This window comes from Photobacterium sp. GB-36 (assembly GCF_003026135.1).
Taxonomy (GTDB): domain Bacteria; phylum Pseudomonadota; class Gammaproteobacteria; order Enterobacterales; family Vibrionaceae; genus Photobacterium.
In genome coordinates, this window is the sequence record NZ_PYNY01000001.1 from 1 (window position 1) to 423,310 (window position 423,310).

Annotated in this window: 341 protein-coding genes, 7 tRNA genes, 3 pseudogenes, 2 riboswitches and 1 other annotated feature; of the genes and pseudogenes, 174 read left to right on the top strand and 177 right to left on the bottom strand. The window is 39.5% G+C overall.

Annotation, left to right across the window (positions count from 1 at the left end; translation table 11 throughout):
- Positions 1–222: 222 nt before the first annotated feature.
- From C9J46_RS00010 to C9J46_RS00020, 3 genes are all read right to left on the bottom strand, one after another.
- Positions 223–681 carry an isoprenylcysteine carboxylmethyltransferase family protein gene (locus C9J46_RS00010; protein ID WP_233217597.1) on the bottom strand — a complete coding sequence of 153 codons (459 nt, stop codon included), beginning with the start codon at positions 679–681 and terminating at the stop codon, positions 223–225.
- A 458-nt stretch (positions 682–1,139) separates the two neighbouring features.
- Positions 1,140–1,592 (bottom strand): YaiI/YqxD family protein, encoded by a 453-nt coding sequence (locus tag C9J46_RS00015; protein WP_107286950.1) that lies wholly within the window; start codon positions 1,590–1,592, stop codon positions 1,140–1,142.
- Between the two features lie 126 nt (positions 1,593–1,718).
- A complete protein-coding gene (locus C9J46_RS00020) occupies positions 1,719–3,314 on the bottom strand; it encodes an ABC-F family ATPase (protein WP_105060337.1) in 1,596 nt (531 codons plus the stop codon).
- A gap of 332 nt (positions 3,315–3,646) precedes the next feature.
- Here C9J46_RS00020 and C9J46_RS00025 point away from each other — a divergent pair, with 332 nt between their 5' ends.
- Positions 3,647–4,999, top strand: a complete 1,353-nt coding sequence (locus C9J46_RS00025; protein ID WP_107245290.1) for a phosphatidylserine decarboxylase family protein — start codon at positions 3,647–3,649, stop codon at positions 4,997–4,999.
- A 125-nt stretch (positions 5,000–5,124) separates the two neighbouring features.
- Here C9J46_RS00025 and C9J46_RS00030 read toward each other — a convergent pair whose 3' ends face one another.
- From C9J46_RS00030 to C9J46_RS00040, 3 genes are all read right to left on the bottom strand, one after another.
- Positions 5,125–5,598, bottom strand: coding sequence for a VF530 family DNA-binding protein (locus C9J46_RS00030; protein WP_005367537.1), 474 nt, complete (start codon positions 5,596–5,598; stop codon positions 5,125–5,127).
- 240 nt (positions 5,599–5,838) lie between these two features.
- Positions 5,839–6,870, bottom strand: coding sequence for an L-threonine 3-dehydrogenase (gene tdh / locus C9J46_RS00035; RefSeq protein ID WP_107290332.1), 1,032 nt, complete (start codon positions 6,868–6,870; stop codon positions 5,839–5,841).
- Positions 6,871–7,005: 135 nt separating this feature from the next.
- The gene (locus tag C9J46_RS00040) at positions 7,006–8,199 is read right to left on the bottom strand and encodes a glycine C-acetyltransferase (protein ID WP_107205912.1); all 1,194 of its coding nucleotides are present in this window, start codon (positions 8,197–8,199) and stop codon (positions 7,006–7,008) included.
- A gap of 265 nt (positions 8,200–8,464) precedes the next feature.
- Here C9J46_RS00040 and C9J46_RS00045 point away from each other — a divergent pair, with 265 nt between their 5' ends.
- The 5 genes from C9J46_RS00045 (at position 8,465) to C9J46_RS00065 (ending at position 14,200) form a co-directional block, all read left to right on the top strand.
- Positions 8,465–9,376, top strand: a complete 912-nt coding sequence (locus C9J46_RS00045) for a LysR family transcriptional regulator (RefSeq protein ID WP_107290333.1) — start codon at positions 8,465–8,467, stop codon at positions 9,374–9,376.
- Positions 9,377–9,563: 187 nt separating this feature from the next.
- A complete protein-coding gene (locus C9J46_RS00050; RefSeq protein ID WP_107205910.1) occupies positions 9,564–9,851 on the top strand; it encodes a hypothetical protein in 288 nt (95 codons plus the stop codon).
- A gap of 166 nt (positions 9,852–10,017) precedes the next feature.
- Complete coding sequence (locus C9J46_RS00055) at positions 10,018–11,778, top strand: ABC transporter ATP-binding protein/permease (protein WP_107290334.1); 1,761 nt, start codon at positions 10,018–10,020, stop codon at positions 11,776–11,778.
- 218 nt (positions 11,779–11,996) lie between these two features.
- Positions 11,997–13,112, top strand: coding sequence for an anhydro-N-acetylmuramic acid kinase (locus tag C9J46_RS00060; protein WP_107205906.1), 1,116 nt, complete (start codon positions 11,997–11,999; stop codon positions 13,110–13,112).
- A gap of 119 nt (positions 13,113–13,231) precedes the next feature.
- Complete coding sequence (locus C9J46_RS00065) at positions 13,232–14,200, top strand: LD-carboxypeptidase (protein WP_107290335.1); 969 nt, start codon at positions 13,232–13,234, stop codon at positions 14,198–14,200.
- Positions 14,201–14,260: 60 nt separating this feature from the next.
- Here the strand turns inward: C9J46_RS00065 and def are convergent, their stop codons facing one another.
- The 3 genes from def to C9J46_RS00080 all read right to left on the bottom strand — a co-directional run bounded on the left by def (position 14,261) and on the right by C9J46_RS00080 (position 17,881).
- Positions 14,261–14,773 (bottom strand): peptide deformylase, encoded by a 513-nt coding sequence (gene def / locus C9J46_RS00070; RefSeq protein WP_005367524.1) that lies wholly within the window; start codon positions 14,771–14,773, stop codon positions 14,261–14,263.
- A gap of 187 nt (positions 14,774–14,960) precedes the next feature.
- Complete coding sequence (locus C9J46_RS00075; protein ID WP_233217600.1) at positions 14,961–16,838, bottom strand: ATP-binding protein; 1,878 nt, start codon at positions 16,836–16,838, stop codon at positions 14,961–14,963.
- A gap of 152 nt (positions 16,839–16,990) precedes the next feature.
- A complete protein-coding gene (locus C9J46_RS00080; RefSeq protein ID WP_233217601.1) occupies positions 16,991–17,881 on the bottom strand; it encodes a sulfurtransferase in 891 nt (296 codons plus the stop codon).
- Positions 17,882–18,223: 342 nt separating this feature from the next.
- On the opposite strand from C9J46_RS00080, the gene C9J46_RS00085 reads away from it, so the two are divergent.
- Positions 18,224–18,505 (top strand): hypothetical protein, encoded by a 282-nt coding sequence (locus tag C9J46_RS00085; RefSeq protein WP_173425657.1) that lies wholly within the window; start codon positions 18,224–18,226, stop codon positions 18,503–18,505.
- Between the two features lie 121 nt (positions 18,506–18,626).
- Positions 18,627–19,994, top strand: a complete 1,368-nt coding sequence (locus tag C9J46_RS00090; protein ID WP_107290336.1) for a DEAD/DEAH box helicase — start codon at positions 18,627–18,629, stop codon at positions 19,992–19,994.
- A 103-nt stretch (positions 19,995–20,097) separates the two neighbouring features.
- On the opposite strand, the gene fruA is transcribed toward C9J46_RS00090, so the two are convergent.
- The 3 genes from fruA to fruB are packed head-to-tail and all read right to left on the bottom strand — an operon-like array spanning position 20,098 to position 23,958.
- The gene (fruA, locus tag C9J46_RS00095; RefSeq protein WP_107290337.1) at positions 20,098–21,837 is read right to left on the bottom strand and encodes a PTS fructose transporter subunit IIBC; all 1,740 of its coding nucleotides are present in this window, start codon (positions 21,835–21,837) and stop codon (positions 20,098–20,100) included.
- A 40-nt stretch (positions 21,838–21,877) separates the two neighbouring features.
- Positions 21,878–22,828 carry a 1-phosphofructokinase gene (gene pfkB, locus C9J46_RS00100; RefSeq protein WP_107290338.1) on the bottom strand — a complete coding sequence of 317 codons (951 nt, stop codon included), beginning with the start codon at positions 22,826–22,828 and terminating at the stop codon, positions 21,878–21,880.
- 11 nt (positions 22,829–22,839) lie between these two features.
- Positions 22,840–23,958 carry a fused PTS fructose transporter subunit IIA/HPr protein gene (fruB, locus tag C9J46_RS00105; protein ID WP_107286958.1) on the bottom strand — a complete coding sequence of 373 codons (1,119 nt, stop codon included), beginning with the start codon at positions 23,956–23,958 and terminating at the stop codon, positions 22,840–22,842.
- Positions 23,959–24,264: 306 nt separating this feature from the next.
- Between fruB and cra the strand changes: the two genes are divergently transcribed.
- From cra to C9J46_RS00120, 3 genes are all read left to right on the top strand, one after another.
- Positions 24,265–25,248 carry a catabolite repressor/activator gene (cra, locus tag C9J46_RS00110; RefSeq protein WP_107290339.1) on the top strand — a complete coding sequence of 328 codons (984 nt, stop codon included), beginning with the start codon at positions 24,265–24,267 and terminating at the stop codon, positions 25,246–25,248.
- 140 nt (positions 25,249–25,388) lie between these two features.
- Complete coding sequence (locus tag C9J46_RS00115; RefSeq protein WP_107205897.1) at positions 25,389–26,438, top strand: FUSC family protein; 1,050 nt, start codon at positions 25,389–25,391, stop codon at positions 26,436–26,438.
- A gap of 118 nt (positions 26,439–26,556) precedes the next feature.
- A complete protein-coding gene (locus C9J46_RS00120; protein WP_107205896.1) occupies positions 26,557–26,931 on the top strand; it encodes a hypothetical protein in 375 nt (124 codons plus the stop codon).
- 97 nt (positions 26,932–27,028) lie between these two features.
- On the opposite strand, the gene C9J46_RS00125 is transcribed toward C9J46_RS00120, so the two are convergent.
- Complete coding sequence (locus C9J46_RS00125; RefSeq protein WP_107290340.1) at positions 27,029–27,913, bottom strand: putative PEP-binding protein; 885 nt, start codon at positions 27,911–27,913, stop codon at positions 27,029–27,031.
- Between the two features lie 339 nt (positions 27,914–28,252).
- Between C9J46_RS00125 and C9J46_RS00130 the strand changes: the two genes are divergently transcribed.
- The 5 genes from C9J46_RS00130 to C9J46_RS00150 all read left to right on the top strand — a co-directional run bounded on the left by C9J46_RS00130 (position 28,253) and on the right by C9J46_RS00150 (position 33,451).
- Positions 28,253–29,311, top strand: coding sequence for a 3-deoxy-7-phosphoheptulonate synthase (locus C9J46_RS00130; RefSeq protein ID WP_107205894.1), 1,059 nt, complete (start codon positions 28,253–28,255; stop codon positions 29,309–29,311).
- A gap of 147 nt (positions 29,312–29,458) precedes the next feature.
- Entirely contained in the window at positions 29,459–29,941 is a 483-nt protein-coding gene (locus C9J46_RS00135; protein ID WP_005367504.1) for a YajQ family cyclic di-GMP-binding protein, read from the top strand.
- Positions 29,942–30,534: 593 nt separating this feature from the next.
- Complete coding sequence (locus C9J46_RS00140; RefSeq protein WP_107205893.1) at positions 30,535–31,824, top strand: HAAAP family serine/threonine permease; 1,290 nt, start codon at positions 30,535–30,537, stop codon at positions 31,822–31,824.
- 139 nt (positions 31,825–31,963) lie between these two features.
- On the top strand, positions 31,964–32,590 hold the full coding sequence (locus tag C9J46_RS00145) for a DNA-J related domain-containing protein (RefSeq protein ID WP_107290341.1): 627 nt from the start codon (positions 31,964–31,966) through the stop codon (positions 32,588–32,590).
- A 114-nt stretch (positions 32,591–32,704) separates the two neighbouring features.
- Entirely contained in the window at positions 32,705–33,451 is a 747-nt protein-coding gene (locus C9J46_RS00150; RefSeq protein ID WP_107245305.1) for a YdiY family protein, read from the top strand.
- 102 nt (positions 33,452–33,553) lie between these two features.
- Here C9J46_RS00150 and lpxL read toward each other — a convergent pair whose 3' ends face one another.
- Both lpxL and C9J46_RS00160 read right to left on the bottom strand, forming a co-directional pair.
- Entirely contained in the window at positions 33,554–34,486 is a 933-nt protein-coding gene (gene lpxL, locus C9J46_RS00155; protein ID WP_107290342.1) for an LpxL/LpxP family Kdo(2)-lipid IV(A) lauroyl/palmitoleoyl acyltransferase, read from the bottom strand.
- 227 nt (positions 34,487–34,713) lie between these two features.
- Positions 34,714–35,640 (bottom strand): LpxL/LpxP family Kdo(2)-lipid IV(A) lauroyl/palmitoleoyl acyltransferase, encoded by a 927-nt coding sequence (locus C9J46_RS00160; protein WP_107205889.1) that lies wholly within the window; start codon positions 35,638–35,640, stop codon positions 34,714–34,716.
- A gap of 364 nt (positions 35,641–36,004) precedes the next feature.
- On the opposite strand from C9J46_RS00160, the gene C9J46_RS00165 reads away from it, so the two are divergent.
- Entirely contained in the window at positions 36,005–36,298 is a 294-nt protein-coding gene (locus tag C9J46_RS00165; RefSeq protein WP_107290343.1) for a helix-turn-helix domain-containing protein, read from the top strand.
- Between the two features lie 79 nt (positions 36,299–36,377).
- Entirely contained in the window at positions 36,378–37,463 is a 1,086-nt protein-coding gene (locus tag C9J46_RS00170; protein ID WP_107290344.1) for a site-2 protease family protein, read from the top strand.
- A gap of 79 nt (positions 37,464–37,542) precedes the next feature.
- On the opposite strand, the gene C9J46_RS00175 is transcribed toward C9J46_RS00170, so the two are convergent.
- Positions 37,543–37,899 (bottom strand): YajD family HNH nuclease, encoded by a 357-nt coding sequence (locus C9J46_RS00175; protein ID WP_005367488.1) that lies wholly within the window; start codon positions 37,897–37,899, stop codon positions 37,543–37,545.
- Between the two features lie 455 nt (positions 37,900–38,354).
- Here C9J46_RS00175 and C9J46_RS00180 point away from each other — a divergent pair, with 455 nt between their 5' ends.
- The 4 genes from C9J46_RS00180 (at position 38,355) to C9J46_RS00195 (ending at position 44,392) form a co-directional block, all read left to right on the top strand.
- A complete protein-coding gene (locus tag C9J46_RS00180; protein WP_199188044.1) occupies positions 38,355–39,023 on the top strand; it encodes a DUF2760 domain-containing protein in 669 nt (222 codons plus the stop codon).
- Positions 39,023–40,858 carry an Hsp70 family protein gene (locus tag C9J46_RS00185; protein WP_107290345.1) on the top strand — a complete coding sequence of 612 codons (1,836 nt, stop codon included), beginning with the start codon at positions 39,023–39,025 and terminating at the stop codon, positions 40,856–40,858. The genes C9J46_RS00180 and C9J46_RS00185 overlap by 1 nt, the downstream gene beginning before the upstream one ends.
- A gap of 151 nt (positions 40,859–41,009) precedes the next feature.
- Positions 41,010–43,862: an Hsp70 family protein gene (locus C9J46_RS00190; protein ID WP_107290346.1), complete on the top strand. Its 2,853-nt coding sequence runs from the start codon at positions 41,010–41,012 to the stop codon at positions 43,860–43,862.
- A 326-nt stretch (positions 43,863–44,188) separates the two neighbouring features.
- Entirely contained in the window at positions 44,189–44,392 is a 204-nt protein-coding gene (locus C9J46_RS00195) for a hypothetical protein (protein WP_005367479.1), read from the top strand.
- Positions 44,393–44,518: 126 nt separating this feature from the next.
- Here the strand turns inward: C9J46_RS00195 and C9J46_RS00200 are convergent, their stop codons facing one another.
- The 3 genes from C9J46_RS00200 to C9J46_RS00210 form a co-directional block, all read right to left on the bottom strand.
- Positions 44,519–45,352 carry an ABC transporter gene (locus C9J46_RS00200; protein WP_107205883.1) on the bottom strand — a complete coding sequence of 278 codons (834 nt, stop codon included), beginning with the start codon at positions 45,350–45,352 and terminating at the stop codon, positions 44,519–44,521.
- Positions 45,349–46,221, bottom strand: a complete 873-nt coding sequence (locus C9J46_RS00205) for an ABC transporter ATP-binding protein (RefSeq protein ID WP_107290347.1) — start codon at positions 46,219–46,221, stop codon at positions 45,349–45,351. Before C9J46_RS00205 ends, C9J46_RS00200 begins: the two co-directional genes overlap by 4 nt.
- Positions 46,222–46,786: 565 nt before the next feature.
- Positions 46,787–47,092: a hypothetical protein gene (locus C9J46_RS00210; protein WP_107205881.1), complete on the bottom strand. Its 306-nt coding sequence runs from the start codon at positions 47,090–47,092 to the stop codon at positions 46,787–46,789.
- Between the two features lie 555 nt (positions 47,093–47,647).
- On the opposite strand from C9J46_RS00210, the gene C9J46_RS00215 reads away from it, so the two are divergent.
- The gene (locus C9J46_RS00215) at positions 47,648–48,661 is read left to right on the top strand and encodes a ribonuclease T2 (protein WP_107290348.1); all 1,014 of its coding nucleotides are present in this window, start codon (positions 47,648–47,650) and stop codon (positions 48,659–48,661) included.
- Positions 48,662–49,225: 564 nt separating this feature from the next.
- Positions 49,226–50,728: a sodium:alanine symporter family protein gene (locus C9J46_RS00220; protein ID WP_107261560.1), complete on the top strand. Its 1,503-nt coding sequence runs from the start codon at positions 49,226–49,228 to the stop codon at positions 50,726–50,728.
- 68 nt (positions 50,729–50,796) lie between these two features.
- On the opposite strand, the gene C9J46_RS00225 is transcribed toward C9J46_RS00220, so the two are convergent.
- Together C9J46_RS00225 and C9J46_RS00230 are read right to left on the bottom strand one after the other, a co-directional pair.
- Positions 50,797–51,378, bottom strand: coding sequence for a glutathione peroxidase (locus C9J46_RS00225; RefSeq protein WP_107290349.1), 582 nt, complete (start codon positions 51,376–51,378; stop codon positions 50,797–50,799).
- A 108-nt stretch (positions 51,379–51,486) separates the two neighbouring features.
- Positions 51,487–51,768 (bottom strand): hypothetical protein, encoded by a 282-nt coding sequence (locus C9J46_RS00230; RefSeq protein ID WP_005367462.1) that lies wholly within the window; start codon positions 51,766–51,768, stop codon positions 51,487–51,489.
- A 290-nt stretch (positions 51,769–52,058) separates the two neighbouring features.
- Here C9J46_RS00230 and C9J46_RS00235 point away from each other — a divergent pair, with 290 nt between their 5' ends.
- A complete protein-coding gene (locus tag C9J46_RS00235; RefSeq protein ID WP_107205877.1) occupies positions 52,059–52,424 on the top strand; it encodes a hypothetical protein in 366 nt (121 codons plus the stop codon).
- A 221-nt stretch (positions 52,425–52,645) separates the two neighbouring features.
- Positions 52,646–54,586 carry an FUSC family protein gene (locus C9J46_RS00240; RefSeq protein ID WP_107205876.1) on the top strand — a complete coding sequence of 647 codons (1,941 nt, stop codon included), beginning with the start codon at positions 52,646–52,648 and terminating at the stop codon, positions 54,584–54,586.
- A gap of 30 nt (positions 54,587–54,616) precedes the next feature.
- On the opposite strand, the gene C9J46_RS00245 is transcribed toward C9J46_RS00240, so the two are convergent.
- The 4 genes from C9J46_RS00245 to C9J46_RS00260 form a co-directional block, all read right to left on the bottom strand.
- On the bottom strand, positions 54,617–55,315 hold the full coding sequence (locus C9J46_RS00245; RefSeq protein WP_107290350.1) for a hypothetical protein: 699 nt from the start codon (positions 55,313–55,315) through the stop codon (positions 54,617–54,619).
- A gap of 95 nt (positions 55,316–55,410) precedes the next feature.
- Positions 55,411–55,878 carry a hypothetical protein gene (locus tag C9J46_RS00250; RefSeq protein ID WP_107290351.1) on the bottom strand — a complete coding sequence of 156 codons (468 nt, stop codon included), beginning with the start codon at positions 55,876–55,878 and terminating at the stop codon, positions 55,411–55,413.
- Positions 55,879–55,932: 54 nt separating this feature from the next.
- On the bottom strand, positions 55,933–56,535 hold the full coding sequence (locus C9J46_RS00255; protein ID WP_107245317.1) for an HAD family phosphatase: 603 nt from the start codon (positions 56,533–56,535) through the stop codon (positions 55,933–55,935).
- Between the two features lie 29 nt (positions 56,536–56,564).
- Complete coding sequence (locus C9J46_RS00260; protein ID WP_107290352.1) at positions 56,565–57,173, bottom strand: TetR/AcrR family transcriptional regulator; 609 nt, start codon at positions 57,171–57,173, stop codon at positions 56,565–56,567.
- Positions 57,174–57,307: 134 nt separating this feature from the next.
- Between C9J46_RS00260 and C9J46_RS00265 the strand changes: the two genes are divergently transcribed.
- Both C9J46_RS00265 and C9J46_RS00270 read left to right on the top strand, forming a co-directional pair.
- The gene (locus C9J46_RS00265; RefSeq protein WP_107290353.1) at positions 57,308–58,459 is read left to right on the top strand and encodes an efflux RND transporter periplasmic adaptor subunit; all 1,152 of its coding nucleotides are present in this window, start codon (positions 57,308–57,310) and stop codon (positions 58,457–58,459) included.
- A 1-nt stretch (position 58,460) separates the two neighbouring features.
- Positions 58,461–61,553 carry an efflux RND transporter permease subunit gene (locus C9J46_RS00270; protein WP_107290354.1) on the top strand — a complete coding sequence of 1,031 codons (3,093 nt, stop codon included), beginning with the start codon at positions 58,461–58,463 and terminating at the stop codon, positions 61,551–61,553.
- A 50-nt stretch (positions 61,554–61,603) separates the two neighbouring features.
- Here C9J46_RS00270 and C9J46_RS00275 read toward each other — a convergent pair whose 3' ends face one another.
- Positions 61,604–62,587, bottom strand: a complete 984-nt coding sequence (locus C9J46_RS00275) for a DnaJ domain-containing protein (RefSeq protein ID WP_107245322.1) — start codon at positions 62,585–62,587, stop codon at positions 61,604–61,606.
- An 87-nt stretch (positions 62,588–62,674) separates the two neighbouring features.
- Positions 62,675–63,376, bottom strand: coding sequence for a DNA-binding response regulator (locus C9J46_RS00280; RefSeq protein ID WP_107205868.1), 702 nt, complete (start codon positions 63,374–63,376; stop codon positions 62,675–62,677).
- A 501-nt stretch (positions 63,377–63,877) separates the two neighbouring features.
- Between C9J46_RS00280 and C9J46_RS00285 the strand changes: the two genes are divergently transcribed.
- The 3 genes from C9J46_RS00285 to C9J46_RS00295 all read left to right on the top strand — a co-directional run bounded on the left by C9J46_RS00285 (position 63,878) and on the right by C9J46_RS00295 (position 67,700).
- Positions 63,878–65,203, top strand: a complete 1,326-nt coding sequence (locus C9J46_RS00285) for a glycoside hydrolase family 18 protein (RefSeq protein ID WP_107290355.1) — start codon at positions 63,878–63,880, stop codon at positions 65,201–65,203.
- Between the two features lie 365 nt (positions 65,204–65,568).
- Positions 65,569–65,661: riboswitch (glycine riboswitch) on the top strand.
- Positions 65,662–65,738: 77 nt separating this feature from the next.
- The gene (locus C9J46_RS00290) at positions 65,739–67,133 is read left to right on the top strand and encodes a sodium:alanine symporter family protein (RefSeq protein ID WP_107290356.1); all 1,395 of its coding nucleotides are present in this window, start codon (positions 65,739–65,741) and stop codon (positions 67,131–67,133) included.
- Between the two features lie 258 nt (positions 67,134–67,391).
- Positions 67,392–67,700: a high-potential iron-sulfur protein gene (locus C9J46_RS00295; protein WP_107205865.1), complete on the top strand. Its 309-nt coding sequence runs from the start codon at positions 67,392–67,394 to the stop codon at positions 67,698–67,700.
- Between the two features lie 53 nt (positions 67,701–67,753).
- Here the strand turns inward: C9J46_RS00295 and yegD are convergent, their stop codons facing one another.
- Positions 67,754–69,106: a molecular chaperone gene (gene yegD, locus C9J46_RS00300; RefSeq protein WP_107205864.1), complete on the bottom strand. Its 1,353-nt coding sequence runs from the start codon at positions 69,104–69,106 to the stop codon at positions 67,754–67,756.
- A gap of 209 nt (positions 69,107–69,315) precedes the next feature.
- On the opposite strand from yegD, the gene C9J46_RS00305 reads away from it, so the two are divergent.
- The 3 genes from C9J46_RS00305 to C9J46_RS00315 all read left to right on the top strand — a co-directional run bounded on the left by C9J46_RS00305 (position 69,316) and on the right by C9J46_RS00315 (position 73,089).
- Positions 69,316–69,942 (top strand): thiol:disulfide interchange protein DsbA/DsbL, encoded by a 627-nt coding sequence (locus C9J46_RS00305; RefSeq protein ID WP_107290357.1) that lies wholly within the window; start codon positions 69,316–69,318, stop codon positions 69,940–69,942.
- Between the two features lie 242 nt (positions 69,943–70,184).
- Positions 70,185–71,870 carry a methyl-accepting chemotaxis protein gene (locus tag C9J46_RS00310; protein ID WP_107290460.1) on the top strand — a complete coding sequence of 562 codons (1,686 nt, stop codon included), beginning with the start codon at positions 70,185–70,187 and terminating at the stop codon, positions 71,868–71,870.
- A 178-nt stretch (positions 71,871–72,048) separates the two neighbouring features.
- Positions 72,049–73,089, top strand: a complete 1,041-nt coding sequence (locus C9J46_RS00315; RefSeq protein WP_107205861.1) for an FUSC family protein — start codon at positions 72,049–72,051, stop codon at positions 73,087–73,089.
- Between the two features lie 40 nt (positions 73,090–73,129).
- Here the strand turns inward: C9J46_RS00315 and rlmC are convergent, their stop codons facing one another.
- From rlmC to pheS, 7 genes are all read right to left on the bottom strand, one after another.
- Positions 73,130–74,275 (bottom strand): 23S rRNA (uracil(747)-C(5))-methyltransferase RlmC, encoded by a 1,146-nt coding sequence (gene rlmC / locus C9J46_RS00320; RefSeq protein ID WP_107286968.1) that lies wholly within the window; start codon positions 74,273–74,275, stop codon positions 73,130–73,132.
- Positions 74,276–74,426: 151 nt separating this feature from the next.
- Entirely contained in the window at positions 74,427–75,185 is a 759-nt protein-coding gene (btuD, locus tag C9J46_RS00325; RefSeq protein ID WP_107205859.1) for a vitamin B12 ABC transporter ATP-binding protein BtuD, read from the bottom strand.
- Between the two features lie 4 nt (positions 75,186–75,189).
- Positions 75,190–76,182: a vitamin B12 ABC transporter permease BtuC gene (gene btuC / locus C9J46_RS00330; RefSeq protein ID WP_199186998.1), complete on the bottom strand. Its 993-nt coding sequence runs from the start codon at positions 76,180–76,182 to the stop codon at positions 75,190–75,192.
- Between the two features lie 100 nt (positions 76,183–76,282).
- Entirely contained in the window at positions 76,283–77,326 is a 1,044-nt protein-coding gene (astE, locus tag C9J46_RS00335) for a succinylglutamate desuccinylase (protein WP_107205857.1), read from the bottom strand.
- A 203-nt stretch (positions 77,327–77,529) separates the two neighbouring features.
- A complete protein-coding gene (gene ihfA / locus C9J46_RS00340) occupies positions 77,530–77,826 on the bottom strand; it encodes an integration host factor subunit alpha (protein ID WP_005367406.1) in 297 nt (98 codons plus the stop codon).
- A 488-nt stretch (positions 77,827–78,314) separates the two neighbouring features.
- Positions 78,315–80,702: a phenylalanine--tRNA ligase subunit beta gene (gene pheT / locus C9J46_RS00345; RefSeq protein WP_107245333.1), complete on the bottom strand. Its 2,388-nt coding sequence runs from the start codon at positions 80,700–80,702 to the stop codon at positions 78,315–78,317.
- A 20-nt stretch (positions 80,703–80,722) separates the two neighbouring features.
- Positions 80,723–81,706: a phenylalanine--tRNA ligase subunit alpha gene (gene pheS, locus C9J46_RS00350; RefSeq protein ID WP_005367402.1), complete on the bottom strand. Its 984-nt coding sequence runs from the start codon at positions 81,704–81,706 to the stop codon at positions 80,723–80,725.
- Between the two features lie 745 nt (positions 81,707–82,451).
- Here pheS and C9J46_RS00355 point away from each other — a divergent pair.
- From C9J46_RS00355 to C9J46_RS00365, 3 genes are all read left to right on the top strand, one after another.
- Positions 82,452–82,697, top strand: a complete 246-nt coding sequence (locus C9J46_RS00355; RefSeq protein ID WP_107205855.1) for a phenylalanyl-tRNA synthetase subunit alpha — start codon at positions 82,452–82,454, stop codon at positions 82,695–82,697.
- A gap of 145 nt (positions 82,698–82,842) precedes the next feature.
- Positions 82,843–83,100 carry a YiaA/YiaB family inner membrane protein gene (locus C9J46_RS00360; protein ID WP_107205854.1) on the top strand — a complete coding sequence of 86 codons (258 nt, stop codon included), beginning with the start codon at positions 82,843–82,845 and terminating at the stop codon, positions 83,098–83,100.
- A gap of 14 nt (positions 83,101–83,114) precedes the next feature.
- Entirely contained in the window at positions 83,115–83,564 is a 450-nt protein-coding gene (locus C9J46_RS00365; RefSeq protein ID WP_107205853.1) for a hypothetical protein, read from the top strand.
- A 99-nt stretch (positions 83,565–83,663) separates the two neighbouring features.
- Here C9J46_RS00365 and rplT read toward each other — a convergent pair whose 3' ends face one another.
- The 5 genes from rplT to yqfB all read right to left on the bottom strand — a co-directional run bounded on the left by rplT (position 83,664) and on the right by yqfB (position 87,370).
- On the bottom strand, positions 83,664–84,017 hold the full coding sequence (gene rplT, locus C9J46_RS00370) for a 50S ribosomal protein L20 (RefSeq protein WP_005367388.1): 354 nt from the start codon (positions 84,015–84,017) through the stop codon (positions 83,664–83,666).
- Between the two features lie 44 nt (positions 84,018–84,061).
- On the bottom strand, positions 84,062–84,256 hold the full coding sequence (gene rpmI / locus C9J46_RS00375) for a 50S ribosomal protein L35 (protein WP_005367387.1): 195 nt from the start codon (positions 84,254–84,256) through the stop codon (positions 84,062–84,064).
- Positions 84,257–84,355: 99 nt separating this feature from the next.
- A complete protein-coding gene (gene infC / locus C9J46_RS00380) occupies positions 84,356–84,907 on the bottom strand; it encodes a translation initiation factor IF-3 (RefSeq protein ID WP_107205852.1) in 552 nt (183 codons plus the stop codon).
- Between the two features lie 3 nt (positions 84,908–84,910).
- A complete protein-coding gene (thrS, locus tag C9J46_RS00385; RefSeq protein ID WP_005367384.1) occupies positions 84,911–86,842 on the bottom strand; it encodes a threonine--tRNA ligase in 1,932 nt (643 codons plus the stop codon).
- A gap of 201 nt (positions 86,843–87,043) precedes the next feature.
- Positions 87,044–87,370 (bottom strand): N(4)-acetylcytidine aminohydrolase, encoded by a 327-nt coding sequence (gene yqfB, locus C9J46_RS00395; RefSeq protein WP_107205850.1) that lies wholly within the window; start codon positions 87,368–87,370, stop codon positions 87,044–87,046.
- 358 nt (positions 87,371–87,728) lie between these two features.
- Here yqfB and C9J46_RS00400 point away from each other — a divergent pair, with 358 nt between their 5' ends.
- Together C9J46_RS00400 and C9J46_RS00405 are read left to right on the top strand one after the other, a co-directional pair.
- Entirely contained in the window at positions 87,729–88,598 is an 870-nt protein-coding gene (locus C9J46_RS00400; protein ID WP_107290359.1) for a fructosamine kinase family protein, read from the top strand.
- 230 nt (positions 88,599–88,828) lie between these two features.
- A complete protein-coding gene (locus C9J46_RS00405) occupies positions 88,829–89,032 on the top strand; it encodes a CPXCG motif-containing cysteine-rich protein (RefSeq protein WP_107205848.1) in 204 nt (67 codons plus the stop codon).
- A 61-nt stretch (positions 89,033–89,093) separates the two neighbouring features.
- Here the strand turns inward: C9J46_RS00405 and C9J46_RS00410 are convergent, their stop codons facing one another.
- Entirely contained in the window at positions 89,094–89,702 is a 609-nt protein-coding gene (locus C9J46_RS00410; protein WP_107205847.1) for a riboflavin synthase subunit alpha, read from the bottom strand.
- Between the two features lie 294 nt (positions 89,703–89,996).
- Between C9J46_RS00410 and C9J46_RS00415 the strand changes: the two genes are divergently transcribed.
- The 11 genes from C9J46_RS00415 (at position 89,997) to C9J46_RS00465 (ending at position 97,015) form a co-directional block, all read left to right on the top strand.
- Complete coding sequence (locus tag C9J46_RS00415) at positions 89,997–90,641, top strand: riboflavin synthase subunit alpha (RefSeq protein WP_107290360.1); 645 nt, start codon at positions 89,997–89,999, stop codon at positions 90,639–90,641.
- A 14-nt stretch (positions 90,642–90,655) separates the two neighbouring features.
- On the top strand, positions 90,656–91,678 hold the full coding sequence (locus C9J46_RS00420) for a glycosyltransferase family 2 protein (RefSeq protein WP_107205846.1): 1,023 nt from the start codon (positions 90,656–90,658) through the stop codon (positions 91,676–91,678).
- Positions 91,671–92,051 carry a GtrA family protein gene (locus tag C9J46_RS00425; protein WP_005367375.1) on the top strand — a complete coding sequence of 127 codons (381 nt, stop codon included), beginning with the start codon at positions 91,671–91,673 and terminating at the stop codon, positions 92,049–92,051. The genes C9J46_RS00420 and C9J46_RS00425 overlap by 8 nt, the downstream gene beginning before the upstream one ends.
- Positions 92,048–93,202, top strand: coding sequence for a hypothetical protein (locus C9J46_RS00430; protein WP_107290361.1), 1,155 nt, complete (start codon positions 92,048–92,050; stop codon positions 93,200–93,202). Before C9J46_RS00425 ends, C9J46_RS00430 begins: the two co-directional genes overlap by 4 nt.
- A gap of 225 nt (positions 93,203–93,427) precedes the next feature.
- On the top strand, positions 93,428–94,798 hold the full coding sequence (locus tag C9J46_RS00435) for an MATE family efflux transporter (protein ID WP_107205844.1): 1,371 nt from the start codon (positions 93,428–93,430) through the stop codon (positions 94,796–94,798).
- Between the two features lie 92 nt (positions 94,799–94,890).
- A complete protein-coding gene (locus C9J46_RS00440) occupies positions 94,891–95,973 on the top strand; it encodes a DUF3080 domain-containing protein (RefSeq protein WP_233217602.1) in 1,083 nt (360 codons plus the stop codon).
- Positions 95,974–96,104: 131 nt separating this feature from the next.
- The gene (locus C9J46_RS00445; RefSeq protein ID WP_005367367.1) at positions 96,105–96,365 is read left to right on the top strand and encodes a DUF5062 family protein; all 261 of its coding nucleotides are present in this window, start codon (positions 96,105–96,107) and stop codon (positions 96,363–96,365) included.
- 219 nt (positions 96,366–96,584) lie between these two features.
- A tRNA-Val gene (locus C9J46_RS00450) sits at positions 96,585–96,661 on the top strand.
- A gap of 38 nt (positions 96,662–96,699) precedes the next feature.
- A tRNA-Val gene (locus tag C9J46_RS00455) sits at positions 96,700–96,776 on the top strand.
- Between the two features lie 42 nt (positions 96,777–96,818).
- Positions 96,819–96,895, top strand: a tRNA-Val gene (locus C9J46_RS00460).
- A gap of 43 nt (positions 96,896–96,938) precedes the next feature.
- Positions 96,939–97,015, top strand: a tRNA-Val gene (locus tag C9J46_RS00465).
- Between the two features lie 257 nt (positions 97,016–97,272).
- On the opposite strand, the gene C9J46_RS00470 is transcribed toward C9J46_RS00465, so the two are convergent.
- The 14 genes from C9J46_RS00470 to C9J46_RS00535 all read right to left on the bottom strand — a co-directional run bounded on the left by C9J46_RS00470 (position 97,273) and on the right by C9J46_RS00535 (position 120,094).
- Positions 97,273–97,599, bottom strand: a complete 327-nt coding sequence (locus C9J46_RS00470; protein ID WP_107290363.1) for a hypothetical protein — start codon at positions 97,597–97,599, stop codon at positions 97,273–97,275.
- A gap of 47 nt (positions 97,600–97,646) precedes the next feature.
- Positions 97,647–98,933, bottom strand: a complete 1,287-nt coding sequence (locus tag C9J46_RS00475; RefSeq protein ID WP_107290364.1) for a hypothetical protein — start codon at positions 98,931–98,933, stop codon at positions 97,647–97,649.
- Positions 98,933–100,195, bottom strand: a complete 1,263-nt coding sequence (locus C9J46_RS00480) for a hypothetical protein (RefSeq protein ID WP_107290365.1) — start codon at positions 100,193–100,195, stop codon at positions 98,933–98,935. Before C9J46_RS00480 ends, C9J46_RS00475 begins: the two co-directional genes overlap by 1 nt.
- Positions 100,188–103,274, bottom strand: coding sequence for an AAA domain-containing protein (locus C9J46_RS00485; protein ID WP_158259605.1), 3,087 nt, complete (start codon positions 103,272–103,274; stop codon positions 100,188–100,190). Before C9J46_RS00485 ends, C9J46_RS00480 begins: the two co-directional genes overlap by 8 nt.
- A 5-nt stretch (positions 103,275–103,279) precedes the next feature.
- On the bottom strand, positions 103,280–104,104 hold the full coding sequence (locus tag C9J46_RS00490) for a protein kinase (RefSeq protein WP_107290367.1): 825 nt from the start codon (positions 104,102–104,104) through the stop codon (positions 103,280–103,282).
- Positions 104,095–106,143 carry a protein kinase family protein gene (locus C9J46_RS00495; RefSeq protein ID WP_107290368.1) on the bottom strand — a complete coding sequence of 683 codons (2,049 nt, stop codon included), beginning with the start codon at positions 106,141–106,143 and terminating at the stop codon, positions 104,095–104,097. The genes C9J46_RS00490 and C9J46_RS00495 overlap by 10 nt, the downstream gene beginning before the upstream one ends.
- A 31-nt stretch (positions 106,144–106,174) precedes the next feature.
- On the bottom strand, positions 106,175–107,059 hold the full coding sequence (locus C9J46_RS00500) for a hypothetical protein (RefSeq protein WP_107290369.1): 885 nt from the start codon (positions 107,057–107,059) through the stop codon (positions 106,175–106,177).
- Complete coding sequence (locus C9J46_RS00505; protein ID WP_107290370.1) at positions 107,059–108,810, bottom strand: DUF3696 domain-containing protein; 1,752 nt, start codon at positions 108,808–108,810, stop codon at positions 107,059–107,061. Before C9J46_RS00505 ends, C9J46_RS00500 begins: the two co-directional genes overlap by 1 nt.
- 916 nt (positions 108,811–109,726) lie before the next feature.
- Positions 109,727–110,617: a hypothetical protein gene (locus tag C9J46_RS00510; protein WP_107290371.1), complete on the bottom strand. Its 891-nt coding sequence runs from the start codon at positions 110,615–110,617 to the stop codon at positions 109,727–109,729.
- The gene (locus C9J46_RS00515; RefSeq protein WP_107290372.1) at positions 110,617–112,083 is read right to left on the bottom strand and encodes a DUF3696 domain-containing protein; all 1,467 of its coding nucleotides are present in this window, start codon (positions 112,081–112,083) and stop codon (positions 110,617–110,619) included. Before C9J46_RS00515 ends, C9J46_RS00510 begins: the two co-directional genes overlap by 1 nt.
- A gap of 51 nt (positions 112,084–112,134) precedes the next feature.
- Entirely contained in the window at positions 112,135–113,343 is a 1,209-nt protein-coding gene (locus tag C9J46_RS00520) for a restriction endonuclease subunit S (RefSeq protein WP_107290373.1), read from the bottom strand.
- Positions 113,340–114,917 (bottom strand): class I SAM-dependent DNA methyltransferase, encoded by a 1,578-nt coding sequence (locus tag C9J46_RS00525; protein ID WP_107290374.1) that lies wholly within the window; start codon positions 114,915–114,917, stop codon positions 113,340–113,342. The genes C9J46_RS00520 and C9J46_RS00525 overlap by 4 nt, the downstream gene beginning before the upstream one ends.
- 175 nt (positions 114,918–115,092) lie before the next feature.
- Positions 115,093–118,530 carry a DEAD/DEAH box helicase family protein gene (locus C9J46_RS00530; protein ID WP_107290375.1) on the bottom strand — a complete coding sequence of 1,146 codons (3,438 nt, stop codon included), beginning with the start codon at positions 118,528–118,530 and terminating at the stop codon, positions 115,093–115,095.
- Between the two features lie 79 nt (positions 118,531–118,609).
- Complete coding sequence (locus C9J46_RS00535) at positions 118,610–120,094, bottom strand: sigma-54-dependent Fis family transcriptional regulator (RefSeq protein WP_107290376.1); 1,485 nt, start codon at positions 120,092–120,094, stop codon at positions 118,610–118,612.
- A gap of 262 nt (positions 120,095–120,356) precedes the next feature.
- Positions 120,357–120,457, top strand: a riboswitch (TPP riboswitch).
- Between the two features lie 99 nt (positions 120,458–120,556).
- Here C9J46_RS00535 and thiD point away from each other — a divergent pair.
- Positions 120,557–121,399 (top strand): bifunctional hydroxymethylpyrimidine kinase/phosphomethylpyrimidine kinase, encoded by an 843-nt coding sequence (gene thiD / locus C9J46_RS00540; RefSeq protein ID WP_107290377.1) that lies wholly within the window; start codon positions 120,557–120,559, stop codon positions 121,397–121,399.
- An 84-nt stretch (positions 121,400–121,483) separates the two neighbouring features.
- Here the strand turns inward: thiD and C9J46_RS00545 are convergent, their stop codons facing one another.
- The 3 genes from C9J46_RS00545 to C9J46_RS00555 all read right to left on the bottom strand — a co-directional run bounded on the left by C9J46_RS00545 (position 121,484) and on the right by C9J46_RS00555 (position 131,752).
- Positions 121,484–124,744 (bottom strand): M66 family metalloprotease, encoded by a 3,261-nt coding sequence (locus tag C9J46_RS00545; RefSeq protein ID WP_107290378.1) that lies wholly within the window; start codon positions 124,742–124,744, stop codon positions 121,484–121,486.
- A gap of 155 nt (positions 124,745–124,899) precedes the next feature.
- The gene (pbpC, locus tag C9J46_RS00550; RefSeq protein ID WP_107290379.1) at positions 124,900–127,134 is read right to left on the bottom strand and encodes a penicillin-binding protein 1C; all 2,235 of its coding nucleotides are present in this window, start codon (positions 127,132–127,134) and stop codon (positions 124,900–124,902) included.
- Positions 127,124–131,752 carry an alpha-2-macroglobulin gene (locus tag C9J46_RS00555; RefSeq protein ID WP_107290380.1) on the bottom strand — a complete coding sequence of 1,543 codons (4,629 nt, stop codon included), beginning with the start codon at positions 131,750–131,752 and terminating at the stop codon, positions 127,124–127,126. The genes pbpC and C9J46_RS00555 overlap by 11 nt, the downstream gene beginning before the upstream one ends.
- Before the next feature lie 259 nt (positions 131,753–132,011).
- On the opposite strand from C9J46_RS00555, the gene C9J46_RS00560 reads away from it, so the two are divergent.
- On the top strand, positions 132,012–132,347 hold the full coding sequence (locus C9J46_RS00560; RefSeq protein WP_107290381.1) for a hypothetical protein: 336 nt from the start codon (positions 132,012–132,014) through the stop codon (positions 132,345–132,347).
- A 121-nt stretch (positions 132,348–132,468) separates the two neighbouring features.
- Here C9J46_RS00560 and C9J46_RS00565 read toward each other — a convergent pair whose 3' ends face one another.
- Positions 132,469–132,945, bottom strand: a complete 477-nt coding sequence (locus C9J46_RS00565; protein WP_107205826.1) for a GNAT family N-acetyltransferase — start codon at positions 132,943–132,945, stop codon at positions 132,469–132,471.
- Positions 132,946–133,110: 165 nt separating this feature from the next.
- On the opposite strand from C9J46_RS00565, the gene C9J46_RS21865 reads away from it, so the two are divergent.
- From C9J46_RS21865 to C9J46_RS00580, 4 genes are all read left to right on the top strand, one after another.
- On the top strand, positions 133,111–133,236 hold the full coding sequence (locus C9J46_RS21865) for a hypothetical protein (protein WP_255418319.1): 126 nt from the start codon (positions 133,111–133,113) through the stop codon (positions 133,234–133,236).
- A gap of 238 nt (positions 133,237–133,474) precedes the next feature.
- Complete coding sequence (locus C9J46_RS00570; protein ID WP_107205825.1) at positions 133,475–134,944, top strand: C69 family dipeptidase; 1,470 nt, start codon at positions 133,475–133,477, stop codon at positions 134,942–134,944.
- A 168-nt stretch (positions 134,945–135,112) separates the two neighbouring features.
- Positions 135,113–136,228, top strand: a complete 1,116-nt coding sequence (locus tag C9J46_RS00575; RefSeq protein ID WP_107290382.1) for a cytochrome-c peroxidase — start codon at positions 135,113–135,115, stop codon at positions 136,226–136,228.
- On the top strand, positions 136,225–136,737 hold the full coding sequence (locus C9J46_RS00580; protein ID WP_107290383.1) for a hypothetical protein: 513 nt from the start codon (positions 136,225–136,227) through the stop codon (positions 136,735–136,737). The genes C9J46_RS00575 and C9J46_RS00580 overlap by 4 nt, the downstream gene beginning before the upstream one ends.
- A 46-nt stretch (positions 136,738–136,783) precedes the next feature.
- On the opposite strand, the gene C9J46_RS00585 is transcribed toward C9J46_RS00580, so the two are convergent.
- Positions 136,784–137,065 (bottom strand): hypothetical protein, encoded by a 282-nt coding sequence (locus tag C9J46_RS00585; protein WP_005367305.1) that lies wholly within the window; start codon positions 137,063–137,065, stop codon positions 136,784–136,786.
- A 213-nt stretch (positions 137,066–137,278) separates the two neighbouring features.
- Here C9J46_RS00585 and C9J46_RS00590 point away from each other — a divergent pair, with 213 nt between their 5' ends.
- Positions 137,279–137,659 (top strand): hypothetical protein, encoded by a 381-nt coding sequence (locus C9J46_RS00590; RefSeq protein WP_005367304.1) that lies wholly within the window; start codon positions 137,279–137,281, stop codon positions 137,657–137,659.
- Positions 137,660–137,803: 144 nt separating this feature from the next.
- Positions 137,804–138,457, top strand: a complete 654-nt coding sequence (locus C9J46_RS00595) for a nitroreductase family protein (RefSeq protein ID WP_107260730.1) — start codon at positions 137,804–137,806, stop codon at positions 138,455–138,457.
- 261 nt (positions 138,458–138,718) lie between these two features.
- Here C9J46_RS00595 and C9J46_RS00600 read toward each other — a convergent pair whose 3' ends face one another.
- Complete coding sequence (locus C9J46_RS00600; RefSeq protein WP_107260732.1) at positions 138,719–139,165, bottom strand: GyrI-like domain-containing protein; 447 nt, start codon at positions 139,163–139,165, stop codon at positions 138,719–138,721.
- A 363-nt stretch (positions 139,166–139,528) separates the two neighbouring features.
- Positions 139,529–140,218, bottom strand: a complete 690-nt coding sequence (locus tag C9J46_RS00605; protein WP_107290384.1) for a hypothetical protein — start codon at positions 140,216–140,218, stop codon at positions 139,529–139,531.
- A gap of 223 nt (positions 140,219–140,441) precedes the next feature.
- Here C9J46_RS00605 and C9J46_RS00615 point away from each other — a divergent pair, with 223 nt between their 5' ends.
- Positions 140,442–140,711, top strand: coding sequence for a phage integrase N-terminal SAM-like domain-containing protein (locus tag C9J46_RS00615; RefSeq protein ID WP_370444979.1), 270 nt, complete (start codon positions 140,442–140,444; stop codon positions 140,709–140,711).
- Positions 140,708–140,917, top strand: a complete 210-nt coding sequence (locus tag C9J46_RS21920; protein WP_370444980.1) for a hypothetical protein — start codon at positions 140,708–140,710, stop codon at positions 140,915–140,917. Before C9J46_RS00615 ends, C9J46_RS21920 begins: the two co-directional genes overlap by 4 nt.
- A gap of 207 nt (positions 140,918–141,124) precedes the next feature.
- Here C9J46_RS21920 and C9J46_RS00625 read toward each other — a convergent pair whose 3' ends face one another.
- The 6 genes from C9J46_RS00625 to C9J46_RS00655 all read right to left on the bottom strand — a co-directional run bounded on the left by C9J46_RS00625 (position 141,125) and on the right by C9J46_RS00655 (position 145,835).
- Entirely contained in the window at positions 141,125–141,601 is a 477-nt protein-coding gene (locus C9J46_RS00625; protein ID WP_107205820.1) for an N-acetyltransferase, read from the bottom strand.
- Positions 141,602–142,460: 859 nt separating this feature from the next.
- A complete protein-coding gene (locus C9J46_RS00635) occupies positions 142,461–143,156 on the bottom strand; it encodes a hypothetical protein (RefSeq protein WP_107290385.1) in 696 nt (231 codons plus the stop codon).
- A gap of 378 nt (positions 143,157–143,534) precedes the next feature.
- Positions 143,535–143,625 (bottom strand) — tRNA-Ser (locus C9J46_RS00640).
- A gap of 86 nt (positions 143,626–143,711) precedes the next feature.
- The gene (locus C9J46_RS00645; RefSeq protein ID WP_107286980.1) at positions 143,712–144,503 is read right to left on the bottom strand and encodes a phosphorylase; all 792 of its coding nucleotides are present in this window, start codon (positions 144,501–144,503) and stop codon (positions 143,712–143,714) included.
- A gap of 21 nt (positions 144,504–144,524) precedes the next feature.
- Positions 144,525–144,920, bottom strand: coding sequence for a hypothetical protein (locus tag C9J46_RS00650; RefSeq protein ID WP_107290386.1), 396 nt, complete (start codon positions 144,918–144,920; stop codon positions 144,525–144,527).
- Between the two features lie 453 nt (positions 144,921–145,373).
- Positions 145,374–145,835, bottom strand: coding sequence for a hypothetical protein (locus C9J46_RS00655; protein WP_233217603.1), 462 nt, complete (start codon positions 145,833–145,835; stop codon positions 145,374–145,376).
- Positions 145,836–146,094: 259 nt separating this feature from the next.
- Between C9J46_RS00655 and C9J46_RS00660 the strand changes: the two genes are divergently transcribed.
- Positions 146,095–146,448 (top strand): DUF6404 family protein, encoded by a 354-nt coding sequence (locus C9J46_RS00660; protein WP_107205813.1) that lies wholly within the window; start codon positions 146,095–146,097, stop codon positions 146,446–146,448.
- A 12-nt stretch (positions 146,449–146,460) separates the two neighbouring features.
- A pseudogene (locus C9J46_RS21725) lies at positions 146,461–146,875 on the top strand (MFS transporter); the annotation flags it as partial.
- An 88-nt stretch (positions 146,876–146,963) separates the two neighbouring features.
- Here the strand turns inward: C9J46_RS21725 and htpX are convergent.
- The gene (htpX, locus tag C9J46_RS00665) at positions 146,964–147,851 is read right to left on the bottom strand and encodes a protease HtpX (RefSeq protein ID WP_107205812.1); all 888 of its coding nucleotides are present in this window, start codon (positions 147,849–147,851) and stop codon (positions 146,964–146,966) included.
- A 448-nt stretch (positions 147,852–148,299) separates the two neighbouring features.
- Here htpX and C9J46_RS21610 point away from each other — a divergent pair, with 448 nt between their 5' ends.
- Positions 148,300–148,461, top strand: coding sequence for a hypothetical protein (locus C9J46_RS21610; protein WP_199186999.1), 162 nt, complete (start codon positions 148,300–148,302; stop codon positions 148,459–148,461).
- An 89-nt stretch (positions 148,462–148,550) separates the two neighbouring features.
- Here the strand turns inward: C9J46_RS21610 and bioD are convergent, their stop codons facing one another.
- From bioD to bioB, 4 genes are read right to left on the bottom strand one after another with little or no spacing between them, the layout of a single operon-like run.
- Positions 148,551–149,231 (bottom strand): dethiobiotin synthase, encoded by a 681-nt coding sequence (gene bioD, locus C9J46_RS00670; RefSeq protein ID WP_107290388.1) that lies wholly within the window; start codon positions 149,229–149,231, stop codon positions 148,551–148,553.
- Positions 149,224–150,048 (bottom strand): malonyl-ACP O-methyltransferase BioC, encoded by an 825-nt coding sequence (bioC, locus tag C9J46_RS00675; protein ID WP_107245391.1) that lies wholly within the window; start codon positions 150,046–150,048, stop codon positions 149,224–149,226. The genes bioD and bioC overlap by 8 nt, the downstream gene beginning before the upstream one ends.
- Complete coding sequence (gene bioF / locus C9J46_RS00680) at positions 150,041–151,225, bottom strand: 8-amino-7-oxononanoate synthase (RefSeq protein WP_107290389.1); 1,185 nt, start codon at positions 151,223–151,225, stop codon at positions 150,041–150,043. The genes bioC and bioF overlap by 8 nt, the downstream gene beginning before the upstream one ends.
- Positions 151,212–152,264, bottom strand: coding sequence for a biotin synthase BioB (gene bioB, locus C9J46_RS00685; RefSeq protein ID WP_107205808.1), 1,053 nt, complete (start codon positions 152,262–152,264; stop codon positions 151,212–151,214). Before bioB ends, bioF begins: the two co-directional genes overlap by 14 nt.
- Before the next feature lie 215 nt (positions 152,265–152,479).
- Between bioB and bioA the strand changes: the two genes are divergently transcribed.
- The 9 genes from bioA (at position 152,480) to C9J46_RS00730 (ending at position 162,188) form a co-directional block, all read left to right on the top strand.
- On the top strand, positions 152,480–153,763 hold the full coding sequence (gene bioA, locus C9J46_RS00690) for an adenosylmethionine--8-amino-7-oxononanoate transaminase (protein ID WP_107290390.1): 1,284 nt from the start codon (positions 152,480–152,482) through the stop codon (positions 153,761–153,763).
- 157 nt (positions 153,764–153,920) lie between these two features.
- Positions 153,921–154,490 (top strand): LON peptidase substrate-binding domain-containing protein, encoded by a 570-nt coding sequence (locus tag C9J46_RS00695; RefSeq protein ID WP_107205806.1) that lies wholly within the window; start codon positions 153,921–153,923, stop codon positions 154,488–154,490.
- A 124-nt stretch (positions 154,491–154,614) separates the two neighbouring features.
- Positions 154,615–155,187, top strand: coding sequence for a sigma-70 family RNA polymerase sigma factor (locus tag C9J46_RS00700; RefSeq protein WP_107205805.1), 573 nt, complete (start codon positions 154,615–154,617; stop codon positions 155,185–155,187).
- Complete coding sequence (locus C9J46_RS00705) at positions 155,177–155,878, top strand: ChrR family anti-sigma-E factor (protein ID WP_107205804.1); 702 nt, start codon at positions 155,177–155,179, stop codon at positions 155,876–155,878. The genes C9J46_RS00700 and C9J46_RS00705 overlap by 11 nt, the downstream gene beginning before the upstream one ends.
- A gap of 647 nt (positions 155,879–156,525) precedes the next feature.
- Positions 156,526–158,109, top strand: coding sequence for an L-lactate permease (locus C9J46_RS00710; RefSeq protein ID WP_107290391.1), 1,584 nt, complete (start codon positions 156,526–156,528; stop codon positions 158,107–158,109).
- Positions 158,110–158,208: 99 nt separating this feature from the next.
- On the top strand, positions 158,209–158,928 hold the full coding sequence (locus C9J46_RS00715; RefSeq protein ID WP_107290392.1) for a (Fe-S)-binding protein: 720 nt from the start codon (positions 158,209–158,211) through the stop codon (positions 158,926–158,928).
- 12 nt (positions 158,929–158,940) lie between these two features.
- Positions 158,941–160,353, top strand: coding sequence for a LutB/LldF family L-lactate oxidation iron-sulfur protein (locus tag C9J46_RS00720; RefSeq protein WP_107245400.1), 1,413 nt, complete (start codon positions 158,941–158,943; stop codon positions 160,351–160,353).
- A 16-nt stretch (positions 160,354–160,369) separates the two neighbouring features.
- Positions 160,370–161,122 (top strand): lactate utilization protein C, encoded by a 753-nt coding sequence (locus C9J46_RS00725; RefSeq protein WP_107260753.1) that lies wholly within the window; start codon positions 160,370–160,372, stop codon positions 161,120–161,122.
- A gap of 163 nt (positions 161,123–161,285) precedes the next feature.
- Positions 161,286–162,188, top strand: a complete 903-nt coding sequence (locus C9J46_RS00730; protein ID WP_107205799.1) for a LysR family transcriptional regulator — start codon at positions 161,286–161,288, stop codon at positions 162,186–162,188.
- Positions 162,189–162,237: 49 nt separating this feature from the next.
- Here C9J46_RS00730 and C9J46_RS00735 read toward each other — a convergent pair whose 3' ends face one another.
- Positions 162,238–163,452 carry an ROK family protein gene (locus C9J46_RS00735; RefSeq protein WP_107205798.1) on the bottom strand — a complete coding sequence of 405 codons (1,215 nt, stop codon included), beginning with the start codon at positions 163,450–163,452 and terminating at the stop codon, positions 162,238–162,240.
- Positions 163,453–163,727: 275 nt separating this feature from the next.
- Between C9J46_RS00735 and queE the strand changes: the two genes are divergently transcribed.
- The 5 genes from queE (at position 163,728) to C9J46_RS00760 (ending at position 170,518) form a co-directional block, all read left to right on the top strand.
- Positions 163,728–164,396: a 7-carboxy-7-deazaguanine synthase QueE gene (queE, locus tag C9J46_RS00740; RefSeq protein ID WP_107290393.1), complete on the top strand. Its 669-nt coding sequence runs from the start codon at positions 163,728–163,730 to the stop codon at positions 164,394–164,396.
- Between the two features lie 274 nt (positions 164,397–164,670).
- Positions 164,671–166,071 carry an asparagine--tRNA ligase gene (gene asnS, locus C9J46_RS00745; RefSeq protein WP_107205796.1) on the top strand — a complete coding sequence of 467 codons (1,401 nt, stop codon included), beginning with the start codon at positions 164,671–164,673 and terminating at the stop codon, positions 166,069–166,071.
- Between the two features lie 990 nt (positions 166,072–167,061).
- Positions 167,062–168,363 (top strand): GGDEF domain-containing protein, encoded by a 1,302-nt coding sequence (locus tag C9J46_RS00750; protein ID WP_107290394.1) that lies wholly within the window; start codon positions 167,062–167,064, stop codon positions 168,361–168,363.
- Positions 168,364–168,465: 102 nt separating this feature from the next.
- Positions 168,466–169,221 carry an enoyl-CoA hydratase/isomerase family protein gene (locus C9J46_RS00755; RefSeq protein ID WP_107290395.1) on the top strand — a complete coding sequence of 252 codons (756 nt, stop codon included), beginning with the start codon at positions 168,466–168,468 and terminating at the stop codon, positions 169,219–169,221.
- A gap of 106 nt (positions 169,222–169,327) precedes the next feature.
- Positions 169,328–170,518 carry an amino acid aminotransferase gene (locus tag C9J46_RS00760; protein ID WP_107205793.1) on the top strand — a complete coding sequence of 397 codons (1,191 nt, stop codon included), beginning with the start codon at positions 169,328–169,330 and terminating at the stop codon, positions 170,516–170,518.
- Positions 170,519–170,626: 108 nt separating this feature from the next.
- Here the strand turns inward: C9J46_RS00760 and C9J46_RS00765 are convergent, their stop codons facing one another.
- Together C9J46_RS00765 and C9J46_RS00770 are read right to left on the bottom strand one after the other, a co-directional pair.
- Complete coding sequence (locus C9J46_RS00765; RefSeq protein WP_107205792.1) at positions 170,627–170,932, bottom strand: hypothetical protein; 306 nt, start codon at positions 170,930–170,932, stop codon at positions 170,627–170,629.
- A gap of 275 nt (positions 170,933–171,207) precedes the next feature.
- Positions 171,208–171,618 (bottom strand): MarR family transcriptional regulator, encoded by a 411-nt coding sequence (locus tag C9J46_RS00770; RefSeq protein WP_107205791.1) that lies wholly within the window; start codon positions 171,616–171,618, stop codon positions 171,208–171,210.
- A gap of 296 nt (positions 171,619–171,914) precedes the next feature.
- Here C9J46_RS00770 and C9J46_RS00775 point away from each other — a divergent pair, with 296 nt between their 5' ends.
- Complete coding sequence (locus C9J46_RS00775) at positions 171,915–172,586, top strand: DUF2982 domain-containing protein (protein WP_107205790.1); 672 nt, start codon at positions 171,915–171,917, stop codon at positions 172,584–172,586.
- On the opposite strand, the gene C9J46_RS00780 is transcribed toward C9J46_RS00775, so the two are convergent.
- The 11 genes from C9J46_RS00780 to C9J46_RS00830 form a co-directional block, all read right to left on the bottom strand.
- Positions 172,573–173,865: an MFS transporter gene (locus C9J46_RS00780; RefSeq protein ID WP_107245407.1), complete on the bottom strand. Its 1,293-nt coding sequence runs from the start codon at positions 173,863–173,865 to the stop codon at positions 172,573–172,575. The genes C9J46_RS00775 and C9J46_RS00780 overlap by 14 nt on opposite strands.
- Positions 173,866–173,894: 29 nt before the next feature.
- Positions 173,895–175,466, bottom strand: a complete 1,572-nt coding sequence (gene uhpB, locus C9J46_RS00785; RefSeq protein ID WP_107290396.1) for a signal transduction histidine-protein kinase/phosphatase UhpB — start codon at positions 175,464–175,466, stop codon at positions 173,895–173,897.
- Positions 175,466–176,074, bottom strand: a complete 609-nt coding sequence (uhpA, locus tag C9J46_RS00790) for a transcriptional regulator UhpA (RefSeq protein ID WP_107205932.1) — start codon at positions 176,072–176,074, stop codon at positions 175,466–175,468. Before uhpA ends, uhpB begins: the two co-directional genes overlap by 1 nt.
- 160 nt (positions 176,075–176,234) lie before the next feature.
- The gene (uhpT, locus tag C9J46_RS00795; protein WP_107205787.1) at positions 176,235–177,629 is read right to left on the bottom strand and encodes a hexose-6-phosphate:phosphate antiporter; all 1,395 of its coding nucleotides are present in this window, start codon (positions 177,627–177,629) and stop codon (positions 176,235–176,237) included.
- A gap of 349 nt (positions 177,630–177,978) precedes the next feature.
- A complete protein-coding gene (locus tag C9J46_RS00800) occupies positions 177,979–178,632 on the bottom strand; it encodes an MBL fold metallo-hydrolase (protein ID WP_107205785.1) in 654 nt (217 codons plus the stop codon).
- 86 nt (positions 178,633–178,718) lie between these two features.
- Positions 178,719–179,267: a YcbK family protein gene (locus tag C9J46_RS00805; RefSeq protein ID WP_199188045.1), complete on the bottom strand. Its 549-nt coding sequence runs from the start codon at positions 179,265–179,267 to the stop codon at positions 178,719–178,721.
- Between the two features lie 173 nt (positions 179,268–179,440).
- Positions 179,441–181,180 (bottom strand): murein L,D-transpeptidase, encoded by a 1,740-nt coding sequence (locus C9J46_RS00810; RefSeq protein WP_107245414.1) that lies wholly within the window; start codon positions 181,178–181,180, stop codon positions 179,441–179,443.
- A 208-nt stretch (positions 181,181–181,388) separates the two neighbouring features.
- Positions 181,389–182,510 (bottom strand): DUF1513 domain-containing protein, encoded by a 1,122-nt coding sequence (locus C9J46_RS00815; protein ID WP_199187000.1) that lies wholly within the window; start codon positions 182,508–182,510, stop codon positions 181,389–181,391.
- The gene (locus tag C9J46_RS00820) at positions 182,491–183,600 is read right to left on the bottom strand and encodes an imelysin family protein (RefSeq protein WP_107290397.1); all 1,110 of its coding nucleotides are present in this window, start codon (positions 183,598–183,600) and stop codon (positions 182,491–182,493) included. The genes C9J46_RS00815 and C9J46_RS00820 overlap by 20 nt, the downstream gene beginning before the upstream one ends.
- Positions 183,601–183,616: 16 nt before the next feature.
- Positions 183,617–185,050 carry a di-heme oxidoredictase family protein gene (locus C9J46_RS00825; protein ID WP_107290398.1) on the bottom strand — a complete coding sequence of 478 codons (1,434 nt, stop codon included), beginning with the start codon at positions 185,048–185,050 and terminating at the stop codon, positions 183,617–183,619.
- Between the two features lie 95 nt (positions 185,051–185,145).
- On the bottom strand, positions 185,146–186,399 hold the full coding sequence (locus C9J46_RS00830; RefSeq protein WP_107290399.1) for an imelysin family protein: 1,254 nt from the start codon (positions 186,397–186,399) through the stop codon (positions 185,146–185,148).
- Positions 186,400–186,709: 310 nt separating this feature from the next.
- On the opposite strand from C9J46_RS00830, the gene C9J46_RS00835 reads away from it, so the two are divergent.
- The 10 genes and pseudogenes from C9J46_RS00835 to C9J46_RS00880 all read left to right on the top strand — a co-directional run.
- The gene (locus C9J46_RS00835) at positions 186,710–187,213 is read left to right on the top strand and encodes a MarR family winged helix-turn-helix transcriptional regulator (protein ID WP_005367205.1); all 504 of its coding nucleotides are present in this window, start codon (positions 186,710–186,712) and stop codon (positions 187,211–187,213) included.
- A 1,085-nt stretch (positions 187,214–188,298) separates the two neighbouring features.
- The gene (cyoA, locus tag C9J46_RS00840; protein ID WP_107205779.1) at positions 188,299–189,186 is read left to right on the top strand and encodes a ubiquinol oxidase subunit II; all 888 of its coding nucleotides are present in this window, start codon (positions 188,299–188,301) and stop codon (positions 189,184–189,186) included.
- 28 nt (positions 189,187–189,214) lie between these two features.
- The gene (gene cyoB / locus C9J46_RS00845) at positions 189,215–191,266 is read left to right on the top strand and encodes a cytochrome o ubiquinol oxidase subunit I (protein ID WP_199187009.1); all 2,052 of its coding nucleotides are present in this window, start codon (positions 189,215–189,217) and stop codon (positions 191,264–191,266) included.
- A gap of 15 nt (positions 191,267–191,281) precedes the next feature.
- Entirely contained in the window at positions 191,282–191,926 is a 645-nt protein-coding gene (gene cyoC / locus C9J46_RS00850) for a cytochrome o ubiquinol oxidase subunit III (protein ID WP_107205777.1), read from the top strand.
- Complete coding sequence (gene cyoD, locus C9J46_RS00855; RefSeq protein WP_005367198.1) at positions 191,926–192,264, top strand: cytochrome o ubiquinol oxidase subunit IV; 339 nt, start codon at positions 191,926–191,928, stop codon at positions 192,262–192,264. The genes cyoC and cyoD overlap by 1 nt, the downstream gene beginning before the upstream one ends.
- 12 nt (positions 192,265–192,276) lie before the next feature.
- On the top strand, positions 192,277–193,194 hold the full coding sequence (gene cyoE / locus C9J46_RS00860) for a heme o synthase (protein WP_045082985.1): 918 nt from the start codon (positions 192,277–192,279) through the stop codon (positions 193,192–193,194).
- Complete coding sequence (locus tag C9J46_RS00865) at positions 193,194–193,814, top strand: SCO family protein (RefSeq protein ID WP_107205776.1); 621 nt, start codon at positions 193,194–193,196, stop codon at positions 193,812–193,814. Before cyoE ends, C9J46_RS00865 begins: the two co-directional genes overlap by 1 nt.
- 17 nt (positions 193,815–193,831) lie before the next feature.
- Positions 193,832–194,329: a copper chaperone PCu(A)C gene (locus C9J46_RS00870; protein ID WP_107205775.1), complete on the top strand. Its 498-nt coding sequence runs from the start codon at positions 193,832–193,834 to the stop codon at positions 194,327–194,329.
- A 14-nt stretch (positions 194,330–194,343) separates the two neighbouring features.
- Entirely contained in the window at positions 194,344–194,841 is a 498-nt protein-coding gene (locus C9J46_RS00875) for a hypothetical protein (RefSeq protein ID WP_107205774.1), read from the top strand.
- Between the two features lie 93 nt (positions 194,842–194,934).
- Positions 194,935–195,267 (top strand): annotated as a pseudogene (locus C9J46_RS00880) (peptidase T); the annotation flags it as partial.
- 221 nt (positions 195,268–195,488) lie between these two features.
- On the opposite strand, the gene C9J46_RS00885 reads toward C9J46_RS00880, so the two are convergent.
- Genes C9J46_RS00885 through C9J46_RS00895 form a run of 3 tightly spaced genes read right to left on the bottom strand, consistent with a single transcriptional unit; the run spans position 195,489 to position 200,013 of the window.
- Positions 195,489–197,870 carry an ATP-binding protein gene (locus C9J46_RS00885; RefSeq protein ID WP_233217604.1) on the bottom strand — a complete coding sequence of 794 codons (2,382 nt, stop codon included), beginning with the start codon at positions 197,868–197,870 and terminating at the stop codon, positions 195,489–195,491.
- Entirely contained in the window at positions 197,867–198,580 is a 714-nt protein-coding gene (locus C9J46_RS00890) for an ABC-three component system middle component 1 (RefSeq protein ID WP_107290400.1), read from the bottom strand. Before C9J46_RS00890 ends, C9J46_RS00885 begins: the two co-directional genes overlap by 4 nt.
- Entirely contained in the window at positions 198,580–200,013 is a 1,434-nt protein-coding gene (locus C9J46_RS00895; RefSeq protein ID WP_107290401.1) for an ABC-three component system protein, read from the bottom strand. The genes C9J46_RS00890 and C9J46_RS00895 overlap by 1 nt, the downstream gene beginning before the upstream one ends.
- Before the next feature lie 345 nt (positions 200,014–200,358).
- On the opposite strand from C9J46_RS00895, the gene C9J46_RS00900 reads away from it, so the two are divergent.
- Positions 200,359–201,207, top strand: a complete 849-nt coding sequence (locus C9J46_RS00900; RefSeq protein ID WP_107290402.1) for a LysR family transcriptional regulator — start codon at positions 200,359–200,361, stop codon at positions 201,205–201,207.
- A gap of 27 nt (positions 201,208–201,234) precedes the next feature.
- Here C9J46_RS00900 and C9J46_RS00905 read toward each other — a convergent pair whose 3' ends face one another.
- The 10 genes from C9J46_RS00905 to cmoM form a co-directional block, all read right to left on the bottom strand.
- The gene (locus C9J46_RS00905) at positions 201,235–202,620 is read right to left on the bottom strand and encodes a sensor domain-containing diguanylate cyclase (RefSeq protein WP_107290403.1); all 1,386 of its coding nucleotides are present in this window, start codon (positions 202,618–202,620) and stop codon (positions 201,235–201,237) included.
- Between the two features lie 276 nt (positions 202,621–202,896).
- Entirely contained in the window at positions 202,897–203,679 is a 783-nt protein-coding gene (locus tag C9J46_RS00910) for a TSUP family transporter (RefSeq protein ID WP_107205768.1), read from the bottom strand.
- 135 nt (positions 203,680–203,814) lie between these two features.
- Positions 203,815–204,267 (bottom strand): group II truncated hemoglobin, encoded by a 453-nt coding sequence (locus tag C9J46_RS00915; protein WP_107205767.1) that lies wholly within the window; start codon positions 204,265–204,267, stop codon positions 203,815–203,817.
- Positions 204,268–204,401: 134 nt separating this feature from the next.
- A complete protein-coding gene (torA, locus tag C9J46_RS00920) occupies positions 204,402–206,882 on the bottom strand; it encodes a trimethylamine-N-oxide reductase TorA (protein WP_107205766.1) in 2,481 nt (826 codons plus the stop codon).
- A gap of 72 nt (positions 206,883–206,954) precedes the next feature.
- A complete protein-coding gene (gene torC, locus C9J46_RS00925) occupies positions 206,955–208,139 on the bottom strand; it encodes a pentaheme c-type cytochrome TorC (protein WP_107205765.1) in 1,185 nt (394 codons plus the stop codon).
- 38 nt (positions 208,140–208,177) lie between these two features.
- Complete coding sequence (locus C9J46_RS00930; protein WP_107205764.1) at positions 208,178–208,348, bottom strand: periplasmic nitrate reductase, NapE protein; 171 nt, start codon at positions 208,346–208,348, stop codon at positions 208,178–208,180.
- Positions 208,349–208,579: 231 nt separating this feature from the next.
- The gene (mukB, locus tag C9J46_RS00935) at positions 208,580–213,043 is read right to left on the bottom strand and encodes a chromosome partition protein MukB (RefSeq protein WP_107290404.1); all 4,464 of its coding nucleotides are present in this window, start codon (positions 213,041–213,043) and stop codon (positions 208,580–208,582) included.
- Positions 213,043–213,786, bottom strand: coding sequence for a chromosome partition protein MukE (gene mukE / locus C9J46_RS00940; protein ID WP_005367158.1), 744 nt, complete (start codon positions 213,784–213,786; stop codon positions 213,043–213,045). The genes mukB and mukE overlap by 1 nt, the downstream gene beginning before the upstream one ends.
- On the bottom strand, positions 213,767–215,089 hold the full coding sequence (gene mukF, locus C9J46_RS00945; protein ID WP_107245429.1) for a chromosome partition protein MukF: 1,323 nt from the start codon (positions 215,087–215,089) through the stop codon (positions 213,767–213,769). The genes mukE and mukF overlap by 20 nt, the downstream gene beginning before the upstream one ends.
- On the bottom strand, positions 215,086–215,919 hold the full coding sequence (cmoM, locus tag C9J46_RS00950; RefSeq protein ID WP_107205761.1) for a tRNA uridine 5-oxyacetic acid(34) methyltransferase CmoM: 834 nt from the start codon (positions 215,917–215,919) through the stop codon (positions 215,086–215,088). The genes mukF and cmoM overlap by 4 nt, the downstream gene beginning before the upstream one ends.
- 119 nt (positions 215,920–216,038) lie before the next feature.
- On the opposite strand from cmoM, the gene elyC reads away from it, so the two are divergent.
- From elyC to C9J46_RS00970, 4 genes are all read left to right on the top strand, one after another.
- Complete coding sequence (elyC, locus tag C9J46_RS00955; protein WP_107290405.1) at positions 216,039–216,866, top strand: envelope biogenesis factor ElyC; 828 nt, start codon at positions 216,039–216,041, stop codon at positions 216,864–216,866.
- Positions 216,867–217,191: 325 nt separating this feature from the next.
- Positions 217,192–218,580, top strand: a complete 1,389-nt coding sequence (locus C9J46_RS00960) for an L-cystine transporter (RefSeq protein ID WP_107290406.1) — start codon at positions 217,192–217,194, stop codon at positions 218,578–218,580.
- A 349-nt stretch (positions 218,581–218,929) separates the two neighbouring features.
- Positions 218,930–219,289, top strand: coding sequence for a ribosome hibernation-promoting factor, HPF/YfiA family (gene hpf, locus C9J46_RS00965; protein ID WP_107205758.1), 360 nt, complete (start codon positions 218,930–218,932; stop codon positions 219,287–219,289).
- Positions 219,290–219,459: 170 nt separating this feature from the next.
- Positions 219,460–219,696, top strand: a complete 237-nt coding sequence (locus tag C9J46_RS00970; protein ID WP_107290407.1) for an RNA-binding protein — start codon at positions 219,460–219,462, stop codon at positions 219,694–219,696.
- Between the two features lie 33 nt (positions 219,697–219,729).
- On the opposite strand, the gene C9J46_RS00975 is transcribed toward C9J46_RS00970, so the two are convergent.
- The 6 genes from C9J46_RS00975 to C9J46_RS01000 form a co-directional block, all read right to left on the bottom strand.
- Positions 219,730–220,458 carry a potassium channel family protein gene (locus C9J46_RS00975; RefSeq protein WP_107205756.1) on the bottom strand — a complete coding sequence of 243 codons (729 nt, stop codon included), beginning with the start codon at positions 220,456–220,458 and terminating at the stop codon, positions 219,730–219,732.
- 158 nt (positions 220,459–220,616) lie between these two features.
- On the bottom strand, positions 220,617–221,363 hold the full coding sequence (gene kdsB / locus C9J46_RS00980; protein WP_107290408.1) for a 3-deoxy-manno-octulosonate cytidylyltransferase: 747 nt from the start codon (positions 221,361–221,363) through the stop codon (positions 220,617–220,619).
- Complete coding sequence (locus C9J46_RS00985) at positions 221,363–221,542, bottom strand: Trm112 family protein (RefSeq protein WP_006645988.1); 180 nt, start codon at positions 221,540–221,542, stop codon at positions 221,363–221,365. Before C9J46_RS00985 ends, kdsB begins: the two co-directional genes overlap by 1 nt.
- Entirely contained in the window at positions 221,523–222,557 is a 1,035-nt protein-coding gene (gene lpxK / locus C9J46_RS00990) for a tetraacyldisaccharide 4'-kinase (protein ID WP_107287002.1), read from the bottom strand. The genes C9J46_RS00985 and lpxK overlap by 20 nt, the downstream gene beginning before the upstream one ends.
- The gene (gene msbA, locus C9J46_RS00995; protein WP_107205753.1) at positions 222,557–224,314 is read right to left on the bottom strand and encodes a lipid A ABC transporter ATP-binding protein/permease MsbA; all 1,758 of its coding nucleotides are present in this window, start codon (positions 224,312–224,314) and stop codon (positions 222,557–222,559) included. The genes lpxK and msbA overlap by 1 nt, the downstream gene beginning before the upstream one ends.
- A 167-nt stretch (positions 224,315–224,481) precedes the next feature.
- The gene (locus C9J46_RS01000; protein ID WP_107290409.1) at positions 224,482–226,791 is read right to left on the bottom strand and encodes a DNA internalization-related competence protein ComEC/Rec2; all 2,310 of its coding nucleotides are present in this window, start codon (positions 226,789–226,791) and stop codon (positions 224,482–224,484) included.
- Positions 226,792–226,821: 30 nt separating this feature from the next.
- On the opposite strand from C9J46_RS01000, the gene C9J46_RS01005 reads away from it, so the two are divergent.
- From C9J46_RS01005 to C9J46_RS01015, 3 genes are all read left to right on the top strand, one after another.
- On the top strand, positions 226,822–227,346 hold the full coding sequence (locus tag C9J46_RS01005; RefSeq protein ID WP_107205751.1) for a DUF2062 domain-containing protein: 525 nt from the start codon (positions 226,822–226,824) through the stop codon (positions 227,344–227,346).
- Positions 227,347–227,639: 293 nt separating this feature from the next.
- Positions 227,640–228,200 carry an HdeD family acid-resistance protein gene (locus C9J46_RS01010; RefSeq protein WP_107205750.1) on the top strand — a complete coding sequence of 187 codons (561 nt, stop codon included), beginning with the start codon at positions 227,640–227,642 and terminating at the stop codon, positions 228,198–228,200.
- 590 nt (positions 228,201–228,790) lie between these two features.
- Positions 228,791–229,459: a DedA family protein gene (locus C9J46_RS01015; RefSeq protein WP_107290410.1), complete on the top strand. Its 669-nt coding sequence runs from the start codon at positions 228,791–228,793 to the stop codon at positions 229,457–229,459.
- 258 nt (positions 229,460–229,717) lie between these two features.
- On the opposite strand, the gene C9J46_RS01020 is transcribed toward C9J46_RS01015, so the two are convergent.
- The 4 genes from C9J46_RS01020 to lolC form a co-directional block, all read right to left on the bottom strand.
- A complete protein-coding gene (locus tag C9J46_RS01020; RefSeq protein WP_107287004.1) occupies positions 229,718–230,257 on the bottom strand; it encodes an outer membrane beta-barrel protein in 540 nt (179 codons plus the stop codon).
- Between the two features lie 676 nt (positions 230,258–230,933).
- Positions 230,934–232,181: a lipoprotein-releasing ABC transporter permease subunit LolE gene (lolE, locus tag C9J46_RS01025; RefSeq protein WP_107287005.1), complete on the bottom strand. Its 1,248-nt coding sequence runs from the start codon at positions 232,179–232,181 to the stop codon at positions 230,934–230,936.
- Entirely contained in the window at positions 232,181–232,873 is a 693-nt protein-coding gene (gene lolD / locus C9J46_RS01030) for a lipoprotein-releasing ABC transporter ATP-binding protein LolD (RefSeq protein ID WP_107205746.1), read from the bottom strand. The genes lolE and lolD overlap by 1 nt, the downstream gene beginning before the upstream one ends.
- Complete coding sequence (gene lolC / locus C9J46_RS01035; RefSeq protein ID WP_107205745.1) at positions 232,866–234,074, bottom strand: lipoprotein-releasing ABC transporter permease subunit LolC; 1,209 nt, start codon at positions 234,072–234,074, stop codon at positions 232,866–232,868. Before lolC ends, lolD begins: the two co-directional genes overlap by 8 nt.
- A 253-nt stretch (positions 234,075–234,327) precedes the next feature.
- On the opposite strand from lolC, the gene C9J46_RS01040 reads away from it, so the two are divergent.
- The 5 genes from C9J46_RS01040 to C9J46_RS01060 all read left to right on the top strand — a co-directional run bounded on the left by C9J46_RS01040 (position 234,328) and on the right by C9J46_RS01060 (position 239,913).
- On the top strand, positions 234,328–234,912 hold the full coding sequence (locus C9J46_RS01040) for a PilZ domain-containing protein (protein ID WP_107205744.1): 585 nt from the start codon (positions 234,328–234,330) through the stop codon (positions 234,910–234,912).
- Complete coding sequence (gene mfd / locus C9J46_RS01045; protein ID WP_107290411.1) at positions 234,905–238,366, top strand: transcription-repair coupling factor; 3,462 nt, start codon at positions 234,905–234,907, stop codon at positions 238,364–238,366. Before C9J46_RS01040 ends, mfd begins: the two co-directional genes overlap by 8 nt.
- Positions 238,367–238,447: 81 nt before the next feature.
- Complete coding sequence (locus tag C9J46_RS01050) at positions 238,448–239,002, top strand: GNAT family N-acetyltransferase (protein ID WP_107205742.1); 555 nt, start codon at positions 238,448–238,450, stop codon at positions 239,000–239,002.
- A gap of 106 nt (positions 239,003–239,108) precedes the next feature.
- A complete protein-coding gene (locus tag C9J46_RS01055; protein ID WP_107290412.1) occupies positions 239,109–239,348 on the top strand; it encodes a YecH family metal-binding protein in 240 nt (79 codons plus the stop codon).
- Positions 239,349–239,439: 91 nt separating this feature from the next.
- The gene (locus tag C9J46_RS01060; protein ID WP_005367112.1) at positions 239,440–239,913 is read left to right on the top strand and encodes an FKBP-type peptidyl-prolyl cis-trans isomerase; all 474 of its coding nucleotides are present in this window, start codon (positions 239,440–239,442) and stop codon (positions 239,911–239,913) included.
- Positions 239,914–239,991: 78 nt separating this feature from the next.
- On the opposite strand, the gene C9J46_RS01065 is transcribed toward C9J46_RS01060, so the two are convergent.
- The 7 genes from C9J46_RS01065 to hinT all read right to left on the bottom strand — a co-directional run bounded on the left by C9J46_RS01065 (position 239,992) and on the right by hinT (position 245,689).
- Entirely contained in the window at positions 239,992–241,281 is a 1,290-nt protein-coding gene (locus C9J46_RS01065) for an NAD(P)/FAD-dependent oxidoreductase (protein ID WP_107205740.1), read from the bottom strand.
- 191 nt (positions 241,282–241,472) lie between these two features.
- Complete coding sequence (ycfP, locus tag C9J46_RS01070) at positions 241,473–242,012, bottom strand: alpha/beta hydrolase YcfP (RefSeq protein WP_107205739.1); 540 nt, start codon at positions 242,010–242,012, stop codon at positions 241,473–241,475.
- A gap of 148 nt (positions 242,013–242,160) precedes the next feature.
- Entirely contained in the window at positions 242,161–243,000 is an 840-nt protein-coding gene (locus C9J46_RS01075) for a DUF6279 family lipoprotein (protein ID WP_107245445.1), read from the bottom strand.
- Between the two features lie 45 nt (positions 243,001–243,045).
- A complete protein-coding gene (locus C9J46_RS01080; protein WP_107290413.1) occupies positions 243,046–243,954 on the bottom strand; it encodes a phosphotransferase in 909 nt (302 codons plus the stop codon).
- A 38-nt stretch (positions 243,955–243,992) separates the two neighbouring features.
- Complete coding sequence (gene lpoB, locus C9J46_RS01085; RefSeq protein WP_107205736.1) at positions 243,993–244,583, bottom strand: penicillin-binding protein activator LpoB; 591 nt, start codon at positions 244,581–244,583, stop codon at positions 243,993–243,995.
- A gap of 30 nt (positions 244,584–244,613) precedes the next feature.
- Positions 244,614–245,000: a YcfL family protein gene (locus C9J46_RS01090; protein ID WP_107205735.1), complete on the bottom strand. Its 387-nt coding sequence runs from the start codon at positions 244,998–245,000 to the stop codon at positions 244,614–244,616.
- A gap of 338 nt (positions 245,001–245,338) precedes the next feature.
- Positions 245,339–245,689, bottom strand: coding sequence for a purine nucleoside phosphoramidase (gene hinT, locus C9J46_RS01095; RefSeq protein ID WP_005367093.1), 351 nt, complete (start codon positions 245,687–245,689; stop codon positions 245,339–245,341).
- Positions 245,690–246,066: 377 nt separating this feature from the next.
- Between hinT and C9J46_RS01100 the strand changes: the two genes are divergently transcribed.
- On the top strand, positions 246,067–248,034 hold the full coding sequence (locus C9J46_RS01100; protein WP_107205930.1) for a methyl-accepting chemotaxis protein: 1,968 nt from the start codon (positions 246,067–246,069) through the stop codon (positions 248,032–248,034).
- A gap of 31 nt (positions 248,035–248,065) precedes the next feature.
- On the opposite strand, the gene C9J46_RS01105 is transcribed toward C9J46_RS01100, so the two are convergent.
- On the bottom strand, positions 248,066–248,995 hold the full coding sequence (locus C9J46_RS01105) for a DMT family transporter (RefSeq protein WP_107290414.1): 930 nt from the start codon (positions 248,993–248,995) through the stop codon (positions 248,066–248,068).
- 110 nt (positions 248,996–249,105) lie between these two features.
- On the opposite strand from C9J46_RS01105, the gene C9J46_RS01110 reads away from it, so the two are divergent.
- The 3 genes from C9J46_RS01110 to pyrC all read left to right on the top strand — a co-directional run bounded on the left by C9J46_RS01110 (position 249,106) and on the right by pyrC (position 252,390).
- Positions 249,106–250,047, top strand: coding sequence for a LysR family transcriptional regulator (locus C9J46_RS01110; protein ID WP_107290415.1), 942 nt, complete (start codon positions 249,106–249,108; stop codon positions 250,045–250,047).
- A 219-nt stretch (positions 250,048–250,266) separates the two neighbouring features.
- Complete coding sequence (locus C9J46_RS01115; protein ID WP_199190621.1) at positions 250,267–251,205, top strand: DMT family transporter; 939 nt, start codon at positions 250,267–250,269, stop codon at positions 251,203–251,205.
- 153 nt (positions 251,206–251,358) lie between these two features.
- Entirely contained in the window at positions 251,359–252,390 is a 1,032-nt protein-coding gene (pyrC, locus tag C9J46_RS01120; protein ID WP_005367079.1) for a dihydroorotase, read from the top strand.
- Positions 252,391–252,481: 91 nt separating this feature from the next.
- Here pyrC and C9J46_RS01125 read toward each other — a convergent pair whose 3' ends face one another.
- From C9J46_RS01125 to C9J46_RS01140, 4 genes are all read right to left on the bottom strand, one after another.
- Positions 252,482–255,556 carry an efflux RND transporter permease subunit gene (locus tag C9J46_RS01125; RefSeq protein WP_107290416.1) on the bottom strand — a complete coding sequence of 1,025 codons (3,075 nt, stop codon included), beginning with the start codon at positions 255,554–255,556 and terminating at the stop codon, positions 252,482–252,484.
- Positions 255,556–256,650, bottom strand: coding sequence for an efflux RND transporter periplasmic adaptor subunit (locus C9J46_RS01130; protein WP_107245453.1), 1,095 nt, complete (start codon positions 256,648–256,650; stop codon positions 255,556–255,558). The genes C9J46_RS01125 and C9J46_RS01130 overlap by 1 nt, the downstream gene beginning before the upstream one ends.
- Entirely contained in the window at positions 256,647–257,684 is a 1,038-nt protein-coding gene (locus tag C9J46_RS01135; RefSeq protein WP_105060489.1) for an efflux RND transporter periplasmic adaptor subunit, read from the bottom strand. The genes C9J46_RS01130 and C9J46_RS01135 overlap by 4 nt, the downstream gene beginning before the upstream one ends.
- 205 nt (positions 257,685–257,889) lie before the next feature.
- Complete coding sequence (locus C9J46_RS01140; RefSeq protein ID WP_045083029.1) at positions 257,890–259,404, bottom strand: fumarate hydratase; 1,515 nt, start codon at positions 259,402–259,404, stop codon at positions 257,890–257,892.
- Positions 259,405–259,578: 174 nt separating this feature from the next.
- Between C9J46_RS01140 and pabB the strand changes: the two genes are divergently transcribed.
- The 5 genes from pabB to C9J46_RS01165 all read left to right on the top strand — a co-directional run bounded on the left by pabB (position 259,579) and on the right by C9J46_RS01165 (position 265,949).
- On the top strand, positions 259,579–260,979 hold the full coding sequence (gene pabB, locus C9J46_RS01145; protein WP_199189312.1) for an aminodeoxychorismate synthase component I: 1,401 nt from the start codon (positions 259,579–259,581) through the stop codon (positions 260,977–260,979).
- An 81-nt stretch (positions 260,980–261,060) separates the two neighbouring features.
- The gene (locus C9J46_RS01150; RefSeq protein ID WP_107205728.1) at positions 261,061–261,669 is read left to right on the top strand and encodes a CoA pyrophosphatase; all 609 of its coding nucleotides are present in this window, start codon (positions 261,061–261,063) and stop codon (positions 261,667–261,669) included.
- A gap of 187 nt (positions 261,670–261,856) precedes the next feature.
- The gene (locus tag C9J46_RS01155) at positions 261,857–263,110 is read left to right on the top strand and encodes an amino acid permease (RefSeq protein ID WP_107205727.1); all 1,254 of its coding nucleotides are present in this window, start codon (positions 261,857–261,859) and stop codon (positions 263,108–263,110) included.
- A gap of 237 nt (positions 263,111–263,347) precedes the next feature.
- The gene (locus C9J46_RS01160; protein ID WP_107205726.1) at positions 263,348–264,709 is read left to right on the top strand and encodes an L-serine ammonia-lyase; all 1,362 of its coding nucleotides are present in this window, start codon (positions 263,348–263,350) and stop codon (positions 264,707–264,709) included.
- A 358-nt stretch (positions 264,710–265,067) separates the two neighbouring features.
- Positions 265,068–265,949, top strand: a complete 882-nt coding sequence (locus C9J46_RS01165; RefSeq protein WP_107205725.1) for an AraC family transcriptional regulator — start codon at positions 265,068–265,070, stop codon at positions 265,947–265,949.
- Positions 265,950–266,050: 101 nt separating this feature from the next.
- Here C9J46_RS01165 and C9J46_RS01170 read toward each other — a convergent pair whose 3' ends face one another.
- Positions 266,051–266,641, bottom strand: a complete 591-nt coding sequence (locus tag C9J46_RS01170) for a GPR1/FUN34/YaaH family transporter (protein WP_107205724.1) — start codon at positions 266,639–266,641, stop codon at positions 266,051–266,053.
- 718 nt (positions 266,642–267,359) lie between these two features.
- Here C9J46_RS01170 and C9J46_RS01175 point away from each other — a divergent pair.
- The 5 genes from C9J46_RS01175 (at position 267,360) to C9J46_RS01195 (ending at position 273,012) form a co-directional block, all read left to right on the top strand.
- Positions 267,360–268,313, top strand: a complete 954-nt coding sequence (locus C9J46_RS01175) for a porin (RefSeq protein ID WP_107205723.1) — start codon at positions 267,360–267,362, stop codon at positions 268,311–268,313.
- Between the two features lie 176 nt (positions 268,314–268,489).
- Positions 268,490–268,753 carry a GrxA family glutaredoxin gene (locus C9J46_RS01180; RefSeq protein WP_008986743.1) on the top strand — a complete coding sequence of 88 codons (264 nt, stop codon included), beginning with the start codon at positions 268,490–268,492 and terminating at the stop codon, positions 268,751–268,753.
- A 266-nt stretch (positions 268,754–269,019) separates the two neighbouring features.
- Positions 269,020–270,702, top strand: a complete 1,683-nt coding sequence (locus C9J46_RS01185; RefSeq protein WP_045083035.1) for an aspartate:alanine antiporter — start codon at positions 269,020–269,022, stop codon at positions 270,700–270,702.
- Between the two features lie 289 nt (positions 270,703–270,991).
- Positions 270,992–271,666, top strand: a complete 675-nt coding sequence (locus tag C9J46_RS01190; RefSeq protein WP_005367047.1) for a response regulator — start codon at positions 270,992–270,994, stop codon at positions 271,664–271,666.
- Entirely contained in the window at positions 271,663–273,012 is a 1,350-nt protein-coding gene (locus C9J46_RS01195) for an ATP-binding protein (RefSeq protein WP_107205722.1), read from the top strand. Before C9J46_RS01190 ends, C9J46_RS01195 begins: the two co-directional genes overlap by 4 nt.
- A 346-nt stretch (positions 273,013–273,358) precedes the next feature.
- On the opposite strand, the gene fabV is transcribed toward C9J46_RS01195, so the two are convergent.
- From fabV to C9J46_RS01210, 3 genes are all read right to left on the bottom strand, one after another.
- Entirely contained in the window at positions 273,359–274,561 is a 1,203-nt protein-coding gene (fabV, locus tag C9J46_RS01200) for an enoyl-ACP reductase FabV (RefSeq protein ID WP_107205721.1), read from the bottom strand.
- Between the two features lie 187 nt (positions 274,562–274,748).
- Entirely contained in the window at positions 274,749–277,025 is a 2,277-nt protein-coding gene (locus C9J46_RS01205; RefSeq protein WP_107245458.1) for an acyl-CoA dehydrogenase, read from the bottom strand.
- A 66-nt stretch (positions 277,026–277,091) separates the two neighbouring features.
- Entirely contained in the window at positions 277,092–277,751 is a 660-nt protein-coding gene (locus C9J46_RS01210; RefSeq protein WP_107205928.1) for a TetR/AcrR family transcriptional regulator, read from the bottom strand.
- Between the two features lie 845 nt (positions 277,752–278,596).
- Between C9J46_RS01210 and C9J46_RS01215 the strand changes: the two genes are divergently transcribed.
- Positions 278,597–279,850, top strand: coding sequence for an OFA family MFS transporter (locus C9J46_RS01215; protein ID WP_107205719.1), 1,254 nt, complete (start codon positions 278,597–278,599; stop codon positions 279,848–279,850).
- Positions 279,851–280,580: 730 nt separating this feature from the next.
- Here the strand turns inward: C9J46_RS01215 and C9J46_RS01220 are convergent.
- Entirely contained in the window at positions 280,581–281,399 is an 819-nt protein-coding gene (locus tag C9J46_RS01220; RefSeq protein WP_107205718.1) for a sugar nucleotide-binding protein, read from the bottom strand.
- Positions 281,400–281,770: 371 nt separating this feature from the next.
- On the opposite strand from C9J46_RS01220, the gene C9J46_RS01225 reads away from it, so the two are divergent.
- Complete coding sequence (locus tag C9J46_RS01225; RefSeq protein ID WP_005367039.1) at positions 281,771–282,628, top strand: MurR/RpiR family transcriptional regulator; 858 nt, start codon at positions 281,771–281,773, stop codon at positions 282,626–282,628.
- 238 nt (positions 282,629–282,866) lie between these two features.
- A complete protein-coding gene (gene pyk / locus C9J46_RS01230) occupies positions 282,867–284,312 on the top strand; it encodes a pyruvate kinase (protein WP_107205717.1) in 1,446 nt (481 codons plus the stop codon).
- 66 nt (positions 284,313–284,378) lie between these two features.
- Here pyk and rimJ read toward each other — a convergent pair whose 3' ends face one another.
- Entirely contained in the window at positions 284,379–284,975 is a 597-nt protein-coding gene (gene rimJ, locus C9J46_RS01235; RefSeq protein WP_107205716.1) for a ribosomal protein S5-alanine N-acetyltransferase, read from the bottom strand.
- A 75-nt stretch (positions 284,976–285,050) separates the two neighbouring features.
- Between rimJ and C9J46_RS01240 the strand changes: the two genes are divergently transcribed.
- Positions 285,051–285,632 carry a methylated-DNA--[protein]-cysteine S-methyltransferase gene (locus tag C9J46_RS01240; RefSeq protein WP_181316921.1) on the top strand — a complete coding sequence of 194 codons (582 nt, stop codon included), beginning with the start codon at positions 285,051–285,053 and terminating at the stop codon, positions 285,630–285,632.
- A gap of 79 nt (positions 285,633–285,711) precedes the next feature.
- On the opposite strand, the gene tyrR is transcribed toward C9J46_RS01240, so the two are convergent.
- From tyrR to C9J46_RS01255, 3 genes are all read right to left on the bottom strand, one after another.
- Entirely contained in the window at positions 285,712–287,250 is a 1,539-nt protein-coding gene (gene tyrR, locus C9J46_RS01245) for a transcriptional regulator TyrR (RefSeq protein ID WP_107205715.1), read from the bottom strand.
- 290 nt (positions 287,251–287,540) lie between these two features.
- Positions 287,541–288,692 carry a DUF1501 domain-containing protein gene (locus C9J46_RS01250; protein ID WP_107245462.1) on the bottom strand — a complete coding sequence of 384 codons (1,152 nt, stop codon included), beginning with the start codon at positions 288,690–288,692 and terminating at the stop codon, positions 287,541–287,543.
- 10 nt (positions 288,693–288,702) lie between these two features.
- Positions 288,703–290,064, bottom strand: coding sequence for a DUF1800 family protein (locus C9J46_RS01255; RefSeq protein WP_107290417.1), 1,362 nt, complete (start codon positions 290,062–290,064; stop codon positions 288,703–288,705).
- 189 nt (positions 290,065–290,253) lie between these two features.
- Here C9J46_RS01255 and C9J46_RS01260 point away from each other — a divergent pair, with 189 nt between their 5' ends.
- Positions 290,254–290,760 (top strand): hypothetical protein, encoded by a 507-nt coding sequence (locus tag C9J46_RS01260; protein WP_107205712.1) that lies wholly within the window; start codon positions 290,254–290,256, stop codon positions 290,758–290,760.
- A gap of 80 nt (positions 290,761–290,840) precedes the next feature.
- Here C9J46_RS01260 and C9J46_RS01265 read toward each other — a convergent pair whose 3' ends face one another.
- The 5 genes from C9J46_RS01265 to pspA form a co-directional block, all read right to left on the bottom strand.
- On the bottom strand, positions 290,841–291,866 hold the full coding sequence (locus C9J46_RS01265; protein WP_107290418.1) for a YcjF family protein: 1,026 nt from the start codon (positions 291,864–291,866) through the stop codon (positions 290,841–290,843).
- On the bottom strand, positions 291,863–293,260 hold the full coding sequence (locus tag C9J46_RS01270; RefSeq protein WP_107290419.1) for a YcjX family protein: 1,398 nt from the start codon (positions 293,258–293,260) through the stop codon (positions 291,863–291,865). Before C9J46_RS01270 ends, C9J46_RS01265 begins: the two co-directional genes overlap by 4 nt.
- A gap of 157 nt (positions 293,261–293,417) precedes the next feature.
- Positions 293,418–293,804, bottom strand: coding sequence for an envelope stress response membrane protein PspC (gene pspC, locus C9J46_RS01275; RefSeq protein ID WP_107290420.1), 387 nt, complete (start codon positions 293,802–293,804; stop codon positions 293,418–293,420).
- Entirely contained in the window at positions 293,804–294,031 is a 228-nt protein-coding gene (gene pspB, locus C9J46_RS01280) for an envelope stress response membrane protein PspB (RefSeq protein ID WP_006646015.1), read from the bottom strand. The genes pspC and pspB overlap by 1 nt, the downstream gene beginning before the upstream one ends.
- Positions 294,032–294,087: 56 nt before the next feature.
- The gene (pspA, locus tag C9J46_RS01285; RefSeq protein WP_107205709.1) at positions 294,088–294,753 is read right to left on the bottom strand and encodes a phage shock protein PspA; all 666 of its coding nucleotides are present in this window, start codon (positions 294,751–294,753) and stop codon (positions 294,088–294,090) included.
- Positions 294,754–294,962: 209 nt separating this feature from the next.
- Here pspA and pspF point away from each other — a divergent pair, with 209 nt between their 5' ends.
- From pspF to C9J46_RS01315, 6 genes are all read left to right on the top strand, one after another.
- Positions 294,963–295,988 (top strand): phage shock protein operon transcriptional activator, encoded by a 1,026-nt coding sequence (gene pspF, locus C9J46_RS01290; protein WP_107290421.1) that lies wholly within the window; start codon positions 294,963–294,965, stop codon positions 295,986–295,988.
- A 137-nt stretch (positions 295,989–296,125) separates the two neighbouring features.
- Positions 296,126–297,745 carry an ABC transporter substrate-binding protein SapA gene (sapA, locus tag C9J46_RS01295; RefSeq protein WP_107205707.1) on the top strand — a complete coding sequence of 540 codons (1,620 nt, stop codon included), beginning with the start codon at positions 296,126–296,128 and terminating at the stop codon, positions 297,743–297,745.
- 3 nt (positions 297,746–297,748) lie between these two features.
- Positions 297,749–298,711: an ABC transporter permease subunit gene (locus C9J46_RS01300; protein ID WP_107205706.1), complete on the top strand. Its 963-nt coding sequence runs from the start codon at positions 297,749–297,751 to the stop codon at positions 298,709–298,711.
- Positions 298,698–299,585 carry a putrescine export ABC transporter permease SapC gene (gene sapC, locus C9J46_RS01305; RefSeq protein ID WP_107205705.1) on the top strand — a complete coding sequence of 296 codons (888 nt, stop codon included), beginning with the start codon at positions 298,698–298,700 and terminating at the stop codon, positions 299,583–299,585. The genes C9J46_RS01300 and sapC overlap by 14 nt, the downstream gene beginning before the upstream one ends.
- Before the next feature lies 1 nt (position 299,586).
- Positions 299,587–300,588: an oligopeptide/dipeptide ABC transporter ATP-binding protein gene (locus C9J46_RS01310; RefSeq protein ID WP_107205704.1), complete on the top strand. Its 1,002-nt coding sequence runs from the start codon at positions 299,587–299,589 to the stop codon at positions 300,586–300,588.
- Positions 300,585–301,409, top strand: coding sequence for an ATP-binding cassette domain-containing protein (locus C9J46_RS01315; protein ID WP_107205703.1), 825 nt, complete (start codon positions 300,585–300,587; stop codon positions 301,407–301,409). Before C9J46_RS01310 ends, C9J46_RS01315 begins: the two co-directional genes overlap by 4 nt.
- Before the next feature lie 62 nt (positions 301,410–301,471).
- Here the strand turns inward: C9J46_RS01315 and pyrF are convergent, their stop codons facing one another.
- The 7 genes from pyrF to aroA form a co-directional block, all read right to left on the bottom strand.
- Positions 301,472–302,182: an orotidine-5'-phosphate decarboxylase gene (gene pyrF, locus C9J46_RS01320; RefSeq protein WP_107245472.1), complete on the bottom strand. Its 711-nt coding sequence runs from the start codon at positions 302,180–302,182 to the stop codon at positions 301,472–301,474.
- 153 nt (positions 302,183–302,335) lie between these two features.
- Complete coding sequence (gene lapB, locus C9J46_RS01325) at positions 302,336–303,505, bottom strand: lipopolysaccharide assembly protein LapB (RefSeq protein WP_107205701.1); 1,170 nt, start codon at positions 303,503–303,505, stop codon at positions 302,336–302,338.
- A gap of 6 nt (positions 303,506–303,511) precedes the next feature.
- Positions 303,512–303,796 (bottom strand): LapA family protein, encoded by a 285-nt coding sequence (locus C9J46_RS01330; protein ID WP_107245474.1) that lies wholly within the window; start codon positions 303,794–303,796, stop codon positions 303,512–303,514.
- 129 nt (positions 303,797–303,925) lie between these two features.
- Positions 303,926–304,216: an integration host factor subunit beta gene (gene ihfB / locus C9J46_RS01335; RefSeq protein WP_008986714.1), complete on the bottom strand. Its 291-nt coding sequence runs from the start codon at positions 304,214–304,216 to the stop codon at positions 303,926–303,928.
- A gap of 79 nt (positions 304,217–304,295) precedes the next feature.
- Positions 304,296–305,966: a 30S ribosomal protein S1 gene (gene rpsA / locus C9J46_RS01340; RefSeq protein WP_005370867.1), complete on the bottom strand. Its 1,671-nt coding sequence runs from the start codon at positions 305,964–305,966 to the stop codon at positions 304,296–304,298.
- A 123-nt stretch (positions 305,967–306,089) separates the two neighbouring features.
- Positions 306,090–306,767: a (d)CMP kinase gene (cmk, locus tag C9J46_RS01345; RefSeq protein WP_107205700.1), complete on the bottom strand. Its 678-nt coding sequence runs from the start codon at positions 306,765–306,767 to the stop codon at positions 306,090–306,092.
- A gap of 216 nt (positions 306,768–306,983) precedes the next feature.
- Positions 306,984–308,264, bottom strand: a complete 1,281-nt coding sequence (gene aroA / locus C9J46_RS01350; RefSeq protein WP_107290464.1) for a 3-phosphoshikimate 1-carboxyvinyltransferase — start codon at positions 308,262–308,264, stop codon at positions 306,984–306,986.
- A 162-nt stretch (positions 308,265–308,426) separates the two neighbouring features.
- Between aroA and C9J46_RS01355 the strand changes: the two genes are divergently transcribed.
- The gene (locus C9J46_RS01355) at positions 308,427–308,852 is read left to right on the top strand and encodes an NUDIX hydrolase (protein WP_107205699.1); all 426 of its coding nucleotides are present in this window, start codon (positions 308,427–308,429) and stop codon (positions 308,850–308,852) included.
- 43 nt (positions 308,853–308,895) lie between these two features.
- Here C9J46_RS01355 and C9J46_RS01360 read toward each other — a convergent pair whose 3' ends face one another.
- Positions 308,896–310,035: a DUF5666 domain-containing protein gene (locus C9J46_RS01360; RefSeq protein ID WP_107290422.1), complete on the bottom strand. Its 1,140-nt coding sequence runs from the start codon at positions 310,033–310,035 to the stop codon at positions 308,896–308,898.
- 91 nt (positions 310,036–310,126) lie between these two features.
- Here C9J46_RS01360 and C9J46_RS01365 point away from each other — a divergent pair, with 91 nt between their 5' ends.
- From C9J46_RS01365 to C9J46_RS01375, 3 genes are read left to right on the top strand one after another with little or no spacing between them, the layout of a single operon-like run.
- On the top strand, positions 310,127–310,798 hold the full coding sequence (locus C9J46_RS01365) for a response regulator transcription factor (protein ID WP_107290423.1): 672 nt from the start codon (positions 310,127–310,129) through the stop codon (positions 310,796–310,798).
- Complete coding sequence (locus C9J46_RS01370) at positions 310,767–312,017, top strand: HAMP domain-containing sensor histidine kinase (protein WP_107290424.1); 1,251 nt, start codon at positions 310,767–310,769, stop codon at positions 312,015–312,017. The genes C9J46_RS01365 and C9J46_RS01370 overlap by 32 nt, the downstream gene beginning before the upstream one ends.
- A 10-nt stretch (positions 312,018–312,027) precedes the next feature.
- Positions 312,028–312,552: a lipocalin family protein gene (locus C9J46_RS01375; RefSeq protein WP_107290425.1), complete on the top strand. Its 525-nt coding sequence runs from the start codon at positions 312,028–312,030 to the stop codon at positions 312,550–312,552.
- Between the two features lie 31 nt (positions 312,553–312,583).
- On the opposite strand, the gene C9J46_RS01380 is transcribed toward C9J46_RS01375, so the two are convergent.
- The 4 genes from C9J46_RS01380 to C9J46_RS21515 form a co-directional block, all read right to left on the bottom strand.
- On the bottom strand, positions 312,584–314,599 hold the full coding sequence (locus C9J46_RS01380; protein WP_107290426.1) for an EAL domain-containing protein: 2,016 nt from the start codon (positions 314,597–314,599) through the stop codon (positions 312,584–312,586).
- Between the two features lie 193 nt (positions 314,600–314,792).
- Positions 314,793–315,875 carry a 3-phosphoserine/phosphohydroxythreonine transaminase gene (serC, locus tag C9J46_RS01385; RefSeq protein ID WP_107290427.1) on the bottom strand — a complete coding sequence of 361 codons (1,083 nt, stop codon included), beginning with the start codon at positions 315,873–315,875 and terminating at the stop codon, positions 314,793–314,795.
- Positions 315,876–316,310: 435 nt separating this feature from the next.
- Positions 316,311–318,977, bottom strand: coding sequence for a DNA topoisomerase (ATP-hydrolyzing) subunit A (gene gyrA, locus C9J46_RS01390; protein WP_107205693.1), 2,667 nt, complete (start codon positions 318,975–318,977; stop codon positions 316,311–316,313).
- Positions 318,978–319,421: 444 nt separating this feature from the next.
- Entirely contained in the window at positions 319,422–319,568 is a 147-nt protein-coding gene (locus C9J46_RS21515; protein WP_158259261.1) for a hypothetical protein, read from the bottom strand.
- A 171-nt stretch (positions 319,569–319,739) separates the two neighbouring features.
- Between C9J46_RS21515 and ubiG the strand changes: the two genes are divergently transcribed.
- The 4 genes from ubiG to yfaE all read left to right on the top strand — a co-directional run bounded on the left by ubiG (position 319,740) and on the right by yfaE (position 324,742).
- A complete protein-coding gene (gene ubiG / locus C9J46_RS01395) occupies positions 319,740–320,450 on the top strand; it encodes a bifunctional 2-polyprenyl-6-hydroxyphenol methylase/3-demethylubiquinol 3-O-methyltransferase UbiG (protein WP_107205692.1) in 711 nt (236 codons plus the stop codon).
- Between the two features lie 552 nt (positions 320,451–321,002).
- Positions 321,003–323,270: a class 1a ribonucleoside-diphosphate reductase subunit alpha gene (gene nrdA, locus C9J46_RS01400; protein WP_107205691.1), complete on the top strand. Its 2,268-nt coding sequence runs from the start codon at positions 321,003–321,005 to the stop codon at positions 323,268–323,270.
- A 45-nt stretch (positions 323,271–323,315) separates the two neighbouring features.
- A complete protein-coding gene (nrdB, locus tag C9J46_RS01405) occupies positions 323,316–324,449 on the top strand; it encodes a class Ia ribonucleoside-diphosphate reductase subunit beta (protein ID WP_107245483.1) in 1,134 nt (377 codons plus the stop codon).
- Entirely contained in the window at positions 324,446–324,742 is a 297-nt protein-coding gene (gene yfaE, locus C9J46_RS01410; RefSeq protein WP_107205689.1) for a class I ribonucleotide reductase maintenance protein YfaE, read from the top strand. Before nrdB ends, yfaE begins: the two co-directional genes overlap by 4 nt.
- A gap of 35 nt (positions 324,743–324,777) precedes the next feature.
- Here yfaE and adiA read toward each other — a convergent pair whose 3' ends face one another.
- From adiA to C9J46_RS01430, 4 genes are all read right to left on the bottom strand, one after another.
- A complete protein-coding gene (gene adiA, locus C9J46_RS01415) occupies positions 324,778–327,072 on the bottom strand; it encodes an arginine decarboxylase (protein WP_107205688.1) in 2,295 nt (764 codons plus the stop codon).
- A 66-nt stretch (positions 327,073–327,138) separates the two neighbouring features.
- Positions 327,139–328,455 carry a putrescine-ornithine antiporter gene (gene potE / locus C9J46_RS01420; RefSeq protein WP_107205687.1) on the bottom strand — a complete coding sequence of 439 codons (1,317 nt, stop codon included), beginning with the start codon at positions 328,453–328,455 and terminating at the stop codon, positions 327,139–327,141.
- A gap of 292 nt (positions 328,456–328,747) precedes the next feature.
- Positions 328,748–329,587: an META domain-containing protein gene (locus C9J46_RS01425; protein ID WP_107205686.1), complete on the bottom strand. Its 840-nt coding sequence runs from the start codon at positions 329,585–329,587 to the stop codon at positions 328,748–328,750.
- 235 nt (positions 329,588–329,822) lie between these two features.
- Entirely contained in the window at positions 329,823–331,043 is a 1,221-nt protein-coding gene (locus C9J46_RS01430; RefSeq protein WP_107290428.1) for a CinA family nicotinamide mononucleotide deamidase-related protein, read from the bottom strand.
- A 424-nt stretch (positions 331,044–331,467) separates the two neighbouring features.
- On the opposite strand from C9J46_RS01430, the gene tyrP reads away from it, so the two are divergent.
- Complete coding sequence (gene tyrP, locus C9J46_RS01435) at positions 331,468–332,682, top strand: tyrosine transporter TyrP (protein ID WP_107290429.1); 1,215 nt, start codon at positions 331,468–331,470, stop codon at positions 332,680–332,682.
- Positions 332,683–332,941: 259 nt separating this feature from the next.
- Positions 332,942–334,909 carry a bifunctional diguanylate cyclase/phosphodiesterase gene (locus C9J46_RS01440; protein WP_107259486.1) on the top strand — a complete coding sequence of 656 codons (1,968 nt, stop codon included), beginning with the start codon at positions 332,942–332,944 and terminating at the stop codon, positions 334,907–334,909.
- 52 nt (positions 334,910–334,961) lie between these two features.
- Here C9J46_RS01440 and C9J46_RS01445 read toward each other — a convergent pair whose 3' ends face one another.
- The gene (locus C9J46_RS01445; protein ID WP_107245489.1) at positions 334,962–336,152 is read right to left on the bottom strand and encodes a methyltransferase; all 1,191 of its coding nucleotides are present in this window, start codon (positions 336,150–336,152) and stop codon (positions 334,962–334,964) included.
- A 117-nt stretch (positions 336,153–336,269) separates the two neighbouring features.
- Entirely contained in the window at positions 336,270–337,244 is a 975-nt protein-coding gene (gene cysB / locus C9J46_RS01450) for an HTH-type transcriptional regulator CysB (RefSeq protein ID WP_006647019.1), read from the bottom strand.
- Positions 337,245–337,636: 392 nt separating this feature from the next.
- Here cysB and C9J46_RS01455 point away from each other — a divergent pair, with 392 nt between their 5' ends.
- Positions 337,637–338,398 (top strand): DNA repair protein, encoded by a 762-nt coding sequence (locus C9J46_RS01455; RefSeq protein ID WP_107205681.1) that lies wholly within the window; start codon positions 337,637–337,639, stop codon positions 338,396–338,398.
- Between the two features lie 90 nt (positions 338,399–338,488).
- Positions 338,489–339,268 carry a tRNA isopentenyl-2-thiomethyl-A-37 hydroxylase MiaE gene (locus tag C9J46_RS01460; protein ID WP_107290430.1) on the top strand — a complete coding sequence of 260 codons (780 nt, stop codon included), beginning with the start codon at positions 338,489–338,491 and terminating at the stop codon, positions 339,266–339,268.
- A gap of 102 nt (positions 339,269–339,370) precedes the next feature.
- On the opposite strand, the gene topA is transcribed toward C9J46_RS01460, so the two are convergent.
- A complete protein-coding gene (topA, locus tag C9J46_RS01465; RefSeq protein ID WP_107290431.1) occupies positions 339,371–342,025 on the bottom strand; it encodes a type I DNA topoisomerase in 2,655 nt (884 codons plus the stop codon).
- A 623-nt stretch (positions 342,026–342,648) separates the two neighbouring features.
- Here topA and C9J46_RS01470 point away from each other — a divergent pair.
- Positions 342,649–342,897, top strand: coding sequence for a YciN family protein (locus C9J46_RS01470; RefSeq protein ID WP_107205678.1), 249 nt, complete (start codon positions 342,649–342,651; stop codon positions 342,895–342,897).
- Between the two features lie 59 nt (positions 342,898–342,956).
- On the opposite strand, the gene sohB is transcribed toward C9J46_RS01470, so the two are convergent.
- Positions 342,957–344,018, bottom strand: a complete 1,062-nt coding sequence (gene sohB / locus C9J46_RS01475) for a protease SohB (protein WP_107205677.1) — start codon at positions 344,016–344,018, stop codon at positions 342,957–342,959.
- Between the two features lie 268 nt (positions 344,019–344,286).
- Between sohB and C9J46_RS01480 the strand changes: the two genes are divergently transcribed.
- A complete protein-coding gene (locus C9J46_RS01480; RefSeq protein ID WP_107290432.1) occupies positions 344,287–345,060 on the top strand; it encodes a YciK family oxidoreductase in 774 nt (257 codons plus the stop codon).
- Between the two features lie 69 nt (positions 345,061–345,129).
- On the opposite strand, the gene C9J46_RS01485 is transcribed toward C9J46_RS01480, so the two are convergent.
- The 4 genes from C9J46_RS01485 to C9J46_RS01500 form a co-directional block, all read right to left on the bottom strand.
- The gene (locus C9J46_RS01485; RefSeq protein WP_107290433.1) at positions 345,130–346,014 is read right to left on the bottom strand and encodes a DMT family transporter; all 885 of its coding nucleotides are present in this window, start codon (positions 346,012–346,014) and stop codon (positions 345,130–345,132) included.
- Positions 346,015–346,187: 173 nt separating this feature from the next.
- Entirely contained in the window at positions 346,188–347,300 is a 1,113-nt protein-coding gene (rluB, locus tag C9J46_RS01490; RefSeq protein WP_107290434.1) for a 23S rRNA pseudouridine(2605) synthase RluB, read from the bottom strand.
- 340 nt (positions 347,301–347,640) lie between these two features.
- Positions 347,641–348,261: an L-threonylcarbamoyladenylate synthase gene (locus C9J46_RS01495; protein WP_005370802.1), complete on the bottom strand. Its 621-nt coding sequence runs from the start codon at positions 348,259–348,261 to the stop codon at positions 347,641–347,643.
- Positions 348,261–349,151, bottom strand: a complete 891-nt coding sequence (locus C9J46_RS01500; protein WP_107205673.1) for a PHP domain-containing protein — start codon at positions 349,149–349,151, stop codon at positions 348,261–348,263. The genes C9J46_RS01495 and C9J46_RS01500 overlap by 1 nt, the downstream gene beginning before the upstream one ends.
- Positions 349,152–349,326: 175 nt before the next feature.
- Positions 349,327–349,421: a sequence feature (Trp leader region), on the top strand.
- Positions 349,422–349,493: 72 nt separating this feature from the next.
- Between C9J46_RS01500 and aroF the strand changes: the two genes are divergently transcribed.
- The 10 genes from aroF (at position 349,494) to yciA (ending at position 360,265) form a co-directional block, all read left to right on the top strand.
- Complete coding sequence (gene aroF, locus C9J46_RS01505; RefSeq protein WP_107290435.1) at positions 349,494–350,507, top strand: 3-deoxy-7-phosphoheptulonate synthase; 1,014 nt, start codon at positions 349,494–349,496, stop codon at positions 350,505–350,507.
- Positions 350,504–352,099: an anthranilate synthase component 1 gene (locus tag C9J46_RS01510; RefSeq protein WP_107245496.1), complete on the top strand. Its 1,596-nt coding sequence runs from the start codon at positions 350,504–350,506 to the stop codon at positions 352,097–352,099. Before aroF ends, C9J46_RS01510 begins: the two co-directional genes overlap by 4 nt.
- 11 nt (positions 352,100–352,110) lie before the next feature.
- Positions 352,111–352,719, top strand: a complete 609-nt coding sequence (locus tag C9J46_RS01515) for an aminodeoxychorismate/anthranilate synthase component II (RefSeq protein ID WP_107290436.1) — start codon at positions 352,111–352,113, stop codon at positions 352,717–352,719.
- 24 nt (positions 352,720–352,743) lie between these two features.
- Positions 352,744–353,754 (top strand): anthranilate phosphoribosyltransferase, encoded by a 1,011-nt coding sequence (gene trpD / locus C9J46_RS01520; protein ID WP_107205669.1) that lies wholly within the window; start codon positions 352,744–352,746, stop codon positions 353,752–353,754.
- 2 nt (positions 353,755–353,756) lie between these two features.
- Positions 353,757–355,157, top strand: a complete 1,401-nt coding sequence (gene trpCF / locus C9J46_RS01525; RefSeq protein WP_107290437.1) for a bifunctional indole-3-glycerol-phosphate synthase TrpC/phosphoribosylanthranilate isomerase TrpF — start codon at positions 353,757–353,759, stop codon at positions 355,155–355,157.
- A 2-nt stretch (positions 355,158–355,159) separates the two neighbouring features.
- Complete coding sequence (trpB, locus tag C9J46_RS01530) at positions 355,160–356,350, top strand: tryptophan synthase subunit beta (protein ID WP_107245502.1); 1,191 nt, start codon at positions 355,160–355,162, stop codon at positions 356,348–356,350.
- Positions 356,350–357,153 (top strand): tryptophan synthase subunit alpha, encoded by an 804-nt coding sequence (gene trpA, locus C9J46_RS01535; RefSeq protein WP_107205666.1) that lies wholly within the window; start codon positions 356,350–356,352, stop codon positions 357,151–357,153. The genes trpB and trpA overlap by 1 nt, the downstream gene beginning before the upstream one ends.
- A gap of 821 nt (positions 357,154–357,974) precedes the next feature.
- A complete protein-coding gene (locus tag C9J46_RS01540) occupies positions 357,975–359,183 on the top strand; it encodes a dicarboxylate/amino acid:cation symporter (RefSeq protein ID WP_199190622.1) in 1,209 nt (402 codons plus the stop codon).
- Between the two features lie 129 nt (positions 359,184–359,312).
- The gene (locus C9J46_RS01545) at positions 359,313–359,852 is read left to right on the top strand and encodes a septation protein A (protein WP_107259469.1); all 540 of its coding nucleotides are present in this window, start codon (positions 359,313–359,315) and stop codon (positions 359,850–359,852) included.
- Between the two features lie 11 nt (positions 359,853–359,863).
- Positions 359,864–360,265, top strand: a complete 402-nt coding sequence (gene yciA / locus C9J46_RS01550; RefSeq protein ID WP_107290438.1) for an acyl-CoA thioester hydrolase YciA — start codon at positions 359,864–359,866, stop codon at positions 360,263–360,265.
- A 39-nt stretch (positions 360,266–360,304) separates the two neighbouring features.
- Here yciA and C9J46_RS01555 read toward each other — a convergent pair whose 3' ends face one another.
- The 3 genes from C9J46_RS01555 to C9J46_RS01565 are packed head-to-tail and all read right to left on the bottom strand — an operon-like array spanning position 360,305 to position 362,901.
- Positions 360,305–360,937 carry a bifunctional 4-hydroxy-2-oxoglutarate aldolase/2-dehydro-3-deoxy-phosphogluconate aldolase gene (locus C9J46_RS01555; protein ID WP_107290439.1) on the bottom strand — a complete coding sequence of 211 codons (633 nt, stop codon included), beginning with the start codon at positions 360,935–360,937 and terminating at the stop codon, positions 360,305–360,307.
- Positions 360,938–360,945: 8 nt separating this feature from the next.
- Positions 360,946–361,878 carry a sugar kinase gene (locus C9J46_RS01560; protein WP_107290440.1) on the bottom strand — a complete coding sequence of 311 codons (933 nt, stop codon included), beginning with the start codon at positions 361,876–361,878 and terminating at the stop codon, positions 360,946–360,948.
- 15 nt (positions 361,879–361,893) lie between these two features.
- Positions 361,894–362,901 (bottom strand): zinc-binding alcohol dehydrogenase family protein, encoded by a 1,008-nt coding sequence (locus C9J46_RS01565; protein ID WP_045082637.1) that lies wholly within the window; start codon positions 362,899–362,901, stop codon positions 361,894–361,896.
- A gap of 136 nt (positions 362,902–363,037) precedes the next feature.
- Between C9J46_RS01565 and C9J46_RS01570 the strand changes: the two genes are divergently transcribed.
- Positions 363,038–363,940 (top strand): GntR family transcriptional regulator, encoded by a 903-nt coding sequence (locus tag C9J46_RS01570; RefSeq protein ID WP_107290441.1) that lies wholly within the window; start codon positions 363,038–363,040, stop codon positions 363,938–363,940.
- Positions 363,941–363,971: 31 nt separating this feature from the next.
- Here the strand turns inward: C9J46_RS01570 and C9J46_RS01575 are convergent, their stop codons facing one another.
- A complete protein-coding gene (locus C9J46_RS01575; protein WP_107290442.1) occupies positions 363,972–365,459 on the bottom strand; it encodes a UxaA family hydrolase in 1,488 nt (495 codons plus the stop codon).
- 254 nt (positions 365,460–365,713) lie between these two features.
- On the opposite strand from C9J46_RS01575, the gene C9J46_RS01580 reads away from it, so the two are divergent.
- The 7 genes from C9J46_RS01580 to gspS2 all read left to right on the top strand — a co-directional run bounded on the left by C9J46_RS01580 (position 365,714) and on the right by gspS2 (position 371,754).
- A complete protein-coding gene (locus tag C9J46_RS01580) occupies positions 365,714–367,153 on the top strand; it encodes a tagaturonate reductase (protein WP_107290443.1) in 1,440 nt (479 codons plus the stop codon).
- Positions 367,154–367,167: 14 nt separating this feature from the next.
- The gene (locus tag C9J46_RS01585) at positions 367,168–368,154 is read left to right on the top strand and encodes an aldo/keto reductase (protein WP_107290444.1); all 987 of its coding nucleotides are present in this window, start codon (positions 367,168–367,170) and stop codon (positions 368,152–368,154) included.
- A gap of 14 nt (positions 368,155–368,168) precedes the next feature.
- On the top strand, positions 368,169–369,002 hold the full coding sequence (locus C9J46_RS01590) for an amidohydrolase (protein WP_107290445.1): 834 nt from the start codon (positions 368,169–368,171) through the stop codon (positions 369,000–369,002).
- Positions 369,003–369,195: 193 nt separating this feature from the next.
- Positions 369,196–370,488 (top strand): L-fucose:H+ symporter permease, encoded by a 1,293-nt coding sequence (gene fucP / locus C9J46_RS01595; protein WP_107290446.1) that lies wholly within the window; start codon positions 369,196–369,198, stop codon positions 370,486–370,488.
- A complete protein-coding gene (locus tag C9J46_RS01600) occupies positions 370,489–370,845 on the top strand; it encodes an L-rhamnose mutarotase (protein WP_107290447.1) in 357 nt (118 codons plus the stop codon).
- Positions 370,846–371,033: 188 nt separating this feature from the next.
- Positions 371,034–371,333, top strand: coding sequence for a YciI family protein (locus C9J46_RS01605; protein ID WP_107205662.1), 300 nt, complete (start codon positions 371,034–371,036; stop codon positions 371,331–371,333).
- Between the two features lie 19 nt (positions 371,334–371,352).
- Positions 371,353–371,754 (top strand): type II secretion system pilot lipoprotein GspS-beta, encoded by a 402-nt coding sequence (gspS2, locus tag C9J46_RS01610; RefSeq protein ID WP_107205661.1) that lies wholly within the window; start codon positions 371,353–371,355, stop codon positions 371,752–371,754.
- Between the two features lie 75 nt (positions 371,755–371,829).
- Here the strand turns inward: gspS2 and sbmA are convergent, their stop codons facing one another.
- From sbmA to C9J46_RS01630, 4 genes are all read right to left on the bottom strand, one after another.
- Positions 371,830–372,840: a peptide antibiotic transporter SbmA gene (gene sbmA, locus C9J46_RS01615; protein WP_107290448.1), complete on the bottom strand. Its 1,011-nt coding sequence runs from the start codon at positions 372,838–372,840 to the stop codon at positions 371,830–371,832.
- 278 nt (positions 372,841–373,118) lie between these two features.
- Positions 373,119–374,057, bottom strand: a complete 939-nt coding sequence (locus C9J46_RS01620; RefSeq protein WP_107290449.1) for a class I SAM-dependent methyltransferase — start codon at positions 374,055–374,057, stop codon at positions 373,119–373,121.
- A gap of 80 nt (positions 374,058–374,137) precedes the next feature.
- Complete coding sequence (locus tag C9J46_RS01625; RefSeq protein ID WP_107205658.1) at positions 374,138–374,407, bottom strand: hypothetical protein; 270 nt, start codon at positions 374,405–374,407, stop codon at positions 374,138–374,140.
- Between the two features lie 149 nt (positions 374,408–374,556).
- A complete protein-coding gene (locus C9J46_RS01630) occupies positions 374,557–375,252 on the bottom strand; it encodes a TIGR01621 family pseudouridine synthase (protein WP_107205657.1) in 696 nt (231 codons plus the stop codon).
- A 288-nt stretch (positions 375,253–375,540) separates the two neighbouring features.
- Between C9J46_RS01630 and cls the strand changes: the two genes are divergently transcribed.
- Complete coding sequence (cls, locus tag C9J46_RS01635; protein ID WP_107245511.1) at positions 375,541–376,992, top strand: cardiolipin synthase; 1,452 nt, start codon at positions 375,541–375,543, stop codon at positions 376,990–376,992.
- A 79-nt stretch (positions 376,993–377,071) separates the two neighbouring features.
- Here cls and yiaY read toward each other — a convergent pair whose 3' ends face one another.
- On the bottom strand, positions 377,072–378,220 hold the full coding sequence (yiaY, locus tag C9J46_RS01640) for an L-threonine dehydrogenase (RefSeq protein WP_107259463.1): 1,149 nt from the start codon (positions 378,218–378,220) through the stop codon (positions 377,072–377,074).
- 528 nt (positions 378,221–378,748) lie between these two features.
- Here yiaY and C9J46_RS01645 point away from each other — a divergent pair.
- Entirely contained in the window at positions 378,749–379,543 is a 795-nt protein-coding gene (locus tag C9J46_RS01645) for a M48 family metallopeptidase (protein ID WP_107205654.1), read from the top strand.
- A gap of 54 nt (positions 379,544–379,597) precedes the next feature.
- Here C9J46_RS01645 and C9J46_RS01650 read toward each other — a convergent pair whose 3' ends face one another.
- The gene (locus C9J46_RS01650) at positions 379,598–380,464 is read right to left on the bottom strand and encodes a LysR family transcriptional regulator (protein WP_107290450.1); all 867 of its coding nucleotides are present in this window, start codon (positions 380,462–380,464) and stop codon (positions 379,598–379,600) included.
- A gap of 98 nt (positions 380,465–380,562) precedes the next feature.
- Between C9J46_RS01650 and C9J46_RS01655 the strand changes: the two genes are divergently transcribed.
- The 3 genes from C9J46_RS01655 to C9J46_RS01665 all read left to right on the top strand — a co-directional run bounded on the left by C9J46_RS01655 (position 380,563) and on the right by C9J46_RS01665 (position 383,757).
- A complete protein-coding gene (locus C9J46_RS01655; RefSeq protein ID WP_107290451.1) occupies positions 380,563–381,174 on the top strand; it encodes a LysE family translocator in 612 nt (203 codons plus the stop codon).
- A gap of 330 nt (positions 381,175–381,504) precedes the next feature.
- Positions 381,505–382,731, top strand: coding sequence for an NRAMP family divalent metal transporter (locus C9J46_RS01660; protein ID WP_199190623.1), 1,227 nt, complete (start codon positions 381,505–381,507; stop codon positions 382,729–382,731).
- A 216-nt stretch (positions 382,732–382,947) separates the two neighbouring features.
- A complete protein-coding gene (locus tag C9J46_RS01665; RefSeq protein ID WP_158259262.1) occupies positions 382,948–383,757 on the top strand; it encodes a S9 family peptidase in 810 nt (269 codons plus the stop codon).
- A 289-nt stretch (positions 383,758–384,046) separates the two neighbouring features.
- On the opposite strand, the gene C9J46_RS01670 is transcribed toward C9J46_RS01665, so the two are convergent.
- From C9J46_RS01670 to C9J46_RS01680, 3 genes are all read right to left on the bottom strand, one after another.
- Positions 384,047–384,574, bottom strand: coding sequence for a hypothetical protein (locus tag C9J46_RS01670; RefSeq protein ID WP_107290452.1), 528 nt, complete (start codon positions 384,572–384,574; stop codon positions 384,047–384,049).
- Positions 384,575–384,958: 384 nt separating this feature from the next.
- Positions 384,959–385,049: transfer RNA gene (locus C9J46_RS01675), tRNA-Ser, on the bottom strand.
- A gap of 30 nt (positions 385,050–385,079) precedes the next feature.
- A tRNA-Ser gene (locus C9J46_RS01680) sits at positions 385,080–385,167 on the bottom strand.
- A 223-nt stretch (positions 385,168–385,390) separates the two neighbouring features.
- On the opposite strand from C9J46_RS01680, the gene mscM reads away from it, so the two are divergent.
- The 8 genes from mscM to C9J46_RS01720 all read left to right on the top strand — a co-directional run bounded on the left by mscM (position 385,391) and on the right by C9J46_RS01720 (position 416,326).
- On the top strand, positions 385,391–388,681 hold the full coding sequence (gene mscM, locus C9J46_RS01685) for a miniconductance mechanosensitive channel MscM (protein WP_107290453.1): 3,291 nt from the start codon (positions 385,391–385,393) through the stop codon (positions 388,679–388,681).
- Positions 388,682–389,000: 319 nt separating this feature from the next.
- Complete coding sequence (locus tag C9J46_RS01690) at positions 389,001–400,349, top strand: Ig-like domain-containing protein (RefSeq protein WP_233217605.1); 11,349 nt, start codon at positions 389,001–389,003, stop codon at positions 400,347–400,349.
- A 362-nt stretch (positions 400,350–400,711) separates the two neighbouring features.
- Entirely contained in the window at positions 400,712–409,903 is a 9,192-nt protein-coding gene (locus C9J46_RS01695; protein ID WP_233217606.1) for a type I secretion C-terminal target domain-containing protein, read from the top strand.
- Positions 409,904–409,910: 7 nt separating this feature from the next.
- The gene (locus tag C9J46_RS01700; RefSeq protein ID WP_107290456.1) at positions 409,911–412,091 is read left to right on the top strand and encodes a type I secretion system permease/ATPase; all 2,181 of its coding nucleotides are present in this window, start codon (positions 409,911–409,913) and stop codon (positions 412,089–412,091) included.
- Positions 412,081–413,400: an HlyD family type I secretion periplasmic adaptor subunit gene (locus C9J46_RS01705; protein WP_107205643.1), complete on the top strand. Its 1,320-nt coding sequence runs from the start codon at positions 412,081–412,083 to the stop codon at positions 413,398–413,400. The genes C9J46_RS01700 and C9J46_RS01705 overlap by 11 nt, the downstream gene beginning before the upstream one ends.
- A 67-nt stretch (positions 413,401–413,467) precedes the next feature.
- Positions 413,468–414,778: a TolC family outer membrane protein gene (locus C9J46_RS01710; RefSeq protein ID WP_107205642.1), complete on the top strand. Its 1,311-nt coding sequence runs from the start codon at positions 413,468–413,470 to the stop codon at positions 414,776–414,778.
- 2 nt (positions 414,779–414,780) lie between these two features.
- On the top strand, positions 414,781–415,389 hold the full coding sequence (locus C9J46_RS01715; protein WP_107205641.1) for an OmpA family protein: 609 nt from the start codon (positions 414,781–414,783) through the stop codon (positions 415,387–415,389).
- 10 nt (positions 415,390–415,399) lie between these two features.
- The gene (locus tag C9J46_RS01720; protein ID WP_107205640.1) at positions 415,400–416,326 is read left to right on the top strand and encodes a PstS family phosphate ABC transporter substrate-binding protein; all 927 of its coding nucleotides are present in this window, start codon (positions 415,400–415,402) and stop codon (positions 416,324–416,326) included.
- Positions 416,327–416,437: 111 nt separating this feature from the next.
- On the opposite strand, the gene C9J46_RS01725 is transcribed toward C9J46_RS01720, so the two are convergent.
- Both C9J46_RS01725 and C9J46_RS01730 read right to left on the bottom strand, forming a co-directional pair.
- The gene (locus tag C9J46_RS01725; RefSeq protein WP_107205639.1) at positions 416,438–416,881 is read right to left on the bottom strand and encodes an L-alanine exporter AlaE; all 444 of its coding nucleotides are present in this window, start codon (positions 416,879–416,881) and stop codon (positions 416,438–416,440) included.
- Between the two features lie 331 nt (positions 416,882–417,212).
- Positions 417,213–417,478, bottom strand: a pseudogene (locus tag C9J46_RS01730) (oxalate/formate antiport family MFS transporter); the annotation flags it as partial.
- Positions 417,479–417,971: 493 nt separating this feature from the next.
- On the opposite strand from C9J46_RS01730, the gene C9J46_RS01740 reads away from it, so the two are divergent.
- The 3 genes from C9J46_RS01740 to C9J46_RS01750 are packed head-to-tail and all read left to right on the top strand — an operon-like array spanning position 417,972 to position 420,885.
- Entirely contained in the window at positions 417,972–419,621 is a 1,650-nt protein-coding gene (locus C9J46_RS01740) for an ABC transporter permease (protein WP_107290457.1), read from the top strand.
- Positions 419,622–419,639: 18 nt separating this feature from the next.
- Positions 419,640–420,290, top strand: coding sequence for an ATP-binding cassette domain-containing protein (locus tag C9J46_RS01745; RefSeq protein ID WP_107290458.1), 651 nt, complete (start codon positions 419,640–419,642; stop codon positions 420,288–420,290).
- A complete protein-coding gene (locus tag C9J46_RS01750; protein WP_107290459.1) occupies positions 420,280–420,885 on the top strand; it encodes a CDP-alcohol phosphatidyltransferase family protein in 606 nt (201 codons plus the stop codon). The genes C9J46_RS01745 and C9J46_RS01750 overlap by 11 nt, the downstream gene beginning before the upstream one ends.
- Here C9J46_RS01750 and C9J46_RS01755 read toward each other — a convergent pair.
- Both C9J46_RS01755 and C9J46_RS01760 read right to left on the bottom strand, forming a co-directional pair.
- Positions 420,877–421,941 carry a MalM family protein gene (locus C9J46_RS01755; RefSeq protein ID WP_107259436.1) on the bottom strand — a complete coding sequence of 355 codons (1,065 nt, stop codon included), beginning with the start codon at positions 421,939–421,941 and terminating at the stop codon, positions 420,877–420,879. The genes C9J46_RS01750 and C9J46_RS01755 overlap by 9 nt on opposite strands.
- A 174-nt stretch (positions 421,942–422,115) precedes the next feature.
- The gene (locus C9J46_RS01760; protein WP_233217599.1) at positions 422,116–423,216 is read right to left on the bottom strand and encodes a trypsin-like serine protease; all 1,101 of its coding nucleotides are present in this window, start codon (positions 423,214–423,216) and stop codon (positions 422,116–422,118) included.
- Between the last annotated feature and the right edge of the window lie 94 nt (positions 423,217–423,310).

Below are 423,310 nucleotides of genomic sequence, written 5' to 3' on the forward strand. Positions count from 1 at the left end.
CAAAGACAAAGCTTACCGTCATATGAACCAAGCACAAATTCGGCATAAGGATGTTTAAAGTGTTGGATATTAATCTGATTCATTGAATGTCCTTATTATGAATAACTTACCCGTATTTATAACGCCCGCTTAACGGGAATTTATGGCTTGGCTATAATTACGGAGCGTAGCGACGGGAGCCAAGCTGTAAATTTCCCGTTGAAGCGCTTGTTATGCTTACAATTACAGCCATCGTTTGACGTTATTTTTATAAGCAACATACTCATTACCAAAAATAGATGTTAAAAAGGTTTCTTCTGGTGTTATTTGGTATTTATTCATGTAAAGAATAAACATAATTAGTATTAATAAGTTTATAGGGTTAGACAAAAGTAATGCGTACCCTAATAAAGTAGTAAACATACCGACATACATTGGATTTCGAGTGTAACCAAAAATACCAGTATTAACTAGGGTTGATACATTATCGGTGCTTACAGGGTTAACAGTTGTTTTGTGTTTTTTAAACGAATAAACACCTGCGAGGGCAAAGCTAATACCTAATACAATAAATAAGAAGCATAGTTCTAGTGCAAATGGGAAGTTTAAATTAAAGCTTGGTGTAATAAAGCTTATGAGCTTCATAAAGCCAGCAAATAAAAATGTAAGTAATAGAGGAGGAATTTTTTGTTCAAGTTTCACTGTATTTTCCTTGTAAGCATAACAGTATATTAATAAGCATTCTTACTTTTACGCTTTATTAATACTGTAAATAACCCACATTTTACTATATAAAAGCACTACGTTTCATAGTGTTAATCGCAAAAAATCACATTCAATCGATATATTTCCTTTGGTAAAAGTAAGAATGGTATTTTGTCCGTCGGATTAAAAACACAAACAGCAAAACTGGCTATTTAATATCAATAGGTTAAAAACACCTACTGAGATAATTAAGAAAATTTTCTGATTAAAAACGAGACTTAATCTGCAAAATTTACGCTTTCCATTATAACTGGATAAATATACAGGCAATTCATTACCAGCAAACAAAAGCATTTCGCCTAAATTGAAATAGGAATAACGGAGGTACTAAAAGAAAGGAAATAGAGATAAGAAAGATGGAGACAAACGGTGTTCATCTCCATATTAAGCAATTATTATGGCTTGTGATTCTTGGCTAAAAACGCATCCAGTTTGTTAGCGAAGTTTTGGCGATCCGCTTGGCTAAGTGGTGCTGGGCCACCTGTTTGTACCCCACTACTGCGCATGGTTTCCATAAAGTCACGCATTTGTAAGCGCTGCTTAATGGTGTCTTTAGTATACATCTCACCGCGAGGGTTTAATGCATGTGCGCCTTTAGTGATCAGTTCATCAGCTAATGGGATATCAGCGGTAATCACCAAATCCCCTGCTTCGGCTTGTTGTACAATATAATTATCAGCAACATCAAAGCCTTGTTCCACTTGAATCGAACGTAAAAACGGTGAAGGTGGCGTGCGAATGTATTGGTTAGCCACCAGCGTTACGTTCACTTTTGCGCGATCAGCAGCGCGAAATAGAATCTCTTTTACGACGTTTGGACATGCATCAGCATCTACCCAAATTTTCATAGATAATCCTTTCATTCTTTCTCTACGTGCCATAAAACACGTAAGCTTTATTTGTAAAAAAGCCGCCCTATCTAAAGGCGGCTTTCAATTAACTTTTTGGCTTAGCCTGTTTTATTAAGTAAAAACTTAACCAACAAGACCTTTCTTCGCGATGTACTCATCGTAAGTACCGTGGAAGTCTTCTACGCCGTCTTTAGTGATCTCAAGAATACGTGTTGCAACGGATGTTACAAACTGGCGATCGTGAGATACGAACATTAATGTACCTTTGAAGTTCTCTAACGCAAGGTTAAGTGCTTCAATAGATTCCATGTCCATGTGGTTTGTTGGTTCATCCATTAGTAGGATGTTAGGACGTTGCATGATTAACTTACCAAACAACATACGACCTTGCTCACCACCCGAAATCACTTTAACTGATTTCTTGATGTCGTTTTGTGAGAACAGCATACGGCCTAGGATACCACGAACAGTTTGCTCGTCATCACCTGGCTTTTTCCACTGGCTCATCCACTCAAGCAATGTAATATCTTCTGCGAAATCAGCACTGTGATCCTGTGCGTAGAAACCAATATTATTGTTTTCAGACCACTTAACCATACCCGCCATTGGCTCCATTTGGCCCGCTAGCGTGTTTAGGAATGTTGATTTACCGATACCGTTCTCACCGATAATCGCGATGCGCTCACCGACTTCTACCAGTAAGTTAACACCGTTGATTAGGATGTTTTCGCCGTAACCTTGTTTCAAACCTTCTACTTCTAATGCGTTACGGAACAGTTCTTTTTCCTGATCGAAACGAATGAATGGTGTTTGACGGCTAGAAGCTTTTACTTCTGTTAATTGGATTTTATCCAATTGCTTTTGACGAGACGTTGCTTGTTTCGCTTTAGATGCGTTAGCAGAGAAGCGACTTACGAACGTTTGTAGTTCAGCCATTTGTGCTTTCTTCTTCGCATTATCTGCATGTAACTGCTCACGAGCTTGCTCTGCAGCCATCATGTATTCGTCGTAGTTACCAGGGAATAGACGAAGCTCACCGTAATCTAAGTCAGCCATGTGTGTACATACGCTGTTTAAGAAGTGACGGTCGTGCGAGATGATGATCATAGTGCAGTTACGCGCTAGTAGGATCTGCTCAAGCCATGCAATGGTGTGAATGTCCAAGTTGTTCGTTGGTTCGTCAAGTAGCATGATGTCTGGGTTAGCAAACAGTACCTGTGCAAGAAGCACACGAACTTTAAGACCCGGAGCAACGGCACTCATTAGGCCGAAGTGCTGATCTTCTGGAATACCAAGACCAAGTAGTAATTCACCTGCACGCGCTTCTGCTGAGTAGCCGTCCATTTCTGCAAATTCTACTTCTAGATCCGCAACACGCATGCCGTCTTCTTCTGACATTTCAGCCATTGAATAGATGCGATCGCGCTCTTCTTTAATTGTCCATAGCTCTTTGTGACCCATGATCACAGTGTCTACTACGCTGTAGTTTTCGAATGCAAATTGATCCTGACCTAATTTAGCCATACGCTCATTAGGATCAAGTGAAACAGTACCTGCAGACTGCTCTAGCTCGCCACCCAAGATTTTCATGAATGTCGATTTACCACAACCATTCGCGCCGATTAGGCCGTAACGGTTGCCGCCACCAAATTTTACTGAGATGTTTTCAAACAATGGCTTATCGCCAAACTGCATTGTGATATTAGCTGTTGAAATCAATGTACTGTTCCAAAATTTATGAATATATCAAGCATTAAAAAAGCCGCCTACTACAAGCGACTTTTCTCTAAATTGGCGCCGAGTATAACAGATTTAGTGACTTACATCACCTTTAAATTAACAACAAAATTGTAACTAGTAATATTGCTGATAACTGCCCTTTTTTTCTTATTTCATACTTACCTTATTTTAATTAAGTATGTATTTACATTGAGTTAATAAGATTTGAAAAAAGAATAATGAAATATGAAGTTATGTTTTTGTGTGATGATTATGTTTATTCAAAGCGTATAGTAATTTTCAAACATTAGGTTAATAAATAGGGAGTTATTATGAATATCCATTCTTTCGGTAACTGGCTACCAAAAAGCAAAGCACATGTTAATGCTTGGATCCAACACTTAAAAACACACACTGAGCAACATCCAGCAGAGCTTGTTCAACCTATCCAAGAATTTAAAGATTTGGTTGATAATGATGAAAGCCTAAAAGAACTCGCTGAACGTATGTTTAGCTATGCGGGTAATCAAAAAGAATTAACGCCGCTAGGTACACCAGAAGTCATGAGTTTTGATGAATTTATTGTGCTATTAAACGCGATTATGACGCAAGCGCCTGAATGTACTGAATATACCGACCCTAAAACCGGCGAACTCAATCCTTGTGGTTTAATTGGTTTTCCTATTAATGCGTTATTAGATTGGCCGATGGCAACTCCTGCTGGCTACACATTCTTCTCAAATGCATTAGTGAATCAGCAAATTAAGAAAATATTAACTTACTGGTCTTCTTTCCTTTCAAGCTCTGACTCCCGCTACGTATTAGTAAACGATGATCTTAATCGTACACCGAAGGTGTTAGGTTGGTTAAATCCAACAGCTAAACGTGAAATGGTTGGAGTCGCTTGCCAAGCCACTTCTGATCCAGCACTTAAAGCATTACCGTTTGAGCACTTTTTCCAATGTGATCCTGATGATAAGTATTATGGCTTTAAATCATGGGATGACTTTTTCACTCGTGAGTTCGTAAAAGGTGTTCGTCCAATTGCTGAAGGTGATGACATTATTGCTAATGCATGTGAATCAGCACCGTTACAAGTGGCAGAAAACGTGGCTGAAAGTGCAGAATTCTGGCTAAAAGGTCAGCCTTATTCACTACAGAATATGATGGATTTTGATCCACTCGCGAAACAATTCGTGGGCGGTACAATTTATCAAGCATTCTTAAGTGCATTAAGTTATCACCGTTGGAATAGCCCTGTTTCAGGAACAGTGAAAAAAGCCTTCATTGTTAACGGTTCATATTACTTAGGTAATAAATACCAAGGTTTTGATAATCCAGAAGGGGCTGATGACAGCGCGCCGAATAACTCTCAGCCTTTCTTAACCGCAGTTGCAACTCGCGCAGTGATCTTTATTGAATCAGACAATCCAAAGATTGGTTTAATGTGCTTTATTGCAGTAGGTATGGCAGAAGTGTCGTCTTGTGAAATTACCGTAAAAGAAGGTCAACACTTAAATAAAGGCGATGAATTAGGTATGTTCCACTTTGGTGGTTCTACACATTGTCTTGTCTTTGGACCGGATGTGAAGTTAGCGTTTGACTTCCACAATACAACACCAGGTTTAGATGCAACCAATATTCCTGTTTGTTCACGTATTGCAACCGTATTATCCGATAAATAATACCAAGATTTAAATTAGCTGATCACTAAATACAACAACGCCTTATTACTATGTCACTTTGTAATAAGGCGTTTTTTTATTGCTTAAATATCAGCTTACTCGTAACTAATACTTACTAAACAAAATTATCGACGGTTACGACCACCGCCACGGCTATTACTGCGACCGCGAGAAGCACGTTCTTTGTAAGCTGAAGCCGCTTTTGCTTGCGATGCTAGAATTGATTCAACGGTTAGTTCCATTGGCTCTTTTGGTACAATGCCATCAGCAAAGGTACGCATACGTGGTGGAATTTCTAATTCAGCGGCTGTTGCACGTGGCATACGCTTAAAACGTGATAGGTAGAAAGCTTCTAGTTTCTCTCTCGCCCACTCTGTTTTCTTCAAGTATTTCACACTACTCGCAATAGACGGTTTAGTATTGAAACAGTTAAAACGCATTGCCGTGTCTAAAATTTCCCAACCGTAGTGATCGACGAGTTCGGTTAGCATTTTTTCAAGGCTCAAGCCATGAAGCGGATTATTTTGTAAAAGTCGCTGCTCTAGCGTTAATTCTTTTTCTTTTTTTGCTGGTTGAGCAGGTTGCTGTTGTTCTTGCATTACCTTTCCTAACGGATATTTACAGATATCTTTGTAGTATAAAGGCTACGAGCAAGAAGTTATAAACAATTTAATTTGTAATGGAATGAAATTTTAAAAGCGAAGGAAAGTATGACGAATAGTGGCAGTCAAAATATGTCTGTGGTGTTCGATTTGAATAGCACCGTCAATTCAACCTATTAATGAGATATCGTTGACAGTGCCGTTTTTATTATGCCGATTAAAAAATAACGTTAAATGTTATTCCCAATCAAGAATAACCTTACCAGACTGACCAGAGCGCATAACATCAAAGCCCTGTTGGAAATCATCAATCTTGTAATGGTGAGTAATGATTGGTGATAGATCTAAACCTGATTGGATTAAGGTTGCCATCTTGTACCATGTTTCAAACATTTCACGGCCATAGATACCTTTGATGATCAAACCTTTGAAGATCACTTGGTTCCAATCGATTGCCATGTCTGATGGTGGAATACCTAGCAGGGCAATTTTACCGCCGTGGTTCATGCTTGATAGCATGCTGTTAAATGCCGCAGGGTTACCCGACATTTCCATGCCCACGTCAAAGCCTTCTTTCATGCCAAGCTCTGCCATCACATCCATCAGGCTTTCTTTAGCTACGTTAACCGCACGGGTCACGCCCATTTTACGAGCAAGATCTAAACGGTATTCGTTCACATCCGTGATCACAACATAACGCGCACCCACATGTTTTGCTACAGCCGCAGCCATAATACCAATTGGGCCTGCACCTGTGATCAGCACATCTTCACCCACTAAGTCGAACGACAGTGCGGTGTGAACAGCATTACCAAACGGGTCGAAAATAGATGCAACATCATCTGAAATATCATCAGGAATTTTGAATGCGTTAAATGCCGGGATCACTAAGTATTCCGCAAATGCCCCTTCACGGTTTACACCCACACCAATGGTGTTACGGCATAAGTGAGTACGGCCACCACGACAGTTTCGGCAGTGACCACACGTGATATGGCCTTCACCCGAAACGCGATCGCCAAGAGCAAAGCCACGCACTTCCTGCCCCATCCCAACCACTTCACCGACATACTCATGACCAACAACCATAGGTACAGGGATCGTTTTTTGTGACCACTCATCCCAGTTGTAGATATGAACGTCAGTACCACAAATTGCTGTTTTCTTGATGCGGATAAGCAGATCGTTATGACCGACCTCAGGCTTATCTACTTCAGTCATCCAGATGCCTTCTTCAGGCTTTAATTTAGAAAGAGCTTTGATTTTCATTATATTAATCGCTTATTTCTTTAGGATACAACATGCTTTTCAGCGTCCATCTACCACTGCATGTTATTGAACCTTTGCCTTACCATGCAGTAGTAGCAATATGTTTTCGTCACATTGAATAACGTAAAGCTTAAATTAGATAATGCCCATCTCTTTACCCACTTCGATAAAGGCATCAATCGCTTTATCCAGTTGTTCTGGTGTGTGTGCTGCTGACATTTGCGTACGAATACGTGCTTTGCCTTTTGGTACAACAGGGAATGAGAAACCAACCACGTAAATGCCTTTTTCTAGGGCGCGCTCGGCAAACTCTGCCGCAATTTTTGCATCACCTAACATGATAGGAATGATCGCGTGATCAGCCCCTGCCATCGTAAAGCCAGCTTCTGTCATGCGAGTACGGAAATGCGCCGAGTTTTCCCATAAACGATCGCGAAGTTCGCCGCTTTCCGCTAATAAATCAATAACGCGATTTGAAGCAGAAACAATTGCAGGTGCTACTGAGTTAGAGAACAGGTATGGACGTGAACGTTGACGTAACCAGTCAATCACTTCTTTCTTACCTGCGGTATAACCGCCTGATGCACCACCCATCGCTTTACCTAATGTGCCGGTAATAATGTCGATACGATCCATAACGTTATGGTATTCATGCGTACCACGACCATTTTCACCCATAAAGCCAACTGCGTGAGAGTCATCAACCATCACTAGTGCGCCGTATTTATCCGCTAAATCACAAATCGCAGGTAGGTTCGCTACAACACCGTCCATTGAGAACACGCCATCAGTTACGATTAATGTATTACGCGCACCTGCTTCTTTTGCTGCAATTAATTGTTGCTCTAATTCTGCCATATCATTGTTGGCATAACGGAAACGCATCGCTTTACATAAACGTACACCGTCAATGATTGACGCGTGATTTAATGCATCAGAAATAATCGCATCTTCTGCACCTAAAATCGTTTCAAATAAACCCGTATTTGCATCAAAGCATGAGGTATAAAGAATCGTATCTTCCATACCAAGGAAATCAGACAGCTTACGCTCTAACTCTTTGTGCGCATCTTGCGTACCACAAATAAAACGTACAGACGCCATACCAAAACCGTGCTCATCCATCCCCTCTTTAGCCGCTTTGATCAACTCAGGGTGGTTGGCTAAACCAAGGTAATTGTTGGCACAGAAATTTAAGACTTCTTGACCCGATTGGATATATACCGCTGCTTTTTGCGGTGATGTGATCACACGCTCAGATTTGTATAACCCTTCACTTTTTACATCTTCAATTTGTTTTTGGATTTGGGTATAGAATGCAGAAGTCATGATGTCCCTCACAGTATTATTATGGTTAATGTTGGTTAGCGAAAATTAGCTCACAACATTCTCGTCACATGATATAAACAACTATCATAGCAACTATATCTGAATAAAAATCGTAGCTAGACCTTGTTTTAAGCTATTTGTATTCCTAAATCACAATTAATCCAATACAGATAACTACAAGCTAATATTGCCATTCTAAATCATGCTAAAAACAACTATTATCCCCTGCGATGGAAAATGATTAATGAACTGTAGGCACAAATAAATGGATACACATAAGCTCATCGCACTAATGCCAGATTTAGCCACCTTCATCGTTATTGTAGATGAAGGCAGTTATACTGCCGCTTCACGCAAATTAGGTGTTACGCCATCCGCACTCAGTAAACAAATCGCACGGTTAGAAAAAGCCTTATCGGTAAAGCTGTTAGAACGTACAACACGCAAATTGATGATCAGTGAGTCGGGTAATCGTATTTATAAACAATGTACTCAGATGATTGATGCGGCTAAACAAGCAATTGAAATATCAAGCTCTGAGCATACTGTGCCCTCTGGGACTGTCACAATTGCAGCACCAAAAGCCTTTATGAATATTCTTCTTCAACCTTTAGTTAAACCTTTCTTAACACAATATCCGGAAGTAAATTTAAAACTAAAAGCCTGTGATGGTGATATTGATATTATCGCTGAAGGTATTGATGTGGTATTTCGTTTAACAGAAAGACCCTCTGAAGGCTTAGTACTAAAGAAAATTGGCAAAGTGAATCTGACGTTGTGTGCCAGCCCTAACTATATTGCCCAGCGTGGGATGCCAATACATCCGCGCGATTTGAAACATCACGATTGTTTATACCTTGGTGAAAATAACATCGATCACATATGGGATTTTGATAAGAACGGAGAACAAATAACCGTTGCTGTTTCTGGTCGATATACCGTCAATCACTCTCAAATGCGATTGAAAGGCGTAATAGATGATTTGGGTATTGGGATATTTCCTGACTTTGTGATTAAACACGATCTTGTTGCTGGTAAGGTGATCCAAGTGTTACCAGATTGGACTATTCGAGGCAATTATCACGGTGATATTGCACTGCAATACGCGCAAAGTAAGTTTATGCCAGCAAGAATTCGTGCAGTCATTGACTATTTTACGGCTCATTTGACTCTTTAATGAAAATTGAAGTTGAGTAATTTGCTCAATCTCTCCTTTTTGGCGTTAGAGTAATTATTTTAATAACAATTCATCGATTATTTTTTCGTGATGGTTGATACTCTATCATCACTAAGTAATTATAAATAAAAGCATTTTTATACAATTAGACGTTAGAAAATGCACTAATACATCAAGGATAGAGCATATGAATGCTAAAATTATCGAAAACCACGATGAGTTGATGTACTGGATGAATTTAGTTGAAAAAGAGTATGGACACTCAATTTTGATTAATACTTCGATTCATTTTGTATCTGGTACATATGAAGATGGCACCACAGGCCATGCGATTGAAATCACTAATGATCAAGAAGAGCTGATTGCACGCTCTCCAGTTAGCCTTGAACTAATGAATTTTGCCAATAAGATGCAATCAGTCGTTTCGGATCAAGGCGTACAAAGTTTAAAAGGCAATACGACTAGATTACATTAAAGATAAAATCCTATTTCCTTTTCTAAAGAATTCTAAAAAGCCACTAACCCAGTGGCTTTTTTGTTAGATGTAAAGCATGATTCAATGACTGATATGAAGTGATTACGATCTTTCAATTAGAAAAGTACGTATTAAGTGATTTGTAGCAAGGGGTCTTTCCAACACTATGAGTAAGAATAACAACAAAAGGCTCAGTATCCTTTTAAAGCTTAAGACCTACATTACACCGTATAAGTGGCGTGTAATTGCTGCTTTAGCTTCTCTTCTCACCACAGCCAGTCTAACACTCTCAATTGGTTACGGGGTTCGTATTTTGATTGATCAGGGGTTTGCCCAACAATCACTGACCGACCTTAGCCATGCCATTCAATTTATTATTGGCGTGACTATCTGTATCTCAGTTGGCACATATTTTCGTTTTTATCTCGTCTCTTCCGTTGGTGAGAGAGTGAGTGCTGATATCCGTCTTGCCGTATTTAACCATGTTATCTCACTACACCCTAGTTACTTTGAAACTAACAGTAGTGGCGACATTATGTCACGACTAACGACTGATACCACTTTATTGCAAAATATAATTGGCTCCTCATTTTCAATGGCCATGCGCAGTGCATTATTATGTTTCGGCGCCATAATCATGTTGTTTGCGACCAACTTTAAACTGACATTTATCGTTCTTGCTTCTGTTCCTTTTATATTGATACCTATTTTATTTTTCGGACGACGTGTACGCGCATTATCAAGAAAAAGCCAAGATACGATGGCTGATATTGGTAGCTATGCAGGAGAAGCCATTGAGCATATTAAAACAGTACAAAGTTTTAGTGCTGAGCAATATGAAAAGCAAGCTTTTGCGGAGGAAGTAGAAAAAGCCTATGAGGTGGGGCGACAACGAGTAAAACAACGCGCTATTTTAATAGCCGGTGTCATTGCCATCGTTTTTAGCGCAATTGCAGGCATGCTATATGTTGGTGGCAGTGATGTAATAAAGGGTGAAATGTCAGCTGGTGATTTAGGGGCTTTCGTTTTTTATGCCATCATGGCTGCATCATCAATGGCAAATATCTCAGAAGTGCTTGGTGAGTTACAAAGAGCAGCTGGCGCGACGGAAAGACTCATAGAAATCCTGCAAGTAAAAAGTGATATTTGTACGCCACATGATCACGAATCAATTGACTGTTCTCAGCCATCAGACATTCGTTTTAACAATGTGAGCTTTCACTATCCTTCTCGCTTAAATCATCCTGCTATCAATCAATTAAACTTAGTTGCTGAACAGGGTAAAGTGTTAGCTCTTGTAGGGCCTTCAGGTGCCGGTAAAACAACGCTTTTTGAATTACTTCAACGCTTTTACGATCCACAACAAGGTCAAGTTTTAATTGGTAATAAAGATATTCGTCAATTTGCTCCAAATGAACTTCGTCAACACATGGCACTCGTTCCTCAGCAACCTGCATTATTTAGTAATGATGTATTCCATAACATTCGTTACGGCAACCCAGATGCAACAGATGAAGAAGTGATTGAAGCGGCAAAAAAAGCCCATGCCCATGCGTTTATTGAAAAACTACCTAATGGTTATCATAGCTTCTTAGGCGAGCGAGGCGTGCGTTTATCTGGTGGTCAAAAACAAAGAATTGCGATTGCACGGGCTATCCTTAAAAACCCTAAAATTCTTCTACTTGATGAAGCAACCAGTGCGCTAGACAGTGAGAGCGAACACCATGTACAGCAAGCACTTGAAGAACTAATGAAAGATCGTACTACATTAATCATTGCTCACCGACTATCAACGATACAGCACGCAGATAAAATCGCTGTATTAGAGGGTGGCGAACTTATTGATGAAGGCGATCATGAATCATTACTTAAAAGCTGCGAACTCTACCAGCGCTTAGTCCATCTTCAGTTCAAGCATTTAAAATAAGACTATCTCGATATTACTTATTCACTCGTAATATCACTTCAATAGCCGACACTCCGTCGGCTGTTTCTTAGATCAATTTCAAAACCTTTTGGGCTATTCGCCTATATTTTGGTTTCACTTTTAAAATATATGCAAAGCACTTCGTTAAAATCTATTTAATTATGAAACAGTAAGCTCTAAAGTATGGCTACAGCCTTGTAATATGTATGGAATTTGCGATGGAAAAGTATATTGGCCTAATGTCTGGCACTAGCATGGACGGTGTTGATGCTGTGTTGGTTGAAATAGATAACACTAAAATCACCCTATTAGGCAATTATGACCACCCAATGCCGAGTGATTTAAAGCAAGCATTACTCGACGTTTGTATTGGACAGTCAACCAATCTCCTAGCCATTGGCGAGCTTGATCACCGTTTAGGCCATTTATTTGCAGATGCAGTAAATGGATTACTTGAGAAAACAGCTACCTCAGCAGAGAGTATCAAAGCCGTTGCCAGTCACGGTCAAACCGTTTTCCATGCTCCCGATTCACCCTATCCTTTTACCATGCAATTAGGTGACGCCAATATCATCGCTGCTAACACAGGGATTACTACCGTTGCTGATTTTCGCCGTAAAGACATGGCATTTGGCGGTCAAGGTGCGCCATTAGTGCCTGCATTCCACCAGCAACTATTTAGCGATAAAAACATTAATCGTGTCATTTTAAACATTGGCGGTATTTCCAATATAACCGTTCTGACACCGAATAAACCCGTAATAGGTTTTGATACTGGTGTTGGCAACATGTTAATGGATGCATGGATCAACCTACACCTTCAACAAAGCTATGATAAAAATGCACAGTGGGCATTATCAGGAAAGGTTAACTCAAAGCTATTAGCTAACCTACTCAGCGAACCTTACCTATCACTATCTGCACCGAAAAGTACTGGACGAGAATTGTTTAACTTGCCTTGGTTAGAGCAACATTTATCAGGTTTAACCATTAAGCCTGAAGATGTACAGGCAACCTTAGCGGAATACACTGCAGTAACCATTGCCAACGATGTAAGAAAAACAGCGCAAGATACGCCCGATAACATGCCTAATGAGTTATTAGTGTGTGGTGGCGGAGCCCATAACCCATTAATAATGCGTCGTTTAACAGAACTGCTAATTGATTGGACAGTGACGACCACCAATGAGCGTGGTGTCGATAGCGATAACATGGAAGCAATGGCATTTGCATGGCTTGGCTATCGCACGCTACATGGATTATCAGGTAATTTACCCGAAGTAACTGGCGCATCACGATTAACCACATTAGGTGCAATTTACCCTGCGCCGTGATTTCTGACGCTGACCTAAAATAACGAAGAAACAATCTGTTATACTCATTGCCATCTTTAAAAACCACGCTTTTCAGTGGTTTTTAACATGGCACACGCTAAATTGAAGACAGATCTAATATGAATACAATGAACAATAATGCGTTAGATTCCGATCATATTTGCGCAAAAGATTTGAACCAAATCGCCCTAATTTCATGTTCAACTCAATATGATGAACAAAGCGTCAATAACGTGGTTGATACTTTTATTGCCCATGGTTACATGGTTACCACCAAATATTTAAACCAAGTGATTTCCGACATCGGTTATGTGAATACAGATCAAGAACGAGCAAATAACCTTATTGCCGCTTTACTGGATCCTACGATTGATGTCCTATGGTTCTTCCGTGGTGGTGGTGGCGCGTTAAACCTCTTGCCATTTTTGCACGCTTACAAGATACAGTTGCAGGAAATAAAACCAAAAATGATTGTTGGTTTTAGCGATGTTACAGCTATCCATAGTTTTATTAATAACGAATTAGGCTGGCAATCAGTCCATGCTGTGAACGCCTCAACCAATCAAGCGACCAACGGCGGTAATGAGCAACCTATTCCTGATTTAAAAACCTTAATAAATGACGGGGTGAGCTACAACAACGTATTGCCTCTCAATGATTTAGCTAAGAGCGCATCTGTATCGGGTCAGCTTATCGGTGGTAATCACACATTAGTTTCAGCCACCTTTGGCACACATTACCAACCTGATTTTTCAAATAAAGTCCTACTGCTGGAAGATATTGGCGTTACTTACCGCCAGCTTGATCGCTATCTTCAGCAATTACTGTTCTTAAAAGACTTTGACGTTAATGCGATTGTGTTTGGTCAGTACTACAACATGGATCCTAACGATCAAGACCGTCTAATGTATAAACATGTGCTTGAACAATTTGCTAAACAACTTGGCAAACCCGTGTATTACTTCCCTTTTATCGGTCACGGTAAATATAACCAACCGGTTATTTTTGGTCGTCAAGTTTCGTTACAGCGTCACGAATTAAACGAGCATGGTATGCCATCTGATTACTGTAATTTGACGCAAAATTAAGACATAAAAAAACGGTGAGAGGCTATCAACCTTTCACCGTTTTTTCTAAGCGAGAGTGAATTACTTCGCTTGTGCCTTCAAGAATTTCTTCACTTTCTTCATTGCCATTTGGCGCTTAAGAGGTGATAGATAATCAATGAATAGAATACCTTTTAGGTGATCAATTTCATGCTGTAATGCGATAGCAAGGAAATCATCACGCTCAAGGTGAATATCATTACCATCACGATCAAGCGCTGTTAATTCGATTTTTTCAAAACGCTCTACATCTGCGTAGTAATCAGGAACAGATAGACAACCTTCTTGACCAACAACAGGATTTTCACCACGAACAATCTTAGGGTTTACGAATACCTGTGGCTCGTTGCGCTCTTCAGATAAGTCGATAACAATGATAGATTCTTTACGGCCAACTTGAGGTGCCGCTAAACCGATACCATTACCCGTTTCGTACATGGTATGAAGCATGTCATCAATCAGCGTTTGAATGTGCTCAGCTTTCACGTCTACAACATCTTCTGCTTGAACGCGTAGCTTTGGATTTGGTTCGGTTAAAATTTCTAAAACTGCCATTTTCTCTCTACTTACTTAATGGTGTTAAATACCTTGCTGGGTCGTAACTTATCAGATAGGCGCTAACTCTCAAAGTGATAATTCATATCGATACTTTATGACTAATAAATTACAGAAAATAGCGTGTAAAAAACAATCGTTTTTTTCAATTAGACTGATAGGCAGTATTAATAGGTAGGATAATTTTTTAAATATTGGCAGCCCAATATTCACCATGTTCATTATCAAATGCACGTAGTAAGCTTTTATAAAGCATGATTTTTTCAATCGGTTTCGATACATAATCATCCATACCGACACTTAAACAACGTTTCTTCTCTTCCTCCATGACGTTTGCTGTTAAGGCTATGATGATAGGTCGAGACATTGACGGCATCTTTCTAATTAATTCTGTCGCCTCTAATCCCCCCATATTAGGCATTTGACAATCCATTAATATCACATCGGCGGTATTTTCTATCATATACTCAACCGCCTGTACCCCGTCATTAACAATGGTGATGTTTTTCAAACCAAATGCGGTTAAAAATGCCTTAATTAATTGTTGATTTACCATACTGTCTTCAACCACTAAAATCTTACGATCTTCATACATGCTAAGATTAGTGATTAATGCATGATCTTCGCCATTTTCATTTCTCTGAATATCCGATTGTTTTAGTGGAATATCGAACCAAAACTCTGTGCCATTACCAATCGTACTTTCTACCTGTAATTTTGCTGACATTAATCGACATAAGCTGTTAGATATAGATAAACCAAGCCCTGTTCCACCAAATTGGCGAGAAATAGAGCCATCAGCTTGGGTATAAGAATCAAAGATAAATGCGAGTTTTTCTTCAGCAATGCCAATCCCCGTATCTTTCACTTTAAAGCGCAGCCATTGAATATGTTTATCGTTATATTTTTTTAATTCTTCGCACTGCTGCTCAGGCGGTTCTCGCTTTTCAACCACTAATGTCACAGAGCCTGTATGGGTAAATTTAACCGCATTACCAATAAGATTAATCAGAATTTGTCTTAATCGACCTTCATCTGCAGTATAGCTATCTGCCAACCCCTCACCTATTTCTGTTGATAATTGTATTTTTTTTATCTTGGCTTGATGGATAAATGGAGTCGCACAGCTATGCACAAACGGCTTTAAATTAAATGGCGTCATGTGTAATTCCACATTACCCGACTCTAGTTTAGAGTAATCCAATATTTCATTAATAATAACTAACAATGAATAAGCCGACTCTTTGATATAACCAATCTGCCGTTGTGATTCTTGATCTAAATTTCGCTCTTCTAAGCATTGTACAAAGCCAAGGACTCCATTCATTGGCGTTCTTATTTCATGGCTCATATTCGCCATAAATTCGGCTTTTATTTTTATTGCTTCGCTTAAATCGTTGGCCTGCTCTCGTAATTTTCTATTTAAGCCTTGTAGCTTGCTTTCCGTATTGTAAATACACTCATCAGCTTTTTTTAATTCACTGGCTAATAATGACACCTCCCCTTCTGCATCTTCAACTTCCGCAATATTCACACCACCCGAACCAATTTTAGGAAGTTGACCAATCAAAAACGTTAGTGGTCTTGTCACTTTGCGGTACATGTACACTAAAATAAAGATAATAAAAAACAAGAACGGGAGAATAAAAACAAAAAGCTGTATTAATATCGTCCGAATAATGTCAGCCGAACTGTAATATATAACGTAATTAAAAATATTATCGCCATTAAAAGATACTGGATAAGTAAGGGTATAGTTCCCATCATAAATAGATAAACCAGGGGCTTGTGCTAATGGTGTATAAGTGTTGCCATCATTCTTCTCATAAAAATGGATTAAATCCCCATCTAAATCATACAATGATAAAGAGAGTATTTTTTTATGGGTTTCTAATGAGCGATTTAATTCTATCGATGTTTCTGTATCTTTATAAATAGCGGCATCAATGATTAATGGTGAAAAGGTATTCATCATTACTTTAATGTCTTTGACGACTCGCTGGGTATTATTGTAATAACTAATATATAGCGCGGTTAACATCACACACAGTAGAACACTGCTCATTACCAGCGCTATTTTACTGAATAAACTCGTTTTATGGTACAAATGATGCACATCAATATCATGTGATATCTTGGCGTTTAATCGCTCATTCTTTCCATTTTTAAGACAATTATCGTCCAATTTATTTTTCATCATTAACCCTTTAGATAATATTACTTCTCTATGGGTAGTCCTTTTGCAGACCAATCTAACCATGAACCATCATAATGAGCGACATTAAATCCAGCTTGTTTAAATAAGAAATAAGATAACGTTGAAGCCGTACCTTTATTACAGTATGTAATTGTTTTCTTGTTATTATCTAATTTACTTAATATGTCAGACAATTCTGATTTAGGTTTTAAGATTTTTTGACCATCTGCATTAGTCGTAAAAAACTCATTCAACTCGATATATTTAGCTTTAGGTATTCGACCATATTTATCAGTCACGGATTTTTTCCCTAAATATTCATCATATGTGCGGCTATCATAAAGCTCATAATTAGGGTTATGGACAGCGACTTTTGCTACTGTCGTACTCGCATAAATATTCGATTTTAAGACAGGAACAAAATCAGACTTAGGTAATCTATTTGCTGTTTGGGACAAAGCATTATGTTGTTGCCATGCATTCAATCCGCCATTGAGTATGGCGACATTTTTCACGCCATATAGCTCTAATACCCAAAATAAGCGTGACGCATGCATAAGCTCACCTTGATCATAAACAATTATCTTGGTGTCTTTTGTTACCCCTTTTTTACGTAAAAGAGGGGCAATAGTGACCTTATTTTTAACGTAATAAACACCGTCTTTGATAACGTAAGTATCATCCACAGGAAAACTGATTGCGGTAGGTATATGGCCTTTATCATAATCTTCTTTCGCACGGGCATCGAAAATCACAACAGGCTGTTTATCTGCAATCTGCGCTTTTAACCAATCAGGCTCTGCGACCATATCTTGCTGTGCAAAGGCATTACTACTCAATAACGCCCAAGTCATAAACATAAAAGATGCTACGAATTTCGAGAGATCTCGCCTTTGAATCATTCTTGCCATCCTTATCACCCTGCAATACTGAATTTTATCAACACACAATCAAGTGACTTACCTAAAAACAGAGCAATTAACCAGCCAATTTATCAAACAGGCAACTTATTGATTTATCAGGTAATTAAGTCTTATTAATTAAAACTGTTATTCTCAAAATGCATTTTGCAAAGCATATTTGCGCTTTATGGCTAATTTTTTAGACATAATCATTGAATAAAAATAGTGTTTTATATCAATATGATATTTATCTATATCTTCGTTTTATTACCTTTCATAAGTATAGGATGATTACCAATAGATATTTGTTTTATGCTGTTTTAGAATATTATTTTATCGGAAGTCTTTATGATGAATAAGAAGCCCGACCGTAAAACGGCGATGTTGAGTATAATCAGCCAAGTAAAAGAACAATTTCCTCTTTATGATGAAAGTACGTTTGTCTGTGGCCCTGATAACAAATGCGTCGGTTGTCCTAAAAAATTGTTAGAGCTCGTTGATACTGATTTAACCTATTGGGAATCCGCTATTTCACGAGGTGAAACACCGCAATTTGATGAGATCCGTCGATTTGGCAAACTTTGTAATAATGTCCGCCGCGCATTAGTGAGAAACAACATCATTAGTAACTAGTTGCTTTTGTCTTCTCTGCCTGACTACATACAGCTGATTGTTAAGCGTGGTATAATATGTACGTATTTGCGTTAGTTAGTGCGCCGCATTAGCTATTTAATGATTTATTTTGAGATTCTACATGCCATTCTCTAAGCTTGGATTAAACGATTCTATCGTTAAAGCCGTAACCGAAATGGGTTACACCTCTCCTACTCCTATTCAAGAAAAAGCCATTCCTGTTGCACTAACCGGTAAAAACTTGATGGCAGCAGCACAAACAGGTACGGGTAAAACCGCCAGTTTTGTACTGCCTATTCTACAAATGCTAGATGATGGCACCAAAGTTCGCGCAAAACGTATACGTGCACTCATTCTTGCGCCTACACGTGAATTAGCCGTTCAAGTAGAAGACAATATTAAGCAATACAGTAAGCACTTAAATTTAACGTCAATGGCAATGTACGGTGGGGTTGATTACGAACCACAGAAACGTCGCTTAATTGAAGGTGTCGATATTCTTGTCGCCACTCCCGGTCGTCTATTAGATATGTACACTAAGCGTGCAATCCACTTTGATGCCATTGAAATTCTTGTACTTGATGAAGCTGACCGTATGTTAGATATGGGCTTTATTGAAGACATTAATAAGATTGTTGAGCGTTTACCTGTTGATCGTCAAAACATGCTGTTCTCTGCAACGCTTTCTGATCAAGTACGCTTTCTTGCAAAAACAGCGGTGCGTAATCCCATTGAAATCTCAGTTGCAAAAGATGCTTCTGCTGATCCAAAAATCGATCAATGGCTTGTTACTGTTGATAAAGACATGAAATCAGCACTGCTGAGCCATTTGATCCAAGAACAAAAGTGGGATCAAGCATTAATCTTTATCGAAACTAAACATGGTGCAGCAAAACTGGTTACCCAATTAGAAAAGCGTGGCATTTCCGCTGAGTCTTTCCACAGTGGTCGTAGCCAAGCCGTACGTTCTCAATTACTGGAAGATTTTAAAAACGGTAAATTGCAATATCTTATTGCCACTGGCGTCGCTTCGCGTGGTATCGATATTGAGCAACTGACTCGTGTTGTTAACTACGATCTGCCGTTCCCACCAGAAGAATATGTTCACCGTATTGGTCGTACGGGTCGTGCAGGAGCATCGGGTGAAGCGATTTCATTTGTTTCACGCGATAACTTTAAAAATCTATGCATGATTGAAAGCCTACTTGGTCATTTGATCACACGTAAAGAAATCGAAGGTTTTGTACCGAAAAAAGACGTACCGGTTTCGGTTTTAAACTATAAGCCTAAGTTTAAAAAACCAATGACATCTCGTGACGGTGATAGCGAAAATTCTGAGCGTCAACCTCGTCGCGATACACGCTCGAAAAGCAATGCACCACGTGGTGAAAATACAAAATCAACTAAGCCTAAACGTCGTAAACCAATTACTGATCGTGATACGGGCATTCCACGTAACCCACGAAATAAAGCGAAACCTGCTCAGTAAACACAACGTTAAATTTTAAGCAAAAAAATGGCGAGATGGACTGAATATACTTTCTAATAAAGTGTATTCAATACATCCCGCCATTTTTATATCTGTCGTTATATTACGCTTTTGCTGTATCTAGTTCTGTTGCCGAGTTTTGCTCTGGACGCTTTAATATCGCGTAAGAAATACCCGTTACTAATGTACCTGCAATAATTGCAACAAGGTAAAGTAGTGGCGGTGTGATGGCGTTAGGGATCAACAGTACAAACAGACCACCATGTGGAGCCATTAGTTTTGCACCAAATAACATCGACAATGCGCCTGTTAATGCGCCACCTAGCATACAGCATGGAATCACACGCATAGGATCGCGCGCTGCAAATGGAATCGCACCTTCAGAGATAAAGCATAAACCTAATACGAAAGAGGCTTTACCCGCTTCATTTTCACTTGCTGCAAATTTACGTTTTGCAAGGAACGTTGCTAAACCCATGCCCATTGCTGGTACCATACCTGCAGCCATTACCGCAGCCATTGGCGCATAAGTATGTGACGCTAATAAACCCACACCAAAGGTGTAAGCTGCTTTATTCACTGGCCCACCAAGGTCAAAACACATCATACAACCTAAAATCACACCTAAAAGCACAGCATTTGCAGAGCCCATTGTATTTAGGAAGTGGGTTAATCCTTCCATTGCTGCCGATACTGGACCACCAACAATGTAGATCATTACAAGACCGGTAATTAAACTCGCCACCAGCGGAATGATTAAAATAGGTTTTAATGCATCCATTGATTGTGGCAGTTTCACTTTTTCGGCTAAGAATTTTGCACTGTAACCTGCGAGGAAACCTGCAACAATACCGCCTAAGAATCCCGCACCTGTCGCACTTGCTAACATACCGCCAATTAAGCCAGGTGCTAGGCCTGGGCGATCTGCAATGGAGAAAGCGATAAAGCCAGCTAATACAGGAACCATCAATGCAAAGGCAGATTCACCACCAATTTTCATTAAGGCCGCCGCTAATGTGCCCTGCTCTTTAAATGCCTCGATACCAAAAACAAACGACAGTGCAATAGACAAACCACCGGCAACAACTAATGGCAACATGTAAGATACACCTGTCATTAAGTGTTTATAAACGCCTGCTTTTTCTTCTTTCTTCTCGCTATTTTCTTTAACGGTATGTGTATAAGGCGTTGCTTGTTCAAACGCCTTCTCTATTTCTTGGGCTGTTTTCTTTAGTGCCAATCCAGTACTGGTTTTATACAGTGCTTTGCCATTAAAACGCGATAAGTCGACATCAATGTCGGCGGCGATAATCACTAAGTCAGCAGCTTCAATTTCATCGGCTGTTAACTGGTTTTTAGCACCAACTGAACCACGTGTTTCAACTTTAATCTCATAACCTTGACGTTTAGCTTCGGTCTCTAGCGCTTCAGCTGCCATAAACGTATGCGCAACACCTGTTGGGCACGCGGTGATTGCGACAATCTTTTTCTTGGTCGATATCGCTTGAGTTGCCACACTTTCAACCGTCAGTTCTGATGCCAATTCAACCGCTTTTTGTAGCCACGCGGTTGGGTTTTCCATGCAAGCGGTAACATCTGCACGAAATACTCGCTTACCAATAAAACGTTGCTCATCAATGGCGAGATTTTCATTAGCGGCAATCACAATACAGTCAGCTTGTTCGATCTGTAGTTGTGTCAGCATATTGGTTGCTTTTAACGATGTATGGCGCTCAATATTGGCTTGCCATTTTAATTCGGCGGCGGCTTTTTCAAGTAAACCGGTAGCAATTAAGCTTGTTGCGATACCGCTTGGACATGCGGTAATAATACTAATATTCATTATTCGACCTCTGCACTTTTCACGTTATATTTTTATGTTGTTATGAAAGCTGAACGTTTTCTTCGATTGCTTTGACTGCGTTTATATCATCAACGCCAACACCCACTTGTGTGACCGCATACGCTGATAGCGCCGTTGCAAAACGTAATGTCTCTGATTTTGTCCAATGCTGTAGATGCCCCCAACACATACCTGCAACTAAGGTATCACCTGCACCAACAGTACTAACTACCGTCATTTTAGGCGGCTCGGCACGTAACCAACCTTCATGATTGCGCCACATCACTCCTTTCGCACCCAGTGACACCACTACATTTTCAATGCCTTTAGTAGTAAGCTGCTCTGCCACTTCAATGATTTCTTCATCGCTGTGTAATTCGCATTTTGCCCAGTCCGCTAATTCTTCATCATTCGGTTTCACCAACCATGGTTTTGCGTCTAACCCTTCAGCAAAAGCCGCTTTACTGCTATCAAACAACACCTGCTTACCTTGCTGTTGAAGTTGCTCAATCCATTTCGCACATTGCTGGGTTGAAATTCCACGGGGTAAACTACCTGCGATAACAAAAACATCATGGCTATTTGCCAGTTCAAATAATGTCGCTTCAAATTTCGCAATGTCAGTAGCATTTACTTCAACACCGGGGAAGTTTATGTCGCTGACTCGCCCATCTTGCTCAACCAATTTAACGTTAATACGTGTTGCGCCTGCGACCCTGACAAATTTATCAGTAACGCCAATCTGTTCAAATAACTGACAAAAACCGTCTTGATTTTCACGGCCTAATAATCCCGTTACCGTTACTTCCGCACCTAATTCCGCGAGTACTTTTGCAACATTAACGCCTTTACCTGCTGGATGAAGTGAACCTGAATCCACCACATTTACCGTACCGGCAGTAAGAGATGATAGGTGCCCAGTTAGATCCAAGGCAGGATTTAACGTCACGGCGACAACTTTAAGTGACGGTTTAATTTCTGTTTCGCTCATTATTTTCACCCTTAAAGTTTCTCGCCTAAACCATCGGCAATAGCTTGTCCGATCGCCGTTAGTGCTTGTTCAGCATCACTACCACTGGCTGTAAATTTCAATTCGTTACCACATTTAACACCAAGCCCAATCACTTTCATTAAGCTCTTTGCATTAACCGCTTTGCTGCCGCCAGAAACATTAACGACTTGTATATCTGCATCAAACTTCTTGGTGGTATTAACCAGCATTGCCCCCGGACGAGCATGTAAGCCATGCGGGTTTTTAATCGTAAATATTGCGCTATTGCCTTCTAATTGAGTTTGAGAAAGCACTGCACACATTTGCTCTGGGCTTGATGACAAAAACGCATCAACCGTTTGGCTGTAAATCAGCTGAGTAAGTCGGTCAATATTGGCAATATAGCTACTGTTTTTCGCCGCAATAACAATTACCCCTTTAACTGGATGATTGTGCTCTTCAAAGATTACTGATGGTGTCACAATAGCAATCGCTGTTCGCTCAACCTCTTGATTGCAACTTATTAACCACAATCCCTGACCTAAGTAACTCGGCTCTTTTGCGACAACATCCGCCACCATTTGCTTGCTCGCAAAGCCTTGATGCTTTATTAAACCGGCAGCAACCGCGCTTAGCTGTAATAAATCAGTTGCTGGAAAATCTTTTAAAACAAGTTGAGCATTGCATTCTGCTTCCGATTGCTCTGAACCCATTAAAATCGTAATAACTTCATCTGCTGAATCACAACGCTTTAATTTCTCATCGATACCATCTGCTGACAGCACTTTGGTTAATTGCTTTAAAATCTCAAGGTGCTCATCGGATTTAGCAGCGATCCCAATGGCTAAATAAACAGTTTGCCCCTCGCCCCAGTCTACGCCTTGAGGAAAATGATGAACCTTTACACCTGTTTTATTAACAAGATTTCGCGTCTCTGTTGTACCGTGTGGGATCGCTATACCATTACCAAGATAGGTTGAGTTTTGGGCTTCACGCGCCAACATACCATTGACGTATCCCGTTTTAACTAAGCCTTCTGACTCTAACTCTGATGCCAGTACTTTGATTGCATCTTGTTTATTGTTTGCTGATTTACGCAAAGCAATATCGTGTTTTGATAATGACAACATCTCTAACTCCGATAGTATCGAATCTTATTCATATTGGCTGAATCGTTTCAGCAAATGGGCAAATTAAAAGTTTCAGTCGAATTATGGGAACATTTTATACCTATAGATTCTGCTGAAACCTTTCAGCTTGAATACTGAATCGTTTCAGCTTAAATTACAATTGATCAACGCATAGCGATTATTAGATCTATGATGAGACGCACAAATTGGCCTTAAATCTATATCTAGTGTTATGAAATAAGGATAGGAATTGCTATTTATAGCAAAACGCGCTGCGCAAACAGCTTTAAATGGAAGTATCAACTGATGACATTGAATGAAATTGCCAAACTTGCTGGTGTATCAAGAACCACAGCTAGCTATATTATTAACGGTAAAGCTGAGCAATATCGAATCAGTAACAAGACACAACAAAAAGTCCTCGCTGTGGTTAATGCGCACAATTATCGCCCCAATCACGCGGCGTCTTCCCTTCGTGCAGGAAGTAGTCAATCGCTAGGTTTGATCATCCCCGATCTCGACAATACGAGCTATGCAAAGATTGCTAAGTTACTAGAATTGAATGCTAGAACTGCAGGTTATCAAGTTATTATCTCGTGTAGTGATGATGATCCTGTCACTGAAGTAGACGTCGCAAATCTATTATTAAGTCGTAAATTAGACGCACTTATTGTTGCGAGTGCCCTTCCTGCTGATAATGAGTTTTACAAAAAAGTACAGGCAAAAGGTACCCCTGTTATCGCCATTGATCGCGCGTTAGATGACGAATACTTTGCATCCGTTATCAGTGAAGATCTTGATGGTGCCTATGCATTAACGAACGCATTATTAGATCAACCTATTTCATCGATCGGCTTAATTGGCGCCGTTGCGGAACTGGGTGTTTCTATTGAGCGAGAGCAAGGTTTTCAAGCTGCAATCAACAATCACCCTAAAACAATGAATGTTAGCCTTGCCTATGGTGAGCAATTTAGCCAACACCATGGTGCACTAATTGCTCAACAATGGCTTGATGAAAACTGTTTTCCTGAAGCTATCCTTGCCACTTCTTATACCTTGTTTGAGGGTATTCTAGATTGTTTGTTAAAGTATCCCGATGTAATGGCAAAAACATACTTGGCAACCTTTGGTGATAATCGATTACTTGATTTTTTACCCAATAAAATCCAATCACTCCCACAGCAATTCGATTTAATTGCTGATCATGCGCTACAACTCGCCCTCTCTGCAATTCAAGGTCATTATCAGCAAGGCGTTGAAGTCGTACCAAGAAAAGTGATCCGCCGATAAATAAGTATCCACTACAAAATAACAGCATAATTTTTAGTAACCCGTTAGATACTCGATACCTACAACACATAAATAGGTGGATAGACTATGATTTTAATCGCATAATCACAGCAAGTAATTACCTAACTTTATGGCACGCTATGTATCTTCGTTTTAAAAATTTGCTGTTAACGCACGCACAATTTTCTCATGCCCTTCGTGTCACTATGGCTATCGCATTTAGCTTGGTCTTTTATCACTTTATTCCAGTACCTCATTCAATGTGGGGACCAGTCACAGTCGCAGTGGTGTTAATGCAGCCTTATGCAGGCGTGATCAAACAAAAAGGCTTTCAACGTGTAGGTGGGACATTACTCGGCGCCATTTTAGGTTTAGTTACTGTCTTTTTTCCACAAAACCTCGTTGCATTTATTCCTATTTGGATACTAACCTGGTGTTTTTTACTGTCGCTTAAGTCACATGGTAAAAATACATATATCTTTTTCTTAGCCGTAATGACGCTGATCATCGTGGCATATCAAGGTAACAGTGCCCAAGAAGTCTCTGTTGCATTATGGCGAGTCACTAATATCATTATTGGTAGTTTGATCGCGATGTCTTTTTCAATGCTCTTCCCTATTCGCGCTAAATATTCATGGGATATGCTATTTAATCAAAACATGCATGATTTACGTCAGCTTTATCAAGCACATGCATCAGCCCATATACCAAGTATTAAGATCCTAGCGCGGATCAAAAACCAAGTGAATGAACGCCAAATAAAAATGATTAGTTTGCTGGCGAATGTACAAAAGGAAAACCCAAAGTCAACAGGACACTATAAAGCGATTGTAACGATTCAAAGTTCAATGATTAGCTTAATTGAACAACTCATCGAAACCCATTGGAGCTCAGATATCGGTCGCCGTAAGTTATTAGAGCAAACAGGATTGAAAAACTATCAGCAGCAAATAGTGTTGATTTTAAATCAATTAGCCGATGATAAAGATCTTAATATTGAACTGCCGGACATTCATCAACTAAAACAGATGGCATTACAAATATCACAACCAAAAGACTCGATTTTATTGGGCCCTTATGGTTATCTATGGCTAACACGTCAATTGGTTTATCGTTTAGATGAGTTAATTGTGCAATTGAAATTAATTAAGAATACAAAACCTTATCATGATGATACGAATGGTGAATAATCGGTTTTGATAACAATTTTGACACTTGCATTATGTCTAAATAAAGAAATGCCAAACGGTAAACAACAACGTAAACTGACTCAATAATATATTTACAGCTATGTCGGGAGAATCAGCAATGACTCATAAAACGAAAACAATGGAAGTACCTGTAGCCATCGCCGATCGAGTACAGGCTTTAATTGATGCTTTTGAAGCCAAACAAAAGTTTAATGCTAAGCAGAAAGAAATAGTAAACAACTTCCTTGCTATGGATGGTTTGAGTTGTGAAATGGCCGTTTATAGCCTACCTCAAGCAGAATTAATGGATACATTACGCTTTGCTTATGAGCTCTCAGGTACGAACAGTAAATTTGTCACCAGTATTTTGACGCTAACCCGTGAAAACCCGAAAAAAGTTTTATCTGACGCTCAACGCGCTTCAGCAAAAAGCTTGTTATTTAACCTAATCAACGATCCTTCTGTTGTTTCTGCTATGCAAGAAATGGATTAATTCAGCCTATTTTCTTTATAAAATACAAAATATAACGGCATGGTTAAAATTAACCATGCCGTTTTTAATTCTATAGCACTAGCTATTTAGCATTAGCTCAACATATAACGTGAGTGACACCTTGCTCTTGTAACCATGAACTAAAACGTGGTGAGTCTTCAATAAAACGACTGTATACCAAGCACGGCTTATTCGAGTTTCCAACCGAGGTTAATAACATTTTCACTAACAAAAGTAGCGCGTCGTTTTGTGCATCCGACATGTAGTTTAGCGATGTATTCTCAATATCTTGACCAAGAGTAAATTGCGCTAATTGCTCAACATCAACAATAAAACCATCAAAATACTGCAAGAATGTTTCTGCTAATAATGCATTAGAAGGGACACTACACATCATAAAGACTTTTAAATCATCAGCACCGCGACATAATCCTTGCTCAGCCAATAAATCAATCACTGTTGCCGCTTCACTGAACGTACGAACAAACGGTACAACAAGTTCGATATTTTTCGCATCAAGGCGTGCGCGTTTAATCGCTTCACATTCTAGCTCAAACTCTTTTCGGTAATCGGCATGACCTAGTCGAGATGCACCACGTAATCCCATTGCTGGGTTAATTTCGTCTGGCTCTACTTCCGCACCTAATAAATGGCTACGAGAATATGAGTTATCACTGGTTAAACATACTTTTAACGGCGCATCACCTTGTGTGGCTGCCGCTGCAATTAATAACTGGCTAAGTTTGGTTACAAATAACTCAGCGACAGGCGTTTGATTATCGGTTTCTAGCGCATCAAAAATAGCCGCTGTCGTTTCAGTAGAAAGTGATTCAGGCTTTGTAACAGCACAAGGGTGAACACCAATATCATGAGCAATAAGATCATCGAGTGAGACAATCCCCACCTCACCACTTTCAAGTCCAGTTAACTGCACTGATGACGTCAACATTGCAGTTAACGTTAATTCATTTTCAGTTGTCATAAAACACCAATACTTCCTTGTTAATAAGACGAGTATTTAAATAAATCGTCATCTAAACCCTGTGTATTCAAAAATACATTAAACACCATTGCTGTATATCGACCTTACTTTGTGTTGAATTATGAGGCAAGAACTAAAGCTAATTACTGATAACTTATTCATATCAATCAAACTTTAAAGTTCGATCATTTCTTGATTACAAAATCATCATTAGTTTTCAATCGTAGTCATAGGATGGTTAGAAAGCTAAGTGATATCACAAGTTTGGTTTATTAAAATCGATTTTTGGGATATCTTAGCGGTGTTATTACAGAGATCCCCAAGGTAGGCAAACATATTATGCCAATGAAAACAGATGAACTTCGCACCGTGAGTTTAGGCTTGATGCCAACTCCTGCTGAAATTGAAGCAACATCACCAATGACTGATGAAATTGCGGCGCATGTAGACCACTCTCGCAAACAGATTGAAGCAATTTTAACGGGTCAAGATTCCCGTTTACTGGTGATTGTTGGGCCATGTTCTATACATGATACCGATGCCGCAGTTGATTATGCGAAACGCCTTGTTGCTGTACAAGAAACATATAAAGACCAATTGTTTATCGTAATGCGTACCTATTTCGAAAAGCCACGCACTGTTGTTGGCTGGAAGGGTTTAGTTACTGATCCACATTTAGATGGCAGTTTAGATTTAGCAACTGGTTTAAAAAAAGCACGCAAACTATTAATTGATATTAACTCGCTAGGCTTACCTACTGCGACTGAATTCCTCGATATGATCACTGGTCAATACCTTGCTGACCTTATCAGTTGGGGAGCCATTGGTGCGCGTACTACCGAATCTCAGATCCACCGTGAAATGGCGTCAGCCCTGTCATGTCCAGTTGGCTTTAAAAACGGCACTGACGGTAATACCAAAATTGCGATTGATGCTATTCGCGCCACACGTGAATCTCACCTTTTCTGCTCACCGGCAAAAAATGGACAAATGACAATTTACCGTACTTCCGGTAATCCTTACGGTCATATTATTTTACGTGGCGGTAAAATGCCAAACTACCACGCTGAAGACATCGCAACAGCATGTGAGGCATTAGCCGAGTTTGAATTACCACAGCGATTAATTGTCGATTTTAGTCATGGTAATTGCCAAAAACAGCATAAACGTCAATTAGATGTTGCTGCTGAAATTTGTGAACAATTGAAAAATGGTAGCCATTCAATTGCGGGCATCATGGCAGAAAGCTTTATTGAAGAAGGGAATCAAGCGGTTATTGAAAACAAACTTGATGAGCTTGTTTACGGCAAATCTATTACTGACCCTTGTATTCATTGGAAAGACACGCTTAAGATGCTCGATATGCTAGCGGATGCTGTTAAAACAGCACAACGCTAAAATATCAATAAAAACAATTTGATGATATATAATACCGAGATAGAAAGAGAGGCATAGATTGCTTCTCCTTCATTAATAAACGGTATACTATTCGTGTTAATGTAGATGGGAAATATTCCCTTAGACTTATGATAAGAGGCCATAAACATGCCATCTTTTGATATTGTTTCAGAAGTAGATTCCGTAGAAATCAAGAATGCGGTAGACAACTCAAAGCGTGAATTAGACACGCGTTTCGACTTCCGTAATGTTGAATCAAGCATTGAATTAAATAAAGAAATCGTAAAAATCACATCTGAGTCTGAATTCCAAGTAGACCAAATTGTTGCAATTTTACGTAGTAACCTTGCTAAACGTGGTGTTGATGCTAATGCGCTTGAGCGTAAAGCAGTCACTTTCTCAGGTAAAACTGCGTCTCAAAATATTGAATTTAAGCAAGGCGTAGAAACCACAAACGCGAAGAAATTAGTGAAAGCGATTAAAGACGCTAAACTGAAAGTTCAAGTTTCTATCCAAGGTGAGAAACTGCGCGTAACGGGTAAGAAGCGTGATGATCTACAAGCGACTATGTCACTGGTGCGTGAACAAGAGTTAGGCCAACCATTCCAGTTTGATAATTTCCGCGACTGATTTTATCCAAATAGTTAAAAAAGGAAGGCTCTTTGCCTTCCTTTTTTTAAACTTTTTTTGCATGGATTAAAATAATATTGTAAAAAATATACTCAAGACGCATTATTCAAAAATATAGTTTAAAAGTCATTTTAATCATACAAATTGCATATTTTATCCAATATATACACTCTTATGACATAAAACCCCTACCATTATCACTACATAATAATGTTATTAATATAACGTTAACGCACTTGCATGCTTTTTAAGCAAACGTAAATTTTTTCTCTGCAAAATTTGTTGAACCCAAGTTTTTTCCCCTATAATGCGCGCTCTTCGATAAGGGGACTATTTACAAGGTTATTATAAGAGAGAATCACAGCAGACATTGTTTATAACTTGCTTGATGTAAGTATGGAAACACAAGATCGACAACGGACCCGTCACTGAATATAGAGTATATATCCTATATTTCACCATCAAATCGCACGTTCACTACTTCTTATTTTTTGAAGCTTTATCTGTTGCTCTTCGCGTATGCGACCAAGGAAGATCAGAATAACTCAGCCCTTTGAAAGTTAAACATAATACTTATAAAGGAGATGTCCATTATGGACACCGCACAAAATTTAACGGCGACGACTTCTGCACAAAACAAAAAATTAGGGTGGAGCAAAAGTGATACATTATGGATGCTTGGCCTATACGGTACCGCCGTGGGTGCAGGTACTCTATTTTTACCCATTAATGCGGGTGTTGGCGGTTTAATTCCATTACTTGTAATGGCCGCTCTTGCATTTCCAATGACATTCTTTGCCCACCGTGCGATGACACGTTTTGTGTTATCAAGTTCGAATCCGGGTGCTGATATTACAGAAGTTGTTGAAGAGCATTTTGGTAAGGGCATGGGCAAAGTGATCACATTACTTTATTTCTTTGCTATCTACCCCATTCTATTAGTTTATAGTGTTGCACTAACAAATACAGTTGAAAGCTTTATGCTTAACCAGTTAGGTATAGAGCCACCAGCACGTGCAATTTTAGCGTTAGTATTGATCCTTGGTTTAATGGCAATTGTTCGTTTAGGTGAGCAATTAATTGTTAAGGCTATGAGTATCTTAGTATTCCCATTCGTTGCTGTATTATTAATGTTGGCACTGTTTCTTGTACCGTACTGGAATGACTCTATCTTCCATAACATCATCCCAGCAGACGGTGGCTTAAACTCAGTAATGCTTGCTGTATGGTTAATCTTACCGGTAATGGTTTTTTCGTTTAACCACTCACCTGTTATCTCATCATTTGCTGTCGCTAAGCAAAAAGAATACGGCGAAAACGCAGAGCGTCAAAGTTCACGTATTCTAGCCCGTGCACACATTATGATGGTATTAACCGTAATGTTCTTCGTTTTCAGCTGCGTATTAAGCTTATCACCTGAAAATCTAGCAGAAGCTAAAGCAAATAACGTATCTATTCTAACTTACTTAGCGAACCACTTTGATACACCGATCATTGCTTACGTTGCGCCGATTGTAGCAATTATTGCAATTACTAAGTCTTTCCTTGGCCACTACTTAGGCGCCAGTGAAGGCCTAAATGGTTTAGTAATCAAAGTTACTCGTGATAAGAATAAAGAGATCTCAAAAAAAGCACTAAACCGCTTTACAGCAATCTTTATGCTAGTAACAACATGGGCTGTAGCGACACTAAACCCAAGTATTCTCGGTATGATTGAGAGCTTAGGTGGCCCTATTATTGCGATGTTGCTTTTTATTATGCCAATGTACGCAATCAAAAAAGTACCATCCATGAAGAAATACTCAGGCGCAATCAGCAATGTATTTGTGACGGTTATCGGCCTTGTTTCTATCTCTGCAATCTTCTACTCATTATTTATATAATGTATAAACAATGAGTTAAAAGGCTAGCTTAGTGCTAGCCTTTTTTATTTTTAACTCTTACCACTCTCAATATTGTTAAAAATTTGCTACATTAATCATAACGTATGCCATTTTTTATGACTTAAATATTGGGAAGCCAATGACTAATCAGCCAATTGATTTTCAACTCGAACACGAGAACCCGCTTATTTGGCCGATCCTGTCCTTACTGCAACACCAACCAAAAAACTGGATGATCCACACCCTTAGCCAAGCATTACGTGAAAAAGAAATGTTAGATACGCTTGATAGTGACAGCAATAAGGATCTCTTCAAACGTAATTTCTTATTAATGAATGCACTCTACCAACTGCAGATTTTATTGTTTCCAAAACAGTGGCTACAAGTTCAAGCAATGGATATTCAACTGCTTAATATTGTTTATCAGACCCATCATATAGAACAAGAAGATCCGCTACGGGAGTATTATTTAGACTGGAAGAACTATCATGCTAATGGCGATGCGATAGAGCAACTACTGAGCTCTTTTTGGCGACGATACCAGCAACATATTAATAACCAGCCAATTAATATTACCACGACATCCATTGATGATGATTTTGATTTATTTTCTTTATCCAATACAGCATCACTAGCGGAAGTCAGAAAACAGTGGCGTCGTTTAGCATTACAATGGCACCCTGATCGTGAAAATGGTGATAGTGAGAAATTCAAACTACTTTATAACGCTAACCAACGATTAGTTAATTACTTAAAGAATAGATAGCGACACTGATAATCATACGACTGATATTTCACACATAGCTATCACACAGTTCTGACAGCACATTAACCTTCATCACCTACATTGTCCGCGACATTTATTTTTGGCTGCGAGACAATGAAACGATACTCTATATTGCTACTTTCCCCCCTTTTGTGTCAGATGGCTTTCGCAACAACGTCATCCAATACAGCACAAAGTACCCCAGCCTTTGATGGTTCAGCAAAGCTGGGCTTTATCTATTCAAAAACGACCAACACTTCTATGTCGTTAAATTCCGGTACTGATTTTAATTACGATAAAAATAATTGGTCGAATAAATTATCATTAAGCTCTTTTTATACCGATAGCACTAAAGAAGAAGATGGTGTTAATAAATACCAAATAGCACTAAAAAATGAATATGCTATCGGGCCTCATTCTTTTACTTATTTAAGTAATACCTATAACCACGATCAATTTGGCACATACCACAGTGAATATATTGTCTCGACCGGTTTAGGCTACAAATTTTATAACACCAAAACAACAAAACTAACGGTTGGTGGTGGTCCGGGTTATCGTCATAGTCGTCGCCAAAAAAATGATCCCGATTATCCAAATCAAACTGAAAAAAACATGATTGCCAATGTATTCTTGCGCGCAAAAAAACAGTTCACTCCGACTTTTTCTGCTGGGCTTGAAAGTAATATTGACTATGGTCGTTCAAATACAACCTATGATGTAAAAGCCTTTGTAAAGAACCGATTAATTGATCATATTGCACTCATGTTAGATACCCAATATATCTACAATACAGAAGTAGCAAGTGATAAAAGTAACGATGAGATATACAGTACGGTCAGTATTACTTACGACTTTTAATATTTTCCCTGATAGAAAATATTAGGTTAGATATAAAAAAGCCGAAGATAATAACCTTCGGCATTTCTATTCTCTCTTTATATATTCGCTATCTTTGTCTAACTACTTATATAAACATGGTTCACCCTCTGGGCGAGTTTTAAAGCGGTGATGTAACCACATATATTGCGAAGGTGCTGCCAAAATAGAGTGCTCTACCGCTTTATTAATATAAGCCGCAGCGGCATCTGGGTCGTTGTGTGGAAACGCTTCCAAAGGTGGAAATATTTTCAACGTATATTGACCGCTATCAGTATCACGGATCATCGCAAAAGGTAATGGCACCGCATCAGTATTATCAATCAATAAACTGGTACCTGTCGTTGTACACGCTTGCTCTACCGCAAATAAAGGTGCGAATGTGGAATTTCGGCCACGACCATAATCATGATCGGGTGCATACCACAGTATTTCACCCTGTCTTAAATCCTGAAACATGCCTTTTAAATCTTTACGATCACGCATATGTTTATTTGAACGGACACGCCCTTTAAATTGAAAGAAATCAAAACATGGATTGTTATTAGGACGATATACGCCGACACCTGGCGTATGTAAACCAAAAGCACGCGCACCTAATTCAAGGTTCAGTGAATGAACAGCAATTAACAAGATCCCTTTTCCTTGTTCTTGCAGCTTATAAACATGCTCTAAACCTTCAACCTTAACGTGGCGCTCAACCCGTAAGTCAGGCCAAAACCATGCCATACTGGTTTCAAATAACGCTAGGCCAGTATTATCGATATTTTGTTTAATAAGCTTATTACGCTCATTAATATCCATATCTGGAAAGCACAACTCTAAATTACGCTCAATCGTTTTACGTCGGTCACGCATAAAATGCATTACTAAACGTCCAACATTTTGACCTAAGCGAAATTGTATAAAATAAGGCAACCAACTAATTAAATACATCACTGCCATAGATATCAGAACAGGCCAATATCTAGGATGTAAAAAAGATGAAGTAAACGTTGGAGCTGTGAACTTTCTCATAGCGACGATAATCCCGTTACAATGTATGTCTGCTTAGTGAAGTATAAATTTCTAATTATATTGATAGTATTTCTAAGCAGTTAGTAACAGTATTTTATGTTGAGTTGTGGAATAGTTGCAAGCTCAAGTGTGATCATCATTGCAAATAGACAGCTTGCGTTAAGATTTTGAAAAATAAAAAGCCTGCAATATTTGCAGGCTTCAAAGTATTAATCAGATAGCTTAGGTTATTTATACAAGCATTCTTGCCCTTCTGGGCGAGTTTTAAAGCGACGATGTAGCCACATATATTGGCTAGGCGCAGCCATAATTGATTCTTCAACAATTTTATTGATGAAGGCTGCAGCTGCATCAGGATCTTTTTTCGGAAACCCTTCAACCGCTTTACGTAAGGTTAGTGTGTAATGCCCTTTATCGTCTCTTACCATAGTAAAGGGTACGATAACGCAATCAGTATTATCAACTAACAAACTTGTACCTGTTGTTGTACACGCTTGCTCTACTGCAAATAATGGCGCAAATGTTGAACGACGACGACCATAATCATGATCGGGTGCATACCATACTCGCTCACCCGTTTTTAATGCCTGCAACATTGATTTTACGTCTTTACGATCAATCAAAGTACGGTTTGAGCGTGAACGACCTAAATACTGAAAGTAATCAAAACAAGGGTTACTATTAGGACGATAAACCCCCATACCTGACATTTTAATGCCAAACGCACGCGCACCTAATTCAAGATTCATTGAATGCACAGCAACCATTAATGCGCCTTTGCCTTCTTTGGCAAGTTGTTCCATTTGTTCAAGACCCACAATTGTCACATGGCGATTCACGCGTTCATCAGACCAAAACCATGCCATGCCAGTTTCAAACAGCCCCATACCTGTATTATCGATATTTTCTGCAATTAAACGTTGTTTGTCTTCTTCCAGCATCGTAGGAAAACATAGCTCTAAATTACGCTCAATTGTACGGCGACGTTTTTTCATCAATTTAATCGCTAGGCGACCGATGTTTTTACCCATCGTTAATTGCCATGAGTACGGAAGACAACTCAGCAGATACATTACGCCAACGAGAATAAGCGTCCCCCAATAACGGGGATGAAGAAGAGATAGGGTAAATTTTGGAGTGTTATTTTTTGTCATATTTATAGCCTTCTGCCTCCTATCGTGCAAAAAGACAACAGAACGCATAATCATGTAGACGGACATAATAAGCGGTTAACAACTAATGAGGTAGTAAAATATTGTAAATAAATTATTTCCCCTAATTCATTTGATATACATCTCAATATTTACTCATAACATCGAACTAAAAGAATCATTATTGTAAGTTGGTTTTATTTAAAAATTCGTTAACCAATTAAAAAATAAATGTTTATTATTTAAAATTAGCTCATAATTAAAGGTATTAGTTCATTTTGTAATAAGTTTAAATTTTTACAAAAATAGAACATAAGTTTATTGACTTATCCCCTAGGATAATTTTTCAGCTCAACGGAATCTGTATATGGAATTAAGCAAAACAAAATCGAGTTTTTATCGTCGTCTTTATATCGCTTATTTAATCGAAAATGGCATTAATAATGTCCCTAAAATTATTGCCTTTTCAGGTATGCCTCGCCGTACTGCACAAGATACTATCAAGAGCTTGATTGAACTTGATATTATTTGTCAATTTACCCAAACCAAGGGTGAGCGACATCAAACAGGCCATTACAACATTGAACAATGGGGAGCGATTAATAAAGACTGGCTTAACCAGAATATTGAACAGATAAAAGTAGCACTAGATTATCCATAACTCGTTACACATTTACGCTATAACATTGTGCTTTTTTCCGTATAATTTTCTCACTCACCTTAGATAGACAGGTAACGCATTGGAACTGCTTCAACTAGATGACTTTTTAGGTAAACCGCTTCGTTTAGAAGGTTCACTTGCAGGCTGGCAACAGTTGTTCTGGGACAACACGCTAGTTTCACAAAAAGATGCTTCAGCATCAGATAATAACAATTTTCATCACCAATTTGCGCTTCAAAATGGCGATGAAACCATTGAATGCCAGCTATCAGGTAATCTTTCATGGCAACCTTTTTTGATCAGTTACCAAGCGCAAGTGAATAACCAAGTTATCGCGCAGGGTGAGCGTAACGAAAAAGACATAGAGCGCCAAACGCCTCATACACCAATTGTTGCAGAAAGAAGATTCAGCATAATTGGTCTAGTCTCGCTCGGTATGAAGGCATTAAAAAGTGCCAAGCTGATCAAAGTGGTATTAGCGTCAGCCAGCCTTGCTGCCTATTCTTGGCTTTTCTCATTTCAGTTTGCTTTAGCACTTATCGCTTGTTTAGTTTTTCATGAATACGGTCACGTCCGTGCCATGAAATATTTTGGTATGAAAACCAAAGGTATTTATCTTGTGCCTTTTCTTGGTGGGCTTGCGCTAAGTGATGAGAAAATAAATACTCGCTGGCAAGATGTGGTTATCTCTATTATGGGACCGCTCTTTGGTTTGATCATGTCTTTGATCTGTATGGTTGCCTATTGGATCACAGGCGAGATGTTCTTTGCAGGTCTCGCGGTATTTAATGCTTTACTGAATTTATTCAATCTACTGCCTATTTTACCGTTAGATGGTGGACATGTACTGAAAAGTATCAGCTTTTCTATGAACAGTAAGCTTGGCATTATTCTATGTGCCGGCGCGGCTATTGGTGGTGTCATTCTCAGCTATAAACTAGGATTAACCCTCTTTGGTTTTTTACTTATCATGGGCTGTATTGAAATCGTTTTTGAATGGAAACAGCGCCATCATAGTCATTTGCTTCCACTTGATCGCTATGGACAGATTTTCTCTTTCGTTTGGTATGTCGGCCTTGTTTCCTCGCTAATGGCAATTATTTGGTACTTTGCAAGTATGGGCGATACCTTACTGAGCCTGCCAATACAGATTCTAGGCACCTAATAGATATTTCAAAACGACAGAAACAAAAAAGGGACGAATTATCGTCCCTTTTATCTTTCTAGCTGGCATAAGCAAGTTATTACTTTTTGCCTTTTTCCATCATTGCTTTTAAATCTGCAAATGGGTTGAACGTAGCAGCTTCATGCTCATTTTCACCAGCACGGATAACACTACTTTGACCGTTATCCGCATCAGTATATTTCTCATGCTCATGGTCGTGACAGAATAAACAAAGTAGTTCCCAGTTACTGCCATCTTCTGGATTATTAGTATGATCATGATCTACGTGGTGAACGGTTAATTCACGGAGATTTGAATATACAAATTCACGAGAACAACGACCACATACCCACGGGTAAATTTTTAATGCTTTTTCACGGTAACCCGCTTCTTTACGTGCATAAGCGGCACTGGTGCCGTAGAAATCAGATGACATATCTTGACCTATCTTCTAACACAACAGCCCATACACTTAAGAACTATTATGCTTTAGTACTAATTTTGCTGTATTGAACCACCACCAAAGTGGTTATATCAAGCAATTCTTTTAAGATTAATGACCTTGTTATCGAATTTTAAGCCATATCTTTTTAATACAATCAGTTAGCTTGAAAACGTCACCCTCCATCCCCATTTTAACTACATGTCAGAACATCGATGTGTCAAATACGCTAAATACACTAGTATTTAACGTAATATATTGATTGCAAATTAGGCTAAGAAACCGTTTGTTCTCGCTTTTAAGCAAAAAAACACGCTCTAGTAGGCATCTTTTGCATACGTCTATGTTAATATTCGACTAATTATTTGAAGCTGATTCACACTTAATATTTAACCGAATCGCCCTTTAACCGCTAAGAGTAAACAAATATGGCTTTTGATTTTTCTAAGATGCACGTTGATTTGTCGGCAGTGCCAACTACTATCGACATGGGTCACGCATGGTTAGGCGCTCTAGTTCTAATTCTATTGGTTATGTACCTCACGAAAAAAGGCAAGCCAGTCGAAGTTGAAAAGATTATCGAAAAAGAAATCGAAGTAGAGAAGATCGTCGAAGTTGAAAAACCGGTTGAGAAAATCGTAGAAAAGATTATCGAAAAACCCGTCGAGAAAATTGTCGAAGTTGAAAAAGTTGTTGAAAGAATCGTTGAGGTTGAAGTTGAACCTAAGCTAAAAACATCGACCCCTGATGCTGCATTACAACTTCTTTCTCTGCTTCAACAAGAAGCGCGCTTTATCGACTTCATGCAAGAAGATCTTAAAGGCTATGCTGACGCCGATATCGGTGCCGCAGCACGTGTTATTCACGAAGGCGGTCATAAAGTATTAAATGAATACTTCAGTTTTGCGCCAGTTCGCACTGAAGAAGAAGAGACACGTATTACCCTGCCACAAGGCTTCAACGCATCTGAAGTTCGCCTAACAGGTAATGTGGTTGGTGAAGCACCATTTAACGGAACTTTGATCCACCGTGGCTGGAAAGTAACAGAAGTTAAATTGCCTAAATTGGCAGAAGGCCACGATGCACATATCATCGCAGCCGCTGAGGTAGAATTATAATGCAAGACACACAACAACACCGTTACAGCGTTGGTATCGATTTAGGTACAACACACTGCGTACTCTCTTATGTTGATCTTCAAGATGAGAACGCTGATGTTACGGTTATGCCCATCCCACAATTAACCAATCCGGGTAATGTGGAAGAAAAGAACCAGCTTCCATCGTTCATGTATCAAGCACATGAATCTGAACTGGCTGAAGGTGATACTGCACTTCCTTGGAATGCAAAACCGAATGCGATTGTGGGGGCAATGGCACGTTCATTAGGCAGTAAGACTCCTATCCGTCTTATCTCTAGTGCGAAAAGCTGGCTATGTCACGGCGGCGTAAACCGTCGTGATGCATTCTTACCATTAAATAGCCCAGAAGAAGTGGTCAAAGTATCACCTCTTGAAGCCACACAACAATATCTTGAGCACATGGCTGATGCATGGAACTTCCAGCATCCTGAAACGCCTATTTTTGATCAAGACGTAACGATTACTGTCCCAGCGTCGTTTGATCCCGCAGCGCGTGATTTAACCGCAGAAGCAGCACGTAATGTTGGCTTTAAGCACCTTACGTTGCTTGAAGAGCCGCAAGCGGCAGTATATAGCTGGATTAAAAACAACGATGAAAGCTGGCGTGATCAAGTGTCTGTTGGCGATATTATCCTTGTGGTTGATATCGGTGGTGGTACAACAGATTTATCGTTAGTCGCTGTCACTGAAGAAGACGGCAACCTTACTCTGAATCGTGTAGCGGTTGGCGATCACATCCTACTGGGTGGCGACAATATGGACTTAGCTCTGGCTTATCGTTTAAAAATGAAGCTAGCGCAAGAAGGCAAACAGCTACAACCTTGGCAAGTATTAGCGATTACGCATGCATGTCGTGATGCTAAAGAAGCATTACTTAATGATGCTGAATTACAAGCAATGCCAATTGTTGTTCCTAGTCGAGGTTCTAAATTACTTGGCGGCACACTTCAAACTGAACTGACTCAAGAAGAAGTGCAACAGACACTTGTTGAAGGTTTCTTCCCACAAACATCTGTTGAAGAGCACCCAGTTCAAGCTCCACGTGGCGCATTAACCCAAATGGGCTTACCTTACGCACAAGATGCGGCGGTTTCTCGCCATGTGGCAAGTTTCCTTAGCCGTCAAAGCCAAGCAGTTGAAGAGCTTTTTGAACAATTTGAACAAATGCACGACGGCTTCATCCGCCCAACTGCAATTTTGTTCAACGGTGGTGTTTTAAAATCAAATCTATTATCTGATCGCCTACTGGGTATCATTAATAGTTGGTTAACTACAGGTGGTTCAGAGCCAGCAAAATTACTTCAAGGTTTAGATCTTGATTTAGCGGTTGCAAGCGGCGCATCCTACTACGGCTCTGTTCGTCAAGGTAAAGGCGTTCGTATCCGTGGCGGTATCGCAAGTAGCTACTATGTCGGCATCGAAAGTGCTATGCCTGCAATCCCAGGTATGGAACCACCACTTGAAGCACTATGTGTCGCACCATTTGGTATGGAAGAAGGCTCTCAAGCTAACGTACCAAGCCAAGAGTTTGGCTTAATCATTGGCCAACCCGTACAGTTCAAGTTCTTCGGTTCTACAGTACGCCGTGACGATGTTGCTGGTACTCATCTTGATTGGTGGCAACCGGAAGAGATGGAAGAATTACCATCGATTCAAATGACACTGCCAGTATCTGATGGCCGTACCGTAGGTGAAGTGGTTCCTGTTAAGTTAGCATCACGCGTAACAGAATTAGGGACACTTTGTCTTGAAGCGATTTCGACTGATAACGGTCAGAAATGGCAGGTAGAATTCGACGTTCGCGAAAGCTAATATCGAACTAACGGCGCATCTTTTGATGCGCCGTTTATCTATATACATACTCGTGGGTTTATAGTTATAACAATACACAATCATCTACCTTCTGTAGGGCTTTCATTTATTCCCACTTGTCAATTTTTCTATTTTACTTTGTGGAGTCGTCATGCCTTCATCTTCCCCTCGCTATTTAGTCGGTATCGATCTAGGGACAACGCACACCGTTGTAGCTTACGCTGAAATTACAGATGATCTTGAAAATAGCCCAATGCATATTTTCAATATCGATCAACTTATTGCACCGGGCGAAGTCGCTCGTAAACCTCTACTGCCCTCTTTCCGTTATCACCCCGCTCAAGGTGAAATGGATGCAACTCAACTTGTCTTACCATGGAACCCTGAACCGGTTAACGGCGAAATTGATACCGTGATCATTGGTGAGTTAGCCCGTGAACTGGGCGCAAAAGTTGAAGGTCGCCAAGTGGTGAGTGCGAAAAGTTGGCTATCTCATCCCAACGTTGATCGTAACGAAGCTATTTTACCTTGGTCATCAACGGCATCTAAATCAGATGTTAAGAAAGTTTCTCCTGTCATTGCGAGTGCCAGTTACTTAAACCATGTTCGTCAATCATGGGATTATCACCATAAGAATGCCAAGCTTGTCGATCAAGAAGTAGTGATAACTGTGCCTGCATCATTTGATGAAGCTGCACGTGCGTTAACACTGCAAGCAGCAGAGTTAGCAGGATTAAAAAAAGTCTTATTGCTAGAAGAGCCGCAAGCAGTATGTTACGACTGGTACGCGCAAAATAAAGATAACGCAGATGAATTACTCAAAGACATACCACTATTAATGGTATGTGACGTAGGTGGTGGTACAACCGATTTAAGCTTAATAAAAGTCGGTAGCAAAGATAATAAGCTCACCCTTGATCGTATAGGGGTTGGCGATCACTTAATGCTTGGTGGGGATAACCTTGATTTATCCCTTGCTCATGTTGCCGAGCAACGTCTGAACGGTGAATCAAACAAACTCAGTCAATCTGCGCTATCAAAGCTTATACAGCAAACACGTAAAGTGAAAGAAAGCTTATTATCAGGTAATGCACCAGATACAGCAAAAGTAACCATGTTAGGTAGCGGCTCACGATTGATTGGTGGTGCCAAAAGTATTGAGTTAAATCGTGACGAAGTGCATCGCATTGCGCTTGACGGTTTCTTCCCTATGACAGCATACAGCGAGCAACCAAGCCAACGTCAAGCGGCTATGGTCGAATTTGGCCTACCCTATGCGGCAGATCCTGCTATTAGTAAACATATTGCACAATTTATCGATCTTCATGATCATGTGTGCCGCGATGCGTTCAAAGAAAATGGTATTGAAATCGATGACGATAAACCAGCGATCCCTGTTGCCGTACTGCTAAATGGTGGTGTCTTTAACAGCCCATTACTGACTGAGCGCACACTTAACGTCATTTCATCATGGCGCGACGATAGCTGTATTACAGAGCTTAAAAACCTACATCCCGATCTTGCGGTTGCCTTTGGTGCGGTTGCTTATGCCAAAGCCCGTCATGGCGCACAACTAAAAATTGGCGGTGGCTCTGCCCGTTCTTTCTTCCTTGTTATTGGTCAAAATAAAGACGTAAAACAAGGTATCTGTTTATTACCAAAAGGTATTGAAGAAAGTACTGAAGTTAACTTAACTCATCGTAAATTTGCTTTAACCTTGGGTGAGCCCGTGCGTTTTAACCTTGTTTCTACCACTGATGAAAAATACTCAGAAGCCGGTGAACTGGTTGAAATTATTGGTGATGGTTTTGTTACTCTACCGCCATTTATTGCGACTCTTGATAGTGAACGAGATCGTAGCGAATTAGCGGCAAACCAGAAAGATCGTGAAGAGGTAACCTTAGCATGTCAGCTAACTGAAGTCGGCACCCTTCAGATCGAAGCGGTTAGCATAGCAGATCCCAAAAAACGCTGGAAAGTTGAATTTGCGATCCGAAAAGATCTCGCTAAATTACATCGTGGTGATATCGATAGCACCCTTGCTGAAAGTGAACTTCCTCCACGAATGAATGACGCCATTGATGCCATCAAAAAAGTCTATGGTGGCAGTAAGAATAGCGATAACAGTAAAGCAGCAAAAACGTTACGTAACGATCTTGATAAGATGCTGGGAAAACGTGATAACTGGGAAACCCCCTGTTTACGTGAATTAGCTAACGCACTATTAGAAAGTAAAAAGCGTCGTCGTCGCTCAGATCTTCATGAGCGTAACTGGTTAAAACTTATAGGCTTTACCATGCGTCCGGGTTTTGGCTACCCTGCTGATGATTTCCGTATGAATGAAATTTGGGCATTGTACCAACAAGGTATTCAATTTGAATCCAATACCCAAACTTGGTGTGACTGGTGGACCTTCTGGCGTCGTGTTGCCGGTGGTTTAACCCAAGAGCAACAATTAGTGATCTATAAAGACATTGCTAAATACATCACTCCTGGTGCTAGTCGTAATGCCAAACTGAATAAAGAGCTTCAAGAACGTAGTTATGAAGACATGGTACGTTTAGCCGCCTCACTTGAACATTTGCCTTTTGACAAAAAGCTTCAACTTATTGAGTGGTTATTTGGACGCTTACAGAAAACCCAATACGCACAAGCGCATTGGTGGGCGATTGGACGTATTGCTACACGTACGCCTTTCTATGGTTCAACTCATAATCTTCTCTCGGCAGAACATGTCTCTTTCTGTTTACCAGAGCTGATGGAGCTTGATTGGCGTAAAGAACCCTATATTGGCTTTGCGGCTGTTATGATGACGCGTAAAACGGGTGATCGTAACTTAGATATCAATGATGCTTTACGACAGCAAGTTATTGATAAACTTAAAGCAAGTCGTGCACCTGAAAGCTGGATTGAAATGGTATCAGAAATTAAAATATTAACTGAAGATGAAACCAAGCGCGTCTTTGGTGATGCTTTACCTAATGGTTTAAGATTAATTGGCTAATCTGCTAATTTATAAAAGTTAACCTTACTTTTAATTAAAAGGATGAGTTTTTACTCATCCTTTCATCATTTATGAAATATAACATCTGTATTTTATTACTTATCCGTTGATAAATATAAATAAACAAAGAGAATCTATTAAAATTATGAATCAATATCTACTTTTAATAACGAAAGCCTAATCTATTAATCTTCTGTTAAGGTTCATCTTGTTATTGTCTTATTAACAGCATTTGTTTGCTTGTTTTATTAACAAGTAAAGCTATTGGGGGACTCCCTTTAGCCCTCAATAAAGACATTTAAATATATAGAAGAGTAGAAGTCGCTATGAATAATTCTCAATTCCACATCATCGCACAACGTATTTTTAAGTCAGAAAATCAACGTGTTGCAGTAGCAGCTGTTGTTTTTGATGGCCTATCAAGCTATGAGGCTGAAAAACGTTACGAACTTCCTAAAGGCACATTATCGCGTAACGTGCGCAAATATAAAAATGAAGTAAAGTACATTGAATCTGTAACAGCAGCTTAATCTAAATTATAAAATAATAAGCTTTCCCATGCATATAACTGTATAGATAAAAAAACAAACGAAAGCTTAATACCGGTGCGTATAAAAAAAGGAGAGTTGATACTCTCCTTTTTTATTGTCTACTGGTTATTTTCCCGATCTAAATCTGACAGTGAGAATAAAGAAAATAACCGCAATAATGAATAATCCCATCAATGTTGGGCTACCTATTGCCATTAATGTCCCCCATGGGTGATCACTCATTAATATATTAATTGACAGATTGTTGACTTGACTTATCCAATCACCAATGGCACTTGAATTAAAAACAATAGATCCCATTATTTTAATAAGTAAGATAATCACAAATATTGTAATTAAGGGATGCTCATTAAATTGAGAAATAAAGAATATAATACAAGCGACAGGCAATAACGCTAAACTCATGGCTGCCATTGTCGATATAAATTCGCCATAATGCTGCCCCAATGCCACAAGATTAACTGAATAGTCCGTTAATAAACTTTGTGGAAGAAACCATTGTCCGACACACCAAACAGTAAGATCAGCAAACAACAATAGGAAAGAAGTAATAATCGGTATAATCACTAAGGCAAAAATAAGTTTTACAGCTATCGCTTTAGCATCCGATACTGGCATTGAATGCCAAAACGCTAAACTGCCCTCTTTTCTCTCTTTCGACAGTGTTCTTGCTGTATAGGTGAAAAAGCTCACTAATGTCACCAACCCTGCCAGCATGAAATTAATTAGCCCGGCAATACCCGCAAAAGAATCGCTATGAGTAAAATTTGGCGACCAATTTTCTAACCCTGATGATTGCACATTAAATGAGAAGTTCTGGCTATTACTCATAATTAATATGATGCAAATAATCGAAAAAGCAGCAAGAAACAGTGGTAAGCGAGTGACAAGCTTATGCTCAAGCAATTCTTTAGTTAACAATGCTTTTATTGGGTTCATAAAGCCTCCTGTTGCTTGGCAATAAATATATCAGCAAGACTTGGCTTAGTAACTGTACCTAACATTGCTAATTCAGTTGGTGAAATATTTTCAAACAATAAACGGTGTTGGCCTAAACCTACTTTACAACTAATCGGTTTTAACTTTTTCGCTTGATCAATATGTTGATCATCAACCGAAAGGATATTAAAACGCTCAGATAAATCGCTAAGTTGTCCTTGTAAAACAGTTCGCCCTTTTTTCAACACCAACACATTTGTCAGCATATGAGCTATTTCATCAACTTCATGACTTGCAATAATCAACGCTCTTTCGCCCGCATGAAACCATTCCATTAAATAACGATAGAAGGTTTCACGGTACATTAAATCAAGGCCTAGCGTAGGCTCATCAAGAATTAAAACATTCACATCTGTCGCCATCACAAGTGCAAGATGCAACTGTACTTTCATCCCTTTAGATAGCGCAGCAATTTTACTTTTTAATGAAATATTGGTTTGAGCTAAGTATGCTGTCATCTTCTGTTGATCATAGCGAGGATGCACACCTTGTACATATTTCATCACTTGCTTAACAGTCATCCATTCAGGTAATACTGCAACATCCGATATATAGCCAAGACGCTCTACAATTTTTTCCCGTTGTTTTTGTGGCTCTAGACCAAAAATAGTTAATTCACCACTATGGTTATGCATCCCCAGCATTGCTTTAATTAATGTCGACTTTCCTGCGCCATTATGCCCAAGTAAGCCTAAGACTTGTCCCGATTTTAACTCAAAATTAACATCACTTAATACTTCATTATTTTGGTACGCTTTACTGATGTGTTGGGCTGAGATAAATGTTAGATCTACAAAACTTTTATTCACGTCCGCTTCCTTTGGAAATACCTAATAACGGTTATTTATTGGCTTGCTTATAGTAAGAGTAACGAGAAGTTCGGCAATGAATCAACTGTTGATAAAAGAATGGCTTTGCATCGTTTGATTTTTATAATGAAAATCGACAAAATTTGAACGTCTTTGTATTTAGATGAAATATATGAAGATAAAAGTTAATCGTACTCAGCCTAGCAATAAAAGATCTCATTTATGCAAACGGATAAATAAGAAACGCCTTTATGAAGGTAAATAGCATTATAAATTTATTCTTCTCACGATTATTTAGCTAATGTCGAATTATCATTTCATTAAAAGAAACATCGTGGAAAATTGGACTATCAAGTAATATAGATAGGCTAATAGAAGGCATGAACAAGCGTACACAGAGCATTGAATAAGCATACGCTCTGCATACGACAGCAATTCGGAGTAATAAAGCAATCTATTATGAATGCGATATATAATTTACATATAAAAGACGATACAAACCTTGTTGTATATTCTATATATAATTATCATTCTTTTTATAAATCAATAAACTGCTTGTTACTGTTTAATCTTCATATTCATCATCTAACAGCTCATAAGGAGAAACATCATCTTTTTCCATCATGGCTAATATTTCAATCATACGCGTTTGGCGTGATTCTTGTTTAAATTCATGCAGAACAGCAATAAGGTTGTTTATTTTTTGGAGTGGTATTCTTTTAATCACTGCTTTTTGACGACCTGGGACTTCATCGGCAAAATCAATCAAAATTTGGCGGTAGTCGACACGTGTTTCTTTAACAACGCCCGTCTCTTCTACACTCTTTAACATTGCACTCAGCGCTTTTTCTGCAGCTGCGAAACTATCCATTAATTACCTCGAGGACACAAATTCGCTACGGTAAAAGTACCGTATCATTTATTCGTAAAATTACTAATACCAAGCTTGATTTTGCATTAGTTTCTACATATTTAGTCTTAATGATATTAACCTCCCAACAAAGGATCGTGGGATGATAACTGTAAACACTAATGAGTTGTTCACCAAGTAGGTCTTATGCTTTAATTATAATTGAAATTTACAATTTCGTATAACAGGGAGTGTTACTTAGACAGATATTACTCTCTGTTTTGATGATTGTGAATACATAATTAAGTAAAAATTTAATTCATAACTTAGAACACACTGGCCACTAATAGAATTGTACAAAAAAAAAGGGCACAATAATGACTCGTCATTCATATTTATAACCAGAATCACATATTGATTATTGTCACTATCATGATGTTTCAATTGAGATTTGTCTAGATAGACTGGTCGATAGCTAAAATCTAACTTTTACAACGACAAAAAGCCACAACTATTAAGGTTTATAAAATAATAGACTATAGTTAGCGCCATATCATCTTTGTTATAGGTTTTACTGTGCGTAAACATCAACAAACACTAACAGCGCTTTGCTTAGGTACACTTTTCTCTTTCTCTAGTTTTGGCTCTTATGCCTCTATTGCCACATCTGGTGGTTTTACAGCAACACAAAATTGCGAAGCCTTCCAATCCTTTCGTAAGCAAACGAACCCTGACGACACTCAACTTGTCGTCGGTAAACAATATCAAATAAAGGCACTCAATGAACGCGATTATCGCTGGGTTCATATACTTGTGCCAGATGCTAAACCTGCTGTTCGCTGGGTAAGTAAAGATTGCGGTACTGTGGATTTAAGCCAAAGCATCAGCGCCCCCGTCAAAAAGCATGACAACAAATATTCGAACTCTCGTAAAAGTTGCAGCACTGTGGGAGATTTTGATTCTTATGTCTTAGCACTTACTTGGCAGCCAGGTTTTTGTGAACACTTTCGCTATAAAGGTACAAAGCCTGAATGTAATGCAATTAACGATGGTAAGTTAAAAATCACCAACCTAACATTGCATGGCTTGTGGCCGAATAAAGCCAGTTGCGGAACCACCTATGGTTACTGTGATCGTTACGCTCGATTAGACCTTTCTCGTAATACCATAAACCAAATTGCACCGTGGATGCCTAACTTCTATTACCAAACAAAGTTTGGTGAATATGAGTGGAAGAAACATGGTACTTGTCAAACGCGTGATGCTAACGACTACTTCTTAACAGCAACAAAGCTGGTTGAAAAAGTAGACGCCTCTCCTATTGGCTTATTTATTAAAGACAATATAGGTCGTAACGTTTCTGTATCTAGTTTCAAGAAGAAACTCGTTGCCAGCTTTGGTAACAATGCCGTTGATCGTATCAGTCTATCTTGTACTCAGGGTAAATACCTCAATGAAGTACGCCTTAATTTAGGAAAAGATATCGATTTGAGTAAACCTATTGTTGATTTACTTAATGCTGGTCCAAAAGGCAGAGCGTTTTACGGAAACTGCCGTAAAATAATTTATATCGAAGATTCTGGTAAATAATATAAAAGGGATAAACATTGTTTATCCCTTACTCTTCACATGTATATTCTTATACAGTGTAAATGTCATTCAATATAATCATATATATGACTATTTATCTCCATTTACACTCCTCTCAATCTACTGTTAATTCTCTTATCTCGCGCGTTATAAAAAAATAAAATGCCACTTAAAAAGTTTAAATCGCTCGAATATTCTTAACCTGTGATAATGCACAGTGTTTATTTGAGTAAGTTCACTATCACCGCATACAAAAATATAACTAATTGATTAAAATAAATAAAACACTGTAACACACAGCGAAATGTAACGCGTTACATAGAATTGATTCTTTTTTTGTGATATAAACCCACTTGGATTTTTAGTGATTCGTGCTACCTTTCATCGCCTTTAGAGCAGCTAAGTCGGTGAGATGGTTGTGATATGTTCACTATAGAATATTCATTCATATTAATTATAAAAAATACCATCATACAAGCCGATAAATTAAGAACACTCACTAAATATGAATGTTCCTATTCACTTAATTATCTTGATGATTAAGTTTTATTTACAGGAAAAATTATGAATTCTACGAATGAAAATTTGCTTACAACTATTAACGATAGTCTGTTAGCAATCATTGGTTCAATCAATGGTGTACTGTGGGGACAGGTATTAGTGTATTTACTCGTAGGCGTGGGTATTTATTTCTCTATACGTTTAGGTTTTATACAAATCCGTCAATTCGGACATGCGATTAAGGTGCTTAGAAGTGGCCGTGAACTTGAAAATGGAATCAGTTCATACCAAGTATTTTGTACATCAATGGCGGCGCGTGTTGGTACCGGTAATATGGCAGGTATTGCAGTAGCCTTAAGCATTGGTGGACCTGGTGCTATTTTCTGGATGTGGGTTATAGCTTTATTTGGTATGGCAACCGCGTTTATTGAATCCACTCTTGCGCAAGTATACAAAGTAAAAGACGTTGATGGTCAATATCGTGGCGGCCCTGCTTATTATATGGAAAAGGGCTTAGGCAAGCGTTGGATGGGAACGCTATTTTCTATCTGCTTAATTATCGCGTTTGGCTTTGTATTTAACGCAGTTCAAGCAAATACGATTACAGATGCGCTTCACCACTCTTTTGGTTTTAATGAAACAACTCAAGGCATCGTACTCGTCATCTTTTCTGCTTTCTTTATTATGGGCGGTCTTCGCCGTGTTGCTTCAGCATCAGCTAAAATTGTTCCTGTGATGGCAATTGGTTACCTCGCTATTGCTGTTATCGTCGTAATAATGAATATCACAGAAATCCCTGCTGTTCTTTCTCTTATTGTGAAGAGTGCATTTGGCTGGCAAGAAGCGGCTGCAGGCGGTGTCGCATTTACAATTTCACAAGCAATGCAAACCGGTATTGCACGTGGTTTGTTCTCAAATGAAGCGGGTATGGGCTCGGCTGCTAATATCGCAGCAAGTGCAACACCAAACCCTAACCACCCTGCCTCACAAGGCTTTGTACAAATGCTAGGTGTATTTGTTGATACTATTGTTATCTGTACTGCATCTGCTGCGATGATCATGCTTTCTGGTGTGATGGATATGCCAAATGCGGGTCAAGGTATTAGCTTATTACAAACCGCACTGTCTAACGAATTAGGTAACTGGACAACATACTTTATTGCCGCAGCAATCTTGTTATTTTGTTTTTCATCAATTATTGCAAACTACTCATACGCTGAAACAAATATCATGTTCCTAAATGGTAATACCAAAAAAGGTCTGATGCTTTTCCGCTTGTGTGTACTAGGCATGGTGATGTTTGGCTCAGTCGCTTCGCTACCTGTGGTATGGAACTTAGCTGATGCATCCATGGGCTTAATGGCATTTGTTAATATCGTAGCGCTAATTTTCTTATCAAAATTAGCTATCCGCGTTATTAAAGATTACGAGCATCAGATAAAACAAGGAAAAACGCCTGAGTTTGACCGTTCTAAATTCCCAGAGCTTGAAGATCTTGACGGTGCATGGCACCCAGATACCATTGCGAAAGCGCGCCGTAAACACGGCAACCATTTCACTAAATAATCTATAAGCGTTTTTAAAAGCCAGTATTGATATTCAATACTGGCTTTTTTCTTTTCTAATCTCCGATATTACATCTTCAATTGTTGCGTAATTGCAGCAACCATTTCATCACTTGTTGGTGATAGACTTGATGGAAATACGCCGACTACTTGCCCTTGTTTATTTAATAAATACTTTTGGAAATTCCACCCAACCGACTTACCAGACTGTGCGATTAAATGTTTATAGAATGGATTGGCCTTACTTCCCTTAACACTTGTTTTTGTCATCATAGGAAACGTTACGCCATAATTGCTATAGCAGATATTAGCCGTTTGCTGATCGCTGCCTCTATCTTGCTTAAAGTCATTAGATGGAAAACCAATAACCACCAATCCACTTTCTTTATACCTTTTATATAATTCTTCCAGCTGTTTAAATTGAGGTGTAAAACCACATTGGCTAGCCGTATTCACCACTAATACCACTTTGCCAGTCAATTGCTGGCAAAAATCATAATACTCATCGCTATTGAGTTTCTTTAAAGGATGTTGATAGAGCGTTGGGCAACTTGAAGCATTCGCTGATGTTGTAACAAGAGAAGTAAAAAGGATCGAACTTATTAATAAAATAAGTCGTAAAATAAAACGATTATTACTAACCACTTGCATACTGTTTCCCTTCTATTTATCAATTAATTATTTAGCTAATTAGTCAACAATACGAAAAAGGGCTAAAGAAAGTTTATTTCTTTAGCCACTATTGAAGAGAATAAAACATTAGATATAACCGTTTTGAAATTTCCACGCCTCGCTCATCTTATCAATAACACAAGCAGGCAATGGTCGATGTGCTTTAGCTGGCTGCGTAGCAATATTTCGATAACCGCACCGTTTTAAGCGCAAATCAAACGCACGATCGATTTGCATTCCAGCACGAGCGAGATCCCAACGAAATACTCGGAGTGCTAAATATTCATGCTGCTCTAACTCACCTCCAAATGGGTATTTAAGCACTTTATTGTACGCCGTTTTTGCTAAATCGAAGTTCACTTGAATCATAAGTTCCTCCTTAGCTTTCAGCCATTAATATAAATTATCGGCTAACTTCAAGCTAAAACGTTACAGTGTCGCAAGCAAGCTTTTTCGCAATAGAAATGACAAGAAAGTGCAAATTTAGATAAATAATGTGATGTAAATCCGCTGATAATTGGTTGTTAATAGTAAATATGGCTAACAATCAAACAAAGCATAAAGAGATCTACCATCGATTTTGCTTTTCGGTAAGAAAGGCTTTTATCCGTAATTAAGCTGAATTATTATGCTTTATCGAACAATGCTAGGAACTCAATATGCAACAAATTAAAATCGCCGCTAATTCGCAGATTGCCGTTATTTTTAAGACTTGGTCATCTGAATGGGAATCGGAAGTGGAAGCAGATAAAAAAGATGCTGCGAACAAATTCCATACAGTTTATAACATTGCAGCTGAGTTGTTCGCAAAAGGCGGAGAAATTGAAATTTCTTTTATTTCTGCGCTATTTAATGATTGTAAGCAAAAGACTGAAATGGCAGAGCAAATGATCAGCAAGATCAAAGCTAGCCTAAAAGATGATCCAGAACGAGCTGAGAAATACATCGCTAAAGTTAATACCGCAGCGCAAGATGCTGCATTTTCGATGAACTACCTTGGCCAACTACTCTTAAAATCAGCTTAATGTCGCCACTTTCTAGAGCCCTTGACACAAGGGCTTTGTTGCATTTATTTGCTGCTATATTCAGCAATATTTAACTAATAAGCACTAAATAAGCCTTATACTGAGAATCCTCTTGTAAAGCCTCTTTCATGGGCATACATTACGCTATAATATACCTCTTACGAATTCCGTTAGTTTTATACTAACTCATCTCTATATTTCTTGCGTTTGTACTGTAACTAATGAAAAAGCACTCTCTTCGCTCTCTATGGTCTCGTTGGTTTTCTAATGCGGCAGATATACCTGACTCTATTCGCATTACCATTCCTATGGTGATGTCACTCGGCTTATTCTATTTTTTTGGTTTTACCGCTGCTGGAATATCAGGACTCATCACCGCTTGGCTACTCGGCACTCAAGCGCGCGATCTCCCCTATTTAAAGCGCTTACAAATCTTATTGATCTCAGTGCTTTTAACCGCTTTATCAACCTACCTAGCTTTTAGTGTCTTTGATAACTTATGGCTTAGCGCCATTACATTATGTAGCATTGCAATTGTATATGGCTTGATGTCTAACCAACGTCCGCATATTCGTTCGTTTGGTTATAATTTTGGTTTCACTTACATTATGTCCATTCATTTTGCGAGCACCGAAAATTCCTTTTTCATCATTCTGTTCGCGAACCTGTTTGCCGCAGGCAGTGTAATACTAACGTCACTGATCTTATGGCCTTTTTTCAAAGGACGTATTTTACAAAACCATATACACTCAGTGACGTTTACTCTTGCTGACTGGCTAAATACAGTCCGTTTAACCGATGATGAATCTGTTCTAGAAGAGAAACGACAGCAATTTTATTTATGCGCGCACAAAGTCGCTTACTACAGCAATTCAATTACTTCAGTTAAACGAACTGAACAAGTGCGTATGGATCTACAACGTTCACTTGAAGTCGCTGAATATGTAATTAGTCTTGAACGTATTTTAAGTTTCAATTTACAAGAAAATACACGCAGCCGTTTATCTAATTGGATTGAACAAGCCGCAAGAGAAATCAAGCACCACCAGCAAATTACAGCGATCTTTGATGTCAACGAGCATAAAAACAACCAATACATTGTCGATTTATTAGAACAACTTAAGCGCTGTTATAATTTCTCAACCTTTTCTACACTCGATTACAGTAAAAATATTTATCTTTTCACCTCAGATACGGTGTCCTTTTTACGTAATTTTAAGCATGCTTTACATCTTAAATCTAAAGAATGGCGACACGGTGGTAAAATAGCCATTACATTAGCGATTACGCAATTTTTAACGATTTTCTATCAAATCCCTCAAGGTTATTGGATTTCACTAACAGCCTTTATTGTATTACTCACCTCGTCAATAGGTGTAACTAACCACCGCATTTGGCATCGTTTTTATGGTACTGCATTAGGCGGTTTATATAGCTTTGTATGCTTATATTTTTTTCCAAATCAACACTTGATTATACTAACTAGCATCTCTGTCTTTTTTGCTTTTACCACATACCATAAAGAGCGCTATGACATTCACGTATTCTGGTTAACATCGATGATTGTATTCTCTATCAGCTTACTCTCACCGGATAATACCTATGTGACGTTTTATCGTATTATTGATACCTTATTTGGTGTAACCATTGCCTTTTCTATTAATTATTTTGTCGCGCCGAGTTGGACAATGCGTTGGTTAGATCTCTATATTGCACGCATGATACGCTCACAGATTTTGTATGTAACAGTACTCAATAAGCCACTGTTTGAGCAGAAACTAAACCTGTACAAAGCACAGGATAATTATTATGCCCTTAAAGCTGAGATATTTAATTTACTAAAAGAACCAAATCTTAGCCCTCGTACCTCTCAAGATTGGAAGAGTTTGTTGGTTATCTTACGCCGTTTAAGTGATTCACTTTTATTAGCAACCAAGCTTGGGCTTAATACTCCTGATGATAATAACTATACCCAGAAGTGGATTAAACAGCTTTCTGACATTGAAAAACGATTCCCACAACGATATGAGATAGATCAACCTATTGATATTGATACGGATAATTATGAACATTCGGCTGATATGCTATGTTCATTAATTGAAGAAGATATTAATCAATTAGAATTGTGGCTATGTTATCAACAAGCATTTCCATTAAAATAAGCTAGGTTTACAGTTCAGAAAAATCTACTTTCACTGTTTATTTTGAGAGTCATTCACCCTTCTAACACTGCCAGTCGCAACATTCACTGCTAAGTAATGTTGCTGACTGTTAGCATTATCAAGTTCTTCATAACTAAATAAATAGCAGGTTTGACAATCAAAAATCGGCTGGTTGTAATCAAGCTCTAAATTCGTCCCGTTTGCTTGATAATATTCACTATCTATTGCTAATCCTACGGCTTCTAATGCTTGTGCTTTATCCGTATATTTAGCTGCTGTCGTTATCTTTTCATTATAGGTTTTATCTGAATATTGAATGAGATACGTTTGATTATTAGATGTTAATAAAATATCTTTCCAACCGTTATTCGTATCATCACCTACCAACACAGGTTGTTGAATTTTTTCCCACTTTGCCATTATTTTATATTGGTCATCAAATAAATAGGCCTTACACTCATCTTTCTCACAATAACGTTCGCTCTGCATAAGCACAAAGGTTTCTTCTTTACCGTTATTATTTAAATCCGCTCGCCCATAGAGGTAATAAGGTAATTTCTGGTCAGTATTAGGTAAGGTTTTATCTGGGGGTAAGATCTGTTTTTCTATCGCGGAGGCTAACTTTTCTTCCATACTTTGTTGATGTACTTCTTGTTCCCTTAACGCAAACACAACAAGAGCAATTACAGTGATGACAATAGAATAAAATACAATGTGGCGGTGTCCCATAATGCCTTCCTATTGATAACAACACACTCGCTCCTATTAGTGTAAGTCTAATTCAGCATCCTTGCTTTTATTACTATATGCACAGTTGCAATAATCTATCCATTCAACTGTTTTTTCTCATCAATACGTTTACGGTGCCAGATAGAATAATGACGTAATCCTGCTGGGCCATGGGCAATAAAGACTGAAAGTAAAATCACTGTAATATAAATATGTGCTTGATGTGCAGGAAGCCAAATAATAGATAACAGCATGAATAATTTAACAAATGTTAAAATACCCTTAAGCTGAATGAGCCATAGTTTTGAACGATAAATTTCTAGCGACATCATGGTAACACCGCTCATCATGGCTAAAACCCACCAATTGATCCAAAGTGCTTTATCAACAGCGAACATAAAACCAGCACTAGATACTGCAACCCCTAAAATATGTAGTGCTCTGATGGTTGTTTTTGCTAAACGCTGGCACCAAAATCGCGTTTCAGAAATAGTGTAAGGCTGGCCTTTATTCGGGTGTGGTTTATGTGTTCCACGTTGATGCGTTGATTTTTTATCGGTCATAATCGTCGGTATTAAGCGAGTAGGCGCGCAAGCATAACTGATCTTCAGTTAACACTACATATTTGCAGGGCGGAATTCTTTCATTTCTCCACCAGCGACTAAATAACAGTCCATGCCTGCCGATTTAGCTGCTTGGCAACCTAATTCGGTATCTTCAAACACCACACAATCTTGTACTGCAATACCTAATTTTTGTGCCGCTAATAAGAACGTTTCAGGAAGCGGTTTATGCTGTGTAACATCATTGGCAGTGACAATAGCATCAAGATACGGCATTAAGCCTGCACTGGTTAAAATTTCTTCAGTGTGGCGACGCTGACATCCCGTCCCTATTGCAGTTGGAATACCTTTCGATTTTGCTTGTTTCAATACCTCGAAAGTCCCCGTTATCACCTCACCTTTATGTGTAATATCATCAAAGTGATGGAGTTTTGATTCAGCAAGATAAACAGGATCTACATCTAACTGATATTTTTCAATGAGAGCTTTTGCCGTATTTAAGGTTGGTGAACCGCCCATGGTATAAAACCAATCGTGATCAAAAGGAATATTGTGCGCTTCACACGTGAGTTGCCAAGCATAAATATGAGCTGGCATAGAGTCCACTAAGGTTCCATCCATATCAAAAATGACTGCTTTGTATTTACTAATATCCATTGATTAAATCCCTTCTCAATCGTTTATCGTTACTTTTTTGCGGCGTAACCTGTCATAAATAAATCAACACAGCTTTCAATATAAGCATCATTTTCTTGCTCTGTCATATCACAAGGTTGACCTAGTTGCGCTAAAAATACCATTCGACCATGCAACATTAATAATAACTGCATCGCTGCGTCAGAGGCTGAAATTGAAAAATTCAACACACCTTGTTGCTGTTGAACAGATAAGTATTGAGCCAACATTTCAATAGTCGTTTCAGGTCCGGCAGAAACAAACACTTTAGCCAGATCAGGATGCGATTCTAACTGACGAATCGCTGTTCTATAGGTCAAAATAGCTTCTTCTGTTCGTAAAATCGATTGAAAACGTTTAGCAAAATCACACAATACATCTCGCGGCCTTCTTCCATCATCCAATGGTAATTTATCCATCTGGCTTTCCATACATTTAGCACGAATACAAGTTTCAAACAGATCATCTTTAGTTTTGAAATGCGCATAAACCGTTTGTTTAGAAACATTCGCAGCTAATGCAATGCTATCCATAGAAATCGCATAACCATGTTGAGTAAAGAGCTCAGTAGCAGCATCTAATATTTGTTGTTTCTTTAATTGACTTCTTGCTGTTAGCAATTTTCCACCTACGAGCACATAAATGCTAATTATTTACATAAATACACACAATCAAACTAGACAGTCCAGTTTGAATGGTATACTTTTTAATCATATGGACTTGTCAGTCTAGTTTAATATTAGGATAGCCAGTAATGCAACGGATACCCAAATCTTCTTTAGCGTTATATGTAATAATAAGTACAGCTACGCTAACTGGATGTGATGCACCAGCAAAAGAAGAAAATAAAGCATCATTACAACTGCTTAGTGTAGACACTCATCAACTCAAGCAACAACAAGAGTTTGCGATTGAGCGTGAATACGTTGGATTTGTTCAAGCAGGTCAACAGGCAAACCTTGGCTTTGAACTCGGCGGTAAAATTGACAGTATTTATGTCAATGTGGGTGACACAGTTCAGCAAGGTGATCCTCTTTTAGCACTCGATACTTTATTACTTGCAACTGAAGCCGACCAATTAAAAGCCCAACAAGCTCAAATATCAGCGCAACTTGAGTTAGTTAATGCTAATTTAAAACGCCAAAAATCACTAAAATCCAAAGGCTTTAGCGCGGCATCGGATATAGATAGCCTGACAAGCCAACGTAAAGAGCTGCAAGCGAACTATCGTCAACTCTCAGCGACCCTTGCAGCAAACCAACTACGGTTAGTGAAATCCACCATTATTGCTCCCTACAGTGGGGTCATCAGCGCCCGTCATGTTTCCCATGGCGATGTTGTAAACGCGGGCTCCCCTACTGTTACTCTGCTGGCGAATAAAAACAAAGAAGTACATATCGGTATTCCTATCGACAAGGTACAAGGCGTGACCCAACAAAAATCATGGACAGTACGAGTAGGTAAAGATACTTACCCTGTCACCTTGCTCAATCCGGGCGCTACCGTGAACCTTAATAGTCGTGCAATTAATTTCCGTTTTTCATTGCCAACGAATGCCAATGTTATTAACGGTCAATTAGCCTATCTCAATTACAACGATACACAACAGCAAGCAGGATTTTGGGTTCCCTTATCAGCGTTAACTGATGGTATTCGCGGTACATGGAATATTTTTGCGGTTGTTGAAAATGGTGCGGGGCCGGAAGTTGAACGACGCTCAGTACAACTCCTCTATGCTGCAAATGATAAAGCCTATATCCAAGGTGCCGTTGATGAAGGCGAACAGATTATCGCAACAGGATTACATCGTTTAGTACCAGGCCAAATCGTAACCATAACCCCAAGCGTAACACCGAAACAAAAAACAGCCACCAAGCCAGCATTAACTGATGATAATGGGGCTTAAAATGAAACGTATTCTTTCTAATACCCGCCTACTGGTTTTGGCTGTCGCTTTATTGATCGTGAGTGGTCTTTCTGCTTTATCTTCGTTGCCAAGAGCTGAAGACCCAATTATTAATAATCGTAACGCTTCAATTATAACCCATTATCCGGGGGCAACGGCTGAACGTGTTGAAGCGCTCGTTACCGAGAAAATTGAAAATAAACTACGACAAATAGATGATATTAATAACATTACATCGGTTTCTCGTCCGGGTATTTCGCTGGTTAGTATAGAACTAAAAGACAGCGTTACCGATTCAGAACCAGTATGGTCTGATGCAAGAGATAAACTCTCTGATATCACACCGAACCTACCAGAAGGTGCTTCTGTTCCTAATTTAGACAGCGATCATTCTTATGCCTTTACCGTCATTACCGCGCTTACTTGGCAAGGTCGCTCTCCCACAGATTTACTCACTCTACGCCGTTATGCCATTGAACTAGGTAACCGCCTACGTGCACTTAATGGTACAGAGTTTGTTGATGAATATGGCTTACCCGAAGAAGAAGTGGTGGTAAAAATTGATCCTGTTGCCGTTAGTGCATTAGGACGCTCAGCCATTTCTATTTCTTCTGCCATACAAGGTGCAGATGCAAAAAATGCTGCCGGTGAACTGGTAAATGGACAAAGTCGATTTAGTTTAGAAATTGCCGATTCTTTAGACTCACTCGACCGTATCAGACAAGTACCTATCACTATTGATAGTAACGGTCATCTTGTGCGGTTAGAAAATATCGCCACCATTCAACGTCAGCAAACAAACCCAGCAGCTGAGATAGCTGTTATCGATGGAAAGCTCGCTGTTATTGTTGCTGCGCGTATGCAGCCTCATCTACGCGTTGATCAATGGACAAAGAGCGTTAATCACTTTCTGACTCAATTTGAACAAGAGCTCCCGAGTAATATAAAACTCAATCGTATCTTTGAGCAGCAAGGATATACACAAGTTCGTCTTACTGATTTAGCCCAAAATTTATTGCTCGGCTTCTCGCTTATTTTAATCGTATTATTTATTACGCTTGGGATCCGTTCTGCGTTTATTGTGGCACTATCATTGCCACTTACTTGCTTATTCACCCTCGCTTTAATGCATTTTACGGGGTTACCGATGAACCAAATGTCGGTAACGGGGTTAATTGTTGCGCTTGGGATCATGGTCGATAATGCGATTGTAATGGTAGATACTATTCAACATTATCGTAAGAAAGGTTTTGAACGAATCGATGCAGCCTTAAAAGCTATTCAACATTTATGGGTTCCGTTACTCGGCTCAACACTGACAACCATTCTTGCCTTTGCCCCTATTTTCCTAATGCCAGGTCCTGCTGGTGAATTTGTAGGTGCTATTGCTATCACCGTATCTTTTTCTCTGATCGGTTCTTATCTTATTGCTCATACTCTGGTTGCAGGATTTGCAGCGCGTTGGCTTCCTAAACAAACCCAACATAATGAATGGTACCAAACAGGCTTAACCCTACCATGGCTTGCCAATGCATTTGGCAATACCGTAAAAATGGCAATTAAGCGTCCGTTATTAGCGCTCATTACAATGTCAGTATTACCTTTTGTTGGTATCTGGAGTGCATCTCAGTTAACCGAACAATTTTTCCCACCTTCTGATCGTGATATGTTCGAGATCCAAGTGTTTTTACCGCCACAAGCGAGTATCAATGCAACAGAAGCAACCACGAAAAAAATCGATCACTTACTTAAAGAATATAAGGATATCGAACAAGTTAATTGGTTAATTGGGACTAATTTTCCCTCGTTTTACTACAACATGGTCGCCAACCAACAAGGCACACCTAACTTTGCTCAAGCGATGATCAAAACCACTAACTTTAAAGTTGCTAATACGCTGATCCCTAAACTGCAAAAGCAATTAGATAATGCGATCCCAGAGGCGCAAATTTTAATACGTAAGTTAGAACAAGGCCCTCCGTTTAATGCGCCACTTGAAGTACGTTTATACGGCAATAACCTTGATATGTTGAAAACCATTGGTGAAGATATCCGCTTATTGATGGCGAGTACGCCAAATGTCACGCATACCCGTGAAACATTATTATCAGGTTTACCGAAAGTCAGTGTGGATGTGAATGAACAAGCCAGCCAATTAAGTGGTTTAAACCTCTCTCAAATCGCAGATCTCTTGCAAGCATCACTGATTGGGATCACTAACGGCAATATTATCGAAGGTGCAGAAGCAATCCCTATTCGTGTTCGTGTGGATAACCTCTCTCGCGAAAATATGACGAACTTAGCAAACCTTCATATTCCAGTGGTTAATAACCATGCAAGTGAGCAGTTTTCAGGTATTGCTATTTCATCCATTGCTGATCTATCTCTGACCCCAACACGTGGTGCAATACCACATCGAAATGGTCAACGCATTAATGTTATTGAAGGTTATTTAGAAGCCGGTGTTTTACCGCAAACAGCATTGAATGCATTTAAAGTAAAGCTCAATCAATACATGACGACATTACCTGTTGGATATACTGTTGAAATTGGGGGGGAATCTGCACAACGAAATAAATCTGTAGGCAACCTCATCACCAATTTATCCATGGTATTTACACTCATGATCATGGTGGTTGTGATTTCATTTAATTCCTTTAGATTAAGTTTGATCATTTTCACCGTTGGCTTTATGGCATCAGGGTTAGGGCTGCTCTCAGTATGGCTGTTTAATTATCCGTTTGGCTTTACCGTCATTATTGGTTTACTCGGTTTAATTGGTTTGGCAATAAATGCCGCTATTGTCATCCTTTCCGAGCTAAAAGCAGATCCTAATGCATTAAATGGCGATAAACAGGCCATTCATATTGCCGTAATGAGTTGTACGCGACATATAACCTCAACCACGATTACAACCGTTGGTGGATTTATTCCTCTGATGTTAGAAGGTGGTGGTTTTTGGCCTCCGTTTGCCGTTACCATTGCAGGCGGTACAGTATTAACAACATTACTTTCTTTCTACTTTGTACCTGCTGCTTTTACACTATTAATGAAGCGTAAACAGCAACATGTAATGCCATTACAAACAGCCTAATAAAAACAAAGCCCAATGCTTATCACTTCAAGTGAGGCATTGGGCTTTATTTATAAGCCGTTATCACAACGCTGTTGCAGTATTTTATTAGTATTTAAAAAAGAGGTATTAGAAAAATACTCTCTATTAATTTTAATACTTTGACTATTTACCCAGTGATCCCGTTCTGAACCTATCCCATAGGCAATGTTATAAACCAAAAAATTCTGCTGCTGGTACATAAAACGTAAATTAGCGGGCAATGCCGTTCGTTGCTGAGTCATATTGACATAATAATAAAAATGACGATCACAGCGCTGCACAATGTAAGAACCTACTTGATTACGTATTGCAATGTAAGGTGGTTGATCTGTTGGTTGGAATAAAGTCCATTCTCCGACGATTTGTGTTAGCTCTATTGGTCGATGTGTCGTTAATTCTGGCTTAGGGGAAATAAGCTCTTCAACAGCGACTTTTTGTGGAACTAGCGATGGCTCTATCAACCTATTTTCTCTTTTGAAAATTACACGATCAACAACATTAGACTTGGTAAGTGTTATTGCAGCAACTGCTAATCCAACATTTAATACAACAGAAGATATAACTAATCCATATTTAATTATTCGATATCTTTTTTCCCACGTCTTATTTTCATAAGGCAGCACTGTGCTAACAATCTTTTTTCTTTGTTTCTTTTCTAACGTTTCCGTTAATCGTTTATTCTCACACGATTGATGTTCTAATTTTTTTCTTAATTCTAAGACTTGTTGTTCTAACTCAACATTCTTTCTTTTTTGCAGTGCTAACTCTTGCTTTACTTTTTCTGCATACTTCTTTGTTAATAATATTTTTTCATGATTAATATGGGTTAATTCGCAATGCCTATTACCATTACCACATAATACTTCATTATAAGCATGCGAGATTAATTGCATTAAAATAACAGAACCTGATTTATCAGGATGCAATCGATGAGATAACAATTTATAACGTTTTTTGATATCACTTCTTGTGAAGTCTTCTGTTGTTCCCAGCAGTTCATGGTATGTTGTCATTGTGAATATTAGTAACGGTGACGTTAAAATACTCTGCAATGAAGATGTTCGTTAGGCAACTATTAATTAAATTTACTACAAAAAAATTCATTTTTTTTGACGACTGGCACGAAATTCACCAGGGGAACAACCAATATGCTTTTTAAATACTCTTGAAAAGTAAGACACGTCTTTAAATCCAGCAGATGAGGCAACGGCTGATATTTTTTCTTGATCTGAACTTAAGAGGCCACAAGCTAAATCTAACCGCTTTTTAATAATGTACTGCTTGAGTGTCACTCCCATTATGTTGTGAAATAAACGAGAGAAATACGTCGATGAAAATTGACACGCACTTGCTAACTCTTCTTCCCGCAAGGGGGCACTGATATCTTTGTCGATAATTGTTAAAGCAGGAAGGATCGAAAGTTCTCGCTGAGAAATATCTTCAACATTTATCATATTATCGTCATGGGTATGTAAGCGCGTTAAGCAGGCATCAACTTTTTGACGGATTGCATTACTCGATAAAATATCTTCAGCACCAGATCGCAAAGCAGACACAGCCAATTCAGCGTCTAAATCATGATAAACAATAACAATCTTCACATCAGGAAAGCGCTGCTTTATGGTACGTAATAATTTAAAGCCATTTGATTGTGAGTCTTGTATTTCAATGAAAATTAATTCAAAACCAGTCATTGTTGATAGTATTTCAAATGGCGATACATCAACGAGATTGTGATACTGCAGTAGAATATCTTTAGTGCTGGTATGTTTTTCTTTATGACAACAATTTACCCAAATCACATCATCACCTGTTTGGTTATTCTCTTAATAAAATTCTTTAATGATCATCCTTTATCAAAAAATAATATTGTTCCTAATTTACTCAGATATTAATTATTAGATACTTATTAATATGGCTAATAATGGTTATAAACACTAATTTATCCAGTCATATTACATATTCTTAATTATTAATAACGAGATAACTATTTTGTTCTAGTCCGAATTAATTATCAACTATATACATATATTTGTTATTTATAGTGATTCCTTTATAACATAACAAACCATCCAACATCCGTTAAATTAACAATTCAGTATAAAAAAAACAGAAATACTTTGTAGCAAAAAAAAAACAAATACCGTATTTCTAATACAAATTTTTACATGTAAAATTTTGTTTTTAGTGTATCTTTGTGATCATTGTCATAATGTATAACAATTCACATAACTCAATAAAAACAAACAACGATAGTATACTTGTTTTATATTAATTTATGTTTCGCGATTAGGGATCTATCAATGCGTTATTTCTTACGGAATTATTATCTTCCCGTTATTACCGCAACTTTAATTAGTTGTTTCTTTTCCAATCAAACCGCAGCTCAGTCAATAACGCACTCAACACCTGTTATTGCTGCATATTATCCAGATTGGAAAGTGTATACCCCTAAAACGCCATACAGTGCCAACATGCTTCCTGTTAATGATCTAACGCATATTATTTATGCTTTTCTTGCTGTGTGCGGACCTGTTGATGCCTCTCCCGACAACATAAAAAAAATAATGAAAACTCACTGTAAAAATAAACCAATAGGTACAGCTATCGTCTTAGATGACTATGCCGCACTTCAAATGAAACTGAAAGGTAAGACATCAATTAAAGTTGGTTACCATGGAAACTTCGGTCAACTAAAGTTACTTTCAGACGAAAATCCAAATTTATCTATTCTTCCTAGTTTTGGCGGCTGGACATTATCTGAGCCTTTCCATACTGTGGCGTTAAACGATGAATACAGAAAAACATTTGTGGATAGTGCTATAAAATTAATCCAAAAATATGATTTCTTCGATGGCATTCAAATCGATTGGGAATACCCTGGTGGACATGGTTTATCAGGCTTAGGCAATGATAATGTTGAAAGTGAGCGTCTTGCATACACAAAATTAATTCATGAACTTCGTACCCAATTAAATGAACTCGGTATAAAAAACAAACGTACCTACCAACTTTCAGCGGCAGTAAATGGTGCACCTAAAACATTACCCGGTATTGATTGGAAAAAAGTATCACAAGATCTCGATCAAATATTCTTAATGAGCTTTGATTTTTTAGGCAGTTGGGGCCCTAAGGTTGGCCACCATAGTAATTTATATAGCACCCCATTAACGCCTGATGATATGTCGATTGATAGCCAAGTAAATGCCCTATTAAAACATGGGGTTGACAGGAAAAAGATCATTATTGGTAGCCCCTTTTATGGTCGTGGCTGGAAAGGTGTCGACAATGCTTCCGCTGATAAACTCGAAGGGCTAAGTAGTAAAGGGACAATGGATAAAGGTTCAGATATTGCAGACCCTGGTTATTTTAACTACTCCGATATTGTGAAATATTTAATCAACAATAAAAAAATGGGTTACCAGTACTATTATGACGAAAAAGCGGAAGCTGCCGTCTTATTTAGCCAAAAGAAGAATGAATATATCAGTTTTGAAGATAAGCGTTCATTACAAGCTAAAGCTGATTATGTGAAGGAACATCAACTCGGTGGCGTTTTTGGTTGGGAAGTGACATCAGATCACAACCATGAGTTAATAAAATTACTCAGTAAAAACTTCAAACAATAACGACGTCTTGTTTATATAAACTGATTCCACATACTAATAAGCTTACTTTCCCGATAAGTAAGCTTGTTTTTTGTCCACCAACAAATTTCTGCCCCCATCACCCGCTTATTTTTTTCACATTTAGACTTTTTTTCACTGTTTGCACATTTTTTTTGCTGACAATCACATTTCATTCCCCTAACATTGCAATCCGAAATATGAGTTCCGATGAAGACAGCAGGAGAGCGGCAAAAGAAATTACCATGATGGTATCTCTTACGCCCGCCGAAGAAGTAAGCGTTTTTAATAAGTTGAGCCCTCAATTTATTAAATCGTAAATCTTTCAGGCACCATGTCGTATTTTACGATAGGTATGGACTGTTGTTGGAGGAGCCTCTGGAGAGACTCGTTAAATCGAGCGCCGAAGGAGCAAGCCCTATATGGGTGAAACTCTCAGGCAAAAGGACAGAGGAGATAAGAGCAGCAACCAGATATTATCTGCATCCAACATTTATGTTGTTCTATATCTCTTCCTTTGAAGTTTAAAGGAGGAATAATGAATCCACTACACGATACAATTTTTAATTTTCTTAAAGCCTTTGACAGTCTTGTTTGGGGACCGCCATTACTGATCTTACTAGTCGGTACAGGTTTGTACTTAACCATCCGTCTTGGTTTTATCCAAGTCCATTATCTACCACTGGCATTGCGCTATGTATTTGGTGGCAAAAAAGATGCTGATAGTAAAGGTGAAGGCGATGTTTCTAGCTTCGCCGCACTATGTACTGCCCTTTCTGCAACAATTGGTACAGGTAATATTGTTGGTGTAGCCACTGCAATTAAACTTGGTGGCCCTGGTGCACTTTTCTGGATGTGGCTTGCTGCTGTATTAGGTATGGCAACGAAATATGCAGAATGTTTATTAGCGGTAAAATACCGCGAAGTTGACAGTAACGGCCAAATTTTAGGCGGCCCAATGTACTACCTCGAAAAAGGTGTGGGTAGCAAATGGCTTGCGAAACTGTTCGCACTTTTTGCTGTTGGTGTTGCATGTTTTGGTATTGGTACTTTCCCACAAGCGAACGCCATTGTTGAAGCCGCACAGCTTTCTTTCAATGTACCGAAAGAAATCACCGTTGTTATTTTAACTGTATTGGTTGCGACAGTGACACTGGGTGGTATTAAATCCATTTCAAGTGTTGCAAGTACTGTTGTTCCACTCATGGCTGGTTTTTACATCATTGCTTGTATCAGTGTATTAGCGAGTAATTTTGACGCCATTCCAAATGCTATTAGCTTAGTTATTGAATCTGCATTCACAGGGCATGCCGCTACAGGTGGTTTTGTAGGTGCTGGGATCATGCTTGCTATTCAGTCTGGTATTGCGCGCGGGGTATTCTCAAATGAATCTGGCTTAGGTAGCGCACCTATTGCAGCAGCTGCAGCACAAACTGATTCTTGTGTGCGCCAAGGCCTTATTTCTATGACAGGTACTTTCTTTGATACCGTCATTATCTGTACGATGACAGGTCTAACATTGATTGTTACTGGCGCTTGGTCTTCTGATTTTGCTGGTGCTGCAATGACAACCCATGCTTTTGCTGAAGGTCTACATTCGAGCTATTACGGTCCATTAATGGTATCTGTTGGCTTAATGTTCTTTGCCTTTACCACTATTTTAGGTTGGAATTACTATGGCGAACGTTGTATTACTTACCTTTTCGGTGTGAAAGCAATTTTACCTTACAAGTTATTTTTCCTTGTACTTATCGCTGGCGGCGCCTTCATGCAGCTAGATATGATTTGGGTAATTGCAGATATTGTTAATGGCTTAATGGCTATCCCTAACCTTATTGGTCTCGTTGTATTACGCCACGTAGTCATTGCTGAAACACAGGCTTTTTTCGCAAAATTAAAGCAAGAAAATAGCCAACCTATTTCAGCACTATAAAATAGAATATCTATGGGCCTCACTACTGTGAGGCTCATTCTTCACTCTTTGCTTACTTTTACACAGCAAAAATCATCTTTTTTGACATTACTTACGTAATATTGATTTAATCTATAAGTAGATTAAACAATCAGCTTTATCCATCACTCGTCTATATTAGTAGTAGATGATGCGTAGGTCACTTATTGATTATCCCCTACTTTAATAATTAATAAGTTAAATGAGTTGAAACTCATGTGCTTAAAAAAGGACATTGCAATGAAAAATCAATCTTCACGTCGACGCTTTTTACAATTGACTGTTGGTGGAATTATTGGTCTGAGTATTGGAAGCAAGCTATTAGTAAAACCGGCCCAAGCGGCTGAACTTCCACATTTGTCTACCGATGATCCACAGGCAAAAGCACTAAAATATGTTAACGAATCCACTAAAGGCGACAGTAATTGTAATAGCTGTATGCTTATTGAAGGTGATGCAAGCGCGGCATGGCGCCCATGTAAAATATTCCCTGGTAAGCTTGTTAATGCTAAGGGATGGTGTTCTGCTTACGCCCCTAAACCTGCCTAGCTCTTTTCAAATAAAAAGGCCATATCAAAGGCCTTTTTATCACTTTATTAGAATTAACGGTAACAACGTTCAGCCCAACGTGCTAATCCAGCAGTAACTGAACCAAAAAAATTACCACTCACAATAGGAATGTCTGGCAACTGCAACTCAATACACTGCCTCAAAATTGGAGAACGTGCGGTTCCTCCCGTCATAAACACCACATCTGGTTTTTTATTACTCTGTGCTAGCACTTCTACGATAAGATCACGCATCTTATCTGTCGGGGTTGCGATCGCTTCTGCAAATTGCTTAACAGTAATATCGACTGCAAATACGTCGTTGATTATTGCCATATCAACACGATATTTATTTTGCTCAGATAACGCTATTTTAGCTTCTTCTGCACGTCGTACAATTTGGTATCCCAAGGTCTCATGATAAACATGAATAAGGCGGCTTAGTTTTGCAGGATCTGCAGCGTCATAACGTAACTTTTCTAACGCGCGTAAATTGGCTTCAGAATAAAACTCAGTTTGTGCCGCAACATTATTAATCGCGATAGGATTCCAAAATTGATTAAACGGCATATCAATGCCTCGTGCAGTTCTGCTCCCTAAACCAAATTCTGGCATCAATTGCTTAAAAGCAAGATGAATGTCTAAATCATTCCCACCCACACGCTGTCCGCTATGTGCAAGTAGAGACTGTGTTCTATCTTGCTCATTAATCCATTTAGGCCCCATTTCTATGAGTGAGCAGTCTGTAGTACCACCACCGATATCAACCACAAGTACTGTCTTATTCTCAGTTAATGTTGATTCAAACTCTAAACCAGCTGCAACGGGTTCGAACTGAAACGAAACATCTTTAAAACCTGCGCGTTTCGCTGCTTGAGAGAGAATTTTTTCAGCCTGAATATTTGCAGCTTCCCCCCCTGTCCCTTGAAAGTTGATCGGACGACCAATCACGGTTTGTGTAATATCTGATTGAAGATGCTGCTCTGCATTATGTTTAATATTCGCCATCATAGCGCAAACAAGATCTTCAAAAAAACTGATCTGCGCGTCACGTAAGCCATTGGCACCAAGAAAAGATTTAGGAGATTTAACGTAATAGACTTCTTCAGGATCAGACAAATAGGTATTTAGTGCGGCTTCACCAAACTGTAAATCACCACGGAAAATTTCAATATCTTCTTCACGGTTAACAGCCATTGCGCGACGTAATACTTGCTCTCCAACACTGTCTGTTGGGGATATCCCCATAAAACGGTATAGATACTCTGATACCGCCTCTCGTGTAGGGGCACACAACGTTGATGGAATAAAATGATTATTGTGTTCTAGCGGTAACAGTTCGGGGTTACCATTTACCATTCTTGCGACTGAACAATTTGCCGTCCCATAATCAAATCCAATAAACATTTGAAGCACTCAAAGCAATAATAAAGCCAGCAATAATACCCCATCAACATAGGCTTTTCACTGAGTTATTCACACTATTTCTTTACGTTTATTCATCAACAAAATAACGCTAACATTAGACAATTTGGTGTTATTTTGTAACTTTACGATGCAATGTTATTTAATTATCGCCATAATACTCTTTATTTAATTCTATAAAGAAGACCACAATGAAACGTATTTACCAATCTTTCTTCGTTGTACTATTAGCAGCACTAACATTAACAGCATGTTCTGATTCTAAAACACCCCAAGAAGGCGATAAGTATTCAATAATTCCAACCCCTATGCCTAACATGCCCGCTGTCACAGAGATTTTTTCACTGTCTTGTGGGCACTGCCGTAATATGGAAGGTATGCTGCCAGAGATTCAAAAATTAACAAACACGAAAAACATCAATCAAGTACACGTGACTTTCAATGAAAGTGCGCAAAAAGCGGCTTTTATTTTCTACGCAGCAATGATTCAAACGAATAACGAACCTAGCCATAAACTAGTAGAAGCGTTATTTTCTTTCGTACAAGACTCACCAAAAGATATGACAGATGCGCAACGCAAAGTCGCCTTATCAAAAATCTTCCATGATAACGGTTTAAAAAGTCCGTATGAATTAACAAAAGAACAGCAAGCTGAAATCTTTAAGCTACTCCAGCAATCTGAAGATACCGTTCGCAATGCTGCATTACAATCAGTACCGGCATTCCTGATTAATGGCAAATATCTTGTAAATACAAGCGCTCACGACAGCTTACAAGATATGGCAAACACAATTACATACCTTAAAAACAAAAAATAAAATCATACTCTTTAAGAATACCTACCTCATTGGTGGGTATTTTTTTATCGATGCAATTCTCATTTCTATATCCAGCAATGAAAACAGCTGTAACAATGAGACTTTTAATTGAACAGATATCAAAGATACATCTATCAGAAATATTTTTTTCTTATCTTTACATAAACTTATATGTGCATACTACACAGTAAACACTCTCGTATGCATATCAGTGATTAATAATGGATAAGGCAAATGGAATTATGATCAACACACTCAAGCACAAATTATTACTACTAAGCTTATTGCCTATGATCGCTATTCTCGGTATAGCGATGTGTATCGTCATCTATTTAGAGAACCAATCTCTGACAAAAAATGTGGCACATTATAAGCAAGAGCTTATTTCAGAAAGACAACAAGAACTTAAAGACGCGGTTATTATTACTAAGCACGCCATTGAAAACATCATTTCTAAAAACAGTGATGAAGCAACACAGCTTAATGAAATCCGCCAACTTATTACGCCTATTCGCTTTGCAGCGAATGATGCGGGTTACTTTTTTATCTACACAATGGAGGGGGTAAATGTTGCCCACCCTCTTAAACCTTCCATTCAAGGTACTGATCAAATTGGCGCGACGGATGCTAACGGCGTAGCTTACATTAAAGTATTAATTAATGCGGCTAAAAATAATGGCCAGTTTGTTAAATACAGCTTTCCTAAAAAAGCGAACCAGCCAGCCCAACCAAAAGAAAGTTATGCCATTACGCTTAATAATAATAAATGGTTTATCGGTACAGGCTTATACCTAGATGATATAGATAACAGTGTTGCACAATACACAGCGCAGATTCATGCTGATATGAAAGATCGTATCAATACCGTCGCTTTTATTGCGATTATTCTAGCCGTTATTTCTGCAATGATTATTTTATTTATCACAAGCCGTATCATTAAGCCGGTTGAACGTATGGTTAAAACACTTAACGATATTGCAGATGGTGAAGGTGATCTAACCAAACGTCTGGTAGTTGAAGGTAATGACGAAATTGCACAACTCGGTAAAGCATTTAACCGTTTTGCTAATAAGCTACAAAGTATTATTTCCCAAGTTTCAGCGACGACAGACAGCCTGACAACAACGGCGCATAATGTACATAATCAAACTAATGCCTTAACCGCTAAACTAAACGAACATAATTGCGAAACTGAACAAGTTGTTGCTGCCGTTGAGCAAATGAGCCTTGCTGCAAATGAAATAGCAGAAAACACCAACGATGTGGCTTCTGGCACTGAAAAGATGAGTGATGTTGCACTTATCGCACAACAACAAGTGGATACATCATTAGTCTCAATAAATACGTTAGTTGATGAAGTAACCCAAGCTTCTGGCTACATAGATGCACTAAACCAGCAATCGCATAATATTAACAATGTACTAAAAGTGATTGGCGATATTGCTGAGCAAACTAACCTACTTGCATTGAATGCCGCTATTGAAGCTGCGCGTGCGGGTGAACAAGGTCGTGGTTTTGCCGTTGTTGCTGATGAAGTTCGCGGGCTTGCTAGTCGTACTCAAAGCAGTACATTAGAAATTAATGAGATGTTAGACCAATTACATAACTTGGTTACACAAGCTGTTCAAGCAATGGATAAAAGTCAGACGTCTTGTAATGATGCGGTAAGTTCGACGAATCAAATTTCAAATAACCTTATTTCAGTCACAGAAGCTGTGACTGAAATAAATGGTAAGATTAATCAAATTGCAGCGGCCTCTACCGAGCAAAATGCAGTAACAGGTGAGATAAGCGGCAACATGGGTTCTATCCAAAATATTGTGACCGACTTGATTCGAGAAAATAAAAACTCTGAACTTATCGTAAGTCAACTGGATGATGCGGGTCATAAATTGCAGCAACTAGTAGGACAATTTAAAACACAATAATTGCCATTCAAGCTAATAATAAAACCGACTAAAGGCACTCTATAGTGCCTTTATTTTTATCAAACGTTCACCAACCTGACACATGTTTCAGGTAAATGACGAGTTCAATCCTCACAATTAAATAGTGACTTTCATCACGTTCTTTGTATGATTTAGAAAATTTTAACGAATGTTTTGTATGAAGAATTATTCTCGCTTTGCAATCAAATATTTCCGCCAACTACTTGTGTTTCGCGTGTTTGTTGCACTTAGTATTATTGTCTCTATTATTCAAATGTTTAGCTTACCTTATGGCTCATGGGCGCTGATTACTACAGTAACAATCATGGGCAGTATTCACTTTCTTGGTGGTGTTTTATCCAAAGCTAATCAACGAATAACAGGAACTATATTAGGGGCGATTATAGGTTTATCTCTCTATTTAATACCCACTTCATACAGTTGGCTCCACCACATTATTTTAATCACTACGGTGGTTACAGCAATTTACTATACACAAGGTAAGTATTCTTATGCGGCACTTGTTGTTGCTATTACTGTTGTTGTGGTTGCCGGCGGTGGCCCAGAGGATTTACATGCTGCAATGTGGCGCACAATCAATGTGTTTTGGGCCGCTATCGTTGCTATTTGTTGTAGCTTATATATTTTTCCTGCTCGTGCAACGGAGCATTATCTTAATTACACTCATCAGTTCATCAAGCTCTGTTGTAACTATTATCATCAGCATAACCAGCAAATAGCGGCAGAAAACTTTCAACTTATAGATATCAATCCCCTATCAAACATACTTGATAAACAAACTAGCCTTCAGCCACATACTAAAAATGAGAATATTGCCAGTAAACAGCTCTTAACTGAGATCATGCTGACAGAAGAACAAATATTTACCATGATGGGATCAATGCTACACACAAGGTGGGATAAACAGTTAGGACAGAATAAAATTAACGACATGCCTGGTCTAATGGAGGCAAAAGAGCAATTAGCAGACCGATTCTCACGTCTAGCTATTCAAATAGAAAACCAACATATTTTACCTGTTAAACAAGAAGAAATAAAAATGCTCTCACTTTTACCTCCGGCAGAAAACCATGAGCAAAGTGATGCCAGTAATATTAGTTATTATGGTTATTTATGGCTTAACCGTGAGATAGCTCGCCAATTTTCAGTGCTTACTCATTTATTAAGTGAATACTACTCTCACTTGAATAACAAATAAAAATAAGGGCATAACGTTATGCCCTTTTACCTTATAAACATTAAATATGTTCAAGTAGCACCATAACTTCAACATGCTCTGTGTGCGGGAACATATCAAACCATTGTAACTTCATTACCTTATATCCTGATAACCTCGCTAAGTCTTGCTCTAGCGTATAAGGGTTACAACTTGAATAAATAATATGTTTTGGTGCAAAATCATTTAGTTGTTGGCACAGTTGTTCACCAATCCCCCGCCTCGGTGGATTCACCAATACTAATTCTGGCGCACTTTTATTTGATTGCGAAAAACTGGTTGAATCTAAAGCTGCAAACCGTAAATTCGTCACCCCCATAATTTCAGCAGAATGTTTAGCACTCTCAATGGCTTCTGGCTCTATTTCGATACCAGTAACATGCTCTACCTCTTCAGCACAATGTAACGCAAAACCACCAACACCACAGAATAAATCCCACATAGAAGCTGGCTTTATCTCACTAACCCAACGTTTTGCTGTTGCATAAAGGCTCTCTGCCACTTTTGGATTGGTTTGAAAAAAGCTTTTAGGTCTTACAACTAATGGAACATGATTAAATTGTTCTAATAAATAATGATCAGAGGTTAAGAAAATTTCTTCTTCCCCTTCTAAGCGTGCCATGTGTACGGGCTGAATATTCACCGATACGACTTTTACCGTAGGAAATGCCGCCATTAGTTCAGGTAAATTATTAACAATACGAGCGATAGCCTCATGGCTTCTCAATACAAATCGAAGCATAAACTCACCTCGACTATCACTGCGTGTTAATAACACAAATTTCAGCTCACCTTTCTTTTTCTTTACGTTATAAGGTGGAATACCAGCACAACGAATCCAACGCTCAATATAGATCAACAACGCTTGCATATCTGCGGGATACAAAGGACAAGTACACAAACTAATCGGTTTAGATCCTGCCGTTGAATCCTCAGTCTGCTTTTGAATACCTAAACATGGTTCATGAGCTGCGCCCAGCACCACCATTTTGGCTTTATTACGATAGCCAGAAATGGCACTTTCTACTGGTGCTAACCATTGCTGTGGGTGATGTTCTGAAAACAAACTACGTAACACATCATCTTTTTGTTTAATCTGCTGCGGATATGAAAGCGAAGCTAAAGGGCACGATTGGCATACCCCTTGAAGTGAGAATGGACAATGCATAGTTCAAACGTTTACAGGAAAAAATGGTAGTCTAACCTGTGAAATAAAAATGACTATTTAGATTACAAATCATCATAATTAAAAATTTTTATCAACCATTTAAATGTCGCATTTTATTACTGCATATCATCAATAAATCAATACCATTTGCCTAATCAACAAATACTAAATTTTCAATGCCTTGATAATTCACTTTTACAATCCCAGTACTAAATACCTTCTCTAACTGTGAAACAATCATTACCTCCTGCGTCCTACCAACAGCAAAACAATGGCCTGCTTCTAGCAATACCACTTTGTCGGCTTCGCGTAATGTCCGATTCAAATCATGGTTAGCCATAATCACTGCGATCCCTTGTGACGCAATCTTCCGTATCAATTTATACATAGACGCTTCTTGGCCAATATCTAAAGATGCAGCGGGTTCATCAAGTAATAGAAATTTAGCGTCGGGATTTAATGCAGGCCAAACTTGTAAACAAGCGGAAGCTAATCTGACTCTCTGCCACTCACCACCAGAAAGTGTTTGTATACTTCGCGATAATTTATCAACAATACCTAAATACCCACACACTTCATCAATTGCAGCTTGTTTAATCACGTCTTTTACTTCACCCAACGCCGTAAAAGACATTAGAAGATACTGGTATACAGGAATGGCAAAATTTGGCTTATCTTGCTGAGACATATAACTACGCACACGCGCTAATGAAGCAAGATCATAATCCATTAGATCAATTCCTTCCAAAGTGACATTGCCAGCCGCAGAAAATAACCCAGAAATAAGCCCTATTGCGGTACTTTTGCCACTACCATTAGGACCAATAAAATGCACGATCTCACCGCTATCAACAGAAAAGGTTAAAGGCTCTAATCGATGTTCAGCAGCAATACGATTAATCATTAACATATTATTAATCCAGTTGTGCTCGCATAAGCATCCAAATAAACACTGGTGCACCCAGTGATGTAGTCACAACGCCAACAGGAAGATCAGCAGAAGGCAGTAAAATACGTGATAACGTATCGGCGAAGGCTAATAATACCCCTCCAGCTAAAGCAGATAACGGCAACAAAAAACGATTTTCTGTGCCTAACATCAAACGTATCAAATGCGGAACAACAAGCCCAATAAAGCCAATAATCCCAGCTAACGCGACAGCACTACCGACTAATAACGATACCATTAAGATCAATTTCCAACGTAGAGTCGCTACGTTCAAGCCAAGTTGCCGCGCATGGAGCTCTCCCAACATTAAAATATCGAGTTTTTTCCCCTGACAACATAAAACAGCTAACACAGGAACAATAAAAAATAGCAAAGAGAGTTGCTGCCAATTAACCCCACCAAGGCTTCCCATAAGCCAGTACATTAACTGTCGCATATTAAGATCATCACTAAAATAAAATGCCCAAGTAATAACAGCACTAGACAAAATACCCAACGCGACACCAATCAGTAATAAACGAGTCATTGAAACACTACGTCGACGTGAGAGCCCTACGAGAATTAATGTAAATAATAATGCGCCTCCCATCGCTGTAAACATGGTAAGCATTGGAGATGGTGCAAATGGCAAAAAGAATAATACTGCAACTAGTGCTAAACTTGCACCACCGGAGATACCCAATACACCCGGCTCTGCTAATGGATTACCAAGTAATACTTGCAGAACGGCACCAGAACTTGCTAAAGCAGCCCCTATAGCCAGAGCAGCTAATAACCGAGGCAGACGTAACTGTAGGAGTAATTGTTGTTCTAAGCCGCCTTCAGGTGCCCATGGTGTGATCCACAACTCCCCAACGGATAAGGAAAAAAAACAAACAAGAATAAGTAGTAAAACTATTAGCCAAAAACTAAACCGCCAGCGTGATTGCTGACGGGCTAATAATGCATTAAGAGACATACGATCCATCGTCAAAATGGTAAAAGCCCCCTACCCTACAACCTTCGTAAAAGAACAAAAGTATGAGATTGTAATAATGAAAAACATGATTTTTTAAAACTTATCCACATAACCGTATCTGCTCATCAAAGATGATATGTGCTTTTTTTACCATTAATGCTGCTCGTTGGCCTAAAGCTACATTCGCATTAGGAAAAACAACAGCCTCTCCTTTTTCATCCGCAATAAACTCTTGTTCTTTATCGCTACCTAAATAGGTGCCTTCTTCGAAAAATGTAAAATTTGGCAAGTCATTCGGAAAAGAGAAATTGAAATCGTCAGATTGCTTCAGCAGAGTGCGGCTAACGCGGTAGACCTCGACATCATTATTCCATGTAATAGGCAAGGAGCTTTCAGTCACCAACTTCATCATCGCTCTACTAAAATGCGCCAATAGCGCTAAATTGTTATTGCCAAAATCTGCAACTTTACCCAGTTCAATCGTCAGCGCTTGTGCGCCATGATATTCCGCACTAAACCAACTAAAAGTAGAAGAAGGATCGTTTGCCAATAACACCGCTTCTATTTTTGCATGCTGAATAAAACTAAACAGACTATTGCTACGTGATAACTTATGGCTATATGGACTAATCGCAAAGGTATAGTGTTCTGAGCGTCGAATTGCACAGTGAAGGTCAAGATGCCACTTTTCTGGTTGAATAGCTGTAGAAGAACCATAAAAGCTATTTACAGCCTCTTGCAGTTGATTTGCAATCGTACAGTCAATGTTCCTTTCTTGATTCCGAACTTTGAATAAACGATTCATATTTTCATCAATGAAGCGTGTTTTGTTATTAATAGCTTCAGGGTGAGCAATAATTAACAGTAACCGATGAACCGGTTCAATATGCCCAAGTAAAATACCTTCCGCTAACTGTTGTATTAATTCTATTGGCGCCGTTTCATTACCATGCACACCAGAAGATAAAACAATATCTTTTGCCGTACTCATTTGCTCTACCGGCGTGATTTGTAGTACACCACGCTGCAACAATTTACAATGAATACCAGATTCCAATATCCATTCGCCGACCGTGAATGGTAATGATAAATCACAAGTTGCCGATAAAAAACGGCCTTTTTTCACTTCATCAACAAACGTCATATTACCTCCATGTACATAAACGTTATGAAATACAATCGCCCAATAGCTTTAACCTCCAGTATAAAACACCAAACTTTAAACACAATAGCAACATAATGACAACCCACAGCCTCATGAAGGTTCACTTATCTCAGCAAGAGGTAATAAAAAACCCAAGAGAATAAATTCACTTGGGTTTCGATTTGACTAAGCGTTAAACGGGCTTATTTAGGTACTTCTAATGTTTCTACACGTGCTTTTAGTTTCTGACCTGGACGGAAAGTGACTACACGACGCGCAGAAATTGGAATATCTTCGCCAGTTTTCGGGTTACGCCCTGGTCTCTCGTTTTTGTCTCGTAAGTCAAAATTACCAAAACCAGACAGTTTTACTTGTTCGCCATTTTCTAGAGCCTTCCTAACTTCTTCAAAGAAGACTTCCACCGTATCCTTGGCGTCCCGTTTGCTTAATCCAACATTCTCAAACAGGTTCTCAGCCAAATCGGCTTTTGTGAGCGCCATAGATAACTCCCTCAAGACTATGTTGAATGTATAGTAACAACACTGGCATCATTCCAATTTGTTACTGTGAATAAGGTTACGTTAATAAGGCTAATAACACCTATAGTTGGTGCTTGAAGAGATTAACATCTCAACTTCCTTATCAACTAGAGTCAAGTCTAAGCCAACTTGCTGATTTCCGCCAACTTTTTTACGTAAACTTCACGTTAATTTCTTAATATATTTTTGCTTCACACACTTTCCATTGTGCAATCAGTTGAAATAAAAACAAAACAGACCAACAATAAAATCATTTAAAAACAAACAGTTATCATCTTATATATTTTATAAAACATAGAAAAAGTAAAAAATATCTATTAATCAGAGTCTTATTAATTTTTTGGAGAAAGATCAAAAAAAAAGCAGCCGTTGCTGGCTGCTTTTAAAAAACAAGGAGTTAAACGCGTCAATATTTTGTAATTAACGCGATTAACTTTTATTGACGAGTCTTAGTCACGTAGTGATGCACCGAACTTTTCAGCAAGTGCAGCAACAATAGCTTCTACTGCTGATGCAATATCGGCTTCTTCTAATGTGCGCTCCGCTGATTGTAGCGTTAGTGCGATTGCAAGGCTCTTGTTACCTTCTTCAACGCCTTTACCCGTGTAAACGTCAAATAGGTTAACATCTGTCAGTAGCTCGCCACCGTTTTCACGACAAGCAGCAACAACATCACCAGCTAATACATCTTCGTTTACCACAACGGCGATATCACGACGGTTTGCAGGGAACTTAGATACAACTACCGCTTCAGGAAGCATACGAGTGTTAATTGCCGCCCACTCGATTTCAAACATGATTGTACGACCATTCAAACCGAACTTACGCTCTAGCTCTGGGTGTACAGTACCAATGAAACCAACTTCTTTGCCGTCAACAACGATTGCTGCTGATTGGCCAGGGTGAAGTGCTGGGTGCTTAGCGGCTTTGAAACTAAATGCAGCTTCATTAGCTGTTAGCTCAAGTACGGCTTCTACGTCACCTTTAAGATCAAAGAAATCTACAGTGTTAGTTGCAATATCCCAGTGCTCATCACTACGGTTACCTGCAATCACACCAGCAAGCATCATTTCTTGACGCATACCGTTTTCTGCTGATTGCTCAGGAACAAAACGTAAGCCAGCTTCAAATAGACGAACACGTGGTTGCTGACGCTTCTGGTTGAACACAACTGTATTTAGTAAGCCAGTCCACAAGCTTAAACGCATTGCTGACATATCTGCAGAAATTGGGAAAGGCAGAATCAATGGCTCAATTTCAGGCACGATAAGTTTTTGTTGCTCAGGCTCAACGAAGCTGTAAGTAATCGCTTCTTGGTAACCACGATCAACAAGCAGATCACGTACACGCTTAAGCGGAAGGTTCGCTTCTTTGTGTAAGTTCATGCTTAGTGCAGCAACTGGCGATTGATTTGGAATGTTGTTGTAGCCGAAGATACGACCCACTTCTTCCACTAAATCTTCTTCAATTGCCATGTCAAAACGCCACGCAGGTGCTGTTGCTTTCCAGCCAGCATCTGTAGTTTCAACGTCACAGCCTAGACGTGTTAGGATTTCAACCACTTCCTCAGAAGCAATTGAGTGGCCTAATAGACGGTCTAACTTAGTGCGACGAAGTTCAATCGTTGCAGCTTTTGGCAAATCAGCTTCTGATTCAGCTTCAACGATTGGCGCAACTTCACCACCACAAATTTCAACGATAAGTGCTGTTGCACGCTCCATCGCCTTCATTTGTAGTGTTGCATCAACACCACGCTCAAAGCGGTGTGAAGAATCAGTGTGTAGGCCATAGCTACGAGCACGACCACGGATAGCATCAGGAGCGAAGAATGCACACTCAAGTAGTACGTCTTTCGTCTCAGTGTTAACACCAGAGAACTCCCCACCGAAGATACCAGCAATCGCTAGTGCTTGCTTGTTATCAGCAATGACTAGGGTGTTGTCGTTAAGTTCAGCTTCGTTACCGTCAAGAAGTGTTAGTTTCTCACCTTGCTCTGCCATACGAACAACGATGCCACCGTCGATCTTAGCAAGATCGAATGCGTGCATTGGTTGACCCATTTCAAGCAATACGTAGTTAGTGATATCTACAATTGGATCAATTGAGCGTGTACCACAACGACGTAGTTTTTCTTGCATCCATAATGGTGTTTCAGCTTGAACATTAACATTACGAACAATACGACCAAGGTAACGTGGACATGCCGCAGGTGCTTTAACATCAATAGCAATAGTGTCAGCAGCTGTAGGTGCAACGATCTCAAATTGAGGCTCAGTGACTTCAGCACGGTTAAGTACGCCAACTTCACGAGCAAGACCTGCAATACTTAGACAGTCAGCACGGTTAGCAGTTAGATCAACGTCGATAGTAACATCGTCAAGACCTAGGAATTCACGGAAGTCAGTACCTAATACTGCATCCTCTGCAAGTTCCATGATGCCGTCAGATTCAACATCAATACCTAGCTCAGTGAATGAACAAAGCATACCGTGAGAAGGTTGACCGCGTAGTTTTGCTTTCTTAATTTTAAAATCACCAGGAAGCACAGCACCAACCGTTGCAACCGCAACCTTGATACCTTGACGGCAGTTAGATGCGCCACAAACGATGTCTAGAAGCTCTTCAGCACCTACATCCACTTTTGTAACACGAAGTTTATCTGCGTCTGGGTGTTGTGCACACTCAACCACTTGACCCACTTTAACGCCAGTGAATTCACCAGCAACTGCTTCAATACCGTCAACTTCCAGACCAGCCATTGTGATCTGGTGAGCTAGCTCTTCGCTGTTTACTGCAGGATTAACCCACTCGCGTAGCCAAGATTCAGAGAATTTCATAGATTTCTAGCCCCTAGTGCTTACTTAAACTGTTTTAGGAAACGTAAGTCGTTCTCAAAGAACGCACGTAAATCGTTAACGCCGTAACGAAGCATAGTTAGACGCTCAACGCCCATACCAAATGCAAAGCCTGAGTATTTCTCAGGATCGATGTTAACTGAACGTAGAACATTAGGGTGTACCATGCCGCAGCCTAATACTTCTAACCACTTACCATTCTTGCCTTTTACATCAACCTCAGCTGAAGGCTCTGTAAATGGGAAGAACGAAGGACGGAAACGTACTTCAACTTCTTCTTCAAAGAAATTACAAAGGAAATCGTGAAGAATACCTTTTAGTTGCGCAAAGTTTACGTTTTCATCAACTAACATACCTTCCACTTGGTGGAACATTGGTGTGTGAGTTTGATCGTAGTCATTACGGTAAACACGACCAGGAGCAATGAAACGGAATGGCGGTTGACCATTTTCCATTGTACGGATCTGAACACCTGATGTGTGCGTACGTAGCATCAGATCTGGGTTAAAGAAGAACGTATCGTGGTCGGTACGTGCTGGATGATCTTCAGCAATATTTAGCGCATCGAAGTTGTGGAAAGCATCTTCGATTTCAGGGCCAGCTTCAGTTGTAAAACCAAGCTCACCAAAGAAACTTTCAATACGCTCAATGGTACGTGTTACTGGGTGTAAGCCACCATTTTCAATACGACGACCAGGCAGAGAAACATCGATAGTCTCAGCCGCAAGCTTAGCTTCAAGCTCTGCACGTTGTAGGCCATCTTTACGCTCTACAAGGAGTGTTTGCACTGCTTGTTTCGCTTTGTTGATCTCTTGACCAGCAGTGCGACGTTCTTCTGGTGGTAATTTACCTAGGGCTTGAAGTTGAAGAGTTAAGTGACCCTTCTTACCTAGGAATTGAACTCGGACTTCGTCCAGAGCGACTAATGAATCAGCCTGCTCAATAGCTGCCGTTGCGTTGGCAATAATCTCGTCTAGATGTTGCATCGTATCCTCATCCACCCACAGGTGGCGTCCTTAAGGGAGATATAAAATCGCGTATTGATACATACTAAAGAAAGCAGCGTCTAAATCCAAATTGAATCGTACTAAAAGCGCAAGTTTGGACGAAAAAAAAACGTCTTTATCAGTTGAACGGCAAAAATTGAGGATTTCAATCAATTAGCGCCTAACAATAAGAAAATCATTACATTGTATGAGCATTCCTATTTATCATTTTTTACGTATCAAACTTTCTCTACTGAGAGTAATTTTATTACGTCTTTTTTGAGGGAATAACAGTGGACATTAAAGATTTCACAGCACTATTAAAAATCTTAAGAGTCACATTACTGCTTTGTATTGCCCTCATAATCATGGCCAATATGGGTATGCTCTCTAGCATGCCTATTATGGTTTAAGAACCGTTAATAACTCAGTTTCATATCGACTATATACATGTGCTGTATTACTTTGCTTTTAATGGTTTATTTGTGGGATTTCTCATCTCTTTATTAATGAGTTTTAAACACACTAAAACACAGACCAAAAACTATATTCAGCAACATTGAGACCCTTTTATTTGTTAAATAAAAACCAAAATTGATAACAAAATATCAATATAGATACGCAATAATTATCGTCGCTTTTTTTATACTTCTGACGATAAATAGTGAAATTAATTATCAAACCTGTTTTAAAATTACATTTTTCAGTGTAAATTATGATCAAAATCAAAGTTAGGAAGTCTCTGATGAACAATAAAGATCTAGCTGCACTATTAAAAATCTCAACAATTGCAATGATCCTTTGCACCGCATTACTTGCTCTTGGTAACTACGGCCTAGCGCATTCAATGCCTATTAACTCAGCTGCAGGATTTAACATTGTTAACCTTGTATTCTTCATTGGTCTTAACGCTCTTTTAGTTCCATTCCTTGCGTTTCTATTTAAAACTCGTGCTCGCGCAAACAAGCAGCGTCGTATGATTAAAGCATAAGTTTTATTTTCTTTAATTTTTAAACCAGCACCTCTTTCTAAAGTGCTGGTTTTTTTATATCTGATAAAAATAAAATACACTGTTGAATTATTTAGCAATATCACATACCATAATCGAACACTGTTTTATTTAATTAGGATATAACATGAAAAAACAAGATAACTATTGGTTAACGTATGCTAAGGCTACTTTTGTTATTGCGACCATCGCAATGATCATTAGTATCGTCAAATTACCGGGCGATTTAATCGTGAAAGGCTATTACAGTATTTGTAGCTTATTTCTTGTCAGTGCAACGATCACTTTAAGTAAAGCTATTCGTGATGAATCTGAATCAAATCGTTTAATCAATCGAATAGAAGAAGCGAAAACAGCTAAATTACTTAATGAGCTCGATGAATAACATAGCTATCAGCCATGACGAATATTTCCTTCAAATACCTCTACTTTCAATATTCGCAATTAAAACAAGTCATAACAACATTGGAAGTAAAGAAGAGTCAGTTGCTTGAGGATGAAAAATGCCTCAAGCAGCAACTTACCGATGCTGATCAACATTTCTTAATGCTTATTAACAATCCACTACCAGAGCCTCACCCTTCTAGACCAAGAATATTAAAAGATAACCCTCAATTAAAACCTAAATGCACAAAGCCTATTCACCATGCTTTATTTGCATTAAGTAAACAGCAACAACAATTAAACAAAGATCTCATCAAACGACAAAAATATAAGGAGAAGACTAAACGCCTTTTAATTCTTTTTAAAAAAGCAATATCTAATGAAGCTTACTTAGATATGGAGCATAGAATGCAAATAGAACAATTGAGTTTACAGTTAGAGCTATTACTTGCAAGCCATCTATAAATCAATAGAGAAGTGAATATTTAGAAGAAATAAGTATGATATACAACGAAAAAAGGAGAGCCGAGGCTCTCCTTTTAACTTAAAAACTAAACTGAGAAATTACAGTGCAGCTTTTGCCTTTTCCACAAGAACAGTGAAAGTAGCTTTGTCGAATACAGCGATATCTGCAAGGATCTTACGATCGATTTCGATAGATGCTTTCTTCAGACCGTTGATTAGACGGCTGTAAGACATACCATTTTGACGTGCAGCAGCGTTGATACGTGCAATCCAAAGTTGACGGAAAGTACGTTTCTTCTGACGACGGTCACGGTAAGCGTATTGACCAGCTTTAGTAACAGCTTGGAAAGCTACGCGGTAAACACGTGAACGTGCACCGTAATAGCCTTTAGCTTGTTTAAGAACTTTCTTGTGACGTGCACGCGCTTGTACACCACGTTTTACGCGAGGCATAGGAGACTCCTAACTAAAATAATAAAATATAAAACTAAAAACGATTAAGCGAACGGAAGCATACGAGCAACTGCAGCCACTTCACACTTAGGAAGGATTGCATTTGGACGAAGCTGACGTTTGTTCTTAGTAGTACGTTTAGTCAGGATGTGACGCTTAGTAGCGTGCTTAAACTTAAAGCCACCAGCTGTTTTTTTGAAGCGCTTAGCTGCGCCACGATTTGTTTTCATCTTTGGCATGAGATGATAACTCCGCATTGTTGATAGTTAATAATCACAGTAATAGGGCGAACAAAAAGCGCTGCTTAAGCAGCGCTTTTAGCTACTTGAATGCCTTTATTACTTCTTCTTTGGGGCAAGCATCATGGTCATTTGACGACCTTCTACTCGATTAGGGAAGCTTTCACAAACCGCGATTTCTTCAAGCTCACTCTTAATACGATTTAGAAGTTCAATACCAATGCCTTGGTGGGCCATTTCACGACCACGGAAACGTAGCGTTACTTTACCCTTGTTGCCCTCTTCTAAAAAGCGAGTCAGGTTGCGTAGTTTTACCTGATAGTCGCCTTCGTCTGTACCAGGTCGGAATTTAACTTCCTTGATCTGGATTTGTTTCTGGTTTTTCTTTTGCTCTTTAGCAGCCTTGCTCTTCTCGAACAGGTACTTGCCATAGTCCATCACACGACAAACTGGTGGCTCGGCATTAGGGCTAATTTCAACTAGATCCACACCAGCGTCTAGAGCAACTTCCATTGCTTCATCAAGTGAAACAACACCAACTGATTCGCCATCAAGGCCAGTCAGGCGAACTTCACGTACGCCACGAATTTCTTCATTTAGACGATGCGCGTTTTGCTTAACTGGTGCTTGGGTTCTTTTTCCGCCTTTAATACCTTATTCCTCCACAATATTGAGCTTACGACTGCTAATTTCTTCTTGCATAAATGCAACAAGTTCATCAATCTTGAATTTACCCAAATCTTTACCCTTGCGAGTACGAACTGCTACAACGCCTGCTTCGACTTCTTTGTCGCCACAAACCAGCATGAAAGGCACTCGCTTCAAAGTATGTTCGCGGATTTTAAAGCCAATCTTCTCATTTCTCAAGTCCGCATTGACTCTAATTCCACATTTTTTCAATTTTTCTACAATTTCTTGCACATATTCTGACTGAGCATCAGTAATATTCATCACTACAGCTTGTTGAGGCGCTAACCATGTTGGGAAGAAGCCTGCATAATCTTCGATAAGAATACCGATGAAACGCTCTAGTGAGCCAAGAATTGCACGGTGAATCATAACCGGTGTGTGACGTTCATTATCTTCACCTACATAAGTAGCGCCTAAACGCTCTGGTAATGCAAAATCTAGCTGAACGGTGCCACACTGCCATGCGCGATCAAGGCAATCGTGAAGAGTGAACTCGATCTTAGGACCGTAGAACGCACCCTCACCTTCTTGAATTTCAAATGGAATTTCCATTGATTCAAGCGCGGTAATTAAGTCTGATTCAGCTTTATCCCACATTGCATCAGAACCTACACGTTTTTCAGGACGTGTTGATAATTTAACAACAATGTTGTCGAAACCGAATGTCTTGTAAGTATCATACACCATTTCGATGCAAGATGTAACTTCTTGTTGTACTTGAGCTTCTGTACAGAAAATATGCGCATCATCTTGGGTGAAACCACGTACACGCATAATGCCGTGAAGTGAACCTGATGGTTCGTTACGGTGACATGAGCCAAACTCAGCCATACGCAATGGAAGATCACGGTATGATTTCAGACCTTGATTAAAGATCTGTACGTGACCTGGGCAGTTCATTGGCTTGATAGCGTATTCACGGTTCTCAGAACTTGTTGTGAACATCGCATCTGCGTACTTATCCCAGTGACCAGAACGTTCCCAAAGCACACGATCCATCATTAGAGGACCTTTAACTTCTTGGTAATCGTATTCATTTAGTTTTTCACGAATGAATACTTCTAGCTCACGGAAGATAGTCCAACCGTTGTGATGCCAGAACACCATACCCGGTGCTTCTTGCTGCATATGGAACAGATCAAGTTGCTTGCCGATTTTACGGTGATCACGCTTAGCCGCTTCTTCTAAACGAGTAAGGTGTGCTTTTAATGCTTTTTTATCGTGGAATGCAGTACCGTAGATACGTTGAAGCATCTTATTGTCGCTATTACCACGCCAGTATGCACCCGCAACGCTTAATAGTTTGAAGTTTTGACAGAAGCCCATGTGAGGTACGTGTGGACCACGACACATATCAATGTATTCTTCGTGGTGGTAAAGACCTGGACGGTCATCACGCGCTACGTTCTCATCAAGAATTTCAATTTTGTAAGTTTCGCCGCGAGCATCAAATGCATCACGTGCTTCTTGCCAGCTTACTTTTTTCTTAACAACCTGGTATTTGGTTTTAGCAAGCTCAACCATGCGCTTCTCAATCACTTCAAGATCTTCTTGAGTTAGTGATTGCTCTAAGTCGATATCGTAGTAGAAACCGTTATCGATTGTAGGACCAATAGCCATTTTCGCATCTGGGTAAAGCTGCTTAATTGCATGGCCTAATAGGTGAGCACATGAGTGACGTACAATCTCTAAACCATCGACTTCATCTTTTGCAGTGATGATTTCAAGGCTTGCGTCGTTTTCAATTAGATCACATGCATCTACGCGTACACCATCAACACGCCCTGCGATCGTTGCTTTAGCAAGACCAGGACCGATTGAAAGTGCCACGTCCATAGTTGATACAGGCGCGTCGAATTGACGTTGACTACCGTCAGGAAGAGTAATTACAGGCATGAATAATGTCCTTTAACAGTGGTGCCACACACCAAGTAGCACATGTTGAATTTATAAAGCTTTCAGAAGCTTTTACGAATAAAAAACGCCTTACTTTCGATACCGCAATACTGAGCGGCACACTAAAAGAAAAGCGAGCCTGTACTATAGCAAACGGATTAAAAGGATTGCAAAGAATCCTCTTAAATTAATAACAATAATTTAGTCAACGAGGGTGTAACTAACAACGTACAGTTTTTCTATCCCAGGATAGATATCTTGTATAACGCTTTTAAGCACATCGAGTGTCATATTTTCTTGTTTAGCATGAAAATCATTTAGTTCAGAAAACAAGATAGGCTCTACCCTATCGATTTGTAAGGTACAAAATTCACGGCCATCTTCAAATGTGGAGACTTTTACTTGTGAACCTGGAACATAATGACTTTCAGACTCATCACGAATAGTGATTGTCTTTTTTCCTGAAAGAATATCGGCTTCAAAACGTTCAAAAAATGTCATGTCTGTTGGTATGATTTTCTGGTTCATATTTTATATCTTTTCCTAAAAGTAATGTGCTGTAGATTACCTGCATTCTCAACGTGAATACATTTTGTTTTGTAAGTATCTTTATCAATTAGTGTCTAATTACTTTTTATTGAATCGCCATCTAAGATTTACGCATATTTTTACGATGTGATTATTTTTTATTTAAAAAAGAAGAACATATATTTTATGCGGTGGTTTATTTTAATACTTTGTTTTTGTTGTTCTTTCTATCGTCTGAATTCTAAGTTTTTAAAAACAGTAACTAAAATCACACTGAGTTCACATTTCTTCACTCGATATATAGTCTAAGATGTTGATAGACAAGTTGTATACATACGTTTCAGTGCGGAGGATGATTATGTGGCAAGCCATTTCTCACCAACTGTCAGATGTACTAGGTCGACCATTTAAGATTATTGAGCGACAAACGCTTGAAGGGGGCGATGTCAATGAATGCTATTGCGTTAGCGATGGTGATCAACGTTTCTTTCTCAAACTCAATGATAAAGAACAGCTCGTTGTCTTTGAAACTGAATCAGAAAGTTTACGTATTCTTAATGAAGCCAATTGTGTTCAAGTACCTCAGTATATCCATGTTGGTACATGCCGCGATAAATCCTTCCTCACACTGAATTATTTACCAACAAAAAAAGTCGATGATAATGCTGGTTATCAATTAGGTCAGCAATTAGCAAAACTGCATTTATGGGGTGAGCAAGCTGAATACGGTTTTGATTTTGATAATTATGTTGGTTTAACGCCACAACCTAACCGTTGGCATCGCCGGTGGTGTCGTTTTTTTGCAGAGCAACGTATCGCATGGCAATTACAACTATGTGAAGAAAGAGGCATTATATTTGGTAATATTGACATTATTACTAGCAATGTCATTAAACACTTAGTTAACCACCAGCCGAAACCTTCTTTATTACATGGCGATTTATGGCATGGCAATACTGCTCTAACTGTATCTGGCCCAATTATTTTTGATCCCGCCACATACTGGGGGGATCGCGAATGTGATATTGCTATGACAGAACTGTTCGGTGGTTTCCCAAACAGCTTTTATAAGGGTTACAATTCAGTCTATCCTCTTCCCCCCGAGTATCAAGAGCGTAAAGAGCTTTATAACCTTTATCATATTCTTAATCACTGCATACTCTTTGGTGGCGAATATATGGGCCAAGCTGAATACATTATAGCCAGGCTTAATCTATTAGATGAGTAATTAAATTCTATGTATGTGTCGACGTAAGGTATGTATAAGCTTTTGCATATCTTTCGTCGTACATTAGTTTTCATTGATAGCTATTATCACCACAGTAAAATAAGTTTACCTGCAAACGCTTTTGCCAGCGTCTAGGCTATCAATAGTATTTTTAGTTATAGCGAATATTATCAACATAACCTAAATTAAATTTGCTGCTGATAACTGACTGCGAGTGAAGGAGTGCAATAATGAAAAACTATTCAGAACAAAGCGTTAGCTGTCCCCATTGTGGACAAATCATACGCATTGAATTAGATGCAAGCGCTGGTAGCCAAGAGTTTTATGATGATTGCTCTGCATGCTGTAATCCGATTCATATCAATATGCAGGTTGATGATCTCCACAAAACCATTAATTTATTTATCGATGCTGATGACGAGCAAATTTTTTAATACTAATTCCATGATCAATTAACTAGACCAGTTACGCTAAGCGGTCTAGTTAATCTCTCGTTTATGATTTTGCTGCCATTACACGCTCAACAGTATCAACTATCGCTTGGGTTTGAGGATCTATTTCAATATTAATCACATCACCAATAACACGACTTTTTAAATTTGTACGCTGTAATGTTTCAGGGATTAAATTCACATTGAAACGATTTTCGACCACATCACCTATGGTGAGGCTTATACCATCAATCCCTATATAGCCTTTGGTGAATACATACTTCATCTGTGCTTGCGGTAAAGTAAACCAGATCTGGTGATTATTTTCTGATGTAACAACATTAGATACTTCTGCTGTACACATAATATGTCCAGACATAGAGTGCCCACCGATTTCATCGCCAAACTTTGCTGCACGCTCAACATTGACGACATCACCTTCTTTAACTAAACCAAGATTAGTGATATTTAGTGTCTCTTGCATCAAATCAAATGACCACAAATCATCATTAATCTCCGCCACTGTCAGACAACAGCCGTTGTGAGCAACCGAAGCCCCTAGCTCTACATTACTTAATAAATTAGCAGGCATACGTATTACGTGAGTTTGAAAATCTTGTTTCTTACTAATCGAAATAATTTCTGCTGTTCCCTGTACAATTCCCGTAAACATAACGCTCCTAACTGAGTTAATAATTAACTTAGGCTGTTAATCAGTATCTTGATTTTATAGCTCTTTTTTATAGAAAAACTATCAAATAAGCCAATATTTAAAAGTGAGTATTCAATGTCTTACTTTTACTTTTCTTATACAGCATTGATTAACCTTTTCTATGTTATTTACCAATGACAATTAATTGTCAAAAAAACAACTTGGCAATGAAATCCATATCCCTTCTGGGAATAAAGTTATAAAGTGTATTCTTACAGCAATAAGATAACGAATACAAAATAATATAGGTATATTATGACTATTGATGTCGCTAATGATGCCATGCCAATAAGCACTAAAAAAAACCATTCTTGTAAAACATTACGTATTACGCTACTAACGTTAATTACGATCTTATCGTGTTATTATCTTTGGGTTTTATATAAAGCAGTAACCCCGAACGTAAGTATTGCGTACAAGGCTTATTACATTAAAACTCAGACTCTCTTTTGGCAGCCTAAAGAGCCTAACCTTGCTCTAAAGATTCCATCATCGCTAGAACTTTCAACAAAAGTTCCCTATTTATCACGCGCAGGATGGAATGAAGACGCTGATAATGGTGCTCGATTATTAACAAGTACTGGCGGGTTTTATTTCACGCTTCCGCATAAGGTAAAGCAAAAGGTTAAAGTCAGTATCACATTAGCATCTTCACTATCCTCACCATTGCACTTTTCAGTAAACCAATGGCATGGCGTTTTTGCACCAACAAAACAATCTAATGTGTTTGATGCCATTATCCCAGCATCTGCATTTAAGTCTGGCGATACATTACAAACATTGCAGATAAAGGCATTAACACCGTTGGCATTTAAGTTGGTGGACTTTGCCTTTTTATCTAAAAACGATAGTCATCAAGCAACAAAACCAACAATCGCGTCACCTTTTAATGATCAATAACTAAGGTAAATAATATGAATAATAACCTTAAAAATACAGACTATACCCTGTCACTTATCGTTCCTGTATATAACGAAGAAGTCGCTATTGAGCCATTTATTAACGAAATCAATAATAAGCTTTCCTCCATCCGCTCACATATTGATATTGTTTTCATTAATGATGGTAGTAAAGATAAAACACAGTCTGTAATTGAAGCTCAAATAGCCAAAGATGATTCAATTAGCTTAATTAACTTCGCTCGTAATTTTGGCAAGGAAGCAGCCATGACCGCAGGCCTTAATTACGTAAAAGGTGATGCTGCTGTGATTTTAGATGTTGATTTACAAGACCCACCAGAACTGATCCTTGAATTTGTCCAATTATGGCAAACAGGGGAATACGATACAGTTTATGGTGTTCGTGTTGACCGTTCACAAGATACTTTGTTAAAGCGTGTGACTGCAGGCGGTTTCTATCGTTTCTTCAACTTTTTATCTGCAGAAACAATCTTACCCGAAAATGTCGGTGATTTTCGTCTCATTGACCGATGTGTTATTGAAGCAGTAAAACAATTACCTGAACGTAACCGCTTTATGAAAGGTTTATTGGCTTGGTCTTCATTCCGCTCAATCGGCGTCGATTTTCAGCGTCCTGAGCGAAATGTTGGTGATACTAAATTCAACTATTGGAAGTTATGGAACTTCGCAATGGATGGTATTACAAGTTTTACTGCTTGGCCTCTACGTGTATGGGGGTTTGTTGGTTTTGGTATCTCGTGCTTATCTTTTACCTTTTTAATGTATGTATTAGTCAGTACTGTTTTCTTTGGTATTCATACACCAGGGTACGCATCAACCATTTCCGTTGTTCTGTTCCTTGGGGGGATTCAATTAATTTCATTAGGCGTAATTGGTGGCTATATCAGCCGCATTTATACCGAACTAAAGCAGCGCCCTATTTACCTTGTTGAAGGTGTCTATGGGAAATATAGTGAAAAAAACACACAACCTCTTGTTACAGAGACAGAAAAAGAGTTAGAAACCATCAATGAATGAGTCATTTTTAAAGCACTTTTGGCAATTAAATCGATTTGCAATTATTGGTTTACTTGCAACAGCCGTACACTTGTCTGTTGTTAGACTATATTTTTTCCAAATCCAAGATCCATCAGAATACAGTGCCAACGTGATCGGTTTTAGTATTGCTTTTTTAGTGTCTTACTTTGGACATCGCCACTTTACGTTTGGACAGAAAGGATCATTTTTAAAATTTTTGGCCGTATCATTGATGGGCTTTTTTATTAACAATTTAATCCTTGCTTCATTGTTGAAATCTGCAATGTTCTCAGGTTGGCTGGCGGTCACAATATCAACCCTTTGCGTACCTGTAATTACCTTCATCTTGGCTAAATTTTGGGTGTTTAAATGACTACATTAAGCTTACCTTCAATCAAAATTAGTCAACAAGAATGGCTGACCATTATATTTGCCGTTATTGTGAGTCGCACCGTTATCTACTGTTTAGGTTTATGGGGAGTAGCCGAGTTTGCTTCTGGACATTATGCTGAACAGCCTTTATTGCAAACTATTTGTCGCTTTGACTGTGTCTGGTTTTATCGGATCATCGAAAATGGCTATGATTTAGTGCCACAATGGCTAAGTCAAAAGAATGCGGCTAACTGGGCATTTATGCCTCTACAGCCCTTTATTGGTTGGATCTTTTCAAAATTTTTCTTTTTTGAAAACCCAATTAACAATGCCCGCTTAGGTTTAGTCATAGCGTCAAACTTAGCGTTTTTATTCAGCCTGCCGATTATTTTAATGGCGTTAAAGCAGCTTAATTTCAGCAAAGCAACGCAGTCTGCTGCTATCTGGTTATTGTGCTTTTCACCTTATACTGTGTATTCAACTGCAGGCTATACTGAACCGCTCTTCATTGTTTTCGTGACTGGTGTATTCCTGTTTAGTTATCGCCAACAATGGGGATGGGTCGCAATTTTAGGTCTATTAGCCGCTATTACCCGTAACCTTGGCGTGTTCTTGGTTTTTCCTGTACTCATTATTGCGATTCAACACTACGGTATAAATAGCTTTGTTCGCTTAAAAACCCCGGCACTGAAAGCAATTTCAGCCATATGGGTGATCCCTTTCGGCTTTTTCACCTATATGGCTTATCTCTACTTTCATGTAGGTGATGCGCTGGCTTTTGGACACATCCAAATTGCATGGGGACGTCAATTAACCAATCCGTTTCACTGGATCCTCTATGGTTTTGAAACAGGCGGTCCTAAGCTTTACTTAGCCATCATGGCGATACTCGCGTTTATACTAAATATCTATTTGGTCGTGCGTAAATACTACGCTGAAGCCATATTTATGTTCATTTGTTTGATATTACCGCTGTCATCAAATTTAAATGCGATGCCTCGTTATGCGTTTGGGTTATATCCAACCTTTTTTGGCTTACTTTTACTTATTGAACGTTATCCGAATATTAAAACACCAATGCTATGTATCTTTAGTGCAGCAAGTACTTTTATCGCGATTGGCTTTTACAGCCATATGATGTTTACGGTTTAACTTTCTCGATAAAACAGCAACTTAATGAGTAAACACTATCTACTAAGCTGCTGTTATTCCCACCCCAGAGCAATAATTATGTAAATTGCCAATATTCTGTTTTGGTTATACGCCTTTTGTTTATATAATCCTGAAAAATCATTGGCAGTACAAAATAGAATGCCATAGAAGCATTTTAATACTTGACTCCTCCCCTTTATATTCCTCTTTTTGGAGCCAAAAATAGTGCATAACTATAAAAAAGAAACCGCGCAGCTTATAAAGCTTGCCGTGCCTGTGCTCATTGCCTCTGTTGCACAAACATCGATGGGCTTTGTTGACACAGTGATGGCGGGTAGTGTCAGTGCGACTGACATGGCAGCCGTTGCTGTTGCTGCAAGTATTTGGTTACCTTCTATCTTATTTGGTGTTGGTTTACTTATGGCACTTGTGCCCGTGGTGGCACAACTTAGCGGCTCAGGTAAAAAAGAGCGTATTCCGTTTGAAGTTCAACATGGCTTCTACCTTGCGATCTTAATATCCATCCCAACCATGTTGATATTGTATAACGCGGGTTCTTTAATCCATTACATGAATGTAGAGCCTGTATTAGCAGAAAAAACGGTCGGTTACTTATATGCCGTACTTTTTGCTGTACCTGCTTTTTTGTTCTTCCAAACTCTAAAGAGTTTTTCTGAAGGTTTATCTTTTACCATTCCAGGCATGGTGATCGGCTTTTTAGGCTTACTGGCCAATATCCCACTAAACTGGGTTTTCGTTTACGGAAAGTTTGGAGCGCCTGAATTAGGCGGGATCGGCTGTGGTGTGGCAACAGCTATCGTCTATTGGTTCATGTTTTTTGCGTTACTAGCGTATGTCTTAATTAATAAACGGTTAAAGAGTGTTGGGGTATTTAGCACATTTTATCGCCCTCAATTAAAAGCGCTTTCACGTTTATTTAAACTAGGCTTTCCCGTTGCAGCTTCGCTATTCTTTGAAGTTTCACTGTTTGCTGTTATTGCCTTACTGATTTCACCATTAGGCCCAAATAAAGTAGCGTCGCATCAGATAGCGATGAACTTCTCATCACTGGTGTATATGCTGCCAATGAGTATTGGTGCAGCGGTGAGCATTCGTGTTGGCCACAAAATGGGACAACAAGATATTGATGGTGCACGTATTGCAAGCCATTGCGGTTTAATTGTCGGTACGGCTTTAGCTATTTGTACCGCTATGATGACGGTTATTTTCCGCGAAGACATTGCCGAGCTCTATACTCATAATCCACAAGTCATCGTGCTTGCTGGGCAATTATTACTACTTGCAGCGATCTATCAATGCAGTGATGCCGTTCAGGTTGTTGCTGCAGGTGCGTTACGTGGTTATAAAGATATGCGTGCCATTTTCTTTTGTACATTCATCGCTTACTGGCTAATAGGACTACCATCAGGTTACGTCTTAGGCCTAACAAACTGGATTGTACCAGCAATGGGCCCGCAAGGTTTTTGGATTGGTTTTATTCTCGGCTTAACTGCGGCAGCCATTATGCTTGGTTGGCGAATACACCATGTGCATAAACTTGATGCTGAAAAGCAACTTGAAATGTCATACCGATAACACAAAAAGGCGATCATCAGATCGCCTTTTTTGATCTAATATTGATAATAATCAGTATGATGAATATTCACTTAATGCTTTAAGAGACGCCTATGCCTGTATCTATCTCTATTTTCCCACATAGACTGTCTCTGATTCTTTTCATTTCAATAATGCTGATAGGCTGTAAGCAAAATCACAATGAAGACGCCTTTAATACCTATCATCAGCGTCTGGCTAATGTACTCGATATAGACAAAACCCCCTTTCCTGAAACGCCCTTACAACTTTTACCCGCGAAACGAGAGCTTATTCAGCCTTTAGCGGATATTAGAATTGGTCTACTTGATGCCTATGAATTACGGCAATGTGGCTTATTCCAATTGATTGCAGAGCGAAATTCGATTTTGGGTAAAGTTCAAGATAAAACCCGCGGTCTCCGCTATGAACTTTTACTATTAGATGGGCTACAGTATTGTTTAGAAACACTGCCTAAAGACTCTGATTTATTAACCGAGCTAGCACCTATTTATCAGCAAAAGAAACAGCAGCTCCCATTGGTTTTTTGGAACACGCTTTTTACTGGAGAAGAATGGCGTAAACAGTTAACGCTAGGCCATCATCTACTTGAAAGTAATCAAACCACTCAATTTAACGCTAGCCTAAGCGCATTTAGCTATATCAATAATTTACTTTCAAATAGCATCAAACGCTCAAATAACATCACTGCACCTTATTCTAACAAGGATAAATATCAGGCTCTTTTTGAGCACCAACAACAAATTTATAATAGCCGATATATTGGTGATCTTTTCTATTCAATGCAGCGCACCACAACATTGCTGAACACAATTACAGAACAACTTACTCAGTCACAAGATGCAATTTTGTGTGGCAAAAATATGAATCAGCAAAAAGCACAATATCTTCGTAATGTTTTCTATAAGTTTTATGTTCCAACTATCCAGCCTTATTTATCAACACTTGATTCACAATATCGACAAATACAGCCCGTTTTACAGCAGATACTTCAACAATTGAATCAACCGAATATTCACCTCTCCTCACCGATGCAAACCTATATAGCATTCTATGTTGATGGCGATCTGTATCAGCAATTTCATGAAGCCACATTAGCGCACGTTAAATTCTGGCAACGTCTGTTTAAACAATGTAAATTCAAAGTTGGACAATAACTTTATTCTAATTTGATAGAATAACTTTGCTTCAAAAATTTGAGCTTTAAACTAAAATTTAAACTCAGCTTCTACAGTCGCGAAGACAATAAATTTGTATATATTTTCGCTAAGGGATATAGGAGATACGCATGAAGAAAACCAAGAATGAAGCAAAACTTCTCAAAAAAGCATTAGAAATAGGCTTTGCATTCGCGAAAAAACAAGGTTTTGGCGATTTAGACCGCAGTGTTGGCTCTACCGACCGTGTTGAGTGTATTTATCGCTTACTGGTTGATTGTAAACAAATCACTCCTCTTGCCGTGGATCAAGAGGACGGCGTTCATATGAAACATAAGCTGGTTTTATGGATCAGCCGCTTACTTCCGCCCGATCACGAACTTTTAAACTAACCTATCTACTTGTGTAGCGCACATTCTGTTGCGCTACACATTACATTTAATTGGCAATGCCCTACTTAAAAATATGACTTCGACTATTTCATCACCATAATTTTATTAAAACTGGCTATTGTGCAAGCAAACGCACTGAATTTACTAAAAAATCCAACTTTAATACTTGCCTCGTTACAAGTGACTCGCTAATATGCTTGTCGTTCAGTAGAACATATTACGAGCGTAGCTCAGCTGGTTAGAGCGCTACCTTGACATGGTAGAGGTCGGTGGTTCGAGTCCACTCGTTCGTACCAATTTATGATTAAAACCAGAAATCATAAATATACAATTTGCGTCTGTAGCTCAGCTGGTTAGAGTACTACCTTGACATGGTAGGGGTCGGTGGTTCGAGTCCACTCAGACGCACCATTTATATGTGCATACTTATTTAAGTAAACGCTATAGAAAATTGGAACCGTAGCTCAGTTGGTTAGAGTACCGCCTTGACATGGCGGGGGTCGGCGATTCGAGTTCGCCCGGTTCCACCAAATTTCATTCGTTGTTTTAAGATGCCGTATAGATAACATATTTGGATCCGTAGCTCAGTTGGTTAGAGTATCGCCTTGACATGGCGGGGGTCGGCGATTCGAGTTCGCCCGGATCCACCAAATTTCATAAAAAAGCCAAGCGTTATGCTTGGCTTTTTTGTATCTCTATCAAACAAATCTTAAATTCCTACTTTATCAATAAGAATTAATGTGAATTTATCTTCATTACCCTTTTTCACTATCTTCGATTTAAAAATCAAAAAACAATCAATGTGACCAAAAATCACGAATTACTGAGCACCTTTTATTTTGCAATTAAGTCAGACTCATGTAACCGTACTATAAATCAATAAATCTCATGACTTTCTCAACATAAACTACTTTGAGTTATTGTCCCAATCTAATTTATTTTTCTCTTTACGGTCGTTATCGACTTTGAAATTCGCTGTATCATAATCTAAGGACGCCACTCGAAATCTATAATCTTTTTCGATTTCAATGAGTTCCTCATTCGTAATTGGGTCTAGCTTTTCATTACAGAACCGACACTTTTTTGCCTCTAACTGAACTCTTTCTGCACATGTCGGACACTTTCGTAATTTATCTATTTGCGCTTGTTGTAACTTAATATTATTCCTTTTTCCAGCATTAGAAAAATAACCTAAAACTAAAAATAAAATGATAAAAAATAAAATCCAAAACATACCTCACTCCTTAATAATTGATTGTTTTTAAAATTAGAAATAACTCTTTACAGCTTCTCTAACTTTCTATCTTTTAGGTAACGCTTAAATGGCGGCCAAACCATAACAACGATTGTGACAAGAGTAATAAAACCCGACAGAATCCAATAAACAGGCGTCATCTGATCGTCGCTAAGAGCCATAATTGTTGCAATCGAACTCGCTGGCACTAACAGTGCAGCCACAAGGGAAACCAGTAAAAGCACCGTATTTGTAGATTCTTCTCTCTCCTGTTTCCAAAGCGCATGATTGTGCTCTAATTCAATAAACGTTTTATCTTCAATCGACGATAAATCAGCTTGAACGCAAAAATACTGGTAAAGCCTTTCAGCAAAGGGATATGTCGAAATATGAGTTATTTTGTATTGCCTTCTGAAATTAGAAATACGCTCATATAACTCGCCACGCTGCTTATTACTACAAAGCATCATTTCATCTTTAAAGCGATTTAATATCGTTCTTTGATAAATAACAGCGGCAAATAAATCGAGGTAATAGTGATTATTAGATAGATTCCACTTCAAGGACGATTCTTCAGGCGTTTGGTCCACAAAAACTAAACGATTTAGATTAAATTGACAGCGCCAATCTGCCCAATAATCGAATTGTGAATCGACCAATCTCTGCTTCTCTGTTTTAGAAAGTTTATACCTTGGATCATTACAATTAATGCCTGCACTCAACTCACTAACGCAAATAGACTTATCGTCTTCAAATCCATTTATTTGCTTAATCCAAGTACAATTAACCAGTTCATGTCCGAATGTATCTTCTTCATAATGACTGTCTTGCTCTAGGGGAATATCTAGCAACTCGCTAATATGCTGTTTTAAGCCTTGGATCTTATCTTCAGCACTAAGCCATTGGCTTACTTGATGTTTTTCAGTTCTTGGTTCCCACTGAAAAACGGTTTTATTTAGCTTAGAAATATCAGATTCAGTAAATGTTAATGATGAGTCAAAATGAATATACAGCAAGCTCACCTCACCTAAAGCAAGTAACTGTAGCTGAGTAATATTAATAACTTTTTCATCATCTTCATTTTTACTGGGTAGTAACAACGAAAATAGTGGCTTAGTATCACTGTCTTGACTTATCACGTACCTTCCAGACTCAATTGGCCTTAATAAATCAGCACAAGATCGCGAATAAAACCTTCTTTTATCCTTAATTTCATCAACCGTCAGATCCTTTGTCCAATGTTGCCACTTTTCATCGCTGACAATTTTTGCGAATGCTTGCTTAGAAATAAAGAGTGGGAAAAAACCCCACCCTTGCCATTTATATTCCGTCATTAATCTACCACTACTTCCTGTTTGGGTAAGGATTTACTAATCCGTGTAATCGAGTATCGCTCTGCAAGTTCTCGTAACTGTTCAATTTCCTTACTCGGTAATGTCTTCTCTACATATTTTGCAATCGTTGGGTACTCTCTTTCATCCCTTGGCGTTAACATATATGCGTCACACATCTCCACATATTTACGCAATTTAGCAGCGTCATCTTGCAAATTCTTTTCTCTAAGAAAATAGCGAATTGTCAGCCCAGATAAACTTGAAAACTTGCCCCATGCTTTTAAACCTAATGGTTTAGCGGCTAAATGATCAGTTCCACACATTAGAATACCTTGTTGTCTTGACTCTACGTCTTTAGATAACCACTCAACATTCGCTTTAGTAATGTTGATAATAGGTAAGCCAAATTCATCAAGCGCAATCTCACCTTCACCAAATATTAGTTTTTGTTTTTTCTCTTGTTCCTGATTGAACTCACCCAATTTTCGTACAATGTTAGGATCTTTTAATGCTGTAATCGTCGCTAAGATTTTCTTTAAATCATATTCGATACACGTCTTACCAAAAGTGACCATCGCTCTCTCTGGCTGGTTCTGACCCACTAAAAATAACCTTGTTTGCAGGTATCCTGAGGAATAACCCACGATATCACCAAATGCGAGTGCTTCATCTGTAATGCCAAGGTCTCGTTTAGATTCAATTAGCGAGAGATCCATCCCTTTCAAGTTAACTAGCTGTGACTCTTCTAAAATATGGCTTGATATTATTTTTCCTGTGAATTCCTTACTTCGTAAGCTATCCAGCTCTGTATAAGGTAGTTGGTATGCCTCTCGCGGCAACAATTGTTCTGATACCGCACAATAACGAAAAGCTCGCTGTACAATTCTGACTGGCACACCATGCTCAAGGGTTTCTTCACCAAGCTCCGTCAGCAGTAATTTACCTTCATCCATTTCAACAAATGAACGGCCAGCCATTTCACTGATATGTTTTGTCACCAACTTCTCAGCAAGACCGGTTAAGACCACAATTGAATTAATAGAGCTAATACCTTGTTCAATTAACTTGAAGATCATCAAGTCAATATCACTGAGCTCCTCTCGGCTACGCTCTTTGACTAAAATTTTCACGTTGAGTATTGGTAATAAATTATCACGAACGTAAAACAGCGTTTCATCTGGCTTTATTTGAGAATTCAAAACCTCAGCGTAGCTTTTTGACATATTGAAATAAGGGTTAGTTGTTTTCTTTTTTTTAGCCATTTTCACTCACCAACGTTTTCTTAGCAGATCGAGTATTTGAGTTTTTACGGTTATTTGATGCGGTATTATTTTTTGGTCTTTGAACCGTTTTTGCATCAGGAAGGAAGCGCGAAGCTTGCAGCAATGCGCCTTTCTTATGACACTGACTTTTTAGCAATACCATTGCTTTTTTAAACTCAACATCATGGGCATTCTGTCTGTCAGCACCTTTGGTCAGCGTCTGGGAATCACCAATCATTACCAATTGTTTCTTAGCACGTGTTTGCGCCACATTCAGACGTCTCCAGTCTGATAAAAAGCCCACTTTGCCCTGTCGATTTGAACGCGTAAAAGTGAAAATAATCAGATCGCGCTCTTGCCCTTGGAAGCTATCTACTGATGCAACTAACTCATTTAGAGGCATGGTTAACTCAGACAATTGCCCTCGTTTCTGCTCTCTTCTTATTGCTTTTTGAATCGCCTTTACGTGATTAGCGTAAGGAACAATAATCCCAATCTCGCGATTTTCAGCAAGCTCAGGCATCTCTTTTATTGAAGACTTAAGCAGCGCGATAACAAGCTCAGTTTCACAGACATTATCTTGTACAACAGCGCGTCCATCTTCAGACGTTGCTTTTTCAGCCTTTTCTTGGAGCCAAGTAGTATCAATCCAGATCATTGGCTGAGGACAATAAGACAGTAATGGTTGCTTCTTATCCATCCCTACACCCGCAAAATACTTACCTTCATAGAATGCTTCAGAAACAAAATCACTGATCATAGATGGACATCGGAATTGCGTGTCTAACATAATTTTGCGGTCTTCAGGGGCGCCATTCCAAAGATGTTCAAACCAGCTAAGACGATAGAGATCTTTATAATCACCAAAATCTTTAGCTTCGACTTCTTCTAGAACTTCATCACTCACAACAGGTGGAAGTTGTTTGTGATCGCCAACAAGAATTGCCTTATTAGCACGTGATAACGGAACGATTAAATTATGAAGTTGGATTTGTCCTGATTCATCGACAATAACAACATCAAAATCGAGTTCCCTAAACAACGCCTTCGTATTGATACCAATACAGGTAGCCCCAACCACATTTACATTTTCCATTAAAATCTTATATAAGGCTTGCTGACGTTCCGTTTTTAATTTATTGAACCATTCGGTAAGGTTGGTATGAATACTGGAAACCTTTACTAGTAGCTCATCAAGACTTTCCATCTCGAATTTAGTCACTTTTTTTCCACTGCTTCCTGGAATATTAATATCATCAACCAGTGAGGTGACTTGTTCGAAATAGCCTTCAATCTGACAATGAATACTGTCCATAAGGCTGTGAGCTTGAGTAATTTTCGATTCAGTTTCCTCAATAGTATTGCCAAGCTGAAAACGCTGAGCTTTTAACTCACTCGTCTTGAGGTTAACTTTATTGATCCGATAATTAATTAAACTTATTTTTTTGTTATTGAGCCAACGCGACACAGATTTAAATATTGGCCATTCTTTTTGTTGAGTCTCAATGATTTGTTTACTTAGTTGCTCTAAGGTATTATTTTTTAAAACAATATCTCGCTCAATTTCAACCAAGCTATCTTTAAGTTCTAATAAGGTGTTGGTATGGTGAGTATGATCACTTTGAGCCAGTTCTGCAGCGTCTAATTGTTCAATGATCTCATCTTTACTAACAAGTAACCCTTTTATATGCGCCAATTGCTGCTCAAGTACTTTCAGCGTTTCATCTGCCGAACTGAACATCCGTTCCTGTAACTTCGCTGCTTTGTTGTCTAATGTAATATCTTCAAGGCATGAGCTGATCTTATTCTCATTACCGATACGAAGACATTCAAAATCATCCTCTTCAGCAAGGCGCTCTAAAACGTTATCAACGGCTTTATTATTTTGCGACGTAACAAGTACCCGTTTACCTTGTGCAGCAAAGTACTTCACCCATTGAAGAATAACTGTGGTTTTTCCCGTCCCAGGAGGCCCTAGAACAAGGGTATAGTCATCACTACCCGCTCCACTATCAATCGCTTTAACTTGAGAAGGCGTTGGTGGGAACTTGCTTGGAGGAACAGGTACTTTTACTGGCGTTAATGGGGAGTGATCGTATACACCTGCAGCCAAAGATAGCAGCCAAGGGTTTTTAGATGTTTCTGACTCAAGCGAATCAACCACTGCATTACGCACCTTCTTCAAGGTTGGTAATGCCGCAACATTCAATAACGCTTGCTCTGGTATTTGCGAATCTAATGCTTGTTTTTCAATACTGACATGGATAATAGGTTCATTCTCAACAGGGTTAAGATCTGCTATCTCCATTAAGATATCTGTCGGTTCACGCATCTCATTGAGCATTTCCAACAATGTTGGCTGTGTCTCAACAAGGCGAGAATAGTCAAACTCATCAAATTTCAATTCATAATGAAGTCGGTAAGTCGTCCTTTCACTTCGCGCAGTGATAGACGTTGCTTGAAAAGGCATACATTGCTGGGCGGCTATCCTTTCAAGTTCGTACTCCGAGTCAATAAAACAGCGGAGTACTTCAACCATTTCTTGCTCTTCAAAAGACAACGACTCTTGTGTTATATCATTCTGCTCTCGCTCTTCTCCTTCAACATTCCAAGGTGACTTAATAATATCCAAAAGCTCTGAAGCGTATTCTCCTGAGCTGTACCTATAGTCAGTCTTTTCTAAGCCAACACCGAACTCTCGGCCAGATAAAAGCCGTACACCACCAAACTCTAAAAGTACGCCCTTTTCAAGCATACGTTGGCGATCTTGGTTGTTTGCATAATAAATACGACCTAACCACAAGCGAGGATTATCATCACTTTTGGCAACATTCATGGTTACTTTGTACTTACCTACAAGCAAGGTAACAAATATGGAATCATTCCTTTTAAATGAGGTAACCCATCCCTTTTGAGCCGATCTTATTTGTTTAATAACCGCTTCTTGAGACTCACCATTATCAGGCCAATTTTTATCAAGATAATTTTTCTCCACTTTATAAAGTAAAGGCAAAATTGATGGGTATTTAGCGGTTTTTTCCTCTGGCCAAAAAGGAACGGTTTGATTGTGTGCCAACATAGTCATTACCTTTTGCTATTTAATTGTTTTGATACGTCTTGTAGCGCTTTCACAATGGTAAATACCTGCTTACTGCGCTTTCGTACGTCAAATTCCAAACCCTGCATTAAGGTATCTTTGAATTTCTGAGGAATGAGTGGCGGTAATTCAAGGTTCAATTCATCCCAACCAGAACCATCAAAATTAGGTTGAAGTAGAATCGGTGAACCCGTTAATAAAAAATGAATTAACTGAGAAAATGAGAAAATATCAGAAGCATGTGTAAGCCCTGTCTGCCTTACAAATTCCTGTTCGGGCGAGCGATAATGTGCAGTTCCCTCTTCCATCTGGCGTTTTTGGTTAGATAAACCAAAATCGATAAAACTCACATCTCTGACATTGGCGTTTTTATCACAATGAATGATGATGTTTTCCGGTTTCAAATCCCTGTGGGTGACGTTGTAACGATGAAGTTCAACTAACTTCCATCCCACTTTTTCCGCTATTTTAATTCGCTGAGCGAACTCACGGCGATTTGTTGGTGCTGAACGGATAAATTCATTAAGAGGAATCCCCTCTATCCAGTCCATCAATAAAAAATGCTTATTTCCTTCTTGCCAATACTGATGACATTTTGCAGCAATGCCAAAAGGTAAACGGTTTAACGCAATGATTTCATTTTTAATTTCTTTTATTGCTCTCGCTTCCGCTACCTCAATTTCTTTAAGCCCGTAGTACAAGCCAAGTTGAGGAAGCTTGACACGATAAAAAGCCCGTTTAGTTGCATGGCATTGATAAATTACTTTATCTCTAGGGTACTGTTGTGCATAACCACTTGTTGTCATTTCCATGTCTTTAAGACCTCTAACACTTGTTCAATGGTTGGGCGATATTTTGGTGTCACATGAAGAATTCGCTGCCAGAATTCAGCATGTTTTGGTGATACATCCAGCTGTTGACATAACTGCTTCCAAAATACAGGGCGGCGTCCTTTGGTTACCAATTCCTTGGCAGATTGTTCAAAAGGTAATTCGCCAGTTAATGAAAACAATATAATTAAGCCAAAACTGAAAATATCGGCCGCAAAAGTCAGTGATTGACCAGGCTCATTCACTTCTGGCGCTTGATATTTTTGCTCAAACGTTCGGCGTGCATTAAGCGGTAACGTTGCCACCATTTCTTGTTGGCAAAGCTCAAAGTTAATCAAAATAGGGTTACTGTCGTCACCAACACGAATATTCGATAAGTTAATCGCACGGTGAATGATCTCTGGTTCGCCAACAGACTGAATTTGTTTCATTGTCTCAGCGATAGCAATAAGAACATTCAGCCGTACTTCTTTCGCTGGCTGCGTTTGTAACCATTGTGCCAACGTTGTCGTAGGGGCTTTTTCAACAAACACATAAAACTTATCGTCAACCAACTCCTTATCCTGATAACGTTGCACGCCTTCAACTCGGCTCAACCTTTTCAGTACTAACGCTTCTCGACCTAAACTTTGAAGTTCACTTTGGCGATGAACCGCACTCAAATGGTCTAGATCAAAACACTTGGCCCATACCTGTTCATTAAATAAATGGGCGTTATATACGGTGAAATAATCGGTCGATTCAGCTTGTATCGGTGTTAATTCCAGCTCGTAGTCACCTACCGTAATAGCTCCCTGTGCAGGTTGCGTTGGCAACGTAGTCAAATCTTTTACTAACTGATTAATCTCAGAATCTGTCAGTCTTTTCTTCAACTTTTTGCCAAACCTTGCACGGCAGAACTGAAATAGCAGCTCGCTTAATTGCGTTGATTTAGCCACCATCACCTCACCAGCCTGCATAAATGGCGCAGGTGTCGATTGCCCATCAAACACACATTCAACATCAGCATGATGCGAAGTAAAAATCACAAGACCGGCGTTCTTTAACTCAGGCGTTAAGCCTTTTAATTGAGGCAAGTCGCCAAATCGCCTTAACGATTCGCGTAATTTTGTGGCTGGGTTTGATAAATAGCTTGTGCCAAGATCGTTTTCCACCAGCAAGCTATTACGCTTATTCGTTCCCATATCAATGGTAATAGCGCCATGGTGATCTTTTAATTCCAGCGGAATAACCCCGAATGGGTACACCAATAACCCATCAAACAGCCGGGACGAATTTTCATTTAAAATCGGCGGGCACGAGACAATGCGAAACCCTTCAAACATTGGTTGTTTAAATAGTTCTGTCGCTATCTCAGCAAGGCCTCTTCGTTCATGTAAGCGATCTTCTTGTGGCCCAACAAAAGGGTTATAAGGCCAGTGATGATTAACAAATGATTGAGCATTTGCCATTGGGAAAACAAGTGCCGACCAATCTTGATCACACACTGCTGGTAGCAATTTGCGATGTAACTGACCACCACTCAGTGTTTCTGAACTCAGCGCTAATGAACGCATAAGTGAACTGTCTAGCCCGTCACTGGTCACTATAAATTTAGTGTGATGATCGGGGGTGAATACTGTGTGCTGAATAACTGGAGAATATTCACTGCCAACAACAGACAAAGGATGGATCTCATCCCCCACCTCTTTGATCTGCTCAACCTGTTTTTCTACTCTGTAGAGCCTTATATTGCCCACGAAGTGAAGTTCAAAACAGGCCTGTTGTTGCGTGATAATACCTAGCGTCGATTGAACGTTGTTTGCCTGAAACAAATCATGCAGTTCCGCAATCACTTGTTCAGCATTAAAAGGTTCATTCGTTTGGTTAACTGTCAGCCAACTGCTTAATAAATCGAGACCTTTGTGAACATCAGAACCCGATACCATGTCCGCAATTAACGCTTGACGTCCAGACTGGTGTATCCACGTAAAATCCCCTACGTTGTCTTTACCCGAGACATTTTTAAACTGCAATTCCATTGTCGTTTTCTAGCCATTTTTATATTTATCTTTATCCCAAAAGCTCACAGCTTTCAGGGTATTGTTTTTGGTATTCTTCGATCCGTTTTTTGGTCTCTCTGTATTCTTCCAAACCACATAAGCTGATGCTTAAATGGTCAGACTGAAGCCCCTTTTCTGGCGCAACAGCAAAGCCTTGCCCAGCCTTAATTGCTGCTTTATCTGTCAGTACATATCTATCGTGGATAAACTGATTTGGTACTCGTACATAACTGATTTTTATTGCTGTATCGAGCAAGTGTTTATATTCACGGTCAAACACCCCCGAAAGATTGCTGCACTCCATCGTAGTAACAAGCGTTACTTTCTTTATTTCACCTAACATCGCTTTTTTTAAAATGGCTTTAAATAACGCGTTGTTTGGTAGCTTAAAATAGGGATCGGCAATAATAAGCTCTCGGCCAACATGTATTAATGGCTCGACCACCGATACAATGTCTTCAATACTTTTATCAATCCAACGTGTTGGCGGCATTGCCCATATTTCCGCTCCCTCGATGATTTGCTCATAATTAATGTAAGCCGCCCCGTCTTTTTCAGAAACAACGGCATTAAAACGTCGCAACGATTGTTGTGACCCAATCCATTGCAGCCAATTCTCATAGCCCTTTTGGGTTGTTAAACAAGCGCGATCTGTAGGTAACACAATTAATGGATGCGCCTTTTCCCTCTGTAACTTATTAAGAAAATTCGTCACCGATTTTTGTTTTGTCGGCGAGATGCTAGAAGCCTTAACACATTTGTAAGCCTCCCTGACCCATTCTTTAGTAGGCGCAATAACATAACGCCCGCTTTCAAATCCAAACGCACTTTTTAACAGACCGTAATAATGAAATTCAGACATACAGTGAGGATCGAGTGCTATCTCTTTATACATCAGAACAACTCCTCATCCCTTTCATCAAAGAAGCCGTTAGGCCAATCTGTTTCAAGATCGCCATCGTCAGTTAATAATGTTCTATGCGCGATAACGCCAGACTCAGCAGTTTCGAGATAAATAATCGAGATATCTTCTTTTTTAACCGGCGTTAAATGTTTCGCCAATGTGCCCTCAGTGGTTTCACGCACACGGCGAAGTAAACGTAAAATTAAATGTTCGCTGTGGGTTTCTATTAAAAACTGATTTTTCTCATCAACTTGGGTTAATAAATCCCCCAACCCAACTTGCGCTTTGGGGTGTATATGTAATTCGGGTTGCTCAACGCAAATTAACCCTTTATTCGCGTAAGCGGCTGCAACAATTAAAGGAAATACCTGAGAAACACCGGCACCAATATCAGCGGCTGATACTTCAATATCATTATGCAGATCCCAAAGCGTAATATTGTTGTTACGGTAATCCATGGTGGCAATATAAGGTGCAGGCAACGCTTCATCGCGCCCAGTGTCAATTAACTCCCGCGTTGCCTCGCTGAAACTATCGGGATCATGGATATATTCAATCTGGCCTTGTTCACATTTACGAACCAGCGCATAGCCTAAATCCAACTGATCTTTACCTGCCAACCAATGGTTTATTTTTGATAACAACGTTTGCTCAGCATGAAAAACAAGATCCCAACTGGCTTTTCCGTTATACCAGTCCCTTTGCTTAATATTGGTGTCTGCATCAAAGGTCGAATCAGGAATATGGCGCAGTGGGCCAATGGTTAAGCTGTCTTGCAGCAACTCCTGTAAGTTATCTAAACTGGCAACAAAAATATCACTGAATATTTCTTCTATACGTTTGGTATTTAATGCATCATCTGCTTCAATACTGGTTGTTAGCACTTTGCCAAGCTGAGGAAGTACTCCCCCCATCGATTTGTACTGAAATAACGCATGTTGCTGTTCTTGTTGGAGGTGTCGACTGTACATGGTTTCCGCTTCTGAGGTGGCAGACGCCAAAACAAAATCATGAAATTCTCCACAAAACCCCAAAGTACTCGCTTCATGCCCACTAGATATTGATGAATGAACACCTTGCCCCTTGTCTTGACTAGCAAAGTCAGGATGAAATACGCCACCAGCCTCTGTTGACGCGACCCACTCATCTTGCTGATCGGTAATTAACAATGGATGGAGATAATTCACAGCATGGACCTGCGCGTTCGGTGAATATTCCGTATTGACCGACTCAGCAATAAACTCGTTGTCTAACCACACAGCCTGACGACATACAAACGCGGTATTCGCAGCCTGCGACCAAGCAATTTCGATTTCGACAGCAATATTATTGGCCCACTCTATCGGGCTACTCATCGATAACAGCTTACGTTGTGTGCCTAATGGATCGTTATTTTCTCTTTCTTTACAATCATCAATAAAAAACAAACTATCGTCATAGCTATGACCAGCCATGACTTCAGGTTTTTGATATTCCACCTTGATCGTAATATTTTTAGATAAATCTTTGCCATGAACGAGATGTTGAAAACCACCGACATACTTGTTATTCATCGCTTCAAGGCGCTGTGGGTTGCACTGGCCTTTTTCGACTATCTGTTGCAGGTAGAATAGCGCCATCAGTACCGTACTTTTCCCCACACTATTAGGGCCAAAAAGCAAAGTAACAGGGGCAAACTCAATGGTTTGAGTTTGTTTAAAAGAGCGGAAATTGGTTAGTGATAACTTTGTAATCTTCATCATTCATTATTTTTCGTTATTGATTATTCGATTTTTGCCTATATAAAAACAGTCACTTAGATAAAAAGCTAACACCTGCTTAGATATAATCACAGTTTGAACATCACAATTTATAAATAATTTTAATTTTAAAGTTTCGCAATGTTATGCAAAGCAAACATTTGAAATTAATTGCAAAAAATAACTTGTCACTTCCAGCCTTTGTTCTAAAAATTTCACTGCCTAGCAGCAACACTTCCATCGTCACCAGAGCCAGCCTATATAAAGCGCCTATCCTCTGTTGTTCTTAGATACTTCCAATAAACACGCCAAGTTTTAAGTGTTTGTTTTTATTGGAAATAGATAAAAATCACCCTGTATGAAAAGTAAAATAATTTACTAATAGTAAATATTTTTACAGACATAACAGCGAAGAAAGGTATTGAGATAGGAATCGACTAGAGTGCTGATTTTCAAAGCAATAATAGAGAAATGCGTGATTGATGAGATAGCGACAGATGCAAATATGCCTTGAGACATATCTCGATCTTTGGGGGTTATGATGGTGGGTGAAAAAGTGAGAGTTTGATTGAGAAATAGTCAGGATGGCTTATATGTCACAATTAACGTGTCTTTCGGATATGGTGACGTCCGAACCTCTCAACTCTATTTCCAGATACTTGGATATCTGGAAACGAAAATGATGGGATGGTTAAAGTAGTAAGATTAGCGTCTGTCATATTCGATGGCACCTCGATTCGTAAATGTTGATACAACAATACAATCAACAAGTATGCCAAACGCTAACATTATGATTTAATTGGATCTCTGCAAACTGTCATAGTTTTATATGGTAATAATATTTACCATATGTAAACAAATTAACAGCCAAATAATCCTGCCACGTGTATCGTATCAAGTTACAAACTCCAATTATTAATCAAGGATGGGAAGACCAAACACCTCTAACAAGCTTAAAATCTTCATATTGAAGAGATGTGTTATATGATTTAGCTTTCGCTTGAAGTAAGGTAATCGACATAGGAATGATATCTGTAAGCTCTTGACGTTGATATCTATCAGTAGGTTCAATAAACCCCCTGTCATAGATCAAACCTCCCTTCGCTGTAAATAACCCACGAGAATGTAAAAAACCAGAACTGTCATCATCGGCGCAATACCAATATAGCTTAATATTTTCTGGCATAGTCTCTTTAAATTCGACTAAAGCTTGTTCTGTTCGATCCCAAGCAGGTTTTCCATCTTCTTCCGAAAAGACGTGAAACTCTACTTCACCTTTGTTGCATAACTTCATCAATTCTATAAGTGTTTTGAGATAGCCTGCCTTAGTGGCACAAATATATGGGTCGTAAATGGTAACTTTCTCAGCACCAAGTAATAGTGCCGTGGCTGCTTTAGCGAGTGACAATGCATCTCGAGGAAATTGAGAGTTGTAATTAAAATCTGGATCTTCTAATTCAGTAATCGAAGAAACAAATGTTGGCAATTGAGTAAATGATTGTTCGACTAATCGATGAAAGGGCACATTTCCATGGCTTACTATTGCAGCATTTATCCAACTACCTTTTTGATACGCTCGAGTAAAAGAAACTGTCTTATTATTTTTGAAAGAGTTAAGTCGCTCTGTTGCTCTATCCAGCGAAGTTCCATTATGCGTCCTTCTTAGTTGATCAGACACATCTCTAAACCAAGCTTTTGGAAAACTAGATAACACAGCGCCACGATCAAATCCGAGTCTTGCATCCAACAACGCCAAATCTGTTAATGACTTAATTTCCGTTGGTGCTACCGCAAATTCCAAATGTAACATCAGAATAGCTCCTCTCTTCTTTCTTCGAAGAAGCCATTTGGCCAAGGTGCGTCAAACTCACCCTCGTCAGTTGTTTTAATTGGAATTAAACGAGTTTTGCCCTCGGATTGCTCACAGAAAACTATCTGTACATCACTTTTTTTACAACCAAATGGCTCATATTCGATCTCTTCATCTGCGGTTTGGCGGCGACGTTTTAGCAATCTCAACAGCAAATGTTCACTATGGGTTTCTATAAAAAACATACGGTCTGGATTTTTCTTTGTCGCCTCTAGCATCATATCCGCCAACGCCAACTGCCATTTAGGGTGAATATGCAGTTCTGGTTGTTCGCACGATACAATAAGGTCTTGCTCAAGTGATGTGGCAACAACAAACGGGAACACTTGTGATACACCAACACCCACACTTGATGGCAATAACGGAATATCGGTGTGTAAACCTTTCATAATAACTGTTTTCTCAGTCAAACTAACTTCACCATAATCTCGTGCTTCAAAACGGTAGTTAGTACCAAAGAAATCGCTACTTTCAAACTTATTGTTAGTCTGAACTTTGACTTTCTCACTTGAGAACGCAAATGTTTCCCAACCAGCCGTACCATCATACCAACGCTGCGTACTTGTTTCTTTATTTAGAACAGTTGAGCGAGATGGCACTATACGCAGTGGCCCTATATGAATAAAGTCTTCAAGTTTTTTCACTAATAACTTCAGTGGAGCTAATGTAATTTGAGATAAAGAAGCCTCAGCTAACAGTTGAGTAGCTAAAGGGTTTTCCTCATCAACATCTGACCATTCAAATGGAACACTTGAAAAATCTAATCGCTCATTAATATCGGGTAATGCATTCGAGCCTTGAATAGCAAGCCCTTCCCATACATCGAAAAAAAATAGGATAGAACTTTCAAATAGATCATTAAAGCTCTCATTTAACAATGAGTTATAATGTGTTATTTGACAATCAGGACGTCCTTGTTTTGATTCTATTTTAAAATATTCAATTCCAGCACTTTTACATACATAACGACTAATAAAAGTACATTGTTTGATATTGTCCCATTTAATATCAATCTCAAAACTAAATGTATTTGCCTCTGAATCCAGAGTTATATCAAAAATATCTTCAAGAAATCTGCGCTCAGAATCAGACAAATAGTCATCCCAAATATCTGTAGCTCCATCACGAAAATCAAGTGTTGCGCCTAATGTTATTACCCCATCTAAATCTTTACCATGAACAAGATTTTGAAAACCACCAAAATAAAGTGATTCACCAGCGATTGAGCTGTACTGTGCATCAAAATTACGTTTAGCGACCACTTCATACAGATACAGCAGTGCATGTAACACAGTGCTTTTGCCTGTACTGTTCGCACCAAAGAACAGTGTGATAGGTGCAAGTGGAATCGTGGCTTTGTTCTTAATACCTTTGAACCCACCAACGGTAAGTGATGTTATTTTCATTTTTACCTAATCTTTGATCAAAAAAGAGGCATCTAAAGATACCTCTGAAATTTATAGTTGGCCTGAGAAGGCTTTTTGGGATAAAGCGTTGAATAGAAGGCTCAATTGGCGAGGTGACATCTTATCCAAATTCTTTTCAGTATCAGCTAACAATTTGAGAAATTTTCGCTGAAGTTCTACAGGTGGATATGGGAGCTCCAGTTTATCTAGAATTCCTGTATTCATATGTGTAAATGAGCCATCAGGTCCTGTCTTTAATCTTCCGACTCGTCCTTTACAATAAGTCATTAATGAAACGAAATACTCCGGTAATAAATCATCAGAAAAACGTACTCGTATGAGGTTAGTGCTAATAAGTGAGCTTGAATACTTTGACCTCACGACTCCCATTTTACCAACCGTACCAGCACGTGAAATAATGACATCTCCATCGATAACGCTATATGCATTAATCTCGTTAAACTTTTCTTCAGTAACCCACAGTTTTGGTTCATCTTTGAAGTTACCTGATAAGGAAATATTGTCCATGTTCCAAACAGGAATGCCCTTATCTACAAACTCTTCTTTCTTTAGAGCACTTCCAAACGGACCGCATTTTGTTCCATTTTTAGGGTCAATATAAAGTTCAGATAATACTTTTACCGGAAACCCCTTCGGATTCGTCACTGGATCGCCAAACATATCCAAAAACACACTGCGTAAAAACTCATCAGCAAGTTCAATTGCCTGTTTACGCTTATGGCGAATCGCATCCGCTTTATCCAAAATAGCCGCAATGCGTTTTTGTTCTTCTAGTGGTGGGAGTGGGATTTGTAGTTCTAAAATATCGTCATTCTTTATATTTGCTTGCCTAACACCTCGGCTAAGGCTAGTTAATTGCTTCTTTATCTGAGGAGTAGAGAGAAACAAATAAAGATATCTCTTGAACAAATCAGCCGACTCAATATTGAACTTAGCAACACGTTGATTGAGGAGGTATGAATCATGATCTGCTGTCGCTTCACATACATTCCCATAGTCACCTTTACCAACTGTGCCAGTAAGGGTTATTAATAAATCTTTTGGTTTAACCAAAAATTTTGAATACTTTAATTCGTAATCACGTGGTAAAAAAACCATTCCAGATGTTTTGAAAGTTCCGCTATTAGCATTACCAATTCGAATCAAAGGCACTCCGTTTTCTTGAAAATCACCGCTTTTGAATGCGAAACCTCCAGTAAGTGTTATTAATTCTTTTAGTTTTACTGTTGGCCAACTCATAGCATCGACTCCAACTCATTAAGATCAGCCAGAATCTCGTTTTCTAACGCTTTCAGTTTACCAAGGATCACTTTTGGTTCTTCGTAACTTTCTTGCTCGTACACTACTTCTTTGTAGCGGTTGATCGACAAGTCGTATTTGTTCGACGTAATGTCATCTTTTGCCACTAAGAAGGCTTTTTGAGTTTTGTCCGCCCATTGTTCGGTGGACTCACCCGCCATCACCGCCGCTTGATAGGCTTTGTACTGCTTAACCAGATCAGGCAAGTCGTTGTCTTTAATTGGGCTGCGCTTATCATCGAGCGATTTACCATCGGCTTGTACATCGTAGAACCACACATTATTCGTGCTACCACCTTTGGTGAATATCAGGATTGCGGTAGAAACACCCGCATAAGGCTTAAAGACGCCGCTTGGCAACGAGATCACCGCTTCCAACTGGTTGTCTTCCACTAAGTGTTTACGCAGGGTTTGGTGCGCTTTAGAGCTACCGAATAACACGCCATCAGGTACGATGGTGGCGGTGCGGCCACCTACTTTCAACATGCGTTGAATAAGTGCCACAAACAGCAGCTCGGTCTTTTTGGTTTTCACCACTTTTAAAATCGCAGGATCAACATCTTCTTCATCTAAGCTGCCTTTAAACGGCGGGTTCGCTAAGATGATATCAAAACCGTTTTTCGCTTCATCAGGGAAACGCTCAATAAAGCTTTGGCTCAATGTGTCTTGGTAATGAATATCAGGCTGTTTCACCCCATGCATTACCAAGTTCATTGCTGCTACACGTAACATGGTTGAGTCAAAATCAAAGCCGTGGAACATGTCGTAATCAATATGTGTGCGCTTTTCGAGCAAGTCACCAGCGTATAAATAATTAAATACTGGATTACCATACACGTCTAATACTGGCTTACCTTCTTTATCAAACGCTTGTTCTTTTTCAGTACCTTCTGCTGAAGAGTACTTTTCTAGTAAGTATTCATAAGTCGATGATAAGAAACCGCCCGTACCACAAGCTGGATCACAAATGCGGTGAGTTTCTTCCACGTCTAACATTTCGATCATCGCACGAATAATATGGCGCGGGGTACGGAACTGACCGTTAATGCCGGCGGTGGTTAATTTAGACAATAAGTATTCGTATAAATCGCCTTTTACGTCTTTGTTTTCTAAAGGTAGTTCACTGACTAATTCTACCGCTTTGACTAATAGTGATGGCTTTTGGATCATCAATTGCGCATCTTTCATAAAATCCGCAAACAGGGTGTCATCAGATGTGAGATCTTTGAAGTTCGGGAAGACTTCATCTTTTACGAGTGGGTATAACTTTTCTGCGCCAAGGTGACGGAAGTTTTCCCAGCGAATGTGTTGTTTATCGTCTGCAAAGCGGCGGTTAAAAGGCTTACCTGTACGAGCACTGCGTTTTTCATCATTACGCTCATTCATGTCTAACATACGGGCGTACATTAAATAGGTAATTTGCTCAACAACGGTTAATGGGTTGGTAATACCGCCAGTCCAAAACTCTTCCCATAACTTGTCAATTTGGCTTTTTAATGTGCCTGATGTGATCATTTTTATTCTCTTTGATTATTGCGCCAGCCCTTCAAAGTGAGGCCAGTGCGTTTTTATTGTTGTTATGCGCGTTAACGCTTTCTCGTGTAAAAAGAGTTTCGCGCTAAAGCGGCTGTTATCAAGCCACTTATAATAATGCGTGGTAGTTTACGCGCTTGTTTCTTGATACCAAATGCTAATTTACGACTTTCTCGACACTTGTTTGTTTATCCCCCAAATGGACACTGAAGCGACGCACAAATTGTTCAACCACGTCGGCTTGTGCTGGGTTTGGGAACACGCCATCTAGCCCTGCATCATCAATTTGATTAAACGGCGCATCGTAGAGCTGTTCAATATCAACGCTACCGTAGCGACAAAGGTGATTTTTTAGCATACCGATAAAACGCTGCTGTCTTGCGTTTAAATGGGTATGCACGTTTTGTACAAAAACCGTAAATTCATTTTCTATTTGCTTAGCATCCATACCGACAATCGTGCGCAGGATTTGATCCAGCCCTGAGGTTGATTCAGGGAAGAACTCTTTAAGCGTTCGCAAGTCAACATTGGGGTTTTGGGTCAGTACCAAGGCGCTTAATGTCGCTAAGTCAGCTTCTGTTACCGCTTGCCCACCACGGATTTTTTGCAATACGTCGTTAGTGTCAAACAGTGGCGTTAAGGTCTTTTCTACCTCTTGGCGGTAGATTTCATAATCAACCGTGATGATGTCTGTTTTTATCTCTTCTGTTTGATAACGGCTTTCATCTTCACGTACATCAATCACAGGGATTTGAGTTGATGCTGGTGCTACCCCTTTATCACGTAAGTGAATCACACTGCGCAAGTTATGGCGACAGGCCTCAACGGCAAAGTAATCGGCATCACTTAAATAATTCTGTTGTTGTATCTGTTTGATGGTGGTTGCTTTACTTCGCACTTCATTTAGGTGCATAGACAAGCTAGTCACCTTATCTAAAATAGGTTGCGCTTCAATATCTACCTTGCTTGGCTGTTGTAATTTCGTCAGTTGCAGCTGAAGAAATTGCAGATCTAAACGAAGGGCTTCGCTTTCGCCTGTGGTTTTCTTCCATTGCATCAACGGCGCCATTTCATCAAACAACAACGTTTTGGTATCTGGTGCCATTTGCATTAAGCGTTTTTCTTCGCTCAATTGGGCTTTCAGCTTCCACTTTTCACGCACAGCAATGGTTTTATCGTTGAGCGAATCGATATCCGCTTTGATTTGGTGAACAGCATCAGCAAAAATTTCCATTTCTGCTTTCTTTAGTGCTTCAACAGCCAAATTGAGTTTGGCTTCAAACACTTTCTGCGGCAGAGATTTACTTTGCGAACCTTCATCTTCTTCTGGGTTCATTTTGAAATAATCAAAGTTTCCCCAGTGGTCGAAAATTAAGAAGTGCTTTTTATCTAAACCAGGACCATAGAGGTTTGCACACAAGCGCGTACCACGACCCACCATTTGCCAAAACTTCACTTTCGATTTAATCGGTTTCGCAAACACCAAGTTGACACATTCAGGGACATCAATACCGGTATCTAACATATCAACAGATACCGCGATAGTAATGTCATCATCGTTCCCTTCTGCGCTTTTGAAGTTGTCGATTAACTCTTCAGCCCGTTCGTATTTAGAGTGGATAACGCGGCAAAAATTACCGCCCAAATCTGGGTACATTTCACTGAAAAGTTCAGCCAATAACTCTGCATGGGCAATGCTGCGGGCAAAGATGATCGATTTACCCGGCAGTTGGTTATCTTTATCTTTTAAGCCTTTTTCCATTAAGTTACGAATAATGGCTCGGTTGGTGTCTTTATTGAATATCGCTTTATCAATTTGCTTAGAATCGAAATCCAAGGTATTGGGATCAATGCCCTGATCTTCTAGCTCTGCAATTTGCTCATCCGTCAGTTCGCTTGCTTTGATCCCTTCACGTAAAAATTGCGTGGTATGGGTAACCACCTTAAACGGGACAAGGTTCTTCTCTTCAATCGCTTGTTCTAATGGGTAGTTTGCTGTGGGCAGTTTATAGTCACAGCCAAACAGTTGACTGGTAGAGCGTGAGATCATCTCAACTGGCGTTGCTGTTAGCCCCACTTGTAGCGCATCAAAGTATTTAAATAACTCGCCATATTTGTTGTAGATAGAGCGATGAGATTCATCGGCAATGATCAGATTAAAGTGACCGACATCGAACTCTTCATAGTTTTGGATCATGCCCGGGTAAGTCGCGATTACGATACGTGCATTGGAAACCGCATCTTTTTTACTTTTCCCTTTGATGAAAAGCGGCTCTTTGGTGTGTTCATTAAACGCATGACCTGCCTGTTTACGTAACTCTTTTCGGTCACATAAAAACAGAATACGTTTCGCCCATCCCGCATCAAGCAGACGTTTTGCTAATGCAATAGATACACGGGTTTTACCTGTCCCTGTTGCTTGTACCACTAACGCTTTGCGGTGTTTGTCTGAAAAGCGTTCACAGACACGACTGATGCTTTCCATTTGATACATACGCCCTGCAACCTTGGTGTCGATAGGCGTTGTATTAAGATCTTGTTTAAGAGTACGTTGTTGGATCAGGTATTGAAGGCTGTCTTTGGCGTAGTAACCGAAGATAGCGCGTGGTGCATAGCCTTGAGCATCATCCCAAATATAAATTTCATACCCGTTGGTGTAGAAAATCACAGGGCGTTGGCTGTAACGTTTTCCTAGCGCATCGGCATACAATTTTGCTTGTTCTCGCCCTGCTTTGGCATCTCTCTGTGTACGCTTGGCTTCAATGACCGCTAACGGTTTACCATTGTCGTCCCAAAGTACGTAGTCACAATAACCTATGCCTGTTTGCGTTGGCTGCCCATCAACTTCATACTCTTTGGATACTTGCTCTGTACTCTCTTCATCAAGTGCAACATCCCAGCCACAGCTACGCAGATCTGCATCAATGATTCGCTTGCGAGTCTCTTGTTCATTAAAATCAAAGCTGCTCTTCATTGCTAGCGTATTGCTACGAAGTTTATCCGCTTTGGCTTGATCCACTTGTGCTTTAAGCTGCGCCGCTTCTTTCTGAGCCTGTAATTGAGCAAGCTTGGTTTCTTCCAGCTCTTTCAATGCCTGTTTTAAGATCTCATCATGCTGTTTAAGCTTTTGTTGTAATTGCTTATTCTTGCGCTTAAATTCGCCTTTGGATTCATCTTCTCTTTGGCTATTTTCAGGTGTGGTAAACGATGGGCAATCTTCTAGTTTACCCTCGCCATATGCCATGAATAGCCAGCAGCCAATGAAATAAGATTCTTTTAACAACCAAATAGCATCGTGTTGGCTAACTTCGCCTTCATGAGCGGCTTTGTTCCCGCCTCGACGAACAGCGTGAAACTTATCAACAATGGTTTTATCGACGATAGATGTGAATGAACCGCTCACCAACTTATCGTGCATAGATGCGTTAGGTGCAACAGGAAGGTGAAGCTCTCGGTACAAGTAGCCTACGATTTTTTCGACGTAGCAGCGCAGCTTAACCAATGCACTTTGCGGATCACTCACGGCATAGGTTTCAGCAAATGCGCCAAGCTCTGCCAACTCTGGCCACTGATTACGTAAATGTTCGAAATTCATGGACGTTTTCACCTTAGTTGCTCTCCTTTGATACCTATGCCTATCGCAACGTTTATGCCATTCGTTTTTCTTTGTTTCATCAAGCATCTAAATCGTACGTTTTAAGCCAATTATTCAATGTTTGATGATTTTTTAAACCTAATGATTTAGCAGCCTTAGATTTGTTTCCACTGGCAAAATCCATGGCAGAGATAATCGCATCTTTTTTAATATTATCAATATATTGCTGTAAATCGCCCGGAATAAGGAACTTATCTTCAGCGGACGGTGTATTATCTAAGCTTAATGTGGCTTTTTCGATATCCGCTCGGCTTAGCTCTTTATTTTCAGACCACAGCGTAGCACGGTTTAACGTATTCCAAAGCTCACGAATATTACCCGGCCAGTGATGTGAAACGGTAAAATTTATTGCAGCATCGGAAATATTTTTACTTTCAAACAGCGGGTGTGTTTCCATCTGTTGATTAATATCTGCCATGAACGTGGTAATGATGTCGGGAATATCTTCAGGCCGCTGCCTTAATGACGGTAATGTGATAACGCCAACAGCGAGGCGATAAAATAAATCTTCTCGAAACGTTTCATCAGACACCATACGAAATAAATCACGATGCGTGGCTGCGATTATCCGGACATCGACGGTACGAGTAACGGTATCACCCACACGCGTGATCTCTTGTTGTTGTAATGCTCGCAATAGTTTGACTTGTACCACTAAAGGCAGCTCACCGACTTCATCTAAAAACAGTGTGCCGCCGTTCGCTTGCTCAAACAGCCCTTCATGATCACGCTCGGCTCCCGTGAAGGCTCCCTTTCTGTGACCAAATAAAATTGAATCGACGAGGTTTTCAGGTAGCGCACCACAGTTGACGGCTTTAAATGGCTTTTGCTGTCGAAGGCTGGCTTGATGAATAGACTTTGCAAGTACCTCTTTCCCCGTTCCGCTTTCACCTAATAATAATGCTGGTAGATCCGAATACGCTAAACGTTGCGCTTTTTTGACGGTTTCTTGCATTACGGCGGAGTTGGCGGTTATTGAGCTAAAAGCACCCTCATTTTTGGGGTGTTTGGATACCAGTTGTGAAATTGCAGTAGATGACGATTTCGCATACTCAGAGGCAAAATCTACCGGGATATCGACATTATTGATTTCCCCTTTTGGCGATGTTTGAACGAACTGACATTTAGCATTACCCTTGCCCAGCAGCACTGATACAACAGTCATGGCTGGGGTACCTGATGTCAGATTGATATACACCTGAGTCGCATCTGAGGAAACGTCACTCAATTGCTTTTGCATGACTTTCGTTATTGATAAATAATCAATCGGTGAAGTTAATCTGACACGTTTTATCTCTACTGATGTTTTAGAACGCCCAGCACATGCTAACTTTCTTTTTAACCAGTCCTTGTAGTCAAACCATTCGTCATCCCATGTACTCGCAAGAATAACGACGCTATCAAGCATCGGCCCTCTAAGAGCGAGGGTTGCAATGGAAGCTGGTTTATCTAGCTTCATTTGATCTAAATCTGTTCTACCAAGCCAGCTAAGCAGAGTTGCCATTTTAACGTCCGTGATTTTAGTTTTGTTTATTTTAATCAATCTGATGCGGTAAAGGTGTGAGGTAATCTACAGTGTCTTAACCGAGCAGTTGCATAATACATAATATGTCAATAAATCTAATATTGTTTTATTGCTCGGGTTCTTTGTCGGGCAATATTTATTTCACCTTGACCATTACATCTTTGGTTTTGTCTAACATGAATGCTGAGTAATCCCTTATTTTATAAGTACGTGACAACAAAACGTTTATCTATTAGGATTTGAGAGTTAGTCGGGGGGCATTACGCTGAGATCACAATTTAAGTGGGACCCGTTGAACCTGAACCAGTTAACACTGGCGGAGGGAACTAAATAAACAATATCCGTATTGTTTAGCCAAGTTATCACTGGATCTCATCACTTCACATCAATTGATCCTTTCAGACTTGGCACCGGTTCCTAACGCGTAATTAGGAATCTGTTATGTCATCACACACCAATAATACATCCCATGTTACAACGCCTATCGTTTTAACTATTGCTGGCTCTGACAGTAGTGGTGGCGCGGGTATTCAAGCCGATATCAAAGCTATTTCAGCAACTGGTGGCTATGCTTGTTCGGTGATCACTGCAATTACGGCGCAAAACACCCAAGGTGTTAGTGGTATTCTTCCTATTCCTCTTGTGATGATAGAACAACAGTTAGATGCTGTTTTTACCGATCTCAACATTCAGGCAGTTAAAATAGGCATGCTTGCCGATAGTGACATCATCACGCTAGTTGCGAACAAAATAAAAGAGTACAAGCCACGCTATCTTGTGATTGATCCCGTTATGGTTGCCACCAGTGGTGACTTATTATTACAACAGTCAGCCATTAGTACATTAAAACAAAAACTACTTCCATTAGCTGATCTCATCACGCCTAATTTACCTGAAGCCGCTGCGCTGACAAACAGCGAGATCCCACACAATCATACAGATATGTTGGGATTAGTCAGCAAACTGCGTGACATACAAACAAAAGCCATACTGCTTAAAGGTGGGCACCTAGAAAGTGATTCAGAAAGTAATGATTTATTAATATTAAGTGACGATATTATCGAGCTAAAAACAAAACGTATTGATACCCACAATACCCATGGTACTGGCTGTACCCTCTCTTCAGCTATTGCTTCTTACCTTGCTCAAGGTTATTCAATCGAACAAGCAACACAACGTGGCAAAGAATATATTACCTCTGCCATTTCAGCCGCTGATCAGCTCAATATCGGTAGTGGTCATGGTCCTGTTAATCATTTTTTTACACAGGATCAAAATAGCTAACAAGACATGAAACATCACGCAACATGATATAAAAAAGCGGTGATTTAACTCACCGCTTTGATTTATATAGTAAATATTATGTGATTACAGTTTTGTCCAAGCATCTTGCCAATAAGCACTGCTTGCTGGGGCATAAGAAGCACTTGAGCACCAACCTGAATTAGGCCACGGTTTACATTGGTATAACTGCTCATCGCTAGCACGAACAATATCCCCTTGTTGGTAAACTGTGCCCGCTTGATACGTTGGATATTCTCCCGGCGCAGGTGGCGTCACTTCTGGTTTGACTGAGGTACACCCTTCGGTTGCAATTTGTTTCCAAACACCCCACTCACCCGTTGTTCCCGGCTCTTCACCTTTTGTCCACCAACCTGCTAGCCATACCACACCGTTGTGGCTGACTTCATCTCCTGCCACATAAATACTTTGTGCACTCCATGTGTTTTCGCACACTGCGCTACCTTCAACCGTCACAACACGTTGCGCTTCTGTGGTTTGTTGTGCGCTGTCAGTAATACGGTACTTCAAGGTGTAGTTACCAGCTAGGCTCGTATTGACTTCACCTTCGATAATAATATTGGCCGTTATGTCGCCATCTTCTGCATCTTTTGCGGTAATACCTGTTTTTGCATCAAAGGTATCACCGAGTTGAATAGTCGTATCGCTAATCCCTTCTAACACAGGTTTTGCACTAAACACTTCAACTTTACGCACAACAACAGATTCACTTAAAGCACTGTCATAAGCTTTGTAAGTTAGCGTGTAATGACCCACTTTATTGGTATCAACAGTACCTTCAACCACGATAGAGGCAGTGACATCACCATCGTAATCATCTGTCGCTGTTACTCCTGCAAGTGGCGCAAATAAATCACCATGTGCAACAACAATATCGTCAACACCTGTGATAACGGGTGCTTTTCCTGCCTCCGTTGTCACAATACTTGCTTTTAACGACGCTTTTGCCGGCACTATATCCATTGTATTTAATACTTCACCACCACAGCTAACTTCTGCGCGGTATGGTTTCAGTGCACTTTCAATATTGATGTGAAAACGGTTCATGTGACCATCTTGCAAACGACGGTTATACAGGTTAAACGTTTTGGTGCCACCGTTTTGCGTCAACACATCCAACTGACATGTTGAAGCCGTGAAGTTATCAAGGTAAACATTACCGTATGCACCATGCAGAGCTGGGTAGATGTAGCTTGGTAGTGTTTTCTGTGGATCGTAATACCCTACCAAGGTTGTTACCTGTACGCCTTGCTTGTATGGGATAAGATCAATATTACCGCCCAGTGTTGAGTTTTCTTCTAATACCCACTGTCCATTGGCGTAAGTGAACGCATATTTTTTGTCACGCTCTAATGTAAAACTTTGAACATTATAATGAATATTGGTATTCCATAGCGATGTCACTTGAACAAGTGCTGTTTTACCTTCAAACGCTATATCGCTTGGCAGGTGAACATTACCAATCCATGCGTGGTTTTTCACTAAGACATAAACAAGATCATTTTTTTCAAATAGCTCATAAAACTTGTGACTTTCTGGACCAAATTCATCAGGCCCTAAGCTTTCATTCGGACTAACAACAACAGAGATCGCTAAATCATCAACCACTGAATGCGTCCATGGCTTCATCACTTGTTCTACATGATCCCACTTGCTATAACCTGTTGGGGACTCTGGATCAAAATTCGCTTTATTTTCTACGAAATCTTGAAACACACTCAGCTCATACGGTGCATGTAATGTGTATGCATTGTATTTAGGGTAAAGCGGTTGACCGCCAGACATGGTACCAAAACCAAAACTGTGTCCTTCAAAAGGTGCAACACATTCCCCTTCGTAGCATGACTCTTGATTCGTCACCCCTTTAGTGAAATTAGGAATAAAGATATTTTTATAAACATCCCACCCCCATGTAGAGTTCACTTCAGTAGAACTTTTGTGAATTGCTCCCGTAAAGCCACCAGGGTAATGGGCACCGACTCCTAGTTCATGACCGACTTCATGACTAAATTCGTTACCCGTTGAACTCACGACAGAAGCTACACCTGCGTAAGAGCCCAACATACCGTGTGCAATTAAACCATCAGTATAATTACCAATTGAGTTATTCACAGTCACTTGCGTTGCATGGTATGGCGCTTCAATGTTCCACTGACTTGCAGGACGTACTTTTGATGAATTCACACCATAGTTAGCACTGTTAATACCTGAAGAGATCAGTTCACGTGCAATACGGTAATGTGAATCACTGCCGTAACCGTCTGCATCACTAGGATCAACACCTTGAAGTAAGCGACCATCAGGCAAAATGATCTCTTTAAGATGTACTGATTCATAAGGGTTAACAATCAATTTACTGATCTGAAGACTTTGGAAATACTGACGGTGTAATTCTGGATCATCGATAAAGATAAATTGATCTCTTGGCTCTGTTAATAAACCAATATCGATTGCATTTAAGATCATACTGGTATTAGCACCGATCTTAATATCTGAAACCGTCCCTTCTTTCTTATTTCCACTGGTGAAAGTTAAGCTTAAACCCAGTTTAACGGCTTCTGCTGGAAGTACGGCAGAGTAAGCTTTATCGCTATATGAAATTCGGCTGATTGCCATATCCGACTCACCATACCAAACACCATCAATATTCTGATAGGTCAATTGGTTACCACGGCTGATCGTATCTCTGCCTTGTGTATATTCAATTTGAGAGTTGTAGCCAGCATCTGAAATAAAGGTGATCTTCTTATTATTAAAGCTTTTATCATCAGGCAAAATAAAATGCCCCGCCCAATGACCATCTCCAGTTTTAACTAAAACTGTATCGTACTGATCAAGTAGTGCTTTAAAATGTGTTGTACCCGCTTCGCCAGAGATGTCATGAAGATCGCTATTGCTAGTAATAGTTAGAGAGAACTGCGATGGCTTCGTTATCTCAACATACTTGTCAAGCTTACCCGCCACTTGTGGCAACTGTTGTGGTTGACGCATCACCGTGTGATAAACCACGTCGTTTTGTTTATTTTTAGCAGTCACAGTAACCACTTCGTCTTGCTCTAGCATATCTGCATGAGGCTCAAACAGCACCAGTGTACGACGAAGAGAAACAAGATGTGGTTGGCGATCATTTTCAATCTTATTGCTCGTTTGCATGATCACGCTTTGAGCAACACTAACACTACCTTGCAGTGTGCCTTGAGTGTCTGATGGCAACGCTTTTTTATTAAAATAAAGTGTTTCTGGTACTGTGGATCCGATTGTTTCTGCTTGTCCATATTGCGCCATAAGCAATACTGGCAATAGGCTGACTAAATACTTCTTTTTCATTATTTTCGCACAATGTTAATAATATGTATTTGGCGAAATATAAACAATAACAATACAATTTAGAATTAATTTATCTATTTGATTTGTAATAATTTATTATTAGATCAACCGTCAAAAACACCACGTGATAAACACTGTTTTCTTGACGCTTTCGATTACGGATGAACAACAATTTCACGTTTATCACATACTCCATTAATACAAGCAGTGATACGCACCTTACCCGAGTAATCCACTAATTTAATTTCATTACCAGTAAATGGTTGGTTATTAACATACCAATCAACCTTTACGTTTTCATCTAGCGTTTGTAGCGGTAATACGTCTAATTGATCTTTATAGTAATGCTGTCCTGTCACTATTTGCTTAATATACGGCACAACTCGTGCGTTCCTTTTCTCTAGTTCACCTTGTCCTTTAGGCGTTGCAATACCTCCTCGTTGTTGTTGCCAATTTGCTAGACGTTTCGGCCACGTTGTTTGAGCCGTATCCAAACTTGGACGTAAAAAACGTCCATCGGTTTCCAACGTGGGTGGCGTAATTCCTCTTACGGTATAGGCTTTTCTTTGCGAGACACATTGTGCAAGAGGCGTAATTTGCTTATCACGCCCACTCGGCCAACAAATGGTCTTTGTCACAACGTTTTTAGGTTTTATTCGTTGGTGTTGATCGCGGGGTAACTGATCAAAGGCATCAAACATAATAGGTGCGGCTTGTGTCGCGCCTAAATAACCCACAACAGGGCTAGAGTCTGGACGACCTATCCACACGCCAACTGTAAAATCTGGGCTAACGCCTATCGACCAAAAATCACGATAACCATAGCTGGTTCCTGTTTTCCAAGCAATTTGACGTCTTATCGATGGTACGACTCTATCTGGCGCGCTTATTTCACTCAGTGTTTTAAAAATAATCCAACTTGAAGCCGGTGAAAGGAGCGGTTTACTCACAACGGATTTGGCATTTTGTAGCAGTTGTAAAGGCTGATATTGCCCATTCGTTGCCAGTGTTCGGTACATAGCTGCCAGTGTAATTAAATTGGTTCCTGTCCCGCCTAATCCCACCGCTAAATTTGATTTTTTATGCTGTAATTGAATCCCAGCTTGTTGCAGTTTTTGATCAAAAACCTCTGGTGTTTCTTTATTAAAAACTTGTATTAAAGGAATGTTCAGTGATTGCTTTAATGCCTCACTCATACTCACTGCGCCTTGAAATTTGCCATTTAAGTTTTGTGGCTTATAGCCTGAAAACGATGACGGAATATCACTGAGTAAACTTTGAGAATGAATGATCCCAAGATCAAGAGCCGTACCATAAATGAATGGCTTTAAGGTTGAACCTGGCGATCGAACCGCTTGCACCATATCAACATAAGAAAATCGGCTAACATCATTAAAATCAGCTGAACCTTGATAGGCAATAACATTGGCAGAAGTATTATCAACCACAACGATAGCCGCAGAGCTTTTTGCAGGTAAGCGTTGAGAAACCGTCGTGAGCAGACGGTGAATTCGCTTTTGAATATCCGCTCGAATAGTGGTTTGAATCACCGCTTGGTGCGGATAATCTTGCTGTAGCATACGGCTCAATAATGGCGCTTGCAGTGGTTGAAAATAAGGGGCAACAACGACAGGTTCCTGTTGCAAAAAGTTCGCACTGTATTGATCGAGCTTGTTATAACGCACTAATCGTTCAAGCACTTTATTACGCATCGCTTTTGCACGTTCAGGGAAACGGTCTGGGCGATATAACGATGGTTTTTGCGGTAATACCACCAGTAATGCCGCTTCTGACTTTGTGAGCAATTGCGCAGACCTTCCAAAGTAACGTTGCGCCGCAGCCTCAACCCCTTCGATATTGCCGCCAAACGGGGCAAGATTTAAATACAAGGTTAAGATCTGCTCTTTACTAAAAAACCACTCTAATTGAAGCGCTCGAAATAACTGGGTTAGTTTGCCTGATAATGAACGTGAATGCGGTGATATTAAACGCGCAACTTGCATGGTTAATGTTGAGCCACCAGAGACGACATGCCCATTAACCCCCCATTGCCATGCAGCACGAAAGATCGAAAAAGGGTTAAACCCAGGATGGAAATAAAACCATCGATCTTCATAGGTTAATAACGCTTGTCGATAAAAAGGATCAACTTGCTCCGGTGAAATTAATTGTGTTCGACGCACCCCTTGCTTATCTGCAAAAGCGCGCAGCACTTCTCCCTCTTGGCTTTTAATAACAACCGCAGAGCCATTCGGATACAGTGGCGGTAACGGAAATGCATAATTAAGCGCCATACCACCAGTAGCCAATAACACAATGGTTATACAACACGCCTGCAACCACGTTTTATAGCGTGATGCAGGCTGTTGAGCAGAATGATTACTTTTCAATGGTTACCATGTCTTGCTTAGGCCAGTACACAGCATGTTGTGATGGCTGGTACATCGACTCCATGTAAATTGGCGGAATAGTAAAGGTTCCCGGTACTTCAGCACGAAGTAAATACGCAAATGAATAGGTTTTATCCTTATCAAATGACTGAGAAATTACATAACGGTCATTACGATATTCACTATGCTCTGGTGAACTTAATGTCACACCTTTGGGTGCTAATGCTGCTACATCAAGCCCTTGATTAAGTGCAGGGTTTTCTAACACAAAACCTGCTGGGATCATCTTAGACAGTAACCCTTCATTAACTCGCTGGTTGAGATTAACATTCAATACAACCAATAACCGCTGACCAACTTTTACTGTATTTCCAGTAAATGGCTTGCCGTCTAATTGATAGACAGAGCGTGAAAGCGTATTCACTTTCAATGTATTCAACGGATTATCACTATTTGATACCGCTTTATTGCGTTGCTGGTATCCCTCACCCTGTAACTTAACGTACAGCGGCTTGGTATTATGGTTGGTAATTGTTAATCCTTCCGTTAATGGTACTGAAAATGGACCCGTATGTTGCTGATCATGACCATTAATTGTCACATCAAACGGCTGATCTTTATTCAATGTTTGGGTCAATATCGCAGCTTGTAACAATGCACCGCGCTCTTGGGTGCTCAACCACAATTTATCGCCCGACTCTGCAACAAGTTGTTCTAACAACTGCTTTTGAATTTCCGCCGCTTTATGAGCCAAAATACTATTCGACTTTAGTTGCTGCAAAATCAATACAGACAAGGCGCTATCACGCAGGTTAGATCCATAATCTTGAAAATAGCTGCTGTAACGTTTAACCGTATGGTAATTATTTAACAGTGCTAATGCCTTATCACTATCGCCCACATTGGCATAACTTGCCGCAAGCTGTAATTCACTTAGTCCAGATGGGAAGAGTTTAAGACCTAAATTATCAATATCGCTCCACTGGAGCAGTCCTTGTTGAGACAACACATATGCCGCATAGGTTAATGCACTATCCGCATTTTGTTGGTTATACGCCCATTGCTTCATGCGTGTTGGGTTCTTCACATATTCGAGGATCTCGTCTTGCGCTCGTTTCAGCATGGCTTTCGGTACTATATTTGGAAATTTTTTATCAGCACGTAGCAAAAAGTCCGTCACATAAACAGTTAACCAAGGCTGATCGTTAACACGACTGCTATAGCCATCACTTGGCCATAACGAAAAACCACCTTGTGATGTTTGCATTGGTTTCAAGTTCATTATCGCTTGATAAATCATATCCCTATCAGATGGCATCGCTTCAGCATTCGGTGCTTTTCCTTGCGCTTTCAATCGCTGCTCAAACGCGGCTTTTTTAAAGCGGGTTAATTCTGGTAAATCATATAAATACGGTAATGCTTTACTGGTTATTTGCTCTGCACAGCCATACGGATATTGATAAAGATCTCTTGCTTGCTCTATCACGCTTAGCATCGGTGTTTGGCTGATATAAGCAAAGCCTAATTGATCTGGAATCGTATCAAGCCCTTGCCACAATGATGATGTCACTGTCAGCTTTTGTTGCGGCTCTAACAGATCCGAATGCATCTTATAAACCCACGGCATTACTGACTTGATCGGTGTTGTCCATGAACGATCAATATGGATCTGATTGTTGCTGTTTTGTGACAGCGAGTGTGCTTGCAGTTTGAACTCTGCACGGTTAACAACTATTGGTGAGTCAACCGTAAACGGGACGTTGTAACTTATATGCTCGCCATCTTGTAATGTCACCTTAGCAGGCAGTAGTGAAATCGCTAAGTTCACGCCTTTGTTAGCGCTCAATGCCAGTGATAACGTCTGCGCTGTTCCACTAATATTGTGAATATCTACCGTAACACTCGATTTGTCTCCCGCTACGAGAAAACGAGGAATACTTAATTCAGCGACAACGGGAGCTGCAATTTTATTACTTGATACACTTCGACCCACTTGCGAATCGTTAAATGTCGTAATAATTAACTGCCCTTCACCATTGTAATCAGGGATAGCTAATTTCACGTTCGCCTTGCCGTTGTTAACCTTTATCGATTTGGACATCAAAATAACGGTTTTACTTTCAACGAGATCGTCGTTTTTATTATCAGTACGCGTAACGCTATCGCTGCCGAAACGAGATTGAGCAAAGGGATTGGGACGCAAATCATAAAGACGTGAATACAGATCAACCACATCCGCGCTATAACGACGCTGTGCAAAGAAGTAGTTAAACGGATCTTGTGGTTTAAAACGGCTGAGGTTAATAATGCCTTTATCCACCAGCGAAACCGTTACCCAAGTATTATCATTTTGTTGCTTCTCAATACCAGCAACAGTAATTGGGATATCTAAGGTCGTTAACGGACGAATAATTGGCGGCATTGTCGCTTTGATTGAGAGTTTTCGCGCCTCACGATTAAGCTTAACTGGCTTAATGCCAAAATAACGTTTCGGCGCATTATCAACATTACCTGTTAACGTGGCAGTTAAATAAATATCGTGACGATTTAACCCCTGTGGCAGTGGGATCTCAATATCTTGTTTGCCTTTCGTTATCTTAGTGCGCTGCGACCAAATCACTTTATCTGTTTCTAGCGTCACTAATATGCTACCTGCAATTGGTGCGGTGATCGCTGAACGGATATTTTCACCTACGTGATAACGTGATTGATCAAAAGCAATATCAAGATGTTCAGGCTTAGCTTTTATTTGCTGATAACCATCATACCAACCTGCATAGAATTGATATTCAGTAACGGTTTTACTTGCTTGATCAGTCACTGTAATGCGGTACTGACCCCATTTAGTCGCAAAAGCTAATCGATGACTTTTTCCTGCTTCAACATGAATCGTTTGCGAAGAGATCGCTTTCCAACGCGCTTGTTTCTTACGCTGCCAACCAACACCTTGCTCATATAACCAATAATAAGGCCCCTGATCGTAATCCACTTTTACGGTCAAATTACCAGCAAGACGATGTTGACCATCATGGCTTAATAGTGCGATATCAAATTGAGGATTAGCATCATAACCGACACTTTTTTGCAGCGGCTTTACTCCAGCTATTGGACTATCTTTCCACACCGTGTAACGTAAATCCCGTTGTACAGCGGCCCCACCCGTTTCTAATAAACTGAAATTAACGACCGCATTAACTGGTGATTGAATTTTAGCAGCAGAAGGTGTCGGTAAAACTATCTCTGCTTTCCCTTCTGCTGATAATGTTTGCTTATCTAATTGCTGATAACGGCTAGCCAATGAAAATCGCTTACCGACTCGATAATCACTGTATTTACCGCTAAAGCTCGACGTTGAGTTATACATAACCTCGGCAGTAACTTTATTACCTGCCGCTGGGCTACCAAATAGATAGCGCCCATTTAGTTCAACCTTGGTTTGACTGCCCGCCATAACAAGCTTTGCAGGATCGAAAAAGGTTAAGTCCATCCGCTCAGGAACAAACTCTTCCAGCTCGAAGAAGTATTGGCTGATCGGCTTTTGCGCTTCAGGATCGAGCCTTACTTCAACGGTATAGCGCCCCGTACGCCAACTAGATGTCGTGTTCAGTTGCTTAGAATAAAAACTCGCTGCTTGCGGAGAGAGTTGCTCAGATAACACAACATCATTACGTGGATCTAATACCGTTAATGTGATCGGCTGATCTTTAATCGCCAGACCGTCTTGATCACGCAGCAAAATATTTAACGGTAATGATTCACCCGGCTTAACCAAATCACGGTTGCTGTAAATAAACGCTTCATAAGGTTGATAAGCTCGCCCTCCTACTTTGCTATCCGATAAATCTAAGGGCGCTTCACGCAGAGGTAAAATACCGATCTCTTGTTGTGACTTCTGTTGTAATGAAGGAGCGAGTTGGCGTTCTGCTGTTGTTTTATTGGTACGAGCAATAACGATATCGGTGTTTTTCGCCACAATATCAAAGTTAGCTTCACCTTTATGGTCGATGGGTGCTGTTCTAAACAGTTTATGATCGCGATAAATATCAACGCTACCTGAAGTAACAGCGTCACCCGTTGATAAACGTGACACAGAAAAACTCGCTTGATGGGTATTTAACCGTGCTTGAATACCAATATCTGTTAATAACACATGTTTAACTTTTAGCTCATCAAACGCGCCAGGTGCCTTTAACACCACAACATACCAACCTGACGGCAAATGATGTGAAAGAGGGATACGTGCTGCAGTTTGTTGATTTAACTTGCTTGGTGGCAGTGTAAAACGATCAGCATAAACACTTTCATAAGCGTGTTGTAAACGCTCTAAACCATAAGGGCTTAGGTTATCTAACAGGTAACTGTCATTTAAAAAGGTGTCGGGATCAGTTATATGTAAAATTTCAACATCAACTTTATCAAGATTCATAAAGTTAATTGGAATTGATTGGTGGTGAGATTGCGGAACTAAAGGGCCATTACCAATCACTTCCACCATCGGTGGCTGACGAATGGGATCTTTCTCTTGATTAGCGTAAGCGGTGCCAAACAACATAAAACTAAAAAATAACGCTATTAAATATAATCCAGCTACCGATCGTTCTGATCCCATTATTCGCATCACTTTCCCCTTTAAGAACCACTCAACTCTATGCACTGCATACGGTGTAATTCTATACAGAAAAGCAGATATATTCATCCGAACATCGCTATATGTTTTCTAAAACATTCTAAATTTTCTAATAAAATTAATAATATATTTCGCCATCTCTTCATGGCTAGCTGTATACACAGGCAATTGTCCTTTTTATCTTGGTGTCATTATCCGTTATAATCATCATCACTTTTTTAAAGATATTACCTACAGGTGTAGCGACAATATGGCTAATCAACCTAATTTTACTGATGAAGAATATAAAGCATTCGCGGAATTAATGGACTCATACAATCGTACGTTCGCCGTATCTATCACGACATTAGTATTAGCCGTAATTGGTTTTATTATTGCAGAAGTTCAGGTTGGTTATTTAATGACTAACAATATTCGTTGGCTGTTCGGCTTACTGGTTATGCTCCCTCTTGCTGTTACCTCTATTGGAACAAAATACGACTTTAACCACCTGACTTTTAGTATGCCTAAAACTATCTTATATAGCGTACTCAATGTCATTGCTCTCATTACAATTATCGCGATCGTGATTATGCTTAATCGCTGAGTCCATATTGATAAATATCGTACAGACAAAAATCTCCTTGATCGTATAACGCTCGCTTAGATGTGAGCAACGAAATACCAAAGCCGCGCATAGTGAAAATGCTATGCGTTGTTAATCCCTCTTAAACAATTTTTTCTGTTCTCAACCTACGCAAAAATAGATTACTCCTGTCATTCAAATCAAGCTGAAGCTCCAATATTCCTTTCGACTCACTTAACTTCTGAAAACCAACTAAACTATACATTTCTTTAGCCTTATTATTGCTAAACACACAACACTTGATGTACGGAACGCCAAGTGATGTAGCCTCTTTCACTATGTGTTTAAATGCCCGATAGCCTAATAAACTGCCTTGCTCTGACTTTGTAATTTGTAGCGAATGTATAAATAAACACTTTTCATTAGCTTCAATTGAAAATCCAGCAACAATAATATCGCCACTTTTAATTACCCAATTATCTTTAGCCCTATAATGGCGCTTTATACCCTCGGCATTCCAAGGTAAGCCAAGCTCGGATTGTAGTTGATACATATTTTGATAGATCAAATCGTATAGCGATTCAAAATCAGAATCACCAGCTTTATTAATTGTAAACACGTAACCCCTTCTAATCACTTATGCCAATGTATTAATAGGCATTCTTATCACGCAAAAAAGACCTATGAGTTTATCTTTATCATACGCGATATAATCATTATTATTGACGTTGAATTCTCAAGAAATTCAACGAACGTTGACATTCACACAAGCCAACGCGATTTGATGAATACTTCTCAAATTTATGAAATTAACCAGCAAACTCGCGCAAGCAATATGTCGATTAATTATCATGATGAAGAAATAGGTGGTTATATTCATCGTGAAAACGAAGAAAAAAAACCACAATAATTTTTTAAGTTCAACTTCATATAAAAAGGAGAAAGTATTTAATTACTTTCTCCTTTTTATTTGTCATGTTTAATTAAATCATAATCACGCCATACAGAATAATTACGCATTTTTACTCCCGCAATCCATGCAATATTAGTGTGCATCAAGCTAAAAAAATTATATGACGAATATCACGTTTTATATTTCATTCAACTGCAAGAATATTCGTCCAATGCCAATAACTTAACGATAATTAATGAAAAAGATAACATTACTTTCCGCACTTATTACTTCAGCTATTAGTGTACCAGCATTTGCCTGCACTACGATTTTAGTGGGTAACCAAGCAACAACTGATGGATCTTTTATTGTCGCACGTAATGAAGACTATCAAGCCACTAATGCAAAACAGTTTATCTACCACCCCGCTGAAGCGAAACAAAAAGCTGACTTCAAATCTAACGCCAATGACTTTACTTACCCAGCAGCAAAAAATGCACTGGAATACACGTCATTATCAGATTTTGACACCCATGGTACTAGTATGGGTGAAGCTGGGTTTAACTCTGCTGGTGTAGGTATGTCTGCAACCGAAACCATTTATAACGGTACTCAAGCACTCGCGGCGGATCCGTATGTAACCAAGACTGGTATTGGTGAAGATGCGATTGAAAATGTCATTTTGCCACGTGTAAAAACAGCCAAAGAAGGCGTTGAACTGTTAGGTAAGATCATTGAAAAACAAGGCGCATCTGAAGGGTTTGGCGTTGCCTTCGTTGATAAAACCGGTATTTGGTATTTAGAAACCGGCAGTGGTCACCAATGGATGGCACAAAAAATCCCAGCTGATAAATATTTCGTTTCAGCTAACCAAGGTCGATTAACTACCTATAAACTGCATAATCCCGATTATTTAGCTTCTCCTACGCTAGTTAGCTTTGCCGAACAACATGCTTTATATACTCCAGTTACAGGAGAGGCTTTCAATTTCCACAAAGCTTACTCGCAAGATACCAAGAATGATCAAACGTACAATTACCCCCGTGTTTGGACGTTACAACACATGTATACAAAAGGCTTAAATACCAAGATAACGCAAGGTGAGAGTTTCCCTGTCTTTTTAAAACCAAGCCATAAATTATCGGTTGCAGATGTTGAACAAGGGCTACGAAATCACTACCAAGGTACGTCACACGACCCATACGCGAATAGCAATCCGAAAGAACCATACCGACCAATATCTGTATTTAGAACCCAAGAATCACACATATTGCAAGTTCGTCCTAATCTACCTATCGCTATCGGTGAAACCGAATACATGGCGTATGGGATGACAGCACTTAGCGTTTATATTCCTTATTATCAAGGCATGACAGAAGTGCCTAAAGCATTAACGATTGGCACAGATAAAGCTGACAATCTATCTGCTAACTGGCAATTCCGTAAGTTACAAACCATTGCCATGACCAACTGGAATGAGTTCTCACCCATTGTTCAAAAAGCCTATCAACAATTTGAGCAGCAAACAGCCGTTAAACAACAAGAGCTTGAAAAGCAGTACCTTGCGATATACAAAACGCAACCTAAAAAAGCACAAGCATTAATTAATCAATTTGAACAAAAAACAGTTGATAACGCATTGGCATTAACCAATAAATTAACCAATACCTTATTGACCAAAATGACCCACAACACCGATATGCTTTATCACTTTGAAGGCGCTTAAGTTTCTAACACATAAGCATTAGTAATAAACGAGAGATAGCCCAAGGTTATAAAATTAAAGGTTATTTCTCGTTTTATCTTTTAATGTCGCACTTTGAAACAATATTTATTCCTATTCTTTTTCCGTATCTTATATCATTTGCTCATTCTGTTAAGAGCACTCTCGACAATGCGTCCACTACTCACCTTTCTTAGCCTTATTTTTGTTGTCTTAGTTCCTCATTTTGCATTGGCAACAACCAGTGAGCAGCAAGCTCAGATCACCTTAGGTCGCTATTTATTTAATGATGTTCGCTTGTCAAAGCTCGGCAATCGCAGTTGTGCCCTTTGTCATGCCGCCGATCTAGGTTGGACCAATCGATTTAGCAAAGTGCCAGATATCCATGGCAATCCAACAACGCTAAACACGCCTGCATTACTCAATGTTGCCCACTATGATCAATTCATGCAAAGTCGTGAAGGATTACAGACATTAGAACAAGCTATTTTGTTACCTTTATTTGGCACAGCCCCAACAGAAATGGGGATGACAGAGCCGTTATTACTGCAACGCTTACAACAAGCGTCTGATATCTACACCCCACTATTTGAAGCCAGTTATCAATCAGCAGATTTCACAACCCAAAAAGTCATTAACGCATTAGCGAAATATGTAGAAACAATTCAAAGTGTTGATACGCCCTATCACCGTTATTTATCAGGTGTTACTGATGCACTGAATAAAGAGCAACAACTAGGATTATCCCTATTCAATAGTGATCGCCTTAAATGCTCCCAGTGCCATGGTGGCGAGCTATTAAATACCCCTAAAAATAACACCGATCCACTTTATGTCAGTACAGGGTTGTACGGTATAAAAAATAAAGACGGTAAATACTTATACCCTGAAAATGAACGTGGCAAAGCCAGTTTTAGCCATAAAGAAAGTGACGACGGAAAATACCGTATACCTTCATTGATCAATGTGAGCGAAACAGCACCTTGGGGACATGATGGCAGCGTACAATCACTCGAGCAGTATATTGAACATTATGCCGCCGGTGGACGAATACTGACGATAGGTAAAAATGCAGGAGATGGTCGTTATCATCTCAATAAAGACAACAAGATCTCAGGTTTTAGTTTATCGAATAAAGAGAAAAAAGCGCTCGTTGCCTTTCTCAATAGCTTAGCCATAACTCGACTACCAACACAGCAACACCAAGATCCTTTTTGCCAGTTAGTCCCATTAAAAAATAAAAAAGACAGCCCGAACTGTCTTCCACCTTTTAAAGTGAAGTCATGAAGACCATAAACAAGACCATGAAAAAGACGATTAAGTTAATGACATTAAGCACCTTGCTAAGCCAATCAATAGCCGTAAGCGCGAACACCGACATTAACCCTGAACACAAAGGGCGCAATGATTATTTTGCCAAAAGTTATCAGCCACTATGTAACTTGCCAACAAAGACCATTGCTACAGCTTCAACACTTGAAGAGGCCAGCCAGCAAGAATTTATTTTAAATAAAGAATTAGGCTTGTCCACCCAGCTAAATTCCCAAGGTGAAGCTTATATTCAACTGGCGATCAAAGAGTGGAATGAGAAGTTTATCGTCGGTGTTACACCGAAAACCCACGTATCAATGGCGGGTGCAGATATTCAAGGTGCAGATATTGTTAACTTGCAATGTACCGAGCCATCACAATACCTGACCCACTTAAACACCCACGAATGGGGAAGCTATACCCTGAAACTGACAGGTAAGCCAAACCAGTTAGTGAAAGTGCAAATCACCACAACAGATCTATAGTAGAAACAAGCCTGAGCAATCTTTGCTTAGGCTTATTGTTTCAAACTTATAACCCTGTGTTGCGGTGGTATTCTTGCTCAGCAAACTCTTTGCCTTTTTGTGCTGCTGCCGCACATGACTCTGGCGCAATATCACCACGCTCCGTCACATATTGCTTAAGCTCCGCTGCTTTCTCTGTACGATTAAAAAACTCATGATAGCCAATATTTTTACATAGCTCCCATGACGATACACCCGCTGCATTTTTTAATGTATAGCTATTTGATGGCGTTCCAGCACACCCCACTAGCCCGAATGCAATCAGTGAAAATAACACCTGCTTTTTCATCAAAAATCCTTTATTTAAACTTTATCATAATGATTTGACATACAATATCACACCATCTCTTACTTATGTTTTAGTATAAACATGATACTGATTCAAAGCTTCATTATTGATTAGACGTGAATAGGATAATTTCCTAATATACGCATGGTTCAAATACGTTTATGATCGTTGCTAATGTAACCTTCATCGCTAGAGCTATTTTTAGGATTCACCATGAGCAATTTTAATCTTTATACCGCCCTTTTACCTTGTTTCGATTGCCGTCAACAAAAAGCAGAAGCAAGTTTAGGTTGGCTAACCCCTGCTATGCATGAAGCGGTTCTTGCGCAAGTAAATACCATCATTACAGCGAGCAATGATTACCCTGATGATCTTGTGACCACTATTACCTGTTCTGTTGATGAAGCTAAGTATTACCTATTGTTAAATGCATTCGCTTATTCAGAAGAAGAAATGCAAACAACAGGCGTAGATCCAGACGACCTTGTTGAAATTGAAAAAGAAATCAAAGCAAACAAGAATGCTGATGGCATGATTGAGCTTGAACATGACATTGCGCTACAAGGCTGCACTGCTTGCTGCCCTGACGCATAATTCCATACTATTTACTATGGTGTACGCGATGTATGCCATAGTCATATTCCCCCCTCTCGCCTCAACATACCGCCTAAACCTTGAAATTGTGCTGACTAGCCCCATTTTATTAATACGACAATTAATAATAAGAGCAAAAGTAAGATGAACAGCCCTATTTTAGATGACTTAAATTGGCGTTATACCACCAAGAGTTACGATCCTAATAAAACCATCTCAACAGAAAATATTGCCATCATTTCAGAAGCACTACGCTTATCGGCATCATCAATCAACTCGCAGCCATGGCGCTTTATTATTTTAGAATCAGATGATGCTAAACAACGATTTAGCAATACCTTTGAGACTAAGTTTTTAGCCAATAAACCTCACGCAACTAACGCCAGCCATATCATTTTATTTACTCACAACCCTCATTATTCGATTGAAGATTTTGAAGCCGTGATAGATAAAAATATTCTTGATGGCCGCATTAAACCAGAGAAAAAAGACGATGCTGTGAGCAAGTTTAGTTTTGCGGATTTATACACCGAGCCGAGTGGCTACAATGCTAATTGGACAAAAGCACAACTGTATCTGGCTTTCGGTAATATTCTGCATGTTCTTGCACGATTAAAAATAGATTCAACACCTCTTGAAGGTATTGACGTAAAACGTGTTGAGAAAGAATTCAGCCAAGAGTTAGATGGCTTCTCATGCCCTGTCGCACTCGCGATTGGCTACCATGATGAATCTGATTTTAATGCTCGTTTACCTAAATCTCGTATGCCATTAGAAACTGTAATTCATAAAATCTAACAGCGAGTGGAATGATAAAGTGATAGGTGCCCCTAAAATAGTAAACCTACACACTAATGACATTCTTCAATCAGTCGATGGTTGAGAATCTAGTAACTATAAAAAAGCCACTGATTAATTAGTGGTTTTTTCTTTTAAAACTTGGCGGAGAGACAGGCTTTGAATTCTCGATACGCGAGCAAAACAATTGTAACCACCAAACGTTACGCATAGTAAAAATGCCACGCGTGCGAATCACGTTTTAGCTATTTGTTATGTAAATTATTTCAGCGCAATGTAGACGCTAACTTTACTAGCACTTTCGTAGTGCTCAAAATCTGTTGTATAAGCCCTTTCATGCGCACAATTAGAAGAAGCAAAGTACGACCAAACTGACTGCCACGCGGCGATAACAGCAGCAGGAAACTCACCTTCAGATTCAAACTTAAGGTAAGAGCCAGGAAGAACAGATACCGATGACAGCGCAACATTTGAAGAAGATATTTCGTCCGCCCCCATCAAAACATCAAAGTAGCCATCAACATCTGATTCGTAATTGCAGTAGACACTATAAGCCCTTGCTCCCGATTGATAATTGATGACTAAGTTCGAGTCAACGTATTCAACATGCTTTGGGATATTCGCCGTTTCAGGATTCATCTCAATTTCATTGCGGGTTCTTAAAACTAAACCTTGGATTTCAAAACCTTTTACTTCAACAACTTCCATTTTTTACTCCATTTATATAGCGTTAGCATAACGGGCGTCCTAACCGAATAAAACGGTACGTATAAAAGCCCAACCCTTTTGCCCCAGCTACCAACATGTCATGCAATTAACGGGAATATTTCGACCCAGATAACCGACGTTAAATAATAAGGATAATGGCTTTCATGCTGCAGAACTAAAGAGGATTTTATTATAAACAAGGGTATTAATATTATTGGTTCACACCAAGGATAATGCTCGAATTCTTTTTGGCATCCCCCTTCATGATATTTCCAATATTTACTTATATAAGGAGGCTTGGGCTTGTCCAACACTTCGGATAGGTGTCGGCTACGCGACACATATCCTTATTTGTTATACAAATTATTGCTCATTCTTCAGGTTGAAGTAACTAAACTTCTCCTCAAGCGTAAAGGTTAGAGCACCTTTCTGGGTAAGTAGGCCTACTTTATCATCATTTCTAACAATGATGATGCCGGTATACTCAACACCATTAACTAAAACTGATATACATTTATTATTCCAATATGGGTTGTCTTTTACGCATAACTGTTGATAGTTTGCCATTTGTTTTTGAGCTACCGCTTCTCCATGTTCAAATGCGACTGAGGGAAGAAAAACCCAAATAAGGACAAAAAGGCTGAATAGACAAACTGCTACCATTAAAGCATATGAACCAATCATAGAAATGAATAAGTTGTCTTTTAAAGACTTTCCGCTGCCAGTTCCTTCCGCTTCTATGTCATTTTTAGTTCTAGGGTAATACAGGCCAAATAAGATACTAAAAAATAGAACAATTGCTATTACGATAAACTGTAATGGGCTTATTCCAAGAGCCCCCAAAAACTTTGTTCCCAGATCTTGGCTAGCAAAGTACGCCCATAGCGCTGTGTCCTCCCACTCAATTGGGAAGAGATAATATTCAAAGCCATGGCCTTCAATAAAGCCTTCATAATACCCTAAACCATACAACTGAATTGCTTTAGCAAACAAACCTGTACCTAAAATAGCTAACAATACAGCCTTAATTGAAGCAAATGCCTCTGGCTTCATCACTTCCTCATTACCTCGATTTGTATAACGCCCAATTAAGGTGTGAAGCACGCAATGACCAAGCCGCTGCATTGCACTTCAACACCGAAGTCACCGCATACCAAAAATGCCACGCGTTGCGAATCACTCTTGAACAGTTTGTTGAACGAAGCCGCTACGTGGCAGAGTGAAAGCCCATAAGCTCGACTACGGTAAATATACCTTTTAAAAAGGAATATTTATCATGAACAAAGCGCAGCAACATCGTTCAGATTATCTTTATGAACAACACCTTACCCATCTCACCTTGCAAGGTAAACGTCCCGCTACGATTGATGCTTATAGTCGTGCTCTACGTCGCATTACCCATCAACTGGATAAATCGCCAGACACGTTAACTACCGAAGATCTGAAGCGGTATTTTACACAACTGAATATCAATAATGATCAGGTGACACTTCGTTATAAAGAGAGCCAAACTCAAACGATGAAACACGCACATTACCCGTGGTGAAATTTCTCTGGTTGATATTGCAGCATGTGTTACCAAAAGGATTTCGTCGGGTAGGTGATTATGTTTTGCTGCGGGGTCATAATAAGAAACAGCTTAAAGCGATCCAATTTATGTTCATGTTAGCAGGACAACTGACGTTGCCCCTGCTGCCAACATGTCATGCAATTAATGGGAATATTTCGCCCCAGATAACCGACGTTCAATAATAAGGATAATGGCTTTCACGCTTCAGAACTAAAGAGGGTTTTATTATAAATCAGGGTATTAATATTATTGGTTCACACCAAGGATAACGTTCGACTTCTTTTTAGCATCACCCTTCATGCTATTTCCAATATTTACTTATATAAGGTAGCTTGGGCTTGTCCAACACTTCGGATAGGTGTCGGCTACGCGACACATATCCTTATTTGTTAGGTGCGTAGCCAAAGTTGGTAAAAGTCGGTTTCATCGTGCTTGGGATTCTTGCGCACGAACTCCCAACCATGGCGCTTGTAGAATGTGAGAGCTCTATGGTTAGTTCGGCTTACTAAAAGTACAGCACGCAAACAACCCGCTGTACTCAATACGCTTACAATATAATCCTGCAATTTTGCAGCGAGTCCTGAACCACGAAAATTCGGTTTTAAGTAAATGAGATGCACATAGCCAGTCTCCGGCTCGGGTGAAAAGCTACGAAACTCTAACTGCCCTGCAAACTGACCATCCACAAATATATGGATATAGAACCATCCTGATGTTGCTAGCCGGTCTAATACTCGTTCACGATAACCACTGATGAAGTCGTCGAAACCATCGTAATGCCCAAAACTACAAAAGTATGCATCTTTTCTCGCAGCTACGCACAATTCGAAATCATCAATGTTTATCTGCTGAAAAGCAATTTCCATACTTACCTTTTCCTTCAAGCACCTAACAGTATATTAATAAGCATTCTTACTTTTACGCTTTATTAATACAGCAAATATTCAACATTCTAATAAATAAAAACATTTATTTTCATTACCTTAATCGCAAAAATTAGCATCCACCCGATATGTTTACGTTGATAAAAGTAAGAACTGTTTTTAACCCGTCGTGTTAAAAACACAGCTATGAATATTACATCCTATATATCAATACCTTATAAATAGAAGCTGAGATAATTAAGTATTTTTTCTTATTTAAAACGAAGTCTAAGCGTAAAAATTTACGACTTGCATTATAACTGGACAAATAAACAGGTTGCTTCATTAGCAGAAATCAAAAATATCTCGCCTAAATTGATATAGGAATAACACGAGTACTAAAAGAAAGAGAATGGAGATAAGAGAGATGGAGACAAAGCAGGGTTCATATCCATGTTTAAGAATTATTGTGGCTTGTGGTCATAATAAGAAACAGCTTAAAGCAATCCAATTTATGTTCATGTTAGCCGGGCAACTAACGTTGCCCTCACCGAATAAAACGGTACGTATAAAAGTCCAACCCTTTTGCCCCTGCTGCCAACATGTCATGCAATTAACGGGGATATTTCGACCCAGATAACCGACGTTAAATAATAAGGATAATGGCTTTCACGCTTCAGAATTAAAGAGGGTTTTATTATAAATCAGGGTATTAATATTATTGGTTCACACCAAGGATAACGCTCGACTTCTTTTTGGCATTCCCCTTCATGATATTTCCAATATTTACTTATAATAAGGTAGCTTGGGCTTGTCCAACACTTCGGATAGGTGTCGGCTTCGCGACACATATCCTTATTTGTTAAGTTTCTTTGTACCAATAGTCTCCACCTTTCGAAATGATGTCGTCTTGAAGTACCTTTTTATTCAAAGTATCAATTTTTTCGTCAACAAAAGACTTCACATGCTCAACTAAACCTCGAAACTCAGCGAGACTTTCTAACGTATATGTGTCAGGTTGCCCTAACTCACGAGTAAAGTAAGGAATAGCCCCTTTTCTTCGCTTTGTATCCAAAGCTAATACAACTTTGACTTTTTCTACCTTCTCCGCCCCACTATGTGCAGCAAAGTTGTTCCGCATATCAATAGCAGATTGATGTTTCTCTTGAAAATCTTCATCAAGATTCTTCTTTTCAAGTTTGACCTTTCGACCTTCGCAAGTAGCGAAACACTTCGCATAAAAAGTTAACGCTGCCACAAACAACCCTTTAATTAAATTGTATCTCGTTCGGTCATGACCAGTCTTTCTGTGTTTCGGATCTTGAGCAAGTTTGACATCCGCTTTCATCATCGACTCTATTTCATTGAGCCATACTGCAACACTACGTAAATCTTTTTCAATCAAGGTATATGAAGCTAAGACCAGAGCTTTAGGTGTCGTGATCTCAACTCTTTTGGCTTTAACTCGCTTATAGTAATAGCGATTGTAAAAATCTGATGTTTCTGTGTCTAATACAGTTACTTTTGACCAACCATCACCTAAATCATCGTACTTCATTACTTCTCCAGAAACTTAACAGTATATTAATAAGCATTCTTACTTTTACGCTTTATTAATACTGTAAATATTCAACATCTTACTAAATAAAAGCACTAATTTTCATAGTGTTAGTCGCAAAAAATTACATCCAACCTATATTTTACTGTGATAAAAGTAAGAACAGTATTTCGTCCGTCGGATTAAAAACATTATTGCGGCTTGTGGTGATGATAAGAAGATGCTTCAAGCGCAGTACTTTAGGTAGAGAAAGGTATGTAATAAATACAGGAAAGTAGTTTGTATTGAACCCTTTGTATCACCCCATTGGCATGGGCAGTTTCAATACGCTAGATACAAAAAAGCCGCTGATTAATCAGCGGCTTTTCGTTTTAAATATGGCGGAGAGATAGGGATTTGAACCCTAGATACGCTATAAACGTATGCCGGTTTTCAAGACCGGTGCTTTCAACCACTCAGCCATCTCTCCATGTCGCGAATAATAGCGAAGTGAATACCGAGTGTAAATAGTAATAAGTGCTATCTGGACAGACTTTAATCGAATTTAACGGATTATTATTTTGGAACACCGCAATCTGTTAAAAAACGTTCAAAACCGTAATTTTCTAGCCATTGCAATTGTTCAGTTGAACTCACCAAAAAGCGGCCAATAAAATTCACCCCATGCCCTTTTATTTCGCCAACTTGATTCTTTGTGCGAGGAATAAGCAACATCCAACGTTGTGTTAATAATATATTATACGGGTGACATTCTGTTAAACCATTGATACTCGATGTCATATACAACTGCATTGATTCCATAACCGACAAATAATGCTGGTAAAGATCTGCTGCATTTAAATATTCGAATCTCATCAAGTCATGTTTAAAGGGTAATAGTCCCTGAAGAATTGTCTTTTCTAAAGGCAGTGATGTTCTAATAAGCTGCATATGCCGATGCATTTGACTAGAACCTGCTATCGCACCTGAATTAAAAAAACCTAAGACGCTATCATCCGTTATTCCTTCTATCCAAGCTTCAAAATCCTTTAACACTAATGGCGACGTTTGCGGAATATAATTTTTCGCACAGATAAGTAGATGAGGAACAACAATAGGAAATTTATTTAATAAACAAACGTGTTGCTCTCCAATCGTGTTGATATATGCTGAAGGATTATATGGTGATACAAACGGATCATGAGTGGCTACAGATGGAGAATGTTTAACTTTCATATTCTCTGTCTCAACATTAACAATAAACTCTATCCCATTTTGCTCAATGATAAGATCGTTTGTTATTAACGGTAGTAACTCGCCTGACGCTAAACCCTTGTTCGACTTTTCATAACCGATATCCCACAGCATATTCTTTCCTTTACCACTTATTTAATAGTCTTCATCAATCTCAGGAGTACACTCTTCACAGCTTTGTAACGCAATCTCATGTTTAAACATTGCAACACCTTCTGATGTCATATGCTCTGAAATGAGATCATTCACTTCGGTTGAATCTTCTGAGTTAACTTGTCCATGGTTAATTTCATGTTCAGAATAACCATAATAGTTCAGTAGCAAATAATCGCGCGCTTCATCTTCTGAACATATGATACTGACTGAAAAATACTCTTCATAGTCTGTATTTGATTGAGAGGTAACGCTTTTTATCTGTTCAAGCACATCGTCTTTCATACTTGGTGTAAACCATCCAAGTTCAGTTTTAGCCATTCGTTTATGACAGATAAAGCAAGGTAAATCTTCGCTGTAATATTTAAAGTTAGTCATTGTGAAACTCCATAAAAGAGGTACACGACAAAATATTCCTAATATAAATAAAATAATAGCTATAAAAATGGAATTTTGTGTTGCGTTTTGAGCTTTTATTCTAAAAATAATAACGTTAGCGAGATCATAAATTTTATAAATATATTCTCTTTACTTATTTTATTGACTCGAGATCACAAGTTAACAACTTTGTTATAAATTTTATGTTTTTAATAGCTATTCTTAAATAATCATAAATTGAATGCTTAACAGGATGTAAGATAAGCATTAGCTCTTAAATGGATTAGGAGGTTCAATCGGAGTGCAAAATAATAAAGAAACAAAAAAACAATGGATTATACCAGCAGGGATCAGCTTACTTATGGCTGTTCTCGGAGTAGTTATTCTATCTCCATTTATTAATATTTAATTTAAATGGGGAGTTCCTTCTCCCCATTTACTTGTTACTAAACATTAACTTACAGATTCCATATTGAATGGATAATAATATTTTGGCATCTTCGCAAGCCGATTAATATTTTTTCGTTCTTCTTCTGTTAATGCTAAATTATCTCTTGCATTATATAAAGCGGATTGAAATATAAGCCAACTATTTAGAAATAATTTATCTCCTGTTTTAGCTGTATAATCCAATAACTTATATGTAAAATCTTTTTCTTTTTTTATAACACACCGCTGAAGAGCCATATTATTCAATTCATTAAGTATTATCTTTTTTCTTTCTAAAGGTTGGCTACTTAACCATGAGTCATTAATAGGTTTTAATTTTCTATTTTCAAGTAATTGACATTGATGAATTTGGTTCTCATATTCTTGTTTAACTTTTAACAACTGCATTTTCTCTGAAGAGCTATTTATGCTTAATGAAAATGAAGGAAAAGAGATAATTAAAAATATATACAATAACTTATACACTTATAGCTACTCAATAAGAAATAATGCTTCGGTGAGAAACATTAATTAAATGATGTTTTATATCTCGGTCGGCAACCTTACAGCAATAATTAATGCAAAACAATAAAGACATTTATCGATAAAAAATACAAATCACAACCATAAAAATTTCTTTATTAATTTATTAGCTTTTCATTTTAATTTGATTGTTTAAACTCATTTTTTACTACAAAATAATAACGCTGTCTTTTTCACATACACTATGTTTAGGGATAAAATAATGCATTTCGAACAGCAATTAGCCTTAGCACATCAAGAATTAACGCGCTATGGCATTCAGCCATCGAATAGTCATCCTATCAGCTTTCAATTATTGCACTGGTCAGGATTACAAGCACCTCTCCCTCATTATGGCCATTTCAAAACCAACTTTTCCATTTTTACTGCATGGTATAGTCTTATTTTTGCGATTATTTTCATTCTTGCAGAGATAATCAGCGATACGCCTATTGCTCTTTTTTCTGCTATTTTTACCTCTCTATTTGCAGGCATAACCGCAGGTATTTCAATGGCTACGTATTATTACTACAGCGCAAAGCGTTTTAATTTAAGCCCTTGGCATCAGTTAAAATAATATTAATTATAGAGCCAAACACAACCAGAAGCCTTAAAGGAGTATTTCAAAACAAAAGCTTTGATTTATTCACTTAGGTTTCTTTGTCTGCGGTTTTCAGGTTATGTTTATCGCGACGTACTTACCAAACTATTTCGCAGATAAAGACTTACCTGCACCAACCGCTGCTATGGCGCAGACCTATGTCGGTATCTTTAATATCCTGGATCTTATTTTTGGGGCATTTGGGGTGACCGATTCGACAAACGCTATGAAATAGCATCACTCTATCTGCAAGAACAGGCGTCATTACTGCGTTTTTACACTGCCTGTAACTGAAAATACTGCGGTTATTTCTGATGGGACTATCGTTTTTTGCTGACTGGGGACTGTGCCATTAACTTCTGGCGTAGTTCGACAAGCCTCTTTCTCGTTTTACTTGCTCACTACGCAAGTTAAACGCAAAAAAAACCCTACTAATTTTCATTAATAGGGCTTTATTTAACGCTTTCTAGTTGAGAAAGTGTCTTTGTCGATTACTTGTTTAAGTACTCGCCTTGACGAAGTGCTTCAATACGTTTTTCTAGTGGTGGGTGAGTCATGAATAATTCAGATAATGACTTCTTACCATTAATACCAAACGCCATCATTGAACCTTCTAATTGTGGCTCGTGGCTCACTTTTAGACGCTCAAGTGCTGCGATCATCTTCTCACGACCAACAAGCTTTGCAGAACCCGCATCAGCGTAGAATTCACGATGGCGGCTGTACCACATTGTTAGAATACTTGCTAAGAAACCAAATAGAATTTCCATGATGGTCGATACGATAAAGTATGTCATGTAGCTACCGCCACTTTCACCTTCTTCATCGTTATTGTTCACACCACTGATTGCGCCAGCCACTAAACGTGAAACGAAAATAACAAAGGTATTCACAACACCTTGCATTAACGTCATTGTTACCATGTCACCATTCGCCACGTGACTCACTTCGTGAGCAAGCACGGCTTCAGCTTCATCACGTGTCATACTGTGTAATAAACCTGTAGAAACAGCGACAAGTGAATCATCACGTTTCGCACCTGTTGCAAATGCGTTAATATCTGGCGAATCATAAATCGCGACTGTTGGCATACCAATACCCGCCTGTTGTGCTTGGCGAGATACTGTTTCCATCAACCAGTGTTCTGTTTCGTTACGTGGGCTTTCGATAACCACACCACCAACAGAACGAAGGGCCATTGACTTTGACATCATCAAAGAAACCAATGAACCACCAAAACCAAATAGTGCAGCCATAACTAGCAAACCAGAAAGGCTACCGGGTTGCATCCCTGTTACAGCATAAACAATGTTCAATACAACACTGAACACCAGCATTACTGCTAAGTTTGTTAATAAAAACAATGCAATACGCTTCATATTTCTAATATTCTCCACTTAGAAATTATTTCAATTCCTACCGTTATCAGTAGAATCGATGCTATCTCTTAATACTGACTCTATAGTAAACAAAGTCTGTAACTTAACACTATATTCAATGAATATACGTATGATTTAAAGAGTTTAATTGTTACTAATTCTTTATATATGTTCAAAGTGGCAATTTATCAATAGCGAACACAGACAAAGGTTTTGCTTTATTTTTTTAATATCCTCAATCTATGACGTTCTTTAATCCTCTTATCCCTCATTAATATAAAATTAATATCATATTTACCATAATCATTAGCTGCATAGTATCAATAAGTTACGAACAATAAATGTGCACTATCTTACTTATTAGACTTTAGTCTTATTGCCTCAGAAAACATTCTCTACTATTGTGGCTGTGTTTATATTAGACAAAATGTTGAACCAGGGAGGATTCATGGCTAGTAAAGAGAATTACCAAGTTGCCGTTGATATTTTACGTTGTCACCTTGGCATGTCTTTAGAAGAAGCACATAAAGAGCTGGGTATTGATCAGGTATCAAAATCATCAGCAACAGAAACACAAGAATTACTCATTGGCCTTAACCAAGATAATTAATTGTGTAATACCGCGGTCAGTTATAAAGATAAAGGCACTCAATGAGTGCCTTTATCTTATTCTGTGTATAAAAAAACGATGATTAAACGCTATAACCCAAGCTTTTCTAATTGAATATACGATGATAAATCACGCCTATTAATACCTGGCATATAAGGAATTTCCCCTAATTTCACACCCGGTAAATTAAGCTCTAGCATTTTTATCATTTCTGCGTAATTTTCAACTCCAGGGTTAACCCGATTAGCAACCCAGCCAACCAGCTCTAAACCATCAGCTTCAATAGCTTCAGCCGTAAGCATGGCGTGGCTTAAACACCCTAATTTAATGCCTACCACTAAAATGACAGGTAACTTTTCTTGTTTAACCCATGTAGACAAGAAATCGGTACGTGTAACGGGCACACGCCACCCCCCCGCTCCTTCCACTAATACCACATCAGATTTCGCTTTAAGGTGTGCTAAGCCCTGTGAAAGCACATCAAAATCAATGGTTTTACCTTCTCTTTCTGCAGCCAAATGCGGCGAGACCGGATCTTTAAACGTATAAGGGTTCACTTCTTGATAAGTAAGCTCAACCGGCGATGTTTGTTGTATAAATAAAGCATCTGAATTGCGAAGTCCTTCGGCTGTTTCTTCACTGCCTGAAGCAATAGGCTTGTAACCTGCCATTTGAATATTGTGCTGACTGGCCGCTTGTAAAATAGCGCGACTACTGACTGTTTTACCGACTTCGGTATCCGTCCCAGTAAGGAAAAAAGCATTAGTCATTAATTAAAACTCCAAAACAAACTTGATACGTGGCGGGTAATAAATGGCTTTCATCACGATAGGCATCATAGGCATGCTCTAACGCGTTCAATGTTTTACGACCTAATAACACATTTTTCCTTTTTTGTTGCAAATGTGTAGCGCCAATTCCTTTTAGATCTTTCATTAACCCCAATGCTGATGGGTAATGAACGACTATGGGTGAGAATACTAATTTATCTATCTGTGTTCCTGTTTGCGCCAGCGCAACTTTTATTTCATTTTCTGTTTTAAAATCATTAACATGTTGATATTGATCAACTTGTGCCCACGCATCTTTTAACTCATTTAACGAACCATCAACCAACGTTGTGAAAAAGATCATACCGCCCGGCCGAACAATACGCTTTAATTCTTGAAGTGGTACAGCTAAGTCATCACACCACTGTAACGCCAAGCTACTAAATGCGATATCATAGCTATTGTCTGCCAATGGCAAATTTTCAGCATCAGCCAATAGATAATCACAATCACTATTACAGCGTTGCTTGGCTTGCGCTAACATTTCTAAAGACAGATCAACTGCCGTCACATTAAAGCCAAGCTTTACCAATTCCGCACTAAAATATCCCGTACCACAACCTACATCGATCGCTTTTTTATGGCTTCCTACGGCATGAAGATGAGGTAATTCCTCTAATAATAAATGCCCAACTTTACGTTGAAATGCCGCGGCGTTATCGTAATTTTTTGCCGCTTTACCAAAAGCCGATGCAACCGCTTGTTTATTTATTGGCATCGCTGGCTCGGTATTTAACGCCGTATTAAATTTATCCATTATATTGCTCATTAATTACCTCATTTAATGATGCAGCAAGCAGACGAATATCTTTATCATTATGTGTCGCTGTTAATGTGACGCGAAGACGAGCTGTATTTTGAGGAACCGTCGGAGGACGAATTGCACCTACCCATAATCCACGCTGTTTTAACTGCTCAGATATCGCGATAGTTTGTTCACTACTACCAATAATTATCGGTTTTATAGGGGTAATGGTGTACTGCAACGGTATAGAAGCATCGAGGTGCTGGGTGAACAAATCACTTAACGCTGTTAATTTTTCTCGTCGCCAAGGTTGTTGCTGTATCACTTCACATGCTTTACTTAATGCATAGGCTTGAGCTGGCGGCATTGCTGTTGAGTAAATAAAGTGTCGTGCAAACTGAATCAAATATTCAGCAGTGTCGTTATCACATAATATTGCAGCGCCTTGAAGCCCAAACGCTTTACCGAATGTGATCACTAAAATATCTGCTTTTATTCCGCTCGCTGCACAACTCCCTCTTCCTTCATCGCCAAGTACACCACACCCATGTGCATCATCAACCACTAACCAACTTTTTTGTTTATCACAAACATGACGTAATGCTTTAAGCGGTGAACAATCACCATCCATGCTAAATACGCCTTCTGTAATCACCATTCGTGCTTGGTTAGGTTCAAGGACTTGTTTATCAAGTAATCTATCTAGGGCATCAATATCATTGTGTGGAAAACGCTTCATCATTGCTGGTGATAACATGCCCGCTTCCATCAATGAAGCATGATTCAACTTATCTTGGTACACACTGTCGTGCTTTTGTAATAGCGTAAAAAGCAAAGCTTGATTTGCGCTAAATCCGCTACTGAAAAGTAACGCCCTGTCATAACCGAGCCATTCCGATAATTGCGCTTCTAGATTTGCATGGGGAGAGTGATAACCTGTCACTAAGGGTGATGCGCCACTGCCAGCACCATATAGGCTCAACCCTTGCTGCCATGCTTCGATGATTTCAGATGACTGTGCTAATCCCAAATAATCATTACTTGAAAAGTTAACAAATGATTGTTGATCCGCAGAAATGTGTCCTGATTCATTACCCAGCTTACGAGATAAACAAGTACGGCTACGATAAAGCCTTTGTTTATCTCGTTCTGCTAACGCATGGCGAAAGCGTTGACTAAACAGAGGCATCGTAAAAGATGTCATCTTTAGTCGGGCGAGATGCCACACGTTGTGCCACTTTGCCTAATAATTCATGCTCTTGAACTTCATCAGGTTTCGCTGCTTGTTGCTCACTGTTAATCCCTAACTTAGCAAACAACTGCATGTCTTTATCTTCACCTGGGTTTGGTGTTGTCAGTAATTTGCAACCATAGAACACAGAATTAGCACCCGCCATGAAACAAAGCGCTTGCATCTGCTCATTCATGTCTTCACGACCAGCTGATAAACGTACCGCTGACATTGGCATAATAATACGGGCAACCGCAATAATACGTATAAAGTCAAAAGGATCGACATCATCAACACTTTCTAACGGTGTCCCTTTCACTTTGACCAACATATTAATCGGTACACTTTCAGGGTGAACAGGCAGGTTCGCTAGCTCAACCAATAATCCGGCGCGATCACGCGAGCTTTCACCCATTCCAATGATCCCACCTGAACAAATTTTCATCCCAGCATCACGAACATGAGATAACGTATCAAGTCGATCTTGATAAGTACGTGTGGTGATAATATTGCCGTAATATTCAGGGGAGGTATCAAGGTTATGGTTGTAATAATCTAAACCAGCATCGGCAAGCGTATCGGCTTGATCACTGGTGATCATACCCAGCGTCATACACGTTTCTAAACCCATTTCTTTTACGCCTTTAACCATATCGAGTAGATACGGCATGTCGCGCTCTTTCGGGTTCTTCCAAGCCGCTCCCATACAGAAACGGGTTGCGCCTGATTGCTTTGCTTTATTTGCAGCGTCTAGGACACGCTCAACTTCCAATAAGCGTTCCTTATCTACATCGGTACGATAATGAGCACTCTGTGGGCAATACTTACAATCTTCAGGACATGCGCCTGTTTTAATCGAAAGCAAAGTACTGACTTGTACTTGATTAGGCTGATGATATTGACGATGTACTTGCTGTGCTTCAAAGACTAAATCCATAAAGGGTTTATCGAATAAAGCTTGGACTTCCTCTACTGTCCAATTATTACGTACTTCCACAGTCTGACCTCAATTATAGTTATCTTACGACTCACAAGGACTTGCTCGATCCTTCATGTTTACCTGATGTTTCACAGCTCTATTTGTTAACGTCTTGTTTCACTTTTACTAAGTAAAAAGCTATTAAATGATAACTCTATGAACTATTACTACTTGGCTAGTCTACTAACAGCACGTAGACTGTCAACTATGGATAATAACAGAGGTTTACATCTGTGCAAAAAACAAACAATATAGATATTGATTTTGATAAAGAACACGTTTGGCATCCCTATACATCAACAGTTACTCCCCTACCTTGCTACCCTGTTACATCAGCCCAAGGCGTTTATCTCACCCTTGAAGATGGTACGCAGTTAATCGATGGTATGTCATCATGGTGGTCGACTATTCATGGTTATAATCACCCAGTTTTAACTGAAGCGGCAAAAGCGCAGCTTGATAAAATGTCACATGTGATGTTTGGTGGTATCACCCACCAGCCAGCCGTTGATTTGTGTAAAAAACTCATTTCCATCACCCCAGATCCTTTAGACAAAGTGTTTCTTGCCGATTCTGGCTCTGTTGCCGTTGAAGTTGCTCTTAAAATGGCATTGCAATATTGGCACGCACAAAATGAATCTCGCGCAAAATTTTTAACGGTTAGCCATGGCTATCACGGTGATACTTTTGCCGCGATGTCTGTGACTGATCCAACAAATTCCATGCACCGCATTTATAAAGGGTTTTTACCTGAGCATATTTTTGCCAAATCGCCAGAATGTGGATTTGGGGATAATTGGGATGAAACTGACATTGCTGACTTTGAACAAAAAATACGTCTTCAGCATCATGATCTTGCTGCGGTGATTATTGAACCCATTGTTCAAGGTGCAGGTGGCATGCGTTTTTATCATCCAACGTATTTAAAACGTATTCGTGAGCTCTGTGATCAATACAATGTTTTACTTATTGCTGATGAGATTGCTGTCGGATTTGGTCGAACAGGTAAATTATTCGCCTGTGAACACGCAGAAATAAGCCCTGATATTATGTGCTTAGGTAAAGCGTTAACGGGTGGATATATGACCTTGTCAGCCACGCTGACCACCAAGCATGTCGCCGATACCGTATGCAGCGGTGAAGCGCAATGCTTTATGCATGGACCAACATTTATGGGGAATCCCCTTGCTTGTGCCGTCGCAAACGCCAGTTTAGATTTATTAGCAGAAAATAAATGGCAACAACAAGTCAAAAATATAGAGCAGCAATTAGCGCAGGAACTGCCAGTAATTGCAGAACTTGAAAATGTAAAATCTGTCCGTTGGTTAGGTGCCATCGGTGTGGTTGAACTGCATCACCCTGTTGAAATGAAAAGTATTCAAGAGAAGTTTGTTCAACAAGGCGTTTGGGTTCGCCCCTTTGGCAAACTTGTCTATATTATGCCGCCATTCATTATTAGCTCTTCACAGCTAACCCTACTGACGACTGCAATTAAAAAAGTTATAAGTTCAATATAACGGTCATTAATTCTAGCGAAAATATCGCATGATTTATCATAAAGCAGACAAAAATCTTATTTATGTCTGCTTATACTTTAGGTCATGATGCCAGTACTAAAAATAATAATAATTTAAGTACAGTATCGATGAGAGTACGTCAGCTAGGGCTAAGATTATGCAAATACCTCTGTTTCCACTAGATGTTTATCTATTACCAGGCGGGATCAGCAAATTAAGGATCTTTGAACCTCGTTATATCAAACTGGTAAAAATTGCAGCTACAAACAAAAATGGATTCGGTTTGTGCATGTCAATCGATAATACGATCTGCCACTTTGGCACACGCGTAGTTATCACTGATTTTGATTCCTTACCAGACGGTGTATTGAGTATCACAATTCAAGCCGTTGAGTTATTTCTTATTGACGATCATTGGCGTGATGAAGACGATCTTTTCTTTGGCAGGATATCTTCCGTCCCTAATTGGCAAAGTACTGATATTAACTATACCGATGTTGAGATAGCAAACAGCCTTAAAGTACTTTTCCAAGAACATCCAGATCATGCAAGCTATTACCCTGCCCCTAATTTTGAAGACATGACATGGGTATGTCAGCGCTGGCTTGAAATTTTACCCTTAGAAGTCAACCAAAAGCAGTGGTTCATGAGCCGAAACGACCATACTGCCGCCTTATCTTTTCTACACACGGTAATTGATGATAATTTGCAGAAAAATGATCCATAACTAAATTAATGACGTATCACTATGTAACTATTCACTATTTATATCAATACACATTGAGATTATGTCTATTATTACATACCCTAATTCTCAATCTAGTCATCATTATAGGTTGAGAACACCCACAATGAATGAGATCAGTATTGAGCAACAAAAACAATTACTCGTTAGTGTAGCAACAGACCGTGATAAAACGGCCTTTTCCGCTATATTTTCTCATTTTGCGCCAAAAATCCGCTCTTATGGTTTAAAACACCTCAAGCATGATGCGAATGCGATGGAGCTTGTTCAAGAAACAATGCTTACTGTTTGGCGTAAAGCACACCTTTTTCATCCTGAGAAAGGGGCTGTATCAACATGGGTTTACACAATAATGCGTAACCAATGCTTTGATATTCTACGTAAGCGTCAAGCAACAAAAGAAGATAATTACAGTGATGATATCTGGCCTATTTTTGAACAGAGACTCGTCACAACATCTGATGATCCAAGTAACGAACAGCTCAGTGATGAGCTCGTTACATTAATAGCAACATTACCAAAAAATCAACAAGTTGTAGTGAAGGAAATTTATCTCAATCAGCGTTCACATCAAGAACTTGCCGATCAGTTAGGACTCCCAGTGGGGACCGTAAAATCAAGGTTACGCTTAGGCTTGCAAAAGCTGCGTTCGCATTTGGAGAGTGACGATGCCTACTAATAATATATCGTTAATCAAACATCACCCCAATAAACAATTACTCGAGCAACACATAGAAGGTAGATTACCCCTTTCTATGTCGCTGGCTGTGGCAGCACATATTGAACTTTGCCCTCATTGCCAACAGTTAGAATCACAATTAACACCTCAAATTGCCAATGCTTCTTGGGCGCAAGCAAAAGATGCACAACGTGATTTACAGCATGATCTTAAAGTAGATGCATGTTTTTCTGCCATGCTGAGTGACATTACAGAGAGTAGTGATGACAATACGCCATACCATGAGCCAGAGTCCCTTACTATTGAATGTAAAGGTATAACCTATGCATTACCGAGAGCATTCACTAAATTTCATCAGTTAAATTGGCGCAATTTAGGGAAAATTAGTCGTGCTCGATTACCCTTTGAAGAAGGTGAAGTCAGATCCAGCTTATTGCACATAGGCAAAGGCGGTACTATCCCGACTCATACTCATAAAGGCTACGAACTTACGCTGTTGCTTGCTGGGGATTTCGAAGATGAAAACGGGCACTATGTTGCTGGTGATTTTATCTTACTTGATGAGTCACATTCAGGACACAGCCCAAAAACTTCTGAAGGGTGCCTTTGCTACACCGTGTCAAATGCCCCACTTCATTTTACTCAAGGTGTGAGCCAACTGTTTAACAGTATAGGTAAAGCCATATACTAAGACTTACTTACAGCCTCTCGCTAAATTCCTTATAGCTAGAAATACCGTTGAGAGGCTCTATAACCCTATTCATTTATTGACTCATTGCATTTATAATTTTTCACTTCACCTCGACAATATATATTTAACCTGACCATTCATTTACAATTTCAAATATAAGAACAACCTTATTTATAATATAAACAAAATAACGTCGTTTTATATTTCCATTCTTATACAAAAATAAAATCGCACTTGTAGTTTAATTACAACAAATACGATTTCATTTGAAAATAAGTCTTATTTTATTTTTTACTAAACTTATCTATTATTCAAAAAATTAGCATCTTTATTAGGTTGGAATCGCAAAATGTTTGTTTCCAATACTCACCTAATCAATTATTAAACACTCTCTCCAGAAACACACAACCCATTGATTATAAATAAATATAAAAATAATCGCTGATACATAATTGTCAACTAGCATCACATTTCTTTTATTTTTCATCACCTTTGGGATTAAAAAATAGATAGTCATCATCTATTTCCAACCTAAAATACTCTCCCCACTGCGGTTATGCGTTCAGTTATTACGTGTCACTCAGTAAATAATTAAAAATAACAACAAAACAATTTCGTGAAACAACGAAATAACCTAGGTGGGAAATATGTTAAATCTTGCAATATCGGTTATCCCTATTTTGCTTTTAATTTGGATGATGACAAAAAAGAATGCGTTACCATCACATATCGCATTACCAGTGACGGCACTCATCGTTGGTTTTTTACAACTTGTCTATTTTGGTACAGACAGCCAACTTTTAGCCGCAAACGTCATTTCTGGTGCATTATCCGCGATAACGCCAATATCAATTATTGCAGGTGCTATTTTATTAAATCGTACGTTAAACGTATCTGGTGCTGAAGATGTGATTCGCCAATGGTTAGAAGGCATCAGTAAAAACCAAGTCGGTCAGTTGATGATTATTGGATGGGCATTCGCTTTTATGATTGAAGGCGCATCAGGGTTTGGTACCCCGGCAGCAATTGCAGCGCCGATATTAGTCGGTCTTGGTTTTAATCCATTACGTGTAGCCATGCTAGCACTGGTTATGAATTCTGTTCCAGTCTCTTTTGGTGCAGTGGGTACACCTACATGGTTTGGTTTAGGCAACTTAGGACTTCCCGATGCAGAATTGCTTGATGTCGGTCGCCTATCAGCAATTATGCATACAGCGGCAGCGGTGGTTATTCCCGTCATTGCGCTTAAGTTTGTTGTTAACTGGCAACAAATAAAACACAACTTTGTGTTTATCCAACTAAGCATTTGGTCATGTACTATACCTTATGTATGTCTAGCCCAGTGGAACTACGAGTTCCCAGCATTGATCGGTGGCGCAATTGGCTTAACGCTGTCGATTATTTTTGCTCGTTACAATATTGGTTTAGAAAAGCAGACAGATGCTGACAACGATGAAAAATTAGCAAGATTACCATTTGGTACTGTTTTTAAAGCAATGGCGCCAACACTATTACTGATTGTTATTTTAATCGTAACCCGTATTAAGCAACTTGGTCTCAAAGGCCTATTAAATGACGCAACGCCAATGCTACATCTAAATGTAGGTTTTGCTGATTTACACCTTAGCCAAGCGTTAATCATTCAGCTTAGTCATATTTTAGGTACAGATACATCTTGGGCATATAAAACACTCTATGTGCCGGCATTAATTCCGTTTTTTGTGGTAGTGCTTATTTCAATTCCTTTCCTAAAAATGAATATGCAGCAAACAAAACAAGTATTTAGTGATACCGCATCACGCATTAAAACACCGTTTATCGCCCTAGTAGGCGCGTTAATTATGGTGAAGTTTATGATGATTGGTGGAGAGCACTCACCCATTATGACAACGGGTAATGCCTTTGCTGATCTAATGGGTAAAAACTGGCAATACTGCGCCGCTTATTTAGGTGCGCTTGGTGCTTTTTTCTCAGGATCAGCAACCGTTTCAAACCTAACCTTTGGCGCAATTCAGCAGAGTATCGCGCACAATGTTGGGTTGCCTGAAACCACTATTTTAGCCATGCAATCTGTTGGTGGTGCGATGGGTAATATGGTGTGTATTAACAATATTATTGCGGTATCGACCATTCTTGGTATTGCAAATAAAGAAGGCTACATCATTAAGCGTACAGTGATCCCTATGATTTTGTACGGTGTGATTGCAGCATGTGTCAGCATTTTTATCTAATTGTCCCTACATAACATTAGATAAATGATTGGCTTGCTTTCGGGTAAGCCAATCTCAAATATGAACAATCAGGCGGTAACCCGCCACTGGAGCAATAAAATGAAGGTAAACTTTTTTGTCACCTGCCTAGGCGATACAGTAAAAGCTGAAGTTGCCAAAAAAACAGTATGTTTACTAGAACAACTTGGCTGCGATGTGATCTTCCCAGAACGTCAAGGTTGTTGTGGTCAGCCTGCATTAAATAGTGGCTACATTGAAAAAAGTAAGCCGGCAATGAAAAGTATGATCCAAGCTTTTGAGATCAATGACTTCCCTATCGTAACCCCTGCCGGTTCTTGTGCGGCTGCGGTTAAAAAGTACCCTGAGTATTTAGCAGATGAACCAGAATGGGCAGAGCGCGCGAAAAAAGTCGCTGATCGTCTGTTCGAACTAACACAATTTGTTGTACGTCAGCTAGGTGTTGAAAACGTCGGTGCTCGTCTTGAAGGTAAAGGTGTTTACCATCCTTCTTGTAGCTTGATCCGTAAACTTGGCGTACGTGAAGAACCTCTACTTCTTCTAAGCAACGTTGAAGGACTTGAGCTTTTACCTATCGAAAACCAAGAAACATGTTGTGGTTTTGGCGGTACATTCTCTGTGAAAATGTCTGAAATCTCCGGTGAGATGGTGACAGAAAAAGTGCGTCACATTAAAGCAGCAGAGCCTGATTTCTTAATCGGCGCTGATATTAGCTGCTTATTAAATATTGGTGGTCGTATTAGCCGTGAAGGTCAACCAATCAAAGTGATGCACATTGTTGATGTGCTGATGAGTCGTTAAGAGGTCATTATTATGTCAATGAAAACAAGCAACCAAAAATTTAAAGATCGTATTCATGTAAAAATGAAAGACGAGTCTATGCGTGCCGCTGTTGCTAATGCACAAGAACGTATGTTCAAAAATCGCGCTGTTGCTGCGGAGAAACTCGGTAACTGGGAAGAGTGGCGCGAAATGGGTATGGATATCCGTAACCATGTGCTTGAAAACCTAGACTACTACCTACAACAACTTAGCGATAACGTTGAAAAGAACGGTGGTCATGTATTCTTTGCAGCAACAGCTGAAGATGCAACTAACTACATCGAAAAGATTATCCAGCAAAAGAATGCGACAAAAGTGGTTAAGTCTAAATCCATGGTGACCGAAGAAATCGGTATGAACCAAGTGATTCAGCGTAATAACTGTGAAGTGATTGAAACCGATCTTGGCGAATACATTCTTCAAGTCGATGATTGTGATGCGCCATCACACATCGTTGTACCAGCACTACATAAAAACCGTACTCAAATTCGTGATGTTTTCAACAAGAAACTCGGTTACGAAGGCTCTTCTGATCCAGAAGAAATGACACGTTTTGTTCGTAAACATATTCGTCATGATTTCCTTGAAGCAGAGATCGGTATTACTGGCTGTAACTTTGCTATCGCAGAATCAGGCACCGTCACCCTTGTTACCAATGAAGGTAACGCACGTCTTGCAACCAGCCTACCGAAAACGCATATCGCGGTAATGGGTATGGAGCGTATCGTTCCTACGTTTGAAGAATTCGATATTGTTGCGAGTTTGCTATGTCGAAGTGCAGTAGGTCTACCTCTAACAGGTTATGTGACAGCACTTACAGGTCCTCGTGAAGACGGTAACTGTGATGGTCCTGAAGAGTTCCACTTGGTGATTGTAGATAACGGTCGTTCTAAAATTCTTGGTTCTCAATTCCGCTCTATCCTACGTTGTATCCGTTGTGCAGCGTGTGTTAACACGTGCCCTGCATACCGCCATATCGGTGGTCAATCTTACGGCTCAATCTATTCAGGCCCTATTGGTGCGGTACTTTCGCCACTACTTGGCGGCTATGAAGATTTTAAAGATCTACCCAATGCTTGTAGCTTATGTCGTGCTTGTCATGACGTATGTCCGGTGAAAATACCATTGTCTGATTTGCTGCTTAAACACCGTCAAATCATGGGTGAAGAGAAAATCACAGATTCCATGGAGCGAGCTTCCGTCAGTGGATTTAGCTTTGTAAATGCTCACCCTGCACTATGGGATAAAACCGTTAAGATCGGTGCTATCGTTGCAGGTAAACTGATTAAAAATGGTCAATTACCATTTAAAGTTGGTCTACTAAACGCATGGACTCAGACGCGTGATTTACCAAACCCATCGGGTGAGTCATTCCGCAGTTGGTTTAAAAACAAAAATAAATAATTAAGGAGCTTTCCGTATGTCATCTCAAAATGAGCAACGCATTTATAATCGCGATAGTTTCCTTAACAACATCGCTAAACAACTTGGTCGTGAACGTATTACTACCCCAGTAGAGCGTCCAAACCTAAAATATAACTGTCACAAAGACGTATTTGCTGATAAATCACAAGATGAATTAAAAGATATCTTGGTCGAATACACGCAGTCTTCTTTAGGCGCACAAGCTGTTGTGACAACCAAAGCACAGTTAGCAGAAGCACTGCGTAATGTTTGTTTCAAATATTGCAGCGAAGACGAAACAAACATTGATCCTGTTGGTGAAACCATCTTTACCGCAGATACTCGTCTACTTAACATTATTGACCCGAAAGATTTGAGCGCCGATAAGCATGGTGTTTACATTTGGGATCACTCGGCGGGTTACGAAGCAAACATCACAGTAGCTGAACGTGCAAAAGTTGGTGTTGTATTCGCTGAACAAGCGTTAGCAGAATCAGGCACAATGGTACTTTACAGCAACCCAGCACAGGGTCGCGCAGTAAGCCTATTACCAGAAGCTTCTGTATTCGTTGTACCTAAAAGCTCAATCGTTGCTCGTTTAACACAAGCAACTGAGATTCTGCATCAAAAAGCCATGAACGGTGAACGTGTACCTTCATGTGTTAACTTTATTTCAGGTCCGAGCTCGACAGCAGATATCGAGCTGATCAAAGTTGTTGGTGTGCATGGGCCCGTCTTTGCCACCTACATCATTATTGATGATATGTAAGCTTACTTATCACCAATAGTGATAGCAAACTAGTAGGATACTAGTGGTTAAGCACATTACGGGAATACGAATAACGCAGTCTTCGGGCTGCGTTTTTTTATCTAGAATTTAATCTTTTTAAGTATATAATCCTTCGCCTATTAGGCTTTAAGTGGGATAAATAATGCCAGCTATCGATGATCTCGTTTTATTCACTCAAGTTATTGAACATGGCTCATTCAGTAAGGTTGCTGAACTCAATAATGTGACTAAATCCGTTGTTAGCAAGCGTATTAGTAAACTTGAAACCGAATTAGGCTTACAACTTATATATCGCACCACACGAAAGCTAACACTCACAGAACCCGGTGAAGTCCTTTACCATCGTGCTAAAAGTATCAACCATGTTGCTCAAGCTGCTTTTGACTCTGTGAAGGGCTACAGCGAAGCACTCTCTGGTAAAATTCGGATGTCAGTACCGACAATTTCAGGCGAATTAGTATTAGCAAAAGCCGTGTCTGATTTTTGTCAGAAACACCCCGGTCTTTCGGTTGATATGTCGCTAAACAATCACTTTGTCGATCTCGTTGCTGATAACTACGATTTGGTGATCCGTACCGGTTATCTCGAAGATTCAAGCTTAATCGCTCGTCATATTTTTAATTCTCGCTGGGTAATATGTGCCTCACCCGCTTACATTGAACATTATGGCAAGCCAGAAAAACCTAAAGATCTCAATAGCCATAATTGTCTAGGTTATAACCCTCAAAGTACTGGCCCTTTTGACTGGCAATTTATTAAACAAAATAAAATTTACACTCAAAAAGTCAGCGGAAACTTTTCATCCGACAATGCGATAGCGTTGAAAAAAAATGTCCTCGCAGGTAATGGTATCGCTTATCTACCCAATTGCTTAGTTCATGATGAATTAGAGCGCGGTGAGTTAGTTGAATTGCTCTCGGCACATGCGGGGAAAGTGGTGGGGATTTATGCTGTCTATCCGTATACCAGAAAACCTGCTAAACGGATTCAAGCACTGATTGAACATATTCGAGAAAGCTACATGGAAATTAAAGAAAAATTCTAATCTCCATGTAGTATCAATTAGTTATAGCAATCACTTAATTCAAATATAATTAACCGTCGACGAGTTTCATCAATAAATGTCCATCGTACAACGCTTGTTTAACCAAAGCCGCTCCCGGCATCGTCGCTTGAGTGTAAAAACAGCTTTCTTCTATTTCTAAGCCATCGAAATAAACAGGTAAGGTTTGCGAGCTAATACGATCCATAATCGCAGGATAGAGTACCGATTTAGCACGATTAAACTCCCCACCAATCAAAATGCGCTGGGGGTTAAATAGGTTAACCATTATCGCAATGGCTTGCCCTAAATTATGACCTAACTCCACAATAATTTGTCGCGCTAAACTGTCACCTTCTACTGCCGCATCACATACTGATTCAATCGTTAAAGGCATATGATTCAGCATCGATTCATGCCCTGCTTTAAGCTGCGTTTTCACTTGTTCTAAAATGGCCTGTAAACTCGCAACGGTTTCTAAGCAGCCATGATTACCACAAAAACAACGTTTGCCAAACGGCTTAATTTGAATATGCCCAAGCTCACCTACGTTACCGGTTTTCCCTTGCAGCACATTATCATCAAGGACAATCCCCGCCCCCACACCATGATGAATAGAAATCAAAATGGAGTTTGCAATACCACGAGAATTACCGAACAATTTTTCTGCTAAAGCCCATGAACGTGTGTCATTACCGATAAAAACAGGCAGTCCAGTTTCATTGTGAATAATTTCACCCAAGGGTAAATTAGACACATTATAATGTGGCATCTGTAATACCATACCTTCACTGGAATTAACTAACCCTGGTAATGACACTGCAATCGCTGTCATTCTGTCTAGTTCGCTAACATGATTGGCAAAGAAAATGTTTATTTCAGCTAATAACTTTTTAACCACATCTTCTTGATGCAGTTGCTCAATATCTTGACGTTCTTCTACTAGAATTTCGCCGCCAAGTGCATGTAAAGCAATAGTAAGATAACCACGACCTAAACGAATAGATAAAAATTGCCACCCTTCATTGGCAGGAACTAGCCCAATAGCAGGTCGTCCACGGCTACTAGGTTCTTGAAATTGCGTTTCTTTAATTAAATGCGCATCAATTAATTCACGGGTGATCTTAGTAATACTTGCGGGGGCAAGTTGACTGCGTTTAGACAATTCAATGCGTGAGATCGGCCCATACAAATCAATTAGTTTATATACGCTGCCGGCATTATTTCTTTTTATATGATCGATATGGCCTGGCTGAGCGACGTACATGTCGATACTCCTGAGAAAAATCAGCTTAAAAACCTTCGGAAACTAATTTTTTTACTTTGCGAAGTAATTGTGAAGCCTCTTATCGTCAGTACGTGACAAGTATCACTATCAACGACTAAAGACATTGAGTTTCGCTTCTGCGATAATGAAAAAAAGGCTTTTTTGCCTACTCTTTTTTTTAATTAGCGGATTTATTTCACGCAGTAACTTTTCTAATAATGATCATGTTTCATTGACACTAGAATGGTTATAGACGTGAAAATAAGAGGTTCAACGTGTACAAAATTAACGAAGTATTCGAAACAATTCAGGGTGAAGGTGTATTTACTGGCGTGCCTGCAATTTTTGTTCGATTACAAGTCTGCCCTGTTGGCTGCTCATGGTGTGACACCAAACAAACTTGGACAGCAGAGCCACAAGATTTAGTTAGCTTAGAGCAGATCATGGCTAAAACTGGGGACTCACCACTTTGGACTAATCTTGACGCTAATGGTGTAGTGCAATTATTACAAGATCAAAAATATACGGCTAAACATATTGTTATTACAGGCGGTGAACCTTGTATTTACGATCTTCGTCCTTTAACTCATGCACTAGAAGAAGCTGGCTTTAATTGTCAGATCGAAACCAGTGGCACATCTGAAATTCAAACCAGTGATAATACTTGGGTAACGGTATCGCCAAAAATTAACATGAAAGCAAAGTTGCCCGTCTTAGCTTCTTCCCTCGCGCGTGCTAACGAGATCAAGCACCCTGTCGGCACTAGCAAAGACATTGAACAACTTGATGCGCTCATTGATGGCGTGACGCTAAAACCTGATGTCACGATTGCGCTTCAACCTATTAGTCAAAAGCCACGTGCAACAGAACTATGTATTGAAACATGTATTCAACGTAACTGGCGTTTATCGATCCAAACACACAAATATCTAGCCATCGCTTAATCGCTCTGTACTTTGCTTGATTTATAAAACATTTATCAAAAAACCGCTTCGCTTTAATGTTTTACAACGCTAAAGCGAAGCGGTTTCTTGCAAATGACCGATAATTAACCAACTATCACCTCAAATTGCCTATTTCTTTCATCAATTTATCATTTGATTGATATCAATACTTGATGCTTGTCGTAAGAAAGGTAATATTGCTAATACATAAATATCTTTAAGCACGAGATACTTTAATTCCAAAGTCAGTGCCTAAACGGAGAATGATTTAAACATGACTTACGCGCCTGTAACAGACGTATTAAGCGGCAAACTAGCGGTAGACAGTGAAGTTACTGTTCGCGGTTGGGTTCGCTCACGTCGTGATTCCAAAGCTGGGATCTCTTTCCTTGCCATTTATGACGGCTCTTGTTTCGACCCGATTCAGGCCGTGGTCCCTAATGAGTTAAATAATTACCAGGATGAAGTACTTAAGCTTACAACTGGTTGCTCTGTTGAGGTTACCGGTACAATCGTAGCATCTCCTGCTAAAGGTCAAGATTTTGAACTAGCAGCAACCAACGTGAAAGTCGTTGGTTGGGTTGAAGATGCAGATTCTTACCCAATGGCTAAAACTCGTCACTCAATTGAGTACTTACGTGAAGTTGCACATCTTCGTCCACGTACTAACGTGATCGGCGCTGTTGCACGTGTTCGTAACTGTCTATCTCAAGCGATCCACCGTTTCTACCACGAGCAAGGCTTCTTCTGGATGTCTGCACCACTTATCACAGCATCTGACTGTGAAGGTGCCGGTGAAATGTTCCGTGTATCTACGCTAGACATGGCTAACATTCCAATGACTGATAAAGGCGAAGTAGACTTTGACAAAGATTTCTTTGGTAAAGAAACTTTCCTAACAGTCTCTGGTCAGCTAAATGCTGAAGCATATGCGTGTGCACTAAGCAAGGTTTACACTTTCGGCCCAACATTCCGTGCTGAAAACTCAAACACAAGCCGCCACCTAGCTGAGTTCTGGATGGTTGAGCCTGAAGTTGCATTCGCAGAACTTGACGATGTAGCTAAACTTGCTGAAGACATGCTGAAATACGTATTCAAAGCGGTACTTGAAGAGCGTCGTGACGACCTTGAGTTCTTTGCTCAACGTATCGACAAAGACGCAATTTCTCGCCTAGAGAAGTTCGTAACATCTGACTTTGCACAAGTTGATTACACTGATGCAATTAAGATCCTTCAAGACTCTGGCCGTAAGTTCGAGTTCGATGTTGAGTGGGGCATTGATATGTCTTCTGAGCACGAGCGTTACCTTGCAGAAGAACACTTCCAAGCACCTGTAATTGTTAAGAACTACCCGAAAGACATCAAAGCATTCTACATGCGTTTGAATGACGACGGTAAGACAGTAGCAGCGATGGACGTATTGGCACCTGGCATTGGTGAAATCATCGGTGGTTCTCAACGTGAAGAGCGCCTAGACATTCTAGATGCACGTATGATTGAGATGGGTCTAGATCCTGAGCACATGGGTTGGTACCGCGACCTACGTCGTTACGGTAGTGTTCCACACGCTGGTTTCGGTCTAGGCTTTGAGCGTCTAGTCTCTTACGTAACTGGTATGGGTAACGTACGTGACGTGATCCCATTCCCACGAACTCCACGCTCTGCAAACTTCTAATCGTATTTAGTTTAGAATTGCAAAACGCAAAAAGGCTGCCCTATTGGCAGCCTTTCTTTTATCATCCATTTTGAAGAAATCTGATTAACAATGACATTAAACGACGTTAATCATTAAAGTCTAGGTTGTTAAACGGCACAGGTTTTGAGTAATAATACTCTTAAATCTTCTTATCAAGAGATATAATAGGTTGATAATATGAAATAAATTCATTATTTTTTCACCCTACTCCTAATAACTTTTTAATCCCAGCTGAGAATGAAATAGTCAATAATACCCGCTGCGATCAAGCACAATAATAAGAAATATATTAACCAGTAATAATAAATATTTCTCTGGTTTAATTTATCTTTTAAATAACGATTAACGACAACCAGTCCATTCAAATGACCTAAATCAGAACAGATTATGAACCAACTTGTGGGTGTAAAACTATCATCATATTCAGAATGAAAAGATAAACACTTATTACAAAAATGATTGGAAAGTCAATGAGTCCGTTCGAAGTGCTTAGTTTATCAGCTCCTATTTTTACACCAATATAGCGGATATCATGACTATCATATTCTAACACTCTTAATTGTATTTGAGCGGCTTTGCTACACGTCGATATTTTTCGATTTATTGTCTTTCTAACCAATAATCTGTATCTAATTTTTTGCCATAATCTTTTATATCAGAAACAATAGTCGAATAGGTAATAAGGTAAGATAACCAAGATGCAGTTATCTTTTCGAATCCATAACTCATGAAAATAAGAATAGCAGTCAGCTGTCTTGATATTTTTACAATAGGATTAAAAACACCGCTATGACCTTACTCAAAACCCATAAATGTGCTTTAATTGTATCTAATATGAATAAAAAAAATTCGATAGATTTTACTTCTTGATACAATAAAATATCCTCATCAAAGAGATGGCAAATATGATTGAATTTATACTTTTAAGATATAAAATCCCATCCTTAATTTCTTGTATTGATATTGCAAATGTTTGGTAAGTTGACAAATAAAAACAAAAGTTTAATCAGTAGCCTTAAACTTTTCTCTCTTTTATTCATAGGAATATCAGGTGGATATTTCGCTTACAACGCCTTTCATTTAGACGAATTTCATGAGCAATATTTTGAAAAAATTAATTCTATTTACTCTGTAAGTCGACGTTTTAGTTCATACTACAACAATACAAGCACCACCTTTATCCCAAAAGGGTTGCACGATTACAATGACGTTGACGTTTGGGTAAAAAAACCTTCAGATGTGAAATTATTATCAACAGGAATAAACCGTCTACGCTCTCAACTCGATGAGCTTACAGATAATAACATCTGGACGATTGCTGTTTTTGAAAATCCTGCTGACTATGTCCATTTTGATCCCGCTAGACCTCTTTATTTAGAACTTTATAAAAATAATCATGACAACGATATAATAAAGCGAATTATTAAACGAGAGGGTCTTGGTGAAACTTACCGCTATTTTTATGGCTGTAATTTAAAATTGACTGAAAGGTATGTAGAAGAAGGATCTAACCAAAATATCAGATCATTATATTACCCTATCTACAATAATCGTAAGTTAGATGCATTGCTGGCTATTGATATAAAAAGTAACTTACTTCATGAAGCACTTAAAAGTTACAATAACGAATTCAAAACGGTGCTTTATGAAAACCCAGCAAAGCATGGCTATAACATAAAAGAACTATTACCTTGTGCTAGCCAAGATCCCTTTTATGTAGGTGTAAACTTATTGGCTATTTTAAAAGTATCGCTTACGCCTGCATTATTTTTAACCTTCATGATTCAGCTATTACGTTCAAGATTGAAAAGAAGAAAATTTTCGTTACAACGCGATCTTATGACGCATTTCTATCGACGTGATTACTATGAGAAAAAGCTTCTTTCTCAAAAAAGCTTCTATTTGTTAATTATTGATATTGATAACTTTAAGTCTATAAATGATACCTATGGTCATGAAATGGGCGATGAAGTAATACGGACTGTCGCGGAAAGAATTAATCAATGTATCCGCCAAAGTGATATCGCTATACGTTGGGGCGGGGAAGAATTTATTTTAAGCTTCCCGGTTATGACAAAAGAGCAATTAGAGCTGAAGGCAGAAGAAATACGACATATTATTCAGGTATACCCTATCCATGGGATTGATGTCACAATTTCAATTGGGGGTACGGTGTCGGACACATTATCATTTACTGAAGCATATAAAGTTAGTGATGATGCGTTATATCAGTCAAAACATAACGGCCGTAATCAATCAACGATTATTTAATGACGTTATTGCTGACGACTGCTTACTTTTGATACTAAATTAGCAAATAATGACTGTAATATGCCATCCTTGATAGATCACTCATTGTTCAAGGATGGCAACATGATCACTTCATTTTTATCAAATCATATTCTTACGCTCTCTATTGACCGCCCTTCCGCAAAAAATGCACTTAGCCTTGCTATGTATCAAGATCTTGCTCAACAGTTAGAACGAGCAAAAAATGATGATATCTCCGTCGTTATTATTACAGGCAATGCTAATATTTTTTGCAGTGGTAATGATATTGAAGATTTTATTCAGTTAGCACAGGCAGATAGCACTCAAACACAAAAAAATAGAGCGATTATTGAACGCTTTATGTTCGCTATGATTGACTGTCCTGTGCCTATTATTGCTGCGGTTTCTGGTGCTGCTATTGGAATAGGTATGACACTGTTACAACACTGTGACTTTATTTTTGCCACTCCTAATACAATCTTCACTCTTCCCTTTGTAAAGCTCGGATTATGCCCTGAATTTGGTTCAAGCTTATTATTACCGCAATTACTCGGCGAACGAAAAGCCAAAGCAATGTTACTGCTTGGCGAGGAAATGACAGTAGAAGAAGCGCTATCTCTTGGTTTTATCAATCAAATAACCATTCAACCTGAACAACACGCTGTGCACTGTGCTAATGCACTTATCGCTTTACCTAAAGAAGCATTGCAGCACACTAAAAAACTCCTATCTGACCATTCACGCCAACAGCTAATTGATTGTATTGACAAAGAGAATGACCTTATTTTTAAGCTGATTAAACGCTCAGAAGCAACCAGTGCATTGTCTCGATTTAAGGAAAAAAAAAGTCAGACTTAATTCATGAATAAAAATTATGACTAATTTGTTGCATTTTCTTGTAAAGGTTCTATGACAAAGGGTATAAATAGACATTACCATTTATTAACGCCACGGATGACCAAATATGTTTGAGAAAATTACAGCAGCTCCTGCTGACCCAATTTTAGGTTTAACAGAAGAATTCAAAGCAGATACACGCGCAACAAAAATTAATCTAGGCGTTGGTATTTATAAAGATGAAACAGGTAATACGCCTGTCCTTGCCACAGTAAAAAAAGCAGAAGCTATTTTACTTGAAAAAGAAACAACAAAGTCATATTTAAGCATTCCTGGTACGCCTGAATACGGCCTAGCGGTTCAAGAGCTACTTTTTGGTAACGATGCAACAATCATCACTGAAAAACGCGCACAAACCGCTCAAGCACCTGGTGGTACTGGTGCATTACGTGTTGCCGCTGAATTTATTAAGCGTCAATTGGGTGATGTAAAAGTATGGATCAGTAATCCTACTTGGGCTAACCACCATGGTGTCTTTGGCGCTGCTGGTCTTGAAACACAGCAATACTCTTACTATAACGCTGAAACAAGTGATATTGACTTTGACGCGGCTATTGCTGATTTAAGCCAGGCTAGCGAAGGCGATATTGTTCTTCTGCATGGTTGCTGCCATAACCCAACGGGTATTGATCCAACAACAGAACAATGGCAAGTGTTAGCAAAACTCTGCATTGAGAAAAAACTACTACCAATGTTTGATTTTGCTTATCAAGGCTTTGCACGCGGTGTAGAAGAGGATGCGCAAGGTTTACGCATCTTTGCAGATCAACTGCCAGAATTACTGGTAGCAAGTTCATTCTCTAAGAACTTTGGTTTATACAATGAACGTGTAGGTGCATTTACACTTGTTGGTAAAACTGCAGAGCAAGCAGCCACAGCATTTAGCCAAGTGAAATCTATCGCACGTGTTATTTATTCTAACCCACCAGCTCACGGTGCTGCGATTGTAACAACCATCCTAAACAACGCTGAGCTGCGTGCAGAATGGGAACAAGAAGTTGCTGATATGCGTGATCGTATCCAAGAAATGCGTACGCTATTTGTAGCAACATTAAAAGAGTTAGGTGTCACTAACGACTTTAGCTTCATTGAACGCCAAAACGGTATGTTCTCGTTCTCTGGTTTATCAAAAGACCAAGTTACACAACTTAAAAATGATTTTGCTATTTATATTGTTGGTTCAGGCCGTATTAGTGTTGCGGGTATGACAAAAGATAATATGATGCCTTTATGTAAAGGTATTGCTGCCGTCTTATAATATAAAAGATGAGCAATAAAAGAGGACATTATGTCCTCTTTTTTATTTCCTACCGTAACAGCTATATGTCTTTTTTATGCAAGTTTGACTAATTTAAACAACATAAAATTAGCCAGATTTATTTAATGGTAATACATTACAATATAAATCTCGCTCGTAATTTCTATTTAGTTGTTCCTTCCAAGGCCTTTTTGCAATAGGAACAAGATAGAACATTTCACGTGTAGTATCAGTTACAAAAGCCATATTATGGCGCATCACTTCATAGTGAATATCATGAACAAACCCTAACGAGAAACTTTGTCTACCCGTTAATATATTTATATCTTCCCGCGTTAAAGAAACGCCTTGATTATCTTCAGCAAAACGATCAATCAACCAATCTGAAAATTCTCTCGCACTTATCATTGTCATAGATCATTAACTCCAAATGCTTCGAGCTCCTTGAAATTAACATCCAAATAAACGCTATATAAAACGTAAGCTAATAAATATTAAACGTAATCTAATAAATTATGGATATTAATTCATTATTATATTTATAGCATTAAAATAATTATTATTATAAATAATCGGAACGATGCATAAATAATAAAGTAGAACTTAATATTAGCAGAAGAAAATATTTTAGAAGGGATATAAATAAGAATAAAAACCCCCGCTTCTTAAAAAGAAGCGGGATTGGCTGATTAAAGTGCTTTGTATAAAACTTTGTTGCCAGCCAATTGGATGCGCTCAACTAACCCTTCTTCGGTCAATTTTTTTAACGCACCTGTAGCCCAAGAAGCCGCTTTCGCATCTTCCTGGCCAGCTTCTAAGCCAATGCCTTTAGGGTTTAAACCTTCAGCATTTTTCACAACAATATCTAACACTTGTTGCTGCTTAGGAGTTAATGATACTGCCGTTGTTGCTTTAGCAGGTGTCGGTTTAACTTCTTTTTTTGCTTCTACAGCTTTTGCCGCTGGTGCAGCTTTCACTGTTTCAACACTTGGTGCTTGTTTAGCTGCTTTTTTAGGCGCTGCTTTGGTCGCTAATTCAGCAAAAACAGGCGTCTGTTTTTGAAGTTTTAGCTGTACTTTACGTTTGTGAGAGATTCTCATTAAATTTCCTACTCCGTTGCACTACTTTCAGTCACCACTATGCCAGCGGGAAAAAGTAAGCGCGTTTTATATCAAGTATGTCAGAGAAATGCCAGCAAACGACGACATATCAACCGATAAATATGATTTTAAGCAAAAAATTCCTTCTATATTCTTCATATATACTTAATAAGTACAAAACATGTAGGCATCTATCATGAACATGCCGTTGATGTGCAATATTTTGAGTAATCAAAACGATCGCTACGCATTTCCATAACGTAAGATAAATTGATGATTTGATTTGGAGTAAAACAATGGAAACCTATCATGTAAAGTCAGCCCCTATTACCCCTAATGTAATGCTGTTTGTTTTTTGTTTTACAGCGTCGATTAGTGCTAGCTGCCTTACCTTTTTTATTCCTAATATGACACTGCAAACAACCATTTTTACCACTATTATTATTGGGGTTAGTGCCGTTATCGTTATTCGTTACATCTGTGACTCAAAATATCTGTTCACACTTACATTCATGCATTGCCAATATCATAGTCGTTACGGTGGTTGGTCAACCACTTGGAATAATATATCTCAATTAGGTAAAGCTGAAATAAACCACCAAGGCTGGCAACAGCCTGTTCCTTGGATCGGTATTAAACTCAACGATTATGATGATTTTATTAACAGCATCAGTCCTCGATTGGCCGCACGCATTATTATTGAGCAGCGTATTTTATTAGTTATGGCCATTAAAAATAGTGACGTTGCGAATAACACAATAGAAGATGTGTTATTTGATGATGAACCTTACCAAACGCCAAATGGTCATGTCTTTAAAGGCTTAAGAGCGATGCTAGCACACCGTATGAAATATAATCGTGAGTTCTTAGGCTTTGATTTCTTCATCTCTGAAGACACATTAGATAGGCCAATTAATGATTTTATTGGCCTATTAAGGCGTTATAAAGCGGCCGCTATACGCCAATAGCGTCGCCATGTTGCGCTCTTAAAAATGGTAATAACAATAACCCTATCGCAGCAGCCGCTACAGAAATAACGACAAAGAATCCCATCCAATGGTAATGCTGCATAATTATCGCTAATGGGTAACCCGCAAGTGCTGCGCCCATATAGGCAAATAGCCCTACAAATCCGGTTGCAGCACCGACAGAGTCTTTATGTGAACACTCAGCCGCCGCCATCCCAATAAGCATTTGAGGGCCAAATACAAAAAAGCCAATCGTAAATAAACACACCGCCTGTAAAACAAAGCTCGAGATTGGAATTAACCACAGCGCGGCGACAGACAAAAAGATACCGATTGAAAACAATAAGATCATCGGCCCGCGATTGCCTGAGAATATTTTATCCGATCCCCACCCAGCCACCAGCGAGCCTAAAAAACCACCAATTTCAAATAATGACAACGCGCTATTAGCCGTGATCAAGCTATAACCATATTGTTCGGTAAGGTATAAATTACCCCAGTCGTTAATCGCTGTCCGAACGATATAGACCAGAATATAGCTAAGGCTTAATAGCCAAATATATTTATTATTCAGTACATAACGAAACAGGATCTGCTTTTGTGATAACCCCTTGCCTGTATTTTCATGGGCAATTTCTAAGTGATCTTTGCGCCAGTGTCCAATACTGGGTAATCCCATTGACGTCGGTTTATCGCGTAAACGCCAACAAAGAAATAAACCGATAACCACAGCAATGATGCCAGGAATATAGAAACTGTAACGCCAGCCAAAATGGAGCACAGTGAAACCAACAATAATGGGGATCATTGCGCCCCCCATATTATGTGCAGTATTCCAGATAGACCACCACCTGCCACGCTCAGAGCGTGAATACCACGTTGTTAATAACTTGGAACAGGCAGGCCATCCCCAGCCCTGAAACCATGCATTTAATATCCATAATATGCTGAGCGCGACAATCGAACTAGATAAGCCAAATAGAATATTAATTACACCGGTCGCAATCAGCCCAATACCCATAAAGTAACGAGGATTAGAACGATCACTAACAATCCCAGAGATGAATTTCGAGCAGCCGTAAGTGATATAAAATAATGTGCCCATTAGGCCAATATCGGCTTTATCCCACCCCAAATCAGTAATAATTGCAGGCATGGCATAACTGAAGTTTTTACGGGTTAAATAAAAGGCAGCATAACCAATATACATACTCACCATAATGTGAATACGCCAATAACGATAACGTTGAGCCGTGTCTTGAGTCGCGTCTATATTCATAATTCTATTATCGTCTAAAGGTTCTAAACCTATGAGAGAGAGCTAAGCTGTGGCAGTACAACACGAATGTTAGTCCCAGCTAAAGGCGGATGGTCATAGTACATCTGTAATTCAGCTTTTGGCTGAGTATGACTGGTAATAACACACTGACCGCCTAATGCTTCAATACGCTCTTTCATCCCACGTAAACCAAAGCCTTTCAATGTATCACTGGTTTTAAAACCCACGCCGTTATCTTCTATTTCCATCGTGATATTGTCATCAACCGACAATGTGATCAGCACTTCCGTTGCCTTTGCATATTTTGCAATATTATTAAGTGCTTCTTGTGCGACACGAAACAGCGTGATTTGCAGCATATCTGACATCACATCATCAATACCTTTTGGATAAGACATTGCGACATCAACCTCTTGTGCTTCAAAGTGTAAATCTCTGATCACTTGTTCAATCGCTGCTTTTAAGCCTAAATCATCCAGTGTTTTTGGTCGTAATTGCGACAATAAGCCTTTTGTTGTGTCATAAATATTTAGCGATAATTGCTCTATCGAAGAGGCACAAGATTCACCAGCCTGTGATGTTTCGACACGTTTTAAAATACTGGCTTGAGTGCGTATTGCGGTAATATTTTGTCCAATTTCGTCATGTAATTCTCGCGCGATATTTTGTCTTACAGACTCTTCAGCCGTAACCAACTGACGTGATAAGGAATAATTGCGTTTTAATTGTTTCGACAGTTTTTTATTTAAATCTCGCTGATGTTGGATCCCAATCCCCAGCAAGATCCCGGTGATACTTTGTGCTGATAACGACAACAACAAATCAACGGTTTCAATTGAACTCACTTCACTACGAACAGCAATTAAAGCAATACTATTAAGTAAGGTGCCCAGTAATGCCCCTTCCCAACCATAACGAAACGCTAATACTATAATCGGAATTGCCAAACAAAATGGCGCAAACAAACTCAATTGCTCAGGTAAATGCACCTGCAATAAGATGTTGGCAATGAATAATAGGCAGAAAAAGAACAGATGCTGGCTACGAAATTCAACCGGACGAGAAACCACATCGACTGTTAATGGTATCCACTCCTTTTGAAACAAATAATTCCAAATCAAATAACAGCTCGGTACCAACATTAAGCCGCTCGTCATACTAATAAGGAAAATAAAACCGAGTCGGCGAGTATTGAAAAGGTCAAACAAGTGCACCCCATTCAATACCAGCATATTGATCAGTGCTAATGTTGTTATCGCTATAGCCATAACAGTAAGTAACCGCCACTGCACACCTTTATAGTAACGCCGCGCAAGTAAGGTGACAGGTATCGATAACATACTGGCAATAAATAAAGCCAGCCAACTATATTGCGGCAAAGATAATGCCAGTAATAGTAATCCGCTCCATTCTGCACTATAGATAGCAAGCCAATACTTTTTAGAGCTATGAAGAGTTAAACCAAGCCTAAGTGCAAAAGGAAAAAACACCGTTGCGAGAATAGGATCCATAATGAAGTAGTATGAAATACCCCATAAGCAGAACCAACTACAGCAAACAAATAACCAAACACAAAGTGATGTTAGGCTAAAGCTACGCACTAGATAACATCCCCGCTAAAGAACTTAGCAAGCTCAACGTTATTTTTTACGTCCAATTTATCCATCGCATTCGCACGATGAACATGTACCGTTTTATGGCTTAAACCCAATTTTACCGCGACGGCTTTAACATCAAGCCCTGTTGCGAGTAATTCACTAATTTGATGCTCACGTTTCGTCAATGTTCCTAATGCTTGTTTATTACAATTAGGTGAGACTAAATTAATCGCGATATCAGGAGTTAAATAACAACCGCCTTGCGCTGCTGTTCTCACTGCTTGAACTAATTCATCAGGGCTACAACGTTTACTTAAAAAACCTTTAGCGCCGAAACTTAATGCTTTTTCTACTACCGTTGCAGAGTCATGAACACTCAGCATAATACTGGCAATACCTGATGGAAGATCTTCAAGTAACGTTAAACCACTTTCGTTAGGCATAGAAATATCTAAAATACATACCGTAGCATCTAAACCAGGTAAACCTACTCGCGCTTCTGCAGCAGAGCTGAACTGTCCAACAACCTCCATATCAGGCTCTAAAGCTAATAGCTGAGCAAAGCCAGAACGCACAATAACGTGGTCATCAACCAAAGCAATTTTGATCATTACCTGAATACCTATAGAGAAAAACGCCATAAACTACCCTTTCATATTACTGTGAGCAAGTGCTTTACTTGAGATTTATTCCCTATTGGCATTCATAAATACATGGATACAAAAAAGCGCTTTGGTGATCAAAGCGCTTTTCTAAAACATTAGCTGCTAATTAGTTAGTTGCTAATTGCTGGTTTTCTTTCTTTTCACGGTAAATCTTACGCTCTTCAAGGACAGCAACAATTGCCATGATCACACAACAAATGACCGCAGCCGTATCTAGCGCAACGAATGTACCCGCCCAACCTGTTTGACCGAAAATAGGCGTACCATCAGCGATCATACCTAAACCTAATTTCGCAAAGCTATCACCGATTAGGTAAGCAAACGTACCTTTAATACCATCGGCAACCGCGATACCTTGCTTAGGAACAAAGCCAACTGCCGCAACACCAATAAGAAGCTGTGGACCAAAGACTAAGAAACCAAGTGCAAATAATGATGCTCTGTAAGCAAAAATTGTATCCGCATGTTGGTAGAAACCTAATGTTGCAATCACACCAATAAGAGCAATACACGCAACTAAGCCACGACGACCATTGATTAAGTCAGAGAAGAAACCCCATAAACATGTGCCGATCAATGCGCCCGTTTCGAACATGGTGAAACCAGAAATAGCGGTTTCTTTATCAAAGCCAAGTATTTCGTAACCGTATACCGTTGACCACTGGTCGATACCAATGCGTACCACGTAAAGAAATACATTAGCAAAACATAGTAGCCAAATAACCTTGTTGTACAGCACATAGGTTTTGAAGATTTCCAGCTTGCTCATCTGGTTTTCGTTAACCGCTTTATCTTCTTCAGAAATTGGCTCTTCAAATAGCTCCTCAGCGGTACCTAAACCATAAGATTCAGGGCTGTCGTTACCCATGCTAAAACCAATTAACGCAACAACAATTGCAATAATTGACGGTACGATAAACATACCCGCAACATTACCATTAAAGAAGTAGTTTGCACCAAATAGTGCAACACCTGCGGCACCCGCACCACCGATGTTGTGCGAAATATTCCACATACCAAGGAACGTACCGCGGTTCTTTTTACTGGTCCATTTTGAAATAGTGGAGTACGAGTTAGAGCCACCCACACTTTGGAATAAACCCGATAATGCATACAGGCCAATCATCATGTAAAACGAGCCCATTGATGGCCCCATGACTAAACCAAAGCCCAGCATACATAAACCAGACAATAATAAGCCCAATGGCAAAATATTTTTCGAGTTTTTACCATCACACCAGTAGTTTAATGCTGTTTTACCGATGCCATAAGTAATAGAGAAACCAAGACCAATGGTACCTAGTTGCGTCATACTCATACCGTAATCAGAGATCAGGTCGTTTTGCGCAATATTGAAATTCTTACGGATGAAATACATTACCATGTAGCTAACAAATACTACGAGGTATGAACGTAAGAATGGCGCAAGCCACATTTTCTTACGAACAGCTAAAGGTAAATCAAGCGTTGGTTTTCTTACCTGTGTAAGCAGTTTTAACATGTGAAATCCTCAGATAGTCACTGAAAAATCGATGCTATGGATGTTTTTATGATCAATACGCCCAATCGGAGTACTGTTATTACCATTAACATTCACAGTGCAGGGATCACCATCATTCAAAAACGTGTGATTAAATTGGGATATACCAATAAAAATGGATAGATGATCATTGCCGAGGATTTTATCGATGCCTAACCGTTGAGGCATGAGAAGGCGACCTAAAATAACTAGGAATAATTCCTAATTCAGGTGAAATTGACGTAAAAATGTGACGGAGCGCAAACTGAAGAGAGGTCGCAAATAGAAGAAAGTGAGGCTATCGCCTCACTTTATAGAATAGAAAATCGCATTAATATAATGGCATTTCATCAGCAACAAATGGGTTTGTTGCTCGCTCATGACCAAATGTCGATAATGGACCATGACCCGGTACAAAAGTCACATCATCACCTAATGGCCACAGCTTAGTTTTAATCGCGTTGATCAATGTTGGATGATCACCACGAGGAAAATCAGTTCGACCAATTCCCCCTTTAAATAGCACATCGCCAACAAATGCAACATTAGCGTCATTGCTAAATAAAATCACATGTCCAGGTGTATGTCCTGGGGTATGGAGAACTTGCAAAGTTTGATTACCGACATGAATTTCATCACCATCGTTTAACCATTGCGTTGGCTCAAATGCTTCCGTCATCGGAAAGCCAAACATTTCACTTTGACGCGGTAGGCCTTGTAGCCAAAACTCATCATCTTTATGTGGGCCAATAACCGGCACATTTAAAGACTGAGATAAAGGCGCTGTACCTCCAACATGATCAAGGTGACCATGGGTTAAAATAAGTTGAGTAACCGTTAACCCTAGTTCGTCAACCACCTTGGTTAATTGTTCAATGTCACCACCAGGATCAACAATCGCCGCTTGGTTTGTTTCATCACACCAAATAATTGAGCAATTTTGCTGAAACGGTGTAACAGGAACAATTTGATACTTAAGACTCATACTCGCTTAACATCCTAGCCATAAACATAAGCCGAAAGAATGCCACGATTATTTATAAAAATATAGCGACGATTTATAGCATCTAATTAACCGCGCCAGTTACGTACCGGACCTGTGTCAATATGCACAAACTGGCTTCCAGGGTAATAACCCACACCACCAATTTTCAGATCCATTGCCGCTTGGCGAACTTTTGATAATGGAACACCTTCAAGATTAAAATCGATAGCTTGTGCCTTCATGTGATAACTCTTTTTCGCCACGCCACCGCTGCGTTTTGCCAACATTTTGTTGGTTTTTGGCGAACGATAGCCCGAAATAAGTTGAGCATAGCCTTCATGGCCTAAATATGTCTGAATTTGTGAGATTGCATCATATAAACGACGATCAATGCGAGCCACTTCATTTTGCCTAAAATCACGACACAGATGATCAATTTGTCTTACCGCAGAGCCGACATACGTTTTTCCATTAAAATACTTTGTTTCTAACTCTTCACCTGTATGAAGATTACGAATCAATAGATCACGAGGATCGGAAGCTTTAAATGGGCTGGCAATTGCTATATTAGGTAATAAACAAGAACCGACAACCGCTCCGCCGAGAGCAAGGAATTTACGGCGATTAATATTAATTTCTGACATACCAACTCATGATAAAAAAACGTGCTATTTATTGGAATAATGCAAGGCGTATACCACCCGCTTTTTCCAGCACGATATCCATCATTAATAAAGTAGTCAAAGAGCCATGTCACATATTTTTAATGGCGAAAGAACTACTATTTATTTTCATGGGGTTATCTAGTTCAGTAATTGTAAGCAGAAATTAACGAACTATTATTTCCTTGATCGCGGTCATACTGATATATGTCACTACGATAATTCACTAAGCCTAACTCATCGACCCACGCAGTCTGATAAATTAAATCTACAGGTACATTTTTACTATCACCTAACACTATCGTGCGCGTTTTTTTACTTTCAGATAAATGATTAAAACGTTCTTCACTACTTCCTGAATATTCTAATAGTATCTTTGCTAAATTTTTTGCCTGTTCAACTCGAATACAACCAGAACTTAATGCACGGTCATGCTTTTCAAATAAAAATCGCGAAGCGGTATCATGTAAATAAATAGCTTGGCTATTCGGGAAATTAAATTTAAATACTCCTAATGCGTTTTTCTTTCCTGGCTTTTGTCTTAAACGATAGGGAAAACGATTCGGTGATAACAAATAATATGGAATTGAATTAATAGCTATTTTTTGTGCATTCTCCCATCCTTTTAGCACTTCATAATTATTGCTAGACAAGTAATTTCGATTTATTCTCACCTTCGGCATAATATCTTTTTTCATAATAGAATGTGGGACATTCCAATAGGGATTAAAGACAACCGATTGAATATCAGAATCAATCATAGGCGTTTGTCTTGATGGGCGTCCAACAATGACTTTACTTCCCAGTACCCTTTCACCGCCAAGCCATAAGTCCATATGATAACTGGGAATATTCACCACAATGCCAGTGTCTGGCTTGACCGACCATAATCGCATACGTTGTGCATTTAGTGCCAATAGCCGAATACGCTCTTTGATATTTAATGCTAACCATTGCTGGGTGTGGGCGCCTATTACGCCATCACTCTTTAAACCGTGTCGCTGTTGAAAACGCTTTACTGCGAGCAAAACAGGGCCTGTTAAATATTTTCTTTTTTGAGTACGTACTTTCTTCGCTTCTAATGCCGTCATATCGCCTAATGTTTCCAGCACAGTGACAACACCCTCAATATTGTTAACATACTGTCCTGGGTGAATATTGCCTTTAAATAAAAAGACAGGCCATCGAGTATCTTTTATCTCGTTAAGTTTATTTAACGCAGTAACAAGCTCTGTATATTCATTATCGAATGGTTTTAACCTAGCAATAAAGTTACGTAAACGTTGTTGTTCATGGCTTGTTAATAATTTGTCTATAAACCCATCAGAAGGTAATGGCAGTATTGTGGGAGGTATATCACCAAATAACCATAAGTTTCCTTTTTTCTGTACCGCTTCAATAAAACCCATATATGCAAATAATGTATCAGTTGCCAGCACATCGTAATAGCGCCAATCATCACTCTTTCGATAACGTTTTAAATTATGATAACGACGGGTTAAATCAGGAGAAACTTTTGTTAATGACAATAAATAAAGTTGATCTTCAAATTCAGCCATAGCAATTTGATCTTGCCACACTTGACTATATCCAATCGTAAAATACAACTCAGCCAATTTATCAAGATACTGAATACCTTGTACATTATTAGCAATATCTGTTACCCAGCCTTTCGCTATTTGATATTGCTGACTAACGGTATGATTATTGCTAAATATTTCTTCACCTGATGAATGTATTAATTCAGACGTAATAATTTGCTTATCTTTTATTTCAAGCGTTTTATTTTCTGTTGTAGAGTGAGATGATAAATCAGATGAAGCTGCAAGATTAATAGAAAATAAGCATAATACAGAGGTGAAATACCAATACTTACAAATAGTCATAGAAGTCCCCAAGCACTACTTCGCTATTACTAATAATAGTATTTAGAGAATTAAATGTAGACGCAATTTAGTTAAAGTTAAATATATCTACAAGAATAGAAAGGAAACGGGGAATTAATAGCAATAATGTTTGCATATTGCAAAAAACAATGCTGTTTCTTAATAAGAAGAAACAGCATTTATAATTAAACCGTAGAAAATACCGTGATTAGACAGCAGACAGTGCCCAATGGTTATCCCACATAATCGCACTTTGTTTTGACGTCTTTTTAAAATGGGTATCAATACTGAGTATTTTCCCTGCGCCTGAGCCAACAACCCAATGGTTATCTAGCATTGCAACGCCAGAAGCATCAACCAAAGGCTTCACCTCAACTAACTCTCGCGTTGATTGATCCCAAATACCGTAACAATTCCCTCTTGGTGAGGTTGCTAATAAATAGCCATCAATCGAACCAATACTGGCAATGTAATGATTAAACCTCAACCATTGTTCATCTTCCGCCAATAAAGAATGCAATGCCTGACCCCGTTGATGGGTTGCCACCAGCGGTGCGGCCTGTTCAGGCTCACCACGATACTGTTGACCGCAAGCTATACCGCCATTATCCATTAAGCTAAGGTGGCGAATACTAAGACGCTTATCTGCAAGTTCAGCTTGATCAACAATCTCACCTCGGCGCTTATCTACATACACTAATGCAGGCTGCATTGAATCAAGGTTTAACGGTGTTCTTCCTTGGGTATGCACCCCTCCAACCCCCACCGCTAAGGTATTATTATCAGCCCAAATCACCTCATGAGGACCAATACCAAAATCGCTAAACTCAGCCACTTTAGGTAAACCTTGCCTAACCTCATAGACCCCAATAATACCGCGACTGGTTGCGGATTCTCCTTCCGTTGTATACAAATACTGACCATCATCAGAAAAAACACCGTGGCCGTAAAAGTAACGATTAGGATCTGCTGCTCGTAAGCCCCACTCTGTACCTGATTTATGATCAAACACTTGAACATATTGCCCAGGACGGCGAGAAAACACCGCGGTTAATGAGCCATTACGTTGCAACGCAATACCATGACCTCGTGCAGGTAGCATAATTTTCAGCAGTGGATTTCCTGATAAATCAGCCACAATAGCTGCAAATTTCCCTGCTGCGGTTCGACTACAACCAATCAGTTTGGGCTGACTGTGTGATTGTACTGAAACACCATGTCTCGCGCTGGCATCACAGCCTGTTAACGACATAAACGGTAAAGCACTCGCTGATGAAAGCGCATAACGTAATAATTTACGCCTCGATAAATTAGTCGCCATCGGTTGCATTAAACCCCATCACAATACCTAGCTCTGCCGCAACATCATCGTGTAACGCTAACTGAATATATTCCAGCCCATTAAACACATTAATTAATTCACGGTATCCAGCTTTTGTTTTGAGTAATGCTCCCATGCTCTTTTCTTGAGGCCAATCGGCTAACAACAGTTCAAAGCGCTGATTAATACGATTTGCGGTGATCTCATGTCCTTCATTAATCAATAAAGCATGTAGACCTTTACCATTGGCTAAATATAACTGGTGTAATGCTTCAACACTCGCTTTTAAACTCACCATTGATGTTTGTGAACGCCACGCTTCCGCTTGATAGGGTTTTGGCTTACCCGGTTTACCCATTGGACGCGTCAGTTTTTTAAGGGTGTAATCAAGCTGGTTATTGAGTGCGCCTAAATATTCACCCAAGGCTAATGGCGGTGGTAATGTTTGCCATGGGTTATGTTTCCACTCTGAGACTAAAGCTGTAGCGGTTTGTACCATATGCCCTGTTATTGCATCGGCTAACTGACAATAATTAGCCTGAGATAACTGCTTTTGCTCTTGAAATAAAAACCACTCAGCAGCACCTAAACCTTGCACAACCACACTTTGATCAGCAATGTCTTGGCTACTAAATGTTTTTTCTGACTGTAATAACTGTTTAAGCTTTCTACCTGTGGTGTTCTTTTTGTCAGGCCAAAATTGCACTTGCCAGCTTAACGCTAAAGCTTCTTCACTACCTTTTTCTCGGCCTTGTAATGCCATCCAGTTTTGCATGGTTGTTAACCATGCCTCTTGCGCCGCTTTTACAGATGCATCACTGTACTGAGTACAAATATGATTCACACTAGCATGCAGTAAACGGGTCGATTGCTGATACTTTGTTGCGGCATCCAATGACAGTTCATAAACAGGCGTAAGATTAAAACCTAACGTCTCCGTAGGTTTTACATTTTCAATCAGTGGCGTTGATTTAGGCTCTGATTGTGAAACGTCAGTACTATCATCAGTACTATCGTCACTACAGCCTGTGGTCATAATACTTAACGCCACTGTACAAACGGTAAGAATAATCTGAGATTGGCTTGTATACTTCTTCATTACAATACCGCTCCTTTTACAGTGAATTTAAAAACGCGACTAATGCTTGGCGATCAGATAACGGCAGTTGCAACACTTTATCGCGGCTTATTTGCGCTTCACCGCCATGCCATAACACCGCTTCCATAACCGTTCGTGCACGCCCATCATGTAAAAAGTTAGTATGTCCGTTCACTTCCTCGGTATAACCTAATCCCCATAACGGCGGGGTCCGCCACTCTTGCCCATTCGCTAAAAACTCAGGACGATTATCTGCTAACCCTTCACCCATATCGTGTAGCAATAAATCGGTGTAAGGGTTGATAGTTTGTTCAGATAACGCTGGAAGATCAGGGACAGTAGCCGTTTTAATATTCGTGCGGTGACAACTTTCACAGCCAATATCAGCAAACAACTTTTCGCCTTTCATAACTTGAGGATCAGTAATATTTCGACGCGCAGGTACCGCTAAATGCTGCGAATAAAATTCAACAAACTTGAGCACTTTGTCTGTGACTTCATGTTTTCCGCCATTAGGCAGTTCTTGGCAAATTGACTGTTTATCGCTACAGTTTTCTTGTTCAAATAACGCACTGGTTAAGCCTAAATCACCATTAAACGCAGCAGCATTTTGTTGCATTAAAGTGGGTTGCCCCGCTTTCCAACCAAAGCGTCCAATCACCGTTTTATTCGCTTGCACATCCCACACTTGGTTTAATTTTCCGCTTACGCCTCTGCCTTCATCGGCTTGTGCAGTAACAAAAGACTTCAATGTCGCCTCTGGGATATGCTCCAACAAACCCAATCCGATCATTGGTGGCGCAATACGTGCAGACAGCATTACATCTTCCACCATTGGGCCATAATTGAGATCCGTAATAGTTAAATTAGGCTTACGTAGGGTTATCACCTCACCGTCAGAAAACGTCACAGGTACATCAGTGTAGGTTAATGCTATTTGCCCTTCTGGTTTAGCTTCAGGCAAGGCAAAATCTTGTAATTGGCCGCCATAAGTCGGCTCTGGAATTGTGCCAGTTTTAATCAACTGTTTTTTCTGGGCATCTGTTAGTGCTGGAATACTTAAACGCACCAGCATAGAGACAGCATTAATATCGCCTTTTTCAGGTGGATGACCGCGCCCATCCTTAATGTGGCAATTCTGACAACCGTTGGTATTAAATAACGGCCCTAAACCATCACGGGCATCGGTTGTTGCAGGGGCTTGTACCCAAGGATTACGAAAAAAACTGTTACCAACACTGAAATCTAATCGCTTAGACATTGGCAAATTACTTGAAGGCAAAGAAAAGGCATTGGCACCTGTTTTTGGCGTGGTGGTATCACCGCCAGATTTAATTTTTGCCAGTTGCTCTTGGGTATACTTTGGTTTTGTATCAGGAAGAGATGATTCTGCCGACGCGATAACAGGCAGTAACCCTAACGACATCAATATCGTTGCTAAATACTTCATACTCACACTCATAGATTCTTATTATTAAAATACGAATAAAGTCGCCCTAACTGCTGGCGACTTATTCTTTATATTTTTGTTGAGCAGTAAGTCGTTTAGAACTGATGATCTGCTGTATCAGGATTTAGGTTACTTACCCCAATAATACTTGCCGCTTTTTCAATTTCAGCCGTTTGCTGCACTAACGCCATAATAGATTTATTCACCAACGCATGGCCGGCTTTATTATCTGTAGCAATAAGTTGATCAAAGTGTTGGTTATCTTTTTCAGCTGAATCAACCAGTGTTCGGAGTTGAGCGCGAGTTTTATCAAATTCAGCTTTAATTTCAGCCGCGGCTTTCTTATCTTTCGCTGCCACTAGGTCATTAATACTTGGACCTGTTAACACTTCACCATTAGTACGGGTGTAAGTACCCGTGTAAACGTTATAGATACCTTGCTCATTGTAGTAATGCGAGTTATGGGTGTTATCTGAAAAACAATCGTGCTCGTCTTCCGTTGAATTGGCTTCTAATGCCACCTTCATACGCTCACCAGCAAGCTCACCTAATGAAAGAGAGCCCATACCAAATAGCATTTTACGCAAACCGTTATCTGCTGATTCTGCTAGTAGTTCACTACGGTAGTTCTTCGCATCTGTTGCTGACCACTGCTTTTCCATCCATTGCAGATCGTTAATCAACAGTTGAGAAGAAGCCGTTAAATAATCAGCACGGCGATCACAGTTACCGTTAGTACACGCTTCGCCTTTTACAAAATCTGTAAATTTACGATCGCCAGCGCCACTCTTAGTACCGTTAAGATCTTGTCCCCATAATAAGAACTCAATCGCGTGATAACCAGAAGCCACATTTGCTTCAGAACCGCCTAATTCATTTAACCCAGCAATCAATTCAGGCGTGATCTTAGTAACATCAATCTCTTTATTACCCACATTCAGGGTTTTGCTTGCTACGATATTCGCTTTTGCACCTTCATTACCAAGCTCGTGTTGGTAATCATTCGCTACGTAGTCAATTAAACCTTCATCTAACGGCCATGCATTTAATTGTCCTTCCCAATCATCAACAATACCGTTGCCAAAACGGAATACTTCAGATTGTTGGTAAGGAACGCGAGAAGCTTTCCATGCGGTACGTGCTGCTGAAAGTGTTTTTTCAGAAGGATTAGCAACAAGAGCAGCAATCGCTTTATCTAAATCTTTTGCGGTCGTTAATGCATCACTATAAACACTGTGTGCAAGATCAGCATAATGCGTCACCACCTCTTGCTTGGTTGCCGCTAGTGTCACGGTAGGCAACGTAAAAATCGCTGCTGCAATCAGAGTGTGAGTCAATGTTTTGTTCATTAAAGCGCCTTCCTTGTTAGAGCGTTTCTTAATAAAATCAAGAATAGAAATCTAATTGATAATTGTTATTATTTACAATAATATCAGATTGGTAACATTTTGAAACACATCAGCCGCATTTAATGATAATAATTTGCATTTAATTTTTTAAAAAAACCATAACTCGAACAGATATAACGATTATCTCGATGTTTTTCACGTATAATCTTTGCTATAGCTAGCGTAATCATACATATTGCAACATTGAGATTTATTACCGCAGTGATAAATCTCAACACGTAATATGCCGCTGTAAGATTTGGAGATTTACATGGACAAGCACGAAGAAGTACTGATTGCTCTTCGACAAATTATTCGCGCTATCGATCTGCATTCAAGAAAATTGAACAAAAACGCAGGATTGACAGGGCCTCAATTAGTTTTGATGCGAGCGATTAAAGCATCAGGTGAAGAAGTAACTATTCGTCAGCTTTCTAATAATACTAATATGAGCCAAGCAACGGCTACGACCATCCTTGATCGACTAGAAAAACGCGGTTTAGTGGTACGTCAGCGTAGCCAATTAGACAAGCGAAAAGTGCATGCTCACCTTACCGAAGATGGCTTAGCGCTACTTGAAAAAGCGCCATTGCCGTTACAAGATAGCTTTATTTCTCAATACCAAGAATTGGACGATTGGGAACAATCACTGTTACTGTCATCAGTACAGCGTATTTCAACCATGATGAATGCCGAGCACCTAGATGTCGCTCCTCTACTTGAAGTAGGTAGCATTACTCAGCAAGAAAAAACCAAAAGCGAATTAGAAGAATAACTCGCAGATATCATATTGATTTAAAATATAAAAACCGATCAACTGATCGGTTTTTTACTTTCTCTTACTTGGATGTTTTTACAGTGTTTGGAAACGTCCACCGTCCATCTATACTATCAGGTTAGCTTGATAGATCCGAACCATGAAAGCGGCATAATCACTCGCTAAATTTTCTCTGTTTAGCTCATAAACCACCACTAGCGAAACATACCGATCCTTCATTTCTAGGAGGGTATCTGTACTCCAGCAACAACATCAGAACACCCGCCATATAAAGTGTCTCTTGATTCATTCTAATCATTGATTGCGGTTCAATCGATGTTGGTGTGTCTTAACTGATACCCATGATTCACGCCTTTTACTCATTTCTGAATATCGATAAATTTTGCTGGATTCAACATTCGTTCTCAATTCTATCGTCATTGACAGTCCTAACCTATCTAAAGCTAAAGAGTGCAATCAGCCAATAATCAAGAAAAAAACATAGAAAGTTAAAACAAACTAACCCCCATCTTTAATGTTTCGATTTGGTAACAAAACTTAAATTAGCAATAAAAAAAATGAGATCTCAATCACCCAAGCATTTTGGGTTAGAAAATCATAAAAACATCAGGAACAAAGTGACTCACAAAAATGATCCATATCGTACTTTAAAACATAAAATATTAAGAAAATCATAACCAAAGAGAATGCAAGCAAAATTCTTAAGTTACATAAAAGTCCCTATATTAGTCACTCGAATCATTAAGCTATGTATGTACACATTCATTAAAATTTGAACACAACACCATTGTTTTTTTGTACGAAATCAGTGAAAATTTGCAACGAACATCATCATTTTGCAACAAAATACAACATGTGTTTTACATTGCTTTCTTTTGCCATTAAATTGCAGTCATAAACCTTATGAACAAAAGAAGGAAATCAGACACGGTTAATATCTATAACGCATAACAAATTTCTAAATTTTGTTTACACGTTAAATAATTACAAATCAATAATAAATATTTGACAATTCTTTTAAAGCAGTCTTCTGATTTTCATTACTGGATTAAATGAAAGTAGTACAAGGTCAGGGAGGAAAAATGAAGATAACACGTAGCAGGAAAGTTGGGATAACGATCCTTGCAATATTATCAGTAGCACTTTTAACGTTTCTATTTACTAGCAGTAACATGGTTCTATTCGATTCAAAAGGTTCGATTGGCCAAGCCCAGTCTACACTGATCATTACATCAGTACTTTTGATGGCGATAATTATAGTCCCTGTTTTGCTGATGTCCGTGTATTTCCCTTATAAATACCGTCACAGTAATAAAGATGCGGAATACAAACCAAATTGGGAGCACTCCACAAAAATCGAAGTGATTGTGTGGGCCGTTCCTTGTTTAATCATTCTTGCGCTAGGTTGGATCACTTATCAAACCTCATATTCTCTCGACCCGCGTAAAGAGATTGCGTCTGAAGAAAAACCGTTGACTATCCAAGTTGTTGCAATGAACTGGAAATGGCTGTTTATCTACCCTGAACAGCAAATAGCAACGGTTAATGAAATCGCGCTTCCTGTAAACCGCCCAGTGAGATTCTTAGTTACATCTGATACCACGATGAATTCATTCTTCATCCCACAACTTGGTAGCCAGGTGTACGCGATGGCTGGGATGGAAAATAGACTTCACCTAATGGCAGAAGAAGAAGGCGTTTATCGTGGCATTTCTGCGAACTATAGCGGCTTTGGTTTTACCAACATGAAGTTCAAAGCACACGCTGTAGACAATGCCGACTTTGACCAATGGGTTCAAAAAGTAAAAACATCCGACAAAGTATTGAACGACAGTAGTTACGACGTACTGACAGCCAATGCTAAAGAGCAAATTAAAACAGCTCACCCTGTGACTTATTTTGCTTCTGTCGATCCTCTTCGATTCAAAGATATCATTGAAAAACACGCGGGAGTCCAAAATGGCTTATAAAGGCGATGTCTACGCCGATCCGGATCCTATCTTCGGCAAACTAAATTGGGATGTAATTCCATTTACAGACCCAGTCATATTACCTGTTATGCTAGGCGCTCTTTTGGGTGGACTAGCACTTGTGGCTGCAATCACTTACTACGGTAAGTGGAAGTATTTATGGGAACAGTGGTTTACTTCCGTCGACCATAAGAAAATCGGTATCATGTACATCATTGTTGCGGCAGTGATGCTTTTCCGTGGTTTTGCTGACGCCTTCATGATGCGAACCCAGCAAGCAGCAGCAACCATCAATGGAACGGGTTATTTACCTCCAGAGCACTACGACCAAGTCTTTAGTGCCCATGGTGTAATCATGATTTTCTTCGTTGCCATGCCATTCGTGGTTGGCCTGATGAACATCATCGTTCCACTTCAAATTGGTGCACGTGACGTAGCCTTCCCATTCTTGAACTCTTTGAGCTTCTGGCTATTTGTTGTTGGTGCAATTCTGATTAACATGTCTCTGTTTATCGGTGAATTCGCTGCAACAGGTTGGCTTGCTTACCCACCATTATCTGGTATGGAATACAGTCCTTGGGTAGGTGTCGACTACTGGCTTTGGGCGCTACAGATCTCTGGTATCGGTACCCTACTGACCGGTGTTAACTTCGTTGTAACCATTATTCGCATGCGTGCACCAGGTATGAAACTGATGCAAATGCCTGTGTTTACATGGACATCGCTATGTGCGAACGCACTGATTGTTTTGGCTTTCCCAATTCTGACAGTAACGTTAACGCTATTAACACTTGACCGTTACATTGGCACCCATTTCTTCACCACAGATATGGGCGGTAACGTAATGATGTACGTTAACCTTATCTGGGCATGGGGTCACCCTGAAGTATACATTCTGATTTTACCTGCTTTTGGTATCTTCTCAGAAATCACAGCGACATTCTCACGTAAGCGTCTATTCGGCTATGTCTCACTTGTGTGGGCAACAGCCGTTATCATGATTCTGTCATTCGTGGTATGGCTACACCACTTCTTCACCATGGGTGCAGGGGCAAGTGTTAACGCCTTCTTTGGTATTGCTACGATGATTATCTCTATTCCAACCGGGGTTAAGATATTCAACTGGCTGTTTACTATGTACAAAGGTCGCGTTGAGTTTTCAGCGAGCATGTGGTGGACAATTGCATTCCTAATTACCTTCACAATTGGTGGTATGACAGGTGTAATGCTTGCAGTTCCAGCAGCGAACTTCGTACTGCACAACAGCTTGTTCGTTATCGCTCACTTCCATAACGTAATTATCGGTGGTGCGCTATTCGGTTACTTTGCAGGTTTCACTTACTGGTTCCCGAAAGCAACGGGTTTCAAGCTAGACGAAAAACTAGGCAAGCTTTCTTGTCTTCTTTGGACTATCGGTTTCTTTGTAACCTTCATGCCAATTTACGTTCTAGGTTTCAGCGGTATGACACGTCGTCTAAATGTTGCTGATAATCCTGAATGGGCACCACTACTTTGGATCTCTGCATTTGGTGTATTCATCATTGCATCGGCTATTGCGACTCAGTTCTACCAAGTTTACGTAAGTATTCGTGACCGTAAGCAAAACCTTGATCTTACTGGTGACCCATGGGATGGACGTACGCTTGAGTGGGCAACCTCTTCGCCACCAGCGTTCTACAACTTCGCAGTTCTCCCTAAGATTCACGACCGTGATGAGCACCACTATGCAAAAGAGAACGGTTTAGCGTACAAAGCGCCTGAACGTTACAAGCGCATTCATATGCCGAAGAATACTTGGGCAGGTGTTGTGATCAGCGCATTTGCATTAACACTCGGTTTTGCTTTTGTATGGCACATCTGGTGGATGGTAATCGCTAGCGGTGTTGGTATTTTGGCGTCATGGATTGCATACAGCTTTGAGCGCAACAAAGACTACTACGTTGAAGTTGCTGAAGTTGAAGCAATTGAGCGTGCACATCTAGCACGTGTTTATGGCGAACAAGGTTCGACAAGCGAAGAAAACAAAGACGAAGATCAGGATGAAGATGATTCGTCTGACCTAAAACCTGTTACGGCATAGGGACTGACAGCAATTATGACTACAGAAGTTAAACATACATTTGAACCAAACGTCGCTGCTCAGTCACATGGCGGTCATGATCACGACGATCATGACCATCATGATTACGCAGGCGATACAGTCTTTGGTTTCTGGATTTATATCCTTAGTGACTGTTTATTATTCGGTACGCTTTTCGCAGTGTTTGCCGTTTTCTCAAACAGCTTTGCTGGACAAATTGAGCCAACTGAACTGTTCAACTTAACTTTCGTTGCTGGTGAAACTGCCCTACTTCTTCTAAGTAGTTTCACTTTTGGCATGGCAATGCTTAAGGCGAACAAAGAAGACATGAAAGGTATGCTCAAGTGGTTGGGCATTACCTTTGCGCTTGGTCTGTCTTTCTTAGTAATGGAACTTTATGAGTTCTGGCATTTCAGTAATGAAGGTGCCACTTTCCACAGCAGTGCATACTGGTCATCTTTTTATGCACTTGTTGCAACGCACGGCCTTCACGTCTTTGCTGGCCTGATTTGGATGATTGTTCTATTCGTCCACTTCAAGCGTGATGGTTTTTCTGAAGATAATAAGACGCGTCTAGCTTGCCTGAGCTTATTCTGGCACTTCCTAGATGTTATTTGGATCTGTGTATTCAGCGTTGTTTACTTGATGGGGGTATTGTAATGGCTAATTCATCTGAGCACGGCCAAGGTGGACAGGCTCACGGTAGTGTAAAAGAGTATTTAAATGGCTTGATTCTATCCATCATTCTAACTGTAGTACCTTTTGTTATGGTGATGGCTGGAATCGGTTCTAAGCCGCTAATTATCGGCGTAATCATGGTTTTCGCCGTCGCGCAAATTTTTGTTCAACTTGTTTACTTTTTACATATGAACACCTCATCAAAGCAGATGTGGAATACCTCCTCCGCTGTTTTTGTTGTGGTAATTGTCGCAATTATCCTCATCGGTTCGTTGTGGATTATGGAACACCTAAATCACAACATGCTGATGGGTCACTAATAGGGTTACAGGATGTATAGACCTTATCTAAAAATCACCAAACCCGGTATTATCGGCGGCAACTTAGTTGCCGCCATCGGTGGTGTGCTTCTCGCTTCTCAAGGCAATATCGATTGGCTATTACTACTTGCTGTTTGTATGGGTACTAGCCTAATCGTTGCGTCTGGCTGTGTTTTCAACAACGTGATCGATAAAGATATCGATCGCTTAATGAAACGCACCTGTGAACGAGAGCTCGTTAAAAATGTTATACCTGTATCTCATGCGCTTATCTGGGCTACGGTATTAGGTTTATCTGGCTTTTATATACTAAGTCAATTTACAACAACGGTTGCATTGCAATTTGGTGTGCTCGGGTTCGTTGTTTATGTCGGTTTATATAGCCTTTATTACAAGCGTAAATCCGTTTACGGCACATTGATAGGCGGACTTTCAGGCGCATGTCCTCCGGTTATCGGTTATTGCGCAGTAACAGGTCACTTTGATGCAGGCGCTGCAATCTTATTCATTACTTTCTGTATCTGGCAACTTCCGCATTCCTATGCCATTGCCATTTACCGATTTGATGATTACAAAGCAGCATCTATTCCCGTTCTACCTGTAGAAGTGGGTATCGCACGTGCTCGTTTACACATCATCGCTTACATTATTGCCTTTGCTGTTGCTGCTTTAGCACTTAACTACCTAGGTTATGCGGGTAGCTGGTATGCACTGGGTGTCGGTTTAGTCAGTCTTCACTGGTTATATATTGCCAAAGTGGGCTACCAAAAAGTGCCAGATGCGCAATGGGGCAAGCAGATGTTACTTTGCTCAATCGCTAACATCATGGTGTTTTGTTTACTTATTTCTCTCGACTTTTCAGCGGGAGACCTATCAGAAAATTATCAAGCTAGTAATACAGTAGTTTCTACTCTGCTGGAGCGAAGTTAATGACGAAAAACCCTGTAAAAATTGTGCTCCTTCTTGGAGCACTTGCCCTCGCTGGCATTTTCGCGCTTTACATAACTAACAGTACAACCCCGATTGGAGATAGACAGAAAGCACTGAAAGATCTTGGCGGTGAATTTCAACTAAATAGCCGTGATGGCACCGTCAGCCTTGGTCAATTTAAAGGACAAACTGTCGTTCTCTACTTTGGATTCCTAAACTGTGCTGAAGTCTGCCCTTCTTCTATGGGCGTGATGTCGACAGCTTTTTCTATGTTGCCACCTGAAGAATATGCCAACGTACAAGGTATCTTTATCAGTGTCGATCCAGGTCGTGATGATCTTGATTCTCTTGACAAGTTTGCTAAGTATTTTGATAAACGCATTAAAGGGCTAACAGGAACAAAAGAAGAAATAGACGCTTTAACAGAACAGTATGGTGTTTACTTTGATTTAGTTGATATGGCGTCTTCTGAACTTAGCTACACCGTAGACCACGCTTCTCGTTTCTATATTATAAACCCAGAAGGAAAGCTGGTTGATGCAATGAGCCATACAACGACACCTATTGAACTAGCTGCTGGTATTGACCGTGCACATAGCAACGCGCTTGCTAAAAACTAAAATTTATAGGGAAAATAATGAAAAAGACCGTATTATCGATCGCGTTGGCACTGGTTGCATTCCAAGCTTCTGCACACGACCACAGTGCCCATGACACTGCAGTGGCTGACACGAAGACATACCATCAAGTACAAACCGTTAATGACGTCCTTACGATTGAAAATGCTCGTGCTAAAGCCACTATTCCAGGGGTAAAGGTTAGCGCAGGTTATATGAAGATCACCAACGATACCGATGAGCCTATCCGCCTTGTAGAGGCAAACTCATCTATCGCAAAACACACAGAGTTCCATCGTATGTTTATGCGTGATAGTCAGATGGCGATGCGTAAAGTTGATGCTCTTGAGATCCCTGCAAATGGTTCTATTGAGCTAAAGCCAAAAGATTACCACCTAATGTTTATGGGTGTTAAAGAAGCTTTAAAGCCAGGCCAAGAAATCAAAGTGACTTTAGTTGCTGACAACGGTGAAAAGTTTGACGTGCAACTCACTGTTATGCCGATGACCAAGTATTGATTCGGAGTATAAATATGAAGTTATTTGCTTGTGTGCTAGGTTCGCTACTCGCGTTACCCAGCTTGTTTAATATCGCTCAAGCGAAAACATCAATGGACAGTATTCTTGAGAGCCAAGCTATCCCCTGCTCTTCTGAGCTAAGGGATTTGGCAACAGTCTCGTTAAAAGATAATCCTCATCGAATGCTGCCTTACGTGAGTAAGTCTGATGATGTGCACCTTTTCAATGCACTGGCTGTAACCACTTATCGTGATCGTCAAAGCCATGTGACTTTTCATGGTGTGAAAAATATCGAAGGTGGATGTGACACTTCAGTCACTGAAAGTTATATTTTGCAAACGTCTTGTGCAGACGCTCGCCATGAAGCTTTTAGCAAATGGGATTTCGAAGGGAAACTGAATGAACATACCTATGTGCTAAAGAGCAAAAAAATCAAAGGCAAACAAGCGTTTCTTACCGAGCAGTTCTCAAACTTTTGCTTAGTAACAACACGACAAGTGATTAGTAACTAACTACAGTCATAATCAATATCAATGCCCTGTTTCTTGATTATTCAAGTACAGGGCATTTTTTTATTCGTCACGCTACAAAGCATGAACGTTCGCTGTGCCACATTATGGGGTGAATCAACTATCACGATTCAATTGGATAACCGCTACGAGAATGTCGCAAATAGCTTAGAAGGTGAAGCGAGGTTCCCTATCGATATTGCCAAAGAAGCTTACACGCGCAATAACATAGCGATGAACGCGATCCCAATGCGAGGCGGCTATGATGGCGCAGTGTTGTCACAAAAAGGCTTACCTTGCCCTAACCTTTTCACTGGGGCACATAACTTCCATTCTATTTATGAATATCTGCCAGTAAAGTCGCTACATGCAGCCAGCTCTGTTGTAACAGAGATAATCAAAATCACCTGCGAGCGATACTGTCAATAAGCTAATAAACTTATTGCTATGACGTTTAGTAGCCTCTGATTAATAAAAAAACCGATCGAATGATCGGTTTTTTATTGAAGCTAGAGTTAGCTTGTTTTTGGACATTTCTGAGTTACATACTTTGCTTAATTAGTAAAGTATGTCTTATCTCAAGCCCTACGAATACAGCCAGTCCATAACAATCACTCTAACTTAGTGACCTCGCGCACCACTAGACTGTATTATTTGTCAGTAACAGTTCTATAATGAAACTTATTACTCGGGATATGTTCTTTTCGTTGCATCAAATTGACAATTTTAACATTTTCACTGTGCTTCAAATACTTATAAGTAAAATATCTAGCAACTTTAGCTTCATGCGTAGACAGAATTACTTGTTTCCCTTTGAAGTCATTCCGCAATACTTCAACCAATGAAGACATATTTATATCATCCATTGTCTGAACAGGATCGTCGATCAAAACACTGCCAAAATTAGAGGCATATACTTTATGCAAAGCTAGAGTCAATGCGATAACAACTGCTGATATCTGCCCTGAACTCATAGTATTGAGAATATCATGATCACTTTCCCAATTAGAAACAAGCCGCACATTTTTTAACTCATCATCCCCTGTAGGGTCTTTGATGAAGATCCCCTGACCAAGCCCTGCTTGATGGGATTGAAGGATTTTTCCGGAGTAGATATAAAAAGGGATCTCGATATCGGTAATTAGCTGCTTCCTGTACTGCTTAATCTTTCTTTGCAAAATTTTAATCAGACAGCCCAAATCTATCATGGCTTTTTCCAATAACTTTTGTTCTCTTACAAGCTTAGAAAATTTCTCTGATATTTCTTTCAAAGAGCTGAAATAAAGGCTCTTGATATATACCTCTTTCTGATCTAGTTGAGAAATACTCACCAGATCCAGTTTCACATTCTGGCTGTTAAAATAATCCCTATATATTCGTTCGAATATATTTTCACCATTGGCCTCATAATAGTTTTCAGGAGCTGTACCAATAGCAGAGCGTATACGTTCGCAAAGATGATCTGTAGCCTCAATAATAGTATTTCTACCTCCCTCTACAGGAAAATTAGTTGCTAACAAATCATCATGCAGAATACCTTCAGACAGAAGCCAATCTCGAAGTTTGCCAAAACGCTCTGTCATAGATAGCGCCCTAGAAAACGCAAGAAGATCCTCCTGAGATGGAGGTAATATTTGATCTAGATAAACCGTACATGCTTTCACTAAGGGAGAAATATATGTGCTATTAAAAAAATCTCTAGAAGCAACTAAAAGCTTATCTTGTCCCTTCAACTCTAAACGGAGTAGCTCTCCATGCTGAGATATTACTTGAGACAACGAATCATGAGACTGGTAATCTTGTCCACAAAGCAAACATGAAGACTCATCTGGTATCTTCTGAAGTCCAGCGGACATGGCACTATGATGTTTAATAAGTTCCGAATAAATGGAGCTAAATCCGTTTGTTTTTCTTTCTTGCTCGATAAGAGATTGTAGCGCCGATTTAAATGCATCGACGTCCTCAAGCCCCAATATTTGTAAAATCGTATCAATGTTCTTAACAGTAGATATCTTTTTGGGATCGCCACTTCTGATAATAACTTCGAAACTCTTAATGATTTGATACTTTTGACTTCGCGCGACATGTAAATCATGGTCATTGATAGAATTGAAATAGCCTACATAAGATTCAAGTACTTCCCTCTGACGAATCGCGTTTTCAAAGCTTCGACTTCTAAGAAAATAACGTTGATGCTTAAGAAAGTTTTTAATGTTGATTATCTCTGCCAAAGAGCTGTTAAGTTTCTCTTGGTTCAACTCTGGTATTTCAATATCGTCCCAGAAAGGACTTTTGTTAGCTTCAGCCAACCATGGAAGAGCATAAGCATGAGGCTCATAAGCTCCTGTTGATATATTTTTTGTACTCTCATCAATTTTGTACAGTTGCTTGATAGTATCAATTTCTTTGCTTTTGGTTTTTTCCGACGTCTTCACTTTTCCAAGAATATCTATAAGCCTGCTGAGCTTTTCATCAGCCTCGCGAGTATCACCAAAAAGTTGTGCTAACTTTTCAGCTCGCTGTGTCTCGCTGTTGCCCTTTAGAAATCGTGACGTATCTTCTTGCTGTATATAATGGAATAAGTGAAAGTCTCGCTTAAAATCGTTACTATCTAGGTACTGATCCAAGGCTAACTGACTTGATGGTACTGGTTGTCCATCAACTATCTCATACAACTCCCAAAGTTCAGCAAATCTAGAAATTTTTTTAGAACTGTTAGGTACTGATTTTTTCAACTTCCTTTTGAATATTTTTACTTTGGAATCACTGTCTTTAAATTCTAGTTCTATTTCAACATGTCCTTTTCCCTGATGCGCAACAACTACATCTGTGGGATTTTGACGACCATCCAAGGATATAAGACGAGTCAATTCTCCAGTCAACCCTAACTCGATACCATCAAATACCGATGTCTTTCCATACCCATTAGGCCCATCAAGCAAAACTAAGCGATAGTTCTCAAAATTAATGGTATATGGCTCTTCACCAAATATTTTAAAATTCTTAAAGGTGATTCTATTTAGGGTAATCATACTAAACGCCCCCAGATCATTTCCACATTCTGGACGCAATCACTTTCAGTCCACTTTACATCCAAATTGGTTAATTGGTTGTAGATTGAAGCTAATTCAGGTGATAACGAAATATCAATATCATTAAGAAGATTGCTAAGTTGCTGCTCTTGAGGGATATAAGTAATAAAAGGTAATTTGAGTGCGATCTTTAAAATTAGTGAGTAATGGTCTTTTTGAAGCTTGTTATTCTCTTTAAAATCAAGGAATCCTTTGCCACTTTCTGCATTAATTATGTTATTTATGGCATTAACAGTTACCTTCTCGATTTGCTCTTGAGTTATATAATTCTGTAAAGCCTGCACCTCCTCTTGAGAACTAGCTATTACATTTTTTTTAAAGTTATACTGATCCTCTTCAATCATCAGTATTGTTTGTCTACTAATTTTATCTTCTTCATGACAGAGAAGCAGTGTGCAATTTTTTTCAAAGGTTTGATCTACTTTACCCGAGTGGCTGATTGCTTCGAACCAGTCCTGAACTTGGTTTTCCAGAAGACGTTGTGCGTTACTATCAGACTGCGTGCGAAGTTGTACCGTGACAAAATATTCTTCTCGCTTACTATTGGTTAGTGGGCAAAATAAGTAGAGGTCTGCCACATCTTGTTGTAGCACGAGTGCGACTTGTTTGTATCCATTGCTGGAGAGTATGTTATTAATAATATTAATCATTAGTTTAATGCTTCCTTTGCAGTAGATATGGGCACAAGTGTTATATGTTTCAAAATATCGTCTCTTTTAGTTCGAGGATCTTCATCTTCAGCCAGTGGTGCATCCGTATGGGCCATCGAAGTTGGACAAAATGTATGGGCTTCTAAACCACTGTAAATCAGATTTTCAACCTCAAACAAAGTCTCACACACATTAGGATTTGATGTAATTTTTCTCTCTATTTGTGTAACTCTAGCGGTAGAGGTAATGGTTGTAGGAAGGAAACTCTTGTATGGTGGTGTCGTTGCACGATAACTAAAATTATATTTGGATGCGTTGTGTGAAGCTCGACCAAAATTAATTTCATGAAGGATTCTTATAAGTACATATCGGATACCTTGAAGATCCGTTGCAAAAGCATTTTTCATGTTATGGTCATGTGCTAGATCTATATGGGGACAGAAGCTTCGATAATATGCCCATAAATCCATAGGGCTAAGGTTTAAAAGAAACTTACTTGCTTCCTTTAGATTACAAAGCACGTTTTCTTCTGGGTAGGTGTAATCATCGGGATCACTTATATATTCATCTATCTGATAGGCAAATTGATTTTTAAATTCATATGCCAGATATTCATCACCAATATCTTCATGATCATTTTCAAGAGCTTTAACAATTTCATTAAATGCTATTGATATTTTTTCTTCTTGTTGCTTAGTCTTATGGCGTTGGATTATGTATCTATCCATCATGCCTAAAAAGAAGTGAAATGTTTTCTCTAGCTGTTCTGCTGTACATGTAATATTGTGAGCTTCCAATGCTATTGAAATTTCGGACTTAATCTTTTCGTTGATTTCCTCAAGCTCACAAAACCTATTACCATCATCATACAGATAGCTATCAAGCCTATTTATTGCGTCGTTCTGCCCTCTATAAATAGAATTTAAAATTTCAAATAACTGAACTGCAGTAGAGCCCGGAAAGGCCGCCTTCAATATAGCTGCCTGCTTAGGTTTATTCCTATCTGTAGATACCGCTTTTTCTATTATCGAACTTCCATCCTTTGGATTTGTGTTTCTATATTGATCTAAAAGAACCTTTAAATCATCCTTAATAGAATTTTCAAGATCTGGGAGATTTGATTTTGAATTAATTTTCTTCCAAGTATGAATTTTTCCGATGACTCTTGGTTGTTTATACAGTTCTAGAGTTATTTCAAGTAGAGCATCAGAATATTTACCATAAGAGCTAGAGTTATACGCTTTAACTTGATGGACTGAGACAGAGTTTCCATTACACAATATTTCAAAATCTTCATTGTCTTCCAGCATCAGAGCATGGTCTGAAAAATCTGTCCCTACGGGGTCTGCATTAATTAACGTTAAAGCATAGTAAAGTGCTACTTTGCCTTGGTAGTTAAAACCACTCCAAGAAGGAGACGCGTCAAAGGCCATCAAGAAACTCCCTAATAGCAATAATTAAAATTTCAAATAGATTTCTTAGTAATCCCCCCAACAAAAACAATAAATAAATGTACACCTATATTGTTTATGTCTAGAAATGAATACAAAGGCAGCGCATTGTGTCACTCCCCCCACTTTAATGTCTATGCTAACTAACTGATAATTTGTATGAATTTATAAAATCTAAACTCAATGAGCTTTAAACTAAATATAAGCCATCAATAGTATGCACCCATATCATCAACTGTTTAATAAACATTCGTTTTAGCAAAAATCTAGCCTTAGCCCCCATCATCCTCTATCATCAATTCCTCTCTTTCATCAATGGAATGAACTATGTTACTCGAAGGTATTGAAACCTTATTAGTGTTAGCGGAAGAAGGCACCATGAGCCGTACGGGTAGCCGTTTGTATATCAGCCAATCCGCCGTGAGCAAACGGATAGCCAAGTTAGAGGCGACATTGGGCACTAAGCTGATCATTCCTGCAGGTCGATTAATTAAGCTAACCCCTGACGCCCATGCGCTGATTAACAATGTAGGGCCGAGTTTTAATGAAATTCGAGGGCTGATTTTTGAACATCAGAATTTAGACGATCAAAGCATTATTACGATTGATTGCTCTGAAACCTTAGTCGCGGGTTATTTATCACAGGCGATGGGGCAATATTTCCAGCACGATAAATACATTTCCATTACCACTCACCATACCCCTGTGATTGTCGAAAACGTGCAATCTGGTAAGGCTTCAATTGGCTTTTGTGCGGGACATCTACCTGCAAACTATAGTTTTATTGCCGAGCATTTAATCGATGAGCCTTTTAAGGTGGTATTTAACCAACCCTTAACGGCATTACCGAAAGCGTTAGTGGTCAATGATTTAAAAAACCCAGCCAATTATTCTCAAGCAGCAATATTGCAAAAAGTAGGGATTGCACCATTAATGGAGATGGATTCTTACACTGCCGCAGCACAGTTAGCCTTGGCAGGTATGGCACCAGCACTTGTGCCTCTGTCTATTGTGAACACGCTAAAGATTGAAGATAGGTTCTGTTTTGATTTTGAAGCGTTATCTGGCTTAACTCGCCCTATTAACCTGATTTATCGTCAAAATAGTTACAAGCTACCTAGGGTCAAAAAACTGGTTAAGACTATCACTGATGTTGTGATCCCAAAAACAATATAACTGATCGCTATCCCGCGAGTAAAAACGCTATTTATTCGCGCTTAACTGCCCTAGCGTGACTTTGTTTTTACCTTTTTTTTTAGATACATATAGCGCTTCATCAATACACTTCATCACGCTGGTTATTGTGAAATCTGGGGTGGTGAATTCACATAACCCGACAGACGATGTCACTGAAAAGTGAGTATCACCAGAGGTAATACGATGCTGTGACAAGGTGTGAAGAATACGTGTACAAATTTCTTGGCCATGATGACTGTCGGTATTTTCCATTAACAACACAAACTCTTCACCGCCCCAACGCGCAATGATATCGGTGGAACGTAAGTTCGATAAACAAATGTTGGCAAACGCAACCAGTACATCATCACCAACATCATGCCCATAAGTATCATTAACCTGTTTAAAGTTATCGATATCGAATATCGCAATACTGTAGGTTTGGTTGTTGGTTAATGTTGAAATAGCGTCTAGTTTTTCATTTAACAAGCGCCTGTTGGGTAGATGTGTTAACTCATCGGTATATGACGCTTTTTGCAGCATCATATTCATATCAAGGATAGAGTTCTGGCTCCGTTTCAGGTACATCTCGCGCTTATAGACATAAATGCAGATCAAGCAAGAGAGAAAGTAAAGCAAGCACCTTAAATAGAGACTGTTGTCTTGGTAGTTTTTTTGTTGGTTTTGAATAACGAACAACCACTCACCATTCGGCACTTTGACGGTAAAAGAGCTATCGGTTTTTTCGCAACTCTTTTCTATGTTATTAAAAATAGTTAATCGATGGCCATCTGGGTTAAAGCCAAGGATTTTATAATAGCTCTTATTTAGCGCGAGTTTTTCTCGAAATGTATCAAGGTAACTGATCGCATTTACAAACCCTGTAAACTCTTTTTTTTCATTAAATAAGGGTAAGCGTAGAATAAACGCCAGTTTGCCGTTTTGAATAAGCTTAACGGGGCCAATTAGGCTCACACTTCGGTTTTCAATGGAAAGTAATACGCCTTTTTTGCGCTCTTTAATGTGGTTAAGTTCGTGCCCTATCGCGGTATTTTTTGTCTGGTTAGGATAAATATCGGTAATAATACCTAAAGGCGCATATTGAAGTTCTGAAATAACATCGTTATCAGCCATTACTTTTTTAGCTATTACATCAAATGCTTTCGTATTTTTACTATTTTGAATATTTAATGAATAACTTAATGCTTTAAGGCTAACAACCATACTATTAATTTGTTCATTAATTTTTGTTGTAATGGTCTGACTGATATTTGCAGTATCTTTGTTGATTAATAAATCATGTTTCTTTTTGTTATTAAAAAAGAACAACTCGATAACAATTAACAGTAATAATAAAGAAAATAATATAGCAAAGCTAGAATGCGTTATTCTCACTTTAAATTTGTTATCCATAATGAATCGCTGCCAGCATTAGAGTTGAAATATCAATCGCTTAATCGCACAAATATACTTCATTTCGAATGAAATTAATATCTTATGTGCAAAAAACAAAACAATTTCTTACAACGCTAGGATTTATTTAGAATCTTAAAGAGTAAAATATTTAATTATTATGATTTAGCCTTTTTTTATTTGTTATTCCTATCATTTTTCTTATCTCTTCTTTTATGTAGCACATATGCCACGCTAAATATATGTATAGTGTGGCATGCATTTTATTTACTAATTTTAGAAACCAATAAATTGAAACCATTGTGGGTGTTGATCCCAAAGCAACTTAATCGCCATAATCATCGACATGATAATAACCATTGGACGAATAAACTTTTGTCCTTTATTAATCACAATGTGCGCTCCTAATCGCGCACCAATAAAACCACCAGCTGCCATAATTAAACCCAGTTTCCAAAGAGGTAGCCCCGCGATAATAAAAAAGATAAGCGCAGCGATATTAGAAGTGAAGTTTAATATTTTGGTTCTTGCAGTTGCCTCAACTAAGCCAAACTTGGCAATCGCAACGAAACAAATGGTAAATAAAGAGCCGGTTCCTGGGCCAAAGAAACCATCATAAAAACCTATGGATGTACCCACAGCAAAAGCAAACATCGCTTCTGATAGTTTTGGATCGCCCTGCGGTTTACCGATATTAGGGCTAAAAAGAAAATACAGTGATACAAATATTAATAAAAGAGGAATAAGACTGGTTAATGTACCTGCATCAATATGTTGAACCAACAACGCGCCAATCGCTGAGCCTGTAAAGGTACAGGCTATAGCTAGGCGCATGTCTTTAAGTTTCACTAATCCATTACGGACAAAATACAGTGAGGCTGAAAAGCTACCAAATGAGCTTTGTAATTTATTGGTAGCAAGTACTTGTGCTGGCGGAATACCCACCGACAATAAGGCAGGAACGGTTAATAACCCACCGCCACCAGCAATGGCATCAATAAAGCCGGCTAATCCTGCGACAAAAAACAGTAGTACGAAGATCTCTAACGTTAATTCCATTGCAACTCACATTGTAAGTTATTCTTTAATATCGTGATATTAACGTTATGAATAAAAATACAATAGAGAAAAACAAGACGACAACCTATTCCAACTTGGAATAGGTTGCCGATATCGAAAATGATTGCTCAATGATTACTTTCTGTTACGGCACATTTCGGCGGGGAAGGAAAGCTGTACCATGATGTAACGTTTGAAGGTTTCTTCATAAGGTTGGTCGTCTAACGCTTTTTGCATACACAATAGCCAAGCATCTTTTTCTGCTAAACCAATATCTAAATGACGGTGTGCGCCCGGTATATTGATCGAACCATACATTTCTGCGTAACGAGAAGGGCCACCCATCCAGCCGACTAAAAATGTGGTGAGTTTCGCTTTAGATTCCGTTAAATCAGGGTGATGCATAGCACGTACTGTAGCAGCAACGGGCAAGGTATCCATATAGTGATAAAAGGCATCCACTAATTGTTTTACACCTTGCTCACCTCCCGCCGCTTGTAAGGTGCTGTCTCCCACCCCATATACGGGCGCTTTGGCTTTCTTTACACCTGAAAACTCATCTTGCTCTGGGTATTCTGAACTATCCAATCTCGACTCACTGTCTTTTACTGCTTTTGTTTATTTTATTATATCTAAAAAAAAATAAAGAGCCCTGTTACTGGCTCTTTATTGTTTGCTTGATGTCACAGCAATGGTTGATTTACTGCTGCTGTTATTAAGCCTTAAGTCACATAAATAGGCCCACTGAATGACGTCACAGGTGGCACTTCGCCAGTGAATTTTTCAATATCAACAACAACGGTATTGGCACTGGTTGCTTGCGCTAACTGTGAGGTTGGAATATCAATGGTAACGGTATTAGGATCGCCATAAGTATCAATCGCACCAATGTCGTTATTCAACGGCCCAAACCATGCCCCTTCGTAAATTCTTATTACGCCTGTTGGGTAATCTTCCGATAATACCGCCCCTGCTAATAATTGCCCGCGATCATTAAAGACTCGAACAATATCACCGTCTTTAATGCCTTTTTTCTTAGCATCATCGGGATTAATATAAACGGGCTCATGATCTTTTACTGCATAGGTATTACGGTATTTTTCCGAATCACACATTTGTGAGTGTAAACGTTTATTGGGATGGCAAGATTGCAGCCAAAATGGAAATTGCTTCGATTTCGGCCCACCATGTGAACGCTCTTCTTTTTCAAACCACATTGGGTGGCCTTGGCAATGTTCATAGTTATAGCGCGCTATTTTTCGACTATAAATTTCAATGAACCCTGACGGTGTACCCAGTGAATTGATTTCAGGATCTTTTCTGAACGCTTCGTGGCTTACGTAGGTTTGGTCGGTTTTAAATTCGACGATGCCATTTTTCCAAAATTCGTTAAATTCTGGCATTGGGTTACTATTTTTGTTTGCCTCACGACAATCATTATACAGCTGATGTATCCACTGCATTTCTGTCATGCCGCGAGTATATTGCTTACTTTTCCCAAATCGTTCGGTGAGTTCGGTGAAGATCTGAAAATCTGTTTTTGATTGGTATAAGGGATCTATCAATTTATGCATCGCCAATACACCAGAGGTAGAATACGTGCCGTATTGGTCGAGATCATTACGTTCAAACTGCGTACATGCCGGTAATACGATATCAGAGAAACGACACGTTGGCGTCCATGTGTAATCAATATTGACGACGGTTTGTAGCTTTCTAAACGCTTCTTTCATTCGGTTACGTTGTTGATGGTGATTCCATGGATTACAGCCACTAAACACCATCATTTTAATATCGGGTAATACGACGTTACCGCCGTTAAATTTGATCTTTTTCCCCGGTTCCATAATCGAATCAATCCAACGAGCAACAGGAATAACTGAACTATAACCTTTGAAATCATTGTTATTCCAAACTGGCACTTGCCCTTCATCGACATTTCGTGGAAAACCACCTGGCCCTGCTGCGGTACTAAATGGCAGCCCAACACCACTATAGAAATGAGAATAAGACACCCCACCACCGGGTAAGCCTATTTGCCCAAGCATGGATGCCAACACGGCTCCCATCCAATACGGCTGTTCACCATGTTGCTGGCGCTGTACTGCCCAGCCAAACATTATCATGGTGCGATCTTTCACTAATCGACGAGCAAATTTACGAATGTCGTCGGCTTTAACACCACAAATTTTTTCTGCCCATTCTGGGGTTTTCTCGATTTTATCTTTGCCAGTACCAAGTAAGTACGGCAAAAATTCGTTAAACCCTAAGGTATACGTTTCTAAAAATTGTTTATCGTAAAGGTTCTCTTTGTATAAGGTATGGGCAATACCTAACATGAAAGGAACATCGGTTTGGGGGTTCACGTATTGGTGTTCACAACCGAAATATTTTTGGCTTTTCGACACCACAGGATCGACGGATATCATGGTGATCTCGCCCTTCGCGACTTTGTCTTTTAATTGGGCGTAATAACCATAAGAGCCGTGCGTTTCACACTGCCAACCAATCTGGCTATTTTTGATCGGATCGTTAGACCACCAAATTAAGGTTTTGGTATCTTTTAAAATGGTTGTCCATGTGGTGGCTTGGGCATAAACCTCGGTTGAACCTAACACGTAAGGCAAAATAACTTGTCCTGCCCCTGTGGAATAGTCCCCCACTTTTTTAATAAAGTTGCCATGCATCCCCACCGCACGTTGCATGTGTGAGGTACAGCTTTGGAACTGTCCGGTTTCACGCCAGCCTGTTTGCCCCGCATGCAGTGCCCAAGGACCATAATCTTTTTGGATACGTTGTAATTCTTGGTAGAAGAGATCTAACGCTTCATCCCACGTTACTCGAATAAAGCGATTGTTACCTCGTGTTTCACCACTGTATTTGTTTTTCTTAAGCCAGTCTAACCGCACCATGGGATAACGAATTCTTGAAGGACTATAAATTAACCCTTTAATCCCGTTTAGCATATCAGTTGGATGCTTATCTAATTCAAAGGGTTTAATTTCTGCAACTTGACCGTTATAAATACGCGCTCTGAATGCTCCCCAGTGTGAACCTGTCACTTTCCAAATACCGGGCGGCTCTGTTGATTTTGTGACTTCTTCAGCAGCTTTAGCCGCTTGCATCAGCAATCCAGGACCAATAACAGAAGCGGCACTCGTAGTTGCTAAGCCTTGCAAAAATTTACGTCTACTCAGTGACATAAAAAAATTCCTCACGATTAAAACGTAAAAAGGCTGCTGAACATAATGTATGTTTAGCAACCTTTAGTTTGATTAATGTTCAGCTTTAGAAAAGTCTGACGAATGGTTTTGTAAATATTTCAAAACAATAGCTTCGCTATCTGTATCAAAATTCACAAATGCAAGCATACCGTTAAACATGCCAGGCCAAGTATTTGCGTCAAAATGGTTTTCTGCTGGCTGGGTATGACATACGCTACAGTTGGTGTTGTAGGCCGATTTTGCGGCACTCCAAATAGTACTGACATCACTAACAAAGTTCTTTTTCTCAACCCATAATGTTGCGGTTACTTGTTGCCATTCTAGGCCTGTGACGTCATCTTCTTTTTTCTCGAAACCTTTTACAATATCCGCACTTTGCGCAGCATTTTTACTTAAGGCGGCTGTCGGTATATTCATTCCGAAATCTTGATTAATCACCCGACCAAAACCTTTTACTTTTCGCCAACCGTTCAGTTCAATTTGCAGCATGTCGTCTTTAATGGCCAACACTTTCACTGCCGATGCAGGCTCTAAAGAACCCCCGTCTTTGGTTTTGGCTTCATCTTCGTAAAGAGGCAAAAATTGCACGCTGTAGTAGGTATCACCGTCTGAATAATCGGTACTATGTGATGCCGCAGTCAATTCAGAGACAATCCCACCAGACGAGGCCATATCCGCTGGTAAGTGATGGGCTATACCTTTGTGGCAGTCTATACAACTTTGATCTTTAACCGCAGCTTGTTTCATTTGTGCCTGCGCCCGAGGTGACATTTCATCCCATTTCATGCTGGCATAACTGTGGCAACTCTTACATTCTAGCGAACCGTTCGCTGCAAACCGTTTCCATTCGTGTTGGGCTAATTCCAGCCTTTTTGCCTCAAACTTTGCAGGTGTATCAATGGAGCCAACAATGGCGCCAAAGACTTCTTTACTCGCCTGCATTTTTCGAGCGATTTTATCCGACCAATTATGCGGAACATGGCAATCAGGACAGGTTGCCCTAACCCCTGAATTATTCGACCAATGAACGGTGCCTTTTAATTCAGGATATACGGTGTCTCTCATCGAATGACAACTGATACAAAATTTTTCTGTGTTGGTCATATCAAGGGCAGTATTAAATCCCCCCCAAAATATAACCCCCGCGATAAAACCACCTAATGCGAGTACGCCAAGGCTTATTTTTGTTGCTGGGCGCCACAGGGTTACCCAAGCTTTTTTTAAGGACGACTTCATTATTTACCTACCGTTTTTTATTCAATATTGACGTGTGCCTAACCATGACCCGGAGGCCCGAGGAAAAACACTTGCATCGCCCAAATAAAAAAACCATACCCGCCCACAAAAATGACAGATAAAATAGGAAACAGTAAAACAATGATAAAGAGAAATGTTCGCCATTCATAACGGCCTCTCTCTTTATCATCCATTTCTTCACTTAACATTATTGCTCTCTCACTTATTAGTAAGCCTTATTATTCTTAATAGGCTTTTCCAGTGCTTAAAGTGAATTATAGACAATGCTTTTACATTTAATTTTCAAGCTTGTTAAAAAGCCAATTCGATCACATTTTTTTCTTATCTTTTACAACCTTGTTTTTTATCTAACCTTTTGTTTTAGATATAAAAAAAGGCCAGCACTTCTGCTGACCTTTTTTGCGATATTTAACGAAAAGTTAGTCTATCGTGTCGATATCTAAGACTGTTTGGATTGGTTTTTCATGTTTTGGTGTATTACCAAAGCCACGTAAACCTACCACGTGTACGTGTTCACGATCTTTGAAAATCTTACGTACTAGTTTGTAGGTTGTCCCTTTTTCCGGACTGATATTTTCAGGTGCCGCAATCAGTAACTGCATGTCTAAGCGTTCACATAACTCAAACAATGTTGCGATTGATTTACCATCAAGTCGTGCCGCTTCATCCAAGAACAAGAGTCGACAAGGAATGATATCTTTACCACGTAAACGTCGCGATTCTTCTTCCCAGCTCTGAACAACCATTAACAGAATTGCCTGACCTGTACCAATCGCTTCACCCGTAGATAGCGCGCCTGATTCCGCTTGTAGCCAGCCGTCTGTACCACGGTTAACTTCAATGCTTAACTCTAGGTAGTTACGGTAATCTAACAGCTCTTCACCCAAGATTTGCGGTGAACGTTGACCCATATCGATATGTGGATTCAAACGTTGGAACAACTTCGCAATCGCTTCCGAGAATGATAAACGGTTATTACCGAATAGATCGCTATGCTGATCTTTATTCTCAACAAGTCCTGCAAGTAGCGATTCGTGCGTATCACGTACTTTAACGTTTAGACGCACACCATTTACCTGACCAAAACCAATACTTTGCAAGCCTTGGTTTAGCATACGAATACGGTTTTGCTCACGCTGGATTGTTTTACGAATAATATTCGCAACGGAATCTGAACTGATCGCTAAACGTTGTTCACGCGCCGTTAGCTCTTCGGTTAAACGTCCCAGCTCTGCTTCCATTTCTTCGATGGCTTCTACTGGATCGTCAGTACGAATAATATCGTGACGAATACGCTCACGTAGATGCTGGTACACCGCGATGTAGAACAGAACTTTACGTTCAGGACGCGTCACATCTTCTGACGCGCGTAATGCATCACGTAAATCTTCGTTATCTGCAACCGCAAGACGCAGTGAACCGAGCGCTTTATCCGATAGTGAACGTAGTTCATCTGCCGACATATATGCCATTTCACGACGGTGTAAACGACGTTCAACATCGCTTTCACGTGCTAAACGTAATACCGCGCACCAACCCGCTTTCGCGTTAACCACTAACTTACGGAAGTCTTGGTAATCTTTACCCACTTTACGTAAACGCTTCACTAACGACTTCATTTCAAGTTCGATAGAGGTGGTTGATTTTTCTAACTGGCTACGGCGACTACGTGAACTGTGTAAACGCTCATTGAGTTCATCACGACGAATACGCGCGCGTTCTTCAGCTTCAACATCTGCACGTACACCTAGCTCTTGCAGTTCACGTTCAAATTCTTGAACGGTTTCCATTTTCGCTTGGTGCGAGCTCTTCAGTGACGCCATTAACTGGTTGTACTGGTTTGCTTGTGCGCGCGCTTGTTTTAAGCTTTCACGGCTGCGACCACGGGCTTGTTCTGCGGTTGCAAGTTTCGCTTTAAGCTGCTCGTTTAACTCTGAGCTCTTGCTTAGTAGCTCTACCGCATCGGCATAGCTAAAGTAGTGACGACGTTCAGCTAAATCAGCGACCGCAAAGATCAGGGTTTTCAGCTCTTGTAGCTTCTTATCTGCCGCTTCGTAATCAGCTTGTAGCGCATCGAATTGCTCGGGATCAGCGTCCAGCGAAGACACTAATGTTTCAAGCTCGGCTAACGCTTTACCATGACGGTCAAGGTAGTTACGTGCTTCATCCATTTGTGAAAGTTGTTGTTCAACTTCTTCAAAACGTGCGCTTAGGGTGTCATCTTCAAGCAGTGTTACTACTGGGTTTAATTTACCCAATAATGCAAGACCTTCACGTGCTGCCGCTAACTGGCTACGCTGTTGTTGTTCTTGCGCTTGTGATTCAGATAGCTGACGTGCAATTTGGTTACGTTGATCACGTGCTTGCTTTAATTCTACTTCTGGATCTGGGTTAAATGCCACAGACATGTGGGTGGCTACAAAGCTATTGAAGCTTTGGTACAAACGCTGAAGTTTTTGCGAATCAAACGATGCTTTTGCGTGATCTTCTACTACTTGATCTTTCTCATCACGTAAGAACTCTAGACGTTGTTCACGTGCTGCACGACCAAATAGTGGCATTTCAGGGAAACGTGAGTAACGCAGTTGGCGATCGTTTAAATGAACACACACTGCATCTTCGAGTTCATCAACATCAAAGCCACTGTCATCAAATGAATCCGCGTCACCTTCGATGATGTAAAGATCATCTGGACAATCATCTAGTGTGACTAATTTTTCTTTAATGCCGCTAAGATCAGGAACAATAATCGCGTGTCGAGCAGGGCCGTACATCGCACTGAAATATGGCGCATCATCAATAGTGATATCATCATAAACTTCAGATAACAGCGTACCGCCAAGGGTATCGGCTAGGCCACGTAAACGTGAGTCATCACTACCGCCAGGCTGTGCTAAACGCTCAATATCAGCGTCAAGTTGCTTCTTACGTGCGGCTAATTCATCACGTTGACGCGAAGCTTCACGCTCGTTATCCAACGTTAGCTGCATTGCATCCATCACCGCTTGGCTACTTGAAAGATCAGCATTGGCTTGCTCTGCTAATTTTTCAAGCGCATCAGAAGCTGCAATCCATGTTGGAGCTTGCGATTCTAATGCGGTAATACGAGAAACTAAACGTTGCTCGTCATGGCGCATGTCGTTGCGTTGCTCAACCAGCGCTGCTTGATCTTGCTCTAGGCTTTCAAGCGTTGCTTCATGGCGCGCTTGTTCTTCAACTAACGCTAATTCGCTATCTAATGTGGTGGCGAATTTCTTGGTATACGTTTCAGCTAATTCAACCGCTTGGCGTTGACTACGCACGCTACGCTCTAAATCACGGTATTGCGCTTTTAGCTGCTCACCACGATCTGAAATCGCACGTAATTGACGACCATGATCAATCAATTCACGGGCTTTGTTACTTGCGTTTGCGCGATCAACGGCACCGGCAATGGTGGTAATGATCGCTAAGCCTTTATCAAACTGTTGCGCCGCCGCTGACGACATATCCAGTTTGTGTTTAAGGGCTAATAATGCTGTTGTTTGGGTATCTTGCTGTTGTTTAAGTTGCGCAAGATACGGTGGCGCTTGATCAGGTAGCATTTGATGATCGCCAGACAAATCACGTGCTTTTTCTAATGCCTGTACCGCTTGTTGGTACTGCAATGCACGGGTTTGCTGCATATCTAATGCTTGCTGGTAATCGGCTAACTGGGTTTTTAAGCTATCAACTTCTTCTTCCGTTAGCTGTGATTGTTCTTCGGCAATCGCAAGTTGCTCTGCTGCTTCTTCAACCACCATGACCTGCTCTTCAAGACGCTCTGTTAGCTCTTCAAGATCTTCTTTGTAACGCTCGATTTTCTCAGCTTGACGGACTGCGGTTTGTACTAGCTGTAGGTGATCTGATGCAGCTTGATGATCTTGCTCTAACGCGCCTTCTTGCTCGGTCAATTCATTCAGCTCTGCGGTCATGTTATTAAACGTAGACTGCTGATCGATTAAGGTTTGACGTGAGCCCATTAGCTCACCACGTAAGCTTAATGTTTGCTCTAGCTTCTTCTGACGCTCGTTAGCATGACGCATATAATCGGCAGCAACATAGTTCGTTGCTTCTGAGATCAAATGCTTAAACAAGTCACGGTCACGCTGAGTCAGTTTGATCGCTTCTAATGTCGAACGGTTTTCACGCAGTGCCGCTTCCATATCTTGGAAGGCTTTTTTAACACCGGTGTTGTGCGGTAATAGGTAATCACGTAATGAACGTGTGATCGCACTTGAAATACCACCGTATAGTGATGCTTCAATTAAGCGGTAGAACTTAGAACGATCTTGGCTGTTACGTAATTTCTTCGGTAACACGCCCATTTCAAACATTTGAACGTGGTAATCAGTTACCGAGTTAAATGCTTTAAATTGCACGCCTTCATATTGTGCAACAATGTCTTTAACATCATTAAGCTGGCGAACACGCGCTTGGTTTTCTGATAGTGTTTCAATTAACACATCAGTGGGTTTGATGTTTGAAGGCAAGCCTTGAATTAAGAAAGGCTTAATATCAACTTTCTTATCACGACCCGCGACTTGCTGTAATTTTACAGCAAAGATAATGCGTTGCTTTTTCGAGTTAACCACATCAAGCGCTGCATAACAGGCCCCCGGCTTCAGTTTACCGTGAAGACCTTTATCGCGTGAGGCATTTGAACTTCCCGCTTCCGTTGTATTTCGGAAGTGAAGCAGGCTTTGATCAGGAATGAGTGTGGTAATGAAAGCAGCCATGGTTGTTGACTTACCCGCACCGTTACCACCTGAAAGCGTTGTCACCAAATTATCAATGTCAAAGGTACGTGCAAAGAAGCCGTTCCAGTTGACCATGGTGAGCGATTGATACTTACCGCGTTCCATTAAATACTACTCTCCTGTTCCACTTGTTGTGCATCTGCATTTTCAAGTGATTCTTGACTGTCTTGTTCGATATCGTCGAGCAAACTTGATTGGCTTGGTTCTTGATGATGCACAACGGCTTCACCGTCACGGATCAAGCGTAGCTGCGCTTCACGCATATCATCACCTGTTCGTACATCGGCACCAAAACGGAATACCGCTTCACTAATACGGAATTTACCATGATCACCAATTGGAATTAACATCCCTATACGGCGTAAACGACGCAATGATGTTTTCACTTTATCGAACAGTTTTTCACGATCAAGATCGGAACCTGTTGCTCGGTTAGTGACTAATTTCATTAGCTTTTGTTCATCTGCTAATGTCACTAACTCATCAAACAACTCTTGGTTAGTAAAAATACCTTCGTGCGCTAAACGCTCTGGGCTTAGGTAAAGGAAACACAACACTTTACCCACCAGCATGTCGATTTCTGATAATACAGAACGACCAATCAATGAGGTTGAACGTGGACGAAGGTATAAAAAGCCTTCTGGCGCACGGACTAATTCTGCATTGTAACGCTTGTAAAACATGCCGAGCTCTTGTTCAAATTCGATCAAAAAGGCATGGTTATCTAAATCTTCACTAGAAATATGGCGACCTGAACGGAGCGCGTTATCCAGTGCGGGGAAAAGTGGATTAGCAATCGCTTTTGCTAAATTTTCCGGCATGAATTCTTCAATATTTGTCAATGACATGAGCTTGTACCTTGGCTCCGTATTCGTTAATTGCTTCCCAATCAGGCTGAATTGCATTGAAATCAGCCTCTGAGTATCCCATTCTTACTGCTTGATCAATCACGATTCTTGCCAAATCAAAATGCTGGGCAAATGGGTGTTGAGCCAAATAATCTTTGAGCAGTGAGCTTAGGTTGATGGGTGCGCCTGTCGATTTGTGCGCTTTTAGCATTGCTGCAACTTTTTCTGCCAATATATCATTAACTAAGTCGAGCTCTTCAAATTCCATCTCAGCGGGAACAATACCTGTTACTTCATCGTCACGAAGCACTAATGCTTCATCACGCATGTCTAATAAACGTTCAGCATCTGCATAGGTCAATAACCATGGCGCATCAAAATAATCAGTAACCGACTGGCGTAAACGCTGACTAAATGCACGGTTCTTGTCCATGTCTATCGCGGTACGAATAAACTTATGGACATGGCGATCGTAGCCAATCCATAAATCAATCGCTTGCTGACCCCAACTGATAATGCGATCCAGTTTTGCTTGAAGGATATACACCATCCCATCAACATAATCTAAATCATCACGACCTTGTGTGGATTCTTGAATCGTCAGTAACTGCGTTTGTAGCTGATCGCCTGCCGCTTGTAGTGTGTCTTGAAGCTCTTTTAACGTCGCAGACGTTTCATCAAGTAACTGCTCACAACTACTGATTGCCGCGCGCCAGTCTTGGTTTAGCAATTCAGCAATATCGACTTTGACTTGCTGCTGTTGCTCATCCATGGTGCGCTGGTTTAAATCGATGCGATCGAATATTTCAGCTACTGAGTATTTCAATACGGCATGAACATTTTGACGCCAGTGTTTTTCATCACCGTCTTCTTGTGCCGCCGTTGCTGCTTTATTGATTTCGTCTGCCACCATTGCTAACTGGATAGATAGCTTGAGTGTTGAAAACTCTCGTTGGCGAACGTAATAATCAGTAATGCCTAACGCTAATGGGCTTAAACGATAAATACTAGCGCCATCAGTTACTTCACTAGTAAAGCGTGAAATTAATCGCTGTCTTACCAATTCATTAATGGCGTTGTTGGCGCGAAATGCCAGGGTTTCTTTGGATTGGCCGAACATATCACTTACGATGCGAAATGCGTCAACCAGTTCTCCTTCCCCTAATTCTTCATCAAAGCGATCACCGCTTAAAACGGCAATGGCTAACAAGAACGCCAGCCGTTCCGTTGGTAGGTTTAAAGCAAAATCGTTTTGCTTTACCCAGTTAACCAACTCGGGAACCGTCTGGGTAACTTCACTCATCCCTTGTCCTTATTGCTGTTATTAGAGTTTGTCGTTGTTGTGTGCGTTTCTTTCGCAAAAGGCTTACGGGCATACACATGAATATAACGCCCCAACGACAAAAACGGCTCTTGACGGCAAAGCTTCTGCTCCATCTCAAGAACCTGTTCAAAACTGTAGTCACCTACACGGAAAGTTTGCATATAATCATGGAAGGTTCTCACCCCTGTTTTACCCATGATTTCAAACCCTGCATCGGTAAGGCACTGATAAACATCTTCTGGTTTTATCCCTTGCTGCGGCTGTAATTTAAAGCGCTTGCGATGTGGCATTCCTTGCTCAATATGAGTCAAGTTACCGCAAATTAAGTTTTTAAACAGTAGACCGTTATAGTTATAAAACATCACGGAAATGGCACCGCCTGGTTTCACATTGTCTAATAGACCAGTAAGTACCTCGATTGGTTCAGCTAACCATTCCATTACTGCATGAAATAAAATTAAATCGACAGGTTCAGATATGAACTCATCAATTTCCTGCACAGGACAATGCACAAAACGATATTGCTCAAGCAAACCGTTTTTAGCAATTTCTTGTTGAGCTAATGTCAACATTTCGCTAGAAAGATCACATAACGTTACTTGATGTCCAAGTGATGCAATTTTTTGTGACAATTGTCCAATACCTCCCCCTGCATCTAATACAGTAAGAGGTGATACACTGCTAAGCGAGGTAAGAATTTGTTCAATATCTTGCCATACGACAGTTTGTCGTATTTGCCCTTTTGCTGTGCCATATATGTTTTCAGCGAACTTTTGCGCTAAATCATCAAAATTTCGGTCTTTGATCACGGCTGCTTTACGTTATGATAGCGAATCTAAAAAGTGACTCATTTTCTCACAAGCAGTAAAGGAATAAAGGCTTGTGATGCTTTTTCAAGCTCAACTGCTGAAATTTCGGACTACATTTCATGTTTGAATTAAAAAAATTAATCGCAACACTCCTTATGCCCCTCCCAGCACTGCTGATCATTGGGGTTATTGGATTATTGTTTTTATGGTTTACGCGTAAGAAAAAACTCGCTTCGGGAATTATTGCATTCTCTTTTTTAGGTATTTTTGCCGTCTCTTTTCAGCCTGTTTCTACGAGTTTATTGCGACCATTAGAGCAACAATATCCCGCTTTTGTCGGTTCATCTAAACCTATCGATTTTGTTATGGTGCTTGGTAGTGGTCATGTGATCGATAAAACGTTTCCTATCACCTCAGAACTTTCACGTACTGCGTTAATGCGTTTAGTTGAAGGTATTCGTATTGCGCGAATGTATCCGGGATCTAAAATAATCCTCTCCGGTTACGGTGGTGGAACCAATATCAGTCAAGCTCGTATGATGGCTAAAGTCGCCCTAGCATTGGGAGTGAGTAAATCGGATATTCTGTTGTTGGAAACAGCGAAAGATACCTGGGAAGAAGCGCATCAAGCTGCTTCTGTTGTTGGTGATAAAAGCTTAGTACTTGTTACTTCAGCCAGCCATATGCCGCGAGCCTTGTATGAATTTCATCAAGCTGGACTGTATCCAATTCCAGCACCGACTAACTTTTTAGCGACGAACAAAATTAAACAACCTTGGATACGCTACGCGCCAAGCTCGCAGTTTTTAAACCAAACTGAACGTTATTGGCATGAAAAACTAGGGAGTTTATGGCAACAATTGCGTACATTTCTTGCTAACCATAAAGAACAAAGCACGGATGGAAACAATCATGATAGTGCAGATGCGTTAACAGTTGCTGGCTAAAACCATATAAAATGCCCTTATCGCCCAGTAAATCATTACTGGGCTTTTTTTTGCCTACATCACTTACTTTTCTTTACTTTTCTGAGTAGTCCTCAACGTATTATCACAAACGCATATAACCAAAAGCTATATATATAAAACAATTAAGCTAAAAAACGTCATAAAAAATGTATCTGAAAAAAGCGTTAGCCACTATGATTCCCCTCCAATGAGAAACAATAATTGCTTAACATTTTAATTTCTAAATTTTACAAGCATCAGTTTATTTAACTGCAAATAATTGCTTTCTCGTTTTTATTATATTGATAATTTAAAGGTTAGCAGTATGTACCAAATTATAAATTTAGCCGTCTTTACGGTACTGATCGCCTTGTTGATTAAGCAGCAACGTACCGATAGCACCCTGTCAAAACGCGTTTTTACCGGATTAATTCTCGGTGTCTTATTTGGCGCTGCTCTACAGTGGTTATATCACCCACAAACTCCTGTCGTTAGTGACACCCTTGAGTACATTAATATTGTTGGGGCTGGGTATATCAGCCTGTTAAAAATGATTGTTATGCCACTCATTATGGTTTCTATCATTGGCGCAATTATTAAGGTTAAGGATTCAAGTGCGCTGGGTAAAATATCATTTCTCACCATAGGTATTTTATTAGCAACAACAGCAATCTCTGCTTTAATCGGCATAATGATCACTAACCTATTTGGTTTGACAGCTGATGGTATTGTTGAAGGTGCGCGTGAAATTGCCCGTGGCGAAGCATTACAAACACGCTTGGGCAGTATTGCGAATGTGTCGTTTGCAGACATGATAATTTCATTTTTCCCTTCTAATCCTTTTGCTGATTTAGCGGGTACGCGTCCTACTTCTACGATTGCCGTTGTGATTTTCTCTGCATTTGTTGGCATGGCGGGATTAACGGTAATTAAAACAAACCCAGAGTTAGGCGCTAGCTTTGAAAAGTTTGTTAATGTTGCCCAAGAAATTGTTCGTACACTCGTACGTATGGTGCTGAGCTTAACACCTTATGGTGTGATGGCATTAATGACGAAAGTGGTTGCTGGCTCTAACTACGACGATATTCTAGGTTTATTGAATTTTGTTATCGCATCGTATATTGGCCTTGGGTCAATTCTGGTATTACATTTAGTACTCGTTAGCTTTGTTGGGGTCAATCCTCTGCGCTTTTTCAAGAAGATTTTACCCGTACTAACGTTTGCTTTTACCTCGCGTTCAAGTGCAGGCACAATTCCGTTAAACATTGATACTCAAGTAAAATCGCTTGGCAATGGCGATGCGGTTGCTAACTTCTCTGCTTCCTTTGGCGCTACGATGGGACAAAATGGCTGTGCGGGGTTATATCCAGCTATGCTTGCCGTAATGATTGCGCCGACAGTGGGCATTAATCCATTAGATCCCAGCTTTATGATTTCCCTTATTGCCATTGTAACCGTCAGCTCTTTTGGTATTGCAGGTATTGGAGGTGGTGCGACATTTGCCGCTCTTATCGTTCTTTCAACATTAGGTATGCCCGTTGCACTTGCAGGCTTGTTAATTTCGATTGAGCCTTTAATTGATATGGGAAGAACTGCAGTAAATGTTAGTGGCTCAATGACGGCAGGAACTATTACTTCTCGTATTTTAGGCTTAAATAAAACGACTGAGATAGATAAAGAGAAACAACCAAACGTTATTGACACACACGCTTAAACATAATTTAGCTATGATTGCTCTTGTATTAACAAATAAAAATCTCACTTTTTTTTAGTTTTTCACTTTTCAATCAAAGATTACTTTTTTAGTAAAAAACATAAAAATTACATTTCATTAACACTATTTATTATTTAATTTTAATAAATAGTGTTTTTTTCATTCTTATTCGATAAATACTTTATTTTTCATTATTACCATCACTATAAATTGCTTATTAAGCAATCAAGACCTTCCTCTTTTTAACAAATCCTCTTATGGTAATTAATGTGACATAGATCACGTTAGATAATCATTTTTAGACTAGTCTTATTAAGCATAAACTCCAACACATTATGAGTAACTTATTATGAGCATTAAAATTACAGCACGCGGTTTTGAACTTCCAGACTACCTAGAACAACATATTAAAGAAGCATTCTTTAAGTTTGATAAATTCAAAATTACTTTCCAAAGCAAAGATGTATTTATGAAACTTGAGGAAGGCCGTAAGTTTACTGTTGAAATCGCAACTAAGTCTAACCTAGGTAAAATCGACGCTACTGGTGAAGCTAACGAGCTAATCGATGCATTCAACGAAGCCTTTGACCGTCTAGAGCGTCAAGTCATTAAGCACAAAGAAAAACCACAAGCTCACCTCAGTGAAAAAGCACAAAAAGAGAAAGAAAACTTAATTAAAGAAGAAGACGAAACGTTAGCTAAGTTATAAATCATCTTGCCACTAAAAGCGGTCACTGTTTTACATCATTTATTTCGGTGATCGCTTTTCAATATAGGTAATAGAAATATCTGTATTCCTCATTTCTTACTCCGCCATATACCTCTCTTCGATATTTTTCGTGTTAAAATAGTAAAACACACCAAATAAAAGATCTCTAAATGAAAATTCTAGTTCGTAACCTTTCTCGTAGCACCACTGAAATCCAAATTCGTAAAATGTTTGAAGAGTTTGGCAAAGTAGGAAACTGTAACCTTGTTTTAGATACAATTACAGGTAAGTCAAAAGGCTTTGCTTTTTTAGAAATGGACGATGAGCAACAAGCAGTCCGTGCGATGAAAGCTTTAAATGAAACGATGGTAGACAAAAGTCGTATCCGTGTAAAAACAGCACAGTAATCAGTCTATCTAACAGGGCAATACATTGCCCTGTTAATCAGCTTTACGCGGACTATTTTTATTATCCTTTACTCTGTAGCTACTATCTTTATAAGTGATATTAATAGCAAAATTGCTTAAAATTAAACCTATAAATATAAAGTTATACATTGCATGTAATATCACCAAGGCTTTCGCATCATGTCCGATTGGTGCCATGTGCCCATACCCTATTGTTGTCGCCGTAATAAAACTAAAATATATCGCATCAAAATTTGAGACTAGATTGCTCACTCCACCTGTCGCTTTATATAAAACAGCAAACCCTAAGCAGACTTCGATATAATTAATAACTAACATTAAAAATGAACGTTTTTTAGATATTGGCGGGCTATAGATATCTGAAAGAAAAATGATACTTAATAAATAAAGCAACGTTTCTAATAGTAAATAAGATATAAATAAAATAGAGAATGGTGATGATTCAAGATTAAAATTAAAGATCAGTATCGGTGTTATTAATTTAAGAATAACATAAACTTCTGAACATATTTTCCTTGCTAATAATCCAAACTTACCAGAGATATGTCGAATATACAGCCCAGGAAAAATATATGATGATAGAACAAGAAAAAGTTTGAATAATCTCTCGATGCCAAATGTATTTTCTTTTTCATCATTCCAGACTTGTTTTACATGATCATTTTGATTTTTTATCGCAGGTTTGACGTAGCGAAAATCAGTGCTCCATTGGCTTAAAAATAACTTCTTAATAAATGCCATGGATTATTTCCTCATCCGTTAAACCAAGTGACGTTATCACTGTAACACTTGTGACTTACGACTTTGTATTTAATAGATATAAAGCCTGATCTCTATTCCATAATCAAGACAAATAAAAAAGCCTAAACTCTGTTTAGGCTTTATCTGTTATTGCATTTTTAACCCACGAACTGACGAACTTTTTCCAGATCTTCTGGCGTATCTACACCCGCAGGAGGTGCATCAATTGCCACATCAACATGGATTTTTTCTCCGTGCCAAAGCACGCGCAATTGCTCTAGAGACTCTATTTGCTCAAGTGCACTTGGTGCCCAATTGATATAGGTTTTAATAAACCCTGCACGGTATGCATAAATACCAATATGACGAAGTAAATTATGATGCACAGTTCGTGGCTGCTTGGCAAAATTATCACGATCCCAAGGTATGGCTGCACGGCTAAAATACAATGCATAACCATCTTTATCCGTAACAACTTTTACAGCATTTGGATTAAATACTTCATCATAGTGATCAATTTCTACCGCTAATGTCGCCATAGGTGCGTCTTTATGCGCAATATTATCAGCAACTTGGCGGATAATAGTGTCAGGAATAAGTGGCTCATCCCCTTGCACATTAACAACAATATGATCATCGGCTAATTGATATTTCTCAACTACTTCAGCTAAACGCTCGGTACCAGATTCGTGATCTGTGCGTGTTAAACACACCTCACCACCAAAACCTTTCACCACATCAACAATGCGTTGATCATCCGTTGCAACAATCACGTGATCGGCACCGGACTTTATCGCTTTCTCGTAAACCCACTGCACCATTGGCTTACCTGCAATATCTGCCAACGGTTTACCCGGTAAACGTGTAGATTGATAGCGCGCAGGAATAATAACGGTAAATGTCATTATTTAACCTCGTCAGAGCTTAACGTACGTGCTTCTGGCTCAAGTAAAACTGGAATGCCATCTTTAATAGGATAAGCTAAACGATCAAATTTACATACCAGCTCATTATTTTTTTTATCGTAACTCAACTTGCCTTTACATACAGGACAAGCAACGATTTCAAGCAGACGATGATCCATACGTTTCCTTTACCTCAATGATCTTATTAATAATGTCTGTTGCCTGAGGCTGAGCGATATCTGCATTAACGGGTAAATACCACCAGTTATCTTCAGCAAACGCATAGCACTTCACGGCATCTTTTTCAGTCATTACTAAATGCTGCCCTTGATGGGCTAACTCTAACAATGTTTGTTTTTCAAATGCTTGATGATCAGCAAAAGGCTGACATAAAACAGGGGTTACGCCTAATTGATTTAGGGTAGAAAAAAAGCGAGGAGGATGACCAATACCCGCAATAGCTACGATATCTTTTAAGTCACCTATCAAGCAACGCTCACCTGTTTTCACATTAATTAAATCGGTTGGGACTAATGTCATTGATGCTTCATTTGCTTGCGCTGAACCACCATTACAAATAAGAAAATCAACGCTATCTAAACGCTCACAGGTTTCTCGTAATGGACCCAGTGGCAATAAATGCTCGTTACCAAAACGACGTTGACCATCAATCACAACAATTTCAATATCACGATCCAATGCATAATGCTGAAGACCATCATCAGTGATGATCACATCTACATTGTGATCTAATAGCATCTTCACAGCTTCACTGCGTTTAGGTGCAACAGCAACGGGGGCATTCGTTCTTCGTTGAATAAGTACGGGTTCATCACCTGCAATATCAGTGCTAGTTGTCGCTTCAACATAATAGGGATAATGCGGCGCTTTACCACCATAACCACGAGAAACCACACCCGGTTTTAAACCTTGCGCTTGTAGTTGTTCCACCAGCCACACGACAACAGGCGTTTTACCATTGCCACCCGCAGTAATATTGCCAACCACAACAACAGGTACAGGCGCGCTATACGCTTGTTTTTTACCAGCAGAATATTGTCGTCTTTTATGTCGGCTAATCACCCCAAATAAAAAACTTAAGGGTTTAAATACAGGCCAAAGCAGAATGTAAAGTAACAGCATCCCCCCTTTAGGCGGATGCTGAAACCACATTTTTTCAATAAGGGATGCCATTAGTCACCAAACTGAATTCGATGAAGTTGTGCATATGCACCATCATGGCTAATTAGCTCTGCGTGAGTACCGCGTTCAACAATTTCACCATCATCTACTACTAGGATTTGATCGGCATTTTCAATCGTAGATAAACGGTGAGCAATTACCAGTACCGTTCTGTCTTTTTGAAGTTCATCTAAGGCACTTTGAATTGCGCGCTCAGATTCAGTATCAAGTGCTGATGTTGCTTCATCAAGAATTAACACAGGCGCATCACGTAACAGCGCACGAGCAATCGCAAGACGTTGACGTTGACCGCCCGATAAACTGACACCGTTTTCGCCGATAATAGTATCTAAGCCTTTATCCATGCCTTTGATAAAGTCCATCGCATAAGCCAGTTCAGCTGCACGTTCAATATCTGCACGACTGTATGCACCTTCACTTGCATAAGCAATATTATTTGCAATAGTGTCATTAAATAAGTGTACGTTTTGAGAAACAACTGCCACTTGGTTACGAAGATTGGAAAGTTTGTAATCTCGAATTTCAACCGAATCAATGTTTATTTCACCTGACTCAATGTCATAGAAACGCGTCAATAAGTTTGCAATGGTACTCTTACCAGAACCCGAACGACCGACTAATGCTAATGTTTTACCTGCCGGTATGCTAAAGCTCACATTACGCAATGCTGGAGTGTCCTTTGTCGGATAAGTAAAGGTTACATTCTTAATCTCTACATCACCCTTCACACGTTTAACTTCAACTTTACCATTGTCTTTTTCGGTTTCTAAATCCATTAATTCAAACAGGGTGTGACAAGCAGCCATACCGCGTTGGAACTGAGAAGTAACACTTGTAAGCGCTTTTAATGGACGCATCAAGCCGAACATCGAACCAAATATAACGGCAAACGTACCTGGTGTTAGTTCCGCTCGTAAAGATGGCGTATTTGCCAAAATTAATACAACGACAAGAGCAAAAGACGCTATGACCTGTATTACGGGGTTTGAAATAGCCTGAGCAGAAACAAGCTTCATGGTCTGGCGACGCATTTGATTGCTCACTTTATCAAAGCGCTCTTTTTCTACTTGCTGACCACCGTAACTTAATACGACTTTGTGACCTTTTAGCATTTGCTCAGCAGATGACGTCACAGACCCCATCGCATCCTGCATATTTCGTGAAATTTTACGAAAACGCTTTGATACAATACGAATACTGATTGCAACAACAGGGGCAATCACAATCAAAATTGCGGATAGTTGCCAACTATTCCAGAACATCAATACCATTAGACCAATAATAGATGCCCCTTCACGTACAATGCTCACTAATGCACTACTGGTAGCTGACGCAACTTGCTCTGAATCGTAAGTAATACGAGATAACAATGCCCCTGAAGATTCTTTATCGAAAAATGAAACAGGCATTTTCATGAAGTGTTGGAATAACTGACGACGTAAGTTCATTACAACATTGCCTGATACCCAAGATAAGCAGTAAGTTGCTACGAAGCCACTTGCACCACGCATTATCATTAAGCCAATTAAATAGATTGGCATCATCGCTAGGAAATTAGAATCAATTTTGTCTAATCCACCAAAGCTTTCATCAAGCAGTGGCTTGATCATTGAAACCAATAAGGTATCACCAATCGCATTGATGATAAGAGCGATCACTGCAACAGCAAGGCCTGCTTTATAAATGCTAATGTAGGGCCATAAACGCTTGTACGTTTCGCTTGATGATTTTTCTGTTAATTGAGTCATGAAAACCAATTTATTACTAATACAGTTTTTATATTCTACCCTTAACTTCCTTCTCTACCAAATTTGTATCTCATCCTTTTGAAAAATTTATCTTTAGCGTAAAAAAAAGCAGCAATAAGTGTTCTTTACCCAAGCGATGAACATCCTAAATTGAAAAAAGGACACTTTTATAACCAACGAGGACGATACCACTGTGTGGCTGAGTGTTGTCGCTCAGTAATAACTTGGTAGTTTCGTCCGTTAATAGTCACGCTTATCTGCCCCGAATTTCCCGTTGATAACCACTCAATCCCTCGATCCTGATACCGTGCTTTGATACTTTTTGCTGGCAAATTCCATGCATTATAATAACTAGTCGAAACAACGGCTAATGAGGGCTTTATCGTGTCAATAAAGGTATGCGTTGATGACGTTTTGCTACCATGGTGAGGAACTAACAAAATATCAGCATCCAGTGACGGTGCGCTCTTTAACATCATCAACTCAGCAATCGCATCAATATCACCCGTTAATAACACGGATGGGCCTTGAAGCTCACTATTTTGAACATGGATAACGCAAGAATGAGGATTTCGGGCATGATACACGCGCTGTAAAGGCCATTGGACTTTGAATGTCAAACCTTGCCAATGCCATGTTTGGCCTTTCTGGCATGGCAAATATCCCTTTTCAAAATTACTACTGTACTTATATTGCGGTGATAACTTCTCGATAATGATTGTTTTTCCACCCGCATGATCACTGTCATCGTGACTAATAATTAAATAATCTAATTGCTTTATACCTAGCTGTCTCAGAATCGGTAGAATAGTGGTTTCAGCAACGGCTCTATCCTCCCATCGATTGCCAGTATCATATAATACAGCCTTGTTATTTTTAATAATCAGTACCGCTAATCCATGTCCAACATCAAGTACCAACATTTTCCAATCCGACTTTACCGGCTCTTTAATAAACCAACACAATGTAATTACTATCACCGAGCTATATAGCCACTTAAATGACGATAAAGGCAATAACATCAATGCAACAAAAATGATGATAACTCCCCAAAGTAAAGGGGTTAGGTTCACTGATAATGGATACCACGCACCTTCCAACCATTGGATCCCTTCAATGATAGGAATTAAAGACCAGTCAGCACATTGCCAAAACAATGAAGAAACGGGTGGAAACCATAACGTCAGCAGTGCTAATAATACTAAAGGAACCGTGATGATACTGACCAAAGGAACAGCAACTATATTAGCAATAGGAGCTGCTAGCGATACGCCACCGAACCATAACCATTGTATGGGTAACATTAGCACCAATAGCCAAAGCTGAATTTTTGCTAGTTTAAATAAAAACGCTTTGAAGCGATTGCTCGATATCGAGTCATCAAATACGCTTCTTCCTGTAAAATAGCGCTGGCTTAGGGTAACTAAAATTAAAACACCAACGGCATAAAATGATAGCCAGAAAGAAGCACTATAAATGGCGAATGGGTCAATAAATACACTTAATGCTAACGCAGCTAATAATAGTTGCCAATGGCGCCAATACACATCTGTTGTTTTCAAGATCCCGAGAAAGACACACATAATTAATGCACGTATGGTCGGCGTAGTGAAGCCACTTAACCAGGCATAGGAAAATGCGATACATAACCCTGTTATCATCGGTAACCAAATAAAGTAACGCTTCTGCGGCAAGAAAAGCTTACATTTTAGGCCTATTTGCCATCCTAATAACATGGCAAGTGCGATGTGTAACCCTGAAATAGCTAACAAATGAGCCGTTCCACTGTCTCTTAAATGAAGCCAATCTACTTTCGTTAATCCACTTCGGTCACCAAACGCTAATGCTAATAGGTATGCTTTATTCGGCATATTTTCGACATAACCTAACGCCTTATCATAGAGTTGCTGTCGCCAAGTTATTCTTGATGGAAGTAATAATGGCAGCGATGATAATCGATGACGCACCACAGCATTACCATGTACATTTCGACTCACAGCATATCGTTCTGCATCAAAGCCAGCTTGATTTACACGTCCAACAATTCGACTCAACTTAACAGGTAAGTGCCAAATTTGACCTTGCTTTAATGTTGGCGCATCCGGCCAGATCAGAAATAACCTATGAGATGCATCCAAAACAGGATTATCAGGCGGTGAATGAAAATAATTATCAACAACCTCTACTTCAATATTTGAAATTGGTATATTTTCATTTATTACAGCACTTATACGAACATTTATGGTAAGATTTGTGCGATTTAGCGGAATGTCTTCAACTTTTTTACGATATTGTTCGGCACATAACACCGCTAGAAAAGCACTTATTGAAAACCAGAAAAGAAAATGGTTTTTACAATAATAAAAAATAACAAGGCTGACTATTATTGCTGTCATATACCACCAGTACGGTGGTAGAAATGATAACCAATGCAGTGAATGAAAACCTATTGCGATACCTAATGATGTTTGTAACATGCTGTTATCGCCATTTAATAAATACTAATTATGCCTAGACATCTTATAAAAAAGTTCTTACCAAGCCATGAAGTCATTAAGCGCCAAAAAGCACTTAAGATCTTTGGTAATGTACTTTATAACCCGAACTTATGGTGCTTAAACCGTCGTTCTGCGTCAGGTGCATTTGCCGTTGGCTTATTCATGGCTTTCGTACCACTTCCTAGTCAAATGATTATGGCAGCTGGGTTAGCTATTTTATTTGGTGTAAATCTGCCTCTTTCAGTGGCTCTCGTTTGGGTAAGTAACCCTGTGACTATGCCTGTTTTATTCTATGGTGCTTACAAGTTAGGCGCTTGGGTATTGAATAGTCCTAACATCGCGTTTCACTTTGAGCTTTCATGGGATTTTTTACTTAACCAAATGAGCCAAATTGGCCCCCCATTTTTACTTGGCTGCTTTATTTGCAGTGTAGTATCAGCGCTTATCGGCTATTTTGGCATCCGTAGCTTATGGCGTTATTCCGTTGTGAGAAGCTGGAATAAACGTAAATTCCGAATTGGTAAAACTCACTAGCTTTAATACCTTTAAAATATAAATAAGCAAAAGCCTCTATGACGAGAGGCTTTCTTCTTTTATCTTTATTTTTTAGATCAAAAAAACACATTTAATTACCCGCCTGTTTCATTTTTCACAATTTTCATTGCCAGTTCAATTTTCGTTAATACTCACTATCCATTTTCATCATATGTTTTATTCAAAAACTTAAATTACTGTTTATCAATAGAGGTTTTACTAGCAAATCAAATAATTACGTCTAGTATTAGGAAAACATTTAAATTACACATTTTACTTTTAAGGTACTTATTATGGATAACCCTGTGAGCTCAATGCTTAGCAAAGGCTGGAAATGGTTTATTATTGTTGGAGTTATTGTCGCATTAGCCGGTGTTTTTGCAATTAGCTTACCTATTGCTGCGGGTATGACAATCACAACAATTGTAGGGACCATTTTCCTTGTGATTGGTCTAGTACAGGTCTATCACACCTTTAGTATTCATGATTGGAAAACTAAAATTTGGTACGTTATTAGTGCGCTATTCTATTTAATTGGCGGCTTATTTATTCTAAGCCAACCGTTTATTGGCTTAGTTACTATTACCGTATTAATGATTGCCACAATGATTTTCAACGGTGTTACGCGTATGCTATTTGGCTTTAATAGTCGTAAACACCTTGCAGGTTGGCGCTGGATTGTAATCAGTGGTTTGATTTCTACTGCTATTGGTATCTATTTCTTTACTCTGATGAATAATCCAGAATTCTCTATGTCATTACTGGGTATTTTTGTTGGTGTATCACTACTATTTGAAGGCTTCAGCTTTATTTTCATTGGTACTCAAATGAAAAAAGTGGTTCAAAATAAATAACATAAAAATAGAATCTAAATAAAAAGCCTCAATATTTTTGATATTGAGGCTTTTTTAATTCAGATACCATCGCGTATTTGCAATATTTGTACACAACTAAACGTTTGCTATTTAGTTGTAATTTCAGTACTAATAACGCTGCAGATTACTTTAACTAAGATATAGCAATGCCGTGTATTCAACGATTATACGTTTTCTCATTATTGCTTGGTTGCATTTTCTTTCATCACTGTGCATCTGCAACAGCAAGCGCTATTAATACAAATCAATACCTTAAACAAACGACACCAATAACGTCTGTTGACTCTACTTTTATATCTTCAACGCAGCGCTATCGCGTTTTACTCTCATTACCTAAACTGGTGAGCTCTCCGTTGTCTCATCAACGTGATCATTTGCTTGCTTTGTTACAACAAAAGAGTAGTGTTTCACTCTCTTACATACTGATAGCTATAGAAAATTTTTGTTTAAAACGGAAAAAACTTTTACCTCTAGCCAATTTTCAATTTCGTTTTACACATAGTCGGGAGCAACTGTTTCACTAACGTCAACCGACTTTTATTTTCTACTTTTATTACAAGGACACATAGATGCTTGATTCATTTGTATCTATTTTTTCTGCGCTCTGGTATCAAGATTTTGTTGCATTACAAAACCCAGAAAGCATGGTGATGATTTATGTTTGTGTAACATTTGTCATTTGGTTAGAAAGTGCATTTTTACCTGCAGCTCCCCTACCTTGCGATAGCATTGTTATTCTTGCTGGAACATTAGGTGCAATGGGGATCATCGATTTTAAATTGATTGTCTTCTTACTAATCGTGGCATCAGCCATCGGTAGTTGGCTAGCTTACTTGCAAGGTCGCTGGCTAGATCACCTACCAAAAGTAAAAGGCTGGGTGAATATGGTGCCACCTCATCGAATGAAAACTGTGGATAATTTACTTATTCGTCATGGTATTGTTGCTTTGTTTACCGCACGATTTATTCCTGTTGTCCGCCCTTTATTACCTTTAATGATGGGATTTAGGATTAAAAGTCAGGCTCACTTTTTCCGTTTTGCTTGGTTAAGTGCTACAGCTTGGGTATTACTATTAACAGGGTTAGGTTATTTATTAACGCTTCTTCCAGAAAAAATCGCCAAAGTAGCAACAATGGTATTAATGGTTGCACCATTTGTTACTCTCGCTATTGCTATTGTTAGCTTATCAAGCAATTGGTTACTAAAACGCTTTAAGAAAAACAAAGCCATGTTGTAACAAGCAATATATAACAAAAGTCTGCTGACACACTGCACAATAAAAGTGAGTGGATAAGCAGACTTTTTGGTTCTAAGCATACCCTATAAGCTTTTGGAACTTGATTGACTTTGTATCTTAAATAACACGCTTATGCTAATAAATAACAGGGGCTTATTGTGATGGTTTAAACCACTATTTCGCTATTATGGCACCTATTTTAGATACAAAAAAACCCGCTAAAGCGGGTTTTTTATTACATCGTAATACTGTTTATACTTAGAAGTAGAAACGAGTACCGAATACGATATTAGTTAGGCTGTTCTTAGCTTGCTCGCTTGAGTAAGAATCACTAGAGAAGATCTTATCAGTTGCGATGCTGTAGTTAACTTCAGAAGTGATAGCAACGTTAGGATTAATAAAGTATTTAACACCAGCAGAGAACTTAGCATTTGCACCCCAGTTGCTGTCAGAACCTTGGTTGCTTAGAGATAGACCACCAACTTCAGCAGCAGCACCTACGTAAGGAACCCAGTTAGTAGAGTTCACGAAGTTGTACTCGGTGAATACACCTAGCTGACCACTAAGTTCATCATTAGCGTCTTGAGCACGAACAGTCGCAGTACCACCTACTTCCCAGTTATCTTTAACGAAAGTACCGTAAGTACCGTTAATATTTGCATGCCAGCCACTACCTAGTTTTGCGTTACCTTGTACACCGATCTCTTGAGTACCAGCAGGTAGTTGAACGGCTGCTTGTGCTGCAGCAGGAGCTAATACAGATAGTGCCACTAGAAGGCTTAGTGCATTCTTTTTCATTATTTTTCCTAAATGTTTTTATTTTTAAACAAGTTGTCCACTTTAGTGCAATCCCTTTACTTAGTTAGGTTACTTAAATAGAGAAGTAACAATCCGTCTACGACACTTGTATCCATAAATCAGTGGCGACAAAATTAGCACGCAGTTTCATCCCTGTTAAATGAAACAACTTAATTAATTTTCAAATGAACACCATTCACAATTTATAAGAAAAAAGTTTAATTATTCAGTTGAATCCACCCACAAGAGCACGAAAAATAACCAATCAGGTAAATAAAAAAGCATTATTAAAAATAAAATAAAAATAAAATTCACAATATTGTGAATATTATTTATTTATCGACCAAATAATGACCACTAAAACTAACGTAAGAATCGTCTACCTTTTATTTATTGTTCTTTATTTTTATCACGTAGAGACTTCATCTATTTTTATTAATTAATGACCTTGAATTTAATCGCATAATGACAGCAACTTTTCTCTATTTATAAGAGAACAAGATTGCTTAAACACATATCAATAATGACAGTCCTTCCGGGTATTATGATTCAACAATCGCAGGTATACGTAATTGAAAATCAAAACGTCAACACTTGAAAAATTCTAAGTAGTTTAATCTATAGATACAAAAACGGAGCCAATGTGGCTCCGTTTGATATCAATAATACAATAAGACTATTTCGCACTTAGTACTCTGGCAGGTTGCAAACTACTTGCCCTACGAGCGGGATACCAAGTAGCAACAAGGCTGAGTATAATTGCTGTTATAGATACAATTAACACATCTTTATAGGCTAACTGAGTGGGTAGGAAATCAATAAAATAAATATCCCCCGATAAGAACCGGTGACCAATGATTTTTTCTATCACTCGAACTATATGAGTTAAGTTAACAGCAACTAAGCTACCAAATATTGACCCCATCACGCTACCTAACACACCAGATAATACGCCATGCCAAATAAAGATGGATTTCACTAAGCGATCACTTGCCCCCATGGTTCTTAAAATCGCGATATCAGAGGCCCGATCTTTTACTGCCATCATTAAGGTTGAAACGATGTTGAAACACGCAACCCCAATAACCAATACCATAACTAAATACATAATCGTACGGACTAACTGAATATCACGGTACATATAGCCGTATTGTTGTGTCCAACTTTTTAGATAAACATAGACAGGAAGCGTATTACCCACTTCTTTTACAATACGCTGCGCTTGTAGTACTTTATCCACTTTAATTTGAATACCTGAGACACCTTGCCCCATATCCATGTATTTTTGTGCATCAGCCATTGGCACTAGCGCCAATTTATGATCAATTTCTCCCCCAAGCGCTAAAATACCCACTACTTGTAATCGAATTCGATGCGGAGCACGAAGCTGGGTCATTTCAGGATCGGCATCAGGGAGCAATGCGGTTAACCAGTCTCCCACTTTCACATTCAGGCTTTTAGCAACGCCTTGACCTAAAATGACTTCTTTTTTACCGGCAGTAAATTTGCTCCACGCATCATTTAAAACATAGTGCGGTAATTCACTGACTTTAAGTTGCTCTTGAGGGTTAACACCTCGAACACCAACAGCTTTTAACTTTGTGCCTTTTTCAAGTAACGCTGTGAATTCAACATAAGGCGCAGCCGCTGTCACATCCGGGTGTTTTTCTATTTGCTTAACTAGCGGTTGCCAATTATTTAAAGGAGGCTCAACCGCCTGTAACTCACCCTGTGGGATCACAGATAACACACGGGTTTGTAGTTCACGTTCAAAACCATTCATTGCTGACAGACCAACAATGATCACCGCAACACCAACGGCAATACCTAACATCGATGACATTGAAATAAATGACACCATTCGGTTACGTTTTTTCGAACGATTAAAACGACTACCTATATATAAAGAAAGAGGGCGAAACATTAAGCCTCCACTACGACTTGAGATAACACGCCATCTTGCATATGCATACAACGGTCAAGTTTTGCCGCTAATTCACTATCATGGGTCACGACTAAAAATGCGGTACCTGATTCTGCATTTAATTTACGCATTAAATCATAAATTTCTAATGCCGTTTTATGATCAAGATTCCCCGTAGGTTCGTCAGCTAAAACAATAGAAGGATTGTTAACCAAGGCACGCGCAATGGCAACACGTTGACGTTCACCACCACTCAATTCCGAAGGACGGTGCTCATAACGATGACTAAGCCCCACTAAAGCCAGCATGTCTTGTGCACATGTACGCGCTTGACTGACACTTTTACCACCAATTAACAACGGCATAGCGACATTTTCAACGGCAGTAAAGTCCGCAAGTAAGTGGTGAAACTGGTATACAAAGCCAATTTCTTGATTACGAATTTTCGCTTGTTTGTTCGCACTTAAAATATCTAAGCGCTGCCCTTTAAAGAACACTTCTCCATCAGTGGGTTCATCTAAAGCCCCCAGAATGTGCAACAGTGTACTTTTCCCTGAGCCAGATGATCCCACAATGGCGACCAACTCATTGTCAGCAATCTCTAAATCAACTTGCTTTAAAACTTCTGTCTCAAACTGCCCTTCTTTATAGGTTTTACAAACTTGGTGACAAGATAACAACGCATTATTCATAACGAAGAGCCTCAGCAGGACGGACAGCGGCCGCACGATAAGAAGGAAAAATAGTCGCTAATAAACTCAAGCTTATAGCGCCTAAAATAACAAACATAATTTGCATCGGTTCAATCACGGTGGGTAACGTGCCACCGATCGATGCTAAATCGACACCCAATACAGAAATAATGGCATTAAGATAGTGCGCCACTAACGCGCCGAGTAAGCCGCCTAATAAGGCACCGATAACACCACTACTTGCCCCTTGAACAATAAAAATCATCAAGACTTGGCGGTGAGTCATACCCTGGGTTTTTAATATTGCAACTTCTGATTGTTTCTCCATCACCACCATCACTAAAGCAGAAATGATGTTAAAAGCCGCCACACCTATGATCAAGCTAAGCATTAAGCCCATCATATTCTTTTCCATTTTTACTGCCTGGAAAAGCTCACCGCGCTGCTCGCGCCAATCAGACCATGTCCAACCATTGGGTAATTTCAATTTAGCTAATTCAGGAACAACGAATGGATCATCCAGATATAAACGCCAACCTGTCATTTGATCCTGTTTATAGCGTAATAAACGTCCAGCATCTGAAATATTGGTGTATACCAATTGGTTATCAACATCAGAGCCCGTGTCATAAATACCCGAAACTTCAAATTTTCGTTGGCTCGGCATACGACCAATTGGCGTAAATTGGCTTGCACTGGTCACCATCAGACGAATTTTATCGCCCGGTTGAACACCCAGTTCAACGGCCAACGCTTGGCCAATAACCACTTTAAAACTCCCAGGAGTAAGATCACTTAAGCTCCCCACCATCATATGACGAGAGATGGGATCATATTGATTAGGTTCAATACCAATCATCGTACCGGCAGCAATAGAGTTTGCACTTTGTATAATCGCTTCACCACGAGTGATCGCCGTTACACCTGTCACATGTGGCAATTGTTTTAATGCCTCTGGTGCGTTTTCTGATAACGGTACTCGTCCATCTGCACTCGATACGACGGCTTGCGGTAGAACACCTAAAATTCGACCTTTTAGCTGATCTTCAAAACCGTTCATCACAGACATAACGGTAATTAACGCCATTACACCAATAGTAATACCGGCTGTAGACATATAAGAGACAAACCGACTAAAGCGATCGCCTGAACGACCACGTAAATAACGTAAGCCAATATAAAAAGACACTGGATGAAACATAGGATTGAGAAACCACTCCTTTATTAGGTTGGTAAAGAATACTCGTTCACACCCTCAATTACCATCCGACATAGTAAATGTAATGTAAATTCAGTGACTAAATGATAAACACTTACGCCGCTTTTCTTGCCCTTGCATGATTGCTAAGTAATAATCAGTCCAATTAATTCAAGCTTTATATGCTGTGGCTGTCAGTTATGGCATCCGCTCCTATTATTAGTTTGAAATAGGATTTATTCACAGTGAGTGCGCTATGACACAACAAGATGAGTATTTTTCAGTCCAGCTAGGGCTTACTATTAACGTTGAACGTTTATCATCTAATGAAAGCGTACCTGATGAACAAGATTTCAATGCCGAAATCCCGCCTTTATTTCGTATTGCCAGCGAGTGTTCGACGTTAGAAGACAATGCCGATCGTTTATTCGCCAGTTTCAACAAAAATGAAACCCAAGCATTGATGGATTATCTTGCAGCACAAAACAGTAAAATTAATCTATTACTGTCTTATGTTTTATCACAGCAAGATGATCCTACCTATCGTTTTACTACCTTAACTTTTGGCGCAAGTAACCTTAGTTTTACCAGTTCATCTTCCTATCCGGTTGGCACTAATGTTAGAGTGAAACTGTTTTTAGATTACCCAGCCGCTGCTATTTTTTGCTACGCTGAAGTCACCGAAAGTATTGCTAGCGATGAGCAATTTATCATTAAATTGCGTTATACCCGTTTGCTTGAAGATGATCGAGATTTGCTGATCCGCGCCGCTTTATATAGCCAGCAAAAACTTTTACGCCAACGTGCTCAACAACGACAATTAAATAATAACGATGAATAATAAACACTTACTTTCTATACCCTTACCTAGTAAGGCTGGCGATAACCGTTATATCGGTAATATCAAGGGGGCAGCCCTTGCACTGTCTTTTGCAGAAGTGGCCGCATCGCATAAAGGCCCAGTTCTTGCGGTGGTGCCTGATACCCAAACAGCCTTAAAACTTCAGCCAGAAATCACGCAATTTTGCGATGTCGAGGTAAACGTTTTTCCAGATTGGGAAACCTTGCCTTATGATAATTTCTCGCCACACCAAGATATTATTTCAGAACGTTTAGCGCGTTTATACAAAATGCCAAGCCAAAAATCTGGCATTATTTTGGTGCCGATCAGTACCTTACTTCAGCGTCAAACCCCAAGAGAATTTATCCACCAGCATGCTTTAATCGTAAAAGCTGGCGATCGAATGTCACTTGAAAAGCTGCGCTTACAGCTTGAAGTATCAGGTTATCGTCATGTTGATCAAGTGATGGAGCATGGCGAGTATGCCAGCCGAGGCTCGCTGCTTGATTTGTTCCCAATGGGGAGTCAATCTCCTTATCGTATCGATTTTTTTGACGATGAAGTCGACTCTATTCGTCAATTTGATCCAGATAACCAACGTTCTACCGGTGAAATTGATAGTATCGATTTATTACCAGCGCATGAGTTCCCAACGGATGAAATCGCAGTTGAAAATTTCCGTATGCGCTGGCGTGAACGTTTTGAAGCTCGCCGAGAACCAGAATCTATTTATCAACAAGTCAGCAAACGTTTATGGCCTGCAGGTATTGAATACTGGCAACCGCTGTTTTTCGATAAAACAGAAACCTTATTTGATTACTTACCTGATACTTCTTTGCTTATCACACTGGGTGATTTAGAGCCTGCCGTTGATAGCTTTTTAGCCGATGCTGAATACCGTTACGATCAACGCCGTGTTGATCCATTGCGTCCTTTACTTGAACCTAAAGAGCTATGGCTAACAAAAGATGAAATGTTCGCAGGCTTTAAGAATCTGCCTCGCGTTCGTATTCAGTCGGAGCCTGTCGATAGCCCAAAAGCAGGCCGTTTTAATCCTGAATTAAAACCCGTTCCTAGCATCACGATTAATCACCAACTTAAAGAGCCGTTTGCTGAACTCAGACGCTTTGATGAGCAATTCCAAGGCAAAGTCATTTTCTCTGTAGCCTCTGAAGGCCGTCGAGAAGCGCTGCTCGATCTATTAGCACGGATCAAAGTCCGTCCATTGGTTTGTAAAACCTTAGATGAAGCCCTTGATAACCCAACCAAACATAGCCTTGTTATTGGCTCGGCTGAAAATGGCTTTATTCTTGATGATCCTGCTGTTGCATTCTTGTGCGAAAGTGACTTACTTGGTGAGCGTATTGTTCAACGTCGTCGTCGCGATGATAAAAAAACCACAGTCAATGCCGATACAATTATCCGTAACCTTGCTGAATTGCAAGTGGGGCAACCTGTCGTTCACATTGATCACGGCATAGGCCGTTACCAAGGTTTACAAACCCTTGAAGCTGGCGGTATTAAAACCGAATATGTAACACTTGAATATCAAGGTGGCGCTAAACTCTATGTTCCTGTTGCATCACTGCATTTAATTAGTAGCTACTCAGGTGGTGCTGAAGATACCGCACCTATTCATAAATTAGGTGGCGAAGCATGGTCTAAGGCTCGCCGAAAAGCAGCAGAAAAAGTCCGTGATGTGGCGGCTGAATTACTGGATGTTTACGCTAAACGCGAATTAAAACCAGGCGTTAAATTTACCCTAGATCGTGAAGCATACGCTGAATTTAGCGCAGGTTTCCCTTATGAAGAAACCTACGATCAAGCCTTAGCAATTAACGCAGTTCTGTCTGATATGTGCCAAACCAAGGTCATGGATCGCCTTGTTTGTGGTGATGTGGGCTTTGGTAAAACTGAAGTCGCTATGCGTGCTGCATTTGTGGCTGTTGATAACAACAAACAGGTAACTGTGTTAGTGCCAACTACCCTATTGGCACAACAGCACTTTGAAAACTTCCGTGACCGCTTTGCTAATACGCCAGTGCGTGTCGAGGTGCTATCTCGATTTAAAACAGCGAAAGAGCAAAAACAAATTTTAGCGGATGTCGAAGAAGGTAAAATCGACATCTTAATTGGTACTCATAAGCTACTAAATAGCAGTGTGAACTACCATGATTTAGGCTTATTGATTGTCGATGAAGAGCATCGCTTTGGTGTGCGTCAGAAAGAAAAAATCAAAGCGATTCGTGCCAATGTCGATATCTTAACCTTAACGGCAACACCGATCCCTCGTACCTTAAACATGGCAATGAGTGGGATGCGCGATCTTTCGATAATCGCCACACCACCAGCGCGTCGTTTAGCGATCAAAACATTTGTTCGCCAATCCGATGATGCTGTTATTCGTGAAGCTGTGTTACGTGAAATCAGCCGTGGTGGTCAGGTTTACTTCCTGCATAATGAAGTCGATAGCATTGAAAAAACGACCGAAGATTTAGCAAAATTGATCCCTGAAGCCCGTATCACCTTTGCTCACGGTCAAATGCGTGAGCGTGAACTCGAAAAGATCATGGGCGATTTTTACCACCAGCGCTTCAATGTACTTGTGTGTACTACAATTATTGAAACTGGTATCGATGTCCCTACCGCTAATACCATTATTATGGATCGCGCTGATAATCTTGGCTTGGCTCAGTTACACCAGTTACGTGGTCGTGTTGGTCGTTCTCACCACCAAGCTTATGCTTACCTATTAACACCACATCCAAAGCGTATGACGAAAGATGCGGTGAAACGCCTTGAAGCCATTTCTTCTCTTGAAGATCTTGGTGCTGGCTTTACGTTAGCGACCCATGATTTAGAAATTCGTGGTGCTGGTGAATTACTTGGTGACGAACAGAGTGGTCAAATTCAATCGGTTGGCTTTAGCCTCTTTATGGAGATGTTAGAACAAGCTGTTGAGGCTCTAAAAGAAGGTAAAGAGCCTTCGCTAGATGATCTACTTAAACAACAAACAGAAGTTGAGTTACGTATTCCAGCGCTACTGCCTGATGACTACATCCCTGATATTAATACTCGTTTATCACTTTACAAACGCATCGCAAGTACTAGTGATGACAACGAGCTAAACGAAATTAAAGTTGAGCTAATTGACCGATTCGGCTTATTACCAGAAGCGGCATCGAACTTACTGACGGTAAACAGTGTCAAACTTAAAGCTGCCACGCTTGGCATCAAGAAAATCGAGAACGGTGAAAAAGGCGGCTATTTCGAATTTGATCAAAATGCAGCAATCAATCCAAGCTTCCTTGTTGGTTTACTGCAAACTCAGCCCAATGTTTTCAGAATGGAAGGCCCAACAAAACTGAAAATTATTGCTGAACAAAGTGATCGTAAAAAGCGAATAAAGTTCCTTGAAGATCTTCTTGAACAATTTCGTCAGCACATGGTGTAAGTAAACCATCCTCTAAGAGTACTGACCGAACAAGGTCAGTACTTTATATTTAGATACTCTCCGAATTTCGGCAGGATAGCTATGAAACTTGATTTCGAAATCTCTACGCCTCGGCTTATTCTTCGCCCATTTAAAAATGCTGATCTCAATGATTTTCTCGCAGCCGTACATGACTCAGTTAATGAACTAAGTCCATGGCTTGAATGGTGTGATAATCGCTTTGATCAACATGATGCCCATGAATGGATAAGCGCAAGTCGACTCAGCTGGCAAACCGATTTTAGCTATGAATTTGCCATCTTTAATCGCTTTGATGATGCGTTTATTGGAACGGTTTCTCTTAGTGCGATTATTCCTATGACCAACAGTGCAAATTTAGGCTATTGGATAAAAACAGGTTGTCATCGACAAGGATTTGCGACTGAGGCGAATATTGCAGCCGTACAATTTGCTTTTCAAATGCTAGGGCTAACACGCTTAGAAATCATTACGCATATCAATAATTATGCTAGCCAAAAAACAGCAAAAGCATGCAATGCTAAATTTGAATGTGAAGCGCGTAATCGTATTTATTATCATAATAAACCGCTTGATGGTCTTGTTTATTCGCTAGTACCAAGCGATTTATTCACTTAACCTAAAAAGCTGCATTTAAAATACACTTTATTATCACACATCAACATTTTCTTTGGGTCCTTCACTTATGCTTTATTCGTAAACAATATTGAAGGACAACTCCCCGATGAATACATACCACGCTCACGATATCCTTAATTTACTGATTGAATCTCAACAGCCGTACACAATAGAAACACTGAAAGAAAAAATTGCGAATAGCTACGGTTCTGATGCGACGTTTTACACCTGCAAGTTAAAAGATTTAACGATTGAACAATTGCTAGAATTTTTTGTTACTAAGAATAAAGTGACAATTACAGATGGCATCGTTACGGCTAACATTGCCAATATGTGTCACCATTAAACGATTAAGCACAACATTCTTTACAGTTTCATGCTGTTAGAAAAACGACACAGTGGTAAGATGCAAGAAATTCATTTGTAAGGAAACTATTGTGTCAAAAATTGTTATTGCCGTTATTGTTGCCGTATTACTCGCTTTTTTCCTTTATCGTTCATACAACAATAAGCAAGTTGCTGCTGAAAACATTAAGCAAGGTGAAGCTTTTCTTGCGGAAAATAAATTAAAAGAAGGCGTACAAACGACGCCTTCTGGTCTGCAATACCTTGTTTTGCAAAAAGGAACAGGGACTGAACACCCTAAAGCGACAGATAGCGTAACAGTGCATTACCACGGTACTTTAATTAATGGCACCGTGTTTGATAGCTCAGTCGATCGTGGTGAAAAAATTTCTTTTCCACTTAACCGCGTGATCAAAGGTTGGACGGAAGGCTTACAACATATGGTTGTTGGTGAAAAAATGCGTTTCTTTATTCCAGCAAATCTTGCTTATGGTAATAACGGTGCAGGTAGCATTCCACCAGGCTCAGTGCTCATTTTTGATGTTGAGTTATTTAAAATCAACTAATAAAAAACAGATATAAACAAAAACGCCAGCAAAAATGCTGGCGTTTTTTATGTCATCAATTAAACCATTATGACTAACTTAGTGCAGCTTTAAGCTTGGACGAAGTACACGGTTAATACGGCTTACTAACATAATAAGTCCTGTTTTAAACATCCCATGTAACGCCATTTGGTGCATACGGTATAGTGAGATATACACCATACGTGCTATGCGCCCTTCTACCATCATCGAACCTTTTGATAGGTTACCCATTAAGCTACCAACAGTTGAGAAACGGCTTAGTGATACTAACGAGCCATGATCGCTATACACATACGGTTTCTGTTCACGATCTGTAATTTTCGCAACGATGTTTGAGAAACAACGGCTTGCCATTTGGTGTGCCGCTTGCGCTCGTGGTGGAACAAAAGAACCATCTTCCTGCACACAAGATGCCAAATCACCAATCACATAAATATCATCATCACGGGTCGTTTGTAGCGTTGGTTTAACCACTAACTGATTAATACGGTTCGTTTCAAGCCCTGCAATATCTTTCATGAAATCAGGTGCTTTGATACCAGCAGCCCATACCATGATTTGTGCTGGAATATGATCGCCATCTTTTGTGGTTAAGCCTGTTTCATCAGCCTTAGTGACCATCGTACCAGTACGTACGGTTACACCCAATTTCGTTAGCTCACTGTGTGCCGCTTGAGAAATACGCGGTGGCAATGCCGGAAGAATACGATCGCCAGCTTCAACTAGGTTTACGTTTAGACGAGAGCTATCTAAGTCACCGAAACCGTAGTTATGTAACTCTTGTACTGCATTGTGAAGCTCTGCTGATAATTCAACACCAGTAGCACCAGCACCAACAATTGCGATATCAACGGTCTTTTGATCTTTGTTTCCATGTAACTTCATGAATTGGTTGTTCATCTCTGTACGGAAACGGTGTGCTTGCTCTGGGCTATCAAGGAAAATACAGTGGTCACGCACACCCGGAGTATTAAAATCATTCGATGTAGAACCAATCGCTAACACAAGAATATCGTATTCTAATGTACGCTCAGGTACTAACAGCTCGTTTTGCTTATCAAATAATGCAGCAAGTGTGATCGTTTTATTTTCACGATCTATCGTTTCTAACGAGCCCATTTGAAAATCAAAGTGATGGTTTTTCGCATGTGCTCGATAACTAATAGCATCTACACCTGCATCTAATGAGCCTGTTGCTACTTCATGAAGTAATGGTTTCCACAAGTGACTTGCACGGCGATCCACTAGAGTAACCTCTGCACGGCCTTTACGACCAAGGGTACGTCCAAGCTTTGTCGCAAGCTCTAAACCACCCGCACCGCCTCCAACAACAATAATTCGAGTCAAAATCACTTCCTCTCTAATTTTATAAATTTTTTAAACTGACAAATACCTTATTGCATAGCAGACTGTTTGTTGTGGTCTGTTTTGCACGCAAAATGCTAGGCAAAAAGAGATCTGAAGCCAGTAAAGCCACATATGTGTAGGTAGACGGATCTATGATCCGTCTAAGGTATAGGAGGTAATATATTTCGTTATTATTGCGCTTTAAACGCTTTTATTGTTTGTAGATGTTGCGAGATCTTTTTAAACTTATGTGTTTCATTTTCGTCCCACACTATATCATAAAATTGATCTAGCTCATCTTTTGTAGCTTGATTATCTAATACTTCGTCATTAGTTGAAAGTATGCAAAGACAATTACCTGCATTTTTTTTGCGAAAACCTTCAACGCATTTCGTCATAATGTCAGTATATTCTTCTGGACGATCAATACGTCCTTCCATGTTATTTTCAGGATGAAGGTTTGGGTTAAAAATGACTTGTTTAATACCGCATAAGAAGCCAATTCTTTCAGCCCAATAGCCCCCCAACCCAACCCCACAGATCAGTGGCGTTGTATCTTTATTCTCGTCTACTAACTTATGAACTTCTTTTAGTAAATGCTGCATATCATGCTTTGGATGCAGGGTACTGTAATTTACAAAGCGGATATCAGAATCGATAAACTGTAACTGTAATACCTTTTCATGATTACCAGGGCTTGTTGAATCAAAGCCATGTAGATAAATAATCATATCAATTCCCTCTCGCTTAATTTTAAAATCATCCGTGCCCTTGTATAGGACGTTATAAATCTACCACTTTCTATATGGTTTAACAGGATAATAATGAAAACTATGATCTTCTTTGCAAACTATGAGCATTGATAAAAAGCGTTCAGTACTACTTCTTTTGAATTAATGTCGCGATATCTTTTCTAAGTGATGTGAGTTCACCTTGTAAATGGCGTAACTGCTGTGGGCTTAAACTCTCGTTTAACTGTTTCATGATGACAAAACGCTGGCTTAAATACTCATCGAGTTGAGTTTGATAGACCGCATTTTTAAGAGAAAGAATATTTTTCACTTGTTGTTCGACACGCAATGAAAACTGCGCATTATTACGTTGTTTCAGTATCCTCTTTAATTGTGACAAGTTATCTGTCGCTATATTTTGAAAAATTGTGGATTGCTGTAATTGCAGTTGCGCTAAGCTTAGGATCAACTGCTTTTGTTGCTTCGTTAGACGTCCAATCCACTTTTGGGCTTTATCTTCAAGCTCATCATAGCGATCTTCAAGGCGTTGTTTTGGATTTTTTGATAAACGCTCTTCCCGTCGCTCAGTTATCTCTTTTTCAATCGCTTGTAAACTGGCTGCAATTTGTGAAGGGCTCATTGTTTTAACAACATCAATGATCGGTGATACAAAAACCAGAACTGATGCTTCGCCTGCTTGCGTAAAACGCTGATGATAATTGGCGATTTGTTCTGCTGTTAACGGTTTTTTAAGATCCGTTTGTAAGGCAGAAATCAACTTATGAAATACGGCTAATTGTTGCTGTCGATGTTGTGCAAGTGCAGTTTCAAGACCTTGCTCTAACTCACCCTGTTGTTGAGAGTCCAAATCAAGATAATCTGATAAGTAATAATCAATCCAGAAATCCAATGAATTGTATACCAATTTAAATGTGCAACCAGATAACACCACACAAATAAAGATTATGCTTATCGTTCTTTTCAACATCAGTACGTCTCCTTGTACAAACGTTTCACACTTACTATAACGTCTCTATGTAACCAATTGTTTTAGCTTGAGCTCTAATTGTTTAGCTTGCTGTAAATATTCATCATCATGCCAAACTTGATAACCCACCAAATACCACAGTAATGCTAGGTACTCACACCAAGGCTGCCAGTAATTTACCGCCTCTAACCATTCATCAGTAGATACCAAGGTGATATCGGACGCCTCTCTTGCCACACAATAATCTTTCACTGCTTTTTCAGGGCTAAGTGCATTAGCTAATATCGTCATGGTTAAATCAAGAGAAGGATCGCCTGCACTGGCATATTCCCAATCGATAACTTTAGCGTTCATCACATCAACTAACCGGTCACTGTCATTAGGGACAATAATATTGTAACGCCCTAAATCAAAATGACAGCAGGTATCAGAAAAGTAGTGATTAATCTTCTGATTATCAAAATAATGGTAAATAGATAGTAATTGTTTTGATTTTAAATTAGCAGCAATCGTTTGCCAGTAATGCTCAATACGTTGCTTAATATCTAATCGATGGGTAGGAAGCGGTAAAGCATGAATACGCGCTTGAAGTTGACACAGTTGCTGATTGGTAAATCGTTGATCTGCTTGTTCGCCTTCAAGCCAATCTACAATTAATACTTGTTCATTATTATTTAGATTAATGTCTAACAATGCATAGGGTTTTGGCGCTAATTTAGAACCGTCAATTAAACGTAATAACTGATATTCATGCGTTCGATTAATACCAAAAGCTTGAGCCGTGCTCGTTAATGGTCGCCACACGTAATGGGAAGATTGATTATTTGAAGGATGGTACAGGAATAATTTCCAACAGCGATTGGTTAAACCGCCCGCTAATGGGCTCGCTGTTAGAAATTGTACATCGGGTAACAAAGACAATAATGTGGGATCAAAACTCTCGTTATCTTTCATTATAATTTCAACATTGCTACCCGATTATTTAGGCTAAATTACCAACCTTGAGAATCTGATTCACTCTTAGGCGCTAAACCTGAATCAGCCCACTCAATTGAACCTGAGTTTGTATCCATCAAACGCATGGTCATTTTATAGAAAGGGACATTCTGACCATCTTCACGCTTGCTCGTATTGGTTACATGACCATACAGCATGTATTGCGCACCTGTCATTTTAGCAAATTGAATCGCAGTACCTTGATTAACAAAACGATCATTCTCACTAAAGTTCATTTGTTTACGCACCGCATCAACGCGAGACTTATCGACTAAGTTAAATTTACCTGAACGTGAAATTTTAGACTTAATTGTGTTAGTAAGCGACTTAGTATCAACATGTCCACTGGTATTGTTTTGAATATTATCAACAATCACAATCGGATGCTTACCGCCTGCTGTAATTGAAGATACAGCCGGTGATGACAACATCTTTGTTGTTAAGTCCGATGCCGTGTTATCAAGATCATTAGAGCCAAAATTTACCGATGGAGTTTCAGGTAAATGCGAATTCACATAATCGACAGTTTGGGCACAACCACCTAATAATGAAGATGCCGCTAATAATGCAAGAACGCTTTTTTTCATTGTTTTACCTTAACAATATTTTATATTAAATCAGTATACTGCTCGACGAACGTAAATACGATATTGGGTAGCTTCAACTTTATCAGCAATACCTTGTAATATTACTTTACCGTTGCCAGCCAACGCAACGGAATGCCATGGTGCCGCACTACCACTGATCTCTAAACCTTGGCCATCATACCAATAAATACGGTATTGCAAGTTCAGATCTGTGTTAACTTTGTTTATTGCCTCAACAGAGGCTTGCATTAAACCATTAACTTTCGTTATATGAGCGTCTTTAAAAACTAAGCTACGTGCAAGAAAAGCGTTACCAATAACGACATTTTGATTGCTGTTTTCGATACTAATACCAGCATGATCACTGCTACATCCAGTGATAATTAATGCTAAAAATAATGCCATTACATACTTCATTACATGCCTCTTAATAGCGTGACAATCAAATTTCTAAGTAACATTATAAGAAACTCATTTATGATCGTGCGTTTAGCTATGACCCACAAGTTCTTACTAATAAATCTAATATCGGCATTTACCGTTACATAGCAACGCGTTAGATTTTAATGTTAGTAAGCGACGATTACCAATAAAGTAATAGATAAGCTATCTGATATAATCAATTTATCGCAATAAAAAAGCCTGAATATCACACCACTTATCGTATACCCAACGAGAAGATTAAAGATACTCAAGCTTTGTGTCTATCTGGGGATAATTATTATCCATTACATAACGTTATCAGCACGTCATGACTAGCCAACTAGCATTGGCCCTAAAGGACGCCCACCTAATAGGTGCATGTGAATATGGTAAACTTCTTGTCCACCATAAGGATTACAATTGACGATCAAACGGTAACCGTCTTCTGCCACGCCTTCCTTTTCTGCTAATTTACGCGCAACAGTAAACATACGCCCCATCATCAACTCATCATCGGCTTCCACATCATTGACTGTTGGGATCAATTTATTTGGAATAATTAAGATATGGCTTGGCGCACGAGGATTGATATCACGAAATGCTGTGACTAAGTCATCTTGATACAAAATATCAGTTGGAATTTCTTTACGAATAATTTTACTGAAGATAGTTTCTTCCGCCATTTCTGACTCCATCAACTCATTGTTATTTGTTTAGTTAGTGAGTATGCGTCAGTCAACTCTATTGCGCAATATTGAACGTTGTTTTAAAGATTTAATAGAGAAAAAATTTCACGTTTTCGTGTTTTTTTGATGCAGCGATCAAACAATTGAAGCCTAAACAAATTTATCTATCAAGACTCAAGCAGAACTGACGATAGTATAGGTTAGAGTTAATTTGATAATTCGATTCGCAAATTTAGCATTGATTGCGAAATAAAGGGTTACCCCATTATCAAATTACATTTATGACTAATAGGTCAGCATTATGATGACACTGACCCTTTGCTAAATATAGGGATATTATGAAGAAATCTAGCCAAACTTCGGTCATACGTCGTATGTACTCCGGTTTTGTGGTTATGGTTGCATTGTTTGTTTTAACCATTGTGCTCATGCTTGATGGAACAAACCGTATCCATAATCAGTTAACAACAGTAACAACAGACGCACTTCCTTTAGTCTCTATATCAAATAAAGTCAGTGTTAAACTTCTTGCCGCCGACAAATCTTTTAAAGACTTTTTAACCAGTCAAGATCCTGCTGCAATGAAAACCTATGAAGCCGACTTTCGTAAAGCAACAAGAGAGTTCGCCTCTGCGCGTAAAGAGCTTGTAGCCATTGCCGAAAGTAATCCAGAGTTAACGTCTTACATTAAAGCGCTAACCGAATTAGAACAGCGTTACTTCAGCGAAGCTCAAACCGCGATGGGTAATTATCGCGCGCAAATGTTAGCCGGTGATGAGCGCCAACAATCAGCGCGACGCTTTCAGCGTTTGCAAGCTGAACTCAGCATTGGTATGAAAGAATACATTAATGAGCAAGATAATATGGCTGTTAAGATGATGGCTAAAAATTTCTTTGTGAAGTTAAAAGAAACAGAAACCATTACTTCTGATGCCCTTGCCACTGACGATATCAGTAAGATTAAAGCCGCAATAAAAGCGAATAAACGCAGTGTAAACCATCTTGCCAACGCATTTCGTAGCTTAACAACCCTACTTTCAGGCTTAAAAGAAACATTCGGTAAATCCGTTACTCAATACACGTTAGATATCGGTAAAAAAGGCGGTGTGCTTGATCAACACTATGAATTCATTGAAGCGAAAACGCGCCTTTATGACAACATTGCCACGCTAACTAAAGAAGTGAATCAAGCACTATCGATTCTTGAGCAATTTAATCAGCAAGCGACCAATCAAATGGATCAAGCGATTGCAACAGCTGATGACACTTACAATCAAGGCATAACCAAAGCTGTTGGTATTGCGATTGTGGTTATTTTATTAGCCATTTCTATCGGTTGGTATTTAGCGCGAAGTGTTCGTCGTCCACTGGTTTCTATGCTAAAAACGCTTGAATCATTAACTGATGGTGATATGACACAGCGTACAGAAAGCAGTCAATTCATTGAGTTTAATAAACTAAGTCATCACATCAATACGTTAGCTGGCAATCTTCAACAAATTTTAAGTCAATTAAGCAAAGCATCTGAAGATCTCACTCAAGTTGCGGCAGAAAACCAAAGTACAACTGCACAAGCAAAACAGCGACTCAATGAACAACGAGAGCAAACTGTTTCTGTGGCAACAGCAATGACAGAGATGGAACACTCAGTTACTGATGTATCGCAAAGTGCGCAGAACACCATGGAACGTGTTCATGAGGTAGAACGTGCATCAGCAACAGGTCGTGAAGTGATGAGTAAAAATATTAATATTGCCCATCAGCTTTCAACTCGTTTAGATGACTCTGTAACAGCCGTTGCTGATCTTCAACAAATGAGCAGTAATATTGGTTCTATTTTGGATGTTATTCGTAATATTGCCGACCAAACTAACCTACTTGCACTCAATGCCGCCATTGAAGCAGCCCGTGCTGGCGATCAAGGACGAGGCTTTGCCGTTGTTGCCGATGAGGTTCGTGTTCTCGCTAAACGTACCACCGACTCTACCTCTGAGATTGAAGCGATGATCCAAAACCTTCAAGGTAGCTCAGGTCAAGCGATGGAAATGATGCAAAGCTGTGTAACAGAAATGGATAACAGTATTAATCAAGCATCAGATGCCAATAGCGCAATGGAAGAGATCCAAGCGATTATCATTGAAATTAGTCAAATGAGTAGTCAAATTGCACAATCAGCGGAAGAGCAGCGGACGACGACTACCGACATTGCCCGTAGTTTAGAGGATATTAGTCATATTGCTGATACTAACTACAATGCAATGGAAGAAATGGCAGAAGCCAGTACCATGTTAGATAGCTTAGCCACTGAACAAAATAAACTCGTTCATAAATTTAAACTGTAATTTAAGCTAAGCAAGTAAATGAAGCCGATCATCAGATCGGCTTTTTTGTTTTAGCGAAAAATTTACATTTAGGTTTCACTGAAATAAACATAGCGGCCAATACAATCAGTCCCGCCCCCACCCATTGAAGCTGTTCAAATCGTTCTCCTAACCACCAATGTGCAAACAAACCACCAAATACAGGCTCTAATCCCAATAAAAAAGAGACTTGGGTTGGGCTTGTATGCTTCACCCCATAGTTTTGAAAGTAAAAAGCGAACAAGGTACAAAAAATAACAAGATAGCCAATATACAACCAAAACTCTGGCGCGCTAGGTATGATGAATTGTTCTACAGGGACAGTAAAAACCAATAAGCTAATACAAACAACGGTGACCACTGATAATTGGATAAATGTTGCCACCATAGGATCGCAATGTTGTTGATTCATTTTCTTTTTAGTTGTCACCACAAAAGCGGCACGCCCCAGTGCTGCGATCAAAATGAGAATATTACCGATATTAAACGTTACCGTATTCAGGCTATCTCCTACTAATAACCACACACCGGCAATTGCAATGCATCCGGCAAATAAATCTGTAACCGCAAGTTTATGACGATTAAGCAATGCATCAACAGCAGGCGTAAAGATAATAAATAGGCTAATAAGAAAAGCAGCATTTGAAGCCGTCGTGTGTTTTAGACCGTAAGTTTCGGCCAAATAAATAATACTTAATATTCCTCCAGTTGGTGCTAATTGCAGCCAAACCTGTTTATTTAGTTTCTTGCTGACTAAGGGAAATATCACTAAAAGTGTGCAACAAAAACGAATCGCCAAAAACATCAACACACCAGTATAAAGCATAGATTCTTTTGCCACACCAAAACTGGTTCCCCAAAAAACTGCGGCAGCTAGCACACCTATTGTTGCTATTAATGAAGTATTTAAAAATACACTTTTATTCAGCTCGACCTGTTCCATTCACACACATCCTTTCTTACACGGTTTTAGTCACTGTTCTTGTAAGATTGAATGGTATATGTTTGACTTGATATTGATAATACCGCCAATAAGCAAAGGATTTATGACTGATGGACAAAAATAAAATTATTCAACTTCTTCCTGATATTGCAGCCTTTGTCACGGTTGTAGAGTCAGAAAGCTTCAGTCATGCCGCGAAAAAATTGGGAATGACACCATCTGGCGTGAGTCGTCAAATAAGCCGCCTAGAAAAAGAGCTTCAAGTACAACTAATCAAACGCAGTACTCGTAGCCAGTCACTTACCATTGCAGGGCAAGAAGCTTACCAATATGGTAAAAATATCCTTCAGCAAGCCCAAGATGTAGTAAATATAGCCAGCAAGCAAAAGCAAGATATTGAAGGGATACTCACCATTGCCTCACCGAAAGCGTTTTGTCGTCAGGTACTTCAACCTCTATTACTGGAATTTGTTGACACTTATCCAAAGCTACAACTAAAAATCCAAGTTACAGACAAACCAATCGATCCGCTCTATCACGACGTAGATGTCGTCTTTAGGTTAACCAACGAGCCTCAAAATAACCTAGTGGCCAAACAGTTAGCCACTAACGATCTGGTATTATGTGCAAGCCCGTATTACCTCGAAAAGAAAGGTACACCAACACACCCTAAGCAATTAGCCCAGCATGATTGTATCTATCTAGGCGAAACAAATACTGACAACCAATGGCGGTTTAAATCTGAAGATGAAGAGCTGAAAGTGACAGTGAATGGGCGTTATATTGTTAACCATACAGAGATGCGTTTAGAAGCCGCATTAAATCACTTTGGTATTGCGGTATTACCTGCATTCGTCGCGCAAAAAGCTTTGCAATCAAAAGCCCTTACTGCGGTACTTAACGATTGGACACTTCTTGATAATTACCAAGGTACTGTGTTCATGCAATACCTGCCTAATATCAATATGCCTTATCGCCAACGTGTGTTTATTGATTTTATTAGCGAAAGGTTTTCGTCTGATTTAAGAAAAAAGCTTACCAATTGCAATTAATTGCTTGTAAGTGTTTTTTATCTCTTGTAAGTTGAGCTTAGCGTTCAATAAACAGGCAACACTATGATTTATTCAACTATTTTCACTTGTTACATTTGGCTCCTCAATTCACTACTGCCATCCGGCCGGTAGAGTTTTGCTATCTGGCTGTGAGTTATGCTCAGCCAGTGACCTTCGCATTTCTCGCAGCTTTATTTTCATTTTTAAGCGAGAAATCACATGACATCATCGAACTCAAACAACAACCCAGTTAACGAAAACGTCAGTTCCCCTCATGCTGAACTCAATAAAGGCATTGTTTATGCCCTTATCGGTACTGCTTTATTTTCTATCAAGCCCGTTTTTATCAAACTGGCTTATCAATATGGTGGAGATGCGGTATCGATTATGTCGTTACGGGCAATAAGTTCTGTGCCAATTTATATTGTTATGATGCTGTGGCTATTACGAAAAACAGAGCATAGAGATAATCTGAAACAATATGGTTTAGAGGCAAGCGCTATTGGCGTCTTAGGCTACTATGTTGCGTCATACCTTGATATTGCAGCCATGGCGCATATCAGTGCGCAGCTAGAACGACTACTCATTTTTCTATTTCCAAGCTTCGTCGTTTTAATTAGTTGGACTGTCCTAAAACAAAAGCCAGCACAAGGTACATTTAAAGCTATTGCACTTGGCTATATTGGTGTCGCTTTCATTGTTTTTCATGATCTAGGGAGCATGGGAAATGATGTCTTGCTAGGTAGTGGGTTGGCCATTGCGTCCGCATTCGTTTTCGCTTGTTACTTAATCATGAGCAAAAAGTTAATTACCCAAATGGGCAGCCAATTATTTACCTGTATCGGGATGGGATCTGCGGGGATCATTATTCTAATTCAAAGCCAATGGCAAGGCGTCAATGTGATCGAGCTAGATCCAATGCTTATCCTGCTTGGGATCGCGCTAGGGATCTTTTGTACTGTGTTGCCATCGTTTTTTGTTGCAGCCGCTATGCAAAAATTAAATCCATCACAGCTAAGTTTAACCAGCAACGTTGGCCCTGCTATTACCGCAGTTTTTGCTATCACATTACTTAATGAACCTTTTACTTTTTATCATGCTATAGGCATGCTCTTTGTGGTTTATTCAGTAATAAGCATGAAGAAAAGAGGACAATGATACACAGATTCTAACTAAAGTGCTGTGATCATATTCTCTTTTGGCAAACGATTGCCTTTTAATTCAACAATCAAACCGATTGTTGAATTAATGACCTTTACTTAGCGCAACGATACTTTTAGAATCGGGCAAATTTTTTGGAAGGGAAACAAAATGACAACATTAACGATTACTCGTCCTGATGATTGGCACACACATTTACGTGATGGCGATGTATTAAAAGATACAGTAAGGGATATTAGCCGTTACATGGGGCGCGCGATCATCATGCCTAATTTAATCCCTCCTGTTACTGATACAGAATCTGCTTTAGCTTACCGTGACCGCATTCTTGATGCTCAACCAAGCCCAACTTTCTCACCACTTATGGTTATCTACCTAACAGATAACACATCACCAGAAGAAATTAAGAAAGCCAAAGCATCGGGTCATGTATATGCCGCTAAACTCTATCCTGCTGGCGCAACGACTAACTCAGACTCTGGCGTCACTTCAATTGATAAAATTCGCCCTGCATTACAAGCGATGCAAGAAGTCGGTATGCCGCTTCTTATTCATGGTGAAGTAACACATAATCATGTTGATATTTTCGACCGTGAAAAAGCATTCCTTGATACTGTACTTGGTCCTATTGTTGAAGAATTTTCATCACTCAAAATTGTACTTGAACACATTACGACAGCAGATGCTGTAAAGTTTGTTCAAAATGCAGGTGACAATGTCGCTGCAACCATTACAGCTCACCACTTAATGTTTAACCGTAACCATATGCTAGCAGGTGGTATTCGCCCACACTTCTACTGCTTGCCTATCTTAAAACGTAACACTCACCAGCAAGCATTAGTGGATGCAGCAACCAGTGGTAGCAAGAAGTTTTTCTTAGGTACCGATACCGCACCGCATGCAAAAGGCATGAAAGAAGCAGCATGTGGTTGTGCTGGCTCTTACACTGCTCACGCAGCTATCGAGCTATATGCCGAAGTCTTTGAACAAGCTGGCGCACTAGATAAGTTAGAAGGTTTTGCTAGCTTCAATGGCCCTGATTTTTACGGCCTACCACGTAATACAGATACGATTACGCTTGTAAAAGAGTCGTGGACAGTAGCAGAAGAAATGCAATTTGGTAGCAACACGGTAGTACCGATTAAAGCGGGTGAGACCATTAGCTGGAAAGTGAACGCTTAACCACTGAAGTAAACCAAACGCTAAACAGCTTTATAAAAATAAAGGCTTCCGAATCGGAAGCCTTTTTAATTGCAGTTAATTTAATTCAGCATTAAGCAGTTTCTTTTGTCGGTATTTTTAGCTTATGGAATAAACGATATAGCACAGGAACAACGATTAACGTTAATACGGTAGCGAAACTTAAACCAAACATAATGGTCACTGCCATTGGCTTAAAGAACACATCTGGTAATAGCGGTAACATACCTAAAACAGTGGTGATAGCAGCCATACACACAGGACGTACACGACTGACAGCCGCATCTAACACAGCTAAATATTTATCTTTACCACTGGCTATCTCAATCTCAATTTGGTCTAACAATACGATACCGTTTTTCACCAACATACCGGATAGACTTAAAAAACCAAGCAATGCCATGAAACCAAATGGCGTATTAAGTAACAACAAACCTAATGTCACACCAATAATTGCCAATGGCACGGTTGCCCAAACGATCAATGCTTCTTTTACCTTATTGAAAAGCAATACAGTAATTAAGAACATCGCCAAATAACCCATCGGCATCGTTTGGAATAACGAGGCTTGCGCGTCTGCTGATGATTCATACTCGCCTCCCCATTCCAAGGTGTACCCCTCTGGCAGTTCAATATCTGCGATTGCTGGCATAATACGTTTTTGTACTGTCGCTGCCGTTTCTTCACCAATAGGATCTGGATCCGCCATTACCGTTAACACACGTTTGCGATTTTTACGCACCACTAATGGATCTTCCCAACGTACATTGACACCTAACACCACTTGTTGAAGTGGAATATAACCTTGAATGGCAGGGCTCCAGATTTTCATGCCTTCTATGGTACTAATGTCGACTCGCTCATCTTCAGGCAAACGTGCCACGATTGGCATTAAGTTTGTTCCCTCACGATAGAGACCAATGTTGATCCCTGAAAATGCCATTTGCAGTAACTCATCAACATCTTTTTTAGTAATGCCATAGCGTCTTGCTTGGCTTTCATTAAATATCGGCTCAATTACTTTGGTGCGCTCTCGCCAGTCATGACGAATATTGAATGCGCCAGGATCTGCATTCATCACATCCACCACTTGCGACGCAATACCACGTAGTATGGTTGGATCTGATCCAACAATTCGCGCTTCAATTTTAGCGCCGGATGAAGGGCCTAACATGACTAGTTTGGCTTTGTATTCAATTTCGGGAAATTGTTTATCTAATTGTTCACGGAAATTTTTCATCACCGGCACAACACTATCAAATGAGTCAACACGCACAATTAACTCACCATAAGCGGCGTAACTTTTCTCTGGTGCGTACGTCAACATAAAACGTTGCGAACCTTTACCCGCACTTGAACTAACGTATTCCACGCCCTTTTCCGCTGCAACCACTTTCTCAAGCTGTTTTAGCGTATTATTGGTTGCACGAATATCGGTCCCTTCAGGAAGCCATACATCCACCATGAACATTGGCGTTGTAGATGCCGGAAAGAACGATTGTTTCAATAATGTAAAGCCATATAAGCTAACACCTAACATCAAGATCAAAGTGATCACTGTTAGCCATGCACGACGCATACAAAACTCTAATGACTTACGGTATACGGTGAAGAAAATACCGCCATACGGATCTTTTTGATCGCTATCTTGATCCACCTTGACGTTTTTAAAGAAAAGATCGGCAAAGAATGGCGTTAACGATATCGCTGTAAACCAACTCAGCATCAGTGAGATCAGAAGCACCGTAAATAGTGTTCGACAATATTCACCCGTTGAATCTTGCGATAAACCAATTGGCGCAAATGCCATTACTGCAATGACTGTTGCACCTAGCAGTGGCCACTTGGTTTGAGTCACAATGTCAGAAGCCGCTTGCATTCGCGTTCGCCCCTTCTGCATGCCTATCAATATTCCTTCGACCACGACTATGGCATTATCCACCAGCATACCCAGTGCAATAACGAGTGCACCTAACGAGATACGTTGTAAGTCGATCGCTAACCACTTCATAAACACAAAGGTGCCTAAAACAGTCAGGAGCAAAATTAAACCAATCAGTAAACCTGAACGAAGTCCCATAAAGAACAGCAGCACCACAATAACAATGGCTACTGCCTGACCTAAGCTAACAACGAAACCACTTACGGACTTATCTACTTCAATCGGCTGGCTATATACTGCATCAATATCGATACCCACTGGCTGTTGCTCTTTCAGTTCAGCCAGTCTTTGCATAACCCGTTGACCTACTTCTACAACATTAACCCCGGCGACAAATGAAATACCGACGTTCAGCGCTTCTTTGCCGTTAAAGCTAACTAAGTTATCTGGAATTTCCTTAAAACCTTTTTTGATCTCAGCGACATCTCGAAGGTAAATCAGCCCATTAGCGCCTTTATCGGTAATGATTAAATCGCCCAGTTCATCAACATTTTTGAATTCACCAGTAGGATGAACGCGAACATATTCATCGCCAATACGAACTGCGCCCGCACTGGTGACTAAATTTTGTGTCGCTAAAATGTTGTAAATTGTATCTAAAGAAATGCCGAGGCTACTGAGTCGCTGCATTGAGATTTCAATGAATACTTGCTCTTGCTGATTGCCAGTAACACCCACTTTTCCCACGCCATCAACAAGTTCAATTTCTCGGCGTAAGTAATCAACATAATCACTGAGTTCTTTATAGCTATAACCTTCACCCGTTATTGCTAACAAAATGCCGTAAACATCACCGAAATCATCAATAACTTTAGGCTTTGCGACTCCTGGAGGTAAGTTAGAGGATATATCATTAACCTTGCGGCGTAATTCATCCCAAATTTGTGGTAAATCGTCAGGGCCATAATTGTTTTTCATGGTCACTGTGATTTGTGACAACCCTCGACTAGAGATAGAATTTACTTCATCAACATAAGTTAACTGCTGAATCGCTTTTTCTATAGGATAGGTCACTTCTTCTTCAACTTGCTGTGGTGTCGCCCCAGGGTAGGAGGTAACAACCATAGCGTCTTTAATGGTAAATGCCGGATCTTCTAATTGGCCTAAACCAAAGAAAGAAAAGGTTCCGCCAACAAGAAATATTAGCGTCAGCATCCAGCTGATCACTTTATTCTTAATAAAATAAGTCGCGATATCTTGCTTCATTATTGTTGTCCCTCCTTAGCCAATACCACCACTTTTTGTCCCTCTCGTAAGCGGTTAACGCCTGTAACAACAACTTGTTCCCCTTGTTTAACACCCGTTTTTAATCGTACCCCTTCAGGCACAACTTTATCTGTTACCACAAGGCGTTTCGACACCGTATTGTCAGGTGTCAGAATCCAAACATATTTCTGATTTGAGGCAATATCATCACCGTCTAAATTAAATAAGGCTTCAAGTGGTACGATTTGCTGCCCCACTTGATAAACTTGTAACTTTTGAGCATCGGCTTCAACTTCAACTGGCATGCCTTCCAAAATGAACTGACCTTTGGGCATCGGCATCGTTAAGGTCACGAGAAATGAACCCGATTCAGGATCAGGTTCAGTGGTAAATTCTTTTAATGTCACCACATATTTTTCATTATTGGGTAAAATGACTTTCGAGGAAGAACCCTGTGCTTTATTAACATCCAAGATACTTTGCTTGGAATAAATCATATCAGGCGCTTGGATCTCGATATCAACAGAATCAGTGCTATGAATATTCATAATCTGCTGACCTACTTTGATATTTTCAAATTGCTCAACGGGAATAGTTGAAATCACACCACTAAATGGGGCTTTTAGCGCAGTAAAACTTAATTTTAATTTGGCTAAATCAAGATTTGCTTTCGCAATACTTCGCTTCGCTTTTAATTCATCAAATTGAGACTGAGGTAAATAGCCATTTTTTAATAATGTTGCGGAACGGCGGTATTGGCTATCAATAACATTGTATTTAGCTTGAGCATCATCCACCTCTAATGTGTAATCACGTGGATCTAATCGCGCTAATACCTGCCCTTTTTTAACGGTGTCTCCTGAACGCACTAATATTTGCGTAATTTCTCCAGCAATACGAAATGATAAAATAGATTTATCAGCTGCTGAAGCCACTGCTGGAAACGTTAATTTCGGTGATTGTTTACCTGACTGTACCTGCTGTACCTTGACTCGCGGTTGCGCTTCGCGCGGCTCAACACTTGGTTTCTCACAACCTTGGAGTAACCATGTTGTACAGATAACCAATGTCAATAAACGATAACGTTTGATCATAGTCCACGCTCCTTGATCCATGAGCGGACCTTCTGACCTGATTGCAATTCAGATACGCCTGATGTCGCTATAACATCACCATCTTCTAAACCTGATATCACACGATTATTGTTATCTAATATGACTTCAGTTCTTACAACTTGCTGATTATCATCAACACGCCATACATAATCTTTATTGTCTTCAGTAATGATCGCACGCATTGGTATTGCGCCTGCATTTCCTTGTGGCAGAACAATTGTCACGCTACCAGACATTCCCGGCATGATATTACTGCCTTCCGGACGTGCCATTGAGAGTGTCACTTTATAACTGGATGTTTTGCTATCTGGCTCTGTATCAATTTCTTTAAATTGTGCGGGAAAGGTTTGATTAGTTAAGGTATCGAAAGCAACAGTAGGATTAATATTTTCGGCATGACCTTGAAAGCGCGCTAAAAGATAATCAGGAAGCTGAAATGTCATATTGATTAATTTAGCACTTTGAATATGCATTACAGGCTGTTTTGCACTGATATATTCATAGTTTTCAACCATGGATAAAGAAAGGTGCCCATCATAAGGTGCGATAAGCTTGGCATAACTTAAATTCGATATTGCTTTATCTAATGAAGCTTTTGCCTGTTTTAAGTTAGCTTTAGAGGTATCGTAATCTAACTCTGATACTACATTTTTTTTCCGTAATTCTTTATCGCGCTTAAATTGCACATTCGCTAAATCATATTGCGCTTGTGCCTGCTTCACTAGCAGTGAAAATTCATCGCTATTTAATGTTGCAAGTATCTGTCCTTTCGTCACAAATTGACCGGGGTGAACATCTACGCTAGCAAGTTGACCTGAAACGCGAAAAGCTAAAACGGCTTTATCTCCCGCCTCAACAATCGCTGGAAACGCCCGTTGTGATTCATTATTACCTACTGAAACTGATTGTAATTTAACAGGTCGAGACTCAGGCTCAGCAATCGCTGATTTATCATCCTTGCAGCCAATTAATGCTAAGCATGTAAACAATGCCGCAAAAAAGCGATATCTCATACTACTCTCCATGATGTTTCATACTAAATCTTACTATTGTTAAAAAAATGTATGAAAAAATATATATCTATGAATAGTAGAGGCTTTTAAGTTAACAATCTTGTTTCATATATGAAAATAGAGTCAATATCACAATCCTTTTAAGATAAAAGAGACAATAAAAAAAGGAGCACAAGGCTCCTTTTCTTAGATATGCTTATATAGCTTACTTTTCCATTTCAGCGATATTTACACGCCATGTATCAGGGCCTGTTTGATGAGCATTAGTACCATTAGAATCAACAGCTACTGTTACTGGCATATCTTCGACTTCAAACTCATAAATCGCTTCCATACCAAGATCTTCAAACGCCACTACACGTGATTTTTTAATAGCTTTGGCAACTAAATAAGCAGCGCCACCCACAGCCATTAAGTAAACAGCTTTATGCTGCTTGATTGACTCGATCGCCGCCGGACCACGCTCAGCCTTACCAATCATTCCGGTTAGACCCGTTTCACCTAACATCATGTCGGTAAATTTATCCATACGCGTTGATGTTGTAGGACCCGCAGGACCCACGACTTCATCCCCTACTGCATCAACAGGACCAACGTAGTAAATGAAACGATTATTAAAATCAACGCCTTCAGGTAAACCTTCACCTTTGGCTAACATTTCTTGAATTCGTTTATGCGCTGCATCACGACCAGTTAAAATCTTACCAGACAGTAAAACAGTCTCACCTGATTTCCACTCTTGCACATCTGCTTTCGTAACCGTATCTAAATTTACACGACGAACGCTATCACCCACTTCCCATGTCACTTCAGGCCAATCTTCTAACTTAGGTGGTGTTAATTCTGCAGGACCAGTACCATCTAAAGTAAAGTGCACGTGACGTGTTGCGGCACAGTTAGGGATCATACAAACAGGCTTCGATGCCGCATGTGTTGGTGCGGATTTAATTTTTATATCAAGAACTGTTGTTAAACCACCTAAGCCTTGTGCACCAATACCGAGTTTGTTAACACGATCAAAGATATCTAAGCGTAATGCTTCTTCTGTTGTTTGTGCCCCACGCTCTTTCAACTCATGAATATCAATTGATTCCATTAATGATTCTTTCGCAAGCACAGCCGCTTTTTCTGCGGTTCCGCCGATACCAATACCCAACATGCCAGGAGGACACCAGCCAGCCCCCATCAGTGGTACTGTTTTTTCAACCCACTCAGCAATATCATCAGATGGGTTTAACATCACCATTTTGGTTTTATTTTCAGAGCCACCACCTTTAGCTGCTAACTGAATTTCAACCTTATCACCTGGCACCATATCAATATGAACAACAGCTGGTGCATTATCTTTCGTATTAATACGACGACCTGCAGGATCCGCAACAACCGATGCACGTAACGGGTTATCTTGGTTGGTATAACCTTGACGCACACCTTCATCAATCATTTGTTGTACAGTAAGATCGCTATCCCACTGTACGTTCATACCAATCTTCACGAAACAGGTAACGATCCCTGTGTCTTGACAGATTGGACGATGCCCTTCGGCAGACATACGAGAGTTTATTAAAATTTGTGCGATCGCATCTTTTGCGGCTTGGCTTTGCTCTTTGTTATAGGCTTTTTCTAAAGCTTGCACAAAATCCAGTGGGTGGTAGTAAGAAATATATTGTAATGCATCTGCCACACTACTAATTACGTCTTCTTTGCGGATGACAGTCATAGTTGCCCTCGTTGAGTTATATCATTCCATAGCGCCCGAAATTTACTTTCAATTTTGTAGGGACGATGTTCACATTAAGTACATGCACATCTTTGGGCGTCGTTATCTGAATATGATACTCTTGCACTTATTATTGCGCTACGCGCCAATCAAACTCTTGTCACAAAAAAGAAAATGATTTGTAAATCACACCCAAAATTAAGCATTACGTCGCTCGCCTACTCAAAAGATGCGGCATTGACATGGTTTGCACCACTCTCTGGTTTGCCATGGGCAATGCTATTACGCTCGGCAGCAGAAAATCATCCAGATAACCGTTTTGACATTATCGTTGCTGATCCTTTAGCCACTATTGAATCAGAAAATGGGATTAGCAAGGTCTGCTATGCAAATGGTGCAGAAGAAACGTACACCGATGATCCATTTGCATTAGTACAAACATTACAAGCGCAGTTATTACCTGCAGTTAGCCCAATGATGACACTGCCATTTATTGGTGGAGCATTAGGCTACTTTAGTTACGATTTAGGTCGTCAGGTTGAAAATATCTCAACAATTGCTGAACATGACATTCCGCTACCTGATTTAGCATTAGGGATCTATGACTGGGCATTAATTGTGGATCATCAAGAACAAACGGTAACGCTAGTAGAGCCAAAAGAGACTAAGCGTCAAACATGGCTTGAACAGCAGCTTACGACATTCTCACAACAACAACCCGCAACAGATTTAAACCTTGTTGATAGCTTTTCTTTAACATCTGATTGGTCATCCAATATGACTAAAGAGGATTACTGTAACAAATTTAACAAAATCCAAGATTATCTATTGTCTGGCGATTGTTATCAAATCAACTTGGCGCAACGTTTTTCTGCCAATTATACCGGCGATGAATGGCAAGCATATCTAACTCTTGAAACAGAAAACGGAGCGCCATTCTCTGGTTTTATTCGTTTAAAACAAGGTGCGATTTTATCGGTATCTCCAGAGCGTTTTTTACAACTTCGTGATGGACTGATTGAAACTAAACCGATTAAAGGGACTCGACCACGTAGCAAAAATACCGCTCAAGACAATGCCAATGCTTTCGCTCTTCAAAATGCTGAAAAAGATCGTGCAGAAAACTTAATGATTGTCGATTTACTGCGTAACGATATTGGTCGCGTTGCCACACCCGGTACCGTACGAGTACCGCATCTTTTTAAAATAGAAAGTTTTCCTGCCGTACATCACTTAGTGAGTACCGTCTCAGGCGAATTACCAGCAGATCACAATGCGACAGATCTATTAAAAGCATGTTTCCCCGGTGGTTCAATAACAGGTGCTCCGAAAGTACGAGCCATGGAAATTATTGAAGAGTTAGAACCGCACCGCCGCAGTATTTATTGTGGCAGCATCGGTTATATCAGCCGTTGTGGCACAATGGATACCAGTATTACGATTCGTACATTGGTGGCTAATGAACAAAAAATTCATGCGTGGGCTGGAGGCGGGATTGTTGCTGATAGTGATCCAGATAGCGAATATCAAGAAACACTCGACAAATTGAGTAAGATTCTGCCAACCTTACAATAGGTACAGATAAATACATCATAATGATATTTAAAATAAAAAGTATTTAAGATGAAAGCACTTTCATTTGACTAACGAGGTTTTATGGTTGGACAGCAGCAAATTTTAAGTCGATTTCTTCTTGCACCAAGTCTTCAATATGATCAAAACCATCAAGATCGAATTCGACAGCACTGGGAAGACGCATCCCTATTTAAACAAGCTGCTGTTTTGATCCCTCTCGTTTATCGCGAAAATGGCTTTAATGTCGTATTAACGCGAAGGGCAAAACACCTTAAACACCACCCAGGACAAATTGCTTTTCCTGGTGGACGATTTGAACCGACAGATGAGGATTTAATCGCAACCGCTATTCGTGAAACATTTGAAGAAACGAATATTACTTGTTCTCGCAATGATGTACACGGTTGTCTTTCTACCTTACCGACCATGAGCGGGTATATGGTCACGCCTTTTATCGCCACAATAGATCCAGATTACATCCCTATCGCAGATCCCAATGAAGTCGATTGCATTTTTGAAGCGCCTCTGAACCATTTGCTTAACCCAAACAATATTCGCCAATATAAATTCCTACTTAATGGCAATAATCACAATGTATATAACATCCCGTTTAAGAATTATTCTGTATGGGGAGCAACCGCTCAAATGATAAAACTACTTTCAGATCAAATTTGGCATGATGATTTATAGGCTATTAGCTGTTTTTTTAGCTTCTACCAAATTTAAAACTGTGAGCTAAGTCTTCTTTATTTGTACAACAAATAAAGACAGCTTACATAACGCGATCTTTATCATTGTAATCCCGCCATAAATAACGAGAATGCACGTGTTCCTAAAACAACGTTCCGTTCCGTTCCTTTTTTTTGGATGACAAAAAATGCAAAACACATCGACCGCAGTACAAACTGATGTAGCAAAATCACGTTGGACTTACAAAGATTTCACATGGGCATTGTCTCTATTCGGCACAGCTGTAGGTGCAGGTGTTCTATTCCTTCCAATTAAAGCAGGTGCGGGCGGTTTCTGGCCGTTAGTTATTTTAGCACTGATTGCAGCACCAATGACTTGGCTTGCACACAAAGGCTTAGCACGTTTTGTTCTTTCAGCTAAAAATCCAAACGCTGACATTACTGATACCGTTGAAGAACACTACGGTAAAACAGGTGCCAACCTTATTACATTCGCTTATTTCTTTGCTATCTACCCTATCGTTCTTATCTATGGTGTAGGTATTACCAACACTGTTGACTCATTCATGGTGAACCAACTAGGTATGGATTCTGTTCCTCGTTGGCTTCTATCAGGCGTCCTTATCTCGCTAATGACAGCTGGCGTTGTATTTGGTAAAGAACTAATGCTTAAGGCAACATCAGCAATGGTTTACCCTCTGGTTATCATTCTGCTTGCTCTGTCTATTTACCTAATTCCTGATTGGAACATGTCAATGGTGTCTGTGGCACCTGATTGGTCATCAATGCCTACTGTTATTTGGCTAGCAATTCCAATCATCGTGTTCTCTTTCAACCACAGCCCAATTATCAGCCAGTTTGCAAAAGAACAACGTCATGTATACGGTGACGATGCAGTAAAGAAAACTGACATGATCACTGGCGGCGCAGCAATGATGCTAATGGGCTTTGTCATGTTCTTTGTATTCTCTGTTGTACTGTCTATGACACCAGAGCAGTTGAACATGGCAAAAGAACAAAATATCTCTGTTCTTTCTTACCTAGCAAACATTAAAGATTCACCAGCAATTTCTTACTTAGGTCCACTGGTTGCATTTGCTGCTATTACTTCAAGCTACTTCGGTCACTTCCTAGGTGCACATGAAGGTCTTGTTGGCCTAACGAAATCTCGTAGCAAAATGCCGGTTGGTAAAATTGAAAAACTATCTCTAGCATTTATTGTTGTGACAACATGGATTGTAGCAATCATCAACCCAAGCATCCTTGGTATGATTGAAACAATGGGCGCACCAATGATTGCAGCAATTCTGTTCCTAATGCCAGTTGTTGCGATGCAGAAAGTACCAGCAATGGCGAAATACAAAACCTCTGTTGCTGCACGTATTTTCACTGCTCTGTGTGGTGTGGCTGCGATTACTTCAGTAATTTACGGCGCTTTTTAATAGCACTTGAACCAGGCGCGATACAAACACAAAAATACTTCTTTTTTGAAGCATAAAGTGCAAGAAAAGGTATAGCGTTCTGGTACAATAAACGCAATCTATACGATAATTAAGAGCAGGATGCTAAGCGCCCTGCTCTTGTTTTTTAAGTACGCTCGCCAAGGAAGGGGCGAGTCATAAAACGCATACAGTCTTGGCCGGAGGCAAGAATCGCTTCCCCCGACTGAGGTAATAAACATGATCAGTGTTTTTGATATTTACAAAATCGGTGTGGGCCCTTCCAGCTCACATACTGTTGGCCCAATGAAAGCAGGTAAAGAGTTCATCGATGATTTACGTGCCATGGGTAAATTACGTGACATAACTAAAATTACCGTTGACGTATACGGCTCTCTTTCTCTTACAGGTAAAGGACACCATACTGATATTGCAATCATTATGGGTCTTGCTGGTAACAGCCCTGAACATGTTGATATCGATAGTATTCCAAGCTTTATTGCCCGTGTTGAAGAAACCGAACGTCTACCTGTTGGTATGCATTGCCACACAGTAGATTTCCCACGTGATGGTGGTATGAATTTCCATACGACTAACCTTTCACTGCACGAAAACGGCATGTCTATTCATGCTTGGATTGGTGATGAGAACGTTTTCTCTAAGACTTACTACTCTATCGGTGGTGGTTTTATTGTTGATGAAGAAAACTTTGGTAAAACGCAAGAATCAAGTGTTGTTATCCCTTACCCTTTCAACTATGCCTCTGAACTTGTTGAACAATGTAAAGAGCACGGTTTATCAATCAGCTCTTTAGTTATGGCTAACGAACGTGCAATGAACGCTGAAGATGAGATTAGTAATTACTTTGCTAACATCTGGAAAACAATGCGTGATTGTATGGAACGTGGTATGAACGAAGAAGGTATCCTACCGGGTCCTCTACGTGTTCCTCGTCGTGCAGCAGCACTTCGTCAACAGCTAATAACATCTGAAAAGCTAAGCAACGATCCAATGACGGTTGTTGACTGGGTTAACATGTTTGCTTTTGCTGTAAACGAAGAAAATGCAGCAGGTGGTCGTGTTGTAACCGCACCGACAAACGGCGCATGTGGCATTATTCCAGCAGTACTTGCTTACTACGATAAGTTTGTTCAGTCAGTTGGCCCTAAAGAATACACCCGCTACTTTGCAGCTTCTGGTGCTGTTGGTGGTCTTTACAAGCGTAATGCTTCTATCTCTGGCGCTGAAGTAGGCTGTCAGGGCGAAGTTGGCGTGGCATGTTCTATGGCTGCTGCTGGTCTTGCAGAACTTATGGGGGGTAGCCCTGAACAAGTATGTATGGCTGCAGAAATTGCAATGGAACATAACCTTGGTCTAACGTGTGATCCTGTTGCTGGCCAAGTTCAGGTTCCATGTATCGAGCGTAACGGCATTGCAGCAGTTAAAGCAATTAATGCTACACGTATGGCACTTCGCCGCTCATCTGATCCCCGTGTTTCACTTGATAAAGTCATTGAGACAATGCTTGAAACAGGTAAAGACATGAATGCTAAATACCGTGAGACATCTCAAGGTGGTCTAGCGATTAAGGTTATTTGCTAATCTTTAAGCGTAAACTTGTTAGAAAAGCTGCTTTCAAAGCAGCTTTTTTTATGCCTTTCATCTATAACAGTAGCGTGATAAATAGCATAATATCCCGTATATAGAGCATAAGACCTAAATTACTTAGATTCACATATCAAGATGTATCCATTTTATATAGATAAACATACTCAATATGATCAATAACAAAAGTTGAGTAGATTTCATCTATTCAACCGTTTCTTTTAGTCCTATACTCACACGCATGTACCTTGGTATCAGCATATTCCAACATAGAATACCGGTACATATAGGACGGCCGCCTAATTATGGTGTGTAATGAAGGATTTATTTCCACTTTTAGAGAAGCAGTACTGGTATGAAATATAAGCGTATCCTCTCTCAGAGCCACGTAGTTCTAAAAGAGTTTTATGTCGACCACCACTTAATTGTAAAATTATCAAATGTTCAAGGTGATGTTCACATCAACGGTCATGCTATTGAATTAAAAAATAATAGTACTTTTGTCGTTCCTAAGTTCAGTCATATCTCTTGTTCTATTAATCAACTTAATAGCCAAGAAAATATTGAATTACAATTGTTGATGATCGATGAAGAATCTATCACTGAAGCATTCAAATATATCAGTGCGTTAAAACAACCCACTTTCCCAACGGCAAGTTGTTCTCCTGTCTACACGATTCCAACCCCTGCAATTGTGGATCAAAACTTCGTTCTATTTAATAAATTACTGCCTTCGATATGTGGCTCTTCCATGGAAAAAACGCTGCTAAGCCAGTGTTTAGTCTTTATTTTAATGGCATTAAATGAAGCAGGTATTGATGTATTCAACGTTTACCGCTTCAACTATGATGAGCCTAAAGAGCGAACTATTGCGCGTTTGATTACCCAAGATCCTCAACGCAAATGGAGTGTCGACGATATGGCGAAAGCGCTCTTTACAACGCAATCTACACTGCGTCGACATTTGGCAAAAGAAGGGGTTTCATTTAGCCAATTATTACTTGATGTTAGAATGGGTTTAGCCTTGAACTACCTTACTTTTTCAAATTATTCTATTTCACAAATAGGTAATCGATCTGGTTTTGGTAGTGCTGCATATTTTTGCGATGCATTTAAACGTAAATATGGCATTACGCCTTCTCAGTTTAGAACAACATCACGTCAAGAAAATGATGTTAGCCCTGAAGGCCACTTTACCTTTAAACCTAACATTCAAATTACTGAATCTTGCATCTAAATATTATTTTTCTCCCATGTGATAACGTTATTTTCATAGATTTCAGATATAAAAAAACCTCGTTAATTAACGAGGTTTTTTTGTCTCAATACTTCGCAAAATTAAGCAGCAGCTTTTAGGCTTACTTGCTCAGTCTTCAGCTCACCAACAGGTAAGATTGTACGACCGTATTCAGCATTTAATACCTGAGCCATTGCAAAGTAAATTGCACTTAGACCACAGAAAATACCTTCTATACCCGCGATGAAACCAATTGTCGTATTACCCGTAAAATCACGAGCCGCTAATAAGAAGAATAAAATAGTTAGAGAACCAAATACTACTTGTTTAGCACGAGGGTAACGTAAAGAACCGATAAACATAAATGCAGTAAATAGGCCCCAAAGTGTTAGGTACCAAGCCATGAACGGTGCAGGGCTTGCTGCAAACCCCATCTTCGGTAATGCAATAAGACCGACTAGCGTTAACCAAAATAAGCCATAAGAAGTAAACGCTGTTGTTCCAAACGTATCACCACGCTTAAAGCACATCATGCCTACAAGAATTTGACCTAGACCACCATAGAAAATACCCATCGCTAGGATCATTGAATCCAATGGAAAAAAACCAGCATTATGAATGTTTAAAAGAACGGTAGTCATACCAAAACCCATTAAGCCTAAAGGCGCTGGGTTCGCTAATTTCGTAGACATGTATTTCCCCTGCAGGAGTAATTCAACAAAAGTGATAAATTTTAAAATATAGATGCATGCTAAATGCGCCGCGAATTCTAATTGATGGTGCGATCCAGATCAATGGTTAACCACGGAAAAAGGCAATAAAGTGAGAAAAAGTGCGAAAACATTCTATTTTGTAAAGAATTTTAATAATAACATCTAATGAATTTTGTTAGAGAATATGAATTTATGAATAACTATATTCCATAATGGAATAATAATACCTTATGTAAATTCAAGATATTGATTTAATTGAATTAAATTAAGATAAAAAATTAAAAATTTCATTCCATATAATTCAACAAAACAAGCGCCATATAATTTTTCAATGCCAAACATCATCTATTTGTCATACGAATGATCATATTTAACTAGAAATAGATGACTAAATGGCACTTTCATCACGATTTATGCTTAAAAGCGATATAAATCGCATTATTAAACAATGCTTATATTCAACATCATGATGATCATATTGTTAACTTATTTAATAGTGATGAGTCTCCCCTCTCTTTTACTAAATATTACCTTTAACAAAATACGTAGCAGTTCACATAAAACACCTACTCAATTCATTGATATATGTAATAAAAGTAACTTTTTACTTACACATAACTTTAACATTCATGCACTAATCTGCTCTCATTCAAGAGGCAATGAAGCCCAAATAACATTCTTTCTAGGGGATTAGAAAATGAAAAAAGTAGCATTGGCATCGGCAATTTTAGCGTCATTAACAGCAGGAACAGTAAACGCTGCAACTGTTTATCAAGATGATGATAAATCACTTAGTATTGGTGGTCGTGCTGAAGCGCGTTTTAACCTATCTGATGCAAATAAAGGTGCAGATGGCACTGGTAATGCTTTTAAAGATAAGAGCCGTGCCCGTATTAATCTAAAAGGTAAAGCAAAGATTTCTGATCAAGTTATTGCTTTTGGTAAATATGAAGCTGAAATCTCTGATAGTAGTGACTCTACTGTTAAGAGTCGTTACGTATATGCAGGATTTGATACTCAGGCAGGTGCTTTCTCTTATGGTAAGCAAGATTCAGCACAGGTTATGCTGACAGATTACACAGATATTCTTGCTACTTTCGGTGGTGACGGTGTTGATCTTGTTGATGGTAACAAAGATAAGCGTGAAAATAACTTTTTATACGCTGGTGAATTCAATAACTTCACAGTTTCAGCTAACTACATTGCTGAAAACAATAATGCACTAAAAGATTCAGACAGTTATGGTATTGCAGCACAATATGCCTTCCCATTCGGCTTAGCTTTAGGCGCGGGTTATGTACGTGGTCATGACGGTGTTGACGTTGATGCTAACCAATACAACTTAGCAGCAAGCTACGAATTCAATAATTTTTACGCAGCTGGTACTTATGCGAGTGGTAAAAACGGTAATACCGATCTAACTGGCTATGAATTAGCAACGGCTGTTAAAATGGGTAAATTTATTGCTCAAGCAGCATACAACTTTAAGCAATCTAAAGACGGCGGCGTAAAAACTGACAATGTAAATTACTTTGCGTTAGATGGCGTCTATAAGTTCAATAAAAACCTACGTACTTATGCAGGTTACCTATTTAACCGAATTGAAGGTGAAGATAACGAATTACAAGTGGGTATTCGTTACGACTTCTAAGTTAACCTAATCGGTAATACAAGCCAAGCCTCGTGCTTGGCTTTATTCTTTGCCGTCATCACTTCTTGATATATAACCCACCATCGATTTTCTCTATTGCTCTAACAGGCAAATCCCCCTTTCTCTATCAATAAACACACGTTATAGTAACAACATAATTTTGCAGGAGAGATTTTATGTTCGTAGTTATTTTTGGTCGCCCAGGTTGTCCATTCTGTGTACGTGCTAAGGAATTAGCAGAAAAAATTAAAGCAGAGCGCGACGACTTTAACTTCCGTTACGTTGATATTCATGCGGAAGGCATCAGTAAAGCGGATCTGGAAAAAACGGTAGGTAAACCCGTTGAAACAGTACCACAGATCTTTGTTGATCAAGAGCACATTGGTGGCTGTACTGAATTTGAAGCTTACTCTAAAGAACATAATCTACTGTTCCAATAAGAAAAGAATTCAGTTTATGAAAGGTCGATATTGTTCGGCCTTTTTTTATCTCTATTTTTTACTAACTGACAACGTAAATGAACAGTATTTTTAACGTACAGTAATCCGTTATATTTCCAGTTTTATCCCTTCAGATAAAGAATACACACTCAGAAGTTATTAATACTAACTTTCAACATTTTTTTAGAATATACGCTATAACAGTCTGCAAAAATCAGCTAGAATTTGACAACTCTTACTTCTCCACTATTGTCGGAAATTCTGTTGTGAACATTGATGTAGCAGCACTTCTACACCATAATGATATTCTATTACTTTTTGTTGTTCTTGCCGTAGGTTTAAGTATTGGCAAAATACGCTTTGGTAAGATGAGCTTAGGTAATTCTATTGGCGTTTTAGTCACAGCACTGCTGTTTGGTAATGCTGGTTTTACTTTCGATACTGACGCTTTAAATATTGGCTTTATGCTGTTTATTTTTTGTGTGGGTATAGAAGCGGGTCCAAACTTTTTCGGCATCTTTTTTCGAGACGGTAAGCACTACCTTTTACTTGCGCTCGTCGTTTTGCTTTCCTCCATCGCGATAACCATGACAATGGCGCATTATCTACATATGGATATTGGCCTTGCGACAGGTTTAATGGCCGGGTCATTAACTGCAACCCCAGTATTAGTGGGCGCTAAAGACGCATTAAATACTGGGCTTTCAGGTATTACCGATCCAACAATGATTAAACAGCTTACAGAAAGTTTAAGTGTTGGTTATGCGATGTCCTATTTAGTAGGCCTAGTGAGCTTGATATTCCTCGCGAAGCTCATGCCTACACTACAAAAACAAAATCTAGCTGAATCATCACAACAGATCGCACGTGAACGTGGTATTGGTGAAGTGGCACAGCGAAAAGTATATTTACCCATTATTCGCGCATACCGTGTTGGACCTGAACTGATTAATTGGATTGATGGTCGTAACCTTCGTGAGTTAGGTATCTACCGCCAAACAGGATGCTATATCGAACGCGTTCGTCGTAACGGTATTTTAGCTAACCCTGATGGTGATGCAATTTTACAAGAAGGTGATGAAATTGCGCTAGTGGGTTACCCCGACAGCCACGCTCGTCTTGATCCTAGTTTCCGTAATGGTAAAGAAGTGTTTGATCGTGATTTATTAGATCTTCGCATCATTGAAGAAGAAATCGTGGTAAAGAACGATGGTATTGCCGGTAAACGTTTATCTGAATTGAACCTGTCAGAGTACGGCTGTTTTTTAAACCGTGTGGTTCGTGCTCAAATCGAAATGCCGATGGATCACAACATTCTGTTAAACAAAGGTGATATTCTGCAAGTTAGTGGCGAGAAAAGTCGTGTTCATGGTTTAGCTGAACGTATTGGCTTTATTTCAATCCACAGCCAGATTGCAGATTTATTAGCTTTTTGTTGTTTCTTCATCATAGGTTTACTGCTTGGTTTAATTACCATGAAATTTGGTCATATTGCGTTTGGTTTAGGTAGTGCTGCAGGCCTTTTAATTGCAGGTATTACACTTGGATTTTTACGTGCAAACCACCCAACTTTTGGTTATGTCCCTCAAGGGGCGTTAAATATGGCAAAAGATTTAGGCTTAATGGTCTTTATGGTTGGTATCGGCTTAAGTGCAGGTTCTAACCTTTTTGAATCCATTGCTCATATCGGTTTAACTGTTTTTGTCACCAGTTTAATGGTGAGTGTGATCCCTGTCGTATTAGCCTATCTATTCGGTGCTTATGTACTGAAAATGAACCGTGCACTACTTTTTGGCGCCATCATAGGCGCGCGTACTTGTGCCCCAGCTATGGATATGATCAACGCTCATGCGCGTAGTACTATTCCTGCTTTAGGTTATGCAGGTACTTATGCTATCGCCAACGTATTGCTCACTATTGCAGGTACGTTAATTATTATTCTAAAGTAATTATTGGCTTGAATGCTGCTCTTTCTAATAAGGGCTGGCTAATGAGTTCTCTTATGAGTCAGCCCCTATTCAGTCAAGATACCTACACTAAGACCTGTAGCGTTAATTTGTTATTAATCAAACCTTTTATTTAGTTAATAGCACACATAGCAATCTGACTTATAAATACCCATTCTGCTATAACGCTCAAATATTAAGTTTATGGCAATGATAAATAATGCGGATAATTGCAATATTTCGTACCATAGATATTTATAACTATAATCAGCAACCTTGGGTGCTTTAATTTATGCGAATTCTTATTGTCGAAGACGATGCAATCCTTAGCCATCACTTAAAATCTCAACTCAGTGAATTAGGCAACCAAGTTCAGTGTGCAAATACGGCAGAAGAAGGTTTATTCTTTGCTGAAAACTACCCCAATGATATTGCGATTGTTGATATTGGTTTACCCGACCGCGATGGGATTAGTTTAATTAAAGACATGCGTAAAAAGGGGCTTCGTCTTCCCATTCTTATTCTTACTGCGCGTTCAAATTGGCAAGACAAAGTAACAGGCCTTGAAGCTGGTGCTGATGACTACCTCGTTAAGCCATTCCAAAAAGAAGAAATGGTTGCTCGCTTAAGTGCACTCGTTCGCCGAAGCGCTGGTTTTGTAAAGCCGGAAATGACCGCAGGTGATATCCGTGTAGATCTTCTCGCGAAACAAGTTTATGTTCATGAAACATTATTAGAGTTAACCGCTTTTGAATATGACTTACTTGAATATCTCATGCGCCATAGCCGTCAGGTTGTATCAAAACAACGCCTACTCGATGTGTTATATGAAGATCAAGAAGGTGATCCAAATACAATCGAAGTTATGATTAGTCGTTTACGTAAAAAATTCACTAAAACAGGTCAAGATAACCCAATATCAACCATTCGTGGTCAAGGGTATATTTTTGAACTTAATGCCCAATGAATAAACTTATACAGCCGCGTTTAAGACGTCGAGTTTTAATCACCTCTGTCGCTATTATTGCTTTAGTCACATCAGCCTTAGCCGGTGTGATTAATAAGCTTTATTCTCAAAGCTATATGGCTTCATACTCTTCAGAGCTTGTCGCTCAAATGCCAATGGTGGTTGCTCAACTTAATCGTGCTGGCTTAATCAAAGATGTTGATAAGTGGATTGACTCTCTTGACCCATCAGACACCGATTATATTGCCGTCGTGTGTGATCAAGCTGATAACACCACATGGTTATCTCATGAAGCCAATAAAGCGAATTTAAAAAATGTTTGTCGTTATTTGCCTGAAAATATACCGACGCCTACCCTTATAAAAATGGGTGATAACAAAGGCTATATCGCTTATAACCTCAGTCGAGATAAAGAAAATGGCAACATTTATCAACTCGTTGTATTACGTTCAGCAAATGATTATGAAAAATCATTAGAAAAACTCCATCAACGTACCGCATTTTATCTCGGTCTTTTTGTACTTATTGCTGTTGCATTTCTCATTGCCGCCTTTCACTGGGGATTTCAGCCGTTACGCAAGTTAGCCTCTCAACTCGATCAAATGGCGGAAGCGAAACGAGAAAAACTCGATAATGATTACCCAATGGAGCTGCAAGAAGTCACTAAAGCAGTTAACCGATTAAACCGTATAAGTAGTGATCAAAAAGGACGTTACCGCCATGCGATGGATGATCTTGCTCATAGTTTAAAAACCCGTTTAGCGGCAACAAATGCATTATTGGATGATAAAACGTTAGAGCGCCACGAGCTAAATCAACGTATTATGGAGCAAATCAGCCAAATGGATGATCTTGTCCAATATCAGTTAAAACGGGCAATGGTAGGTCAACAAGGGCTACAAAAAAGTAATTCTCAATTAATGCCGGTTGTGAATAGCCTTAGCTTAATGCTTGGCAAGATTTATGCGGATAAACAAGCTAAACTGCATTATCACTTCAATGAAGATATTATGTTGCCGCTAAATAAAGATGATTTAATGGAATTATTTGGCAATATGCTTGAGAACTCATTCCGTTTTTGTATCAGCCAAGTGCATATTACTGTGATAGAAACCAACACTCACTTTACCATTAAGATTGAAGATGACGGTCCAGGTGTAAAGCTTGATATGAGAGAAGCGATATTTCAACGAGGGGTACGTTCAGATCAGCTAAACCCAGGCCAAGGTATTGGTTTATCGGTATGTAATGAAATTATCGATAGCTATCAAGGAACGATCTATGTTGAAGATTCGCCATTAGAAGGGGCTGCATTTATTATTACACTGCCAAAACTTAATGACTGATAAATATTAGAAATTTATGGTAAACCGAATAATTGAATGTACATCGCTGAAACGCCAAAAATTTGACAGTCATTGGTAGACATTAATTTTATAATATTTAAAACTATCACTAGTAATTTATTAATAGCTAGGAGAGTTAATAAATGCAGTGCGAAAAATGTGCTAGTTTTGATGTGGGAAGAATAAAGCGAAAACTATGGCATAAGTTTTACATTAGAAGAATTTATCTCTGCAACCAATGTGGTTGGATGCATAAACAAAAAAAATAACAAATAGATTAACTTGATGAATCAAAACAATATAATAAAAAAACCGCCTTTCGGCGGTTTTTTTATTATATTGTGAATTAGATGTCTTTCACATCAAATTCAACAACCGGATTCACATCTGCATCATAATCAACAGTGTCAATACCAAAACCAAATAGCTTTAAAAACTCATCTTTATATTGCTGATAGTCAGCGACATCAAATAAGTTTTCATTGGTTACGTTTGGCCATAAATCACGACAATGTTTCTGGATATCTTCGCGAAGTTCCCAATCATCTAGACGTAGACGGTTTTCGCCATCAACTTCAGGTGCCATGCCATCTGCTTTAAATAAGCGTTGATTGAACATACGTAAAATCTGCTGCATACAACCTTCGTGTACACCTTCTTCACGCATCTTCTTAAATACCATCGCAATATAAAGTGGCATAACAGGAATTGCTGCGCTAGCTTGCGTGACCACACTCTTAAGCACAGCAACATTTGCAGAACCGCCAGTTTTCGCTAGCTTCTCGTTTAGCTCTTTTGCTGCACGATCAAGATCCATCTTCGCTTGACCTAGCGCACCGTGCCAATAGATTGGCCAAGTAATTTCAGTACCAATGTAGCTATAAGCAACCGTCTTACAACCATCGGCTAAAACACCTGCATCAGATAGAGCATCAATCCAAAGTTCCCAATCTTGGCCGCCCATTACCGTTACAGTATCTGCAACTTCTTGCTCTGTAGCTGGCTCAATACTTGCTTCGATTAATACATCTTTATTGGTATCTACTGCTGTTGCTGTGTACGTCTCACCCATTGGTTTTAAGCATGAGCGAATAACTTCACCTGTTTCAGGTAATTTACGTACAGGTGATGCAAGTGAGTAAATCACCATATCAACCTGACCAAGATCTTCTTTGATCAAATCAATGGTTTTTTGTTTTGCTTCGTTAGAGAAAGCATCACCATTCAAGCTTTTTGAATAAAGACCTTCTTCTTTCGCAAACTTGTCAAATGCTGCTGAGTTATACCAACCTGCAGTACCTGGTTTTTTCTCTGTACCTGGTTTTTCAAAGAACACACCAATAGTTGCAGCACCACCACCGAATGCCGCAGCAATACGAGACGATAGGCCATAACCACTTGATGAACCAACGACTAGCACACGCTTAGGTGCGTTCGCAATGGGACCTTGTGCTTTTGTGTAAGCAATTTGCTCTTTTACGTTCTCTTCACAGCCCACTGGATGCGTTGTTGTACAAATAAATCCACGAGTTTTAGGTTTGATGATCATCTTCAACTTCCCTTACATAGTTGTTGATAGGATAAAAGGTTAGCGTCAAAATCGCATTAAATTTATGACAGAAAATGATAAAAACCGTAGTGGTTGGAGGTGTTACAGATATTTCTGGTCAAAAAAAGTGCCACGCTAAGCGTGGCACATGGGAGATTCCAGGTTTATATATCACTAACTAAGCTACCTAAGCTGCTTTTCCTGGTAGTATGCGAGCTTTTTTAAAATGGTCTGCACAAAAATGATCAACTTGAACCGCTTTTTGTCTTAGCTGTTCAGCATTTTCTATTTTTTTCTTCTCTGCTTCTGTGATTATTCCCACATCTAATGCAACTTGTAATTTATTTGTTAATGAAGCTTTGCGCGGGATCTCACCTCTACGTGTTGCTTTCATCAGTTTACGCTCTAAAGGTTTGATCTCGTGCATAGCTAAAAAAGCACGTTCCATAATCGCAACAGGATCATCCTCTTTATTACCAACATAGCAAAGGTGTGTTAATCGCTCACGATGTACACCAGGAGTCATTAATGCTTCTGCAATATCGATAGCGATCACATCTGATGGTGCATGGTAATGAATGCCTAACGGAAAATTAATGGTACGTAATAGACGTCCAACTCCTTTACGAGGGAAGTTATTAAACACATCATTGAAAGCAATACCACACTGATGTAAACAATGTTCTACACCATATTTCACCATTGATAAATCTTGCTGTTGACGTCCTTCGTCTTCATAGCGTTTTAATACTGCCGACGCTAAATAAAGATGACTTAAAACATCGCCTAAACGTGCAGAGACTAATTCACGACGTTTTAACTCACCACCAAGGCTTAACATCGCAAAATCCGCACTCACCGCCAATGCCTTAGACATTCTTGCTAACTGACGATAATAAGGTGCAGTTTCACCACTCACTGGTACTCGATTAAAACGAGATCCAGAAAATGCATTCAGTAATGATTTGCTGACATTACCAATAGCAAAGCCTATATGTTTTGATAGCAACTTATCGAAGTCTTTTTCACCTTGCTGTTCATCTGGATTGGCAGCGGCTTCCATTTCACTCAGTACATAAGGGTGACAACGTGTTGCACCTTGACCAAAAATCATTAGGTTTCGAGTTAGAATATTCGCGCCTTCAACTGTGATTGCAACTGGCATACCAAAGTAGTGATGGCCTAAATAGTTCATTGGACCAAGCTGAATAGCACGACCAGCATGCACATCCATTGAATCATTGAGGATCGTTCGGCCCATTTCAGTCATATGGTATTTGGCAATCGCTGTAACTATCCCAGGGGTTTGCCCCATATCTAATGACGTCGTGGTTAAGGTACGAGCCGCTTCTAGCATATAGGTATAACCACCAATTCGACCTAAAGCTTGTGCAACACCTTCAAAATTACCAATTGAAGTACCAAATTGCTTACGAACAACGGAATATGCGCCTGTCGTTTTCGATGTTAAATGGCCAAAGGCAGCCCCTAATGCTGGAAGGGAAATACCACGACCTGCTGATAAACACTCCACCAGCATGCGCCAACCTTTTCCTGCATATTCTTGACCACCTATTAGCCAATCCATTGGAATGAACACATCATTACCACGTGTAGGTCCATTCATAAAAGCCATATTTAATGGGTCATGGCGTTCACCAATTTCAACACCAGGATGATCGGCGGGAATTAATGCACAGGTGATCCCTAATTCTTTTTTATCACCAAGCAGACCATCAGGATCTTTCATTTTGAAAGCCAGACCTAATACTGTTGCAACGGGTGCCAAGGTAATATAACGCTTGTTCCATGTTAGGCGTAAACCTAATACTTGTTCACCTTCATGCTCGCCATAACAAACAATACCTTCATCAGGAATACTACCGGCATCTGAGCCAGCTTCTGGCCCTGTTAATGCAAAACATGGAATATCTTTCCCGTTAGCTAAACGGGGTAACCAATAATTCTTCTGCTCTTCAGTTCCGTAATGAGTCAATAATTCACCCGGCCCTAGGGAATTAGGAACCATGACGCATACCGCAGCACTCAAACTCCGAGTTGCAATTTTGGCAACTATGGTTGAATTCGCATGCGCTGAAAAATTAAGGCCGCCGTATTCTTTACCAATAATTAACGAGAAAAACTTTTCATCACGTAAGTACTGCCACACCTCTGGCGATAAATCTTTATCTTCTTGAACAATCTGATAATCGTTTATCATGGCCAATAAGGTTTCTAGCTTAGTGTCGATAAACACTTGCTCTTCATCAGTAAGTTTTGGCTTAGGGTAGGTTAATAAGGTATTCCAATTAGGTTGCCCACTAAATAACTCACCGTCCCACCATACACTTCCCGCTTCCATTGCCTCGCGTTCTGTTTCAGATAACGGTGGCAACACTTTTTTAAACACCTTAAAGGCGGGATCGCTGAGATATCGTTTTCGCATTACAGATAAAGTGCTCATAGTTCAGATCCTTTTGCTTCGATTATTTTTATAATGACTACGTAGGTATACATTCGTTATTTAGTTTTAGACTTGCTTAACCAGAGAAATATTCGTTTCTATTGGCGCCCCAACCCCTGCTGCGAGATAAGGAACAAGACGATCAATTAAATCTTCAGTTTTCACATGATTCGAAAAATCGTTTTCTGCTATTTCACATAAAGCAGCGCTTGATGCCATCGTGAATACTGATGCACCTAATGTGAAATGTAAGCGCCAGAAAAGAGTTTCTGGATCTAAGGATGGATTAGCACGGCATACGGCAGTGACAAAAAGAGAGAGGACTTTGTCGTAACGGGTAACAATAAACCACCGTAAATGTCCCTGTACGTCAGTATAACCTCGCCCTAGTAATGACATAAAAACCGTCGCACCATTAGTTCGACAATCATTAAGGCTAACTAACGGTGACTTAGTACAGTGAAAGACATCTTCCATCGTAAAATCATCACGGGTTAAGAGTCTTTCTAATTCACTTTGCAACGCTGGCATAAAAATATCAAGGTAACGGCTGAGTACTGCACGTACCAATGTTTTCTTATCACCATAATGGTAATTAACAGAAGCAAGATTGACTCCAGCTTTACTTGTTATGGTCCGCAGCGACGTTTCGTTAAAACCATGCTCGGCAAATAACAGCTCAGCGGCATCTAGAATGCGACTTTTAGTTTCACCTTTTCCAGCCATTTTCATTCACCCGTATTAAACACATGTTTAAATACTACAACTCGTTAACACTTTTAACAAGTTTGCTATCTCATTTTGAGAGGTGAAATTTCAATAGCTCTTAAAGACAGATAAAGTAAAAATTAGACATTAAATATCAACAAGTTAAAACAAACTACCATAACCAAGGTTAATAATTAATAAAATAGAATCGAAAAAAGCATATATTCGCGGAACTTAAACACATCGATTGAGTCTGACTACATGCCACTACTTTTTTGTTGAAGATTTTCCTTCATAGCCTACTCCTGTTATTGGAGTAGGTTTTATTTCCTTGCTGACTTTTGCTAAGTTGCCCTCTTATTTTTTAAACTCACCTATTAATATCTAGACACATATCATTTATAAAAGCGACGAAACGACTCACTTTTACATACAACTCCACGATACGAATAATAATAACAATTACTTTAGCTACTTATATAAATAACTATCACTAAAAGTAATTAATCAATTAAATTAAAACATAACAGGATATCTAATTATCTTTATTTTTAGTTCTGTTAATTATAATTAAGAATGGTTATAGATTTTGTTTAACGATTAAAATAAACCAACACCCAATTTGTAATACATAATACAAATAGAGGTTTACTCGCTTTTATTTCGCCGAAAATGAAACAAAAAAATCGTTTTAAAACAACACCTTAATTTATTTAATATTTAGTTACATTTTAACTTGCCATCATTATTTTTATCGCTAGAATTCCCACACAGTATTAACGGGTAATATTTAATAAAGATATATATTACTACGATCTATTTATTTGGTTTTTCACCATATAAATATCATTTGAGAGAAATTCATGTTTGATAGAGCAAAGCAAATTCTTATTGCTGGTTTTTGTATTAATTTATGTATTGGTATTCTATTTACTTGGAGTGTATTTAAAAAAGCGCTAGTTGTTGATTTAGGATGGACAAACTCAGAAGCATCTCTTCCTTATACTGTCGCTATTATTACTTTCTCTATAACTCTTCTTTTAGCGGGTATTTTACAAGATAAATTTGGCCCTAAGCGTGTATTAATCGCAGGCACGATTTGTTCTGGTTTAGGTTTAATTGCATCCGGTTACATCACAAACCCGACTCAACTTATTTTTACCTTTGGTATTCTTGCCGGTGGCGGTATTGGTTTTGGTTATGCTTGTTTAAGCCCTGCAGCAATGAAATGGTTCCATCCTTCAAAACGCGGGCTTGTAAATGGCCTTATCGCTGCGGGCTTTGGCCTTGCTGGTGTTTATCTTGCTCCATTAATTACATCATTAATTGGAAGTTACGGTATTAGCTATAGTTTTATTATTTTAGGTATTGCTCTTTTATGTATTGCAACACCATTAGCATTTACCATTACCAATCCACCTTCTCATTACGTACCTATCGCTTCATCTAAACAGACGGATAAGAAAGTAGCGGTGCCACAAAAAGAAATGTGTTGGACTGCTATGCTCAAAACGACGCAGTTTTATAGTATTTGGGTTATGTACCTTTGTGCATCATCAACAGGTTTAATGATCATTGGTAATATTACCTCTATCGCTTCAGCACAAGCAGGTATGACGGATGCCGCTCACCTTGTTGTTATTCTAGCTTTATTTAATACATCAGGCCGTGTGCTTGCTGGCGTGCTATGCGACAAAATTGGTGGTCTTAAAACATTATCGTTATCATTTATGTTATCTATTGCCAATATGATGTTGTTCCCTCATTACACAAGCCATATTAGTCTTATCATCGGTATGGCAACAGCGGGCTTGTGTTATGGAACCTTACCGGCAGTATTTCCATCACTAACAGCAGGTTTCTATGGTTTGAAAAACTACGGTACAAACTATGGTGTCGTATACACAGCATGGGGTGTCAGTGGTTTCATTGGCCCCGTTATCGCCGCAGTTGCTGTTGATACCACAGGTAATTACAACCTCGCTTATTTCTACTCGGCAATTATCATGGGAATTGCATTTGTGTTTTCGCTGCTAACAAAGAATCCAGCAGTCAAAGCTGTGGCATCTGTCAAAAAAGAAGACAATGAAATGCTAAACACAAAAGTGACGGCCTAAACAGAACAAAGCAGTGTGGATATTATTTAAAAATCAATATATTAAGTAATCTCGATATTTTAATACTAAAAATATTCGAAAACTTAGGAACCTTTTTTAAAATCCTGAGTCTTAAATAATGTATTCAGATTGATAAAGATTTCGCAAAACAAACATGTTTCAACAATTTTTATCATTGTAAATGCCACTACTGCTTTAACTCCTAATTGTAATTTTTAGTTTGCCCACTATTTTTGTGGGCTTTTTTTTGTAAAAAAGGTCTTTGACGGCCACCATAAAAAAAGATGACTTTTTTTTCACTTTTATTGAACTAACCTTAATTTCGTTAGTCTTACTAGTATGATTCATAATAAAACCTACTATGCCTTTGGTTTTGAATCAGTATTTTAAAGTTTTTTATTTATGTTAGATGTCCACTACTGCTGAACTTTTTGTAAAATTTACGGAACTTTTTATCCCATTAAAACATTTTTAATGGGATTTTTTTTATCTATTCAGATGACTTAAGTACTCAAAACGGTATTGTTGTGTGTTTTTTTGCCTGAAAACTATTTTTTTTTAAAAGTTTTGAACCAAACCTAAAATTCAAAGTCTGAATATATAGAATCCATAATATTGGTGAGAATTGTTTAACTGGCCGTCGAACTTCTTCCAATACTCCTTATTGCCACTGCAATTATCCTTTAATTGCATATTTTTACGCTGAACTGTTGTTCAGCGTTTTTTTTATCTATTTAGACAGCATCAAATCTCTATGTTTAAGAACATAACCTAGATTCGTTAATGTCTTCGCAGCATCAATCACTTTTGCAGTACTACTTTCATCATCAGGTAAAAACTCCGGCAATGGCAATGATAATTGCTTCGCCATCTGAGTATAATACTTACTACGTGTAGGGTGAAAATCAGACGCTAAATGTAAGACAGGCATACTATCTTTGATACCAACCAACCTTACTATCGCTGCAACACAGTCTTCTAGGTGAATAAGATTAACGGGATTACTGCCTCCTTTTAAAGCGTTTCTACCCGCTAAAAATTTGACGGGATGACGGTCTTCACCAATCAGCCCCGATAACCGCACTATCGTTAATTGATCACCCCATTGAGTACGCAAACTATTTTCAATCTTCACATGTGTCAAAGCAGAATCGGTTAATGGCATCACATCATCGTCTTCAGCCACACGGCCTTTACGTCCATCATAAACTGACGTTGTACTAATAAATATAATGCGCTGACATCCTGATTGATAAGCCGCGTTAGAAAGGGATAACACATTCTGATAATGCTGCTCTTTATCAATACTATTGCGACCGGCAGCAATATTAATCACCATCACATCACTTGCTAACATCGTTGCTAAAGATGATACTTGAACATCTTCTGTTAATGGTAACTGCATTGGCACCCCATGTATGCCATATGCACTTAAAGCATTCGCCTCTCTCTCATTTCTTTTTGTACCGTAAACGTTATGGCCTTTTTTATATAATGCCTTTGCTAAGGGCAAACCAAGCCAACCACAACCGCATATAGCAATATTCATTTTTCAGCCTCAAATTACATCAAATCCATATAAGAAAAATAACACCAATGGCTTGAAGCTTTAAGTTTCTAATTAAAAATGATAACAAATTACATCAGTATAATTTTTCACTTTGTAAAATAACGCCTTAAATATGAAAGGAATACACACAAAGTTTCTGTATCCGCTCTTTTTTTGTAATTATTCATCGAATAGAGTTTCAAAACTGAAAGCCAAAAGTCGATCCCTGTCAAAAACTAATAAAATTAGCCTTAAAAAAGCGCTGATTAGCTAGGAGATAGTCAAAATTAAGTAGTATAGTTTCATTAAACAAGCATCTTGATGACAAGTTTGCTACAAATGAAATTCAATAACGAAGTGCATTATTAGCTATGAACACCATAGAAAAAATACAAAATAACTTAGAACACTTCAGTAAATCAGAGCGTAAAGTCGCCGAAGTTATTATTGCCTCCCCACAAACAGCTATCCACTCAAGTATCGCAACACTTGCCAAAATGGCGGATGTTAGTGAACCGACCGTTAACCGCTTTTGCCGTCGCTTAGATACTAAAGGATTCCCTGACTTTAAATTACATTTAGCGCAAAGCCTTGCGAATGGTACGCCTTATGTAAATCGTAATGTTGAAGAAACGGATGGGCCAGATGCCTATACCGCTAAAATTTTCGAATCAACAATGGCGTGTTTAGATGTCGCAAAAAATAGTCTCGATACGATGCAGATTAACCGCGCTGTCGATCTGTTAACACAAGCAAAAAAAATCTCTTTCTTTGGTTTAGGCGCTTCTGCATCCGTCGCTCACGATGCGCAAAATAAGTTTTTCCGTTTCAACATTCCTATTGTCTGTTTTGATGATATTGTGATGCAACGCATGAGCGTGATTAACTGCTCTGATGGCGATGTCGTCGTGGTTATATCTCACACAGGTCGCACTAAAAGTTTGGTTGAAATTGCACAAATGGCGCGTGCTAATGGAGCAACGGTTATTGGTATTACGGCAAAAGATTCACCGTTAGAACGTGAATGCTCCTTATCTATTTGCCTAGACGTACCAGAAGACACTGATATTTATATGCCAATGGCGAGCCGTGTTGTACAAATGACCGTTATTGATGTGTTAGCAACAGGGTTTACTCTTCGTCGTGGTGCAGGGTTTAGAGATAACTTAAAGCGCGTAAAAGAATCGCTGAAAGACTCCCGCTTTTCTAAAGACAGTTCAACGCTGTAACACTTTAAAAGCGAAGCCTTAGCTTCGCTTTTTTATTCGCAACGTTTTCATTACATATTTTTTGTTACAACAAAAATGAATAACAAAAGTGACAGTTCATTGTCTTTTGATATACATCATTAAGCAAAATCTGCGAGATATGGTATCAAAACTATCTCATGTTTTATTGCCGACTTGGTAATCATCACTCTCAAACCAAGTGCTCAATAAAGCTCGTTTCTATAAATTGGAGTTTCACATGACTGAACGCCTAAGACGTACAAAAATTGTAACCACTTTAGGTCCTGCAACTGATCGTGATAATAACCTTGAAAAAATCATCGCGGCAGGTGCCAATGTTGTACGTATGAATTTCTCTCACGGCAGCCCAGAAGATCATATCCAACGCACTAAGCAAGTACGTGAAATTGCAGCTAAGCTTGGTAAAAACGTAGCAATTCTAGGTGATTTACAAGGCCCTAAAATTCGCGTATCTACGTTTAAAGAAGATAAAATCCAGCTTGCTATTGGTGATAAATTTACCCTTGATAGTGATCTACCTAAAGGCGAAGGCGATCAGTTTGCTGTCGGTCTCGACTACAAAGAATTACCTAAAGATGTGACAACAGGTGACATCCTGCTATTAGATGATGGCCGTGTACAATTAAAAGTAACAGCTGTTGAAGGTAATAAAGTACACACTGAAGTGACAGTCGCCGGCCCATTATCAAATAACAAAGGCATTAACAAAAAAGGCGGCGGCCTTTCAGCAGAAGCCCTAACAGATAAAGATAAAGCCGACATTTTAACAGCTGCGGCAATGGGCGTTGATTATCTTGCCGTATCATTCCCACGTAATGGCGAAGACATGAAATATGCGCGCCGATTAGCCACTGAAGCAGGCCTAAATGCAAAATTAGTCGCTAAAGTTGAACGTGCTGAAGCGGTAGCAACAACCGAAGCAATGGACGATATCATCCTTGCATCTGACGTTGTTATGGTTGCTCGTGGTGATCTTGGTGTTGAAATCGGCGATCCTGAACTCGTTGGTGTGCAAAAGAAACTGATTCGCCGTGCTCGTAGCTTAAACCGTACGGTGATTACAGCAACACAAATGATGGAATCCATGATCACTAGCCCAATGCCAACACGTGCAGAAGTTATGGATGTTGCTAACGCTGTACTAGATGGTACCGATGCCGTCATGCTTTCCGCGGAAACGGCTGCGGGACAATTTCCTGAAGAAACTGTAAAAGCAATGGCAAGTGTTTGTTTAGGCGCAGAAAAAGAGCCTAGTATTAACGTGTCTAACCACCGTTTAGATCGATTCTTCTCATCGCCTGAAGAAACGATTGCAATGTCAACCATGTATGCTGCAAACCACATGGAAGGCGTAAAAGCGATGGTTGCAATGACTGAATCGGGTCGTACACCGTTGATGATGTCGCGCATTACCTCCGGTTTACCCATTTTCGCACTATCTCGTAACGAAAATACCTTAAACCAAGCTTCATTATACCGTGGCGTAACACCTGTATTTTTCAATCGTGATAGCGATGCTGGTTTAGAAGCGGCAAAACATGCGTTAGATGTACTTCGTGATGCTGGATTTGTTAAAGTGGGCGATCTTGTGATCATCACTCAAGGTGATGTGATGGATACCATTGGTTCAACTAACAATATGCGTATTCTAACTGTCGAGTAATCTATTTATCTCGTACAAAAACGCACTAAAAGGCAACGTTCGCGTTGCCTTTTTTATTACTTATTTTTAAGGCGCTGACCACGTAACTGGCGCAGTCCACTGCTGATTAATCAATGAAGTTAGAACATGATCTTGCCACTTTCCATCAATTAATAAGTACGCTTTTGCTAGCCCTTCTTTTTCGAAACCCACTGAATGTAGTACGCTGGCACTTCTTTTGTTATGTGGCATGTAGGCGGCCATAATGCGATGAAAACCTTTTACTTCGAACATCCAGTTCACCGTCTCTTTTAATGCCCGACGCATAATAGCTCGCCCTTGGTAGTCTTGATCAAGGGAGTAGCCAACATGACACGCATGAAAAGGAAATTTCACTAAATTACTGTAGTTAATCACGCCAATAATATCGTCAGTGCTTCGGTCTTCAATCACAAAATAAAATGCCATTTCATGACGATGTAAGGTAGCGATTTGTTCGACTCTTTTTTGCCAACCCAGCTCTGAATAAAACAATTCATTACGCATCGGCTCCCAGGCTTTGAGAAAATCACGATTTTTTTGATAATACGTTGTTATCTTTGCCACATCCTGACTAGAAATAAGCCTAATTTTTATATCATCAAGCGCAATTGTGGATGAACGGTTTATAATTGAATGGAACAAACTATTACCTCGACACAAGGATGTTAATAAGAGGTGCTGAGCATTGTCGTAAGATTAGCATAACTAATAAACATATTGTTATATGTTATCAAACTGTTATCTGTTAATCTTAGCTTAGCAATGTTATTAATTACTAACGCATTTAGTGAGTTATGGATGTATTACGATTGTATAGAAACTGAACTAGGCAGCATTATGTTGCTAGCCGACCATCAAGGCTTAAGAAGGTTAACTGTCAATAGTCCTGGCTATTACCCTGATGAGTCATGGCAGCATAACCCCTCTTTTATGAGACCCTTCATTAGGCAACTAAAAGAATATCTCTTAGGCTCACGTAAACGCTTTACCTTCCCTCTCGCTCCTCAAGGAACGATGTTTCAACAGCAAATATGGCATGCTATTGCTGATATTCCCTTCGGTGAAACATCCAGTTACGAACAAATCGCGCTTGATATTGGCAATTCAGCTGCAAGCCAAGCTATAGGCATGGCAAAGAATGTAAATCCTATTCCTATCATTATCCCTTGTCACCGTGTACTTAATAGCAATCAAAATCTTTGCGGCTATCGTTATGGTGCTGAAATGGTAGAGCTATTACTTGCATTAGAGTCAGGTAAAGCCATTCTTATTAAAGAACCACAACATGAAATAGCATAACGCCAATACTAGATTGATATTCGAGATCATAAAAAAGAGATAATAAATATTATCTCTTTTTCTTTTATATCCACAGTAATTAGCTACGCTTACTTAAACCATATTCTCGTAATTTATTAGCAACGGCAGTATGTGATACGCCTAACCGTTTCGCTAATTTTCGGGTAGATGGGTAACTTCGATAAAGATTCGATAAAATACCGGATTCATAACGTTTCATGATCTCATCAAGAGAGCCATCTAATATTTCATCACTGATAATACTACTTGATTCATTTTCAGGTAACTGTACATCATCTGATGTCATGACCGTATTCTCAAGTTGTGTCATCGCACGGAATAGCACATTACGTAATTGGCGAATATTACCAGGCCATGCATATTGCTTTAAGTATTCTGCCAACTCCTCAGATAGCTGAGGTTTAGGCTGATGTAATTCTTGTGATAACTGAGTTAAAAATAATTCAGCTAACGGTACTATATCTGCCGATCTTTCACGTAATGGTGGAACAACCAAAGCAAGAACATTTAAGCGATAATATAAGTCTTCGCGGAAATCACCTGATGCAACTAAATCTGGTAGCTTTTTCTGGGTAGAGCAAATTACGCGAAGATTAACCTTTTTCTCAGCTTCCTCACCCACGCGTCGGAATGTACCATCTTGTAAAAAGCGTAGTAATTTTATTTGTAGATGTTTTGACATCTCACCAATTTCATACAAGAAAACAGTACCACCATCCGCTTGCTCAAAAATACCTTTTTTACTTGGCTCTGTTGTACTGCCAGCAAAACCAAATAGCTCAGTTTCGGCGGCGTTATCAGGCATAGATACGCAGTTTACAACTAAAAATGGTTTCTCTCGTCGTATAGAACGTTGGTGACATGCGCGGGCTAACATTTCTTTACCTGTTCCCGTTTCACCTTGGATCAATAACGGTGCATCTAATAAAGCCAACTTTTTCGCTTGAGCTAATAAATGCTTAAAACGCGATGATTGCCCGACTAAATGCTCAAAACCACTGTCTCCATCTAACTGGCGAGTCACAATCGGCATGGTTGCTTCAGACAGTGATTTTAGAAGAATAAGCGCACTGGCAAAAACAGGTATATCGGTTTCATCGTTAATATAAACAGGCATGACTTCCATTTGGTAATCTAAACCTGCAATCACCACCATCTCAGTATGTTTTTCAGCCTGTTTTGTTTCTAACCAACGCTGAACATTAAAGCCAAAGAGCGTATGAACATTTTCGTGATAAAGTGAGCCCTGATGATGAGCTAATAACCTTTCAGCGGCTTGATTGGCAAAATCAATTTTTCCGTTTAAATCGATGGAAAAAAAGGGATCAGGCAAGGTTTGAAGTAATGCAGAAAGCTCTGTATGTTCACGTTCACTCGGCATGAAATTTATTTTTCTTACATCTGTTACGCCATCTAACTGCCTTATTTGCGACATTAGATGACTAAACTGTTCAAATTCAATTTCAGGACAATTGAGATAAATGATACCAATGCGATCAATTTCAATCCCTCGAAGATCAATCTCCTGACTAGTCAGAATATCGAGTAGCTCGCGAGTCATTCCAACCCGATCTTCACAAAATACCTGTAGTCTCATTCTTTACGCCTTCTCAATATAAACTTTCCATTGTTAAGTTCGAAACATTCGGCTTATCAGAATAACAACAACAAAAAGCAATGACTTAATTCTTCAATTTCAACTCATACCACAAACAAAATTATAGGTATTAATACGAGTTTACACTTAGGTGTCAACAATTCCTGACACTTTTAACAGTGTGCGACTAACGCTAAATTGAGTCAAGTCTCCCGCTCAGAATCAAGCCATTTATAATTAAAAAATAACGTTATGCTTTTAGTATCTATTGAACTAACAGCGCCTTTATTTTAAGTATGACGGATTAAATCATTCATGATAGGTAGCTCACTTGAGCTAGGAAAAACTATATCGAGTTGCTTAGTTGTTGCCCCTAAATGTGAATGCAATACCGTTTTACATATAGAGCGAATATCCGTCGTTGGAGCTAAATCTCTTCCTTTGTATTGCTGAGATTTCGCTAACCCTGGCCATTTTGTTATCACTTGATTTCCACTCACCGCACCTCCCGCTATCAACATTGCGTTAGCCGTACCGTGATCGGTTCCCTTAGTTCCATTTTCAGCAACTGTTCGGCCAAATTCACTCGCGGCTATAACCACCGTTCGCGACCAAGCCTCACCTAACTGTGATTTTAAAGCTGAAAGTCCCTCATCAAGTTTCTTTAATTGGCTCGCTAAACGACCTTTAACCGCACCTTCTCCTGCGTGTGTATCCCATCCACCTAACTCTAATACCGCAATATTCGGTCCATTTTCCGACGTTAAAAATTTCCCTGCTTGTTGCGCCAAAGCATGAAATTGTTGGCCGCCTTTTACATGACCTGCCATTTTTTCAATGTCTAATGCATTAATAAAGTTGTCAGATAACGTCTGATCGCTTTGATACATATCCTGCAACAATTCAGCTTGTTGTTGCTTAATTTTCAATTTATGTGGATACCAACTATCAGCTTGGGCATTACCTTGAACAATTAAAGGTAAACCAGAATCTATGGCTATCGTATGCTGCTTGTTATCAACAGATAAAAAGCGATTTAGCCAACCATCTCGATGTAACGGATCCTCAGTTCCATTTTCTAATACTTTCTGCCCATCAAAATGTGAGCGCTGACGATAAGGTGATGCACACGCATGAATAAAAGCCATCTCGCCTTGTTGATACCACTGATAACAACTCTTTAGTGCTGGATGTAAACCAAAGAAATCATCGAGTTTATTAAGCTGATTTTTATGTAATCCAATCGACGGTCTTTGCGGTAAATAGTCTTTATCTCCATAGGGTACAACCACATTTAACCCATCCATTGCACCGCGCAATGTAATCCATACAAAAATATTTGCCGACTGTGTTTTCGCAAAAGCGACAGATGGTAATGCACTGCATACCCCAACCGCAGCTAAAGATTTTAAGAACATACGGCGATCAAATATATTATCCATCACGATCTCGCTATCGATACATAAACTGTGGGCTTAGCCATAATAAAACCAACTTCGTTATCGCACCGTTAGCCTTATTCATTGCAAGCTCTGTGTGTTGTTCAAGATCTTTTCCATAAAGATTATTGACCACTTGTTTTACCAACTGAAGCGGTTTGACTTTTTGCTTCTTCGCTTCTCTTACCGCAAGCACCGCAAATGTATTTGCTACTTGCCAACGTTGTATCAACGCTGAAGAACTATTGAAATCACTATCTTGATCAGACCAACCCGCCGGAGAACCTGCCATAAATGGCTGTTGTCCCAACAACCTCAATTGTTGAGTAATTTTGTGTACCGATGGGTTGAGATCCGCACTACGTAAAAGCGCAAATAACCATTCTTGCGGCGTTCTAAAGCGAAGAGGCGCAGCCGTATTCACTTCAGGCTCTTGCAATAATCTCTTATAAACAGGCTGTAATTCACCGTTATTTTTTAGATAAACACCGGCTAAATCATCCACTAGCTCCTTCTTGGGCTGGCCAATAAAGTGTTGAGCTAATTTAGTTGCCAAATGCCTTGCGGTTTGTTGATGCAATGCAAGATCTTTTAAGCACGCTTCTCCCTGTCCAATCCCTGTTTGTGCGTAACGCTGACCTAATAACATCACATCACCAGGTTGATGCGCCCAAGCTGCAAATTTAAACCCAGGATTTTGCTTATCAAAACTGACCATCCAGCCTGTTATCGCATGTGCTAATTGGATAACATCTTGCTGACTGTAACCGCCATCAACCCCTAAGGTATGTAACTCCATAATTTCACGAGCGAGATTTTCATTGAGTCCCTTATGGCGTTTCTTACCCAATTTAGAATCAGGCCCTATCGATAGATTATTATCGAGAAACATCAACATTGTTGGGTGCTTAATCGTTGCTTGAAGCATATCGGCAAAATTACCATTCCAGTGTTGGCGTATTACCTCATTCTCAATCCCAGCAATAATCGGTTTTACTTTGCGCGTATCGGCAGAGACTGCAAAATGGTTACTCCAAAATTGAATTAAACGTTCTTGAAAACTATTGGAGGAATGCAATGTTTGTAGATTACGTGCAGATACTTGCTGTTCATAACTCAGATTAAAAAATTGATTGACCTGCTTTTGAACGGCACGCTTTTCATTCGGGGATTTTTTTAATTTTTTACGCTGTTGATTAAATTGACCGATCTGAACCAAAATATTATTCGTCGAAGGTAAAGACTGTAGAGCGATATCAATATATGGTTTAGTTGAGATCTGCTCTGCCAGCGTTAATACATGCTGATCATTCAGTTTGGGGCCAAAGCCAAATCGTTGCTCAGTGATGATGGCTGCCGTTGGATAATAATTCACCTTGTTGTCCTTATCATTAACCCAAGGATACGATAACGACTCTAACGTAAATAAGCTTCAGAGAATGTAAAGTGTTGTAAAGATGCTATCTTGACGACATAACAAGAAAATAAGTATTTAATTTTCAATCTTCTAACACCCCAACTCTTATTTATGTTTAAGCTGATTCTTTTAACAATAGAGTAAATCATGAATAAACTGAGCATATTACTTCCCTTAGTCATCACTCTATTTGGTTGCGATGCACAAAGCTCAGCCAAGCAAGTCGAGACGACGGCAGAAAATCTATGTGGTAACGGTGAATTTGTTTTATCACTGCCAAAAGACATGGATCAGTACCAACAAAAAATGGCAGATTTTATTCAGGCAGGTGGTACAGATCCTTTTGATAAAACTGCCTTTACTGATACTTGTAAAAAACCGCGTAACGGTAAAATAGACTTAAAATACATTGCAGAACAAGCAGCACTTGCAACGCTCCCCTACCCCGATGCAGCTAAAGTGCTTTATTTTAAGCAACAGCAAGGCACACTTTATATTGTGCTATCAGCACAAGAAAACGGATGGGCAGGCGTGTCTACCGCACTCGGAACTTCGATGCCAGTTATAATTCGTAATATTCAACTTAATAGCACCATTAAAAATATTAAATTTGGCTATGCGCCTGGAGATGAAAGTCTCGCTATCGTTAAATAAGATGAACAAAGTGGTCAAAGAGTCGTATTCTCCCTGACCACTTAACCACTTCAATTTACGCTTAATAGTGGAATATCTAGTTAATCTTTTTCTTTGGTACCAAGCTGTTTAAATAGATCGCTTCGTATTTCAGCTAATTTGGGTTGCTCTCCCGGTAACCATGGTAAAGGACGTACTAAGCTGATCGCTTTTAAGCCTAGTCTTCCGGTCAATAAACCAATACTCACCCCTTGCGCAACGCGGGTAGACATACGACCCGCTAAGTCCATTGAGAGCATATCCATCCCCAAATCAGTGATCACTTCAGATGCACCTGCAAATGCCATATTAGCCAATACCAGCTTAAGTAGCTTAATGCGAGACCAGTAACCTAATTCGACACCATAAACTCGAGAAACTTGTTCAATTAAGCGCAAATTACGCCATGCCACCAGCAACATATCAGCCACTGCTAGTGGGCTTAATGCAACCATCACCGCGGCATCTGATGAATATTTCGCCACTAATTTTCGAGCTAATTTATCTTGCTGGCTGACCACTAAGCGATCATAAAGCTCAAGTATTTCGCGATCATTGTGCGTCGCGTCTAACGAATTCGTCCAGCGATCATAACCATAGTTATCACTACCAATCTGACTATGCTGTGCCAGTTTGGTACAAAAAGCTTTACCATTACCAATGCCATTACCATCAAGTAAGAGTTGGGCTTCATCACGCTCTGTTTGACGTGATTTTAACCGTCGTAACGTCAAAAGCTCCCGCCCCAATGCACCGATACCAACTACGGCAATACTGGCAACCAATGCACTCCAGCCAAGCGATAACCAATTTGCTGTTTGATAAGCTGTCACAACATGGTCAACCGTCTGCCACCCCACCATTGCCGCGCCTGCAACCACTAGCCCTTTTAAAAAGCCATAACGACGTTTTGGTTTCGCTGCTAATACTTGTTTGAGATCTTTTTCAATTTCAGTTTCTTGTTGCTCTATTGCTTCAGGTAAAAAATCGGCTTGTTGAGCAAACTCCAATTTCGACGCAATATTGCGTTGTTCTTGGTTAACTGTTGGATCATCAAAAACAATTTTACTTTTTAACGGTTCACTCATTGCAGTTTATCTCCCAACAAATACTCAAGTGCTTTATCCATTCGGATATGCGGCAAAGGCTCGTCACTTTGCTGTAGTAAGGGACGGAAATTAATAAAATCAAAGCTCTGCTGCTGCCAAAAATCAACGTTTGGTAACCGTTTTGGCACTTCTCCGGGAAAGAGAGTTTGTGCATTACCTAACAAATCGGTCCCCCTTAATGCAGGGACTTGCTGCCCTTTGTGAGTCACAAAGCCAGGCTCAGTCGCTTGAATCGATGCCAAACTAACACAATCCATTTTAATGCCTTCAAAGGAAGCGGTTTGCCATGCTTCATTCACTAGCTGCTGTAATAATCCGACTAAATTCGGGTGCTGCTCAGGCGTAATATGATCGGCTTTGGTTGCAGCGAAGAGTACTTTATCAATACGCGGTGAAAATAGACGACGCAGTAACGAGCTACGCCCATATTTAAAACTTTGCATCAGCTGATCCAACGCTTGACGCATATCATTAAACGATTCAGGTCCCGAATTAAGAGGCTGTAAGCAATCAACTAATATGATTTGGCGATCAAATTTTGAAAAATGATCATTATAGAACGCCTTCACAACATGCTGTTGATAATACTTATAGCGATTTCTAAGCATCCCAATATTGGTGCTTTCATCTGCATCCATCAGCTGTTTTTCTGTGTACTTTTTATTCCACAGGAGCGGGAAAAATTGTAAAACAGGTGCACCAGCTAATTCACCGGGAAGAACAAAACGTCCGGGTTGAACCCAATGTAATCCCCCTTCTGCCTTACATTGATGCAAATACTCGGTGAACGCCTTAGATATTTCTTCAATTTGCTTTTCATCTGCGGGTGCAAAAGGATCAAACATCTCGGTTTTAGCAAGCCAATCTTGAGCTAATTCAAGACGTTTACCTTTTAGTACTTGGCTTTGTTGTGCCGACCATTGAGTAAAATCTAAATCAAGTAACGGTAAATCTAATAACCACTCGCCGGGATAATCAATAATATCCAAATACAACGTGGCGGTATCTTGAAATAGTTTCAATGCCCCTTTCTGAGGCTTATAACGAAGTGCTAAACGCGTTTGACTCACATCCCTTGTTGGCTCTGGCCATTCAGGAGGCGTCGACATAATTGATTGCATTCCTTCATCATAGCCAAATTTAGGCACATGCAGATCTAACTGAGGAACACGCTTTGCACCTAATAAATGGCCGTCACGCATCGCACTAAACATAGGTAGGCGAGCATTCGTACTTACATGCAGTAATTGATTAATAAGAGAAGTAATAAAGGCCGTTTTACCCGCTCGAGACAATCCTGTAACGGCAAGTCGAACGTGTCGATCCAAACTTCTATTAACGAGCTTATTCAACTCATTACTGATTCGATTCATGATTAACCCTAGTTGTTTTCATTTTTGTTTTAGGTTTAACAACTTTATTCTAATAATTATCAATAAAGTGATTTAACTATATTACGCCTTTATAACGGAAAAAAGCAGGCCTGACATTGATCAGCACCTGCTTCATTAGGCTAAATTTTACGGGTAATTAAAGCTTATTGAATTCGCGATCCACTTTGAATGCAGAAGATATAACATACGCTTCCATCTGTTGTACTTTCTTTTCGGCGGTATCAAATTCTGATTCCACTTTTTGTAAAATTTGATGCGCAGAGCGACCCGCCTGCCACGGTTTCTGTTTTACGTTGTGCTCGGTATAAGTATCTTGTTGCTCTTTTCGCTGTGGTGGCATTTTATCTAAAATTAACCATGCGGCGATATAAGCAATCGTGGCAAAAAAGCCCAAACCAAGTAAGAAAGCCGAAACAGCAAGAATACGTACCAACCAAATTTCAACACCGAAATATTCAGCTAAACCAGCGCACACACCGCCCAATTTTCCTTTCTTAGGATCACGGTATAAGGTCTTACTCATTATTTTTGCCTCCATCTTGGTACTTCTGCATCAAGAATACGCTCTAACGTCACAATACGTTCTTGCATATCTTCTGCGCGTGCCACCAAGGTCTCTAACTTTTTCTGATCTTCACCTGACAGCCCTTCACCGGCTTGACGTTTACTACGATAGTGAAGGATTAACCATAGCGGTGCGACAATAATCATGAACACCACTAATGGAACGCTAATAAAACCCATTGACATTATTTGTTCTCCTTTCGCGCAGAATCAATGAAACAACGACGATAACTTAGTTGTACTTACTCTTTATCCTTGATGTTCGCTTTTAAGCGCTCAAGTTCTTTTTCAATTTCGTCTTGTGCTTGTAAATCAGCAAATTCTGACTCTAAGCTTTTGCCACGACCAAAGCTATAACTATCTGCTTCTGCTTCCATTTCATCGATGCGACGTTCATATTGCTCAAACTTAGACATCGCCTCATCAACTTTACTTGTATCTAGCTGACGACGAACATCACGGCGAGTGCCTGCAGCTTTATGACGCGTCACTAATGCTTGTTGACGAGCGCGTGTTTCTTGCAACTTACGCTCAAGTTCAGCGACTTCTAATGACAATTTTTCAATCGTCTCTTCTACTAGTTTGTATTCTTCATTGAGCGTTAATGCGACATCAGCCAGTTTTTGCTTTTCGATCAGTGCTGCACGGGCTAAATCTTCACGACCTTTTTGCAGTGCAAGGCTCGCCTTTTCCTGCCAATCTGTAATTTGTGATTCAATCGCTTGAATACGACGTTGTAACTCTTTTTTATCCGCTAATGCACGCGCTGAAGATGTACGTACCTCAACTAATGTATCTTCCATCTCTTGGATGATAAGACGGATCAGTTTTTGTGGATCTTCAGCCTTATCCAGTAACGAGTTCACGTTAGCATTTACGATATCAGCAAAACGAGAAAAAATACCCATCATTAAACTCCTTGATTAAACCCATTTCACAGTAATCACGCTTACAGGTTTATATAGTGATACTAACTTAATGTTCTTGTGTTACCACTTAGATATTTCAAGTACTGTGCCAACTTTTAACGTATTAAATATCAACAACTTAATTTTCAACCCACTTTTAAGCAAGCTATGATATAGTTAATTTAACCAATTAATAGTGAGATTAACCAATGCGTAAAACGGAAAACTTAATCGGTGAATCTGATGCTTTTTTAAGTGTCCTAGACCAAGCATCACGCCTCGCTTCACTCAATCGCCCAATTCTTATTCTTGGTGAACGAGGCACAGGTAAGGAGTTAATCGCCCAACGCGTTCACTATTTATCAAAACGTTGGGATCAACCTTTAGTGACACTGAACTGTGCCGCACTAAGCGAAGGCGTCATTGATTCTGAACTATTTGGCCATGAGGCGGGCTCCTTTACAGGCGCGAAAGGTCGCCACCAAGGGCGCTTTGAACGCGCAGAAAATGGCACGCTTTTTTTAGATGAATTAGCAACCGCCCCAATGGGGGTTCAAGAAAAATTATTACGTGTGATTGAATACGGTGAGTACGAACGCGTGGGCGGTAATAAACCTTGCCAAGCGAATGTACGCTTAGTTTGTGCAACTAATGAAAATTTACCCGAACTCGTTACTGAAGGAAAATTTCGAGCAGATTTACTTGATAGACTCGCCTTTGAAATCATCCACCTTCCACCATTACGTGAACGACTAGACGATATTTTACCATTGGCAGAACACTATGCTGTGCGTATGTGTCGCGAATTAGGATATAGCTATTTTGCAGGTTTTTCACAACACGCTAAACAACAACTACTCGACTATCAATGGCCAGGGAATATTCGAGAGTTAAAAAATGTTGTCGAACGGTCTGTATTTCGTCATAGTAATGAAGGTGAAGCTATTGACGAAATTTATACCGACCCTTTCGCTACAGCTTGGCAATCTTGTGATCCAGCACCATCACAGTCTTTATCCATTGTAGACCCCCCAGCAGTCAAACAAGAAAACTCTAGCATTCAACTTCCCGTTGATCTTCGCCACTACTTACAAGATCAAGAAATCATGTTGATCAACAAAGCACTTAAACACGCTCGCTTTAATCAAACAAAAGCCGCCGAACTTTTAAGCTTAAGTTATCACCAGTTAAGAGGACTCATTCGAAAGTATGACATTAACGTTAACGGTGATTAATCAACCAAATTCACGCGATAATTAAAGATATATAACGGTTTTAGACTAATTACTTATAAATAAAGCAGGATAGCTTGGTGACGTTAAAAGAAAAATGTTAAATTTAACGACTTAATTTCATTTAACGCCTATTAAATATGAGCGCTTACAGTCGTCTTTTGATTGCCGGCTTCACTTTACTTGGCCTTTTAGGTTGTAAAGAGCCGTCACATAATACCGCTAAGCAAAGCAATGGCTTTGTTTACTGCGGTCAAGATACTCCGACAACATTAAATCCACAGCTAACGGATGGCGGATTAACAGCAGAAACACTCTCGGCGCAAATTTTCGATCGCCTGCTGTTACTCGATCCTATCAGCCACAAACCTCTTCCTGATCTAGCAAAAAGCTGGACTGTCAGTGACGATGGCTTGGTATATACCTTTAAGCTGCGAGATAACGTTAAATTCCAACATACTGATTGGTTTACTCCAACACGTCCGCTTAATGCCGATGACGTTATTTTTAGCTTTGAGCGTATCATTAATCCACACCACCCTTTTCATAATATTTCTGGTGGTCGTTACCCATGGTTTGAAAGCCTTGGGTTTGCTGATTTAATTGATACTATCAAAGCTAAAGACCCTCTCACCGTACAATTTACCTTAAATCGACCAGATAATTCTTTCTTATCTAACTTAGCAACCAGTTATGCGGTGATTTATTCTCAGCAGTATGGTCAGCAACTGTTAAAATCAGGCCGTATCGGTCTTATTGATACACAACCAATCGGTACGGGTCCTTTTTACGTTGATCAATTTATACCCAATGATCTTATTCGCTTAAAACGTAATAAGGATTATTGGCAAGGTGCCGCACCAATGGAGCAAGTGGTATTTGATATCTCAGCCCGTGGCATGGGTAATCTTGCTAAGTTGCTAAGCTCTGAATGTGATGTTCTCTCATCTCCTGTTGCGAGCCAATTGCCTGTTATTTCAAATAACGATAACTATAAATTACTTGCACAAACGGGGATGAATGTATCCTTTCTGGCATTAAATACGGAACGTCCACCATTAAATAAATTAGAAATCCGTGAAGCTATTAATTATGCAATAAACCGTAAAACACTGCTCAATTCTGTTTATTACGGTACGGCAACAGAGGCAAAAAGCTTGTTACCCCCAATGTCTTGGGCTTATAACCACGACAGCAAAGCACTTTCTTATAATCCTAAATTAGCCAAACAACTGCTTGATGCTGCTGGCTATGATTATAACCAAGTCCTGACAATGTGGGTCCCACTTGAGCCTCGACCTTATAACCCGAGTCCTCGAAAAACAGCGGAATTAATCCAAGCTAATTTGAAAGCCGTTGGTATCAATGTGTCTTTACATCATCAAGAAACGATTGGTCGTGTTGGTTTAACTGATACTACTCAATACGATATGGTTCTTGCTGGTTGGATCGCAGATAACGGCGACCCTGATAATTTCTTAAGACCATTATTGTCATGCAATGCTAAAAAAGCAGGGCTTAATGTCGCTAACTGGTGTGATCTTGGTTTTGATAATTTACTTGAAATTGCACTACGCACAAATAAGCAACAACAACGCCAAGTATATTACCAGCAAGCGCAAAATATTTTGGATCAACAAGTACCTGTGATCCCATTGGCTCATGGTGTCCATTTCCAAGCCCACAGTAAAACGTTAGGGGGGTTACAGATGGACCCATTTGGTTCGCGATCTTTTTCCAGTGTTTATCGAATTGAGTAAAGCATGTTTATTTATACGATACGTCGCCTAAATTTGTTTGTAATTACGCTATTAATACTGACCATAATTGGTTTTAGTATTTTGCGTTTAGATACCCAATTACAGTGGGCGCATCAGAGCTTTTTTAGTGGTTGGATTTTATATTTAGAGAACTTACTTTCAGGTAATCTCGGTATCACTCCCAATGGTACACCTATTAGTAGCGAAATATTAACCGTATTTCCTGCAACGTTAGAGCTATGCTTTTTTGCTTTTATACTCTCGTTAGTCGTTGGTATTCCGCTTGGCACTATCGCAGGCGTACATCGAGGACAACCCCTTGATACCATCATTTCCTCAATAACCTTACTGGGCTACTCCATCCCCCTATTTTGGTTAGCGATGTTATTAATTCTGTTGTTTTCGCTGAATTTAGGCTGGCTACCTGTTTCTGGTCGTTACAGTTTGTTATATCAATTTGATCATGTCACTGGCTTTGCTCTGATTGATATTTTGCTGTCAAATAAACCATACCGTATGGAAGCATTTCTTAACGCACTACAGCATTTAGTCTTGCCAACCATTGTATTAGCGATGGCACCTACAACGGAAGTGATACGTTTAACCCGTGCCTCAATTTCAGACGTAATGACGAAAAACTACATCAAAGTAGCCCAAACGAAAGGCTTATCTACCTTTGAAATCGTCCGCCGTCATGCGATGAAAAATGCCCTTCCCCCCATTATTCCTAAATTAGGGATGCAGTTTGCAGCAATGATGACCTTTGCCATGCTTACAGAATCTATTTTTAATTGGCCGGGTATTGGTCGTTGGTTACTTAATGCGATTGCAGATCAAAATTATGTTGCTATTCAAGCTGGTGTAATCACAGTAGGTAGTTTCATCTTATTGGCTAACATTTTATCTGATTTGGCTGGTGCTATGGTGAACCCATTAGTAAGGAAGGAATGGTATGCCATCAAATAGTGTTTACCAAGAAGAAACAATCCCAACCCAATGGGAGCGCGCTTGGCAAAACTTCAGGGAAAACTCACTGGCCATGTTTGGCCTATGGTGTTTACTGTTTTTGCTCATTGTCACCCTAACAGCACAATGGCTGGCTCCCTATTCGCCGATAAAACAAGTTGGTGAGCTGCTCATGCCACCATCATGGGACAACTCTGGTCATGTAAACTTTTTCTTTGGTACTGATGATTTAGGTCGTGATATTTTATCTCGCTTGATCATAGGTTCACAGCTAACCTTTGGCTATGCCTTATTAGTCGCCTTTGCATCCAGCGTTATTGGCTTGCTGATCGGTATTCTTGCCGGAATGAGCCAAGGCTTAAAATCGAGCTTTTTAAATCATATTTTAGATACCGTGTTATCTATCCCTTCGCTTTTATTGGCCATCATAGTGGTCGCCTATATGGGGCCGGGAGAAACACATATCTTACTCGCAATTTGGCTAGCTTTGATCCCTCGTTTTATTCGAGCGGTGTACACAGCCGTTCATACTGAAGTTGCTAAAGATTACGTTATTGCAGCACGATTAGATGGCGCTAATAATTTTTACCTCTTATGGAATTCAATCTTACCCAATATTTTATCAACCATCATTACTGAAATGACGCGCGCAATCTCTATTGCTATTTTAGATATTGCCGCATTAGGTTTCCTAGGGTTAGGCGCGCAAACACCACTACCAGAATGGGGCGCTATGTTAGGTGATTCTGTTGAACTGATTTACCTTGCACCATGGACAGTCACATTACCGGGTCTTGCCATTATGTTTAGTGTTCTAGTCATTAATTTAGTCGGTGATGGTCTTCGCCAAGCTCTTAATGCAGGGATTGATTAATATGCCATTACTCGATATACGCAACCTCACTATCGAAATCGACACACCACAAGGCATGGTGAAAGCGGTTGATAGAATGAGCATAACCATTAATGAAAGCGAAATTCGTGGTTTAGTGGGCGAATCAGGTTCAGGTAAAAGCCTTGTCGCGAAAGCGATTGCAGGCGTGTCTAAAGATAATTGGCGCGTCAGTGCCGATCGCATGCGCTTAGGTGATATTGACTTACTCACTCTATCTCATCGTGAGCGACGAAAAATTGTTGGCCGTGAAATGGCAATGATCTTCCAAGAACCATCAACCTGTCTTGATCCCTCTGAGACAGTTGGGGAACAATTGGAAGAAGCCATTCCCTCGTCATCATTTACTGGGCATTTTTGGCAGCGCTTTCACTGGCGTCAAAAACAAGCTATCGCACTTTTGCATAAAGTCGGTATCAAAGAGCACAAACGCGTAATGCGAAGTTACCCTTATGAATTAACCGATGGCGAATGTCAAAAAGTCATGATCGCAATGGCGATTGCAAATCGTCCACGATTATTGATTGCCGATGAGCCCACAAACGACTTAGACCCAATTACCCAAGCTCAAATTTTTCGCTTATTAAGCCGGATGAATCAATTAGGTAACACCACTATTTTATTAGTCAGCCATGATCTTACGACGGTTACCCAGTGGGCTGATAGAATTACGGTCATGTATTGTGGACAATCGGTTGAATCCGGCACCTCTAAGCAGTTATTAGAGTCACCGCATCACCCTTATACCGCTGCGTTAATGCGTGCTATGCCTGATTTTAGCTTAGAAAATATTAGCCATAAGACGAAACTAGAAACGTTACCGGGATCTATTCCTCCACTTCAGCACTTACCGATTGGTTGTCGATTAGGCCCTCGTTGTCCTCATGCCCAGCGTAAATGTGTAGAAGTGCCAAAACGTAGAAAAATTAAAAACCATAAGTTTAGCTGTCACTTCCCGCTAAACATGGAGGAAGACAGTAAATGAGTTCGTTATTGGAAGTAGAAAATCTAAAGAAAGATTACCACTATCGTTCAAGTCTTTTCCGTAGACGCACAATTGAAGCCGTGAAACCGGTCTCTTTTCATCTTGAAGCAGGTGAAACAATTGCGCTGCTGGGTGAAAATGGGTCAGGTAAATCAACCTTAGCAAAAATGCTATCAGGTGTTGTCGAACCAACCAGTGGCATTATTCGCGTAAATGGTGACACCTTATCAAGCGGTGATTACCAAACGCGCTGTAAGCTGATCCGAATGATTTTCCAAGATCCGAATACGTCGCTTAATCCTCGTATTCAAATTGGTCGTATTCTGGAAGGCCCATTAAAACGTAATACCAATATGACGCCGCAAGCGCGTGAAAAACGTATTATGGATACACTAAAACGAGTTGGCTTACTTCCTGAACATGCCTATTTCTATCCACAAATGCTGGCTACGGGTCAAAAACAGCGTGTTTCATTAGCTCGTGCTCTCATTCTTCAGCCCTGTATTATCGTTGCTGATGAAGCACTAAACGGGCTTGATATGTCCATGCGTTCTCAGATGATAAACCTGTTATTAGAACTGCAAGAAGAAATGGGATTGTCCTATATCTATGTGTCGCAGCACATGGGGGTGATAAAACACTTCAGTGACAAAGTAATGGTGATGCAAGATGGTGAAGTGGTAGAGAAAGGCCGTACCGCGAATGTATTTAACAATCCCAAACATCCATTAACGCAAAAATTATTAGATAGTCACTTTAGCTCACCAAAGAAAGATAAAAGCACACGAATTAATAACTCAACACCCAAAATAAGTACATAACGCAAAATATAAAAATGAAAAAGCCCGCATAAGAGCGGGCTTCTTCATTTATATCGCGGATGCTACACAAGCGATTTGTTTATCTGTGCCAAGACACTTGCAGGATCTTCTGCTTGTGTTATTGGACGCCCTATAACGAGATAATCAGAACCAGCAGAAATTGCCTCTACGGGTGTCATGATTCGACGCTGATCGCCTGCATCACTCCCCGCAGGGCGAATACCTGGTGTTACTAGCTTAAAACCCTGACCTAGACTTTGTTTCAACGTATGAGCTTCATGGGCTGAACAAACCACACCATCTAAACCACTATTCTTTGCCAGTGATGCAAGGTTAAGTACTTGCTGATGAGGCTCGCAGTTAATACCAATACCTGCTAAGTCTGATGCTTCCATACTGGTTAGCACCGTTACACCAATCAATAGCGGGCGGTCTTTACCATACGGCTCTAAAATTTCACGTGAAGCTGTCATCATACGCTCGCCACCACTCGCATGAACGTTAACCATCCATACACCAAGTTCTGCTGCCGCTTTTACCGCCTTTGAACAGGTATTTGGAATATCGTGAAATTTAAGGTCTAAAAATACAGAATGACCCCGATCATGCAGTTGACGCACGAAATCAGGACCAAAAAAAGTGAACATCTCTTTACCGACTTTTAATCGGCAACTTCCCGGCTCAATACGATCGACGAAAGCGAGTGCCTCATTCTGATTATCATAATCAAGGGCTACGATTACTTTAGGGTCTATTACTTTAGCGTCTAGCATTGAGTCTCCTGTGATATCTCATTTTTTCCTACTGCAGCAATCCAGCCGCACGCAAATTCTACATCAAACGCAAACGTTTACGAATAAAATTCACGCTTTATTAGGCATAAAAAAACCAGATCACAATGTCTGGTTTCTTTATTTTTTAATGCATTATTCGCCATCTAATCCACGAATTGGCTTAACTTGTCCCCAATTCTTACAAGATGGACATTGCCAATACAATGAGTGGGTAGCAAAACCACACTGGCGACAACGATAACGCGGTTTAATTTTTAATTGCTCACCAACAAGATGACGTAAGCTGGTTAAACTTTCTTTCGCACGGCCTTCTTCCGCTTCATCTAAATGGTAATCCATTAGCTGGTAAAAGCCTCTCATAGTCGGGTTCTTTTGTAGCTGACGAGTCATGAATGCTTGAGCAGACACAGCCCCTTCATTTTTCGCAATTTCGTCTGCTAACATCAGTTCTGCAGATGCCCCCGCTTTGGCTTCTACACATTGCTGTAGATATTTCAGCCAGCCCGATTCATTATGTAATGCATCGTAACATTCTAATAATAAAGGTAAAGCTTCACCAATAAATTCAGCATCTTGCTCTAGAACACGTTCAAGCGTTTTGGCTGCCTGCTTAAAATCTTTATCTTTAATCTGAATCTTAGCCATAGTGATCGAGGCTCGGACACACTGCTTATCTGCTGAGAGCGCCTTTTTCAAACATTGAATCGCTTTATCCTGATTTTGCGCACTCATTTCAAGCATGGCAAGTTCACACCAATAGTGTGCAATATCATGCTTTAATTTTGTTTTACCTAATTTAACGAGTTGAGAAGCCATATCTATCGCATTTTCCCACTCTCGTGTTTGCTGATAGATAGACAATAACTGTTGTAGCGCAGGTTTTTTATATTCAGGTTCATCCAACAATTGTTCAAAGATACGTTCAGCACGATCTAAAAAACCCGCAACCATATAATCTTTTGCTAACTGCTGAAGCGCCAAATTACGTTGCTCTATCGTCAAGTTAGGACGAGCAATCAAGTTTTGGTGAATACGAATAGCACGATCGACCTCCCCTCGGCTTCGGAATAAGTTACCCAAAGCAAGGTGAGTATCGATAGTTTCGCTATCAACTTGAAGCAGCTCAATAAACAGATCGACGGCTTTATCTGATTGATCAGATAACAGCAAATTAAGACCTGTTACATATTGACGAGATAAGCGGTGAGACTGCTCTTGTCGATTGTTACTTGCGCTCCTGTTACCCATATACCAGCCATAAGCTGCCGCAATAGGTAATAGTAGGAACAACAGTTCAAGCATTAATACTTATTCCTTTACAGGCTGTGCGCGTAGAGAATCTAGTTCTTGTTGCTGTTTTGCCACTTTCTTCGCTAAGCGGTTTTTAGCAAAACGTGCTTTTAGATATAGCGTGCCACAGATTAACCAGCCAATGATAAAGCCAGAACCAAATGCAATACCTAATAGCGTTGATAATTGGAATTCGCCTTGAGCAACTAAATAGTCAAAGTTTACTAAAATTTGGTTTTGCGCACCGAGAGCCAGTGTTATTAAGAATGCAGCAACTAAAACAATAATACCCAAAATTTTCATCGTGAATCCTCTCACTAAATCAACAATATGATAGATTGATTATGCAGTAATTTTACTCATCAGACCATGATCAAAAGACATAAAAAAACGGCATACTGAGAGTATGCCGTTTTTTTGTTCTATTCGCGGTTAAGCAGCAATTGATGCATTAACACGGTCACGTAATTCTTTACCTGGCTTGAAGTGAGGAACGTATTTACCGTCCAACTCAACTTTATCACCAGTTTTAGGGTTACGACCTACGCGAGGAGCACGGTAATGCAATGAGAAGCTACCAAAGCCACGGATCTCAATGCGATCGCCTTCAGCAAGCGTGTTCGCCATATTTTCAAGGATATCCTTGATTGCATCTTCCACTTGTTTAGCTGAAAGATGTGTTTGTTGACTACATAGTCTTTCAATTAACTCAGACTTTGTCATAAACACTCCGTTTTAGTAAGTTTCTCAATAGTATAGCCGTTTAGAGGGAAAAAGCTAAGCCTATTCCCTCTATGCTCAATTATTCGCCTTTAGCAGCTTTGAAAGCGTCAGCCATAGCATTACCGAACGCAGCATCATCTTGCTTGTTCAGAGTAGCCATTGCTTCTTGCTCTTCAGCAACGTCTTTAGCACGTACAGATAGGTTGATTACGCGGTTCTTACGATCAACGCCTGTGAATTTAGCTTCAACAGAATCGCCAACAGAAAGAACTAGAGTTGCGTCTTCAACACGGTCTACAGATGCTTCAGAAGCGCGTAGGTAACCTTCGATGCCTTCGCCTAGCTCAACAGTTGCGCCTTTAGCGTCAACAGCAGTAACTTTACCAGTTACTAGAGCACCTTTCTTAGTATCAGCAACGAAAGAGTTGAATGGGTCTTCTTCGATTTGCTTAACACCTAGAGAGATACGCTCACGCTCAGCGTCTACTGCTAGAACTACTGCAGAGATTTCGTCGCCTTTCTTGAAGTCACGAACTGCGTCTTCACCAGAAACATTCCAAGAAATGTCAGATAGGTGAACTAGACCGTCGATGCCGCCTTCAAGACCGATGAAGATACCGAAATCAGTGATAGACTTGATCTTACCAGTAACTTTGTCGCCCTTAGCTTGCATTTCTGCAAATGACTGCCATGGGTTAGCTTTACACTGCTTAAGACCTAGAGAGATACGACGACGCTCTTCGTCGATATCAAGAACCATAACTTCAACTTCGTCGCCCACGTTAACAACTTTAGATGGGTGGATGTTTTTGTTAGTCCAATCCATTTCAGAAACGTGTACTAGACCTTCAACGCCTTCTTCGATTTCAACGAAGCAGCCGTAGTCAGTTAGGTTAGTTACGCGGCCAGTAAGCTTAGTGCTTTCTGGGTAACGCTTAGCGATTGCAACCCATGGATCTTCGCCAAGTTGCTTAAGACCTAGTGATACGCGAGTACGCTCACGGTCAAACTTAAGAACTTTAACGTTGATTTCATCGCCAACATTAACGATTTCAGAAGGGTGCTTAACACGCTTCCAAGCCATGTCAGTGATGTGTAGAAGACCGTCAACACCGCCAAGATCAACGAATGCGCCGTAGTCAGTAAGGTTCTTAACGATACCTTTAACTTCCATACCTTCTTGTAGAGAAGCAAGTAGTTCATCACGCTCAACGCTGTTCTCAGATTCGATAACTGCGCGACGAGAAACAACAACGTTGTTACGCTTCTGGTCTAGCTTGATTACTTTGAACTCAAGTTCTTTGTTTTCTAGGTGAGCAGTGTCACGAACTGGACGTACGTCTACTAGTGAACCTGGTAGGAACGCACGGATGCCGTTAAGTTCAACTGTGAAGCCGCCCTTAACTTTACCGTTGATGATACCAACAACTGTTTCAGCATCTTCGTAAGCTTTTTCAAGCTGGATCCAAGCTTCGTGGCGCTTAGCTTTCTCACGAGAAAGTTTAGTTTCACCGAAACCGTCTTCGATCGCGTCAAGAGCAACGTCTACCTGAGCACCAACTTCGATTTCTAGTTCGCCAGCAGCGTTCTTGAATTCTTCAGCAGGAATAGATGACTCAGATTTTAGACCAGCGTCAACTAGTACGTAACCGTTTTCGATAGCTACTACAGTACCTTTAACGATTGCACCTGGGCGAGTTTCAACTTGGTTTAGCGACTCTTCAAAGAGTTGAGCAAAAGATTCAGTCATTTAATTAATCTTCAATATGATAAACAACCATGGGTATCCTACCGCATGGGGTTGATAATAAAGTCAGTTATCATCCATGACACTGACGTTATTTAGCTGTTCACACAACTAAATATGGATTCGTTATTTTAGCTTAGCATCAACATATGCTAAGACTTTCTCAAGTACCTGTTCAATCGATAATTCGGTTGAATCCAGTACTAGTGCGTCATCAGCAGGACGTAAAGGCGCTACAGCACGATTGCGATCGCGGTAGTCTCGTTCCTGAATTTCGCTTAAAAGGCTGGCAAAGTTAACATCTAAGCCTTTTTTTTGCAACTGATTCATACGTCGAGTTGCGCGTTCTTCTGCACTTGCATCAAGAAAGATTTTTACTTCTGCGCCTTGAAAAACAACGGTTCCCATATCGCGACCATCTGCCACAAGGCCTGGTTGCTCATTAAAGGCGCGTTGACGACGTAGTAATGCTTCTCGAACGCGAGGTAAAGCAGCCACTTTTGATGCTGTATTACCTACTTCTTCAGTGCGAAGCGTGCCAGAAACATCTTCACCTTCAAGAATAACCTTAACCAACTCACCTTCTGCAATAAACTGAACATCTAAGTGCGCAGCAAGAGGAACTAAAGCGTCTTCTGATTCGATATCAACACCATGATGAATAGCCGCTAATGCTAAAACACGGTAAATTGCACCAGAATCTAATAAATTCCAGCCCAGTTTTTCTGCTAATAGCATACATAGCGTCCCCTTTCCGGCGCCGCTTGGACCATCAACAGTGATGACTGGAGCATGAGTAGACATAGGTTTTCTCCGATGTAGTTTCCGTAACAGATGAAAGACAGAACCAAAGGTTTCTCTGTACCTTCAAACGGTGACACATTATACGGAAAAAAAATCTCAATTTATAGTGTAATGTCCTAACCTTATGTTTCTTTTTACGCCAATAAAAAAGCCTGATGCAAGAAGATCAGGCTTGTAAAAATGTAATCTCAGTTATCAGAAAAATTTATTACAGTCTTAACAACTCAATCCCTTTAATTTATCAAAATAGTCAGGGAATGTTTTTGAGGTACACTTTGGATCATTAATCGTCACTGGTGTATCGCTCAATGCCACCAGCGAGAAACACATCGCCATTCTATGGTCATCATAAGTATCAATCGCCGCATGCTGTAAGATGGTTGGTGGCACGATAGTGATATAATCCTCACCCTCTTCGACTTCTGCGCCAACTTTACGAAGCTCTGTCGCCATTGCAGCTAAACGATCAGTCTCTTTTACACGCCAGTTATAAACATTACGAATCGATGTTGTACCTTTGGCAAACAATGCAGTTGTTGCAATAGTCATTGCCGCATCAGGAATATGGTTAAAATCCATATCTACTGCGCTTAATTCTCCACAACGAGCAATAACATAATCATCGCCCCACTCGATATCCGCCCCCATCGCAGCAAGCGCATCTGCAAATTGAATATCACCCTGAATACTCTTTTTACCAATACCAGTGACTTTTACTTCGCCACCTTTAATCGCAGCAGCCGCTAAGAAATATGAGGCTGAAGATGCATCGCCTTCAACAAGTAATTCACCAGGTGAAACATAGGCTTGATTACCTCGAACAACGAACTCTTGATAATTACGGTTTTCAACTTCAACACCAAACTGCGCCATAATATGTAGCGTAATATCAATGTAAGGTTTTGATACCAAATCACCCTTAATGCGTATAACAGTGTCTGCTTGTGCTAAAGGTGCAGCCATTAAGAAAGCGGTCAAAAACTGGCTTGAAATAGAGCCATCAATCTCAACCTCACCACCTTTTAAACCAGTACCCATAATCTTTAGTGGTGGATAGTTTTCATTTTCGAGATAAGTAATGTCCGCGCCAGCACTACGCAACGCGTCAACAAGATGACCAATAGGACGCTCTTTCATTCGCGGCTCACCCGTTAGTACAAATTCACCGCCGCCTAAACACAATGCAGCTGCAAGCGGACGCATCGCTGTACCCGCATTGCCTAAATACAATTCAAGGGGCTCATTAGGTGAAAATGCGCGGCCCAAGCCTTCAACTTCACAAACTGTTTTATCTTCAGATAATTGGTAATTCACACCTAACTGCTTTAATCCGTTAAGCATATGGCGAATATCATCACTATCTAATAAATTAGTGAGGCGTGTAGTACCTGTTGCTAACGCTGCCAATAATAGGGCGCGATTCGAAACACTCTTTGAGCCCGGTAAATTTACTTCACCATTGATCTTAGCTATCGGCTGTAACGTTATACTTTCCATTTGATTATTCATCCAATCCTAATTCTTTAACCTTTAAGAAGATTAACGAATATTGCATCAGTTAGCTAGTACCCGTTCCTTGCTCACTATAACAATCACGATATTTGATTTATTATTTGGTAAAATCAATAGGATGCAACAGCGGATTAAAGGACAGTAGTAATGACGACAACTCCTATGGTCGGGATCGGTATCATCATTGTAAATGAGCAAAACCAGATTTTGATAGGAAAACGAAAAAACAGTCACGCTCCCTACTATTCCATTCCAGGCGGTCATATGGAGGTTGGTGAAACATTTCGTCAATGCGCGATTCGTGAAGTTAAAGAAGAAACAAATTTAACGATTTATGATCCCGAGGTTATAGCTGTAACTAACAACCTAGAAACTTATGATGAATGTGGAAAGCATTATATTAGTGTTACTTTGTTAGCAACATCATTTACAGGTGAAGTCCAACTAAAAGAGCCTGATAAATGTGAGCATTGGTTATGGGTCGATCCTCATCATGTTCCATCACCACAATTTGATGCTAGCGAACAAGCTATTCGCTGCTATTTAGGAAATCGATTTTGTGTCAGTGAATAAACTAAAAGCACCCTTAGGTGCTCTTAGTTATTAAAATGGCTAATTAGTCATCTTCACGCTCAATTTCACGTGCAACTTTCTTACCGTTAATAATGACACCTTCAACCTCAACGTATTGTCCATGTAACGTCTCTAATGTTAAAAAGTCTTCAAACTCGGTATAAGCATCAACATAGAATGTTTCACCAGCCATCCTAAAATGCTCATCCCCTACTGAGGTTACATAGCCTTCACGATCAAATTCACGCCAGTTGCCTGTTTCACCGCCAAAGCCACGTTCAAATTCAATCTCTTTAGCAACACCATTAAACGCTGTAACTTCAACCAGTTCGCCTGCAGCTAAACGTGCTTTAGTTCCGTCTTCAAAGCGCGTTAGTGCATTAACAATAAAGCGCCCACGTGCATTTAATTCAAATTGGGATTTATCACTATTTACCCAAGTGACAATACCTTCAATTTCATGATCGTTATCAAAGTCATCATACGTTTCTACTTCCACTTCAGTTGCATGAAACTCATCATTAATCATGTGGCCTTTAACTTCGACCCACTGACCATTCATCAATTTGGCATTATCTTCGATGACGTAAGGGGTAAAGAAAACTTTTGTAGTAGCGCCTAGTTTAAAGGTTTGCGTGTTTTGATCTAAACCGCTCAAACGACCTTCAATTTCATATTGACCCGCAACATCTTCTTGTTCGATTTTTACAACCGACAATACTTTATATCCAAGACCATCCGCAGTGGCTTGTGGCAGTGAAGACACCATAACCCAATCATGTAATTCAATGTGGCGATCTAATGCAAAAGATAACGTCACACCATTCACTACAAATGTTTTACGATCTGCACTAATTGTTGTGACTACACCCACCATTGTCGGCTCAACAGAAACAACAGCACCGCTTCTGGATAACATTGAAACTTCAACCATCATATCAGGTTTAAGGCTAGTGATAGGTAGCACTTGAGAGCCATACTTAACTTGCTCTACCTTGTAACTATGACCATTCACATTAATAGTGTTGTAATCATAGTCCACACTCTTAATAGTACCTTGTGCTGCTGTAGGCTTAATATCAACAACAGGTGGTGGAGTCGGTTTACTCTCATCACTACCACCGCCGCCGCCGCAACCAGAAAGAGCAACACCAATCACTACCGCTAAGAGCAATTTTTTCATCAACTAACCTTTATAATTATGAATGTTGTTTTATTGAAAACTATATTAATATTACCTCTGTGAAATATTCGTGAAAAACATAAGGCCAAACGTGAAAATACTCATTGCTGATGATAATGACCAAATCGTTGAAACAATCTCTGACTATCTAGAGCTTGAAGGCAATATTGTTGACTGTGCTTACCACGGTGAAAGTGCGCTTAAATTAATTAAAAATAATTATTATGACGTGATTATCATGGATATCATGATGCCTAAATTGGATGGTATTTCGACCGTTGCTAAAATTCGGAATGAGCTCTTTTGTGGCGCGCCAATTCTGTTTCTAACGGCGAAAGATACACTCGACGATAAAATCGCAGCCTTTAAAGCCGGTGGCGATGATTACCTTCTAAAGCCATTTGCGATGGAAGAACTATCTCTTCGAATAATGGCTCTTGCTAATCGAGGTCAGCGTAAAGATATTGGATTGCTAAGTTATGCTGATATTCAAATAAACAACCAAACAGATGAAGTACGTAGAGAAAACCACATAATAAAATTAAACCGTACCCAACTTAAAATATTAAAATTGTTGGTTCAACATGCACCTAATGTTGTTACTAGACAGCAAATAATCGAAACCATTTGGGGAGAAGAATCACCCTGCAGTGATGCATTACGAAGTCATATTTATGGTTTACGCAACGCCATTGACAAAGGTTTTTCCGAATCACGATTAGAGACAATTCATGGACAAGGCTACCGTATCAAAGCTGCATAAATATCCAAGTCTTTACCAAAAAGTTGGACTTAGCGTCAGTGTCATGGCATTCAGTATGTTCGTTCTTTTTTGGATAGTCATTTATATTGCAGAAAATCAATTAGAAGTAATTAGCCTTCATCACTGGTTAGATAAGGAATCTTCCCAGTACCAAATTGATTATAAGAAAATGGGCGAAAAAGCCCCTCTTCCCAACAATAGTGAATTTAAAAGTTATTGGAGCCAAAATTCGTTACCCGATTGGCTTAAACCATACCGTAGACCCGGATTTTATGAACACCTCCGCGGTACTGAAGATAAACACTTTATTGTCTTTAAACACCCATCAGGAAAAGGCTTGATGTATGTTGTGTACCAAGATGATGCTGATGATTACTTAGATGAGTTTGAAAATAGCTTACACTACTTCACTTTTATTTTCGGCGTATTGTTATCACTATTAATGGGCGGATATAGTTTTTATTTTATTCGTTCGCTATCGCATCCATTTGAACAAATTAAACATAAGATCGGTCAAATGCAGCCAGATCATACTGAGTTTACTATTGATACCCAATACAATGAAACACGCGCAATTGAACAAGCGTTATTAGATAGTAAACGTGAGATCTCACATTACTTTCAGCGAGAGCAAGAATTCAGCCGGTTTGCATCGCATGAGTTACGTACGCCTATTATGATTATTCAGGGCTCGGCAGAGCTGCTTGATAAGGTTCCTAATCAACCCATGATTGCAAAAAAGGCGATCAACCGTTTACACCAAGCCAGTGAGGATATGAAAATTCTCACAGAAACTTTTTTGTTATTAGGAAAGCAGCATATAGAGCCGCAACATTTTGTCGTTTGTGATATAGAAGACGAATTAAGTAAGCAGCTTACGGTTATGAAACCTTTATTTGCTAAACAAGATACCAATTATCAGCTGACGCTTTCATGTAACACCCCGATCAGTGCACCACTCAGTTTCATCACCATTATTATTAACAATCTAATAAAAAATGCATTTAGTTATAGCGTTGGTGACATTATTATTAAGTTAAACAAAAATACGCTAATGATTACTAACCGTCATGATGGTAATGAGATCTATAATCAAGGCTATGGGTGTGGTTTAGTTATTGTGCAACGGATCTGTGAAAGGATGAATTGGCCTTACCATATAACCAATGACAATGTCAGCTTTACCGTTAGCGTCATATTTTTACCGCCAAATAATTAAGGAATAATTAATGGCAAAATATATCAAATCGCTAAGTTTTATCATGTTAATCGCAACCATGTTTGGATGCACAACAGGTAAACCCAACAATATTGAAGCAGTAACACCTTTTGTGCTTAATAAATACTTGGGAACGTGGCATGAAATAGCAAGAATGGATCATAGCTTTGAGCGTGATTTAGACTATGTCACTGCAACTTACAGTATGAATGAAGATGGCAGCGTAAAAGTCGTTAATCGTGGATTTAACACTCAGTTAAAAGAATGGAAAGAAGCCATTGGTAAAGCCAAATTTGTAGAAGATGATAATGTTGGCTACCTTAAAGTCTCTTTCTTTGGCCCTTTTTATGGCAGCTATATTATTTTTTATTTAGAGCCAGACTATTCAACCGCGCTGATCAGCAGTTACAACTACGATTACTTCTGGTTATTATCTCGTCACAAGCAAATAAGCCCACAGCAATTAGAACGTTATATCAACATTGCTAAAAAAGCAGGTTTCGATACAAATAAACTGATATATCCAAAACAATAAACAAAAAGCCACATAATGCTGTGGCTTTTTGTTAAATCCGGATCTTACTGTTAGCCCAAACCTGTGCCTCATCTAATGGCATAGGTTTCGCAAAATAATAGCCTTGGCAAATATCGATACCACACTGTTCAACAAACTGTTTTTCTTGTTCCGTCTCAATACCTTCTGCAACCAGAACACAGCCCGTTACTTCACTGATCTTAGCTAACAATTGGTAAAGGTTCTTTTCTCGCTCATTTTGCGTATTCAATAACAACGATCTATCAAGTTTTACCTTATCGAAGCTAAATTTAAGTAAATGCGGGAACGACGCGTAACCCGAGCCAAAGTCATCGATAGCAACAGTGATCCCTAATGCTTGTAGTGCATCTATATTTTTAGAAATCTGCTTATCTTCAGTGATAATAGCTTCTTCTGTGATCTCAACTTCTAAATTTTCTGGGTCAATATTATAAAAGCGTAAGCGCTCCATGATCAGATGAATAATTGCAGGATCAGCAATACTCTCAGCTGAAATATTCACCGATACTTTACAGCCATTAGCTAGAGGCATACTTTGCATATCATTTAAAACGAGATCGATAACCATCTGATCCAATTGTTTAATTGCACCAAGCTGATAAAAATCATTAATAAAGATTGGCGGATTTAGTTTACCCGTTTTATCTTTATAACGAACTAGCGCCTCAAAAGATAATTTCGTCGCATTAGTTACGTTTACCTGTGGCTGATAATGCATCAAAAACTCACCGTTATTAAGCATATGATTAACCCGACGGCTTATATCATGCTTACTCACATAACTACCCATCATTTGGTTTATATCACCTAAGAAGGTTTTAAATGTTGAGCTTTCTAATTCTGACTGTCGGCTCATCGTCATGTTATTTTGACGACTTCGCCCAACATAATTCAAATAAAACGGGCGATAAATCATCACGCCAAGTGTTATCACCACAAACTGTAGAACAACGCCACCAATACTATTTTGGGTCGCAATATAGCCACTTAACAATGGCGGTGTCATCCAGTCAACAATCGTACCAACATGATTTACCAAGCCTAATGATATCGCGCTATAAACCACAACAAAACTAGCTAACGGTACACACACAAAAGGCACAATTAATATTGGATTAAATATAATAGGCAAACCAAACAGTAATAACTCATTAATATTAAAGATCACTAATGGTATCGCAGATATTGCTAACGTGATGTGGCGACGATCTTTTGAAAACAATAAAATACATAGCAAAAGGCTGATCGTGTTTCCAGAGCCCCCCATTGATAAAAATGCATCATAAAAACCTTGCCCTAAGACATTTAACGGTGCATCTCCAGCTTGCCATGCTGCAATGTTTAATTGTGTGTTTTCAAAAAGTTGCTGCTTTGCGCGAAATAAAAAGTTATGCCCATTAATACCAACAGCACCCAATAACCCCAAGATAAATTGGTATGCAAGACCGCCTAAAAAAGTTAATGGATTTAACGTTATAAATTGGCTCGCACCTGTACTAAAAGCGAGGAAACTTTCCATTAACTTTGCGAGTGCAAGTGTCATCAATAGAAAAGCAAAAAAGTGAGCCACTTGTATATAAAGTGTTTTCACAAAATCTAAACGAGACGGATCAAGTGGAAATAAACGAAACGACACGCAACAGATTGCTGAAATAATAGCCGTCAGTAACGCAATCAGAGGATTATTAGGTAATCCTGTATTTGCCGCAACAAGATCATTAGGCACCGAAATCGCAATGTACATAAGCAATGAATACGGCACAACAACCATAGCATTGACACCATGTTTCGTTGAAATGTAATAGCTTGTGATAATACACAACGTAATAGGATAAATACCTATTAGTAAATCTGAGAAATAGAAAAACGTACTCGCAGCTTGTGTTAATCCTGCAATATTTAAGGAGTGACCAACAAATATGGTTATTGCGTTACAAATCGTTAATGGCAATAACAATAAAAAGACAATCGATATATCTTTAATATAGTTGTTGTAATATGACTTAATTGACGCCATTTTCCACATAACGATAAAAGCTATTCTAGGGGGGATAATCGCGCGATTATATATATGAAATGCTTTTCATCAATAATAAAACTGTTAAGAATAGTAACAGAAATTAGCGTCTCTATTTATATCATTACACTACTATTTTTAAACATTATCAAAATAAAAAAAGCCATAATATCGACTACTATGGCTTTAATTTTATTTGATTTTACGCGTATTCTTTTTCAAATTTAGCCATAAAATCAACTAATGCTTGAACACCTTCTAATGGCATCGCATTGTAGATTGATGCACGCATCCCCCCCACTGCACGATGTCCTTTCAATGCTTTTAAGCCAGCCAAATCTGCTTGCTCTAAAAATAAGTTATCCAACTCAGGATTTTGTAATTGAAACGGCACATTCATAATTGAACGATTAGCACTGTGTACTTCGTTAATATAAAAGTCAGAGTGATCAACAAAGTCATACAGTAATTTAGCTTTAGCGAGATTACGCTCTTCCATCGCTTCTACCCCACCAACAGCTTTTAGCCATTTAAAGACTTCAGCAGCTAAGTACCATGCAAATGTTGGGGGTGTATTAAACATTGACTCTTTTTCTACCAAAACCGTGTAATCAAGAATACTTGGTAGAATAGATTTAGCTTTACCAAGCAAATCATCACGTACAATAACAATCGTTAAGCCAGCAGGGCCAATGTTCTTTTGCGCACCGGCGTAAATTACACCGTATTTTGATACATCAATCTTACGCGATAAAATTGTTGATGACATATCAGCCACAATGGGTTTATCCGTCTGAGGTAAATCACGGATTTCAATGCCATCAATCGTTTCATTTGGACAAAAATGCACAAATGCCGCATCGTCAGAGAGTGGCCATTGTGAAGCTGGTAATACTGCCTTTTTTCCGTCTTTTTTACAGGTAATATCAATCGCATTTGGCTGGCAATATTTCTTTGCTTCTTCAATCGCACTGTGCGCCCAGAAGCCACCATCCATATAATCAGCAGTTTCTGCATCACCCAATAAATTTAACGGTACAGCGGCAAACTGTCCACGTGCACCACCATGGCAGAACAGCACATGGTAGTTAGCAGGAATATTCAAAAGATCGCGTAAATCTTGTTCTGATTGTGCAGCAACAGCAAGAAATTCTTTACTACGGTGGCTGACTTCCATCACAGAAGTACCTAAACCATTCCAGTTAATCAATTCTTGTTGAGCTTTAGCGAGAACATCTGCGGGGATCATTGCGGGTCCTGCGCAAAAGTTATAAACCTTATCCATAATTTTGACTTTGCTCCTGCTTGGGGAAATAAAATAAATGCCTATTGCTTCATAAAGCTAATAACACCAAACACATAACGTTTTTAGCATTATAAAACAACATAAGAGAAAACATTGCCACGACAGCAAATGTCAATCCTTTGTTTTTACACCTTTATTAAGCAACTTAAAAGTTTTTATTATAAATTGCTAGCTTGATGAATAAACAAAGTACAAAAAGCCTACCAACAAAAAAAATGATGCGCAGATGAATATTTGGAATAATTGAATTTTCCTGAAATATTTCGAATACGGCAACGTAGATTTATTCAAAAACTCACGTATTGAGCGTTTTAAAAACTATATTGATACATTCTTAATAAAAGCAAAATACGAGATAAAAAAATGGCGACTACTCTAGGAGTAATCGCCATCTCATCAACAAGTTAAGATAACTTATTCTTGTTCAGTTGAATCATCAGAGCTGGTATCAGTTGCTGGCAGCTGCTGTGCATTTTCTACAGCTTCGCCTTCAACTAATTCCGCATCTTCAATTAATTCTTCTTCTGGTTCATCAATACGTTGAAGGCCAACAACTTTCTCGCCTTCAGAAGTACGAATAAGCGTTACACCTTGAGTGTTACGACCAACACGACTTACTTCAGAAACACGAGTACGAACAAGCGTACCAGCGTTAGTGATCATCATGAATTCATCGCCGTCTTCTGCTTGAATAGCACCAACAACGCTACCATTACGCTCAGAGACTTTAATCGATACAACACCTTGTGTTGCACGGCTCTTCGCTGGGTATTCAGCCAATTCTGTACGCTTACCGTAACCATTTTCAGTTACTGTTAGTACATCACCATCGTTATGAGGAACAATAAGTGAAATCACTTTATCGCCTTCAGCTAACTTAATACCACGAACACCTGCCGCTGTACGACCCATGCCACGAACACCGCCTTTCGCGTTGCCTTCAGCATCAATGACAGGACTTTCGTAGAAGCGAACAACTTTACCAAATGCAGAGAACAGCATGATATCGCAGTCACCGTCAGTAACATCAACACCGATCAATGAATCACCTTCACGTAGATTAACGGCAATAATACCGGCACTACGAGGACGACTAAAGTCAGTTAATGGTGTTTTCTTCACTGTACCGTCAGCGGTTGCCATAAAGACGAACTTGTCTTCTGTGTATTCACGTACTGGAAGAATAGCGGTGATACGCTCATTTTCTTCAAGAGGTAGAATGTTCACAATTGGCTTACCACGTGCAGTACGGCTTGCTAATGGTAATTGATATACCTTCAGCCAGTACATACGGCCACGACTAGAGAAACATAAAATCGTATCGTGAGTATTAGCAACTAACAGACGCTCAATGAAGTCTTCTTCCTTCATACGCGTTGCAGCTTTACCTTTACCACCACGACGCTGTGCTTCATAGTCGCTTAAAACTTGATACTTAACGTAACCTTCATGAGATAGCGTTACAACAACATCTTCTTGAGTGATTAAATCTTCTAAATCGATGTCGTGGCTAGCAGCAGTGATCTCAGTACGACGTTCATCGTTAAACTGCTCTTTAACTAGCTCTAGCTCTTCACGGATCACTTCCATCAAGCGCTCAGAGCTTGACAGGATGTACATTAGTTCCGCGATTTCATCAAGCAGTGCTTTGTACTCTTCTAAAATCTTCTCGTGCTCAAGCCCTGTTAGCTTGTGTAGACGAAGATCAAGAATCGCTTGTGCTTGCTGTTCAGTTAAGTAGTACTGATTATCACGAATACCGAATTGCTCTTCCAGCCACTCAGGACGTGCAGCATCTGTACCAGCACGCTCAAGCATTGCTGCTACATTACCAAGATCCCAGCCACGTGCAATTAAACCAGCTTTCGCTTCTGCAGGTGTTGGTGCACGGCGGATAAGCTCAATAATTTCATCAATGTTAGCCAAAGCAAGAGCAAGACCTTCAAGGATGTGTGCACGATCACGCGCTTTACGCAATTCGTAAATAGTACGACGTGTTACCACCTCACGGCGGTGATTCACGAAGCACTTCAGCATTTCTTTTAAGTTAAAGATTTTTGGCTGACCGTTATCCAGTGCAACCATGTTGATGCCGAATGTGGTTTGTAGCTGAGTTTGTGCATAAAGGTTGTTAAGTACAACTTCACCCACAGCATCACGCTTACATTCAATAACAATACGCATACCATCTTTATCAGATTCGTCACGTAGTGCACTAATGCCTTCAACTTTCTTATCTTTAACAAGCTCTGCAATCTTCTCGATTAAGCGAGCTTTGTTAACTTGGTACGGAATTTCGTGAACAACAATGGTTTCTTTACCATTCTTCTCAACTTCAATCTCCGCTTTGGCACGCATGTAAACTTTACCACGGCCAGTATGATAAGCGTCAATAATCCCTTTACGACCGCTGATCATTGCAGCTGTCGGGAAATCTGGGCCTGGAATGTATTCCATTAGCTGATCAATGGTGATGTCTTCATCATTGATATAAGCTAAACAGCCATTGATCACTTCACCTAGATTATGCGGCGGAATATTTGTTGCCATACCTACAGCAATACCAGAAGAGCCATTCACCAATAGGTTAGGGATCTTTGTTGGTAATACTGCAGGGATTTGCTCTGTACCATCGTAGTTTGGTACATAATCCACAGTTTCTTTATCTAGATCAGCAAGTAGTTCATGTGCGATTTTAGACATACGAACTTCGGTATAACGCATCGCAGCGGCTGAATCGCCGTCGATTGAACCAAAGTTACCCTGACCATCTACGAGCATGTAACGCAACGAGAATGGTTGGGCCATACGTACAATTGTATCGTACACAGCACTATCACCATGTGGGTGATATTTACCGATAACATCACCTACCACACGGGCAGATTTTTTATATGCTTTATTCCAGTCATTGCCTAGTACATTCATCGCGAATAAAACGCGGCGGTGTACTGGCTTAAGGCCATCACGCACATCAGGAAGAGCACGACCAACGATTACTGACATCGCATAGTCGAGGTAAGAGCTTTTCAGCTCATCTTCAATATTTATGGGCGTGATCTCTTTTGCAAGATCGCTCATGGAGCCAATATCCCTCAGGTAATTTCTGTCGTATTTTTATACGTGCAAGGCGTAAGAATATAGCATATTACAGCCCTAATAGGCACACCTTTCACGACTTATGTTGTGAGTAATTTAGCGGAAATGAAATAAAACAGAAATAAACGATGTCACAATTGTGAATTGAATATATGCACCTGTTTATAAATTACACACTATTGGAAGAACAACTCAAATCATAATGTAACTATTTTAACTTACCGAATATGTAACGATTTGTAAAAACTAGAGTGATAACTTAATTTTTTACTGTATGCGTTGCAATTGATTAATGAATCATAAGATTGAGAGTTGTCGCAACTTTTACGCCCCAATACCCATTAAAATAGTGTGGTTACTAAACCAATATACACAATATACAATAGATAGGCAGATTTTAGGTCAAAAATCTTATTATACGCCTACTTAATGGATGTATGAGGATACGCTGATGGGTACAGCAATAAATATAATTGGACTATCAATAGTCATTGGAAAATACATATTAATGGCAATACTCGCGACACTCACTTTTCTTGGTGGCTCTGTGAGCCCAGAGCTTATTCCTGCCACCTTAACCTCCTTTAATGATTAGTTTTGCTATCAATACATAATCAAATAGCCAAACACATCTCGTTTGGCTATTTCTTTTCTGAATCAATCACCCTTTATTTTACCGCTTTGCAACCATTCAATTATTTCGCATAATGCACAGTATCAATTAAGGAAAATGGCATCAATGTAATGAGCAAACCACTAAATGTTGATCCAGCAGAGATCAGTAAATTTGAAGATATGGCCTCTCGCTGGTGGGATCTAGAAGGTGAATTTAAACCTCTCCATCAAATTAATCCCCTTCGTCTAAATTACGTTATTGATCACGCTAATGGTCTCTTTGGCAAAAAGGTACTCGATGTCGGTTGTGGCGGTGGTATCTTAGCTGAAAGTATGGCAATTGAAGGTGCTGAAGTAACTGGTCTCGATATGGGCAAAGAACCATTAACTGTTGCTCGTTTACATGCATTAGAGACAGGGACAAAGTTAGACTACATTCAAGCAACAGCAGAAGAGCATGCTGATGAGCGTCATGGATATTATGATGTTATTACATGCATGGAAATGCTAGAGCATGTTCCTGATCCAGCATCAATAATTGCAGCCTGTGCGAGAATGGTTAAGCCGGGCGGCCACGTTTTCTTTTCAACCTTAAACCGTAATCTCAAATCTTACCTTTTTGCTATTGTTGGTGCTGAGCATGTGATGCGTATCGTTCCCAAGGGAACACATGATCATAATAAGTTCATTCGCCCTTCTGAATTAATAGCAATGATTGATAAAACAGAATTAGAAGAGCGTCATATTATCGGTTTACATTATAATCCTCTAACAAATGCTTATAGTTTAGGCTCCAATGTTGATGTGAACTATATTGTTCACACCCAAAAGCAAAGCTAACCTACATAAATGACGCTTTTAGCTTCAACATTGCGTATTCAATGTTGAAGCTCCGCTCTTGTTATTCCACCTTATGCATTTCAACTCTTCTATCAATAAACATCTCAATAACATTAGACCAATAAACTGTGTACATAGTCACTCAAAAATATCTTGTCATATCAAGGGTTACTTAGTATTTGTTGATATCACTCACAACAATTTTTGAACTCCTAAAACCACTAAATTTCAACAAAAAAATATTTTTTTTCTCACTAAAATCTCACCATCCAATATTGCAATTTGCTATCTAATTGATGGCATTAGCGAGTTAAGTAAGTAGGCACTGACTTTTTTATAAAAATCCCCATCTTATCCACAGCTGGTCAAAAAATGTCATCTTGCAAAAAAAAGAAATCACCACTATCTTGTAATCACTTTGACAGCACACCCCAACATATAGTGTTTTTGTCTTACAAGAATTTTTATCAAAGATCACATTCTTTGCTAATCTATTTATAGAAAGTTGCAAAAAAAGCTCATATGCAAGGAAAACTGGGAAACTAACTAAAAATGACTCAACAACTAACAGTTACCAAGCGCGACGGCCGTACTGAAAATATCGATTTAGATAAAATCCACCGCGTAATTGAATGGGCTGCAGAAGGTTTAGAAAACGTTTCTGTATCTCAAGTAGAACTAAAGTCTCATATCCAGTTTTACGATGGTATCCGTACTGATGATATCCATGAAACAATCATCAAAGCTGCGGCGGATTTAATCTCTGAAGAGACTCCTGATTACCAATACCTTGCTGCACGCTTGGCGATTTTCCATCTACGTAAAAAAGCGTACGGTCAATTTGAGCCACCAAAGCTATATGAGCACGTTAAAAACCTTGTAGCTAAAGGTAAATACGACAGCCACTTGTTAGAAGATTACACCGCAGAAGAATTCGCAGTGATGGATACTTTTATCGATCACTGGCGCGATATGAACTTTTCATACGCAGCGGTTAAACAGCTTGAAGGTAAATACCTTGTTCAAAACCGTGTATCAGGTGAAATTTTTGAAAGTGCCCAATTCCTATACATCCTGATTGCAGCAGCTTTATTTAATAAGTATCCAAAAGAAACACGTCTTGATTACATTAAGCGTTTCTATGATGCATCATCACTATTTAAAATTTCACTACCAACACCAATTATGTCTGGTGTTCGCACGCCTACACGTCAATTTAGCTCTTGTGTACTGATTGAATGTGATGACAGCCTTGATTCTATCAATGCGACGGCAAGTTCTATTGTTCGTTACGTATCACAGCGTGCAGGTATTGGTATTAATGCTGGCCGTATTCGTGCACTAGGCTCTGAAATTCGTGGTGGTGAAGCTTTCCATACAGGCTGTATTCCATTTTACAAATACTTCCAGACTGCTGTTAAATGCTGTTCTCAAGGCGGCGTGCGTGGTGGTGCAGCAACACTGTTCTACCCTATTTGGCACCGTGAAGTTGAATCACTGTTAGTGCTTAAAAATAACCGTGGTGTTGAAGAAAACCGTGTTCGTCATATGGATTACGGCGTTCAAATCAACAAACTGATGTACACCCGTTTGATCAAAGGCGAAAATATTTCTCTGTTTTCTCCTTCTGACGTACCAGGAATGTACGATGCATTCTTTGCTGATCAAGACGAGTTCGAGCGTTTATACCTAAAATATGAGCAAGATAGCAGCATTAAGCGTGAAACAATCAAGGCAATTGATTTGTTCTCACTACTGATGCAAGAGCGTGCGTCAACAGGTCGTATTTACATCCAAAACGTTGACCACTGTAATACACACAGCCCATTTGATCCGGCGGTTGCTCCTATTCGTCAATCTAACCTGTGTCTTGAAATCGCACTGCCGACTAAGCCACTGAACAACGTTGAAGATGAAAACGGTGAAATTGCACTGTGTACGCTGTCTGCATTTAACTTAGGTGCTATTGATAGCCTTGATGATTTAGAAGAGCTAGCAGAGCTAACTGTTCGTGCGCTTGATGCGTTATTGGATTACCAAGATTACCCACTTCCAGCAGCGCGTCGTTCAACGATGAACCGTCGTACATTAGGTGTGGGTGTGATTAACTTTGCTTACTACTTAGCGAAAAATGGTGTGCGTTACTCTGACGGCAGCGCAAATAACCTGACACACGAAGCCTTTGAAGCAATTCAATATTACTTATTGAAAGCATCTGTGAGTCTGGCTAAAGAGCAAGGTGCTTGCCCTGCCTTTAATGAGACAACCTATGCACAAGGCATTCTACCTATTGATACCTATAAAAAAGATATCAATAATATTTGTTCTGCTGAATTACGCTACGATTGGGAAACATTACGTGAAGAGATCAAAACACACGGTCTACGTAACTCAACCCTATCGGCATTAATGCCATCAGAAACATCGTCGCAAATTTCTAATGCGACAAATGGTATTGAGCCACCACGAGGTTTCGTTTCAGTTAAAGCGTCAAAAGATGGTATCCTGAAGCAAGTTGTTCCTGATTACGCCAAGTACAAAGATAACTACGAGCTACTATGGAATATCGGCAGTAACGATGGTTACCTGCAACTTGTAGGTATCATGCAGAAATTTATCGACCAAGCGATCTCGGCTAACACCAATTATGATCCAAGTAAGCAAGCTGGCGGTAAAGTTCCAATGAAGCTGCTACTTAAGGATCTACTAAATGCTTACAAACTTGGTGTAAAAACCCTTTACTACCATAACACTCGTGATGGTGCCTCTGATAGTCAGGGTGATATGGCAGCGGACGATTGCACCAGTTGTAAAATTTAATTATTAAATGGGAGCCTCATGGCTCCCCTTTGATTTGAGGAAATCATGGCTTATAGTACTTTTTGTCAAACACGTAATGATCAATTAAAAGAGCCTATGTTCTTTGGTCAATCTGTAAATGTTGCTCGCTACGATCAACAAAAATTTGAAATTTTCGAAAAACTTATCGAAAAACAATTATCATTTTTCTGGCGTCCAGAAGAAGTGGACGTTTCTGGCGATCGTATTAATTACAACAACCTGCCAGATCATGAAAAGCATATTTTCATTAGTAATCTAAAATACCAAACATTACTTGATTCGATTCAAGGCCGTAGTCCTAACGTGGCACTATTACCGATTGTTTCTCTTCCTGAATTAGAAACATGGATTGAAACTTGGTCGTTCTCTGAAACAATTCACTCACGTTCTTATACGCATATTATCCGCAATATCGTTAACAACCCTTCTGTGGTTTTTGACGATATCGTCGAGAATGAGCATATTATTAAACGTGCTGGTGATATTTCTAGATACTATGATGATCTAATTACTGCTACGAATGACTACCACCGCTTTGGTGAAGGTAATCATTCTGCTAACGGTGTACCATTCACAGTTAGCCTTCGTGAACTTAAGAAAAAGCTATACCTATGTCTAATGTCTGTGAACGCACTAGAAGCGATTCGTTTCTACGTAAGCTTCGCATGTTCATTTGCTTTCGCTGAACGCGAACTAATGGAAGGTAATGCAAAAATCATCAAGCTAATTGCACGTGATGAGGCGTTGCACCTAACTGGCACCCAGCACATTCTGAACTTACTACGTAATGGTCATGACGATCCTGAAATGGTCGAAATTGCTGCAGAGTGTGAGCAAGATTGCTTTGATCTTTTCAAAGCAGCAGCAGAACAAGAAAAGGAATGGGCGGACTATCTATTTAAAGATGGTTCAATGATAGGCTTAAATAAGCAAATCTTGTGTCAGTATGTAGAATATATTACCAATTTACGCATGGTTGCTGTGGGTTTACGCCCAGCCTATGAAGGCGCAACACAAAACCCAATTCCATGGATTAATTCTTGGTTATCTTCTGACAACGTACAAGTTGCACCACAAGAAGCTGAGATCAGTTCATACCTTGTGGGTCAAATTGACAACGATGTAAGTGCTGATGATCTTGGTGACTTCGAACTATGAGTCAATTAACCATTAAGGTTAATGGTGTGAAGGTTCATGGAAATACCCATGAGCCTTTACTCAAGCAACTAGAGCAAGCGGGGATTCAACCTGAATACCAGTGTCGAAATGGTATGTGTGGTGCTTGCCGTTGTAAGTTAAAACAAGGTGCTGTTGATCAACATGACGCACTCGCTTTTATTGCACCAAATGAAATATTAACCTGTCGGTCAGTCCCTAAATCAGATGTCGAAATAGAATTTGATTACCAAGTTACAACAAAGCAAGAAACAACAAAAAAGGTAGCTCAATAATATAGAGCTACCTTTTCTTTTAGTGCTAAATCACGTTACTTATTTTTCACACACATTACGTGGTAAACACCGTCTTCAACTTCTGTCCCTTCTGTCTCATGCTCAAAGCCTGGGAATTCTTTATCCCATACTTCAAGGCTATGAAGGTAACCAATCTGCGGGCTACTATCATCACCAAAGTTCTCACCTGACATCAACATTGGAATACCCGGTGGATATGGGATAACCGCATTGGCTGCAATACGACCTTGTAGCTTATCAGAAGGTACCATTTCAACATTATCATCAACTATCGCTTCAAACGCAGCGCGTGGCGTAATATCAGCCTTAGGTAAGGTTGAATAAGCCGCATTTAGCATTTCCGATGGCGTATGTTGTTTCAAATAGCCAAACATCTTATCACCAAGATCTTTTAAGCCTAAATGCCCATACACATCAGGATGAGCAGCAACAAGATCCGGTAAAGCATTTTTCAGTGGCGTATTATTATCGTAGTGTGTTTTAAAGCTCAATAAGGTATTAACAAGCGTTGCCCACTTACCTTTAGTGATCCCCATTGAGAATAAGAACATAACTTGGAAGTCTGTCGTTCGAGTTGGCACTATGCCAAATCGAGTAAGGTATTGTGTAACCAACGCTGCAGGTACACCTGTATCCAATAACTTGCCATCATCTCCCATACCAGGTGCTAAGATGCTGACTTTAATTGGATCGAGCATACACCAATCAGCAGGCATATCTTCAAACCCATGCCATTTATCACCAGGCTTCATCACCCAGAAATCTTGATGCGTTGCTAAAAGCTCTGCCGGCGCATCTTCAAAATCATAGACTTTACCCGTATCAGGATCAGTGATCGTTTCTGCATTCCATGGTTTGAAGAACCACTCACCATCAGCAGCAAATTCTTTATGTAAACGCCCCATCGCCTGACGATAATCAATCGCTTCTTTAATTACTTCATGAGTTAAAGATTGACCTCGAGGACCATCCATTTGTGATACAGCGATATCGTTAGATGCACTAATTGCATATAACGGTGATGTTGTTGCATGCATCATGTAAGACTGATTAAAACGCTCAAAATTAATATGATCTTTACCATAGCGTACATGGATCCATGACGCCTGTGACAATGCGTTTAATAATTTATGCGTTGAGTGTGTCGCGAACACTGTTGGTGCATCAGGATCTTCTATTGGCTCACCACGCATCGCAAAGTGATCGGTATAAATAGGATTAAAACGCGCATAGCCATACCAGGCTTCATCAAAGTGAATACGATTACTACTTTCTGCTAATATATCTTGCGCACGCTTAGCGTTATAACACAAACCATCATAAGTACAGTTTGTCACCACTGCATAAGTTGCTTGTGTTCCGGCTTTAGCTTTCGTGAGTTCGCTACTTTCTGCTGATTTCTTTAAACCTTCTGGCGACATTTGATCTGGATAAATAGGACCAATAATACCGTAACGATTTCGAGTTGGTACCATGTAAACCGGTAATGCACCAGTAAGCATTAATCCCTGCTCAATAGATTTATGACAGTTTCGATCACAGATAGCGAGAGTATTTTCACGCATACAAATTTGCATAATGGTACGGTTTGCACCTGATGTACCAGTGACTAAAGAATAGGATTTATCTGCACCAAAAACTTTTGCCGCGTATTCTTCACTCTCACCAAACGCTCCCGTATGATCCAATAACGAGCCTAAAGAACCTCGCTCGATCCCCATATCAGAGCGGAATAGACCTTCCCCATAATAGTTATAGAATCGTTGACCCGCCGGTGTTTTACGGAAACCGACACCACCTTGGTGTCCAGGTGCGGCCCAAGAATACTCATGAATATCATCATATTTCATCATCGCAGATGCGAGTGGCGGCAGTAATTGCTCTCGATAACGTTCCATCGCCGCTATGGCACGACCAGCAATAAAGTCAGCCGTATCTTCTAATATCCACGCAAACTCATCAACCTGAGACATTAACTCGCGGTTAATAGTCAAGGTCACTTTTTTTCTTTCTGCCAGTAAAAATACGGGAACCCCTTCTTGGCGTTGATTTAATTTTTCAATCAACGAAAAGAACATATCGTTTTCTTCTTGTTGCTGCCCTGTCATACTTGAGGTCAGCATTAAGCAATCAATTGCTAAATTAACATTTAGAATAGAATAACAATCATCATAAGAAGAGGCGCTAAGAACGGTAATCGATTCATTTTTAAATTGTTCGACTAAACGATCAATTGCATTCGCAATAACCCCAGTTTTTTGCGAGTTATCAAAAATTAAAACTCTCTTATGTTTTCCGTAATTAAGCATATTCTGGTCCTGTTATAATAAAATTCATTTCGATAGATCATTTGTGTTTAAATTAAATGCCAACATTTATGTTTTATTAGGAACTGCATCTCGGCTAGCGATGAACCCATAGAAGAAATAACCAAATAATGTAATAACGGCGCCATAGAATACGGCTTCCTCACCTGTAGAGTACGCACCATAAATACTGTAAATAACAGCAACAGATCCGACTAATATGCCCGTGTTATATTCTTTCTGACTTACATTAGCCTGCTTCATAATTATACCAAGAGCTGTAAGTGATAGAATATATGGCACCATATTGATAAACACGGCTAAATTAACCAAGACGTTAAATTGTTTTAATAAGGTTGGGGAAATAGTCATCACAGCCAGCGATAATTCTAAAGCTAGCATAATCATCATGCCTTTAAACGGCGCATCATGCTTATTTACATCAGAGAAAATCTTTGGAAATAATCGCATATCAGCAGCAACTTTCGAGACTTGGGCATTGGTGAACTGCCAACCAAGCAGTGAACCAACACAGGCCAGAATTGCCATTGCAGTAATAATCTCCCCAACGAATGGGTTAAACATCTGAGCAAAAACAAGACCAAAAGGGGAATCTGATTTAGCTAAAATATCGTTAGGAATAATACCTTGAATAACAGTTGTAGACGCAATATAAGTTGCTGCAGAAAAAACGGTGGCGAGCATACAGGCAAGAGGCACATTACGTTTAGGGTTTTCAACAGTACCTGAGTTAGCCCCTGCTGATTCTATTCCTAAGAAAGCCCACAGCGTTAACGCCATACCAGAATAAACAGCACTACCGACCGAGACACCATGCGGGTTCCAAGCTTCCGAGAAAATTTTCGGGTCGAACCAGAACCAACCAATAAGTGACAAACCAAGTACGGGAATTATGATCCCCCATACAGTAACTGTAGATATTCGCCCTGTTATTCTTGCACCTCTAGCATTGGCAAACATAGTGATAATTAAAATAGCAATAACTCCAAAAAAAGTATGAATTGGAGTCTCTTTTAACCACGGGATAAAATACTCTAAATACCCGACACACGATACAGCAATCGCAACCGCACTAATAACTAAACACACATAGTAAGTATAAGAAGCAATAAAAAAACTGGATTTACCATGTGCTTTTTCAGCATATGCGGACATCCCGCCATCATCCGTACAATACATTCCACACTTTGCAAAAGCATAAGCAATTGCAAGTGCACCTAATGCTGTAACAACCCATGCTAATAGGGCTATACCTCCTGTTACAGCAAGACTTGATGGTAATAATATTATCCCGGATCCCATCATATTAACGGTGACAATGGTTGTTAAACCCATTAACCCCATTTTGTTACTGGTAGAACTCATAAAATAATCAACCTTCTAAGTTATTAATTATATTAAAATTTAAGTTTAAATTATTTATATAATCCTTTAATTAGTAATGAGTAAATTTAAGGTAGTACAAATAAACATAATAATAGAATAGATGTATATTCTTAGAATGCCTAAAAAAAATAATAAGTTTTTATTACAGTCTTATTTAGGATATGTGACGGTGATTTATATCACATAATAAAAAAGCGCGTAAATGTAATTAGTAATTACAATTTACGCGCTCTATCAATCTATTAAGTTTTAATATTTATTATATTAAGTCTTACTTACCATTTTTAAAGGTCGCAACCTGATTTCCTTGCTTATCTTTCACTGTAAGTACATTATCAACAATTACATAGCTTGCAAAACTAGGCATAGTTTCTAAAAATGACTTTTCTAGCTCCATACCATCCATACACATTTTACGTGTTGCAGCTGCAGGCCCCATCGTTAGTGTGCCATTAGATGTTTCAAATGAGCCTTGGAAGTTATTACAGCCAGAAAAACCATGAGCCGATTTATTATCCATATCAAATTGGATAAATGCCACATTACCACCAGCACCAGGTTTTACAGTTTCACCTTCAAGCGTCACTAAATCCCATTTATGACCAACTAACGGAGTATTCTCTGTTGTTTCATTTGGCTGATGAGCAACACGGTCTAATTTAATCTCTATAGGCTGTTTTACGTCTGCTGCAAATGGGTCAATGCTTGTTGTTGAAGTCATGACTAGCTTATCACCAACCTTAATGGTTGCACGTAAGCTATAGCGATGATTATTTTGAATTTTCGCAGCGTCATATTGAAGTGCTACAGGGTATGGCGGCGCACCGGCAACGTCCATTGATTCACTTGTAATTGTCGTTGAGGGCGCATCAGCAAGAGACACATCTTCTAATGCAACTTTTAACACAGCACCTGGTGGTAGCATACGGCGATCAAGGTAAATAACATTAACATCTAATGATTTCATCTCAGCTTTCTCTGTTTTAGCCGTTGATTCTGTTTGCTGCTGGTTGTGATTTGCCGCAGTGTCAGCATCATTACAAGCTTGTAGCATGAATGCAGAAAGTACAACTGAAGTGGCTAACGCTAGCTTTTTTAATTTAAAAGTCATTTATCTTCTATCCTTTGCGATTTTCAAATCATAACCATAGCAACGAAATATGTTACTCAGTTAACTTCACTATCAGAAAGATAGGATACTGATTTGCAATTATTTTCTCTTAATATAACCTAATAATACAGCATTCAAAATAAGGCGCAATCTTTATAATCTATGCCAATATTATGCTTGCATTTTACTTGTCAACGCTATGATTCATAAACTGCAATATAGGTTAACCTAGCAGTTATAGACTATGTTTTTTCAATCTTCTATTTAACGATTCATAGTGACCAAAAACGTTAATCCCTTCCAGTTGACGACGAAGCATATCAAGAAGCACTGTGGCAATAATCGCGCGTTGATCGTTATATGTGTATTCACGCTTAAACTGTAATTGTTGGATCCACCGACCTTCCAAAGTGATTATCCCTACAGTAAAACAATCTTCTACTATAGCGCCAGAATATAAGCCAATATCAACCTTTGAGTGGCTATAAATGAGAGACAGTTGCTTATCTATTTCACTCACTAACGTTTCTAAACTGTTCTCTTCTTTCATAGCATTATGGTTGACGGTGGCAGATACAATGTATTCGCTTAACTTACATTTTTGATTAAGCCAATTGACTACAAAACCGCCTGTTGAACACTCCGACAAACCCATTTTTTTCTGCTTTTTTTCAATGAGATATTCAAGGTTATCAAGTAAGCTCAAATTTTTTCCCACAATGTTATCGCCTAGCAATCGTTCCATTTTATTTAATAGTTCTAGTGCATAGCGATCATTTGATGGTGCGAATAGTTTCACCTCAATAAAGGGTAATGAAGAACGGTACCCCAATTCATAACCGTGCGGTAAAACGATATGCTTCAAGGTGTCACTTATTCCGGACTCTGACAAACCATAGGTAAATAATCGATGACATTGCAACGATTGGATCTGAGGATAGTGTAATTGTAAATATGGCAGTATTTTCTCTTTAACCATAAACTTAAATTCACTGGGAACGCCTGGAGTAAAACATATCCAAGCACGATTTAATTTAATTGAAAAGCCACAGGCAGTGCCAACAGGGTTATCGATTAATTCAGCCCCTTCAGGTAGCATTGCTTGCTTCAAATTAGCCACAGGCATTTCTCGATTTAGCTTTTTATATTTTGCTTTCATCTCCGAAACCCAATGCTCAGATTGCTCCAAGCCAACATCAGCAGCCATTGCCGCCGCGGCAGCACTTAAATCATCACTTGTAGGCCCTAGTCCACCATTAACAATAACAATATCGCTATTAAAACTGCATGACTCAATTTCTTTTGCTATTCGCTCACAATGATCACCAACAGTTATTCGACGTGTCATTGGAAAGCCATGTTGAAAAAAAAGACGAGATAACCACGTTGCATTAGTATCTGTTATATCACCCAGTAAGACCTCTTCACCGGTACTTATCATTGTAATTTCAAGCATCCTATCCCTCTGCATCATCCACCGAATATTGACTGTTATTAGTCTATGCTTTAGATCATTTGTTATACAGCCTTCCTTTCATCAATCACACAATTAATCTCCACACCAATCAGTGTAAATATTACTTTACATTCATTAAACTAATGTTGACAGAAGAGATATCTATCGTTAATGTGACCTTGTAGTGAAATACGCTATTAAAATCAACACATCCACTAGTAAAGAACAGTTAGAGCAAATTTAATGAAGTATACCTCGACAGCACATACCTATCGATAGCCACAGTGGCTATTATCAAGATGTAATAAAAACTTTACACTCATCTCGATACGCCTCTGTGGCCTCTATTTTCATAGGGAGCAACGATAGGTGATCAATAACGACCACCTCCCGATCTAATTATTTACCTCTGGGAGCAACACAAATGGCTTTAAATAAAACACTCGGCAGTATGCTTATTATTGCTGGTACAACTATTGGTGCTGGCATGTTAGCCCTTCCTCTCGCTTCTGCTGGACTTGGGTTTACCACCGCATTAGTTGCCATGTTCGGCATGTGGGCACTAATGACTTACACCGCTTTATTGATGATTGAAGTTCATCAACATTCAGATACCAATGCGACATTAAATACTTTGGCTCAACAACTTCTTGGTCGCAAAGGACAAATTATTGCTAATTTTGCCATGATCTTTCTGCTTTATTCTTTATGTGCAGCCTACATTGCAGGTGGTGGTGGTCAGTTAAGTGAGAAGTTAAGTGGCTGGTTTAATACATCCATTCCGCCACAATTAGGCGCATTATTATTTACACTTTTAATTGCCGCGATAGTTTCTGTTGGCACTCATACTGTTGATTTAGTAAACCGCTTACTTTTTGCTGCAAAAATTATTGCGCTAGCTGTCATGCTGGGGTTATTAGTTCCGCATGTTGAAGGACAACACCTTGTTGAAATGCCAGTACAAAAAGGCTTAATTTTATCAGCATTACCTGTTGTTTTTACCTCTTTTGGTTTCCACGGCAGTATTCCATCGATCGTGCGTTACATAGGCATTGATATAAAAACGTTAAAGAAAGTCATGATTATTGGCTCAGCACTGCCTCTTTTTATCTACGTTTTATGGCAATTAGCAAGTCAAGGTGTAATGAGCCAACCAGAGTTAATGGCAAGCACAACATTGGGCAGTTTTATTGCGAGCTTAAGCGATTTACTCCATAACCCTATGGTGAGCCAATCTGTCTCTATTTTCGCAGATCTTGCACTAGCAACATCTTTTTTAGGTGTGAGTTTAGGGTTATTTGACTTTATGGCTGATAGCTTGAAACGTTCAAGTAATGCCAGTGGTCGTATGCAAACGGGCATGATCACCTTCTTACCTCCCCTTGCTTTTGCTATCTTTTACCCACAAGGCTTTATTATGGCGCTAGGATACGCAGCCATTGCTTTAGTTATTTTGGCGATATTTTTACCTGTCGCAATGGTTAGATCTCAGAGAAAAAAGCATAATATATCTAATGAAATTTCACCTTATAAAGTGAAGGGTGGTAATTTTGGCTTAATTATTGTGACAATGGCGGGTGTTTTAATTATATCTGCGCAGGCCTTACAAATGGTCGGCTTAATTCCAGCTGTTGGATAATCGCTAAATGAACTTGGATAATAAGAAAGTAATGTTGTTACTTTCTTATTCCTTTTCATTTAAAGAATATAATTAAACAGTAAAAACATTTTATTACAATAAGTTAAATCCGACTAAAAGCGACTTATTTGTTATACAAAAGCTTGCATGCAAAGCATAATTTTGTGGAGTAATATCACGTATTTATAGAAAATTTTATATTCTGTTGTTTGTATGTCAGTTAAAATCACCTCACATAATAATTAAAAAGATATTGGTGATGGATATTTACTCGCCTTTTAATCATCTTCAAAGTCCTATTTGGATTTTTGATTTTGACCACAAACAAATCATTTGGGCTAACGACAAAGCACTTCCTTTATGGGAGTCTTCCTCTCACGACGAACTTCGATCGCGCGATCTTGGCAAAGATATGTCAGCCGCAGTAGAAGCAACATTAGAAGAGTACCGCGAAACATTTAAACAAAATAAAACAATCAAAACCTGGTGGCATTTAGATCCAAGAAAGGTAGGCAAAAACTTGCTTTGCATTTTCTCTGGTATCAATTTGCCTGATAAACGTATTGCAATGCTTGTGGAAGTGGTTGGTGATGAATCAAGTATTCGACGTGAACTTGCTTTTTCTGATTACTCTAATCTAGCGCTGCTATTTAATGAGCAAGGTAATTTGGTGAGTGCCAATACCGTGTTTACCAAAAACTATGGTTCAGATCTCAGTAACTTAGCATCCTTTGTTGGCGACATTGATATTGCCCAACAATGGATATCTGACGCAAAAAATAACCTAAACCTTAAACATAGCCGATTATGTTGGACAGGAAAAAGTCATATTTGGTTTAACATTGAAACTAAATGGCTATCTGATAAATCTCAACTCCTACTTCAAGTTGTTAATATTTCAAAAGAAAAAGAGAATTTACAGCGCGAACGTTATAATGCTGAGCACGATTTTTTAACTGGGCTGATGAATCGACGCGGTATTTCTACGGCACTAAAAGCTAGCCATCATTCTTCATTTCCGTACCATTTATTATTTCTTGATCTCGATAGCTTTAAACTGATTAACGATACTTATGGTCACGCTATTGGTGATAAGTTATTAAGAGCAGTTGCAATTAGGTTATTAGATACAATAAGAGGACGAGGGCTTGTCGCCCGTTTTGGTGGTGATGAATTTATAATCCAAGTTGAAGATCGATATATCCCTAATTTAGTTCAACTAACCCAAGAGATAATTTCGGCACTAAACAGCCCTTTCTATATCAAAAATATTGGTGAAATATCAATTGGATGCAGTATCGGTACTGCGCAATACCCTAAAGATGCCAATAGTTTTGAAACCTTAATTACTCAAGCTGATATGGCAATGCATTGTGCTAAAAAGCATGGTCGCAACTGTAGCTATCATTTCCAGCCGCATTTGGCAGAAACGCTGTATCGTAAAAATGCACTACGCCATCACTTATCTCAAGCACTTGAAATTAAAGACTTTGAATTGTATTACCAACCTATCATTGATCTTAATACAATGTTGTTAAAAGGTTTTGAAGCGCTTATTCGCTGGCATGACGACTCTTTAGGTCATGTCTCTCCTGCTGAATTTATTCCATTGGCAGAAGAAACTGGGCAAATTATCCCTATTGGCTCTTGGGTGCTGAGAAGCGCTTGTAAACAATTGGAAGAGTGGAATCAACAATACGATACCAAGTTAATCATGAGTATTAATTTATCTCGTGCACAACTAAAAATGTCTCTTTTAGATGAGCTAAAGTTAATTATTGAAGAGTATAATATAGACCCAGCTCAAGTAGCTTTAGAAATAACCGAATCTGCCATGCTGCAAGAATTCAGTGAGGCTATGTCGTGTTTAGATGCTATTGCTGCACTGGGCTTTGAGCTTTACCTTGATGATTTTGGAACTGGGTACTCATCGTTATCACAATTGCAAAACCTTCCAATCAGTACTGTTAAACTAGATCAAAGTTTTGTTCAAAATGAGCACGACAGTGGGAAAGCAATCGTTGAAGCAACAAAAGCCATTTGTAATAAGCTCAATCTTAAAGTGGTCGCTGAAGGGGTTGAAACGAAAGAGCAGCTAGAATATATCCAAAGCTGTAATTTCAATTATTGCCAAGGCTATTACTTTAATAAGCCCCTCTCTGTTAGCGAATTAGAGAAGGGAATTCTTTCGACTCTACTGACGAAAAAACAAACTCAGCCTCACTAATATCAGTAATACCACCGTGATTTCACGGTGGTATTATATTGCCCATAAAACATTAGCAACGTTCTGCGTGAATCAATAAATTTCTTGGTGTCATTTGTTTTTCGCAGAATGTCCCTAACGATACGTCATAGCCAAATTCTTCAAGATAGCAAACACGATCAAGCACTAACCATAATTCTAATGGTCGACGAAACAATTGACGGACTAGCTCCATCCGCTCTGTTATCGCAAAACGTTGTTCGCCCTGTTGCTGCCAATAATCGAAGTCAATGTTAGCGGGTAATACAATCCCTTTCTGATCTGCAGCCCAACAACAAAAAGATTTAAAACCTTCACCTAATAACGCTTTTTGTACATTAGGGACAGGTAAGTAAGTACTAGATTGATTAATTTTTCGCTGTAATAAATCAAACCCTAACCGAAAACTAACCTCAACAAACCGAAGTTGCTTAACGCGATTTCCAGCCGTTACTGTCTCTTGCAACGGTAAACGTAAGTCATGCTTAGATAACTGTAGCTGGCTCGATTTTGCAACCGTTGATAACGGCTGATAATGTGAATCTTGGATCAAGTGATAGCAACACGGAGATAGGCTCACCGCCTTTCCTTTTTTTGCCACAACTTGTTTTATGAGCGACACATGCAAGTCACCACATGCATGCAGTGCAACAGCATGTTGCTGCTCTTTAATATATTGCTGGCTGCTTACATCAAACGCATCGCCTTGAACAAAATGGATATCTAATCCCAATTGTTTCGCCGCAGCTTCACCATCTACACATAATTGCGGTTGCCATTCTAAACTAGTGACAGGCTGTTGGTGGGTAATTGATAATACGCGCCCTAGAAAGCCTTTTCCCGCGCACCATTCAAGCCACGGTACATTCAGGCGTGGCAATACATGATTAAATGCGGTGATTTGTTGCCATTTACGCCCAGGAATACCTGTATCAAAATTTTTAGGGTACGCATATTCTGTTTTTAGTAACGACGGCGTTTTCGCTAAATCCGCTAAAATTTTGGCATCAGGGATCCAGGGGTCAAACGCTGCTAATAGTGCGTCATGATCTTGATTTAACTGCTGCAAACTTTGATCATCAATAAACTGTAACCATTGACAAAATTCAGGGTGTTGCTGTTGCCATGTAAACCCCTCATCAGCAAAAGGAACAAACTGCCAATATTGTCTATTTTTCGTCAATAACGTATCTAATTGGTGAAAAGTGTTGGCATAGCAAGTCATAAAGTAACAACTTCAAGGTACATAAAAACAAGGGGCGTTAGTGTATACCTAAATACGCCTTCCCATAAACAACAAAACCGCCAAGAGTGGCGGTTTTAAAAATAGATAACAAAAAAGTTATCTTACTGGTAAGTCAAAAGAAGCAAACATTGCTTCAATTTCACCATTAGTCTTTAATGCTATTGCTTGATCAACCACATTACGTGTCAAGTGAGGTGCAAAACGTTCCATAAAGTCATACATATAGGTACGCAAGAATGTACCTTTCTTAAAGCCTATCTTGGTCGTACTCGCTTCAAAAATATGACTGGCATCAATGGCAACTAAATCTTTATCTGTTTCAGGGTCCATTGCCATGCTGGCGATGACACCAACACCAATGCCTAAACGTACGTAAGTTTTAATGACATCCGCATCTGTTGCCGTAAATACAATCTTAGGCGTCAAGCCTGAACGATTAAACGCACTATCAAGCTCTGAGCGTCCAGTAAAACCAAAAACATACGTCACAAGAGAATAAGCGGCTAAATCGTGAATAGTAATATTTGTTTTGGTTGCTAATGGATGATCACTACGAACCACGATTGAACGATTCCAGTGATAACATGGCAACATGATCATATCTTGATATAAATGCAGCGCTTCTGTCGCAATCGCAAAATCTGAACGACCTTTACCAACGGCATCAGCAATTTGAGATGGCGTTCCTTGATGCATATGTAATGATACTTTCGGGTATCGTGCTGTAAAACCTTGAATCACCGATGGCAAAGCATAACGTGCTTGGGTATGGGTTGTCGCAATGTTTAGCGTTCCCATTTCAGGGTGAGTATGTTCACCGGCTACCGCTTTGATACTTTCCACTCTTGATAGAATATCACGTGAAATACGAACAATTTCTTCACCAGCAGGTGTTACTTGGGTTAAATGCTTACCACTTCGTTCGAAAATCTGAATGCCAAGTTCATCTTCGAGCAATCGAACTTGTTTACTAATACCGGGCTGAGAAGTATATAAACTCTCAGCCGTCGATGAAACGTTAAGGTTGTGATTAACCACCTCAACAATATAGCGTAGCTGTTGTAATTTCATGGTACCGCCTGCCTACTCAATAATCCGTTACCTTTCACACCACATCCATCAAGCCCTTATGGTATTTAATGAGACAGGTATAAGAATGCAACCATGTAATTAACATTTTATATATTGAAACCAGTTAATTTCATAGCATTTGTTTGTTTTTTAGTTACCTAACTCAATGTTTTGACAATAAATCAAGGCCGGTAAAATATCTCAACATTTCAACAAGCACACATAATAAGCAACTTTCGGGAAATTTTGTTACGCCTAAATTTGCCGCACAGCACAAATTACATATCGATTTGAACAAAGCTCCTATTTAATAATCATCTCACTAGGCTGTTTTTTAGAGATAGTGTATCCTGCAATATTCAAGATTAATGCATGGAAGATAGATATATCTTATGAGTATTCCTTTAGTTATAGGCCTTGTTGGTCTGTTACTTGCGCTTATTGTTGGCTACAACGTTATTATTCAATATCGCCAGCGTTTAGAGTCGATCAAGCAACAAGAATTGGCTAAGCATATTGCGATTATTGATGCGACTGAAGAGTTAATCGGTAATGCGCATCATCTGCCTTACAGCAAAGAATTATTGGTCTGCTTAAACCAACGTATTGTTGATGCTTTACAACAAATGTCTGAAGCATCACCTAATGATCGCTCTTTGACTCACCGTATAAAAAATGTCAGCGAGCAAATTACCCATTTAGAAGCTAACTACAGTAATGCCGACATTACCCCTTTTAAAGTGCCGAATACGGACAAACAAGCGATTGGTATGCTACAGCTTGTCAAACGTTTGAAGACAGTGATCAAAAGTGAGCACAGTAAGGGGCGTATGGGTACTCAGGCATTTGTTAATGAGAATGCCCGTTTAGAGTCGATTCAACTGCGTATTAATATTGAAAATGTCGTTAAGCGCGCGAATGAAGCACGAATTAAAGGACAAATTGGTACAGCAAAGCAATTACTTAAGAAAGGCATTGATGTACTTTCAGCTAAAAATGACAACTATGCTAACCAAGCACGAGAAAAACTGCAGCTGATGCTTGATGAAATTGATAACAAGCAATCAATGAACTATGAGCAAGAACGTCAACAACAGCTCGATAAAGACCAAGACGATCTCGATGTCTTATTCCAGCCAAAGCGTAAATGGTGATTTGATTTACTTTGGCTTAAAATAGCTTCATCTACCAAGGTCGCAGTAGCGGCCTTTTTTACGTCTTATAACAATAAAAAGATACGCCTTATGGATAACACACAACAGATGATCAATGAGCTACTAACGCCCATTAAACAATTTCTTCAATGTGAAACGCCTGATAGCTGGATTGAAGAGGCACGTAAACCAGAAAACCTAACGGCATTGTTAGTCGATCACTGTAACTGTGAACTAAAAGCCAGCCAAACGGCGATGTTCATGGTACGTAAATACGCAGTTGATAAAGCCAGTGGTGAAGTACTACTTGCATGGGCAAAGCCTTATGAAGATTTCGTTTACGGCGGTGCAAATCGCTCTACTGCGCTATTTCATAGCAAAAAAAATGGCTTGTCTGCACCATTGATCGCGCGTCCTGACTTTCCTTATGGTGAAGAACTGATTGAAAAAATGGTGCGGTTAATTAAAGAAGAATTTCACCATTTTGAGCAAGTGTTAGAGATCATGGAAAAACGTGATATTCCCTACTCTAACTTGCATGCGGGGCGTTACGCCAAAGGTTTAATGAAAGCAGTACGTACCCATGAACCAGCAACATTAATCGATAAGCTCATCGTTGGTGCTTACATTGAAGCGCGCTCTTGTGAACGTTTTGCCAAATTAGCGCCTTATTTAGATCCTGAACTCAAAAAGTTTTATATCTCGCTATTACGCTCAGAAGCTCGCCATTATCAAGATTATTTAACGCTTGCTGAAAAAATTGCGGGTCAGGATATAAGTGAGCGTGTCAATGCGATTGGCGCAAAAGAAGCAGAGCTCATTCAAGCGCCTGATAACACTTTCCGTTTCCATAGTGGCGTACCTGAATAAGCTTATATTTACACTCATCACCACTATTTGATGTTTTGTTCGCTAAAAACAAAAACGCCATCAGCTTTCACTGATGGCGTTTTTATTAGCGAGAAATAAAGATTACTTTGTCTCTTTTTCTGCTTTCTCTTTCTTTGGCTTTTTACGCTTGTCCGTGATTTCCCACTTACCATCGACGTAAAGTGCAGTCCAACCTGAAGGCTTACCGTCAATCTCAGAACGCACGTAGTTTTCTTTACTCTTACGAGCAAAACGAACCACAGTTGGTAGACCATCTGGATCGGCCACTGGCGCTTCAGTTAGGTAAGTAAACTTAGGCGATAGACGATCTTTAAAGCGTACTAGCTCTTCCACTAACGGCGCACGTGTTTCACGTGATTTAGGGAACGTACTTGCTGCCATAAACAAACCAGACGCACCGTCACGAAGTACAAAGTAAGCATCAGTATCTTGCGTGCAAGGTATTTCTGGAAGATGTACTGGATCTTCTTTCGGTGGCGCAACTTCACCATTTTTCATGATCTTACGCGTATTCTTACAGCTTTCGTTAGTACAGCCCATGTATTTACCGAAGCGACCGTTTTTCAGTTCCATATCAGAACCACACTTGTCACATTCGATAACAGGACCTTCATAGCCTTTAAGCTTGAACTCACCTTTTTCAACAATGTAACCTTCACAGCTTGGGTTATTACCACAAACGTGTAGTTTACGATCTTTGTCGATCAGGTAGGCGTCCATTGCGGTACTACAAATCGGACAACGTTTTTTGGCACGTAATGCCGCTGTTTCAACGTCTTCTTCAAGAACGTTAACAATGCCGTCTTCGTTACCTAAATTGATCGTTGTTTTACAACGCTCTTTAGGTGGTAGCGCATAACCTGAACAACCAAGGAATACACCCGTTGATGCGGTACGAATACCCATTGGGCGAGAACACGTTGGACATTCAATATCGGTTAATACGATATTATTAGGCTTCATGCCGCCTTCTGATTCATCAAGCTCAGCTTTTTCAAGCTCAGTGGTGAAATCAGAAAAGAACTCATCAAGCACTTTCTTCCAGTTTTTCTCACCTTCAGCGATTTTATCGAGATTACCTTCCATACGGGCAGTAAAATCGAAATCCATCAAATCAGGGAAACTACCATCTAAGCGATCAGAAACAATCTCACCCATCTTCTCAGCATAAAAACGACGCTGATCAACACGCACATAACCACGATCTTGAATCGTTGAAATAATAGATGCGTAAGTTGATGGTCGACCAATGCCACGCTTTTCTAGCTCTTTAACCAATGCTGCTTCTGTAAAGCGCGCTGGCGGCTTAGTAAAGTGTTGCTTAGGCTCGAGTTGTTCTAGTTTCAATACGTCGCCCACGTTAACCATAGGCAGCGTAGTGTCTTCATTTTTACCCGATGGACGCTGTACTAGTGTCCAACCTGCAAAACGTAACGTACGACCTTTCGCTTTTAAGCTAAAGTCACCCGCTTTTACCGTAATCGTGCTCGAATCGTATTTCGCTGGCACCATCTGACATGATACGAATTGACGCCAAATTAAGTCGTATAACTTAACCGCATCAGCTTCCATACCTTCAAGGTTTTCAGCTTTCATTTCTACATGAGAAGGACGAATCGCTTCGTGCGCTTCTTGGGCATTTTTCTTACTGCCATAAACATTGGCCGCTTTTGGCAAATATTCATCGCCATACTCACTACCAATAAACTCACGTGCTGATTCAACCGCTTCTTTAGAAAGGTTGGTTGAGTCGGTACGCATGTAGGTAATGTGGCCCGCTTCGTATAAACGTTGCGCTAAGCCCATTGTACGCTTAACACCATAACCTAAGCGCGTACTCGCCGCTTGTTGCAGTGTTGAGGTAATGTATGGCGCTGATGGTTTACTGCTAGTTGGACGATCTTCACGATCAATCACTTCGTACGCTGCTTTTTCAAGTAACGCTTTTGCAGCCATGGTGTCTTTTTCATTAACAGGACGGAATGTTTTACCCGCCTGTTGAGCCACCATTAAACGTAACGCATCTTTACCAACTGTTAGTGTGTCAGCGTGGATATCCCAAAACTCTTCAGGATCAAAAGCATTAATTTCGCGTTCACGTTCAACGATTAATTTCACCGCTACAGACTGAACACGACCTGCAGATAAACCACGAGCGACTTTTTTCCACAATAATGGTGAAACCATAAAGCCAACAACACGGTCTAAGAAACGACGTGCTTGCTGTGCGTTTACACCATCAATATTAAGTTCACCAGGCTCTTCAAAGGCCTGCTGAATTGCATTCTTCGTAATTTCGTTGAACACAACGCGCTTATAGCGTGCATCATCGCCACCGATGATCTCACGAAGGTGCCACGCAATGGCTTCTCCTTCGCGGTCCAAATCGGTTGCGAGATAAACATAGTCAGCATCTGCTGCTAGTTTTTGTAATTCACTAACGACTTTTTCTTTACCCGGAAGCACTTCGTAATGCGCGTTCCAATCATCATAAGGATCAACCCCCATTTTACTGATCAGCGCTTTACGGTCTTTCTCTTGCTTGATGCGTGCTTTTTCTTCAACACTCAACCCTTTGGTCGATGTTGCCGCGGCTTTCTTGCCATTACTACGTGCACCTGTTGGTAAATCACGAACGTGACCAACACTTGACTTAACAATGAAATCCTTACCCAAGTACTTATTAATCGTTTTAGCCTTGGCGGGGGACTCCACGATAACGAGAGATTTACCCATAATGACTCTATTACGTCCTCGTGCTCGCTAAATATAAAAATAAAAAATTGCTACTGTATTACGGAGTAATTCAGCAACATTCAACCAATCTCATTAAGTCACTAATCATAAAAAGATAGGAGCAGTGAATTAATATGATTGCCTATGATCTTTTTCGTAATCAAACATTTTTGCAATGAAAAATTTCATTGCCGCTACGTAAAATTCTATTTACATATTGGGCTAGAATACAAGAAGGTCAACTGCTTTTTAACGAAATCTGTCTGTTTGGTTGCACCTTCCTCAATTGTTAACAAAATGTGTAACGTAAATGCAATGTAACAAACTATCAAATAACAGTTTGATTTAAAACGATATAGTCGAATAATAATGTTGTTTTACAAAAGCAATTCGCTACCACAAAATAAATTGGGTATGAATTTACGCAGATCATTACCATTTATCTAATATCACTGACTAGCGTAAAAAAAATTTTTATGTCTTTGGTCACACAATTAAAGACATTAAAACAAAACAAACCTTAATATTGATTAAATAATAAACACTCTACACTTTTGTTTATTTGTTTTATTCAATTAAGTTAAATAGACTATGCAGGCTATTCGATTGTTTGAGACTTTACTATGAGTGATAAAAAACCAATTTCATCAACTGATTTACTAATGATTGCTAACCAAATCATTCAAGATCAAGAGTCTTATATTGACGGGATGCGTGCAACTTCTGTAGAAGAGCGCGATGGTGTATTAATTTTCAAAGGTGAATATTTCCTTGATGATGAAGGATTACCAACACCAAACACCACTGTTGTTTTCAATATGTTCAAAATGCTCGCACACAAACTCTCTCCTCAGTTTACGCTAGCAAGCTAAAACGGATGAGAATAAAAAAACCCGCATCAAGCGGGTTTTTAATCTACGAGTATAAATACTTACATAAATGGACGCTGACCACGCGCAACCCACTTCATCAGTAAACTATCCGCAGCTTCGCTTGATGCGCCTGCTAGTTTCTCGGTAAGCTTCTTACGACGTACGTATTTTACTTTAAGTACTTCACGGTCTTTACATGCTTCAGTGATCAAATCATCACTGGTTGAGATCTGATCAACCAAGCCTAATTCAAATGCTTGTTGGCCGAACCAATGCTCGCCCGTTGCCACTTTTTCAAGATCGAGATCTGGGCGGTGAGCGGCAATAAAATTCTTAAATAAGCCATGAGTTTCTTCGATTTCCATCTGGAATTTCTCACGTGCTTTATCAGTATTCTCACCAAACATAGTTAATGTACGTTTAAACTCACCAGCTGTGATTTGCTCGTAGTCAATATCGTTCTTTTTCAATACCTTATTAAAGTTAGGTAATTGAGCGATCACGCCAATTGAGCCAACAATTGCAAACGGTGCTGAAACAATTTTATCAGCAACACATGCCATCATATAACCACCACTTGCTGCTACTTTATCAACTGCAATAGTCAGCTTAATACCTGCCGCTTTTAAACGATCAAGTTGAGATGATGCTAAACCATAACCATGTACCATACCGCCGCCCGTTTCTAAGCGTAATAGCACTTCATCACCTTCGATAGCAACCGCCAGAATTGCCGTGATCTCTTCACGTAATGACGATACTTCACGCGCATCAATACTACCGTGGAAATCAATAACAAATAAACGAGGATCACGTGATGTTTCTAAGCTGCCATTTTTAGCCGCTTGTTTCACTTCTTGTTGGCGTGCTTTATCTTTTTCTTTCTCTGATTTCTTATCCGCTTTATCGCGAGCTTTTAATAACGCTTTATCAAATAAGTGAGATTCAAGTTGGTTTACAGTGTCTTTGTATTGTTCTGTCAGATCGCTCACTTCCAGTTCACCTTTCTGCGAACCATGACGACCATTCAATGCTTTTACTAGTACCAATACACCAACAATCGCTACAACCACTGTCGCGATTTTGGCGAAAAATAGTCCATAATCAAATAAAAATTCCAATATCCAATCCTCTTTGTTGGCAGTAAAAAGTGCCAACCGTTATTGTAACTGTGTTATCACGTTTATCGCTATCTTCTCTTTCAGAAAAATGTAATGAATCGGTTTATAGATCACGTCTTAAGATGAAAGGAAATTTAATCAGCGAGTAAATTCTGATATGTTTTGTTTAGTAGTAATCTATATTGTTACCAAGCTCAATACTTGGTGGGGTTCTTCGGCGAATAATCAGCCAAAAAATAAGAAAAATCAACATTAGAAGGATGCTAACGTGGAATACCATAATGCTGCTGATTCTCTTAAAGATCGTGTCATTTTAGTAACAGGTGCCGGTGATGGCATTGGACGCGAAGCCGCTATTCAATATGCAGCCCATGGTGCAACGGTTATTTTACTCGGTAGAACAGTCGCAAAACTTGAAGCTGTTTATGATGAAATTGAAACTCTGGGCTACACAAAGCCAGCGATTATCCCTTTAGATTTAATGGGTGCGACTAAACAACACTATCTCGATATGGTGGATACCATCGAGCAACAATTTGGTCGCCTAGATGGTGTATTACATAACGCAGGGATCTTGGGCGTACTTAGCCCACTAGAACAAATTGAAGAATCGACCTTTGATGATGTCATGCAAGTCAATGTGAAAGCCCAGTTTTTATTAACTCAAGCTGTTATTCCGCTTATCAAGAAATCGTCCGATGGCAGAATTATTTTCACAACATCAACCGTTGGTCATAGTGGTCGTGCATTTTGGGGAAGTTATGCTATTTCAAAATTTGCAACCGAGGGCATGATGCAAGTCCTTGCTGATGAATTAAGCAACACCAATGTAAAGGTAAATGCGATTAATCCTGGCGGAACAAGAACAGGAATGCGAGCCAAAGCCTTCCCAGCAGAAGATGCAAAGCAGCTTAAAACACCAAAAGATATCATACCGCTATATGTATATCTAATGGGCCCAGAAAGCCACCATGTTTCTGGTAAATGTATCGATGCTCAGCCTAAGCGAACATCGTCTTACAGTCATTGTGAAGAAGAATAAATCTGCTCATTGATGATATAAACAAAAAAGCCGACGCAATTGTCGGCTTTTTTACAGCTAAATCTAGTGTTAGTGACTTTGTATTTTAAGTTGTTTTCGCCACTGCCAAGCAAATAAACAAGACAAGGTCAGTACCACAACCGCTGAGCCTAATAACACATTGTCTGTCGGTGTTTCACCAATGATCAACCATACCAACAACGGACCAAAAAGCACTTCCAGTAACAAGATCAAACTGGTTTCAGCTGCGGGTAAATAACGTGGCCCATGTGCAATCAAATAGAAAGACAATGGGATCACAACACCACCGAGTAAGAACATATAAATAGCATGTTGCATATCCAGTGCGAACGGTTTAGCGCCAACAGAAAGCGAAATAATCGATGTAAATACACCAGCCAGAATTATATAAATCGAGCCTAATTGCCCTTGGGTCTTACGAAGTGCTACAAGATAGACAGCTATCGCAACAGCAGAAACCAAAGCAAGCGAATCGCCTCTCAACTCGTCAACGGTGGGATGATAGCCGAACACTAACCCTATCCCACCCACAGCAATAATGATCGCAAAGATCGTTGCCTTATCTAACTTCTCTTTTAAGAAGAAGAAACCAATCACAGCCGTAAATAAAGGTGCTGTATTGGTAATAACTAACGTACTGGCCACTTGGGTATTATTCAGTGACAACACAAAACAAATGGTCGATGCGCTAAATAGTCCAGCAGTAATTAAAGTTAAAAGCGATGGACGCAGTAAATGTTGCGTGATCAGTTTTTTATCTGAAAACCACTGCACAATAAACAACATGGCAGCAGGTAAGAAGCCACGCCAGAAAATTAATGTCCATTCATTACTATCAATTAAACGCACAAGTAGCGTATCAAAACTTAATACCATCACGCCAAAGACCGTGATCAATCGTCCCCGTTGTTGCTCTTTCAATGCATCTAACATTGCTATACTCACTGGCTATTCGTTATATGTTTAGCATCCCTTCACAGAAAAGTGCACCACAGCAATATTCACACTTTTTACTCCGTTGCTCTTTGAGTTATACCACGTCATTTACCGGATACAAAAAAACCGACACTAGGTCGGCTTTTAATTATTCATTTAGTCTAAACCAATTACTTACGAGTACGTGGCTTAGCAGGCTTATTGGCTAAAGGATTACGGCGATTTGCTGCATTTCCTGAAGGCTTACGCTTACCTGATGTTTGTGGGCGACCTGCTGATTGTGGCTTACCGTTATCGCGACTGTCACGATTATCACGACCTTTTGCTGGTTGTGAACGACCATTACCACGATGCTCGTTTGATTGAGCTTCAACTTCAGCATTACGACTAGAGCCAGGGTTACGACGATCGTTACCACGACCACGACGACCGCGAGCACCGCCCGTTTCTACACGCTCTTCGTGACGACGAACAGCACGACGGATCTGACGAATGCCTTTTTTACGCTTTTGACCTTCAACAGTTAATGCTGTTTCAGTCTCAGGCGGAAGCTCAACTGTTGCACGAAGTTCATTCACTTCTTTTAGTTCAAGCTCACTCCAACCACCACGAGGCATATCTTTCGTTAGGTAAACATCACCGTAACGAACACGCTTAAGACGGCTAACAGTAACACCTTGAGAATCCCATAAACGACGAACCTCACGGTTACGACCTTCAGTGATCACTACGTAGAAGGTATGGTTCATACCTTCACCACCAGCGTAAACAACATCTTCAAAACGTGCTAAACCATCTTCTAGTTCAACACCTTTAACAACGTTCTTTACCATTTGCTCAGTCACTTCACCAAATACACGAACCATGTATTCACGTTCAACCGTGCGGCTTGGGTGCATTAAGCGGTTAGCAAGTTCACCGTCTGTTGTGAACAACAATAAACCTGAGGTGTTCGCATCAAGACGGCCTACTGATACCCAGCGACCTGTGTTTAAGCGAGGAAGACGATCAAATACAGTACGGCGGCCTTCAGGGTCGTGACGAGTACATAGCTCACCTTCTGGCTTGTTGTAAGCAAGAATACGGCAAATTTCTTCATCAGAAGAGATCAGCTCAATGTTATGACCATCAATACGAACACTTACTGATAAATCTTCAAGACGATCGCCAAGTTTAGCAACGACACCATCAACACTGACTCGACCGTTTTGGATCATTAATTCGATTTCACGACGTGATCCTTGGCCAGCTCGTGCCAATACCTTCTGTAATTTTTCACTCATTATAGACAAACCTTTGTCGCCTTCACAGGCGTCGAAATACTCATCAAAAGATTCCGGATAATATTTTCCAATTTAAAATCAGACTGTTACTTAACCAAAACCATTTATGCGAATAGCATTAATTTGGATTCTGTGTGAGGCATTAGCAACTCACTTTTTATCAGAATGTGGGCGCGCATTATGCCAAAAAACGGCAAAGTTAGCTATAAAAAGATAGTCGATTGCGAGGTTAGTTACAGGAAAATCAAACCAATAAAATAGGAATAAAAACAAAAAAGCAAACAGCTAGAAACTAACTATTTGCTTTTATTAGATTTACCTAGGTTTAAAACGTTCTAGATCATTCAAACGGTGTCACATCACCTGCACCAACTCGCACAATATTAATTTCACCTTCACTGAAATCAATCACTGTTGTTGGCTGCTCACCTAAGTAACCACCATGCATAATCAAATCAACAGCATGTTCTAACTTATCGCGAATTTCATCGGGATCCGCTTCTGTTGTTTCATTACCCGGTAAAATAAGACTGGTTGACATCAGTGGCTCACCTAGCGCTTCAAGTAACGCCAGTGCTATCGCATTATCAGGTACACGAATACCAATCGTTTTACGCTTAGCATTCATTAAACGGCGAGGTACTTCTTTTGTTCCTTTAAATATAAAGGTGTATGCGCCAGGGGTGTTATTACGTAAAAGACGGAAAGCGATATTATCAACACGGGTGTACAAAGATAGCTCAGATAAATCGCGGCATAACAAAGTGAAGTTGTGCTTTTCGTTTAAACGACGGATCTGACAAATACGCTCTAATGCTTGTTTGTTTTCTAACTGACAACCAAGGGCATAACCAGAATCTGTTGGATAAACGACAACGCCGCCATTTTTAATAATTTCTACCGCTTGTTTAATCAAACGCGTTTGGGGTGTTTCTGGGTGAACATAAAAAAATTGACTCATTATTCCTCCTTTGAGGCAGCAGGCTCAGCCTGAATTTCTACCTCTACTCGCTTTTTCTCAACTTCCCAATCATGCCAAATCGCTGGAACATCTTTAGGGAGCCACAAATTACGTCCTAATTCCGTCCAAGGTGATTGGTAATGAAAATCGGACCCTTGTGAAGCAAGTAAATTAAATTGTATGGCGTAATCCCCTAAGGTACGTCGTTCTTGCGGCCCTTGCTGAGGCTGTGATACTTCCATACCGTCACCACCAGCTTCAATGAAATGCTGGATTAATCGCTTAAGCCATTTTGCCGTCATATTATAACGGCCTGGATGGGCAATAACCGCTTTACCACCAGCGGCATGAATCACATCAATAGCATCGGCGATAGTGCACCAGTTTGGTGGTACGTAACCCGGATTTCCGCGTGTTAAGAATTTCTTAAACACCGCCTGCATGGTTTTCGCATAACCTTGTTCAACAATCCAACGGGCGAAATGTGCACGAGTGATCGATGCATCACCCGCAAGTTTAGCCGCGCCTTCAAATGCCCCTGGCATTCTGTTTTTTTCAAGTCGCGCACCAATTTCTTTAGCACGTTCAAGTCGACGCTCTACTTGCTGTTCAATAAACGTCACTAACGTTGGATTTTGTGGGTCTATATTAAGCCCAACAATATGAATATCAAAGTTTTGCCACACGGTAGAGATTTCAATACCGTTGATTAACGTAATAGGCAAAGCTTCTTGCTCTATCACAGTATGCGCTTCATGTAGGCCAGCAACCGTATCGTGATCAGTAATTGCCAGGATGTCGACCCGCATATCTACGGCTCGTCGAACTAATTCTTGCGGCGTTAAGCGACCGTCAGACGCTGTAGTATGGCTATGTAAATCAAACAACATAAGTTTTATTCTTGACTTTATAATCGTGAACTAGTTTACTAGTACGCAGATACCAAGTATCCAATACTTACTTGAAAGGCATCACGTACATTTAGCTGATAGAAAAAATGTAACTAATACCTAATAGGACTCTTACATGTTACAGCAAATTCAAAATCAACAATGCGTTTTCTTCAATAATTGGTGGTGGCACTCCTACTTACGGGCGGTGTGAATTGCTGTAACTCAGCAAAATAGCAACGAGCCCGCCATCAATGCGGGCTTTTTTATAACGCCGAATTTAACCAAATAAAACGGGCACTGCACCTAGCCTTCACTGCGACCATTAACAAGGATGACCTCATGATTATTGTCTTAAAACCGCAAGCAACAGAAGCTGATGCCAAAAGCCTACTAGCTCTAATCGACAGTGTCGGATTAAAACCGCTATATATGCCTGGCAGTGAACGCATTGTTTTAGGTGCATTAGGTGATGAACGTGTTTTACAACGCTTAAATATCGAAGCGAACCCTTTAGTTGAAACGGTAAAACCCATTTTAACTAAATACAAATTAGTTAGCCGAGAAGTCCAAGCCCACAACACAGTGGTACGTTTTGGCTCTGCTGCGGTCGGTGGCGATCGTTTTGCTGTTATTGCAGGCCCTTGCTCTGTCGAATCAGAGCAACAATTATTGTCTGTGGCTGAAATGGTGAAGTCTCATGGTGCTATGGCACTGCGAGGTGGAGCATATAAACCTCGCACCAGCCCTTATGATTTCCAAGGATTAGGTATTGAAGGGTTAAAATTGTTAAAAAAAGCCAATGACATGCTCGGTATACCTACCGTATCTGAAGTCATGGATGTGAGCCAAGTTGAAAAAATGACTCAATATATTGATTGTTTTCAAATTGGTGCGAGAAATATGCAAAACTATGGCTTGTTAAAAATTATCGGTGAAAGTAAAAAACCGATCTTGCTCAAACGCGGACTTTCAGCCACTATCGAGGAATTGCTGCTCGCTGCTGAATATATATATGATGCAGGTAACCCAAATATCATTTTGTGTGAACGTGGTATTAGAACGTTTGAGACAGCAACCAGAAATACATTGGATCTCAATGCTGTCGCTTATTTAAAGCAACATACCCATTTGCCCGTGCTGGTCGACCCAAGCCATGGAACAGGTATTCGTGAGTTAGTGATCCCACTCTCACGCGCAGCAGCTGCTGTTGGCGCCGATGGCATCATTGTCGAATCACATTTAAATCCATGTGAAGCCTTATCTGATGGTCATCAAGCATTAACCGCACCAATGTTTGAACAATTAATGCAGGAATTAAAACCGTTTGTGGAAGCGGCAGGGAGAACGCTGTGAATACTCACTCAATAGGAAATCATCCACTAGGGCAAAATACATTAGCGGCTAATGAGATCAATCTTCTCAGCCTTGATGTACCTTATGTTGCCGATCCCACTGAACTGTACTTTTCAGTTTGTGGCGATCGCCCGCACAACCTTTTATTAGAATCAGCAGAAGTTGATTCTAAGCAAGATTTAAAGAGCTTAATGCTTGTTGATGCAGCAGTACGTATTGTTTGCCGCGGTAAAGAAGTCACGTTGGAAGCACTAACCAGTAATGGTGTGAATGTCATTACGCATTTACAAAGCCAACTGCCTAACGATATTCATGCAGTACTCAATGGAAAAACATTAACCTTGGTATTTCCATCCCACGCTCATGATATTGATGAGGATAGCCGCTTACGCCAAACTTCATCATTCGATGCTCTACGTTTGATCCAACATGCCTTTGATACCAAGCACCACCCAAAAGAAGCTTTATTCTTAGGTGGTCTATTTGCCTATGACTTAGTCGCTGATTTTGAGCCGCTACCAGAAGTGAAGCAAGACAATAACTGTCCTGACTATATTTTCTATATTGCCGAAACCTTGTTGATTATCGATCACCAACGTCGTAAAGGCACGCTGCAAGCAACTTTATTTGGTGGCGAGCACTACACCAATAGCTATCATGATTTGAGTCGTCGCCTGCAAACGATTAAAGAGATCTGTTTAAACCCTCAGCCTGTGCCACCCGCACAAGTATTAGACAAATGTGAGCCAGAGGCGTCTATTAGCGATGAAGATTTCTGCCAAACGGTTAACGATCTTAAACAATACGTTATCAATGGCGACGTGTTCCAAGTCGTGCCATCACGCCAATTTACTTTGCCATGCCCTTCAACGCTCGCGGCATATAAAGCATTGAAAATTGGTAATCCAAGCCCTTATATGTTCTTTTTACAAGACTCAGAATTTACCCTGTTTGGCGCCTCTCCTGAAAGTGCACTGAAATATTGTTCAGATTCAAACCAAGTAGAGATATACCCGATTGCTGGTACTCGACCACGAGGCAAAAACAGCGACGGATCAATTAACCTTGATTTAGATGGTCGTATTGAATTAGAGCTACGTTGCGATAAAAAAGAGAATGCTGAACACATGATGTTAGTGGATTTAGCACGTAATGATGTCGCAAGGATCAGTGAAGCAGGAAGCCGCTATGTAGCAGATTTACTCAAAGTTGATCGTTACAGCCATGTCATGCACTTAGTTTCTCGAGTGGTTGGTCAATTGCGTGGCGATCTTGATGCCCTTCATGCGTACCAAGCCTGTATGAACATGGGCACATTGACAGGGGCACCGAAAATCCGAGCTATGCAGCTTATCCGTGATGTTGAACAACGCCGTCGTGGTAGTTATGGCGGTGCTGTCGGTTATCTTACTGGTCACGGTGATATGGATACTTGTATCGTGATCCGCTCAGCCTATGTTGAGAATGGTATTGCGAGTGTTCAAGCTGGTGCTGGCGTGGTTTACGACTCCATTCCACAAGCAGAAGCCGATGAAACGCGTGGCAAAGCGCAAGCAGTCATTAACGCTATTCGCACAGCACATCAAGGTTAAGGAGAACCACAATGACAAACGCAACCCCAGCCCATATTGTGCTACTCGACAACTTTGATTCGTTTACTTACAACCTTGTTGATCAGTTTCGCTCTCTCGGTCATCCAGTCACCATTTACCGTAATAACTTAACGGCAGAGCAAGTAGAAAAGTCACTTAGTGCTAAAAGCAATCCCGTTTTAGTGTTATCCCCCGGTCCTGGTGTGCCAGCTGATGCGGGATGTATGCCCGAACTGATCCAACGCGTGAAAGGTAAAGTACCAATGATTGGTATTTGCCTAGGACAACAAGCGATTGTTGAAGCTTACGGCGGTAAAGTTTCAGGCGCAGGTGAAATTGTCCATGGTAAAGCTGCAATGATGAGCCACAACCAACATGCAGTGTTTGGCAATTTACCGAATCCTCTCTCTATTGCACGTTACCATTCTTTAGTCGCAACAGAAGTGCCTGATAGCCTAGAGACTATCGCCGATGTTAATGGCTTAGTCATGGCTGTACTGAACGAAGAAGATAAGGTATGTGGCTTTCAATTCCATCCGGAGTCAATCCTAACGACACAAGGGGCGGAGCTTTTAACACAGACCTTAAATTGGGTAACAACCTCGAACGGAAAAGAATAATTCAAAGCATTAAGGACGATGATTATGGATAACAAAATTTACGATATTGCCAATAAACTCTACGATCAAAAATCTCTGAGCCAACAAGAGAGTCACACCCTATTTGATGCCATTATCAAGGGTGAGGTCGATCCCATCATTCTTTCGGCCGTTTTAACCTCGTTGAAAATTAAAGGTGAAACCCCCCAAGAAATTGCTGGAGCCGCAAGTGCTTTAGTCGCTAATGCCAACGCCTTCCCAAGCCCAGATTATGACTTTGCCGATATCGTAGGAACAGGTGGTGATGGTGCCAATACCATCAATATTTCAACCACTGCGGCATTTGTAGCTGCAGCGTGTGGTATTAAAGTGGCGAAACACGGTAACCGTGGCGTTTCAAGCAAATCTGGCTCTTCAGATCTGCTTGATAAATTTGGTATCAACCTTGCGATGACACCAGAAAACGCGCGTGGCGCATTAGATGAACTTGGCGTGTGTTTCCTATTTGCGCCTGAATATCACGGTGGTGTACGCCACGCTATGCCTGTACGTCAAACATTAAAGACTCGCACCATCTTCAATGTACTTGGGCCTTTAATTAACCCAGCAAAACCTAACATTGAACTTATGGGTGTTTACGACAATAGCCTCGTTCGTCCGATTGCAGAAACCATGGCTACCATGGGCATGAAGCGTGCGGCTGTGGTTCACGGTAGTGGTTTAGATGAAGTGGCAATTCATGGTGAAACCCATGTTGCGGAAATCATTAATGGCGAAATCACCGAATACACTCTCACTCCTGCTGATTTCGGTTTGGATACCTACCCGTTAGAGGCGATTAAAGGCGGCGAACCTGAAGAGAACCGCGCCATTATCACTAACATTTTAACCGGTAAAGGTACACCTGCCCAAGTTGGTGCAGTAGCAGTCAACGTAGCCCTGCTATTACGTTTATTCGGTCAAGAAGATCTTAAACAAAATACGCAACAAGCTATTGAAGTCATGCAATCAGGCAAAGCTTTTGAATTAGTAGAAAAATTGGCAGCACGAGGATAATCATGGAAACAGTATTAGCAAAAATTGTTGCTGACAAAAAAATTTGGGTAGAAGCACGTAAAGCATCACAGCCACTTGATTCATTTATTCATGATCTCGTCCCAAGTGATCGCGACTTCTACCAAGCGTTATCATCCAATACTGATAATGGTGTAGAGCGCCCTGCATTCATTCTTGAATGTAAAAAAGCCTCACCATCAAAAGGCTTGATCCGAGACGATTTTAATCTTGATTACATTGCGAGCGTGTACAACAACTACGCTAGTGCGATTTCAGTTCTAACCGATGAAAAATACTTCCAAGGTAACTTTGAGTTTCTCCCTCAAGTCCGTGGTCAAGTACGCCAGCCCGTACTATGTAAAGACTTCATGGTTGATACCTATCAAGTCTATTTAGCTCGTCACTATCAAGCTGATGCTATTTTGCTTATGTTGTCAGTCCTAAATGACGAGGAATACCAAACCCTTGCTGCTGTTGCCAATCAATTAAATCTTGGCATTTTGACCGAAGTGAGTAACGAAGAAGAGCTTGAACGTGCGATTAACTTAAAAGCGAAAGTTGTCGGTATTAACAACCGTAATTTACGCGATTTAAGTATTGATTTAGACCGCACTAAACAGCTTGCACCAAAATTATCATCAGACACGATTGTGATTTCAGAGTCTGGCATTTACAGCAATCAAGAAATTCGCCAGTTATCTCAATATGCCAATGGCTTTTTAATTGGCAGCTCGTTAATGGCAGAAGATAACCTCGATCTTGCGGTACGCCGTGTGTTACTTGGTGATAACAAGGTCTGCGGATTAACCGAAGCGAAAGACGCCACCATCGCTTACCAAAATGGTGCCGTTTACGGTGGTTTAATTTTTGTTTCTAACTCCCCTCGCTGTGTTGATATCGAGCAAGCACGCCATGTGATGACAGGCGCCCCACTCGATTATGTTGGTGTATTCCAAAATGCAGAGCTTGAAACAATTGTCGATACGGCAAAACAACTTGCACTCAGTGTTGTGCAGCTACATGGCACAGAAACGCAGCAATACATTAATGAGCTAAAAGCACAACTTCCTGCTCAATGTAAAATTTGGAAAGCGCACGGGGTATCAGATGCTTTACCTGATTTATCAGCATACCAAGTTGATAAACACCTTGTTGATAGTAAAGTAGGTAATCAAAGTGGTGGTACAGGGACAAGCTTCGACTGGTCGTTGATCCAAAGCGGCGATCGCAAAGGTATATTATTGGCTGGTGGCTTAAATGCAGACAACGCACAACAAGCGGCAGCATTAGGATTTGATGGCCTTGATTTAAATTCTGGTGTGGAAAGTGCGCCAGGCAAAAAAGACTCGAATAAATTGAGTGCGGCATTCGCGGCAATCAAAAATATTAAGGACGATAAATAATTATGAGTAAATTAGATGCCTTTTTTGGCGAATTTGGTGGTCAGTATGTACCACAAATTTTAGTGCCTGCATTAGACCAATTGGAAGATGCGTTTATTGAAGCGCAGCAAGATCCGAGTTTTCAACAAGAATTTATTACACTACTTAAAGAATACGCTGGTCGTCCAACCGCCCTAACGCTATGTCAGAACTTGACGAAAGGGACGAAAACAAAGCTATACCTGAAACGTGAAGATTTATTACACGGTGGTGCGCACAAAACAAACCAAGTTTTAGGTCAAGCATTACTCGCTAAGCGCATGGGTAAAAATGAGATCATAGCGGAAACTGGTGCCGGTCAACACGGTGTTGCAACTGCGCTTGCTTGTGCACTACTCGGTCTTAAATGTCGTGTTTACATGGGTGCTAAAGATGTTGAACGTCAAAGCCCTAACGTATTTCGCATGAAGTTGATGGGCGCAGAAGTTATTCCTGTCCACTCAGGCTCTGCAACCTTAAAAGATGCTTGTAATGAAGCAATGCGTGATTGGTCTGCCAGTTATGACAAAGCACACTACTTGCTAGGCACAGCGGCGGGTCCTCACCCATTCCCAACGATTGTACGAGAATTCCAGCATATTATTGGTGAAGAAACTAAAGCCCAGATCGTAGAGAAAGAAGGTCGCCTACCTGATGCAGTTATTGCTTGTGTCGGTGGCGGTTCCAACGCAATTGGTATGTTTTCAGATTTCATTGAAGAAACAGATGTGAAACTGATTGGTGTAGAGCCTGCCGGTAAAGGTTTAGATACCGATATGCATGGTGCACCTCTTAAACACGGTACATTAGGTATTTTCTTTGGTATGAAAGCACCACTGATGCAAGATAAACACGGTCAAGTTGAAGAGTCTTACTCTGTATCAGCAGGTCTTGATTTCCCATCTGTCGGTCCACAACATGCTCACTTAAATGCAACAGGTCGTGCTGAATACGGCTCAGTGACTGATGATGAAGCACTAGATGCATTCCAATTGCTCGCACGTAAAGAAGGGATCATTCCTGCGCTTGAGTCTGCTCATGCATTAGCTTATGCCATGAAACTTATTCATGCAGAACCAGAAAAAGAACAATTGCTAGTAGTTAACTTATCAGGTCGTGGTGACAAGGATATCTTTACTGTTCACGATATTTTGCAGGAAAAAGGAGCATTATAATGGATCGTTATCAACAATTATTCAGCACATTAGCTGAGCGCAATGAAGGCGCTTTTGTGCCTTTTGTTACCATTGGCGATCCGACTCCAGAGCAATCAATGAAGATCATTGATACATTGGTTGAATCTGGCGCTGATGCTTTAGAATTAGGTATTCCATTTTCAGATCCTCTCGCTGATGGCCCTACAATCCAAGGCGCAACCATCCGCGCATTAGAATCAGGCACCACACCAACCTTGTGTTTTGAGTTACTAACACAAATTCGTCAAAAATACCCTGACGTGCCAGTCGGGTTATTGATGTACGCCAACCTTGTGTTTGCCGCTGGCATCGATAACTTTTATCAGCAATGTGCAAAAGCTGGAGTTGATTCAGTATTAATTGCAGATGTTCCCGTTAATGCATCACAAGAGTTTCGTGATGCGGCAAATAAATACGGTGTTCACCCTATTTTTATTGCGCCACCTAATGCTGATGATGCAACACTACAAGCGGTCTCTGAACTCGGTGGTGGTTACACTTACTTGTTATCACGCGCAGGTGTAACGGGTGCTGAAACTAAAGCAGGAATGCCAATAGATCACTTGTTATCTAGCCTTAAAGCACATAACGCGCCGCCAGCTATTTTAGGATTTGGTATTTCTTCGCCAGAGCAAGTTAAAGAGGCGATCACTGCAGGTGCTGCAGGCGCAATCTCAGGCTCAGCAGTCGTGAAAATTATCGAGCAAAATCTTGAAAACAACACTGTAATGTTAGAAAAATTATCTGCATTCATTTCATCAATGAAAGCAGCAAGTAAATAACGCATTCTAACGAATGTAATAAGCCCATACATTTCAGCTTACTGATGCTGTTTATGTATGGGCTTTTTTATATAGCTATCGTTAACGAAAAAGAGTGCTTTAAATCTATCACCAATAATAAAGACAGTAACGTTGAAGACATACTTGATGACAATATAAGAGAATTCTCAATACCGTTAATAGCGCGTTATTGACGACTTATACACAACTCACACTAAGCTTAAAAACAAAAGCAAGGAAAAGAAAAAAGTTAACGACAAGGCAAATGTTGAACAACAAACGAATGCGATTAAAGAAACTTGTAATCGTGTAGTACAAGAAAACAAGGCATATCAATGTGTAAGAAATTGATGTCACATGAGACACTTTATTTAAATAACACACGCTTGGTAAATGATTAATAATTGTTATCGTATTGAAAACGATAATAACCAATAACAGAAATGCTTGTCCCAAACAGAGTATCAGACCCATTTTTCCATAGTGTTGAATAAACGCCTTGATTGATAAGTATTTCATTGATGCCTCCAGATTAAGAAATAAGAAACACTATAAAGAAAGGGTTCATTTTAACTTAACCATGCAATAAAAAGCCATCAAACGATAAGCAATTACTCTAATATATGCATATTGCTACCACTCTTTTTCAACGATCAACAGAAAACCTCAATCCTCGTGATTGCGAACAATGATCATTGCATGTAAAGACACACCCAATACACATTCGCGTAACGATTAAAACCAAATAAACACAACTATGCTTACTACACTTTTGCATCAATACTTTAGAGGTCGATACTGTGCAAAATAATGGAAGTTTAATGAAAAATATTGGCGTACAAGTTGTTATTGCCATGTTCGTTGGCGCATTTGTTGGCGCGATGATGGGGCATTCGGCTTCAATGTTTGCGCCGTTGGGCAGTATTTTTATCCACCTAATCAAAATGTTAGTTATTCCATTGGTCGCTGTTGCTATCATTTCAGGTGCCGCAGGATTAGGTAACAGTCAATCTGCTGGTAAAGTAGGCATAACCACTCTGCTCTTTTTTATATTTACCTCCGCTATCGCAGTCATACTTGCTTTGGGAATGGGGCATATTTTCAAACCCGGTATCGGGATTGATCTTAATGCGGTGTCAGGTCTCTTTGCTAAAACCTATGCCGACAAAGGCGAGCTGCCAACGTTTTGGAATACCGTATTAGGGATGATCCCGACTAACGTATTCCAGTCTTTAACCGAAGCTAATATTTTACAGATCTTAGTGTTTTGTCTATTTTTTGGTATCGCTGTTTCTAAACTAGAAAAAGAGCGACGAGAACCTTTAATCAACGGTATTAATGCCATCGTTGATGCTATGGTATGGATGATTAACGTTGTGATGAAAATAGCACCGCTGGGCGTATTTGGTTTAATGGCAGATGCGGTCGGCACCTTTGGTTTTGATGCATTGATGGTGGTCTTTAAACTGTTTATTGTTTATGTTGCCGCCATTGCTATCTTCGGTTTTGTGTTCTATCCCCTGCTAGTAAAAATATTGAGTAAAACCTCTGCACTCAGATTTTTATCCGCCATGAAAAAGCCACAGATTGTAGCCCTTTCAACCGCTTCTTCTATGGCAACATTACCGGTTAACATGGAAACGTGTGAACAAGAATTAAAGGTCAGTAACGCTACCGCATCATTCGTTCTGCCATTAGGGGCGACAATTAATATGAGTGGTAATGCCATTTACTATGGTTTAGTTGCAACTTTCTTTGCTCAAATATTCCAAGTTGATTTAACCATAGGCGCCTATGTCGCCATCATTTTGACATCCACTTTAGGCGCAGTTGGACAAGCAGGTGTCCCTGGCCCATCTTTCCTTGTGGTTGCCGTTTTGCTTTCAGCTGGCATCCCCATTGAAGGTCTACCACTGTTATTTGCACTTGATCGGATCTTTGACATGATAAGAACAGCACTTAATATCACTGGTGATGCTGCTTGTGCGGTGATTGTTGATAGGCTTATCGATCAAGAACCTACTAAGTAATAAAGCACTACTATCCTTTTCTTAGCAACGCCCATCTAACAAAAATAGGCGTCGCTTTTTCTTCGCTCTTTTTCATTCACCATACTAAAAGGGTATACTCTTATTAATTATTAGAAATGAGTTGTTGTAATGAAACAATTATTAGATTTTATCCCCCTTATCATTTTCTTTATTTTATTCAAAACGAGTGGCATTTTTATCGCCACAGGCGCTTTAATTGCAGCAACAGCGGTTCAGGTAGCGTTGACTTGGTTTATCTATAAAAAAGTCGAAAAAATGCAACTGGTTACTTTCGTATTGGTGGCTATTTTTGGTGGCTTGACCATTTTCCTCCATGACGAAAACTTCATAAAGTGGAAAGTCACCATCATATACGCCATTTTTGCTCTAGCATTACTTATCAGTCAATTTATGGGTAAACCACTGATCAAAAGTATGCTTGGGAAAGAAATTACCTTACCTGAATCAATTTGGTTACGTATTAACCTTGCTTGGAGTGTGTTTTTTGTTGTCTGCGCTATAGTAAACATCTATATTGCATTCAATTTCCCGCTAGATATATGGGTAGACTTTAAGGTATTTGGGCTATTAGCATTAACGCTGCTCTTTACCTTCCTCACCGGTGGCTACATTTATCGCCACTTACCGAAAAGTGACAATAACCAGTAAAGTTGTAAATCATGAACACTAAAAATAATATCCCTCGCGGACAGCTTCTGCTTCGCACGCTTGCCATGCCAGCCGACACCAACGCCAATGGTGATATATTTGGTGGTTGGATCATGTCCCAATTGGACCTAGCAGGCGCAATCCTTGCTAAAGAAATTTCTGGTGGGCGTGTTGTGACTGTCTCTGTTGATAAAATAGAGTTTAAAGCCCCTGTAAGTGTTGGTGACGTGGTTTGTTGTTACGGTGAGTGTAAACGCATTGGTAATACATCTATGAGCGTAGGTCTTGAAGTTTGGGTAAAACCTGTCGATGTTGAGGCTGTCGGTGATCGATACCGTGTATGCGAAGCAACATTTAATTATGTTGCTATTAACAGTGAAGGTCGCCCTCGCCCAATTAAAAAAAACTCGTAATAAGCAAAGTCAGGTTCAATGAACCTGACTTTTTCATTGTTAAACAACTGTTTTACGAAGTTGTTCTACAACAGTCTTTACTAAAACAGCTATATCTTCCCACTGCTCATTTTCAATCAAAGCATTAGGAACCATCCAAGTTCCACCACAAGCAAGTACCGAAGGTAATGTGAGATAATGATTTATATTAGCTTCATTAACGCCACCAGTGGGCATGAAGTTAACTGGATACACTGCGCTTAGCGATTTTAGCATCGCAACACCACCAGATGGCTCCGCAGGAAAGAACTTCAGTGTCTCAATTCCCATCTCCAAAGCTTGTTCCACCAAGCTTGGGTTATTAACACCAGGAATGATTTCAACCTTGCGTTGTTGACTGTATTTAACAATATTTGGATTGAATCCAGGGCTAACGATAAAATCTACGCCAGCTTCAATCGCATCATCGACATGTTTTGTTGTTAAAACTGTTCCCGCTCCCAATAACATATCTGGATATGCCCTACGCATATTAATAATTGCTTCTTTTGCGGCGGGTGTTCGAAAGGTAACCTCAGCACATGGGAGGCCATTATCTACCAGAACTTTTGCAAGCTTTGCTGCATTACTTGCATTTTCCATTGCAATAACAGGCACAACTTTCATCGTTTTTAGTTTTTCAAGTAAATTCATATTTGTTCCTAATTATTAAGTTGTGGCATTACATCTAACGGAATGATGGCACCGGGATATTGAATAACAGTACCTGCGAGTAGGTGCCCCATTGCAGCAGCTTTTAGTGCATCACATTCTATAAATCGACTTGCCATATAACCCGCACTAAACGAGTCACCAGCTGCCGTTGTATCAATGATATTTGAGATATGTCTAGCAGGTACCTCATGAAGGTGGTCATCTTTAACAACAAAACAAGCGTGACTGCCTCGCTTTATAACGATCTCATCAATCCCCATTGATTGCGCTCGTTCTACTGATTGTGATTCGCTTGCATCACCAAACAATGCTTGCTCATCATCGAAAGTTAAAAAAGCAAGATCTGTCATCTTTAGTATACAGCGATAAGCAGACTGAGCTTCCTCTCTCGAAGACCACAGATTTGCTCGATAGTTGTTATCAAAAGCAATCTTAGTTCCTTGTCGATGGCATTGATGTAAAACATCAAACAAAATTTCAAGCGCTTGTTTCGGCAATATTGCTAAGCTGATACCACTTAAATAAATCCACTGGCTTTGACTGAGCTTACTGACTAAATCTGGCACACTGACATCTAGTAACCAATATCGCGCGGCAGAATCACTTCGCCAATAATGGAAACTACGCTCGCCATCAGAATCAGTATCAATTACATATAAACCAGCATTTTTAGTTGCTGAGGTATGTACTAAATCAGTGTTAATGTTTTCAGTTTGCCAAGCTTTCACCATTTTCTGACTAAAAATATCTTCACCAATACCAGTAACATAATTAATACTGATATTTTTTCCATTAACTAAACGAGCGAGATACAAGGCTGTATTTAAAGTATCGCCACCAAAGTTAGGTTTATATAACTCCCCCGACTTTTGTAGCTCAACCATACATTCTCCAATAACGCTAATGGTGATATCTGCCATTATCATTACCTCGAATTACTCTGACATTAAAATAACAGCTTTCAATAATTGCTTGTTATCAATAACTTGCTCTTGATAAATTTCAGCCAACTCAGAAAACATAAAACTGTGAGTCAACATCATTTCTGCTGAGATGTCTTTACTCGCCATTAAACGAGCCACTTTTTCAAAATCTTCAAGTGTCGCGTTACGACTTCCCATTAATGTGGTCTCTTTTTTATGGAAGTCTGGATCACTAATTTCTAGGTTACCTTTATGCAAACCAACATACACAATCGTGCCACCATTACGAATCAGGTTTACAGCGTTATTCATCGCATTAGCATTACCAGTAGCATCAATGACAGTCAGTGCCAGAGCCCCTGAAAAACACTCTCTAACCGCCTCTTCATCAGGTGTAATAGCTTTTACGCCGACAACCTTTTCAATGTGCTTACGACGTTCTTCAGAAGTATCAGCGACGATAACATTTGCACCATCACTTTTGGCAATAGCTGCAGCCCCAAGTCCAATTGGCCCAGCCCCAACCACAAGGATATCTTGACCTTTTTGCACATTTGCACGTCTGACAGCATGGGCACTGATAGCAAATGGTTCTATGAGGGCTGCTGTGGATGGTTCAACATCAGAGACTGAAAGTAATTGTGATGCTGGGACATTTAAATACTCACAAAAACCACCATTTTCATGAACGCCGATAACCGAAATATTTTCACAACAATTAGGACGACCACTTTGGCATGATGGACAAACTTGGCATGATACATATGGAATTAAGGCAACACGGTCACCTTGCTTCCATTGTGTTACATTTTCACCTACTTCAGTAATTTCACCACAAACTTCGTGACCTAAAACTCTAGGATATGTAAAAAAAGGCTGATTCCCTGTATAAGCATGAATATCTGTACCACAAATACCGACTGCTAACACACGCAAGGTAACGGTATTTAACCCCGGCTTTTGAATATTAGTTTCTTCATATTTAAAGGTATAAGGTTTTTCAACAACTAAAGTTTTCATAACAGGTGCTCCTCATTAAATTGAGAACATTATCGACCTTTACACTTCACATATTTTTAAAATAAATAATTAGTGTGACTGTAATCCTTTTTTTTAGTCGTTAAATGGTTTTTTATATATAGCAGGAGGATAAAGCATGTCACGAAGTAAAAATTTGCGAAAGCTCATAGCTAATCAAATAATAGATGATTTAAGTCAGGGAAATATAGAGTCCCCATTACCATCACAAACAATTCTTGCAGAACTTTATAGTGTAAGTAGAACGACAATTAGAAATATAATAAATGAATTTATAGACAAAAAATTACTTATAGAAACTAACAATGGCATTGTTTTATCAAGAAAACCGGATAGTAATGATAAATATAAGAAAGTAAAAAAAACAAGAATAAAACAACCCAAAGAGCTTGTTGAAAAATATCTTAATTATGCTGTTAATAGTAAAAAAATACAGCCAGGTGACCTCTTCACCGAAAGAGAACTTGCCTCTGAAATTGGAATAAGTGTCAAAGAAGTTCATGAGCAATTAATTATCCTTTCTCGATTTAAGATACTAAAACTTCAAGAGCATGGGCTATGGGAAATGACTCCAATTGATGTTAATTATGTAAACAAACTATATGATTTAAGATTGTTAATTGAGAACCATTCAATAAAAAGTTTCATGCAACTTCCTAAAAATGATATTCGCTGGACACAAGCAAAGTACTTATTAGAGCAACATAAAAACTTTGATAAAAAAATAATAAATGACTATAGAGAGTTTTCAAATATAGATAGAGAATTTCATAAACTTATTCTATCTGCCAGTGATAATGTTTTTATGGATGAATATTTTGAGACTATATCCATGATATTTCATTTGCAGTATCAATGGGATGACCACGATTTAAGAAATAGAAATCAAATAGCCATTTCGGAACATATATCGATATTGTGTAAAATGTTATCTGGTAATTACTTAGAAGCAAAAGATGAATTAGAACTTCACTTAAAGACAGCTAAAAAGTCTTTTGAGAATAATCTAATTGAACAATAAAAAAGCAGCACCATTTGGTGCTGCTCGTTATTTAAAGTGTTACACCTGATTTAAAAATAGCAATTTCACGCATATTATTTTTTTCATTACAGGTCAATTCACCATTAGCAACAGCGACAATACGATCAACAAATTCTTCTAACAAATCTTTCATAGAAGTACCAGTCAAAAGTTTGCCAGCATTAAAGTCAATCCAATTTTTCTTCTTCTCGGCTAATGTATTATTCGAAGACACTTTTATTGTAGGTACAACCCCACCATAAGGTGTCCCTCTACCAGTTGTAAATAACACAATATGACACCCACTCGCGCATAAAGCTGTTGTTGCAATAGGATCATTGCCTGGTGCATTTAATAACAATAAACCGTTTTTCTTTATTTTTTCGCCGTAACTTAAAACATCAATAACACTCGATGAACCTGATTTTTGAGTACAACCCAGTGACTTATCTTCTAGTGTTGAGATCCCACCCTTTTTATTACCAGGAGATGGGTTTTCATAGATTGGCTGATTATGATCGATAAAGTACTGTTTAAAATCATTCACCATATTCACCGCTTTATCAAACGTCTTCTTATCGTTACATCGTTCGAATAAAAGATGCTCAGCGCCAAACATTTCAGGTACTTCAGTCAAAACAGATGTACCACCATAGTTAATGATGTAATCAGAAAACTTACCGAGTAATGGATTCGCCGTCAAACCAGAAAAACCATCTGAACCACCACATTCTAAACCAATTTTTAACTTGCCGATTGGCAACCTCTGTCTTTTATCAGCTCTAACTAATTGATAAATAGTCTCTAATTTTTTAACACCGTTTTCTATCTCATCTTCTACATCTTGAGAGTTCATAAACATGACTCTGTTTTCATCATAATCATTTAAACTTTCTTTGAATGCGGAAATTTGATTATTTTCACAGCCTAACCCAACCACTAAACACCCGCCAGCATTTGGATGTTTAACGAGATCACCTAAAATCAGTTTAGTATTTTCATGATCACCACCAAGTTGAGAGCAACCAAATTGATGCTTGAAAACAAAAACACCATCAATATCATCTAGTGTATGTCTCTTTTTAAATTCATTAACAATCTGCTCTGAAATACCGTTTACACAACCAACCGTTGGTATTACCCATATTTCATTTCTTATTGCGACATCACCATTATTTCTTTGATAAACATTAATTTCTCTTTCAGAAAGAGAAACACGTTCTTTCTCTATTTTAGGTGTGTATGTATAATCAATCGTATCAGATAAATTCGTTTTTATATTGTGGGTGTGAACTAAAAAACCTTGCTTTATATCTTCAATAGCATGACCTATTGAAAATCCATATTTTATAATTAATTCACTATTTTTAATATCAGTTAAAGCAATTTTATTACCTTTATCAATAGGCTCTTTTACTTCTATAGTATTATTTCCAATAGTAAATAATTCACCATATTTAAAATTCTTTAATGCAATAACAACATTGTCTTTATCACTAATTTTGTAGACTGTATTCACTGTAATGGCCTCTTATTAAAGCCCCCACCTGACAATCATATCTTATTTATGCTTCTTATATAGATCAATACTTATTGTAATTATCATCGATATTACTTTGATCCTTACATTAAATACCGATAAAAAACCAAAAATAATGAACACTAACACATTAAATAACCACACAGATAAAAAGTCATTTTTTCATGGGTATATTCATCACATAGTTTACCTCGCCTGACAGCTAATAATAATTTAAAGATAAGAGTAAATTTATGATATTAAATAATGCGTCATACCCACGAAAAAACTACCCGACAAAAGCAATACAATTTGGTGAAGGTAATTTTTTAAGAGCGTTTATTGACTGGCAATTTGATTTACTTAATGAGCATACCGATTTTAATACCGGCATTACAATAATAAGACCAATTAATAGCCTGCATACAAAATTAGACAATCAAGATGGATTATATACAACTCTAATTAGAGGGCTTAATGAAAAAGGAGAAAAGGAATCAACAGCAAGAGTAATACAATCAGTTAATAAAGAAGTACTGGCTTATCAAGAGTTTGACCAGTATCTACTAGAAGCAGAAAACCCAGATTTAGAATGGGTTATTTCAAATACAACAGAAGCTGGTATCAAATTTAATGATACTGATAAACTTCATGACCAACCAGCTTCAACTTTTCCAGGTAAACTTACACAATTTCTTCTTCATCGTTTTACTACATTTAATGGTGATATCAATAAAGGGCTTATATTTCTTCCTTGCGAACTCATTGACTATAACGGAGAAGAGTTAAAAAAGTGCATTGAACAATATATCTACCTATGGGATTTAGGGCATCAATTCCAAAAATGGATCAATGAGGCAAATACATTTTGCTCTACCCTTGTTGATAGAATTGTAACAGGCTACCCTAAAGATGAAATACAACAAATAGAATCAGCTTTAGGATATCAAGATAATTTTCTCGTTACAGCAGAGCATTTTTATTTATTTGTTATTCAAGGGCCAGATTGGCTCAAAGATAAATTAAAGCTAAATCAATATCCACTGAACATTAACGTTGTTGACGATATAAAAAGCTATAAAGAGCGAAAAGTTGCTATTTTAAATGGTGCACACACCTCAATGGTTCCTGTCGCGTACTTATCAGGATTCGATACTGTTAGAGAATCTATTGAAGATGAATATATTCAATCATTTGTTGATAATCTTATTCGCCATGAAGTCATACCAATGATTAAAATGCCGCAAGAAGAACTACTTGATTTCTATAGCTCAGTGATTAGCCGCTTCAAAAATCCATACATCCAACATAACTTATTGAGTATTTCTTTGAACTCATTTGCCAAATTTAAGGCTCGAGTTCTACCACAGTTGCTCTCATATAGTAAAACTTATCATCAAGCGCCTGCATACATTTCCTTTTCATTAGCTGCACTTATTTGTTTCTATCAAGGAACTCGTGAAAATGAAACCTATGAACTAAATGATGATTTAAAAATACTTAATAATTTCAAAGAGTGGCAACCTCTTTTTGAATCCAATAATCAACAATTAACAATGAATGTTCTTGGTATGACTGAACACTGGGGAGAAGATTTAAACAGTGTACCAAAGCTTACAGAAACCGTTTCATCCCATATAAGCAATATTAAGCAACATGGTATTAAAAAAGCTATGAACCAATTAATCGCATAATTTAAGGATAGATGATGGAAACAAAAAAATTGGGCAAAACAAATTTAGATTTAACTAAAATTGGTTTTGGAGCTAGTGGTTTTGGCAATTTATATCGTGAAATATCAACTCGCCAATCGTGCGCTGCTTTAGATAAAATTTGGGATGTTGGCTGTCGTTATTTCGACGTTGCTCCTCACTATGGAGCGGGCCTTGCAGAGCGTCGTCTCGGGTTAAGCCTTCATAAATATAATCGCGACGATTATATCCTATCAACAAAAGTTGGTCGTATTTTACACCCTCGCCATGAGCAAGGAGTGCAAATGCCAAATGATTTCCCTAATGAAGCGCCATTTAACCGTCATTATGATTACTCCTACAGTGGCGTGATGCGCTCATTTGAAGATAGTTGCCAGCGTTTAGGTACAAATCGAATTGATATTTTATTAATGCACGATATCGGTAGTTATACGCATGGTGATCAGCATAATAAACAATTCAAGATTGCAATGGATGGCGGTTATAAGGCTATGGATGAGTTACGTAGCCAAGGATTAGTAACAGCAATTGGGATTGGTTGTAATGAACATGACGTTCTAAAAGAAGCAATGCCGCATACTGATTTTGATTGTTTCATGCTCGCAGGTCGCTACACATTATTAAACCAAACCGCAGATGATGGTTTTCTCGATGAATGTGCCAAAAAGAATATTTCAATTATTCTTGCCGGCGTATTTAACTCAGGTATTTTAGCATCAGGTCCTAAGACTGGCTCTTACTATGATTATGCACCAGCATCTGATGAAATCATTGCAAAAGTACAACGGATCTATCAAGTATGTGAAAAACATAATGTCGACCCAATTGCCGCAGCTATCCAATTTCCGTTTAGACATAAAGCAATTACAAGTGTGATGCTTAACGCCATGAAAGAGCATCATTTAGAGTCAAATTTAAAAGGTATTACTGCCACTATTCCTCACGAATTTTGGAACGAAATTGATACCTTAACTCACTTGTAATAAGGAAATTATCCATGAAAATAATTGATGCTCACCAACATTATTGGCACTACAACCAAAGTGAGTATGATTGGATTGATGATTCCATGAAAGTTTTGCAACAAGATTTTCTTCCAAGTCATTATAAAGAAGAAATGAAAGACAATAATATTCATGGCAGTGTTGTTGTTCAAGCTAGACAATCGGATCAGGAAACAAAATGGTTATTAGATTTAGCAGATCATAATGAACATATTTTAGGTATTGTTGGCTGGATTGATTTAAAATCAAAGAATCTCGAGCATCAATTAAAAGAATATAAAACGTCTACTAAATTAAAAGGTTTTCGTCATGTTATACATGATGAACTAGACATAGACTTTATGCTCGACCTGCAATTTATTAATGGTTTACGTTTATTAAATGAATATAATTACACTTATGACCTATTAATAAAAAGTGAACACTTAGAAAACACAATAAGATTAATAGAACAATTACCTAAGATGAAATTGGTTATTGATCATATTGCCAAACCAAATATAAAGAAAAAAGAATGGGATACATGGGCTATTCATCTAAAGAAAATTGCAAATGATTACCCACATGTCTACTGTAAAATATCAGGCTTTGTTACCGAAGCCGACTGGTATAACTGGAAAGAAGAAGAACTCATAGAATATATAAAGTATGTGATTGATATATTTGGCCCAAGTCGTGTTATGTTTGGCACAGATTGGCCTGTATGCCAAGTTGCATCAAAAGTAAATAAAATCATAGGGTTATGTGAAAAAGCTATTTATGAAAACAATCATAACATCCAATGCAAATTATTTAATGAAAATGCGTCATTATTCTATAGTTTATAATTAACAAAAATAAAGGTTATTTAATTAACCTTTATTTTTAAACTTTAAAAATAAAAAACCGAATAAATACAGAATATAAAGACCATGATAGCAATTAAAAAACCATAAATTAATTAAGTGACTTTTTTAGGTAATATTTCATCAACCCTACTTAATGATGATTTTTTACAATAATGGAATGAGGCATACTTAAATGCATGTAAATATAAAAGAGTCGAATGTTAATAACATTTCAACCACTAAGAAATATACTCTCGCGTTTGCCACCCTTTGTGTTATGTTTTTTGCTTGGGGTATCCCTAATGCACTTCAGAATGTAATTCTTCCTCAGTTTCAGATCGGTTTCCAATTAAGCAATCTTCAAACGGGATTTATTGATAGTGCTTTTTATTTTGGCTATTTTTTCGTTCCGATCATTGCAGGTATTGTCAGTAATAAATTTGGTTTTAAAGTGTCAATTCTTATTGGTGTCGTGTGCATGGCGACAGGCACTTTTCTGTGCTCGACATCTGCATCAATATTTAGTTTTGGCTATTTCTTAGTTGGCCTGTTTGTCATCGCTGGCGGTTGTGGATTTTTAGAATCATCAGCAAACCCGCTTGCAACAATGCTAGGATCTAAAGATGAAGCTGCTTTTAGAATAAACTTTGCACAAATCTTTAATGTAGCAGCAAGCTTTTTAACGGCAATTATTGGCTCTCACTATATATTAAAAGGCGTTACATACAAAAGTGATACTCAATTAGCTGCAATGTCTCAAGAACAAATAGAAGCTTACCATCACAGTTTAGTACAAACAGCGACAGCACCTTATTTCGTTATTGCAATAGGGCTATGTCTTATCGTTGCTTTAGTCATTTTCACACCATTTCCTAAAGCAAGTGATGTAGGTAGTGCAGGTGAATCTTCTGACGGCTATTTCAAAACATTTAAGCGTGTCATGAAAAAGCCTCATTTCAAGTGGGCGCTCATTGCGATGTTTTTAATGAACGGCTGTCAAAATGGTATTTATGCCTTCGCAATTCGATACAGTGCAATGAAACTAGAACTAACACCAGATAAAGCGTCAAGCTATTTAATCTACGTACTTGTTGGTGCTCTTGTTGGACGTATTCTTGGTACACAGCTAATTAAACGCTTTTCTCCTCATTTAGTATTAGGGTATTTAGCCATCTTATCTTGCATTGCCGCATTATCAGCATCATTTGCACCTGGATATATTGGAGTGTACTCGTTAGTAGCCGCAGCAATGTTCATGGCTATTATGTACCCAACTATTTTCTCTCTAGGTATTGCAGATTTAGGAAGAGACACAAAAATCGCTTCTTCTTTTATGGTAATGATGATTGTAGGCTCTGTCGCTATGGTGCCACTTATGGGGTTCATTGCTGACAATGTTTCTGACTTCTCGATGGCTGAATTAGCCCCAGCCTTTGGCTACTGTGTGATCTGCTTCTTTGCCTTTAAAAAAGCGATGGTGCGATAAATGAAAATTTTTACCAAAGTACTTAAGATTAATAAACACTTTAATGCCAGTGAATATATAAAAGCACACCAGCCCGAAAATATGTGGCCAGAAACCGTGGCAGCCTTAGCTGAAATTGAAGTGTTAGATATGGAGTTATATTTACATGACGACACTATCATTATGACAATGATAACTAGCGACGACTTTAATCATGATATCGCAATGGCGAAGTTAGCAACACTTCCTCGCCAAGCCGAGTGGGAGGCTTACGTAGCAAAGTTTCAAGGTGCCGATAAAAATCAATCAGCTAAAGATAAGTGGCAGCCATTAGACAGAATTTATCATTTTAAAACATGCCAAGAGTTTCTAAACTAACATCAAAGCCCTAGTTTTCTGGGGCTTTTCTTTTTTTCAAAAAATGACGTTATTAACCACATTCGACAAATATAAAAAATACGCCTAGTTAGTGCTTTTTTTATTGGTTACTATGGAGAAATAGAACAACAAGATAGCCAGCAACACCATAGTGCTGTCACTTCTGTACTTTATTAGGGAGAACAATAATGTGGTACGTCATTTTTTCTCAAGATGTTGAAAATAGCTTAGAGCGACGTATGAGCGTTCGTGAAAAACACCTTGCACGTTTACAAGATTTACAAGAACAAGGTCGATTGTTAGTTGCAGGGCCTATGCCTGCTATTGATAGTGAGAACCCAGGTGATGCCGGATTTACAGGCTCTACTGTTATTGCAGAATTTGCTTCTTTAGAACAAGCACAACAATGGGCTGACGCTGACCCTTATATTGATGCAGGCGTATACGCTAATGTGATTGTGAAGCCATTCAAAAAAGTGCTTCCATAATTTATTTAAGGGCTAGATTGTGAAATTAACTATAAGCAAAGCGCTAATCACCGCATCATTAGGTTTATTACTGCTTAGTGGCTGTGCTTCTCATGAAAAGCAACAAATTGCAGAAACATTAGCAAAAAGCCGCGCGGCAGCAATTGATAGTAAAGCACCTTATCCAAAAATTGATGCCTATCAAATAACCCAAGCCTACGCGTCAGGAAATACCGTTAAAATTAATGTTCTTTATGGTGGAAAAAGTCGTGTTTCGCCATCCAATGCTGCCAAAACGGCTGCAAGAAACTACTGTAATAACAAAGAAATACAACCTTTATTTGATAGCGGCGTAAATTACCTAATTACGATAAAAGATATCAGTGGTCGTACAATGGCGCAGCAAGCAGTATCTAAAGACTCTTGTGAAGAACTGAATTAATATTCATTTCCATAGCGATAAAAAGCCCGTACCAATAATCATTTGGCACGGGCTTTTCAATATTAATAGGTATATTTAAATTTGCTCGTCTATCGTTACTTCTGAAGCCGCAATGGCCTCGTTTATTTGTATTTCAAATGCTTTCAAACGCTTATAAATCGACATCAATTCAACAATAGTCTTCCAAGAATGCACCAAATATTGGAATGATTCTTCTACTTTACTAAAAGCATTAGAAATTTGTGTAAAGAGCCCGAAAGTCAGTGCACCGGAAACAATAGCAGGTCCCATCGCAATGAGAGGTATAATCATTGTATATTGAAGATAAGAAAACTTAGCAATATCAAAATACAGATAATGCTTGAACAATGTGAAGTAATTTTTCCTAACGTTTGAATACAGTTCTTTAAGTGTTTCAGGCTGCGCTCGCTCCAGATGATCCTCACCATGTACAAGCTCTTTACGATACGCGGCTTCAACTTTTTGATTATTAAACTCAAGCCCCGGAAGTTTAACTCCTACAATAGCGAGAAGCCCTGTTCCAAAAACAGAAATAATGATGGCTAAATAAACCAGGGAATGCTCAACGGGCCCTATCCAAGGTAGTTCTTTGATATTCTCACTTAACGTCCACAATAGAGGTAAAAAAGCAATAAGCAACATGACTGAACGTAAAAAACTAACCCCTAATGTTTCAAGGATCGCTGCCAACCTCATTGTATCTTCTTGTACACGCTGTGATGCCCCTTCTATATGACGGATCTTATCCCAATGAGAGGTGTAATAATCATTCATTGCTGTTCGCCATCTGAACACGAAGTGCTTAGTAAAAAACTCTAAGAAAGCGGCAATAATGATATACAAAGACACTATGTTGAAAAATTCTAAGGTTCCCGCAAGTATTTCTTCAAACTTCACTGAGTTTGGCGTTGTCATTGCCTTTTGAAGTAAATTGTAAAAAGATCCATACCATTCATTGACTTCAACTGTAATTTGTACACTATACCAAGTACCATAAAGTATTAATGCGCTTCCCAAAATCGACCATAAAAACCAGCGTCGTTCGAGAAAAAAAGACTTAAACATAATGACTCATCCTTAATCGATGTTTTGTTATGTGGCTACCCTAGACGAACTAACAATCCTACGTTTTTATTTTTATATGCTGTCTTTTCAGTATTTGTCAGCAGCTGAAAAATTGCAACATTACCTTAATTATGAACAAGTTAGTAAGGTTGAATATATGGCTATGTGGCACTTTATCCATTTTTATCACTAGCAACGTAGCAATTAGATATAAAAAATCCCTTATATTTAAAACATAAGGGATAAGATAATGGTTATCGCTATTTTCTATTTTTCAATTAGTTGCGTTGGAATACCAATGCCTTTAAACCACCTTCTGGCTCAATATCTTTAAACTCGGGTGGATTATCAAGACGTTTTTCAAACACGAGCTCTGGTGCTTCTGCTGCCATACCTTCAATTAAGAAAGTTGAAGTAATACTAGGATCATTCACACACGCTAACACTGTACCGTTTTCGGTTAACAATTCAGGTAAGCGACGTAAGATCTTTTGATAATCTTTCGTGAGCGCAAAGCTACCTTTTTGAAATGATGGTGGATCAATAATAATGAGATCGTATGGGCCATATTTGCGTACCTTACCCCATGATTTAAATAATTCATGGCCTAAGAAACTAACTTTCTTTAAATCATGTTTATTTAAATGGTGATTATCACGACCACGGCTTAATGCCGCTTTTGCCATATCAAGGTTCACAACATGCTCTGCGCCACCAGCAATTGCAGCAACCGAGAAACCACAGGTATAAGCGAATAAATTTAACACGCGTTTACCCGCTGCTTGCTCACGAACCCAATCACGACCAAAGCGCATATCAAGAAATAAGCCGTTATTTTGCTTACGTCCAAGATCCAGCTTGTACACTAAGCCACTTTCAATCACATCTTGATATTCAGACGTATCACCCCACATCACGTCCATCGGAGATCCTTCGCGATCACGATGTTGAAGCAATAGCGATGTCGCACCACTGTTTTGCCATTCTGCTGTTTTAGTCAGTTTATTCAGCAAAGTGGTAAGTTCAGCTAAGAACTCAGGAGATGGCTCTTTAAACAAGGAAACAAGTACTTGACCTTGTAGCCAATCAACCGTTATTTGCTCTAACCCTTGCCAGCAACGTCCACGGCCATGAAAGAGTCGGCGAACTTCATTTGGCGGTGAAGACAAGGCTGTGAGTAGATGAGCTTCTAAAGTGGGTAATGCACTTATTTCCATAATTTCAAACTATATAGTGAATTAAGGGCGCTATTTTAACCACTGGCCACAAGAATACCAGTTTCCATGTCTTATATTACTCAAGCCGCTAATAATAGAGCCGTTGGCAACACTGAAGTAGTGATTTTTTTAGGTAAACAATGCGGTATAAATGCAGGATAATTACGGTAAATTAAATGCGATGATAATTGAAAAATACCATCGTTAGTCTGTTTTAATTCAGGGAGGTAAGGGAAATAAAACGTAGCATACTTTAATTGAAAAAACTGCTGAGCCCGATACCGACAATGTCGAAGTTGGCGTTGATTACGACGTTGTTTTCTATGAGCTCGTGAGCGGACAATACGCATGTTTTTTCTCTTGCTAGGTGATCCTAGACAGCCATTATACGTTAAGCTTATTGATAGTTATAGCACCAAGAATATGTGCTGATGCTAGTTGCTGAGGATTTCTACAGTTCTAAATAAACTGCAGAAAAACACAGCATCCATACAAAGATTTATACACTCGCCTTTTTATAAGCTAATGTTGGCCACTCTAATTGCCATGGCTGATTCCAATCGCTTAACGCCTGTTGTGTCTCAGCGACTTGCCACAATTTACCGTCTGTTGGTGGACAAATAAAACGCTGTGTTTCGCCCTTATAAGGAAAAGACAGTGCATAAGCATGTAAATAACCACGATCTGACGTTTCAGTGCCATAAATATCATCGCCAGTAATACCAGAACCCACACTACGTAATGCAACACGGATCTGATGCGTTTTTCCTGTATGCGGCTTACAGAGAAATAAACGTCGTCCTTCACCTGCAGCTGTTGAGAAAAACTGAGTAATGGCTGGATTTTCCTTCGTACTTTCTAATTTCCAGCTACTGCGACGTGAGCGAGTCATATCACCAATCACCACACCTTGTTTTTTCTTTGGCTTTTTGGTGCCTATTGCTACATAAAACTTTTCGACCACCCGCTCAGCAAAATTTGAAGATAGGATCGATGCCGCTTCTTTATTACGTCCAAGCAGCAGTAAACCTGATGTCATTTTGTCTAGACGATGGATCAAATACAGCTTTTCATCGCCGGTGTGTTCAGCAACAGCTGCGAGTAACGGCTGATCATTGTCATCTTTATGAACACTGATACCTGGATGCTTATTAATAACTAAAAAATCAGGGTGTTGGTAAATAAGAGTAAACATAGGGCAGCCTTACAACAAAAGAGCGAGCGAGTATACCAGCACAATATCAAAGGAAAAGTCAGGGGGTGAAATTAACACCGGAGAAAAATGGTATATCTCTATCTAATAAATGCTTCTCTTCATAATTTTCAATAATTAATATTTGGTCCAATTTATATATTTAATTAAACAGTTAAAAACTGATATCTCACCCAATTTTTGTTAATAAACACCCTAAATACTAGGTTTTTTTCACTTTTCAATGCACTATATATCTATAACGTATTATTAAAGCAATGAAGTCATTTGATGGAACAATTTTATCAAGTCTTAACGTGGATTGGCGTTTTCGCCTATTGGTTACTCATCGCATCGGTTACTGTTCGCGTCGTATTTAAACGTCGTGTAGTTGGAGTATCACTAGCGTGGATGATGATCATTTACATCGTACCTATCGGTGGGGTAATTGCATATTTATTATTTGGTGAATTAAATCTTGGTAAAAAGCGAGCTGAGCGTGCACGTGAAATGTTTTTGCCTTTTGCTAATTGGTTTAAACAACTCAATGATTGTCCAGGACATCAACCTCAGGAAATGAGCCTTGTTGCTAAGCCGATCAGTGATTTATGTGAAAATCGCTTAGGTATACCTGGGCTTATTGGTAATGATCTTTCCTTGCAATCATCGCCACAAGAAATTTTACGTTCATTGGTTAAGGACATAAATAATGCACAACACTCAATCCACCTTGAATTTTATATCTGGAATCCTGGTGGGCTTGCTGATGAAGTGGGCGTTGCTTTAATTCAAGCGGCTAAACGTGGTGTTAGAATCCGCTTGTTACTTGATTCTGCGGGCAGTATGCGCTTCTTTCGTTCACATTGGCCTAAGTTAATGCGTGGTGCTGGCATCGAATTAGTTGAGGCCCTAGCAGTATCACCGTTTAGGATGTTCTTCCGTCGTCTTGATTTACGTCTACACCGTAAAATTGTCGTGGTAGATGATCATATTGCTTATACTGGCTCTATGAACTTAGTCGATCCTGCATTCTTTAAAGTCGATGCGGGCGTGGGTCAATGGGTCGATGTCATGGTGCGAATTTCAGGCCCTACCGTCTCGGTTTTAAATTGTATTCAAGCATGGGACTGGGAGGTAGAAACAGGGAAACGCTTTTTACCCCCACTGCCTTCCTGTACCTTTGATACTGCGCACAAAGACACAGTACAAGTCATACCATCAGGGCCAGGTATGCCCGATGATATTATTCACCAAGCGTTGCTACTAAGTATTTACCAAGCACAAAAATCTGTCGTTATCACAACCCCTTACTTCGTGCCGAGTGAACATTTACTGCATGCCATGAAAGGAGCAGCTGATCGTGGTATTGCAGTACATATTGTTATTCCGCGTAAAAATGATTCGATAATGGTGGAATGGGCAAGCCGATCATTCTTTAGTGATTTACTTGAATCTGGAGTACATATCCATCGTTTCCACGGCGGGTTGTTACACACAAAATCAGTAGTTATTGATGATAGCCATTGCTTAATTGGCACTGTAAATCTTGATATGCGAAGCTTATGGCTTAATTTTGAAGTGACAATGGCGGTCGATAATATCGTTTTCACCCAAGAGCTCAGCCAATTACAACAACGTTATATTGCTGATTCCGACGAAATCGATCGTGAACAATGGAGTAAACGTTCCATGAAGAATAAATTTATCGAGCGCTTTTTCTATATGTTTAGCCCACTGCTTTAACGCAATTAAGCTTGTATAAAAGTTAACCATTAAAAAAGGCAATCATCTGATTGCCTTTTTACTATCTCATTACTTTAGCTTACATTGCTGCCATAAAGATCTGAGATATTTCTTCATGGGTTGCCTGTTTAGGGTTAGTAAAACCACAAGCATCTTTCAATGCATTATCAGCCAATAATGCGATATCTTCTTCTTTCACACCCAGTTCTTTTAAACCGAGTGGAATGCCAACATCTTTAGATAGCGCCACAATCGCTTCAAGTGCCGCATTAGCCCCCTGCTCTGCAGTCATACCTTCGACATCAACACCCATAGCCTTAGCAACATCACGTAAACGCTCAGATGATACTTGTGCGTTATAACGCTGAACATGCGGTAGTAATATCGCATTACATACACCATGAGGAAGATTGTAGTAACCGCCTAACTGGTGCGCCATCGCATGTACATAACCGAGTGATGCATTGTTAAATGCCATACCAGCCATGAACTGCGCATACGCCATTTGCTCACGAGCATTAAGGTTTTGACCTTCTTTCACTGCGGTACGTAGGTTTTGTTGAATTAACTCAATCGCTTTAATCGCCACAGCATCAGTAATTGGTGTCGCGGCTGTTGAAACATACGCTTCGATAGCGTGAGTTAATGCATCCATCCCTGTTGCAGCGGTTAGTGATGCAGGTTTCGCTAACATAAGTTGAGGATCATTGACTGACATTAACGGCGTGGTGTTCTTGTCGACAATCGCCATCTTAATATGACGCTCTTCATCAGTAATGATACAGAAACGGGTCATCTCCGATGCAGTACCCGCTGTGGTGTTAATCGCAACCACAGGTAACTGTGCTTTTGCAGAACGATCAACACCTTCGTAGTCACCGATTTGACCACCGTTGGCAGCCAATAGCGCAATACCTTTCGCGCAGTCATGAGGCGAACCACCGCCCAATGAAATTACAAAATCACATTGGTTTTCTTTTAGTAACGCTAAACCTTCATCAACGTTTTTAATGGTTGGGTTTGGTTGGGTGCCGTCGTAAACCACAGAGTCAATATCACGCTCAGTGAGCAATACAGCCACTTGAGTAACCACACCAATTTGGTTCAATACTTTATCGGTAACAATGAGTGCTTTTTTAAAGCCGTGAGATTTAATCGCATCAGCCGCTTGAGTTAAACAGCCTGCGCCCATAAAGTTAACAGTAGGAATATAGAATGCACTGCTCATAATATTTACCTTAATTTAAATAATATTAATTACCAAAACACTCTGTTAAAAAATGCTTTCGTAAATAACACAAGAATAATCAAATATCTTTTTACTATTGTTTTACCTACTTAATGATTTATTTATTTGATCTAAAACAAACAAGATCACGTCATAATAAAGATAAATTTTTAAATTGATAAAGGTCTCATTATTTGATTTTTATTATCTATTAGATGAAATTTATATTTTCAATAAAGAAACAAAATAAAAAATAAATGGCAAGACTTTATAATTAATGTGACATATCCCGATGAAAAGTCGAATCAATCATGATATAGCCTTAAAAAGATTAACTTAGTAACAAAAAGAACAATTAAGCCACCTAGTTACAACAAGAAATACCAAAAAGAAATACCAAAAAGAAATACCATTATTTTTTCATTATGTGCATCGCACTTTTATACTCTTACATTTGCCTGTCATTACTCTTAATTGCACTATTTTTCCTATTGATCATTTTAATTAACTGACAAAAGGAATTATTTAATGAACGTTTCTTCGTTACGTCATCCTAAAGAACATCTTTATAAAATGTTATGCATTATTATTGGTGGATTAATTTGGGTTGGATTATTACTAGGCACATTTTTTAGTATTCTTATTTTTCTTATTCCAGTCGCATTCTTTATTTGGCTATCAAGTAAATTCTTTCAAGCTAGTATTTTTGGTAATGCCGTTCACGTTAATAAAAACCAATATGCAAACTTAAATAATATGGCTGACGAAATAGCCACTGCGCTAGATATGAAAGAAAAGCCTGAAATGTTTATTGTAAATTCTCATGGTTTAACCAATGCATTAGCGGTGAAATTTCTATCTCGTAAATACACGCTACTGTTTAGCGATTTAGTTGATTTATTATGGGAAGAGAAAAAACAAGATCAACTGCGTTTTGTCATTGCTCATGAACTTGCTCACCATGCTGCAGGTCACGTAAATTTCTGGATTAACTTATTAATGAAACCAGCAATGTTTATCCCTTTCTTAGGTTCAGCTTATAGTCGTGCGTGTGAATTGACCTGTGATCGCATTGCTGCTGAAATAATTAATAATAAATCCGCCAGCATTAATGCCCTCATCACGCTGGCATCTGGAAGCCGCGAACTGGTGACTGCGACCAATAACGACAGTTTTGTACAACAAGAGCTGGGTGTGCCTGCCGTGTTTGGCTTTTTACAAGAAATTACATCAAGCCATCCACGTATGACAAAACGTGTTATCGCGATTAATAACTATCAGCTTGGTGATCAGAAATCGACTCTAATCGCTCGTGAAGCCTAACAAAATCGTTGCCATAGCTAAAAGCCGTTTTAAATTGCGGCTTTATTCATTTTATCACTTCGGTATAGCCTGCGATAAATTATCCACTAACCAATCAGCAAACTGTTTTTCTTCACCGACTAAATGTGCTTTATCACTCATCAGAATATAATCACACCCCGACGGCACAAAACCAAATGGCGCGACCAACACACCTCGTTTGATATCATCCATAACAAAAGGATATGACCCCATTGCAGCTCCTAATCCATCAATAGCCGCTTGAATACAAAAATAAAAATGACCAAATGTCTGCTGGGAGTGGTGAGTAAAATCAGTTGCTGTATCGCTCCTTTGCTGCCAGTTTTGCCATGCGCTAGCTCGAGTTGCACTATGAATCGTCGTGATACTGCCTAGATCGTGCTTCACTTTTTCCCAATAATCGGGCGAGAAAACGGGCCCCACCCATTCTTCAACTAATGACGTTTTGTAGTAATCACGATGACACTCAAAATCATCACGACGTATCGCAAGCGATAAGCCATTTATCCCTAATTGCACAGCACCACCAGCTGTCGATAAACGCACATCAATACCTGACGATTCATAAAAGCCACTTAATCGAGGCATTAACCAACGCATGGTTAATGTTGGCTCACATGACACCTCTAACGTATGAAGCCTTGACTGTCGCAACGCATTGACAGTGTTTTCCAATACGTTAAATACTTGACGGGTAGACACTTTTAACTTTTCACCTTCCTGCGTTAAAAAGACGTTACGCCCTTTTTTATAAAAAAGCGCAACGCCTAAATACGTTTCTAGCGTCTTGATCTGTTTGCTCACTGCACCATGCGTAATGTTCAATTGCTGTGCCGCTTCACTAAAACTAGAACACGACGCTGCTACATCGAATACATGAAAAGCTTTAAGATGTCTCATCTGTGAATTTTTCTCACATGTTATTTCACTTCTTTTCGATTAAAACATAGCCATCGCACGCATACAATATCGCCATAAAAAACTTGCTGGAGAGACAAATGGAACTGATCAGCTTAGCGATCTTGGGATTATTGATTGTAATAAGTCTCGGTGCTGACTTCGTATTAGTGTTAAAAAACAGCCTCAATCACGGACGTTCCGCGGGGATCTGGACTGCAATCGGTATTAGCCTTGCGATCACCATACACATTTCTTACTCATTATTGGGGATCAGTTACCTTATCTCACAAAATGAAATGCTATTTAATGCCATTCGCTATGCAGGTGCTGCCTATCTAATTTATTTAGGGATAAAAGGAGTCTTTTTTTCTGACAACAAAACCGATCTACAAGGTGCAACTAAGCCGAGTAAAAGTAGCCAACACTTTCTAGCACAAGGCTTTCTTTGTAACGCGTTAAATCCTAAAACCATGCTGTTTTTCTTAAGCGTGTTTAGCCAAGTAGTATCGACAGACGCAAGCGATAACCACATTGCCTTGTTATATGGTGGTTACATGATTGCGATGCACTGTTTATGGTTTAGCCTTGTTGCGATCCTATTTACATCAAAAGCACTGCAAACACGTTTATTGAATATGAAGAAACGACTAAACCAACTCTGTGGCGTAGGACTGGTTACCTTCGGTACTGTACTGGCATTAAAATCTTAACGCTTCAAACTCAACGTCGCTGATCATCATTCAGCGACTTTCTCTTTATCGCTTCCAATATTTCGACAAAATCTAACTGACTTAGTGAAAAGTTCTAACTAAACATTCCTTACGAAAATAAATATCGCACAAATAAGTAAAATCTAATTTTTATTCTAATTTTTCGTTGACAGCTTTACCTCATGTCACTAATATCCGCGTCGAAGCAAACGATTACATTTCGTAACTATCTGTTTTTACGTTTTTTTTCTTTTCTTTGAGTCAGCTGATCTCGGTCAGTTGTCTTTCTTTTTTCTATATAAAGAGAGAGACAACATTTTAGAGATCAACATGACAACGATGACTTCTGCAGCACCTACCAGTACTCAAGACACTTCTTGGCAAAACAAAGCAATTTTAAGTGTAGCTTTCCTAATGGCTACGACCTCTGTTGGTCCGGGATTTTTAACCCAAACTGCTGTTTTTACTAACATCTATAAAATCGACATGGCATTTCCTGTTTTTGCATCCATGTTTATCACCTTCGGTATTGTGATGAACTTGTGGCGCATTGTGGGTGTATCTGGCTTACGTATCCAAGACATTGCGAATCGTGTTACCCCGGGGATGGGCTATGTTGTTGGTATTCTACTTGCGCTTGGTGCAGTGGCGTTTAACTTCGGTAACGTCAGTGGTGCAGCATTAGGTATCAATGTTCTGACAGGTGTCGATACGACATGGGGCGCATTGTTCACAGGTGTTGTCGGTTGTTTACTGTTTGTCGTTCATAATGCCTCAAAACGCATGGATCAAATGGCGCGCTACCTTGGCTTGTTTATGATTGTGCTGATTGCTTATGTGGCAATGACTAGCCTTCCACCTATGGGTGAAACACTAAAAGCGGCAGTGATACCAACAGATATGAGTAACCTATTACTGCCAACGTTAACCATTGTTGGTGGTGCTGTCGGTGGTTACTACACAGGGGCGCAGCGCTTAGTTGATGTTGGCTTGCAAGGTAAAGAAAACGTAAGCGTAATTGAAAAAGCAGCATGGGCTGGCATTTCCATCGCTGTTGTTATTCGTATTCTGCTGTTCTTAGCAGTATTTGGCGTGATTGCAACAGGTGCGGTATTAGAGACCTCAAACCCAGCCGCCGATGCGTTCCGTCAAGGTGCAGGTGACATAGGTTATTTTATCTTTGGTTTGGTGTTATTTGTTGCTTCAATTACCTCGGTGGTTGGTAACTCTTACATGGCAATCTCGCTAATTAAAACCCTATTCCCTATGGTTGCGCGCAATGAAAAAGCATGGTGTGTGGGTTTTATTATCATCACCAGCCTTGGCACCGTGACCATGAACATGCCTATTCTACTGCTGATGTTAGCCGGTCTTATTAACAGTATTATTCTGCCAGTGGTATTAGCCATGGTACTTGCCGCTACTCGCCGCAAAGACATCGTCGGTGATTACAAGCATCCAATGTATCTAACCGTTACAGGTGTATTGATTGTGGTGGTAATGGCTGCGGCTAGCCTTTCAAATATCAGCAACTTTATGACGAAGTTTATGGGATAAGCCCAATACTGGGTTCAACCCAATAAAGGTCTAGTGATGGCGCTAGACCTTTCTGCTTTTTATGACTCATGATTTGTAATAGACATCTGATTTTTAACTTTATTGTCAGATAGATAAACTAAATCAATTTAGAATAACCAATATATCATTCATTTTTAATCTTTAATCATGTTTAAAAAATATATCATCCCTTCGTTACTATTAAGTTTTTCTAATATGGCCCTTGCCGACGCTCAGCAAATCTCTCTACATAATGGCAGCTATGATATTCCAGCTATCTTCTCGGTACCTGATAAGAAAATAGATGAACAGATACCTGCAGTGATCATGCTCCATGGAACAGGGACACAAAAAGATGAAGTGGGTAATTTATATAAATCTCTCAGTGAAAAATTAGAAGCATTAGGTATTGCATCTATTCGTCTCGATTTTGCAGGCAGTGGTGACAGTAAAACATCTGACTTAGCATACTCTTTATCTTCTGCTGTTCTCGATGGACAGACCGCTTTTAACTACCTTCAAGCTAACCCAAAAATAGATAAGCATCGTATTGGGGTTATCGGCTTTAGCCAAGGCGCATTAATCTCACAATTATTGGTCATCGAAGAGCCCAACATTAAATCACTTGCTGTCTGGTCTCCTGCTGTTGGTAATGGCATTGCACCAATGAAAGCCTTTTTTGAACAATACTATGACGAGGCAAAACAGAACGGCTACGCATTAATTAAATATGATTGGCGTTCACCATTTAAAGTAAACCTAACATGGTTTGAACAATTAAAAGCCCAGCAATCACTCACATTGATGAAGCAATTTACAGGTTCCCTATTAGCGATTTCAGGTACTAACGATACCGTTTTACCGTGGGAAAATGCGAATACACTGATCACCGCATCAGGCAGTAAAGACGCTACAGCTGTCGTCATAAAAGATGGTGATCATATCTTTAATGTCTTTGATCCACAGGCACATCAAAGTAAAGAGCTACTAGAAATAACAGCTAATTGGCTAAATTCGCGTTTATAAGTCATCATTTACGCTAAACGCAAAAAAGCCGCTGAGGGTTAACTTAGCGGCTTTCTTTAATATTGTTGGGTGACACAAAACCAACGCCATAGGACTCTATAAGCAAACTCAAATATGAGCAGAAATTATTTAGAAACTCGCTCTATTTTTACAAGTAAATATTAGAAAAAGTAACGATAAATTCGACTATAAACATTTACTAGCCAAAATGATTAAAACTACAGAATCACTTCTTTTCTATGAAAAATGCTCTACAAGTAAACGTCCTGTTTATTTTATTTCTAGCTGTTTACTCAGCTTTCGCCAAAGTTACTTCTTGATCTAGTTTGCTGAAATCCCAGTATGTGAAATTTTCTCTCAGTGAAAAACCACCTAAATTCTCTTCCCAAGTAAAGTCTGTGTCACTGTTATTCCATTTTACCGAATACAGTAACCCGTCCCCCTTCTCATTACATTTTAATTTTTTCGGTGTGCCATCTGAAAATTTAGCGGATGTTTCAATTTCCTTATTCGCATTACATGACGTAACAAACAATGCAAACGCACTGAGACTATAATCTTTGTTCTTATAAACATGAATTACGTATCCCTTATTCATATTGACCTTTCTAAGAATACTCTTACCGTCTACCTCACGAATCTGAATACGTTCATATAAGTCATGCCATACCCAGTCTTTATCGGTAGCATAACTTAACTCAACCTCATCTTTCTTTCGCTGCTCATTCTCATTGTAAAAGTAGTAACTCACGCCACTTAATATTGAGATTAAAATAATTACAAGAGTTACTTTTAATAGCGTTCTTATGAACTTCACAATGTATCCTTTATCAAATTACAAATCAGTATTCTTACGCTATAGGCAAAAAAACACTCATAAATTACGCGATAATATTCTATTTAACTCATAGTTATCATTAGGTTGATTGCTATTTTTTGTTTCAAAGTGTTTTTTAAAGATGTAGAAAACAAGAAATGTACTAAATTCTCCTTAGAGAATTTGCCCTGCTTTAACAATACAAATGACCCAACTTAAAAAGGCTGCTGAGTCAAACTCAGCAGCCTTCTTTAATATGATGGAGAAGTTATAGGTATTAGAGGATTTGAATCCTTCTAATATGGGTATAAGTCTAGAAAAATATATTCATTCTTTCAGATGCAAAAAAGCCGCTGAGGATTAACCAGCGGCTTTTTCTAAATATGGCGGAGAGATAGGGATTTGAACCCTAGATACGCTATAAACGTATGCCGGTTTTCAAGACCGGTGCTTTCAACCACTCAGCCATCTCTCCTAAAATTGTAATCTCTTATTAAATAAGAGATGGCGGTGAGGGAGGGATTCGAACCCTCGATACGTTGCCGTATACACACTTTCCAGGCGTGCTCCTTCAGCCACTCGGACACCTCACCACATTGTTGCTGAACCGCTATGCGTTTCAACGGCGGCTAATGTAATCACTTATGCGATATCGGTCAAGGTATTTTCCCATTCTCTTATTCATTCGCCGACTTCTATATCAATTAGGTCTATTCTCATACCAATCTATTGTTTTTCATCAATTTCAATTACTGTAACATAACGCTGATATACCTTGCTGTTTATGCATCCGTAGTACTCAATTACAGGTTTTTTATGCGATATTTCTCATTTTTTTATCTCTTCTTATTCTTTCTCATTTCCACCCCACTATCTGCTGAAGAGAACGCATCAAACGAACATTTTATTGCCAACAAGATCAGTCAGCTTGAAGCTCAACAAAAAACGCCTGAAATAATCAAACAGCTTTCTGCTTATCAAACAGCGGAAAACCAGCTTGAGAAAACTAAAAACTTTAATCAAGCAACACGTAGTTATGAAAAGCTAATGAACTCCTATCCAGAAGATAAGGCAAGAGTTCAAGATCAAATAGCGAATTTTAGCGCGACCGAATTTCCAGCATCTAACGACTGGGATCACGATCAGCTAACATTAGAAATTGCAGAGCAAGATACCAAGCTGGTCCAACTAGAGATAGCACGCCAATCATACCGCAATATTTTAATTGAAATTGAGCATGGTATTGACGATTTCTCATACCAAACCAATAAGTTAAGAACACAAAAACAAAGTATCACTAAAGAGCTAACTCAAGCGCAACGGGGCAATAACACAGAAGCTATCATGCTGCTTCAAATTGCCGAGCAATATACAACTAGTCATTTATTTATGCTGGAAGCTGAACAGCTAAGTGCAGGTAATCGTCGTGCGTTAGCAAAATTAAATCTGCAATATGAAAACTTACAAATTGAAGCACATCAGGCATATCGTAATAACTTACAAAATACACTTAATCGTGTTTTACGCTCTAACGTTTCTGAAAATGATGAGCAAAATGAAGAGCTACAAGCTGATATTCAAAACCAGCCAGAAGTGATTAAACAGCAGTTAACATTAAACAAGCATTTGTCTTCTGAGCTAGCAGCGCTGACGTCTAATATTGAACAAACACAGCAGTCTATTAGTACAACCAATGAGCAAATTACTGAAACCACACAAACAGCAGATGCATTAAGAGTCATGGCTGATTGGCTTAAAATAAGCCCAATTATTAGTGAGAACCTTCGTAACCGATTACAAAGTTTACCGTCAAATCCACCGATTGATAAACTTAATCGTGATGTCGCCCGTAATCAAATTCGCCTTTATGATTATCAACAACAGTCTGATTTACTTAAAAATAACAAAGAAAAGATCAGTACCAGTAATCTATCACCGCAACAAATTGATCGTTTACACGCGCTGATACAAGATAATCTCAAACTATATAGTGATATTAATAAAGCGTCTGAAACGTTAATTTACCAACAAGCCAAGCTTAAAGTTATTTTCGATCGCCTAAATAGCATGCTGATCAAGATTAAAAATGAATCAGCAAAATTACTTTTTTGGGCACCCAATACTAACCCACTCAGCTTTGATGTCATCAAGCAAATGGGTGAAAAAATCAAATGGTTCTTTTCTCCAACACAATGGATAGGTCTTGTTAAAGTCCCGCACTTTATTAGCCCTTACTCATTGTTTGCTAGTATATTTGTCATTGCTTCACTGCTTGCATTTCTATATTTTGCCAAAAAGCATTGGGTACTTTATTTAGAAAAAACCAGCAAACGAATTAACCGTGTCACTGAAGATAAATTCCGTTATAGCTACACCAATGTTGCGATAGCCTTCCTTCTGGCATGGCCAATCCCTCTGATCATATTTGTTGTTGGTTATACTTTAAGCCTTGCTTGGCAGTTACCCTTTATTTTCCATTTAGGCCAAGCCCTATCGCTACCTTATGCACTGGTTGTGTTCTTTTTCATTCGAGAGTTATGCCGCAAAGATGGACTTTTCATCAGTCACTTTGGTTGGTCTGAAGAAATTACGAATAAAGCATTAGATAATTATCGACGCTTAATGATGGTGTTTATTCCAGCACTTATCTTGCAGCAATTCACTATGCTAACAAGTGAACTCGATACAACGGCTACCCTTGGACGATTAGCTTTTATTATTTCTAATATCGCTATCAGTTTTTTCCATTGGCGATTGTGGAAACTCAAGATGCCAATGACCTATGGTGATTTGCCTGAAGGAAAAGCCCATATTGGACACCATATCTTTTGGTGGGTACTCATCATTACCCCACAGGTACTCAACTATGCGGCACTCAATGGATACTTAGCCACATCACAAACCATCATGCTACGTATTCAGCAAGGTGCCGTGATTGGTGTTGTCGTCTTACTGGTGTACTTCTTAATAAAAAGATTGATGTTAATACAAAAACGTCGATTAGCATTTGAACGCGCAAAAGCAAAACGCCAAGAAATCATTGCTCAGCGTCAAGCAGAAATGTTGGAAGAGAAAGACGAACACCACGTTAGTAACGATCTCAGCATTGACATTGAAGAGCCGAAAGTAGACTTAGATAAAATCAGTGCTCAATCATTACGTTTATTACGCTCGCTATTATCACTGATTTATCTGTTTATTTTAAGTTGGTTGTTTTCCGATTTTTATCAAGCAACGTCACTATTAGAAGGTGTTACGTTATGGGATGTAACCAATACCATCAACGGTATTGAAGAGCTACATACCATTACATTACAAAGTGTTTTACTGGCGGTATTTGCTTTTGGTTTAACGGTTATTTTGGCACGCGATTTACCCGGTGCTATGGAACTGCTTATTCTGCAGCATCTTGATTTAAGCCCAGGTACGGGTTATGCGATAACTTCTGTTACTCGCTATTTAGCTATTTTCATCGGGATTATTGTTGGCTCGGCATTAATTGGTTTTGACTGGAGCAAGATGCAATGGCTAGTCGCAGCCCTTGGTGTTGGTATTGGTTTTGGTATGCAGGAAATATTTGCCAACTTTATTTCTGGCTTAATTATCTTGTTTGAAAAACCAATTCGTATTGGTGATACGGTAACGATCCGTGAGCTCACGGGTGTAGTCGCGAAAATAAAAACCCGCGCAACGACGATTGTAGACTGGGATAGAAAAGAAGTGATCGTGCCTAATAAAGCGTTTGTTACTGAGCAATTTATTAACTGGTCGTTGTCCGATGCAATTACTCGAGTCAATCTTTCAATCAATGTGAAATTTAAAGCCGATCCTGAGCTAGTAACACAATTATTATTTGAGGCGGCAGAGGAATGTGAACTGGTACTCGATAATCCAGCACCTGAAGTATTCTTCTTAGGTTTAACCGCTAATTGCCAACAATTTGAATTGCGTGCTTATGCCGCAGAAACGGGGCATCGCTTAAGCTTAACCCATGATCTCCACTGCCGAATTAAGAACAAATTCATTAAAAATCATATTGATATAGCATCGCCGCAGTTAGAAGTAACAATGAAAGGCCAGCAATTTCATCCCGCCAGTGGCAAATAACATTTAATCATATCTTCACGTACTGCTATTAAACCGATAGCAGTACGTATATTAAGAACCACTCTCGTTTCACTTCCCTTTTAGAACCCTCTTAATATATCTGTTAAAACAGAACAACATAATAACAATCACATTACCTTTTAGCGAAAAATCATGAACTAAGATCACAAAAAACAGTTACTGATAAAACTATTATGTTAATTTAATGTTTTTAAAAAGTTTTTAACTCTAATATGGATATTTGTATCAATAGCTTTATGATACAAAATTTCATCGAAATACCGATTTTACAAGAAGAATAAAAAGACAGGGGTCAAGGATGAAGCCAATGATGTATGTTGTTATTGAAGGTATTATCTGGAAAATTACAGAGTCAGGCGAATGGGTTCAAATTCCAGCTTCAGAAATTATCGATCAGTCGATTCCTTTCATCAAAGAAAGAGCCTACATCAATGACATTTTAAAAACACAAACCCACCAAGATGATGCCCCTGTTATCGAGAGCTCTTCGCATCGTACCCAGTTTTTTCTTGATACCAATATTGGCCAAGAGCCATTATCAAGCAACAGCGCTTCTTTTATTTCTCAGATAAAAGCCACATTAGCTGAAACCTTACCCAAAGCGGGATTTAGTACTCGTTCAATAGCATCCATTCAAAAAACAGAAAATGAATCTGTTGCAGATGCTATCCCATCTCTTAAAGCTTCTGCGACGTTATCAGCCTCCATTATTGATGGTAACGATGGTTATAAAAGCCGATTTGAAACACCTTCTGCGGTACTACTGGGCGACGCTATTGATATTGAAGATGGCAGAATAGTTATCGTTACTGTGACAGATATTAACGGCAAAGTATTCACTGCCAGTGCAGTCGTACAAAATCAAAAATGGATAGTTAATCATCAAGACTTGAGCTCTCTTGCTGAAGGTGAGCTTTCTATTTATGCCTCTGTTACTGACTTCTACGGCAATGTTGTTGATGCCAAAGACACAACAATCAAAGATACCTTTGCTGAAATAAACGCAAAAATTGACGGTAAAGGTGATAATTACTTAAACCTATCTGAAATTACAAATAGTGATTTATTAGGTGAGATAAATTTTGTTGAAAGTGATCAACCAATATCAATCACCATCACCGACAGCCAAGGTAAAACGCTACGTTTTGAAACCGTCAATGATGCTGCTGCTTGGCAAATAAATAATGCTGATCTTTCTTCTCTTGCTGAAGGTGAACTCACTGTTCTGGCTGAAACTGTCGATATAGCGGGTAATCCAGCTTCCGCCACCAGCACTATTATTAAAGATACCTTAGCCACTATTACGGCTGATTTTGACGGCAACGGTGATCGCTTCCTCAATCAAGCCGAAGTCTCAACGACTGAGCTGTTTGGTAGTATCGCTAATATTGAAGATGGACAAACCGTTACTATTACCGTCACTGACAGCCAAGGCTTAGAGAAAACCTTTGAAAGCACTGTTAGCACAGGGAAATGGACAGTTAGTAAGGCCGACTTAACCGATTTAGCAGACGGTGAACTAACCGTTCTCGCTGAAACTACCGATATTGCGGGTAACCCAGCCTCTGCTACCAACACTATTATCAAAGATACTGCGGCAAATATTACGACCAGCGTTGATGGTAAAGGCGATGCGTACCTCAACGCCGTTGAAACACCCATAACCGATTTATTTGGCGCTGTTGAAAATATAGAAGACGGACAAACAGTGACTATTGCTATCGCAGATAGCAGCGGTGCCGAGAAAATTTACACCGCCACTGTTAATAATGGTAAATGGACAGTAAATGACGCAGATCTAACATCGCTTGCTGAAGGTCAACTCACCGTTACGACCACAGCCACCGATATTGCAGGTAATACAACATCGGCCACTAACACCATTATCAAAGATACCCTTGCTGAAATTACAGCGAACTTTGAAGCTAATGGCGATAGCTTTTTAAATAAAGCCGAAATCGACGCTAAAACCACCCTGTTTGGTGACGTTGATTTTGTTGAAGACAATCAACCAGTCACAGTCAAAGTAACAGATAGCAATAGTAAAACTATCACCCTGACCACTACAGTCATAAGCGGTGCATGGCAAATTGATGATGTTGATTTATCTGCACTTGCAGAGGGCGAGTTAACCGTTACTGCTGAAGTTATTGATGTTGCAGGCAACCCAGCGTCGACTACCAACACCATTATCAAAGATACCCTTTCTACCATTACGGCTAACTTTGATGGTAAGGGGGATGAGTATCTTAATCGTGATGAAATCTCTGTGACCGATCTTTTTGGCTCGGTATCCAATGTTGAAGATGGTCAAACCGTTGCAATTAAAGTCACCGATAGTAACGGCCTAGAAAAGTCGTTCGAAACCACTGTGATTGATGGCAAATGGACAATAGAAGATGCCGACTTAACCGATTTCGCTGAAGGTGAACTGACAGTCAATGCTGAAACAGTTGATCTTGCTGGTAACACATCGTCTGCTTCCAACACTATTACCAAAGACACATTCACTGGTATTAGCGCCGATTTTGATGGTAAAGGCGATGAGTACCTCAACCGCGTTGAAATTCCAGTTACCAATTTATTGGGTAAGATCGAAAATGTCGAAGATGGACAGTTCATTACCATTACCATCACCGATAGTAACGGATTAGAAAAAATCTATACCACCACCGTCATTAATGGTAATTGGACAGTTGATAATGCTGACTTAACAGGACTTAGCGAAGGTGAGCTCACTGTCATCGCTGCTACTGTTGATCTTGCAGGTAACCAAGTATCAGCCACAGACACCATCATCAAAGATACCTTAGCGACTATTACGGCGGATTTTGAAGGCAACGGTGATCGCTTCCTTAATCAAGCCGAAATCTCAACGACTGAGCTGTTTGGCACTATCGCCAATATTGAAGATGGACAAACCGTGACTATTACCGTCACTGACAGCCAAGGCTTAGAGAAAACCTTTGCAAGCACTATCAGCGCAGGTAAATGGACAGTTAACAATGCCGACTTAACCAATTTAACAGACGGTGAAATAACCGTTCTCGCTGAAACTACTGATATTGCGGGCAACCCAGCCTCTGCTACCAACACTATCATCAAAGATACTGCGGCAAATATTACGACCAGCGTTGATGGTAAAGGCGATACGTATCTCAACGCCGTTGAAACCCCCATAACCAATTTATTTGGCGCTGTTGAAAATATAGAAGACGGACAAACCGTTTCTATTACCATCACAGATAGCAATGGTACTGAAAAAATTTATACCACGACGGTAAATAACGGAAAGTGGACAGTAAATGACGCCGATCTCACGACACTCGCTGAAGGTCAACTCACCGTTACGACCACAGCGACCGATATTGCAGGTAATACAACCTCGGCCACTGATACCATTACCAAAGATACCCTTGCTGAAATCACGTCGAACTTTGAAGCTAATGGCGATAGCTTTTTAAATAAAGCTGAAATCGATGCTAAAACCACTCTGTTTGGTGACGTTGATTTTGTTGAAGATAATCAACCAGTCACAGTAAAAGTAACGGATAACAATAGTAAAACTCTCACCCTGTCCACTTCGGTTATCAATGGTGCATGGCAAATTGATGATGTTGATTTATCAGCTTTTTCTGAAGGCGAGTTAACCGTTACCACAGAAGTGATTGATATCGCAGGTAATACTAAAGAAACAAGCAATACCATCATCAAAGATACGTCAGTACTTACTATTGATATTGATACAAGCAGTTACCAGCAAGGAGGCTTAAATGTCTCGGCATTAAAAAATGGTCAAGTACCTTACTTGCAAGGTTCAACAACAGGTACCCAAGCTGGCGATAAGATAACCGTTACCTTTAGTGACGGAGTAGATACTGTATCTCTGACAACATCAGTAGATAACTCAGGCAATTGGCGTATAGATAACATTGAATTATATCAATTAGATCCACAGCAAACTTGGCAGATGATCGCCACAGTTACAGACGCTGCAGGTAATACTGCCAGTGACGATATGCCCACATTCGCTAACTCTAGCGATATGACTTTCTCTGAAAAAGCGCTTGAAACGGAATCTTCAATTGAATCAAGCTCAACGATTAATATTGAATTCGCCGAATTTACTTTCGGCGCAGCGCAGAGTGCTTTAGAACAGTTAACTTCTAATGGTAAAGACGTTACCGTTACTATTTCTGCTGACGGCTTAACGCTAACCGTACAAACAGCCACCACAACCGTACTCACTGCGGTTATTGACCCTAGCACTCAAACAGTAAAAACAACATTAAGTGCTGCCATTGATCACTCCCCCGGCAACCCTAATACTGAAACAGTGATCTTCATTGACGGTATTCAAACGGATAATGATGGTACGAGTGAAACTGTCATCATGCCAATCGAGATCAATATTCAAGATGCCGCACCTGAGATTGTCGATGATACGAGTGACGTTATTGAAGGCAACGTTGTTACAGGTAATGTGCTAACCAATGATGTGGATGTCGATGCTTCTCTTTTCGTTAAAAGTATCACTATTAATGGAGAGACAAAGGCACTGAATAACACATCGGTTTCCTTTGATCTTCCTGAAGGAAAGTTCACCATCAATAGTGATGGCGAATGGACATTTACCGCCAATCGCAATCTTAATCATAGCCAAGGTGATATCAACCTTTTCATTGATTACGTCGCTTCAGATAAAGATCAATACGAGAACAATGCAAGCCTTACAATTTCAGTTAAAGATGGTCTTGCCAATGTCATACTCGATGATAATGCAAAGACGGTTGAAAGTGTGATTTCAGCTGGAAGCGCTACCTACAAGGGTGAGTTTACTGTACAAGCTGGAGCAGATAATCCTGATCCAAGTAGCCTAACATTTAATTCCCAGACAATAACGGCACTTGAAGCACTAAATTTGTATTCTGGTATCTCAACATCATCGCTTAGTTACACCGTCAGCATGGATGGTAAAACAATCACCGCCAAAGCGGGTGGCGATACTATTTTTACCTTGAGTTTATCGGCAACCGCCTCAGGCGATAACGCGACGGGTACTGTCACCTTGGTACAACACTTCCCTCTCAATCAACAAGGTTTAGCTGATGCTATCACCCTACCTCTGTTTATTGATGCCGTTGACAGTGATGGTACTGCTACTCCAACAGGGAAATTTGATTGGGTTATCGAAGATGGCGCGAATCCAGTATTAGCCGCATCTGGGCAATTAGAGTTTAAAGAAACGGATCTATCTAATCCGTCAAATCAACCTAATCAACCTAATCAACCATTGCAACAAACAGGCACGATCACCGTCACCATTGGTAGTGATGGTTTAAATGGCACCACAGAGCAAAGTCCGCTGTATTTTGATTTAAGCCAACTACCAACCGGTTTAACCAGTGGTGGAAAAGCGATTTCTTATGTGATCTCTAATGATAATCAAACTATTGAAGCAAGAACAAGCTCAGGTAAAGTCTTTGAAATAAGCTTATCTTCTCGCCCAGATGCAGAAGCAAACTCAACCGTTGACTATGTTTTTACCCTGCATCAGGCACTGGATCAAACCAGCGTAAACGATGAATTAACTATTTCTATTCCGGTCTTTATTAAAGACAACGACGGAGATATTAACCAAACGGCTATCGATGTTGTCATTGTTGATGGTATTGCCCCTGTTATTAATAAAACGTCAATAGAAATATCAGAAACGCCGATGAGTGCTTCTTCACCAGCAGGTAGTTCAAACCAAGCAGACGCGACAATCACAGTAACCGCAGGACAAGATCCTATCGTCGATTTAAATCTTGTTTTATCGGGTACGGTAAAAAGTAGTGATGGCAATAACATCACCTACCAAGGACAAGCATTAACTTGGCAATTTGATGGCAGTAACACCTATAACGCATCATTACCTGATGGCACAGTGATCTTTTCTGTTCATTTATCAGATATTGGTGCAGTTCCATCGGGTAGTGCAGCAAATGCAACAATCACAGTGACGCTTAATGAGTCTATCGACCATACCAATGGCAACGATACCGAACTTAATTTATTACTGCCCGTTGAAGCGAAAGACAGTGATGGCAGCTCGAGCACATCAAACGTAACGGTGAGTATTTTAGATGGCTTAGTGCCGAGCATTACCGTCAACAGTAACCTTAACGTGCACGAAAATGACTTACTGGATGATAATTTAGCCGTTGATGCATCAACCACGTCAGCACCAACACTCAGCTTTAACCAAAGCAGTGATGAGCTTGCTTCAGTGCAGCTAGATACTGCGCAGTTTAATAGTCAAAACTATACCAGTGGTGGTGAAAACATCACACTTAGCGCAGCAGATGCGAACGGTTGGTATAACGCAACAGCAAACGGTAATGATATTTTCCGTATTAAAGTCAATCTAGATGGTACCGTGCAATTTGAGCTTTTCGAAGCGATTGACCGTCCGTCATCATCAAGTCAAGGTGTGCTTAATTTAGAGTTTGGCGCCATTGCCACAGACGTAGATGGTGATGTGTCAGCCACCACTCCTTTTGAAGTGACAGTTACTGACGATATCCCTGTTGCAGGTCCTGATGAACAACTTGCTGTTTTTGAAGGTGTTGATAAGACACTACGCCTATTATCTAGAGGCGTTACTGGTGCTGATGGTGGTGAGGTCGTCAGTATCAAGTATCGTGGCAAAGAGTATCCAGCAGACGGTAATCCAATTGATTTAATAAATACTCAAACGGACCCACACACTAAATATGGCACTATCGCTGTTAATGCAGATGGCACTGTCATCATTAAGACGATTGCCACTAAGGAAAGTAGTGGCGAGATTAGTGATGAGTTCAGCTACACCGTTAAAGACAGCGATGGTGACACTGCGGTAAGAACCAAGAAACTATCATTTGCAGATGATCCTGGTCGTATTGAGGTGAATGCAGAGCAGACACTTGAAGACAGTATGAGTAACCCACTCACGATTCAAGTATTCCTTGGTGATATTGACCAGAATGAATCACTTAGCACTATCACAATCAGTGAAAGCTCATTAGCGGGTGGACAGCTGTATTTAGATGGCAATTTGCTAACGGCAACAAATGGCGTAATTACCCTTAGCGACTTTATTAGTGAAGGTGATTTTTATAAGCCAAATGGCGCCCTCACTTACCAGCCAGCATCAAATACTGCGGTTAATCAACAAGATACAGTTGTGCTTAAAATAACAGCGACGATATCAACCAATAACCAAGATAAAACACTGACCAAAGATCTCACTATCAAGGTGCTACCTGATGCTGATGCCGCGATTTGGGACGAGGCTAAAGATTACGAGTACACCGCAGTCGAAGATGATAGTAATGGCATTCAACTCAATGTTGCGGCGGATCTACAAGACACCGATGGTTCAGAAACCCTTAAATACCGAATTTCAGGGATCCCAGACGGCATTACACTCAAACTAGGTAACACCATCATTAGCGACGGCAAAATCATTAACGCTGATCAAATTAATGATGTGAAGATATTTTCTGATAAACACTCAGCAGGCACATTTACCTTCACCATTACTGCGCTCAGCACAGAAAAAGGCAATCAGTTCCTTGATAAAAGTACCGATCGAACAGAAGAATCGCAACGTCTTGTCACAGTAAATATTATTCCTGAAGCGGATGCGCCAAAACTCTCGGTTAAAAACCTTAAAGGCCATGAAGATCAGCCTATTGATCTCAGTAAGGCCATTATTGGTAAATTAACTGATAACGATGGTTCTGAAAGCCTAAGTTACCGAATTAAAGTGCAAGATGGTTGGTCAATTCAAGGTGGCGATGCGGTAGAAGAGCCTGCCGGATCTGGCATCTATATTGTGAGTGCAGAATATATTGAAAATGGTCAAGCACAGCTTCATCCAAAAGCTGATATCAGTTCACACACTGAAAAACTCACTATTGAAGTAACGGCTATATCTACTGAAGCCGCTATTAACGGACTCACCTCTGCTACCAGTACAGAGGGTGCGACAAAGACTATTTCCATTAACTTAAAAGGCACCATTGACCGCCCAGACATTACAGACGGCGGTAATGGGCATTGGCAATACATTGCTAGTAGCACAGATAACACCACTGGCTTTAAGGGCACGCTCAAAGGCATTAATGGTTTTGATGAAGATAAGCCATTACCGCTCGATTTTTTAATTACCACCAGTGATAACGATAAATCAGAAGAGATAACGATATTAATCACCAACTTGCCTGACGGTGTGAAGTTTATCGATTTTCATGGCAAGCCTTTAAACCTTGAAATTGTCGGTAAGGATGCTTCAACTGGGCTGATCTATCGGATCACATCCGATCAATTAACATCGACGTATTTATCCACCCCTGAAGACATGAGTGGCAACTTAACATTTGATGTTATTGTAATTTCTACCGAGCCCGACGGTGCGAGTGGTGAATTTAACTACAAGGTGGATATTGAAGTATTACCCCTTGTTGATGAGAAAAATAAAAACAATGAGACAGATGGTTTGCAATCCACTGGTTTTGAAGATCAACCTATCTCATTTTTAGTTGAGCCGACCATCAGAAAAGATAGCGACAACAGTGAAACGCTGACAGGTTATAAAATCACCGATTTACCAGATGGGTTAACCCTGTTTATTGATGGTGTAGAAGTTGTTATTCCTGCTAATGGGCTCGATCTTGCTAACTATAAAGGCAACCAATCATGGGCTGAATTTATTAACAGTGGTCGCGTGACCATTCTTGCAGATGAAGATCTCAGTGGCATTTTTGATATATCCATCAGCTATGAAGTCACTGACACGTCAACTTCTGGACAAACCGCGAGTGAAAACATCAATGCAACTATCCAAGTTGATGTTGCTGGGGTCGTTGAAACCGATACACGCTTAGAATCTACAGAAGATCTGCTAAGTAGTAACGATGGTAGCCCTATTGATTTAACCAATGCGGTTCACTTTATCGATGAAGATCTTGATGGCTCAGAATATCTAGATTACATCGTGATCGAAGTACCTGTTGGAATTAATCTCATCATCGATCACCCTAACGGTGCCCATATTGACGGTAGTGGTAATTGGATTATTCCAGCTACAGGTCTCACCAGCGATAGTATTAAAGAAGCAATGCAAGATCTGTTAGCTGGAGCAACCGTAAGCGCTAGCTTTAATACAGAGGTGATTGATCTTGTGGTTAAAGCTCGTGTGGTTGACGGCAACGATTCTCGCTTTTTAGAAGCACCCGTTCAGATCCAGATCACAGGTAAAACAGGAGGTGGAGGTTCATGTCCTCCGACCGAAGCGCCAGATAAAATTCAAGGTGATATGATTATTGCTAAAGAAGGCGAAGATATTAATTCATCAGGTCTACTAAATGGCGATATTGATAATAACCCAGAAATCGCCCTCTCCTTTTTTATTGACGTTAATGACTTACCTGACAATGTTGAAATTATAAGTAACAAAAATACTCCCGACTTTAGCGGTATCATTACCGAATATAACGATGCGGGTGAAATTATTGGTTACACCATCACAGAAAATGGTCTTTCCAATATGACATTCATTGGATTAGATGAAGCTTGGGCTGGATCTTTAGATATTCCGATCACGATCACTCAAACCTCTACCTGTAATGGTACAAAATCCACCACCACACAACATATCAAAATTGACGTTGTTCCGGTTGTTGATAACATCATTACAACAACAGATACCACCAGTATTATAGAAGATACCGCAACCGCAATTAACTTAACGGTGCTGTTAGGCGATAGTGTAAGTAACGGACAAACCATCACGGGTGAAGGTACTTCTGCGACTGGTAAAGAAACCATCAACTGGATGACAATCACCTTAGCACCTGGTGGTGAATTGATTGGCGATCCTGCGATAGTAGCCCAGAACCCCGATGGTAGTTGGCAAGTACTGGATCCAAGTCGTTTAGACGAATTGCTTTTAAAGCCGCCTCATAACTACAGCGGCGATTTAACCATTACTGTTGATACCAACATCACCGATAAATCCGATTCATCATCGCAAACGGATACTCAGACCAAAACCTCTTCTGTGATTATTAACGTTGAGCCTGTGACTGATATCGCCACCATGCCGAATACCATCACCGAGCAAGGTGATGAAGATGGCTACATTCATATCGTTGGATTAGGCGCAATCTTATACGATGATGACGGCTCTGAAACCATTTCACTGAATCTATCCGGCGTTCCTAATGGTGCCGTGATGTTCTATTCACCAGACGGTGGCACGACCTTTATCCAATTGCCTAATACTGGAAAATCATGGAGCTTTGATATTGCGCAAGCCGATAGTATCTATATTCGTCCACCCACAGATTTCAGTGGTGATATCACATTGAAGTTGGATGCGATCACGAATGAAATTGGTACAACGGAAATAATAACATCGACCTCTGAAGTTATTATTGGCGTCAATCCTATTGGTGATGATATTCAATTTATTGGTGTACCAGAGAGCCTATCGGGCGATGAAGGTGAAAGCTTCACGATTCCAGTCGATATTGAAAGTACCGAAACTAATAGTAATGAAACATTATTTTTAGAAGTGATCTTTAGTGCAGTTGAGCAAACTCAGTTAGCAGGCCTAGATAAAATTCAAATCGGTGATCAAGAGATAAGTATCATTAAAAGTGGTGATATATGGCTTGCGACTGCAATAGTAAATAGCACTACCTTAGACCAATTAACCCTATTTAGCGGTGATGCTTTTGGCGACATTACTATCACACTCAAAGCCAGCAGTATTGATACCGATACTATTTTAGGCTCAGAAATTACGCATTATGGTCAAACTGTTGAGAAGAATATCAGTTTAACTCTTGCACCTATGCCTGATGCGCCAGAGCTTAATCTTCAGTACAACAGCGTTATAGCTAAAACCGAAACGACGATTGCGCTAAATCTTGAGCTATCAATGTTTAATCCTGCGCCTAATGAGCAAGGGAGTATTATTATCACAGGTTACCCTAGTGATTTCGCATTCTCAGCAGGCCAAGCGAAAGGAAATGGTTGGGAAGTCGCATTTGACGAAATTGCCGATCTGACGATGACTGCTAATAGTGAGCAAGATTTCTCTCTTTCTATTGAGCCAATTTCAACTCTGGATGGACAAACGGCTGCAGGTGTCACGCAAACCATCGACGTTAGTATCACGGATAAAAATGATAATTCGCTTATCGGCACTGCAAATGATGATGTGATCATTGGTACTGCCAATAACGATAACATGACGGGCGGTAGCGGTAATGATCGCTTTGTATTCAAAGCCGAAGATCAAGGAACTAGCTCTAGTCCGGCACAAGATACCATTGTAGATTTCGATGTCACAGCCAATAGTGACAACATTGATTTACGCGCTATTTTAAATAACGTTACAGATGGAATATCTGCTGATAACTTTATTGATATCACGGAGAATAACGGTTCAGTAACATTACATATTAAAGAAAATGGCGAAGATATTAGCCAAGAGATCACGTTAGAAAACGTAGACAAAGATGCACTTTATAGTAACGATGCAAGTACAACAACAGATGCTGAACTATTACAAAAAATGATAGATGATAATAATTTACTCGCTGGATAATTACTCTATTTAGGCGTCTAACTCTATCAATTTAAGACTTTGATACTAGCTCATCTTGCGTACTACTATTCACCCAATAGTAGTACGCAACTTTTGCAATATATCTTTTAGCTCCTATAGATATAAATATCTAAACCCCACTGATTATTAATAAATTTTATTGGTCACAACGCACCCATCTCTATTAACAAATATGTAACCAGCATCACAAAAAATAATGTCTGCACCGTAGGTTTTGTAAAAATAATGTTTTTCAATCCTTTTGCTCTCTAATATTGATTAACGTGGCGAGATTGTGCATTGGATGAAACAAACACTCGACACACTTTTCCACAATAAATAATAAAACGCAGGGGCCAAGGATGAAGCCAGTAATGTATGTAGTTGTTGAAAACGTTATCTGGAAAATAACAACGGAAGGTGAATGGGTACAAGTTCCGCCATCGGAGATCATTGATAATTCAGTACCTTTCATTGCAGAGCAAGCACAAGTTAACGACATCATAAAAACTCAAAATAATGAAGACGATGTTGTTAACTTGACGCAATCTGATACGGCACCTCGTCACACACAAAACGCCTCAGAATCTAATATCAGTTCAAGTGATGGTATTTCTTTTATTACCCGTATTAAACCTACGCTTGCTGAAACCTTGCCTGAAGCGGGATTTACTACCCGTCCAACAACTTCCCAAGAGAGAAACGAACGAGATGAAATTGGCGATACCATTTTGTCACTTCGTAACTCTGCCGCTTTAACAGTCACAATTGTTGACGGTGGTGATGGTTATGAGAACCGCTTTGAAGTGCCGACGGTCGATCTCTTTGGTGACGCTATTGATGTTGAAAATGGCCGTATTGTGGTTGTGACTATCACGGATATTAATGGCAAAGTGTTCACAACAAATGCGGTCGTTAAAGATCAAAAATGGTTTATTAACGATCAAGACTTAAGTGAACTCGCTGAAGGTCCACTTGATGTTTATGCTTCTGTCACTGATTACTATGGCAATTTTGTTGACGCCACAGATAACACCATCAAAGACACCTTAGCTGAAGTTACCGCTGAATTTGATGGCAAGGGTGATAATTATCTCAACCAATTTGAAATCGTTGTTAGTGATTTATTAGGCGATATCACCTTTGTAGAAAATAACCAACCCGTTACGATTACCGTCACCGATAGCCAAGGTAAAACCATCACCTTTGAAACAACTAACACTGATGGTACTTGGAACATTAACGATACAGATCTATCTTCCCTCGCCGAAGGTGAACTCACAGTAGTTGCAGACACGGTCGATATTGCAGGTAATCCAGCCTCTGCCACCAGCACTATTATCAAAGATACCCTTGCAGATATCACCGCAGCCTTTGATAGCGATAACGATGGCGTTGCTAATGATTATCTCAATAACGTAACAGTAAAAAATACCCACCTTTTTGGTAGTGTTAATCACGTAGAAAATGGTCAAACCGTTACCATTACCGTTTCAGGACAAGGCAGTAATAATTTAACGTTTACCACCACTGTAACCAATAGCAGCTGGAATATTGCTAATGTCGATCTAAGTAATTTTAATGATGGCGAAATCACTATCACCGCAGAAACCATGGATATCGCAGGTAACCCAGCGGTATCGAGCAATACAATCATTAAAGATACCACGCCACCAACTATCGATATTGATACCAGCAATTACGATTTGGGCGGATTGAATATCACCGCACTCAAGCTTGGTTATGTCGAGTTTTTAGAAGGTACAACAACGGGCACTGAGGCGGGTGATAAGATCGAAGTCACTTTCAGTGATGGCACTGAAACCGTTATCTTAACCACCACTGTAGATAGTGCGGGAAATTGGCGTATTGAAGATTTCGATCTTAGCCAACTCAATGTACAAAAAACATGGGAAATGTCAGCAACCGTTACCGATATAGCAGGTAATACTGCGACTGATGATATGCCGACATTAAGACATCCTGATTCTTCAGTTTTTTATGAGACGACATTAGATTATCAAGGTTCAGAAACTGCAACGGCTTCTATCAATATCGAGTTTGCTGAGTTTACTTTTAATGCCAATCAAGCATTACTAGAAAAGTTAACCTCTAACGGTAACCCGATTACGGTTACCATCTCACCGGATGGGCTCACACTCACTGCGGTAAGCAATGGCGTCACCGTTTTAACGGCAACGATTCAAACCGTCTCTCAAGACATTAAAATTACGTTATTTGAACCTATTGATACTAAATTTGGTTTCAATAGCACTCAATCAGCGATCTTGATTGATGGTGTCCAAACCGATAGCGATGGCACAACAGAAACGGTTGTTGCGCCCGCGTTAATTTATATCCGAGATTCAGAACCTACGATTCTTGATGACTATAGCAATGTGATTGAAGGCAATATTACCTCTGGCAATGTGCTCAACAATGATAGTGATCTTGATTCCCCCCTCTCTGTTGTTCGTGTCACGATTAACGGTGAAACCAAAGATCTAACAGGTTCTTCTGTAACGTTTGATCTTCCTGAAGGTCAACTGACCATGAAAGAAAATGGTCATTGGATTTTTACCGCCAATCGTAATCTCGACCATAGTGCGGGTGATATTGACCTCGTAGTTAACTATATCGCTGGCGATAAAGATAATGACAACGGAAGTGCGGATCTCACCATCACAATTAAAGATGGCGAAGCAAATACCATCATCAATAACAATGATAGTAACGTTGAAGGACTGATTTCTAATCCTACAGATACCTTTACGGGTGACTTTACCATTAAAGCAGGATCAGATAACCCCGATCCTAATAGCATCACTTTTAACGCCCAAACTATTGCTACTTTAAGTGCTTTAAATCTAACGTCAGGTACTTCCGTTAAATACCTTGAATACACATTAAGTAATGATGGAAAAACCATTACAGCAACTTCTGGCGGAGAAACCATCTTCACCTTAACTCTAACTGGTGTCGCTAATGGTGATGACGTAACAGGTACTGTCACTTTTGTTCAATATCGTCCTTTAAATCACACCAATGCCAGTGATGTGATCAAATTACCACTACTGATTGATGCCACCGATTTGGATGGTACAAAAACCCCAACAGGACAATTTGATTGGTATATAGAAGATGGTGCAGATCCTGAATTAATCGTCAACCAAGCACTCGACTTTGATGAAGCTAGCCTTTCTTCAAGCCAACCGATATCCAAAACAGGCACTATCGATGTTGTTGTTGGCAGTGATGGCTTAAATGGCCTTTCACCTCTCAGCCCGTTATATTTTGATCAAACACAGCTACCATCAGGATTAACCAGCGGCGGCGATATCATTACTTACACCATTAACGGCACCGGTCAGATGATTGAAGCTTGGGTCAATGGTGTAAAAGTCTTTGATGTTGCCATTACACAAAAACCTGATGCTGAAGGTAACTCGACGGTTGAGTACACTTTCAACCTGTATAAATCTATCGACCAAACAGATCCAAATGGCATTGAAACCATTACCATTCCAGTCTTTATTCGCGATAACGATGGCGACGTTAACCAAGCCAATATCACTGTAACGATTGCCGATGGTGACACGCCAGTCATTACTAATACCACATTAGAAATTACCGAAAACCCAATTGCTGTAGCACCCGATGCGCCACCAGCAGGCACGACAGAAACAGCAAGCTCAACAATTTCTGTTACCGCAGGGCAAGATCCGATTGTTGATTTACAACTGGCTCTAACAGGCGCAGTTCAAACCAGTGATGGTGATGCGATCACTCATAACGGTGAAGCACTGACGTGGCAGTTTGATGGTAACAATACCTATGATGCGGTTTTAGCTAACGGTACGGTGATCTTTTCCATCAACCTTTCCGACATTGGCACTATTGCTGCAGGTGGCAGTGCAGATGCAACCATTACCATTGTGCTGAATGACTTTATCGATCACCTCAATGGTAAAGATACCAAGCTTGATATCACCCTTCCCGTTCAAGCTACTGATAGTGATGGCAGTGTTGGAACATCCAACGTAACGGTCACAATTTGGGATGGTTTGAAGCCAGAAATCATCGTTAATGGCAGCTTAAATGTCCAAGAAAATGATTTATTAGATGATGGTGTAGACAGTGATGCCTCTGATGTAGCAACACCAACACTGAGCTTTAATACAGGCAGTGATAGTGTGGTATCCGTGACCTTAGACACCGCCTTATTTAATGGTAAAAACTACACCAGCGCAGGCGATAACATCACGCTTGGCGCACCTAATGCTGATGGTTGGTATATCGCAACAGCCGCGGGTAAAGAAATATTCCAAATTAAAGTTAACCTTGATGGTACGGTGGAGTTTGATCTCTTTGCCTCTATTGATCATCCAGATGCCACATCACAAGATACGCTTAACCTTGAGTTTGGTGCCATTCTGACTGACAGCGATGGCGACACCTCGCCTGCCACTATCTTTGATGTGAATGTCTTAGATGATGTTCCAAAAGCCGGTACTGCCAGTACATTGTCTTTAGTTGAAGGACAAAGCCAAACCTTACAACTATTAACCGATGAGATCACTGGGGCTGACGGCGGTGAAATTGTTAGCTTCATTTACAACGGAACAACTTACTCTATTGATGGTAATCCGATTGATTTAATCAATACTACGATCTCGCCGTCGAAAAAGTACGGTACCATGGTCGTTAATGCTGACGGTACGGTTGAAATAACAACTGTCTCAACGTCTGAATTTAGTGGACGGATCCTCGATACACTAAAATATACAGTTAAAGATGGCGATGGTGATACCGCGAATCGAACCGCAACAATGGCATTGGGTGATAACCCAGGTCATATCAACGTTGAACTGATGGAAGTATTGGAAGACACGTTGACAGCCCCGTTAACAATCAAAGTCTTCCCAGGCGATAATGACCAAAATGAAACCCTTACCAGTATCACTATTAGTGAAAGCTCATTGGCAGGTGGACAACTTTATTTGAATGGCACGTTACTCACGGCAGTCGGCGGCGTCATCACGATTACCGATTTTATTAAAAACGGTAATTTCTACTCTCCTAACGGTGAACTCACCTATCAACCAGCCCCTGATGTTGCAATTAATCAGCAACGTATGGTGAACCTTGAAGTCACAGCAACCATTTCAAAAGATTCAGGCATTACATCCTTAGATAAGAAGTTACCTATAAAAGTATATCCAAATGCTGATGCGCCTGTATGGGACGCCCCTGAAACTGAATACACGGGCGTTGAGGATGATAACGGCAGCATTAAACTAGACCTTGCTGCCAATCTTACCGATACCGATGATTCCGAAAAATTAACATATCGAATTTCAGGTATTCCAGATGGCATTACATTAAAACTCAATGGCAATGTCGTTAAAGACGGTGATGTATTAAATCAAAATCAACTGAATAAAATCACTATCGTTTCAGATAAAAACCTTGCAGGTAAATTTGAATTTACCGTAACCGCCATTGCGACAGAAAAAGGTAACCAGTTCATTGATAAAAATGAACATAAAACCGAAGAAATACCACACCAAGTGATCATTAATATCAAGCCTGACGCTGATACACCGACGCTATCGGTGAAGAACATTAAAGGTATTGAAGATCAACCGATTAACTTAAGCCAAGTATTAGTCGGTAAGCTTACCGATACCGATGGTTCTGAAAGTTTAAGCTATCAAATCAAAGTGCAAGATGGTTGGTCTATTCAAGGCGGTGGTGCTATTGAGCAACCAGTAGGATCAGGTCTTTATATTGTCAGCGCTGAAGATATTGAAAACGGTACAGCCCTACTTTATCCAAAAGAAGATATCAGCTCATGGACAGAAACGCTGACCATTGAAGTCACGGCGGTATCGACCGAAACCTCCGTTGATGGACTTGATCCCATTAATATCACTGCGGTTAGTGATACCAAAACCATTACTATTGATTTAAAAGGTGTGATTGATCGCCCTGATGTTGTAGATGGCGGTAATGGTCATTGGGAGTACGTTACAGAAAGCCCAAGCACTGGAAATTCCACGGGCTTTAAAGGCACAATCAAAGGTACATCCGGCTTTAACGAAGATAGTCCATTGCCTTTAGATTTCATGATCACCACCAGTGATGATGATAAATCGGAACAGATCACTATTATGATCACCAACCTTCCTGACGGGGTAATGTTTGTTGATAGTAACGGTGATCCGATCACACTAGAAATCGTAGGTGAAAATGCATCGAATGGCGTGATCTACCAGATCAGCAACGATCAGCTTAAAACCACCTTCTTAAAAACACCGAAAGACTTCAGTGGGCAACTTAATTTTGATGTTAACGTGATTTCAACTGAGCCTGATGGTGACAGCGGCGAATTCAATTACCAAGTAGAAATTGATGTGCTTCCTGTCGTTGATGAAAAAGATGGCGCTATCCTTGAAACAACAACGCTTGAGGATAAATCAGCAAGCTTCTTAAGTGAGCCCATGATTAATCAAGATATCGATCACAGTGAAAGTTTAACCGGTTATAAGATCACTGGATTACCTTCAGGCTTAACACTCTTTATTGATGGTATTGCCGTATCTGTACCTACTGGTGGATTAGATCTTGCTGGCTACAAAACCAGTGGCGAATCGTGGACTGACTTCATTAACAGCGGTCGTGTTACTGTGCTTGCTGATGAAGATTTAAGTGGTTTATTCAATATTTCAATTAGCTATGAAGTCACTGACACCTCACCTACAGGACAAACGGCGACAAAAGACATTAATGCAACCATTCAACTTGATGTGAATGGTATTGTTGAAGGCGATACCCGTTTAGAATCAACATCAGAAGTGCTCACCAGTACCGATGGAAGCCCTATCGATTTAACCAACGCGGTTCACTTTTTTGATGAAGATCTCGATGGCTCAGAGTACCTTGATTACATCATCATCGTCGTACCAAATAGTATTAACTTAATCGTTGAACACCCAAATGGTGCGTCCATTGACGGCAGTGGTAACTGGATTATTCCCGCAACGGGATTAACCAGTGACACAGTAAAAGAATCGATGAAAGATATCTTGGCAGGTGCAACCATTAGCTCTAGCTTTGATACTGACATTATCGATCTACGTGTTGTAGCCCACGTTATTGATGACGAACATTCACGCTATATTGAAGCTCCTCTTCAAGTCCAAATTACAGGTCACAGCGGCGGTGGTTCTTGTCTTCCAATTGACGATCCAGATAGCATTCAAGGTGACGATGCCATTATTGCCAAAGAAGGTGAAGATATTGATTTATCAGGGTTGCTGGATGGCAACATTGACGACAACCCTGAAATAGAAATATCGTTTTTCATTGATATCAAAGATCTACCTCTAGGTGTTGAAATTGAAGGCGATGGTGTTATTCCTGAATACAATGCTGTTGGTGAAATTCTTGGCTATACCATTACACCAAGCGGCTTAGAAAATATGGTCTTTGTTGGACTCGATGAAGATTGGGCTGGCTGTATTAATATTCCGATTGAGATCACTCAAACGTCCACCTGTAACGGTCAATCGTCCAAAACAACGCAGAATATTAAGATTGAAGTTATCCCTGTTGTCGATGATATCATTGTCAATGCAGGACAAACCACGATTCAGGAAGATACCGAATCTGCTATCAACTTAGAATTAATCTTAGGTGATAATATTTTCGCGGGGCAAACCATCAGCGGTGAAGGTGAATCAGCCACAGGTAAAGAAACCATTAACTGGTTGAAAATTACTTTACCTGCCGGGGCAGAACTCAACGGCGATCCCGCCATTTTACAAGACAACGGCGATAACACATGGACAATTAAAGACCCAACCCGTTTAGGTGAATTAACCTTAACACCACCACTTAACTTCAGCGGTGAGTTAATCATTAATGTTGCAGCCAACATTACTGATGAAGCTGATTGCCCAACCCAAACCGATACCCAAACCAAAACGGCATCAGTGGTCATCAATGTTGCACCAGTAACTGATTTTGCTGAAATGCCCGATAAAATCGAAGTTCTCGGTGACGAAGATAGCTACATTAATATCACAGGCATAGACGCAATTTTATTTGATAACGATGGTTCAGAAACACTATCTCTGAATATTTCAGGGCTACCTGAAGGTGCTGTATTGTTCTATTCACCCGATGGCGGAAATACATTCGTCCAGTTACCTAACAGTGGTCAATCATGGAGTATCAGTGCCAGCCAAATGGACGGGGTTTATATACGTCCACCGCTAGATTTTAGTGGCGATATGAAACTCAAACTAGAAGCCATCACCAACGAAATTGGCACCAATGATATTAAAACCTCGACCACTGATTTAGTCGTAGGCGTTAAACCTATTGGCGATGATGTTCAGTTCTTTGATGTCCCAGAAAGTCTTGCTGGAACTGAAGGTGATAGTTTCACTATTCCAGTGAATCTAGAAAGCTATGAAACAAACAGTGATGAAGCATTACGACTCACAGTAACGATCAGTGCGAATGATCCTGCTCAGTTACAAGGGTTAGATAAAATCGTTATTGGCGGACAAGAAGTTACCTTTGGGCAAAAAGGAAATAATTGGTTTGCTACCGTCGTCGTTAATGCCAATACATTGGATGAATTCACACTTTATCCTGGTGATGCTTATGGCGACATGACGATCACATTAGCTGCCAATACTGTTGATACCAATATCGTATTAGGCACTGAGTACACTCATGAAGGTGTTATCGCTACCGAAGAGATCAAATTAACCATTGATGCGCTACCTGATGAGCCTGAATTAACGGCGCAATACAACAGTATTATTGCTGAAACAGATTCAGCGATCGCCTTAAATCTTGATCTCATGATGCAAAATCCAGCACCTAATGAAAAAGGCAGCATTATGATCACAGGCTTCCCAAGTGATTACACTTTCTCTGCTGGAAAAGAAAATAATGGTGGTTGGGAAGTCGAACTTGCTGATATTGCCAGCCTCACCATGACAGGCAACAGCGCACAAGATTTCACTTTATCTATTGAGCCAAGTGCCAGCATCGGCAACCAAACTGCAACGGGCACAGCGCAAACCATCGATTTCAAAGTCGCAGTATCGGGTGATAATACCCTAGTAGGTACAGCCAATGACGATTTGATTATCGGCGGTAAAGGTAACGATATAATGTCAGGTGATAACGGTAATGACAGTTTCGTCTTTAAATCTGATGATCTTGGTTCAATCTCTGCACCAGCACAAGATACTATTTTAGATTTTGATACCACAATTAATACCGACAACATTGACTTAAGCGCTATTTTATCAAATGTCACTGATGGTATTTCAGCCGATAACTATATTGATATTACTGAAAATAACGGTTCCGTCACATTACATGTTAAAGACAATGGTACAGATGTTACACAAGAGATAACTTTAGACAATGTAAGTAAAGATGCGCTTTATGGCGCAGATACGAGCTCTGCAACGGAAGCAGAGGTTCTACAAAAAATGATAGATGATAATAATCTAATTACTGGCTAGGGATGGTATGAGTAGTAAAAATCCGCCGTTAGATAATGACATCTGGCTCGCCTCTATTTTGTGGCTATGCCAGCATTACAGCATTCGCTGTCATCGTCTAAAAGTCACCTCAGGTTTACCCTTAATAGAGGGTAAACTTGACGATTCTCTGTTTGAACGTGCAGCCAACCAAGCTCAGTTGGACGTTGGCTTACACCCGAAAAAAAAGCTAATCACAGCAAGCTTACCAGCCGTAGGGATAACTGATGCTGGCGAGCCAATCATTATTAGTGAGCACGTTGATGGTGTATTTAAAATCGTCCAGTTTAAAACTAATGATGATCATACCCCAACTCCCGTTGTATCTCAGCAATCAAGCGATGAGCTAACACATCTGCTCAGCGGCGATGTCTGGCAAGTTTCGCCGATCCAAGTTGCTGACCCCCGCGTGGATGATATTAAACCTAAGCCGAAAAAACATTGGTTACTTGCAGCGATTTCAGAGGTAAAACCTTGGTATCGTGATCTGCTTATTGCCTCTATTTTTATCAACCTACTCGCTCTTGTCGTGCCGTTGTTTACCATGAACGTCTACGATCGCGTGGTACCCAACCAAGCCTTTAATACCTTATGGGTGTTGGCGGCTGGGGTATCAATTGCGTTGATATTTGATTGGTTATTACGTGAAGCACGAAGCGCTATCACCGATATGGCTGGGCATCATATTGATACCAAACTATCGGCAATTTTAATGCAAAAAGTCTTGGGGATGAAACTTGAACATCGCCCCCAATCAGCCGCTGCATTTGCGCGTCAAATTCAAGATTTTGACAGTGTGCGAGAGTTTTTCACGTCAGTCACTTTAGTTACCTTGGTGGATTTACCTTTCACCTTGTTCTTCCTTGCATTAATTGGTTGGCTTGGCGGACCTATGATGTTTGTTCCTATCGCTGTTATGGCGGTGCTATTGCTCCTAAGCACCGTTATGAAAGGAAAAATTGGTCAAACATTGGATGAATCCGCTCGCTTATCGACCCAGAAACAAACCCAACTATTAGATAGCTTATATAATCTGTCTGATATCAAACAAAACAATGCTGAAGGCATCATCCAACGCCGTTGGGAGCAAACCGTCTCTGCACTCTCTGATTGGCATATAAAATCACGAAAATACACCAATGTTGTTTCTCATTCGGTAATGAGTAGTCAGCAAATCGTAACCATAGGTTTAATTATCATTGGTGTTTATCGTATTTCAGAAGGCTTGCTTAGCATGGGTGGCTTGATTGCTATTGTTATGCTGAGCGGTCGAGCCGCGAGTTCAATCAACCAGTTATCGATGTTAATGCTGCGCTATCAGCAAAGCCGCTCTGCTATTACAGGGCTGGATCAAGTGATGGCATTACCGCAGGAAAGTAATGAGCATCAGGTCATGGATCGCGGTGAGTTTAACGGTAATGTTCAGTTAGATGATGCGAACTTTGCCTATCCTGAGCAGCAATTCAATGCCCTCAGTAATATAAAATTAGCGATCCGCCAAGGTGAGCGTGTTGGTATTATTGGCGCCGCAGGCTCTGGTAAATCGACCCTATTAGCCCTACTTTCTTATCAATATCGTCCAAGTTCAGGACAATTGTATTTTGAAGGTATTGATGCTCAGTTATGGCCACCCGCCGCCCTTCGTAACAACATCGGTTGGGTTGGACAGCAGCCAGCTCTTATTTACGGCACTATTTATGAAAATATTCTATTTGGCTGTGATGAAGTCGATGAAAAGCGCCTAAGTCATGCCATAACCACGTCGGGCTTAAATAGCTTTATGGATCGCCTTGCCAACGGATTAGAAACCCAAGTCGGTGAAAATGGCCGTAATTTATCAGGCGGTCAACGCCAAGCAGTAGCACTGGCTCGCGCACTGTATCGCTCACCTAGCCTATTGTTGATGGATGAGCCAACTAGCGCTTTAGATCAACAAGCAGAAGAACGTTTTCGTCAAGCCCTGCATAAATTACCGCGTGATATCACCATGGTAATTAGCTCTCACCGCCAGTCTATTTTGGCACAATGTGATCGCATTATTGTGCTAGAGCGTGGGCAAATAGTGGCAGATGGTGATGCAAAAACCATTCTTGCTAAACAAAAACCACAACGTCCAGTTAGCCGTGTTCGATCCGTCAGTATTGTTCAAGGAGGCGGTAATGAGCAGTAATTTAAAATGGGCAAATCAAAAACACGCCTATCGTTCTCGTAAAATCGTTTGGCTTTGTTCACTACTAGTTATCTCTATTATCACTTGGGCTGCTTATTCCAAATTGGAAGAAGTGGTCGTGGGTGATGGCAAAGTTGTACCGACCCTCGCCATTCAAAAAATTCAGAGTTTAGAAGGCGGTATTATTGAACAAGTCTTAGTTAAAGCAGGCGAACAGGTAAAGAAAGGTCAGCCTTTAATTATTTTAGATGACACCCGTTTCCGTACCGCTTTCCAAGAATCTGATGAGCATTACCGTACTTTACAAGCGCAAATCAAACGCCTGAAAGCCGAATTAGACACAGTAAAAGTCAATACCAAGGAAAAAGATTGGAAAAAACAAATCACTATTTCCCATCAAGCTATCGCTTTTGATGATTTAAGTAAGCGTGCCCAGCTTAATGCTAAAGCCAATTACAACGAACGTATTGGACAAATTGAGTCACAACTTGAAGAAGCACAGCTTACGATTGAACAGCAAACTGAAGCGTTACGTGATGCGAAAAGTAATACATCCACACTTTATAGCAGTCTTCGTTTAGTCAATAAAGAAGCCAAAATGCTCGAAGGGGCGGTAAAACGAGGCGCTGTTGCGGAAGTAGAATTGATCCAAACACGTCGCGATCAGGTCAAATTACGCGGCGAAATTGCCAGTTCAAAAGTTGCACAACAAAAAACGTCAGCAGCATTACGTGAAGCTATTGTGATGCGCCGCAATCTTGCGTTGGAATTTAGAACCTCAGTCCAAGCACAACTCAATGAATTGACCAATCAATTTGCCCAATTAGAAGATAGTCAAGAAGGGTTAGCCGATCAGTTAAAACGAACTGAAATCACCGCCCCAATGGATGGCACTATTAAAGATATTTTAGTGCGCTCATTAGGCGGTGTTGTAAAACCCGGTGAACCCATCATGGAGTTAGTGCCTAATGACAGTAAGTTAATCGTTGAAGCACGAATTTCGCCGCAAGATATTGCTTTTGTACAAACAGGATTAGAAGCCACCATTAAATTTACAGCCTATGATTTTGTGGTTTACGGTGGACGTAAAGGCACGGTGACATATGTCAGTGCTGATGCCCTACAAACAGAAGACGGTACCGCTTATTACCGCGCCCATATTCAGCTCCATGATGATCCCGAAACACGTTTGCAAGCCATTCCTGGCATGCAAGCTATGGTGGATATCTTAACGGGAGAAAAAACCGTTTTGAGCTACTGGTTAAAGCCGTTATTACGCGCCAAAGCAAGTGCATTAAGAGAGCCATAACATTTAGCTAATTAGTCATGCCGTTTTACACAAAACGGCATACAGAATAAGAGATAAAGGAAAAGGAATGCGTTTATCATCATTAATAGCAGCTGCGCTATTTTCATCAAGTGCTGCGCACGCGCTCTCTTTAGAAGAGTCTGTTGCCTCAGCCATTGATTACAGCCCACAAATTGCGGGGCAATATGCCCGTTTTCAATCAGTACTTCGTGAAGTCGATGGCGCACAGGCTGATTACTTGCCACAAGTAAATCTATACGCTGCTGCGGGTTATGAAGAAACCCGTTACAACAGTGGCAATAAAATCCCAAAAGACGATCGCGGCATGAACCGAACTGAAATTGGTTTCAAAGCCTCGCAGTTAATCTTTGATGGCTTTAAAACCTCAGCCAATACTGATCGTCTGAGCTATGAAGCAGAATCTGAGCGGTTAACCTTGTTATCTGATGCAGAAGATATCTCATTAGATACCACACGTTTATACATGGAAGTACTGAAAGCCAAAACCATTCATGAATTAACCCAACGTAACGTTCGTGAACATGAAGCGATTTACCAAGATATTCTGGATAAAAACTCAAAAGGTTTAAGCAGTAATTCTGACTTGGCCCAAATCGCAGCACGTGTTGCGACGGCGCGCTCATCACTCATTGCCGCCGAAAATAACCTCTACGATCTCGATGCCCAATTTATGCGTTTAGTTGGAAAACCGGCAACGGGTTTAGTCGATCCTGTGGTCGATACTGCCCTGCTGCCTAGCAGCAAAGAAATTGCTATTAAACAAGGTATTAAGCAGCATCCTGAAATTCAAGCCGCCATGGCTGATATTCAAGCGGCACGTGAAGAAATTCGCCGTGAAAAAGGCAATTACTTCCCTGAATTTAAGCTAGAAGTACACGCAAATGCCAACGACAACGTGGGGAACACACTGGGTCCGGATCAAGATGCCCGTGTCATGCTAACCATGAATTACGACATCTATAACGGCGGAAAAACCAATGCTGATACAGAAGCCTCTGCATGGCGTCATGAAGAAGCACGTACTATCCGTTTGCGTGCAGAACGTGAAGTGGTTGAAGGAACAACCCTAGCGTGGAATGCCTACAACATGTTAGAGCAACAGAAGAAATTGTTAAAACAGAACGTTGATGCAGCAAAAGCCGCTGAAATGGGTTATGAAGAACAATTTCGTTTAGGCCGTCGTAGCTTACTTGACGTACTTGATGCAAAAGTAGAAGTGTTCCTTGCCCGCAAGAACTACATTAATACCGAATATGACCACACCTTAGCGGCATATCGCATTCTTAATGCTATGGGTAAATTGACCTATGCGTTACGTGTTGAATACCCAGAACAATGGCAGGCGAAGGAGCAATAATCATGAAAAAATCACTACTTTCTCTCATTTTATTGCCTTTGCTTTTAACTGGCTGTGCAGATATGCCTGATACTCAAGTCACTCGCCATCAGATTGATGATCTTCGCGATCATGATAAAGATGGCGTGATCAATCAACGGGATATGTGTGCCGATACGCCTGCTGGTACGCAAGTTGATATTACTGGCTGTGCACCTTGGGAAGTGAAGCCAAAATACGACATCCAGACAGTTTACTTTAACTTTGATGACGACCATATTCGCTTAGATCAAAATGAAACCTTCACTCAACTTTTTGATTTATTAAAGCAAAAGCCACAGGCAAAGGTCATCCTTGTGGGTGATACTAGCCCTGAAGGTACAAACGAATACAACAAAGCATTAGCGCAACGTCGTACAGGTGTGATTAAAGATGCATTGATTGAAAATGGTATTGCACCTGAGCGCATCTCAGAGCAAGAGTTTACGCAGGTGACCGAATTAACCAAGCACCTAAAGAAACGTGAGCGACGCACCATTGCTGTTATAACCAGCAACCAAATGGAGCCTGTAAAAAAATGGACAATTTACAGCTCTGAGCAATCAGCGCAACATGCATCAACAGCACAGTGAGGGAATACTCGTGAATAAATCAACTTTAACTTACATGTTACCACTGGCGCTGTTTGCTTCTTCTGCTTATGCCGATAGCAGTAAAACCATTGCGGTTGAAAATGAACTCAATACCGTTGTCAACGAGCTAATTTCAACAGCTACGTTGAACAATCATTTACTCACCGAACAAAGCAATGATATTCAAAAAGTCATGATTGAAGATGGGGTAAAAATTGGTATTAGCTCTCGTCGTTGGTTAGATAGCGAAGTCGCCGTTTTTAAAGATAAATACGGTTATAAACCAACCGAGCTGTACTTTACATCCGATGCCATCGCCATTTTGGTTAATGAAGATAATCCAATTAAGTCTATTTCAATCAATGCACTGGCTGATATTTTTGGCTGCCAATCATCATTAAAATCAATTCAATGGCAGACAGTAAGTCCTGTACTTGCCAACAATACTGAACTGGCACAAGTACACGCTTATTCAGTCAATGGTGATTTATCAGCACACCGTAATTTCACCAAGATGATCACCTGCTACGATGGCCAAAAAACGGCAACTAAATCGTTAAACAGCCGTAAAGATTTAATCGATACTATTGAATCAAAAGAAAACGCCATTGGTTACACCGTATATCAAAGCCAAGATAAAGATATTAAACGTATTGATATTATTGATAAAAATGGTGAGCGTTTTGGTCTAGATCATGAAACAATTTTATCAGGCCGCTATCCACTTGCTAACGTTTATTACATGTATCTGAATTTAGAGCCAACAAATAGCTCTCTATCGCCGCAGCAAGCAGCCTTTGTCAATTACGTAATGACACCAGAAGCGCAACAGACACTGACTGACAACGGCTTTATCAATTTACCAGCAGCGGCAATTACGCGTAACAAAGTCGTATTAAAGCAGCAGCAACCTGAAATTCAGGGCGGTTATAAATAATTTAACAATTGTTTTAAAACAGCCATGAATTGGTATCTATCGCTATCAAAGCAACAGGGGCGTAAAGTTAAACTTTACGCCCCTGTTTTTTATACTATCGCGTATTTTTAATCATACCGCATTCGGTACACGGAACATGCGGCGACACATTTCTAAAAACTGACCATAAACAATCCCCAACGCACCAGAAACCACGATATTACTGGTTACAGCAGTGACAATTTGATCAAAGTTCGCCCCTACAACTAATAATATGCAAGCATAGATCGGTGATTGAAATAACACATAAGCCACCATATCAGAGAAGCCCTTCATCCAACGTTTTGTTGAAAAGCGCATACCTGTTCGGATCATGTAATCTCTAAACATGCCATAAGGCCAAGCAATCGCAATATTAACAGGGATAGATAATGTTCGTGATGCTAACGACTGCTCAAACGACATACCTGAAATAAAGATCTCAATCATCATGCCAGCGGCAAAGCTAAACACAACCATCGCAAAAGTATCTGCTGCGGCATTTCTATACTTTAAAGGAAACTTAATCACAGACATGGCTATCTCTTACCAAACAATAAACTAATTAAAACACTGCTTAGAGTGACCTTCACTGCCTTTAAATTTATAAGCAGTTTATTTGCGTATTAAAACAGAGTTTAACTAAAATAAGACACCATATTTTAATGTTATTTTCATTCTGGTAACTAACTTTCAATATAAAAATAGTGTTTTAAACTGCCTTTATTCAAACTAGCCAGTGTAATCATTTATTTATATAGAGATTAACTATGCTGCGCCCTTTCTCACCTTCATACAGATAATAAAAAATCCGAACACTCATAATAAGTGCTCGGATTTATAGATATTCTTTTCTCAAATTATCCAGTTAGTGATTGACGACTAACTGTGCTTCATTTTCACCGTTAGGTAATTGGATGGTTAATGCAATCACAAAAGAGACAATCAATAATGCGAACATCAAGTAGAACGTTGCAATAAAGCCACCAAAAACGGATGCGACAATTGAACCAATCAAGCTACCAACACCGAAGCCTAGGTAAATAACAATGCACATACAGCCACTAAACAGATCGTCAACGCAATCGCTATTACCTTAGTACGTGCGATTTTATCTGTCAGAATACCAAGTACAAACGTCCACAGATGTTGGACAATAAATATTAATCAAATAACGGTGAATACCAGCAATCATCCATCAACTTTCACTCCCATATAGGTATTTAACACTGCAAAAAGGAGCAGTAAAAGAGACATAATGATAGTTTAAAAGGTCGACAATGTTGTTTTTTAACAATCGACTGAAAGTGCGGGGTTTGTGTTAATCAAAAAAGTGCCATTAATAGTAAAGCAGCACGTTCAAATACTGCTACCAACATCATTAATTGGTCGTTATACACAAGTAACCGACTAATAAGGATATAAACGCAATTATACGAAATATAATTTTAGTCATTGGTTATGAAACAAAAGTTTGCAAAAACGGGTCATAGTTATCGTCACGGGTAATTTATTGATTAAATAATTAAAATCGCATTGCTTATTGCATAATTATAATTACTATCAGCATCGTCTTACGTCTCTTATACCTTAAGACGGCAACCTTTTTTAACCATGAGAACACGGTATGTTACCTGCGTTTTACTTTCTTTTAATTGCCGTGTGTATTTTACCGACATTGCCAGGGCTACTCGGTGTAGTGATCACTGCATTAGGGTATATGCCACCATTAGGGCTAACTCAATTCTCATTCAACGGCTTTAGCCAAGTATTACAATGGCAAGGTGTCGAACACTCCATTGCCTTAACATTTTATACAACGGCAGCTAGCTGTTTTCTTGCTGGTTTATTTACTTTTGCAATCATCCAAACCTGTTGGGGCACCCGCCTGTGGCAGCGAATTGAATCAGCATTAAGCCCTCTTCTCGCTATTCCCCATGTTGCTTTCGCGATTGGCTTTGCCTTTTTATTTGCGCCAACAGGTATGGGCGTTCGTTTATTGTATTCAGTACTCCCAACCAATCTCAGTACTCATGCTGGCAGTGAAACCGCGTTACTGATTAATGATCCTTATGGCTTAGGGCTTATCGTTATGCTCGCCTTAAAAGAAACGCCTTTTTTAGTGCTAATGAGTATTCCGGTTCTCCAACAATTAAATATTGAGCAAACCCAAAAAGTATCAACATCTCTGGGCTATAACCGTGCTCAAACATGGTTAAAGTGTATTTTCCCTCAGTGGTTACCTAAGATGCGTTTTCCTCTATTTGCTATCGTGGCTTATGGTGTCTCTGTCGTCGATGTTGCACAAATTATAGGGCCAACCAATCCCCCCACCTTTGCTGTTTTAGTCTGGCAATGGTTTATTGATCCAAACCTACAACTCATGCCGCGAGCTGCCGCTGGGGCAATCATGCTATTTGTTATCGGCACAATATTATTAGGTATTACGGTGGCGATAGAATGGCTACTCACCCAGCATTTTAAACAGTGGCAATGGTCGGGCAGATATGGCTTTGCGTTACCAGGAAAATCACTTTTTACCCTATTGCTGGCATTAACAGCGTTGATTATCCCAATATTAAGTCTATGGTCAGTCGCACTGCGTTGGCGCTTTCCTGACGTACTTCCAAGTCGTTATAGCTTGCGTTTTTGGCAACTAGAATGGAGTCATATTCTTAGTACAATCAACATCAGTGTAGTGATCGCACTGATTAGTGCATCGCTTGGATTATGTTTTGCCATTGCCGCGCACGAATATCGTATAAAACATAAATGGCATATTCCTCACTACATTATTGCTATTCCGATGCTGATCCCACAGCTATCGTTGCTCTTCGGTTTGCAAGTACTAACTTTATTTTCCTCACTTAATACTTATCTACTATGGGTCTGTTGGGCACATCTCTTTTTTGTTTTCCCTTATGTCTATCTCGCACTTGATGGCCCTTATCGCAGTTATGATCAACGTTTAACTCAAATTGGATTAAGTTTAGGGAAAACACCTTTTCAGGTATGGCTTAAAATAAAGCTGCCGCAATTATCATCGGCATTTATTTTTGCATGGGTTATTGGCATTAGCGTCAGTTTGGCACAATACCTCCCAACATTAATGCTGGGTGCCGGCCGAATAAGTACGCTAACGACAGAAGCCGTAACCCTTGCCAGTGGATCGGACAGGCGAGTTACCGCTATTTACGCCTTATGCCAAGCGCTGCTCCCGTTCGGCTTTTTTATTTTAGCTCGACGAATAAACCGACGAAAAACAATAAACGTTTAAAAATAGAGTCAACTAATCATGAGTCTACATATCAACAACGTCACAATATCAATGCCTAATGGTGATGCTTTACTGACTTCTTTTTGCTTACAAATCGCTAAAGGAGAAATCGTGACCTTAATGGGAGCGAGTGGCTGTGGAAAATCCACCTTATTAAATTACATAGCAGGCCATTTAAGTGATGCATTTCAGGTACAAGGTAACCTTATATTAAATAATAACGATATCACCGAAGTACCTGCTCACTTACGTCAGATAGGCATGTTATTTCAAGATGATTTGCTCTTTCCTCATCTATTAGTATGGGAAAACCTTGCGTTTGCACTACCCAATCGCATTAAAGGTAAAGATCGCCACAAGCTGGCTCTTAATGCCCTTGAAGAGTTGCAGCTATCAGCGTTAGCAAATGCTTACCCTCATCAAATTTCAGGTGGGCAACGTGCGCGAATTAGCCTTACTCGACTGTTATTAGCCCAGCCTCAATTAATCTTATTGGATGAGCCGTTCAGTAAATTAGACAGTGGCCGCCGTGCACAATTTAGAGATTGGGTTTTTAACCAAATTCAGCAAGCACAAATACCCACTTTAATGGTGACGCATGATAAACAAGACATCCCAAACAATAGCCGTGTGATCAATTGGCAAACGGAGAGCCATTATGCTCGATAATGTAAGTATTAAGCTTATTAAAGCCCCGCTGAATATTATTGCAGCCCGTCTACATCCCTATGGTATTACTGCAAATCAAGTCACCTTTACAGGCTTTCTTATCGGTTGCTTAGCGTTTCCAGCTTTAATAACAGAGCACTATTTCATTGCCCTGTTTTTTATCTTGCTCAATCGTATTTGTGATGGTGTTGACGGGGCTCTTGCACGTATTCAAGGTATTACTGATGCGGGTGGCTTTCTGGATATTAGTTTGGATTTTTTATTCTATTCCTTAATACCTTTCGGCTTTGTACTCGCCAATCCAGAGCAAAATGCCATTGCTGGCGCATTTTTAATCTATGCCTTTATTGGAACGGGCAGCAGTTTTCTTGCTTTTGCTGTTATGGCCAGTAAGCGAGGTATTGAAAACCCCGTATATCGTAATAAATCATTGTATTACATGAGTGGATTAACTGAAGGCACAGAAACAATTGCTTGTTTCATCTTCTTTTGCTTGTTCCCTCAACACTTCGCTGTCATTGCCTACATTTTTGCGTCAGCATGTTGGTTTACCACTTTTACGCGGATATATAGTGGATTTAACACTTTAAAATAAGGAGTTAGAATTATTTTTACCTTCAAACTTCTTTTTAACCTGCTCTAAAAAAACGGTTTCGGCTGTTGGCGATCCTACACGATTCGCCTCTAATAATAATTTTAGTGCTTTAGCAAAATCCCCTTTATTTAAAGATTGAGTGATTAATTGATTATAAATTCTTTCCGTTTCTACAAGCATACGTTCACTTTTCGTTGAAGTTTCTTGCTCAACTAATTTAACAGGCAACTCATCGGTTGAATTGTTTGACCATGAATTTTTATTATTATCAACTGTTTGAAATTTAGATGGATATTCTGCTTTTTTTGCTATCTCTTGATATGCTTTATAAGTTTGAGAATCATCAATAATATTTATATTTTCTTTTAAAGGTGTTGAAGGCACTTTTTTCAAAGGTACAACCAAAGGAGCTGCAGCAACTACTGGTGATGGCGATGGTATTACATTTTTCTTGATATTTAATGGTATTAGCTCAACATCTACCATTTCTGTTATTCTCTTTGTTATAGACACATCATCAAAAGATAAACTCCCCTTGGTATACAAATTGACAAGCTCTTGTCCACTAGGGGTATCGAATATAATCTTAGTACCTTCATGACTTTGAGGTGTGAATATAATCATATAAGGTATTTTTCTACTTAACCTTATCTTTTTAATACTATAGCTTTCGTCTTTTCCATTATTTTCAAAATCAAAAAAATTAACTGATTTAAAAAGTGAAAGTTTATCATCGAAGATCATAACATTAGGTGAAAATACATTATTACTTGTAATTTTGCTTTCAATAGAGAATGTAATATCCTCAATACCATCAGCTAATTTATAAGCTTTATATAAACTTTTTTCACCAGAAAAGTAGCCAATATTTGATTTTTCATTGATATAAAGTTTCTTTTCTTCACCATTTATCACTTGCCAATTTATATATTCAAACGATCGACAACATACAAAAGACTTTGATGTTGGATCATTATCAGACAAACTGAATAAGTGCGATGAGCAACCACTTAATAAAAGCCCTCCTAAAATAATAACATACCAATATTTTATCATAGTTATACCTAACTCAATATGTTTAACTTATTTAAGGTTTATATGAACATATAAGTACTATAGTAAATATAAAAAATTAATCTCTCTGCTATTCGTATTATTTTTAAGAATTAAAACGAGCAACTTGTCTGGTAAGACATAAACTTAAGCTGTATAGGGGTTTATTTCTCGCTATTAATTTTTAAGTAATATCAACTTATCGATCCAAGTAACAACCAAAATAATCAAAATGAAATACCAAGAAACTAAACCACCGCTGCTATCCGTCGTTACGATTTCTTTCTCAGGTTCAGGTTCTGGTGAAGTTCTTTCTTGAGGGTAATCTGGTATTGATACAAATGGGTCAATATCTATAGTTGGTTTTAAGTTATTATCGTTGAGTGTAAAATCCTGATAACCATGGTGTTTCGTTACACAATCTTCTATCCAGAGTTTGTAAGATGAAACCTGCGTATATTGACCAGTAAGTTGGTTATATTGATTTTCAGGAAAGTTATTTCGATTTATACATATCGCCCCATTACTAGCCAGTCCAATTAGCCTTACTCCCTTATCACTATCTGACATAGTCTGTTCATTCTGCCAAATAAGAGGATTACCCGAGTCACCATTACAAACATCTTTAATGAGTCCGTTAATATTTGAATCAGCGCATACAATATAATCATGATTATCAGTTAAACCTATGCATTGTTCGTCAGGAACCCCAGCTAAGGTGACTACCTGCAAGATTGATGGATAGCCTTTGCTAACAGTATCTCCCCAACCTGACGCAATTGTCGTTGATGATGAATCAATATTTGTTGCCCAAGAATTTCTAAATTGCTCATCTACAATATATTGCTCATTAACTGTAGCGATCTTAATCGCTTGAGACACCTCAAAAAGTGAGCGGTCTACCCTTAATAAAGCGATATCATTTAAGAATGTTAGCGGGTCATAATCTGGATGTGATATTTTATCGACAATATTAAACTTATATCTATCATGTAAAAGAACAAGATTGTCCACATCAACACTATGAGCACCAACAATAGCTACATTACCTAAATTATCATTATTACAGTGAGCAACAGTTAGCAACCAATGCTCTGCGATGACAACCGCACCACAAATAATGGAATCGTTATTTTTACTTATAAGAGCGGCATTCCATGGTAGTAGAAAAGAATCAAAAAGATCGACGTCAGAGCCATTAAGCACTTTTTTAACAGGCTGGGAAAAAGATTGCGCAGATAAAAATAAAAGTACAATATAAAAGACCATTTTTTGCATGATTTTTACCATCGAAATTCAATATTTATATTCACTCTTAATAATAAACACCTTTGATAATAATTTAAAAATGATTCCATATATTCTTAAAAGT

Excerpts from the sequence above, each read along its gene's own strand:
- C9J46_RS00190 (WP_107290346.1), top strand. The coding sequence starts at position 41,010 with ATGCCTTCATCTTCCCCTCGCTATTTAGTCGGTATCGATCTAGGGACA.
- C9J46_RS01690 (WP_233217605.1), top strand. The coding sequence starts at position 389,001 with ATGAAGCCAATGATGTATGTTGTTATTGAAGGTATTATCTGGAAAATT.
- bioD (WP_107290388.1), bottom strand. The coding sequence starts at position 149,231 with ATGACTAATGCTTTTTTCCTTACTGGGACGGATACCGAAGTCGGTAAA.
- C9J46_RS01355 (WP_107205699.1), top strand. The coding sequence starts at position 308,427 with ATGACGACAACTCCTATGGTCGGGATCGGTATCATCATTGTAAATGAG.
- C9J46_RS00225 (WP_107290349.1), bottom strand. The coding sequence starts at position 51,378 with ATGCAAGTGGTTAGTAATAATCGTTTTATTTTACGACTTATTTTATTA.
- fruB (WP_107286958.1), bottom strand. The coding sequence starts at position 23,958 with ATGTTGTCATTATCAAAACACGATATTGCTTTGCGTAAATCAGCAAAC.
- C9J46_RS01440 (WP_107259486.1), top strand. The coding sequence starts at position 332,942 with ATGGATATTTACTCGCCTTTTAATCATCTTCAAAGTCCTATTTGGATT.
- C9J46_RS00430 (WP_107290361.1), top strand. The coding sequence starts at position 92,048 with ATGACTACATTAAGCTTACCTTCAATCAAAATTAGTCAACAAGAATGG.
- C9J46_RS01760 (WP_233217599.1), bottom strand. The coding sequence starts at position 423,216 with ATGCAAAAAATGGTCTTTTATATTGTACTTTTATTTTTATCTGCGCAA.
- rlmC (WP_107286968.1), bottom strand. The coding sequence starts at position 74,275 with ATGCATTGTCCATTCTCACTTCAAGGGGTATGCCAATCGTGCCCTTTA.
- hpf (WP_107205758.1), top strand. The coding sequence starts at position 218,930 with ATGAGCATTAAAATTACAGCACGCGGTTTTGAACTTCCAGACTACCTA.
- elyC (WP_107290405.1), top strand. The coding sequence starts at position 216,039 with ATGTTTGAATTAAAAAAATTAATCGCAACACTCCTTATGCCCCTCCCA.
- C9J46_RS00650 (WP_107290386.1), bottom strand. The coding sequence starts at position 144,920 with ATGACTAACTTTAAATATTACAGCGAAGATTTACCTTGCTTTATCTGT.
- cmk (WP_107205700.1), bottom strand. The coding sequence starts at position 306,767 with ATGTCTACTCATGCTCCAGTCATCACTGTTGATGGTCCAAGCGGCGCC.
- C9J46_RS00360 (WP_107205854.1), top strand. The coding sequence starts at position 82,843 with ATGAAAAAACAAGATAACTATTGGTTAACGTATGCTAAGGCTACTTTT.
- C9J46_RS01195 (WP_107205722.1), top strand. The coding sequence starts at position 271,663 with ATGAATAAACTTATACAGCCGCGTTTAAGACGTCGAGTTTTAATCACC.
- C9J46_RS01165 (WP_107205725.1), top strand. The coding sequence starts at position 265,068 with ATGAAATATAAGCGTATCCTCTCTCAGAGCCACGTAGTTCTAAAAGAG.
- C9J46_RS00780 (WP_107245407.1), bottom strand. The coding sequence starts at position 173,865 with ATGAATATAGACGCGACTCAAGACACGGCTCAACGTTATCGTTATTGG.
- C9J46_RS01040 (WP_107205744.1), top strand. The coding sequence starts at position 234,328 with ATGACACAACAAGATGAGTATTTTTCAGTCCAGCTAGGGCTTACTATT.
- C9J46_RS00595 (WP_107260730.1), top strand. The coding sequence starts at position 137,804 with ATGAACAGCCCTATTTTAGATGACTTAAATTGGCGTTATACCACCAAG.
- C9J46_RS00490 (WP_107290367.1), bottom strand. The coding sequence starts at position 104,104 with ATGGAAATGACAACAAGTGGTTATGCACAACAGTACCCTAGAGATAAA.
- C9J46_RS00580 (WP_107290383.1), top strand. The coding sequence starts at position 136,225 with ATGAAGACCATAAACAAGACCATGAAAAAGACGATTAAGTTAATGACA.
- C9J46_RS01105 (WP_107290414.1), bottom strand. The coding sequence starts at position 248,995 with ATGGAACAGGTCGAGCTGAATAAAAGTGTATTTTTAAATACTTCATTA.
- C9J46_RS01050 (WP_107205742.1), top strand. The coding sequence starts at position 238,448 with ATGAAACTTGATTTCGAAATCTCTACGCCTCGGCTTATTCTTCGCCCA.
- C9J46_RS00885 (WP_233217604.1), bottom strand. The coding sequence starts at position 197,870 with ATGATTACCCTAAATAGAATCACCTTTAAGAATTTTAAAATATTTGGT.
- yegD (WP_107205864.1), bottom strand. The coding sequence starts at position 69,106 with ATGTTTATTGGATTTGATTATGGGACGGCAAATTGTTCAGTCGCAAGA.
- uhpT (WP_107205787.1), bottom strand. The coding sequence starts at position 177,629 with ATGTTAAAACTGCTTACACAGGTAAGAAAACCAACGCTTGATTTACCT.
- C9J46_RS01755 (WP_107259436.1), bottom strand. The coding sequence starts at position 421,941 with ATGATAAAATATTGGTATGTTATTATTTTAGGAGGGCTTTTATTAAGT.
- C9J46_RS00570 (WP_107205825.1), top strand. The coding sequence starts at position 133,475 with ATGAAAAAGATAACATTACTTTCCGCACTTATTACTTCAGCTATTAGT.
- ihfA (WP_005367406.1), bottom strand. The coding sequence starts at position 77,826 with ATGGCGCTCACAAAAGCCGATTTGGCTGAGAACCTGTTTGAGAATGTT.
- C9J46_RS01160 (WP_107205726.1), top strand. The coding sequence starts at position 263,348 with ATGATCAGTGTTTTTGATATTTACAAAATCGGTGTGGGCCCTTCCAGC.
- lolE (WP_107287005.1), bottom strand. The coding sequence starts at position 232,181 with ATGTTTCGCCCTCTTTCTTTATATATAGGTAGTCGTTTTAATCGTTCG.
- C9J46_RS00755 (WP_107290395.1), top strand. The coding sequence starts at position 168,466 with ATGATCACTTCATTTTTATCAAATCATATTCTTACGCTCTCTATTGAC.
- C9J46_RS00440 (WP_233217602.1), top strand. The coding sequence starts at position 94,891 with ATGCCTGTATCTATCTCTATTTTCCCACATAGACTGTCTCTGATTCTT.
- C9J46_RS00200 (WP_107205883.1), bottom strand. The coding sequence starts at position 45,352 with ATGAACCCAATAAAAGCATTGTTAACTAAAGAATTGCTTGAGCATAAG.
- C9J46_RS01225 (WP_005367039.1), top strand. The coding sequence starts at position 281,771 with ATGAACACCATAGAAAAAATACAAAATAACTTAGAACACTTCAGTAAA.
- C9J46_RS01620 (WP_107290449.1), bottom strand. The coding sequence starts at position 374,057 with ATGGAAATAAGTGCATTACCCACTTTAGAAGCTCATCTACTCACAGCC.
- cyoC (WP_107205777.1), top strand. The coding sequence starts at position 191,282 with ATGACTACAGAAGTTAAACATACATTTGAACCAAACGTCGCTGCTCAG.
- C9J46_RS00445 (WP_005367367.1), top strand. The coding sequence starts at position 96,105 with ATGAAGAAAACCAAGAATGAAGCAAAACTTCTCAAAAAAGCATTAGAA.
- C9J46_RS00015 (WP_107286950.1), bottom strand. The coding sequence starts at position 1,592 with ATGAAAATTTGGGTAGATGCTGATGCATGTCCAAACGTCGTAAAAGAG.
- sapC (WP_107205705.1), top strand. The coding sequence starts at position 298,698 with ATGCCATCAAATAGTGTTTACCAAGAAGAAACAATCCCAACCCAATGG.
- C9J46_RS00410 (WP_107205847.1), bottom strand. The coding sequence starts at position 89,702 with ATGTTTACGGGAATTGTACAGGGAACAGCAGAAATTATTTCGATTAGT.
- C9J46_RS01665 (WP_158259262.1), top strand. The coding sequence starts at position 382,948 with ATGGCCCTTGCCGACGCTCAGCAAATCTCTCTACATAATGGCAGCTAT.
- C9J46_RS00555 (WP_107290380.1), bottom strand. The coding sequence starts at position 131,752 with ATGCGAATAATGGGATCAGAACGATCGGTAGCTGGATTATATTTAATA.
- C9J46_RS01590 (WP_107290445.1), top strand. The coding sequence starts at position 368,169 with ATGAAAATAATTGATGCTCACCAACATTATTGGCACTACAACCAAAGT.
- C9J46_RS00525 (WP_107290374.1), bottom strand. The coding sequence starts at position 114,917 with ATGATCACATCAGGCACATTAAAAAGCCAAATTGACAAGTTATGGGAA.
- aroF (WP_107290435.1), top strand. The coding sequence starts at position 349,494 with ATGATTATTGTCTTAAAACCGCAAGCAACAGAAGCTGATGCCAAAAGC.
- C9J46_RS00130 (WP_107205894.1), top strand. The coding sequence starts at position 28,253 with ATGCCAATGAAAACAGATGAACTTCGCACCGTGAGTTTAGGCTTGATG.
- C9J46_RS00970 (WP_107290407.1), top strand. The coding sequence starts at position 219,460 with ATGAAAATTCTAGTTCGTAACCTTTCTCGTAGCACCACTGAAATCCAA.
- C9J46_RS00585 (WP_005367305.1), bottom strand. The coding sequence starts at position 137,065 with ATGAAAAAGCAGGTGTTATTTTCACTGATTGCATTCGGGCTAGTGGGG.
- lolC (WP_107205745.1), bottom strand. The coding sequence starts at position 234,074 with ATGTTTCATCCAGTGTCTTTTTATATTGGCTTACGTTATTTACGTGGT.
- C9J46_RS00030 (WP_005367537.1), bottom strand. The coding sequence starts at position 5,598 with ATGCAAGAACAACAGCAACCTGCTCAACCAGCAAAAAAAGAAAAAGAA.
- C9J46_RS01300 (WP_107205706.1), top strand. The coding sequence starts at position 297,749 with ATGTTTATTTATACGATACGTCGCCTAAATTTGTTTGTAATTACGCTA.
- C9J46_RS00895 (WP_107290401.1), bottom strand. The coding sequence starts at position 200,013 with ATGGCCTTTGACGCGTCTCCTTCTTGGAGTGGTTTTAACTACCAAGGC.
- C9J46_RS00625 (WP_107205820.1), bottom strand. The coding sequence starts at position 141,601 with ATGGAAATTGCTTTTCAGCAGATAAACATTGATGATTTCGAATTGTGC.
- msbA (WP_107205753.1), bottom strand. The coding sequence starts at position 224,314 with ATGACTCAATTAACAGAAAAATCATCAAGCGAAACGTACAAGCGTTTA.
- lpoB (WP_107205736.1), bottom strand. The coding sequence starts at position 244,583 with ATGAAAAAAAGCGTTCTTGCATTATTAGCGGCATCTTCATTATTAGGT.
- C9J46_RS00560 (WP_107290381.1), top strand. The coding sequence starts at position 132,012 with ATGGCTAATCAACCTAATTTTACTGATGAAGAATATAAAGCATTCGCG.
- C9J46_RS01260 (WP_107205712.1), top strand. The coding sequence starts at position 290,254 with ATGAATAAACTGAGCATATTACTTCCCTTAGTCATCACTCTATTTGGT.
- C9J46_RS00730 (WP_107205799.1), top strand. The coding sequence starts at position 161,286 with ATGCCAGCTATCGATGATCTCGTTTTATTCACTCAAGTTATTGAACAT.
- C9J46_RS01130 (WP_107245453.1), bottom strand. The coding sequence starts at position 256,650 with ATGATCAAACGTTATCGTTTATTGACATTGGTTATCTGTACAACATGG.
- C9J46_RS01015 (WP_107290410.1), top strand. The coding sequence starts at position 228,791 with ATGCTTGATTCATTTGTATCTATTTTTTCTGCGCTCTGGTATCAAGAT.
- C9J46_RS00760 (WP_107205793.1), top strand. The coding sequence starts at position 169,328 with ATGTTTGAGAAAATTACAGCAGCTCCTGCTGACCCAATTTTAGGTTTA.
- bioF (WP_107290389.1), bottom strand. The coding sequence starts at position 151,225 with ATGCCTCTGTTTAGTCAACGCTTTCGCCATGCGTTAGCAGAACGAGAT.
- C9J46_RS21865 (WP_255418319.1), top strand. The coding sequence starts at position 133,111 with ATGAATACTTCTCAAATTTATGAAATTAACCAGCAAACTCGCGCAAGC.
- C9J46_RS00715 (WP_107290392.1), top strand. The coding sequence starts at position 158,209 with ATGAAGGTAAACTTTTTTGTCACCTGCCTAGGCGATACAGTAAAAGCT.
- C9J46_RS00870 (WP_107205775.1), top strand. The coding sequence starts at position 193,832 with ATGAAAAAGACCGTATTATCGATCGCGTTGGCACTGGTTGCATTCCAA.
- C9J46_RS00800 (WP_107205785.1), bottom strand. The coding sequence starts at position 178,632 with ATGAGTCTTAAGTATCAAATTGTTCCTGTTACACCGTTTCAGCAAAAT.
- C9J46_RS00040 (WP_107205912.1), bottom strand. The coding sequence starts at position 8,199 with ATGACTTCTGCATTCTATACCCAAATCCAAAAACAAATTGAAGATGTA.
- pspB (WP_006646015.1), bottom strand. The coding sequence starts at position 294,031 with ATGTCAATGGGTTTTATTAGCGTTCCATTAGTGGTGTTCATGATTATT.
- C9J46_RS01625 (WP_107205658.1), bottom strand. The coding sequence starts at position 374,407 with ATGCGTATTGTCCGCTCACGAGCTCATAGAAAACAACGTCGTAATCAA.
- C9J46_RS01175 (WP_107205723.1), top strand. The coding sequence starts at position 267,360 with ATGAAAAAAGTAGCATTGGCATCGGCAATTTTAGCGTCATTAACAGCA.
- C9J46_RS00255 (WP_107245317.1), bottom strand. The coding sequence starts at position 56,535 with ATGGATATTAGTAAATACAAAGCAGTCATTTTTGATATGGATGGAACC.
- tyrR (WP_107205715.1), bottom strand. The coding sequence starts at position 287,250 with ATGAGACTACAGGTATTTTGTGAAGATCGGGTTGGAATGACTCGCGAG.
- C9J46_RS00900 (WP_107290402.1), top strand. The coding sequence starts at position 200,359 with ATGTTACTCGAAGGTATTGAAACCTTATTAGTGTTAGCGGAAGAAGGC.
- pyrC (WP_005367079.1), top strand. The coding sequence starts at position 251,359 with ATGACAACATTAACGATTACTCGTCCTGATGATTGGCACACACATTTA.
- C9J46_RS00165 (WP_107290343.1), top strand. The coding sequence starts at position 36,005 with ATGGAATTAAGCAAAACAAAATCGAGTTTTTATCGTCGTCTTTATATC.
- C9J46_RS00400 (WP_107290359.1), top strand. The coding sequence starts at position 87,729 with ATGTGGCAAGCCATTTCTCACCAACTGTCAGATGTACTAGGTCGACCA.
- C9J46_RS00315 (WP_107205861.1), top strand. The coding sequence starts at position 72,049 with ATGAAGAATTATTCTCGCTTTGCAATCAAATATTTCCGCCAACTACTT.
- C9J46_RS01580 (WP_107290443.1), top strand. The coding sequence starts at position 365,714 with ATGATATTAAATAATGCGTCATACCCACGAAAAAACTACCCGACAAAA.
- lpxK (WP_107287002.1), bottom strand. The coding sequence starts at position 222,557 with ATGGCATCCCTTATTGAAAAAATGTGGTTTCAGCATCCGCCTAAAGGG.
- C9J46_RS01425 (WP_107205686.1), bottom strand. The coding sequence starts at position 329,587 with ATGACTTTTAAATTAAAAAAGCTAGCGTTAGCCACTTCAGTTGTACTT.
- C9J46_RS00230 (WP_005367462.1), bottom strand. The coding sequence starts at position 51,768 with ATGATTCAAGTGAACTTCGATTTAGCAAAAACGGCGTACAATAAAGTG.
- C9J46_RS01745 (WP_107290458.1), top strand. The coding sequence starts at position 419,640 with ATGAGTCTACATATCAACAACGTCACAATATCAATGCCTAATGGTGAT.
- C9J46_RS00420 (WP_107205846.1), top strand. The coding sequence starts at position 90,656 with ATGAATAATAACCTTAAAAATACAGACTATACCCTGTCACTTATCGTT.
- C9J46_RS01080 (WP_107290413.1), bottom strand. The coding sequence starts at position 243,954 with ATGAAAGATAACGAGAGTTTTGATCCCACATTATTGTCTTTGTTACCC.
- C9J46_RS00875 (WP_107205774.1), top strand. The coding sequence starts at position 194,344 with ATGAAGTTATTTGCTTGTGTGCTAGGTTCGCTACTCGCGTTACCCAGC.
- C9J46_RS01705 (WP_107205643.1), top strand. The coding sequence starts at position 412,081 with ATGAGCAGTAATTTAAAATGGGCAAATCAAAAACACGCCTATCGTTCT.
- C9J46_RS00645 (WP_107286980.1), bottom strand. The coding sequence starts at position 144,503 with ATGCTGTGGGATATCGGTTATGAAAAGTCGAACAAGGGTTTAGCGTCA.
- C9J46_RS00045 (WP_107290333.1), top strand. The coding sequence starts at position 8,465 with ATGGATACACATAAGCTCATCGCACTAATGCCAGATTTAGCCACCTTC.
- C9J46_RS00305 (WP_107290357.1), top strand. The coding sequence starts at position 69,316 with ATGAAACGTATTTACCAATCTTTCTTCGTTGTACTATTAGCAGCACTA.
- C9J46_RS01210 (WP_107205928.1), bottom strand. The coding sequence starts at position 277,751 with ATGGCTGGAAAAGGTGAAACTAAAAGTCGCATTCTAGATGCCGCTGAG.
- trpCF (WP_107290437.1), top strand. The coding sequence starts at position 353,757 with ATGGAAACAGTATTAGCAAAAATTGTTGCTGACAAAAAAATTTGGGTA.
- C9J46_RS00815 (WP_199187000.1), bottom strand. The coding sequence starts at position 182,510 with ATGCAACCGATGGCGACTAATTTATCGAGGCGTAAATTATTACGTTAT.
- btuD (WP_107205859.1), bottom strand. The coding sequence starts at position 75,185 with ATGTTAATGATTAATCGTATTGCTGCTGAACATCGATTAGAGCCTTTA.
- C9J46_RS00125 (WP_107290340.1), bottom strand. The coding sequence starts at position 27,913 with ATGACAACTGAAAATGAATTAACGTTAACTGCAATGTTGACGTCATCA.
- C9J46_RS01605 (WP_107205662.1), top strand. The coding sequence starts at position 371,034 with ATGTGGTACGTCATTTTTTCTCAAGATGTTGAAAATAGCTTAGAGCGA.
- fruA (WP_107290337.1), bottom strand. The coding sequence starts at position 21,837 with ATGAATATTAGTATTATTACCGCATGTCCAAGCGGTATCGCAACAAGC.
- C9J46_RS01540 (WP_199190622.1), top strand. The coding sequence starts at position 357,975 with ATGAAAAATATTGGCGTACAAGTTGTTATTGCCATGTTCGTTGGCGCA.
- thrS (WP_005367384.1), bottom strand. The coding sequence starts at position 86,842 with ATGCCTGTAATTACTCTTCCTGACGGTAGTCAACGTCAATTCGACGCG.
- pyk (WP_107205717.1), top strand. The coding sequence starts at position 282,867 with ATGACTGAACGCCTAAGACGTACAAAAATTGTAACCACTTTAGGTCCT.
- C9J46_RS00975 (WP_107205756.1), bottom strand. The coding sequence starts at position 220,458 with ATGGCATTTATTAAGAAGTTATTTTTAAGCCAATGGAGCACTGATTTT.
- C9J46_RS00700 (WP_107205805.1), top strand. The coding sequence starts at position 154,615 with ATGAATGAGATCAGTATTGAGCAACAAAAACAATTACTCGTTAGTGTA.
- thiD (WP_107290377.1), top strand. The coding sequence starts at position 120,557 with ATGTCATCACACACCAATAATACATCCCATGTTACAACGCCTATCGTT.
- C9J46_RS00485 (WP_158259605.1), bottom strand. The coding sequence starts at position 103,274 with ATGTTGGCACACAATCAAACCGTTCCTTTTTGGCCAGAGGAAAAAACC.
- cls (WP_107245511.1), top strand. The coding sequence starts at position 375,541 with ATGGAACAATTTTATCAAGTCTTAACGTGGATTGGCGTTTTCGCCTAT.
- C9J46_RS00545 (WP_107290378.1), bottom strand. The coding sequence starts at position 124,744 with ATGAAAAAGAAGTATTTAGTCAGCCTATTGCCAGTATTGCTTATGGCG.
- tyrP (WP_107290429.1), top strand. The coding sequence starts at position 331,468 with ATGGCTTTAAATAAAACACTCGGCAGTATGCTTATTATTGCTGGTACA.
- C9J46_RS01515 (WP_107290436.1), top strand. The coding sequence starts at position 352,111 with ATGACAAACGCAACCCCAGCCCATATTGTGCTACTCGACAACTTTGAT.
- C9J46_RS01125 (WP_107290416.1), bottom strand. The coding sequence starts at position 255,556 with ATGAAGCAAGATATCGCGACTTATTTTATTAAGAATAAAGTGATCAGC.
- topA (WP_107290431.1), bottom strand. The coding sequence starts at position 342,025 with ATGGGTAAATCTCTCGTTATCGTGGAGTCCCCCGCCAAGGCTAAAACG.
- C9J46_RS00510 (WP_107290371.1), bottom strand. The coding sequence starts at position 110,617 with ATGTTACATTTGGAATTTGCGGTAGCACCAACGGAAATTAAGTCATTA.
- C9J46_RS00530 (WP_107290375.1), bottom strand. The coding sequence starts at position 118,530 with ATGAATTTCGAACATTTACGTAATCAGTGGCCAGAGTTGGCAGAGCTT.
- C9J46_RS00600 (WP_107260732.1), bottom strand. The coding sequence starts at position 139,165 with ATGGAAGTTGTTGAAGTAAAAGGTTTTGAAATCCAAGGTTTAGTTTTA.
- C9J46_RS00195 (WP_005367479.1), top strand. The coding sequence starts at position 44,189 with ATGAATAATTCTCAATTCCACATCATCGCACAACGTATTTTTAAGTCA.
- C9J46_RS00495 (WP_107290368.1), bottom strand. The coding sequence starts at position 106,143 with ATGGAATTGCAGTTTAAAAATGTCTCGGGTAAAGACAACGTAGGGGAT.
- C9J46_RS00825 (WP_107290398.1), bottom strand. The coding sequence starts at position 185,050 with ATGAAGTATTTAGCAACGATATTGATGTCGTTAGGGTTACTGCCTGTT.
- C9J46_RS00615 (WP_370444979.1), top strand. The coding sequence starts at position 140,442 with ATGAACAAAGCGCAGCAACATCGTTCAGATTATCTTTATGAACAACAC.
- cyoA (WP_107205779.1), top strand. The coding sequence starts at position 188,299 with ATGAAGATAACACGTAGCAGGAAAGTTGGGATAACGATCCTTGCAATA.
- pspA (WP_107205709.1), bottom strand. The coding sequence starts at position 294,753 with ATGGGTATTTTTTCTCGTTTTGCTGATATCGTAAATGCTAACGTGAAC.
- C9J46_RS00735 (WP_107205798.1), bottom strand. The coding sequence starts at position 163,452 with ATGTACGTCGCTCAGCCAGGCCATATCGATCATATAAAAAGAAATAAT.
- C9J46_RS01270 (WP_107290419.1), bottom strand. The coding sequence starts at position 293,260 with ATGAATCGAATCAGTAATGAGTTGAATAAGCTCGTTAATAGAAGTTTG.
- C9J46_RS01500 (WP_107205673.1), bottom strand. The coding sequence starts at position 349,151 with ATGTTGTTTGATTTACATAGCCATACTACAGCGTCTGACGGTCGCTTA.
- fabV (WP_107205721.1), bottom strand. The coding sequence starts at position 274,561 with ATGATCATCAAACCTAAAACTCGTGGATTTATTTGTACAACAACGCAT.
- C9J46_RS00415 (WP_107290360.1), top strand. The coding sequence starts at position 89,997 with ATGACTATTGATGTCGCTAATGATGCCATGCCAATAAGCACTAAAAAA.
- C9J46_RS01170 (WP_107205724.1), bottom strand. The coding sequence starts at position 266,641 with ATGTCTACGAAATTAGCGAACCCAGCGCCTTTAGGCTTAATGGGTTTT.
- C9J46_RS00475 (WP_107290364.1), bottom strand. The coding sequence starts at position 98,933 with ATGACGGAATATAAATGGCAAGGGTGGGGTTTTTTCCCACTCTTTATT.
- C9J46_RS01100 (WP_107205930.1), top strand. The coding sequence starts at position 246,067 with ATGTACTCCGGTTTTGTGGTTATGGTTGCATTGTTTGTTTTAACCATT.
- torA (WP_107205766.1), bottom strand. The coding sequence starts at position 206,882 with ATGTCACTGAGTAGACGTAAATTTTTGCAAGGCTTAGCAACTACGAGT.
- C9J46_RS00515 (WP_107290372.1), bottom strand. The coding sequence starts at position 112,083 with ATGAAAATAACATCACTTACCGTTGGTGGGTTCAAAGGTATTAAGAAC.
- C9J46_RS01250 (WP_107245462.1), bottom strand. The coding sequence starts at position 288,692 with ATGGATAATATATTTGATCGCCGTATGTTCTTAAAATCTTTAGCTGCG.
- adiA (WP_107205688.1), bottom strand. The coding sequence starts at position 327,072 with ATGCTTAATTACGGAAAACATAAGAGAGTTTTAATTTTTGATAACTCG.
- mscM (WP_107290453.1), top strand. The coding sequence starts at position 385,391 with ATGCGATATTTCTCATTTTTTTATCTCTTCTTATTCTTTCTCATTTCC.
- C9J46_RS01555 (WP_107290439.1), bottom strand. The coding sequence starts at position 360,937 with ATGAATTTACTTGAAAAACTAAAAACGATGAAAGTTGTGCCTGTTATT.
- C9J46_RS01375 (WP_107290425.1), top strand. The coding sequence starts at position 312,028 with ATGGCAAAATATATCAAATCGCTAAGTTTTATCATGTTAATCGCAACC.
- C9J46_RS00830 (WP_107290399.1), bottom strand. The coding sequence starts at position 186,399 with ATGAACAAAACATTGACTCACACTCTGATTGCAGCAGCGATTTTTACG.
- trpA (WP_107205666.1), top strand. The coding sequence starts at position 356,350 with ATGGATCGTTATCAACAATTATTCAGCACATTAGCTGAGCGCAATGAA.
- C9J46_RS00235 (WP_107205877.1), top strand. The coding sequence starts at position 52,059 with ATGCAACAAATTAAAATCGCCGCTAATTCGCAGATTGCCGTTATTTTT.
- C9J46_RS01495 (WP_005370802.1), bottom strand. The coding sequence starts at position 348,261 with ATGAGTCAATTTTTTTATGTTCACCCAGAAACACCCCAAACGCGTTTG.
- C9J46_RS00290 (WP_107290356.1), top strand. The coding sequence starts at position 65,739 with ATGAATCCACTACACGATACAATTTTTAATTTTCTTAAAGCCTTTGAC.
- pspC (WP_107290420.1), bottom strand. The coding sequence starts at position 293,804 with ATGAGTAAGACCTTATACCGTGATCCTAAGAAAGGAAAATTGGGCGGT.
- C9J46_RS00080 (WP_233217601.1), bottom strand. The coding sequence starts at position 17,881 with ATGGCAAGAATGATTCAAAGGCGAGATCTCTCGAAATTCGTAGCATCT.
- C9J46_RS01455 (WP_107205681.1), top strand. The coding sequence starts at position 337,637 with ATGAGTATTCCTTTAGTTATAGGCCTTGTTGGTCTGTTACTTGCGCTT.
- C9J46_RS00055 (WP_107290334.1), top strand. The coding sequence starts at position 10,018 with ATGAGTAAGAATAACAACAAAAGGCTCAGTATCCTTTTAAAGCTTAAG.
- btuC (WP_199186998.1), bottom strand. The coding sequence starts at position 76,182 with ATGTCTCTTAATGCATTATTAGCCCGTCAGCAATCACGCTGGCGGTTT.
- C9J46_RS01470 (WP_107205678.1), top strand. The coding sequence starts at position 342,649 with ATGAGTGATAAAAAACCAATTTCATCAACTGATTTACTAATGATTGCT.
- C9J46_RS00250 (WP_107290351.1), bottom strand. The coding sequence starts at position 55,878 with ATGACCGATAAAAAATCAACGCATCAACGTGGAACACATAAACCACAC.
- C9J46_RS00285 (WP_107290355.1), top strand. The coding sequence starts at position 63,878 with ATGCGTTATTTCTTACGGAATTATTATCTTCCCGTTATTACCGCAACT.
- C9J46_RS00705 (WP_107205804.1), top strand. The coding sequence starts at position 155,177 with ATGCCTACTAATAATATATCGTTAATCAAACATCACCCCAATAAACAA.
- sbmA (WP_107290448.1), bottom strand. The coding sequence starts at position 372,840 with ATGTTTAAGTCTTTTTTTCTCGAACGACGCTGGTTTTTATGGTCGATT.
- mukE (WP_005367158.1), bottom strand. The coding sequence starts at position 213,786 with ATGTCATTGACAAATATTGAAGAATTCATGCCGGAAAATTTAGCAAAA.
- pfkB (WP_107290338.1), bottom strand. The coding sequence starts at position 22,828 with ATGAGCGAAACAGAAATTAAACCGTCACTTAAAGTTGTCGCCGTGACG.
- C9J46_RS00660 (WP_107205813.1), top strand. The coding sequence starts at position 146,095 with ATGCATTTCGAACAGCAATTAGCCTTAGCACATCAAGAATTAACGCGC.
- astE (WP_107205857.1), bottom strand. The coding sequence starts at position 77,326 with ATGACGTTTGTTGATGAAGTGAAAAAAGGCCGTTTTTTATCGGCAACT.
- C9J46_RS00750 (WP_107290394.1), top strand. The coding sequence starts at position 167,062 with ATGTTTGGTAAGTTGACAAATAAAAACAAAAGTTTAATCAGTAGCCTT.
- htpX (WP_107205812.1), bottom strand. The coding sequence starts at position 147,851 with ATGAAGCGTATTGCATTGTTTTTATTAACAAACTTAGCAGTAATGCTG.
- pyrF (WP_107245472.1), bottom strand. The coding sequence starts at position 302,182 with ATGCTAGACGCTAAAGTAATAGACCCTAAAGTAATCGTAGCCCTTGAT.
- C9J46_RS01585 (WP_107290444.1), top strand. The coding sequence starts at position 367,168 with ATGGAAACAAAAAAATTGGGCAAAACAAATTTAGATTTAACTAAAATT.
- C9J46_RS01310 (WP_107205704.1), top strand. The coding sequence starts at position 299,587 with ATGCCATTACTCGATATACGCAACCTCACTATCGAAATCGACACACCA.
- C9J46_RS00355 (WP_107205855.1), top strand. The coding sequence starts at position 82,452 with ATGAACAATAAAGATCTAGCTGCACTATTAAAAATCTCAACAATTGCA.
- ycfP (WP_107205739.1), bottom strand. The coding sequence starts at position 242,012 with ATGATTATTTATCTACATGGCTTTGATTCAACAAGCCCTGGTAATCAT.
- C9J46_RS01380 (WP_107290426.1), bottom strand. The coding sequence starts at position 314,599 with ATGTGGAAAATGGCGTCAATTAAGTCATATTACAACAACTATATTAAA.
- C9J46_RS01715 (WP_107205641.1), top strand. The coding sequence starts at position 414,781 with ATGAAAAAATCACTACTTTCTCTCATTTTATTGCCTTTGCTTTTAACT.
- rluB (WP_107290434.1), bottom strand. The coding sequence starts at position 347,300 with ATGAGTGAAAAATTACAGAAGGTATTGGCACGAGCTGGCCAAGGATCA.
- C9J46_RS00605 (WP_107290384.1), bottom strand. The coding sequence starts at position 140,218 with ATGAAGCCAGAGGCATTTGCTTCAATTAAGGCTGTATTGTTAGCTATT.
- C9J46_RS01155 (WP_107205727.1), top strand. The coding sequence starts at position 261,857 with ATGCAAAACACATCGACCGCAGTACAAACTGATGTAGCAAAATCACGT.
- C9J46_RS01205 (WP_107245458.1), bottom strand. The coding sequence starts at position 277,025 with ATGAGCACTTTATCTGTAATGCGAAAACGATATCTCAGCGATCCCGCC.
- C9J46_RS01710 (WP_107205642.1), top strand. The coding sequence starts at position 413,468 with ATGCGTTTATCATCATTAATAGCAGCTGCGCTATTTTCATCAAGTGCT.
- C9J46_RS00085 (WP_173425657.1), top strand. The coding sequence starts at position 18,224 with ATGAATAAGAAGCCCGACCGTAAAACGGCGATGTTGAGTATAATCAGC.
- C9J46_RS00405 (WP_107205848.1), top strand. The coding sequence starts at position 88,829 with ATGAAAAACTATTCAGAACAAAGCGTTAGCTGTCCCCATTGTGGACAA.
- pspF (WP_107290421.1), top strand. The coding sequence starts at position 294,963 with ATGCGTAAAACGGAAAACTTAATCGGTGAATCTGATGCTTTTTTAAGT.
- C9J46_RS00865 (WP_107205776.1), top strand. The coding sequence starts at position 193,194 with ATGACGAAAAACCCTGTAAAAATTGTGCTCCTTCTTGGAGCACTTGCC.
- C9J46_RS00180 (WP_199188044.1), top strand. The coding sequence starts at position 38,355 with ATGCACGTTGATTTGTCGGCAGTGCCAACTACTATCGACATGGGTCAC.
- C9J46_RS00425 (WP_005367375.1), top strand. The coding sequence starts at position 91,671 with ATGAATGAGTCATTTTTAAAGCACTTTTGGCAATTAAATCGATTTGCA.
- yiaY (WP_107259463.1), bottom strand. The coding sequence starts at position 378,220 with ATGAGCAGTGCATTCTATATTCCTACTGTTAACTTTATGGGCGCAGGC.
- C9J46_RS00060 (WP_107205906.1), top strand. The coding sequence starts at position 11,997 with ATGGAAAAGTATATTGGCCTAATGTCTGGCACTAGCATGGACGGTGTT.
- C9J46_RS00135 (WP_005367504.1), top strand. The coding sequence starts at position 29,459 with ATGCCATCTTTTGATATTGTTTCAGAAGTAGATTCCGTAGAAATCAAG.
- C9J46_RS01485 (WP_107290433.1), bottom strand. The coding sequence starts at position 346,014 with ATGTTAGATGCATTGAAAGAGCAACAACGGGGACGATTGATCACGGTC.
- C9J46_RS01005 (WP_107205751.1), top strand. The coding sequence starts at position 226,822 with ATGCCTAGACATCTTATAAAAAAGTTCTTACCAAGCCATGAAGTCATT.
- C9J46_RS01725 (WP_107205639.1), bottom strand. The coding sequence starts at position 416,881 with ATGTCTGTGATTAAGTTTCCTTTAAAGTATAGAAATGCCGCAGCAGAT.
- mukB (WP_107290404.1), bottom strand. The coding sequence starts at position 213,043 with ATGGAACGCGGTAAGTATCAATCGCTCACCATGGTCAACTGGAACGGC.
- C9J46_RS01600 (WP_107290447.1), top strand. The coding sequence starts at position 370,489 with ATGAAAATTTTTACCAAAGTACTTAAGATTAATAAACACTTTAATGCC.
- C9J46_RS00220 (WP_107261560.1), top strand. The coding sequence starts at position 49,226 with ATGAATTCTACGAATGAAAATTTGCTTACAACTATTAACGATAGTCTG.
- C9J46_RS00175 (WP_005367488.1), bottom strand. The coding sequence starts at position 37,899 with ATGTCATCTGATTTCTACGGCACCAGTGCCGCTTATGCACGTAAAGAA.
- torC (WP_107205765.1), bottom strand. The coding sequence starts at position 208,139 with ATGAAGTCGTCCTTAAAAAAAGCTTGGGTAACCCTGTGGCGCCCAGCA.
- C9J46_RS00245 (WP_107290350.1), bottom strand. The coding sequence starts at position 55,315 with ATGGGACACCGCCACATTGTATTTTATTCTATTGTCATCACTGTAATT.
- C9J46_RS00710 (WP_107290391.1), top strand. The coding sequence starts at position 156,526 with ATGTTAAATCTTGCAATATCGGTTATCCCTATTTTGCTTTTAATTTGG.
- C9J46_RS00575 (WP_107290382.1), top strand. The coding sequence starts at position 135,113 with ATGCGTCCACTACTCACCTTTCTTAGCCTTATTTTTGTTGTCTTAGTT.
- cyoD (WP_005367198.1), top strand. The coding sequence starts at position 191,926 with ATGGCTAATTCATCTGAGCACGGCCAAGGTGGACAGGCTCACGGTAGT.
- aroA (WP_107290464.1), bottom strand. The coding sequence starts at position 308,264 with ATGGAAAGTATAACGTTACAGCCGATAGCTAAGATCAATGGTGAAGTA.
- C9J46_RS00265 (WP_107290353.1), top strand. The coding sequence starts at position 57,308 with ATGCAACGGATACCCAAATCTTCTTTAGCGTTATATGTAATAATAAGT.
- cra (WP_107290339.1), top strand. The coding sequence starts at position 24,265 with ATGACATTGAATGAAATTGCCAAACTTGCTGGTGTATCAAGAACCACA.
- pheT (WP_107245333.1), bottom strand. The coding sequence starts at position 80,702 with ATGAAATTCTCTGAATCTTGGCTACGCGAGTGGGTTAATCCTGCAGTA.
- C9J46_RS00930 (WP_107205764.1), bottom strand. The coding sequence starts at position 208,348 with ATGTTAAGTGAAGAAATGGATGATAAAGAGAGAGGCCGTTATGAATGG.
- C9J46_RS01565 (WP_045082637.1), bottom strand. The coding sequence starts at position 362,901 with ATGAAAACTTTAGTTGTTGAAAAACCTTATACCTTTAAATATGAAGAA.
- tdh (WP_107290332.1), bottom strand. The coding sequence starts at position 6,870 with ATGAAAATCAAAGCTCTTTCTAAATTAAAGCCTGAAGAAGGCATCTGG.
- C9J46_RS00075 (WP_233217600.1), bottom strand. The coding sequence starts at position 16,838 with ATGAGCAGTGTTCTACTGTGTGTGATGTTAACCGCGCTATATATTAGT.
- ihfB (WP_008986714.1), bottom strand. The coding sequence starts at position 304,216 with ATGACAAAGTCTGAGTTAATTGAAAGACTATGTAGTCAACAAACACAT.
- C9J46_RS01220 (WP_107205718.1), bottom strand. The coding sequence starts at position 281,399 with ATGAATATTGCTATATGCGGTTGTGGTTGGCTTGGTTTGCCCTTAGCA.
- C9J46_RS01660 (WP_199190623.1), top strand. The coding sequence starts at position 381,505 with ATGACAACGATGACTTCTGCAGCACCTACCAGTACTCAAGACACTTCT.
- C9J46_RS01360 (WP_107290422.1), bottom strand. The coding sequence starts at position 310,035 with ATGAAAAAATTGCTCTTAGCGGTAGTGATTGGTGTTGCTCTTTCTGGT.
- C9J46_RS00160 (WP_107205889.1), bottom strand. The coding sequence starts at position 35,640 with ATGACAAAAAATAACACTCCAAAATTTACCCTATCTCTTCTTCATCCC.
- lapB (WP_107205701.1), bottom strand. The coding sequence starts at position 303,505 with ATGCTTGAACTGTTGTTCCTACTATTACCTATTGCGGCAGCTTATGGC.
- C9J46_RS00270 (WP_107290354.1), top strand. The coding sequence starts at position 58,461 with ATGAAACGTATTCTTTCTAATACCCGCCTACTGGTTTTGGCTGTCGCT.
- C9J46_RS00210 (WP_107205881.1), bottom strand. The coding sequence starts at position 47,092 with ATGGATAGTTTCGCAGCTGCAGAAAAAGCGCTGAGTGCAATGTTAAAG.
- trpD (WP_107205669.1), top strand. The coding sequence starts at position 352,744 with ATGGATAACAAAATTTACGATATTGCCAATAAACTCTACGATCAAAAA.
- potE (WP_107205687.1), bottom strand. The coding sequence starts at position 328,455 with ATGAGTTCTACCAGTAACAAAATGGGGTTAATGGGTTTAACAACCATT.
- rpsA (WP_005370867.1), bottom strand. The coding sequence starts at position 305,966 with ATGACTGAATCTTTTGCTCAACTCTTTGAAGAGTCGCTAAACCAAGTT.
- C9J46_RS00810 (WP_107245414.1), bottom strand. The coding sequence starts at position 181,180 with ATGACTATTTGTAAGTATTGGTATTTCACCTCTGTATTATGCTTATTT.
- C9J46_RS01460 (WP_107290430.1), top strand. The coding sequence starts at position 338,489 with ATGGATAACACACAACAGATGATCAATGAGCTACTAACGCCCATTAAA.
- C9J46_RS00310 (WP_107290460.1), top strand. The coding sequence starts at position 70,185 with ATGATCAACACACTCAAGCACAAATTATTACTACTAAGCTTATTGCCT.
- C9J46_RS01330 (WP_107245474.1), bottom strand. The coding sequence starts at position 303,796 with ATGAAAATTTTGGGTATTATTGTTTTAGTTGCTGCATTCTTAATAACA.
- C9J46_RS01655 (WP_107290451.1), top strand. The coding sequence starts at position 380,563 with ATGGAACTGATCAGCTTAGCGATCTTGGGATTATTGATTGTAATAAGT.
- C9J46_RS01700 (WP_107290456.1), top strand. The coding sequence starts at position 409,911 with ATGAGTAGTAAAAATCCGCCGTTAGATAATGACATCTGGCTCGCCTCT.
- C9J46_RS00480 (WP_107290365.1), bottom strand. The coding sequence starts at position 100,195 with ATGGCTAAAAAAAAGAAAACAACTAACCCTTATTTCAATATGTCAAAA.
- C9J46_RS01740 (WP_107290457.1), top strand. The coding sequence starts at position 417,972 with ATGTTACCTGCGTTTTACTTTCTTTTAATTGCCGTGTGTATTTTACCG.
- C9J46_RS01115 (WP_199190621.1), top strand. The coding sequence starts at position 250,267 with ATGACATCATCGAACTCAAACAACAACCCAGTTAACGAAAACGTCAGT.
- gyrA (WP_107205693.1), bottom strand. The coding sequence starts at position 318,977 with ATGAGCGATCTTGCAAAAGAGATCACGCCCATAAATATTGAAGATGAG.
- C9J46_RS00295 (WP_107205865.1), top strand. The coding sequence starts at position 67,392 with ATGAAAAATCAATCTTCACGTCGACGCTTTTTACAATTGACTGTTGGT.
- C9J46_RS00120 (WP_107205896.1), top strand. The coding sequence starts at position 26,557 with ATGACTCATAAAACGAAAACAATGGAAGTACCTGTAGCCATCGCCGAT.
- C9J46_RS00145 (WP_107290341.1), top strand. The coding sequence starts at position 31,964 with ATGACTAATCAGCCAATTGATTTTCAACTCGAACACGAGAACCCGCTT.
- C9J46_RS01020 (WP_107287004.1), bottom strand. The coding sequence starts at position 230,257 with ATGAAAAAGAATGCACTAAGCCTTCTAGTGGCACTATCTGTATTAGCT.
- hinT (WP_005367093.1), bottom strand. The coding sequence starts at position 245,689 with ATGGCGGAAGAAACTATCTTCAGTAAAATTATTCGTAAAGAAATTCCA.
- yfaE (WP_107205689.1), top strand. The coding sequence starts at position 324,446 with ATGAGTCAATTAACCATTAAGGTTAATGGTGTGAAGGTTCATGGAAAT.
- C9J46_RS00590 (WP_005367304.1), top strand. The coding sequence starts at position 137,279 with ATGAGCAATTTTAATCTTTATACCGCCCTTTTACCTTGTTTCGATTGC.
- C9J46_RS00535 (WP_107290376.1), bottom strand. The coding sequence starts at position 120,094 with ATGGCAACTCTGCTTAGCTGGCTTGGTAGAACAGATTTAGATCAAATG.
- lolD (WP_107205746.1), bottom strand. The coding sequence starts at position 232,873 with ATGAATAATGCGTTGTTATCTTGTCACCAAGTTTGTAAAACCTATAAA.
- C9J46_RS00835 (WP_005367205.1), top strand. The coding sequence starts at position 186,710 with ATGGACAAGCACGAAGAAGTACTGATTGCTCTTCGACAAATTATTCGC.
- C9J46_RS00470 (WP_107290363.1), bottom strand. The coding sequence starts at position 97,599 with ATGTTTTGGATTTTATTTTTTATCATTTTATTTTTAGTTTTAGGTTAT.
- C9J46_RS00090 (WP_107290336.1), top strand. The coding sequence starts at position 18,627 with ATGCCATTCTCTAAGCTTGGATTAAACGATTCTATCGTTAAAGCCGTA.
- sapA (WP_107205707.1), top strand. The coding sequence starts at position 296,126 with ATGAGCGCTTACAGTCGTCTTTTGATTGCCGGCTTCACTTTACTTGGC.
- C9J46_RS01055 (WP_107290412.1), top strand. The coding sequence starts at position 239,109 with ATGAATACATACCACGCTCACGATATCCTTAATTTACTGATTGAATCT.
- C9J46_RS00150 (WP_107245305.1), top strand. The coding sequence starts at position 32,705 with ATGAAACGATACTCTATATTGCTACTTTCCCCCCTTTTGTGTCAGATG.
- C9J46_RS00985 (WP_006645988.1), bottom strand. The coding sequence starts at position 221,542 with ATGGATCATCGTCTGCTTGAAATCGTTGCTTGTCCTGTATGTAAAGGC.
- C9J46_RS00725 (WP_107260753.1), top strand. The coding sequence starts at position 160,370 with ATGTCATCTCAAAATGAGCAACGCATTTATAATCGCGATAGTTTCCTT.
- C9J46_RS00275 (WP_107245322.1), bottom strand. The coding sequence starts at position 62,587 with ATGACAACATACCATGAACTGCTGGGAACAACAGAAGACTTCACAAGA.
- def (WP_005367524.1), bottom strand. The coding sequence starts at position 14,773 with ATGGCAGTTTTAGAAATTTTAACCGAACCAAATCCAAAGCTACGCGTT.
- C9J46_RS00820 (WP_107290397.1), bottom strand. The coding sequence starts at position 183,600 with ATGAAGAAGTATACAAGCCAATCTCAGATTATTCTTACCGTTTGTACA.
- bioC (WP_107245391.1), bottom strand. The coding sequence starts at position 150,048 with ATGGATAAATTTAATACGGCGTTAAATACCGAGCCAGCGATGCCAATA.
- C9J46_RS00765 (WP_107205792.1), bottom strand. The coding sequence starts at position 170,932 with ATGACAATGATAAGTGCGAGAGAATTTTCAGATTGGTTGATTGATCGT.
- pabB (WP_199189312.1), top strand. The coding sequence starts at position 259,579 with ATGATTTGTAAATCACACCCAAAATTAAGCATTACGTCGCTCGCCTAC.
- trpB (WP_107245502.1), top strand. The coding sequence starts at position 355,160 with ATGAGTAAATTAGATGCCTTTTTTGGCGAATTTGGTGGTCAGTATGTA.
- C9J46_RS01110 (WP_107290415.1), top strand. The coding sequence starts at position 249,106 with ATGGACAAAAATAAAATTATTCAACTTCTTCCTGATATTGCAGCCTTT.
- C9J46_RS01645 (WP_107205654.1), top strand. The coding sequence starts at position 378,749 with ATGAACGTTTCTTCGTTACGTCATCCTAAAGAACATCTTTATAAAATG.
- C9J46_RS01215 (WP_107205719.1), top strand. The coding sequence starts at position 278,597 with ATGTTTGATAGAGCAAAGCAAATTCTTATTGCTGGTTTTTGTATTAAT.
- C9J46_RS00240 (WP_107205876.1), top strand. The coding sequence starts at position 52,646 with ATGAAAAAGCACTCTCTTCGCTCTCTATGGTCTCGTTGGTTTTCTAAT.
- C9J46_RS00505 (WP_107290370.1), bottom strand. The coding sequence starts at position 108,810 with ATGATGAAGATTACAAAGTTATCACTAACCAATTTCCGCTCTTTTAAA.
- C9J46_RS21610 (WP_199186999.1), top strand. The coding sequence starts at position 148,300 with ATGGCTAGTAAAGAGAATTACCAAGTTGCCGTTGATATTTTACGTTGT.
- nrdB (WP_107245483.1), top strand. The coding sequence starts at position 323,316 with ATGGCTTATAGTACTTTTTGTCAAACACGTAATGATCAATTAAAAGAG.
- C9J46_RS01075 (WP_107245445.1), bottom strand. The coding sequence starts at position 243,000 with ATGTTGAAAAGAACGATAAGCATAATCTTTATTTGTGTGGTGTTATCT.
- mfd (WP_107290411.1), top strand. The coding sequence starts at position 234,905 with ATGAATAATAAACACTTACTTTCTATACCCTTACCTAGTAAGGCTGGC.
- C9J46_RS01000 (WP_107290409.1), bottom strand. The coding sequence starts at position 226,791 with ATGTTACAAACATCATTAGGTATCGCAATAGGTTTTCATTCACTGCAT.
- C9J46_RS00775 (WP_107205790.1), top strand. The coding sequence starts at position 171,915 with ATGGAAACCTATCATGTAAAGTCAGCCCCTATTACCCCTAATGTAATG.
- C9J46_RS00520 (WP_107290373.1), bottom strand. The coding sequence starts at position 113,343 with ATGAGTTGGCCAACAGTAAAACTAAAAGAATTAATAACACTTACTGGA.
- C9J46_RS00065 (WP_107290335.1), top strand. The coding sequence starts at position 13,232 with ATGAATACAATGAACAATAATGCGTTAGATTCCGATCATATTTGCGCA.
- pheS (WP_005367402.1), bottom strand. The coding sequence starts at position 81,706 with ATGCAACATCTAGACGAGATTATTGCCAACGCAACGGCAGCTATTGAG.
- mukF (WP_107245429.1), bottom strand. The coding sequence starts at position 215,089 with ATGAGTGAAGTTACCCAGACGGTTCCCGAGTTGGTTAACTGGGTAAAG.
- C9J46_RS01570 (WP_107290441.1), top strand. The coding sequence starts at position 363,038 with ATGTCACGAAGTAAAAATTTGCGAAAGCTCATAGCTAATCAAATAATA.
- C9J46_RS01010 (WP_107205750.1), top strand. The coding sequence starts at position 227,640 with ATGGATAACCCTGTGAGCTCAATGCTTAGCAAAGGCTGGAAATGGTTT.
- kdsB (WP_107290408.1), bottom strand. The coding sequence starts at position 221,363 with ATGACATTTACCGTTATTATTCCTGCGCGCTATCAATCTACACGTTTA.
- ubiG (WP_107205692.1), top strand. The coding sequence starts at position 319,740 with ATGAGCAAACCACTAAATGTTGATCCAGCAGAGATCAGTAAATTTGAA.
- yciA (WP_107290438.1), top strand. The coding sequence starts at position 359,864 with ATGAACACTAAAAATAATATCCCTCGCGGACAGCTTCTGCTTCGCACG.
- C9J46_RS00720 (WP_107245400.1), top strand. The coding sequence starts at position 158,941 with ATGTCAATGAAAACAAGCAACCAAAAATTTAAAGATCGTATTCATGTA.
- C9J46_RS00635 (WP_107290385.1), bottom strand. The coding sequence starts at position 143,156 with ATGAAGTACGATGATTTAGGTGATGGTTGGTCAAAAGTAACTGTATTA.
- uhpA (WP_107205932.1), bottom strand. The coding sequence starts at position 176,074 with ATGATCAAAATTGCTTTGGTTGATGACCACGTTATTGTGCGTTCTGGC.
- C9J46_RS01265 (WP_107290418.1), bottom strand. The coding sequence starts at position 291,866 with ATGAGTGAACCGTTAAAAAGTAAAATTGTTTTTGATGATCCAACAGTT.
- C9J46_RS00025 (WP_107245290.1), top strand. The coding sequence starts at position 3,647 with ATGAATATCCATTCTTTCGGTAACTGGCTACCAAAAAGCAAAGCACAT.
- C9J46_RS01150 (WP_107205728.1), top strand. The coding sequence starts at position 261,061 with ATGGTTGGACAGCAGCAAATTTTAAGTCGATTTCTTCTTGCACCAAGT.
- C9J46_RS00500 (WP_107290369.1), bottom strand. The coding sequence starts at position 107,059 with ATGTATAAAGAGATAGCACTCGATCCTCACTGTATGTCTGAATTTCAT.
- cyoE (WP_045082985.1), top strand. The coding sequence starts at position 192,277 with ATGTATAGACCTTATCTAAAAATCACCAAACCCGGTATTATCGGCGGC.
- C9J46_RS01750 (WP_107290459.1), top strand. The coding sequence starts at position 420,280 with ATGCTCGATAATGTAAGTATTAAGCTTATTAAAGCCCCGCTGAATATT.
- C9J46_RS00050 (WP_107205910.1), top strand. The coding sequence starts at position 9,564 with ATGAATGCTAAAATTATCGAAAACCACGATGAGTTGATGTACTGGATG.
- C9J46_RS01190 (WP_005367047.1), top strand. The coding sequence starts at position 270,992 with ATGCGAATTCTTATTGTCGAAGACGATGCAATCCTTAGCCATCACTTA.
- C9J46_RS00140 (WP_107205893.1), top strand. The coding sequence starts at position 30,535 with ATGGACACCGCACAAAATTTAACGGCGACGACTTCTGCACAAAACAAA.
- serC (WP_107290427.1), bottom strand. The coding sequence starts at position 315,875 with ATGGATAAGGTTTATAACTTTTGCGCAGGACCCGCAATGATCCCCGCA.
- fucP (WP_107290446.1), top strand. The coding sequence starts at position 369,196 with ATGCATGTAAATATAAAAGAGTCGAATGTTAATAACATTTCAACCACT.
- lpxL (WP_107290342.1), bottom strand. The coding sequence starts at position 34,486 with ATGAGAAAGTTCACAGCTCCAACGTTTACTTCATCTTTTTTACATCCT.
- nrdA (WP_107205691.1), top strand. The coding sequence starts at position 321,003 with ATGACTCAACAACTAACAGTTACCAAGCGCGACGGCCGTACTGAAAAT.
- C9J46_RS01090 (WP_107205735.1), bottom strand. The coding sequence starts at position 245,000 with ATGAAGTATGTAATGGCATTATTTTTAGCATTAATTATCACTGGATGT.
- C9J46_RS00910 (WP_107205768.1), bottom strand. The coding sequence starts at position 203,679 with ATGGAATTAACGTTAGAGATCTTCGTACTACTGTTTTTTGTCGCAGGA.
- C9J46_RS00115 (WP_107205897.1), top strand. The coding sequence starts at position 25,389 with ATGTATCTTCGTTTTAAAAATTTGCTGTTAACGCACGCACAATTTTCT.
- C9J46_RS01650 (WP_107290450.1), bottom strand. The coding sequence starts at position 380,464 with ATGAGACATCTTAAAGCTTTTCATGTATTCGATGTAGCAGCGTCGTGT.
- cysB (WP_006647019.1), bottom strand. The coding sequence starts at position 337,244 with ATGAAATTACAACAGCTACGCTATATTGTTGAGGTGGTTAATCACAAC.
- rplT (WP_005367388.1), bottom strand. The coding sequence starts at position 84,017 with ATGCCTCGCGTAAAACGTGGTGTACAAGCGCGTGCACGTCACAAGAAA.
- C9J46_RS00185 (WP_107290345.1), top strand. The coding sequence starts at position 39,023 with ATGCAAGACACACAACAACACCGTTACAGCGTTGGTATCGATTTAGGT.
- asnS (WP_107205796.1), top strand. The coding sequence starts at position 164,671 with ATGACTTACGCGCCTGTAACAGACGTATTAAGCGGCAAACTAGCGGTA.
- C9J46_RS01135 (WP_105060489.1), bottom strand. The coding sequence starts at position 257,684 with ATGAGATATCGCTTTTTTGCGGCATTGTTTACATGCTTAGCATTAATT.
- C9J46_RS00960 (WP_107290406.1), top strand. The coding sequence starts at position 217,192 with ATGTACCAAATTATAAATTTAGCCGTCTTTACGGTACTGATCGCCTTG.
- C9J46_RS01630 (WP_107205657.1), bottom strand. The coding sequence starts at position 375,252 with ATGTTTACTCTTATTTACCAACACCCTGATTTTTTAGTTATTAATAAG.
- C9J46_RS00905 (WP_107290403.1), bottom strand. The coding sequence starts at position 202,620 with ATGGATAACAAATTTAAAGTGAGAATAACGCATTCTAGCTTTGCTATA.
- C9J46_RS01445 (WP_107245489.1), bottom strand. The coding sequence starts at position 336,152 with ATGACTTGCTATGCCAACACTTTTCACCAATTAGATACGTTATTGACG.
- C9J46_RS00365 (WP_107205853.1), top strand. The coding sequence starts at position 83,115 with ATGACGAATATTTCCTTCAAATACCTCTACTTTCAATATTCGCAATTA.
- C9J46_RS01695 (WP_233217606.1), top strand. The coding sequence starts at position 400,712 with ATGAAGCCAGTAATGTATGTAGTTGTTGAAAACGTTATCTGGAAAATA.
- C9J46_RS01430 (WP_107290428.1), bottom strand. The coding sequence starts at position 331,043 with ATGCTTGAAATTACAATGATAAGTACCGGTGAAGAGGTCTTACTGGGT.
- rpmI (WP_005367387.1), bottom strand. The coding sequence starts at position 84,256 with ATGCCAAAGATGAAAACAAATCGTGGCGCAGCTAAGCGCTTCAAAAAA.
- C9J46_RS01370 (WP_107290424.1), top strand. The coding sequence starts at position 310,767 with ATGGACAAGGCTACCGTATCAAAGCTGCATAAATATCCAAGTCTTTAC.
- C9J46_RS01140 (WP_045083029.1), bottom strand. The coding sequence starts at position 259,404 with ATGACTGTCATCCGCAAAGAAGACGTAATTAGTAGTGTGGCAGATGCA.
- C9J46_RS00770 (WP_107205791.1), bottom strand. The coding sequence starts at position 171,618 with ATGAGAATCTCTCACAAACGTAAAGTACAGCTAAAACTTCAAAAACAG.
- C9J46_RS01180 (WP_008986743.1), top strand. The coding sequence starts at position 268,490 with ATGTTCGTAGTTATTTTTGGTCGCCCAGGTTGTCCATTCTGTGTACGT.
- C9J46_RS00890 (WP_107290400.1), bottom strand. The coding sequence starts at position 198,580 with ATGATTAATATTATTAATAACATACTCTCCAGCAATGGATACAAACAA.
- C9J46_RS00695 (WP_107205806.1), top strand. The coding sequence starts at position 153,921 with ATGCAAATACCTCTGTTTCCACTAGATGTTTATCTATTACCAGGCGGG.
- yqfB (WP_107205850.1), bottom strand. The coding sequence starts at position 87,370 with ATGAACCAGAAAATCATACCAACAGACATGACATTTTTTGAACGTTTT.
- C9J46_RS01560 (WP_107290440.1), bottom strand. The coding sequence starts at position 361,878 with ATGGCAGATATCACCATTAGCGTTATTGGAGAATGTATGGTTGAGCTA.
- C9J46_RS01545 (WP_107259469.1), top strand. The coding sequence starts at position 359,313 with ATGAAACAATTATTAGATTTTATCCCCCTTATCATTTTCTTTATTTTA.
- C9J46_RS01315 (WP_107205703.1), top strand. The coding sequence starts at position 300,585 with ATGAGTTCGTTATTGGAAGTAGAAAATCTAAAGAAAGATTACCACTAT.